The organism is Vibrio sp. YIC-376 (genome assembly GCF_052353105.1).
Taxonomy (GTDB): domain Bacteria; phylum Pseudomonadota; class Gammaproteobacteria; order Enterobacterales; family Vibrionaceae; genus Vibrio.
This window is the reverse complement of sequence record NZ_JBBWFK010000001.1, coordinates 288,358-749,730: the sequence shown is the minus strand read 5'-3', so window position 1 is coordinate 749,730 and position 461,373 is coordinate 288,358. Positions and strand designations below refer to the sequence as shown.

The 461,373-nt window shown below is 43.7% G+C and carries 410 protein-coding genes, 2 tRNA genes, 5 pseudogenes and 2 riboswitches (2 of these 419 cut by a window edge); of the genes and pseudogenes, 206 read left to right on the top strand and 211 right to left on the bottom strand.

Going from position 1 to position 461,373, the window contains the following annotated elements:
• A protein-coding gene (locus WJM94_RS03345) for a LysR substrate-binding domain-containing protein (protein ID WP_444492817.1) crosses the window boundary here: on the bottom strand, positions 1–497 show its 5' portion. Its footprint begins 409 nt before the window's first position; 497 of the gene's 906 nt are visible here — the first part of the coding sequence; the start codon lies at positions 495–497; its stop codon lies beyond the left edge, outside the window.
• A 110-nt stretch (positions 498–607) separates the two neighbouring features.
• Here WJM94_RS03345 and dkgB point away from each other — a divergent pair, with 110 nt between their 5' ends.
• From dkgB to WJM94_RS03330, 3 genes are all read left to right on the top strand, one after another.
• On the top strand, positions 608–1,408 hold the full coding sequence (dkgB, locus tag WJM94_RS03340; protein WP_444492816.1) for a 2,5-didehydrogluconate reductase DkgB: 801 nt from the start codon (positions 608–610) through the stop codon (positions 1,406–1,408).
• Between the two features lies 1 nt (position 1,409).
• Positions 1,410–1,994: an NAD(P)H-dependent oxidoreductase gene (locus tag WJM94_RS03335; protein ID WP_444492815.1), complete on the top strand. Its 585-nt coding sequence runs from the start codon at positions 1,410–1,412 to the stop codon at positions 1,992–1,994.
• 169 nt (positions 1,995–2,163) lie between these two features.
• Positions 2,164–2,475, top strand: a complete 312-nt coding sequence (locus tag WJM94_RS03330) for a MoaF-related domain-containing protein (protein WP_444492814.1) — start codon at positions 2,164–2,166, stop codon at positions 2,473–2,475.
• 1,060 nt (positions 2,476–3,535) lie between these two features.
• Here the strand turns inward: WJM94_RS03330 and WJM94_RS03325 are convergent.
• From WJM94_RS03325 to WJM94_RS03315, 3 genes are all read right to left on the bottom strand, one after another.
• A complete protein-coding gene (locus WJM94_RS03325; protein WP_444492813.1) occupies positions 3,536–4,477 on the bottom strand; it encodes a zinc-binding dehydrogenase in 942 nt (313 codons plus the stop codon).
• A gap of 67 nt (positions 4,478–4,544) precedes the next feature.
• A complete protein-coding gene (locus tag WJM94_RS03320) occupies positions 4,545–5,633 on the bottom strand; it encodes an alkene reductase (protein ID WP_444492812.1) in 1,089 nt (362 codons plus the stop codon).
• Between the two features lie 9 nt (positions 5,634–5,642).
• Entirely contained in the window at positions 5,643–6,740 is a 1,098-nt protein-coding gene (locus WJM94_RS03315; RefSeq protein WP_444492811.1) for an alkene reductase, read from the bottom strand.
• A 240-nt stretch (positions 6,741–6,980) separates the two neighbouring features.
• Between WJM94_RS03315 and WJM94_RS03310 the strand changes: the two genes are divergently transcribed.
• The 3 genes from WJM94_RS03310 (at position 6,981) to WJM94_RS03300 (ending at position 8,920) form a co-directional block, all read left to right on the top strand.
• Positions 6,981–7,658, top strand: coding sequence for an IclR family transcriptional regulator (locus tag WJM94_RS03310; RefSeq protein WP_444492810.1), 678 nt, complete (start codon positions 6,981–6,983; stop codon positions 7,656–7,658).
• A gap of 106 nt (positions 7,659–7,764) precedes the next feature.
• Complete coding sequence (locus tag WJM94_RS03305) at positions 7,765–8,157, top strand: GlcG/HbpS family heme-binding protein (protein WP_444492809.1); 393 nt, start codon at positions 7,765–7,767, stop codon at positions 8,155–8,157.
• 10 nt (positions 8,158–8,167) lie between these two features.
• On the top strand, positions 8,168–8,920 hold the full coding sequence (locus WJM94_RS03300; protein ID WP_148495935.1) for an SDR family NAD(P)-dependent oxidoreductase: 753 nt from the start codon (positions 8,168–8,170) through the stop codon (positions 8,918–8,920).
• Positions 8,921–8,965: 45 nt separating this feature from the next.
• Here the strand turns inward: WJM94_RS03300 and WJM94_RS03295 are convergent, their stop codons facing one another.
• Positions 8,966–9,847 carry a LysR substrate-binding domain-containing protein gene (locus WJM94_RS03295; protein ID WP_444492808.1) on the bottom strand — a complete coding sequence of 294 codons (882 nt, stop codon included), beginning with the start codon at positions 9,845–9,847 and terminating at the stop codon, positions 8,966–8,968.
• A gap of 189 nt (positions 9,848–10,036) precedes the next feature.
• Here WJM94_RS03295 and WJM94_RS03290 point away from each other — a divergent pair, with 189 nt between their 5' ends.
• The 4 genes from WJM94_RS03290 to WJM94_RS03275 all read left to right on the top strand — a co-directional run bounded on the left by WJM94_RS03290 (position 10,037) and on the right by WJM94_RS03275 (position 14,494).
• Positions 10,037–11,233, top strand: coding sequence for an MFS transporter (locus WJM94_RS03290; protein WP_444492807.1), 1,197 nt, complete (start codon positions 10,037–10,039; stop codon positions 11,231–11,233).
• Between the two features lie 83 nt (positions 11,234–11,316).
• Positions 11,317–12,009, top strand: coding sequence for an SDR family oxidoreductase (locus WJM94_RS03285; protein ID WP_444492806.1), 693 nt, complete (start codon positions 11,317–11,319; stop codon positions 12,007–12,009).
• Positions 12,010–13,326: 1,317 nt separating this feature from the next.
• Complete coding sequence (locus tag WJM94_RS03280) at positions 13,327–13,962, top strand: hypothetical protein (RefSeq protein ID WP_193278749.1); 636 nt, start codon at positions 13,327–13,329, stop codon at positions 13,960–13,962.
• Between the two features lie 25 nt (positions 13,963–13,987).
• The gene (locus tag WJM94_RS03275; RefSeq protein ID WP_444492805.1) at positions 13,988–14,494 is read left to right on the top strand and encodes a DUF1281 family ferredoxin-like fold protein; all 507 of its coding nucleotides are present in this window, start codon (positions 13,988–13,990) and stop codon (positions 14,492–14,494) included.
• Positions 14,495–14,565: 71 nt separating this feature from the next.
• Here WJM94_RS03275 and WJM94_RS03270 read toward each other — a convergent pair whose 3' ends face one another.
• On the bottom strand, positions 14,566–15,486 hold the full coding sequence (locus WJM94_RS03270) for a hypothetical protein (RefSeq protein WP_444492804.1): 921 nt from the start codon (positions 15,484–15,486) through the stop codon (positions 14,566–14,568).
• Positions 15,487–15,583: 97 nt separating this feature from the next.
• On the opposite strand from WJM94_RS03270, the gene WJM94_RS03265 reads away from it, so the two are divergent.
• Positions 15,584–16,501, top strand: a complete 918-nt coding sequence (locus WJM94_RS03265; protein WP_444492803.1) for a LysR family transcriptional regulator — start codon at positions 15,584–15,586, stop codon at positions 16,499–16,501.
• A 77-nt stretch (positions 16,502–16,578) separates the two neighbouring features.
• Here the strand turns inward: WJM94_RS03265 and WJM94_RS03260 are convergent, their stop codons facing one another.
• A complete protein-coding gene (locus tag WJM94_RS03260) occupies positions 16,579–17,484 on the bottom strand; it encodes a LysR family transcriptional regulator (protein WP_444492802.1) in 906 nt (301 codons plus the stop codon).
• A gap of 123 nt (positions 17,485–17,607) precedes the next feature.
• Here WJM94_RS03260 and WJM94_RS03255 point away from each other — a divergent pair, with 123 nt between their 5' ends.
• The 4 genes and pseudogenes from WJM94_RS03255 (at position 17,608) to WJM94_RS03240 (ending at position 20,416) form a co-directional block, all read left to right on the top strand.
• Positions 17,608–18,465, top strand: coding sequence for an NAD(P)H-binding protein (locus WJM94_RS03255; RefSeq protein WP_193278744.1), 858 nt, complete (start codon positions 17,608–17,610; stop codon positions 18,463–18,465).
• Between the two features lie 62 nt (positions 18,466–18,527).
• On the top strand, positions 18,528–19,277 hold the full coding sequence (locus tag WJM94_RS03250; protein ID WP_444492801.1) for a nitroreductase family protein: 750 nt from the start codon (positions 18,528–18,530) through the stop codon (positions 19,275–19,277).
• 38 nt (positions 19,278–19,315) lie between these two features.
• Positions 19,316–19,618, top strand: coding sequence for a DUF1330 domain-containing protein (locus WJM94_RS03245; protein WP_193278743.1), 303 nt, complete (start codon positions 19,316–19,318; stop codon positions 19,616–19,618).
• Positions 19,619–20,114: 496 nt separating this feature from the next.
• Positions 20,115–20,416, top strand: a pseudogene (locus WJM94_RS03240) (Dabb family protein).
• A 446-nt stretch (positions 20,417–20,862) separates the two neighbouring features.
• On the opposite strand, the gene WJM94_RS03235 reads toward WJM94_RS03240, so the two are convergent.
• Positions 20,863–21,786, bottom strand: coding sequence for a LysR family transcriptional regulator (locus WJM94_RS03235; protein WP_444492800.1), 924 nt, complete (start codon positions 21,784–21,786; stop codon positions 20,863–20,865).
• Positions 21,787–21,891: 105 nt separating this feature from the next.
• Between WJM94_RS03235 and WJM94_RS03230 the strand changes: the two genes are divergently transcribed.
• Positions 21,892–22,731: a type 1 glutamine amidotransferase domain-containing protein gene (locus WJM94_RS03230; RefSeq protein WP_444492799.1), complete on the top strand. Its 840-nt coding sequence runs from the start codon at positions 21,892–21,894 to the stop codon at positions 22,729–22,731.
• 99 nt (positions 22,732–22,830) lie between these two features.
• Complete coding sequence (locus WJM94_RS03225) at positions 22,831–23,502, top strand: type 1 glutamine amidotransferase domain-containing protein (RefSeq protein ID WP_444492798.1); 672 nt, start codon at positions 22,831–22,833, stop codon at positions 23,500–23,502.
• Between the two features lie 235 nt (positions 23,503–23,737).
• On the opposite strand, the gene WJM94_RS03220 is transcribed toward WJM94_RS03225, so the two are convergent.
• Positions 23,738–24,625 (bottom strand): LysR family transcriptional regulator, encoded by an 888-nt coding sequence (locus WJM94_RS03220; RefSeq protein WP_444492797.1) that lies wholly within the window; start codon positions 24,623–24,625, stop codon positions 23,738–23,740.
• 101 nt (positions 24,626–24,726) lie between these two features.
• Between WJM94_RS03220 and WJM94_RS03215 the strand changes: the two genes are divergently transcribed.
• The 4 genes from WJM94_RS03215 to WJM94_RS03200 all read left to right on the top strand — a co-directional run bounded on the left by WJM94_RS03215 (position 24,727) and on the right by WJM94_RS03200 (position 27,324).
• A complete protein-coding gene (locus tag WJM94_RS03215; protein WP_444492796.1) occupies positions 24,727–25,719 on the top strand; it encodes a zinc-binding dehydrogenase in 993 nt (330 codons plus the stop codon).
• A gap of 20 nt (positions 25,720–25,739) precedes the next feature.
• Complete coding sequence (locus WJM94_RS03210) at positions 25,740–26,039, top strand: putative quinol monooxygenase (RefSeq protein ID WP_444492795.1); 300 nt, start codon at positions 25,740–25,742, stop codon at positions 26,037–26,039.
• Positions 26,040–26,459: a VOC family protein gene (locus tag WJM94_RS03205; protein ID WP_230238780.1), complete on the top strand. Its 420-nt coding sequence runs from the start codon at positions 26,040–26,042 to the stop codon at positions 26,457–26,459. It abuts the gene before it with no gap.
• A 256-nt stretch (positions 26,460–26,715) separates the two neighbouring features.
• Positions 26,716–27,324 (top strand): NAD(P)H-dependent oxidoreductase, encoded by a 609-nt coding sequence (locus WJM94_RS03200; RefSeq protein WP_444492794.1) that lies wholly within the window; start codon positions 26,716–26,718, stop codon positions 27,322–27,324.
• A gap of 226 nt (positions 27,325–27,550) precedes the next feature.
• Here WJM94_RS03200 and WJM94_RS03195 read toward each other — a convergent pair whose 3' ends face one another.
• From WJM94_RS03195 to WJM94_RS03180, 4 genes are all read right to left on the bottom strand, one after another.
• Positions 27,551–27,982, bottom strand: a complete 432-nt coding sequence (locus WJM94_RS03195; RefSeq protein ID WP_419436280.1) for a hypothetical protein — start codon at positions 27,980–27,982, stop codon at positions 27,551–27,553.
• A 149-nt stretch (positions 27,983–28,131) separates the two neighbouring features.
• On the bottom strand, positions 28,132–28,635 hold the full coding sequence (locus WJM94_RS03190) for a hypothetical protein (RefSeq protein WP_444492793.1): 504 nt from the start codon (positions 28,633–28,635) through the stop codon (positions 28,132–28,134).
• A gap of 39 nt (positions 28,636–28,674) precedes the next feature.
• Positions 28,675–31,089, bottom strand: coding sequence for a DEAD/DEAH box helicase family protein (locus WJM94_RS03185; RefSeq protein ID WP_444492792.1), 2,415 nt, complete (start codon positions 31,087–31,089; stop codon positions 28,675–28,677).
• A 943-nt stretch (positions 31,090–32,032) separates the two neighbouring features.
• Complete coding sequence (locus WJM94_RS03180; protein ID WP_444492791.1) at positions 32,033–32,452, bottom strand: hypothetical protein; 420 nt, start codon at positions 32,450–32,452, stop codon at positions 32,033–32,035.
• A gap of 179 nt (positions 32,453–32,631) precedes the next feature.
• Here WJM94_RS03180 and WJM94_RS03175 point away from each other — a divergent pair, with 179 nt between their 5' ends.
• Together WJM94_RS03175 and WJM94_RS03170 are read left to right on the top strand one after the other, a co-directional pair.
• On the top strand, positions 32,632–33,030 hold the full coding sequence (locus tag WJM94_RS03175) for a hypothetical protein (protein ID WP_444492790.1): 399 nt from the start codon (positions 32,632–32,634) through the stop codon (positions 33,028–33,030).
• A gap of 20 nt (positions 33,031–33,050) precedes the next feature.
• The gene (locus WJM94_RS03170; protein ID WP_444492789.1) at positions 33,051–33,323 is read left to right on the top strand and encodes a hypothetical protein; all 273 of its coding nucleotides are present in this window, start codon (positions 33,051–33,053) and stop codon (positions 33,321–33,323) included.
• Between the two features lie 333 nt (positions 33,324–33,656).
• Here WJM94_RS03170 and WJM94_RS03165 read toward each other — a convergent pair whose 3' ends face one another.
• Positions 33,657–34,556, bottom strand: a complete 900-nt coding sequence (locus tag WJM94_RS03165) for a LysR substrate-binding domain-containing protein (RefSeq protein WP_444492788.1) — start codon at positions 34,554–34,556, stop codon at positions 33,657–33,659.
• Positions 34,557–34,854: 298 nt separating this feature from the next.
• On the bottom strand, positions 34,855–35,757 hold the full coding sequence (locus WJM94_RS03160; RefSeq protein ID WP_444492787.1) for a LysR family transcriptional regulator: 903 nt from the start codon (positions 35,755–35,757) through the stop codon (positions 34,855–34,857).
• Positions 35,758–35,856: 99 nt separating this feature from the next.
• On the opposite strand from WJM94_RS03160, the gene WJM94_RS03155 reads away from it, so the two are divergent.
• Together WJM94_RS03155 and WJM94_RS03150 are read left to right on the top strand one after the other, a co-directional pair.
• Positions 35,857–36,807, top strand: a complete 951-nt coding sequence (locus WJM94_RS03155; protein ID WP_444492786.1) for an ankyrin repeat domain-containing protein — start codon at positions 35,857–35,859, stop codon at positions 36,805–36,807.
• Positions 36,807–37,475, top strand: a complete 669-nt coding sequence (locus WJM94_RS03150) for an NAD(P)H-dependent oxidoreductase (RefSeq protein WP_444492785.1) — start codon at positions 36,807–36,809, stop codon at positions 37,473–37,475. Before WJM94_RS03155 ends, WJM94_RS03150 begins: the two co-directional genes overlap by 1 nt.
• Positions 37,476–38,252: 777 nt before the next feature.
• On the opposite strand, the gene WJM94_RS03145 is transcribed toward WJM94_RS03150, so the two are convergent.
• The 5 genes from WJM94_RS03145 to WJM94_RS03125 form a co-directional block, all read right to left on the bottom strand.
• Positions 38,253–39,458, bottom strand: a complete 1,206-nt coding sequence (locus WJM94_RS03145; protein WP_444492784.1) for an L-dopachrome tautomerase-related protein — start codon at positions 39,456–39,458, stop codon at positions 38,253–38,255.
• 182 nt (positions 39,459–39,640) lie between these two features.
• Positions 39,641–40,270 (bottom strand): bifunctional 4-hydroxy-2-oxoglutarate aldolase/2-dehydro-3-deoxy-phosphogluconate aldolase, encoded by a 630-nt coding sequence (locus tag WJM94_RS03140; protein ID WP_444492783.1) that lies wholly within the window; start codon positions 40,268–40,270, stop codon positions 39,641–39,643.
• A complete protein-coding gene (locus tag WJM94_RS03135) occupies positions 40,270–41,202 on the bottom strand; it encodes a sugar kinase (protein WP_444492782.1) in 933 nt (310 codons plus the stop codon). The genes WJM94_RS03140 and WJM94_RS03135 overlap by 1 nt, the downstream gene beginning before the upstream one ends.
• Positions 41,203–41,266: 64 nt before the next feature.
• Positions 41,267–41,923, bottom strand: a complete 657-nt coding sequence (locus WJM94_RS03130) for an RraA family protein (protein ID WP_444492781.1) — start codon at positions 41,921–41,923, stop codon at positions 41,267–41,269.
• Between the two features lie 39 nt (positions 41,924–41,962).
• Entirely contained in the window at positions 41,963–42,922 is a 960-nt protein-coding gene (locus WJM94_RS03125; RefSeq protein WP_444492780.1) for a C-terminal binding protein, read from the bottom strand.
• A gap of 214 nt (positions 42,923–43,136) precedes the next feature.
• Here WJM94_RS03125 and WJM94_RS03120 point away from each other — a divergent pair, with 214 nt between their 5' ends.
• The 4 genes from WJM94_RS03120 to WJM94_RS03105 all read left to right on the top strand — a co-directional run bounded on the left by WJM94_RS03120 (position 43,137) and on the right by WJM94_RS03105 (position 46,781).
• Positions 43,137–44,114, top strand: a complete 978-nt coding sequence (locus tag WJM94_RS03120) for a TRAP transporter substrate-binding protein (protein ID WP_444492779.1) — start codon at positions 43,137–43,139, stop codon at positions 44,112–44,114.
• A gap of 50 nt (positions 44,115–44,164) precedes the next feature.
• Positions 44,165–44,704: a TRAP transporter small permease gene (locus tag WJM94_RS03115; RefSeq protein WP_444492778.1), complete on the top strand. Its 540-nt coding sequence runs from the start codon at positions 44,165–44,167 to the stop codon at positions 44,702–44,704.
• Positions 44,704–46,014: a TRAP transporter large permease gene (locus WJM94_RS03110; RefSeq protein ID WP_444492777.1), complete on the top strand. Its 1,311-nt coding sequence runs from the start codon at positions 44,704–44,706 to the stop codon at positions 46,012–46,014. Before WJM94_RS03115 ends, WJM94_RS03110 begins: the two co-directional genes overlap by 1 nt.
• 122 nt (positions 46,015–46,136) lie before the next feature.
• Positions 46,137–46,781 carry a GntR family transcriptional regulator gene (locus tag WJM94_RS03105; protein WP_444492776.1) on the top strand — a complete coding sequence of 215 codons (645 nt, stop codon included), beginning with the start codon at positions 46,137–46,139 and terminating at the stop codon, positions 46,779–46,781.
• A gap of 88 nt (positions 46,782–46,869) precedes the next feature.
• Here WJM94_RS03105 and WJM94_RS03100 read toward each other — a convergent pair.
• Positions 46,870–47,469: pseudogene (locus tag WJM94_RS03100) on the bottom strand (IS5 family transposase); the annotation flags it as partial.
• A gap of 236 nt (positions 47,470–47,705) precedes the next feature.
• On the opposite strand from WJM94_RS03100, the gene WJM94_RS03095 reads away from it, so the two are divergent.
• On the top strand, positions 47,706–48,497 hold the full coding sequence (locus WJM94_RS03095) for an MBL fold metallo-hydrolase (RefSeq protein ID WP_444492775.1): 792 nt from the start codon (positions 47,706–47,708) through the stop codon (positions 48,495–48,497).
• Between the two features lie 265 nt (positions 48,498–48,762).
• Here the strand turns inward: WJM94_RS03095 and WJM94_RS03090 are convergent, their stop codons facing one another.
• The 3 genes from WJM94_RS03090 to WJM94_RS03080 all read right to left on the bottom strand — a co-directional run bounded on the left by WJM94_RS03090 (position 48,763) and on the right by WJM94_RS03080 (position 54,194).
• Positions 48,763–50,553: an ATP-binding protein gene (locus tag WJM94_RS03090; RefSeq protein WP_444492774.1), complete on the bottom strand. Its 1,791-nt coding sequence runs from the start codon at positions 50,551–50,553 to the stop codon at positions 48,763–48,765.
• Positions 50,550–51,689, bottom strand: coding sequence for a hypothetical protein (locus WJM94_RS03085; RefSeq protein ID WP_444492773.1), 1,140 nt, complete (start codon positions 51,687–51,689; stop codon positions 50,550–50,552). The genes WJM94_RS03090 and WJM94_RS03085 overlap by 4 nt, the downstream gene beginning before the upstream one ends.
• A gap of 912 nt (positions 51,690–52,601) precedes the next feature.
• The gene (locus WJM94_RS03080; RefSeq protein ID WP_444492772.1) at positions 52,602–54,194 is read right to left on the bottom strand and encodes a carboxypeptidase M32; all 1,593 of its coding nucleotides are present in this window, start codon (positions 54,192–54,194) and stop codon (positions 52,602–52,604) included.
• A gap of 232 nt (positions 54,195–54,426) precedes the next feature.
• On the opposite strand from WJM94_RS03080, the gene WJM94_RS03075 reads away from it, so the two are divergent.
• On the top strand, positions 54,427–55,062 hold the full coding sequence (locus WJM94_RS03075) for a LysE family translocator (RefSeq protein ID WP_444492771.1): 636 nt from the start codon (positions 54,427–54,429) through the stop codon (positions 55,060–55,062).
• Between the two features lie 64 nt (positions 55,063–55,126).
• Here the strand turns inward: WJM94_RS03075 and WJM94_RS03070 are convergent, their stop codons facing one another.
• From WJM94_RS03070 to WJM94_RS03055, 4 genes are all read right to left on the bottom strand, one after another.
• On the bottom strand, positions 55,127–56,122 hold the full coding sequence (locus WJM94_RS03070) for an LLM class flavin-dependent oxidoreductase (protein ID WP_444492770.1): 996 nt from the start codon (positions 56,120–56,122) through the stop codon (positions 55,127–55,129).
• A gap of 269 nt (positions 56,123–56,391) precedes the next feature.
• Positions 56,392–57,153 carry an alpha/beta fold hydrolase gene (locus WJM94_RS03065; RefSeq protein WP_444492769.1) on the bottom strand — a complete coding sequence of 254 codons (762 nt, stop codon included), beginning with the start codon at positions 57,151–57,153 and terminating at the stop codon, positions 56,392–56,394.
• The gene (locus WJM94_RS03060; protein WP_444492768.1) at positions 57,141–58,154 is read right to left on the bottom strand and encodes a DUF2817 domain-containing protein; all 1,014 of its coding nucleotides are present in this window, start codon (positions 58,152–58,154) and stop codon (positions 57,141–57,143) included. The genes WJM94_RS03065 and WJM94_RS03060 overlap by 13 nt, the downstream gene beginning before the upstream one ends.
• Before the next feature lie 178 nt (positions 58,155–58,332).
• Positions 58,333–59,706, bottom strand: coding sequence for an alanine/glycine:cation symporter family protein (locus WJM94_RS03055; protein ID WP_444492767.1), 1,374 nt, complete (start codon positions 59,704–59,706; stop codon positions 58,333–58,335).
• Positions 59,707–59,832: 126 nt separating this feature from the next.
• Positions 59,833–59,920, bottom strand: a riboswitch (glycine riboswitch).
• Positions 59,921–59,922: 2 nt separating this feature from the next.
• Positions 59,923–60,036, bottom strand: a riboswitch (glycine riboswitch).
• Positions 60,037–60,455: 419 nt separating this feature from the next.
• Between WJM94_RS03055 and WJM94_RS03050 the strand changes: the two genes are divergently transcribed.
• Both WJM94_RS03050 and WJM94_RS03045 read left to right on the top strand, forming a co-directional pair.
• Positions 60,456–60,614: a hypothetical protein gene (locus tag WJM94_RS03050; protein WP_444492766.1), complete on the top strand. Its 159-nt coding sequence runs from the start codon at positions 60,456–60,458 to the stop codon at positions 60,612–60,614.
• Between the two features lie 29 nt (positions 60,615–60,643).
• Positions 60,644–61,378 (top strand): chromosome partitioning protein ParA, encoded by a 735-nt coding sequence (locus WJM94_RS03045; protein WP_444492765.1) that lies wholly within the window; start codon positions 60,644–60,646, stop codon positions 61,376–61,378.
• A 77-nt stretch (positions 61,379–61,455) separates the two neighbouring features.
• Here WJM94_RS03045 and WJM94_RS03040 read toward each other — a convergent pair whose 3' ends face one another.
• The 9 genes from WJM94_RS03040 to WJM94_RS03000 all read right to left on the bottom strand — a co-directional run bounded on the left by WJM94_RS03040 (position 61,456) and on the right by WJM94_RS03000 (position 70,612).
• Entirely contained in the window at positions 61,456–61,839 is a 384-nt protein-coding gene (locus tag WJM94_RS03040) for a hypothetical protein (protein WP_444492764.1), read from the bottom strand.
• Between the two features lie 273 nt (positions 61,840–62,112).
• Entirely contained in the window at positions 62,113–64,062 is a 1,950-nt protein-coding gene (locus tag WJM94_RS03035; RefSeq protein ID WP_444492763.1) for an LTA synthase family protein, read from the bottom strand.
• A 187-nt stretch (positions 64,063–64,249) separates the two neighbouring features.
• Entirely contained in the window at positions 64,250–65,662 is a 1,413-nt protein-coding gene (locus WJM94_RS03030; protein ID WP_444492762.1) for an ATP-binding protein, read from the bottom strand.
• Entirely contained in the window at positions 65,652–66,308 is a 657-nt protein-coding gene (locus WJM94_RS03025; protein WP_444492761.1) for a response regulator, read from the bottom strand. The genes WJM94_RS03030 and WJM94_RS03025 overlap by 11 nt, the downstream gene beginning before the upstream one ends.
• 3 nt (positions 66,309–66,311) lie before the next feature.
• Positions 66,312–66,947: a tetratricopeptide repeat protein gene (locus WJM94_RS03020; protein ID WP_444492760.1), complete on the bottom strand. Its 636-nt coding sequence runs from the start codon at positions 66,945–66,947 to the stop codon at positions 66,312–66,314.
• 13 nt (positions 66,948–66,960) lie between these two features.
• Entirely contained in the window at positions 66,961–67,755 is a 795-nt protein-coding gene (locus WJM94_RS03015) for an SDR family oxidoreductase (RefSeq protein WP_444492759.1), read from the bottom strand.
• Positions 67,756–67,763: 8 nt separating this feature from the next.
• Positions 67,764–68,447 (bottom strand): TenA family transcriptional regulator, encoded by a 684-nt coding sequence (locus WJM94_RS03010; protein WP_444492758.1) that lies wholly within the window; start codon positions 68,445–68,447, stop codon positions 67,764–67,766.
• A gap of 10 nt (positions 68,448–68,457) precedes the next feature.
• A complete protein-coding gene (locus tag WJM94_RS03005; protein WP_444492757.1) occupies positions 68,458–69,993 on the bottom strand; it encodes an AMP-binding protein in 1,536 nt (511 codons plus the stop codon).
• A 7-nt stretch (positions 69,994–70,000) separates the two neighbouring features.
• Positions 70,001–70,612 carry a thermostable hemolysin gene (locus WJM94_RS03000; protein WP_444492756.1) on the bottom strand — a complete coding sequence of 204 codons (612 nt, stop codon included), beginning with the start codon at positions 70,610–70,612 and terminating at the stop codon, positions 70,001–70,003.
• A 743-nt stretch (positions 70,613–71,355) separates the two neighbouring features.
• Here WJM94_RS03000 and ectA point away from each other — a divergent pair.
• From ectA to WJM94_RS02970, 6 genes are all read left to right on the top strand, one after another.
• Positions 71,356–71,889, top strand: a complete 534-nt coding sequence (ectA, locus tag WJM94_RS02995; RefSeq protein ID WP_444492755.1) for a diaminobutyrate acetyltransferase — start codon at positions 71,356–71,358, stop codon at positions 71,887–71,889.
• A gap of 34 nt (positions 71,890–71,923) precedes the next feature.
• Positions 71,924–73,189, top strand: coding sequence for a diaminobutyrate--2-oxoglutarate transaminase (gene ectB, locus WJM94_RS02990; protein ID WP_444492754.1), 1,266 nt, complete (start codon positions 71,924–71,926; stop codon positions 73,187–73,189).
• A gap of 15 nt (positions 73,190–73,204) precedes the next feature.
• Positions 73,205–73,591, top strand: a complete 387-nt coding sequence (locus tag WJM94_RS02985; protein WP_444492753.1) for an ectoine synthase — start codon at positions 73,205–73,207, stop codon at positions 73,589–73,591.
• Between the two features lie 87 nt (positions 73,592–73,678).
• Complete coding sequence (locus WJM94_RS02980) at positions 73,679–75,103, top strand: aspartate kinase (RefSeq protein WP_444492752.1); 1,425 nt, start codon at positions 73,679–73,681, stop codon at positions 75,101–75,103.
• A gap of 165 nt (positions 75,104–75,268) precedes the next feature.
• Positions 75,269–75,982 carry a helix-turn-helix domain-containing protein gene (locus WJM94_RS02975; protein WP_444492751.1) on the top strand — a complete coding sequence of 238 codons (714 nt, stop codon included), beginning with the start codon at positions 75,269–75,271 and terminating at the stop codon, positions 75,980–75,982.
• A 102-nt stretch (positions 75,983–76,084) separates the two neighbouring features.
• A complete protein-coding gene (locus WJM94_RS02970) occupies positions 76,085–77,017 on the top strand; it encodes a DMT family transporter (protein WP_444492750.1) in 933 nt (310 codons plus the stop codon).
• 43 nt (positions 77,018–77,060) lie between these two features.
• Here the strand turns inward: WJM94_RS02970 and WJM94_RS02965 are convergent, their stop codons facing one another.
• The 5 genes from WJM94_RS02965 to WJM94_RS02945 form a co-directional block, all read right to left on the bottom strand.
• Entirely contained in the window at positions 77,061–78,212 is a 1,152-nt protein-coding gene (locus tag WJM94_RS02965) for an ABC transporter permease (protein ID WP_444492749.1), read from the bottom strand.
• On the bottom strand, positions 78,209–79,375 hold the full coding sequence (locus tag WJM94_RS02960; RefSeq protein WP_444492748.1) for an ABC transporter permease: 1,167 nt from the start codon (positions 79,373–79,375) through the stop codon (positions 78,209–78,211). Before WJM94_RS02960 ends, WJM94_RS02965 begins: the two co-directional genes overlap by 4 nt.
• Before the next feature lie 22 nt (positions 79,376–79,397).
• Positions 79,398–80,378: an HlyD family secretion protein gene (locus tag WJM94_RS02955; RefSeq protein ID WP_444492747.1), complete on the bottom strand. Its 981-nt coding sequence runs from the start codon at positions 80,376–80,378 to the stop codon at positions 79,398–79,400.
• 3 nt (positions 80,379–80,381) lie between these two features.
• On the bottom strand, positions 80,382–81,797 hold the full coding sequence (locus WJM94_RS02950; protein WP_444492746.1) for a TolC family protein: 1,416 nt from the start codon (positions 81,795–81,797) through the stop codon (positions 80,382–80,384).
• 134 nt (positions 81,798–81,931) lie between these two features.
• The gene (locus WJM94_RS02945) at positions 81,932–82,159 is read right to left on the bottom strand and encodes a hypothetical protein (RefSeq protein ID WP_444492745.1); all 228 of its coding nucleotides are present in this window, start codon (positions 82,157–82,159) and stop codon (positions 81,932–81,934) included.
• A gap of 479 nt (positions 82,160–82,638) precedes the next feature.
• Between WJM94_RS02945 and WJM94_RS02940 the strand changes: the two genes are divergently transcribed.
• The 5 genes from WJM94_RS02940 (at position 82,639) to gnd (ending at position 89,166) form a co-directional block, all read left to right on the top strand.
• A complete protein-coding gene (locus WJM94_RS02940; protein WP_444492744.1) occupies positions 82,639–84,258 on the top strand; it encodes an ATP-binding protein in 1,620 nt (539 codons plus the stop codon).
• Positions 84,255–84,941 (top strand): response regulator, encoded by a 687-nt coding sequence (locus WJM94_RS02935; protein ID WP_444492743.1) that lies wholly within the window; start codon positions 84,255–84,257, stop codon positions 84,939–84,941. The genes WJM94_RS02940 and WJM94_RS02935 overlap by 4 nt, the downstream gene beginning before the upstream one ends.
• A 521-nt stretch (positions 84,942–85,462) precedes the next feature.
• Positions 85,463–86,965 (top strand): glucose-6-phosphate dehydrogenase, encoded by a 1,503-nt coding sequence (zwf, locus tag WJM94_RS02930; RefSeq protein WP_444493000.1) that lies wholly within the window; start codon positions 85,463–85,465, stop codon positions 86,963–86,965.
• Positions 86,962–87,678, top strand: a complete 717-nt coding sequence (gene pgl, locus WJM94_RS02925) for a 6-phosphogluconolactonase (protein WP_444492742.1) — start codon at positions 86,962–86,964, stop codon at positions 87,676–87,678. The genes zwf and pgl overlap by 4 nt, the downstream gene beginning before the upstream one ends.
• A 39-nt stretch (positions 87,679–87,717) precedes the next feature.
• Positions 87,718–89,166 (top strand): decarboxylating NADP(+)-dependent phosphogluconate dehydrogenase, encoded by a 1,449-nt coding sequence (gnd, locus tag WJM94_RS02920; protein ID WP_444492741.1) that lies wholly within the window; start codon positions 87,718–87,720, stop codon positions 89,164–89,166.
• A gap of 83 nt (positions 89,167–89,249) precedes the next feature.
• On the opposite strand, the gene WJM94_RS02915 is transcribed toward gnd, so the two are convergent.
• Positions 89,250–89,453: a hypothetical protein gene (locus tag WJM94_RS02915; protein WP_444492999.1), complete on the bottom strand. Its 204-nt coding sequence runs from the start codon at positions 89,451–89,453 to the stop codon at positions 89,250–89,252.
• A 501-nt stretch (positions 89,454–89,954) separates the two neighbouring features.
• Here WJM94_RS02915 and WJM94_RS02910 point away from each other — a divergent pair.
• Positions 89,955–90,092: a hypothetical protein gene (locus WJM94_RS02910; RefSeq protein ID WP_444492740.1), complete on the top strand. Its 138-nt coding sequence runs from the start codon at positions 89,955–89,957 to the stop codon at positions 90,090–90,092.
• Between the two features lie 58 nt (positions 90,093–90,150).
• Here the strand turns inward: WJM94_RS02910 and WJM94_RS02905 are convergent, their stop codons facing one another.
• Positions 90,151–91,908, bottom strand: coding sequence for a sigma-54-dependent Fis family transcriptional regulator (locus WJM94_RS02905; protein ID WP_444492739.1), 1,758 nt, complete (start codon positions 91,906–91,908; stop codon positions 90,151–90,153).
• A gap of 245 nt (positions 91,909–92,153) precedes the next feature.
• Here WJM94_RS02905 and exaC point away from each other — a divergent pair, with 245 nt between their 5' ends.
• Positions 92,154–93,674 (top strand): acetaldehyde dehydrogenase ExaC, encoded by a 1,521-nt coding sequence (exaC, locus tag WJM94_RS02900; RefSeq protein WP_444492738.1) that lies wholly within the window; start codon positions 92,154–92,156, stop codon positions 93,672–93,674.
• A gap of 198 nt (positions 93,675–93,872) precedes the next feature.
• Positions 93,873–94,844 (top strand): TAXI family TRAP transporter solute-binding subunit, encoded by a 972-nt coding sequence (locus tag WJM94_RS02895; RefSeq protein ID WP_444492737.1) that lies wholly within the window; start codon positions 93,873–93,875, stop codon positions 94,842–94,844.
• Positions 94,845–94,975: 131 nt separating this feature from the next.
• Here WJM94_RS02895 and WJM94_RS02890 read toward each other — a convergent pair whose 3' ends face one another.
• Entirely contained in the window at positions 94,976–97,015 is a 2,040-nt protein-coding gene (locus WJM94_RS02890; protein WP_444492736.1) for a glycoside hydrolase family 3 N-terminal domain-containing protein, read from the bottom strand.
• A 261-nt stretch (positions 97,016–97,276) separates the two neighbouring features.
• Between WJM94_RS02890 and WJM94_RS02885 the strand changes: the two genes are divergently transcribed.
• Entirely contained in the window at positions 97,277–98,311 is a 1,035-nt protein-coding gene (locus tag WJM94_RS02885) for a helix-turn-helix transcriptional regulator (RefSeq protein WP_444492735.1), read from the top strand.
• Between the two features lie 504 nt (positions 98,312–98,815).
• Positions 98,816–100,039, top strand: coding sequence for an aldose 1-epimerase family protein (locus tag WJM94_RS02880; protein ID WP_444492734.1), 1,224 nt, complete (start codon positions 98,816–98,818; stop codon positions 100,037–100,039).
• 157 nt (positions 100,040–100,196) lie between these two features.
• Here WJM94_RS02880 and WJM94_RS02875 read toward each other — a convergent pair whose 3' ends face one another.
• Positions 100,197–101,108, bottom strand: a complete 912-nt coding sequence (locus tag WJM94_RS02875; protein WP_444492733.1) for a LysR substrate-binding domain-containing protein — start codon at positions 101,106–101,108, stop codon at positions 100,197–100,199.
• Positions 101,109–101,199: 91 nt separating this feature from the next.
• On the opposite strand from WJM94_RS02875, the gene WJM94_RS02870 reads away from it, so the two are divergent.
• Together WJM94_RS02870 and WJM94_RS02865 are read left to right on the top strand one after the other, a co-directional pair.
• Complete coding sequence (locus WJM94_RS02870; protein WP_444492732.1) at positions 101,200–102,123, top strand: DMT family transporter; 924 nt, start codon at positions 101,200–101,202, stop codon at positions 102,121–102,123.
• A 174-nt stretch (positions 102,124–102,297) separates the two neighbouring features.
• Positions 102,298–103,545, top strand: a complete 1,248-nt coding sequence (locus WJM94_RS02865) for a hypothetical protein (RefSeq protein ID WP_444492731.1) — start codon at positions 102,298–102,300, stop codon at positions 103,543–103,545.
• Between the two features lie 51 nt (positions 103,546–103,596).
• On the opposite strand, the gene WJM94_RS02860 is transcribed toward WJM94_RS02865, so the two are convergent.
• From WJM94_RS02860 to WJM94_RS02845, 4 genes are all read right to left on the bottom strand, one after another.
• Positions 103,597–104,367 (bottom strand): sulfite exporter TauE/SafE family protein, encoded by a 771-nt coding sequence (locus tag WJM94_RS02860; RefSeq protein WP_444492730.1) that lies wholly within the window; start codon positions 104,365–104,367, stop codon positions 103,597–103,599.
• Between the two features lie 146 nt (positions 104,368–104,513).
• Entirely contained in the window at positions 104,514–106,040 is a 1,527-nt protein-coding gene (locus WJM94_RS02855) for a tripartite tricarboxylate transporter permease (RefSeq protein ID WP_444492729.1), read from the bottom strand.
• Between the two features lie 19 nt (positions 106,041–106,059).
• Positions 106,060–106,554, bottom strand: a complete 495-nt coding sequence (locus tag WJM94_RS02850) for a tripartite tricarboxylate transporter TctB family protein (RefSeq protein ID WP_444492728.1) — start codon at positions 106,552–106,554, stop codon at positions 106,060–106,062.
• Positions 106,555–106,800: 246 nt separating this feature from the next.
• Positions 106,801–107,772: a tripartite tricarboxylate transporter substrate binding protein gene (locus WJM94_RS02845; protein ID WP_444492727.1), complete on the bottom strand. Its 972-nt coding sequence runs from the start codon at positions 107,770–107,772 to the stop codon at positions 106,801–106,803.
• A 484-nt stretch (positions 107,773–108,256) separates the two neighbouring features.
• Here WJM94_RS02845 and WJM94_RS02840 point away from each other — a divergent pair, with 484 nt between their 5' ends.
• The 8 genes from WJM94_RS02840 to WJM94_RS02805 all read left to right on the top strand — a co-directional run bounded on the left by WJM94_RS02840 (position 108,257) and on the right by WJM94_RS02805 (position 119,545).
• Positions 108,257–108,961, top strand: coding sequence for a GntR family transcriptional regulator (locus WJM94_RS02840; RefSeq protein ID WP_444492726.1), 705 nt, complete (start codon positions 108,257–108,259; stop codon positions 108,959–108,961).
• 12 nt (positions 108,962–108,973) lie between these two features.
• The gene (prpB, locus tag WJM94_RS02835; protein ID WP_444492725.1) at positions 108,974–109,870 is read left to right on the top strand and encodes a methylisocitrate lyase; all 897 of its coding nucleotides are present in this window, start codon (positions 108,974–108,976) and stop codon (positions 109,868–109,870) included.
• 144 nt (positions 109,871–110,014) lie between these two features.
• On the top strand, positions 110,015–111,157 hold the full coding sequence (prpC, locus tag WJM94_RS02830; RefSeq protein ID WP_444492724.1) for a bifunctional 2-methylcitrate synthase/citrate synthase: 1,143 nt from the start codon (positions 110,015–110,017) through the stop codon (positions 111,155–111,157).
• A 186-nt stretch (positions 111,158–111,343) separates the two neighbouring features.
• Complete coding sequence (gene acnD, locus WJM94_RS02825) at positions 111,344–113,935, top strand: Fe/S-dependent 2-methylisocitrate dehydratase AcnD (protein ID WP_444492723.1); 2,592 nt, start codon at positions 111,344–111,346, stop codon at positions 113,933–113,935.
• A gap of 9 nt (positions 113,936–113,944) precedes the next feature.
• Complete coding sequence (gene prpF, locus WJM94_RS02820) at positions 113,945–115,141, top strand: 2-methylaconitate cis-trans isomerase PrpF (RefSeq protein WP_444492722.1); 1,197 nt, start codon at positions 113,945–113,947, stop codon at positions 115,139–115,141.
• A 57-nt stretch (positions 115,142–115,198) separates the two neighbouring features.
• Positions 115,199–117,076 (top strand): propionyl-CoA synthetase, encoded by a 1,878-nt coding sequence (locus WJM94_RS02815; protein ID WP_444492721.1) that lies wholly within the window; start codon positions 115,199–115,201, stop codon positions 117,074–117,076.
• A gap of 182 nt (positions 117,077–117,258) precedes the next feature.
• A complete protein-coding gene (locus tag WJM94_RS02810) occupies positions 117,259–117,747 on the top strand; it encodes a GNAT family N-acetyltransferase (protein WP_444492720.1) in 489 nt (162 codons plus the stop codon).
• A gap of 346 nt (positions 117,748–118,093) precedes the next feature.
• The gene (locus tag WJM94_RS02805; protein WP_444492719.1) at positions 118,094–119,545 is read left to right on the top strand and encodes an NUDIX domain-containing protein; all 1,452 of its coding nucleotides are present in this window, start codon (positions 118,094–118,096) and stop codon (positions 119,543–119,545) included.
• A 91-nt stretch (positions 119,546–119,636) separates the two neighbouring features.
• On the opposite strand, the gene WJM94_RS02800 is transcribed toward WJM94_RS02805, so the two are convergent.
• Entirely contained in the window at positions 119,637–121,793 is a 2,157-nt protein-coding gene (locus WJM94_RS02800) for a TonB-dependent receptor (RefSeq protein WP_444492718.1), read from the bottom strand.
• A gap of 420 nt (positions 121,794–122,213) precedes the next feature.
• Positions 122,214–123,170, bottom strand: a complete 957-nt coding sequence (locus tag WJM94_RS02795; RefSeq protein ID WP_444492998.1) for a GntR family transcriptional regulator — start codon at positions 123,168–123,170, stop codon at positions 122,214–122,216.
• Between the two features lie 322 nt (positions 123,171–123,492).
• On the opposite strand from WJM94_RS02795, the gene WJM94_RS02790 reads away from it, so the two are divergent.
• Together WJM94_RS02790 and WJM94_RS02785 are read left to right on the top strand one after the other, a co-directional pair.
• Positions 123,493–124,656 (top strand): threonine/serine ThrE exporter family protein, encoded by a 1,164-nt coding sequence (locus WJM94_RS02790; RefSeq protein WP_444492717.1) that lies wholly within the window; start codon positions 123,493–123,495, stop codon positions 124,654–124,656.
• A gap of 641 nt (positions 124,657–125,297) precedes the next feature.
• On the top strand, positions 125,298–125,993 hold the full coding sequence (locus WJM94_RS02785) for a hypothetical protein (protein ID WP_444492716.1): 696 nt from the start codon (positions 125,298–125,300) through the stop codon (positions 125,991–125,993).
• Positions 125,994–126,122: 129 nt separating this feature from the next.
• Here the strand turns inward: WJM94_RS02785 and WJM94_RS02780 are convergent, their stop codons facing one another.
• On the bottom strand, positions 126,123–126,932 hold the full coding sequence (locus tag WJM94_RS02780; protein WP_444492715.1) for a Cof-type HAD-IIB family hydrolase: 810 nt from the start codon (positions 126,930–126,932) through the stop codon (positions 126,123–126,125).
• 164 nt (positions 126,933–127,096) lie between these two features.
• On the opposite strand from WJM94_RS02780, the gene queE reads away from it, so the two are divergent.
• The gene (gene queE, locus WJM94_RS02775; protein WP_444492997.1) at positions 127,097–127,747 is read left to right on the top strand and encodes a 7-carboxy-7-deazaguanine synthase QueE; all 651 of its coding nucleotides are present in this window, start codon (positions 127,097–127,099) and stop codon (positions 127,745–127,747) included.
• A 14-nt stretch (positions 127,748–127,761) separates the two neighbouring features.
• A complete protein-coding gene (gene queC, locus WJM94_RS02770; protein ID WP_444492714.1) occupies positions 127,762–128,457 on the top strand; it encodes a 7-cyano-7-deazaguanine synthase QueC in 696 nt (231 codons plus the stop codon).
• Positions 128,458–128,481: 24 nt separating this feature from the next.
• Here queC and WJM94_RS02765 read toward each other — a convergent pair whose 3' ends face one another.
• The 4 genes from WJM94_RS02765 to WJM94_RS02750 all read right to left on the bottom strand — a co-directional run bounded on the left by WJM94_RS02765 (position 128,482) and on the right by WJM94_RS02750 (position 133,069).
• Entirely contained in the window at positions 128,482–130,443 is a 1,962-nt protein-coding gene (locus tag WJM94_RS02765; protein ID WP_444492713.1) for a tetratricopeptide repeat-containing diguanylate cyclase, read from the bottom strand.
• A 186-nt stretch (positions 130,444–130,629) separates the two neighbouring features.
• A complete protein-coding gene (locus tag WJM94_RS02760) occupies positions 130,630–130,983 on the bottom strand; it encodes a DUF2750 domain-containing protein (RefSeq protein ID WP_444492712.1) in 354 nt (117 codons plus the stop codon).
• A gap of 149 nt (positions 130,984–131,132) precedes the next feature.
• The gene (locus WJM94_RS02755) at positions 131,133–131,750 is read right to left on the bottom strand and encodes an OmpA family protein (RefSeq protein ID WP_444492711.1); all 618 of its coding nucleotides are present in this window, start codon (positions 131,748–131,750) and stop codon (positions 131,133–131,135) included.
• A 2-nt stretch (positions 131,751–131,752) separates the two neighbouring features.
• Positions 131,753–133,069 carry a TolC family outer membrane protein gene (locus tag WJM94_RS02750; RefSeq protein WP_444492710.1) on the bottom strand — a complete coding sequence of 439 codons (1,317 nt, stop codon included), beginning with the start codon at positions 133,067–133,069 and terminating at the stop codon, positions 131,753–131,755.
• 399 nt (positions 133,070–133,468) lie between these two features.
• On the opposite strand from WJM94_RS02750, the gene WJM94_RS02745 reads away from it, so the two are divergent.
• Positions 133,469–140,467 (top strand): Calx-beta domain-containing protein, encoded by a 6,999-nt coding sequence (locus WJM94_RS02745; protein ID WP_444492709.1) that lies wholly within the window; start codon positions 133,469–133,471, stop codon positions 140,465–140,467.
• Positions 140,468–140,534: 67 nt separating this feature from the next.
• On the opposite strand, the gene WJM94_RS02740 is transcribed toward WJM94_RS02745, so the two are convergent.
• A complete protein-coding gene (locus tag WJM94_RS02740; RefSeq protein ID WP_444492708.1) occupies positions 140,535–141,728 on the bottom strand; it encodes a class I SAM-dependent methyltransferase in 1,194 nt (397 codons plus the stop codon).
• A gap of 459 nt (positions 141,729–142,187) precedes the next feature.
• Here WJM94_RS02740 and yccX point away from each other — a divergent pair, with 459 nt between their 5' ends.
• On the top strand, positions 142,188–142,460 hold the full coding sequence (yccX, locus tag WJM94_RS02735) for an acylphosphatase (protein WP_444492707.1): 273 nt from the start codon (positions 142,188–142,190) through the stop codon (positions 142,458–142,460).
• Between the two features lie 2 nt (positions 142,461–142,462).
• Here yccX and WJM94_RS02730 read toward each other — a convergent pair whose 3' ends face one another.
• The gene (locus WJM94_RS02730) at positions 142,463–142,792 is read right to left on the bottom strand and encodes a TusE/DsrC/DsvC family sulfur relay protein (protein ID WP_444492706.1); all 330 of its coding nucleotides are present in this window, start codon (positions 142,790–142,792) and stop codon (positions 142,463–142,465) included.
• A gap of 356 nt (positions 142,793–143,148) precedes the next feature.
• Here WJM94_RS02730 and WJM94_RS02725 point away from each other — a divergent pair, with 356 nt between their 5' ends.
• Positions 143,149–143,523: a chromosome partitioning protein ParB gene (locus WJM94_RS02725; protein ID WP_444492705.1), complete on the top strand. Its 375-nt coding sequence runs from the start codon at positions 143,149–143,151 to the stop codon at positions 143,521–143,523.
• A 73-nt stretch (positions 143,524–143,596) separates the two neighbouring features.
• On the opposite strand, the gene WJM94_RS02720 is transcribed toward WJM94_RS02725, so the two are convergent.
• From WJM94_RS02720 to WJM94_RS02700, 5 genes are all read right to left on the bottom strand, one after another.
• Positions 143,597–144,259 (bottom strand): Bax inhibitor-1/YccA family protein, encoded by a 663-nt coding sequence (locus WJM94_RS02720; RefSeq protein WP_444492704.1) that lies wholly within the window; start codon positions 144,257–144,259, stop codon positions 143,597–143,599.
• Between the two features lie 250 nt (positions 144,260–144,509).
• Positions 144,510–145,259: an amino acid ABC transporter ATP-binding protein gene (locus tag WJM94_RS02715; protein WP_444492703.1), complete on the bottom strand. Its 750-nt coding sequence runs from the start codon at positions 145,257–145,259 to the stop codon at positions 144,510–144,512.
• A 23-nt stretch (positions 145,260–145,282) separates the two neighbouring features.
• Positions 145,283–146,380 carry an amino acid ABC transporter permease gene (locus WJM94_RS02710; protein ID WP_444492702.1) on the bottom strand — a complete coding sequence of 366 codons (1,098 nt, stop codon included), beginning with the start codon at positions 146,378–146,380 and terminating at the stop codon, positions 145,283–145,285.
• A gap of 1 nt (position 146,381) precedes the next feature.
• A complete protein-coding gene (locus WJM94_RS02705) occupies positions 146,382–147,587 on the bottom strand; it encodes an amino acid ABC transporter permease (RefSeq protein ID WP_444492701.1) in 1,206 nt (401 codons plus the stop codon).
• A 228-nt stretch (positions 147,588–147,815) separates the two neighbouring features.
• On the bottom strand, positions 147,816–148,844 hold the full coding sequence (locus tag WJM94_RS02700; RefSeq protein ID WP_444492700.1) for an amino acid ABC transporter substrate-binding protein: 1,029 nt from the start codon (positions 148,842–148,844) through the stop codon (positions 147,816–147,818).
• A gap of 460 nt (positions 148,845–149,304) precedes the next feature.
• Here WJM94_RS02700 and WJM94_RS02695 point away from each other — a divergent pair, with 460 nt between their 5' ends.
• Complete coding sequence (locus WJM94_RS02695; RefSeq protein ID WP_444492699.1) at positions 149,305–150,225, top strand: NAD(P)-dependent oxidoreductase; 921 nt, start codon at positions 149,305–149,307, stop codon at positions 150,223–150,225.
• A 95-nt stretch (positions 150,226–150,320) separates the two neighbouring features.
• Here WJM94_RS02695 and WJM94_RS02690 read toward each other — a convergent pair whose 3' ends face one another.
• Both WJM94_RS02690 and WJM94_RS02685 read right to left on the bottom strand, forming a co-directional pair.
• A complete protein-coding gene (locus WJM94_RS02690) occupies positions 150,321–150,803 on the bottom strand; it encodes a YajQ family cyclic di-GMP-binding protein (RefSeq protein ID WP_444492698.1) in 483 nt (160 codons plus the stop codon).
• A 40-nt stretch (positions 150,804–150,843) separates the two neighbouring features.
• A complete protein-coding gene (locus WJM94_RS02685; protein ID WP_444492697.1) occupies positions 150,844–151,896 on the bottom strand; it encodes a 3-deoxy-7-phosphoheptulonate synthase in 1,053 nt (350 codons plus the stop codon).
• Positions 151,897–152,319: 423 nt separating this feature from the next.
• Between WJM94_RS02685 and WJM94_RS02680 the strand changes: the two genes are divergently transcribed.
• Positions 152,320–152,817 (top strand): PaaI family thioesterase, encoded by a 498-nt coding sequence (locus WJM94_RS02680; protein WP_444492696.1) that lies wholly within the window; start codon positions 152,320–152,322, stop codon positions 152,815–152,817.
• A gap of 16 nt (positions 152,818–152,833) precedes the next feature.
• Here the strand turns inward: WJM94_RS02680 and WJM94_RS02675 are convergent, their stop codons facing one another.
• Entirely contained in the window at positions 152,834–154,186 is a 1,353-nt protein-coding gene (locus WJM94_RS02675; protein ID WP_444492695.1) for a hypothetical protein, read from the bottom strand.
• Positions 154,187–154,379: 193 nt separating this feature from the next.
• Between WJM94_RS02675 and WJM94_RS02670 the strand changes: the two genes are divergently transcribed.
• On the top strand, positions 154,380–155,213 hold the full coding sequence (locus WJM94_RS02670) for a CvfB family protein (RefSeq protein ID WP_444492694.1): 834 nt from the start codon (positions 154,380–154,382) through the stop codon (positions 155,211–155,213).
• A 300-nt stretch (positions 155,214–155,513) separates the two neighbouring features.
• On the opposite strand, the gene rsmF is transcribed toward WJM94_RS02670, so the two are convergent.
• From rsmF to WJM94_RS02650, 4 genes are all read right to left on the bottom strand, one after another.
• Entirely contained in the window at positions 155,514–156,950 is a 1,437-nt protein-coding gene (rsmF, locus tag WJM94_RS02665) for a 16S rRNA (cytosine(1407)-C(5))-methyltransferase RsmF (protein WP_444492693.1), read from the bottom strand.
• Positions 156,951–157,072: 122 nt separating this feature from the next.
• Positions 157,073–159,721, bottom strand: a complete 2,649-nt coding sequence (locus WJM94_RS02660) for an MlaD family protein (protein ID WP_444492692.1) — start codon at positions 159,719–159,721, stop codon at positions 157,073–157,075.
• Complete coding sequence (locus WJM94_RS02655; protein ID WP_444492691.1) at positions 159,714–160,961, bottom strand: PqiA/YebS family transporter subunit; 1,248 nt, start codon at positions 160,959–160,961, stop codon at positions 159,714–159,716. The genes WJM94_RS02660 and WJM94_RS02655 overlap by 8 nt, the downstream gene beginning before the upstream one ends.
• Positions 160,962–160,985: 24 nt before the next feature.
• The gene (locus WJM94_RS02650) at positions 160,986–162,782 is read right to left on the bottom strand and encodes an ABC transporter ATP-binding protein (RefSeq protein WP_444492690.1); all 1,797 of its coding nucleotides are present in this window, start codon (positions 162,780–162,782) and stop codon (positions 160,986–160,988) included.
• A gap of 92 nt (positions 162,783–162,874) precedes the next feature.
• On the opposite strand from WJM94_RS02650, the gene WJM94_RS02645 reads away from it, so the two are divergent.
• The 14 genes from WJM94_RS02645 (at position 162,875) to rmf (ending at position 184,014) form a co-directional block, all read left to right on the top strand.
• On the top strand, positions 162,875–163,348 hold the full coding sequence (locus WJM94_RS02645) for a GAF domain-containing protein (RefSeq protein WP_444492689.1): 474 nt from the start codon (positions 162,875–162,877) through the stop codon (positions 163,346–163,348).
• Positions 163,349–163,446: 98 nt separating this feature from the next.
• Complete coding sequence (proQ, locus tag WJM94_RS02640) at positions 163,447–164,076, top strand: RNA chaperone ProQ (RefSeq protein WP_444492688.1); 630 nt, start codon at positions 163,447–163,449, stop codon at positions 164,074–164,076.
• 17 nt (positions 164,077–164,093) lie between these two features.
• A complete protein-coding gene (gene prc, locus WJM94_RS02635) occupies positions 164,094–166,100 on the top strand; it encodes a carboxy terminal-processing peptidase (RefSeq protein ID WP_444492687.1) in 2,007 nt (668 codons plus the stop codon).
• 196 nt (positions 166,101–166,296) lie between these two features.
• On the top strand, positions 166,297–166,974 hold the full coding sequence (locus WJM94_RS02630; protein ID WP_444492686.1) for a hypothetical protein: 678 nt from the start codon (positions 166,297–166,299) through the stop codon (positions 166,972–166,974).
• Between the two features lie 236 nt (positions 166,975–167,210).
• Complete coding sequence (pepN, locus tag WJM94_RS02625; RefSeq protein WP_444492685.1) at positions 167,211–169,817, top strand: aminopeptidase N; 2,607 nt, start codon at positions 167,211–167,213, stop codon at positions 169,815–169,817.
• 58 nt (positions 169,818–169,875) lie between these two features.
• Positions 169,876–170,094: a DUF2835 domain-containing protein gene (locus tag WJM94_RS02620; RefSeq protein ID WP_444492684.1), complete on the top strand. Its 219-nt coding sequence runs from the start codon at positions 169,876–169,878 to the stop codon at positions 170,092–170,094.
• A gap of 202 nt (positions 170,095–170,296) precedes the next feature.
• Positions 170,297–175,138: an NAD-glutamate dehydrogenase gene (locus tag WJM94_RS02615; protein WP_444492683.1), complete on the top strand. Its 4,842-nt coding sequence runs from the start codon at positions 170,297–170,299 to the stop codon at positions 175,136–175,138.
• A gap of 305 nt (positions 175,139–175,443) precedes the next feature.
• Positions 175,444–176,454, top strand: coding sequence for a quinone-dependent dihydroorotate dehydrogenase (pyrD, locus tag WJM94_RS02610; protein ID WP_444492682.1), 1,011 nt, complete (start codon positions 175,444–175,446; stop codon positions 176,452–176,454).
• Between the two features lie 167 nt (positions 176,455–176,621).
• Positions 176,622–177,164 carry a cell division protein ZapC gene (locus tag WJM94_RS02605; RefSeq protein ID WP_444492681.1) on the top strand — a complete coding sequence of 181 codons (543 nt, stop codon included), beginning with the start codon at positions 176,622–176,624 and terminating at the stop codon, positions 177,162–177,164.
• 496 nt (positions 177,165–177,660) lie between these two features.
• The gene (rlmKL, locus tag WJM94_RS02600) at positions 177,661–179,784 is read left to right on the top strand and encodes a bifunctional 23S rRNA (guanine(2069)-N(7))-methyltransferase RlmK/23S rRNA (guanine(2445)-N(2))-methyltransferase RlmL (protein WP_444492680.1); all 2,124 of its coding nucleotides are present in this window, start codon (positions 177,661–177,663) and stop codon (positions 179,782–179,784) included.
• 17 nt (positions 179,785–179,801) lie between these two features.
• Positions 179,802–180,044: a glutaredoxin family protein gene (locus WJM94_RS02595; protein WP_444492679.1), complete on the top strand. Its 243-nt coding sequence runs from the start codon at positions 179,802–179,804 to the stop codon at positions 180,042–180,044.
• Complete coding sequence (locus WJM94_RS02590; RefSeq protein WP_444492678.1) at positions 180,022–181,941, top strand: ABC transporter ATP-binding protein; 1,920 nt, start codon at positions 180,022–180,024, stop codon at positions 181,939–181,941. Before WJM94_RS02595 ends, WJM94_RS02590 begins: the two co-directional genes overlap by 23 nt.
• A 7-nt stretch (positions 181,942–181,948) precedes the next feature.
• Entirely contained in the window at positions 181,949–183,670 is a 1,722-nt protein-coding gene (locus WJM94_RS02585) for a DUF3466 family protein (RefSeq protein WP_444492677.1), read from the top strand.
• Between the two features lie 170 nt (positions 183,671–183,840).
• A complete protein-coding gene (gene rmf, locus WJM94_RS02580; RefSeq protein ID WP_005532367.1) occupies positions 183,841–184,014 on the top strand; it encodes a ribosome modulation factor in 174 nt (57 codons plus the stop codon).
• A gap of 119 nt (positions 184,015–184,133) precedes the next feature.
• Here the strand turns inward: rmf and fabA are convergent, their stop codons facing one another.
• Both fabA and WJM94_RS02570 read right to left on the bottom strand, forming a co-directional pair.
• On the bottom strand, positions 184,134–184,652 hold the full coding sequence (gene fabA / locus WJM94_RS02575; RefSeq protein ID WP_010448008.1) for a bifunctional 3-hydroxydecanoyl-ACP dehydratase/trans-2-decenoyl-ACP isomerase: 519 nt from the start codon (positions 184,650–184,652) through the stop codon (positions 184,134–184,136).
• 70 nt (positions 184,653–184,722) lie between these two features.
• Entirely contained in the window at positions 184,723–186,363 is a 1,641-nt protein-coding gene (locus tag WJM94_RS02570) for an AAA family ATPase (RefSeq protein WP_444492676.1), read from the bottom strand.
• Between the two features lie 211 nt (positions 186,364–186,574).
• Here WJM94_RS02570 and matP point away from each other — a divergent pair, with 211 nt between their 5' ends.
• The 7 genes from matP to WJM94_RS02535 all read left to right on the top strand — a co-directional run bounded on the left by matP (position 186,575) and on the right by WJM94_RS02535 (position 190,378).
• Positions 186,575–187,024 (top strand): macrodomain Ter protein MatP, encoded by a 450-nt coding sequence (matP, locus tag WJM94_RS02565; protein ID WP_444492675.1) that lies wholly within the window; start codon positions 186,575–186,577, stop codon positions 187,022–187,024.
• 11 nt (positions 187,025–187,035) lie between these two features.
• Positions 187,036–187,347, top strand: coding sequence for a DUF3634 family protein (locus WJM94_RS02560; RefSeq protein WP_444492674.1), 312 nt, complete (start codon positions 187,036–187,038; stop codon positions 187,345–187,347).
• Between the two features lie 110 nt (positions 187,348–187,457).
• A complete protein-coding gene (locus WJM94_RS02555) occupies positions 187,458–187,790 on the top strand; it encodes a hypothetical protein (RefSeq protein ID WP_444492673.1) in 333 nt (110 codons plus the stop codon).
• 142 nt (positions 187,791–187,932) lie between these two features.
• A complete protein-coding gene (locus WJM94_RS02550; protein ID WP_444492672.1) occupies positions 187,933–188,511 on the top strand; it encodes a DUF2726 domain-containing protein in 579 nt (192 codons plus the stop codon).
• Between the two features lie 229 nt (positions 188,512–188,740).
• Positions 188,741–189,184: a hypothetical protein gene (locus WJM94_RS02545; protein WP_444492671.1), complete on the top strand. Its 444-nt coding sequence runs from the start codon at positions 188,741–188,743 to the stop codon at positions 189,182–189,184.
• 363 nt (positions 189,185–189,547) lie between these two features.
• Positions 189,548–189,865 carry an antibiotic biosynthesis monooxygenase family protein gene (locus WJM94_RS02540; RefSeq protein WP_444492670.1) on the top strand — a complete coding sequence of 106 codons (318 nt, stop codon included), beginning with the start codon at positions 189,548–189,550 and terminating at the stop codon, positions 189,863–189,865.
• Between the two features lie 36 nt (positions 189,866–189,901).
• Positions 189,902–190,378: a GNAT family N-acetyltransferase gene (locus WJM94_RS02535; protein ID WP_444492669.1), complete on the top strand. Its 477-nt coding sequence runs from the start codon at positions 189,902–189,904 to the stop codon at positions 190,376–190,378.
• 38 nt (positions 190,379–190,416) lie between these two features.
• On the opposite strand, the gene WJM94_RS02530 is transcribed toward WJM94_RS02535, so the two are convergent.
• Positions 190,417–190,572 carry a hypothetical protein gene (locus WJM94_RS02530; protein WP_444492668.1) on the bottom strand — a complete coding sequence of 52 codons (156 nt, stop codon included), beginning with the start codon at positions 190,570–190,572 and terminating at the stop codon, positions 190,417–190,419.
• Here WJM94_RS02530 and WJM94_RS02525 point away from each other — a divergent pair.
• From WJM94_RS02525 to WJM94_RS02515, 3 genes are all read left to right on the top strand, one after another.
• A complete protein-coding gene (locus WJM94_RS02525) occupies positions 190,571–191,041 on the top strand; it encodes a GNAT family N-acetyltransferase (protein WP_444492667.1) in 471 nt (156 codons plus the stop codon). The two genes, WJM94_RS02530 and WJM94_RS02525, sit on opposite strands and share 2 nt — an antisense overlap.
• Positions 191,042–191,050: 9 nt before the next feature.
• The gene (locus WJM94_RS02520; RefSeq protein ID WP_444492666.1) at positions 191,051–191,428 is read left to right on the top strand and encodes a PH domain-containing protein; all 378 of its coding nucleotides are present in this window, start codon (positions 191,051–191,053) and stop codon (positions 191,426–191,428) included.
• Positions 191,429–192,865: 1,437 nt separating this feature from the next.
• Positions 192,866–194,407 (top strand): hypothetical protein, encoded by a 1,542-nt coding sequence (locus WJM94_RS02515; RefSeq protein WP_444492665.1) that lies wholly within the window; start codon positions 192,866–192,868, stop codon positions 194,405–194,407.
• Positions 194,408–194,411: 4 nt separating this feature from the next.
• On the opposite strand, the pseudogene WJM94_RS02510 reads toward WJM94_RS02515, so the two are convergent.
• Together WJM94_RS02510 and WJM94_RS02505 are read right to left on the bottom strand one after the other, a co-directional pair.
• Positions 194,412–194,693 (bottom strand): annotated as a pseudogene (locus tag WJM94_RS02510) (phage protein); the annotation flags it as partial.
• Positions 194,656–194,853 (bottom strand): hypothetical protein, encoded by a 198-nt coding sequence (locus tag WJM94_RS02505; RefSeq protein WP_444492664.1) that lies wholly within the window; start codon positions 194,851–194,853, stop codon positions 194,656–194,658. The gene WJM94_RS02505 and the pseudogene WJM94_RS02510, both read right to left, overlap by 38 nt.
• A gap of 209 nt (positions 194,854–195,062) precedes the next feature.
• On the opposite strand from WJM94_RS02505, the gene WJM94_RS02500 reads away from it, so the two are divergent.
• Positions 195,063–195,431 carry a regulator gene (locus tag WJM94_RS02500; protein ID WP_444492663.1) on the top strand — a complete coding sequence of 123 codons (369 nt, stop codon included), beginning with the start codon at positions 195,063–195,065 and terminating at the stop codon, positions 195,429–195,431.
• A gap of 567 nt (positions 195,432–195,998) precedes the next feature.
• Here WJM94_RS02500 and WJM94_RS02495 read toward each other — a convergent pair.
• Entirely contained in the window at positions 195,999–196,445 is a 447-nt protein-coding gene (locus WJM94_RS02495; protein WP_444492662.1) for a hypothetical protein, read from the bottom strand.
• A 304-nt stretch (positions 196,446–196,749) separates the two neighbouring features.
• Between WJM94_RS02495 and WJM94_RS02490 the strand changes: the two genes are divergently transcribed.
• Positions 196,750–197,121, top strand: coding sequence for a regulator (locus tag WJM94_RS02490; protein ID WP_444492661.1), 372 nt, complete (start codon positions 196,750–196,752; stop codon positions 197,119–197,121).
• Between the two features lie 55 nt (positions 197,122–197,176).
• Here the strand turns inward: WJM94_RS02490 and WJM94_RS02485 are convergent, their stop codons facing one another.
• The 10 genes from WJM94_RS02485 to WJM94_RS02440 form a co-directional block, all read right to left on the bottom strand.
• Positions 197,177–197,878, bottom strand: a complete 702-nt coding sequence (locus WJM94_RS02485) for a hypothetical protein (RefSeq protein ID WP_444492660.1) — start codon at positions 197,876–197,878, stop codon at positions 197,177–197,179.
• Between the two features lie 28 nt (positions 197,879–197,906).
• On the bottom strand, positions 197,907–198,746 hold the full coding sequence (locus WJM94_RS02480) for a hypothetical protein (RefSeq protein ID WP_444492659.1): 840 nt from the start codon (positions 198,744–198,746) through the stop codon (positions 197,907–197,909).
• Between the two features lie 630 nt (positions 198,747–199,376).
• A complete protein-coding gene (locus WJM94_RS02475; protein ID WP_444492658.1) occupies positions 199,377–200,561 on the bottom strand; it encodes a hypothetical protein in 1,185 nt (394 codons plus the stop codon).
• Positions 200,554–201,891 (bottom strand): zonular occludens toxin domain-containing protein, encoded by a 1,338-nt coding sequence (locus WJM94_RS02470; protein ID WP_444492657.1) that lies wholly within the window; start codon positions 201,889–201,891, stop codon positions 200,554–200,556. Before WJM94_RS02470 ends, WJM94_RS02475 begins: the two co-directional genes overlap by 8 nt.
• An 11-nt stretch (positions 201,892–201,902) precedes the next feature.
• Complete coding sequence (locus tag WJM94_RS02465; RefSeq protein ID WP_444492656.1) at positions 201,903–202,232, bottom strand: DUF2523 domain-containing protein; 330 nt, start codon at positions 202,230–202,232, stop codon at positions 201,903–201,905.
• Positions 202,232–203,662, bottom strand: coding sequence for a virulence factor TspB C-terminal domain-related protein (locus WJM94_RS02460; protein WP_444492655.1), 1,431 nt, complete (start codon positions 203,660–203,662; stop codon positions 202,232–202,234). Before WJM94_RS02460 ends, WJM94_RS02465 begins: the two co-directional genes overlap by 1 nt.
• A 137-nt stretch (positions 203,663–203,799) precedes the next feature.
• A complete protein-coding gene (locus WJM94_RS02455) occupies positions 203,800–204,000 on the bottom strand; it encodes a hypothetical protein (protein WP_444492654.1) in 201 nt (66 codons plus the stop codon).
• Between the two features lie 262 nt (positions 204,001–204,262).
• The gene (locus WJM94_RS02450; protein WP_444492653.1) at positions 204,263–204,568 is read right to left on the bottom strand and encodes a chemotaxis protein; all 306 of its coding nucleotides are present in this window, start codon (positions 204,566–204,568) and stop codon (positions 204,263–204,265) included.
• An 83-nt stretch (positions 204,569–204,651) separates the two neighbouring features.
• Positions 204,652–206,676, bottom strand: coding sequence for a replication endonuclease (locus WJM94_RS02445; RefSeq protein ID WP_444492652.1), 2,025 nt, complete (start codon positions 206,674–206,676; stop codon positions 204,652–204,654).
• The gene (locus tag WJM94_RS02440; RefSeq protein ID WP_444492651.1) at positions 206,669–206,971 is read right to left on the bottom strand and encodes a hypothetical protein; all 303 of its coding nucleotides are present in this window, start codon (positions 206,969–206,971) and stop codon (positions 206,669–206,671) included. Before WJM94_RS02440 ends, WJM94_RS02445 begins: the two co-directional genes overlap by 8 nt.
• A gap of 203 nt (positions 206,972–207,174) precedes the next feature.
• Between WJM94_RS02440 and WJM94_RS02435 the strand changes: the two genes are divergently transcribed.
• The 4 genes from WJM94_RS02435 (at position 207,175) to WJM94_RS02420 (ending at position 213,346) form a co-directional block, all read left to right on the top strand.
• Positions 207,175–207,543, top strand: a complete 369-nt coding sequence (locus tag WJM94_RS02435) for a DUF3693 domain-containing protein (RefSeq protein WP_444492650.1) — start codon at positions 207,175–207,177, stop codon at positions 207,541–207,543.
• A 522-nt stretch (positions 207,544–208,065) separates the two neighbouring features.
• A complete protein-coding gene (locus WJM94_RS02430; protein WP_444492649.1) occupies positions 208,066–208,860 on the top strand; it encodes a DUF5602 domain-containing protein in 795 nt (264 codons plus the stop codon).
• Positions 208,861–209,122: 262 nt separating this feature from the next.
• Positions 209,123–210,559, top strand: a complete 1,437-nt coding sequence (locus tag WJM94_RS02425) for a helix-turn-helix transcriptional regulator (RefSeq protein ID WP_444492648.1) — start codon at positions 209,123–209,125, stop codon at positions 210,557–210,559.
• Positions 210,560–210,688: 129 nt separating this feature from the next.
• Entirely contained in the window at positions 210,689–213,346 is a 2,658-nt protein-coding gene (locus WJM94_RS02420; RefSeq protein WP_444492647.1) for an alpha-amylase family glycosyl hydrolase, read from the top strand.
• 225 nt (positions 213,347–213,571) lie between these two features.
• Here the strand turns inward: WJM94_RS02420 and WJM94_RS02415 are convergent, their stop codons facing one another.
• The 3 genes from WJM94_RS02415 to WJM94_RS02405 form a co-directional block, all read right to left on the bottom strand.
• Positions 213,572–215,308 (bottom strand): response regulator, encoded by a 1,737-nt coding sequence (locus WJM94_RS02415; protein WP_444492646.1) that lies wholly within the window; start codon positions 215,306–215,308, stop codon positions 213,572–213,574.
• Positions 215,298–216,479 (bottom strand): FIST signal transduction protein, encoded by a 1,182-nt coding sequence (locus tag WJM94_RS02410; RefSeq protein ID WP_444492645.1) that lies wholly within the window; start codon positions 216,477–216,479, stop codon positions 215,298–215,300. Before WJM94_RS02410 ends, WJM94_RS02415 begins: the two co-directional genes overlap by 11 nt.
• Before the next feature lie 113 nt (positions 216,480–216,592).
• Positions 216,593–216,949, bottom strand: a complete 357-nt coding sequence (locus WJM94_RS02405; protein ID WP_444492644.1) for a hypothetical protein — start codon at positions 216,947–216,949, stop codon at positions 216,593–216,595.
• 257 nt (positions 216,950–217,206) lie between these two features.
• Between WJM94_RS02405 and ccoN the strand changes: the two genes are divergently transcribed.
• The 10 genes from ccoN (at position 217,207) to uspE (ending at position 226,207) form a co-directional block, all read left to right on the top strand.
• Positions 217,207–218,634: a cytochrome-c oxidase, cbb3-type subunit I gene (gene ccoN / locus WJM94_RS02400; protein WP_444492643.1), complete on the top strand. Its 1,428-nt coding sequence runs from the start codon at positions 217,207–217,209 to the stop codon at positions 218,632–218,634.
• A 13-nt stretch (positions 218,635–218,647) separates the two neighbouring features.
• On the top strand, positions 218,648–219,268 hold the full coding sequence (ccoO, locus tag WJM94_RS02395; protein WP_444492642.1) for a cytochrome-c oxidase, cbb3-type subunit II: 621 nt from the start codon (positions 218,648–218,650) through the stop codon (positions 219,266–219,268).
• 9 nt (positions 219,269–219,277) lie between these two features.
• A complete protein-coding gene (locus WJM94_RS02390; protein WP_444492641.1) occupies positions 219,278–219,451 on the top strand; it encodes a cbb3-type cytochrome oxidase subunit 3 in 174 nt (57 codons plus the stop codon).
• Positions 219,451–220,425, top strand: a complete 975-nt coding sequence (gene ccoP / locus WJM94_RS02385) for a cytochrome-c oxidase, cbb3-type subunit III (RefSeq protein WP_444492640.1) — start codon at positions 219,451–219,453, stop codon at positions 220,423–220,425. The genes WJM94_RS02390 and ccoP overlap by 1 nt, the downstream gene beginning before the upstream one ends.
• 105 nt (positions 220,426–220,530) lie before the next feature.
• Positions 220,531–221,007, top strand: coding sequence for a FixH family protein (locus WJM94_RS02380; protein ID WP_444492639.1), 477 nt, complete (start codon positions 220,531–220,533; stop codon positions 221,005–221,007).
• A 4-nt stretch (positions 221,008–221,011) separates the two neighbouring features.
• Positions 221,012–223,375, top strand: coding sequence for a heavy metal translocating P-type ATPase (locus WJM94_RS02375; protein WP_444492638.1), 2,364 nt, complete (start codon positions 221,012–221,014; stop codon positions 223,373–223,375).
• A 15-nt stretch (positions 223,376–223,390) separates the two neighbouring features.
• A complete protein-coding gene (ccoS, locus tag WJM94_RS02370; protein ID WP_264901534.1) occupies positions 223,391–223,555 on the top strand; it encodes a cbb3-type cytochrome oxidase assembly protein CcoS in 165 nt (54 codons plus the stop codon).
• 9 nt (positions 223,556–223,564) lie between these two features.
• The gene (locus WJM94_RS02365; RefSeq protein ID WP_444492637.1) at positions 223,565–224,242 is read left to right on the top strand and encodes a sulfite exporter TauE/SafE family protein; all 678 of its coding nucleotides are present in this window, start codon (positions 223,565–223,567) and stop codon (positions 224,240–224,242) included.
• Positions 224,243–224,332: 90 nt separating this feature from the next.
• On the top strand, positions 224,333–225,079 hold the full coding sequence (locus WJM94_RS02360) for an FNR family transcription factor (RefSeq protein ID WP_444492636.1): 747 nt from the start codon (positions 224,333–224,335) through the stop codon (positions 225,077–225,079).
• A gap of 180 nt (positions 225,080–225,259) precedes the next feature.
• Complete coding sequence (gene uspE / locus WJM94_RS02355; protein WP_444492635.1) at positions 225,260–226,207, top strand: universal stress protein UspE; 948 nt, start codon at positions 225,260–225,262, stop codon at positions 226,205–226,207.
• A 127-nt stretch (positions 226,208–226,334) separates the two neighbouring features.
• On the opposite strand, the gene ttcA is transcribed toward uspE, so the two are convergent.
• From ttcA to WJM94_RS02340, 3 genes are all read right to left on the bottom strand, one after another.
• Positions 226,335–227,228: a tRNA 2-thiocytidine(32) synthetase TtcA gene (gene ttcA, locus WJM94_RS02350; RefSeq protein WP_444492634.1), complete on the bottom strand. Its 894-nt coding sequence runs from the start codon at positions 227,226–227,228 to the stop codon at positions 226,335–226,337.
• Positions 227,229–227,419: 191 nt separating this feature from the next.
• Positions 227,420–228,079, bottom strand: a complete 660-nt coding sequence (locus WJM94_RS02345) for a DUF2987 domain-containing protein (RefSeq protein WP_444492633.1) — start codon at positions 228,077–228,079, stop codon at positions 227,420–227,422.
• A gap of 369 nt (positions 228,080–228,448) precedes the next feature.
• A complete protein-coding gene (locus tag WJM94_RS02340) occupies positions 228,449–229,249 on the bottom strand; it encodes a hypothetical protein (RefSeq protein WP_444492632.1) in 801 nt (266 codons plus the stop codon).
• Between the two features lie 385 nt (positions 229,250–229,634).
• Between WJM94_RS02340 and potA the strand changes: the two genes are divergently transcribed.
• The 5 genes from potA (at position 229,635) to WJM94_RS02315 (ending at position 234,807) form a co-directional block, all read left to right on the top strand.
• Positions 229,635–230,768, top strand: coding sequence for a spermidine/putrescine ABC transporter ATP-binding protein PotA (potA, locus tag WJM94_RS02335; RefSeq protein ID WP_444492996.1), 1,134 nt, complete (start codon positions 229,635–229,637; stop codon positions 230,766–230,768).
• On the top strand, positions 230,749–231,609 hold the full coding sequence (potB, locus tag WJM94_RS02330; RefSeq protein ID WP_444492631.1) for a spermidine/putrescine ABC transporter permease PotB: 861 nt from the start codon (positions 230,749–230,751) through the stop codon (positions 231,607–231,609). The genes potA and potB overlap by 20 nt, the downstream gene beginning before the upstream one ends.
• Positions 231,609–232,379 (top strand): spermidine/putrescine ABC transporter permease PotC, encoded by a 771-nt coding sequence (gene potC / locus WJM94_RS02325; protein WP_444492630.1) that lies wholly within the window; start codon positions 231,609–231,611, stop codon positions 232,377–232,379. The genes potB and potC overlap by 1 nt, the downstream gene beginning before the upstream one ends.
• Before the next feature lie 105 nt (positions 232,380–232,484).
• Positions 232,485–233,516: an extracellular solute-binding protein gene (locus WJM94_RS02320; RefSeq protein WP_444492629.1), complete on the top strand. Its 1,032-nt coding sequence runs from the start codon at positions 232,485–232,487 to the stop codon at positions 233,514–233,516.
• A 253-nt stretch (positions 233,517–233,769) separates the two neighbouring features.
• Entirely contained in the window at positions 233,770–234,807 is a 1,038-nt protein-coding gene (locus WJM94_RS02315) for an extracellular solute-binding protein (RefSeq protein WP_444492628.1), read from the top strand.
• 69 nt (positions 234,808–234,876) lie between these two features.
• On the opposite strand, the gene cobB is transcribed toward WJM94_RS02315, so the two are convergent.
• Complete coding sequence (cobB, locus tag WJM94_RS02310) at positions 234,877–235,608, bottom strand: Sir2 family NAD+-dependent deacetylase (protein WP_444492627.1); 732 nt, start codon at positions 235,606–235,608, stop codon at positions 234,877–234,879.
• A gap of 120 nt (positions 235,609–235,728) precedes the next feature.
• Here cobB and WJM94_RS02305 point away from each other — a divergent pair, with 120 nt between their 5' ends.
• Complete coding sequence (locus WJM94_RS02305) at positions 235,729–235,905, top strand: lipoprotein (RefSeq protein WP_444492626.1); 177 nt, start codon at positions 235,729–235,731, stop codon at positions 235,903–235,905.
• 35 nt (positions 235,906–235,940) lie between these two features.
• Here the strand turns inward: WJM94_RS02305 and WJM94_RS02300 are convergent, their stop codons facing one another.
• The 10 genes from WJM94_RS02300 to WJM94_RS02255 form a co-directional block, all read right to left on the bottom strand.
• Complete coding sequence (locus WJM94_RS02300; protein ID WP_444492625.1) at positions 235,941–237,161, bottom strand: ammonium transporter; 1,221 nt, start codon at positions 237,159–237,161, stop codon at positions 235,941–235,943.
• 449 nt (positions 237,162–237,610) lie between these two features.
• Positions 237,611–238,027 (bottom strand): hypothetical protein, encoded by a 417-nt coding sequence (locus WJM94_RS02295; RefSeq protein ID WP_444492624.1) that lies wholly within the window; start codon positions 238,025–238,027, stop codon positions 237,611–237,613.
• Positions 238,011–239,063: a formate dehydrogenase subunit gamma gene (locus WJM94_RS02290; RefSeq protein ID WP_444492623.1), complete on the bottom strand. Its 1,053-nt coding sequence runs from the start codon at positions 239,061–239,063 to the stop codon at positions 238,011–238,013. Before WJM94_RS02290 ends, WJM94_RS02295 begins: the two co-directional genes overlap by 17 nt.
• A 14-nt stretch (positions 239,064–239,077) precedes the next feature.
• Positions 239,078–239,686, bottom strand: coding sequence for a formate dehydrogenase FDH3 subunit beta (gene fdh3B, locus WJM94_RS02285; protein ID WP_444492622.1), 609 nt, complete (start codon positions 239,684–239,686; stop codon positions 239,078–239,080).
• Between the two features lie 11 nt (positions 239,687–239,697).
• Positions 239,698–242,553 (bottom strand): formate dehydrogenase subunit alpha, encoded by a 2,856-nt coding sequence (locus WJM94_RS02280; protein ID WP_444492621.1) that lies wholly within the window; start codon positions 242,551–242,553, stop codon positions 239,698–239,700.
• Positions 242,554–242,563: 10 nt separating this feature from the next.
• Positions 242,564–242,764: a twin-arginine translocation signal domain-containing protein gene (locus WJM94_RS02275; protein ID WP_444492620.1), complete on the bottom strand. Its 201-nt coding sequence runs from the start codon at positions 242,762–242,764 to the stop codon at positions 242,564–242,566.
• A 73-nt stretch (positions 242,765–242,837) separates the two neighbouring features.
• Complete coding sequence (locus WJM94_RS02270) at positions 242,838–243,464, bottom strand: TorD/DmsD family molecular chaperone (protein WP_444492619.1); 627 nt, start codon at positions 243,462–243,464, stop codon at positions 242,838–242,840.
• Positions 243,465–243,473: 9 nt separating this feature from the next.
• Entirely contained in the window at positions 243,474–245,135 is a 1,662-nt protein-coding gene (locus WJM94_RS02265) for a 4Fe-4S dicluster domain-containing protein (protein WP_444492618.1), read from the bottom strand.
• 305 nt (positions 245,136–245,440) lie between these two features.
• Positions 245,441–246,073, bottom strand: a complete 633-nt coding sequence (locus tag WJM94_RS02260) for a DUF3306 domain-containing protein (protein WP_444492617.1) — start codon at positions 246,071–246,073, stop codon at positions 245,441–245,443.
• On the bottom strand, positions 246,063–246,530 hold the full coding sequence (locus WJM94_RS02255; RefSeq protein ID WP_444492616.1) for a DUF3305 domain-containing protein: 468 nt from the start codon (positions 246,528–246,530) through the stop codon (positions 246,063–246,065). Before WJM94_RS02255 ends, WJM94_RS02260 begins: the two co-directional genes overlap by 11 nt.
• A 326-nt stretch (positions 246,531–246,856) precedes the next feature.
• Between WJM94_RS02255 and WJM94_RS02250 the strand changes: the two genes are divergently transcribed.
• Positions 246,857–247,687 carry a formate dehydrogenase accessory sulfurtransferase FdhD gene (locus WJM94_RS02250; RefSeq protein WP_444492615.1) on the top strand — a complete coding sequence of 277 codons (831 nt, stop codon included), beginning with the start codon at positions 246,857–246,859 and terminating at the stop codon, positions 247,685–247,687.
• A gap of 417 nt (positions 247,688–248,104) precedes the next feature.
• On the opposite strand, the gene WJM94_RS02245 is transcribed toward WJM94_RS02250, so the two are convergent.
• The 3 genes from WJM94_RS02245 to WJM94_RS02235 all read right to left on the bottom strand — a co-directional run bounded on the left by WJM94_RS02245 (position 248,105) and on the right by WJM94_RS02235 (position 253,429).
• Complete coding sequence (locus WJM94_RS02245) at positions 248,105–249,697, bottom strand: ABC-F family ATPase (RefSeq protein WP_444492614.1); 1,593 nt, start codon at positions 249,695–249,697, stop codon at positions 248,105–248,107.
• Positions 249,698–249,945: 248 nt separating this feature from the next.
• Positions 249,946–251,988, bottom strand: a complete 2,043-nt coding sequence (locus WJM94_RS02240) for a sensor histidine kinase (RefSeq protein ID WP_444492613.1) — start codon at positions 251,986–251,988, stop codon at positions 249,946–249,948.
• Complete coding sequence (locus tag WJM94_RS02235; RefSeq protein WP_444492612.1) at positions 251,978–253,429, bottom strand: sigma-54-dependent transcriptional regulator; 1,452 nt, start codon at positions 253,427–253,429, stop codon at positions 251,978–251,980. Before WJM94_RS02235 ends, WJM94_RS02240 begins: the two co-directional genes overlap by 11 nt.
• Before the next feature lie 338 nt (positions 253,430–253,767).
• On the opposite strand from WJM94_RS02235, the gene WJM94_RS02230 reads away from it, so the two are divergent.
• The 6 genes from WJM94_RS02230 (at position 253,768) to WJM94_RS02205 (ending at position 258,830) form a co-directional block, all read left to right on the top strand.
• Positions 253,768–254,586 carry a substrate-binding domain-containing protein gene (locus WJM94_RS02230; protein WP_444492611.1) on the top strand — a complete coding sequence of 273 codons (819 nt, stop codon included), beginning with the start codon at positions 253,768–253,770 and terminating at the stop codon, positions 254,584–254,586.
• A gap of 6 nt (positions 254,587–254,592) precedes the next feature.
• Positions 254,593–255,291, top strand: a complete 699-nt coding sequence (locus WJM94_RS02225) for an ABC transporter permease (RefSeq protein WP_444492610.1) — start codon at positions 254,593–254,595, stop codon at positions 255,289–255,291.
• Between the two features lie 43 nt (positions 255,292–255,334).
• The gene (locus WJM94_RS02220; protein WP_444492609.1) at positions 255,335–256,054 is read left to right on the top strand and encodes an energy-coupling factor ABC transporter ATP-binding protein; all 720 of its coding nucleotides are present in this window, start codon (positions 255,335–255,337) and stop codon (positions 256,052–256,054) included.
• A complete protein-coding gene (mobA, locus tag WJM94_RS02215; protein ID WP_444492608.1) occupies positions 256,032–256,619 on the top strand; it encodes a molybdenum cofactor guanylyltransferase MobA in 588 nt (195 codons plus the stop codon). The genes WJM94_RS02220 and mobA overlap by 23 nt, the downstream gene beginning before the upstream one ends.
• Entirely contained in the window at positions 256,616–258,394 is a 1,779-nt protein-coding gene (locus WJM94_RS02210; RefSeq protein WP_444492607.1) for a bifunctional molybdopterin-guanine dinucleotide biosynthesis adaptor protein MobB/molybdopterin molybdotransferase MoeA, read from the top strand. The genes mobA and WJM94_RS02210 overlap by 4 nt, the downstream gene beginning before the upstream one ends.
• Before the next feature lie 169 nt (positions 258,395–258,563).
• A complete protein-coding gene (locus WJM94_RS02205; RefSeq protein ID WP_444492606.1) occupies positions 258,564–258,830 on the top strand; it encodes a DUF2960 domain-containing protein in 267 nt (88 codons plus the stop codon).
• An 84-nt stretch (positions 258,831–258,914) separates the two neighbouring features.
• Here WJM94_RS02205 and WJM94_RS02200 read toward each other — a convergent pair whose 3' ends face one another.
• From WJM94_RS02200 to WJM94_RS02190, 3 genes are all read right to left on the bottom strand, one after another.
• Positions 258,915–259,403 carry a DUF6515 family protein gene (locus WJM94_RS02200; RefSeq protein WP_444492605.1) on the bottom strand — a complete coding sequence of 163 codons (489 nt, stop codon included), beginning with the start codon at positions 259,401–259,403 and terminating at the stop codon, positions 258,915–258,917.
• A 187-nt stretch (positions 259,404–259,590) separates the two neighbouring features.
• Positions 259,591–260,499, bottom strand: coding sequence for an N-acetylglucosamine kinase (nagK, locus tag WJM94_RS02195; protein WP_444492604.1), 909 nt, complete (start codon positions 260,497–260,499; stop codon positions 259,591–259,593).
• 175 nt (positions 260,500–260,674) lie between these two features.
• Positions 260,675–261,424 carry a tRNA-uridine aminocarboxypropyltransferase gene (locus tag WJM94_RS02190; RefSeq protein WP_444492995.1) on the bottom strand — a complete coding sequence of 250 codons (750 nt, stop codon included), beginning with the start codon at positions 261,422–261,424 and terminating at the stop codon, positions 260,675–260,677.
• A 146-nt stretch (positions 261,425–261,570) separates the two neighbouring features.
• On the opposite strand from WJM94_RS02190, the gene WJM94_RS02185 reads away from it, so the two are divergent.
• Positions 261,571–262,398: a sterol desaturase family protein gene (locus WJM94_RS02185; RefSeq protein WP_444492603.1), complete on the top strand. Its 828-nt coding sequence runs from the start codon at positions 261,571–261,573 to the stop codon at positions 262,396–262,398.
• 110 nt (positions 262,399–262,508) lie between these two features.
• Here the strand turns inward: WJM94_RS02185 and WJM94_RS02180 are convergent, their stop codons facing one another.
• Both WJM94_RS02180 and WJM94_RS02175 read right to left on the bottom strand, forming a co-directional pair.
• Entirely contained in the window at positions 262,509–262,889 is a 381-nt protein-coding gene (locus tag WJM94_RS02180) for a hypothetical protein (protein WP_444492602.1), read from the bottom strand.
• 259 nt (positions 262,890–263,148) lie between these two features.
• Positions 263,149–265,158: a methyl-accepting chemotaxis protein gene (locus tag WJM94_RS02175; protein WP_444492601.1), complete on the bottom strand. Its 2,010-nt coding sequence runs from the start codon at positions 265,156–265,158 to the stop codon at positions 263,149–263,151.
• 141 nt (positions 265,159–265,299) lie between these two features.
• Between WJM94_RS02175 and WJM94_RS02170 the strand changes: the two genes are divergently transcribed.
• Complete coding sequence (locus tag WJM94_RS02170; RefSeq protein WP_444492600.1) at positions 265,300–265,794, top strand: NlpC/P60 family protein; 495 nt, start codon at positions 265,300–265,302, stop codon at positions 265,792–265,794.
• A 93-nt stretch (positions 265,795–265,887) separates the two neighbouring features.
• On the opposite strand, the gene WJM94_RS02165 is transcribed toward WJM94_RS02170, so the two are convergent.
• The 3 genes from WJM94_RS02165 to WJM94_RS02155 all read right to left on the bottom strand — a co-directional run bounded on the left by WJM94_RS02165 (position 265,888) and on the right by WJM94_RS02155 (position 268,327).
• On the bottom strand, positions 265,888–266,232 hold the full coding sequence (locus WJM94_RS02165) for a DUF3802 family protein (RefSeq protein ID WP_444492599.1): 345 nt from the start codon (positions 266,230–266,232) through the stop codon (positions 265,888–265,890).
• A gap of 131 nt (positions 266,233–266,363) precedes the next feature.
• Positions 266,364–267,353 carry a diguanylate cyclase gene (locus tag WJM94_RS02160; protein ID WP_444492598.1) on the bottom strand — a complete coding sequence of 330 codons (990 nt, stop codon included), beginning with the start codon at positions 267,351–267,353 and terminating at the stop codon, positions 266,364–266,366.
• Positions 267,353–268,327, bottom strand: a complete 975-nt coding sequence (locus WJM94_RS02155) for a response regulator (RefSeq protein WP_444492597.1) — start codon at positions 268,325–268,327, stop codon at positions 267,353–267,355. Before WJM94_RS02155 ends, WJM94_RS02160 begins: the two co-directional genes overlap by 1 nt.
• 225 nt (positions 268,328–268,552) lie before the next feature.
• Between WJM94_RS02155 and WJM94_RS02150 the strand changes: the two genes are divergently transcribed.
• A complete protein-coding gene (locus tag WJM94_RS02150) occupies positions 268,553–269,419 on the top strand; it encodes a fructosamine kinase family protein (RefSeq protein WP_444492596.1) in 867 nt (288 codons plus the stop codon).
• A gap of 239 nt (positions 269,420–269,658) precedes the next feature.
• Positions 269,659–269,853 carry a CPXCG motif-containing cysteine-rich protein gene (locus WJM94_RS02145; RefSeq protein WP_444492595.1) on the top strand — a complete coding sequence of 65 codons (195 nt, stop codon included), beginning with the start codon at positions 269,659–269,661 and terminating at the stop codon, positions 269,851–269,853.
• 70 nt (positions 269,854–269,923) lie between these two features.
• On the opposite strand, the gene WJM94_RS02140 is transcribed toward WJM94_RS02145, so the two are convergent.
• Positions 269,924–270,535, bottom strand: coding sequence for a riboflavin synthase subunit alpha (locus WJM94_RS02140; RefSeq protein ID WP_444492594.1), 612 nt, complete (start codon positions 270,533–270,535; stop codon positions 269,924–269,926).
• Positions 270,536–270,783: 248 nt separating this feature from the next.
• On the opposite strand from WJM94_RS02140, the gene WJM94_RS02135 reads away from it, so the two are divergent.
• Both WJM94_RS02135 and WJM94_RS02130 read left to right on the top strand, forming a co-directional pair.
• Positions 270,784–272,154, top strand: a complete 1,371-nt coding sequence (locus tag WJM94_RS02135) for an MATE family efflux transporter (RefSeq protein ID WP_444492593.1) — start codon at positions 270,784–270,786, stop codon at positions 272,152–272,154.
• A 284-nt stretch (positions 272,155–272,438) separates the two neighbouring features.
• Positions 272,439–273,452, top strand: a complete 1,014-nt coding sequence (locus tag WJM94_RS02130) for a DUF3080 domain-containing protein (protein ID WP_444492592.1) — start codon at positions 272,439–272,441, stop codon at positions 273,450–273,452.
• 163 nt (positions 273,453–273,615) lie between these two features.
• Here the strand turns inward: WJM94_RS02130 and WJM94_RS02125 are convergent, their stop codons facing one another.
• From WJM94_RS02125 to istA, 3 genes are all read right to left on the bottom strand, one after another.
• Positions 273,616–274,458 carry a DNA ligase gene (locus WJM94_RS02125; protein ID WP_444492591.1) on the bottom strand — a complete coding sequence of 281 codons (843 nt, stop codon included), beginning with the start codon at positions 274,456–274,458 and terminating at the stop codon, positions 273,616–273,618.
• Positions 274,459–274,625: 167 nt separating this feature from the next.
• Positions 274,626–275,366, bottom strand: coding sequence for an IS21-like element ISVch3 family helper ATPase IstB (gene istB, locus WJM94_RS02120; RefSeq protein ID WP_444492590.1), 741 nt, complete (start codon positions 275,364–275,366; stop codon positions 274,626–274,628).
• Positions 275,367–275,376: 10 nt separating this feature from the next.
• Complete coding sequence (gene istA, locus WJM94_RS02115) at positions 275,377–276,909, bottom strand: IS21 family transposase (protein WP_444492589.1); 1,533 nt, start codon at positions 276,907–276,909, stop codon at positions 275,377–275,379.
• Positions 276,910–277,479: 570 nt separating this feature from the next.
• On the opposite strand from istA, the gene thpR reads away from it, so the two are divergent.
• On the top strand, positions 277,480–278,001 hold the full coding sequence (thpR, locus tag WJM94_RS02110; RefSeq protein WP_444492588.1) for an RNA 2',3'-cyclic phosphodiesterase: 522 nt from the start codon (positions 277,480–277,482) through the stop codon (positions 277,999–278,001).
• Positions 278,002–278,386: 385 nt separating this feature from the next.
• Positions 278,387–279,280, top strand: a complete 894-nt coding sequence (locus tag WJM94_RS02105) for a LysR substrate-binding domain-containing protein (RefSeq protein ID WP_444492587.1) — start codon at positions 278,387–278,389, stop codon at positions 279,278–279,280.
• Between the two features lie 25 nt (positions 279,281–279,305).
• Here the strand turns inward: WJM94_RS02105 and WJM94_RS02100 are convergent, their stop codons facing one another.
• From WJM94_RS02100 to hrpA, 5 genes are all read right to left on the bottom strand, one after another.
• Complete coding sequence (locus tag WJM94_RS02100; protein WP_444492586.1) at positions 279,306–279,695, bottom strand: ATP-binding protein; 390 nt, start codon at positions 279,693–279,695, stop codon at positions 279,306–279,308.
• A gap of 97 nt (positions 279,696–279,792) precedes the next feature.
• Positions 279,793–281,397 (bottom strand): BCCT family transporter, encoded by a 1,605-nt coding sequence (locus tag WJM94_RS02095; RefSeq protein WP_444492585.1) that lies wholly within the window; start codon positions 281,395–281,397, stop codon positions 279,793–279,795.
• 357 nt (positions 281,398–281,754) lie between these two features.
• Positions 281,755–282,270: an outer membrane beta-barrel protein gene (locus WJM94_RS02090; RefSeq protein ID WP_444492584.1), complete on the bottom strand. Its 516-nt coding sequence runs from the start codon at positions 282,268–282,270 to the stop codon at positions 281,755–281,757.
• Between the two features lie 224 nt (positions 282,271–282,494).
• Positions 282,495–282,974 carry a porin family protein gene (locus WJM94_RS02085; protein ID WP_444492994.1) on the bottom strand — a complete coding sequence of 160 codons (480 nt, stop codon included), beginning with the start codon at positions 282,972–282,974 and terminating at the stop codon, positions 282,495–282,497.
• A 185-nt stretch (positions 282,975–283,159) separates the two neighbouring features.
• Positions 283,160–287,146 carry an ATP-dependent RNA helicase HrpA gene (hrpA, locus tag WJM94_RS02080; protein ID WP_444492583.1) on the bottom strand — a complete coding sequence of 1,329 codons (3,987 nt, stop codon included), beginning with the start codon at positions 287,144–287,146 and terminating at the stop codon, positions 283,160–283,162.
• 186 nt (positions 287,147–287,332) lie between these two features.
• Here hrpA and WJM94_RS02075 point away from each other — a divergent pair, with 186 nt between their 5' ends.
• Positions 287,333–287,917, top strand: a complete 585-nt coding sequence (locus tag WJM94_RS02075; protein WP_444492582.1) for an FMN-dependent NADH-azoreductase — start codon at positions 287,333–287,335, stop codon at positions 287,915–287,917.
• Positions 287,918–288,019: 102 nt separating this feature from the next.
• Here the strand turns inward: WJM94_RS02075 and WJM94_RS02070 are convergent, their stop codons facing one another.
• Together WJM94_RS02070 and WJM94_RS02065 are read right to left on the bottom strand one after the other, a co-directional pair.
• Positions 288,020–288,421 (bottom strand): hypothetical protein, encoded by a 402-nt coding sequence (locus WJM94_RS02070; RefSeq protein ID WP_444492581.1) that lies wholly within the window; start codon positions 288,419–288,421, stop codon positions 288,020–288,022.
• Positions 288,422–288,567: 146 nt separating this feature from the next.
• Entirely contained in the window at positions 288,568–289,881 is a 1,314-nt protein-coding gene (locus tag WJM94_RS02065; protein ID WP_444492580.1) for a MipA/OmpV family protein, read from the bottom strand.
• 262 nt (positions 289,882–290,143) lie between these two features.
• On the opposite strand from WJM94_RS02065, the gene WJM94_RS02060 reads away from it, so the two are divergent.
• The 3 genes from WJM94_RS02060 (at position 290,144) to WJM94_RS02050 (ending at position 293,037) form a co-directional block, all read left to right on the top strand.
• Positions 290,144–290,491 carry a hypothetical protein gene (locus WJM94_RS02060; protein WP_444492579.1) on the top strand — a complete coding sequence of 116 codons (348 nt, stop codon included), beginning with the start codon at positions 290,144–290,146 and terminating at the stop codon, positions 290,489–290,491.
• 9 nt (positions 290,492–290,500) lie between these two features.
• A complete protein-coding gene (locus WJM94_RS02055; protein ID WP_444492578.1) occupies positions 290,501–292,441 on the top strand; it encodes an alkaline phosphatase D family protein in 1,941 nt (646 codons plus the stop codon).
• A gap of 155 nt (positions 292,442–292,596) precedes the next feature.
• Positions 292,597–293,037: a TerB family tellurite resistance protein gene (locus WJM94_RS02050; RefSeq protein ID WP_444492577.1), complete on the top strand. Its 441-nt coding sequence runs from the start codon at positions 292,597–292,599 to the stop codon at positions 293,035–293,037.
• 204 nt (positions 293,038–293,241) lie between these two features.
• Here WJM94_RS02050 and WJM94_RS02045 read toward each other — a convergent pair whose 3' ends face one another.
• Complete coding sequence (locus tag WJM94_RS02045; RefSeq protein WP_444492576.1) at positions 293,242–293,772, bottom strand: exonuclease domain-containing protein; 531 nt, start codon at positions 293,770–293,772, stop codon at positions 293,242–293,244.
• Positions 293,773–294,211: 439 nt separating this feature from the next.
• Here WJM94_RS02045 and WJM94_RS02040 point away from each other — a divergent pair, with 439 nt between their 5' ends.
• The 3 genes from WJM94_RS02040 (at position 294,212) to WJM94_RS02030 (ending at position 299,816) form a co-directional block, all read left to right on the top strand.
• On the top strand, positions 294,212–294,844 hold the full coding sequence (locus WJM94_RS02040) for a DUF2760 domain-containing protein (protein WP_444492575.1): 633 nt from the start codon (positions 294,212–294,214) through the stop codon (positions 294,842–294,844).
• Positions 294,844–296,808: an Hsp70 family protein gene (locus tag WJM94_RS02035; RefSeq protein ID WP_444492574.1), complete on the top strand. Its 1,965-nt coding sequence runs from the start codon at positions 294,844–294,846 to the stop codon at positions 296,806–296,808. Before WJM94_RS02040 ends, WJM94_RS02035 begins: the two co-directional genes overlap by 1 nt.
• Before the next feature lie 185 nt (positions 296,809–296,993).
• Complete coding sequence (locus WJM94_RS02030) at positions 296,994–299,816, top strand: Hsp70 family protein (RefSeq protein WP_444492573.1); 2,823 nt, start codon at positions 296,994–296,996, stop codon at positions 299,814–299,816.
• 76 nt (positions 299,817–299,892) lie between these two features.
• On the opposite strand, the gene WJM94_RS02025 is transcribed toward WJM94_RS02030, so the two are convergent.
• On the bottom strand, positions 299,893–300,087 hold the full coding sequence (locus WJM94_RS02025; RefSeq protein WP_444492572.1) for a hypothetical protein: 195 nt from the start codon (positions 300,085–300,087) through the stop codon (positions 299,893–299,895).
• 86 nt (positions 300,088–300,173) lie between these two features.
• On the opposite strand from WJM94_RS02025, the gene WJM94_RS02020 reads away from it, so the two are divergent.
• Complete coding sequence (locus WJM94_RS02020) at positions 300,174–300,860, top strand: DNA-3-methyladenine glycosylase I (protein ID WP_444492571.1); 687 nt, start codon at positions 300,174–300,176, stop codon at positions 300,858–300,860.
• 99 nt (positions 300,861–300,959) lie between these two features.
• On the opposite strand, the gene WJM94_RS02015 is transcribed toward WJM94_RS02020, so the two are convergent.
• Positions 300,960–302,534 (bottom strand): BCCT family transporter, encoded by a 1,575-nt coding sequence (locus WJM94_RS02015; RefSeq protein WP_444492570.1) that lies wholly within the window; start codon positions 302,532–302,534, stop codon positions 300,960–300,962.
• A gap of 324 nt (positions 302,535–302,858) precedes the next feature.
• On the opposite strand from WJM94_RS02015, the gene WJM94_RS02010 reads away from it, so the two are divergent.
• From WJM94_RS02010 to WJM94_RS01975, 8 genes are all read left to right on the top strand, one after another.
• Positions 302,859–303,986 (top strand): aromatic ring-hydroxylating oxygenase subunit alpha, encoded by a 1,128-nt coding sequence (locus WJM94_RS02010; protein WP_444492569.1) that lies wholly within the window; start codon positions 302,859–302,861, stop codon positions 303,984–303,986.
• The gene (locus tag WJM94_RS02005) at positions 303,986–305,443 is read left to right on the top strand and encodes an NAD-dependent succinate-semialdehyde dehydrogenase (RefSeq protein WP_444492568.1); all 1,458 of its coding nucleotides are present in this window, start codon (positions 303,986–303,988) and stop codon (positions 305,441–305,443) included. Before WJM94_RS02010 ends, WJM94_RS02005 begins: the two co-directional genes overlap by 1 nt.
• A gap of 8 nt (positions 305,444–305,451) precedes the next feature.
• A complete protein-coding gene (locus WJM94_RS02000) occupies positions 305,452–306,399 on the top strand; it encodes a PDR/VanB family oxidoreductase (protein ID WP_444492567.1) in 948 nt (315 codons plus the stop codon).
• Positions 306,400–306,461: 62 nt separating this feature from the next.
• Complete coding sequence (locus tag WJM94_RS01995) at positions 306,462–307,535, top strand: tartrate dehydrogenase (protein ID WP_444492566.1); 1,074 nt, start codon at positions 306,462–306,464, stop codon at positions 307,533–307,535.
• A 57-nt stretch (positions 307,536–307,592) separates the two neighbouring features.
• Positions 307,593–308,498, top strand: a complete 906-nt coding sequence (locus WJM94_RS01990) for a helix-turn-helix domain-containing protein (RefSeq protein ID WP_444492565.1) — start codon at positions 307,593–307,595, stop codon at positions 308,496–308,498.
• Between the two features lie 247 nt (positions 308,499–308,745).
• Positions 308,746–310,485, top strand: coding sequence for an ABC transporter transmembrane domain-containing protein (locus WJM94_RS01985; protein WP_444492564.1), 1,740 nt, complete (start codon positions 308,746–308,748; stop codon positions 310,483–310,485).
• A 3-nt stretch (positions 310,486–310,488) separates the two neighbouring features.
• Positions 310,489–312,267 carry an ABC transporter transmembrane domain-containing protein gene (locus WJM94_RS01980; RefSeq protein ID WP_444492563.1) on the top strand — a complete coding sequence of 593 codons (1,779 nt, stop codon included), beginning with the start codon at positions 310,489–310,491 and terminating at the stop codon, positions 312,265–312,267.
• Positions 312,268–312,490: 223 nt separating this feature from the next.
• Positions 312,491–313,039, top strand: a complete 549-nt coding sequence (locus WJM94_RS01975) for an MSHA operon transcriptional regulator (protein ID WP_444492562.1) — start codon at positions 312,491–312,493, stop codon at positions 313,037–313,039.
• A gap of 373 nt (positions 313,040–313,412) precedes the next feature.
• Here WJM94_RS01975 and WJM94_RS01970 read toward each other — a convergent pair whose 3' ends face one another.
• From WJM94_RS01970 to WJM94_RS01955, 4 genes are all read right to left on the bottom strand, one after another.
• The gene (locus WJM94_RS01970) at positions 313,413–313,631 is read right to left on the bottom strand and encodes a hypothetical protein (protein WP_444492561.1); all 219 of its coding nucleotides are present in this window, start codon (positions 313,629–313,631) and stop codon (positions 313,413–313,415) included.
• Positions 313,632–313,744: 113 nt separating this feature from the next.
• A complete protein-coding gene (locus WJM94_RS01965) occupies positions 313,745–314,857 on the bottom strand; it encodes an HD-GYP domain-containing protein (RefSeq protein ID WP_444492560.1) in 1,113 nt (370 codons plus the stop codon).
• Between the two features lie 243 nt (positions 314,858–315,100).
• The gene (locus WJM94_RS01960) at positions 315,101–316,306 is read right to left on the bottom strand and encodes an aromatic amino acid transport family protein (RefSeq protein ID WP_444492559.1); all 1,206 of its coding nucleotides are present in this window, start codon (positions 316,304–316,306) and stop codon (positions 315,101–315,103) included.
• A 421-nt stretch (positions 316,307–316,727) separates the two neighbouring features.
• Positions 316,728–317,330 carry a 2OG-Fe(II) oxygenase gene (locus WJM94_RS01955; protein WP_444492558.1) on the bottom strand — a complete coding sequence of 201 codons (603 nt, stop codon included), beginning with the start codon at positions 317,328–317,330 and terminating at the stop codon, positions 316,728–316,730.
• Positions 317,331–317,698: 368 nt separating this feature from the next.
• On the opposite strand from WJM94_RS01955, the gene WJM94_RS01950 reads away from it, so the two are divergent.
• The gene (locus WJM94_RS01950) at positions 317,699–318,649 is read left to right on the top strand and encodes a LysR family transcriptional regulator (protein WP_444492557.1); all 951 of its coding nucleotides are present in this window, start codon (positions 317,699–317,701) and stop codon (positions 318,647–318,649) included.
• A gap of 703 nt (positions 318,650–319,352) precedes the next feature.
• Here the strand turns inward: WJM94_RS01950 and WJM94_RS01945 are convergent.
• From WJM94_RS01945 to urtA, 16 genes are all read right to left on the bottom strand, one after another.
• Positions 319,353–319,826, bottom strand: coding sequence for a response regulator (locus WJM94_RS01945; RefSeq protein ID WP_444492556.1), 474 nt, complete (start codon positions 319,824–319,826; stop codon positions 319,353–319,355).
• The gene (locus WJM94_RS01940) at positions 319,813–321,150 is read right to left on the bottom strand and encodes an ATP-binding protein (RefSeq protein WP_444492555.1); all 1,338 of its coding nucleotides are present in this window, start codon (positions 321,148–321,150) and stop codon (positions 319,813–319,815) included. Before WJM94_RS01940 ends, WJM94_RS01945 begins: the two co-directional genes overlap by 14 nt.
• Before the next feature lie 3 nt (positions 321,151–321,153).
• Entirely contained in the window at positions 321,154–322,572 is a 1,419-nt protein-coding gene (locus tag WJM94_RS01935; RefSeq protein WP_444492554.1) for an SLC13 family permease, read from the bottom strand.
• Between the two features lie 337 nt (positions 322,573–322,909).
• A complete protein-coding gene (locus WJM94_RS01930; RefSeq protein WP_444492553.1) occupies positions 322,910–323,440 on the bottom strand; it encodes a HupE/UreJ family protein in 531 nt (176 codons plus the stop codon).
• 11 nt (positions 323,441–323,451) lie between these two features.
• Positions 323,452–324,093 (bottom strand): urease accessory protein UreG, encoded by a 642-nt coding sequence (ureG, locus tag WJM94_RS01925; protein ID WP_444492552.1) that lies wholly within the window; start codon positions 324,091–324,093, stop codon positions 323,452–323,454.
• Positions 324,094–324,095: 2 nt separating this feature from the next.
• Positions 324,096–324,758, bottom strand: coding sequence for an urease accessory protein UreF (locus WJM94_RS01920; protein WP_444492551.1), 663 nt, complete (start codon positions 324,756–324,758; stop codon positions 324,096–324,098).
• Positions 324,758–325,246, bottom strand: coding sequence for an urease accessory protein UreE (ureE, locus tag WJM94_RS01915; RefSeq protein ID WP_444492550.1), 489 nt, complete (start codon positions 325,244–325,246; stop codon positions 324,758–324,760). The genes WJM94_RS01920 and ureE overlap by 1 nt, the downstream gene beginning before the upstream one ends.
• A gap of 28 nt (positions 325,247–325,274) precedes the next feature.
• Complete coding sequence (gene ureC / locus WJM94_RS01910) at positions 325,275–326,981, bottom strand: urease subunit alpha (RefSeq protein ID WP_444492549.1); 1,707 nt, start codon at positions 326,979–326,981, stop codon at positions 325,275–325,277.
• Positions 326,982–327,021: 40 nt separating this feature from the next.
• Entirely contained in the window at positions 327,022–327,327 is a 306-nt protein-coding gene (locus WJM94_RS01905) for an urease subunit beta (protein WP_444492548.1), read from the bottom strand.
• Positions 327,328–327,337: 10 nt separating this feature from the next.
• Entirely contained in the window at positions 327,338–327,640 is a 303-nt protein-coding gene (ureA, locus tag WJM94_RS01900; protein ID WP_444492547.1) for an urease subunit gamma, read from the bottom strand.
• A gap of 84 nt (positions 327,641–327,724) precedes the next feature.
• On the bottom strand, positions 327,725–328,564 hold the full coding sequence (locus tag WJM94_RS01895; protein ID WP_444492546.1) for an urease accessory protein UreD: 840 nt from the start codon (positions 328,562–328,564) through the stop codon (positions 327,725–327,727).
• Positions 328,565–328,586: 22 nt separating this feature from the next.
• Complete coding sequence (gene urtE, locus WJM94_RS01890) at positions 328,587–329,282, bottom strand: urea ABC transporter ATP-binding subunit UrtE (protein ID WP_444492545.1); 696 nt, start codon at positions 329,280–329,282, stop codon at positions 328,587–328,589.
• The gene (gene urtD, locus WJM94_RS01885; RefSeq protein WP_444492993.1) at positions 329,279–330,058 is read right to left on the bottom strand and encodes an urea ABC transporter ATP-binding protein UrtD; all 780 of its coding nucleotides are present in this window, start codon (positions 330,056–330,058) and stop codon (positions 329,279–329,281) included. Before urtD ends, urtE begins: the two co-directional genes overlap by 4 nt.
• A 53-nt stretch (positions 330,059–330,111) precedes the next feature.
• On the bottom strand, positions 330,112–331,197 hold the full coding sequence (gene urtC, locus WJM94_RS01880) for an urea ABC transporter permease subunit UrtC (RefSeq protein WP_444492544.1): 1,086 nt from the start codon (positions 331,195–331,197) through the stop codon (positions 330,112–330,114).
• Positions 331,198–331,199: 2 nt separating this feature from the next.
• Positions 331,200–332,864: an urea ABC transporter permease subunit UrtB gene (urtB, locus tag WJM94_RS01875; RefSeq protein WP_444492543.1), complete on the bottom strand. Its 1,665-nt coding sequence runs from the start codon at positions 332,862–332,864 to the stop codon at positions 331,200–331,202.
• A 164-nt stretch (positions 332,865–333,028) separates the two neighbouring features.
• A complete protein-coding gene (gene urtA, locus WJM94_RS01870; RefSeq protein ID WP_444492542.1) occupies positions 333,029–334,303 on the bottom strand; it encodes an urea ABC transporter substrate-binding protein in 1,275 nt (424 codons plus the stop codon).
• A gap of 346 nt (positions 334,304–334,649) precedes the next feature.
• Between urtA and WJM94_RS01865 the strand changes: the two genes are divergently transcribed.
• The gene (locus WJM94_RS01865) at positions 334,650–337,994 is read left to right on the top strand and encodes a hybrid sensor histidine kinase/response regulator (RefSeq protein ID WP_444492541.1); all 3,345 of its coding nucleotides are present in this window, start codon (positions 334,650–334,652) and stop codon (positions 337,992–337,994) included.
• Entirely contained in the window at positions 337,972–338,874 is a 903-nt protein-coding gene (locus WJM94_RS01860) for a response regulator (protein WP_444492540.1), read from the top strand. Before WJM94_RS01865 ends, WJM94_RS01860 begins: the two co-directional genes overlap by 23 nt.
• A gap of 185 nt (positions 338,875–339,059) precedes the next feature.
• On the opposite strand, the gene WJM94_RS01855 is transcribed toward WJM94_RS01860, so the two are convergent.
• Positions 339,060–339,668, bottom strand: coding sequence for an alpha/beta hydrolase (locus WJM94_RS01855; protein ID WP_444492539.1), 609 nt, complete (start codon positions 339,666–339,668; stop codon positions 339,060–339,062).
• A 184-nt stretch (positions 339,669–339,852) separates the two neighbouring features.
• On the opposite strand from WJM94_RS01855, the gene WJM94_RS01850 reads away from it, so the two are divergent.
• Positions 339,853–341,112: a cyclin-dependent kinase inhibitor 3 family protein gene (locus tag WJM94_RS01850; protein WP_444492538.1), complete on the top strand. Its 1,260-nt coding sequence runs from the start codon at positions 339,853–339,855 to the stop codon at positions 341,110–341,112.
• On the opposite strand, the gene WJM94_RS01845 is transcribed toward WJM94_RS01850, so the two are convergent.
• Complete coding sequence (locus WJM94_RS01845) at positions 341,109–342,008, bottom strand: LysR family transcriptional regulator (RefSeq protein WP_444492537.1); 900 nt, start codon at positions 342,006–342,008, stop codon at positions 341,109–341,111. The two genes, WJM94_RS01850 and WJM94_RS01845, sit on opposite strands and share 4 nt — an antisense overlap.
• Before the next feature lie 135 nt (positions 342,009–342,143).
• Here WJM94_RS01845 and WJM94_RS01840 point away from each other — a divergent pair, with 135 nt between their 5' ends.
• Entirely contained in the window at positions 342,144–342,860 is a 717-nt protein-coding gene (locus WJM94_RS01840) for a DUF554 domain-containing protein (protein WP_444492536.1), read from the top strand.
• A 119-nt stretch (positions 342,861–342,979) separates the two neighbouring features.
• Entirely contained in the window at positions 342,980–343,801 is an 822-nt protein-coding gene (locus WJM94_RS01835; RefSeq protein WP_444492535.1) for a DNA-binding transcriptional regulator, read from the top strand.
• Positions 343,802–343,933: 132 nt separating this feature from the next.
• Here the strand turns inward: WJM94_RS01835 and WJM94_RS01830 are convergent, their stop codons facing one another.
• From WJM94_RS01830 to WJM94_RS01805, 6 genes are all read right to left on the bottom strand, one after another.
• Positions 343,934–344,383 (bottom strand): copper resistance protein NlpE N-terminal domain-containing protein, encoded by a 450-nt coding sequence (locus tag WJM94_RS01830; RefSeq protein WP_444492534.1) that lies wholly within the window; start codon positions 344,381–344,383, stop codon positions 343,934–343,936.
• Positions 344,384–344,549: 166 nt separating this feature from the next.
• Positions 344,550–344,822: a hypothetical protein gene (locus tag WJM94_RS01825; protein ID WP_444492533.1), complete on the bottom strand. Its 273-nt coding sequence runs from the start codon at positions 344,820–344,822 to the stop codon at positions 344,550–344,552.
• A gap of 352 nt (positions 344,823–345,174) precedes the next feature.
• Entirely contained in the window at positions 345,175–346,074 is a 900-nt protein-coding gene (locus WJM94_RS01820; protein WP_444492532.1) for a LysR family transcriptional regulator, read from the bottom strand.
• 133 nt (positions 346,075–346,207) lie between these two features.
• Positions 346,208–347,050, bottom strand: coding sequence for a pyridoxal kinase (gene pdxY, locus WJM94_RS01815; RefSeq protein WP_444492531.1), 843 nt, complete (start codon positions 347,048–347,050; stop codon positions 346,208–346,210).
• A gap of 77 nt (positions 347,051–347,127) precedes the next feature.
• Entirely contained in the window at positions 347,128–347,277 is a 150-nt protein-coding gene (locus WJM94_RS01810; RefSeq protein WP_444492530.1) for a hypothetical protein, read from the bottom strand.
• 323 nt (positions 347,278–347,600) lie between these two features.
• Complete coding sequence (locus tag WJM94_RS01805; protein WP_444492529.1) at positions 347,601–350,174, bottom strand: mechanosensitive ion channel domain-containing protein; 2,574 nt, start codon at positions 350,172–350,174, stop codon at positions 347,601–347,603.
• A gap of 435 nt (positions 350,175–350,609) precedes the next feature.
• Here WJM94_RS01805 and WJM94_RS01800 point away from each other — a divergent pair, with 435 nt between their 5' ends.
• The 7 genes from WJM94_RS01800 (at position 350,610) to WJM94_RS01770 (ending at position 357,447) form a co-directional block, all read left to right on the top strand.
• The gene (locus tag WJM94_RS01800) at positions 350,610–350,822 is read left to right on the top strand and encodes a DUF1656 domain-containing protein (protein WP_444492528.1); all 213 of its coding nucleotides are present in this window, start codon (positions 350,610–350,612) and stop codon (positions 350,820–350,822) included.
• 12 nt (positions 350,823–350,834) lie between these two features.
• A complete protein-coding gene (locus WJM94_RS01795) occupies positions 350,835–351,698 on the top strand; it encodes an HlyD family secretion protein (protein ID WP_444492527.1) in 864 nt (287 codons plus the stop codon).
• A gap of 12 nt (positions 351,699–351,710) precedes the next feature.
• Entirely contained in the window at positions 351,711–353,063 is a 1,353-nt protein-coding gene (locus tag WJM94_RS01790; RefSeq protein ID WP_444492526.1) for an FUSC family protein, read from the top strand.
• A gap of 94 nt (positions 353,064–353,157) precedes the next feature.
• Positions 353,158–354,060, top strand: a complete 903-nt coding sequence (locus WJM94_RS01785; RefSeq protein WP_444492525.1) for a hypothetical protein — start codon at positions 353,158–353,160, stop codon at positions 354,058–354,060.
• Positions 354,061–354,072: 12 nt separating this feature from the next.
• Positions 354,073–355,254, top strand: a complete 1,182-nt coding sequence (locus WJM94_RS01780) for a BamA/TamA family outer membrane protein (RefSeq protein WP_444492524.1) — start codon at positions 354,073–354,075, stop codon at positions 355,252–355,254.
• 95 nt (positions 355,255–355,349) lie between these two features.
• Positions 355,350–356,519, top strand: coding sequence for a DUF4056 domain-containing protein (locus WJM94_RS01775; RefSeq protein ID WP_444492523.1), 1,170 nt, complete (start codon positions 355,350–355,352; stop codon positions 356,517–356,519).
• Complete coding sequence (locus tag WJM94_RS01770; protein WP_444492522.1) at positions 356,512–357,447, top strand: patatin-like phospholipase family protein; 936 nt, start codon at positions 356,512–356,514, stop codon at positions 357,445–357,447. The genes WJM94_RS01775 and WJM94_RS01770 overlap by 8 nt, the downstream gene beginning before the upstream one ends.
• Positions 357,448–357,622: 175 nt before the next feature.
• On the opposite strand, the gene WJM94_RS01765 is transcribed toward WJM94_RS01770, so the two are convergent.
• The 15 genes from WJM94_RS01765 to WJM94_RS01695 form a co-directional block, all read right to left on the bottom strand.
• The gene (locus WJM94_RS01765; RefSeq protein ID WP_444492521.1) at positions 357,623–358,981 is read right to left on the bottom strand and encodes an MFS transporter; all 1,359 of its coding nucleotides are present in this window, start codon (positions 358,979–358,981) and stop codon (positions 357,623–357,625) included.
• 91 nt (positions 358,982–359,072) lie between these two features.
• Positions 359,073–360,086 (bottom strand): 4-hydroxy-2-oxovalerate aldolase, encoded by a 1,014-nt coding sequence (dmpG, locus tag WJM94_RS01760; protein WP_444492520.1) that lies wholly within the window; start codon positions 360,084–360,086, stop codon positions 359,073–359,075.
• An 11-nt stretch (positions 360,087–360,097) separates the two neighbouring features.
• The gene (locus WJM94_RS01755) at positions 360,098–361,033 is read right to left on the bottom strand and encodes an acetaldehyde dehydrogenase (acetylating) (RefSeq protein WP_444492519.1); all 936 of its coding nucleotides are present in this window, start codon (positions 361,031–361,033) and stop codon (positions 360,098–360,100) included.
• Positions 361,030–361,830, bottom strand: coding sequence for a 2-keto-4-pentenoate hydratase (gene mhpD / locus WJM94_RS01750; protein WP_444492518.1), 801 nt, complete (start codon positions 361,828–361,830; stop codon positions 361,030–361,032). Before mhpD ends, WJM94_RS01755 begins: the two co-directional genes overlap by 4 nt.
• A 10-nt stretch (positions 361,831–361,840) precedes the next feature.
• Complete coding sequence (locus WJM94_RS01745) at positions 361,841–362,704, bottom strand: alpha/beta fold hydrolase (RefSeq protein WP_444492517.1); 864 nt, start codon at positions 362,702–362,704, stop codon at positions 361,841–361,843.
• A gap of 23 nt (positions 362,705–362,727) precedes the next feature.
• Positions 362,728–363,687, bottom strand: coding sequence for a 3-carboxyethylcatechol 2,3-dioxygenase (locus WJM94_RS01740; protein WP_444492516.1), 960 nt, complete (start codon positions 363,685–363,687; stop codon positions 362,728–362,730).
• 1 nt (position 363,688) lies between these two features.
• The gene (locus tag WJM94_RS01735; RefSeq protein WP_444492515.1) at positions 363,689–365,374 is read right to left on the bottom strand and encodes a bifunctional 3-(3-hydroxy-phenyl)propionate/3-hydroxycinnamic acid hydroxylase; all 1,686 of its coding nucleotides are present in this window, start codon (positions 365,372–365,374) and stop codon (positions 363,689–363,691) included.
• Positions 365,375–366,162: 788 nt separating this feature from the next.
• The gene (locus WJM94_RS01730; protein WP_444492514.1) at positions 366,163–366,690 is read right to left on the bottom strand and encodes a chromate transporter; all 528 of its coding nucleotides are present in this window, start codon (positions 366,688–366,690) and stop codon (positions 366,163–366,165) included.
• A gap of 2 nt (positions 366,691–366,692) precedes the next feature.
• Positions 366,693–367,277, bottom strand: coding sequence for a chromate transporter (locus WJM94_RS01725; protein ID WP_444492513.1), 585 nt, complete (start codon positions 367,275–367,277; stop codon positions 366,693–366,695).
• A 51-nt stretch (positions 367,278–367,328) separates the two neighbouring features.
• Positions 367,329–368,198: a DUF5718 family protein gene (locus WJM94_RS01720; RefSeq protein ID WP_444492512.1), complete on the bottom strand. Its 870-nt coding sequence runs from the start codon at positions 368,196–368,198 to the stop codon at positions 367,329–367,331.
• The gene (locus WJM94_RS01715; protein WP_444492511.1) at positions 368,188–369,441 is read right to left on the bottom strand and encodes an allantoate amidohydrolase; all 1,254 of its coding nucleotides are present in this window, start codon (positions 369,439–369,441) and stop codon (positions 368,188–368,190) included. Before WJM94_RS01715 ends, WJM94_RS01720 begins: the two co-directional genes overlap by 11 nt.
• Before the next feature lie 29 nt (positions 369,442–369,470).
• A complete protein-coding gene (locus WJM94_RS01710; RefSeq protein WP_444492510.1) occupies positions 369,471–370,700 on the bottom strand; it encodes a pyridoxal-phosphate-dependent aminotransferase family protein in 1,230 nt (409 codons plus the stop codon).
• The gene (locus WJM94_RS01705) at positions 370,700–372,265 is read right to left on the bottom strand and encodes a gamma-glutamyltransferase family protein (RefSeq protein WP_444492992.1); all 1,566 of its coding nucleotides are present in this window, start codon (positions 372,263–372,265) and stop codon (positions 370,700–370,702) included. The genes WJM94_RS01710 and WJM94_RS01705 overlap by 1 nt, the downstream gene beginning before the upstream one ends.
• A gap of 2 nt (positions 372,266–372,267) precedes the next feature.
• A complete protein-coding gene (locus WJM94_RS01700) occupies positions 372,268–373,449 on the bottom strand; it encodes an amidase (RefSeq protein ID WP_444492509.1) in 1,182 nt (393 codons plus the stop codon).
• Positions 373,450–373,550: 101 nt separating this feature from the next.
• Positions 373,551–374,987 (bottom strand): NCS1 family nucleobase:cation symporter-1, encoded by a 1,437-nt coding sequence (locus tag WJM94_RS01695; protein ID WP_444492508.1) that lies wholly within the window; start codon positions 374,985–374,987, stop codon positions 373,551–373,553.
• A gap of 338 nt (positions 374,988–375,325) precedes the next feature.
• Here WJM94_RS01695 and WJM94_RS01690 point away from each other — a divergent pair, with 338 nt between their 5' ends.
• The 3 genes from WJM94_RS01690 (at position 375,326) to puuE (ending at position 377,969) form a co-directional block, all read left to right on the top strand.
• Positions 375,326–375,997 carry a GntR family transcriptional regulator gene (locus WJM94_RS01690; protein WP_444492507.1) on the top strand — a complete coding sequence of 224 codons (672 nt, stop codon included), beginning with the start codon at positions 375,326–375,328 and terminating at the stop codon, positions 375,995–375,997.
• A gap of 6 nt (positions 375,998–376,003) precedes the next feature.
• Positions 376,004–376,735, top strand: a complete 732-nt coding sequence (locus WJM94_RS01685; RefSeq protein ID WP_444492506.1) for an aspartate/glutamate racemase family protein — start codon at positions 376,004–376,006, stop codon at positions 376,733–376,735.
• A gap of 304 nt (positions 376,736–377,039) precedes the next feature.
• A complete protein-coding gene (puuE, locus tag WJM94_RS01680; RefSeq protein WP_444492505.1) occupies positions 377,040–377,969 on the top strand; it encodes an allantoinase PuuE in 930 nt (309 codons plus the stop codon).
• A gap of 151 nt (positions 377,970–378,120) precedes the next feature.
• Here puuE and WJM94_RS01675 read toward each other — a convergent pair whose 3' ends face one another.
• Positions 378,121–378,480 (bottom strand): hypothetical protein, encoded by a 360-nt coding sequence (locus tag WJM94_RS01675; RefSeq protein WP_444492504.1) that lies wholly within the window; start codon positions 378,478–378,480, stop codon positions 378,121–378,123.
• A 277-nt stretch (positions 378,481–378,757) separates the two neighbouring features.
• On the opposite strand from WJM94_RS01675, the gene WJM94_RS01670 reads away from it, so the two are divergent.
• From WJM94_RS01670 to WJM94_RS01595, 16 genes are all read left to right on the top strand, one after another.
• Entirely contained in the window at positions 378,758–378,988 is a 231-nt protein-coding gene (locus WJM94_RS01670; RefSeq protein ID WP_444492503.1) for a PAS factor family protein, read from the top strand.
• Positions 378,989–379,188: 200 nt separating this feature from the next.
• The gene (locus WJM94_RS01665) at positions 379,189–379,773 is read left to right on the top strand and encodes a DUF4255 domain-containing protein (RefSeq protein WP_444492502.1); all 585 of its coding nucleotides are present in this window, start codon (positions 379,189–379,191) and stop codon (positions 379,771–379,773) included.
• Positions 379,773–380,579, top strand: a complete 807-nt coding sequence (locus WJM94_RS01660; protein WP_444492501.1) for a hypothetical protein — start codon at positions 379,773–379,775, stop codon at positions 380,577–380,579. Before WJM94_RS01665 ends, WJM94_RS01660 begins: the two co-directional genes overlap by 1 nt.
• 231 nt (positions 380,580–380,810) lie before the next feature.
• A complete protein-coding gene (locus WJM94_RS01655; RefSeq protein ID WP_444492500.1) occupies positions 380,811–382,364 on the top strand; it encodes a phage tail sheath family protein in 1,554 nt (517 codons plus the stop codon).
• Positions 382,365–382,446: 82 nt separating this feature from the next.
• Positions 382,447–382,926, top strand: coding sequence for a phage tail protein (locus tag WJM94_RS01650; RefSeq protein WP_444492499.1), 480 nt, complete (start codon positions 382,447–382,449; stop codon positions 382,924–382,926).
• Between the two features lie 86 nt (positions 382,927–383,012).
• Positions 383,013–383,456, top strand: coding sequence for a phage tail protein (locus WJM94_RS01645; protein WP_444492498.1), 444 nt, complete (start codon positions 383,013–383,015; stop codon positions 383,454–383,456).
• A 21-nt stretch (positions 383,457–383,477) separates the two neighbouring features.
• On the top strand, positions 383,478–383,684 hold the full coding sequence (locus WJM94_RS01640) for a hypothetical protein (RefSeq protein WP_444492497.1): 207 nt from the start codon (positions 383,478–383,480) through the stop codon (positions 383,682–383,684).
• 2 nt (positions 383,685–383,686) lie between these two features.
• Positions 383,687–384,352, top strand: a complete 666-nt coding sequence (locus tag WJM94_RS01635; protein ID WP_444492496.1) for a CIS tube protein — start codon at positions 383,687–383,689, stop codon at positions 384,350–384,352.
• A gap of 12 nt (positions 384,353–384,364) precedes the next feature.
• Positions 384,365–386,158 carry a type VI secretion system tip protein VgrG gene (vgrG, locus tag WJM94_RS01630; RefSeq protein ID WP_444492495.1) on the top strand — a complete coding sequence of 598 codons (1,794 nt, stop codon included), beginning with the start codon at positions 384,365–384,367 and terminating at the stop codon, positions 386,156–386,158.
• A 25-nt stretch (positions 386,159–386,183) separates the two neighbouring features.
• Positions 386,184–386,483: a PAAR domain-containing protein gene (locus WJM94_RS01625; protein WP_444492494.1), complete on the top strand. Its 300-nt coding sequence runs from the start codon at positions 386,184–386,186 to the stop codon at positions 386,481–386,483.
• Positions 386,484–386,507: 24 nt separating this feature from the next.
• Positions 386,508–386,957, top strand: coding sequence for a GPW/gp25 family protein (locus WJM94_RS01620; protein WP_444492493.1), 450 nt, complete (start codon positions 386,508–386,510; stop codon positions 386,955–386,957).
• A complete protein-coding gene (locus tag WJM94_RS01615; RefSeq protein WP_444492492.1) occupies positions 386,954–391,006 on the top strand; it encodes a hypothetical protein in 4,053 nt (1,350 codons plus the stop codon). The genes WJM94_RS01620 and WJM94_RS01615 overlap by 4 nt, the downstream gene beginning before the upstream one ends.
• Before the next feature lie 2 nt (positions 391,007–391,008).
• The gene (locus tag WJM94_RS01610) at positions 391,009–391,836 is read left to right on the top strand and encodes a hypothetical protein (protein ID WP_444492491.1); all 828 of its coding nucleotides are present in this window, start codon (positions 391,009–391,011) and stop codon (positions 391,834–391,836) included.
• A 2-nt stretch (positions 391,837–391,838) separates the two neighbouring features.
• Positions 391,839–394,208 carry a hypothetical protein gene (locus WJM94_RS01605; protein WP_444492490.1) on the top strand — a complete coding sequence of 790 codons (2,370 nt, stop codon included), beginning with the start codon at positions 391,839–391,841 and terminating at the stop codon, positions 394,206–394,208.
• Positions 394,205–398,638: a contractile injection system tape measure protein gene (locus WJM94_RS01600; protein ID WP_444492489.1), complete on the top strand. Its 4,434-nt coding sequence runs from the start codon at positions 394,205–394,207 to the stop codon at positions 398,636–398,638. The genes WJM94_RS01605 and WJM94_RS01600 overlap by 4 nt, the downstream gene beginning before the upstream one ends.
• Positions 398,639–398,650: 12 nt before the next feature.
• Positions 398,651–401,416 (top strand): hypothetical protein, encoded by a 2,766-nt coding sequence (locus WJM94_RS01595; RefSeq protein ID WP_444492488.1) that lies wholly within the window; start codon positions 398,651–398,653, stop codon positions 401,414–401,416.
• Between the two features lie 297 nt (positions 401,417–401,713).
• Here the strand turns inward: WJM94_RS01595 and WJM94_RS01590 are convergent, their stop codons facing one another.
• The 4 genes from WJM94_RS01590 to WJM94_RS01575 form a co-directional block, all read right to left on the bottom strand.
• On the bottom strand, positions 401,714–402,211 hold the full coding sequence (locus tag WJM94_RS01590) for a hypothetical protein (RefSeq protein WP_444492487.1): 498 nt from the start codon (positions 402,209–402,211) through the stop codon (positions 401,714–401,716).
• Between the two features lie 17 nt (positions 402,212–402,228).
• Entirely contained in the window at positions 402,229–402,816 is a 588-nt protein-coding gene (locus tag WJM94_RS01585; protein WP_444492486.1) for a Tse2 family ADP-ribosyltransferase toxin, read from the bottom strand.
• A 245-nt stretch (positions 402,817–403,061) separates the two neighbouring features.
• On the bottom strand, positions 403,062–403,499 hold the full coding sequence (locus WJM94_RS01580) for an eCIS core domain-containing protein (protein WP_444492485.1): 438 nt from the start codon (positions 403,497–403,499) through the stop codon (positions 403,062–403,064).
• Between the two features lie 82 nt (positions 403,500–403,581).
• Entirely contained in the window at positions 403,582–404,964 is a 1,383-nt protein-coding gene (locus WJM94_RS01575; RefSeq protein WP_444492484.1) for an ATP-binding protein, read from the bottom strand.
• 202 nt (positions 404,965–405,166) lie between these two features.
• On the opposite strand from WJM94_RS01575, the gene WJM94_RS01570 reads away from it, so the two are divergent.
• From WJM94_RS01570 to panF, 3 genes are all read left to right on the top strand, one after another.
• The gene (locus WJM94_RS01570) at positions 405,167–406,123 is read left to right on the top strand and encodes a homocysteine S-methyltransferase family protein (protein WP_444492483.1); all 957 of its coding nucleotides are present in this window, start codon (positions 405,167–405,169) and stop codon (positions 406,121–406,123) included.
• 216 nt (positions 406,124–406,339) lie between these two features.
• Positions 406,340–406,621 carry a YhdT family protein gene (locus WJM94_RS01565; RefSeq protein ID WP_444492482.1) on the top strand — a complete coding sequence of 94 codons (282 nt, stop codon included), beginning with the start codon at positions 406,340–406,342 and terminating at the stop codon, positions 406,619–406,621.
• Positions 406,614–408,077 carry a sodium/pantothenate symporter gene (gene panF, locus WJM94_RS01560; RefSeq protein ID WP_444492481.1) on the top strand — a complete coding sequence of 488 codons (1,464 nt, stop codon included), beginning with the start codon at positions 406,614–406,616 and terminating at the stop codon, positions 408,075–408,077. Before WJM94_RS01565 ends, panF begins: the two co-directional genes overlap by 8 nt.
• A gap of 670 nt (positions 408,078–408,747) precedes the next feature.
• Here the strand turns inward: panF and WJM94_RS01555 are convergent.
• The 8 genes from WJM94_RS01555 to hppD form a co-directional block, all read right to left on the bottom strand.
• Positions 408,748–408,824: transfer RNA gene (locus WJM94_RS01555), tRNA-Val, on the bottom strand.
• A gap of 35 nt (positions 408,825–408,859) precedes the next feature.
• Positions 408,860–408,936: transfer RNA gene (locus WJM94_RS01550), tRNA-Val, on the bottom strand.
• Positions 408,937–409,115: 179 nt separating this feature from the next.
• The gene (locus WJM94_RS01545; RefSeq protein WP_444492480.1) at positions 409,116–409,454 is read right to left on the bottom strand and encodes a hypothetical protein; all 339 of its coding nucleotides are present in this window, start codon (positions 409,452–409,454) and stop codon (positions 409,116–409,118) included.
• 129 nt (positions 409,455–409,583) lie between these two features.
• Positions 409,584–410,234 (bottom strand): DUF2726 domain-containing protein, encoded by a 651-nt coding sequence (locus WJM94_RS01540; protein WP_444492479.1) that lies wholly within the window; start codon positions 410,232–410,234, stop codon positions 409,584–409,586.
• 148 nt (positions 410,235–410,382) lie between these two features.
• Positions 410,383–411,051: a maleylacetoacetate isomerase gene (gene maiA / locus WJM94_RS01535; protein ID WP_444492478.1), complete on the bottom strand. Its 669-nt coding sequence runs from the start codon at positions 411,049–411,051 to the stop codon at positions 410,383–410,385.
• Positions 411,052–411,077: 26 nt separating this feature from the next.
• On the bottom strand, positions 411,078–412,115 hold the full coding sequence (locus WJM94_RS01530) for a fumarylacetoacetate hydrolase family protein (protein WP_444492477.1): 1,038 nt from the start codon (positions 412,113–412,115) through the stop codon (positions 411,078–411,080).
• 9 nt (positions 412,116–412,124) lie between these two features.
• Complete coding sequence (locus tag WJM94_RS01525) at positions 412,125–413,255, bottom strand: homogentisate 1,2-dioxygenase (RefSeq protein ID WP_444492476.1); 1,131 nt, start codon at positions 413,253–413,255, stop codon at positions 412,125–412,127.
• Entirely contained in the window at positions 413,248–414,321 is a 1,074-nt protein-coding gene (hppD, locus tag WJM94_RS01520; protein WP_444492475.1) for a 4-hydroxyphenylpyruvate dioxygenase, read from the bottom strand. The genes WJM94_RS01525 and hppD overlap by 8 nt, the downstream gene beginning before the upstream one ends.
• A 546-nt stretch (positions 414,322–414,867) precedes the next feature.
• Here hppD and WJM94_RS01515 point away from each other — a divergent pair.
• Positions 414,868–415,974, top strand: a complete 1,107-nt coding sequence (locus WJM94_RS01515; protein WP_444492474.1) for a M20/M25/M40 family metallo-hydrolase — start codon at positions 414,868–414,870, stop codon at positions 415,972–415,974.
• A gap of 182 nt (positions 415,975–416,156) precedes the next feature.
• On the top strand, positions 416,157–416,591 hold the full coding sequence (locus tag WJM94_RS01510; protein WP_444492473.1) for a hypothetical protein: 435 nt from the start codon (positions 416,157–416,159) through the stop codon (positions 416,589–416,591).
• A gap of 134 nt (positions 416,592–416,725) precedes the next feature.
• Here WJM94_RS01510 and WJM94_RS01505 read toward each other — a convergent pair whose 3' ends face one another.
• The gene (locus WJM94_RS01505; RefSeq protein WP_444492472.1) at positions 416,726–417,808 is read right to left on the bottom strand and encodes an ABC transporter substrate-binding protein; all 1,083 of its coding nucleotides are present in this window, start codon (positions 417,806–417,808) and stop codon (positions 416,726–416,728) included.
• Between the two features lie 182 nt (positions 417,809–417,990).
• On the opposite strand from WJM94_RS01505, the gene WJM94_RS01500 reads away from it, so the two are divergent.
• Positions 417,991–419,043 carry a FecCD family ABC transporter permease gene (locus WJM94_RS01500; protein WP_444492471.1) on the top strand — a complete coding sequence of 351 codons (1,053 nt, stop codon included), beginning with the start codon at positions 417,991–417,993 and terminating at the stop codon, positions 419,041–419,043.
• A gap of 2 nt (positions 419,044–419,045) precedes the next feature.
• Positions 419,046–419,813 (top strand): ABC transporter ATP-binding protein, encoded by a 768-nt coding sequence (locus tag WJM94_RS01495; protein ID WP_444492470.1) that lies wholly within the window; start codon positions 419,046–419,048, stop codon positions 419,811–419,813.
• A gap of 89 nt (positions 419,814–419,902) precedes the next feature.
• Here the strand turns inward: WJM94_RS01495 and WJM94_RS01490 are convergent, their stop codons facing one another.
• The 3 genes from WJM94_RS01490 to WJM94_RS01480 form a co-directional block, all read right to left on the bottom strand.
• Positions 419,903–420,160: a hypothetical protein gene (locus WJM94_RS01490; protein ID WP_444492469.1), complete on the bottom strand. Its 258-nt coding sequence runs from the start codon at positions 420,158–420,160 to the stop codon at positions 419,903–419,905.
• Between the two features lie 232 nt (positions 420,161–420,392).
• A complete protein-coding gene (gene rlmF, locus WJM94_RS01485; RefSeq protein ID WP_444492468.1) occupies positions 420,393–421,544 on the bottom strand; it encodes a 23S rRNA (adenine(1618)-N(6))-methyltransferase RlmF in 1,152 nt (383 codons plus the stop codon).
• Positions 421,531–422,046 (bottom strand): YgjP-like metallopeptidase domain-containing protein, encoded by a 516-nt coding sequence (locus WJM94_RS01480; RefSeq protein ID WP_444492467.1) that lies wholly within the window; start codon positions 422,044–422,046, stop codon positions 421,531–421,533. The genes rlmF and WJM94_RS01480 overlap by 14 nt, the downstream gene beginning before the upstream one ends.
• 172 nt (positions 422,047–422,218) lie before the next feature.
• On the opposite strand from WJM94_RS01480, the gene WJM94_RS01475 reads away from it, so the two are divergent.
• Positions 422,219–422,449 carry a glutaredoxin family protein gene (locus WJM94_RS01475; protein WP_444492466.1) on the top strand — a complete coding sequence of 77 codons (231 nt, stop codon included), beginning with the start codon at positions 422,219–422,221 and terminating at the stop codon, positions 422,447–422,449.
• 32 nt (positions 422,450–422,481) lie between these two features.
• Here the strand turns inward: WJM94_RS01475 and WJM94_RS01470 are convergent, their stop codons facing one another.
• Entirely contained in the window at positions 422,482–423,351 is an 870-nt protein-coding gene (locus WJM94_RS01470) for a LysR family transcriptional regulator (RefSeq protein WP_444492991.1), read from the bottom strand.
• A gap of 111 nt (positions 423,352–423,462) precedes the next feature.
• Between WJM94_RS01470 and WJM94_RS01465 the strand changes: the two genes are divergently transcribed.
• From WJM94_RS01465 to WJM94_RS01455, 3 genes are all read left to right on the top strand, one after another.
• Entirely contained in the window at positions 423,463–424,686 is a 1,224-nt protein-coding gene (locus WJM94_RS01465) for an MFS transporter (protein ID WP_444492465.1), read from the top strand.
• Positions 424,687–424,733: 47 nt separating this feature from the next.
• Positions 424,734–425,315, top strand: coding sequence for a DUF1415 domain-containing protein (locus WJM94_RS01460; protein WP_444492464.1), 582 nt, complete (start codon positions 424,734–424,736; stop codon positions 425,313–425,315).
• Between the two features lie 301 nt (positions 425,316–425,616).
• Positions 425,617–426,192: a nucleoside triphosphate pyrophosphohydrolase family protein gene (locus WJM94_RS01455; RefSeq protein ID WP_444492463.1), complete on the top strand. Its 576-nt coding sequence runs from the start codon at positions 425,617–425,619 to the stop codon at positions 426,190–426,192.
• 310 nt (positions 426,193–426,502) lie between these two features.
• Here WJM94_RS01455 and btuD read toward each other — a convergent pair whose 3' ends face one another.
• The 9 genes from btuD to WJM94_RS01410 all read right to left on the bottom strand — a co-directional run bounded on the left by btuD (position 426,503) and on the right by WJM94_RS01410 (position 435,183).
• On the bottom strand, positions 426,503–427,270 hold the full coding sequence (gene btuD, locus WJM94_RS01450) for a vitamin B12 ABC transporter ATP-binding protein BtuD (RefSeq protein ID WP_444492462.1): 768 nt from the start codon (positions 427,268–427,270) through the stop codon (positions 426,503–426,505).
• The gene (gene btuC, locus WJM94_RS01445; protein ID WP_444492461.1) at positions 427,257–428,252 is read right to left on the bottom strand and encodes a vitamin B12 ABC transporter permease BtuC; all 996 of its coding nucleotides are present in this window, start codon (positions 428,250–428,252) and stop codon (positions 427,257–427,259) included. Before btuC ends, btuD begins: the two co-directional genes overlap by 14 nt.
• A 111-nt stretch (positions 428,253–428,363) precedes the next feature.
• Positions 428,364–429,392, bottom strand: a complete 1,029-nt coding sequence (locus WJM94_RS01440) for a succinylglutamate desuccinylase (protein WP_444492460.1) — start codon at positions 429,390–429,392, stop codon at positions 428,364–428,366.
• Positions 429,393–429,655: 263 nt separating this feature from the next.
• Positions 429,656–431,461 (bottom strand): M3 family oligoendopeptidase, encoded by a 1,806-nt coding sequence (locus WJM94_RS01435; RefSeq protein WP_444492459.1) that lies wholly within the window; start codon positions 431,459–431,461, stop codon positions 429,656–429,658.
• A gap of 89 nt (positions 431,462–431,550) precedes the next feature.
• Positions 431,551–432,168, bottom strand: coding sequence for an alpha-ribazole phosphatase (gene cobC / locus WJM94_RS01430; protein ID WP_444492458.1), 618 nt, complete (start codon positions 432,166–432,168; stop codon positions 431,551–431,553).
• A gap of 11 nt (positions 432,169–432,179) precedes the next feature.
• Entirely contained in the window at positions 432,180–432,713 is a 534-nt protein-coding gene (cobU, locus tag WJM94_RS01425; RefSeq protein ID WP_444492457.1) for a bifunctional adenosylcobinamide kinase/adenosylcobinamide-phosphate guanylyltransferase, read from the bottom strand.
• Positions 432,710–433,510 (bottom strand): adenosylcobinamide-GDP ribazoletransferase, encoded by an 801-nt coding sequence (locus WJM94_RS01420; RefSeq protein WP_444492456.1) that lies wholly within the window; start codon positions 433,508–433,510, stop codon positions 432,710–432,712. Before WJM94_RS01420 ends, cobU begins: the two co-directional genes overlap by 4 nt.
• Positions 433,510–434,553, bottom strand: a complete 1,044-nt coding sequence (cobT, locus tag WJM94_RS01415; protein WP_444492455.1) for a nicotinate-nucleotide--dimethylbenzimidazole phosphoribosyltransferase — start codon at positions 434,551–434,553, stop codon at positions 433,510–433,512. The genes WJM94_RS01420 and cobT overlap by 1 nt, the downstream gene beginning before the upstream one ends.
• A gap of 18 nt (positions 434,554–434,571) precedes the next feature.
• Positions 434,572–435,183, bottom strand: a complete 612-nt coding sequence (locus WJM94_RS01410) for a flavin reductase family protein (RefSeq protein ID WP_444492454.1) — start codon at positions 435,181–435,183, stop codon at positions 434,572–434,574.
• A 253-nt stretch (positions 435,184–435,436) separates the two neighbouring features.
• Here WJM94_RS01410 and WJM94_RS01405 point away from each other — a divergent pair, with 253 nt between their 5' ends.
• On the top strand, positions 435,437–436,129 hold the full coding sequence (locus WJM94_RS01405) for an NAD(P)H-binding protein (RefSeq protein ID WP_444492453.1): 693 nt from the start codon (positions 435,437–435,439) through the stop codon (positions 436,127–436,129).
• Between the two features lie 189 nt (positions 436,130–436,318).
• Positions 436,319–437,698, top strand: a complete 1,380-nt coding sequence (locus WJM94_RS01400) for an L-cystine transporter (protein WP_444492452.1) — start codon at positions 436,319–436,321, stop codon at positions 437,696–437,698.
• Positions 437,699–437,972: 274 nt separating this feature from the next.
• Here the strand turns inward: WJM94_RS01400 and WJM94_RS01395 are convergent, their stop codons facing one another.
• Complete coding sequence (locus tag WJM94_RS01395; protein ID WP_444492451.1) at positions 437,973–438,122, bottom strand: hypothetical protein; 150 nt, start codon at positions 438,120–438,122, stop codon at positions 437,973–437,975.
• A gap of 120 nt (positions 438,123–438,242) precedes the next feature.
• Between WJM94_RS01395 and WJM94_RS01390 the strand changes: the two are divergent.
• From WJM94_RS01390 to WJM94_RS01375, 4 genes and pseudogenes are all read left to right on the top strand, one after another.
• Positions 438,243–438,527: pseudogene (locus WJM94_RS01390) on the top strand (PAAR domain-containing protein); the annotation flags it as partial.
• An 875-nt stretch (positions 438,528–439,402) separates the two neighbouring features.
• Complete coding sequence (locus WJM94_RS01385; protein WP_444492450.1) at positions 439,403–439,912, top strand: hypothetical protein; 510 nt, start codon at positions 439,403–439,405, stop codon at positions 439,910–439,912.
• A 240-nt stretch (positions 439,913–440,152) separates the two neighbouring features.
• Entirely contained in the window at positions 440,153–440,392 is a 240-nt protein-coding gene (locus WJM94_RS01380; protein ID WP_444492449.1) for an RNA recognition motif domain-containing protein, read from the top strand.
• Between the two features lie 148 nt (positions 440,393–440,540).
• A complete protein-coding gene (locus WJM94_RS01375) occupies positions 440,541–440,873 on the top strand; it encodes a PBPRA1643 family SWIM/SEC-C metal-binding motif protein (RefSeq protein ID WP_444492448.1) in 333 nt (110 codons plus the stop codon).
• Positions 440,874–441,019: 146 nt separating this feature from the next.
• Here the strand turns inward: WJM94_RS01375 and WJM94_RS01370 are convergent, their stop codons facing one another.
• The gene (locus WJM94_RS01370; protein ID WP_444492447.1) at positions 441,020–441,493 is read right to left on the bottom strand and encodes a DUF1456 family protein; all 474 of its coding nucleotides are present in this window, start codon (positions 441,491–441,493) and stop codon (positions 441,020–441,022) included.
• 666 nt (positions 441,494–442,159) lie between these two features.
• Here WJM94_RS01370 and WJM94_RS01365 point away from each other — a divergent pair.
• The 3 genes and pseudogenes from WJM94_RS01365 to WJM94_RS01355 all read left to right on the top strand — a co-directional run bounded on the left by WJM94_RS01365 (position 442,160) and on the right by WJM94_RS01355 (position 444,132).
• Positions 442,160–443,350 carry a hypothetical protein gene (locus WJM94_RS01365; RefSeq protein ID WP_444492446.1) on the top strand — a complete coding sequence of 397 codons (1,191 nt, stop codon included), beginning with the start codon at positions 442,160–442,162 and terminating at the stop codon, positions 443,348–443,350.
• Positions 443,351–443,685: 335 nt separating this feature from the next.
• Positions 443,686–443,802 (top strand): annotated as a pseudogene (locus tag WJM94_RS01360) (nucleoid-associated protein); the annotation flags it as partial.
• Positions 443,803–443,826: 24 nt separating this feature from the next.
• Complete coding sequence (locus WJM94_RS01355; protein WP_444492445.1) at positions 443,827–444,132, top strand: helix-turn-helix transcriptional regulator; 306 nt, start codon at positions 443,827–443,829, stop codon at positions 444,130–444,132.
• 112 nt (positions 444,133–444,244) lie between these two features.
• Here WJM94_RS01355 and WJM94_RS01350 read toward each other — a convergent pair whose 3' ends face one another.
• From WJM94_RS01350 to WJM94_RS01325, 6 genes are all read right to left on the bottom strand, one after another.
• Positions 444,245–445,102, bottom strand: a complete 858-nt coding sequence (locus tag WJM94_RS01350; RefSeq protein WP_444492444.1) for a fructose 1,6-bisphosphatase — start codon at positions 445,100–445,102, stop codon at positions 444,245–444,247.
• Between the two features lie 247 nt (positions 445,103–445,349).
• A complete protein-coding gene (locus WJM94_RS01345) occupies positions 445,350–445,760 on the bottom strand; it encodes a hypothetical protein (RefSeq protein WP_444492443.1) in 411 nt (136 codons plus the stop codon).
• Positions 445,761–446,415: 655 nt separating this feature from the next.
• On the bottom strand, positions 446,416–447,306 hold the full coding sequence (locus WJM94_RS01340) for a hypothetical protein (RefSeq protein WP_444492442.1): 891 nt from the start codon (positions 447,304–447,306) through the stop codon (positions 446,416–446,418).
• 174 nt (positions 447,307–447,480) lie between these two features.
• Positions 447,481–447,771, bottom strand: coding sequence for a tyrosine-type recombinase/integrase (locus tag WJM94_RS01335; RefSeq protein WP_444492990.1), 291 nt, complete (start codon positions 447,769–447,771; stop codon positions 447,481–447,483).
• A 37-nt stretch (positions 447,772–447,808) separates the two neighbouring features.
• A complete protein-coding gene (locus WJM94_RS01330) occupies positions 447,809–448,069 on the bottom strand; it encodes a hypothetical protein (RefSeq protein ID WP_444492441.1) in 261 nt (86 codons plus the stop codon).
• A 181-nt stretch (positions 448,070–448,250) separates the two neighbouring features.
• Entirely contained in the window at positions 448,251–448,853 is a 603-nt protein-coding gene (locus WJM94_RS01325) for a dihydrofolate reductase family protein (protein WP_444492440.1), read from the bottom strand.
• A gap of 441 nt (positions 448,854–449,294) precedes the next feature.
• Here WJM94_RS01325 and sbcB point away from each other — a divergent pair, with 441 nt between their 5' ends.
• The 5 genes from sbcB (at position 449,295) to purT (ending at position 454,360) form a co-directional block, all read left to right on the top strand.
• Positions 449,295–450,716 carry an exodeoxyribonuclease I gene (sbcB, locus tag WJM94_RS01320; protein WP_444492439.1) on the top strand — a complete coding sequence of 474 codons (1,422 nt, stop codon included), beginning with the start codon at positions 449,295–449,297 and terminating at the stop codon, positions 450,714–450,716.
• A 59-nt stretch (positions 450,717–450,775) separates the two neighbouring features.
• Positions 450,776–451,150 (top strand): CidA/LrgA family protein, encoded by a 375-nt coding sequence (locus WJM94_RS01315; RefSeq protein ID WP_444492438.1) that lies wholly within the window; start codon positions 450,776–450,778, stop codon positions 451,148–451,150.
• Between the two features lies 1 nt (position 451,151).
• Positions 451,152–451,829, top strand: a complete 678-nt coding sequence (locus WJM94_RS01310) for a CidB/LrgB family autolysis modulator (RefSeq protein WP_444492437.1) — start codon at positions 451,152–451,154, stop codon at positions 451,827–451,829.
• Positions 451,830–452,149: 320 nt separating this feature from the next.
• Complete coding sequence (gene cdd, locus WJM94_RS01305; RefSeq protein ID WP_444492436.1) at positions 452,150–453,037, top strand: cytidine deaminase; 888 nt, start codon at positions 452,150–452,152, stop codon at positions 453,035–453,037.
• A 147-nt stretch (positions 453,038–453,184) separates the two neighbouring features.
• On the top strand, positions 453,185–454,360 hold the full coding sequence (gene purT / locus WJM94_RS01300) for a formate-dependent phosphoribosylglycinamide formyltransferase (protein WP_444492435.1): 1,176 nt from the start codon (positions 453,185–453,187) through the stop codon (positions 454,358–454,360).
• A gap of 116 nt (positions 454,361–454,476) precedes the next feature.
• On the opposite strand, the gene WJM94_RS01295 is transcribed toward purT, so the two are convergent.
• Positions 454,477–455,127, bottom strand: a complete 651-nt coding sequence (locus WJM94_RS01295; protein ID WP_444492434.1) for a thiopurine S-methyltransferase — start codon at positions 455,125–455,127, stop codon at positions 454,477–454,479.
• Positions 455,128–455,443: 316 nt separating this feature from the next.
• Here WJM94_RS01295 and WJM94_RS01290 point away from each other — a divergent pair, with 316 nt between their 5' ends.
• On the top strand, positions 455,444–456,217 hold the full coding sequence (locus WJM94_RS01290; protein WP_444492433.1) for a phosphoribosylglycinamide formyltransferase: 774 nt from the start codon (positions 455,444–455,446) through the stop codon (positions 456,215–456,217).
• A gap of 118 nt (positions 456,218–456,335) precedes the next feature.
• On the opposite strand, the gene ihfA is transcribed toward WJM94_RS01290, so the two are convergent.
• Positions 456,336–456,632: an integration host factor subunit alpha gene (gene ihfA / locus WJM94_RS01285; protein ID WP_182032156.1), complete on the bottom strand. Its 297-nt coding sequence runs from the start codon at positions 456,630–456,632 to the stop codon at positions 456,336–456,338.
• Positions 456,633–457,165: 533 nt separating this feature from the next.
• On the opposite strand from ihfA, the gene WJM94_RS01280 reads away from it, so the two are divergent.
• Positions 457,166–458,044, top strand: coding sequence for an AEC family transporter (locus WJM94_RS01280; protein ID WP_444492432.1), 879 nt, complete (start codon positions 457,166–457,168; stop codon positions 458,042–458,044).
• Positions 458,045–458,276: 232 nt separating this feature from the next.
• On the opposite strand, the gene WJM94_RS01275 is transcribed toward WJM94_RS01280, so the two are convergent.
• Entirely contained in the window at positions 458,277–459,272 is a 996-nt protein-coding gene (locus WJM94_RS01275; RefSeq protein WP_444492431.1) for a LacI family DNA-binding transcriptional regulator, read from the bottom strand.
• A gap of 322 nt (positions 459,273–459,594) precedes the next feature.
• Between WJM94_RS01275 and WJM94_RS01270 the strand changes: the two genes are divergently transcribed.
• Positions 459,595–460,512: an aminoimidazole riboside kinase gene (locus tag WJM94_RS01270; protein WP_444492430.1), complete on the top strand. Its 918-nt coding sequence runs from the start codon at positions 459,595–459,597 to the stop codon at positions 460,510–460,512.
• Between the two features lie 65 nt (positions 460,513–460,577).
• Here the strand turns inward: WJM94_RS01270 and WJM94_RS01265 are convergent, their stop codons facing one another.
• Positions 460,578–461,373, bottom strand: the 3' end of a protein-coding gene (locus tag WJM94_RS01265) for a glycoside hydrolase family 32 protein (protein WP_444492429.1). Its footprint extends 836 nt past the window's final position; the window shows 796 of its 1,632 coding nt (coding positions 837–1,632); its start codon lies off the right edge, out of view — the gene reads right to left on this strand; its stop codon occupies positions 460,578–460,580.

Genomic DNA, 461,373 nt, shown 5'->3' with positions numbered 1-461,373 from the left:
ATGCGTATTCTACTGTTGCCAATAAATACCGCTCTTAATGTCGAGTCTCTTAACTGACCAATGCGAATAGCGATATCGGTGTGTTTACCAACCAAATCAATGTTTTCTTCGTTTGTCGTAAGTTCGATCTCAACATCAGGATAGAGGGCTTGATAACGAGAAATGCAAGGAGCAAGTCCGTGAAGAATAAAAGGAGTTGCAGTATTGATACGTAAAAGCCCTGAAGGCGTAACTTTTTGGATTCTCAACTGTTCTTCAGCGATTTCCACTTCTTCGAGTATTTTTCTAACTTTTTTTAAATATACGCTTCCTTCCGATGTGACGCTCAGTTTACGGGTGGTGCGGCTCAACAGGGTGGTTTCGAGTTTGGCTTCTAACCTTGAAATAGTGCGACTCACCGCAGCGGGTGTGATGGAGAGTAGTTCTGACGCCCCTTTCACACTTCCTGTATCTACAACCGCAATTAGTGCTTTCATTTCATCTAAGGTCGATTTCATTCGTTACTCTATGTAAATATAATATTAACTAATATTAACTTTACGGAACTTTTACTGCCGCGTAAAGTTTGCATCAGTAATTAACGACAAATAGATAATTGGGAGACATTATGACAGTACCTTCATTTGGTGTTGGCACTTTTCGCTTAGAGGGCGAAGTGGTTAAAAGTTCAGTACTTAACGCGTTAGAAGTTGGATATCGCGTGATTGATACTGCTCAAATCTATGGTAACGAAGCTAGCATTGGAGAAGCATTAGCTGAGTCAAACTTACCTAGAGAAGAGTTGTTCATCACAACCAAAATCTGGGTAGACAATATGTCTAAGGATAAACTCATTCCAAGTCTCAAAGAGAGTCTAGTTAAATTAAAAACAGATTATGTAGATTTAACACTGATTCACTGGCCTGGTACCCACGAGAATGTTGAAGAGTACATGCACGCACTACTTGAGGCAAAGTCATTGGGATTAACTAAGCAAATTGGCGTATCAAACTTCAACATCGAGTTGTTAAACAAAGCGTTTGATGCGATAGGCAAAGGAAATATTGCCACCAACCAAATTGAACTAAGTCCATACTTGCAAAACCGAAAACTGGTGTCATTTATGCGGGAAAACGGTATTCAAGTAACCTCTTATATGACGTTAGCCTATGGGGATGTTCTAAAAGATCCTCTGATTATTGATATTGCAGATAAATACAAAGCTACACCAGCGCAAATCGTATTGGCGTGGGCATTAGCCAAGGAATATGCAGTGATTCCTTCGTCAACCAAACGCGAAAATCTAATGAGTAACCTTGAAGCACAGAAGATCCAATTATCTAGCGAGGATATTGATTTAATTGATGACCTCGAGCGTAACGGTCGTCAAGTGAGTCCCGATGGTCTTGCACCAAAGTGGGATGACTAAAATGAGCAATGTTTTAATCATTAACGGCGGCAAGCAGTTTGCTCACTCAGGAGGAGTTCTCAATGATAGCTTGGTTGCATTGGCTGAAAGTTATTTGACTGAGTTGAACCATAACGTCAAAGTTACTGAGATCGATAAAGGTTACGACACAGAGACTGAAATAGAAAAATGGTTATGGTCGGATGTTGTGATTCATCAAAATCCAGCTTGGTGGATGGGAACTCCATGGATTGTGAAAAAGTATATTGATGACGTGTTTACCCTCGGACATGGTCGTTTGTACCAAAGCGATGGGAGAACAAGGACCGATAGCGAAAAAAAATACGGTTCAGGTGGGTTGATTCAAGGAAAAAGCTACATGCTTTCGGTTACGTGGAATGCTCCGCATGACGCATTCACGGATCCTTCTCAGTTTTTTGAAGGAGTTGGTATTGACGGTGTTTACTTACCGTTTCATAAAGCCCATCAGTTCTTGGGGATGTCCCCTATGAAGACTTTCATGTGCAATGACGTAATAAAAAATCCTAATATAGAGAGCGATTTAGAAAGATATAAAGCTCATCTCAAAGAACTGTTCTCTGAATAAACTCGCGACTCATGCGCGAGAAACTCAGTTAAGAACATATTTCAGATTACATTGTGTATCAATTCACTTACGTTATGAATAGATTGATACTTTAGTTAAAGTAATATTGATCTAATGCTTATTAAAGTTATCAATTATTAATAAATACACAAGTTGACGGAGTAAATCAATGTCATACAAATTCCCTTACTCAGGCCAAACATTTATTATAAAAATGGATAACGGTCTGGAAGTAAAAAATACTTATCATGATAGTGAGGAAATTATAACCGTTGAGTTTTTAAACGGCGAAATGAAAGGTACTCTAATGAATGTGCCTTATAAATGGCGAGAACTCACAGACGGTAACTTTCTGATTTCTTGGCAGGAGTCTGATAACAATACCGTCGTCCATTGTGATAATTTTAGCAAAGGTATCTCCTATGCCTACTACACTACAATGGAAGGAGATTTTTACGTAATGGAAGGCACACTTAGTTGAATATTCTCTAGTCTTTTGATTTATCAAGTGTAGATTTTTCGACTATTTTAAGAGTTTAAATATATTAAGCAAAGATTTTAGTTAAAAACGAGGATGGCGAAAATGCAATCCTCGTTTTTTTAATCTTCTTGACTCGACTAAATCATCCAGACACGGTTCTTAATTAACTTGTTAATTCTCCACAGTCGATATGACACCATAAGCGGAATGAAAGACAACCGAGCCAGGTAACCGTGTTCTGCAAGAAAACAATTCAGTCTCGAGTAGGTGCTTTCGGATTCGATACTCAGCATTACTGAGCAGGCTAATTTGAGCTGAACTTACCATCACAACCGTTACAAGCAAACCTGATTCCTGAGCTTAAGGAATTATAACTACTTGATCTGTACTTGTCTGAGTTTGACCGCGAAAATAATTTACGGTCTGCTCTAACATATATGCAGCATCGTTGGGTTGTGGACATCCTGAACATCTGTGAGGTTGGTTTTGAAGATCAGAGATCGTGGTCATTTATTTTGAAGCATAGGCTCAACCGTATGTGATTCACCAGAACTGCCACTCGTGTATTTGTATGGCTTTCATGCAACAGAACGAGTTCATGACTGAATTTAATCGTTTGTTTCAGATTTCAGTTAAGAAGTCGCAGAGATGAAGTGGGAGTGCTTAGAGGTTAAATGGGGCAACATAACCGAGTACACTTCGTTCTGGAGCAGCTGATGGGCAAATTTGTCGGTTCACTTTAAGTAACTAGAGTAGGTTAGAAAGGTTATTTATACCTCGAATGTCATTTAGGAGGTACACCTTTGGTTTCGCACATTATCCAAAACTAAAGGTTGGTTGCGGCACGAAAATACTGCTGTAAGCTCGGGGGACTGAATGCTTCAATCAGATGGACAATGCCAATTTAGATCTGGAAAATGACATTGTATTAACTGATGATGTACTTCGATTGCCGCTTGGATGATTTTTTAGATATCTAAAAAATCAGCTGAAACAGATTGTTAAACGCCCTTGGGGATTTGAACTAGCATAAACTGGTTGGCTAAAAAATAATCACCATTTAGCTTAAAGCAATGACCGTTTTCTTTTTCGTGAGTTCGCTGTGTTCCAATGCATCAAGCATTTGCTCGAATTTAAAAGTGATTGGAATACTAATTTTGACGCTAGTATTCGCAATACGTTCAAGTAGCGCTTCACCGTTTTGCATCAATGCATACCAATCTTCTTTATCACCAAAATCATGTAACGCTCCAAGGGCTATTTCGTGGTAAGAAATAGTGCGAGTAAATGGAGGGTCAATGGGTTTAGGTATACGGTCTTGAATGCAGATAATGTGTCCATTCGCTCTTAAAAGAGGAACTAAATGAGCAGCATTTTCTCCACTCACCGCATCAAAAATGGCGAAGTATTTCATGTCAATTAGAGATTTTTCTCGATAAACTCGACGAATACCTAGTGATTTTGCACGTTCTTCGCTAAGACTAACTGAGACAACATCAACGGCATAACCAGCATTGACAAGGAACTGGGATAGTAGATTATTAACCGCTCCAAAACCAACGATAAGCACTTCTTTTTGCAGGGTTAAGGGGATTTTTTCAAATGCTTGCCATGCGGTAAGCATCGGGCAAGGTAGCGCTGCTGCAAGTACAAATGATAGGCTCTCAGGCAGCATCATCACTCGCTCTGCATTCAAAACTGTATACTCAGCAAAGCTACCACTGTGTTTTAATGAGCCATGGTACGCCACTCGGCGTCCAATTAGATCTGTATCAACTTTAGCTCCTACTCGTACTATAAGACCTGCACCATCAACACCTGGAACATGACCATTAGGCCAGTTCAAAGGGTTGGCTTTGATAAACTTCCAATCGACAGGATTAATACCAATGGCCTTGTTTTGAACTAGAATTTGATCGTCAGCTAATTGTGGCGGATTTGCCTTATCTAAAACAAGACTGTGTGTTTCTGGTTGATATTTCCAAATTTGATATTGTTCCATCTAATTCTCGTTCGCTTAATGAAAAGATAAGGCACCAAGGAGTGGTTAGCCCTTGATGCCTGGTTTACTATGCCTGATAAGTAGGATAATCGATGTAGCCTTCGGCTCCGCCACCATATAAGGTTAGCCTTGCGTCAGCATCAAAATCAGCTAGTGGAAGGTCATGATTAAATCGCTCAACTAAATCTGGGTTCGTCACGAAAGGAGTCCCAAATGCAACGAAATCAGCATACTGTTTATCTAGCAACTCTTGTGCCGATTGCTTGGTTAATTTTCCCGCAATCATGATAGGGTTTGGATACACTTTGCGAACTTGATGACGGAACGTTTCTGGTACATCAACATAACGAGAAATACGTTCGGAAAAATGAACATAAGCCAAGTTCATCGGTTTCATTCTTTCAAGTGCTTTTAGCACAACATCGATAATTTCAGGATCCTCGTCAGCGAAGCCTTCAATCACATGCGGAGAAACACGCACGGCTACTTTGTCTCCTCCGATTTCATTTACGACCGCTTGTAAGGTTTCTACCAAAAAACGCAGACGGTTTTCTTGACTGCCACCATACTGATCTTGACGCTGATTACTCTCTAAACGCATAAATGTATCGAACAGATAGCCGTGCGCAGCGTGGATTTCAACTCCGTCAAAGCCAGCTTCAATCGAATTTTTAGCGGCTTGAACAAAATCAGCAATCGTACTCTCGATGTCTTGAATCGTCATTTCGCGTGGCATTTCTGTTTCAATCATTCCGAACCCACCTTCTGGTAGCGGGCCAAAAACTTGATCGGGCACTTTTATGGCTGAGGGTGCTAAAGGCTGCTCACCAGAAATAGAAGAATGGTTACGGCGCCCAACATGCCAGAGTTGGATAAATATCTTACCCCCTTCCTCATGGACAGCTTGGGTCACTTTTCTCCAGCCTTCAATGTGTTCTTCAGTATAAATGCCTGGAGTCATAGAATACCCACGACCTACGGCTGATACAGGCGCACCTTCTGTCACAATTAGACCAGCACTGGCACGCTGACGGTAGTAGGTTGCCATCATCTCGTTTGGTACATCACCAGGTTGAGATGTGCGTGAACGAGTCATCGGTGCCATAGCGATACGGTTGTTAGTCTCGAGTGCGTGACCTTTAAATACATTAAACATACTTCCCCCTTAATCTTTATATGTTGGATAATCAATCAGCCCTTTTTCACCGCCCCCAAACAAGGTGTTTGGATCGTGCTCTGCGAACGGGTAGACGTGAAGTAGTCTTTCAGGAAGGTCAGGATTCGCTACAAAAGGCCGACCAAAGCCGATCATATCAGCCAGTCCGTCATCAATGGCTTGCTCCGCTTTTTCCGCATTATAACGACCTGCGTAAATCAAAATGCCTTGATAAGCCTCACGTAAGGCGCGTTTGAAAGAGACTGGCGTATCAGGGGCATCATCCCAATCAACTTCCGCGATATGCAGATAAACAATACCGTGCTTATTCAACAACGCAGCAGCAGCGGTATAGGTCTCGATAGGGTTCGCATCTACGGTGCCGTTTAAGGTAGTCAAAGGAGCAAGACGCACGCCTACACGGTTAGCGCCAATCGCTTCAACTAATGCTGCAACAACTTCATCAAGAAAACGAAGACGATTTTCCAGGCTACCACCGTATTCATCGGTACGGTTGTTAGCTTCGGAGTCTATGAATTGGTTGATCAAATAGCCATTCGCCGCATGCAGTTCAATACCATCAAAACCTGCCTCAACGGCATTCAATGCCGCTTGACGATAATCCACGATGACTTGTTGAATATCTGCTTTTGTCATTGCTCTAGGCTGGACGACATCAACAAAGCCAGGTTCATCACTGCCATTATCAACGAATACTTTTACGTTTTCCGCTTTTAACGCTGATGAAGAAATCGGTTGCTCACCACCAATGTTATCTGGGTGAGTGACTCTGCCCACATGCCAGAGCTGCGCGAAAATGGCGCCATTTTCTGCATGTACTGCTTGAGTTACTTTACGCCAGCCTTCAATCTGCTCTGGTGTGTATATACCTGGCGTCCACGCATAACCTTTTGCATTCGGTGAAATTTGTGTGCCTTCGGAGACAATTAAACCTGCACTGGCTCTCTGAGCGTAATACATCGCCATCATGTCATTAGCGACATCCCCAGGTTGAGTCGCTCTGGAGCGTGTCATCGGTGGCATGACGATGCGGTTTTTGAGTGTCAAGGACCCCAATTGAATAGGTTGAAAAAGTGATTTAGACATAATAAGCCCTCTTATTTCTTGAGAGGGATACTAACAAACTCAACGCATTACATTGATAGCAACAAAGACAAATGATATTTGTTAAAATTGCAATAATCTGGATCAATGAAAAAGAGATAACTGAATATAGCTTCACTATAAAGCATGCTTCCATTGCCTTGTGTTATGGGACATTGGCGAATATGTTTGTCTAAAACGAGTTATAGGCACCTTCACTTATCACTGTTGTTAAGGAGAAATATGGATACTAAGGGCAAAACCATTCAGTCGTTGGAGCGCGGTTTCATGATTTTAGAAACACTCTCTTTCGCAGAATCGCCACTGTCTCTGCAAGACATTACCCAATCAGTAAAATTAGCGAAAACAACCGTATATGGGCTGCTCGCAACGTTAGTCAAACTAGGGTATGTAGAACGTACCAAACAAACATACCAACTCGGTTTAAGACTGAGAGAGCTATCTAAGCCACTCGAACAACGGGACGAACTTGTTCGTCGCCATTTTTACCCACTTCTAAAGAAAATGGCACTTCTTTCCAATAACACAGCTTATCTCGCAATCCAAAGTGGGGCTGATGAGTACCTTTATATCGACGCAATAGAAAAAGATAATCCCTTGACGATACGCAGCCCAAGAGGACGCCGAGAAAGTTTAATTGACTCTGCCATTGGTAAAATATTTGTTTCTTTTAACCCTCAACTAAAAAGAATACTAAGAATGCAAGGTGCGTTAACACCATGGTTGGAGATGGAAATTGAGCAGATTTCCCAACAAGGATTTTCATTGGATCTAGAGCAAGCAGAGCCTGGGCTGCACTGTTTGGCTATTCCTCTTTATATGAATGGTGATCTTGTCGCTGCTGCTGATGAACTCACTGAGGCAAAATTGCGTCATTTTGCTCAAGTATTCCTGAGGTGATTCGACATTATCTAATCTTACTTACTTTTCACACGGTTCGAATGCCCACCAGGATTTATCTAATTAAACTGATCGCGTCATTCACGATCATAATTAGGAGACGCCTGTGATTTCTCTCAACTTAGCAAAACAGATCACTGCGATAGCTATACAACAAGCGAAACAACAAGAATTTAACATCTGTGTCAGTGTTGTTGAACAAGCTGGATTATTAGTCCATTTTGAACGCATGGATAATACATTGCTCGGCGCGATTGATGTGGCGATAAAAAAGGCCAGAACAGCAGCGCTTTTCCAAACCAATAGTGCTGAACTTGGTGCGATCGCACAACCTGGAGGTGCGATTTATACACTTGAAGCCACGAATGGAGGACTTATCTCCTTTGGTGGTGGTGTGATCCTCCGTAACGAACAAGGTAATGTTATTGGCGCTATAGGGGTTGCAGGAGCGACCGTTGAAGCCGATGAAGCCATTGCACAACTTGCAGCTCGTCAATAAGGAGATCCAGATGAAAACGGTAGTGATTACTGGCGCAGCTTCTGGCATGGGGTTAGCGGCTAGTAAGTTGTTTCTAGAAAAACATTGGCGCGTTCTGATGATAGATACCAACGAGGAGCACGGGCAACAGCAATGTTTGAAACTTCAAAGCCAAGGTTTTACTGAGGTTTATTTTCAACGTTGTGATATCACTCAAGCATCACAGGTCTCGCAGGTCGCCGAGTTTGCAATTGACAACTTTAGACGAGTTGACAGCGTGATCAACAATGCTGGAGTTTGGCGTGGTGGTGAACTACATCAAACAACAGAGACAGATTGGGACTTATTGTTTGATGTTGATGTGAAATCGATATTTTTGATGAGTAAGTACTTTGTGCCATACATGATTGCACAAGGTGGAGGGACTATTGTAAATACTGCTTCAGTATCAGGGCTGAATGGGGATCATCAGATGGCAGCCTACAATGCAGCAAAAGGAGCAGTTGTTAACTTAGTCCGAGCAATGGCACTCGATTATGGAAAATATAACATTAGAGTAAACAATGTATGTCCTGCCGCTTGCGCTACTCCAATGTTTCTTGCCAACGCCAAAGAAGTGATTGACACATTTAATCAGGCCAACCCTCTAGGCAGGATCTGCACGCCAGAGGAAGTCGCTGAAGCAATGTACTTCTTGGCCTCTGATGCATCAAGCTCATGCAATGGTATCAACCTACCTATTTCTGGTGGCTTAGAGCTGCATACTGGTCAACCGATACAATAAAATCGATATAAAAGCGAGGTCGGCAACGGCCTCGCTTGGAACGATTTACAGATCCAGTTTCGGCTGAATAAAATCGATAAAAGCAGAAATCCGCTTGGCAACAGAAGAAGACTTATAGTAGACAGCATTAATTTGCTCCCTACCTGAGTTACCAATTTTTTCACCTTCTAACAACGCAATTAATCTTCCTTCCGCAATATCTTTTTTCACCATAAACCCTGATAGGCAGGCGATTCCATTTCCCATCAATGCTAGCTGTCTCACCGTTTCACCGTTACTTGAGGTCAGCGTAGGTGTCAGCCCTGAAAATCCTTTCAGAGGCCATTCGTTGAGTGTTTTTGGTGTTGAAAATCCGATGGTATCGTGATGTTCCAAATCACTACTCTTGCTCGGAAAGCCGCGCTTTGATAAATAATCAGGTGAAGCAACAATGTAAAGTAAACTTCGGCCAAGAGGCCTTGCATGTAAAGTTGAATCATTTAATGCACCGATACGAATAGCGATATCGGTTTTCTTTTCTAGTAAATCAACAAAACCTTCATTAGAGGTCAACTCCAACTCAATATCAGGATAGGCTTGATTAAATGGCTGAACGAGTGGAACTAACTGGTGAAACACAAACGGACTGGCGGCATCAACACGCAGTCGTCCTTTGGGTAATTCCCCACGGGATATGATCTCGTCTTCCGCTTGCTGTAATTGCATTAGCCCTATTCGCACCGACTCAACAAATTGCCGCCCCTCATCCGTTAATTCAATCCGTCTTGTGGTTCGGTTTAATACCGTTACGCCAAGCTGGCTTTCCACCTTACTTACCGCGCGTGATACTCGTGCCACCTGTATATCTAGACTCTCAGCTGCCGCAGTAAATCCACCAGTATCAACGACAGTAAGTAGAATTTCTAAATCGTCCGATTTCGTACGCATGCTTGCCTACCATTTACTTAAGAGTTTCTTTTTAATTATTGCATTTATAACAAATATTATTTGTTAAATTGCCTATTTTTTGCAACTACATTTCCACGCAAAATCTCTCCATCAAATCACGGCAGTGCGACACGTTGATAAGCACATTCGCTGCTGTGTACTAGAACCTAACAAAAGAGAGTAAATGATATGCCATTAGCACTTCTCGCATTGACGCTCAGCGCCTTTGCTATTGGAACGACGGAGTTTGTGATCGTGGGATTGATCCCGACCATGGCTTCTGACCTAAACGTCTCACTACCATCCGCAGGACTACTGGTGAGCCTTTATGCACTCGGTGTTGCGATTGGCGCACCTGTTTTAACCGCGCTAACAGGAAAGTGGAACCGTAAACACGTACTCATTACTGTTATGTCACTGTTTGTGGTTGGCAACTTATTGGCATGGCAAGCTCCTGGTTACAACACCCTTATCGTTGCTCGCATTTTGACTGGTTTAGCCCATGGTGTGTTCTTCTCAATCGGCTCCACAATTGCGACTGGCCTAGTACCTAAAGAAAAAGCAGCCAGCGCGATTGCGATTATGTTCACGGGATTAACCGTGGCATTAGTAACGGGCGTGCCGCTTGGTACTTACATCGGCCAAACCTTTGGTTGGCAATCGACGTTTTTGATTGTAGCGCTATTAGGAATTATTGCCTTGATTGGTAGTGCTTTCTTGGTGCCAAGCAACCTAAAACAGCCTGCTGCCGCTAAACTGTCATCACAACTAAAAGTGTTAACGCAACCAAGACTACTACTGGTTTATGCCATCACAGCACTCGGTTACGGTGGTACCTTTACCGCTTTCACTTTCCTTGCGCCGATTTTGCAACAGGAAACAGGATTCAGCGCCAATGCAATCAGCCTAATTATGTTGGTATACGGCGTATCAGTAGCGATTGGTAATATTTGGGGCGGCAAAATGGCCGATAAGATGGGGCCAATAAAAGCACTGACGATTATTTTTGCGGGACTGGCCACCGTATTAGTTGTATTTAACTTTACTGCTGTAAACCCTATAGCAGCGGTAGCGACCATTTTAGTTTGGGGGGCCTTTGCATTCGGTAATGTTCCTGGTTTACAAGTCTATGTGGTTAAACTGGCTGAAAAATACACTCCTGATGCGGTAGACGTCGCTTCTGGTCTAAACATTGCGGCGTTTAACGTGGGTATTGCGCTTGGCTCTTGGGGAGGAGGTATGATTGTGTCAGAAATGGGCTTAATGCATACACCTTGGATTGGAGCCGTGATAGTGATCGTTGCGCTCGCTCTTACTCGAATGAGTGGACGTCTTGATAAACGTACAGAAGTTCATTTGTCGGAAGCAAACGTACTTGTGAAGTGAGTATCACGACAATGGTTACAAGCTGGTCAAGGCTCGGCATTGACCAACTAATTCTTACTTATAATCAACTTAGGTAGCTCACAATGAAAACGGTTTTTATCACTGGCGCCAATCGAGGCTTAGGCCTAGAGCTTGTTAAACAATACGCTCAGCGTGGATGGCGTGTGATTGCATGCTGCCGTGACATCAACACAGCTCAGGCTTTGTGTCTCTTGGTACAGACTTATCCAACGATTGATATTCATACGCTGGACGTAAGTAATGAATCCCATATTCTCACTTCGACAGAGAAATTTGCGGGCATCGCCATTGATGTACTCATTCATAACGCAGGAGTGAGCGGAGATGAATGTGAAAGCCTAGGCAACATGGGGCAAAAGGAGTGGATAAATGTATTAAACGTCAACACCATTGCGCCCATGTTAATCACGCAGGCTTTGCTTAATAACATTCTTGCTGGCGAAGATAAAACCATCATTGGGATGACTTCAATACTCGCTAGCATCGATGACAACCGCTCTGGTGGTCGATACAGCTATCGCGCATCAAAAGCCGCCCTCAACCAAATAATTAAATCTCTGGCTTGTGAACTATCCGAAGTGGGTGTGAAGACTATGGCAATTCATCCAGGTTGGGTACAAACCGATATGGGCGGAAAGGATGGTAAGGTAACAGTAGAAGAGAGTGTTAAAGGCATGCTTAATGTTATCAACAATTTAAAACTTAAGCATTCAGGTTCATTTTTTGTCTACGATGGAACTCAATTGCCGTGGTAAACGTAGTTTTTAAGTCATTTACAAGCTCTGAGGCTACAAAATGCTATTCACCTTTATGATTTTAAATCTTTTCGTTATTGCTTTGCTCGGATGGTATTTACAAAAAATCTCCAGTGATATTTCCCAAATTGACTGGGAGTGGGACGACGATGAATACTTGTGATTTTGTATCGTTTACATAAACGGTTCCGATACCAAGTTGTTCTTTTTTTGATCTTTCTGTATTACGCTTGACGGTGGACTCACCGCTTAAGGCTATTATTTCGTTATCAGTTATTATAAAGCTAAAATTGGGTAGTACATGCGAAAGTTGTTGGCTAGTTTACTTCTCAAGTGTCGGACATTCTCTTTCCTAAATACTCTGACGCAAAATCCAGACCGATGTCTAAGTTATACGTTGCTTAGATCTCGAGCTGAATTTAACCACAAAATCACTCGTTCGTTCAATGCGGCGGTAGCCGCTGGTATCAGCACTGCTCCAGCAGTGCATTCGTCAATAGGTACTGTTTAGTTCAAACACAATTGTTTTACCCCCAATCAGGGGTAAACGGCGATTTACCCCTGATTGGGGGTAATACCGTTTCTAGTACCGACTTTATGCTTTTTATTAGATATAAATAAGCTCAAAAGTAAATAACGTATTGATTTTATTTAAATATTTAGTTGACATTATGGATTATGTTCGTTTTAATAAGAATGAACACTCTCTATCTCAATTTACATAAAGATTGAGTTAAATAAATTAAACAATATCAAACAATTCATCACCTTAGCGGTGAGGGGAGGGCATTATTCGACAATAAATGGAAAAATTAACATGGTTAAACAAAAATTTACACGCCCACGCGTATCGCCTAGCTCAGGCAAATCTACATACGCGAAGACTATCAATGCTGTCTTGACTGACACATTCCTGACCGATAGAAACGATATCTATCAATACGATCCCAGATGTATAAAACATGCCCATTCTTGGTGTGAACTCGAAACTATGCAACTACTTCGAGCAGAATTTGACGTCGTGGTGTCAAACACGGTTTTAAAAAACAGGGAAACTTCATTCTATAAATCACTCTCGGATGAGATCGAGATCTTATTTGAATTGGTTGAAATGAAGGGCCAATACGTAAACACACATGGTGTATCTGACTCTGTGATTATTCGCATGAGCAAACAGTTTGAAAAGCTAAAGCATTCAATTTTTCCTTCAAGAAATACCAACTCGATTTTTCAATTATTTTAAAAATCTGCTAGTTAGTCATTACTTCAGAATAGAAAAATTAATCTATAAACAAGCTTTCAATTAAAGGTAACACTATGAATTTCAATGTAATTAAAAAGAACAGAAAGTACTTTGCTGCGACGACGGACAATAATAAATCTTGTAAGATTTTGATCGACGAGTGCTCAAAAGACTTAGAGTTAGGTGAGCATTTTCTTGCTGTTATAGATATCTCAGTTCGCTCAAAGTATGGGACTGATCTGATTTATAAGTTAGCAGCAAACGTAGAAGAACAAACTAAATTAGGCATTTGTTCTTTAAAATCAGCATATAACACACTGTTGATTGAAGAGTGCCGTAAACTCGGCGGTACTTGGAATAAATCTCAGGGCGCTTGGATATTTTCAAATATTGTAGAAAAAGAAGTTGAAGAACTCGATCAAACCTTCAATAGCGATTTCATTACGATTGAGATTGAGGCTATCGAGGAAATACAAGAGCATGGCAAGGCGATAGAGTTTCTTGGGTATCCTATTTGTAAAGCATTTAGTCGTGATTCAGGTGCTCGAATTGAAACTGGAATTGCATTGCTATCGGGCTATTGTACTTCGGGTGGCTCAAAAAACCGATGGACAACCGTCTTGAGTGAAGGCGCGACTTTAAGGCTAAAGATCCCAGTGGATTTACTCAATATTTATGAAGACAAAAGATTTCAAGTTAAAACCATATAAATGATTCATAATAAGAGTAAAAATAATGTCAAATCGCATAATAAATATTATCGAATTTAAAACTGAAGATCTTGTTCATGCAAGTTCCATTATTGAGTGCATTAGTAATGAAAATAATCAATTCGATTTTAATAGGTTAATTCCTAGCCCTGAGTATCTGAAGGTTTTGAAAGAAAAGAATAGTTCTTGTCATGTTGAGCAAGACAGTGATTGGAATTATAAACATTGGTACTCAAAATGGAACGCTTGGCACAGTGAGTTCAAGCTTGAGGAAAAATATGAATATGTTTACGGTAGAATTAGCTTTATTTCCTTTAATAATATTCCATACCCAATATTCATTGCATTATCAGAGAAGTTTCATCAGATCCGCTTTAAGGTAAGGTTTGCTGATCAATGTGATTTTGGTTGTGATTGTGGTTTCCTCGTCTTCCAGAATGGACAAGAAATTGACCGTCATACCTCCCCAAATGCATTTGAATCAGATGAGCACTACTACTACTGGTTAGATATCGCAATGAGTGTTTGTTAATTACTCAACTTAATAGTTAGAATGCAAGCAACCCCCTTAAAATCTAGACGTTGCTTGCATCTTTAGTTAGATCAAAGTTTTACCTTGTGCAATCCAGCCTTTCCTTGACCACCAAAAATTAACCCACCATCATTTGTGATATAAAATGTGCCTTTCTCCCTTTTGCTCATTTGTATGGCTGTGTTGCCTTCAACGCCATGATTCAACACGATGGATTTATCGTGAGCTGCTGTCAGTTTAATCACTTCGTGGTGATGGGTAGTAATGAACCAGGTTCCCTCTTCATCAATAACAAAGTCATCTGCTTGAATACCTGACTCTATTATTTCTAAAGACCCCGCGGTCTGACCCTTTAAATTGATACGGCCTAACAGTTGTTTGGCAGAGTTAGTAAAATAAATTGCGTTCTTGTATAGCTGAATACCATTTACTCCAGGGAGTCCAGGACGATCTTTTTCTGGTTGTAAGAGTGGATCACTCAACCAAGTGGATAGTTGTTTGGTGTTCATGTCGAACCGATAAATTGTTCCGTTAAACGCATCAGCGATTAGATAGACCTTATTGCCTAGATAAGTCATTCCATTCAGGAAGCTGGGTGAATCAAAACCTATTAGGCGATTTAGTTCACCGTCTTTAGTGACTTTGTACAAAGCCATACTTTCAAGAAATTCAGCGCCTTTCAAAATAGATGTTTCATGTACTGCCAGTAGACCTTCGCCTTGCTCATCAAATCGAATAGAGACTGGATGACCATCAACTTTGCTCCAGAGTTTTGCTTGACCATTTTCATGATACTTGTACAACGACATACCTGTGTAATCTGTAGCGACTAACTCATCATCATTTTGAAAAGTAACATTCTCGAAGAAGTGGCCAGACGGTAAGGAAATCACCGATTCGATGTTTCCGCCAACATGCTCAGCAGAGAATGCAGTAAAAGAAGAAGATATGGTAACGGAAAGTATTAACGCGGCTAACGTGTGTTTAATCATAACGATCTCTCAGTCTTGTTGTGTTGTTAGGAATACTAGACTATTCGTCATAAACCATCTATAAACTAAGAAGTACATTAACTTTAACCGTTAGTTTATGAAATCTATACCTAGTCAGTTACCTATTTTTATTGAAGTTGCCAAAGAGAAAAGTTTTTCAGCTGCTGCCAGAAACCTGGGAATATCAACTCCTGCGGTAAGTAAAGCAATCAACAAACTAGAGAGTCAGTGGAAGCTAAAGTTATTCCATCGTTCTTCACATTCATTGAGCCTTACTTCGGTAGGACATACCCTAGCAATGGAGCTTGAACCGGCAGTTGAGGGGATTTTCTGTGCTATTGCGACGAGTCAAGAGATAAACAGTCAGCTATCAGGTGTGATAAAAGTTAACTTGCCTGGAACATCTCTTGGTGTGGATGTTTTTTTGCCACGTATAATGGCTTTCTCTGAAATCAACCCCAGTGTTGAGTTTGATCTTCACTTTAACGATGCAAGCGTCGATCTAGTCGCAAACGGCTTTGATATCGGTATTGGCACATACATCAATCAGGATTCTCGGTTAATAGCGAAACGACTTTTTTCCAGCCAAATAGGCCTATACGCATCTAGAAAGTATGCAGAGAAACATGGATTGCCCCAGACATTTGCTGACCTGAAGCATCACCAATGTCTTCCTATTCGATCAATCGAAAGTGGTAAAATCCGAAGCGTTAAACTCTACGATGGTGATCAAGAATATTTATTCACCCCACAGGGTATTGTTACAGTGGACAGCTTTATAGCGGCTAAAAGTATGCTCTGTGCAGATTGGGGCATTGTTGGCGTAGGGGAATGGATGATTCAAACTGAACTGGAGAAAGAAGATGTGGTTCCAGTGCTTCAGGAGTACTGGGGGCCTTCTATACCCGTCTACTTATATTTCTCTTCACGCGAATATCTCCCGCAAAGTGTAAGAGCTTTCATTGACTTTTTGTCAGGCTCACTTTTTATTCATTGTAATACGGTAAACGGCTGAACATACCACAGTAGGTATCTATCCCCGAAAGTAAGGTAGTTTATTGATTTAGCCGTATCGGCATTTGCCGAACATAACTACCATTCCAAGTGTTGTTGAAAGTAGGGCTTATGTTCCTTAATGAACTCAATGAAGAGTTTGGATTTTTGAGGTAGGTGTATTCGGTTTGCATAAACAAGATAAGCTGTTGGCTTTTGCTTTTGCCAATCCTGCAATAATCGGACAAGTTCGTTAGTCTGTAAAAGGGCTTTAGTTAAGGAAACAGGCAGATAAGCAACCCCTGTTCCATATCTGGCATAAGCAAGGGAGACATATAGGTCATCAGATAATAGGTCGGGTTCCATTTGATGGAGGTAACTTTCACCACCTTTGTTAAAGTACCAAGGTAATATGTATCCATCGACATGATTCCTGATTGTCGCAACCGTATTCAACTCCTGTGGATGTTGTAATTCCCCATGTTGAGCGGTCCATTCACGGCTGGCTACAAGTTCGTAGCTTACTTTTGTTAATGGTATCGCTAAGAGGGACGAGTCCGCTAATTCTCCGATTCGAAAGGCAAAATCTGTACGACTTTTTGTTAAGTCTTGGATACGATTCGCCGCATCTAACTCAATTCTTATTCCTGGGTATTTTTGTCTGAACTTAGCGAGTAAAGGGGCCAAAATGTCTTGGCAAAATGCCCGAGGAGCTGAGAGGTGCAACTGACCAACCGGTTGAGTCGAAAAGGCTTCAGCTTCTGATTGTAGTTCATTCAATGTATCTTGTATAAGCAGGGCTTTGGGCAATACCCTCTCACCTAGCTCCGTCAAAGAAAGTGACCGTGTAGTTCGGTTTAATAATTTTCCTCCGAGTTCAGCCTCCAGCTGTTGTATTTTTCGGCTTACAGTCGTTGTCGGCAGGTTTAGTTGTCGGGCGGCCTCAGAAAAACTCCCTAACTCAATAACCTTGGCAAATAGTGGTAATCCATCGAAATCTTTCATATTCACACCATTATCCCATATAAGGGATAGTGAAATTCAAATTAACTAGCTAATCTTTAATTATGGGATGGATTATAGTTTTGGCAGACAAAAAAACAACCCAATCAATTCAAAGGTGAAAATATGACTATCCTGGTTCTTGGTGCAACAGGCAACACTGGTTCTGAAGTAGTACGCCAACTAAAGGGCAAAGGCGCTGAATTCAGCGTGCTGGTACGAAATGTCGAGAGTGCAGCGCCGCTGGCTTTAAATCGTGAACAGATTCGAGTTGGTGACTTTAGTGATGTGGAATCTATGAAAAAAGCCATGGAGGGGGTATCTAAAGTTTATCTAGCGATGGTTGCTCATCCAGATAATAAACAGTGGGTCGCCAATGTCATTGAAGCCATGCAGACAAGTGGTGCCAAGCATCTTGTTAAACTTTCAGGAATGGGAGCATCAAAAGAGGCTGGCTCAGAAATAATTCGGGTGCATGCAGAAACGGATGAGATGGTGAAAGCATCGGGATTGACTTATACCCTAGTGCAGCCAAATTCATTTTATCAAAACCTGTTTGGTAGCTTAGAAACTATTAAGAGTATGGGGCAATTCTTCCTTCCGCTTCGTGATGCAAAACAGAGTGTTGTGGATATTCGTGATGTTGCAGCGGTCGTCGTTGCGTCATTAACCGAAGCGGGACATGAAGGTAAAACTTATCTACTCTCTGGCCCTCAAGCGATTACTTTTGCTGAGCAAGCAGAGATTTTATCTAAAGTCACTAACAAAGACATTCAATATATTGCTGTTCCTAAAGAGGCGGCAGCAGAGGCAATGAAATCTGCTGGTATGAATGAGTGGCTTGCTGTGCATCTTGCTGAAATCCTAGATTGGTTTGCGCAAGGAAATTACGACTATGTCACTACAGATGTCGAGGAAGTTCTAGGCCGACCTGCAATCACATTCTCAGAGTTTGCTGAAGAGTTTGCATCGTTTATCAAGTAAGTAAAGTTAATTGCTATAACACGCGGTTAGTCTTTGTGTCGTTATAGTTGAAGAGGTTCAAAATGAATACTGTAATCCAGCAACTGCTGAATCGAACTTCGGTTCGTTCATTTTCGGGTGAAAAAGTAAACGATTCAGATTTAGAGCTTATTCTGAAAGCGGGCCAACAAGCACCGAGTTCAATTAATGCTCAACAAGTCAGTCTTATCGTGACACGTGATAAGGCGACAATTGAAGAAATCGCGAAAATTGCAGGGGGACAACCACAGGTCGCGACGGCAGATGTCTTCATTACTATTGTTATTGACTTTAATCGCACAGATATTGCGTCTCGCTTTGAGAGTCAAAAGCAGATTATCGAACAATCTGCCGAGGGTATTATTGTAGGGGCAGGGGATGCAGGAATAACACTAAATGCACTTCAGACAGCCGCAAATAGTCTAGGGTATGGTTCTACTGCGATCGGCGGGATTCGTAACAACCCTAAAGCGATGATCGAATTGCTTAAACTCCCCAAAAAAACTTTTCCAGTTTTTGGTATTACACTTGGTGTGGCGGATGAAACCCAGCTGCCCCAAGTCAAGCCGAGGGTACCTCTAGAAAGTTATGCAATGAATGAAACCTATTGCTCTGAAAAAGTAGAACAAGGTGTTCAACAATATAACGAAGCACTGCGTAATTGGTGGGATGCGCAAGGATTACGCTCGATGAAAACGTACAGTGAAGAAGTCGCAATGTTTTATAGCAACATCTATTTTCCTAGCGTTGCAAAGGGGTTTTATAACCAAGGTTTCAAGTTCACTGACGAATAGTCGAAATGAATGTTACTACTTAAACAAGGCGAGAAATCATGAGTCAAGCGATTTACGTATATATAGACTTCAAAATTAAAGATCTTGATTCTTTTGAAGAATACTCAAAGCAGGTTCCTAGCACTGTACTCAAATACGGCGGTGAAACATTGGCGGTGCAAACACACGCTGACTTTGTTATGGGTGAAAGAGATGTTGAGGTACAGTTAATTCAACGATGGCCAAATAGAGAATCGTTTAATGCCTGGCAAGCATCACCAGAATACGCTCCGCTAAAAGAAATTAGAGATAACAGAGCGATTTATAATCTTAGTATTTCACTGTTATCGAGTCTTAGTTAGATAATTTATGAGTTTTATTCATAGGCCTCCTTTCGAACGTACTGGTGGTCTATGGTATCAATGGATAAGGAAATTCATCGCATTGTTGAATAAGAATTGTAGAATTCTTGCCGAGGAAAAGCCAGCGTGAAACGCTGGCACTAGTCAATCTGGGGGAAAGATTAACGTTGAGAAAAATGAGATTTTATTGACTTCGATTTACCTTAAGGTGATGGGTAGTAATGAACTAGGTTCCCTCAATAATAATAAAGTGATCTGCTTGACTACCTGACTCTAGTATTTATAAATGACGAGGGATAATTGGTGTTAGTGCAACTAATAAGCAGTATAGCTATTTCAATAAAACTGCTATAAATTCATCCTGTGAATATTTTATCGCCACCTTTTACTTGACACTCTTAATGCTATCTATTTTGAGTTGAATTGCCATATAAATTTGTGTTTCACAATCAAATAAAGAGTAGCTGGTATTGAGGAAAATAATTGAGGTAAATATATGATTCGACACATTTTGCTTGTAAAGTTTAGAAAATCCGCAGAACTACGAGAAATAAATAGGTTAAAAGATGTTTTTGCGGCATTACCCAGCAAGATCGAGGGAGTTTTCTCTGTTGAGTGGGGGGTAAATGATAGTCCTGAGGGCAAGAATCAAGGTTACACACATTCTGTTTTGATGACGTTTGTTGATGAAAAAGGTCGTCAAAACTATCTATATCACCCAGAGCATGATGCTCTCAAAAAGTGTTTCGCCCATTATTTGAAGAAATAGTTGTCTTTGACTTTACAGTTAAGTGTTAGACAGAATCTCGACTAACATTTTCAAGAGAATTTAATTTATTAGAAGCATGCACCGATTTTCATTAGAAATGATAGGCTGTTAGCATAGTTATTGACGCTAATGGTAGTTGCACGTAAGAACTCAGTTCCCACTGTATTGATATGAGTATGAGTCACAGGTAACAACAAATTGATTTCCCTTTAGTGAGGGAACTTGCTCTTTTTTTGTTGCTATTTGCAGTCGTTTCAACTGACGATTTCAGCTCAGACATAGCATTGCTTTGTATCCTCCTGATAGTGTCAAGATTCGCGTGAATAATGTATTCAAACAGTCAAGCGTTGAGTCATGTATCTGCTGAAGTTAGAGCTTTTGTTGAAGATTATGTGTACTTTTCTTAACTCGCTGCATTATTGTGATTTCATCGTAAACCAAACACCTTCAATGAGAGTTGGTATAATATGTTTCATTAACGTTGTGACTCATTTAATTCTTGTTGAGTATATTTGTTCAAGTTTGAAAATGCCATTAAGACATCACGAGCGAATTCTATTCTTGGATGTGTTAATGCACCTTTTCTCCAAACAAGATAGAGATGGTTTTCTGGACCTTTTGGCCCAATCTTAATAAGGCGACCAGACTTTAGATCCTCAGAGCATAAATAGTCAGGCAATACTGAGTAACCGATGCCACTGCGTACAATCCCCGCGATAGCTCGGATGTCTGGACAACGTGCAATAACTCGAGAACTGCATTTTTGGCGGAAAACAGAATCAAAATATTCTCGAATTAACGGTAATTGACCATCATAGCTCACAACAGGTAGAGCGTTTAAATCCTCTACTGTTATAGTTTGGCCTGAGAAGCTTTGCGCGAGCAAGCGATGAGCAACTAAAACCAACTCTTCACTGTCCAGTAGATCATAATCAAATTGTTTATTATCTGGATACGATGCAGTGATAGCAATGTCTGCAATGCCATTTTCCAATGCCGCATAATTCTGTTCACGGTTACCAGGCAATATCACAACCTCGATGTTACCAGCTTGTAACAGATTCGCTAGCTGTGCTGAGGCAACATAACTGATGTACTCAGCTGGCCCTGCTAATGTTATTGTTCCATTTACTCCAATAGAGCGAGAGCGAACAGACGCAAGTTTTTGTTCGATAGCATCAAGGTGGATTGATACCTGTGCTGCAAGATCGTGCGCAGCACTGCTGGGGTCTACTCCTCTGTTCCTACGTTCGAACAGTTGTTTGCCTACAATACTTTCCATAACCTGAATATGAGCTGTTGCTGCGGGTTGAGACAAACCCAAATTTTTTGCTGCTCGTGAAATGTTACGGCAACGATAAACTTCAACAAATGTGCGTAGCTGGACGAAATAGGACATAGTGGTTCTTGCCATAATTTTTCTGATAGTAAGGTAAAGAATAACTGAATTCAGATGATTTTAAAATGGATATATAGTTGGTCCGAAATAACGAAGGAGATAAAAATGTCTAAACTGAAAATTAGCGCGGCACTCATATCTGTCGCACTTTCCAGCGTCCCAGCTCTTGCCGCGAGTAAAGGTGAAATTCTTGTGTTGCTTTCTAGTGAGACCCAAATGCAATTAGAGAGTGGGGAGCTTTACAATACGGGATATTACCTAAATGAGTTTGGTGTACCCGCAGACAAATTGCAGCAAGCTGGCTACACATTAGTGTTGGCGACTCCGAAAGGTAATGCTCCTGCTGTTGATGAAAGATCTGTGATACCAATGTATTTCGGTAACTCTGATGAAGAGATGAACCGTATTAAGGAAGTTGTAGCGAACATTGATGGAATTGAAGATACCTTTTCACTAAAAGAAGTGTTAGACCAGGGCTTAGATAAGTACGAAGCTGTGTTTATTCCTGGTGGACATGCACCATTAATTGACTTGGCAAACAATCCTCAGGTAGGAAAAATCCTTCGTCACTTTCATGAGACAGGCAAACCGACTGCTGCTATTTGTCACGGTCCTATCGCACTGTTAAGTGGACAGGTTAACCCTGTCGAATTTGAATCGGTGTTAGGTACCAACAAACAAGTAGACGCAAACGAGTGGATCTATCATGGGTATGACATGACAATATTCTCTACTCCAGAAGAACAAGTTTTTGAGAGCAGCTTAGGCGGTCAAAAATTGCGCTTTTATCCTGCTAATGCCATGTCAAGTGCAGGTGGAAAAATGAGCTTTGCGGAAAAATGGCAACCACATGTTGTTGTCGATCGTGAACTTATCACGGGACAGAATCCGTTTTCTGATAAAGAGTTAGCCAAGCAGCTTTTGTTGAAACTTGAGCAGCAATAAGATGTATAGATGACTAATGTGTGAGTGGGGTTTATATTTTATTTGCCTTGAGAGCATAAAACCCCAGCTCTAAGTAAACGAAAGAAAGAGGTATTAACAATGAAGAAGATTCTAATTGTTGTTACTAATCATGCTACATTGGGTGAAACAGATCAACCCAATGGAACTTACGCACCAGAACTCACTCATGCTCTTAGCGAAGTGATCTCAGCAGGTTTTGAGTATGAGATTGCGTCAATTCAAGGTGGTAAAGCCCCGCTTTATGGCACGGATATAGAAGGTGACTTGATAAACGAAAAATTACTAGCTGACCACGACTTTCAGAAGCATATCAATAGTACGATTCCGGTTACTAAAGTTGATGTTGAGGAATACGACGCAATATTCTATCCAGGTGGCTTTGGATTACTGTCAGATCTTTCAACTAATAAAGAATTTGCTAAGATTTCAGCTCAGCATTACGAAAACGGAGGAGTGATTGCTGCTGTGTGCCATGGCCCAGGTGCACTTTTACCTATTACTTTAAGCGATGGAACGAAATTACTTTCTACGAAATCGATAACCGGGTTTGCACGTGAAGAAGAAGTTGATTTTGGCACTATAAATGACATTCCATTCTTATTAGAGGAATATCTAACACGTGTTGCAGCTAGTTACACGAAAGTACAACCTTGGCAGGAACATGTGATTGTAGATGGACGTATCATTACAGGACAAAACCCTGCGAGTGCACATGGAGTAGGCAAAGCTCTCGTATCAGCGTTATCTTAGCTATAAAACAATCTTTTAAATTGAGTTACTGGTGAGTGGACTCACTGACTCATGTACGCACATATTGTTAGGCCTATACTGGTTAAAACAATATGTGCTGTGCTGTGATTGCTGGACTTTCTAAAAGCTTTGGTCTTTTTGCTACATCATTGACTGACTTTTTGAGAGGGGCAACTGTTCCTTTCGTTTTCAAAGTCTCCGTCATTTGAGGTACTCGCTAGCCGCCTATATAATCTCATATCGGGTTTTGTTTTACCCAATCTTTCAGAAAGGATATTAAGTTTTTAACAATGTGTGACTGATTTTTCCGTGAAGGATACAGTAGTTGAATAGTTATGGAAGGAATGAGTTCCCATTCATCTAATAATGACTTCAGTTCTCCGTTTGAAATACTTTCTCTAACGTGCCAATCTGATAATACGGCAATACCTTGCCCAAGTTTTGCCATTTGAAGCACAGATTCTCCAAGAGTTGACGAAAAATCAGGATTCAATTTTATTGTCTCTTTCACTCTATTTGATCTAAATGTCCATGTACTTTCACTACCTACAACGAGAAGTTTGTGCTCCTTCAAATCATTTGGGGAAGTAGGTTGACCGTATTTTTGTATATAGCTAGGAGATGCACATATGATGCGTCTCGACTCAGCTAATTTCTGGCCTATCAATGAAGAATCTTTAGATGGTCCATGTCTAATTGCCAAATCAATACCGTACGCTGTTAAATCAACTAACGCGTCAGTTGATACTACTTCTATTTTTACGTCAGGATGTAGTGTCATGTAATGACTGAGAGGGGGTATAAGGTAACTCTGGGTAAATGATGCTGAAGCAGTGATTCTTATCTTACCTTTTAGCTTATTGGTTGTATTTAAATCACGCTCTATTTCTTCAGTCATTCCAATGATTTTTTGTGCGTGATGATACAACATCTCTCCAGCCGTAGTTGCACTAAGCTTACGCGTGGTTCGATAAAATAATTTTACACCAAGTTGATTTTCCATCGCGAGTAGCTTTTTGCTTCCGGCAGCGGAGCTTATGTTGTGGTATTCAGAAGCCAATTTAATGGATTTTTGTTCGTAAATGGTGCAAAAGATTTTGAGATCTTCGATAGAGTCAAGCATTAATTATTAACCATTCGTGTTTAATCAATTAACTATTAGTGTGTTTTTCTGAGTTAATTCTCCTAGTAACATCGATTTTGTCAATAACAAGAGGACAAAAAATGAAAGCGATTGGTATTAAAGCACATGGCAGCGTAGATGTACTTCAAGAAATTGAAGTGGAGGCACCTACTGCAAAATTCGGTCATGTTGTAATCGATGTTAAAGCAACCAGTGTGAACCCTGTAGATACAAAAATTCGCCAGGGCAGCGAAGGTACTGCTGGTATGAGCTATCCAGCAATTTTGCACATGGACGTATCAGGTGTGATTAGCGAGGTCGGTGAAGGTGTCACTAACTTTAAAGTGGGTGATGAAGTCTATGGTTGCGTAGGTGGCATTGTTGGACTTCAAGGAACATTGGCAGAAAAAGTAGAAGCAGATGCTGTTCTACTAGCCCATAAGCCTAAGACATTAAGCTTTGGTGAAGCGGCGAGCTTACCACTTGTTGCTATAACAGCTTGGGAAGCGATTGTTGATCGCGCACAGATTACGCCTAATGATAAGGTGCTTGTTCATGGTGGTACTGGTGGCGTTGGTCACATCGGTGTGCAACTAGCAAAAGTCATGGGAGCGCATGTATCTACGACAGTCGCTGACGAGGAGCGAGCTGCAATTGCAAAAAGTCTAGGTGCTGATGAAACCATTCTGTTCACAGAAGAAGAGCCAAATGCATACGTTGAGAGACTAACGGATGGCAAAGGTTTTGATACTATTTTCGATACAGTTGGTGGTCCAGTACTACAGAACTCACTAATTGCTGCGAAGCTGAAAGGTCATGTTATCTCGACAATCGGCTATGCAGATTACAACTTAACGGAAATGCATTTTAAAGCCCTGCGACTAGACTTAGTGTTTATGGCGATTTCACTCATTCATGATATCGACCGAGAAACTCACGGTGAGATTTTACGCCGCTTAGCTAATCTAGTTGATAAGGGCGATGTTAAACCTCTCATTGACAGTACACATCCCTTTACGCTTGAAGGTGTAAAAGCGGCACATACCCGATTAGAGTCTGGAAAGGCGACGGGTAAAGTTGTCATCGAGCGATAACAACATTTAAAGGATCAGTAATGAGTGAAGAACTAACAGTATTAGTTGATATCCACTGCACGCCAAGCCAATTTGATTCAGCGTTGAAAGCAGTACAGAAATGTGCTGGCCTATCTCGCAAAGAACCTGGCTGTTTGAGATACGATGTGTTTACTAGTAGCGATTATCCGTCAACTATTACGCTTGTTGAAAAATGGATAAATGAAGTTGCTCTAAGTGCTCACAAAGAGCTTAAACATTACTTAGATCTTCAAACTACTTTAGAGCGAACGAATGAGTCTATAACCATCGAAGTCACGAGCAAAATTAAGGAAGAGTAAATGAAGTACTTACATACAATGTTTCGTATTCGCAACGTAGAAAAATCTTTAGATTTTTTCTGTGATGGGTTGGGACTTAAAGTTGTGAAAAGGAATGACTATCCTGATGCGAGATTTTCTTTGATCTTTTTGTCTGTTCCAGGAAATGAAGATGCGCAGTTGGAGTTAACTTATAATTGGGACCCTGAGAATTATACGGAGGGGAGAAACTTTGGTCATGTGGCGTATGAAGTTGATGATATTTATGCTACGTGTGAACACCTACAGAAATGTGGGATAACCATTAATCGTCCCCCTCGTGATGGTCAGATGGCGTTTGTTCGTTCCCCTGATAATATTTCGATAGAGCTATTGCAAAAAGGTAAACCTCTAGAAGTCAAAGAGCCTTGGGCATCAATGTCTAATGAAGGAGCCTGGTAGTTGGTTAAGTGTTCAATCTTGAATTGAACACTTTCTCTGATCAATCAGACAATACTTTAATGGAAATGGAGTTAATTCTCTTGGCACCTGCAATGAATACAATGAGTAGATATTTAACAAGATTTTTATTGTTCTGACTGGGCAAAGAAAAAGGGATAGCTGTGTTAGAAGTGCGGTTATTTATAACGGATAGTGGTGGGTTAGCCTTTTAAAACTTCAAAGAAGTAGGTTAAACCACTATCAGTGAGTTGCTTAAATGAAAAATATTTTAATACTTAATGGTGGAAAGTCTTTTGGACATTCCAATGGTCGTTTAAACAACACCTTGACATCATTTGCTGAAGATAAGCTAAAAGGTATGGGATTAAATGTCCAGACTACCGTCATAGATAGCGGTTATGATGTAGAATCTGAGATAAAGAAATGGATCTGGGCTGATGTGGTTGTACACCAAATGCCAGGTTGGTGGATGGGGCCACCCTGGATAGTAAAGAAATATATGGATGAAGTTTTTACTATGGGTCATGGCCATTTGTATAATAGTGATGGTCGAACGCGAAGCAACCCGCTAAAAACATATGGTTCAGGTGGGTTATTGGAAGGTAAATACTACATGCTCTTAGTTACTTGGAATGCACCTAAGGAAGCATTTGAGGATCCATCGCAGTTTTTTGAAGGTGTTGGAGTTGATGGCGTCTACTTGCCAATACATAAAGCCCATCAGTTTTTAGGTATGTCTCCATTAAACACGTTTATGTGTTGTGATGTTATTAAGAACCCTGAGGTCGATACAGACTTGCTGAGATACGAAAAACATCTAACAAGTATTTTTCCTATGTCTATTAGTTCAATGTTTCTTACATGAAAATATAATTAAAATGTCGAAGGCTGTACTATTTTTTATCGGGAATTAATAGAGCAGCTCTTCGACCTTTTATTTTCACTTGAAGGAGTGGAACAATATCTTGTTTTGATATCTTCTTTATATTGAATTCTTAACTATTTATATACTTTATCACAGAAATAAGCCAGCGTGAAACGCTGGCACTAGTCAATCCGGGGAAAGATTAACGTTGAGAAAAAACGAGATTTTATTGACTTCGATTTACCTTGAAGTAGTTGAACCAATCTTGTAGCGAAAAATAAGTGTGCTGTACATTTGTTTTACAGTCGTCATCATCAAGCAGATAAAGCCTTAAATCTACTGTCTGCTCTGTATTGACAAGGCTAGATTTACGAATAGCAAAAGCGACATAGAGAATATCATCTTCGCTTTCAATCTGATTCAAGACAACTTTTGAAAATGTGGCCAATATTGTCGAACTATCATTTAGTTCTTTATGTGATAGAAGGACTAGATCCATAAACTGGGTGAAGCAAAGACACAGTTCTAATGGGCCAGTGATATGTAAAAGTCGATCGTTTAAATGGAGTTTGTGAACGTTATGGATTTCGGACTCAGAATTATTAACTGAGAATAAATAATCTCTAACTTGTTCTTGATTGGTTTTGATGTATTCCATAATAAATCCTCAATAAACTAACCCCACAGACTTCGTTTATTGTAGATTTATTTAACAACACGCGGGAGGTTTTAACGTGTCTATGTTTAATCTATGATTAATGAATTAAAATGTCAATCGATTTTTATTTAAATGTACATTAAGTTTATCTAATCATCAGAGTTGAGTTCATCATAATCGACCAGGTGCAGGTTTCTATCAATGAGTTTTAAATCTTCAAAGGCAAAGAATTTGTTAGCCAATCTTAGTGTATAATAGGGTTCACTTGTATTGGCTAAAATGAGCGAATCATCATGTTCCACATGGATAAACTCAATGTTTCCAAATCTGGTCTTATAAAAACCCGACTCGCCAGTCGTAGCTAAAATCAATAGCATTGGGATCTGAGAGATCACACTCCAGCGAGATAGGGCATCTTCGAAAGAAACATAACACAAATCGTCTTCACGCAGAGATAGCGCCAACTTTTCAAAAAAATCACCAGGTAACGTAGAGCGTAAGTAAACAAAACGCTCAAAATTGATGCTGACGATATAGTCATGTTTTTCGACAATCTGATCAATATCATCACTTCTGAAGATTGAACAGATCTCATCACGCTTATAGATAAACTTTTGAGTTTGTCGGTACTGCATCTCAAAAATCATTTTCATTACATTAATCTTTTAACGGGTATCAATAGAACTAAATGTTTACACGTTAGTTTCATAAACATCAAGTGAAGTTATAGACTCGTGACAGAAATATCGTATTGAAGCTTGCGCATGGCGATTTAAAGAGATTATGTATCTTCTATATTTGCTATTTTTTGTTTGGTCCAATTTTGTTTCGAAACCGAGTTTAGTGAGGAAGTTATTAATTGCTTTTGTGCGATAACCGTCAGAATATGAACCTGAACTGATGGGTTTTAACATCGTTTTCATGGTGTTCAGTTCTTTACACAGCTTTGGGTTGTTGTGTAATAGTTGTTCAATGATGTCATAAGCCGCATAATAATCTGAAGGAGGGATAAAATGTTCTTGGTGACTATGTTCTATGGAAATGTTTAAGTTCTTAAACAAGACATCCATTAAGCTAAAAAGAGCATGTGTTGTCTTCGTTTTGCGCCAATCCACATACTCTTGTAAGTATTCCAATAACGGGGCTTTTTCTTTACTAAAATCGATGGCTTCTTTAGTTAATAAATCAATTGGGATACACAGTCTTTCTGCGACGATCCGTTTTTCCGCTGCACAAAGTTGTAAGTTGCTTGCCTTTCCAGACTGAATGACTTCATAAGCTTCATCGATAGCGCTTACAATGTTGGGGGCCTGATAGATTGCTTCATTGACAGACTTCACGTATCTCGCCTCTAGTTGCTCTTGTAGCATTGATTCGTAGTAACGTCGTTCTGGAGAATATTCTTTAATTTTAACGTTGAACCCCAACTCTTCAGCAGTAAGCTTTAAAGAGAGCGGCATGTTGTGGCGAGTGTGCGTCGATAGGTGATGTATTAGATGCTGCATGTGCTCAAATGTAAACGGCCCGTTGTTTGGCTCACCAGATCTGTTCATGTTTGTGTATTCGTAACACATTACGTTGTCTTTTTGAACAGCATAAATGATGTTCTTTGCTTGGCGAAACCTACGCCCCATCTGAATCAACTCTTTCGGCGTTAGGATGCTATGTGATATGACCAGCATTTCACGAGCATAATTTGTTTCAATGCTGACCGCAGAATCAATGTAAGGTGAGTACAAGATTTTTTCGTATAGGAAGCACGAAACGCTTGGGTTGGCCAGAAAATGCTTTACCGCATCGGTATCACATGTGTCACCAGTAATGACGAGATAGCCTGCATCTAATGCTTTTTTTGGACAGCCTTTGCCGGAAGATTCGTAACCAATCGAGAACAAATATTGGTATAACGCCTCTTTTTTATCGAACGCCATCACCTTATAACGGTTCTTCTTATTCGTGACTTCGCCTAAAACCACATCTCTATTTGCAATGGTTAACTGAAGGTCGGAGTAACGTTCACCTTTCACTTTGTAGAGTGCATAGTCTTTGATCCCCGTTGACTTGATCAACTGCTCTGTGATGCAATTAGTACTGTCAGCATCCATCATGATTAGACGCTTTGAATCAGTAATCACGGTCTTTAATGCATTGAATGATTCTTCTTTCAAAGTATCATCCTTATAATGACTGCCATCTAGGGAGAGGATACCTTTTTCACTCTCATCAAAGATAACGACATCGCAACTCAATACATACTGACGCATTTTAGGAAGTGAGTTAGTCGTAGAAATAATTAATTGTGCATTTTCAAGTTTGTTCAAGGATCTTGTTTTATGGCTTGCCTCTTTTGCATTGGGCATGAGTTTTGAAATTTTATAATACTTGTTATTATTGATTTCATTTTTATGAGAGATAATGCCAACTTTCAAGTTTGGGTTTTCTTTCAACTGATGACGAAGATAATTATTTATTACATAAGTGGTTTTTCCAGACCCAGTCTCAGCAGAGATAACGTTAACACGATTTAAAGATAAATCGATCTGGTTTAAATGGTGGATATTCATCGCATTTGAAAAGTTCAAGGATAGATTTAACGCATCTAACTCCATCTCTCTTATTGAAGTTAACTGTTGAGTGATTGTATCTTCATGGATTTTGAAGAGAGTGGAAGCAAAATATATTGCAAACTCAATAGATACATGTTGGCATTGCACTGCCTGCCTGAGTTTCTTAATTGCATAGTCTATTAATTCTTTATTATAGTGAGTTAATTCGCAAGCATGATAAATAAGATAGGCTTCTTGAAGTAAAGAGTGCATCTCAATCAAATCTATCGAACGACCTGCGATTAACAAGTCCTTTTTAAAACGAAAAGAAGCGGCTATTGCATCAATGATTTCTTTTGAATTAGCTGATGCGTGAATGCAAATTGAACTGACGGACTTTTTGTAAATGGGGTTACAGTCGAGCACTTGACTGGCGAGTTTTAATGCTAAATCATGACGAATTTCCTTGCTTATTATAACGTCATTCACATTGTTGGTAACGTGCAGTATGATGTTTTTGAACTCGGCTGTGTCGTTGATATTTTTATAAAAATAGTGCATAAAGTTATTCTCGATTAATTATTATATTATTATTCTAATTAAATTATAACGATAATATCAACCTTTTTATTGTGTTTTTAAATGCATGTAAATTGTCTTATATATATCAAGATTTTACAGATTTTGATTTTTATATTTATTTTTAAATATCTAAGACAACTTAATGGGCATCAATGAAAAACCCACTTTTATTAATATTAATTAAATAATATTAAAGATAAAAAGATCATGGAGCGATCAAGTTTGGTGCCTGAGAGTATGATAACGTTAAATTGATGAATGTTGGTGTTTGGATTCGTCTAAATGCGTAATATGAAGCGTGGTAAACCTAAGAACATTCATATCTCATCGGTATGAAATTTTTGAAAACGGAACATGCAAGTAAGAACACTGCCAACAAGTATACAGCAACGTTTTACAGTTCTTGCGGTATGCATATGGGCTAAGATGCCCATATGCATCATCTGTGCAATGTCGGTATACTGAAGTGTCCATTTCTCAAATGTATATATAAATAATAAATGGAGAAGTGGACACTTAGGTTAGGACTTGACGAGTCAGTAAACTAATCTCCACTTCGAATACTGCATGCGATAGCATGCTGTCGTCATTCTCAGTTGCCTCAATTCAATAGGATGAGCATCACCTACGAGAAATGAAATCATCTAATGTGTCCACTTCTCTGGGGTATATATAATATATAAATGGAGTAGTGGACACTCAGCAGCAAGCTTAACGTCGATTAAGTAAACCAAACACGACTTCGATTGGTGCATGCTTTAGCATGCTTGACTCGCTCTTCGAGCGAGAGATTCGATAATGGGGTAGTGCGTCATTAAATGTCTGTAAATTGATTAATTCTCATCTCACAGCTCACTACGCATGCTGAAGATAAGTTTCATTAATAGAAATTTCATTTACATTAAACGTTATGGCTCCCGATTTAATCTTGTTTAAAATCCTTCTTAGTGAGATGTGTACCATTTTCATCATTGTATCTTTCTATTGCTGCCGCCAACTCACGTGACGCTTTGCCCTGCGAGCGTTCTTCAAAAACCGCATCTCCGACGACAAACTTAACAAGAGGTGCTCGTTTACGCTGAATCGTGGTAGAAGATTTTGAGTCAGCTAAAGCCTTTCGTTTTTCAACAAGTTCGATAGGAATTTCAATACCAACGGATTGCAATGCTTCTATGGCTATTTCGACCTTTTTCATTTCTTCAGCCGCTTTGCGTTCTTCTATAATGTGTTTGATTCTATCACGTATCGCCTCCAACTCATCCAGGTGTAGCTCTAAGGCTCTGATAGTATTGCGACTATTAAAAATTTCTATTGCTGCTTCTTGCTTTTCAGTCAGCGTCATGAGAGGTAACTCCTTTGAATCGGTAATGAGTAGGATTTGATTTTAAACGAAACTTATAAACTGTGGAAGTTTTTAATAATTAAAAAGATTTGTATTGAAAGATATTATTTCTTTTATATTTACAATTGGTTTTAAATGTGATTTATTACACTCATCGTAAACATTATAAGGATAGCGATGTGTTTAAGCGAAGTGCTCGTAAGTATGTATATAAAAACCCAGAATTAGAAATTGATTTAAAACCTTTAAAAGATGAATTGAATGTGTTTAATGAATTCATCTCTGATGAAAATACGTTGTTTAATGAATTCATCTCTGATGAAAATACGTTGTTTAAAGCGAATTTATTAACCGTTGAGGAACAACGTGATGGTTTTAAATTTGATAATTTAAACTCTGCTCATGCTTCTAATTACGCTATTTTTGAAAAAAGCTGTACCAACAAGAAAACCACTCAGGAAACAATGAACATCCAGAATAGAAAAGAATCACGAGTCCCTGGTCTTTACGGTTGTAATCGATATAAATCTAGACGAAATGTTCAGGTAAAAGAAACGGAAAGTTTTTGCTTCTTTTAAAGTGAAGCAAGGGAATTACTATGATTAGCCAACATCTGTGCAAACAAATGCCTAATGATGTCCAAGTGCGTTGCACCGCTCATTACTCCAGCAATGAACAGTGGTTTCTTTTTATCTCTGAAACAGCAAAAGAGATGGATCTAGAACTAAGCCATGAACTCAATGGGGTGGGAGAATTACTTTGGCAAACTGTCTTCAACATCATTCATTGCCCATACTGTGGATTAAGGCTGGAACCCGATTTAAAAGCCAAACCTCATTTTCACAAAGCCGTTAACTATAAACGGACTTAGCAACGCTACCTTCGTGTTTGTCATGCTTATAAGCATGACTCGATGTTCCAGGATTGAGAATAGAGTATGAGAAAATGCAGTAAATGTTAAAAGTCTAAATTATTTAGTCTTTCTGTTCCCTTTGTGCTGGTATGGGGTAAAGTGCAATTGGCTGGGGACGTACTATTGGCACGCTGGTGGGGAGTTGTTTAGCTATGATTGTCCAATTTCTGCTTGCTCAGTACAGCGGCATACTATTTTTTACGAGTGGCGCGATAAAATGTGAGTCTTAGTAACTCACCGATAGAAATGAGTGTACCGCCACACTGGTTAAGCCTGTGTGGTTCCCCCTAGTTACTTAAACTTATCGACAATGAAATCGATAAATAAACGGGTACGTTTAGGTAGATTCTCTCTAGACGAATAGTAAATCCAAACAGGTTTTGCAATTGGCCATGATGACTTCAATATTGGAACGACATCACCGCTCTCTAGTTCCTCTTCGACATGCCATTTGCCCATATAAACAATACCTAAGTCTTGCATCATCAAAACTTTGACCGCGCTGATATTTGATAGAGATAGTTTCCCTTGGGGAGTAAATTGAATGTGTTCGTCGTTGTCTTCTGATACCGTTTCCTGCAGTGGCCATGTGAACATTCTGCCACTGGTGACTGGGCGGTAAATGATGGCGCTGTGTTGCTTCAAATCATCTATCGATTTTGGTTCTCCAACCTTCTCCACATAACCTCTACTAGCAAAAATACCACTTTGCATTTGGTAAATGGTTCTCGCTACAAGACGGCTATCTTCGTTGATACAATTTCCGACGCTTACGTCAAATCCTTGATCAACGACGTCGAGTACACCATCACTGAGAACAAAATCTAATTCGATATCTGGATACATAGCAATGAACTCGCCAACGTGAGGCAAGATAAACTTTCGACCAAAACTGTCAGGTAAGTTAATTCGCAATTTACCTGATGGATTTCGGTTCTGCTCCGTCAAACTATCTATACTCTCTTTAATTTCTGAAAGTAGTGGCTCAACTCGATGGTACAGATTCTCCCCATCTTCAGTGAGTGAAAATTGACGGGTGTTTCGATGAAAAAGGCGAACACCTGCCTGTTTTTCAAGTGCGGCTACGCCTTTACTTACCGCTGCAGCTGAGATGCCTAATTTGCGTCCGGCTGCAGAAAAACTCCCTTCTTGCGCTGAACATATAAATAATGGTAACTGAGTTGGCAACATAAATGAGTTCCTAAGTACACAGATATACGTATATTAAGGGTAATTGCAGATCTATAGTTTAAACTTATAGTTACATATGTTTCAATATAATGTTGTTTCTCGATTAAGGGGAGCAGGACAGTAGTTTTCGTTGTTCCCTTCTAATGTAGATCATCAGAATTTCTGCGTAATTTAAAAAAAGAAATTGAATGCTCTGTTGGTTGGGTAAATTGTTATATCGGTATCAATTTCCATTTTCTGAAATACTTCCGAAAACACATCAATAAATGCAGACCCATTCAAAGAATCAGGCTGAATTTCAAGCCATCCTTTCGATATTTTTAACCAAATAATCAATCAACAATCTCACGCGAATTGGCAAATACTCGCGTGATGAATAGTAGCACCATATGGTTGTTGGCTCGCCCCAATAGTGCTTTAAGATCGGTTTGACAAAACCTTGTGCTAGCTCTTCTCTAAATAGCCAACACCCCAACATACAAATACCCGCACCCGCTAATGTCGCCTGTTTGGCTGCTGCGAAATTGTTGACGATAAGCTGCCCACTTGGTTCATACAGCTTGGCTTGATTATCTTCTTTTACACGCCAGTAGTGAAAGCGTCCCGAAGTCAGAGAGCGTACAGGTATACAGTGATGATCGGCTAAGTCATCAAGTGTTTGTGGTTCCCCGTGATGCTCAAGATAGTCTGGTGAGGCGTAGATGCCGATATCTTGAACAAGAAGTGGACGTGCAATAAGGCGAGAATCTTGGTTGATTGCGACACCAATACCTAAATCAAACCCATGCTCGACCAGATCGACATTACGATCATCAAAATGCAAGTCGCAGGTGATGTGCGGATAGAGCGCCATAAACTCGATAACCAAAGGCAGAATATGCTCTTGTCCAATAGAGCTAGCTGGGAGGTTAACTTTAATCGTACCACTGGCCGCATTGGAGGTTTCTGAAATCTGCTCGATGGTATTTTGTATTGACTCAATTGACGGAGCCAAACTATCTACCAGTTGTTTACCCATCTGGGTAAGACTAAGCGAATGGGAGGATCGGAAAAACAGTTTTACTCTCCATTCCTCTTCGAGCTTGGTGATGGCTTTGCTGACAGCAGGTGCGGAAATACCCAATGCTCTTGCTGCCGCTGCGAAGCTGCCACTTTTAGCTACTTGAATGAAGATGGGTAACTGCGTGGGGAGTGATTTCATTAACTTTTATTTATCTTTAAGGTGAATGAATAAACACTACAAGTTAATAAGATTTTGGTCAACACTAGCGACATACAAGCAGGCAGAAAGAACGAGGTTATGATGAGCTTACCTAAACTTCACCAAACTATTATTGAAGGTGCCTTTGAGCTGTTTACAACATTGCTTGAGCAGGGCAGTGACGTCAACCAATTAGACCCTGTCATGGGAAATGCTCCATTACATATTGCGGCGCAGCAAACCTCTGACAAGTGGGTCAACGCATTGCTTGACGCCGGTGCTTTCATCAACATACAAACCCCTAAGCATGGTGTAACCCCGCTTATAATTGCAGTTTGGCATCGTAAACCTGGCATCGTAGATGCTTTGCTCGCAAGGCCTGATGTGAATGCAGAGATTGTTTCGACTTTTGGTGTAAAGGCTGAAGACTTATTAGATTTCGGTGGCAGTGATAGCGATATGTTTGGTTGTGAGCAGACTGACAAACTAAAAGCTTTATTTAGCCAATATAAACAACGCCGAGTTGAGCTTGAACAAGCGCTTAGTGCTTACCAAATTGTCACTCAAGTCGGCAAAACGGATAAAGAAAAGGTGGCTCAGCTTGAGGCATTGGAAGATTGGTCTTTACTCAATGCCACTTCTCCGATTACTTCTTCAGGGAACGACGAGCATACTGCGGTGATGGTCGCCGCTCGTGATGGTTTAGTTGAAAGCTTGAGACTTCTTATGGCTCGTGGTGGCGATCAAACAATTCCTGATCACTACATGAAAGCGATCCCACTTCATAAAGCAGCTTATAACGGTCAAGCGGACGTCATAAAAATTCTTGTAAACTATCCTGGGTTTGAAGAAACGTTGAATGCTCAGGGGCCAAACAATGGCTATACCCCTCTTCATGATGCGATTTGGCATGGGCATAAAGAGGCAGCAAAAGCCCTAATTGATGCTGGTGCCAGAACGGATGTAGTGAGCTTTGACGGTAAAACGCCACTTGAATTAGCCAAAGAGTACCACTACCAAGATATTATCGATTTATTGGAGAACAAATAATGAACGTACTTGTTGTTTACTGGCACCCAGAACCAAAAAGTTTTAATGGTGCAATGTTTCGTCGCTCTGTAGAAGTGTTAGAAGCAGCAGGTCATGATGTGAAAACCTCAGATTTGCATTCGATGAACTTTGACCCTGTGTCAGGCCGACACAACTTTAACACCACCAACGATGGTGAGTTTTTCAAACAACAACTCGAAGAAATGTACGCAAGTGAACATCACGGTTTTGTTCCTGAGATTGAAGCTGAAATACAGAAACTGGAGTGGTGTGATTTGGTTATTTTCCAATTTCCGCTCTGGTGGTTTGGTATGCCTGCGGCACTTAAAGGATGGGTTGAGCGTGTATTTGTGATGGGACGAGTCTATGGTGGCGGCCGCTTTTATGAACATGGCGTCTTTAAAGGTAAAAAGGCAATGCTGAGTATTACGACGGGCGGTCCAGAAGAACTGTATGTTAAGGGCGGATGGAATGGCGATTTGGATGCTATTTTGCGCCCAATTCACCGAGGTGTGTTCGAATTTACCGGCTTTTCCGTACTAGAACCGCATAAGGTGTTTGGACCTGCACGTAAGACTGAGCAGGAACGTATCTATGAGCTTGATAACTATGCTTTTCGACTACAAAAGATTTTTGAAGAATCTTCCATTGAAGTCGGGGAGTACTAGTGCGCGAACGTAGCAAGTAACGATAATAGTGTGGTGAAGTATAAAAACGCAGAATAGTGTGATCGATATTCTTCGTGCTTGGGGCATCAGTCACAGACACATTAACCAGCTTATAGATAGTGACGCTTCCGAAAAAGAAGAAACTCCTCTTGATACGAGAATTGGATTCAAAATCATGAGTGAGCTGGTGTCCACTAAGCATGGTTTAGGAAGAAGCGTATGTTGATGTTGATCATAATGCTCATATGCTTACGTGTAAATCAACTGGTGAACTTGTGTCAGTTGGTTGTTCTGGCTTCCTACTACAGTTTTTAGAATAAATGAGCAACTCATACATCACTGTTCATGTGTTTGATTATGATAGTGGTTAGTTAGTGAGATAGTACGATACTTGTACTTATTCATCGAAAGATGCTTGTAAAACAACCATCTTTCGTCAGATCTAGATTATTTCAAAAAGCTCTTTTTCCACACGACAGTCTGCATACGCCCAACTATTAGGTACTTCACTTCTAATACTGCCGGGTTGAATTCTTCTTTTGCTTACTCTGTTCCTCATGGTAAATATTCTCGCAACGTCCAGTATTGATGAAAACGAGCCGTTTCTATATCCCAAGATAGGAGACGAGTGATCCATTTATCTTCACTAAACTCAAAGGGCTAGCTGTATCGTATGTAAGAGTAGAAAGCCCGACAAGGAATCTTGTCGGGCAATAACATCATTGGTTGCTGAGTACCCGGATATCAATGTTCATGAGTGTATTTATAGTTATTTCTTTATTCATCTGAGTAGGGCTTTTTGTTTACTGAGAGTTTCCAGATCTTAAAGTTGGAATTTTTTGGCGAGTTGAAATTCATCTTACCATCAACCCAAACATGCAAGTTGTTAGAAGAGATATAGATGTTATTGTCAGCGCCCCAAGCGAGAGTATCTGGCCAGACCATTTCATGGTTGTAAGTCAGGCGACTTATGTCACCGGTTTGTGCATCGCGCTTCATGATTCCATTGATCGTCAGCCCTGTCATGTATAGGTTATTATCGCGGTCGGCAGTCATACCGTCGGTGTTAGACGGCAACGTAGTGACCTCTTTCACACTTGCTTGCAGTTCATCTTCTGAGCGGGAGAAGTCACGTAAGATTGCGGTTTCGATAGAGTATAGGGTGTTACCTGTTAGATTGGTCCAGTAAAGAGTTTTCTTATCTCCTGATAGAGCGATACCGTCCGCGCCGGTCAGCATAGGATTTTGTGAAAGTACTGGCTCGCCGTTGATGTTAAAAAAGAAATTCTTCTCATTATTAGTGAACTTGGTTCCGGATAACACACGACGTGCTTTGTTTGAGTTGCTGTCGTACACGATCAGGCCTCCATCTAGTGGCTGACAGAAGATGCCTGAATCAGTGATATAGGCAATGCCACTATCATTATCCACGACGATATCATTCAGGAATGAGCACTGACGGCTACTGTCCTTATCGCTAAACTCATATCGCTGGATCTCTTTGTTTTTATCAATATCCCACAACACCAGTTTCTCATCGCCTCGCTTGGTTGGAGCACCTGCGACATGGCCCTGATCCAATATCCACATGACGTTGTTACGGTCGACTTCAAAGCCCAGAACCGCCTTTAAGCCTTTCGGGTTGTTTACATCGTTTATTTTCTCAGAGGGGTAAGGTACCAGTTTGTACTCGCCGTCCTGCTTTTTCAGTTTAGATAAAGTAGCTGGGATATCGGCGCCACCCCAGCGAGCAGTAGAGACATACATCTCACTGTTTTTATCAACCTTGACACCCTGCATAAGAGCCTTGCCATACATGTCGCTTTTTTCCCAGCGCTGTTTTATCTGCTTATCTTTTATTATATATGTCAGAGCATCCCACTCTGCTACGATCTCAAGCTTTGGGATGTCTGTTGCCATGGTTGTGGTGGAGATTACGGACGCAGAAAGTAGGGTAAGAGTAAGTATAACGTTTCCTTTCATTGCAGTTTCCTTGCTATTAGTTGTATTGTCTAGCATTCTTGTGACTGTGAACTTTTAACCAGCTATGAAACCTTTTGGTCAAAATGTTCCCTCCCGCAGATGGCGGGAGGGGCAGTCTGAACGGTGCTATTCTCGTTTCAGATCTGTGGATATAAATACTCATAATGATGGTGGTGGTTTTATTAGTTCTGGATTTGGGAGAGTACATCGCGTACTAACTGACCCAGTTCATCCCATCTACCTCCGGTGATAAGTTGTTTGTCCACCATCCAAGAACCACCGCAGCAAACCACACTTGGCAGTGCTAGGTAGTCTTTGATGTTAGACGGTGTGATGCCTCCTGTTGGCATAAAACTCAGTTGGCGATATGGACCTGAAACGGCTTTGAGTGTTTCGACACCACCATTTGCTTCCGCAGGAAAGAACTTAAGCATGGTTAAACCAAAGTTCATTGCCTGTTCCATCTCTCCTGGTGTCGCAACGCCCGGAATAATGTCGATGCCACGAGTGACACAGTGACGAACGGTTTCTGGGTTAAAGCCCGGAGATACAACAATTTTTGCGCCTGCTTCGATTGCTTGATCTGCCTGTTTTGGGTTGGTTACTGTTCCAGCAATCAGTAGCATTTCAGGAAATCGTTGGCTAATAACTTGTATTGCTTCTAATGCAACTGGTGAGCGAAGGGTAACTTCTGCAATAGGCAAGCCGTTTTCAATCAGTGTTTCCGCGAGAGGTATTGCGTCTTCTAGATTGTCTATTTGAATAACAGGTACAACTCTGGCGCTCGCAAGTAGATCTATAGCTTGTTTCATTACGCTTTTACCTCTGCTTGAAATGCCAGTACTTGCTCTGCTGTTGGGATTGGAGCCACTGCTCCGTAACCAGTCGTTGTTAGTGCGGCTGCGCAGTTTGCATAAGCAAGAGCCTGTTCCAGAGACTTGCCTTTTACTACCTGACTCAGGAATGCACCAGAGAAGCAATCACCAGCGCCTGTTGCATCAACGGTATCGACTCTATGACCAGCAGCTCTAAAGCGTCTGTCAGTGGTTGCTACCATCGCACCATCTTTGCCCATTTTCAGAACAACCGTTTTTGCTCCAAGACCTAGGTAAAAGTCAGCCACTTCATTCGCATCTTCAAGGCCAGTAAGAAGCTGAGCTTCATCAAGGCTAGGCATGCAAAAGTCAACGTGACGGATTGTCTCATGAATCACTGCTCTTGCTCTTGAAAGAGGCCAAAGCTTAAGACGAAGGTTGGTGTCAAAAGAGATCATTGTGTTTTCTCTTTTCGCTATTTCAATGGCTTCAAATACAGCGTCGCTGGAAGAATCACTGATTGCATGAGTAATTGCAGAGGTGTGGAGTAACTTTGCTTCTGCAATTGCACCTTGTGGAATTTGCTGTGGAGTAACAAGAGATGCAGCTGAGCCTTTACGGTAAAACGTAAAGTGGTGTCCGCGCTCATCGTGGGAAATAAAGTAAACGCCAGTAGGGGCATCCGGGTTACGAACAACAAAGTCGGTTTTAACACCTTCTTTTTCCCATAGTTCTACAAACTGATCGCCAAATACGTCGCTTCCTAGATGGGCTAGGATTGCAACATTTGCACCCTGACGAGCTGCACTTACTGAGAAATTGGATGTATCACCACCAAAACCACTCAGGTAAGAGACCGCTTCTGTCTGCCCCGGAATTTGAGAGAATTCGAACAGTGGCTCGCCAAAGGAAAGAATATCAATAGTCATGCTTTTATCTCTTACAAAAAGCCAGTTGGAAATAGAAAATCCAACTGGCTGCTATTATGAATGATTAGATACGACCGTATTTAGCAAGGCCGTCACGTAGTGAACCACTTTGGATGATCAGTTTTGCCTGTTCTAGTTCACGTGAGTCGATAGACTGGGATTCGCGAAGAACGGCTTCTACATGCTCCTGAGGTACACAAACCACACCGTCTACATCACCAATGATGAGATCTCCTGGACGAATCAGGGCTTCACCAATTTTTACAGGTTTATTTGCCGCTACCGTCTTGAAGCGACCAAGAGTCGTGCCAGGCGAAATTGTTTTTGAGTAAACAGGGAAGTCGTAATCACGACGAATTTCAGCGATGTCTCGCATGCCACCATTAAGAACAGCGCCCTCGTGTTTATTCGCAACAGCACCTGCGGTCATCAAGCCGCCCCAAACCGCAACGGTTTCTAGCGCAGCATCACCAGAGATAACGATCACACTTCCTTCTTCTGACTCATCAATAGCATCGAGAGCATGTTGAGGAGGCAGTTTTTCAAGTGTCGATTCTTCGAGAATAGTGACTGCTGGCCCAACAATTTTCTTCTCGTTGATTCGATTTTTGATATCAAAAGGCAGATACATGGTTTTGCCCAGTAGCAGGTCACAAGCATCTGCAATAGAAGCGGTTGAGAAGATTGCACGGTATCCGTCGATGATTTCTTTGCTGTACATGGTTATTTCCTTCGCTTAATAAAGTTATAATTTGGTTTCTTACTGGTTAACCCAGCTGCTTGGTTTTTCGCCATCAAATACGCGTAGTACTTCCACAGCGCCTTTGTGCTGAAGCTCCACAACTGACTCTTCTGTGAACCAGGCGGTGTGATCAGTGCAAATCACGTTTGGTAGCGTTAACAAAGGGTTGTCTTGCGGTACTGGCTCTGTCTCAAATACGTCGATACCAGCGGCATGAATTTTGTTTTGTTTTAGTGCTTCATACAGAGCTTGCTCATCAACAAGGCCACCACGGCTGGTGTTTACCAGTACGGCCATAGGCTTCATCTTGCTAATGAGTTGACCATTTATCATGTGGCGAGTGTGCTCATTCAATGGTGCATGCAGAGAGATAAAGTCGGATTCGCAAACCAGAGTTTCCAAATCCACTTTTATTACACCGGCTTCCTTAGCCTGTTCTTCGGTCAATGCCGGGTCAAAAACCATCGTGGTTTTAAAGCCAAGACCAGACGCTTTTTCTGCAAAGCAGCGAGCGATGCGGCCAAAGCCAACTACGCCAAGAATTTTGCCTCCCATACGGGGGATAGGCTCTGCCTGTCCGATACCCCACTTACCATCTCGAACATCTTTGTCGCGAGTTACGACACGGCGAGTGGCTGCTACTAAAAGAGAAACGGCGTGTTCTGCTACATCTTCAGACCCGTAATCCGGTACATTTGCTACATAAATACCTTTTTCTTTTGCGTAGTTAAGGTCGATGTTGTCCACACCTACGCCGTACCGAACAACTATCTGGCATTTTTCAGCTGCATCCAGGATCTCAGCATCGACGATGGCTTCCCGAACCATAATTGCGTCTGCGTCGGCCACTTCTTTTAAGATTTCACTTTTCGCTGTACCAATAGGCAGAGAGGTAAAGTGAGCTTTATGGGAGCTAAGAACTTTTTCCTCTTCTTTGTAATCCAGATATCCAGGTTCAATTACAACTACTTTTGTCATGGTCTTTTCCTAAAACTGACATGTTAGATTTACATTAATTAGAGTTGTCAATTATCGATTTTGCAATCTGACATGTTAGATTGTGTGAGTTTTGTCACTATAATGAGTTAAATTTAGGGCGGTTTTTAGGAATTCTGGCCGAGATCACTTAAAAGTTAGAGAGTGTTAGTTCAGAATGTAATGGAAAACTGAAATGTCAAAAAGGAAAATAATGATGAAAAAAGGTACCCTATACCTCGCACTATCTATCGCAATTTCAGGCGTAACGAGTACTCAAGCCTTCGCTGAAACCACTATTCGTGTTGGCCACGGCGCGGCTGATACCTACCACATGCATAAAGCGTGGGTGAAATTTAAGGATCTTGTTGAGGAAGAATCAGAGAACGAGATTACAGTTGATATTTACCCGAATGGCCAGGTTGGTGGTGACCGAGAACTCACTGAAGCTGTACAGTCGGGTATTATTGATATGACAGCTCCGGTGGTTGAAGTAATGGCAGGTTGGGACCCCGCGTTTTCGGTACCTGGTCTTCCATATACATTTTCCAGCCGTACAGATGCTCTGGAAGCACTTAATGGTGAATTTGGTCAACAGTTACTGGCTAAAGTTGAAGACTTTGGTATTAAAGGATTAGGTTGGATGGAAAATGGCATTCGTCATATTACTAGCAACAAATGTCCTATCAATCAGCCGTCAGACTTGAGTGGTGTTAAAATTCGTACCATGCAGGTTGAAGCTCACATGGATGCCTTCAAAGCAATGGGGGCAAACCCAACCCCGATGTCCTTCAACGAAGTATACTCAGCACTCCAGCAAGGTGTTGTGGACGCTCAGGAAAACCCACTAGGTCACATCTATTCATCTCGTTTCTATGAAGTCCAAGATTGTTTGACGTTGTCCGGCCATGTCTACTCAACTCATATGGTTCTCGCAAATCCAGATTTTTACGCAGGGCTATCCGATAAAGATCGCGCTCTAATAAATTCTGCGTTATTACGTGCCATTGATTACCAGCAAGAAGTGATTGCGGGCGAAGAGCAAGAGCAGTTAGCAGCTATCAAAGCGGCAGGTGTGACGATAACTAGCCTAACACCTGAAGAGGTGGCTAAGTTCCGTGCTGTTACAGCCCCTATTCGTGAAAAATACACTAAGTTAGTTGACCCAAAACTTATTAAAGCACTGAGCCAATAAGAGCCATTACGGCCCAGCTATTCACCATGGCTGGGTCAGAGGATTAGAGAATGAAATGGTTGAAAATATTAGACGAGAATATTGAAGCTTGGATGATTAACTTTCTGCTGGCGAACATAGTTTTCTGGATTTTCTTACAAGTAGTGATGCGTTATGTGTTTAGTAATTCGCTGCCTTGGAGTGAAGAGTTTGTTCGTTGGTGTTTTATTTGGTTTATTTGGGTAGGGGTGAGTTATGGGTTTAAAACGCGAAAACACATTTCTGTAACCGCGCTGATTAACTTATGCCCTAAACGCGTATTTGACGTGATTAACATCCTCGTTAACTTTGTCGTCTTATGGTGCATGATAAAGCTGTTTATCTATGGTTGGGAGCAAATTAGTAGTCCAATTATTGCGAGGCAATCTTCGGTCGTCCTTTACTGGCCGATGTCAGAAACAAGGGTAAGTATGCAATGGCTATATGCCTCACTGCCTGTTGGGGCGTTGCTGAGCGCTTATAGGTTAGTGCAAAATCTTTATCAGGATATCTATTCAATCTTTTCGACAAAGACTTCTAATTCATCACTGTCGAGTGAGGGAGGTAAGTGATGGTTACGATTACATTATTCGGTGTATTTCTGCTGTTGGTTTTACTCGGAGCACCAGTTGCGATTTGTTTGGGTGTGTCATCGTTGGTGGTTTTAGAATATTTACCTCAAACGCCGAACATCACTCTACTTGCAAAAAGTGCGGTGATGGGAGGCAACTCGTTCCCACTGGTGGCAATTCCATTGTTCGTTCTTGCGGGTGAAATCATGCAACGTGGTGGATTATCATCCCGAATCGTAGGCGCGGCATATAATCTGGTGGGACACTTTAAAGCGGGCCTAGCATATGTAAACGTACTCGCCAGCATGTTTTTTGCTGCAATATCTGGCTCTTCTCCGGCCACAGTTGCAGCGATTGGATCGAACATGGTTCCAGAGATGGAGCGTGTCGGTTATAAACGTCCGTTTTCCGCTGCAATCACTGCGGCTGCGGGTATTACAGGGGTCATGATCCCACCTTCAATTCCACTTATTATTTACGGTGTGACGGCAAACCAGTCTATCGGAAAGCTATTTCTTGCAGGAGTATTACCTGGGTTACTTTTTGGTTTAGGTTTCATGTTAGTTGCAAAACTTAATGTAAACAAAAACTTGTTACCTGCGAGTAGAGCAACTAAGAGAATGGAAGATGCGATTTCATCCATTGAAACCAATAAACAGAAAGGTTGGCGTCAGCATTCAATCTGGGCCTTGATTGTGCCAGTTATCATCCTTGGTGGTATCTATGGAGGTATCTTTACACCAACGGAAGCGGCCGGGGTGGCTGTTGTTTATGCGCTAATTATTAGTTTGTACATCTATCGTGATTTGAAGCTAAGTGACTTAAGCGGTGTATTCTTAAAGTCAGGTTTAACTTCTGCAACAGTGCTTGTAATGGTGGTTATGGCGGCGTCTTTTGGTCGATTGTTGACTCTGGAACGTGTTCCAGTGGAAGTGGCGAATATGATCACTGCAGTGTCTGAAAACCCGCTTATTGTCCTGATGTTAATTAATATTATGCTACTGATTGTCGGTATGTTTATGGAGACCATTGCATCAATCATCATACTCACACCAATTTTGTTACCGATTGTTCAAACAATGGGAGTGGACCCAATACACTTTGGTATTATTATGACGGTTAACTTGGCTATCGGTTTTTGTACGCCACCGTTAGGTGCGAACTTGTTTGTTGCCACCGGGGTAGCGAATGTGTCATTGGAAGCACTTGTTAAGTCCATGACACCATTCTTAGTTGCAATGTTTGTCATGCTAATGATGGTTACTTTCATTCCGCAAATATCACTACTACTACCATCTATCTTAATGTAATGTTTGACAAATATGACGAAGGGAGCATTTCTATGTGCTCCTTCTATTTGTTTTCTGACATTTCAGGTTTAGACAATAAGCAGTATAATAAATCAAAGCCAATTTTTATGAGCGAAGACTAGATGAAGCAAGACTTACTTAAAGATGTCATTTACCGCCGTATTCGTGAAATGATTATTGTTGGCACTTTGCCTATGGGGATGAAACTTTCCGAAACCGTGCTAGCCAACAAGCTAAACGCGACCAAAGCCCCAATACGTGATGCGCTGAAGAGGCTACAAAGTGAAGGACTTGTGCAAATAAAACCCAAAAGCGGTACGTTTGTATTCCATGTCACAGCAGGAGAGTTTAACGAACTACTAGAGTTTCGTTATTTCATTGAATCTGAAGGATTGAAGCTTGCGTGGAAAAACAACCCTAAGCAGTTGATTCAGGAACTATGCTTTATCCTCGACAAGATGGAAGTCTGCCTAAGCAATGCTAGCACCCTAGAATACTTAACACTGGATAATCAGTTTCACCAAACCTTTATCTCTCTGTGCGATAACCGCTATTTTAAAGAATCTTACGAGCTTATCTCTGCACGTATGGCGACAGCGAGGAATCATTTAGGGGGTAATCAAGAGCATCTCCAGCGATCGTTTGAGCAACATAAAACGATAGTTAGGGAATTGCAGACGGAAAATATTAATGGTGCTATCTATCAGTTAATCTGCCATATACTACCTGAGCATGGCGCTTACTGGAGCACAGCAAATCTCTCGTGAGTCCTTTTATGTTAATTGTGTTTAATGTTAGGGCGAATTTGTTGCTGAATTCAGCTTACGAGCGGAGGTTAGCTAAATCGCTCGTCTTTTAAACGACATACTGAGTTTCAGGCATACCAAACCCTGTAAGCTCATTTGGTGTTTTTATAATAGCGTAAGTCTCACCAATCTGAGTATTTAATTTCTTAGGTTTAGTTTCCCATCTTTCAACTGTTTTACTCGGAACATTGCTGTCTCGATGGTGAATGCTTATGATAACCATACCGCTTTTTCGACTTATTGTTGGAACCGTATAGTTTCTGGCAACCTACCGCTTAACTACGAGGGTGCCCTTGTTCCTAGAAGGCTGTTCCTCTCTTGGTGGGATTATCGGAACAGCTCACTTGAACTGTATAGCATCATGTCAATTCCTTGTGTCATGAGAACCGTCGCCTGATATTTCAATGATTTTTCGACGTGTCTGCTTAAGTAAGTTGGGAAGCACTTCAGCATCGGTTACATTAGATAAGGTAAGCTCTGCTGCAACTGTTTCGTGGGCGCTGGTACCTACTGTGATATGCAACTTACGCCAAACTCTACGCTTCCCGTTATTGCCATGCTTCTTGACCTTTCATTCACCTTCACCAAAAATCTTGAGACCAGTAGCATCGATGACTAGATGTTTCATCGCACCTCTGGTTCTAAGTTTTAAATGAAAACTTAACTTCCTTGGCGGTTTATTTATCTTAATTGGTGATCGTATCAATTGAACAAGTTATCACTATCAAAGGCAATCAAAGTGATTTTAACTAACTCGGTTGATTTCTCCATATTTGTCTCGATTTGCGCGAATATTGACTTTCGAGACAGTATGGCAACATTATCGAAAATAGCATACTAAATCACATAGAGAATATGACTCATGAGTGAATTTAGAGAGGCATTATGAAGATCCATCACCTACGTAGCGCAACTTTTATCATTGAATCTGGCGAAAAATTTATCCTGATTGATCCTATGTTGGGAAAAAAAGGCTCTATGCCTCCATTTTCAGTCATTAAGGCCAAAGCAACGAAAAATCCAACAGTTGAGATGCCAAGCAATGCAGATGAGCTGCTAAATAAGGTTACTCATACACTAATTACCCATAGCCAAACATTTGGTATCAAGGCGTTGCAACACGGGGATCACCTAGATGCCGCTGGTGAGGCGTTTTTGACAGGTCGTAACATCCCAGTGGCGACACCAGTCAAAGATAAAGCCTACTTAGAAAAATACGGCTTAACGATAAAGTGGGGAATTGAAGACTGGCAAACTATCGACTTTTTAGGTGGAAAACTAACTGCAGTTCCTGCTTTACACGGTCATGGTTGGATTCATAAGGTAATGGCAAATGGCGTTGGATTTTTCTTAGAGCTTCCCAATGAACCCTCTATCTATATCAGCGGTGATACGGTTCTGACCGATGATGTAAGACGAGCGTTGAATGAGTTAAAACCCGACATCACAGTGGTGGCAGCAGGCCGTGCTCGTATGGATGTTGGTCAACCGTTGTTGATGTCTATTGATGAGGTCATGGAGTTTGTTCGCCTTTCCCCTAATAAGGTGATTGCGAACCATATGGAGGCACTAAACCACTGTGCAGTGACTCGCCCAATTCTGAAAGAAGCAATTAATAAAAACGGTTTGTCAGATAAAGTCCTTATTCCTGTTGATGGTGAGACGTTGGAGTTTTAGATACCTCAGCACTGTGATGAGATTTTTACGTCATGCATGGTTTTGACTTGCTTACCTTGAAGTTTGAGTTGGGTAAGATGTTGTTAATATAAGGCCTCAAAGCGCTCTTTTTCAGACGGGGTCATAGTGTTCTCTCAAGTAACACACTACCGACATGATTGTGTTACTAAAGAGTACGATTATTCGTTTCTGCTGCGGAGCGGCTACGTTCAACAACTTCCTACCCCAAAAACGTGTTGGTGACTAGGAAGAAATCCATGCTGGACTAATTCAGCCAAGTAGGCTCTTCTTCGGTCTTAACTGACCAGAGGTTATCTAAGAGAACGTCATTACTGTCGGGTTTACTGTTGTCGCTTAACTCATCTACTTGGATCAGCATAGGCAAATCAAACGAAGTACCAGTAATAATGCAAGAGCCTCTTGATAGGTTCGGAATCAATGAGCGAGAAACAGAGTCTAATGTACTGATAGTGTTATCTAACAAGAACAAATCACGGTCATTAACTAATCGATGGATAAAGAAATTGTGCAACTGAGACATAATTGTTGCTGAGATATCCGCTGGTCGTTGACTCGATAACGTAAGGAAAATACCGAACTTACGACCTTCCTTAATCAATTCTTCAAACAACTCTAGACGATAGTCTTTCCAGTTAGCCTGTTCACGCACTGATTGCTGAGAAAGAATGTTGTGTGCTTCATCGATGATTAGGTGCAGCGTTTTTTCTGGTGGGCTTTGTTTAACTTGTTTTTTGTGAGAATTGTAATAGTGCTTCGTGATAAGAAGGGGGATGATTTTCTTCACGTCTTGGTTGCAATTTCGCAGCGAAATGACGGTTAGCGCCTTACTGTCAGCAGCAACACTGTACTCTACTTTGATTACCTTGGATAATCCTCCTAGTGATGATTCCGCACGCTTTAGTAATGGTTGTATGTGATCGAACTGAACAAAGTTGTACATCAAATCATTAATCAATTTCAATTTGCACAGGATTTGAAATTCTTGAAATGCATCAAGTTCGTTTATATCAACATCATCAACAGTATTTTTTAGATAGAGATTATATTGGCTTTCGTTATTGAAGAATTCAAAACCAGACCCGACACGGATTTTGAAGTTGCTCCCATGCCAACTGACATCCTTGAGTATATCTACGCTATCAGTGCTCTTTAGAACGCTTTTGAGGAGATCAAGTACCTCAGGCTTTTGAGATGTTGAAGTAAAGCAGAACTTAATCGTGTACTTTAAGTAACTTAGAGCACTTTCTTGACCTGAACCGTACTTTGAACGCCCTTGCAGAACTCGATTAATAAACGGTTTTTGTGTATTGGTTGTGGCCTGGAAGAGAATTGAAAGCGTCTCTGCATTCCAGAATTCATCTTCGGCCAGCGGGAATTGATCGACTGCTGTATTCGTATTAAGATCTATAGCGTGCTTATGTTCCAGTGACACGATTTGATCTTTGATGTACTCACCATTGAAATCGAGCAGTACAAACTTACTGACAGGTTTGATTTGCTCATGCTTTTCATCGAACAAAGTAGTGAAGAGTTTCGTTAGAGTATTTGATTTACCGCTACCAGTATTTCCAAAAATACCAATGTGAGTATTAAACAACTTCTGCCAAGGTAGCGATATCGCAATCCCTTCTTTTAACAATGATCCTATGCAGAAATCTGATTCAGTACTAGATGAATATACTGTCTTTAAGGTTTGCTCAGGTAACAGGAAGGCAGGATCACGGATTAACGGTAAGAATTTGATGCCTTCAAAGAACTTTCCATTTTCAATGTAGCCAATAGGTCGAACATGTACTTTTCGGACGTACTCGATTTTATCCGTGCTCTCTTGGAAACGTCTTTCATCTAAGTACTCACCTTCAACGATGCATACAATGTCACGGAAGCCACGCTGAATTGAAACGTACTCTCTGATAGATATCCCCTTGTATCGCTGACCTTCATAGAAAATGGTGTCTTTGTTCGATGTCTCATCAACCGTCAAAGTTATTTGAATGCCATTTACCGCTGTGACCTCACCAATGAAGATGCTCATGCGTCATCCTCATCAAGTGTTAGGACGTGAGAATTGAAGTAAGAGAAATCTAATGCTTCACCTTCTTCATGGACAACGTACATGATGTTATTGAAGTCAGAGAAATGCTTCTCCAATTCAGGGATCATGGTTTCTCTGTAGCAACAGATGTATACCTGTAGAGTAGGGTTCGTCAGAGAGCGTTTAATCAAGTTCCTGATGTGTTCATCAGCAAATGAGAACCCGAAGGCAATTAATACACTATTTGGCTTTTCTAACTCGTAACTAAGGTGGCGCAGCATTTGGTAATAGTGTTCTTCAAATACTGTTTCATGGAACTTCCATTTTGTAGGGTTCACGATAGGTAACTTGTTATATTCCCTGTAGAAGTTATCTTGTCTGTGTTCAAACGCCGCTTTGTGATCTTCATCTATTGTCATTGAACACAATTGATCCACAGTGTGGGAGCCACTTTCTAACATCTCTTTAAAATCACCGTAGTACATACTGTCGATTGATGATTCAGAAACGATTTGATCCGCAGAGGAGTAATCAACGATGATAGAATTGTTGTGCTTACGCCAAAAAGCCGAACCATGAAGATGGATAAGATTGATCTGTCGTTGGACTTCTTTGCTTCTGTCGAAAATACCTGATTCAGTAGTCATACAATCGAAGTTACGAGCTTCGACGATTTTCTTATGGAAACCTCGAGAGCCGTCGTTGATGTTGAATCGAATGGATTTTTCTTCGTAGAGTTCATCTGCTGCATAGGCAAGGCAGGAATCGTAGTTCGTGGTGAAGAAGTTGATCTTTCTATCGTAACTTCGCTTTCGACGGAGTATCTCAAGGTTTAATTTCATGAACTTCTTATAATTATCGATGACTACTTGCTTGTCACCCTCTAAGTTGGCGAAGTCAACAGAACTAACGGGCTTGATGCATTCCTCATAATAATACATGAACAGCAAGGCTTTGAAGTGTTTAGCATCAATAGAATCGAACTCAGTAGCCAAAGTTTCAATCGTTTCCCATTTCCCCTCAGTTTGCATGTTCAACGTAAGAGTTGGGAATAGACCTGCTGATGCACCTGCTCCAATCAAGTAGTTTATGTTCTTGTCGTGTAGGTCGTTAAGATCGATTTTGAAAGTCGTCATAGGATCGAATGCTCAAATAATTATTAAATTTGTTGATAAGCAACTATTTTAAAATTGAGATTATCGAGAAATGAAATGATGGTCAATTCCCAATAATTAGTGCGGATTTAGTAGGGGAAGTGACTAATTATCTACCTCAGAAATACCCCGAAACGTTTTAGTCTTCAACTAGCATGCTCTCTTCAAACGCCTAAGTTTGATTAGATTCCCAAAAAATTGATTATCATCCGTCATTCTTCAAAATCAGTTTAAAACGGGATAGTCATAAGAGAGACTTAGCTAACATGCAAACGGGTATAGTTCACTTAATTTGGAAAGCATTAAGCCTCAATCAAAGGAAAATGGCGATTAAATTAGGGCATACCGAACCAAGCACATAACAAGGCGTTAGCAGCCACTTAGCTTGGCGTTAGCTTTTTTGGAGAAAAATGGAGTTTAAGTTTGTTGTTGATGTTCTTAGTTCCATAGCATCATTTATTGCAATTGGTACTGTCCTAATCGCTTGGTATGTAGGGCGAATCAACCCTCTACCAGGAAAAAAGTTATAATTCACGTTAAAGAAGATAAGAAAGTCTATAAGTTGTATATCAAGAACCGGAGAAGCTATCCGGTTACTATAGAAAGTGTAAGGTGTTTTACCAGAAAAAAGCATCGTATTGAAAAAACTAATAACGTTTCCGCAGAGCTTTTAACTTAATTTCCTCTGGATGTATCTTCGAGAACCTTAGTAAAGCGGTCATCGAACCAAATGGATATACAAAAGTTACCTACACATCGAGCAGTTATAATGTGTTATGCGACTAAGAGGCTCTATATCCTTCTTTGTTCCATGGTTATAATAAAACTGATAGCTGAAATCCAAGAAATGAGCCTAGGGAGTTCCTAGACCCTTCTACTACAGTGAAAGCTGACTTAACCCAAATAGCGAGATTTAAGATGGTTCTTAAAGTGCTCAGGATTTAATACTTCACCTGTAGCCGCTTTAACCAGTTCATCGGTCGTCAGCAAGCTTCCCTTACTCCAGATATTTTTACTTAACCAAGCGAAGATAGGACTTAAATTACCACTGCGGATTGCATCATCCACATCGATTGTTTTGCGCATCGCAGCCATAAATTGAGCTGCGTACATAGCTCCTAAAGTATAACTTGGGAAGTACCCAAAGCTCCCATCACACCAATGAATGTCTTGCATGCAACCATCTCTATAGTTGTAGGTGTTTGTTCTTTTCCCTTTTTTTTCAGCGGGTTGCCTTGTTGTGATGAGTGTTCGTCCACCGTCTGTCCAATGGATATCTTGCATGCAGCCGTTTTTGTAGTTGTCTTTAGTCGACAAACCTAAATAGTTCTGCATCTTCTGATCCCAGAGTTCTGGTACATCATTATGTTTAATCACACCATTCATCAAGTCACGCTCGATCTCGTAACGCAAGATAACGTGAGCAGGGTAGGTAAGCTCATCTGCATCAACGCGGATAAAGTCTTTCTTCACTCGGGTATAGAGCTTTTGGAAGTTTTCTTGCGAGAATAACTTAGGATCGTGACGCGTAAAGTGCGAGCCTGCAAGATGCGCTAAGTGTTCGATAAAGCGATTGCTGCGACCAATCTGCATCTCAAAGAACAGTGATTGAGATTCATGAATTCCCATTGAGCGTGCCTGACCAGAAGGCAAGCCAGATAGAGACTTCGGCAAGCCTTGCTCGTAACGCGCATGGCCTGTTTCGTGCACAATTCCCATCAATGACTGTACAAACTCGCTTTCATCGTAGCGTGTGGTGATGCGTACGTCAGTAGGCACGCCACCACAAAATGGATGCACACTTTCATCGAGTCGGCCGTGTTCGAAATCGAATTGAAGTAATTTCATGACATCCAAACCCAGAGCTTTTTGTGTCTCGCTTGGGAAGATGCCCTGTGGCTCAATGTATTTTTCGGTTGATTGCTTCTCGATAGCTTGGTCAATCATTTCTGGCAACCAAGATTTTACGTCGCTGAACAGTTGATCTAATGATTCTGTTGTTGTACCAGGCTCATAGATATCAAGCATCGCGTCATAGGCTGAAAGTCCCGTGACTTCAGCGCGGATTTGCGCTTCTTCCTGAGAAAGCTTTACGACTTCTGCCCAGTTCTTTTCAAATCCTTGCCAATCATTTTGACCGCGCTGAGTGCGCCAGGCGTGTTCACATTTCGAGCCAGCGAGGGATTTTGCCTGAACCAGATCTTCTGGCAGAACATTAGCTTGCTGCCAGTTGCGTTTTAGTTCACGCAGTGTTGCACGCTCTTCGACGCTAAGTGATTCTTGCTCGGCTTTGGCAAACCAGTCTGATAGTTGCGGCTGAGTTTGCAGGTTATGCATGTGAACATACAATTCTGCCATGGCTTCTGAGCGAGCCTTACTACCACCGTTAGGCATTACCGCAGCTTGATCCCAGCCACAAATCGCTGCGAGATGCTGAAAATTAGAGAGTTTTAGTGAATGTTTTTTGAGTTTTTCGAATGCGCTCATGTGTCGCCTTCCATGACTATAGAGAAAATAAAAGTTTATCAACCCTACACGGGCTTACCAAGTGATTCGCACAGAAAGTTAGACTCCTTACAACTAAAGAAACACATACTTTCGGCTGTTTGGCTCACTCAACAATAGGAATTTATCGTACGGTAAGTAAAATTAATTGAAATAAACGCATAAATATGACAATAAAGGATCAGTTTTCTCTTATTGCTTGGTGGATGTAAGCTTGATACACAATTTTGAAGCATTTTTAATTGCTATAACTATACTGACGCTAACTCCGGGATTGGATACCGCGTTGGTGATTCGTAATTCGTCGCGCGGTGGATTCACGGATGGCGCAGTCACGAGCCTTGGAATTTGTTTTGGTCTCTTTGTTCATGCGACTTTCTCTGCGATTGGTATTTCTGCGATCCTTGCTCAGTCTGCAGAACTATTCCATTTGGTTAAGATGGTTGGTGCGGCATACCTTATTTACTTAGGTTTTACGACGCTGAAAGGCTTATGGAGTAACTCTGCTGGCCCACAAGCGTCGACAGGGGCAATTAAACGCCATGAATTTAGTTTCCTTCGTTCATTGAGAGAAGGATTCTTATCTAATGTCTTAAACCCTAAAACGGCCGTTTTCTATCTCGCTTTCTTACCGCAGTTCATTAATCCGGAAGGTTCGGCGTTTTTACAGTCAACCTTTATGGCAGCAATTCATTTTGTTATAGCGATGGTATGGCAATGTGGCTTGGCAGTGGCATTAACGTCAGCGAAAAACTTGCTTAAGAGCGCGCGATTCATGAACTGGATGGAAGGTACAACCGGTGTCGTGCTGGTGAGTCTTGGCGTGAAGTTGATGTTAGAAGACAAATAGTCTTTAAATCACATTCATGGAAAAAGAGCGACTTGATGGTCGCTCTTTTTGATCATGTATATTGTTACTGTTCGTCTCTCAACTCTGCTAACAGTTCATAAGAGCGTAACTTCTTCTCGTGGTCAAAGATAACGGAGTGGGCGATGATTTCATCAGCTTGCGTGCGTTCTACCAGTGATTTTATCTTCTCATGTACTAGTGCTTTATCACCATGGATCGACTCTCTGAGCTGAAGAGTCACATGATGCTTTTCATGAGGTAGCCATAGCTGATCCATATCGGTCACTGGTGCTGGGATTTTTCCTTGTGCACCACGGATCAATTGCAGAAACTTTTGCTTTTCTGTTGTGGCTAAGTAATTCGCGTCCTCGGTAGTATCGGCGACAACTACGTTTACGCCTATCATCACGTAAGGTTTATCAAGTTGTTCAGACGGTTGGAAGTTAGCGCGGTAAATCTCAAGTGCACGTAACATCGCATCAGGTGCAAAATGTGCAGCAAAGGCAAAAGGTAATCCTTTAACGGCGGCCAGATGTGCGCTGTAGGTACTCGAACCCAGTAACCAAATTGGAACTTGGGAGTTTGCTCCAGGACAGGCTTGAACAGGTTGAGCTTTAGAGACTGGACCCATAAAGAACTCCAGCTCTTCGAGCAACTCATAAAAATCAGTATCGTATCTTTCTGGATCGCGTCGCAATGCGTGCATAGTTGGATAGTCTGTACCAGGAGCTCGTCCGAGACCAAGGTCGATACGTCCAGGGTAAAGGGCATCTAGGGTGCCGAACTGCTCCGCAATAACTAATGGGGCATGGTTCGGGAGCATGACGCCGCCTGACCCTAAACGGATAGATTGGGTGTGAGCACCAATATGGCTAAGCAGAACTGAAGTAGCGGCGCTGGCGATATCTGGCATGTTGTGGTGTTCCGCCAACCAAAAACGGTAGTAGCCCAATTTTTCTGCATGTTGGGCGAGGGAGACCGACTTTTGGTAGGTTTCAGTATAGTTGGAACCTTCTGTAACAGGCGCTAAATCTAAGACGGAAATTCGTGGAAATTGCATGTGACCTCAGAGTTTCATTTTTCCTATTAACTATGTGGAGTCGCTATGGCACGAAATAAACCCACAATTGGTCAATGAAATAGCCTACAACCATAATCATGGAAAATGTTAAAACCCAAAGGGATCATTATGCTCCATTTGGGTTGAATCTGGCTCCTAACGCCAGTTCTTAACTTGTGTTAGCGACTGGTTAATTACCAATAGTGCCAGCAAAGTCATGCTTGTTTTCTTTTATAACAACACGGCGTAGATCAATCAAATCAATCTGGTTAGGGATCATTTGTCAGGAGTTCGACCCGTGCTAGCCAATGAAGAAGATGATGTGAGAGTTCGTGTGGCTTTGCCAATGGTAAGTCGTGCGCATCACAATCAAAACGTGATATTTCGACTTGCCAAGCCTTAGCGATTGCTTCTCCACATCGGCTATCAACGAGTTTATCCGCTGTGCTGACGATAATTTGGCTCGGGCAAGCTGGTGGCGAACTTTGGCCTTTAAACTGCGCTGCCGCACAAAGCTGACGAATGGCATTACGGACACTGACCGGATGTTGTCGAGCGAGCTTAATATGATGCTCCAAGACTTCAGGTTGATTAACACAAATTGGACTTGTCCATTTAATAATCGATTTTTGAAAAGCATCGCTCCCTTTTAAGCGAGAAGCCCCGATGCTTAAAAGTGCGTTGATGTTGATTCTGTGCCAAAACGGGCTGTAACGAGAAAAACTCGGATTGATCAGTGTTAAGCTAGCAACTTGATTAGGCAGGGTGTGTGCCCAGTGACTTGCAAGCATTGATCCCATTGAAATGGCGACCAGATGATAACGGTGACAATGGTTAGGCAGTTGCTTGAGCATGGGGGAGAGCATCTGTTCAATATTCAGCGGACTCAATTCACGATATTTTTCTCCGTTGCCAAGTACGTTAGGGGTGATAATAACAAGCTCTGGCGATGCTTGTTTCAGTGCATAGAGCATACTTTGCCAATGGCCACTTTCTCGTACTAACCCTCTCACTAACACTATCGGTACCATAGCTTTTTTGCCTTCTCCAAATATTTCTCTTCTACACTAGAATCCATGTTTGCTATCAAGTCATTATTAAGTACTTGAATTAAATAGGTTAAAAAAGTGCTGTGGCGGCGTTGAACTCGTTTAATACGATGGGATTTCGTTGGATGGAATAGCTGGCTAAATCGCAGCATTTGAATCGGGTTTTTTTTCACCCAAAGCCATGATCCTAACTCTAAGGTTAGAGGCAAGAAATGATGCTCTGATTGCGCCTGATGTTGGATCAGCATCCAATCCCAGAAATCGCCGTGAGTAGTGTATTGATGCCACTGAGGCTCAAACTGATAGAGCTCATAATGCGGATAGCTTTTTCGAAACAACCTATACAGTAAATAATACTGAGCTAGATTGCTTGGAGGATTTATTTGGTGGGCATAAGGAAACCACAATCGGTCTCGAGTACCAAACCCACTGTGCAGATCTAAAAGAATGGTTGTGCGAGACCGCTTCGTGTAATTTAAAACGTAGCGCGACAACACGCGTAGCTCTTGCTCCATCCCGTTTGGGTTTCCTCGATACCAAGGTAAACATGGGCTAAAACTTTGTCCTGCGTAAAGGTGGTAGATAGGGTTATCACTATTGATCGGTGAATTGCGCATTAAATCCACACCATTGTGATTTGCGCGTTTTTTTAGTGCGACCCCCCAGGGATTGACAACGGGCACCGCGACGATTCGCAAGTTATTTAGAGACTCTTTAAGTTGTCGATCCCATTCCAACCTTGTTAGCAAACTCTTTATAAAGGCGAGAATTATCTGGCTACCAATGCGTTCAACACCGTGAATCGCGCCTGTAAAAAGCAGACAAGATGCATTGCTGTCAGTCGAGCCTAATTCAAGCGTATAAATAGGTAGTGATTTCCCTTTGTGATAAATGTCATCAAGAAGGTGCAGGCGTAGTTGTTGAGGGTATTGCTCCGCGAGTTGTTCTATGTGCTGTATTTCACGAGGAATGTGTCCAGTCATCTTGATGCTCAGATTGAGTTTGAGGTAATAGCAGTCAAATTCAGATTGGCATAAGTTTAGAACGGATTGAATGGAGGTGGGGTGAAGTATTTGTTTCAGTCAGAGTAATTTGGAGCAAAAAAATGCGAAGCTGATAGGCTTCGCATAGAGATGTTAATGTTTCTAGAATGGTAAAGAATTATGCAGTCACTTCATCGCCCTGAGTCGATGTAACTTGCGCAAAGTATCTTTTGGTTTCTTCTACAACAACGTGACGAAGAGCAATCAAACCAATCAGGTTCGGAATTGCCATCAGTCCATTTACAATGTCAGCAAGAATCCAAATCATATCCAGATGCAGGAATGCGCCTGAAGCCACTAAACAGACAAAAATCAGTTTGTATGGCAGTACTGCTTTGGTACCGAACAAGAATACCACGCAACGTTCGCCGTAGTAGTTCCAGCCAAGAATAGTGGTAAACGCGAAAAACATCAGACCGATAGATACTAATATTGGACCCAATGTGTCTGCATTCAGACCGACCGCAAACGCATGTGTAGTCATTGCTGCGCCAGAAAAGTCACTTTGCCAAGCGCCCGTCAGGATCAGAGCCAGACCTGTCATGGTACAAATGATGATGGTATCGAAAAAAGTACCCGTCATTGAAATCAAGCCTTGTTTTACACAAGAATCTGTTTTCGCTGCCGCCGCTGCCATTGGTGCACTGCCCAAACCAGATTCGTTTGAGAATACGCCCCGCGCGATACCAGACTGGATTGCCAACATAATGCTTGCGCCTAAGAAACCACCCGTTGCTGCAGTTGAAGTGAATGCTGATACCAGCACTAATTCAATCGCATTCATTAGTTGGTCTGCGTTCATGATAATGACGCTTAGACACGCGAGCACGTAGAAGACGGCCATTGCCGGCACGACTTTACCTGCAACTTTAGCGATAGATTTAATACCACCTAAAGTGACGAAAGCGACTAACAGAGTCAGGATGAATGCTGAAAGCTCGCGGTTTACACCTAGAGAAATTTCAGTAGCATCCAGAATCGCGTTCACTTGAGGGAAAGTACCGATACCAAAACAAGCAACACCTAATGCAAATACTGCAAACATGATCGCAAGCGCTTTAGAACCCACGCCATTTTGCAGGTAGTACATTGGGCCACCAATCATTTGGCCTTTATCGTCGACTTGGCGGTATTTGACTGCTAGTAGACATTCAGCGTATTTGGTCGCCATTCCGAATAGGGCTGCAAGCCACATCCAAAAAAGCGCTCCCGGACCACCAAGTTTGATGGCAGTAGCGACACCAACGATGTTGCCGGTACCAATTGTTGCTGAAAGAGCGGTGCACAATGCTGCAAAGCTAGAAACGTCACCCTGTTTATCAGATGACTTATCTTTACGGAATACCATGATTAACGCTGTCGGTAGATGTTTAAACTGGATTAAGCCTAGGCTAAAAGTAAAGTAAACACCGGTTCCCACGAGCAAAATCAGAAGTGGTGGGCCCCAGACAAAGTTATCGATGGTTTGCAGTAAAGATTGTAGGTCGTTCATGATTTCCCCTTAATAAAACAACTAATAAGGAGAAGAGGGAAAGGACGAGATATAAGATCTCTAATAGAGCCCAAGCTATTAAAAAGACGGGATCGCCAAATAAGTAGTCAGGTTTTACTTTCCACTCCTCTGTCCTTTTGCCTGAGAGTTTCACCCTGTGCAATGGCACAGGACTTGCTCCTTCGGCGACCGATTTAACGGTTCTCTCCAGAGGTTCCTCCAACTACAGTCCCCGCTACCTGAGTAGCACCTGAAATAGTTAATTCTTCGGCGAGTTATGCTAATCAAATGTTAAAATTTGATTAATAACCACTCTCCTGCAGTCTTCTTCGGAACAATTACTCAATTATGTGAGTAAAGGTTAGTTAATGATGCTGGTCATCATTAACGTGAGAACTCTATCATGTTTTTTGACCATTTCAACACCCAATGTGGATTTATTTTCAAGAGATTATTGGGGAAGAGCACTTATAATCGTGAACAGGCGAAAGTTTTGCTCTATTTGCCTTATTATCAGCACTATTATTTTGGGTAATGTTGGTGAGATACAACATAGCCTTAGGGAATGAGTGGCTCTATAAATCGAGGTAACTAATTCAATTGAGGCCACAAAATTGATCAAATTGAGCGAACTCATTTTAAAATCTACGTTATGTTGACGTTTAGAATTATAGAAATAGGTTACAATACAACTTTGTGAAACTGCCTATCGACGTAGGTATGAACTCACAATTGGACCAGGAGGCTGTATGATCAGATTGTTAGCCATTGCGGTTTTGATTGCGATAGCATTTGTGCTGTTTCGTTATCGAACCAATGAAAAAGTCCAAAAAGCGACCGTCATTATATTGATAGGTGCATTCCTGATTTACACCGCATCCATTATGATCGCGGAACTGATTCGCTAGCGTAAGAAGAGTCCTTGGAGTTATATACGGTGAGTTCTGAAAACAATATTGAAGAACAAGAAGACGTGGTTGTTATCGAACAGCGAGACAAGCGCACGCATATTTATATCGCTATTGCTGCGGTACTGGGATTAGCTTTTGGTGGCTTGGCCGGTTCTGTTTTAACTGCAAATAAATGGGAATCGACTTATCAGGTTTTGGAAGAGAAATATGAGGCTCTTGCTCAGGACAAGACGCAGCTTGCATCTCAGGTAAAATTGCGTGAAGAAGGCTTAGAAAAAGAGATGCAGGATAAAGTGGCAGCACTTCTTGCTGCACAAGAAGAAGAGCATCAGAAAGCGCTGAAGAAGTTGCAATCACAACTTACCGAAGCAGAGAGGGTGAACTCGTCGCTTCAGTCTCAGGTTAAGCAGCAAAACGATAAGATCAACACGGCAAAATCTGAAAATGAGAAGCTGAGCCGCCAGAGTGGTATTCAAGCGACGATGCTGGAGCGCTCTCGCGAAGTATTCCAAAAAGAACTTAAGGTCTCACAAGAGTTAGAGTCGCTAACGAAAGAGCGTGAAAAACTGATCCCCACAATTAAAAAGCTCAAGAAAGAGTGTGATGCATACTTAGAAGGCACGTCTTGGGATGTGAAATCTGACATGTGCAGTAAACATGATGAAGCCACATCACGATTAAGCCAAGTGGAACAGCTGATTGAAGTCTACACAATGGACTTAAAACAAATCAAAGAAATGGGTGAAGATATGGGGCTATAAGCCGCAATCGTCCAGTTTGGTATCAAAGAAAAAGGAGCACGAGTGCTCCTTTTTCTTATCTCTCGCTTTAATTTGGTTTAAATGCGAGACGCGTCATAACCAGAAGCCAGTAGTAGTTCTCTTTCTCGCTTAATCAGTTGCGCACGGTCTTCAATTAGCTCGTTCAGTGCTTGAGACGGTTTGCCCGCTAAAGTCTTAAACTCAGCGAACGATGTTGCTTTATCAATTTCATCAATCATACTGCTGATGGCATTACGAGCTTCACAAGGGTTATCGAAGGTTTTGAAGTATTCGACTTGTTGAGCTGCCGCTTTCATTTCTGTAAGTAGTTCTAGAGGACTACTGTCCTTCGCCACTGCCATGTAGTTATCAAGTACGCGTTTTGCGTACAAAAGTTCTGTAAGTGGGATATCACGTCCGCTTTCAATCAGGGACTCACTAAGGATCATACTAGAGCTCATTGCCATTCCTTTTTTTTGTCTTCTACACAGCTGTTGGTATTCACAAGAGTCTAATTTATTGGCGTCTCAATGGGAATGGTTTAGAGATAATTTGAGGGATATTTTTAATCTTTTTTAGTGAATAATCATGCATTGCGTAAGTTGTAACAAAAAGAGCTGTGATTTCAGCATTCAGTTCACACTCATCGCCCTACACAACGCATTTTTATTTCGTGGAAGAAACGATAGAAAAAGGAGCCCAAATGGCTCCTTGTAATCCTATCTCAGTAAGGGCTAGTCCGTGTGTTGGGAAGAGTACCAGGCGTGTGTATAAGCTTTGGATGCAAACAGAGCATTCGCTTTTGCTCGTTCAATAACCGAGTCTTCAACAGTCAAAGGCGTCATTGTTTGGTTGTCAAAATCGTACGCTAAGGTTGCCACTTTTTCTCCGGGAGAGAGTACGACCAGATTATCACGGGTCAGATAGCCGAAATTTTTATCGTATTGCATCATAGCTCGTTCGTCTTCTCTCGCTAACGGTTTGGTTAGGTCGCGTCCAATCATTGGGCTTTTGGCGTCAACGCCAATTAGGGACAACAGTGTTGGTGGCATGTCGATGTTGTTAGAGATCCGATCGTCCTTACGAGGCTCAATACCTTTACCTATGATCAATGCAGGGATATGGAAATGTTTTACTGGCACCAGGTTAGCACCAGAAACGCGTGCATCGTGATCCGCAATGATGATAAATACCGTGTCGTCCCAATATGAAGATTGTTTGGCTTTTTCAAAAAAGGTGCCCAGTGCGTAATCTGAATATTTCACCGCATTGTTGCGCGTCATCTCAGTTTCGTCATATTGCTCAATTTTGCCTTGAGGATATTCAAACGGGCTGTGATTACTTGATGTGAATACTAAGCTGAAAAACGGTCTGTCACTTTTCGATAAGCGCTCAAACTCGTCATCCGCTTTGTTGTAAAGATCTTCATCACTCACACCCCAAGAACCAACGAAGCCTGGATTCTTATAGTCTTTCTCCTCGACAATTTGCTCAAAACCGTTGCCGAAGAAGAAAGTCTTCATGTTGTCGAAGTTGGCTTCACCACCATATATGAACTGTGTGTGATAGCCTTGTTGTTTCAATAAATCTGCAATAGTAAAGAAGCCTGTCTGGCTTTTACTCAGTTTAACTACTGAACGAGAAGGTGACGGCGGAAAACCAGTGGTTACAGCTTCGATTCCACGAACAGAACGCGTACCTGTCGCGTACATTTGAGTAAACAGCCAGCCTTCTTCCGTCAATTTATCGAGGTTTGGTGTCAGAGGTAAACCACCCAAAGAACCCACGAATTGAGTTCCCAAGCTTTCCTGCAACAGGATAACCAAGTTCTTGGGCTTTCCTTTGTAGGTCGCTGTATTGTGGTTCATTGTTGGCAGTAGTTCGGGAGCAAAATTCGATTTTGCGGAAGATGCGCGAACGATATCCAGCATCTTTTTGTTATCCATTTTGCCGTAAAACTGCTCAGCACTTTTTTCTGACTTCATGTTACTCAGAGCAAACAGCAGGGAGTAAGATGAGTTCAGCGCTAAGTCATTCAGCAGCGGGTCGCTAGAGAATGCAACCATAGCCGGGTTAAGAGGTCGATGTCCAAAAGAGGAACGCGCTCCGGCAAAACATATCAGAACCGCAATAATGGCGAGCAGAGGACGCCATTTCCAGTTGATCTGTTGTGCGGAATTGGTTAGTTTTTTGCTCCACTTCCAGCTAAATATAAGAGCCAGAGTAGTGCCCACTACACCAACAAACAGTTCTAGCTTGTAACCTGCCCAAAGCATGCTCATGACTTCTTTAGGGTAAATCAGATATTCGACAAACAGGCGATTAGGGCGTAGGTCATATTCCTGAATAAACGGCGCAGTTGCCAGCTCCATGTAGACTAATATCCCAAGCCCAGCGACCATCCAAAGGCGCAGAATCCATTTCCAGCCACCACCTATTTTTCCGTTCAATGGTAGCAGAGAAGAGAGCAGAGCAGGGAGAATAAACAACCAGCACAGTGTTGCGACATCAACTCTTACACCCTGGCTGAGAATATAGAAGAAATCGCTGAACGTTTCGATTCGGTCGGATTGCCAAAGCAGCAATAACAGGCGAGATAGCGATAAAAAGGCGAGTGAAAACAACGAAAAAACAGCAAGAGGCTGCAATGGCCCAAAAAAGGGTCTATTAAAGGTACTTCTCATATTTACTTTTTGATAGATTTAATAGTTGTGCGATGCCGTTTCTATCACAGCGTGTGTGAAATAAACGTGAAACATAACCAGAATCTATAAAATAGAGAGCAAGTATTCTCTTTTTAGTCGTAGTGCGACGCAAATCATTAGTGCTTTGCTTGCAGACCGCGCAGTTTATGCGCGGTCTGCGGATGAATTACATAGCGGGGAATACTATTACAAAGGTATTCATCCCATTTTCCCGAGGCGCTAAGTCAATAGTGGCACGGTGCAGGGTGGCAATGTCTTTACAAATAGACATGCCGAGGCCAGCTCCATCTCCTGTTTCCGAGTGACCACGGTAAAACTGCTCGAAAATTCTCTCGCGAGTCTCTTGTGGAATCTCTTCACCCGTATCGGATATCGAAACACTGATGAAATTGGTATTCTGAGAGACCGTCACCTGAATTTCACTGTTCGCACCAGAATATCGAATAGCGTTGTCTATGAGATTACGGAACAGAACACCGAGCAACATCGGATCTCCGGATATTTGAACGGGAATAGATTCGAGGCTTATGTCTTGATCTTGTCTTAACGCCAAAGGAGCGAGATCGGCGACGACCGTTTGCAGTAGCGGTGTCAGTTCGACGGTTTTGAACACGCGCTCTGATAAGCTGTCTACTTTGGCTAAAGTCAGCAGTTGATGAATGAGTCTATCAGTCCGTTCTATGCCTTTGAGGATATTCTGTAAGTCGCTACGCAATTGGTCCGGTTCATTACTTTGCAGCGCGTTTTCTGCGTTAAGGCGCAGAATGGTTAGCGGTGTTTTCAATTCGTGAGCGGCAGCGCGCGTAAATCTCTTTTCACGTTCCCATGCCTGTTCTAATTCAGACAGTAAAGAGTTCAAGGCTTCCACTAAAGGATCCAGTTCAATAGTGTGGTCGGCAACATGAATTCGATCTAAACGATGTACATTCCTTTGTGTGATAGCACTTCGAAGTTCATTGATAGGACGGAAGTAGCGCTCAATCAAACAAAAAAGTAAAAGCAGCAGTGTTGGTAGCAGTAAGACTTGCTCTATCAAAGTCGACATTGCAATTTCACGGATGATCTCTTGCCTGATTTTCTGCTTCTCGGCGACCACGACGTATTCATTTTGATGAATGGTTTGAGGGAAAGAGAGTTGGAAAACTCGCCACTGAGTACCTTCCAGTTCAATGTCGGAATAGCCATTAGTTTTTGATGAAGACGAAAGGGACACTAAACCGGGAGAAGAGCTCCATAGCATTTTATCGTCTCGGAAAAACTGAAACACGAGGTTTTGCTCGTAGGGGTGCCCAAACTTTGTCGCTTCTTCTCCATCTTCTTTCGATAGTTGCTTAATGTTTTGCATCCATTGCTGGAATTGCTCGCTGTGGTTTGCGAGCGTGCTTTCTTCTTTGGAAACAGACAGAGCGAGAAACATCAGTTTTGCAGATTGACCAAGCCTCGCGTCGTAGACCTCTTCGACTTCATGTTTTGCGGATTGGTAACTGAATATCAAGGAGATCAGTAGTAATGTGGAGACCAGTAATCCAACCCAGAGAGTAAGCTTATGTTTTAAAGAGTACGGCTTATTATTTTTCAAGAATGTATCCCACACCGCGAATGTTTTTAATCGTAACGTTCGGCGCTTTTTTGCGTAAGTTATGAATGTGTACTTCTATTGCGTTGTCACTGGCTCCCTCATCCCAGCCGTGCAGGGATTGTTGCAATTGCTCTTTGCTTTGGACTCGGCCAGCATTCGTAATCAAACTTGTCAGGATCTTAAACTCATTACGCGTCAGTTTCAGCGGCACATCGTCATAGCGGATGCTCTGCTCTGACAAAGACAAGGACAACAAACCAACTTGAATAAGCTCATCCGCGCTTCCCGATTGGCGACGAATCAGAACCCGTAACCGGGCAAGGAGTTCTTCCAGTGCGAATGGTTTACCTAAATAATCATCGGCACCGCCATCCAGTCCCTGAACACGGTCACTGATGTCATCTCTTGCTGTGAGTATCATTACTGGTAGCTTAAACCCACTTTTGCGAATGTTACGCAGAACTTCTAATCCATCAATATCGGGTAGGGTGAGGTCTAAAATCACCGCTGTGAAATCTTCTGTTTTTAGTGCGCTCGTCACACCAGTTCCTTTTTCAACCCAGTCCACGGTGTATCCATGGCGACTAAGAGAAGTCACCATGGATTGACCGAGTAGTTTGTCATCTTCTACCAGTAATAAGCGCATAGATTATTTTAGTTTCCCTAATGTTGCTTCGATTTCAAGTTTTCTGCCTTTATCAGCTAAAGGACGATCGGGGCGAGGAGAGGCTTGCATAGCTCGAGTCAGATAGACTTTCGCTTCCTGCTCTCTTCCTTCTTCTGCAAGGAAGTCACCATAAAAATAGTTTGGATCGATACCATTTGGATTGATCTCTAAAGCTTTTTTCAACATTTGTTCTGCTTTATCGTCGTCGCCAAAACCAATTGGCCACCCCGGAACTTTATAATACAGTGAACCTAAGCTGGTGTAAGCCGATCCTTCAAGAGTTTGTGGTGAAGTTTCAATCACTTGTTCGAGCAGCGACTTTGCTTCTTTCGCTAAAGATAATGCACCTAAACCGCCTTTCGCGCCAGCCAGAGACGCTTTATTGATGGCCAACCAAACCGTGAGTTCCGGGTTTCCCGGCTCTCTGTCCAAGTAAATGCTTGTTCTTGCAATCGTGCGATTGAAACACTGTTCTTTCTCATCACCACTTGGGGTGCTGTACTGACATTCTGCCCATTTCTTTTGCACGTCTTGAAGTGGGGTATTTCCTGCCAACGCAGCGGTTGAAGCCAACGTTGAACATACAGTTAAAGTGCATAGTAATTGTTTAGTATTCATCGTTAGTGTCCTTTTAATGGCTTACGCGGTTTACATATTGATGGATGGTTTGTTGCTGCTTTTTAATTGCTGATGAAACAACGTTTGGCAGCAATTGATTGATGCGTGCAAACAGCTTTTCAGGCCAGCCGATCCATTTTGCTGAAATCTCTTTTTCCAGCATGGTGACAACATGTTCTGCGACAACGTTGGGTGAATCGGTTTTGTTGCCAAGTTTCTGATTCATCTCATTAACAATGTCGCTGTTTAATGAAGTTTCTGTGGCTCTAGGAGCAAGATATAAGGCTCGAATCCCTGTAGCAAACAGCTCACGATCCAGCGCTTCCGTAAAGCGGTGCAGTCCCGCCTTCGCCGCACAGTAAGAGGTATATCCGGGATAACCGATAGAGCCAAAAGTCGATCCAATGTTGAGGATGACGCCTGGTTGTTTTAGCCAAGAGAGCGCGGATTGGCACAGAAGCATAGGCGCAACCAGATTTAGTTGAATATCAGCTTCGACTTGTGTCGGGTGCTTTTGGTTTAATAGCGAGAAGTCATTACATCCAGCATTGTTAATCAAAGCGTCCACTTTGTGTTTTTGCCTCGCTCGTTCTTTTATCGCACTTAAACCTTCTGCTGTCATGATGTCTGCGACCACAACGTCGTGGGACTCAGGATTTACCAGAGAGGCTTTGAGCGCGACGAGCTTATCCTCGTTTCGTCCGACCAGGATTAATTGAGCACCGCGATTCGCCAATTCGGTCGCGATCGACTGACCAATACCGCCAGTCGCGCCAGTGAGTAAAATAGTACTGTCTTTGATGTACATGACTTACCTCACGCTGCTTGCTGATTCGAATAAGATGGCAAGGTGCGCAGCATCTCTCCATAAAGAGAAAACACCATTTTGGCGGAGTCGATGATGACTTGTTTATCTTCCTCTTTAGTGATTTTGTTCATCAATGACTCGAAAAACTGCAGGTGATCTTGATCCAACACGCTATGAGAGACGAGGTAGGTCATCGCTGAAGCTGGAAGATTTAACGTAGACTGAATTTTGTCAGCCATTTGTCCACCGATACCAACGCTGGTGCCTTCCAGTACCCATACCATGCCAAATAAAGCCAACGGATTATTTCGGTCTATGTTGTGGTACAGGTACGACACCATCAGCTCTATTGCTTGTCCAACTCGGCCTTCATCTTGGTTATTGCGAACGGCATCCGCGTTACCGCCACATGCTTTAATGTCATTGAGAATCCATTCCTGATGGCCTTTTTCTTCCTCAATGTATTCTGCAATGGCTTCGCGTACCCATTCATATTCAGCGGATAATCGGCCTCCGCAGGCCATCAATAGCGGTACCGTATGTTTTACGTGATGGTATGCCTGAGTAAGAAAAGCAATATACATCTGTTTTGAAATATGACCTTGTTGTACGTCAGCAAGAACCGGAGCGGTTAGCATAGCTTGTTGAGCAGCAGAAGTTTGCTGTTTTAGTTGTTCGAAAAAAAGGGTCATAACCTTCTCCTTAAGAAGCTTTTGATTGCTGGAAAGGCAGGTCAACTCTTGCTACCTTTTGGCCTTCCAGCATGAATTCGGAATTGGTGTTATTGATCAGTTGAGCAACACTGTGTTCTATTTCGTTGCGTTTCAGTTTGCCGTTTTCTGTGTACCAGCTAGCGATGGCTCTTGGGTTATCAATCACCAGTAAAGTTTGGATTCGAGCGTAATCAGGAAGCGTACTATTTAGCGCAGAAATCTTAGCCACTAAGTTGTCACTGGCTGCCACGACGGCACATAACGATTGTTGCCCGTCACCAGTCACAATAAGTGGTGAATTAGGTAGAAATGCCAAAGCTTCTGATTCAATCCATTCAGGTGAAATATTTCGCCCATATGAAGTGACGATAAGATTCTTTTTGCGACCTGATAAAGTCACAAAACCTTGTTCATCAAGGTGTGCCAAATCCCCGGTTGCTAGCCATTCTTGGCTAAAAGGATCGTTCAAATATCCCAGAGCGATGTTGCCTTTAACATATAGCTCCCCGTCTTCTGCGATACGAATTTGTGTATGAGGCAGTGGTTTTCCGCAAGTACCAGCTTTGAAGGCAGAAGGTGTATTTAAGCAAACCACCGAACCGCATTCAGATAAGCCATATCCTTCAAATGCTGGAATATCCAGTGCATGCGCAGCATTAATCAGTTGTGATGAAACCCTCGCTCCTCCAACGGCGACGAATTTCAACGAGTTCGCTAACGAAGGTTGCTGTTTGACGATATGGATAAGAGCGAGTAATAGAGCAGGGGTTAATACTAAGCTATCGGGTTTTGTCTCAGCCAACGCTTTGGCAAACAAATTCACATCAAACTGACTCGATCCAATCAGACCGGTTTGTTTACCGGGCAAGACATACGAGGTCACCCCCAATATTAATGGGACATAAATGCCGGTTATGTTTTCTAACAGGGTCGAAAGTGGAAGCAAAACCAAATGCGATTGCGCCAGACCATCGACACTTAGCGCGAGCGAATTGGCAACCTGACATAAGTGATCATTGCTTAAACAGACGCCTTTTGGCTGTCCTGTGGAACCCGAAGTAAAGGTTATTTTCCCCGTACCTTCGAGATAAGCAGCAGGACCTTGACTTGTTCTACGCAAGACAGTTAAGCCTGCGATTTTAGTGCTTGCAAGCTGATCCGATTTAGAATCATTTTGCGCAGAACAGTATTCGTTTCCCCAATCGCCAATCAATGCATCAACGCGAGACTGACTCAACGTGTGCACCACTTGTGTATATGAAAAGAACGTTGGAATAGGTACGACGACAATATTTGCAGCCATCGCAGCCAGATCGATGATCGCCCAGTTCACACTGTTTTCGGCACGCAATGCTAATGCGTTGATATTCTGCGCTTTCAACACTTCAGCGGTGTCTTGGATTTTAAGCAGCAGATCCGCATAAGTGATTTGAATGGTTCTTCCTTGTTCATCAACACCGACAAACGCCGTTTGTTCTGGCTTGGTTTTTGCCCATTTACGTATCTCGTTTAGGAGAATATTCATACTACACCTATGCTTGTTTTTGTTTTCTTTCTTGAACTAATCGGAGGCGTTCTAACCCTTTAACTAAATTTCCAGCCAGCACTCGTGGTTGGTGTTCGTAGTAGGATCCCCAAGTCGATTGCGCATCAGGGACTTTATTAGGATCCGCGTGAGTTAGGATGTGGGGTTCTAGACCAAGGCGAGTCATCATGGCGTGAAGGGGGTCAGTGGCAGTGAAAATGCACCACTCAAAACCGAGATCTACTAGCATTTTGGCAATAAGGTAAAAATGCAGGGCAGACATACCTCTTGCGAATGAAGCAAGGTGACCAAATTCGACCAGATTAGAACGTTTTACATCACACTGAAAAACGGTTGAGACAAGGTGCTGAGCCTCGTCTTCCAAGTATTGTTCAAGGAACAAAGGTTCTTGCTCGGCGATACGAAACCCGCACACAGAAATAATATTGTTGTTATCGATAAGCGTTAAATACGCAGGCATGAAAATTTTAAGTTCGGCAAAGAATGCTTCTTGATAACGCAGAGAAACATGCTCAATCACTTTATGCCAAAGTGGGTGAGTAGGATTCACGATGTCTAAAGTAAATCCTTGTATAGAAGTCTGTGCATGTTTTTTCATTGGCGCTTCCATTTATTGTTTAGTCATCAACAAAATAAAACGCGAAACTTAAGAAACTCTTAAGGAATTAAATTTAAATGAGTATTTAACACAGGAACTTTTCTCTCAGCGTATAGGCTGTTGGATCTTTGGTCTGGTTGAGGAAGGGGGAAGATAAAAAGTAAGAGCCAATTGTGATAGGTAATTTGCTCTTAACTATGTTTACTGCTTACGCCTGCAAGCTCTCAAGACCAAAAGCCGCATTTCAACGATTGTGATGCACTTAACATTCGTGATCTAATTAAACATGAAGGATCGCTCAACGAACGAGTGTATGACTGTGAGCTGTCATCACTAGTGTTGCACTCTGATATGGCAGACGGATTATTAAACATAAGTTAAATAAAAACAGTTGATTATAATGATTTAATGTGGAGCTAATTGGTTGAGAAGTACTGATAAGATAAATTTTTAATGTGATAGTGCGTGTGTATTTAATTAGTGTTGATAATGTTGTTGCCTGACAATGCTTGAAACTCATAACTAATGGTTAGACATCGAATAGTTTGTTTTTTGCTCAAAAGCTTTAAATTTCTTGTAATAATTTAGACATCTAATTATTTTTATTGTCTGTAAAATGGCTTTTAATGTGATTTTGATCGCATTTATTTAGATAATATTCCCGATTATTTGATTTTTGGTGGCGATGGATGCGCATAATAAAAAGGAAATTTAATTAGACATCAAAGGATATGTATTTTCACATGATCACGTCAGCACCTTGGGTCCTCTATCCAGAAATTGGAGAGGGAACAAGAAAAAAATGGATTTTTCGTAAACCTAAAATCTCTGATGGTGATGACATTTACAGCTTAATCGCAGACTGTCCTCCACTAGATATGAACTCTTCTTATTGCAACTTCTTACAATCAACACATTTCAGTAAGACCAGTATTTTGGTTGAGTACAACGGCGAAATTGCTGGTTTCATCTCGGGTTATCAGAAACCTGAAGAGCAGGACGTGTTATTTGTTTGGCAAGTTGCAGTCTCACCTCGTTTCAGAGGTAATGGTCTGGCGTTACGCATGCTGAAGGAACTTCTTTTAAGAGAGGATCTGAGTAACGTCAACTTGGTAGAAACTACCATCACAGAAGACAACAAAGCCTCATGGGCGCTGTTCAAAAAGTTAGATGCGATGAACGGCAATTCTGGCCAGGTAAGCACATTTTTGGACGAAAAAGCTCATTTTAAAGGCAAGCACGATACAGAGTATTTGTATCGTATCCCCCTAAAATAATCCCCTAACAACAGGAATTTAAAACGGTCTCATCATGGATATTTTCAAAAAGCAGGAATCCAATGTACGCTCATATTCAAACAATTTTCCAGTCGTATTTCGCAAAGCGAAAGGCTGCTGGCTGGAAACAGAACAAGGTGAACGTTACTTAGACTTTCTTGCTGGAGCGGGATCTCTAAATTACGGCCACAATAACCCAGTACTTAAGCAAGCGTTACTTGAATACATTAATATGGACGGCATTACTCATGGCCTGGATATGCATTCAGAAGCGAAAGCCGCATTTCTTCAAGCACTGGATCACTACATTCTTAAACCAAGAAAGCTGGACTACAAAGTTCAGTTCACCGGACCGACTGGTACCAATGCAGTAGAAGCCGCGTTGAAACTCGCTAAAAAAGTAACTGGACGTAGCAGCGTGGTCGCTTTCACCAATGGTTTCCACGGTTGTACAGCTGGTGCATTGGCTGCAACAGGTAATCAACATCACAGGCAGGGCAATGGCTCGAGCTTGCACAATGTCACGCGTCTTCCGTTTGAAGGTTACGCAGGCGTTGATGGCTTGGCTCTGTTTGAAACGATGCTCAACGATAATTCTGCTGGTATGGACAAGCCTGCCGCTGTACTACTTGAAACAGTACAGGGTGAAGGTGGCTTGAATGTCGCTTCAAACCAATGGTTACAGCGTTTGAGCAAAATTTGTAAAGCCAACGATATTCTTATGATTGTCGATGACATTCAGGCGGGTTGTGGACGTACGGGTACGTTCTTTAGCTTTGAGCCTGCAGGCATTCAGCCAGATATCGTCACTTTATCTAAATCTATTGGCGGCTACGGCTTGCCGATGGCGGTTGTACTACTTAAACCTGAGTTTGACCAATGGAAGCCGGGTGAACATAACGGTACGTTCCGTGGTAACAACCATGCCTTCATTACAGCCACTAAAGCGCTGGAAATCTATTGGGCTACTGATGATTTTCAAACGCACATTAAACAATGTTCAGAAAACGTCAGCGAAGTCATTGACCGCTGTGTACGCCGATTCCCGCAGATGTTCGTGCAGAAAAAAGGTCGCGGCATGATGATCGGAATCGAGTGTATTAACGGCGATCTCTCTTCTGAAATCACAAAAGCATGTTTCGATAACGGCATGATCATCGAGACTGCTGGCCCAGACGATGAAGTGGTTAAGTTTTTCTGTCCACTGACTATCAGTGAGTCAGAGTTAGAGCAGGGACTGAACATTTTTGAAAATGCAGTAGAAACCATCGCTGCAAAACACTTCAAACAAGCATCTTAATAAGGACAATTAATTATGATCGTTAGAACACTCGAAGAGTGTCGCAATAGTGAGCGACGTGTCGTAGCAGATACTTGGGAAAGTGTCCGTATGTTGTTGAAAGATGACAACATGGGCTTCTCTTTCCATATCACGACTATTTACGAAGGCACGGAAACGCACATCCACTACAAAAATCACTTGGAATCTGTTTTTTGTATGAGCGGAGAGGGGGAAATCGAAGTGGTTGGTGGAGAAATTTACCCAATTAAATCAGGTACACTGTACATTCTGGACAAAAACGACGAACACTACCTAAGAGCATATAAAAATAAAGAAATGGTAATGGCGTGCGTATTCAATCCACCTATCACAGGTGCTGAAGTACACGATGAAAACGGCGTGTACCCTCTTGTTGACTAATAAAAAGTCACTGTGAGGTGGTTTCCACCTCACATTTCAATTTTCTCTTCTTTTTTCTTTTAAAATTACCAATCAAAAAGGCTTATCATGACTTTTACCGTAGAAAAAATCGGCGGTACTTCAATGACAGCGTTTGATGCTGTTCTCGACAACATTATTCTTCGTCCCAAGACACCATACAACCGCATTTTCGTTGTGTCGGCTTACGGTGGTATGACCGATGCGCTATTAGAATGTAAAAAAACCAGTAAAGCGGGCGTATACCAATTGATCGCCAAACGCGATGATCAATGGGAAGAGGCACTGGCATACGTAGAAAACCGTATGCTACTGACCAATGAAAATATTTTCGCTGATCCGATGAATCGCATGCGAGCAGACAAGTTTATTCGATCTCGTATCTCAGAAGCGAAAAACTGTATCGCTAATATTCTCGAAACTTGCCAATACGGTCAGTTTTCACTGCGTCACTACTTACCTCAAATTCGCGAGTTTCTGTCTTCAATTGGTGAGGCACACAGTGCGTACAACACCGCATTGAAACTGAAAAACATGGGTATTAACGCTAAGTTTGTCGACTTGTCCGGTTGGGACACAAAAGAGCCGAAAAGCTTAGATGAATCCATTGGTGACGCTTTTGCTAATATCGACGTTTCTCAAGAGCTACCTATTGTTACTGGTTATGCGTATTGCAAAGAAGGGCTTATGCATACCTATGACCGTGGCTACAGTGAGATGACGTTCAGTAGAGTTGCATCGATCACAAAAGCCAGTCTTGCGATCATCCACAAAGAATACCACCTAAGCTCCGCAGACCCGCGTGTTGTAGGGCCGGAAAAAGTATTGCCAATTGGCAGCACCAACTACGATGTAGCTGATCAGCTGGCGAACTTAGGAATGGAAGCAATCCACCCTAATGCAGCGGCAGGACTACGTGAAAGTGGAATCGAACTGCAGATTAAGAACACGTTTGAACCGGAACATGAAGGTACTTCAATTTCGTCTGATTATCGTCCAGACGGAGACAAAGTAGAGATCATCGCAGGCAAGCAGAAAGTATTTGCGTTACACCTGTTTGATCAAGCCATGGTTGGCAAAGTAGACAACGTGAGTTACGAGTTGATGGAAATCATATCTGATGCCCACGTGACATTAGTTGGTAAAGAGATGAACGCCAACTCTATTACTTACTACCTAGGTGGTAATGCAGACAGCTTGAATCAAGTTCTGTATAAAGCAGAAAAGCGTTATCCGCATGCGTCGATTAAAGGTCGTATGGTAGCGTTGATTTCAGCAATTGGTTCTCAGATTGACACCAATAAAACCTTGGCGAAAGGCGTAGTGTCTTTAATGAACAGTGGGGTGACTCCGGTTGCTCTTCACTCATCATTGCGCAATGTTAATGTTCAATTTGTTGTAAGCGATACAGAGTATCAACGAGCAATTTGTGCTCTGCACGATGAATTTTTTGAGCCATTAGAAAACTCTGACGCAATAGTCGATGTTGCTTAGCATTTAATTTTCGCTATTCGCAATAGATAGGTTACAAGAGGAGCCTTCCTATTGGCTCCTTTGTTTTTATGTAAAGACTTCAAATTAAATCGATACCTAACTTTTCTCATAATAAAAAGAGTCGCTATACTAGCGCAATTACTTTGAATCTCGCGTTCGTGTGACATGAAAAATAGCCTTAGCATTCGTGCTTATACAAAAAGACTGCAGAGTCACATTCACGATGACTATCATCAACTGGTACTGCCAATTCAAGGCAATATCTCTATTGAAATGCCTCATTTTGTTGGTAAGGTCTCCGTTGGAGAATGTGTAGTCATTCCTGCTGGGACGGAACATAGATTCAACGCGGATGAAGTCGCGAGATTTATCGTCGCGGATTTGGACACTTTGCCTAGCCACTTTATTACTGTGGGTTTGAATGTTTTTAGCGTTACGCCACCTTTACTCAGCTATCTTTACTTCACAGAAAAGCAGTTAGAGTACCAAGTCGACAGTGGTCTTGAGAGTTCAATATTAAATGTTTTTATGATGCTGCTTGGACAGCAAACTCAGGTGGCACCAGTTGATCCGCGTATGCGCGCGGTACAGACCTTTATCTCTGAAAATTTAGAAACGCCGTTATCCATTGCTGAGCTTTCTAAGATTGCTTGTCTAAGCCCCACCCAGTTTAAAAAGCGATTTAAAGAAAGTGTTGGCATCAGTACTTTGCAGTACATCACGGAGTTAAGGATGGAAAAAGCCAAAGCGCTTTTAACTCATACTGATTTACCTGTTCAGTTGATCGCAGAACGGGTTGGTTATAGCGATCTTTCTGCATTCAGCCGCCGCTTCTCACTTCACTTTGGACTATCACCACGCGAGTTTGCTCGGCGATAAAGTCTAACTAAGCAATTATTGCGTCCTTTTAGCAAAGTAACTATTTTGAATTCCAATAAAATACTTCTTTATAAAGTCGTTATAAAGAGAAGTGCTTAAGTTATGTCTGTTTCAATCAAATCGGTCAGTCAGTATCAGAGTGGGGCATTTTCAATCTTATTTGCCTCTGTTCTATGGGGCACTACGGGAACTGCTGCGAGTTTTTCTGAGCAAGTAAGTCCACTTGCGATAGGTGCATTCGCAATGGGCGTTGGAGGCGTTATCCAGGCACTACTTTCTCTGAAGGCTATTACAAACAGTGCGTCTCAAATTAGGGTGTTTAAACTGCCGTTAATGGTAAGTAGTGTTGCTTTAGCTGCCTATCCACTTGCGTTTTACACCTCTATGAAGTTGTCAGGTGTGGCTATCGGTACGGTCATTTCTATCGCCAGTGCCCCATTTTTTACCGTTTTTATTGAGCGTCTTTTCGGCAAAGGTAAGAGAGTAAACACACAGTGGTGGATGAGTTTCGCTTTAGGAGTTGTTGGCATCGTACTTTTGGTCTTAGAGAGAGGAAGCAGCTCAACATCTGCCAGTGACTCCAGCTATCTACTTGGCATCATGCTGGGGTTGTTAGCGGGCTTATCTTATGCCGCTTATTCTTGGGTAGCGAAGTCTATGATTGATGCTGGTGTGAAATCTCAGGCAGCGTTAGGCACTATATTTGCTGGTGGCGCATTGTTATTGCTTCCGAGTTTATGGTTCACGGGTGACAACTTGTTTGCTGGTGCAACTAACTCGATGGTCGCGGTTTATATGGCCGTGGTACCAATGTGCATCGCTTATCTCGCCTTTGGCTACGGGTTACGGCATGTTGAGGTGAGTAGTGCTACATTACTTACTTTATTCGAGCCCGTAGTCGCAGCAGTGTTAGCGGTTTGGATAGTCGGAGAACGAATCCCGGTTTTAGGGTGGTTAGGTATTGGTTTGATCGGCGTGTGTTTGATTCTGCAAACGGTGGATACGAACGACGATAAAGTAAAAGGGGCAAATTAATACCCCTTGTTCTCGATGCTCTCGTTGAATCAGCGATCTAAAATCAGGCCAGGCGTTCCGTTGTGACAGGTTTTGCATGACGTTTTGCCATCCAATACGCAACAGCACTCCACAACGCAGTTAGCAACCAAAGTGCCGTCCAGTGTTTAGCAACTTGTTGCCACGTTGCCCCCATCTGATTTAAAGCTAGAAAGCCTTTGATTGCCCACGTACTCGGACTTAAATCAGCAATCCAAAGTAGTGGGGCCGGAATAGATTCTTCTGGCCAAATGAATCCGGCAAGAAAGATAAGTGGCATCGAACTTACCAGTACGACTAACGTGACCAGTTCTCTTCTCGGAAGAAGGTAGCCAAGCCAGAAACCTAAGCCACAACAGCTCAAGAGAAATGGCAAGAGTAATGTGAGAAGTTCAGCCGATTGAGCGATGTGATTGACACTCAAACGCTCTAAACTCGCCCCAAAATAATATCCGCTAAGCAGGTAATAAATTACAACGAAGACAAGCGTTCGGACGAGCAGTAATGACGACGTCGAAGCTTTTGACCAGTAACCCCGACCATGGCGTTGTGTCCCCGTTTGTAAGCCTACAGCCATGATCAATGTTTGCTGCAAAATGAGCACAAAGACGGCGGGTACCACGTATTCGATATAACCCATCGTTGGGTTAAAGGTCGGTTTCATGTTGAGCTTTAAGGCTGAGTAATTGTGACTCGCCATACTAAGAGGTACGCCTTCTATCAACAACTTACTGACTTTTACTTGTGCGCCTAACGTTCCACCCGCCTGCGCCAAACCTTCTACGACGGTGCCATAAACCAAAAAGTAAGACGCGTCGGCAGCATAGGCTAACGTAGGGCTTTTACCTAACATTAGATCTTTATAGAAGTGCTCAGGAATCACTAAAAAACCAGTGATATCGCGGTTCAAAAACGACTGTTTTGCCTCTTCAATGGTATGCAGTCTGGAAACAATTTTTACTTGCGGAGTGGCGTCGACCATACGTTCTAATGTCAGACTGGTTTGGCTGCCATCCAGATTGACGATTGCAATCGGCTGCTCTCTTGGCGTTTGCTGGGTATAGGGTAGTGGGTACAGGAATGAATAAAATACCACACCACCGAAGACGGTTAGCGTTACGACAGGGTTCGTAAAAACAGAGCGAATTTCCGCTTTAATCAGTTGCCAGAGTGTCATGCGGTCTCCCTGTTTTGATGATGGAACGCAGTGATACGGTGTTTGCGAATCAGCGCTGCAGTAAGGAGCAAAGGTAGGACGTAACCAATCATTGTCCATAACGAACTCATCGATTGAACGGCTGATGTGCCATAACTTGTTTGGGCAACTTGAACTTCAATGTAATGGCTGACGGGCAATAGTGAACGCCAGGTCGTAGCGAGTGTGCTCATGTCTGTTACAGGAAAAGTTATCCCCATAAAAGCAAAACTCGGCGCGGTAAACGCTCCGGCGAAACTCATCGCGCGAGCGGGATCCATAGACAAGAAGAAAAACAGTGCACCCATGATAATGCAAGCGATGATAGTGAGCCATTGAGCGATTAAGATGACAAGTACGCTGCCTTCCATTGGCCAATCTAACAGAACATAAAACCAGTAGAGAAACATTGCACCCTGCGTCATAAACACAGGTATATACTTGCATAAAATGGAGGCGACTCGTAAGTAAGGCTTTTCGCCTAAAAACTCAAATCCATTTTTGCAGCCATAAATACGAAAGTGCGCAGCGAGAATCAAAATGGTGCTCACCACGATACATATCTGCCAGATAGCAGGCACGATGGCAGTAACCAGAAACTGAGCGTAGTTAGTATTGCGGTTAAACAGTGCGGTTATCTGTGTAGAAACGGGTACCGCTTGACCGACAGCCGCTAGTGCAGTCGTATCGCCCTTGGCAAGATTACCCATGACTTGCAACTGCGCATCAAAATAGCCTTGAGCTTGTGCAACGGCAGAATTAATCAACTTAGCGACCAGAATATATTGGCTGTTGAAAAATACAGATAGCTGCGGTTGACGGTGCTGAAGGATATCCTGATCAAATTTTGCTGGAACCACCGCATACGCATAAATCTCACCTTCAATCATGGCGTTTTTGGCCTCGGTGACATTTGCGTAATAGTAATCCACTGACAAAGTCGAAGAGGCGTCCAGAGACTGAATCAACTTACGTGAAATATGAGAGTGCTGTAAGTCCACGACACCAATAGGCAGGTCGCGAGCAATGCCAGCAGAGAATACACCCCAAATAGTGACAGCAAGCAAAATGGGCACCCAAGTGAGGCAAGATAACAACCACTTATCTCGCCGTAATATATGCCGCTGTGAAATCTGAATCGTCATAACTTTAACCAATTAGGTGTACTCAGAGTTCAACCACAACACTCATGCCCATGCGAAGTTCCGGCTCCGGCAGTGTCGGCCGTGCTTCAACTTCAAAAGTTCGCAGATCAAACCCTTTCGCTGCGTCTGTCGAGCGCCATGTTGCGAAGTCACCCATTACAGCAACGTGCATAACTTTAAACTCAACCTTTTTATCCAAAGCAGGTAAGTAGGCATTGAATGTGGTGCCTTTAGTGAAGTGCTTAAGAAGATCTTCTCGGACATTAAGTGTTGCCCATGCATCTTGCGTATCAATGACAGTGACGACAGGAAAGCCTTGCGGTGCCAGTTCACCACTTTGCAGCAGAACCTGAGAAACTTCACCGTTAAACCAACTATGGATTTGCGTATCTTTTGCGTAGGCTTCTACCTCTGCTACAGCGCCAGAGGCCATGCGTGCTTTTTCAGCCGCAGCCACTTTGGTTTCGCTACGCGCGCCTTCCTTCGCCATTTCATACATTTGGTAAGCCGCACTTTCCGTGTATTTTGCAGCTTGCCATTGAGTTAATGCCTCATCTCTCTTTTGCTCTGCGACAACACCATCTTTGTACAGGTTGTTTACCCGGTTAAAGGTTTTTTGCATTAAATCTGCTGCAGCTTTGGCTTTTAACCACTGATCTTTTGCTGCTTGGATTTGTTGTTCACGCGCTCCTTTTTCCGCTTCTTGTGCGAGTGCATCTGCGGCTTTTTCACCTGCCTTGGCTTGCTCTAATTTGGCTTCTATCTCTGGACTGTGAAGCGTGAAAATGAGCTGGCCTTTTTCAATCTCATCACCTTTACGCACCATCACTTCATCAATGCGACCAGGTACTTTTGACGAAATGCTATACTGTTGTGCTTCGATCAAACCTTGAAGGCGGATAGGCTCTGGCTGATAGGCCTGATAAAACTGGTAACCAACCCAAGAAGCAACACCCAAAGCGCAAAGTGATAGTAAAACGGGTTTCAATGATTTTGCAGCCATGACTTAATTTACCTCTTTCGATGTTGAAGCTGGGGTGTATGCGGTGTTCTGGTATTGTTTGAAGCTGTCGATTTCACTGCTCAGTGCCAATAACTTGGTCAAAGAGATAAGATAGCGGAATCGTGCTACTGAACGTTGAGTCTCGATACTAGTGACATAAAGCTGAGCATCGACGACATCGAGAGAAGAAGAAAGCCCTTGAGTAAACGCTTTTTCACGTAGATGAAGGTTTTCGTTTGCAAGTGCAATACTTGACTCAAGTCCTTGGACTTCATCAATGGCCTGCTGTGCTTCGAGGTAGGTTTTCTGTACCAACAAAGACAAATCTTGTTTAGCCTGAGATTTCAGTGCGTCAACTTGAGATACCACACTTTGCGCCGCTTTCACTTTGTCACTACGACCTGACGACTCAATCAGAGGAACACTAACGCCAACTCCCACTAACCAGTCTGGCTTCATTTGGCTTGCTAATGAGTCGTCTTCGTAAAGGCTGTAATCACCGTATAGGTAAACTTCGGGGTAGTACTTACCTTTTTCTGCCTTAATTAAACTGGACGCTTGTTTATGCTTTGCATCAAGAAGGTCGAGCCCTGGGTAGGTGAGTATGGTTTGGTCGATAAACGCATTCAGAGGTGGAAGATTATCGTTGATAAACAGGGTTTCTGCGGGTTCGACAGGCTCGGCTTGTGCAAGCAGTTTCCCCAACGCTGCCTTGGCGATCGTTAAGTCGCTAATGGCTTTGCGGGTTTCAACCGAGGCTTTATCCAATGACGCTTCAGCCTGTAATCGTTCCACGCGAGCAATTTGTCCTTGCTCCTCCATTTTGAACGCAAAGTCCCGATGTTTCTTCAAACCTTGTTCGGCAGTCTGACGAGTTGCTAACACCTCTTTCGCAAGCACGACAGAAAAGTAGTACTTGGACAGATCTTCGAAGCGTGCTTGCTGTTCCATTGCGAACTGGCTTTTAGCTTCTTCTGTCTTTCCTTCTGCTGCGGACTGCGCGGCAGAAATTCGACCACCAGTAAAAATTGGCCAAATTGCACGAATCGAAGAAGAGAAAATATCTCGTTCGGTAATAGTGGAAGTGGTGTTGGCTAGGGTACTTAAAATACCTTGATAGGCGGGCGGAACAGCAATTTCTGCACCTGTACTATCAATGATTTGTTTGCCAGAGAGTGTGACGTCAGTGTCCAGTCGAGTATAACTTGCACCTAAAGTAATCTGAGGCAAGTTGAGGTTACTCGTTGCATTCTCTTGATATTGATAATTCTCGACGTTAGCGCGTTGAGCTTTTAGAGAGTAGTTATTTTCTAAGAGTAATTGCCATGCAGTATCCAGAGTAATCGGAGCAGAGTAACAGGCAAAGGAAATAGAGCTACTGATGAGGCCGAGTACCCAAAACTTTCCAGTTTGTTTCATAGTGGCTGCTTTATTGTAGAGTATTGGCTCTAATATAGAGGAATAATGTTACTGTGTTAAGTGGGTTTGATGAGAAAATCGTGTTACAACAGCGCCCGCCGATGAGAATTACCGGGCGCTAAGATGTCACTGATTTATTTTTGATAGGGGCAGTGAAACTCTGCTCGCCATTCAAGTTGACGAGAGCCGCGCATGGTATTGAGTAAGTCTTTACCGCTCATTTGAGGAAACGACAGCAACACTCTAAGATCCGAAGCACTACCATCGTTCTTCTCATAAGCTCTGACGTGGGTAAAAGTTGAATACATATACTCTGACAACATAGCCTTATCAAGGCAAATTCCGAAATGATCACGTTCCATTATTTGGTGTTCCTTCTAACTATAAAAACACCTCTGTCTATCGTTTTCCAGTATGCAGAGGGTGTCTAACTATTTGTCGTATCTTCAGTAATTTCATTTTTATGATTTTATATTCGAATGTACTGACAACTATGTTGAGCTTTTTATAGACTTCCGGCGTCACTGCGTTTTTATTGAGGTTCTTACAGACCTCTTTGATTGAAAATTATACGCCTGAAACTCTTCGTACGCTTTAAAATTCGAAAAAAATCGCTGTGATCAAATTCATCTTTTTAGGTAAATGTTATGTATCGTTTTGAATAGAAAGTAATAATACTTTCCTTGATGATTGATATCGTTCCAACTTTTTCTTTCGCCTATATTTTGACCGCTAATGTCGCGGTTTGTTTGCACTGTTCACAGATTTTTCATCTGGCGAAGGTCTAACTGTTAACTCAATGTTAACGTATGGGCTGGAAGCTTTTGATGAGGAATTGATTGTGAGTTGGAGCTCCATTAGCTTTCGAAAGCGCATGCTGATTATTATGACGCTTTCCGGTTTGATTGAGTTGTTACTGCTTGTCGCCGCAGGTTTTACTTATTTGAAAGTGAATCAAGAGCATGAAATGGGTGAGAAGGCGCTCGGTGTCGCGCAATTTTTAGCGAGTTCAGAGTTCGTCCGAGAAATGGTAGAGAGTAATGATTCTGCAGCGTATCAAACCCGTTTTCGCGAACTCACTCAAGCTATCGGAGCTGCATTTATTGTAATTGGTGATAGTAACGGCGTGCGCTTAATTCATCCTGTTGATGAACGAATTGGTAAACCGATGAGAGGTGGTGATAACAAACGAGCATTAGATGAGGGTGAGTCCTACATTTCCATAGCACGCGGATCTTTGGGGGATTCTGTACGAGGAAAAGCCGCGATATTTGACGCAGAAGGCAATGTAATAGGCGTTGTATCAGTGGGGTATCTACTAGACCGCCTTCAAGACCGCATCGAGCCATTCTTAGCCTTTTTGATTCTTATGGTTGTTGTTGTGGTGGTGGCGAACGCTATCGTTTCCAACTATGCGTCGAGGAAACTTCAACGAGCCATTTTGGGCTTTGAGCCAGAGGAAATCGGCCGCTTATATGGTGAACTTGAAGTGACGATGGGAACCATTAAAGAAGGGATACTAAGCATTGACTCTCAAGGTGTACTTCGTTCAATCAACCGTAGTGCCTGTCAAATTTTAGGTATCGATAGAGAGGCCGCGATTAACAAGCCACTTACGGATACCCTTCGCGATAGTGACCTTTATACGGTGCTGGAAACAGGTCAAGTCGATCACGATATTGAGATTTTCCTCAATCACAAACGTCTTATTGCTAACCGTTCACCTATTTACGCTGACGGTAAAATTGTCGGTGCTGTGTCCAGTTTTCGTCTGCGTGATGAAATTAGTGAATTGACAGAACAGCTCTCTCAAACCAAAGAGTACGCGGAGCTGTTGCGTTCGCAAACACATGAGCACAGAAACAAACTCAACACAATTAGCGGACTTGTGCAGATGGGCGAGCTCGACGCTGTCCAAAGGCTTATAGGTCAAGAAACGGCTCACTATCAGGCTGTGATCGAATTTTTGCGTGACACCATCAGAAATCCCCTTATTGCAGGTATGTTGTTGGGTAAAACAGAGCGTGCACGCGAGCTGGGTTTAAATCTCGTGGTGGAAGAGGGGAGTCGCTTAGAACCATTACCTGAGTGGCTGAATTCAGAAGATCTGGTCACTATTTTGGGTAATTTGATCGACAATGCTTTTGACGCGACTTTAACCGCTATACGTGACGAATCAACCGTTTCCGTCGAGAGACGAAACATTGAGGTTTCAGTGAGTGACTACGGTAACGAAGTGATCATGGAAGTGAGTGACTTAGGTTGTGGTTTACCAACTAACATTGAGCCAAAAACACTTTTTAAAAAAGGTATTTCAACCAAATCCCGGCACAATAGAGGCGTAGGGTTACATTTAGTAAATCAGCTAGCCACACGCTACCATGGGCACGTTGAGATGCTACCAAATACAGAATATGGAACGAGAATAACCGTGTATTTGCCTAAGGAAGAACAAGTATGAACATGGCAACGCGAGTAATGATCATTGAAGATGATTTTGCGATTGCAGAGTTGCACCACAAATACCTTAGCCAGCTCGCAGGTCTGGAAGTAGTAGGAATTGCAACAACACGAATGGAAGCCGAAATGCAGCTGGATATACTCAAACCAGATTTGCTGCTGATGGATGTCTATCTCCCTGATGGAACCGGCCTGGAAATCCTGAATACATTGCGTGCAAAAAATCAAACTTGCGATGTCATTTTGATTACCGCTGCGCGCGATGTGGATACGCTTCAACAAGCCATGCGTGGTGGTGTCGTTGATTACTTACTTAAACCAATTATGTTTCCGCGCTTAGAAGTGGCTTTGAAAAAGTACATTTCGCAACGCCAAAGGCTGAATGTTGCTGAGAGTCTTGATCAGCACTTGGTCGACAAAATGCTGCAGTCAAATGGGGTCACTGACACTACAGTCAAACGTCTTCCTAAAGGCATAGATAGCGTTACGTTAGACAAAATCCGCGCTTTATTCCCTGGTGGAGAAATGCTCACCGCGGATGAGGCGGGGGAAAAGATCGGTGCAAGTCGTACGACGGCTAGACGATACCTTGAATACTTAATTAGTTCTGGTGAGTTAGACGCGGACTTAAATTATGGAACGGTTGGACGTCCAGAACGTTGCTACAAAAAGGTGACAAGGTAACGTTAAATGAATGTATAAAACGAAAACGGTGGCTTTTAAGAGTCACCGTTTTTGTTTAGTGACCCAATTCTTTCAATAGACTAACGGAAGTGGAAATTAGAATTGAATGCGTTTTGCTCGATATAGAGTTTTAACTCAAATTGAAAGTGAGCTCATCTAGATATTTTTTATCATTTAAATACAATTAGTTACCCTGTTTTCTGCAACTTATTTAAACGTTTGCACTAGCAAGTGTTGATGTAAATCAAATTGTCGTAGACAATACGACCCCGTGTCGGACTCTCCTCCACTACGTGCAAGGGTGTGCTCTTGGCACGTGATTGACCTAAATGGCCTCAAAAAGTCGTGTTTTGATGTGAATTATGAGCGCAACCTCTTGAGGTTCTTTGGGCCTAGTTGCCTTACCTATCAACGCAATAGGTAAGAGCAATTTTCTATTTTGAAGTGCCATTGATAGGGTAGGCTCATCTTTAAGCCATATCCAGGCACACAATAAGTACCTCGTTTTTAAGGGAAAGATGATGGTAATACCAGAAAACAGCAGCATCGTTATTTTTGGTGCTTCAGGCGATCTTACATATCGTAAGTTAGTTCCTGCTTTATACCACCTTTATGCGAACCAGCAGCTTCCAGAGAATTTTGCAATTCTTGGCGTAAGTCGTACTGAATACAGTGATGAGACCTATCGTGAGAAGCTGAAGAAATCGCTTCAGGAGATGGAAAAAACAGAGCCAGAAACGCTTAATGCATTTATTAACCATCTGCACTACCAAGCTATCAATACCTCTGACACTCAAGATTACAGCAAGTTGGTGACTCGTTTAGATCATCTAGCAACCGAATACCAGCTAGAGCAGCGTAATACGCTTTTCTACCTAGCGACCCCTCCAAGCTTATACAGCGTGATCCCTGCAAGCCTTGCAGCCCATGGATTAAATAACGAAGAAGATGGTTGGAAACGTCTTATCATCGAGAAGCCATTCGGCTACGATCTTGAATCAGCCCGTACTCTGGATAAAGAAATCCACGAGCATTTCCAAGAGCATCAAATCTACCGAATCGACCACTACTTAGGTAAAGAAACGGTTCAAAACCTACTTGTTTTCCGTTTTTCAAACGCGATGTTTGAACCACTGTGGAACCGTAACTTCATTGATTACGTAGAGATCACAGGTGCGGAATTCCTGGGGGTTGAAGAGCGTGGTGGTTACTACGATAACTCTGGTGCCGTGCGCGATATGTTCCAAAACCATCTACTGCAAGTATTGGCGATGGTAGGCATGGAACCACCTGCACAAATCAATGCTGATTCTATGCGTGATGAAGTAGTGAAAGTTCTGCAGTGTTTAAAACCTCTGGATGAAGAAGCGCTTCGTAACGACCTTGTGCTTGGTCAATACACGGCATCTGACGTGCGTGGTCAGCACCTGCCTGGTTACCGTGAAGAAAACGGCGTAGCAGACGATTCTCGTACAGAAACTTACATCGGTCTGAAGGCATACATCAACAACTGGCGTTGGAATGGTGTACCTTTCTATGTTCGTACAGGTAAGCGTCTTCCGACTCGTGTAACTGAAGTGGTTATACACTTTAAACAGACACCGCATCCAGTGTTTGGTCAGAATGCTCCTGAGAACAAGCTGATTATTCGTATCCAGCCAGACGAAGGCATCCAGATGAGCTTCGGTTTAAAAGAGCCGGGCGCAGGATTTAAAGCGAAAGAAGTGAAGATGAACTTCTACTACGCAGACCTGCAAGAAGCTCAGATGCTAACGGCTTATGAGCGCCTGTTGCTTGACTCTTTGAACGGTGATGCAACACTATTTGCTCGCAGTGATGCAGTGGAAGCTTGCTGGGAATACGTACAGCCAATTCTTGACTTTAAACAAGATCCTCAATCACTCTTCGGATACGCATGTGGAACATGGGGGCCAAAAGAGTCAGATGACTTGCTACAGCGTGACAACCGTGCTTGGCGTTTCCCGTGTAAAAACCTAACAGATACGGACTACTGTGAACTATGATCAACAATAAAATCTACCAAACTGCAGAACAGGTTGTAGAAAGCCTGGCGAACGACATGAAGACGTTCAGTGAAATGAGCCGACCTGTTCATATTTCTCTTTCGGGTGGCAGCACGCCAAAAATGCTGTTTAAACTATTAGCATCGGATGCTTATGCGACATCAGTTCAATGGCAAAACCTACATTTCTGGTGGGGTGATGAGCGTTGCGTAGCACCTGATGATGCAGAAAGCAACTATGGTGAAGCGAACGAGCTTCTCTTTAGTAAAGTAAACCTGCCTGCAGAGAACATTCACCGTATTCGTGGTGAAGATGACCCTCAAGTTGAAGCAGAGCGTTTTGCGAAAGAGATGTTAGAAGAGATTCCTTCGCTAAACGGTACGCCAGTATTTGATTGGATCTTGCTTGGTGTAGGCGCAGATGGTCATACCGCATCGCTGTTCCCGGGACAAACGAACTATGATGATGCAAACCTATCTGTAGTCGCTTCACATCCGGAATCAGGCCAACTTCGAGTTTCAAAAACTGCTCGAGTTTTGGAAGCGGCAAAACGTATTAGTTACTTAGTGCTTGGCGCAGGTAAAGCGGACATCGTTGAAGAAATCAACGGTTCACCAGCGGATGCATTGCCATATCCGGCAGCAAAGGTTCAGTCAAAATCTGGTCTTACTGAGTGGTATTTAGATTTAGACGCGGCAGCAAAAATTGCTTAATAAGCCTGCTCGTCAATGGAACACAATTGGAGAGAAACAATGAAAGGTGATATCGGTGTAATTGGCCTTGCAGTAATGGGTCAAAACCTTATCCTAAACATGAACGACCATGGCTTTAAAGTTGTGGCTCACAACCGTACTGCTGCAAAAGTAGACGAGTTTCTGGAAGGGCCGGCGAAAGGCACAAACATCATCGGTGCATACTCTCTAGAAGAACTAGTAGAGAAGCTTGAAACACCACGTAAAGTAATGCTAATGGTTCGCGCTGGTGATGTTGTAGACACATTCATCGACGCTCTAGTACCTCTACTAGACAAAGGCGACATCATCATCGACGGTGGTAACACTAACTATCCAGATACTAACCGTCGCGTTGCAGCTCTACGTGAAAAAGGCATCCACTTCATCGGTACTGGTGTATCTGGTGGTGAAGAAGGTGCACGTTTTGGTCCATCTATCATGCCTGGTGGCGCACCAGAAGCTTGGGAAGCGGTTAAGCCTATCTTCCAAGGTATTTCTGCAAAAACTGACGCTGGCGAGCCTTGCTGTGACTGGGTTGGTAACGACGGTGCGGGTCACTTTGTTAAGATGGTTCACAACGGTATCGAATACGGCGACATGCAGTTGATTACTGAAGCTTACCAGTTCATGAAAGATGGTCTTGGACTGTCTGCAGACGAGATGCAAGCAGTATTCGCTGACTGGAACAAAACTGAGCTAGACAGCTACCTTGTTGAAATCACAGCTGACATCCTTGGCTACAAAGATGAAGATGGTGAAGCTCTGGTTGAGAAGATCCTGGATACGGCTGGCCAAAAAGGTACAGGTAAGTGGACTGGTATCAACGCGCTAGACCTAGGCATTCCTCTAACGCTAATCTCTGAGTCTGTATTCTCTCGTTGTCTGTCTGCACTGAAAGACCAACGTGTTGAAGCTGAAAAACTATTCGGCAAGACAATCACTCCAGTTGAAGGTGACAAGCAAGAGTGGGTTGATGCACTACGTCAGGCTCTTCTAGCGTCTAAGATCATCTCTTACGCTCAAGGCTTCATGCTAATGCGCGAAGCATCAAACGAGAATGGTTGGGATCTAAACTACGGTAACGTTGCACTAATGTGGCGTGGTGGTTGTATCATCCGTTCTGCGTTCCTAGGCAACATCCGTGATGCGTACGAAGCGAACCCAGATCTAGCATTCCTAGGTTCTGATGATTACTTCAAAGGCATCCTACAAAACAGCCTGGTAGCATGGCGTAAAGTTGCAGCTAAGTCTCTAGAAGCAGGCATCCCAATGCCATGTACGACTTCTGCGCTAACTTTCCTAGACGGTTACACAACTGCACGTCTACCTGCTAACCTGCTTCAAGCTCAACGTGACTACTTCGGTGCTCACACTTACGAGCGTATCGACCGTGAGCGTGGTGAATTCTTCCACACTAACTGGACTGGTACAGGCGGTAACACTGCGTCTACTACTTACGACGTTTAATACGTTTTAAGTAAACCAATACAAATTAAAAGGATGCCTAAGTGGCATCCTTTGTTGTTCTGGTGATCCAAAGGATAGGGTCTTCAGGCTCCTTTTTCAGTGGGGCTGTTTTTGTGTTGGGTAAACTTGTCTTTTAGGTAGAGGATTGCGCTGACAATAAGTGCCCCTAGGGAAACCGTAAAGAGGGCATACATACTTAATATCCATGCGCATGTGGCGGTAAGAAATGCGATAAAAGAAAACATCCGGCTAAATGACATTACATGGCCTAGTTTGTTACTTTTCATGACGCCTCCTAAAGCTGAATGAGTAGAGACAGGAGTGATTTGTGATTTATCAATGCACATTGATTGTCTCCTTTTACAAGTCTCAGCGCCTAAAAAATCAGCTAAATATTTATCAAAAAAGGTTAAAAATTGAACTGGTAGACAAATTTACAAATAGACCTAACGAGGTACTAAGGGTATCGATTCCCTAAGCTGCCTGATATTTCTCACCCTTTTCGTATTTGGGTGGATGAAGGGTTTTCCCCAGTTAATACAATAAGTTGTTTTAGGTTAAATAGTTCTTGAAGAGGTAACTGTAGACTACAGAGGATATTTATTCTGAAAAGAGACTCAAGTAAGCCCTCAAGCTACGCCTAATAATTTTCTATAAATGGAGGATGTTTGGGTTTCTCAAACTCTCTATCTTTGACACCAACAACAAATCGCCAGAAGAAGCCGTTTCCACTGGCGCTATTTTGTTGACATAGAAGGTGGCATACACAACCAATTGAGGTTCTAACGATGACTATTAATAAGTACTTCGCTTTTATTCCTGTAAAATTAGCCCAGGAAGCACCAAAGAACACTAATGTGATCTCTGACAAGGAAGCTCAGCGACAGGCATTAGTCAAACAGGCACAGCAAGCTGGCGGCCTGTAAAGACTTCAGAAGAGCACCCATAATCGGGTGCTCTTCTACTATTTAACCTGAGAGAAGGCTACTTAATCATTCCTATATTTTTTAGTTTTCGATAAATTGTATTGCGGCTAACACCCAACATACGAGATGTCTTACTAATGTTGCCTTGAGTAGCCTGATAGGTTTTCACTAGTTTGTCTTCCACGGTAGCACGCATATCAGCGGTGGGCTCTGCACCGACTTTTTCACGTATTTGACTGAGTTTCTTAGCCAGGTGATTTGGTACATGGGTAAGTTCTAGCATTGCTTCGCCTTGCGCCATTAATGCAGAGACTTTGATTAAACTATCGAGCTCGCGCAGATTTCCCGGCCATGAGTATGAGAGTAACAACGATAGCAGGTTAGGGCATAGCTGTTGATTAGGTTCAGCATGACGACGATGAAGGTGTTCAATCAGCATTTGCTTGTCGTCTCGTTCCTCTAATCGTGGTAACTCTATGATTAATCCGTTAAGGCGATAGTATAAGTCTTGTCGGAATTCACCCTGTTCAACTAACGCCTCCAGATCTTTGTGTGTCGCTGCGATGATTTGCGTATCGACTTGTACGCTTTGGTTAGAACCGACAGGAAGTACGTTTTTGTCCTGGAGTACGTGCAGCAGGCGGCTTTGTGCGGCTAAAGGCAAGTCGGCAATCTCGTCAAGAAAGAGCGTACCTTTATGCGCTTGGCGAATTTTGCCCTGATAGCCTTTGCTGTTTGCTCCGGTAAATGCGCCAGCTACATACCCAAACAGTTCCGATTCAATAAGGTCTTTTGGCAGAGCACCGCAGTTAACCGCTACAAGAGGCCCACTCTTTCTTTGACTATTCTTGTGCAGAGCTTTTACGAACTCATTTTTGCCTACACCCGTTTCACCCAGAATCAGTAAACTGATGTCTTTATCGATGACTCGGTTTGCTTGCTGCCAGCAGTGTTCAACTCTGGAATCACCGTAGTGGAGGTCACTGGAGACACTGATGGAGCGAGACTGAATTTTTCGTTTTGTTAACGCTTCTGTTTTAAATACGATCGACTGATTTGCATTTTGCTGAGAGAGTATCTCTTCCAATGAATGTCCAACTACGTTGCTACGATCAAGCAAGTGAGACGCCACTTGGTTGTGAGCAAGAATCTGACCATCTTCATTGGCGATGATTATCCCTTGCCAGCCACTATTGAGCAGAGTTTTATCACACGCTAAATCGACCCGAATATGACCACATGGAATCTGGTTTAACATCTGGTTTTCTACAAGTTGAACCATATTCTGTACCAGCACTTGTGTCGAAAGATCATGCTTTTCCTGCTCACTGGTGATGTCTAATACACCAAGCAGTCTCCCTAGATGGTCGAAAATAGGATTCGCAGAGCAACTGATAAAGCGGTGATGTTGAATGAAGTGTTGATCTCCAATGACGGAGACTGGCTTTGCTTCTACTAACGCGGTTCCAATGGCATTCGTTCCTTTCAGTTTTTCCTGCCAGCAAGCTCCGGAACTAAGAGCGATTTCGGTGAGTTTCTCTCTAAACTTCGGCTTCCCCCAACTACCGATGATCACGCCATCTGAATCGGTAAGAATTAAGCGACTATTACTGTGTGCGAAAAGTTGGTTAAACAGAGGAAGCGCAAATTGTTTGACTGCATCTAGCAGAAAGTTGAGTTGATGGCGTCTGTCTTTAAGCGTCGCTGATGTAACTCGAACATCTTCCGGACGTCGACGCTGTTTTAAACCCGCTTGTTCGCTTCTGAGCCACGAAGTTGAAAGCCAGTTGTTATCGGTAATATGTTGAAGTTCCATGACTGTACCATTTTGTCACAGTGAGCATGTGCCATTTTGGAACACTTGAACATTGGTGTTTACACCATACTTCTATTCAAACATTACTCACGTAAATTGTTATCGCTTGGTAATCATAGTGTTACATTTAGTTAACAACAAGTGTATCTTAATTGGCCTGTGACTTGCGTAATACTCTTCGTTAACACTGTAAGAAAAACAAAGTGTTTCAAACACTAACTGAACGAGAAACAAAAGGAAGAGTTATGATTTATGCACAGCCAGGTAGTGAAAATGCCATCGTGAGCTTCAAGTCACATTACGACAACTTCATCGGTGGGGAGTGGGTTAAACCTGTTGGAGGTGAGTATTTCGACAATATTTCACCTATCAATGGCAAGCCTTATTGTAAAGTTGCCCGCTCTGGTGAAGCAGATATCAATTTAGCATTGGATGCTGCACACAACATCAGAGCGAAGTGGGCGAAAACCAGCGTTACAGAACGCTCTAATCTTTTGTTGAAAATTGCTGACCGTATTGAACAGCACGTTGAAGAACTTGCTTTGGTAGAGACATGGGAAAATGGCAAGCCGATTCGAGAAACATTAGCTGCAGACATTCCTCTTGTCGTTGACCACTTCCGTTACTTTGCAGGCTGTATTCGAGCTCAGGAAGGTAGTGCTGCTGAGATCGATCAAAACACGGCGGCGTACCATTTTCCAGAGCCAATCGGTGTGGTAGGTCAGATTATTCCTTGGAACTTCCCAATTCTTATGGCGGCATGGAAACTCGCTCCAGCGTTAGCTGCGGGCTGCTGTGTGGTACTTAAACCTGCAGAACAAACGCCAACGTCGATTTTGGTTCTTATGGAAAAAATCGCTGATTTACTTCCACCAGGCGTAGTGAACGTGGTAAACGGTTATGGCTCTGAAGCAGGTCAGGCACTGGCAACCAGCAACCGTATCGCTAAACTTGCGTTTACGGGTTCAACGCAAGTGGGTAACCATATTCTGAAATGTGCAGCAGACAACCTCATTCCTTCAACGGTAGAGCTAGGTGGTAAATCGCCAAACATTTACTTCCCGGATGTGTTTGATCACGAAGATGAGTTCGTAGACAAGTGTATTGAAGGTACGCTTCTAGGTTTCTTCAACCAAGGTGAAGTATGTACTTGTCCTTCACGCGTGTTGGTTCATGAGTCTATCTACGACAATTTTGTTGCTAAAGTCGCGGAGAGAGCGAAGCTGATTAAGCAGGGCAACCCTCTGGATACAGAGACTCAAGTTGGTGCACAGGCTTCTCAGGAGCAGTTTGATAAGATTCTGAGCTACCTTGAAATTGGTCGTCAAGAGGGCGCGAAAGTAGTCTTCGGTGGTGATGTCGCGCAACAAGATGGTGAGCTTGAACAAGGCTACTACATTCAGCCGACGTTACTGGAAGGTCACAATAAGATGCGAGTATTCCAGGAAGAGATTTTTGGACCGGTCATTGCAATTACAACCTTCAAAGATGAAGCCGAAGCTCTAGAGATAGCAAACGATACTGAGTACGGTCTAGGTGCCGGTGTCTGGACACGAGATCAAAACCTGGCGTACCGAATGGGACGTAATATTGAAGCAGGCCGAGTTTGGATCAACTGTTACCACGCGTACCCGGCGCACGCTGCATTTGGCGGATACAAGAAGTCAGGTATTGGTCGTGAAACACACAAAATGATGTTAGGTCATTATCAAAATACTAAGAACTTACTGATTAGCTACAGCGTCGATCCACTAGGTTTCTTCTAATTCGATTCATCTAAATTTGTAAGAAAAAGCAGTGCTACTCAAGCCCCGTAACATACGGGGCTTTTTGACGTTTTCAGTTAAGAACTAAGGTGTATAAAATCGAATCAACCAAGTTTATATGCAATTAATTCATTTATAATCAATTAATTAACGCTTGCTATACTTTAACAGTAATGAACAAAGGAAATAGGATGTTCAATGTTAAAGTTTAAGCAAATTGCGATAACAGCATCTCTTGTTGCGCTGAGTAGTAGCTTCTCTGCAACTGCTGAAGAGACTTTCGTAACGATTGGTACGGGTGGGGTGACAGGGGTTTACTATCCAACGGGAGGGGCTATTTGTCGCCTCGTGAATAAGTCTACTGAAGAGCATGGCATTCGTTGCTCTGTAGAGAGTACTGGTGGTTCGATTTACAACATCAATACGATTCGTTCTGGAGAATTGGATCTGGGTATTGCTCAGTCAGACTGGCAATATCATGCTTACCACGGTACCAGCCAATTCGCAGAAGCCGGTCCATTTAAAGAACTTCGAGCGGTATTTTCTGTCCATCCAGAGCCGTTTACCGTTGTTGCACGTATAGATGCCAATATTAAATCGTTTGATGATTTGAAAGGCAAACGTGTGAATATTGGTAACCCTGGTTCCGGGCAGCACGGTACGATGGAAGTGCTGATGAAGGAGTATGGCTGGACAAATGATGACTTTAAACTGGCCTCTGAGCTAAAAGCTGCTGAGCAATCGAAAGCACTGTGTGATAACAAAATTGATGCCATGGTGTACACAGTGGGTCACCCAAGTGGTGCTATTCAAGAGGCAACCACATCATGTGACAGTAATATCGTCGCGGTTGTCGGCCCTCAGGTAGATAAACTGATTGCTGAAAATAGTTTCTATCGAGTAGCAACTGTGCCCGGCGGCATGTATCGCGGATCTGAAGAAAATGTGAAAACTTTTGGTGTAGGTGCAACTTTTATTTCTTCAACGGCGGTGCCAGAAGACGTGGTTTACAACGTGGTGAAAGCGGTATTTGAGAACTTTGATGATTTCCGACGCCTTCACCCAGCGTTCACCAATCTGAAAAGAGAGGAAATGGTGAAAGATGGTCTGTCTGCGCCGCTTCATCCTGGTGCGTTGAAGTACTATAAAGAAGTGGGTTTGATTGAATAATCAGAAATTAGATGCCATCACTTAAAAATTAAGTGCAATTGTTCTATGTTGTCGCCAGTTACAGCAAAATAAAAATCCGATGCCTATTTCAGGCATCGGATTTTTCTGGCTTTTGTGACTAATAGATATGATTAATAGTTAAGTCCAAAACCATATGCGAACAAAGGATCGGTGGAATCGTATGGTACATCCTCATCCTGCTCTAGTACGGCACTCCAGCTTGATGGCAATTCGAAAGGCAAATGTCCTTTCGGCTCCACCACTCCGGTCAGGACATCAAACATAGCAGTGTCCAGCGCACCAAAGTTTGCCACTATTGCATCGGCGGCGTAAGCAACGTCAGTCAATATTGCCGGACGGTCCAAATAAACAGACAACACCATAGGGATACCAGCGTCGGTCACAGTCTGAATTACAGCCAGATCTTCACTACCTGTGTAGTTACCACCCAGATGATCAGTGTCCTGAACCAGACTTGCTTCATTTGCAAAACCCAACTGACCGTAATGAACCGATCCAAACGGATAATGCGGGTCAGACTCATACGGTGTATTCACCCGTACAATCGCGATATCGGCTTCCGCTGGGGTATCAACAACCTCAAATCCATACTCTTGGGCAACTTCAGCATTACTCTGGTACAAGTACACTTTCGGGTAAGTCTCTGCACTTAATGGCAGTAGATCGGCTTCATTTTTCAGCAATACGTGTGAGCTGCTCTGTACTTGCTGCCCAGCTTTCTGAAACTCGTCGTTACCAACCAGTTCTACGGCTTTATCCACATCAACATAAGGATCTTCAAACAGCCCGAGGTCAAATTTCTGGATAAGGATACGCTTAACAGAAGCGTTGATTTGCTCCTCTGTTACCAGTCCGCTATTCACTGCCGTTAGCAGATAAGAAGGATCATCGACCCCGCCAAACTGGTCAACGCCAGCATCAATGGCTTTTGCGTAACGCTGAGGGATAGTTAAGTCTTCAACCCCCCATGACATACCGAAAGGCACAGTCCAGGCACTGACTCCATTGGCAACTTCTTCATCACTCAATCCATTGATACAACGATCCCCACAATCGTTGACAATTCCCCAGTCACTCAGCACCACACCTTTAAACGCATAAGTACCACGTAACAAATCTGTGATGATCTGTTTGTTAAAGCCGAAGCCGACTTCTTCGATAGACTCTCCCTGATGTGTCAGATCCATTGGCTGGCCATAGTATGGCATGACCGAGGCAACATTAGCATCGAAGGCGCCTTCAAACGGAACGAGATGGTAATCGAAGTTGTTGCCCGGATAGATCTGCTCTTTACCCCACTGGTTATGCGCATCCAGACCGTTTTGCTGAGGGCCGCCGCCGGCAAAGTGTTTCACTACCGTAATCACTGAGTCGCTATTCAGGCCATCACCGCCGTTCTGGAAGCCCTCGATATAAGCGCCCACCAGATTTTTGGCTACATTATTGTTTTCACCAAACGTTCCGGAAACCCGTCCCCAGCGAGGCTCTGTCGCCAGATCAGCTTGCGGCGACAGGGCCATCTGGATACCAACTGCACGATATTCCTGACGAGCAATGTCGGCAAACTCCTTCACCGTATCCGTATCATCGAGTGCGGCAAAGCCAAGTAACTCTGGCCATTGAGAGAACGCACCAGCGCTGACAGCCGTGGCTTCAGGATCATTCGTAAAGTGGTTGCGCGGGTCGGTACTGATAGTAACAGGGATTCCCAGGCCAGTAGATTCGGCTATCTGTTGCAGGGAGTTGTTATCCTCTGCTATCGCCTGTGGGTTGCCTGACATACGGGTGATAAAGGTATTGACGTAGCTTGCCAGAACGTCAGACATACTGTCGAAATCGACACGTCCCTCTGTGTTTAACGATAAGGTGCCGTGCATCATCAGGCCTACTTTTTGCTCAAGCGTCATGCGTGATAACAGATCTTCGGCTCGTGTCGCGCTATCCAGACGCCAGTCCTCGTAAGGTGTCAGCTCGCTATCCTTATTTAAGTCTTTGAACTGATATCCGTCCTCACTTACCAAAGCACTTGAGATATAACCCAGCTCGGCTTGTGTATAAACGGTTTCGGTAGAAGAATCAGACCAGCAACCGGTTAGTGTCAGAGCTACAGCGGATGCGATAGCGGATAAGGCATATATATTTTTTTTCATTAAACCTCCAGAGATAAGCAGAGCGAAATTCTTATGATCAGGATTTCCCTGTCGATAAAGACTATATAAAAAGCTTCCCTAACGGTTTTATCTCTAAAGAGCAATTTATTACCCTTGAGGTGCATGGATTAGACTTTGTGAGCGTTCTCTCACTGTTACTTAGTATTCATTTAAGTTACGAATTAATCTGTCTTAATCACAGAATAGAAAATAATATAATGAAATAATTTGAGCCTTAAATTTAATAAATTACTTAAATAGATGAAAAGTGTATCTACGCAGCTTGCAAATGAAATCTGGAGTAAAATTCGACATCAATTAGAAATGTCAGATAGTCATATAACAAAACAGACTGGAATATATCATGATGAGTTGTTAGTTGAAAAAGGACGAATAGATAAACAGCGTTATGGAAAATTACTCTCATTAACTGAATCTTGTGGATTCCAGTTAGGGAGTGAGGAAGAAAAACCATTAGCGACAATGTTTAAGAATTATCCTGATATGGTTAGCGCACTGCTGAATGCACCAACATTATATGATTCGCTCTGTTGTTTGAAACGTTACCGAGGCCTGATTGGCGAAACCGATACGATGGAGTTCAAGTTCGACAATGATTATCTATTAATCGAATATAAGTCAGATTTTAATGAACTTCTAGGTGCCAAAGCGGCAGCGTATAATTTTTGGTTTATCGATGAGTTAGTCTCACAATATGATAAGGGAAAACTGGCTCATAGAGAAGTCATGCTTAACGATAGGTTAACCATTAATGAAGTGGATGAAGTCAAAAACTTATATTCTGGTCGTTTTAATGTCGGTGAAAATAATATATTTAAAATCGATCTCGAGGCCTTGTATCGACCTAATATAGAACATAATTCAATATTGCAACCGCATGTAATAACAAGGTTAGAATCTTCGTTATGTGATCTTCAGTCTAGAAATAACTACACGAATGAAATAATTAAATTAATTCAGGAGTATCTGTTGATCAATTTTGAATCTCCACATGGTGCGGATAAACTGAGTCATTGGATATGTGAACGTTTATATATAACACGCTGGACGCTTAACAGACGTCTGCAGCAAGAGGGAAGTTGCCTGACCAGTCTCTATACTTTAGTTCGTTGTAATGAGGCGCGTCGACTGCTGCAGGATAATCATCATTCATTAATAGAAATCAGCCAACAGCTTGGTTTTGCGAACCAGAGTGGTTTCAATCGCTTCTTCCGGGAGCAGGTGCAATGCACACCAATGCAATATCGCAAGCGACTCACTGGCTACAACGGCTAACAACGTACCGATTTATCTTAAATTTTATTGTGGCTATGGCTGCAATCTGTCTTCGTTATTGGATCTCAAGCATTTGTATTGTTCGGGTAAGTAAAAGTACTTTATCACCAATCTGGACAATCGCACCTCAACTTGGTTATTGCTCGATAGAAAATGACCCAAGTTTTGTTCTTCAGAAAATCATGCAAGACTTCCGAGTGAAGTTCGTAGAGAACAGCACAGGTAGCAGAGAAGCATTGTGGGATAAGCATTTGTCTTTGAACGTTTCGCGCAGGGTTTCTGTTTACTGTTGAGAAAATAAAATTTACGCCTTTCAATTTAATTATGACAAATCAATCAGTTAATGCTGAACGTGATTCATCAACCATAAATGGCTAAAAAAGCAACTAAGCCAATGAACTGAATCACATCTATTTGTTCAGCACTTTGATCCTTCACTTATTGTCTATAAGTTTATTAGCTGAAACGATTCAGCTTATATGTAAAAAATTAAAGGATCATATTATGAAAATAAAACCTCTTATTGCTGCGCTTGCTCTTATCACACCGTTTTATGCTTCCGCTGTCGAATTTACACTAACAGACGCTGCCACAAATACTTTTGTTGAAAACTGGAATATCACGAATAAAAAACTTGGCTTTGAAAGCACTCCGTTCAGTGTAGAAAAAGTGCGCTTACATGGTGGTAAGCAAGAAGGTGTCGATATTATTGTTATAAACAATGGTGAACTGGAAGTGACCTTAGTACCAACTAGAGGGATGGGGATTTTTGACGTAAAGAAAGACGGTAAACGCGTATTAGGTTGGGATTCACCAGTAAAAGAAATTGTTAATCCTGCCTATATTGATTTGGAAAGTCGTAATGGACTTGGCTGGTTAGATGGTTTCAACGAAATGATGGTGCGTTGTGGTTATGAATGGACGGGGCATCCTGGGGTAGATGACAATGGTCAATTATTGAGCCTACATGGCCGGGCACAAAATACACCAAGTTCGACCATTAAAGTCATCATTGCGGATGAGGCTCCGCATACAATCACTGTTGAAGGCGAAGTTTCTGAAAGAACCTTCAAAAAGGCGGAGTTAGTGACTAAAACCTCAATTTCGATCACGCCTGGGCAAAACAGTTTTTCTGTCAATGACACTCTGACGAACAAAGCGGATTACGACGATGAGTACCAAATTATTTATCATTCAAACTTTGGACGTCCGATCTTAGAGAAGGGTGCAAAAGTATATGCCGCTGCCAGTGAAATTTCTCCTTTTAATAGCTATGCAGAAAAAGGGTTGAAGGATTGGCAGACCTACTTAGAGCCAACTAAAGGTTATGATGAAACGGTATACAACCTAAAACCATTAGCTGATCAAAACGGCAATACATTAGCAGTGCTACATAACAAAGCCGGCAATCTAGGTGTATCAATGCAATATAATACGAAGCAACTGCCAGTTTTGACGATTTGGAAAAACACCGATACTTTACAACAAGGTTATGTAACCGGCATTGAACCGGGTACCAGTTATGCGTACAACACTAAATACCAACGTCCTCTGGGGCTGGTTCCAACGATTCATGCCGGAGAAAGCAAGCAGTTTGATCTTACTTATACGGTATTATCTTCTTCAGAAGAGGTCGAGAATGCTGTTAACAGTGTGAACAAGCTTCTCAATGGTAAAAAGGTACAGCAAGTGACTGAGCCAATCGTAGATTTAAGCAAAGTTGAATAAACCATAGACTTTCTTTTATACCTGAGGAGAGATTTGCATCCCCTCTGAAATCTTAATAACTTCTAAACTTACATTCTTCAGTAAGTCTGCTCAGATTTGACTTGGTTTATCTGATGTTAAAGCCGCTAAAGAAACAGTAGCAGTTCAGCGCTTTTTGTTAGCACTCTTCGACTGCATCATTAAATTCTTTGCTTAACCACGATTTCAGAGTAAGAACATTTTCGTTGCGCAGCTTTTCTGGTTTGCAGACAAAGAAAAATTCCAGATAGGGGTTTTTAACGGGAGTACCTATTTCTACCAACAAACCGTGCTTAATTTCATCTCGGACGAATAACCGGTGAGTGACGAAAACGCCCAGCTTTCGAATCGCTGCCTGAACGGCATGAATTGACGCAATAAAACTCAAATTATTACGCTGTTTGGGAACGGGGAGTGAGTTACCCTGACACCAGACACTCCAGTCCTGTTTTCTACGAAGGTTTTCGGCATAAATCGCAGGGTAGCGTTGTAATAAGTCAGCAGCAGTAGGGATTCCTTGCGATGGGTCCAACAAGTCCGGGCTGCATACCAGCAAGAGTTCATCATCTCCGAGTTTTTCACAATAGTAATCTTCCCATTCGTCGGTTTTTCCGTGAATGATCGCGACGTCCACACCTTCTTGGTTTAAATCAAAAGGACCAATTAAGTTTGATAGGCGAATATCCACATTGGGCGCGTATTGTTGGAAGTTATCTACTCTTGGCACCCACCAGTGTATTGCCAGCGAGTTGATCATATTAAGTGTGATTCGATTTGATTGTGGCTGGTGAGTCACTGCTGCTGTTGCATCGACAATCGTTTTCAATGCAGGGGCTATATCATTGTAGTACTTCTGGCCTACGGAATTGAGCTGAACTTGTCTGCCAACTCGTTGAAACAATGGCTGTCCGATGAGTGACTCAAGGTTTTTTATCGCTTGGCTGATTGCAGAGTGGCTCACGCTAAGCAAACCAGCGGCTTCGGTCATACTGCCGGTTTCTGCGACAGCGACAAACGCGTAAAGAGATTTCAGAGGTGGTCGTCTATTCATTTGTAAGTTTAACTAACAGGTTTGTTTAAATATATTCGTTTTTTCTCTGTTGTCATTGCACTAGTATGAACGGGTCAATAGGGAGGATATCATGTTGTTTAAGAGCCGCGCTGTACCTTATATGCTAGTTTCAACGTTCAGTATGTCGTTAACTGGCCTTATATTAAAAAAACTTACCGAAATGATGGGTGTTGAGCTTCTAACATTTCTACGTTTTCTTGTGCCAACATTGTTACTTTTTGTAATGGTGTTCGCTTCAAAGTTGCCTCTGCCACCTCGTACAGTCTTGAAACCGATTATTATTCGAGGGCTGTGTATCGCTGCATGCCAACTCTGCTTTATTGCTTCATTGAACACACTATCGCTAGTCGAAAGCTCCGTACTTTTTGCGACAGGGCCGCTCTTTATTGCAGTGTTAGAAAAGTTGTTTTTTAAGGTACATATCAAAATCGAAACGAAATTTGGCTTAGCAGCTACTTTTGCTGGTGTTTTACTGCTGGCAGGGGATGTGTCGGGCATTCAGTTTAGACCAGAACTTTTGATTGGATTAGCTTCGGGGTTATTCAATGCAGGTTCACAGGTGAGTTTGTTTCGCGCCAGTAAGGGTGAGGTAAAGCCAGCTGTTCTTAATAGCTGGACATTTCTAATCGCTACACTGAGCGTATTGCCGTTGTCGTTCATATCAGGTCTGTCTGAATTGGATATGCAGATATTGCTTGAACCACAAGACAACACATTGGTTTGGATATGCCTTTTCGGGCTTTCAATATCCGTAGTAGCCAATCAAATTCTTCGCTCTAAAGCGTATAAACTGGCGGAAAGCAATTCCCAACTTGCTCCATTGATCTTCACCAATCTGCTGTTTACTGCGATTTGGCAGGTCCTGTTCTTTGATGAGAGTTTTTCTAACTATCAGATAGTTGGCATTGCGCTAATCATCATTGCAGCGCTGATGAACAGCTTTGCAGCAAAATTATTTAGGCACCTTTTTCATACCAAAGCTCACCAGGTTTGAATGGTTGTACAAAGCATTTTATGGCTTCAGAAGTCCACCAGTGACGTTCTCCCTTCTGTCTTTTCAGGCCGGTTTTTATGCAATTTAATAAATCATAAGGCCTAGCGGTGTTGGGCTTGTGACCTGGGAGTTTGTTAAGATGTCGATTAATAAAAACTAAGTAATGACAAATTTATGCGACAAGATGTGCTCGTTTTTGGTGGGTTAGGTGATCCAAAATCTTCAGTTGTTCGACTTTACGAAGGATTACTGAACCAGTTAAAACAACAATATTCCATTATTGCTATAGACCCACTAGTTACTAGTCGTTCCTTAATCGCTACAGCTAGTTGCTATCAATTCCCTTATTCAGAACAATATGAGAGCTTTGCCAGTTATTTACAGCAGACGAGTCCTCGTTCTATCGCATGTGTACTGATTCTAACTCCGGTGGGAACCCATCTTTCTATTCTGAGTCAGATCGATCATGCACTCCCGACATGTGATTTCTTACTTGTTGTTGAAAAGCCCTCATTTTCTCTTAGTGAAGTTCATTTGGGCTTCAATAGGGTCGTCCCGCAATTAAAGGAAAAAGGAGCGAGCTTCTATTTTATTGATACCGCATTAGTTTCGCCTGTATTTGACCACTGTTTCCTTACCAACCTTCATAGAACAATGGGCGTGCCGGAGAAAATTGTGGCGGTAGCAACTGACAATCCAGTCACGATTCAAGATGAATTGAGCGAGTATAGTTTTGAAAATCGGATTAAGTTTCTCAATAACAGATGCCTGCTGGACCTCGACAAGAATGGAGGCGGAGGGTTTGGGTTTGACATGGGGATTCATGCATTAGCAGGGTTGGTTCGATATTTACAATATATTGATCTACTTGACGCACAGATAGAGTTTACAAATGTGAAACTTGAATGCTTGGAGGATTCGCGTTTAAACCGATCGATAGGAGCGGAAACTCATTTGTATGCTAACGGAGTAATCAAATATCCGGGTGCAAGTTGTGACATATTTCTCGATGCTGGCAAAGCGAGTGATACGTGGGATAGAAGATTAGAACTGCATTATCCCGAGCGTGTTATTGTCTTGGGGTTTGGGACGTTAATCCATCCACCTTACATTTGGCAAAGTGACAAACCAGATTCAGAGGCTATTGTCTTTGATGTTAGTGAATCTGGTTACAGTATGCATTTCAACGATATTTTAAATGCTCTGGGTTATGAGGTTAATAACATTCTAACCAAAGAGGAAAGTCAAACACTCATGGCTAAATCCATGAATCTGCTTAATCAGGTCTTTAATATAACTGGCACATATACCATGCGAGAAAACCAAATGGAATGGGTCAGTATTCATACCGCTAAAGGTCTTTCGAAAAATGAAGAGGCTATACGAATAGAGTTAAATCAATTTTTGGCGAAGCTTGTTTGATGAACTTTTACAATGGCGCTTTTTCTATTCAAACCTCCGGTTTCGGTTTCATCAAGCATAGACATCAAAGAAAAAGTAGAGAGTGATTAGCGATGAAAATACCGCAACGAATCCTCTCACGTGCTTGGGATTCAATTGGCGTGACACGCGAGCGGCAAGATATCCACCAACCAGAGTGCCGATCATCACGGCGCTTCCTTTGCTCCAATCAATAGAGCCATTGGCGATGAAAATGACAATCGCAACCAGAGATACAGAGGTTGATACAAGTAACTTTAATCCGTTCATCAAATTGATGTCTTGATGCCCGGCGACCACCAAATAGCTCAGAACAATCACGCCTAATCCGGCGTTAAAGAATCCGCCATACGTCGAGACTCCAACTAAGAGCAGACTTAAAGCGATTGTGCCCAAAATGCCTGCGTGTTTGTGATCCTTGGTTAAGGTTTTAATCGCCATAGTTAAGCGCGAACCAGTTATAAAAAGTACGGTCGCAAATAAAAGTAGCCAGGGAACGGCTTCCAAAAATAATGAGTCAGGAATGTTTAATAGCAGGTATGCGCCGACTGCTCCTCCAATAAGGCTTAGAAGAATGGTAAACAGTAACTCGTGCTTATTCTTGAGGATCTCTTCTCTGAAACCGATAGCACCGCTGATATAGCCAGCACAAGACGCGTATGTGTTAGTTGCGTTAGCGATAACTGGAGGAACACCAACTGCCATCAGAGCGGGGAAAGTGACAAAACTGCCACCTCCGGCAATAGAATTCATGATTCCTCCGATTATTCCAGCGGCAAATAACAGGGCAAGTTCCAGCAGCATACAAAAATCCTTTTTAATTTTTATTTGTATTTTTAAGGCGTTAACCCTACTGAACTTGAAAGAAGAAAGATAGTAGCGAAAGGTCCAAAAAAAAAGCCACCGCGAGGGTGGCTTAGGACAGTCTACCATGGGGGATAGACAGACTTTTATTGTTCAACTTTTACTGGCTGAGCTCGTAGCTTTTGGAATAGTTTCACAAATATTGGGCTGCCTAATATCAGTACCGCTAATACGGTAAAGGATAGAGTAATAGGACGTTCCCATAAGAAGCTCAGTTCACCATCAGAAATCATCAACGCGCGGCGCAAGTTCTCTTCCATTAAGCCGCCAAGGATGAAGCCAAGCAGTAATGGTGCGAGAGGGAAGTTCGCCAATCGGAGAGCAATAGCGGCCATCGCAACAAGCAGCATTACAAAGACATCCATGGTGTTGAACGAGACTAAATACACTCCCGTGATTGAGAAGAACAAAATCATCGGAAGAAGTACGGTTCTCGGTACCGCAAGTAGTTTCGAGATATATGGAATAAGCGGTAAGTTCAGAATAATCAGTACGATGTTGCCAAAGTACATTGAGATGATCACTGACCAGAATACATCCGGATGCTCTACAAAAAGACGTGGACCTGGCTGAATACCATAGGCGATTAATGCACCCAGCATGATTGCGGTGGTCCCTGAACCTGGGATACCCAAAGTTAATAGTGGTACAAACGAACCGCTTGATGCCGCGTTGTTCGCTGATTCAGGAGCAACCAGGCCTCGGATGCTGCCTTTACCGAATTCTTCTTTTTTATCTTTTGGCGCCAGGTTACGTTCCAAACCGTAACTCAGGAATGCGGCGATCGTTGCACCTGCGCCCGGAAGTACACCAGTAAAGAAGCCAAGGATAGAAGAGCGAATCGCGACAGGTGCCACTTCTTTGACTTCTTCTTTTGTCACTTTCATTGAGCCGATGTTGCTGAGTTTTTGCTGCTCTTCATCGTGGGTATCGTTAGAAGGCTTGAGAATCCCCATTAAGGTTTCGCCTAATGCAAAGGTCGCCATAGCAAGTAGCAGGAAGCTAAAACCATCCATCAAATCGGTCAATCCAAAAGTAAAGCGCTCAACACCTACGCCTTTATCGATGCCTACTGTAGACAGCATCAAACCAAGAAGGGTCATCATCCACGCCTTAACCACCTGGCCTTTACCTGCAAACGCCGCTACTGCTGATAAGCCAAGTAGCATCAAGGCAAAGTAGTCAGAAGATTGAAAACTTAAAGAGACTTTCGCCAGTGCAGGTGCCGCGACCAACAACATGACCGCAGAAAGCGTACCGCCTGTGAAAGAAGAGTAGGCTGCAAGTGCTAATGCTTTACCGGCCTGACCTTTTTGTGCCATTGGGTAACCATCGAACGCTGTTACAACGGTTGAAGAACAACCCGGCGCGTTGATTAGAATTGAAGAGGTAGAGCCACCAAATATAGCGCCATAGTAAACACCGGCCATTAAAATCAGTCCAGAAGAAGGCTCCAGACCATAAGTGATTGGAATCATCAACGCGATAGCTGAAATAGGGCCCAAACCCGGCAGCATTCCGATAAATGTACCGACGAAACAGCCAACAATCACCATCATGATGTTCATTGGCATTACCGCAGTGGATAAACCTTGTAGAATTCCATCTAACATAATTCAGTCCTTTCTTTGACTACCAGATGGTGAAAATCAAACCCGGTTCGAGATAGATATCCAAACCTTGGGTAAGCAATAGGTAAAAGGCGATCACGAATGGGAACGATGCGCCAAATAGAACGGGTTTGCGTCGTTCTCCCAACAAGTAAAAGCCTGCTAACAGGAAGAAACCTGTCGCTATAACAAAGCCTAAGTACGTGAGGCCGACACCATAGAGAGCCATTAAAACTAGGAAAGAAATCAGCAGCTTCCAGTTAAACGCTAACACCGCGCCACTTTGTTTGTCAGGCTGACCTGTCACCAGGAGCAGAAGTGCTAAACCAATACCGATGTAAGTCAGAATTGTCGGCAATGTACGAGCGGTAAACGGTTCGTATTCATCACCTGGGAACAGTTGTATTTGAGACGTTTGATAACCGTAACAAAGACAGAAGAGCAGAAAAATCATTGCACCGACGCGATCGCGACAAAGCAAATATTCTTTGCTGAAAAAATTGGTTGAACGAGACATATTCAACTCCTAACGAAAGTAAAAAAAGACCGTATATGGGCGTTAATGTGCAAGGTAATCCATTAACAATTAAGCAATTCGCTGCTAGTCGAGATGCTTACCAATCAATAAACAAAGGAGTGTGTATGCCGAATGTCGACAATGCCCATATACGGTGAAACTCAGAGTGCAAATGCAGAATGGGGGCTAATACCAAATCGGATTTATTTTCCGGTTTGGTATTGGAGAAATAGCCCCGTTTTGCTGCTACTGGAGGAAACCTAATTCGCGCATTAGATCACCCATTTGCTTCTCTTGTTCTTCAAGGAACGCGAAGAATTCTTTATCTGCTTTGTAGTTGTCGATCCAACCGTTGCGGTCACGAACAACTTGCCATTCGTCCGTGTTATACATCTTGGTAAACGCCGCATTCCACTCATCGATTTTCTCTTGGCTTACACCGGGAGCGGCAAAGAAACCACGCCAGTTAGCAAACACAGTTTCATTACCGTATTCCGTTAAAGTTGGAATATTCGGAGCAGCTTCCAAGCGTTTTGGCGCAGTAATGGCCAGCACTTTCACTTGACCTGACTTTGACATTTCAAGTACTTCACCCAGACCAGTTGAGAGGAGTTGAGTCTCACCTGATAAAAGCGCTGCCATCGCTTTACCGCCCGCATCATATCCAATGTAACGAACTTGACGCGCATCGAAACCTTGGCCTTTAAACGCTGCTGCAATGACAAGGTGATCCATTGAACCACGAGCAGATCCTCCCGCAATCTTTACTTTGCGTGGGTTCGCTTCAAATGCTTTAACAACATCTTCCCAAGAGTTATATGGGGAATCAGCTGAAGCAACGATAGCACCATAGTCCGCAACAGTTGCAGCAACAGGGGTTAGGTCACGGAAGGATTGTGGAAAAATACCGCTAAGAGAGCGCACTACGATTGGAGTCGAGTTCACCATCAGGGTGTCTTCTTGTCGATCTGCCGTTTCAATTAAGTGAGCGATCGCTTTACCGCCGCCACCGCCAGACAGGTTTTGGAATGATACAGACTCAACGATATCTGATTTCACCAGAACATCTCCCGTACCGCGAGCGGTCATATCCCAGCCGCCACCAGCGCCGCCAGGAATGAGGAAATGCATTTTTTCTAGATCTGCAGCAAAAGTGTTAAATGAAAATGAAGCTGCGATGATAGATGCGGCGAGCGTTGGTTTTATTACCTTTAACATGTTCACGTTCCTTATGTGAGTGACTCTATTTTTTGATGAGTCTTATTGTTGTTTCAGTTTTAAAGCTGAACTTTGATGAAAGGTTAATTAAGTGTTAATTGAATGTCTGTAAAAGGTAGATAAAGGTAATATTGGGCATTGCGGGTATTTTGTTCATAAAGTTCACGGCAGGAATTGCTTGGCAACGAGCGTTTGAGCGATATGTACGCGCAGAGTCGATTTGAATGCTAAATACTGGCCGCTGACAATCGTCTTTGTATGATTGCTCTAATGACCATTTAGGTAATAGTTGTCGACAATTGATTTCTTTAATCGTCATTTTTGGCTTTACATCAGGTATTTCGTGATACCAATCACACTTAACCCTAAGACCTTAGTCTAAATTGTCGACAATTCACTTGATTGTCGACAATTTGTTAGTTTATTATGTCTGCAGGTTAAGAAATTGTAGACACCTAAGGTGTTGTAGAGCGAGTGCATTGAAATGAATGTTGAACTGAAGACTCGTCTTAAAGCAGTTGGCGCAGAAAAAGAAAATACGAAATCTGAAACGCTAACTGAATCTTTGGTTGAAGCGATTGTAAACGGTGAAATTGCACCAGGTAGTAAAATATCCGAGCCAGAACTGGCAAAGCGTTATCAGGTAAGTCGAGGCCCTTTACGTGAAGCGATCATGCGCTTAGAAGGACTTAGCTTAATTGAGCGTATCCCTCATGTTGGCGCTCGTGTCATTACTTTCTCACCAGAAAAACTGATTGAATTGTATGCGGTGCGTGAAGCGTTGGAAGGGATGGCTGCCAGATTAGCTGCCCGACATATTACGGAAGAAGAAGTTATCCAGTTAGAAATGCTATTGTCGACACATTCAAATCATATCGATGAAGTCGAAGGCTCTTCTTACTTCCACCAACACGGCGATTTTGACTTTCACTACCGCATTATTAAAGCGAGTCGCAATAGTAAGCTGATCTCGCTGCTGTGTAATGAACTGTACCACTTGCTACGTATGTATCGTTACCAGTCTCCACGTTCTCAGTCGCGCCCGAAAGAAGCGCTAAATGAGCACAAATTTATTTTGCAAGCGATCAAAAACCGAGATGGGGAATTGGCAGAGATGCTGATGAGACGCCATATTTCGGGCAGTCGCTTATTGATCGAACAACAAATCTTGTTTGCTGAAAATGACTAGAAGGAAAGTGTCATGAGTTTATCTCCAGGGGCGAAGTTCAGACTCGCCATTGAACAAAACAATCCGCTACAAATCGTCGGCACTATCAACCCATACTGCGCCATGATGGCGAAAAACCTGGGGCATCAAGCGATTTACTTATCTGGTGGCGGCATTGCGAACGCCTCTTACGGACTGCCAGATTTAGGTATTACTACTCTAAACGACGTGCTGGTTGATGTTGACCGCATTACAAACGCATGTGATTTGCCTCTATTGGTAGACATCGACACAGGTTTTGGTGGCGCATTTAACATCGCTCGTACTATCAAGCAAATGGAAAAAGCGGGGGCGGCAGCGGTACATATGGAAGACCAGGTTGCGCAAAAACGTTGTGGTCACCGTCCGAACAAAGCGATTGTTAGTCAGCAAGAGATGGTTGACCGTGTGAAAGCTGCGGTTGATGCACGTAATGATGAAAGCTTTGTCATTATGGCTCGTACTGATGCACTTGCGGTTGAAGGTATGGACAGCGCGATTGAACGTGCGATTGCTTGTGTAGAAGCGGGTGCGGACATGATCTTCCCGGAAGCAATGACCAAGCTGGATCAATACCTACAATTCTCTAACGCGCTTGAGCAAGCGACTGGCAAACATGTCCCTATTCTGGCGAACATTACTGAGTTCGGCGCAACGCCACTGTATGGCTGTGACGAACTGGCGAAAGCGAAAGTGGATATGGTGCTTTACCCGCTAAGTGCGTTCCGTGCCATGAACAAAGCCGCAGAGACGGTTTACAAACACCTTCTGGAAGTGGGTAATCAGGAAGCGCTGGTTGATTCAATGCAAACACGTAAAGAGTTGTACCAGCACCTGAATTACCACGATTACGAAGACAAACTTGACCAGCTATTCTCAGAAGGAAAATAGCGGGGAAGTAGAGAGTAAACGGAAGCCCAAGAAATTTATTTGATAGAGATAATCGGAATTTATCCAATCCAATAACGTGAAAATTGTCTGGTGAATAAAAACGCTCCAAAGAGAGTAAAGCCAGACAGAAAAGGAGTTCAAACAATGCCTCAAACTGAAGCAAAGAAAGCAGAGTTAGGTGGCGCAGGCCTACGTGGTCAAAGCGCTGGAAGCACAGCTTTATGTACTGTCGGTAAAACGGGAACAGGTCTTACTTATCGCGGCTACGATATCACTGACCTTGCCAATAATGCTCAATTTGAAGAAGTGGCGCACCTGCTGTTACGCGGTCACTTACCTAATCAACAAGAACTCGATGCGTACAAGACGCACCTGTTGAGCCTTCGCGGTTTACCAACCGAGCTTAAGAAAGCTTTGGAACTGATTCCTGCAAGTGCACACCCTATGGATGTGATGCGCACCGGCTGTTCTGTACTGGGTAACTTAGAGCAGGAAATGAGCTTTGATGAGCAACTGCAATCAACTGAGCGTATGCTAGCGCTGTTCCCGGCAATCATCTGTTACTGGTACCGTTATAGTCATGATGGTGTTCGCATTGACACTGAAGATCAGACGGAAGACAGCATCGGTGGCTACTTCTTAAAACTGCTCACTGATAAAGCGCCAACAGCTCTACACAAGCAAGTTATGCACTGTTCATTGATTCTTTACGCAGAGCATGAGTTTAACGCGTCAACATTCGCAGCACGTGTTTGTGCATCAACATTGTCTGACATCCACTCTTGTGTGACTGCCGCAATCGGTACGCTTCGTGGTCCTCTTCACGGTGGTGCAAACGAAGCTGCGATGGAAATGATCGAAGATTGGCAAACGCCAGATGAAGCAGAAGCGAACATCATGCGAATGCTGGCAAACAAAGACAAGATAATGGGCTTTGGCCATGCGATTTATCGCGAAAGCGACCCTCGTAACGCGTTGATCAAGCGCTGGTCAGAAGAGTTGTCTAAGCAAGTAGGTGACACTCACTTATACGCGGTGTCTGAGCGAGTAGAATTGGTTATGAAGCGTGAAAAAGGTCTGTTCTGTAATGCTGACTTTTTCCATGCATCGGCGTACCACTTTATGGACATTCCGACCAAACTGTTCACACCGATTTTCGTGATGAGCCGTTTAACTGGCTGGGCGGCACACGTGTATGAGCAACGTGCGAATAACCGAATTATTCGCCCAAGCGCGGATTACACAGGTCCAGACCATCAGGACTGGGTGCCTATCGAAAAACGCTAGCGCGTTACTCCTTCCTCTGTGCGATTCTCTCCACACAGGGGAAGGAGTATTTCTCATCACTAACGTTACTAGAATGACTACATCTCAAAAAGTTCTCCAATCAAGTCTCCAAACAACTTTTCTAGAGTAACGTTTCTAGAGTGATGGGGAGAAGGCCAAGATGTACAGATTGAATGGAAGCAAACCATGAGCACAAATATTAATACCCAATATCGTAAATCGCTTCCGGGGACTCAACTTGATTATTTTGATGCCCGCGAAGCCGTAAATACTATTTCTCCAGGAGCCTATGAAACGCTCCCTTACACCTCACGAGTTCTTGCCGAGCAGCTCGTACGCCGTTGCGACCCAAACGCATTGACAGCCAGCCTCAAACAGCTAATTGAGCGCAAGCGCGATCTAGATTTTCCTTGGTATCCTGCACGTGTCGTTTGTCATGACATTCTTGGCCAAACGGCACTGGTCGATTTAGCAGGCCTACGCGATGCGATTGCCGATCAGGGCGGAGACCCTTCAAAAGTCAATCCTGTGGTTGAAACTCAGCTTATCGTTGACCACTCACTTGCGGTAGAACACGCTGGTTTTGAACCTGATGCATTCGAGAAAAACCGTGCAATTGAAGATCGACGAAATGAAGACCGATTCCACTTTATTGAGTGGTGTAAAACAGCATTTGAGAACGTAAGCGTAATTCCCGCGGGTAACGGCATCATGCACCAAATCAACCTGGAAAAAATGTCTCCAGTGGTGCAGGCGAAGCAGGGCATTGCCTACCCAGATACTTGCGTTGGTACCGACAGTCACACACCTCACGTAGATTCACTGGGTGTTATCGCGATTGGTGTTGGTGGTCTGGAAGCAGAAACCGTTATGCTTGGCCGTCCATCGATGATGCGTCTGCCAGATATCATTGGTGTAAAACTAACTGGTAAACGTCAGCCGGGCATTACCGCAACGGATATCGTTCTGGCGATTACCGAGTTCCTACGTAACGAGCGCGTTGTCTCTTCTTACCTTGAATTTTTTGGTGAAGGTGCACGAGACCTGACAATCGGTGACCGCGCAACCATCTCAAATATGACTCCAGAATACGGTGCAACAGCGGGGATGTTCTACATTGATGAGCAGACCATCAACTATCTGAAACTGACTGGCCGAGATGATCAACAAGTCGATTTAGTAGAGAAATACGCGAAACAAACGGGCCTTTGGGCGGATGATCTGGATACCGCGGTTTACGAACGTGTACTTGAGTTCGATTTGTCATCAGTAAGCCGCAACATGGCTGGCCCTTCAAACCCTCATCGCCGTTTGCCAACTTCAGAGCTGGCGCAACGTGGTATTTCCGGTGCATGGGAAGAGAAAGAGGGCGAGTTGCCAGATGGAGCAGTTATTATCGCTGCCATCACATCATGTACGAACACCAGTAACCCAAGAAACGTCGTAGCTGCGGGTCTTGTCGCGAAGAAAGCCAACGAACTTGGCCTTGTACGTAAACCATGGGTGAAATCCTCTTTTGCTCCGGGCTCGAAGGTTGCACGTCTTTACTTAGAAGAAGCAGGCTTACTGCCAGAACTAGAGAAGCTTGGCTTTGGTATTGTCGGTTACGCATGCACAACGTGTAACGGCATGAGCGGCGCATTGGATCCAAAAATCCAACAAGAGATCATCGACCGCGATCTGTACGCGACAGCAGTACTGTCTGGCAACCGTAACTTCGATGGCCGAATCCATCCTTACGCGAAGCAAGCCTTCCTGGCATCACCTCCATTGGTTGTGGCTTATGCATTAGCTGGTACGATTCGTTTTGATATCGAGCGTGATTCACTTGGCACCGACCAAAATGGTAAACCAATTTACTTAAATGATTTGTGGCCTAGCGACGAAGAGATCGATGCCGTTGTCGGTAAACACGTTAGACCAGAGCAGTTTAATCAAGTTTACATCCAGATGTTCAAGTTAGATGACGCAGCGAAAAGCTCAAACCCGCTTTATGACTGGCGCCCAATGAGCACTTACATCCGCCGTCCTCCTTACTGGGAAGGTGCGTTAGCGGGTGAAAGAACACTGTCTGGCATGCGTCCTCTGGCGGTTCTGGGTGACAACATTACCACTGACCACTTGTCACCATCGAATGCGATAATGGCGAGCAGCGCAGCAGGTGAATATCTGGCGAAAATGGGTGTTCCGGAAGAGGACTTTAACTCTTACGCGACCCACCGTGGCGATCACTTAACTGCTCAACGTGCGACCTTTGCTAACCCGAAACTGTTCAACGAAATGGTGAAAGAGAATGGCGAAGTCGTACAAGGATCTTTGGCTCGAATTGAGCCAGAAGGTCAGGTTGTCCGCATGTGGGAAGCGATAGAAACCTACATGAATCGCAAACAACCACTGATCGTGGTGGCTGGCGCGGATTATGGTCAGGGTTCATCTCGTGACTGGGCAGCAAAAGGTGTTCGATTGGCAGGCGTAGAAGCAATTGTTGCTGAAGGCTTTGAGCGTATCCACCGTACCAACTTGGTTGGTATGGGTGTCTTACCACTGCAATTCAAGCCGGGTGTGAACCGTAATACGTTAGAACTCGACGGTACTGAACTTTACGACGTGGTTGGTGAAATTAAGCCGGGCGCTGATTTAGCCTTGGTCATCACACGCAGCAACGGTGAGAAAGTTGATGTGCCTGTTACCTGTCGCTTAGATACCGCTGACGAAGTTCATGTGTATAACGCGGGTGGTGTACTGCAGCGTTTCGCTCAAGATTTCTTGGCGCAATAAGGGGTTGCTATGGAAAACATTACTCCTAATCAAATGAGCCAAATCAAAGTGCCGGCGACGTATATGCGTGGCGGCACGAGTAAAGGGGTCTTTTTCAACCTCGAAGATTTGCCTCAAGTAGCGCAGGTAGCTGGAGCAGCACGTGACAAACTGCTGTTACGTGTTATCGGCAGCCCGGATCCTTACGCGAAGCAAATTGATGGCATGGGCGGCGCGACCTCAAGCACCAGTAAAACGGTGATTGTTTCGCGCAGCAACCAAGAAGATCATGACGTTGATTACTTGTTTGGCCAAGTGTCGATCGATAAACCATTTGTTGATTGGAGCGGTAACTGCGGCAACTTGTCTGCCGCAGTGGGTCCTTTCGCTATTCATGCTGGCCTGATTCCGCAAGATCGCATTCCTGAAAATGGGATCGTGACGGTACGCGTTTGGCAGGTGAACATCAGCAAAACGATTTTGATTCACGTACCTATCGTCAATGGATTCGTGCAAGAAACCGGAGATTTTGAACTGGATGGCGTGACGTTCCCAGCCGCCGAGATTCAAGTGGATTTTGTTGACCCTGCTGACGGGGAAGGCAGCATGTTCCCTACGGGAAACTTAGTCGATGATTTGGTAGTACCTGATGTGGGTACTTTCAACGCTACCTTCATTAATGCGGGTATACCGACCATATTCATTGATGCAGAGTCGATTGGTTATCAGGGCACTGAGCTACAGGACGACATCAACAACGATGACGCTGCGCTGGCGATGTTTGAATCTATCCGTGCACATGGTGCGTTAAAAATGGGCCTGATTTCTGAACTAGAAGAAGCTCAGACACGCCAACATACGCCAAAGATTGCTTTTGTATCCAAACCGAAAAGCTACCTGTCTTCAAGTGGCAAAGCAGTAAATGATACGGATATCGATGTGTTGGTTCGCGCGTTATCGATGGGCAAACTTCACCATGCGATGATGGGGACAGCAGCCGTTGCTATCGCGTCAGCCGCATGTGTACCGGGAACTCTGGTGAACATAGCCGCTGGTGGCGGAGAAAAAGAGTCAGTGACTTTTGGCCATCCGTCAGGAACATTAAAAGTTGGGGCGCAAGCGAAGCAAACTGAACAGGGCTGGGTGGTACAGAAAGCCATCATGAGCCGAAGTGCGAGAATACTGATGGAGGGATTTGTGCGTGTACCCTCCAATGTCTTTGAATGAAAAGAACGGTCTTTGAATAGAACGAGAGCAATGTCAGGACATACTGGAGGAAGCGATATGTCTTCATACGAAAAAGAATACTTATGGGCGAAAAACGAACCGGAGAGTTTTTGGCGCGCCCAAGCGGAGAACATTGATTGGTTTGAGTCTCCAAAAACCATCTTGAAATCTGATGAGAATGGTATTGAGCGCTGGTTCCCTGATGGGGTGATGAATACGGCTTGGTTAGCACTGGATTACCATTGCGAACAAGGCCGAGGTGATAACGCTGCCCTGATTTATGACTCGCCAGTAACAGGTAATAAAAAGACCTACACCTACAGTGAGCTGCGCGATCAAGTCGCGAAAATTGCAGGTATGCTGTCTAGTCAGGGTGTTGAAAAAGGCGACCGCGTCGTCATTTACATGCCGATGATCCCGGAAGCGGCAATGGCGATGCTTGCCTGTGCACGTTTGGGCGCTATTCACTCGGTAGTGTTTGGTGGTTTCGCACCAAATGAGCTGGCGGTACGTATTGAAGATGCCGAGCCAAAAGTGATCATGACTGCATCTTGTGGTATCGAAATCAGCAAAATTATTCCGTATAAACCTATGGTGGATAAAGCCATCATGGATAGCCGTTGGAAGCCTGAGAAAGTCTTTGTCTTACAGCGTCCAGAATGTGAAGCTGAGCTGAATCAAGAAAGAGATTTGGATTGGCAACAAGAATACAGCCAAGCGCTTCCACATGCTTGTGTTCCTGTTTTAGCCACGGATCCACTTTACATCCTTTACACCTCAGGTACGACCGGTAAACCAAAAGGGGTTGTACGTGATAACGGTGGTCATGCTGTCGCACTGAAGTACTCAATGAGTGCAATCTACAACATGCCACAGGATGGAGTATTCTGGGCTGCGTCAGATGTTGGTTGGGTAGTGGGTCACTCTTACATTGTTTACGCTCCGCTTATTCACGGATGTACAACGATACTGTTTGAGGGTAAGCCGGTCAGAACACCAAATCCTGGCGCATTCTGGCGAGTATGTGATGAGTACAAAGTGGATGCCTTGTTCTCAGCGCCGACAGCGTTCCGTGCGATTAAGAAAGAAGACCCTGAAGCTGAGTTCTTAAAGCAATATGATTTGTCGAACCTGAAAACCATCTTTATGGCTGGTGAACGATTAGATCCTCCTACGCTTGAGTGGGTGCAAAGCAAAGCAGACAAGCCAGTCATCGATCACTGGTGGCAAACTGAAACAGGTTGGGCAATTTCGGGTAACCCAACGGGCATTGAAATGATGCCTGTGAAAGCGGGATCGTCTACCAAGCCAATTCCGGGTTATCAGGTAGAAATACTCGACGAACTTGGTGAACCAGTCCAAGCCAATCAACAAGGTTTTGTCGCGCTGAAACGCCCGTTACCGCCGAGCTGTTTACCAACGGTATGGCGCAATCATGATCGCTTTGAATCGGGTTACCTAAGCCAATTCCCGGGCTACTATGTGTCGGGTGATGGCGGCTATCTGGATGAAGATGGTTATTTGTTCATCATGGGACGAATTGATGATGTGATCAACGTCGCTGGCCACCGTTTGTCTACAGGCGAGATGGAAGAAATCGTTGGCGGTCATCCAGCCATCGCCGAGTGTGCGGTTGTTGGTATTCACGATGAGCTGAAAGGGCAACTACCGCTTGGTTTTGTCGTGCTTAAAGATGGTGTGAAAGTTGATGAGTTAGCGCTAGAGGGCGAGCTGGTCGGTAAGGTGCGAAATGAGATTGGTGCTGTTGCTTGTTTTAAACATGCGCTAGTGGTCGATCGCTTACCGAAAACACGTTCGGGTAAAATTCTGCGTAGAACCATACGTCAAATTGCTGATGGTGAACAATACACAGTACCGTCAACCATTGATGACCCAACGAGCCTGAGCGAGATTGAGCGCGTGTTGCGTCGCTAAATAATCTGTATTAACTCTTGTGTTCCGCCCCTGTATACCGATTGGATACAGGGGTTTTTTTTATTTGAGCATATCCGGCAGTTGCAAGAATAAGCAATCAATAATCATATTGCTCTTGCAGACTTGCTATCCTCGCCCTTTACCCACAAACTACATGGGTTGAATTATTGGTAGCCCTTTGTATGTCCGCATTTTTAATCAAACCAGCGTGTATTGACGATCTTGAAAGTCTCAATGATCTTATGTTCAATTTGCACGATGAGCATCATGTCCAATCGCCAGATCTATTTAAAACGGCGGAAGAAATTGAGCAGGAAAAGAGCATTGCTCGCTATATCGATCATCCTGAGTGCCTGGTTTACGTTGCGAAAGATGAAGACGAAATCATTGGTTTCGTTTCGGGGCACTTTTGCGAACTCCTATCGGTGGTAAGTACTCCTGTTATGATGGGAAGTGTGGATGAGTTGTATGTGCTACCTGATTACAGAAAGCAAGGCGTAGCAAAAACCTTACTTGATAAAATTGAATCAACCTTCATCCAGTGCGGTGCAACACAGATGTTCGTAGAGGTATGGGATTTTAACCTACAAGCGTTGGCACTCTACCAAAGGCAGGGCTTTGGACCTCATATTCACTGTTTGAGAAAACCGTTAACTCGCAGTGAGAGTTAAGTCTATTTGAGTGTGAGTTTAGCTGAAGCTAAAACGGGTTCTGCGTTACTGATGTTTTTCCCTGCAGTGAGATCAACTCGGACAAAAGTGCTCAAATGGCGTTTCAAATGTGAGAATGTTTAAATTGCAGGTGAGTTTTTATGATTTTAGCTTCATATAAATGTCAAAATCTCGAGCATATTGAACACTATGACTGTCGATTGACAGCGTTACATTAATTTTTATCTCCAAGAATTTCGGTCTTATGTAACATATTCATGAGACCATGCTTAGTTATTATCAACGATTACCAGTTTTGCTGCCATCACATGTTGGTCGTTATCCGTATCATTAAAGGTTACTTTTTGTGTTGAGACAGTTGTTATTTCTAATATTCTGCTCAGTTATGTTCGCTATTTCTCCGGCTAGTATGGCAAAACCATTTTCTGAGGGAGTTACAGGCGCACTTTGTATCGTACGTGCAGACAATAAACTCGTTCTAGTCCACGAAATACTAACAAATAGAATTTCACTGCCTGGTGGAACCATAATTGAAGGTGAGTCACCTAAGGCTGCCGCTCAGCGGGAAACTTGGGAAGAGGCCGGTTTGGTTGTCACAGTCGGGCAAGAGTTAGGTCGAACTGAAACGGCTGTCATTTATGATTGTGTTTCAGATTCAGAGATCATTGCCTTTTCGATGAATAATTCGCTGGATGGAAACGAACTGCCAATTTGGTTCGCACCTCACTATGGTGTTGAAACGGCATCAGCGATGTTATTGCCTCCGGAACAATTACCTCGCTCCTTATATCGTTACCCTGCTCAGTGGCAAGAAATCGTTCGTTATTTCGATGATGCCACGTTACAACCTGTTAATTATGTCAATCATTTGATTGATTCGGCACCACCGTTTCGTCAATTTGAATTGGGTTGGTTGACGGAATTACAAAGCTGGGTGGGATCAATCTCAGAAAACAGTTTACTGGCGGTTTATCAGATTGCAGATTTGGTTATAGAGCTAACGACGCCAGTCATTTTACTGTTTTTATTCCCGTTCGTGATGATGCGATTTGGTAGCCGCTTCGTTTACCGACTGTTCTTTGCTATTGCTGCAACTTCGGTCATGGTTTTGGTGGCGCAACAGGGATTTTCACTGCCTCGGCCGCATGTGTATGTGCCAATCATGGAGCTTACGCACAGTAGTGGTTATAGCTTCCCGAGTTTACCAATTGCGGTTTGGAGCTGTGTGTTCACGTTTTTATTTCAGAGAACGGGTAACTTTGGCTTGAATACCACAACGGGGATTATCGCATGCTCATCAATTGTGATTATTCTCGCTAAGTTTTTTCTGGGTAGCGCGTTTATTTTGGATATGTTACTTGGTGCGATATTGGGTATTTTGGTCGCCTGGCATGTTTTACGTCTGGAAAGCAACCCCGAGATAAATGTCGACCAACTGCTTACGTCAAAAGGCGTTTGGTTTGCAATGACGGGGGTAACTGCAGTGATATCGGTGGTTTGGCCACTGCCGGTATTTGGTAGCTGGCTTGCTGTTTTGATTACTTCATCGGCCTTAGTGATGACATTTGATAAGGCACAGGTACAGATAGATGTTAGGCAGATGATTTTCGTTACTTTAGTATTGAATTTGGCTCATCAATTCTATTTGTATTTCGCAACTACTGTAGCGTATAGCGGTTATTGGTCTTTAGTCTTTACGACTTTCCATTACCCAGTACTTATGTTGCTGTTTGTGTTAATAGTGCGAAAGCTGACTCATGACAAGCGTCAGCCAATAACCGCAGAAGAAGCAAAATAGGGAGCCAGGGACACTGCTTCCAAACATACCAAAGCCTCGCGATATGCGAGGCTTTGGCTTTATTACGTTGCCATGGGCTCAATTGAGTGAATCAGAATTTCACCTGATAGTTCAAGGTATAAGTTCGTCCTCGACCTTTATAGTCATAGGCGGCAGCTTCGTAGTGAGATGAGTACACAATTTCTGCTCTCTGACCCCAAATCGTTGTGTAATCTTTGTCCAATAAGTTCTGAACACCAAAACCAAGACTCCCGACTGGAAGTTGATAGCTTCCCACTAAGTCTACTACCGTGTAGCCATTAAGCTTGTTGTCATCGTCATCTTCATAGTCAAACATTGTTTGGCTTTGTACTTTTACCGCAAGATTCGAATCGAACCAACCCGCCCAGGCGTTCGCTTTTGAAGTGCTTGCTTCACCGGCGGTAAAATCTTCCCAACGGTCATCGCCTTTCACTTCCGATACCACGTAATGGCCTGAAGCACCAATCTGAATATTGTCATTTATCCAGTATCTCGACATCGCTTCTAAACCATAAACACGCTTTTTATCGTCAATTTCGTCGATAAGCATCGTCGTCTTGTTGTATGTGACTGACTTGTCAGATTGCGAGTAATAAGCAGCGGTCTGAAAGTTAAGATCACCAGTATCTAGACGGTAACCAATTTCAAAGCTGTTAGTTTTTATCCCCGACATCTTAGATTGGTTGACGTTAATGCTATCGTTAAGCTGCCAATGGTCGCCGACAAGTGTGTAGTTACCTTGTCCGTAATATTTAGCGGGATCGGCAAGGTCAAATCCTTGATTGAAGTTTGCCCAAATTTGCGAGTTGCTATTTAAGTCATAAACCGTGCCTAAGTTAAATAGGCCGATACTATAGTCGGTTTCTCCGCCAGGAACGGCGTCTGCTGAAGTACCACTACCTGCCGCAATTTTCTTCTTTTGATTATAACCAACAAAATCGTCAATTTTGTTCAATATGTACTGATAACGAACGCCACCTTCAACAAGCCAGTCGTCTGTAATAGAGTAATCAGCTTGCACAAAACCAGCGATTGAGCTGACTTCAATGCCTGGATAACGGCCAACTTTCGCATAAGTTTTATTGATCAAATTACCCGAATCGTTGGCGATAGTCGGATCGTAAAGCGCCTGATTACTCTCGAGCTTGTCTTGATAGGCGTCGACTCCGTAGACGATATTGAATCGACCCAATCTTTTGGCCAGTGCTGCTTTTAATGAAATGACATCAGTAATCTGTTGACCGGAAGATTGATAATAAGGAGTGTAAGTCTGGTCTTCTTTTCGGTATGAAGCTTCAGCAATCAGCTGATGCCCAAGGAACTGCTCATCAACGTACGAGGCGCTTAGCATCATGCGCTCTGTTCCATGTTCTCGGTCTGAATCAAAACCTTCTCGAACATCGACAAAGTCGCCTCCAATAATATATAGGCCGTATGGTGAGTCTTGTTGGCTATCGTAATATTGCGCCAGAAGATTGAGCTGCTTCGTATCTGAGATATTCATTCCGACCGTCGTTAGAAAATCTACGGTTTTGTTATATTGCAATGAACCCTGAGATATGTCTGGAGTTACGATGTCGCCATTTGCATCAAAGTAGCCTTGGGTCTCGCTGTAGATAACGGAAGCGCGAGCTTGAACCTTCTCACTGCCACCAGAAATGGCTTGTCCTACCTTGTAATCAAAATCTTCACTTGAGTTAAAACCAGAAGTGCTACCAACAAATGATTCAAACTCTAGCTCTGGACTCTGAGCTTTTTTCGTTATGATGTTTATGACACCACCAGACGCGCCAGCACCATAAAGCGAAGTAGCCCCCGACAATACTTCAATACGATCAATATTAAATGGATCAATGGCATCTAAGTAGCGGCTGATTTGACGGGAAGATTGCAGCGACACCCCGTCAATCATGACGAGCATTTTACGTCCGCGAAGGTTCTGACCGTAGTTGGTTCTTGCGCCACTACTAACATCCAAAGAAGGAATGGCTGAGGCCAGGATTTCTCCGAGGGATTTACCGCCTCGGTAATCTTGTTCGATCTGTTCGGACTCGATATACCAAACGGTGCCTGGGATATCACTGATAGCTTTAGGAGTGCGGCTGGAGACGACAACCATTTTTTCTTCAGCCACGTGATCTTCTGCTTGAGCTGCAAACACTGTACATGCTGTGGCAACCGCCATAGCAACAGTGGAAATCTTTAAACTTCCTTTTTTAATGTTCATTTTCTTCTCTATTTTACCGAAAGAGGACTTTTCTATCCTCTGAGCAGTTTTCTGATTTTCGTTTTTGGTTTCTTTAAATAATTCTTCGTCTCTATCGAACTAAAAATGCAGAAACGTTGAATGTTGTAGTAGGTGGATGGTTCTCTACACAGTTGCGACCACGCTTCATGTCAATGACACGTTAAACGCATCATTTGCTATTTAATTACAAATGAGAATCATTATTATTGTATTTTTGTCGTGAAAACACAATATGAAAATACAACATTTGTTTTTGTCTTCTGAATTAGGGAATTGAAATTCGGTTGCTAAGATGGAAAATTAAACGGCTAGGGTGTAGGAGAGCCTAAACTAGATAGCTCAAGCTCATTGTATGGGTTTGTAAAGGGCAGTGTAGAAGATGGTTCGTGGTTGTTTTGATTAACTATTTTTACCAGCAATGCTGTTGATTAGTTTTTCTCTCTCTGATTGAGGTACATTCATCACTGCACTGTAGGTTCGTTTCATAACGCGAATGTCGTTTTCTAGCAGTTGCGCTAGCTTTGTCGCGGCCTCTTGGTTGTTTCCTGTTAGAAGCAATTCAATGATGTCTAGTCGTCGCTGGCAGGATGTGCTCACCGAGGATTGAAGATGCATTGAAACCAGATCGGTGGCTTTGCGAAGGCGATTGTGTTGCTGCATGATGCCAAGTAGAAAACGATTACCTGAGCACGCAGCAAGAAGTTCATGAAATTCTGCGCTGAGATTAAATAGTTGGCTGGCGGTTATTCCCTTTGGTTCGACAATGGCATGAATGTGGCGGTCGCGACAGCTTTCGAGCGCGACGCGATTCAATATCCAGCTAGGTTCGAGAAGACCAGCAGGCTCAAAAATTAAGCGACAACGATAGCTTTCTGTGTGTCTATCGAGCGTATTCAATACGCCATCAAGTTGCCATTTGTAGCCAGGACTGCGGCGAAAAATGGCATCGTTTTCCAGTAACCTAAGGACATTCTGCATCTCGCCTCGGTTGGCGCCATAACGTTGTTGCAGCTCTTTCTCAGAAAAAGGGGAATCCAGCTGTCCAAAAAACAGATCCATTAATACGCGCAGGTACAACTGATCCTCGCGGGACTGCTGGTTAGCGTTTTGACTGGAATCCTCAATGTTTGCTGCATCGACTTGTAAAACGAAGCCTTTGTTCGGAAAAGCTTTCGTGATGCCTTGAGAAGACAAGTGCTTTAGTACAGATCGAATCGGCGTTCTGGAAACATCAAACCGTTGCGCCAGGTAAGATTCATTGAGGCTGGTTCCGGCTTTTGCATTTTCTGTCTTAAGCGAGGCGATGACTTTAAATAACAAATCTTGTTGGAGTCTGGTGATTGTTGTCATGTCTATGAGATTCCAGAAGCGGTTTTTATAAAGGCTTCATGGTAAACACAAACCAACATTATTGCTATAAATTGTGTTTTCACGACATAAATACAATTTTTATAAGCGACATAATAATTAAGTTTTGTTCTAACAAAATTGGTAAGGGGCAAAAGAAGAAGTTCGGTGAACTGCAGTGTCTTATATGCAGTTCTAATGGGGGCGTTTGAAACAGGTAGCTCTATCACATTTTTTAATTGCGATCCGATTGAATAATGCGATGTTTCTCGTCTTAGTCAGTACTCTCTGATACCTTTGCGCCACTTTGATCTAACCACATTTTCACTCCATGCCATCACAATATCGAATCGACAAAATTGTTGAGATTGGCGACACTCTTCACCGTAGCGGATGCGCGCCTTATAAAGTTGAAAAATACACTCAATTTTACGCGAAAAAGCACGGTGTAGATGTCATGATTCAGGCTACACCCACCAGCATCAACTATCAGTTTCCTGATGACAACAATGCGGTGGTTATGAAACGCTTAAAGCCCGCATCAATAAACCTTAGTCTGTTGGCTAATACGATTATTCGCATAAACCAACCGAGTTCTGAGCCTGTACCAGAATCTAAAGGTTATCCAACTTGGGTTATTGCACTTGCCAATATGGGGATTCCACCTGCCTATTTGATGCTGGTCGGCAGTACACTCGAAGCGGTGTTCATTTCGGTCTTGCTAGGCTTTTTGATTTGGGTATGCCAGCGAGTGTGTCACTCCCGACGCTCTATTGCAGTTGAATTTATTTCCGCGCTAGTCACTGGTGTTATCGTCGCGTTCCTGGCAAGTACCGGATTACCTATCCCTGTTTGGGCGCTATGTATTGCCGCGATTGTTTTATTTGTTCCTGGCTTGTCGATTGCTAACTCGTTGGAGTGTCTGGCGTTTAACGATTTGGTTTCCGGCACCAGTTTATTAGGACAAAGTGCTTTGACTCTTATCAAGCTCTTTGTCGGAATCGTTATTGGTTTAAACATTGGTGAAGCCATTTGGGGGCAAGCGCCTGCGACAACTTACAAGAATGAAGTGCCATTTGTGATGCACATTTTTGGCCTGTTCTTGATCTCAATTTCGCTCAGTATCCTCTTTAATGCTCGACCAAAAGACATATTGCTTGGGCTACCTGTCGCTGCTTTAGGAATGTGGGGACCATTTTACATGGGCTTCGATGCTGGCTGGGTTGTGGGCACTTGGGTCACTACCGTGCTTATCACGCTATATGGTACCTGGGTGGCTAAAAAAATGGAGCTTACAGGCTCAATCTACATCGTCCAGGGAATTATTATTCTGGTTCCCGGCAGCCGCGTTCTTATCAGCGCAAGCCAGTCTGTGTTTGAGCAATCCATCTTGCCGATCCCGAGCATCGGTTTGTCCGCATTATTCATGTTTTCCGCAATTGTTGCGGGACAAATAACGGCATACTCGATTTACTCTCCGAAGATTGAACGCTAGCGCACCGAATCAAAGCCCTATTCTATAGACAGTATTTATCTGTCAGAGAGTAGGGCTCTTTCCAGTCTTTCCGAATTCCGACCTCCTAAATAAATTAACAGTCGTATGCCGTCGTTCTTATTACACCTGAATGGTACGTAATGGCGACGCGTGTGTGCAGATTTATCATCAAATTGTCATTTACAAAACGTATCGCTGGAACTGAGAGATGAAGTAGGATTACTGACGCTCAAACTTTGTATGGATAGCAATTATATTTGTAATTTTGATCAACCATCTGTAGGCTTTTATCCACCAAATGGAGGAGGGGATAGTAATACTATTGCAGTGACATATCCGCCTTAGGCATTACCTAGCATAGAGGCGAATGTGATAAGCTTTTTTTATCTCGCTACTCATGCGGAAAACTAAACCTGACTCCATTGCATTGTGAACGAATTTTATTTAACTAGTGAATGACTTAAGAAGATTTCACTAGTCGCTTTGGCAGCTCTTAGTGCAACGTTCATGGAAAAAAGTAAAATAATGTTGAGCGAAAATTGAGGATGGAGAAAGTAAAGCGTCCATCTTCAGTTAAGAATGATGTAGCAACTTCGGGTTCAAATTTCTGGGCGAGTAGCGCTAGGTAAATACTGTTATATATGAAAAAAATTATCTCCTTGATCGTGTTATTCAGCCTTGCTGGGTGTGTAACTACGTCTACCAGTAATCCCGCTTTATCGACTGCGTATATAGACAAATGTCAGGATCTCGGTAAGCGAGTGGTCGCTCAAGATACTGAGTTTAAGCCTGCACTTTCATTGTCATCACTAGTTTTGAATGAGTTACCAGTAGTCGCAGAAGATTTTCAGGATGGCATTCTTACATGTAGCCTCGCAGGCGCTTCAGATAATGGTTATGCCATTGCTTATGCCGAGGATTCCGATATCCTTTTACATCAAAAGTTTAGTGGTAGTAATAAGAATACGACTCTGAAAAAACTGACCAAGGAAGTGGCTGTCGTAGAGCAAAGGCTTCAAAGTCTTGAGCAAGCGGAAAGAGAGCGTGAAGAGAGCGCTAAAAGAGAACGTGAACAGAAAGCAAGACGCGAAGCGGCTAAAAGTGAGCAAATAAAGTTTTGTCTGAATTTTGCCGAAAAGTATGCAGATATCTTGAAGGTTCACGGTATGACGGTTGGTAAAGTATCAGTAGCCAATGCCTGGGATAATGGTGATTCAATGACTTGTGTGAACAATTATGATGGCTTCTGGGCTGATGATGAAAAGGAAAATGAGCAGTTGCAAGAGCAGCACGTCGTCAATAAAAAGACTGGAGAGTATCAAACCATCTTTCGTTGATAGAAGCTAAACACGATTCATCTAGCAACGCGTTATGCGCCTTGTCATAACGATAGCCAAGGTTGCGATTTTGGTGGTGCTAAAATATTACACCACCAAAGCGGTCAGGTTGTTGTTCAACCTGAGCAATTAAATGTTCAGGACAAACTTTTCAATGGCTCTGGCCACGCCATGGTTATCGTTACTCGCGGTAATGTAGTCGGCAATTTTTTTAGTTTCTTCCATTGCGTTTTCCATCGCGATACCCAAACCTGCAAATTCAAGCATATGATGGTCGTTCTCCGCATCTCCCATGCAAATCACCTCTTCTGGTTGAATACCTAAGTACTCAGCAATAGCAGCAACACCAATCCCTTTGTTGCTTGACGGATTCAGGAACTCCAGGAAATATGCGGCGCTCTGGACTACCGTGAAGGTTTCGCGTAATTCCGATGGTAATGCTGCGATCACTTCAGTGAGTTTGCTTGGCTCGGCTACCATCATGGCTTTGATAATAGGATGGTCATCTTCCAACGAATCAAAACACATCTCTGTTACTTCAAGGCCATTAATGTTTGCTTCTATATCCGTATACGGGTTGTGCTCGGTGGTGATCAAGCCGTGAACCTGGCTAAACGCGTGGACGTAGGCTCCTAGTTCTTTTGCTTTGCGAGCGACTAACTTTGCCGATTTGCCGTCAATGATTTGCTGGTGGATGATTTCATTCGTGCCAACGTTTTTGACCATTGAACCGTTGTAGTAAAGGATGAAGTCTCTGTCTGACTTTATGTTCAACTCATCTAATTTATCTTGCATGCCTTCTAGCGGGCGACCTGATGCCAAAACGACGGTGACGCCAGCTTCACGAGCTTTAGCGATTGCTTGTTTATTTTCTTCCGAAATTACTTTTTTGCTGTTTAGCAACGTGCCGTCCATATCCAGGGCGATCAATTTATACATCTTTACTTACCTTAAAAAGTGGAAACCTTAGTATGAAACTACAAAATGGACTATTTTAACAATTAATTTTTGGTTTGAATTGACCTAGGCACGGCTCTCCATTATGGTCTCCGCCTCGAAGTTTTATGAGTAAAGTGAGTTCTGCGTTGTATAAGCTAAATGAGATGTTTGAAACCATCCAAGGAGAAGGGGTCTTCACCGGTGCTCCTGCTGTTTTTGTTCGCCTTCAAGTCTGTCCGGTCGGATGTTCTTGGTGTGACACTAAGCAAACCTGGGATGCGGAAGAAGAAGACCAGCGTTCAATTGGCGATATTCTGGTTAAGACGGAAGATTCACCAACATGGTGTGTTGCATCGGCTGATGACATCGTAGAGCAATATAAAAAGCAAGGTTTCAATGCGAAGCATATCGTGATTACTGGTGGTGAACCGTGTATTTATGATTTACGCCCGTTAGCACAAGCTTTTGAAAATATGGGGTGCCAGTGTCAGATTGAGACCAGTGGTACGTCAGAAGTCGTAACTACAGAAAAAACATGGGTGACAGTGTCACCTAAAGTTGCGATGAAAGGCAAACTGCCTGTGCTGAAAAGTGCACTGGAGCGAGCCAATGAAATCAAGCACCCGGTTGGTACCCAGAAAGATATTGACCATCTTGATGAGCTATTAGCTTCTGCTGAAATTGCACCTGAGACGATCATCGCTTTGCAACCGATTAGCCAGAAACCGCGTGCGACTCAATTGTGTATTGAGACGTGTATTGCTCGTAATTGGCGATTGTCGATTCAAACTCATAAATACCTAAGTATTGCTTAAGCTCGGAGAGTAACATGAAAAAAGCCGTTGTTGTTTTTAGTGGTGGACAAGATTCAACTACCTGTCTTGTTCAGGCATTGAAAGAGTTTGATGAAGTACATGCAATTACTTTTGACTACGGTCAGCGTCACAAGCTAGAGATTGAGGTTGCTCAGAAGCTCGCTAAAGATCTTGGCGTTGCGGCACACAAAGTTATGGATGTAGGTTTATTGAACGAACTGGCTATCAGCTCTCTTACCCGTGATGACATTCCTGTCTCGCATGAATTACAAGACAACGGATTACCGAACTCTTTCGTTCCGGGTCGTAATATCCTGTTTTTGACGCTTTCGGGTATTTATGCGTACCAGATTGGCGCAGATACGGTTATCACTGGTGTGTGTGAAACGGACTTTAGCGGTTACCCTGATTGTCGTGACGACTTTGTGAAAGCAATGAATACCGCCTTGGTGAAAGGTATGGATCGTCAATTAACGATCAAAACGCCACTGATGTGGTTAAACAAAGCAGAAACTTGGGCGCTTGCAGACCAATACGATGCGTTGCAAATGGTTCGCGAAAATACGCTCACGTGCTACAACGGCATCATTGGCGACGGCTGTGGTGACTGCCCTTCGTGTGACCTGCGTAAAGCGGGTTTAGAGAACTACCTGAACAACAAAGAGGTTGTTATGCAGTCGTTGGTACAAAAGCAGAACGTTCAAGATTAACTTGCTTAGCTCTGTGTGAGTTCTTTACTCAGAGCTGGCGCGAAAAAGCTCATTATTGACATCAATAATGACATTCTGTCCGTTTCTTTTTGCCTGACTCAAAGCTTGGTCTAACATCGTGTACAACTCATCAAAGTTCGTTAATGGCTTTGAAGTGGATAGATAGGCCAAGCTTGCAGTAACCATCGCTTCTTCATTTTTGTCTGTTTTGAACCGCTTCTCTGAAATGGTTTTATGTAAACTTTGAATTCGGAATGGCACATCAATTTCGTCTACGTTTTTGAGAAGCAAGATAAACTCTTCACCACTTAAACGTCCAATAAACTCGCCCTTTTTCAGCTTGTCTTGTACCTTCTTACATACTTGCTGTAAAACCAGATCACCAGCCGGATGACCGTACGTATCGTTAACTGATTTAAAATCGTCTAAGTCAATTAACGCGAGGACATATCGCATATCTCCACCAGCATTAGTGGTTTGTTTGTTGATGGTTTCTATACTGGTTGAGCGATTCAGTGCACAGGTCAAACTGTCTAATCGTGCTTTTTTACGTGTTTTTCGCTGAAGTATGATTGCCAGTGCTAATAGGAACACCAAACAGAAAACAACAATATTATAGATGAGCTGTTGATCTGTGAGTTTCTCAAATTCACTCTGTCTGACTTTGTGCTCGTTGTTCAGACGAATGAGTTTAAGATCGTACTCATATTCATTTTTGGTCAAATCTAATGCTTCCATCGCTTTTATGTTGTTGGCGTCCCTATTTTCTAACTCCAGCGAGGAGTAGGCTTCGTAGTGTGACAACGCGGCCTGGTAGTTACCCATACTCTCATGAGCTTTAGAAAGCAATAATTGCGCTTTTGCTTGCAGCAATGGTCTCGCATTATCTGTGGCCATCTTCAGGGCAGAATTTCCATGCTCGATGGCGCTGTCTGTATCAGAGTTTTTTAGGTAAGCAAAGCCTGCGGCTAAGTGAGCCTCGACTTGAAGATGGTTATTCTCATACCGTTCTCCTAGACCTAACGCTTTATTAATGTAGATTATCGCGTGGTCCAATTTCCCTGTTTCAGCCATCGCTGATGAGAGGCCCAAATAGACTAAGCCTTGCCCGTATGGATACTCAAACTGGCCAAGTATCATTAATGAGTTTTGATAGTGGGTAATGGCTTTATCAAAATCTTTGGCTTTTTCGTACATTGCCGCAAGACTATGTTCCACTTGTGCTACTTGAACTGGCGTGTCTTCAATCTGACGAGCGAGTAGAGCTTGTATGAGGTATTTTTCCGACTGTGCAAATTGTCCTAGCTCTGCCAATAGATTTCCGACATCGTTATAGACGCCGGAAGGGTCGCTTTGATGGGGCATATTTGCAAGCAAACGTTGGTAAACACTCAGGGACTTTTCATAATCTCCACGAAAATTGTAGTTATTAGCAATGATGCGCAACGCAAGATCTTTCGGGAAGTTTTCCTGATGTTTGCTCTCCAGATGACTCTCTAATGAGGAGCAGAAAAAATGCGCTTTGTGGTAGCGGCCCTGTTGATTCAAGGTGTAACAAAGTTGGTAATTCATCAAGGCTTCACCCTCGACGTCTGAACTCAGTTTCATCTGATCTCTTAAAGAGATGAAGCTCTCTACTGCCGCATCATACCTTCCTTGCTTGCGCTCACTTAAAGCGAAGATGTACTCCGATTCGAGATTCGCGAAGTGATTGTTGAGGCCTTGGCTATTTCCGTAGTAAGGCTGCTTGATGCTGGACATGTACTCATAAATTAAACCACTCATATACAGCTTCTCATTGTCGTAAGTTGCGGTGTGATAGCGGTTTTGAAGTAGGTTTAGCGCGGAATTAGCGTTGGTTTTTAGTGTGGACTGATAGATGGCATGCCATTGCGTGACGTTCTGGCTTTTTTCAATATGAGAGTCACGCGCAAAGACTTGACTGCATAAAAGCAAAGAGGAAAGTAGGGGGTAGAGCGTGCGCATATTTTGGTTTTATCATTTTTCTTTATTATGAATAGATTACTCATTATCTAATGAGTACTGTGGATGAGTGAAGTAGGGTGACGGAAAAAGAAGGGTGAAAACTATGCTCTTCGTCGATATTCGAAGCGAAAAGTTCAAAAGTGGTAAAGTAAAAGACCCCAGCATTGTGGGCTGGAGTCTCATCTATTAGTCTACATAAAGTTTCGCTAGATCTTGTGGCTCCATTTCTTTGCCTTCTAGCTGATCGTTCCAGTTTGTACCAACAAGAACGCCGTCTTCTGCAAGAGTAAGAAGCCAATCTTCAACAAAAATATCCAGAGGAATTTCTAGGACATTGAAATCAGCCCACTCTTCAACGTTATGTGCTTCTGCATCTTCTTTGGAAGACCAGAAAGGCATAACTTCACTATTTTCGAATTCGGTCGAATCGCAAGATAGCCAACCTTCCTCGTTGCGCAGACCCCAAACCAACTGGTTTTCTTTGGTTTCTGCAACGAAAAGATCAAGGTTTGCTTGGATATCTGATGTAAGTTTGCTCATTTCAAAACTCTCATTGTTATGACGTGGCTAGATTAACACTAAAGCGCCGTTTCCTAAAGCATAATACGGTTTCGCTTTGCTGCTAAAAACAAAAGGAGCCGAAGCTCCTTTAAACAAATAATGGTCTCATTTTCACTGGGAAAGAGTGGTTAGTTTTTTGGCAGTGTTGTAAAGACTGTCCACTCTTTTTTAACCGCCCCTTTATAACCGATGACCGTTGCAGTGACACGCCTGTTTTGAGCATGACTCACTTCATCCGTTCCCTGTGTTGCTAAAACAGTGTCGCCATATCCTACGATGGTTACTCGAGATGGACTAACGCCATTTCGTAGTAACTCGTTTCTGACGTTCTCTGCTCGACGCTTTGAAAGATCCAGATTGTGCTCTGAAGTCCCGGTTCGGCTAGCATAACCCTGAATTTCAATTGAGGTTTCAGGATATTCTTTCAAGAATTTAGAAAGATCCAGAATCTGTTTTTGGAATACTGGGTTTATTACGTCTGAATCATTGGCAAATAAAACACGAAGTTGCATTTTCTCTGACGTGTTTTCATAAGATCCACAACCGTCGTTGTCAATTTCTGAACCTTCTGGTGTGCCTGGGCAGAGATCTCTTTCGTTGATGACACCATCGCTGTCATCGTCAAGGTGATCAGCGCTTTGCTCAGCAATCGGGGTGTCTAAGTATTCATATTCGTCCCCTCTATTGGATGAGGAGCTACAAGCAGCTACAACGAACGACAGTGCAATAATAGTTATGTATTTCATAATTAGTACTCCACTTTTTCAAGCCACTCTTGCGGCAATTCTACTCTTAGTGCACTCAAAAGTTGGCCAGTTGCGTTCATTACACGATACTTGGCGAATTGCTCTGCATATTTTGCATCAAGGTAATCTTTACGAGCTTCAAACAATTCATTTTGCGTATTCAGCAAATCAAGAAGTGTTCGTTGACCGATTTTGTATTGCTTTTCATAGGCAATCACGGTTTGAGAGGCTGAATCAACGTGATCCGACAAAAAGTCTTTTTGTTGAAGAGTTAAGTCAAGGGCTGTCCAAGAAAGCTTTAACCCTTCTTCAACGTTTCTGTATGCGCTTTCACGCAAGTCTTTTGCCTTGTTGAGTTGATAGGCAAAATTGTTCGCATTAGCTACATCACTGCCGCCATTGAACAAGTTATAACGTAGTCGAAGCATTGCTAATGTTTCCTCACTTCTCCCTTTTAGACCGTCAGCGTCATCTCGCCATGTTTGTGATGCTTCAATCGAAATCGTAGGGTAGTAGACGCCCTTTGATTGCTTGTATTGGAACTTAGCTGAGTCGACGTCGGCCAGAGCTATCTGAATCACAGGGTGGAGTGCGTAGGCTGTACTCAGCGCCTCATCAACTGTAAACGGAATAAAATTTTGGTCTGCTCTTGGAAAAATTAACCCTTGTGGCGTCTGGCCGACTATGCGGGTAAACGTGGTATGGGTGTCATATAAATTATTTTGCGCCGCAGCCAAGTTACCATGTGCTTTAGCAATACGGGCCTCAACCTGAGTTAAATCAGCGGTTGATCCGATACCTGATGTGACGCGTTTTTGAATGTCAGAGTAAATGTCTTTGTGAACGGCGAGATTGTCTTCAGATAGCTTTAAAACCTCGTAGGCTTGCACCGCTTCCAAATAGACTTTTGTGACCTCAAGTGCCTTGTCTGACGCATCAGCGAGAAGTTGAAATCTTACCGATTCTGCATCCGCAGCAGTTCGGTCAATATCATTGAGTGTCGCACTTCCATCCCAAATTAATTGGGTTAGCGTGACGGACGCTTCTTTTCTGGTGTAGTCCGTGTCGCCACGAATAACCTCATCTGACGGGTCCAGTCCTTCGTAACCTATACCAGCATCCAAATCAATTGATGGTAGGTAAGCCCCTGATGACGCTTCATTTAAGTAACGTTTACTCGTGAACTCATTGAAAGCGCTTTTAATATCCGGGTTGTTTTGTAACGTCAATGTCACCGCTTGCTCTAACGTTTGACCGAAAACAGGTATAGACACGATTAAGCTGCAGCAACAAGCGTATTTGAGTCGATTCCATTTCACGGTATTTCTCCTAAAAATCGTGTTTCTTTTTGTTGTTTTATCTCACTAGTGAGACAGAACGCTACAATTAACAGTGCTTGAGTACTGAATAGATCAACCTACTGTTAAACCTAGGCTTTTACTTAGAAAACTCATGAATCCCCTATATAAACCTTAGCACATAGGACAGTAGTTGCTTAGCTGTCTAGCATGCTAAAACAAGGAAAAAGCGTGAATTTTTAACATCATAGCGCTCCGAAGACCGTGCTTTAGCCAGCTTTTTCAAGACTCAGCCCCTTGAGCCCAAAAGTTCTGTAAGCACTAAACATACAACGAAAAATATGATGATTTTGACTAAACTATAGTCGTAAATTATGAGGTGACAAACTTTTGAATTAGTTTGAGTGGGGCGAGGTAGGTATGGATCGAGTAACTTTGAGCTCTTTAATGGGCAGCATAGTAGTTATTGGGCTGGATGGGAATATAAGAACCCTTGCAAAAGGAGAATCCCCAAAGCCTGGTGAGTTAATAATCGAAGAAGTTTCAGATACTTCGGAGTTGGTTGTCGAGCAGGTCACACCACAAGGTAGCTCGATAAATGTTACTGATGACATTACCGCTCTGATTGAAGCTATTGGACAAGGACAAGACCCGACTCAGCTTGGTCAAGATTTTGAGACAGCAGCCGGAGGGGTTAATGGTTCGAGTCCTCAAAACACAGGGGCGATTAGCCGAACTGGTGCAGAAGTACTAGCTAGTACAAATTTTGAGACAATTGGAATAAACGGAACAGGATTCTCTAGTACACAAGTTCAGACTCTGTTGGACATTTTCCAACCTCAAGCTCCTGCTCCTCAAGAAATACCACTTCCTGCAGAGGTGGTCATTCAAGAAATTTCAAGTCCAACCGTCAATGAAGGTGAACAAGTCTCTTTTGAGATCACTTTGGATCAAGCAACCGAAGTCATTACGGATATTGAATTTTCTTTGGGTGACGGTTCTGCAGTGGGCGGTGCGGCAGGAGAAGATGGCGTTGACTACGTAAATACCACGGTATTAGTAACGCTGTCAGATGGAACGACCCAACAAATTCAAGTCAACGAAGATGGGACGTTCACTGTTTCTCTCCCAATCGGTGAGCAGTCTTTCACGGTGAGTTTAGATACTGTTGATGACGCTATTTATGAAGGTCCAGAAACCTTTACATTGTCTGGAGCAACTCCAGATCAAACATCTCCAGTTACAGGTACTGCGACTGTTTTAGATGACGGTACTGGCCCCGGATCAGATCCGGATGATGACCGTCCGAGCGTCTCCATTACGGATGCGGGTATCGTCGATGAGGGTGACACCGCTACCTTTACCGTATCGTTAAGCAACGCCTCAGAAGCAGCGGTGCAGGTGCAGTTGACCCTGAACCCGGATGAAACCGAAGCGGGCGATTTAGGCACCCTGGAATACAACACCGGCTCCGGCTGGGTGAGTGTGCCGGTGGATGGCATGGTCACCGTGCCAGCCGGCATGACCGAGTTTGATGTGCGGATTGCTTCGATTGGCGATGAAGTTTACGAGGGACCGGAAGATTTCAGCGTCACCGTGACTGGCATTGGTGCCGTTCAGGGCAGCGATACGGGCCTTGCGACCATCGTGGATGATGGCAGTGGTCCTGAGCCAGATCCGGATGATGACCGTCCGAGCGTATCCATTACGGATGCGGGCATCGTCGATGAGGGTGACACCGCGACCTTTACGGTTTCGTTAAGCAACGCCTCAGAAGCAGCGGTGCAGGTGCAGTTGACCTTAAACCCGGACGAAATCGAAGCGGGCGATTTAGGCACCCTGGAGTACAACACCGGCTCCGGCTGGGTGAGTGTGCCAGTGGATGGCATGATCACTGTGCCAGCGGGCATGACCGAGTTTGATGTGCGTGTTGCTTCGATTGGCGATGAAGTTTACGAGGGACCGGAAGATTTCAGCGTCACCGTGACCGGCATTGGTGCCGTTCAGGGCAGCGATACGGGCCTTGCGACCATCGTGGATGACGGCAGTGGTCCTGAGCCGGATCCGGATGATGACCGTCCGAGCGTATCCATTACGGATGCGGGCATTATTAATGAAGGCGACACCGCGACCTTTACCGTATCGTTGAGCAACGCCTCAGAAGCAGCGGTGCAGGTGCAGTTGACCTTAAACCCGGATGAAACCGAAGCGGGCGACGTGGGTACATTGGAATACAACACTGGCTCCGGCTGGGTGAGTGTGCCGGTGGATGGCATGGTCACTGTGCCAGCGGGCATGACCGAGTTTGATGTGCGGATTGCTTCGATTGGCGATGAAGTTTACGAGGGACCGGAAGATTTCAGCGTCACTGTGACTGGCATTGGTGCCGTTCAGGGCAGCGATACGGGCCTTGCGACCATCGTGGATGACGGCAGTGGTCCTGAGCCGGATCCGGATGATGACCGTCCGAGCGTATCCATTACGGATGCGGGCATCATTGATGAAGGCGACACCGCGACCTTTACCGTGTCGTTGAGCAACGCCTCAGAAGCAGCGGTGCAGGTGCAGTTGACCTTAAACCCGGATGAAACCGAAGCGGGCGACGTGGGTACATTGGAATACAACACTGGCTCCGGCTGGGTGAGTGTGCCAGTGGATGGCATGGTCACTGTGCCAGCGGGCATGACCGAGTTTGATGTGCGGATTGCCTCCGTTCAGGATGAGGTTTACGAGGGCGCGGAAGATTTCAGCGTCACCGTGACCGGCATTGGTGCTGTTCAGGGCAGCGACACAGGACTTGCGACCATCGTGGATGATGGCAGTGGTCCTGGACCGGATCCGGATGATGACCGACCAAGCGTCTCTATCACGGATGCGGGCATTATTAATGAAGGCGACACCGCGACCTTTACCGTGTCGTTGAGCAACGCCTCAGAAGCAGCGGTACAGGTGCAGTTGACCTTAAACCCGGATGAAACCGAAGCGGGTGATTTAGGCACCCTGGAATACAACACCGGCTCCGGCTGGGTGAGTGTGCCGGTCGATGGCATGGTCACCGTGCCGGCGGGCATGACCGAGTTTGATGTGCGGATTGCCTCCGTTCAGGATGAGGTTTACGAGGGCGCGGAAGACTTTAGCGTCACTGTAACCGGTATTGGTGCTGTTCAGGGCAGCGATACCGGCCTTGCGACCATCGTGGATGACGGCAGTGGCCCTGGACCGGATCCGGATGATGACCGACCAAGCGTCTCTATCACGGATGCGGGCATTATTAATGAAGGCGACACCGCGACCTTTACGGTGTCGTTGAGCAACGCCTCAGAAGCGGCGGTGCAGGTGCAGTTGACCTTAAACCCGGATGAAACCGAAGCGGGCGATTTGGGCACCCTGGAATACAACACCGGCTCCGGCTGGGTGAGTGTGCCGGTCGATGGCATGGTCACCGTGCCAGCGGGCATGACCGAGTTTGATGTGCGGATTGCCTCCGTTCAGGATGAGGTTTACGAGGGCGCGGAAGATTTCAGTGTTACCGTGACCGGTATTGGTGCCGTTCAGGGCAGCGACACAGGCCTTGCGACCATCGTGGATGATGGCAGTGGTCCTGGACCGGATCCGGATGATGACCGTCCGAGCGTCTCCATTACGGATGCGGGCATTATTAATGAAGGCGACACCGCGACCTTTACGGTGTCGTTGAGCAACGCCTCAGAAGCGGCGGTGCAGGTGCAGTTGACCTTAAACCTGGATGAAACCGAAGCGGGCGATTTAGGCACCCTGGAATACAACACCGGCTCCGGCTGGGTGAGTGTGCCGGTGGATGGCATGGTCACTGTGCCAGCGGGCATGACCGAGTTTGATGTGCGGATTGCCTCCGTTCAGGATGAGGTTTACGAGGGCGCAGAAGATTTCAGCGTCACCGTGACCGGCATTGGTGCCGTTCAGGGCAGCGACACAGGCCTTGCGACCATCGTGGATGACGGCAGTGGCCCTGGACCGGATCCGGATGATGACCGACCAAGCGTATCCATTACGGATGCGGGCATCATTAATGAAGGCGACACCGCGACCTTTACCGTGTCGTTGAGCAACGCCTCAGAAGCAGCGGTGCAGGTGCAGTTGACCTTAAACCCGGATGAAACCGAAGCGGGCGATTTGGGCACGTTGGAATACAACACTGGCTCCGGCTGGGTGAGTGTGCCGGTCAATGGCATGGTCACCGTGCCGGCGGGCATGACCGAGTTTGATGTGCGGATTGCCTCCGTTCAGGATGAGGTTTACGAGGGCGCGGAAGATTTCAGCGTCACCGTGACCGGCATTGGTGCCGTTCAGGGCAGCGACACAGGCCTTGCGACCATCGTGGATGACGGCAGTGGTCCTGGGCCGGATCCGGATGATGACCGACCAAGCGTCTATATCGTTGAAGATAGCGTGGGCGTCAATGAAGGTAATGACGCGGTCTATACCGTTAAGTTGTCGGCTGCCGCAGATATCGATGTGACGGTAAGGCTCAATACCTCAACCGACGGCAGCAATACGGCGGAAGCGGATGATATCGGTAGCTTTGTGGTGACCCTGGCCGATGGCGTGACGGTAGTCACCGTGAATCCTGACGGCACATATACCATTCCTGCCGGTCTGACTGAGCTGAAAGTAACGGTGCCAACCACGGATGATGCCGTCTACGAAGGCGATGAAACCTTCACGGTGGCGGTGCAAGGCGATTCGGGCGTACTCGGCAGTGATAGTGCACTTGGCATTATTTACGATGGTGGCAACGGCCCTGGACCGGATCCGGATGATGACCGTCCAAACGTCTATATCGTTGAAAACAGTGTGGGCGTCAATGAAGGCAGTGACGCGGTGTATACCGTTAAGTTGACTGCAGCTGCAGATATCGATGTAACGGTAAGATTGAACACATCAACCGGTGGAGCTAATACTGCTGAGCCAGATGACATCGGTTCAATTAAGGTGACATTAGCTGATGGGGTAACCGTGGTGAATGCCAACGGTGACGGCACGTATACCATTCCTGCCGGTCAGACCGAGCTGAAATTAACGGTGCCAACCACGGATGATGACATCTACGAAGGTGATGAAACCTTCACGGTTGCGGTGCAAGGGGCTACGGGAGTGCTCGGTACTGACACCGCACTAGGTATTATTTATGACGGTGGTAACGGTCCTGGACCGGATCCAGACGATGATCGCCCGAGAGTATCCATTTCGGATGCAGGTACCATTAATGAAGGAGAAACCGCTACTTTTACCGTGTCGTTGAGCAACGCCTCAGAAGCGGCGGTACAGGTTAAGTTGACTCTGAACCCGGATGAAACCGAAGCGGGTGACCTTGGAACACTAGAATACAACACCGGCTCAGGCTGGGTAAGTGTTCCTGTGGATGGTATGGTCACCGTGCCAGCCGGCATGACCGAGTTTGATGTGCGTATAGCCTCCATTCAGGATGAGGTCTACGAGGGTGCGGAAGACTTTAGCGTCACCGTAACTGGTGTTGGTGTTGTTCAGGGCAGCGACACTGGCCTTGCGACCATCGTGGATGACGGCAGTGGCCCTGGGCCGAATCCGGATGATGACCGTCCGAGCGTATCCATTACGGATGCGGGCACCATTGATGAAGGTAATTTCGCTACATTTATCGTGTCATTGAGTAACGCCTCAGAAGCGGCGGTGCAGGTTCAGTTGACCCTGAATCTGGACGAAACCGAATTGGGTGACCTTGGAACACTAGAATACAACACCGGCTCAGGTTGGGTAAGTGTTCCTGGGGATGGCATGGTCACCGTGCCAGCCGGCATGACCGAGTTTGATCTGCGTATCGAAACGATTGATGACGGCGTGTACGAAGGACCGGAAGACTTTAGCGTCACAGTAACTGGCTTGGGGCCTGTGCAAGGCAGTGACACTGGTCTGGCGACCATCGTGGATAATTCACCTCCAATAGCTCGTGATTTCATCATATCTCTAAATGTCCAAGAAGGTATTTTCCCTGTTCAGGATGTTGAGTTTGATGGACTAACAAGCTCTGGTGAACAGCGTGTTGAAGACTTAGAAGATGATACCCATCAATACAATGGCACTGATGGGCCAGAAAATGATGCTGATATAGAAATTGTCATAACCTCATTACCTGAACATGGCGAGCTCTACTATGTGGATAGCAATGGTAATGAAGTCATCATCGATCAAGACTTTTTAAATGATCCGAATAACAAGTTGTATGAAGATACAGACATTAAGTACCGTCTGACTGAAGACTTCTTTGAAGAGCAGAGCTTTGATACTGCAGATCTTCTTGAAGACCAAGGGAAAGATATCTTGGTTGGATCCTATACTCCACCTAACTCGAACTTAACTTTCACTGGTGGTCAGATAATTACTATTGGTAATAGCATTATCTTTGATTCCGATGCTCAGATTTCAGTCGATTTTGCGAATCAACAGGTTGGGTTAGTTGTTATTTCTCCGAGTGAAACGGGTCAGGGTGATGAAATCAGTACAAGTGAATATATTACGCTAGAACTGGATGACGATTTATCAGCAAACGAAGCGAAACTGAGTTTAGCCAGTCTGAATGACCGCTTCAACAGTGGTGCTGCATGGTTAACGGCGTACATCTTCCTAAATGGTGCTCTTGTTGATGTTCAGCAGTTTTACTCAACTGATATTACTTATACAGGTAATCATGAAGGATTTATCACAGTTGCGATGGCGAATGGTAGCTTTGATGAAATTCGACTTACTCCAGACACCAGTAGTTCGAGTGACAAGGCGGGCTTCACTTTGGTTGGGACTGAAATTACCAGCTTTACAGACGTAAATGATGACTTCACTTATCAAGCAATAGACACAGACGGAGCGGTAAGTAACGAAGCGACGGTATCTGTTAACTTTGATAACGTCACTTCCGATTCTGTATCAACAGCTAACTATGATTCACAGTCACTCACATTGACAGCGGCAGCAGATGCCGAATCCAATATCATTCTAGGTGACGATGGAGATGATGACTTAGTTGGCACCAGTGGTGATGATATTTTAATCGGTGGTTTAGGTAATGATATCTTGACTGGTGGTGAGGGTGATGATGTCTTCAAATGGACAGAAATGAAGACAGCAACCGATACGGTTACCGATTTTGAAGCTGGTGACAAGCTTGACTTCACTGATTTGTTTGAGGACATGAGTCAGAGTGATATCACCGTATTGCTTGATGATTTAGGCTCAGGCGATTTCAGCGGACAAGTCGATGACATTAGTATCTCAGTGACAGAAAGAGGCCATAATTCAATCTTGATGATTCATAAAGGCGGTATGGATTTAGAGGTTAATTTTGACGGTGCTTCTGCGGCAGATATCGCAAATAGCTTGATTAGTAACTTGGAGCAGTTACGAGAATAGAAACAGTTAAGCACTAAAAAAACGGAGCGAAAGCTCCGTTTTTTGATCTGATGCTTGTAGTAAAGGTCTAAAGCACTTTACAAGCAAAGCCTTTCAGGTAGAAACCTTCAGGGTAGGCCGTGTCAGTTGGGTGATCTGCCGCTTGCTCAAAACGTTCAACAAACTTCACTTGACGATTCGCGTCTACAGCAGCATCTGCGATGATTTTCTGGAACAGGACTTGGTCCATCAAGCCTGAGCAAGAATACGTAAGTAAAGTGCCACCTGGGTTTAGAATTTGCATCGCTAGCATGTTGATGTCTTTATAGCCACGACACGCACCATTTAGCTGTGCTTTACTCTCAGCAAATTTAGGTGGATCCATGATGACTACGTCAAATTTAGTACCTTGGTCACGGTACTCACGAAGCAGTTTAAATACATCTGCATTCAGGAAAACCGCGCGCTTTTTCGATATATCAAACTCATTCAATTCTGCGTTGTATTTTGCTGTGTCCAGAGCTGGCTGAGAAACGTCGGCGTTAATAACACGCTTCGCTCCACCTTTAAGTGCGTAAAGACCAAAGCCACCTGTATAAGAGAAGCAGTTTAGTACTTCTTTATCTTTTACGTATTTCATGGCTTGTTGACGACTGTCGCGTTGGTCGAGGTAGAAACCAGTTTTGTGTCCACCAACGATATCTACGCTGATCTTCACACCGTTTTCTTCTATAACCACAGATTTTGGTGGTGTGTCACCATGCAGTACGCCAGTTGTCTCTTGCAAACCTTCTTTCTTACGCACGGCTACGTCAGAGCGCTCGTAAACATTACAATCTGGGAAACATTCAACAAGGGCATCAACAATCGCTTGTTTGTTGTATTCCGCACCAGCGCTCAGTAGCTGACAAACAAAGAAGTTTTGGTAGCGGTCGATAGTGACGCCTGGTAAGCCGTCAGACTCGGCTGCAATCAAGCGGTAGCCTGTTAATCCGTCTCGTTCAATCACATCCTCTCGCAGAAGCTGTGCGTTTTTAAAACGCTTAACGAAAAATGCTTTGTTGATGTCCTCTTTTTCAAAACTCCAAATACGAGCACGAATTTGCGAAGCTGGTGAATATGCTGCTTTTGCTAGCCATTTACCGTCGTGAGTGAATACATCAACAGTTTCACCAAGAGCTGGCTCGCCCTCAACTTTACTGATGCCTCGAGAGAAGATCCAAGGATGCTTACGCTTCACCGATTTCTCACGACCTTTAACCAAATAGATAGCAGCTGTCATTTCTTTAGCTCTTGTTGAATTTTGAAAGGGGCGTATTGTCCGGGATGTTGCTGGTAAAAGCAATATCCATTGAAAATACAGCCGGTTCTCTCCATCGCGGTCCAGCGGTTCGTAGATTTATGGCAAAGAAAGCAGGAGCGGCATTCTTTCTTTGATTTTTAACTTAATGAGATACTTATCAATCCTGAGGAACGGAATTTCTTCCATAATTATTATAACTATACTCAAACCCACTATCCTTATACCAATCACAGTAAGTAAGTGATAAGAAATAGCGTAGGAAAAATGCTTGAGAACAAGGCAGAGTTTTTCGATAAGTAGTTATTCTACAATCAAAAACTCTAACGCAGTTATCGAGTATTTTAACAAGCTAGAATGACCAGTTATTTACTACGATTGGTATTAGTAGGGTGAGAACGCCACGGCAACATATCATCCATTAGAAGAAGCGATATAACGATGAATCTAAAGTGTGAAAAATTTATAGTAAAAGGTCTTGTTCAAGGTGTGGGCTTTCGATACCAAACTTCACATCAGGGATTGAAGTTGGGTTTAACGGGGTACGCTAAGAATTTAAACAATGGTGATGTTGAAGTGATTGCCTGTGGAACTGACACACAAATCGATGAATTTTCTGAGTGGTTGAAACAAGGGCCACGGACGGCAACTGTGGATAGCGTCTCGCATGAAAACGCTTCATATAAACCATACCGTGGCTTTAAGATTTTATAGTTTCACAAACACTTAGCTGGTTTTGGTAGCCCTGCCAGTTTAGTTGCCTGTTTGGCTGGGCCTTTTTTGAACAGCGTGAACAGGTATTTGCTGTTACCTTTTTCTGGGCCGTGCGCTTTTTCCATTGCTTTGACGAGCATTCTCACAGCGGGAGATGTGTTGAACTCTTCATAAAAGTCTCGAACAAAGTGGACAACTTCTAAATGTGCGTCTGTTAGCTCAATACCTTCTTCTTCTGCCAATAACTCAATCATGCCTTCTTCCCATTGAGTATGGTCTAACAAGTAACCTTGAGCATCGGTTTCAATTTCTTTGCCGTTGTAAACGAACATGACGTCGTATCCGTTAAGTAATCATTGATGTTTATAGATTAGCGTACAGGTGTGGATGTTCTCAACAAAAGAATTTCCAAGCGGTTCTAAGCGAAGCAAAAGCGAACAAAATATGCGAAAAATCGCATTGGGTTTATATATGGAATTTTATTCAATTTGTTAGGAATATTTCCGAGTGTATACAAACAAAATTGAATAGCTATGTAGTTATATTCACTTCTATCCGTGTTTTATCAAATGTGGCGAGCAAAGATTGAGCATTTTTATTGGAATAGAGTCACTTACAACGTTGTGTTTCGCTTTATTGGCCGTTACCCTCTTGAATTCAAAATAATAATAATGACAAGGAGTCAGTCATGTCTAAACAGCGATACGTTGAAATAAATGACAACGTAAAATCAACGTGGTTTATAGAGAGAATTTGGCAGTTAGCAGAATCGTTACCTGTTGAAGAGCTCCGGGTCGACCAAATTAAAGGCCCTGACGAAGTCACTTGGTTTAACTTAGATGGGCCGCTGCCAACGTGTCGTGAAATTGCTATGCATTGTAAGCGAATTAATGATGCTGACTTAGCTTATCCAGTGATTTTGACCAGTGATTACAGAGTCTTTGATGGTATGCATCGAATCGCCAAGAGAATCATGATGGGAGAGGAAACCATCCAAGTAAGACGCTTTAGGCAAACCCCCCAAGCGGACGAAGTTATCGTACTAGAAGCAGATCAGGCGTAACGGCAGACTACTAGCAAACAAAAAGCCCGAAGGTTTACCTTCGGGCTTTTTAAGTTCCATTCAATCTGACAGATTAGTCGTCGTTCATGATGCCTAGAATGCTTAGTAGGCTGATGAAGATGTTGTAGATTGATACGTATAGCGTAATCGTTGCAGAGATGTAGTTTGTTTCACCGCCACGGATGATGCCTTGAGTCGTCATCAGAATCGCCATCGTTGAGAAAACGATGAACAAGCTGCTCATCGCTAAATGTAGGATCGTTGACTGAATGAAGATGCTCGCAATCATACCAACGATAAGTACAACAAATAGTGACAGCATTAAGCCGCCCATCAATGACAGGTCACGCTTAGTGGTTAGTGCGTATGCTGAAGCTGCCATAAACGACAGAGCTGTACCACCCAGAGCGGTTAGTACTACATCACCCATACCTGCACCGATGTACATGTTCAGGATTGGACCAATTGTGTAACCCAGGAAACCTGTGAACAGGAACGTGAAGACTAACCCAAGGCTATTGTTACGATTCTTTTCAGTTAAGAAAAGCAGGCCGTAAAAACCAACCAACATTAGGATGATACCTGGACGTGGTAAGTTAAACGCCATCGATACGCCAGCAACAACGGCTGACCATAGAAGCGTCATAGAAAGTAGCGCATAAGTATTACGCAGTACTTTGTTGGTTTGCAGAGCACTTTCTTGTGTTGAAGTGCGGGTAAACATTGGACTGTTCATATTCTTCCTCGATAAGAGACTTTCTTATAAGTACATTTATGGGGTTGAAAGTTCAAAAAATCAAGCCCTAACCATGTATTGCTTTGACAAAATAATAATAGAAATAAGGCGTTATGTACGCGGGAACTTGTAACACAATATTACTGCTAGTAAAAGGTTACTATAGCTTTCGTTGTTGCTGGTTCGATATAACAAAAAGCACTGATTGTGTTGAAATCAGTGCTTTTTCGCGTCTCAGTAATAGTGACAATTAATGGTGTAGAATCTGTGACAGGAAGTTCTGGGTACGATCAGATTGTGGGTTCTCAAAGAAGTCTTTCGGATTATTTTCTTCGATGATCTCACCGGCATCCATGAATATCACACGGTCAGCGACTTCTTTCGCAAAACCCATTTCGTGTGTTACACACAGCATCGTCATGCCTTCTTCCGCGAGTTCAACCATAACGTCCAATACCTCGCGCACCATTTCCGGATCGAGCGCAGACGTAGGCTCATCAAAGAGCATTACCTTCGGATTCATACACAGAGAACGGGCGATTGCTACACGTTGTTGCTGACCGCCTGATAGCTGACCAGGGTATTTATCCGCTTGATCAGGGATCTTAACGCGCTGTAAGTATTTCATCGCTATCGCTTCTGCCTCTTCTTTTGGCATTTTTTTTACCCAAATAGGAGCAAGGGTGCAGTTCTCTAATACCGTAAGGTGAGGGAATAGGTTGAAGTGCTGGAAACACATGCCCACTTCGCGGCGAACTGCCTCAATATTTTTCAAGTCTTCAGTAAGCTCAGTGCCTGAAACAAATATGTTGCCGGCTTGGTGTTCTTCTAAACGGTTGATACAGCGAATCATGGTAGATTTACCTGAACCTGATGGGCCACAGATAACAATCTTTTCGCCCTTTTTAACGTTTAAGTTGATGTTTTTTAGTACGTGAAACTCACCATACCATTTGTTCATGTCCTTCAACTGGATCATGTAGTTTTGTTGTTGCGTCATAATACGTCCTTGATCTTGATGAGTTATCGTTTGTGACCGGTATGCAATTTGTGTTCGAGCCATATCGAGTAACGTGACATGCCGAAACAAAATACCCAAAACACTAACGCAACAAATACATAACTTTCTGTAGCAAAGCCAAGCCATTCAGGGTCTGTGTTTGCTGCTTGCCCAATACCTAGTACGTCAAACATACCGATAATCAGTACCAGACTAGTATCTTTAAACAGGCCGATAAATGTGTTCACGATAGAAGGAATCGTGATCTTCAAAGCTTGAGGGAGAATAACCAAACCAGTCTTTTTCCAGTAGCTCAAACCGAGTGCATCAGCAGCTTCGTATTGACCTTTTGGAATCGCTTGTAAACCACCACGAACCACCTCAGCCATATATGCCGCACTGAACATAACCACGCCAATTAGAGCACGGACTAGTTTGTCTGTTTCCGATCCTTCTGACATAAACAGCGGCAACATGACCGACGCCATGAATAACACTGTTATCAGAGGCACACCACGCCATACTTCTATGTAGACAGTACACATGCTGCGGATAATTGGCATATCAGAGCGTCGGCCTAGTGCTAAGAAAACACCAATCGGCAATGATACAACGATACCTACAAGCGCAATGATTAAGGTAACAAGTAAGCCACCCCATTTGTGCGTGTCAACGACTTCCAGACCAAACACGCCGCCGTACAAAAGTGCAGCAATGATGAATGGATAAACATTGACAAAAAACAGCCAAATCCACATGCGCTTTGGTGTTTTTTCATAAGCGACCAGAGCAGTAAGAATAGCCAGTGAGATATAAAACAGGCGAGGGCGCCATAGTTCTGCCTCTGGATAGAAGCCATACATGAACTGTTCCCAACGTACGCTGATGAATACCCAGCATGCACCTTCTCGGCTACAAGCATCTCGCGTTGTTCCAACCCAATCAGCGTTGATAAACGCCCAGTCGACAATGTTCCAAAGCGCAGTAAATGCTAAATAGGCGAGAATAATCGTAACAAGTGAGTTAACTGGCCCATTAAAAAGGTTTTTACGCATCCAACCTACCGCACCGACCGTATTAGCCGGTGGTGGGAGATCAGGCTGAAATTGATGTGTACTCATATTATCTCTCCACCAGTGCTACTTTACGGTTGTATAGATTCATTAACGCGGAAGTAATCAAACTTAGCGCTAAGTAAACGCCCATAGTCATCGCAATAATTTCGATAGCTTGTCCGGTTTGGTTAAGCGTTGTACCTGCAAATACAGATACAAGATCCGGATAACCGATTGCCATTGCTAATGAAGAGTTTTTGGTTAAGTTCAAATATTGACTGGTTAATGGAGGGATAATGATTCGTAAAGCCTGAGGAATAACGACGAGTTTTAACGTTTTTGAACGTGGCAGACCTAGCGACATCGCGGCTTCAGATTGACCATGGCTTACGGCATTAATACCAGAGCGCACGATTTCAGCGATAAATGCTGCGGTATAAACGCTTAAAGCAACCAGCAGAGCTGCGAGCTCAGGAATAATGCTGATACCACCTTGGAAGTTAAATCCTTTTAACGCAGGGTATTCCAAAGAGATAGGCATACCGACAAGCAAATAAACAACCAAAGGCAAGCCAACAACTAAGCCCAGAGCAATCCTGGCCATAGGTGATTGCTGACCAGTCAGGCGTTGTTTGTTTTTGGCCCATATTGAGATCGATAGAGTGGCAACAAGGCCGATAAGAAACGCTGCAATTACGACACCACTGCCGTTTTTCAATATAGGCGCAGGGAGATAAAGGCCACGCACATTTAAGAAGATGGCTTCACCAAGGCTTATACTTTGTCGTGCAGAAGGTAACGCTTGTAGAACAGCGAAATACCAAAAGAAGATTTGTAGAAGGAGGGGAATATTTCGAAATGTCTCTATGTAAACAGCGGCGAGGCGACTTACCAGCCAGTTTGTAGAGAGACGAGCAACACCCATTGTAAAACCAATCGCAGTTGCCAGGATTATCCCTAACACTGAGACTAGTGCGGTGTTGAGCAAACCTACAATAAAGGTTCTGCCATAGGTATAAGTTTCATCATAATCAATCAGGGTAAGCCCTATGCCAAAACCCGCTTCCTTATCAAGAAAATCAAAACCAGTTGCAATGCCACGAGCATCTAAGTTGTTCAGGGCGTTGTTGACAATGGTATAAAAGAAAAATATCAGTGCGCCTACGGCAATGATCTGAAAAATTGCAGAACGAAAAGCGGGATTATAAATCAAGCTCTTGCTTCCGCTTGGTTTGGACATCGTACTTAGCGATGCATTTTGTGTCGGTTCCATACAGCGATAACCTCAAACCTTAGTTATAGATATCAGTCTGTATGAGTAAGTACAGTTTATTGCTCACTAAATATTATGCTCCGGCAATCATAGATCGTCAGCGTGAGTAACTTGCCAAAATCCATCTTTTACTGGGCATGGTATTCACCAGCAAATGAGTGTTCCTTACTCATTCAGATTAATATAGTAACGAAAAAGGGCGGCTGGACCGCCCTAATTTACTTGTTACTATCGGATTGGTGACGCGTACATGAAGCCGCCTTCATTCCATAGTGCGTTCACACCACGGGAAATGTCTAGAGGTGAGCCTTTACCAACAGTGCGCTCGAAGCTCTCGCCATAGTTACCCACTTGTTTCACGATTTGGTAACCCCAATCGTCGCGGATACCCAGACCTTTACCTTGAGGGCCATCAACACCAAGGATACGTTTGACGTTTGGATCTTCCGATTTCAACATATCATCAGCATTTTTGGAGGTAATACCGTATTCTTCCGCGTTAATCATCGCTGAAAGCGTCCATTTCGCAATGTTAAACCACTGGTCGTCACCTTGACGCACAACAGGGCCTAAAGGCTCTTTTGAAATGATTTCCGGAAGTACCGTCGCCGATGCCGGGTCTTGAAGGTTCAAGCGTAGGGCATAAAGACCAGATTGGTCAGTCGTTAGTACGTCACAGCGACCAGAGTCGAAACCTTTAGAAGTCTGAGCTGCTGTGTCAAATACCACTGGCTTGTAGGTCATGCCGCTGTTACGGAAGTAGTCAGCTAAGTTAAGCTCAGTTGTAGTGCCTGACTGAACACATACCGATGCGCCATCAAGCTCTTTAGCACTTGAAATACCTAGATCCTTTTTCACCATAAAGCCTTGACCATCGTAGTAGTTAACGCCTACAAAGTTCAGACCAAGTGCAGTATCGCGGTGTAATGTCCAGGTAGTGTTACGTGATAGCACATCAATTTCACCAGATTGGAGAGCAGTGAAACGTTCTTTCGCTGTTAGGGGTACATACTTAACTTTCGTTTTATCCCCAAGGACGGCAGCAGCCATTGCTTGGCAATATTCTACGTCGATGCCTTCCCATTCACCTTTTGAGTTGGGGTTTGAGAAGCCAGGTAGACCAGTACTTACACCACAAGTAAGAAAACCTTGTTTTGTTACTTTGTCCAAAGTAGAGTCTGCAGCTTGTGCTGATGTTGCCATCATTGCAGTAGAAGCCGCTACGACGGAAGCAAGAATTGTTAGTTTATTTGCCATTTGTGTCCTTCCTGTGTGATCCGTGTTAATGCAATGTAAATTTAAATTAACGTGTCCAATTTGATTTTTGTTGTGTCCTACATGATTGATTTTCTAAGAAACGGCAATCGAATAATCAAACACTTCTAAGCGTAGGAAAGGATATGTGAATTCTCAAATATATAATTTAAATGGAATTTTAAGAGAGCTTACGAATATCCCTAGGTTTTAGAATGACGAAATGTTAATTGTTTGTAAATAGTGCAACCGATAGTCAAGTTGGTGCATCAGAACATTTAATAAAAATATGAGTAAATTTAGAGCATAAAACGTCGTTATTAGAACTGTCATTAGCTGACCTCGGCTACGTACAGTCAAAATTCGAACAAAAATTATTTGTGGAACCGAAATTGGGTTATTACCTTGCCCCATTTTTGGTAGCATGGTTTTCAACAGTTATTTAGAGTGATCACGAGTTAAAATGCGATATTTTCCTCTGTTCTTAGATTTAATAAATAAGCCCGTTCTTGTAGTCGGTGGCGGTGAAGTCGCGAGCCGTAAGGTAGAAGCTCTGCTGAAGGCCGGAGCGGATGTCACTATCGTGTCTCCGACTTTAGTTGATTACCTGGCTAAACTTGCGCAAGATCATCAACTGAGATGGATTCAACGATTCTATTCTAGTGACATTGTCACAAAACGGTTTGTTCAAGTATGGGCAACCACTGATAATCCGGATTTGAATCACCAAGTTTATAAAAATGCCAAAGAGTTAGGTATTTTAGTCAACGTGGTGGACGACAAGCCTTATTGTGATTTCATCACGCCTTCTATGATTAATCGCGGCCGTATTCAGATAGCTATTTCCAGTGGTGGCGCGTCGCCCGTTCTCATTCGTAATATTCGCGAGAAGTTAGAAACGATTCTTCCTCAGAACATGGGCTTGATGGCCGAGTTTGCTAATTCCAAACGCAACTCTATTAAAGAAGCTCTGCCAAGTGTCGATCTACGTCGTAAATTTTGGGAGCAATTCTTTGCTAACCCAGAAGTAGAAAATGCACGCGACAATCGAGAGCTAGAAACCATTTATAAAGCAACGATGGCTAACCCATTGGATGAAAAGGGCAGTTGCACTTGGATCCATGTCGGCAAAGATGTTGAGATGTTACCAATCAAAGCGGTTCGTTACATGCAGCAGGCTGAACTGGCTCTTTATTCAACACGTTGTCAGTCAGACGTAATGGACTTGGTGAGAAGAGACGCGGAAAGAGAGTCTTTTTCAAACTCAGCAGAGTTATCAGACATGCTTTCAAAGGCGAGAAAGGAAAAGACACGTGTTTGTGTGTTTATCCCTCAAGGCACCAGTGAGTTCATATTGCTACAAGGGCAAGACCTTGTTATCTGATAAATACAAAAACGCCGACGGTTCACTCGTCGGCGTTTTTATTTTCTAGCTTTACGGATCAATACGTAAAGTAATAGATCAGACCTACGCGTATATTAATCGCGGAAGTTATTGAACTGGAATGGTTGACCTAATTCTGCTTCACGGATTGCTGCAATTGTCGCTTGCAGATCATCACGCTTTTTACCCGTTACACGTACTTTATCGCCTTGAATAGACGCTTGTACTTTGAGTTTTGCATCTTTGATTAACTTAACCAGTTTTTTCGCTGTCGGCGTATCAATACCCTGGTGGAACGCGATATTCTGATGCCAGTTTCTGCCCGTTGCTTCAGGGTTTTTAGAGTCCATAGCATTCGCATCGATATTACGTTTCGCTAAGTGACCTCGTAAAATGTCACGCATTTGTTTAAGCTGAAACTCACCTTCAGCGGACATTTTCACATTTTCTTCTACTAGCTCAAAGCTCGCATTTACATTGCGGAAATCGAAACGAGTAGACAGTTCACGGTTCGCGTTATCAACGGCGTTACGCAGTTCAACGGCATCGATTTCTGAAACAATATCAAACGATGGCATGAAGATTCCTTGATTATCTTGTGTTATGGATATTACTTATTTACTTACTGGATTTTACAGCGTCTGCCAGCATATCTAGCATCGTTACCGTATCGTCCCAACCTAGACAAGGGTCTGTGATTGATTGACCGTATGTTAGGTTGTTGATGTCAGTCATTGGCTGATTACCTTCGACGATGAAGCTTTCTGCCATAATACCTGCAATTCGGGTACTGCCTGACTTAATTTGGTTACAGATATCGCGAGCAACATCAATTTGTTTTCTGTGTTGCTTTTGACAGTTTGCGTGGCTGAAATCAACAATCAGACGTTGTGGTAGATCAAACTCAGCTAATGCATCACACGCTTGTTTAATTGATGCTTCATCATAGTTTGGACCTTTTTCGCCGCCGCGTAAAATAATATGACCATAAGGGTTACCACTTGTACGGTAGACCGTCATGCGACCATTTTTATCCGGAGAGTAGAAGTAATGTGATGCTTTAGATGCACGAATCGCATCAATCGCAATTTTCACATTACCGTTCGTGCCGTTTTTAAAGCCAACTGGACATGATAGAGCCGAAGCCATTTCTCGGTGAATTTGAGATTCAGTTGTACGAGCACCGATGGCACCCCAGGTGATCAAATCCGCAATATATTGACCCGTGATCATATCAAGAAACTCAGTAGCCGTTGCAAGACCAAGCTTGTTGATATCCAGTAGCAGTTTACGCGCTTTGTGAAGTCCTGCTTCTAATGCGTAGGAGCCATCTAGGTTAGGGTCAGTGATTAAGCCTTTCCAACCTACTACTGTACGAGGTTTTTCAAAGTAAGTACGCATTACGATAAACAGCTCATCTTTGTACTTATCCTGGATTGCGCTCAGGCGCGTAGCGTAGTCGATAGCTGCTTCCGTATCGTGCACAGAGCATGGGCCAACAATAGCTAGAAGACGGTCGTCTTCACCCGTTAAAATCTTTTCAATCTGACGACGAGAGTTAGCGATACGGTCTGCAACGTCATCCGTAATAGGGTATATACTACCTAGCTCCGCTGGGGTAGGCATTGGACCCAAAGGCTGGGTTCTCAATTCATCTGTTTTTATAGGCATCTTATAGCTTTATTCTCTATTGCGAAGGGTTAAAGATAACGGAATTACAAGCAGGAATAAACCGTTTGCCGGGATTCTTCTCCTTAAAATCCCAAATTATCAGCTATTACCTTGGTATTGTTACTTTTTGATAACAAACTTTCGCCTGTTTATTACACTAAAGTTACGTTGCCAATTTCCCTTCACTACGAAGAAAAGCATCAAACCATAATGGTCTCATTACATTTTAACTATCTGATATTTTGACGAAATGAAACCTTATTCTCATATGGAAATTAATTGGCCTTCATGGTGACAATGTCACTTATTGTAAAGCGCATTATCGACAAAATTAACACTCAGATCTTGGTTTTATTAACATCTCTTTGACATCCGAGTGTATAGTTGATTAACTGGTCAGATTAGATTGGTAAGGAGACCAAAATGTTATCTGCCGTACGTCGTGCAAACCTTTACTTGAAAGTATTCGGTTTCACAAAAGTTCCGTTAATTTGGCTATGTCGTCCAAAGATCATCGCTATCGACGAACAGCATGTTGAAGTGCGTATTCCACTACGTAAAAGAACCAAGAACCACCTCAATAGTATGTACTTTGGTGCGTTGGCAGTCGGTGCTGATGTCGCTGGCGCTTTTTTGGCAATGAGTAAAGCTCAGGAGAAAGGCGAGCCTATATCACTTGCTTTTAAAGGGGTAAAAGCAGAGTTTCTTAAACGACCAGAGGCTGACGTTCATTTCGTTTGTCATGATGGACCGTTGATCGACGAGATGCTTGAGTACACCCTAGAGACAGGCGAGCGTGTAAACCGCGATGTAAAAATTACCGCACTTTGTCCAACGCTACATGGTGATGAGCCAATGGCGGAGTTTTATTTGACGCTTTCCCTTAAAAAAGCAGCACAACATAAAAAGAAGGCTGCTTAATCATTAATTGGTTTGTTTAGCTCAACTCTATTTTTTCAATGGAGACTATCTTCGAGCGGTTTAGTACCACTTTCCAACGATAGTAAATGGGTTCATCGGTGTGGTTGTCTTCTTTGACAATCACATTGATCAGGTGACGTTTCTCTACGGATTCTTTCGTGACCTGTCCATCATTCAGCCGATAGACCCGGTTTGAACTCTTATCCATCAGGCGAATGATAGGCCTTAAACTGACGTACAAGCTTTCGCGAGTTTGCTCATAACCGCTTAAAAACAAGGACGTCGCCATCTCGGTTTTCTCGTGATAGTGAAGTATTTGTTCTTCTCGTTGAACGATTCTCTTTTTGCGGATCTGCTGAATTTTATCCGGTAAGCTGGATAGTGTTCTGTAGTCGAGCCACTCTAGTTTTCTACCGACCACTTTCTTGGTTGTCGGGTCGATGTACTTTTTACGCCATTTCGGTTTTCCTTTGCGTATCCAGCGCCACATCGCATCGCGGAGATCATCTTTAAAAATTTCACGTAGTGCATAAATGAAAGACATGGCGATAATGAAAGATGCTGAAATCTCGCCGAGGTAGTCACGTGCAAGGATAACGGTAGATGTCACGACGACCATTACCAAGCCTGTCGCAACCCCTTTTATCGCACGTTTTACGTTTTTACCCATAGAGATAGTTTGCTCACGCAATACGACAGGGTGTTCGATAAGGCGTCTCAATAGTCGCATTTTGTTAGACAGGCGGGTTACTTCTTCGAGAACTCTCTGAGAGTTGTACTTATTAAGTTGACGGTGTGCTTGTTCTTTCTCGCAAAGCGTAATTAAACGTTGCTTTATCGTACTATAATCGCCTTCTCGTGGGAGGTGAGCGACAAGAGATAAGAACTTCTGCTCTGTGTACCACGATAAATAGTTATCGATGTTCACATAGTATCGTTTTAAGTTCTCTTCATAAGGAATGGAACGTCGAAGGCGTTTTAAAATATCGAGCGCCAGCTCAATGACTTCATCAACTTCATCTTCGGTGACTGAGTCTTTCTCTAATTTGTTCAGACTAGCAACCGCTTTGTCCAGCGCGATGACGTATTGATAAGCAAATAAACTCAAACTCACGCGGTATTGTTGGTTTGAAAGACCGCCCCTTTTGGCTAGTCGACTGTGAACCAAGGGGAGTAGAATCTCGGTACTGTAATAGGACCGTTGTTGAGTCATGGATGTGTAATAAAATTCGGATTCACTAATGATGTCGGGGTTGAGACCAAGCTCACCAGGCACAAAGAAGTAAATATCAAGATCGACATTTTTACTTTTCGCGAGTGCATGGCTAATTTTTAAGGTGGTTGAGTCTTGTTTATCGACGGTGACCAAAAAAAACTCCTGACTTTGCTAACGTATCCTTGCTTCTGAAAATCGTACTGTTCATGTAAGTGCAAGATTGCTAAAAGAATGACTGGGGCAACTAATTGAACGATAACAGCATAACAGAGCAGTATGCTTTTCTCTCTGATTTTCTTGTTAGTTTAGGTATAATTCCTCGTAAATTTAAAAAGAGACAATATCAATGATTAAAATTGGTCAAATTAACAGCTTAGAAGTCATTAAAAAGGCTGATTTTGGCGTATTTCTGGATGGTGATGATTACGGTTCTGTTTTGCTGCCGAACAAACACGTGCCTGAGGGGACGGAGATTGGCGACAAGATCGACGTATTTTTGTACTTTGATTCAGAAAGTCAGCTAGCTGCGACCATTGAAAAACCAATCGCTCAGGTAGGTGAATGGGGTCTGATGAAAATCGAAGGCGTCAATAAGACCGGAGCTTTTGTTAACTGGGGCATTAAAGATAAAGATTTGCTCATTCCATTTAGTGAACAGCGCGCACGTTTTTCTGCTGGCCAGACTATTTTGGTTTACGTATACACAGATAAAGCATCAGGTCGTATTGTTGGTACAACTAAGTTCAACAAATTGCTCGACAAGACACCTGCCAACTACGAAGTGAACCAACAAGTTGATTTGATCATCGCTGAACGCAGTCAACTGGGTTACAAAGCTATTATTAACGGAAAGCACTGGGGCATGATTTTTCCTTCAGATGTTTTTGGTAAATTGTTTGTTGGCAAAAAGCTGAAAGGTTTCATTAAGCAAATTCGTGAAGATGGCAAGATTGATCTGGCATTACAAAAAGTCGGTGTCGCGAAGATGGATGACCTTTCAAACAAGATCATAGAGCAACTGGAGAAGAAGGGCGGTTTTCTTCCTCTTAATGACAAATCTTCCCCAGAAGCGATTTTCGAAGCATTTCGTACCAGCAAGGGCACGTACAAAAAAACCATTGGTGGATTATACAAGCTGGGTAAGATCGTTATCGAGAAAGATGGTATCCGTTTGGCATAAGCTGCCAGTCCTGTAATCCAGTGAAATTACAGACAAAAAAAACGGCCCAAACTCTTCCTTACTTTGGGCCTAGGGGAAATGGCTCCGAGGAGCCTACGCTAAAACTTTTTTAGTCGCCTATTCTTGGGATTACTTATAAATAAAAGCAGTATAAATTTACTGCGTTAATACATTTAGTTTAGTACAGGCCACTCGGATCGCTAGAGCCCTAGGTCGCTTTCATGCTTTCAATAAAAAAGCCATCGTTATTACGATGGCTTTTTCTTTTATTTATCGATTAGTTATCGTTTATCAATAAAATTAAAATAAGTTTTTATCTCGTACTAATTCTCTCGGCAGACCATTTTTAATACGATTACTGACCCATTTCCCCAGGCCGATGATGGTTCCTTGATACTTCACTAAAACTTCGCCTTTACCAGATTTTATGTTCTCAGAAAGGTTCTGAGGACGGACATCACGTCCCATGTACCATTCGCGGGCCTCTTCAATTGACAACTCGATAGCATTGCTTTCTTCTCCAGTTGCCAGAGCAGTGGCAACCTGATGTTGCCAACGATAACCATTTTTGTGTGCTTCAGCGATTTTAATCCCCATTCGAGAAAAACGTAGTTCGCCAATCATCGGCTCTAACGCATCAGGGAACAGCCACACATCTTTATCACGCAGCCAAACTGTACTGTCTTCTGGAAGCTCAATGTCTAGTGCACTATTAAGCTGTTTCGCAATCTCTGCGGATTCCTTGTTGGTAGCTTTAGCAAACGGGAACTTGCCCATACGTTTTTTGACTTGCGGAGCATCAACAGAAGACGTCTTACGGATACGCGCAACGAAGAATCCTTCACAGTCATAAACCTGAGGGAAGATATGCAAAAAGCCTTCTTCGGTGAGCGCGGCTTTGGCATCTTCAAACAAGTTTTCCAGACTTTCAAACTCGACAGCATCACCAAATGTGTCTTTCAAGTGCTGGCAAACTTGTTGGTTTTCTTCCGTACTCAGAGTACAGGTTGAATACACCAGTACTCCGCCGGGCTTCAATGCATGAAATGCGCTTTCTATCAGATCCTTTTGAGTGTCAGCAATTTCTAACACAGACGCTTGTGTCCAGTTTTTCATCGCGTCTTCGTCTTTACGAACGGTTCCTTCACCGGAACATGGAGCGTCCAGCAGTACTGCGTCAAATTGTTCAGGTAACCAACCGCCAAATACTCGGCCATCAAAGTTACTGAGTGCCGCATTGCGAACACCACAACGTTCAATATTTGCATGAAGAACTTTAACGCGGCTTGCAGCATATTCGTTTGCAACTAGCACACCTTGATTATTCATCAGAGCGGCTATTTGTGTCGTCTTCGAACCAGGAGCTGCTGCAGTATCAAGAACAGCATGGTAAGACTCATCATTCATAAACAGGGCAGACACAGGCATCATCGAGCTTGCTTCCTGAATGTAGAATAATCCAGACATATGCTCTGCTGTGTTTCCTAGCGGTACAACCGATTCGTCTGCATCAATCCAAAAACCCGTTGTACACCAAGGCACTGGTGAGAGATTCCATCCTTTCTCTTGTGAGCGTTGGATAAAGTCTTCGACGCTTGTCTTTAGTGTGTTTACACGAATACTTTTGCGTAGAGGCCTTTGACACGCAGACACAAAGTCTTCCATGTTGAGATCAGCAGGTAAGATGGTTTGGATTTTTTCCAGAAACGCGTCTGGGATGTAAACGTTAGGATGCAATGTGGAGTCTCGTTTGCAGAATTTGCCGCAAATAATATACGAAAGCGATGCAGAAACGAATAGCCCCGGAGGTGGGAAATAAAAAAGAGCAGCGATTGCTGCTCTTTGCGATGGGGTTGTTCCTATGGCTTAGGAATCGGCGTGCGCCACTGTACCCACTTTTCTTCTGCCTGAGGATAGAGGAAGAAAGTCTGGCCACTTTTCGCTGCTGGCGGAATTTGCAATTGTTCAGGCGTGGAGAATGCGATGCCACCTCGGACGATGCTATCAATCGTTCCCGCTTTAATGTTTGCGCCTGTCAGACCAAAGGAAACATCGACACCAGATACGTTCCAGAACACACTGTTCTGGCGTACAAGATAGGCATATTCTGGTTTAAGCTTAATGGTCGTAACAATGCGATCTGCAAACTCTCCTAAGCGAACATCTGTCACTTGACCCACTTCCATTTGTCGGTAAAGAACCGGAGTACCAACCTCTACCGAGCCTCGTTGCTCACTTTGGAGGGTAAACATAACGCCATGGACTTGATCAAACTGTTTCTCTAATTGGAAACTAAATGCGGCATTACCTTTTCCAGGGTCTACGCTGATGGACTTAGCAACCAGAGCAGCGAGGTTTTTCACGCCGCCGAGACCGATTTCTGGTTCCGTTAACCAAAAACGTGATCTTTCAACCGCAATATTTGCTACATATTCAGGCAGGATACGCGCGGTTACTTCAACTAAATTTCGTTGAAAGTTTGGCACGACGAGAGTTACTTCACCTACGTTTACACCTTGATAAGTGATAGGCATGCCTTTCACGATTTCTTGGGTTCCGTCTGTTGTTAGCGAAATAACGCGCCCAAACTTGCGAGCTGTCTTTTGATCGGCATATAGCTTCCAATGTTGGCCGGTTTTGTTTTCAACCCCAGGAACAGAGTCGAACGCTATACCACCTTGAATAACGGATTTCAGAGGATGAGCTTTCACACTTACACCGGCAAGAGATGCATCGATCTCAATACCTGAGCGGTTCCAGAAAACCGTCTGCGAGGTTAAAAGGTGGGCAAATCTATTTTCAATACTTACCTGAATAACCACACCGCCATCGACCAAATGGAAGTCCGCCACGCTACCAACCGGAAGGTTGCGATAGAGCAGTGGACTGCCTTTTGACACAGAGGGTAATTCAGGTGCAAACAGAGTGAGCGTTTTAGAACCGCTGCGGTTTAACTGTGCCAGCTCCGCCAATGATTCACTTTGAAACAGTTGATACTGTTTCTGGATGCTCGAAGCGCCTTCACTCACGAAGCTGATCGACCCCGTAAGCAGTTGTTTGGCCGGCGGCACGGTAACGCTGAGTCCAGATTCTGTTAGCTCAGCAGAAGCACTACCAGTTACGTAAAATCGGTTGTTCGATTTGATTAAACGCTTGTATTCATGATCAATCAAAACATCCATATATACTTCATGCTGTGCACTTTGCCCCTCGTCAACTAAGCCGACATTAATAATGGAACCGACAATGATGCCTTTATATAGCACATTCGCACCGTTATCTAACCCAAATGAATTGTCAGCGATGAGACGAATTGCGATAGATTTTTGTTGTTGTTGATTAAACTCGTTTTTACGGATCGCGGTGAACTGGCGAGATCGTTCACCTTCTCCCGGGAAAATGGTCAGGTAATTGCCGCGAACCAGATTTGCGATGTTTTCCACGCCTGAAAGTGAAACCTTCGCTTCTTCGAGAATAAAACGAGTCCCCGTAGTCAGCATATCGCTGAATGCGGGTTGGATAGCGGCAGAGGCGATGATCACTTCTCGACCTTCAGAAAGGCTTAGGTCGGTAACCTGGCCGATTTCAATGCCGCGATACATAATAGGCGCGCCTTCACCACTGATGTTGTTGCCATCGGGTAAAATGATTTTGATAGCGATACCACGGCCAGCTGTTTTCAAGTCTTTGTATAAACGGAACTCAGTGTTTTCTTCAACTGGTTCTCCATCGTCCGGAGAGTCAACCGCGATAGCGCCGCCAAGTAGCGCACTCATGCTTTCTAAACGGACATCGACACCACCAAAACCTATATTTGCTCCAATACCGCTGACGTTCCAGAAACGGCTGCGATCGTTGATGATGTGTCGATACTGTTCTTGAATGTTTGCCTGAATGGTAAGCGATTTTGCATCGTCATCTAATTGATAGCTGTACACCGCTCCGATAGGAATCTTTTTATAGACGATCTGAGAACCGATAGAAATTCCACCTAAGTCTCGGCTCTTGAGTTTGATATTCAAACCTTGTGTCACTCTTAAGTCGGTGGGTGCGGTATCGAGTGCATGAAAGACCGTTTTGAACTCATCGCTATCGCCTGGTTGAATCGAAATGTAATTACCAGAAACAAGCGCATCCAATCCAGAGATACCGCTAAGGCTAGCCGTTGGTTTCACCAACCAAAAGCGGGTGTTCTCATTAAGCAATTTTGTCGCTTCCGGGTAGATATCTGCATCAACGTAAATGCTGCCGAGATCTTCCGTCAGGTTAATATCGCGAACCATACCCACTTCCATACCTTGATAGCGAATAGTGGTCCTCCCCGCGACTAAACCCGCAGCATCGGAAAAGTATATCTGTACACGCTGGCCAGCATCGTGGATCGATTTTACAACCAACCAACCGGCTAGTACCATCGTCAAAATCGGAAGCAGCCAAAGAGGAGAGATACCTTTACTCCTCTTAACTTCTGGCACGTATGACGTTTGAGAACTGTTCTGATCACTCATTAATTGACTCTTTTTGTGATTGTTTCGGGGCTTGGTCCCAGATAAGTCTTGGGTCGATACTGTCTGCCGCTAGCATGGTAAATACCACAACCAAACCAAAGGCGACGGCGCCAAGTCCTGGCGTGAAGTCGAGTATCTGACCACGGTCGATCAAGGTCATCATGATGGAAATAACAAACAAGTCCATCACAGACCATTTACCAATCCATTTAACAGCAAAGTAAACCATCATTCGTTGTCGCCTGAACACCGAACGTTTGAACTTTATACACAGCATGATGTACACAAGACCGAGGATTTTGACCACGGGCACGACAATACTGGCAACAAATATGATAGCGGCGATACCGTACATACCGCTGTTAACCAAAGAGGCAACACCAGAGAAAATGGTGTCTTCAAGGCGCTGTCCGTTAGTAATTAAAATCGAAATAGGGATAAGGTTCGCTGGGAAAATTGCGATCGTCGCAGCGATCAGATAGGCCCAAGTTTTCTGGATAGAGTGAGGCTTTCGGTGATACAACTCATGACCGCAACGCTGGCAGTTTTCATATTCTGGCTGAGATAAGTGACACTCATGACAATGCACATCTTTATGCTCAAACTCATAGTCTGTCTCCGGCTGCCAACTTTCCCAGTAACGGCGCACACTGATTCGGGAGATAAGTAGAACCGTGAATATTTGCAACAAACCCAGACCGATTAAACCGGGACCAACAAAGATATCGGAGTAGTCCTGAAGTTTGAAGCAGGAGACGGCAATACTTACCAGGAATACATCGAGCATTACCCAATGCTTGAGATGCTGAATCAGCCAGAGAGAAATACGTAACCCATTAAACCAGCGTTTATGGAGTGAAAGATGTGCGGTCACGACAGAGGCACAAACGGTAAAAGGGGCTAAAGAACTACAAAACAGTATCAGCAAGGAAAGCAGAATGAAGCCTTCTTCCATCAGTGCGATCATTCCTGATGGCAAGGTTGCCGGAATCATGACACCAAAGAGCCTGATGCTGATGAAGTTAAAAAAGTGAGAAGGGATAAATAAAAGAAGGCAAGTGACGGCGACGGCCAAATTGCCAGACAGGCTATGCTGACCACCACGATATAATTGTGTGCCGCATCGAGGACAGTAGGCGTGTTTACCTTTAGGTAGCTCGACGATGTCGACGGGAAGCTCACACCCTTGGCACAAACGTATCCGGCTAGGTTTCATGGCGTGCTTAAACAGAGAGGTCATAACGACCTCTCTAAGTGAAATGATTTAAGCGTGGGACTGAATGCCCCCATATAAAGTTTGATATAAGCCTTCTTGCTCAACTAACTCACCATGGGTCCCGGTTTGCGTCACTTTTCCATCTTCAAGTACATAAATCAAATCGGCTTGTTTAACCGCAGACAGACGATGCGCGACAATTAGAGTCGTTCTGCCGCGTAGGAATTCCGTTAGCGCCTTGTGTAGGGCTGCTTCTGTGGCTGTATCCAACGCAGACGTTGCTTCATCCAAAATAACAAATTGAGGATTACTTAACACCATTCTCGCTATCGCAAGACGTTGACGTTGACCGCCCGACAAACGGATACCGTTACGTCCAATTTGTGTATCTAAGCCGTGGTTAAGTTGAGAGATTACATCTTGTAGTTGCGCCACATCGAGTGCTCGCCACAATGACATCTCATCAAAGTCCCCACCAAGAGTCAGATTATGCCTTAAGGTATCGTTAAATAATATAGGTTGCTGTAATACCACGGCAATTTTGTTGCGGATCACTTCAAAACCGATATCGTCTGTTAGTTCATCATTGTAACGAATGTTTCCTGAGTTTTGACGGTAGACGCCTATCAGCAATTGAATCAACGTAGATTTACCACCGCCACTTGCTCCAACCAATGCAACCTTTTTACCTGCTGGAATATGCAAAGAGAGGTTGTCCAGAACCAGATGTTCATTGTTGTATGAGAAATTAACGTTTTCTACTTTCACATCGACTTCGCGGTCCTCGGTGAAAGGATTCACTTTCGATGGTGGTCTGTTTTCTTCTTCTAGCTGCAATAGGTCATTAATGCGTTTTAACGCCGCTTTGGCACTGTACCAGGAGAACTGGATGCCAAGTAATTCCTGAACAGGAGATAGCATAAACCAAAGGTAACCAAATACGGCAAAGATCTGCCCAATGGTTAAGTCGCTAAATAGAACCATGAGCATGGCGACTGCGCGGAATAATTCGAAACCAATCAGAAAGAGTAGGAAGGAAAGGCGTCCGGCCGCTTCAGATTGCCAGGCATATTTGTCGGCATCTAATCTGACTTGATCAGCACTGGTTTTAAGTTGTTGGAGGAACTCGCGCTCTTTGTTGGCAGCACGTAGTTGATAGATACCATCCAACGTTTCCACTAAACGATTTTGAAAAACCTCAAAAGAGTGATTTTCTTTGCGTTTTAAGTGCTTGACCATACTGCCAAGTTTACTCGAAAAGTAGATGACAATTGGGTTCACCAACAAGATGAACAGACCCAAACGCCAGTCAAGCCAAAGCAGAACGATTGCAGTTCCGATTACAGTCAGTAAACTAATGACAAATTTTGCGAGCGTTGAACCGATAAATTGGTCAATAGTTTCGATGTCAGTAATCAGGTGAGCGTTGATCCCACCGCTGCCTTTGGTTTCGTATTGGCGAATACTGATTCGACCCAGTTTGTCGATCATCTTACTGCGTATTTCAAAGGTGATGGTCTTGGAAACCAACGTGAACTGACGACTTTGAACAATGTTAAGTGCCTGGCTGGCGGCTCGCATCAGAACAACCAACAGAAGCGTAAAGAAAATATAGCCAGTAGGGGTGTGCCACGCTTCTGGAAGCATGGAATTCATTGCGGCTATGCCAGTGGCCGGTTGATCCAATAAGACTTCATCCACCATTAATGGCATAAGAAGAGGGATTGGAACACTAATCAAGGTCGCCAAAACAGCAATCAAGTTCGCTAGAATAAGCTTGGACTTGTGCTTTTTTACTTGTGTTATCAACCAAGAACGGCTAATAGTGTCATCTTTCTGAATCATCGTAATTGAGAATAAGTCCTATTTTAAAGTAGGTCAGCATTTTAACGCTATCCCTTCATAATGGAAGCGTTATTAATAAGTAGGAAGTTAATATGAACATAGAACAGTATCAAAGACTAACCAAGCAAGCAGCTGCACTTATTGAATCAGAGCCAGACCTGATTGCTAACTTGGCAAACCTGAGCTCACTTCTGTTTATGGAGCTAGAAGACCTAAACTGGGCAGGTTTCTACCTGACAAAAGGTGATGAGCTGGTTCTTGGTCCGTTCCAGGGTAAGCCGGCTTGTGTCCGCATCCCAATGGGACGTGGAGTCTGTGGTACCGCAGCAAAAACTAACACTACACAAAGAGTATATGACGTTCACGAGTTTGAAGGACATATTGCTTGTGATGCAGCAAGTAATTCGGAAATTGTGATTCCGTTTACAATTAATGGGAAAGTTGCGGGTGTACTTGATATTGATAGCCCAAATATCGGTAGATTCAGTGAAACTGACGAAGAAGGTCTCACTCATTTTATGTCAGAAGTAGAAAAGCTGCTTAATTCACACGCGAACAACGCATAAATTAGTCCACGAGTGTGGTTTTTCCTTGGCATGTCACTATAATACGAGAATATTTTTTCTTAATGCTCTGCGGAAATCCGCTCAAACCAGGAACCCTCATGACTGAAAAGTTAAAAAACAGCAAAGAAGTTATTGCATATATTGCTGAATGTTTCCCTAAGTGCTTTACTTTAGAAGGTGAAGCAAAGCCCCTGAAAATTGGTATTTTTCAAGATCTTGCGGAACGTCTAAATGAAGACGAAAAAGTAAGCAAAACTCAGCTTCGTGCAGCGTTAAGACAGTACACTTCATCATGGCGTTACCTACACGGTGTAAAACCAGGTGCGGTACGTGTTGATCTAGATGGCAATCCATGTGGTGAGCTAGAAGAAGAACACGTAGAACACGCAAAAGCGACACTAACTGAAAGCAAAGCGAAAGTTCAAGCTCGTCGTAAAGAACAAGCACAGAAAGCTCGTGAAGAGGGTAAGGCGAAAGCGAAACCAGCGGCTAATAAAAAGCCTCAACAGCCTCGTCGCGCTAACAAACCAAAAGTACAAAAAGAAACTCAGCCTGTAGAAACACGCGCGCTAAATGCTGACGAAATCACAGTAGGTAATGCAGTTAACGTGAACATGGGCAAAGGAAACATGGCAGCGACCATTGTTGAAGTCAATAAGGATGATGTACGTGTTCAACTAGCTAACGGCCTACAAATGGTTGTAAAAGCGGAGCACTTGCGCGCATAAGGGAGATACTCCTACGCATGAATTGCCGTTCAAAAGTGACCCTGATCGCTGCTAGCTTATTGCTAGCAGCATCAGCTCAGGCTCTCGAAGCCAAACTACATAAAGATGACTTGCCGGTGCTTACTCCTGAAGTTCAGCACGAAACGGCTAGCAAACGAGTCACCTCTCGATTTACCCGCTCTCATTATAAGCACTTCAGTCTGGATGATGATTTCTCCAAAGCGATTTTTGAACGCTATGTAGAAATGCTTGATTATAATAGAAATATTTTTACTCAAGCAGACATTGATTCGTTCAATCAATGGTCAGTTCAACTGGATGATCAGCTCAAATCAGGTAACAACCAGATTGCTTTCGACGTTTACAATCTTTCGATGCAAAAACGTTTTGAGCGTTTTGCCTATGCATTGACGTTACTCGACAATGAAATCAAGTTTGATATTGATGATGAAATTGAACTTGATCGTTCAGAAGCTGCATGGCCGAAAGATGAGCAAGAGATCAATGAGTTGTGGCGCAAACGTGTTAAATACGATGCATTAAATCTAAAACTGACTGGCAAAGAATGGCCAGAAATAAAAGAAGTTTTAGAGAAGCGTTACAACAACGCAATGAAGCGAATCACTCAGACCAACAATGAAGATGCATTCCAACTTTACATGAATGCCTTCGCACGACAGGTCGATCCTCACACTAGTTACCTTTCTCCGCGTAACGCAGAACAGTTCCAGTCAGAGATGAACCTTTCATTGGAAGGGATTGGTGCTGTTTTACAATTAACGGATGATTACACGGTTATTCGTTCGTTAGTTGCTGGTGGACCAGCGTCAAAGAGCAAGCAACTTGGTGAAGGTGACCGAATCATTGGTGTTGGCCAAGATGGTGAAGAGATTGTCGATATCATTGGATGGCGCTTAGATGATGTTGTAGAGTTAATCAAAGGTCCGAAAGGGACAAAGGTTAACCTACAAATATTGCCGGAAGCCTCTGGAGCCAAGAGTTACATTGTCACTATTGTGCGAGACAAAGTACGTTTGGAAGACCGTGCTGTTAAATCGGAAATTATTGAAAAAGATGGAAAGAAAATCGGAGTACTTGAAGTCCCGAGTTTCTATGTCGGTCTTTCTCAAGACACAGATAAACTGCTTTCAGAGTTAAAGACTAAGAAAGTTGATGGTGTCATTGTTGATTTACGTAATAACGGCGGCGGCGCATTAACTGAAGCAACAGCACTAACGGGCCTGTTCATTAAGGATGGTCCGGTCGTACAAGTTCGCGACAGTTACGGTCGTATTAAGGTCAATGCCGACACTGATGGGCAAATCAGCTACGACGGTCCATTAACGGTTTTGATTAACCGCTATAGTGCATCTGCTTCGGAAATCTTTGCAGCAGCAATGCAAGATTACGGTCGAGCTATCATTCTCGGTGAGAATTCTTTTGGTAAAGGAACTGTACAGCAGCACCGTTCGTTGAACCATATTTATGATCTTTTTGATAAAGAGCTAGGTTATGTTCAATACACGATTCAGAAGTTCTACCGTATCGATGGTGGTAGTACTCAAAACCGTGGGGTAGCGCCGGATATTGCTTATCCAACGCCTATTGAAGCTTCTGAAACCGGTGAAAGTGTTGAGGAAAATGCGTTGCCTTGGGATAGTATCGACAAAGCAATTTACGAAACTTACCCAAGTAATAAAGCATTAGTCGAAACTCTGACGACTTTACATAACAAGCGTATCGCGGATGAAATGGAATTTCGTTTCATCAACGAGGATATTCAGAAATATCGTAAAGAGAAAGATAATAACTTCTTGTCTCTTAACGAAAAAGTGCGTAAAGGTGAACAAGATTCTGAAGATGTACTTCGTCTAGAACGCATTAATGAGCGTCAAAAAGCTTCAGGCAAAAAGCCATATAAGTCATTAGAAGATGTGCCTAAAGACTATGAAGCCCCAGATGTATATCTTGATGAATCTGTCTCAATTATGATTGATATGCTAAAAGCGTCGAATCAGTCATAAAGACTAGTAATTCAGTACCACAAGAGCGAGTCCTGACGACTCGCTCTTTTTTTTATCTCTTTTAGTCTGTTTTTCACCGGAATATCGAGATAAATATGCGCTTTTTTTGTACTAATAATTTACGTGATGTAGCTCCAATATTTCGCCAAAACGGAGGCTAAAGCCTAAGCTAAAAGAAAATGATAAGGATGCCGGTATGAAATGGTTCTTTATTTTACTTAGTCTTTTTTGCTTTAGTGTGTTGAGCGCAGACGCAGATAACGCCAGAGAAAGAGAAGAAGAATTAAGTCATTTTGACACCCCGTTTCTAATCGGGGATTGGTACTTGCTGAATCCTAACCCAGGAGAGTCGGCGGAAAATTTTCGCGCCATCAAATTATCTTTGGGATCAGACTATATGTTTTCCATAGATATTCAAAAAAAAGACTACTCAGTTGACCACTGGGAAGGGCTTTATAATGTCAGTGAAGATACCATTGTTCTTGGTCTAAATACCGATGAGCCTCAAATATACGCATATCAGAATAATCACAATACACTCGATCTAAACGGTGTAACTTTCACAAAAGGTCTTTCAAATGCGCTTGCTGGTATCTGGTCAAGTTCCTATGTTTCTGGATCGGGATTGGCGGCGAGTAAAATCAATCACATGGATTTAATTCTTCAGCCGGATTTTGTGTTTTTGTTCCGAGTGTCAAATGAGGCCGGGAAAGAATCCATCAAACAAGGTGTGTTTTATACAGAGGATGAGTATTTGGTTCTTCTGTACGAAAATGGAGAACATGGTACTACGTATAAACTCAATAAAAACGAGTTGACGATAGAAGACTCAAATGGTGATATGTACGCGGTTTTAAATCGAGTAACGCAATAGCTCAATAACGTACTTTATAATTAATTTACCGTGACTTATGACCGGTGAAAACTAAAATGTTGTGTAATTGTTAATCATAAAGTAGAGCTAGAACACTATTAGCTCTATTTTTTTGTAGAAAGACTTGTATTTTGATACCACAGCCCCTACAAATAGCTTATATATTGATACCACTTCAGCTTTTATTCATCTAAAGAAGTGGTTGTTTGTTCTTCGACATACAAGGATTTATGGACATGTCCCAAGCTCCCCAAGCCAAATATCGTAAAGATTATAAAGCGCCATCTCATACTATTACCGACATTGATCTTACTTTTGATCTTTATGATAACGACACAATTGTCACTGCTGTTTCAAAGGTAGTTCAAAAGGGTGAACTGACCTCACTGGAGTTGGATGGTGAAGGGTTAGAGCTTCGTTCTGTCAAAGTGAACGGAGAAGACTGGGCACACCATGAAGTTAAAGAATCCTCTCTGGTACTGTCCAATCTTCCAACTGAGTTTTTACTTGAGATCATCACCAAGATTGATCCTGAAGCAAACACGGCACTTGAAGGTTTATACAAATCTGGAGGTGCTTTCTGTACTCAATGTGAAGCAGAAGGCTTCCGCCGCATTACGTACTATCTGGATCGCCCGGATGTGTTAGCAAAGTACACTACAACAGTGATAGCAGATAAAGGGGCTTACCCTTACTTGTTGAGCAATGGTAACCGCATAGCAGAAGGCGAAGTAGAAAATGGTCGTCACTGGGTTAAATGGCAAGACCCGCATCCAAAACCAGCCTATCTATTTGCATTGGTTGCGGGTGATTTTGATGTACTGCGTGATAAGTACACCACAATGTCAGGTCGTGATGTAGATCTGGAGATTTTCGTTGATAAAGGAAACCTTGATCGTGCGCCTCATGCTATGACTTCGCTGATCAACTCCATGAAGTGGGATGAAGAGCGCTTCGGCCTTGAGTACGATCTCGACATCTACATGATCGTAGCTGTCGATTTCTTTAATATGGGTGCGATGGAAAATAAAGGCTTGAATATCTTTAACTCGAAGTTTGTTCTAGCGAATGACCAAACGGCTACAGACCGCGATTATCTTGGTATTGAAGCAGTAATTGGCCACGAGTACTTCCATAACTGGACAGGTAACCGTGTGACTTGTCGCGACTGGTTCCAATTAAGCTTAAAAGAAGGGCTAACGGTATTCCGTGATCAAGAATTCTCTTCTGATCTTGGTTCCCGCGCTGTTAACCGCATTGATAATGTTCGAATTATCCGTGGTCCTCAGTTCGCTGAAGACTCAAGCCCAATGTCGCATCCAATTCGCCCTGATAAAGTGATCGAGATGAATAACTTCTACACCTTAACTGTTTATGAAAAAGGTAGTGAAGTGATTCGTATGTACCATACCTTATTGGGTGAAGAAGGGTTCCAAAAAGGCATGAAGCTGTACTTCGAACGCCACGATGGTACAGCTGCGACTTGTGAAGACTTTGTCTCTGCAATGGAAGATGCAACGGGTGTCGATCTAAAACAATTCCGCCTATGGTATAGCCAGTCTGGTACGCCAACATTACGCGTAAACAGCGAGTACAATGCACAAGCGAATACATATTCTCTGACAGTGGAGCAGTTTACTGAAGCGACGCATGATCAATCAGAGAAACAAGCACTGCACATTCCATTTGATATCGAATTGTATGATGAAAATGGTCAGGTTATTCCGTTGATTATAGATGGCAAATCTGTTCATAACGTGTTGGATATTAAGCAAGACAAGCAGACGTTTGTGTTTGAAAATGTGGAAGTGAAGCCAGTACCATCCTTACTTCGAGAGTTCTCGGCTCCGGTTAAACTAGAATACGATTACAGCGATGACGAGCTTACTTTCCTGATGAAGCATGCCACTAACGACTTTGCTCGTTGGGATGCTAGCCAAATGCTATTGGCAAAATACATCCGTCAAAATGTGATTAATGTCCAAGCTGGCCAGGAAGTTAAACTGTCTGAAGAAGTGATTGATGCGTTCCGTGGCGTATTGCTTGACGCAAACCTTGAGCCAGCGTTTATCGCGCACGTCCTCTCACTACCTTCGATCAATGAAATCACCGGTTGGTATCAACAGATTGATATTGATGCTGTGGATGCTGTACTGAATGGAATTACACTGTCACTTTCTAAAGAGTTAGAAGAGGAACTGGGTGCGACATACCACGTTTTAAAACAAGCAGTGTACTCAATAGATCACGATTCTATTGGTAAGCGAGCACTGCGTAATCAGTGTCTGCAATTTCTGGCTCATACAGATAAAGGTAACGAACTGGTTAGCGCGCAATACGAATCTGCGAACAATATGACAGATACGATTGCGGCAATGACAGCGGCGAATAGTGCACAACTTGAATGTCGTGAATTACTAATGTCGGATTATAGCGATAAGTGGAAACATGACGGTCTGGTTATGGACAAGTGGTTTACACTACAAGGTAGTAACCCTGCAAAAGATGCGCTAGAAAAAGTCAAAGCTACCATGTCTCATGAAGCTTTCAGTTTGAAAAATCCAAACCGTACTCGTAGCTTAATTGGCTCATTCTTAGGCGCAAACCCTGTTCGTTTCCACGATAAGTCTGGTTCAGGTTACCAGTTTGCTGGCGAGATTCTCCGTCAGTTAAATGACACGAACCCTCAAGTGGCTTCGCGTCTGATCGATCCACTACTTAAATTCCGTAAGTACGATGAAAGTCGTCAAGATCTGATCCGTGCGGAACTTGAGAAACTAAAAGCGATGGATAATCTGGCAAACGATTTGTTTGAAAAAGTCAGTAAAGCTCTGGACGAATAATCCATAAAAGAATAGGGTGGCGACAAAGGCCGCCCTTTTTTATGACGTTTTTTCTTTCATGAAGCACTATTATTTTACTCTTAACATTCCGTATCAAACATTTCTGTCACATTACTCTGGTGTTTCAAACGCTATCCAAGTAGTGACCCATAACGGATTAAGGTTGCAGTTGCCTGCGAACAAATTCAGACCATTTCTTAGCCAATTAGGCATTAGAGGCCAATTTAGACTAACAACTGACCAAAATAACAAGTTTATTAAGTTGGAAACTCTGTGATGTGAGGCATTTTCAGGTGTTTAAATAGGAATCTTAGTCACAGAATCAGACATTTCACCTCATACCACCACTAATAGTTGTTAAACATTTGTAATTATCCTTTTACAATAGGCCGTATGCATTACCAATGCTTAGTTTTCAGGAAATCCCCCCTGTTGCTGAGTCCCCCTACAAAACAACAATTATTCTGTGGAGTGTGAATATGACCGCGCGTGAAAATGTAGTGCCGGTTCTTCTTGAAAAAGTTTACCAACTGATTCAAGACAAACTCGAGCTTTCTCACCAGACGCTTGTAACAAAACTTGCTAAGCACTTATTTAGTAACATTTCTAATGATGACCTGATTCAGAGAAACGAATCTGATCTCTATGGTGCTGTTATCAGCCTCTGGCATCATATTAATGAAAAGAATCCAGAAGAGATTTCGGTACAAGTCTTCAACCCGACTGTTAGCCGTCACGGCTGGCAATCAACTCACACAATCGTAGAAGTTGTTGTTCCAGATAGTCCATTTTTAGTGGATTCAATCAAGATGGCGTTAGCACGCTTAGACTTGGTTTCTCATCTAATGTTAAATAATCCCACTCAACTGCAACGAGATGAAAGCGGTCACGTGATCGACGTGAATGGTGAGGGGGGTGTTCTTCAGTCTCTATTCCATATTGAAGTCGATCGTCTAACCAGCAAAGATGAGATGCATGCGCTAAAAGCGGAACTTATCGACATCCTTTCCGATACTCGTCTAGTCGTTAGCGATTGGAAACCGATGGTTGACAAGTTGATAGTGGTTACCGATCAACTTGAGAAGGATAAAGATCGAGTTTCAATCCAAAAAGATCGTATGGATGAAACCATTGCGTTTCTTCGTTGGTTAGGGGAACACAACTTTACCTTTATGGGCTACAAAGAGTACGACCTATTTGAAGACAATGGTGATACAGAACTAAGACCAGTAAAAGAGAAGGGACTTGGCCTGTTTGCTGATGACAAACGTATTCGTAGCGTTAAGTTAGCAGAGTTGTCAGATTCGGCACGACTAGAAGCGAAAAAACCATACGCTCTAATCATGACAAAAGGTAATCGACCATGTCGTATTCACCGTCCGGCTTATACCGACTATATCGGCATTAAGAAATTTGATGAAAATGGCAAAGTGATTGGTGAACACCGTTTCACAGGCCTATACACATCGGCAGTATACAACCAGGCAGTACAAAGTATTCCTCTTATTCGTGAAAAAGTGGATCGTATCCTTGCGGCAAGTGGTTACCGTCATGGCTCGTACTCTTACAAAGCACTGCACAATATTTTAGAAAACTATCCGCGTGATGAACTGCTACAAGCGAACGAAGAAGAGTTGCTCGAAGTCGGCATGGGCGTGGTACAAATGCAAGATCGTGACTTAATACGAGTATTTGTTCGCAAAGACCCGTTCGGTCGCTTCTTCAGTTGCATGGTTTATGTCACAAAAGAACGCTACAACACAGAGCTTCGTCGCCAGACTCAACGTATTTTTAAGCAGTACTTCGGCTCTGAACAAGAAGTTGAGTTTACGACTTACTTCTCAGAAAGTCCTTTGGCAAGAACACATTACATTGTTCGTGTAGACAATAATAACATTGACGTAGACGTGAAAAAGATCGAGCAGAATCTAATGGAAGTTTCCACCTCTTGGGACGACAGACTGAAAGAGTCTATCATTGCTAATTTCGGTGAAAGTAAAGGTCTTCCACTTTCAAAAGAATACATGAGTGCGTTCCCGCGTTCGTATAAAGAAGACATGATGCCGGGCTCTGCTGTGGCGGACATTGAACGTCTAGAAGCATTGAGCGATGACAATAAGTTGGGCATGTTGTTCTACCGTGCTCAAGAAGTAGCAACTGACTCAAAAGCAGTTCGTTTGAAACTTTACCATCGCGACGAACCGATCCATCTTTCTGACGTGATGCCAATGTTGGAAAACTTAGGTCTACGCGTGATCGGTGAATCACCATATGAAATTGAGAAGACTAATGGTCAGACATTCTGGATCCTAGATTTCTCAATGCTGCATAAGAGTGAAAAGACTGTTGATCTTCGCGAAGCACGAGATCGATTCCAGCAAGCGTTTGCAGCAATTTGGTCTGGCAACCTAGAAAGTGATGGCTTTAACCGACTTGTTCTGGGTGCATCACTAACTGGACGTGAAATTTCAATTCTTCGTGCTTACGCACGTTACATGCGTCAAGTTGGCTTCCCGTTTAGTCAACAGTATATTGAAGATACGCTAAGCCACTACCCAGATCTAGCAACGGGTCTAGTGACACTGTTTGCGAAGCGATTCGATCCTAAGTTCAAAGGCAGTGAAAAAGGTCAGAACGATCTTATCAAGAAGCTAACTGAGCAATTGGATCGTGTAGAAAGCTTGGATGATGATCGTATCATTCGTCGTTACATGGAAATGATCCTGGCGACGCTACGTACCAATTACTACCAAACAGACGAAAACAAACAGCCTAAGCCTTGGTTGTCGTTGAAAATGAAGCCAAGTGAAATTCCAGAGATTCCGCAACCTGTACCGGCATTCGAAATTTTCGTTTACGCACCGGACATCGAAGGTGTTCATTTACGTGGTGGTAAAGTTGCTCGTGGTGGCCTACGTTGGTCTGATCGCCAGGAAGATTTCCGTACTGAGATTCTTGGCTTGGTTAAAGCACAGCAAGTTAAGAACACCGTTATTGTTCCTGTAGGTGCTAAAGGTGGTTTCGTATGTAAACGTCAACCATCATTAACAAACCGTGACGAAATTTTTGCTGAAGGTCAACGCTGTTACAAGCGTTTCATCCGTGCGTTGCTTGATGTATCAGACAACATCATCGAAGGCGAAGTAGTTCCTCCGCAAAGTGTTGTCCGTCATGATGAAGATGACCCATATTTGGTTGTTGCAGCAGATAAAGGTACGGCGACGTTCTCTGATCTAGCTAACTCAGTATCTGATGAATACAACTTCTGGTTGGGTGACGCATTTGCTTCTGGTGGCTCTAACGGTTACGACCACAAAGCAATGGGTATCACAGCTAAAGGTGGCTGGGAGTCAGTGAAGCGTCATTTCCGTGAAATGGGAATCGACTGCCAAACAACAGACTTTACTGCGATTGGTGTGGGTGACATGGCAGGGGATGTATTTGGTAACGGTATGCTGCTTTCGAAGCATATTCGTCTACAAGCCGCATTCAACCACATGAACATCTTTATTGATCCAAACCCAGATTCAGCTTCTAGCTGGGAAGAGCGTAACCGATTGTTTAATCTACCAAGATCAAGCTGGGAAGATTACAACAAAGATTTGATCTCTCAAGGTGGTGGTATTTTCTCTCGTCGTGCGAAATCGATCCAACTGACACCTGAAATTCAGAAAATGTTGGGTACGAAGAAAGCATCTCTGGCGCCAAACGATCTGATTAAGATGATCCTGAAAATGAAAGTGGATCTTCTTTGGAATGGTGGTATTGGTACTTACGTTAAAGCTTCTCATGAGACGCACACCGATGTAGGTGACCGTGCAAACGACATGCTACGAATCGATGGCCGTGATTTAAGAGCTAAAGTAGTAGGTGAAGGCGGTAACTTAGGTATGACTCAGCAAGGTCGTATCGAATACGCACTCAACGGTGGCCGTGTGAACACCGACTTCGTTGATAACGTAGGTGGTGTTGACTGTTCGGATAACGAAGTAAACATCAAGATCTTCCTGAATGGTCTGGTCTCTAATGGTGATCTCACTATTAAGCAACGTAACCAGATCTTAGAGTCTATGGAAGATGAAGTTGGCGAAATCGTTCTGGATGACGCGTACTGCCAATCAGAGTCTATCTCTGTTACCGAGCAGCAAGGTGTCAGCGTCGTTAAAGAGCAGATTCGATTCATTCATACCATGGAAAAAGCAGGGTACTTGGATCGTGCTCTGGAATACATTCCAGATGATGAGACGCTGCTTGAGCGTGAGAAGCAAGGCCTTGGTCTAACTCGCCCAGAGCTATCTGTATTGGTTGCTTACGGCAAAATGGTTCTGAAACAGCTGCTTGCAACAGACGAAATTGCGAATGATGAGTTCCACGCTAAACAGTTAGTTGCGTACTTCCCAAGTGAGTTACGCCGTAACTATAAAGATCAAATGGTTAATCATCCGCTGCGTGTTGAAATTATCGCAACTGCGTTAGCAAACCAAATGGTCAACGAGATGGGCTGTAACTTTGTCACTCGTCTACAAGAAGAAACAGGTGCAAGCGTTGTTGATATCGCGAATGCTTACAGTGCAGCACGTGAAATTTTCGAACTAGAATCGATTCTTAACCAGACTCGTGAACTGGACAACGTAGCGGCAGCACAAGCTCAATACGAAATCATGTTCTACGTTCGTCGTGCACTACGCCGTATCGCACGTTGGCTACTACGTAATCGCAGCGGTAAGTACACGGTAGGTGAGTTGATCAACCTTTACAAACAAGATGTGAATGTTATCAGTGAAACACTGGATACTATGCTTGTTGAGTCAGAAGTTGAAGAACACAACGAAGTCGCATTGGCGTGGATTGGAAAAGGTGTCGAAGAGTCACTTGCTCATAAAGTTGCGCGTCTATCTAGCCTTCAGTCTGCATTGGATATCTCTGCAGTCGCGAGTGAAACGGGTAAAACAGTTGAGCAAGCGTCTAAGTTGTACTTCAACTTAGGTGATCGTCTATCTCTGCATTGGTTCTTGAAGCAAATCAACAACCAAGCGGTCGACAACAACTGGCAAGCTCTAGCGAGAGCGGCATTCCGTGAAGACTTAGATTGGCAGCAACGTCAGTTAACCGCTCAGGTACTAAGTTGTGCATGTGCGACAGAAGAGTTCGATGTAATGGAAGCGCTCGATCATTGGATCGATACTAACGAGCCTTCGCTGCAACGTTGGGAGAGTATCCTCAACGAGTTTAAAGTAGGCTCTGTACATGAGTTTGCGAAATTCTCAGTTGCACTTCGCGAACTGGTACTTCTTAACTTGAACTGTTCATCTATCGAGTAGAAGAGAAAGGTCAAACAAAGCCCCGTAGAAATACGGGGCTTTTTTTATACTCGGTCAGGATTTTATTAAAATTAACGTTACAATGTAACATTGATTTGAACTTTAAATGTACTGAAATCGATTGCTTTCCTGTAATTAATTATGAATTTTGAGAACAAAAAATTCCAATAAGCTACTGTTTTAACTAAATATTTTATTTTGAAAAATATGTTTTTACTTAATCCGTTCATTTTCATTGAATTACGATTAAAAACAGTAAATAATATTGTCCCGTTTACACGGGGCTTTTTTCTTTCGGAGGCACAATGCTTTACCGTCTAGCCAGAACTGGCTTTTTCCAACTTGATGCCGAAAAGGCACATGATCTAGCAATTAAGAACTTCCAACGCTTTAACGGCACACCTCTTGATCTTTTCTATCGTCAACAATTACCAAATCGTCCAGTAGATTGCATGGGGTTAACATTCCGTAACCCTGTAGGTCTAGCTGCTGGTTTAGATAAAAACGGCGAATGTATCGAAGCGTTTGACGCGATGGGCTTTGGTTTCGTTGAAGTCGGTACTGTAACTCCACGTCCTCAACCTGGCAATGATAAGCCACGCTTATTCCGTTTGGTGGAAGCCGAGGGCATCATTAACCGCATGGGTTTTAACAATTTGGGCGTTGATAACCTGGTTGAAAATGTTAAGAAAGCGAAGTTCAACTGCGTTCTAGGCATCAATATCGGTAAGAATAAAGACACTCCGATAGAGAAAGGGGCAGAAGACTACCTGATTTGTATGGAAAAAGTATACGAATACGCTGGTTATATCGCAGTGAATATTTCTTCTCCAAACACTCCAGGATTACGTTCTCTTCAGTACGGTGAGGCACTTGATGAGCTGCTTTCTGAACTAAAAGTGAAACAGGCTGAGCTGGAAAAGAAACATGGTAAATATGTACCGTTAGCTCTTAAGATAGCACCAGACTTAAGTGACGACGAGATCGTTCAGATTTGTGAGTCTCTGATTAAGAACAATATTGATGGTGTGATCGCAACCAACACCACGCTTGATCGCACTGTTGTTGAAGGAATGAAACACGCAAACGAAGCGGGTGGGTTAAGTGGCCGTCCGGTACAGTCTCGTTCTACAGAAGTAGTTCGTAAACTTCACGAAACGCTTGGAGACAAACTTCCGATTATTGGTGTTGGTGGTATTGACTCTTATGTTGCGGCAAAAGAAAAGATGATGGCAGGTGCTAAACTGGTTCAAGTTTACACTGGCTTCATTTACCACGGACCTGGTTTAGTACGAGATATTGTTAAAAATCTGTAAATAAATTTAACAAATAGCTGAGTTTTCAGTGCTTATTACATAAAAAGAGGATCTTGTTTCCTCTTTTTTTTTGTCCGTTCATTTGTAGAATTTAGAAAATCATGAGTAGGTAATTAAGCGTCTTACCTCTTTACCACTGATTTAACTAGTCAAGAGAGAACGGAATAATGCTTAAACCCAGCGACAAATGGAATTGGTATTTTGACGAGCATAAAGCTTGCTTAATGCTGGATTTAGGGGAGGAAATGATTTTCCAAACCAATCTATCCCGAAAGCTGTTAGTCAACTGCGCCTTCTCAAACAACGAATTTACGGTGGATGATGCCAGCGCGTTCCAGACTTTCAATGAACGCATACGGTGTCTAGACATCGGTGAATACCGCCAAGCAGAGCTAACACTGTACTGCGTAGCTGCAAAACGCTTTCATAAGCCAGTACAACCTAAAAGTTGGTTTTTCGATGCTCAGTCTTCTGGATATGAGCCTGAAGAAGGGGACATGGTCTTCTTAACCAATCAATATTCTGAAGGCGTATTCATTGTCTTAGAGCCAGGTGAAACATCGAGCCTGTGCGCTTATGTCGGGCAGGAAGAGTTCATTCTTGATGGTTCTAAATCCCTTCCGTTCGGCCAGCCAATTAAAGTAATGCACGACCGTATGGCTTGTGCGAGCCACCTTTTTGTGATGGCTCCTATGGCTATGGTGGGATAAACCGATTTATTTTCTTTATTTCGTTCCTTTGTTTGCCTTAATCGACCGCTGCAGGTCGATTTTTTTTATCCATTTTCTTCGTCACTCTGCATAACTGACTACTGTAATTGTACGTTTTTCATACACGTAACCATGAAGTAGCTCACTTTTATTCCACTTTTTTTACCTTAGTTTTCTCTAATATTAGGCAACTTGGCGCTTAACATTTGCCTTTTTATTCCCCTATACACATCAAATGTAATTAAATAACAACGTAATTTTTGGTTTGGTATATACCAAATATTATGTGAATGAGTATTCACTATCGCTATATTAGCCATTAAGTTGTCGTGAAAAAGAATGGACAATTAATAAAGGAAAATTGAAATGTAGGAACTTTCAGATCACTTGAATGGCGAGTGTTTGTTCTAACGAAAGGGAAAATACCTTTAAAAACGAAGCATTGATCGTAAAGTCAGGTATAATTGAAGCCATTTTTTATCAGCGAAAGAACACTATGAATCAATATCTCGCGGTAACTTCAAATGGCATGGAAAATTTGCTTGTTGAAGAACTGACTAAACTAGGCATCGAAGATGCGAAACCAGTACAGGCAGGCGTAAAATTTAAAGCCTCAAAGGAACAAATTTATCGCTGTTGTTTGTGGAGCCGCCTAGCGTCTCGATTTGTACGTGTTTTATCTGAATTTACCTGTAACGACGATATGGACCTATACCTTTCTACGTCGTCGATTAACTGGGTAAACCATTTCCACAGTTCAAAGCGTTTTGTCGTCGACTTTAACGGTACAAACCGAGAAATCCGCAATAGCCAATACGGTGCTATGAAAGTAAAAGACGGCATCGTAGATTGCTTTGAAAAGAAAGGGTTGCCACGTCCAAACATCAGCAAAGAACGTCCAGATATTCGCGTTCATGTTCGTTTGCACAAAGATAAAGCGTTGCTTGGTGTTGATATGGTGGGTAGTGGTCTTCATCAACGTGGTTACCGTCCAGAATCTGGTCGTGCACCTCTTCGTGAAACATTAGCGGCCGCCATTATCATGCGTTGTGGGTGGGATGGTCACCAGCCACTTCTGGATCCTATGTGTGGTTCAGGTACGCTACTTATCGAGGCTGCGATGATGGCCGCTAACATGGCTCCTGGCGTTAAGCGCAAGCAGTGGGGGTTTGAGTCTCTGGAAGACTTCGATCCTGAGCTGTGGTCAGAGATTAAATCTGAAGCGAATGTACAGGCTCGTCGTGGCGTCAAAAAAGTTGACGCTAAGTTTTTCGGCTTCGATAACGATCCTAAGGTTTTGAAAGTAGCACAAGATAACGCACGCAGAGCGGGTGTAGAAGAACTCATCGAATTCGCGCAAGGCGATGCTGCAAGGCTTACTCGTCCTGCTGGATTCGAAAATGGCGTTATCGTTTCAAACCCACCTTATGGTGAGCGTTTGGGTACTGAGCCTGGTTTGATTGCGCTATACACAGCGTTTGGTGGTCAACTTAAGTCTGAGTTTGGTGGTTGCAAAGCTTCTATTTTCTCTAGTTCTGATGAACTACTTAGTTGCTTGCGCATGCGTGCAGATAAACAATTCAAATTGAACAATGGTGCGTTACAGTGTCACCAAAAGAACTACTCGATAGCTGAGCGTAGCGCTGATGAAGTAAAAGGTGCGGACTCAAACGTTCAAATCGCACCAGACTTCTCTAACCGCCTTAAAAAGAATATCGGTAAAATCGGTAAATGGGCTCGTAAAGAAGAGCTAGATTGCTACCGTATCTACGACGCAGATCTTCCTGAATACAACGTGGCAATTGATGTATACGGTGACCAAATCGTTATTCAAGAATACGCGGCGCCAAAGAATATTCCTGAAGAAAAAGCAAAACGTCGTCTGACGGATATCATTCGCGCGACAATTCAGGTTGCTGGTGTTGAAGCCAACAAAGTTGTACTTAAAGTCCGTGAGAAACAGAAAGGGCGCAATCAATACCAAAAACTCGGTCAGGTTTCAGAAACACTAGAAGTTCATGAATACGGTGTGAAGCTGATCGTAAACCTGCATGACTACCTTGATACTGGTCTTTTCCTGGATCATAAAATCACGCGACGCCGTCTCGGTGAAATGGCGAAAGGGAAAGATTTCCTCAACCTGTTTGCATACACCGGTAGTGCAACCGTTCACGCTGCCGTTGGTGGTGCTCGCTCAACAACAACAGTTGATATGTCCAATACCTATTTGAACTGGGCGAAAGACAACATGCAGCTTAACGGTTGTGTAGGGCGTCAACATCGCTATGAGCAAGCAGACTGTCTGCAGTGGTTAGAAAACGCAAAAGGTGAATATGATCTTATCTTTATTGATCCACCGACGTTTTCAAACTCAAAGCGTATGGACACCTCATTTGACGTTCAGCGTGATCACATTAAATTGATGAAGAATCTTAAGCGTCTGCTAAGAAGTGAAGGCACTATCGTATTCTCGAACAACAAACGTCATTTTAAGATGGATGAAGAGGCATTGGCGGAGCTAGGTCTGAAAGCGCAAAACATTTCTTCTCAGACTCTTCCATTGGACTTTGAGCGTAATAAACAGATTCACAACTGTTGGTTAGTAACTCACGCAGACTAAACAGAAGGATTTAGGACGTGCTGACATTGTATAGCACAGAGGGGTGCCATCTTTGCGAGATGGCATTTTCTCTCGTAGGTCAGGTTGGCTTGGCCGAACAGACAGATATCGTCGACATTGCATTCGACGATGAACTATTTTCTCGTTACGGCGTCACAATACCCGTATTAAGATATCAAGATTCTGAGTTGAACTGGCCGTTTGACTTAGAGCAACTTACAAATTGGTTGGAATATAATGGCATTACTTACCATTCATAATGCACAGCTAGCATTCGGAGATCATCCGTTACTCGACCACGCAGAATTTGCCTTGCAAGAAAACGAACGGGTTTGTTTAGTAGGGCGCAATGGTGCCGGTAAGTCCACGTTAATGAAAGTGCTTGCTGGAGACATCCTGCTGGATGACGGAAAAATCCAGATTACGCAAGATGTAGTGGTTTCTCGTTTAGAACAGGACCCACCGCGCAATCAGGAAGGTACCGTATACGATTACGTTTCCGGTGGTTTAGCGGAAGTCGGTGAACAACTAAAGATCTATCATGATCTTCTCGATCTTGTAGCGCATGACCCAAGTGAAAAGAACATTAATCGCTTGTCGAAGATTCAGGAGCAACTTGATCACTCCAATGCATGGCGTTTTGATGATCGCGTTAACAACGTCCTTAGTGCTTTGAAACTTAGCCCTGAAACCAAACTGAGTGATCTGTCTGGTGGTTGGCAGCGTAAAGCAGCGTTGGCTCGTGCGCTTGTTTGTGATCCTGATGTGTTACTTCTTGACGAACCTACCAACCACCTGGATGTTACGACAATCGAGTGGCTGGAGAACTTCCTGAAAGATTTTAAAGGTTCGATCATCTTTATTTCACACGACCGTGCGTTCATTAAGTCAATGGCAACTCGCATTGTGGATCTGGATCGCGGCCAGCTTGCTTCTTTCCCGGGCGATTACGACAACTATTTAACGGAAAAAGAAGAGATGCTGCGCGTCGAAGAGATGCAAAATGCAGAATTCGATAAGAAACTCGCTCAAGAAGAAGTTTGGATTCGTCAGGGCATTAAAGCGCGTCGTACTCGTAATGAAGGACGTGTTCGTGCGTTGAAGAAACTTCGCGAAGAGCGTAGTAATCGTCGAGATGTACAAGGTAAAGTAAATTTGAACATCGACGATGCATCTCGCTCTGGCAAAATTGTATTTGAAGCAGAAAATGTTTCCTTTGCTTATGAAGGCAAGAAGATCGTTGATAACTTCAGCTTCAATATTATGCGTGGTGACAGAATCGCTTTAATTGGACCGAACGGCTGTGGTAAGAGTACCGTACTGAAGTTACTTCTCGGTCAATTAGAAGCGCAATCGGGCCGTTTACATTGCGGTACTAAGCTAGAAGTGGCGTACTTCGACCAATATCGTGAGCTATTAGACCCTGAAAAAACGGTGATTGATAACTTAGCGGATGGTAAGCAGGAAGTGATGGTTGGTGGTCGTCCACGCCATGCTCTGAGTTACTTGCAAGATTTCTTGTTCGCGCCAAAACGTGCAAGAACACCAGTAAAAGCGTTATCTGGCGGTGAAAAAAACCGACTATTGTTAGCTCGTATCTTGCTGAAACCAAACAACTTACTTATTCTTGATGAACCAACTAACGATTTGGATATCGAAACGTTGGAACTTTTAGAAGAAATGCTTGCCAACTATCAGGGTACGCTACTATTAGTAAGCCATGATCGTGAGTTCGTTGATAATACAGTAACAACAAGTTGGATCTTCGAAGGTAATGGAATCATTGAAGAGTTTGTTGGTGGTTATCACGATGCAAGACAGCAACGTGAGCAGGTGCTTGTAGCTCGTCAGTCGGTCGAAAAAGCAGCGAGTAAAGAAAAAGTGGTTGAGGAAACTCCCAAAACCCCTCAGCCTAAGAACAACTCAAAGAAATTATCATATAAGCTGCAAAGAGAACTAGAAGCTCTTCCAGCTAAACTAGAACAATTAGAGTCGGATATTGAGACATTGCAAGAACAAGTGAATGATCCAGAGTTCTTCACTAAATCTGTAGAGCAAACTCAGCCGATATTGGAACAGCTTGCTGCGCTTGAGCAGGAGTTGGAAATCGCGTTCGAGAGATGGGAAGAACTCGAAGCAATGCAACAGGATAGTTAAGAATTCAATGAATTGTAGTAACAAATTCAAACTGACCGCCATCGCTATGATGGTAGGTTCATCGATGAGTGCAAATGCTGCATTGTATCAAGTTATCGAAGTTTCACCTGAAGTGAACGGTGACGTCGTTAATTATGAAACGGCTTACGGCGTTGCGATTCAGCAAGGTGATGTGGAAGACGCCTCTACGGGCTCTGCATTCGCTCTTGGTTGTTTTGATGCATCTGCAGGCTGCACAGAAGACACATTTAAGTTAGCGATAGAGACGCGTACCACGCCTTTATCTGCAGGTCAGGCCGTAGACGGTATCAGCTATCGTGAAGAAGTGCCATTTGCAATGGATTCTCGCTTCTATTATGTAGACGATCGCGATGACTTCGAAAGTTACTGTTATTACAACCTAGGTTACAATACTTGTGAAACATGGGCTGCTGTAAACATCGTTCCTTGGGATAGTGAACTATATAAAGACTTCACATCCAATGCGTTGGCATTTGTCGAAGGTGATAGCGCAGCTTATGAGAATGAGTACAACAACGTTATTAATAGCTTAACGCCAGACGGTGAAGTGGTTGGTAACCAAAGCGTAATTAGTGCAGATGACTCTTCTACGCTAGAAACCCGTAATACCGTTGTTGCACCTGTCACTCCAAATATTACTACGGAAGATGGCGAAGCAACGGTAGTGCAAAGCCACGCATGGAAAACAGATGGCGTCTTCACTGTGGGTAGTGTATCGCGTACAGCAAGCAATAATAATGGAACGCACCATACGTCTAAAGCAGCCATTTGGGATCAGGCAGGTAAAGTCTCAGAGCTAGCTTGGCCAAGTAATACTGCAAGTGATAGCAATAGACTGGCTCAAGGTAGCATGCGTGATTTCATTGTTGACGGTTCGACCGTATATGGTGTTGGTTACAACACGTATTCCGATAACAACTACATGAATGCGACAGTATTTGTTGGCACATTACAATCAGAATCATCGATTGATAACGTAACGTGGGCTAATAAAGTGGTGACGGGTGCACGTCAGCGAGAAGACGGTGATACGATTCACTCGAATTCACGTTTGACGGGTGTTAACTCAAACTTTGTAGGTATTGGTGAAGCCAAACGCAGCATCCCGACATCAGGTGCGTATCCTAATCGTTTGTTTATCGTAAAAGACGTCCGTGCTGACTCCCTGAGCGCTGTTTATCCAAACTCTGGCATCTTCTTCACTGGTGCTGGCGGTAAGATGGGCGGCATCAACGCTTACAACGAGATTGTAGGTCAGTTAGATGCAGATTCAACGCGTGAAGATGATGGTAAGCCACGTCGCAAACGCGGATTTATTTACCCCTACAGTGTAGATGGTTCTACAAGCGATCGTGCTGAGTCATTATTTGGTGGCCAGGCGTGGCTCTTGGACTCTTTGACGAACGGTGGTGATTACTCTGACGCGAACAACGAGTTCCGTATCATTGATGCAACTGATATCAACGATGCCGGAGTCATTTCTGGTACTGCACTGAAGTGTGCTGGTGGATACAACTCAACAGCCCACAACGCATCTTGTGATGTTACAGAAGAAGTTGTTGCCGTTAAGCTATTGCCGATTGCTGATCAAACGCAAGACGATATCGTGACTCGAAGTGTGGATGAAGAGAATTCTACGCGCTCAGGTGCTGGTCTTGGTTGGTTAGCTTTGACCATGCTTGGTTTGTTTGGGTTCCGTAGAAAATAGTTAAAAAGTTTAATACAAGCACAGATTCACAGAAATGAGTCTGTGCTTTTTTTATGTCTTGAGAAAATCTCAAAGTTGATCGATTCTTGTAGTTGGAGTCATAAAAACTCCATCAAAGTTTCACAAAAACAGAAGCAAATTAATAAATGGATCTGTATGAGGAATTAACTATGAAGAGACAAAAGCGTGATCGCCTAGAACGAGCTCAATCTCAAGGCTATAAAGCTGGGTTGAATGGAAGGTCCCAAGAGGCTTGCCCATATCAACAAATTGATGCTCGGTCGTATTGGTTAGGTGGTTGGCGTGATGCCAGAGATGAAAAACAATCTGGTCTCTATAAATAACTCCCACATACAACTAGAAGGATTTGAAAGGGCTCTTATGGAGCCTTTTCTGCACTTGTGAAATAGGAAAAGAAAAAGGCTCCCACAGGAGCCTTTAAGAAACTTTAAAGCATTGATGCTTAGAAGCTTGAGGTATCTTGGAACAAACCAACTTTAAGATCTTTAGCTACGTAGATCTCTTTACCATCAACACATACACGGCCATCTGCCAGACCCATAACAAGCTTGCGGTTTACTACGCGCTTCATGTGAATTTCGTAAGTCACTTTCTTCGCTGTTGGAAGGATCTGACCTGTAAATTTCACTTCACCTACACCCAGAGCACGGCCTTTACCTTTACCGCCAACCCAGCCCAGGAAGAAGCCAACAAGTTGCCACATTGCGTCTAAGCCAAGACAGCCAGGCATTACAGGGTCACCAGGGAAGTGACAATCGAAGAACCAAAGATCTGGAGTAATATCCAATTCCGCTAGAATTAAGCCTTTACCAAAGTCACCTTCCGTTTCTGACATTTTGGTAATACGATCCATCATAAGCATGTTTGGCGCAGGTAGCTGTGGGTAACCTGGGCCGAAAAGCTCACCTTGGCTCGAAGCTAGAAGATCATCACGATTATAAGAATCACGTTTGTTTTGCATTATCAATCACTCCAATTTTTGACAGGTGCATCTTAGTGAACACGTGTACGCTAAACAACTCCGATCAGTACTAAACAAACCAGTTTTTGATACGCTGCACAATTCCTTCTGTGTGTTCATGTCTTTCAAAGTTTTCAATACGTTCAGCAATTTTTCCAATAATGCTGTCGTCTTCACCACGGAATGGTTTACCCATCAGGATAGGAATGGCTTCATCTACAGTAGATACTGACCAAATGTTGAACTCTCCACTTTGAATGCTTTTTATGACGCTTTTATGTAAGGCTAAGTGCTTGAGATTCGTCTCAGGTAGAATCACACCCTGATGCCCGGTAAAGCCTTGGTGTTTACATACCTGATAGAAGCCTTCGATTTTCTCATTCAAACCACCTACGGCCTGAACGCGACCAAATTGGTCTACAGCGCCTGTCACGGCTATCTGCTGATTAACAGCGCATTCAGACAGCGCACTCACTAAACAACACAATTCAGCGAGAGAGGCACTGTCACCATCGACTTCACTATAGGACTGTTCAAACACAATAGAAGCAGCATAAGGTAACGGTTCATCAAGATTTAGTGCCGAGCTCAAGAACGCTTGCATGATCATCATACCTTTGGCGTGCAAGTTGCCGCCAAGTTCTGCTTTGCGCTCAACATCAGATACATCGCCGTCACCAAAGTGAATCACACATGAAATACGTGCTGGCTCACCGTAAGAAACAGGGTGGCCAGCCATATCAATGACCGTTAAGCCATTAATTTGCCCAACTTGTTCACCTGTCGTTTCAATGATTACCTGACCATCGAGAATGTCGTACACAGCGCGTTGCGGCAAGTAAGACTCACGATAGTATTTGTCGTCAATGGCGTTATCTATCGCATTAAAGTCAATTACATTACTTTCGCAGTACTGGCTTGCGAGCGCTAAGAGCTGGTAGTGCCATAATACGCCAAGAGGAAGGTAATGTTGGTCTTCCATTAAACGCATGCCAGCCAACATGAGCCTTCTAAATGCATGTTCGTCTAAGCTTGGTAACTTGTATTCGCTGCACACCCAATTTACAAAACCCAGATATGAAGCCAAATTATCTGGTGACAGGTGGATATCTTCCTCAACCTCGGTATACATGGTTAAACCTGAAGAAAAGTCCTCATCGACGTACTCAAGTTCTGCGAGTTGGCTTCTGTCACCAGTGACAATCAGTTTAACGTCATAGGTGTTTGCGGTAACGGTAGAAGCCGTAATACGAGTAGGACTCATGTTCATTGGAATAAATGGCTGCTTTTGAATAGCTGATTTAATGCTTGGCCAATAGCCAGGATTCGCCAAGATTAAATTCGCGGGAACCATCAGGTAACCACCATTAGCTTGAGAAATGAGTCCAGCTTCAAACGTAATTTCACCATTCTCCGCGACGCTATAGCGATCGAAGAGAAGTTTTGCGTCAAGAGATTCGGTTGTGATCACTGGTGACGAAGCGCTCTGTTTGACCGCTGCGCTTATTAAGCCACGGTATATCGAATTGTCTACGCAATTAATCAGCAGGATACGGGTAAGGCCATTGATTTTTGTAAATCGAGAAATCGTCGCTGACATTCGTGGTTGTAGATCAACAAATGTTTGCTTTGGTAGTGTCGTAGCGGTCTTTAATAATGCATCGTATTGGTCGAACGAAGGCGTAACGTCTTGCCAGTTAAGTTGGTTCATTAAAATTCATCATAATTCAATCTTGGCGCCATTATAGCGAAACGGTTAATAACTCCCTAGTCCCAATTTGAACAATCACAAATTAGTGAGGATTCAATGTGTAATAGATAGACAAATGAGTGATCCGCTTCGATACTTCTAAGAGATTTGTTTGCTGAATTTAAGTATCTGGGTTACGCTGTCACTAGGTGAGATTTATAGGTCGGAAAGGATGAAATATCAGCAACTTGAAAATTTGGAATGTGGGTGGAAGTGGAATTATCTGATCAAGAAATGGAAGGATGGAGTGGCTATTACTCGCCATATCGATTCCAGTGAAGCAGATGCCGCAGTAGCTGAGCTACGACGCCTTGAGCACGAACCTACACAGGTACTGACTTGGATTGAAAACCATATGTCAGAAGAGCTTGATAATAAGCTTAAGCAAGCGATACGTGCAAAACGAAAACGTCATTTCAATGCTGAACAAGTTCATACTAAGAAGAAATCTATTGATCTGGATTACCGAGTTTGGGAAAAGCTTTCAAACCGAGCAAACGAGCTGGGTTGTACGCTCTCAGATGCGATTGAATATTTAGTTTCCGAGGCATCGAGAAGCGAAAAAGCAAGTCAGAAGGTATCTTCAATTAAAGAAGACTTGAGTAAGCTGCTATCCAGTTAAGGAGTATTTAAATGTTATACGTAATATTGATTGCTGCTGTGGTTATCTTTTGGCTGATTGCTGTCGACCGACCGGTACTCAAAGTTTCGTTTGACGAGGGGCATATCAGTAAAGTGAAAGGCCATATTCCTCCTACTTTCAAACACAACTTAGAAGATATCAGTGAACACAACCCGTTCACTGGTGAGATGAAAGTTTACAACCAGCGCACAGGGATGCGTTTAGTTTTCTCTAAAGACGTGCCAAAGAAAACCCAGCAAAGAATCAGAAATGTCTTTCCTCACCAAGGCTTTAAAACAGCTAAAGGTAAGAAGCGCGCTTAGCTTACATATCAATTACTTATTCATGTTAAATGGGACGCAAATCAGCGTCCCATTTTTTATATTAGGGCGATGAAAAACTAATATAGCTTCATGATTTAACGACTAAATAAATGGGTATGAATTTTCGATACGTTGTCACGTTTTTGGCTTTGGTTTTATTCAGTGGATCTGTCTTTTCGGATGATTCTGAAACAAACCCAGTTGCCAGAAAGATCAAAAACCAGCTGCAAAGTAAAGTAAGTCGTAAATTCGATGATTATCAGGGTTACTGTGATGTCATGATCGAAATGGAGCATAAGGGAAGTAAGGCATCGATCAAACGTGTTACAGGTACGGGCGATCAACCAGTGTGTCGTTATGTGAAATCGAACTTAAAAGTAGGTAAGACGTTTCGCTACAAGTTTCCGGAAAAGTATATACGACTCCATATCTCTACTAATTAGCCTTAAACGCTCTCGGGCTGGAAGTTATAAACTCGTTATATGACGTTGTAATCGTATCGAACTCACCGGATTCTAACGCGTCAGAGAATGGTATAAGGCATTAATTTTGTTGTTATCGTTTCTTAGAAAAAGGATTTATAAAGTGTTTGAAATAGTTATAGTTTTATTCCTAGTGTTGATTGCCTACACATCAATGAAATCAAAAAAGAGTCGACATCGCGGTCAGCTTAAGCCTTTCGTTGGTTCTGGAAGTAAGAGAGTCACTACGTTCCCCACAGTAACAAAAAAGCCGGCTAAGCCATCTTTTGTGCCTCATAAAAAGCACATATATCTGAACTCCAAGACAGAGCGTAATTTCTATCAGGTTCTACAAGAGATATTACCTTCTGATTATGTCGTGCATTGTCAGGTGTCACTGATGGCTTTGGTTCAGCCTTTGCACTTCAAAGACAACTCCCGGACTTGGGCTAAACGTATGGATTACGTGATCACAGATCGAAATACTAAGATACTCGCGGTAATAGAGTTGGATGATTCATCTCATAGGCAGAAAAAGCGTCAAGAACGTGATTTTTACGTCAACTCTGCATTAGAGGGGCATCACAAGCTACTGAGGTTTGAAGCTACAGGGAAGTATGACCCGATATATGTCGCTAACGTGATCGAAAGAGATACTGAGATAACGTGTAATCCGTTAGTGACCGTCGCTCAGCTTAATTAGACTGCCGTTAGGTTGGCCAAAGTCATTGAAAATTTATAGTTAACAAGTACAAATTATCATGCTTTTGTCTTGATATGTTCTGGTACCACTATACGTGAGTATGACTGGAAGATGTTTGCTAGAGCAATGAACTCTTCAACAAAAATAGTAAGAGCGCAAATATTTAAAATTGCTTACCAAAAAGAAATATTTACTTATGGTAAAGAGCAAGAATTTTGGAGGTGTGTAAGTGAAGCATCAAAATAAAGTACTCCTTATCTCCATACTAGTCGTTGGTTGTTCAAGCTCTTCTGATAGTGTTACAGCTTTAAAAAACTGGGATAACAAGTATGAAATGTGCTTTATGTCTCAAAGTGATAATCCCAAGTTCCCAGATAATGTTTGGTTTAAATCCTTAAGTATCGAAGACCAAAAAGCTGTAATAGGATACCTCTATAACTATAACTCCAGAAACTGTATAAAAGATGAAGCAGAAGCTCTTAAACTAGCGCTAATACGTGACGGAAATGAGGCTTTACTACATCTATTTCAAGAAGATCTCTCCCCACTTGAGGAGGCAGTTTTGGAAGCTGTGAACCATCTCGACCAAGCAGAGTTAATGAAATTGCAAAAGGATTTCTCACGTCCGTTTAATCTTTCTAAGCTCGTCGATGATTTAAATTTATATAATTAGCTCAGAACCCCAGTAAAGTTAAATTCTAACGATGTCTCGGTGCTTACTACATTCAGCGACCATAAAGGGTTGTATCGTTTTATAAAGCGTTCCGTCTCTAAAGCTCAACAGCAACAATGAAAGCGCATTCGAAACCTTGCGACAAACTTCGTAACCTTACTAATAATGATTTACACAATGGTTCGATACTCATACTTTAGTTAGGTCGATTGGCCTCGACGGGCTTCAATATTTGAATCGTATTCGTTTTTCAAATCTGAAGCTAACTTAAAAGCCGAACCTTAGCGATGGGGTTCGGCTTTTATTTGTGAGGTGACTAGGCAGTATTGCGCCATAATTCAAAAGCGCTCAAGGGGGGGACAAATGTTTATAGCAGTTTATGAATTTGAAATTAAGGCAGGCACAGAGGCTGCATTTCGCGATGCATGGCTGGAAGTGACCAAAGCTATCTATCAGCATTGCGGTAGTTTCGGCTCCAGGCTTCATATATCAGACAAACCGAATATCTTAGTGGGTTATGCCCAGTGGCCAAGCCGAGAGCAATGGGAACAAGACAACGAACTCACCGACGCTCTTTATCAACGTGCACGAAATGAAATGCGCGCCTGTCTTGTAAAGTCTAAAACGGTCTATAAACTAGAAGTTTGCGACGATTACCTGCAGAACGTATTAGCTTCCTAGTTGAATAATGTTAACGCTTTGGACCTGAGGCAAAGTATGAAGTTAGTCGAGTTTAAACAAACTCATTTTAAACAGCTGGTGGAATGGATTAAGACCGATGAGTTGAATTACTTATGGGGCGGCCCGGCATATACTTTTCCGTTAACTGCAGTTCAAATCAAAACCCACTGTGCTCAAGCAGAAGTCCATCCTTATCTTTTCACTGTTGATCATGCAAATGCAGGGTTTATAGAACTGTACAAGGTTGCAGACGATCATTATCGGATCTGTCGAGTTTTCATCAGTGAGGAGTTTCGCGGTCAGGGATTATCAAAAGCCATGATGACTCTGGCAATTGAAAAAGCTCGAAATGACTTGTCTGCAGAAACGCTGAGTTTGGCGGTATTTGAACATAATACGGCAGCGAGAAAATGCTACGAGTCCTTGGGCTTTGAAACGTTAATGGTTGAATCAGGTACAAGATATTTTAACGGTCAGTCTTGGAAGCTATTACGTATGGAAAAGCAGTTTTAGCCCCTAATTCAAATAAGTTCTATCTCATTGTCTCCACCTTAACGACGCTTAACAGGCATGGTGCTATAAAGTGATTCAAACGGAACGTTTAGTGTTGAGATAGTTTGCTCAGTAACATCGAGGTTCGACATTCCCGCTTCTACAAAAATCTTGTTTGGCGCTGAATTCTTTTTCCAATAGACGGAGTACAACATGGAGTTTGTTCCGGTAAATATCGAAGAACAATTAGATTTGTGTGTCGCGTTTCGTAAAGATGCTTACGCCGTCAGTTACGGCAATGTAGACGGTTTTTGTAGCGAGGACGCGACATCATGGTTCTATCGATTGGCGTCATTCTCAGATGCTGGCTTCTACCATGTTGTAATGAACGGCGAAACCATTGGCCAAATCGAGTTTAGAAAAGGCTTTATAGACGATGATGGCGTGAAATATGGTTACATAAACCTCTTGTATTTAAAGCCAGAATTTCGTGACAACGGTTTAGGTAGCAAGTTGCAAGACTTCATATTTTCACAATTAAAGGCTGCCAAATGTGAGTATGTCCAGTTAAGGTATTTACCAGCCAATAGTCAGGGCATCGCGTTCTACCGTAAACATGGTTGGTTAGACGTTGGTGAGGTCGATACGCGAGGCCAGCTGGCTCAAAAACAATTAGTTGTATAGGAGAGAGTCATGATCGATTTTAAAAATTCGTCGGTGTTTAAACTAAAGCCGATTGAAGAATCGAAGGTTAGAGAAGATTTCTACAAATTTTTCATTGATGGTGAGGAAATCATTGCCGGATTCAAAAGTGTCCGTGATCAGGTGATTTTCACCAACAAACGAGTTATCGCAGCCAACGTACAGGGCATTACCGGCTCAAAGGTGGACTATACGTCGTTGCCGTACAGCAAAGTGAATGCATTCTCTGTAGAAACATCTGGCACATTCGACCTGGACTGCGAGATAGAGCTGTATTTAAGTGAAGTAGGCAAAGTACGCTTTGAGATAAAAGGATCATTCGATCTTGTCTCATTCAACAAACACATCAGCGAGTGTGTGATGGGCTAACAAGCTCACTAGAGAGATTCAACACGCACGGCATTTTGAATGCTTTACACTCAGTTTCTGTTGTCGCTGGTGGCGCTTAAGATGCCTTGCGATTTAGCCTAATAAAGATACCAGAAAGTAGGGGGCTTGGATGGAAAGCCCCATGAAATCGGACGGCAAAGTTTGCGAACAGCGTCGAAACGGTACTAATGACGCTTTACACAGCGAGTAGAGAGCCGATACTTTGGGCGCGTCGATTGACCTCGACTGGCTTCGGAATCATATGGTGTTGCTCTCCAAATCCGAAGCCAAAAAGAAGCCGAACCTTAGCGATGGGGTTCGGCTTTTTTGTGCAGTCATTGGGCTTCACCAAAGTGACTTGGATAAACTTGTCTACTGGTTGAGCCAACTAATAAGAGCCTGTCGCCAAAATCAGAGATAAAGTAAGAAAGTCAGATAGTTAACTCCACGACTATCAATCAAAACCAATAGGAATTAGAAGAATTAGTGACCGCGTAACTTAATATTGATGAGTTTGCCTCTGTTTAAGAAGGCCTGAGAGCTGTAAGTTCCGATATTCAAAAGTGCCATTACCAAATCCAGCTTACTGTAATGGCTAAGAGAGAATCGCTTTGAAGTGATAGCCCGATTGTTTTTCAGCTATATTTATCTTGAATATCACATTTAACAAGATGGGGTAGACAATGAAACTAGCATATTACGTAAACGATATAGCTCAGGAAAATAGCGACCACGAGGTCCATCATAATGGCGACCACGAGGTCCATAATTCGGGGTGTCCTCATTTTGATAAAATTCAATCTAAGACTTACTTAGGCTTATTTGATAATTGTGCTGAAGCAGTAATTGAAGCAAAGAAAAAATATTACCAGTCAAATGGTTGTTATTGGTGCTGCAACGACTGTCACATGACACACTAGTTAAGAACGGGGAACTTTCTACGAACAAATCGTGTACGCACATCTTGGTGGTGAGTTCCCAGTTGAAATGAAGCGACTCCATGAAACCTTACTAGTGACGATTTACACAGCGGGTAGGGAACCGATACCTTTGTCGTGTCGATTGACCTCGACGGGCTTCACCATCCAATTAGTGTTTTTCTCCACATGACATGAAGCCAAAACTTAGCCGAACCTTATTAGCGATGGGGTTCGGCTTTTTTGATTGAGGTCGGCTTTTGTTCCTGCATGAATAGTCAACAGCTTGATTGTCTTTTTATAAAAGGGCAATATCAGATGATGGTTAAAGTTGCATATCGCTTGGGCGAAAATAAATATTCGGCAACTTAATTTTAAGTTTTTTACAAAGTGAAGCTGAATCATTATTCAACATGATTCGGCTTCTTGGGTTAATTGGACAGCAATATTTTGTGCAAAGGTAGCACTGGCTGTCAAACAACACCCCTACATTTGGAATCAGCCGCGCAAAGGAACACATATGGTGTTATTCGATTCAGAAAAGAAAATCTATAAAAAAATAGATGAAGAAAAAGAGCATTTGTGGAACGCAGTCAACGAGATCAAGAAGCAAATCAAGCAGCAATCTGAAAACTTAGGCGAACTGGAAAAAAATGCGCCTGATCACTACAAGCAGATAGTAAATGACAGCAGGAACATAAGTACATATAGAAACCGAGCACAGGAACGCTCAAAGGAAATCGAACAAATATTGTCTTCTATAACAGAAGCCAAAACGGTCATCGAAAGAACACAAGTCGAAGCTAGCGAAGCCAAGGAAACTATTGATACTCAAAAAGATGCTTCTGAAGATGCATTTATAGAACAAAAGAGAAAACTGCAAGAGCTCAAAGAACAACAAACTGAAATAGAAGAGATGCACAACGAGCTCGTAGAATTTACCAATCAAAAAGAAGGCTTACAAGAGAGCGTAAATATAATTCGAGAGCTGTTAACAGAATCTGAATCCTCAGGTAAGCGAATGAATAACTTACTGAATGGAGCTGTATCACAACGAAAAAGCATAAATGAAATATATGAAGAAATATTTGGTTATGTACATATAAACGAAGGACAAGAGGTCGTTGTTGTTGGTTTAAAAGAGGAGCTGGAAGCTAGTTTTACGAAGTTAAAAGAAGATTTAAGCAATTTTTCCAAAGAATTAGCAAAAGTGAATCAAACTCAAGAGAACACATTAAATGGAATAGAAATTAACTACGAAGAAAGTCTCGAAAATTTCAAAAAAAATTCCGAAGCTAAATACGATGCAATAGTCGAAAAAATCAACTCTTTATTGCCATCAGCTTTAACAGCTGGTCTTTCTGGTGCTTACATTGACAAAATAAAGATTGAAAAGGAAGAACTGAAAAAACATGAAAAATCTTTTAACAATTCGATAAAGGCTCTTGTAGCTTGCTCGCTGATGCCGTTTGCATTTATTGTGGCTCGAATTTTCTTCCTAAGGGAAGGGTTTGATATAGTAATCAAAGATGCTCCAATGTTGTTTTCTATTATGTTACCAGTGTATGCACCAATACTTTGGGTGGCTTATTCTTCAAATAAAAGTTACAAGCTAAGTAAGCGTTTAATTGAAGAGTACACTCATAAAGAAGTATCGAGCCGCACTTTTGAAGGTTTATCAACGCAAATTTCCAATATTGGCACAGATACAGCTAGTGAAGAATTAAGAACTAAACTGTTGTTCAACCTATTAAACGTGAACAGTGAGAACCCCGGTAAACTTATATCGGACTACAACAATTCGGATCATCCTATCTTAGATGCGATCGATAAAAGCTCTAAACTAACAGATGCTCTTGGAAAGCTTGGCAATATTCCCTTGTTAAATCAACTGCTTGCTCATCTAAGTGCTAGAGAAAAGGATAGGTTAGCAGCTCAAGCGCAGGCTTCGGAAAGGACTTTGGAGAACCACTTAATGGCGTCTTCAGAGAATAGTGAAAATCAGCAACCAGAGAAAACACCGGAAACGACTACTACAGGGTCATCGAAGGTTTTGGGTTAAACTGCTACTTATTTTTACTTGGTATCCATTCGGCGGCTTTCATTCGACGGCCGCCACGAAACGGTAAGACGTTTTCTTTTGCGGGATAGACCTTGGGCTGGTCTATGTGCCCAAATTGCTCGACAAGCTGGCGATGCTCGTCACGCCAGAACACAAAGCTTTCTAATTCTTTCGGGTTAAACTCACGACCGGACGGCGTGATAAACACCGCGCGTTTCTCACAGATTCGAAATCCAGACCAACGAATATCATTCGGCAAGTAGCCAAGGGATTTGATGAGCAGAAGCTATTCTGCCATTGTCTCGCAGACGATTCATAAGTCGCTGCACTTGGCGAACACTCAAATCAAGAATGTCTGCCGCATCGACTCGGCGGATTCGACGATCACAAACATCCTGGATTACTTTAAAACGATTGATATCAGAGTCATTCATAGTCACTAGCATCTTCATCATGTCCTTAGCACAAATCCAAAGTAAATAAGGACTAGTGATTGTATGCTAAAGAGACATTTTAACTTTGTTAAATAGTGACATTACAACTTTTCTCCTACACCCTTACTACGTATTATGTCTCCTTATGTTTAATAGGGTTATACGTTCATTTCAAGCACTAACTTACTGTTTTGATGAACAATTCATTAAGGTGGCGCGAAATGAATAAAAACTATATTTTTCGCGAAATTGAGTGTGGTTTGTCCGTTGAACAAACTGCTGAGCTTTGTTTGAAAACTGCGAGGACTGTCAAAGAATGGGATAGGGGAAAAACCATACCACCAGAATGTAAAAGGCTGATGAGGATGGTAAAGGGTAGAGAGCTCAGTTCGTCAGAACAATGGAATAATTTCCGCATGCACCATGACCGCTTAGAGCTACCAACGGGGAAATTGGTTACAGCTCAAGAAGTATTAACAGCGATAGCTTTGTTGGAAATAGACGCATTTTCAGACGTAAAAACCAAAACTAGATTATTAAAATATGTTCGTTGCTTAGAATTGATTAAAAGAAAAACATCTATTGGTTAGCTTTACAAAAACTACGAACCAACAATATTTTACCACTTGAAGTATTGATATGAAGTCTATCTATTATGAACATGGTAACAGTGATCATCAAATTCATACATTATGAATGTAAATGTTTACCGAGAGAAGATAGTAGGCAGATGCTAGGAGCACTTACTAGTTACTTGGAAGCAGTAAGAGAAGCTAATAAATCTATAATCACCGAGGGATCCAGTATGTCACACTGGCTAGCAGAGTCTAATTAGAGGTAAGGCTATAGATAAACAAAAAGGCCTACTTCATAGTAGGCCTTAACTTTATAAGTGTGTAACGTGTTTTATATCATTTGAGCATAAGGAGATACTGTTATCACAACGTCCTGCTAACACAGACATAATCTCACAAACTACATCATAGTAATAATCAGAACCTTTGACGTTGGATTCGTTACTCAATGTGTAAATAGAATCTAAAAGTTCTGTAGATTCTACGTGTGAAACTTTAACGTACTTCTCGCATAAGCTATACCATGATGAGTAAGGAGATTGTGCTTGTAACAAGCTATATAACTCTTTATTTACTTGGGTATTATTCATCATAATCTTCACCCTTTTCACCAATAAGCCATAAATGTTGGGTTGCTACCACTTCATCGTAGTATTCGCTTGCATGCATTGAATAAGCAGGAGCGATAACCAACTTGTCGTCTTTAGAAGGATCATCAGGATATTTATTAACTACTTTTAGTTTACCACTTTCTTCAATTAATTCAATTTGACAGGAAAAACGTGGCAGATCTTGTAAAAAAGGCGGCATGTCTTTAGCAGGTGGTCGTTCCACTGACATCCCTTTATTTTCGGCATGGACCATACCTTTGTTATCACAACTAATATCAGATGCCCCTTTGGGTTCGACATTAAACCCTTGGATTCTAACACCAAGAGTCGTCGCACTTACGCCAATTTTGGGTTTTTGGCTTGACTCATCTATACGAAAATGAGTAAGGACTACTTTGTCAGTTGGTGATTCTTGCACGTTTTTGCCTTTGTTCTAATTTATGCGCGTGTAATTTAATATTATTCTAAGCTAAGAATCAATAAAATTTGAACTGTTTTCGTAATACATTTGAGCTGAACAGTCCTAAATTTTGAATCTGTATCCTTGACTAACTTATACGTCTGCGCTTCGATAAGCACTAACTATTCATAGAGAATTAAGCGTTACTACAAGTTTTGTTAAGTCGATTAAGAATTCGAACCTAGCCGCATAACATTTCACAAAATGTTGCGTGAGTAGTCATTAAGCCGACATATGCACCCTTTTAAAATTAAGGGCTTATATGACTAACTTTCGAAAAATGAGTAAGAATTACGTTTTTCGTGAATTTGTGTGTGGTTTGAGTGTGGAAGAAACAGCTGTTCTGTGTTTTAGGAGCCCCAGGGTGGTCAAATCATGGGATCAAGGAAATCCCATACCTCCTGAATGTATGCGTCTTATGAGAATGACCAGAGGTAGGGAGTTAGCGGCTTCCGAAGAATGGGTAAACTTCAAAATGCATAAAGACAAGCTCGAACTACCGACAGGCCAATTAGTTACCCCTCAAGAAATACTTACCGGAATCGCTCTATTAGAAATAGGAGCTGAACCAGACTTTATCGTCACATCAAAGATAATGAAATACGTTAGAACTATAGGAATGATAAAGAAATGATTCGCATACCCCACAACAGTGGGGTATCTGGATAAATCTAAATGCTAACTAATGATTAGTACAAATCTGCTCCACCGCCTAAATCTATAAGTACATCCATAAATTCTTGACTAGCCTTAAGGTAGTACGCTGACGGACAGTCAATAAACTGCATACTAATCATAACAAGTCGTAGCTGTGAAAACTCAGTAAAGCTAATTAACGTTTGAAATTGATTTTTACGTGTTTTCTCATCGAACCCATTTTCATCAGAGAGTCTCTCACTGGTCATCTTAACTATGTTGTAGAAAATGCGAATTGTGTTGTAGATTCGTTCATCTTTATCAATGAGCTCTATAGCTTGTGAAACAACAGTGTCTGTTGCCCCGTTGTTACGTAATATTTCAATTTGGTCTTCAAGTTCTTGAACTGCGCATACACCATCCAAAGACCTACCCCCGAACTGTGTAGGAAAGTCAAGTTTAAAATTGGCAAATGAGGATTTCTGAGCTTCTATTAAGCCGAAGAAGTAAGTCTCAAATGACCGGAGTTTTTCATTTTTCTGATTTAGCTTAACTTCTGCTCGAAGCTCCTTGTTTGCTTGATTCTGCAAGTTCAAAGACTGAATAAGTAGCACTAATGATATAAAGCTAAGAAGAGGGCTAATCAATCCTCCGACATAGTCACTAAAGTTGACCCAATCAGAAGCATCTTTAGAAATTCCATAACCCAAATTGAAATAGAACTGAAAAACATAAGAAGCAATCACTATTGCCATGATTAACATTGCAAAGACTGAATACCGATTAAGCATCTAAGATACCTTCAATGATATATTTGATTACACGACCACTGTTTGTAGTTTGTGTGTGTGCACGCAACTTTAATGTTTTCCAATTATCTCTATCCGCCCCCAATCCGTTGTTAACATGTAAGTTGTCAGAAAGCTTTTGTTTTAATGCTTTATTCTGAGCAATAAATTTAATTTGTTGAGGGAATCCAAATGCTATCGTCTCGTGAGCTCCTTTTAGCTGTAGTCGACCATTACCAGTATTTATATTCAGGCGAGTAATGCTGGCCTCTAGATCAATTACTTTTCTGTTTGTTTTTGGTTTTAAAGTTGCTGAGGTACCACGATCCAACTGAGCTAGAACCGTTTGTTCTGTTTTGTTCTTACGATATCTGAGTTTAACGTCTTTACCGAAATGAGTCGAAACTGAATGTAGGTGTGTTAAAGATGAAACTCTGAGCTGACTTATTAACTCGTCTGCAAGCTTATCACCTAATTTCTCAAGTATATTCTTTGCTTTCTGGGACAGTTCTGCGCCTTCTTGGTAAAGTGCTTCATGTACAAAATAAGAAACTAGCTCTGTGAATGTTGCTTTACCGATTTTATTGAAACGTTTTTGTAGCTCTGGGTCTTCCAGTTCTAAAGTGAAGGTTTGTATAAATGAGCCTTTGAAGTTTTTCCTTAGCTTAGTTCTGACTTTGTTTTCACTCATCAATTGCTTCGGTACTTTTTCATTTAGGAGTGTGCCTGCTACTTGTCGTGTGACTTCAGACGCACCTTTGAGGGTTTCCAAACCAGCATTCATGTCAACCGAAAAATCTTCACTATCTATCCAAACATCAAAATTGACGCTCATACATGTTCCTAGAAAAGTAACTTAAAGTTATTTCATTATATTTAACATTGTTTTAAATACTATGACCAACAATAAGTTAAGTCGCTTTCTTTGACTTTGAGCGTCTTTCTGCACTTGATAAATCATCACGTTATGATTGACGACCTGCCCCGAGAACTAACCCAAAACTTCATAAATGAAAGCGCACGGTAAAGATTGCGAACTGCGTCGAAACGTTACTAGTGATGATTTACACAGCGGGTAGGGAGACGATACCTTTGGCGCGTCGGTTGACCTCGACGGGCTTCAACATCCAACTAGTGTTTTTCTCCACATGACATGAAGCCAAACAAAGCCGAACCTTATTAGCGATGGGGTTCGGCTTTTTTGTGTGGCTCAAACTTCAAACACCTTACTTCCTAAAAGCTTAAAAATGGATTCGCTTTCTATTTAATATGGGTTCCAGTAGGTTAACGCGCCTTTGTTGTTGATAGGCTCTGCGAGGCGGGCTTAGCAGGGCGAGGGGTGGTTGCTCAACAATTTGATTGAGAAAGCTAACCGCGCCGTTCGATTGCATAGGACAATTGAGTCTAGTGGGCGGCTTGGTGCCTCGCTTGCACTTCGTGCATTGCTTATCCCTGCGGGGCTTTTCTATGCCTCCTCAACGTATAGGACTACGCTAAGTGTTCGGTTTGCTACCTTTTCAGATTCAGAACGGAATAAGAGACCGATGAAAGGGATATCGCCAAGAACCGGAACTTTGATTTCTACGTTCTGTGTCTCTTTAGATGTCATACCGCCAAGCGCAACAGTATCACCTGATTTAACCGTCAGAACCGTATCGATTTGGCGCTTACTCGTTACAATGTCACTCGCTTCAATAGACTTATCGACTCGGCTAAGCTCCTGACGTATCCGGAGTTTTATATTCCCGTTCGCGCCAATATGCGGCTGAACGTAAAGAGACAAACCAACGTCTTTGCGCTCGATGGTTTGAAATGGCTTATCACTTGAATCTGATTCGGTTGTGTAGCTACCAGTCACAAAAGGTAGCTCTTGGCCAACGCTAATCAATCCGTCTTGGCCGTGTAAGATGGTTAGCTCTGGACGGCTCAGAATTTCGGCGTTGTCATTGGATTCGATGTAACGGATAAAGGCCGTGAAGTCGTCGCTATTGGATGACAGGAGAGGAACGCCATTCATGAATCCGGCAGCAGCACCGGAAAAGGCCGCACTGACCGCACCAGCTCCCGCTTTCCAATCGACGGTTAAATCGGACAGGTTGCCGCGAGACGTTTCAACGATAACGGCTCTTACTTTGATTTGTCTCATTGGCCTGTCAACGTAGCGAATAAATTCTTCAACAGATGGGTGCATGTTCTGAGGTGCCGTAACCATTAAAGCCGTTCCCGCAATGATGCTCGAAACATGAGTAACGTCAGGAACGTCCAGAACGGAAGCTTGCACTCGAAGTGATTGCGCTAATGAGTCTTTGAGATCATCGGCGGCCATGAATTCGAGTTTGTATGTCCGAGTGGTGATGAGGTTCCCCGCGTCGAGCTGGTTACGCGGCTGTACTCGAATCACGCTATTGGATTCGATGTAAGTGAGGTTGTGTGCCCGCATCACGCTAAACCAAACATCCCGAAAGTTAGCCGCACCGGATGCCTGATAGATTTTCAATTCACCATCAATCGACGGGTCAGCAACGATCGTCTTTTGGAAGGTTTGACTCGCAATAATGAAAAACTCGTTCAGTGTCTTACCGGATAGGTTCGACTCGAATGCATTCGCCAGTGGTGAAATCAGCATGAGTACCAGTAAGAATCTAGCCATTGTGAATACCTCCTTTGTTTAGTCCGTTAGTCGTGTGAGTTTTTCTATCTCGTTTCTTTCTTCTTTCTCCGTTTTCCTGAAGATCAGCAAAAGGATCAAAGTATCCAAATCGCGCGATGTTCTCGCAGTGGTTATCGCTGATTGCATAACGGGTCATTTGCTGAGTGAAGCAAGCGCAATTTGAATAGTTAATGACGCAAGTTAATTGCGGATACTGAATCGCCTCGGCTGTTAACTGAGCATAAGCAGGGGCAGAGAACGGAAGCGATTCTTCGGCAGGGAATAAGCGAGTAATGTAGTTATCACTCGTTTGACCAGGATAAAAATTATCGGAAGTGAAATCCCCACTTACTGAGGAATGCGCTGACTGAAAATCATCAACGGCCGTTATCTCAGTCGCTTGCACAATCGAGTTTTGATAGAAGTAGTGAAAGCCATAAGCACAAACGGATAAACCAGCAACAACAAAGCCGAGCATGGTTAGCCCTTTTTTGATTTGAGGGTCGAGCTTAGGCTTTTGCGTGTGTTTAATCGCACTGAGGTAAACGCCATAGAAATTGGAATCACGGCGGATCTTTTTCTTTTCGGCCTTGGCTAAATCTGCAGGGGTCTCGATACCTTCGATGTGCTCATATCGATGTAGGGCATCACCGCCGATAAACTCTAAATGAACATGCGCTTGAATACGGCGTCTTATTATTTGGTCAACGTCTCGGAAATCCTGAGAAACAAAGACCAAATCCGAACCACCGTGACGGCTCTTTGTCATCCATTTAAGCGCTTCGGTTGGTTTGGAGCTTCCACCGCGAGGAGGCCAAATATTCTGAACCTCATCAACGAAGATAACCGAACCCGCCGGAAGGTTGTGGATCTCCAGAGGGTTATCAAAGCTTTTCCAAGAAAGTCCAAGCTCGATAATGTGCGAGGCTTCAAGCTCGGATTCTTCGATTTCAAGGACGTCCAACGCCTCTTGGAGTTGTACCAATCGTTTCTTGGAGGCCGTCTTTTTGTACCAGAATAACCACTGTTCGACAGGGTTGTGTTTTGAATATTGGTAGGCCAGATAAGGGAAGTCTTCAAGCTCGGCTAGTCGTCCCTCATCCTCAATTTTTAGTACCTTCTTCTCTAGTGCTTTGTTGTGATTGTTTGCAGGCCAATGAATCCCATAGAACCAACCTTGGAAACTGTCACAAACGGAGTAATCCAGAAGGAGAACGCGCACGCCATGATAATAAATAGGGCGACCGATGAAGGATTCCGTCTCGATGAGTGTCTTAACGGCGTGGAGAGTTTTACCCGTACCAACGCCACCACTAAAAGCAAAAAACATAAGTCAGACTCCTATACTGGGCTGGTTGGTTTTCGCCATGACGGACGATAACCTGTAGCACCCATCAAGCCGTTAAGCGTGAATGAGAAAACGAGGCAGGAGAGGATCACGTTAATGCACGTATCAATGGCCGCGAGTGCCATAAGTTGCGCCAGTGTTGAAGGTACTCCCGCAATATTCGCTTGGATGTAATCGGCCAACATATCGAGAAAGGAATTCACACCCGTATAAGCCACCAAACCGAAACCAACAGAAATAGCAACATACGTCACCAGTGTTCGAATAATCGAAGGAAGAAACGGGATCAAAAACGTAGAAAAAAAACCAATAAGCAAAGGCATTAGAATGCTCCTTGTGTTCTACCAATTAAAAACAGTCCAGCTATCCAAGCCAATACAACATGGATTGGTGCTGCCGTTCGTGCGTAGTAGCAAGCGGGTTCGTACGAGATTTCAACCGTTGTACTTCCGGCAAAGTGATTGAAAGTAAAACTTTGTGCAGCAGGACAACTGGCATTACCAAACGAAACGCCATTAGTGAGAAACTTTGAATCGATTTTGGAAAAGTCGACGCTCTCTGAATCAACTAACTCATCCGTTCTGTCGGTACCAAAAGTTTTTTCAACCGATTTCTTTAGGTCGGTCAGTTGGTTAGTTGGGCAAGAATTTTCGTACTGAATTTTCAATTGCGCGCATTGAATGACATCGCCTTTACACTCAAAAATGCTTTGAGCGCAATCGACTTTTACGGTCGGTTTTTCTTTTCCTTCTGATTCACAACCTTCATCAAGTTCACATTTGATATCTTTCAAGGTATCGCCAATGGCTGCAAGTTTAAGGTTTCCCTCAGCAACAGCACTTTGAAGGCCAACACCGCCGCCACCGCCACCACCTTTATTTTTTAAGTTCTCATTTACCAGCTTCATTTGGCCGAGCATATGTTGCTGCCACTCTTTATAAACTTTGTTATCCAGCAGCTGCTTACTGCGAAAATCATCGAGAGTTGTATGTATATTCTCTAAATGGTTGTTCGCTTCTTTCTCTGGATTTTCTGGGTCTTTCGGGTCTGGATTCGGCAAGTCTGGATCTTTTGGGTCTTCAGGTTCGATACACATATCAGGGAATAACTCACAGTAATTTTCTGGCGGCTCCTCTGGCTTTTCGATTTCAATATCTGGGATTGGTGTATCTGGTGTTCCCGGTGTGTCCGGGTCAGGTTTTGGAAGTGCGCACTCTTGCTTTGTTGGGTCACAAACGGGAATGTCATCATCAGGGGTCGTGCAAGTTAAACCTTGGATGCATTTTTTTGGTTCATGGCCGCAATAGGTGTAAACGTCACCGTCCTTACACCACCACTGGAACACGTTACTGAAAAACTCAGTCTCAGGCATTGAAAGCTGACAAGCATGTTGAGCGTGTTGCACTTCTTTTTGTAGCGCTGGGTCATCACAAGATCGTTTTTTGGGCTCATCAGCTGGACACGTGACAGAAGGATAAGTGGGTGCACCTTCAGGGCAATGCTCTTCACGCAAAATGTAAATCGTTAAAATCCCATTGCAAAATTCATTCTGCGATTTTGATTTAAACTCATAAGAGAATGTTACTTTAGGATAGGACTTACTATAACCGCCCACCGTGTCTGCAATGCTCTTAGGACACATTGGGTCAGGCTCAAGTGTGGAATAGGAAGGATAGTAATAAAATTCCTCCCAATGTGCTGCGTAAGTTAAAGAAGGAAATAAGAACAAACATAAGAAAAGTATTCTAGTCATCATCATCACCCAAACAAAACAAACATGCCAATAAGGAAAAGGACGACGAGGAAAGTGTCATAAGTCATAACTTGCCCTTGGATCAAAAAAGGGGCGAAGAACGCCCCCTTGAGTCAGAAGAAAGAAAAAGAGGGTGGTTAACCGCCGATTTTGCTCCAAGCTTTCTTAGCAACGGTGATGAGAACCATCGCGCCACCAACAGCAGCAACGAAAGCACCAAAGCCAGTAATCAAACCAGTTACCGAGCCAGCATCAGGGCCAGTACCAGTTGCAAAAGCAGAAGCCGATGCAGTAAGAACGCCAGCCGCAACTAGCACGCGAGTTTTGATATTTTTCATAGGTCTATTCCTTATTTACTTAGACATTTTTTTCCAACACCAACAGGTCGCCAGAAACAGAGTTGCCGCTGGCATTACCTCGATGAGTTGGGCGGTGGTCATATAGTTCGGCACGATTTCAGTGAGTAGCACCGAACTAAATCCAGATGGACAATTGTTATTTACTATTGGCTGTTCGCAGATAAGAACGTACATACAAAACCCTTCATAAACTCCAATTGCACACTACGAGTCCCGAACCATTGCCGAGACTCAGTATTCATTACTTATCGCCAAGCACAGGCAGGGCGTACAGATGGAAACCTTCGATTGAAACGTGCTTACCATCGTCATTAGCGAAGCTGAACTTCTTGTGTTCAACGTCAAACATGATGCGTTTGCCAATCGTGCGCTTAAGCAGTTCGCCCGCTTTGCCGTTGTCCCACAGTTCAGGCGACACACGCACTTCAATGGTGTCTGTTGGATTGGTGGTAATTAGGCGCAACTTACCATTCGCTTTTTGTTCGCCGTTGCGGTCTACCTTGGTCTCTTGAGTGATATCGGATTCATCAAGAATCAAACCTTCCATTCTCATAATCGTTTGCCCTTATTTTTACGTTTGGTTGTTAGTTGAAATAGAAAAGACAGTTATTGACACAAGTCCAAGGGAAATCAGTGCCACCAATCTGGAGGGGCTTCGCCCTCCTTATTGGTTGGCATGATTTCCTCTGGTGCTGTGAGCAACAACGCTTCCATTTCTTCATACATCGCTAGGTGCTTTTCATACTGGCTGTATAAGTCTTCACACATGCGCTGGTACTCTTGTTCGCGCTCTAGTGCATCAAAGTAATCGACCACGTTGGACATGATCCCTTGTTGAGCACGTAAGAATTTCTCTTTGTTCTCGGTCTTCCAGTTACGAAAACGAGTGGCGATAAACACCTTCTGAAACATCAGGCCGTTTAAGCGCGCCTGAGCCATATCGCCGTAGCGGGTAGGAGAGTATTCACCACCGGAGGCAATCAGCTTTTCAATTGCATTGGAAACGGTGTATTCCGCTTTAACAGTTTGGTCTTTGCGTTTGACGAACACGCCGCCCATGGCATAACAAAAGGCTTTCCAGTCACCCTCATCGGCAGCGCGGCGAACGCTCTCTAACAGAAAGTGTTCGTCTTGGTTTAGGTCGGTGAACAAGGCGTCATCCTCTTTGAATTCCTCACGTAGACGACGCATTTCGCGCCATACCGTGACAGATGGACCACCAATAAATTGAAATTGGCGTATCTGGTTAACGCGAGCCCACGTGACAACGCGCTCAGCCGCATCAGAGCCAGAAAGAGACGAGCCCTTATCCGATTCGATATGCTGACCATCAATGTTTTTGCTTAGGTATTTCGCGACGTAGCCAACCGCCGAACCCTGTGACCAGTCGATCACCTCGGCCTTAAAGCGGAACTTCTTCGCGCCTTTTTCCTCTGGTGAATCGACCATGGCCAAACGGCGAAACTCGTTAGTGATCAGTTTTCGGCTCGACTTTTCCATAAACAGCAGCAAGTGGTGATGCGGTGTGCCGTCCTGATGAGGCTCAACGATGCGCATCCCGTACACTTTGACTTTGTTCTTATCAAGGAACTTACGCAGCTTTGCCCAGACCGACATGAGATAACCGTGAGCCTGTTTGGCGTCGGGTTTATCAGCGTTAATCCAGTTGGAATTAACCGTTCCGTTTGATACGCAGTGGAAGCGAGACGGAGCCGTCACCGTGAAGAACACCGCATCATGATTCGATTCTTGTGCGATTTCCTCAAAGCCGCGCAGACGCACGAACATTTCAGAGCGGCGAACTTCGGGATTAGAAACCGACTTGGCTGAGAGCTCACTCAGCGTGAAGAAGTTAGAGAGATCGTTTTCGTCGTATGCGACCGTATTGTCTAACGCGATACGGTTAGAGCTATTGCGGTCGCGTTGACGATGCAGCGAGAAATCAGAGCAGTAAACCTGCTTACGGCGTTGAACGAGAGCCAAATCACGGGCAACACATTCCACCTCGTAAGCACACTTACGACGAAGCTGGCGAACTAACCAGTGTTCATCAAGCGCACGGTTAACCAGAGCAAAGAGTTCACAGTTGTTTTCTGCATGACCGATTGCCTCGTCAGAAAACGCCAGACCGAGTGAGTCGAGAAGCTGAACAGCTTTATCAAAACGAGCTTGTGAGAATTCCTCGGGTATCGCGTTGATCACACGAGCAAAATCTCGAGACTTGCGCTTAGCTAACGCGCTGATTTCATCGTCTGACATCGCATAACTGTAACCGTGCGTCGTTAAACGCTCGTGAGCGTCATTCACAGCGCGAGCCGCTTCGACTGCATCACGAGCCTTCAAGATATCCGTGTAAGCACGGGTCATATGTGGGGCAAATGCGCCGTTACGATGTAACGATTTAGGCAGGTCAAAACAAGGGTTTGAAGTAGGGCGCGTAATAAAATCTGACTTATCGTGTGAGTAGATTTGCGCGTCTAACGCAGACATCACACGCGCCGCCATTGGGTAAGCTGGGCGCGTGTGATCTGTATAAGCAAAGCGATGATTGAACAGGTTGTCAGCAATATGCGCGGTCGAGTTCCACGAATGAACAGGAACAAACTCGATGTATTCTTGTTTACCTGATGCTAAATCGACAACCAGTTCACGCATGATGACGAATACCTCTTTCTAAGTAAGCATCCGTCAAGCGGTCAGAGTGTTCTTCATACGCTTGCAAAGCATCGTCATTATCTGGTTCAGATAAGTCAGAAAGAGCAAAATCAGACAGGCCATGAAGCACATGTTCTTTGTCTTCATCTACGATTTGTTGCGCTTGGGCATCACACGATGAACATCCACAGAACTGACCGCCACAAGAGCACAGCTCATCTTCGTTATGACGAGCATCAGAATAGATTGAGACTTTGAGACAATCCTGACAAAGCACAAACTTAGAACGAGACATAACAACCACCTTGACGAGCTGAATTGATAGAATGACCGCCAAAGCCAAGACGAACGCGTCAAGGGCAAACGCCCCAAGCCGAGGCGGTCTAATTCTGATTTAGTAACCAGATTTGGTTATTAGCGTAATCACCAAATTTGGTTAGCGCAAGACACCAAAAATGGTTACTGATAGGCTAAACTGAGGAAAACGGAGGAAACTGTATGTATCAAAATCAACTATTAGATGCCTATAAAAAGGCTCAAAGTTACGTACAAGACAAACAAATAGCAGCGGATATGGATATTCCGCCGCAACGAATCAGTGATTTCCGCAAAGGAAAGCGCTATATGACTGATACACAAGCAATTTTCCTTGCTGAACATTCAGGTTTAGACCCTGAGATTGCTTTATTGGGTTGTCACGCTGATCGCAACGATAATCCACACATAAAAGCGGTGTGGGAAGGTATTGCAAAAAAGTTTAACGGGCTTGGATTGTCAGGGATATCAATGGCCTTTGGGGGTTTGATGGTCAGCCAATACACCACATTAGAGCAAAAGCTCTACTGCGCATTATGTATATTATGTTAAATTAAGTATGACGCTACGTAAGATCTTATCCAGTTAAGCCTCCTATCCCTCTCAGATTTGAATGTGTTCTACCATTGTGAGGCTTTGATTAAACATAATGGCTATTTACCATAAAATACTTAATATAGATCTTAATAATCTATCGATTGTTAAGATCTATATTAAGGCTAACTATTTCCTAAAAACACCTGTATGGCTTTGTAGATAAATTGTCTGAGAACTGGCTTGGATTCGTCTCGGTTACTTTCTGAAGAATGTGCTGTTCAGCTAAAATCATTGTAACCAAACGCATCGACTTTCTCACAAGTAAGTGTTTATTGAATGCAGGCCTAATCTTGTTTCACTAAAGCGTCCGGTCTTTGTACATCTACTGGCAGTGTATAAATGGTTTTCAGCAGAAAAAGGCCTACACTTGTTCAGAGGAAAATTAGTTATAACTTTTCCACGAAATAATGCCGAATCCTGTTTTGTTTATGGGCCTGATTCCAAAAGCTAGATGCCCTAGCGTTGAGGAGAGTTGTTATGTCGGATGACAAAAGATCTAAGTCAAAATCGTTAATTAGTTTATCCACCATAGTGGCTTCCATGCTTCTCGCTGGATGCGCGTCGGATATGGAAAAGGTAAAGCCTGGTACGTATGAAGGGTCAAAAACTCCCATTGGTCAGGGAGAAGCACACTCGTTTGTAACGATAGGAGAAAATGGCACGCCGACAAAGATCGGTGTCAAACTGTCTGAATCAGCTTTGTCTGGACTACCGATGCCTGCAACAGAACATGAATACGAATACAATCTACCGTTACCTCCTGAACTTTTCTCCACTGGGTACCGTCAGATAGTAATTGGATGGAACCCGCATGGGCATATTCCGGTTGGTGTCTATGACACACCGCACTTTGATTTCCATTTCTATTTGATAGATTCGAGTGATCGGAAAAAGATAACAGCTGTCGGCGACGACCTTGCCCGCGCTCATAAAGCACCACCTGAACAGTACATGCCAACCGGTTACATTCTCCCGCCCGGAACCGAGGTGCCTAACATGGGGGCTCATGCCGTTAACCCCCAAGGAGACGAATTCACTAAACATTCCTTCACCAAAACTTTCATTTATGGGTTTTATGACGGTCAAATGATTTTCGTTGAGCCGATGATCACCAAAGCTTATCTCGAAACAAAGCCGGACGTACACTCAACAATTGCCGTTCCTCACAAATATTCTTCGCCAGCCCATTACCCTACAAGTTATGTAGTCGTGTATAACCAGGCCAATCGAGAATATGAAATCAGTCTGGAAAATTTGGTGTTGTCTGAGTGACCAAAACACCTGAATTAACTGATTGAAACTCTTAATTGAAGTGCCTAGCCAACCCCAAAACCAGTCGCTTGAACACAAGACTCGTTCAAGCGACCGGCAATTTCGCAATTTGTAAAAACGCGCAGCCCATATAGGTTTGGGCAACAACGAATTCGAGTCTCGCAAAATAACTCAGAGCCCATGCCCTTTTCTTTGAGTGCGATAGCGAAACTCGCTTAGTTTTTCAGTAATAATAAGACCTTTGTTAAATCGACAATGAGTCATGCATATAAAACAGAATCCGATATCGACTTTTTTATGTAAAAAGCTTGGTCATAATCACTTGCGTATTGCAGGCGAGTATTGGCATATAGAGAAGTTGGTTACTCTGCAATGTATGATGCTGAAAGAGGCATCGAGCCTACAAGAAGGCCTATTATGGTGGAGCAAAAGCGTCTCTTTGTTTGATCGCCATTTGTACGTTACGGTCAAGAAAAATGATGATCAAATTCACATGAAACTCGACTGTAGAACAACTGAAATGCCAAGTTGGGCGGATTCCGTTTTTGATTTATTAATCATGCAATTGGATCTGCTTGATTTACGTGATTCCGTACAATTACACATTAATCCTAATAAACCATCTTCTGCTGACGTTGTAATATTGAACGAAGCAGAATCAGCTCATAGTGCTAGCGTGTTTGAATTGGTTAAGCACTTATACTTACTGCTTTCTCACCAACCAATTGAGCAACCAGAATTGATCAGTGTATTGAATGCCCTGTTCGTCAAAAATCACAACTATGCTCTCACACTAGAACAAGCAGCTCATCAGTTGGGTGTATCAAAACGCACCTTGCAACGTCGATTAAACGAGAAACATATGAGCTATTCCCAATGCATCGATTTTGCTAAACAAAAGCACGCGTTGGCGTTACTCGCAGATACCCAATTGACCACAAAGGAAATCGCCTATCAGCTCGGCTACGAAGAGCCTTCTAACTTTCATCGAACGTTTCGTCGTTGGTACGAATTCTCACCTATGCAGTACCGCCAACAATGTTTGGATAATCGTACTCAACTCAACCAACAGCCAATCCGTTTGTACTATGTCAAAGCTAATACCCTAGCGGAAAAGGACATCAACCTGCCAGTTGGCAAAATCTGGTTGGAAGTGGACAACATCGCATTTGAAAAAGTGGTCTCGGTAGAGTGCCGCGATCGTGATGGGGTGTGGCGTCACTATCCGGCGTTCTTTGAACGTTTCTTGACTAATGGTACCGAGCTATGGGCGACGACAGAGCTTCCTGTCGCGTATCCCCTAACCTTCAGGCTTTGCTATGAAGTAGATGGCGAGCGATACATTGATAACAACCATCAGCGTGATTATGTCATCTCCAAGGGGCTATTAATCGGCAGCACCGAATACATAGTGCCGACTCGGCAGCTTATTCAAATGAGCACTCAGTACATGCTGTTTGTTGAATTAGCATGCCGCCTTGAGGACGTAGCGAAGGTTGATTGCTTCGTCGATGATGAACCGATACCGCATACGATGAGCTTTACCCAACATTCACCAGACTACTCTTGCTGGTCACTACAACTATCGTTAATTCAAAGCGCTATGCAATGTCGATTCCGACTTTATGATGAATTGGGTCATGAGCTAGCCAAAGAGCATTACCCGATTCAATATCCGATTGTGCAACCACTCAGTTAAATTTGTTGCATAGATCAAATTCATCCCTTCATGACATCATTTCACGTCTTTTTTGGCGTGAAATGACACTCTAAATTTCAAGCCTTTGCTTTATCGTTTCCACATTGCTACTTAACGGAGACGAAAACCGTGTTTGAAACCCTACCTAACCATATGAATAAAATAAAAATACTTCCTTTAGCGATCGCCCTGGTGCTTTCTGGTTGTGGCAACGACGAAACCGCGCCAACAGATACAGGCAGTCACGTGGCATCTCCTGATTGGCAAGACCAAATCATTTACTTCTTGATGATTGACCGTTTTAACGACGACAACACCTCTCTTAACGATCAAGGTCAAAACGAATTCGATCCTACTTCTGATAAAAAATTCAGCGGCGGTGACCTTGTTGGTGTGAGCGACAAACTGAGCTATATCGAAGATCTGGGTGCTACATCTATCTGGATTACCCCACCTGTCGCAAACCAATGGTGGGATGCGGAACAAAACTACGGTGGCTACCACGGTTACTGGGCTCGCGATTTCCAAAAAGTGGATGAGCACTTCGGTGATATGGAAAGTTACCAAGCGTTAGCGCGTGAAGTCCATGCACGTAACATGTTTTTGATCCAGGATATCGTCACAAACCACGTGGGCAACTTCTTCACTTACGATAACCCATACAATTATGATCCAAGTTTACCTTGCCAAGGCTTCCGTTTGATTGAAAACGCCTTGCCAGAAGGTCAGAAACTGCCTTACCCACTCAACATGAACGAGTGTAAAGAAGACGGCACGGGCAGTTATCACTGGACACCAAGTATTACCAACCACAACGATTCGGTACAAGAGAAAACCTGGCAACTGTCCGATCTGGATGATCTCAACACCTCCGTTCCTGAAGTACGCGCCTACCTAAAAGAGAGCTACCGCAAATGGATTCGTGAGGTGGGTGTCGACGGCTTCAGAATCGACACGGTTAAGTTTGTTGAGCACGATTTCTGGAATGATTTTCTGCATTCCGACGATGGCGTGATGACACAAGCAGTTGACACTGGTCGCAATAACTTCCTCACATTTGGCGAAGTATTCGAAACTTCAACGCCTTACAACACAGAAGGCGAAGAGAAGATGCTGACTTACATTGGTGCAAGCGGCTCACCTAAGCAACTAACGTCTGTGCTTAACTTCCCACTGCAAACGACCATGACTCGCGTGTTTGCGGCTGGTCAGCCTACGGATTACTTACGTTTTCGTCTTGAGAAAATGATGGAGATGTTCCCTAACCCATACATCATGCCGAACTTCATCGATAACCACGACATGCCACGTTTCCTATCGCAAGGCAGCGTCAACGACATGAAGCAAGCTTTGATCACCATGATGGCAGTGCCGGGCATTCCTGTGATTTACCAAGGAACAGAACAAACAATGTCGGCAGCACGTGATGCGATGTTTGCTGGCGGTTATCGTGAAGATAGTGACAACATAGATTCATTCAATCAAAACAGTGAGATGTACCTGTTCATCCAAGAGCTTGCCAAGCTGCGTTCTGAAAACAAAGTCATGACACGTGGTGAAATAAAAGTTATTGGCAGTGACAAAGCGGGTGCTGGTGTATTTGCCTTCACTCGTACGTTGGATAACGATGAAGTCTTAGTTGTTATGAACACGTCGAACTCGCCTATGTTAATGAACCAATTGGATGTAGAACAAGCAAGTGGCACCGTATTCAAAAAGCAAATTATGTCGAACTGGGCAGATGCACCAGAGCAGTTAGTGGCGGATGAAAATGGTCATGTAACCCTAGAACTGCCAGCCAAATCTGCCGTGATCTACTCGAAAATGGGCGACTATCAATCTGTAGATACGCCAGACCTCAATATCCAACTGGATCAGGGTTGGGAAGGTCAAACCATCACCAGAGACATTGTTCTAACAGGTAGTGCTAACGCTAACGAAAAGTTGAACCTTGTTGTCGACGGCAACTTGGAAACAGCACAAGCGATAACAGTTGGTGCCGATGGTCAGTTCAGCGTCACGTTGTCTACTCGCCACTTCGCAATTGGAGAACAGCAGCACCGCTTCGCAATTTACTCAACCGAAAAGAAATCAGGCATTGAGGATGTCAACTTTGTGTCGAACCTCAGTTGGGCCAACATACCGGATGAGATCATCGATGATGCAGGCGATGCACAAGATGGCATGGGCGGTCCAAACGGCAACTACTCACTACCAACGGATCCAACGTTCGACAAAGACAATAGCCAACTTGCTATCGATAAAGCAGAAGTGTTCACGGTTGGCAGTAACGTGCGTTTGACCTTCACCATGGACAAAGTTACGGATACTTGGTTACCGCCAAATAACTTCGACCACGTTGGTTTCACCATCTTCATTGATTTACCAGAAGAAGCCTCAACCAACTTGTCTGAACTGCCGAAGATCAACGCGATCATGCCAAGCGGAACTTGGAGCCGCAATGCGGTGGTATTTGGCTGGCAAAGCTCGATCTACAACACTAAGGGCGCAAACGCGACGACATGGGGAGAGGCAGTCACACCAGCTCCTACAGTGACAGTAAATAAAGCGAATCACACCATTTCTCTGGACTTCTTGAGCGATGCACTTGGTCGCCCAGAATCACTGGATGGAATTCGTTTCTACGTCACCACTTGGGATTTAGATGGACTATCAGCAACTTACCGCCCACTTAGCCCCGAAAAAGGGCCATGGAATTTCTCTGGTGGTGCATCTGATGAAAGTAAGATTTGGGACGATTTACCGATTATAAAATTGTCTGAGTGAGCACATTAAAATATAAACAGCTTCATCATTCCAATTCAATGAAGCTGTTTTTGTAATAAGTGCAATTCAACATTTGTACAACTGCTGTAGGGTTGAAGTTCTTCGGGATAGGCATCACCTACTGCTTTGACCCAGAGGGAATTAAAAAATTGTTTTTGAGTATTTCTTCATAGCTATCCATGCTTTCACCGAGCTGTAAAATGTGGCGTACAAGGCTCGACTATATTAAGACTGATCATTTCCTTGATAGGCTTGAATTGCTTCGTAGATATCTTGTCTACGAACTGGTTTGGAAATGAAACTGTCCATGCCTGCTTCTAAACACTTGTCTCTGTCGCTCTCTAACGCATGCGCTGTCAATGCGATGATAGGTATTGTTATTCCTTTACCTCGAATCAGACGTGTGGCAGTAATTCCATCCATCACTGGCATAGAGACGTCCATCAGAATCATATCGATTGACTGATTGTGTTCTTCCAAAAATTCGAGCGCTTCTGCGCCATGGTTTGCGATGTGAACGTTGTGACCCAATTTATTAAGGATTAATTTGATAACGAGCTGATTCGACTGAGTATCTTCTACGATTAGTAGATTCAGTGTCTTAGTTGGTCTGTTCGCTTCGATTTTCACTGGTCGATTTTGACTAAACCTGGTTAGGACGGGAATCTTTACGACGAACAGCGAACCAACATGTTCTTCACTTTCTACTGTAATTCTACCGCGCATCATCTCCACTAAGTGTTTTGTGATCGCGAGCCCCAATCCTGTGCCGCCAAACCGTCTGGTTATCGATCTATCACCCTGGTGAAATGCAGTAAAAAGTCGTGATTGTTTGGCTTTTGATATTCCAATGCCCGTGTCAGAGATGGAAATAATCAGTTCGTCTTTTTGTTCTTGCATAGAAACGTTCACGATTCCACTATCAGTAAACTTAATCGCATTACCAATCAGGTTAAATAAGATTTGAGATAATCGGGTTGAATCAATCCAGTATTGTTTGTCTGAAGACAGTGCACAGTTAAGGTGAAAGTCTAGGCCTTTGTTTGTAGCTATTTGCTTTTGCTGGGAAATGACAAACATGACAGTGTCACTTAAATTGGTCCACTGCTCATGTAGTTGAAAGCTTCCCGACTCTATTTTGGATAGATCGAGTATATCGCTGATTATCGCGAGTAGCAGATCGGCTGAACATTCCATTTGGCTGAGTGCTTCGAACTGCTCGTTAGACAAAGTTGATTGACGAAGAACATCGAGCATACCCAAAACGGAGTTTAATGGCGTTCGAATTTCATGACTCATCATCGCTAGAAATTCGGATTTAGATTGGTTAGCAAGTTCTGCCTCTTCACGGGCTTTGGCAAGCTGTGTCGTTCGAACATCGACGATACGTTGTAACTTCTCTTTCGTTTCAATATCCATGACCGCACGCTCAATCAGGGGACGAAAACGTCGAAGTGTCTCTTTGTTTTCAATACTAAAATGCCCTTTTTGTGCACCAATCAATAAAATAATGCTCTGTGTTACTTCAGAGCGAATCCCTGTCAAGATGACTGAGTTAACGTGACTTTTAACGAAGACATTTAAATTAGAGAACTCACCTAAACTTAACGGTTCGAATAACAGTATACATTCGCCATTAAGAGCTCGCTCTAGTGTGTTACCGTGTAACCAATCTACCTTATTAAATACTTGGTTTGTTGATATTAAGGTCTTGAATGTTTGGCTGCTTTCGTCGCGGGTTATAACGATAAAATCGTCAAAATTAATGTACTTTTTTAAGACCGTATTCAGCCCAGTGAAGATTTCATTGCGGTGTCTGGCTTCACTCATTGCAGATATTGCTGAGAGAATGGCTTTGTTTTCATCAGCCAACAATTTTTCTCTCTGCTTTGCCTGTTGCAGTTCAACCAGCGCTTCTTGCAGCGCTTCCTGTTGATAGGTATCTAAGTATTTATCTTTCATAAGGTTTATGGAATATCGCCGAAGAGATCATTAGGTTTCCGTGTCCATTTTCACCGCCAATAAATCTTCCTTGCTCCCCAAACGTGAACGGGCAAATAAATGGTAGGTGTTCCAGTTCCTGGTTGATTTGGTCACAAACGCTATTCATGTCTTGCTTTAAGTGCAACATGGGACCTGCGCAAAATATGTTGATTACGCCAATTTTTCGAGACTCTTCTAACTTTTGATTGAATGCGATATTCACTACTTTTGCAGCCCGCGCCAACAGATGTTCACGACTTCCTTTCATTAAAGTGAGCTCATCTCCCTCAGCAATGTTCGTAAAGAGCTCTATACCACCTTCTTTTGTCTCGCGAATAGGATGAGATAATTTGTAGTAAGGCCTGTTATATAAGTGGCCTGCCACCCTGCCAAGTGGATAAGCACTAGAGTTAGTAAATAAAAGACTGTCTTTACCGGTTTGATTATGCTGGTGATTTGTCCACTTTCGATAACGTTCGAGTGCGGGTTCGCCATCAATTTCTAACAGACATCGGCCTTCAGTTTTGGTGGCAATACCTTTTATGTTTGTTGGTGTGTGCCCCGCACTGAATGCGATATCAACATGTTGAGAGGAATAAAATAACGTGAGGCTTACTCCTACTTTTGTATGTCCTTGTGAGGTAAAGACGGACCATTTGCCGACAACGTTATTATCGGCAGCAGACCCTCCAATAATTGGTACAAGCGTGCTAAATCTTTCATCGATAGATTCAATGATAGATTCTTCCTGGCCTGGGGTTGCATGGAGTAGGATTAAGTCGGGTACTTCCCCTATTCTATTAGCGTCTTCTAGAGCCATATCTAACGCGCGCATCACGCCCTTTTTATGTGTGCATTGAGATATGCCCGTCCCATAAGCATGTGGCTCTGGGTCATAGATGGCTAACGCCGCAATAACTGGTCCTGCATGAAATCCTTTATCAGTCATTACTGCTTGGCAGGAGCTTGCTCCGTGGAAAGGAATATCAGGAAAATGCTCTAGCATAGCGGCGCAAATGCGCTCGAAATCGTACTCTTCGGTGTAATAACAAATAACGTACGCCAGGCTTTGCTGGGTCAGTTCTGAACGAAGCTGTTTGATAGCTAAGTGTTCATCGGATATATGTGTAAAAACTGATTGGCACTGCATACGCTTTTAGTATTGTCTTTGACTCTTTAGTTATACCATTCTAACGTGCTATCGGAACGAAAGAAGATTCTCTTTTCTTCAAGATGTTTTGATTATCGCGCGTCATTTCTTATTTATAAATGCACTACGACAATATTTCGCTTTATTTTGAGCGTAATAATCTTGGTTTGTGAAATAGCTTCCCACTCGATGTTTTGATTTATTTCGCTGACATCTTTAAATTCACCTGATTGATCTAGATCAATTTTTAGACTGCTACTTTTCGGGCTTTCGAACGAAATTCCTGTCGAATCACGATTAATTGAAATTTTTTCCCCTGATATTGTTAAATCGCATCGCTCTTTTTGTGAGCAGTCAACCGTATTGGGCGTCTCGTGTGTAAAGGTGCGCCAGAAAAATGCAACAACTAAAATACTGAGCATGATTAAGATTTGTGCGAGTCGTGCCTTTGTTAACTTTTGTGCCGGCATAATTACCAATATCCTTGTTACAAACTTCAAACTTTTTAAATAAAAAATGTTTTCCCGAGCTTCAATAAGGTTACTACCCTGTCATTGAATTGTTAATTCGAGTATAGTGTCGAGCTGAAAATGCCACTTTTTATTAAAGTCAGCAATAGAAATAAAGTGATGATAACACTTGAATTCTAGAGTTTACTTGGGTGGTGTTACGACGCAAGTCGTGTTGGAAGTAAAGTGTAGTTAATTAGAAATTGGAAGCATGCATAATGAGCCAAGTAAAGCAGCTTGAACAAAACTACAACTATACAGTCGTTCGCCAATTTACCCTTGTGACCATTTTATGGGGCATAGTTGGTATGACTGTTGGTGTTTTGATTGCCGCTCAATTAGTTTGGCCACAGCTAAACTTTGATACGCCGTGGTTGACGTACAGTCGTTTACGTCCGCTGCATACTAATGCGGTAATTTTTGCGTTTGGTACAAGTGCCCTGTTCGCAACATCTTATTATGTTGTTCAGCGTACTTGTCAAACACGTCTTTTTGGTGGCCCACTCGTTGCCTTCACCTTTTGGGGATGGCAAGCAATTATCCTAGCCGCAGCAATTACTCTACCACAGGGGATGACTACCTCTAAAGAGTACGCTGAGCTGGAATGGCCTATTGATATCGCTATTGCGATTGTATGGGTTTCGTACGCAGTGGTGTTCTTCGGCACATTGGTAAAACGTAAAACCTCCCACATTTATGTGGCGAACTGGTTCTTCGGCGCGTTTATCATCACCGTAGCAGTACTTCACATCGTGAACAGCATGGCAGTCCCTGTTTCCTTGACTAAATCGTACTCGATTTATTCTGGGGCTGTGGATGCGATGGTTCAATGGTGGTATGGACACAACGCGGTAGGTTTCCTACTGACGGCTGGTTTCCTGGGTATGATGTACTACTTTGTCCCTAAACAAGCTGAACGTCCTGTTTACTCTTACCGTCTATCTATCGTTCACTTCTGGGCTTTGATCTCCCTATATATCTGGGCAGGTCCTCACCACCTTCACTATACTGCTTTACCAGACTGGACTCAGTCACTGGGTATGGTGATGTCATTGGTTCTATTTGCTCCATCTTGGGGTGGTATGATCAACGGTATTATGACGTTGTCTGGTGCTTGGCATAAGCTTCGTTATGACCCTATCCTACGTTTCCTAATTGTGTCGTTGTCTTTCTACGGTATGTCTACCTTCGAAGGCCCAATGATGGCAATTAAGACAGTAAACGCGCTTTCTCACTACACCGACTGGACCATTGGTCACGTTCACTCTGGTGCTCTGGGTTGGGTTGCTATGGTTTCTATCGGTTCGGTTTACCATTTAGTACCTCGCCTGTTCGGCCAAGAGCGTATGTACTCTGTCGGTTTGGTTAACGTGCATTTCTGGTTAGCAACAATCGGTACGGTTCTATACATCGTAGCGATGTGGATTTCTGGTGTTATGCAAGGCCTTATGTGGCGTGCAGTTAACTCTGACGGCACACTGACTTACAGCTTTGTTGAGTCTGTACAAGCGTCATACCCATTCTATTTTGTACGTTTCCTAGGTGGTTTAATCTTCCTGTCAGGTATGCTTCTCATGGCATACAACACGTACAAAACAGTTACTGCACCAAAAGAGAGCCTTAAGGCTATCCCACATCCGGCATAAGGAGATTTAAAGAATGAGTAATAATTCTAATAATCGCCATGAATTCCTAGAACGTAATGTCGGTTTGTTGGCTATTTTTATCGTTTTTGCTATCAGTTGGGGCGCTCTTGTTGAGATCACTCCTCTGCTTTTCCAAAAACAAACGACTGAGCCTGTAGAAAACCTACGTGCTTATTCCGCTTTGGAAATGGAAGGTCGCGATCTATTTATCCGCGAAGGCTGTAGCGTTTGTCACAGTCAGATGGTTCGCCCTTTCCGCTCTGAAACTGAACGATACGGCCACTACTCTGTTGCTGGTGAGAGCGTTTGGGAACATCCGTTCCTTTGGGGTTCTAAGCGTACCGGTCCAGATTTGGCTCGTGTAGGTGGTCGTTACTCAGACGAGTGGCACCGTGTTCACCTAATGGATCCACGTGAACTTGTTCCGGAATCAAACATGCCTGGTTTCCCATGGCTAGCCGAAAACGTCCTAGACGGTAAGCTAACCCCTAAGAAACTGGAGCTGTTCCGTGACCACTTCGGCGTTCCATATACAGATGAACAAATCGCGAATGCGACTAAAGAAGTAGAAGGTAAAACAGAGATGGATGCAATCATCGCTTACCTTCAGTCTCTTGGTCATGCAATGAAGTAAGGGGGACGTATGGATTTCGGTACAATTCATAGTGTTTATACCGTTGTGCTCTTCGTGAGTTTCATCGGCATTGTATGGTGGGCATTTAGCAAGAAGCGTAAATCTCGCTTTGAAGAAGATGCTTACTTGGTCTTTGCTGACGAAGAACAAACGCCCCAACATAACCAAGGAGTGAAGAAGTAATGACTACATTCTGGAGTCTCTGGATTATCGTGATTACTATCGGTACGCTTGTAGGCTGTGCAATCCTCCTGACTTGGTGCGCTAAAGATAAAATGGGCGTCGAGGAAGGGGCTGACATGGGCCACGAGTACGATGGTATTCGCGAGCTAAATAACCCGCTACCTAAGTGGTGGACTTATCTTTTTGTGAGTACATTTGTGTTTTCTGCGGTGTATCTTGCTATGTTCCCGGGTTTAGGCAGCTTTAAAGGCTTCTTGAACTGGGAGAGCTCGGCTCAAACCGTGCGCTCACTTGAAGAGTCAAAAGAAGCTATTGCTGCGGCACAAGAGAATAAACAACTTAACCAATACGCGAAAGAACTGGACGATGCGGATGCTTACTTTGGTGAAGCTTTCCGTAAACTAGCACATAACGATAACGGCTTACGCCCTGTTCCTGAAATTGCTAACGATCCTGAAGCGCTTAAAGTTGGTCAACGTTTGTTCTTGCAAAACTGTTCACAATGTCACGGCTCAGATGCTCGTGGTCAGAAAGGGTTCCCTAACCTTACTGATAATGCATGGCTGTATGGTGGTGAACCGCAAGCAATCGTAACTACCATCACGCATGGTCGTGTTGGTCAAATGCCAGCATGGAAAGATGCGCTTGGTGAAGAAGGCGTTCAAGAAGTGGTTAGCTACGCGCTTAGCCTATCTGGACGTAAAGTTAATGCTCGTGAAGCAGCAGCAGGTAAAGCACGCTTTGTTGTATGTGCAGCGTGTCACGGTACAGATGGTAAAGGTAACCCAGCAGTTGGTGCTCCTGACCTGACTGACCAAGACTGGCTGTTTGGTGATTCACGCGCAGCTGTTACTGAAACTGTAATGAATGGCCGTTCTGGTGTCATGCCTGCCTGGAAAGAAATTCTGGGTGAAGACAAGATCCAGCTTGTTGCATCATATGTCTGGAGTTTGAGCAACTCTGAGAATAAGTAACCGAGATATTCAGTAACATTGCAATAACAGCCCCTTTCATAGGGGCTGTCTTTCCTTTAAATTTAAAGCCTCCTATTTTTTCATTTAGCTGTTGAGAACGTTTTTATGGTAAAGCCTTGGTATAAACAATTTTGGCCGTGGTTCCTGATCATCCTGCCGCTGACTGTTATTTCCTGGACGATAGTTACAGTGGTCATCTTCTCGAACAACTCCGTTTCTTTAGTTGCTGAGGATTACTATAAAAAAGGTAAAGGTATTAACATCGACATCAGTAAAATGAACGTCGCTCGTGACCTGAATCTTAACGCTAATATTTCTTCTGACAGTAATACGGTTGTGATTCATTTCAACAAGGGTGAATTAACTCACTACCCGGCTTTAACTGCCACTTTCACTCACCGTACGCTTCCTGATCGCGACTTTTCAAAACTAGTGACCGCAGATGCTTCTGGGAACTACCGATTAACGCTGGACCATGAAATTATGGGCCCTTGGTTTGTTGAGCTTCAGCCACACGACAAGCAGTGGATGATTCAAGGGAAAGTAGAATTTCCTGCCGCCGACACTGTTTTGATGAAGTAATCTTATGAATAAATCCTGTTACCACTGCGGTGAAGATGTACCAGCCAACACGGATTTTAAGGTAGAAATACTCGGTGAAATCCGCGACATGTGTTGTCCGGGCTGTCAAACGGTTGCACAAACTATTGTAGATAGTGGCCTTGTTTCTTATTACCAGTACCGCACCGCCCCTGCTGAAAAAGCTGAACTTGTTCCAGAGCAACTTCAAGCGCTTGTTCATTACGATAACGAAGATGTTCAATCTGAGTTTGTACGTAATCGCGAGAATATTTCGGAAGTGACGCTTTCTTTGGAAGGCGTCTCCTGTGCTGCATGTGCTTGGCTGATTGAAAAGCAAGTCTCTGGGACAAAAGGCATGGTTTCAATTCGAGTTAACACGACAACCAACCGTGCTTTATTAGCTTGGGATAAAACCCAAGTGCGTTTGAGCGAACTGCTCTCAGTTATTCATAAGCTCGGTTACAAAGCAGCGCCATTTGAGGCAGATACACAAGAAGCTTCCTACCATCGAATGATGAAGCAATACCTATACCGATTAGGGATTGCTGGTTTGGCTACAATGCAGGTAATGATGCTTGCTGTGGCCTTGTATCTTGAAGTTTTTGGTGATTTAGAGCCGGAGTTTAAGAACTACTTCCGTTGGGTCAGCTTGATATTCGCTACGCCTGTTTTGCTCTATTCCGCGCTTCCTTTCTATTTAAATGCCTTGAGAAGCATCAAAGGTCGTACATTAGGGATGGATGTCCCTGTCTCTATCGCTCTTATCTTTGCGTACGTCGCTAGCCTAATCGCAACCGTTACAGAACAAGGTGAGGTGTTCTTCGAGTCTATTTCGATGTTTACCTTCTTCTTGTTAGTTGGACGTTTCTTGGAGATGAGAGCACGACGTAAAGCTGCAGCTGCGAGTGGTAACCTGCTTAAGTTGATTCCAGCGATTGCGACTACCCTAGACGGAGAACAAATCCCGGTTAAGACGCTAAAAATTGGCGATTGTATTCGTGTGCTTCCAGGTGAGCATATTCCAGCAGACGGTAAAGTAATTTCTGGTCGCATTCATATCGATGAATCAATGCTAACGGGTGAGTCCGTCCATGTGGTTAAGAAAGAAGGCGATGCCGTTTATGCTGGTACGCTAAACGGAGATGAGTCGTTTGAACTTGAAGTGACCAGCTCTAAGGCTGATTCAATGATTTCAAACATTATCCGTTTGCAAGACGAAGCTCAGTATTCGAAGCCGAAAATCGCAGAAATTGCAGATGTTGTTGCGCGTTATTTTGTGGGTGCGATTCTTATTATCTCAGCGGGAACCTGGTTCTACTGGCATCAGACCAAACCGGATGATGCATTTTGGATAATGTTGTCAGTATTAGTCGCGACGTGTCCTTGTGCCCTATCTTTAGCAACGCCAACTGCTTTGACTTGTGCTACATCTCGCATGGGTAACTTTGGTATTTTGCTACGTAAAGGCCATGTTTTCGAAACTCTGTGCAAAGTGAATCATCTAGTTGTAGATAAAACCGGTACGTTGACGAAAGGCGACATCGAAATCTGTCGTACGAGTGTGTTCAGCACGCTTTCTGAAGCAGACAGCCTTGCACTTGCCGCAGCACTTGAATCTTATGCTAACCACCCAATAGCACGCTCGTTTTTGGGTTACGTAAAGGATGATGTCATCATTTCTGATGTGAAAAACGTCATTGGTTCCGGTATCGAAGCTGTTTGGAACGATAAAGTTGTTAAGATCGGCAGCGCATCGTTTGTGGTTGGGGAAAATCGTGATGAAAGTAACGCGGTGTATCTTTCTTTAAACGGTGAACACGTCGCGACGTTCTATTATCGTGACCCGATTCGTAAAGAAAGTCAGGCATTCATTCAGCGTTTTGCAGAAGCTGGTATCAAAACAACGTTGCTTACTGGTGATTCGATACAAAACGCTCAACCTGTTGCGGATGAAATCGGTATTGACCATGTGATCGCTTCTGCAAAACCAGAAGACAAACTCGCGTATCTTAAGAGCTTGGACAGCGATGACATTACCATGATGGTTGGTGATGGTATTAATGACGCTCCTACTCTTGCTGGTGCCCATCTTTCGGTTGCGATGGGCGGCGGTACAGATGTGGCAAAAGCATCAGCTGATATGACTTTACTTGGTGACAATCTGGAAAAATTGCTTGAAGCTCGCCAACTTGCACTTCGCACGAGAAAGATCATCCGAGAAAACTTGGCTTGGTCTTTGGGCTACAACCTGTTAATTTTGCCTCTGGCTGTTGCTGGTCTGGTTGCACCATACATTGCAGTTGTTGGCATGTCAGCAAGCTCGATTATTGTTGTATCCAATTCATTAAGATTGCTGAAAGAGAAATAAATAGAGAAAGCTAACATGGAAAGTATTTACATATTGATTCCCATCGCCATTGTTCTGGTCTGTGTTGCGGTCGCTATTTTTCTTTGGGCAGTGAGAAGTGACCAGTTTGAAGATCTTGAGCGACAGGGACATAACATCCTTTTGGACGAAGAAGATCAGTCTGAGAATAAAAAATCGTAGTTTTATTTTATGAATCCTGATTTTATCGGAGCATTGATGATCGGGCTCGTTGGGTCCGGTCATTGTATGGGGATGTGCGGCGGTATTGCTTCTTTGCTTTCTATCGGCGCACCCCAAACCAACCCCTCTTCTCTTATACCCCTGTATTACAATTTTGGCCGATTGGTCAGTTATATGCTGATTGGTGCTCTTGTCGGTGGCGCCATTTCAGGCCTGACGGAATTGAGCGGGTTAAATTACTCACTCGCGTGGTTACGCCTTGTAGCGGCAATATTTATGATTTTAGTCGCTCTTTATATTGCTAAATGGTGGCAAGGACTGCTCGCGGTCGAGAAACTTGGTCAATATCTTTGGAAGTTCATCTCTCCTGCCGGAAAGCGACTGTTACCTCTAAAAAGTCCAGTGCATGCCTTACCATTTGGTTTTATCTGGGGATGGCTTCCATGCGGCTTGGTGTATTCTGCGTTAACTTGGTCCGCGGTCTCTGGTAGCGCCGTGAATGGTGGATTGATCATGCTCGCGTTTGGAGTTGGAACTCTCCCCTCTATGCTTGCTATTGGTTTCGGCGCAAGTTATTTTCAGAAACTGCAAAAATCATTAATATTTAGAAATATCTCTGCGTTAATCCTGATTTGCTACGGTGGATATACTGCTGTGGGAGCACTGCAATTACTTGGTTTCATATAACGCAAAAGTCTATACCCACAATATTTTTGCTATCCTTTAGGATTAAGCGGTGCTAAAATATTGATGTATATCAAATAGTGAAAGGTTGTTATGATTTCTGAAAAACCAGCAACAAAGCGTATTCAATCAGGTGGTTGTGCGATTCACTGCCAAGATTGTAGCATTAGTCAGTTGTGTATCCCATTCACTCTGAATGAATCTGAACTTGACCAGCTAGATCAAATCATTGAGCGTAAAAAGCCGATTCAAAAAGGCCAAGAGCTTTTTAAGGCTGGTGACGATCTTAAGTCTCTGTATGCAATTCGTTCTGGCACAATTAAGAGCTATACAATCACTGAGCAAGGTGACGAGCAAATCACTGCATTTCACTTAGCTGGCGACCTTGTTGGCTTTGATGCGATTACAGGTGACTGCCACCCTAGTTTTGCGCAAGCACTAGAGACCTCGATGGTGTGTGAAATTCCATACGAAATTCTAGACGACTTATCTGGTAAAATGCCTAAACTGCGTCAGCAAATCATGCGTTTGATGAGCAACGAAATCAAAGGCGACCAGGAGATGATCCTACTTCTTTCTAAGAAGAACGCTGAAGAACGTCTGGCTGCATTCCTTTATAATCTGTCTACACGTTTCTCTCAACGTGGCTTTAGTCCTAGAGAATTCCGTCTAACCATGACTCGTGGTGATATCGGTAACTACCTAGGTCTGACAGTAGAAACAATCAGTCGTCTTCTGGGTCGTTTCCAGAAATCTGAGATTTTGAGTGTGAAAGGTAAATATATCACTATCTTAGATCACGATTCTTTGATGGAACTTGCTGGCGTAACCAAAGAATAAGTTTCCTTGTTAATTGATGTGGCTTTAAGCTGAGCCACATCATGTTTCTCACAAAATCCCTTCGAAAGTCCTCAAAAACTTCTTCAAACTAAGCTACATTAAAAATGTACGGTGAGTACTCCAATATACTGATTTACTTTATGTTCAGTAGTTGGTCTTGCAATATAAGTGGGCTTAGTTATGAGTATATACAGTAAGATTCTAGTTGTTGCCAACATCAATAGTGATGATCAACCGGCACTCGCAAGAGCGGTTCAATTAGCTCAAAAAAGTGTATCCAGAAGCCGTATTACTTTCTTTTTATCCATCTATGATTTCTCGTATGACATGACTTCAATGCTATCGGTGGATGAGAGAGATGCTATGCGACGCGGCGTTATCCATCAACGTGAGCAGTGGATGCGTAAAATCGCTCAGCCATACTTAGACGAAAGCTTTGACTTTGATGTATGTGTGGTTTGGCATAACCGCCCTTACGAAGCAATTATTGCTGAAGTGTTTGCGGGTAATCACGATCTCCTTATCAAAGGCACTCGTAAGCACGACATTTTAGAGTCTGTGATTTTCACGCCTACAGATTGGCATCTGTTACGTAAGTGCCCTATTCCGGTACTTCTTATCAAAAACGCGGATTGGCCAGAGCACGCTAATATTCTGGCTTCTGTACACATTGGTTCTGAAAACCCAACACACATCGATCTTAACGACGCTATGGTTGAGCGCTTACAAGAGATGTCTAATCGCTTGGATGCTGACGCATATCTTGTTAACGCATACCCGGTCACTCCCGCGAATATCACAATTGAGTTACCTGAGTTTGACCCAACGACTTATACAGATGCAGTGCGTGGTCACCATTTAACAGCCATGAAAGCACTACGACAAAAACATGGTATGAATGAAGACCAAACCATCGTTGAGCAAGGTTTACCTGAAGATGTAATCCCAGCAGCGGCAGAACGTTTAAATGCAGCAATGGTTATTTTGGGGACCACTGGGCGTACAGGTCTTTCTGCGGTCTTTATCGGCAATACAGCCGAGCATGTGATTGATAAGATTAATTGTGATGTTTTAGCATTGAAACCAAAAGGTTACATTAGCCCGCTAGACCCGAATACCGCAACATAAGCAATTTAAAATTTAATACATATATGAAAATCCCCGGTCTCGGGGATTTTTTTTGAACGTGAGAAAGCAAAAAGGAAGGCATTGGAGCCTTCCTATTTCTTCATGTTCTTTACTTAGTTGTGTTTACTTAAATGTTGGTAACATCAATAAACAGTGACTCATCAATGTTTGTGGAAGATACGACAGCTTCACTGAATTCGTACTCTTCACGGTTACCTTCGCGATCAAGTGGAAGGTTAACGAAGTCGAACAACTCTTTATCCGCTAATTGGCTTGGGCTTACGTTTTGGATCGACTTAAAGATAGCTTCAACTCGTCCAGGCGTCTTTTTATCCCACTCGATCAACATCGCTTTAATAGCCTGACGTTGCAGGTTCTCTTGAGAGCCACACAAGTTACAAGGAATGATTGGGAAATCCTTGTGCTCGGCGTATTTGATCAAGTCTTTTTCACGACAATAAGTCAGTGGACGGATAACAACATTTCGACCATCATCCGAGCGTAGCTTTGGTGGCATAGCTTTAAGGCGAGAACCGTGGAACATGTTTAGGAACATGGTCTCAACGATGTCATCCATATGGTGACCCAGAGCCAGCTTTGTAGCACCAATCTTTTCAGCGAATGAATAAAGCGTACCGCGGCGAAGACGAGAACACAGACCACATGTTGTCTTACCTTCTGGCACCTTTTCTTTCACAACAGAGTAAGTGTCCTTATCTACGATGTAGTAAGGAATGTTCAGTGTTTCAAAATACTCTGGAAGAATATGTTCAGGAAAGCCTGGTTGCTTCTGGTCCAGGTTTACTGCCACAACTTCGAATTTAATTGGTGCTGCCTTTTGAAGATTCAGCAGGATATCGAGCATCGCAAATGAATCTTTACCACCACTAATGCATGCCATGACAACATCACCTTCTTCGATCATGTTGTATTCAGTAATGGCATTTCCAACATTTCTTCTTAAACGTTTTTGAAGTTTGTTGAATTCAAGGGTTTCTTTTCTTGTATCTGTCTGGTTCATTGCGGGCTCTCACATTGCCGATAACATCGACAGTCGGACTTCCTAACGTGGTTTTCTATGGGGCGTGGATTATACGGTCTTTTTACGCAGGATTAAATGTTTGTCTTAATTGAGAATGGATAAATCCAACGAATTATTCTCTTAGAACGAAAAAAGCCGCAGTAGCGGCTCTTTGATTAGAAGGATGTGGCTTATTTTGCGCTCGGAAGATACGGCAAAACTCGCATAGTTGGTTCTGGTAGGCTCATCGTTCCACCCTCACCGATTTCGCTCAACGCGACTTGTACTTTGCCATTTAAAATGGCTTTTTCCGTTCCGTTAGAGAACACAATCTTGCTATTCAGCCCGTTTGCAAACTCCATCGTGATACCCTGAACTTCAGGGGTAAACCAGTTGGCAAACATGCCGCCTAAATCTTCTAACATACTTTGCATTTGAGGCATTAGAGGCACAAGCTGTTCGTAAGATACGTTACCCTGTAATGGTTCTTTGGTCATAACAACCAGGGAGTAATCACAACGTGTGTCTTTAGGTGTCTGTACGAACACTAAAGGATTTGCCGACTTAAGGTTATTGTCGATTGGTAGCGGTAATTCTTTAGATGATGAGATAACGAACTCTTCGTAGTGTTCCTCTTTCTCCATCCATGCTTTTTCAATGTTGCACAACTGTTTTGTGTCTGCATTAACGAAAAAAATGCCGACTTTTACATCGTCGTGACCTTCTTTATTATTATTTTTCAGCTGGGTATAAAGTTTGGAATACGTAAACATGTATTCTTGAGCGTGCGTCACAGGTGCAGCTAACATTAGCGCTGCACTACCCAGTATGCTTAGGCTTAACTTCTTCATTCGAACCGTAGATTTATTTTAGTTTGCGTTGTTGTGGTAAATCAGTTGCCTTATGTCTTAAATAAAGATGCTGCTTCTCTCTTAAGAAAGAGGCAACCTATTCTCTGATTTCGACCTCGTAGCCACAGATAGTCCATCATTGTGCTGTTCATGCCCTATCCATGGCCGAGAAATTCTGCCTTCCTTATAGCACCTTTCAGCCAGTAAGTTACTTAATTATGAGGTAAAACGAGAGGTTCCCCACGCAGATCATCTTTCGATTTGAATTTGAGCCAATGCTTCTGATAGGGCCAATGGCTTACATTTGGAATAGATATAAAAATGGCGACTATATAGGAGCCGCCATTCTGAGATCATTCAAGTGAGGATTTAAGCATCAAATACCTGTGATTTACCATCATGATCGTCATCATTATTCTTCTGTCTCGCTACGATCTTTAGTTTGATGCCAAACATTTCGCGGTAAAGTATGCCTTTCACGTGGAAGAAGAATGGCAGAACAAAAATCAGACCAATGCCATAGAACATTGCCGCAACGATGAACATTAACATCACACCCAGATAAAGTGTTGCAACAACAAAGATTTTCTTGTTCACCGCGCGTAATGATAGCAACAGTGATTGCATCGGCGGCACACGTTTCTCACAGATCAACAAGATAGAGTGGCTGAAGGCCAGAGATAGGTATAGGGATAACGGAGCTAAAATCATCCCGACCAATCCTTGAAGTACCAGGCTCATCAATGTGGCCAAGATAACAGGTACAGTGAACTGTAGTCCTTTTCCAACGTGGCGGAGTTTAGTTTTTAGACCCGCTACGTGGCTCATAGCCATTAAGCTGATGCCCGCATAAATAGGAGCGCTGATGACCTCATAACTGAAGTTTGCTACGTAAATAGCGGATACGATGTCGTTGGAAAAAGAATCTGGGTTTTGTATGGCATCAAAAATTACGCCTGGGTCGCCTAACTGCAGTTGCAATGCGATGTAGAAAATTCCCGCCTGAACCAAAAGCAAAACGATAATTGCAGGAGAAAATGACAGAAAGTGTTGAATGGTAGCTCGCCATGCTTCGCTAAAAACGGCACCAGCTTTCAGTTCGTAGGCGCCAGATAAAGCTCGCTCTACACTTCCTCCAAGGTTGAAATCGTTTTCAAAGTCGTTGTTCATATATTGTCCAAGATTAACTTGTGAAATTTTTACTGGGATTCCAGTCAATTAATGTGTCCGTCATTATAAAGAAATCTTTCCGCGTCTAAAATCATAACTGACTCTCGAATCTTGCAATATCCGCTATTTGGATGATAATTAACCACTCACAAGACTATGAAATTGAAAACAATTGTTACAGAGATGAAAGCCTCACAAAACGCTGTTTAAATTATATTTAATCTTATAAAAACAGTATGGTAAGGAATGATTACTTTTGCCTGCGAAATTTTTTCAATTTCAGGGTAAGAAAATGCTTTGATTTCACAATATTGGTGATTATGATGCGCCCCTCTAAGACTAATTGACTAAAGTCAAATCAATAGGCGTAAACCCAAATTCGAACGTGGGAGAAATACAGACGTTGAACGCTAAACAGCAAGCAGGAAAACCAGTCATTCGTTTATCTGGTATTAGCAAAAGTTTTGATGGTAAGGAAATCATCAGCAATTTAAATCTGGATGTAAATCATGGTGAATTTCTAACAATTCTTGGTCCTTCTGGGTGTGGTAAAACAACCGTTTTACGCATGATTGCAGGTTTCGAATCGGTAGATAATGGCCAAATCATATTGGATAACCAAGAAGTTACACAGATTCCTGCTGAGCAAAGACACGTTAACACGGTATTTCAAAGCTACGCGTTATTTCCTCATATGACAGTGTTCGATAATGTTGCTTTTGGTCTGCGTATGCAGAAAACCCCAGCAGCAGATATTGAGCCTCGTGTAATGGAAGCGCTACGCATGGTTCGCCTTGATTCAATGGCGCAACGTAAGCCACATCAGCTTTCTGGTGGTCAACAGCAACGTATTGCTATCGCTCGTGCGGTTGTGAATAAACCAAAAGTATTGCTGTTGGATGAGTCGCTTTCTGCACTCGATTACAAATTACGTAAGCAAATGCAGAGCGAGTTGAAGCAGTTACAGCGTCAACTTGGAATTACCTTTATCTTTGTAACACACGATCAGGAAGAAGCTCTATCAATGTCAGATCGCATTATCGTTATGCGTGATGGTGTTATTGAGCAAGATGGCTCTCCTCGAGAAATTTACGAAGAACCTAAAAACCTATTTGTTGCTCGCTTTATTGGTGAGATCAACGTCTTCAATGCCAATATGCTTGAGCGTATTGATGAAAAGCGTATCCGCGCAGAAATTGAAGGTGTTGAGTCTGTTGTGTACTTCGAAAATGAAGCGCAAGCAGGAGACAAGCTACAAGTACTACTCCGTCCTGAAGATTTACGTATCGAAGAGATCAAAGAGTCTGAAGAAAAAGGCATTGTTGGTCATGTTACCGAACGTACCTATAAAGGTATGACGCTAGATTCTGTAATCGAACTTGATTCAGGCATGCGCGTGATGGTAAGCGAATTCTTTAACGAAGATGATCCAGATGTGGACCACTCACTCGGCCAGAAAGTCGCTATTACTTGGGTTGAGAGCTGGGAGGTAGTACTCAATGATAACCAAGAAGGTTAATCTTCAGAACGCCATCATTACTCTGATTGTCGGTTGGCTAACACTGTTTGTGTTGATACCAAACCTGATGATTATTGGTACGAGTTTTTTAACGCGTGATGAAGCCAACTTAATTGAACTGACTTTTACATTTGAAAACTACTTTCGCCTGTTAGATCCATTGTATGCGAAAGTACTTATTCATTCGTTCTACATGGCGATCGTTGCGACGTTGCTGTGTCTGGTGATTGGTTACCCATTTGCGTACATCGTAGCGAAGATGCCTGCAAATTGGCGTCCGTTCATGCTGTTCTTGGTGATTGTACCCTTCTGGACAAACTCGTTGATCCGTACATACGGTCTGAAAATTGTTCTCGGTACCCAAGGCATTTTGAACCAAGCGCTCATGGCGATGGATATCATCGATAAGCCGTTACGACTCATGTATACCGAAACGGCGGTCATGATTGGTCTCGTGTACATTTTGCTTCCATTCATGATTCTGCCGCTTTACTCGGCGATCGAAAAGTTAGACAACACATACATCGAAGCAGCGAAAGACCTGGGTGCGAACAAGTTTCAAACGATCACTAAAGTGATATTGCCTTTAACAATGCCCGGCATTATCGGCGGCTGTTTGTTGGTTCTGCTACCTGCTCTGGGTATGTTCTACATCTCTGACCTTCTGGGTGGTGCGAAGAACCTACTTATCGGTAACGTTATTAAGAGTCAGGTGTTAAATGCGCGTGACTGGCCGTTTGGTGCGGCAACCAGTATCGCACTTACCATCGCGATGGCGATCATGCTATACGCCTACTACAGAGCGGGCAAGTTATTGAATAAGAAAGTGGAGCTAGACTAATGGGACGCACAGTTAGATTTAGCTTTATGGCACTGGTATATGCATTTTTGTATCTACCAATTATCGTGCTGATTGTGAACTCATTTAATGCCAATAAATTTGGTATGAAATGGGGTGGCTTTACCACCAAGTGGTACGAAACACTCGTTAACAACGACAGCCTAATACAGGCCGCATGGCACTCGCTAAACGTTGCAGTATTTTCTGCAACTGCTGCTACTATTATTGGTAGTCTGACGGCCGTTGCCCTATTCCGTTACTCCTTTAAAGGTAAAGGTGTGGTAAATGGCATGCTATTTGTCGTGATGATGTCACCAGACATCGTGATGGCGATTTCGTTGTTGGCACTATTCTTAGTGTTGGGTGCTCAGCTTGGCTTTTTCACATTGCTGATTGCGCATATCACATTCTGTTTACCCTTCGTTGTGGTTACCGTTTACAGCCGACTAAACGGCTTTGATGTGAAAATGCTGGAAGCTGCAAAAGATTTGGGTGCAAGTGAGTGGGTGATATTGAAGAAGATCATCCTTCCCCTTGCTAAACCAGCGGTTGCTGCAGGTTGGCTGCTAAGCTTTACACTGTCTTTGGACGACGTGATTATCAGCTCGTTCGTGACGGGACCGACATATGAAATCTTACCATTGAAGATTTATTCAATGGTTAAGGTGGGCATTTCACCGGAAGTGAACGCCCTGGCAACGGTTATGTTGATTGTTTCTTTGGTTCTTGTGGTTATTTCTCAGTTGCTTGCAAGAGAAAAAGTGAAGTAGAATCAGTACCGTTAACATCGCGAAACAGAATGGTAACATGCCATTCTGTTTTTCTATTTACCGTCCAAAATGATTTGGGCAACGTTTGGTTTGGAGCTAACGTCAATGAAAAAATGGGCTAGTTTATTAGCTGGTAGTGCATGTGCGCTTTCTCTGTTCTCTGGTTCAGCGGCAGCGGACGATAATGAATTGGTATTTATGAACTGGGGGCCTTACATCAACAGTAATCTCCTGGAACAATTTACTAAAGAAACTGGTATCAAAGTCATCTACTCGACTTACGAGTCGAACGAAACTTTGTACGCGAAGCTAAAAACTCATAACCAAGGTTATGACCTAGTAGTACCTTCAACTTACTTCGTGGCGAAAATGCGCGATGAAGGTATGCTACAAAAGATCGATAAGTCTAAGTTGAAGAACTTCGGTAACCTTGATCAGAACTACCTGGACAAGCCTTTCGATCCAAAGAATGACTACTCTATTCCTCACGTTGTTGCGATTACGGGTCTTGCAGTAAACACTGATATGTACGATCCAAACGACTTCCAAAGCTGGGCTGACCTATGGAAACCTGAGCTTAAAGGTCAAATTATGCTAATGGATGATACTCGTGAAGTATTCCATATCGCATTGCGTAAACTGGGTTACTCAGGTAACTCAACCGATCCTAAACAAATTGACGAAGCCTATGCAGAGCTACAAAAGCTAATGCCTAACGTATTGGTATTTAACTCTGACAACCCAGCTGCACCATACCTGTCTGGTGAAGTTGGTGTTGGCATGCTTTGGAACGGTAGTGCTGCTGCAGCACAAAATGAAGGCCTGAACCTGAAACTGGTATTCCCTAAAGAAGGTGGTATCGGTTGGGTAGACAACTTTGCAATTTCTTCTGGCGCGAAAAACGTAGAAGCAGCACATAAGATGATTGACTTCTTACTACGTCCAGAAATCGCAGAGCAAATCTCTCGTGACACTGGTTACCTTACTGCAGTTAAAGCTTCTAACGAGAAGTTTAAAGATGTTGCACCACTGTTCCCTTCACAAGAAGATCTTGACCGTGTTGAATGGCAAGATGCCGTTGGTGACCTGACAGTTAAATACGAAGATTACTTCCTTAAGCTAAAAGCTGGTCAGTAATCGCATTTGTCATAGACAAATAAACCAAAATGAAATTAGGCAGCATTCGCTGCCTATTTTTGTATTTGGCTGATATACTTATGCCTTGCTACGTTTATTTTTCTCGGCTGGATTCATCTCTATGGAATGAGAGACGCCGGATTCATTAGACAGACCGAATTTAATAAACAGAATTGTACTTCATGCAGTTTGGCTCAACTGAATGCTACCTCTGGTGTTTAATTGTCCAATTGCTAAACAAAACGGAAAACAAATGAAAAGTAAATTCTACGCAAGCGCTCTATGTGCAGCGACGTTGATCGCTACCCCTGCAATAGCGGCGGACCAAGAACTGTACTTCTACAACTGGTCGGAATACATTCCAAACGAAGTTCTTGAAGATTTTACAAAAGAAACCGGAATCAAGGTAATTTACTCAACGTACGAGTCTAACGAAAGCATGTACGCTAAGTTAAAAACACAAGGCTCTGGTTACGATTTGGTAGTACCGTCTACCTATTTCGTATCTAAAATGCGTAAAGAAGGCATGCTTCAGCAAATCGATAAATCGAAGTTAACCCACTTCGCAGATGTTGATCCTAACTTCTTAAACAAGCCATTTGACCCAAATAACAACTTCTCTATTCCTTATATCTGGGGTGCGACGGGCATCGGTATTAATGCTGATATGCTGGATAAATCATCGGTAACAAAGTGGGATGATTTCTGGGATAGCAAATGGGAAGGTCAGTTAATGTTGATGGACGACTCTCGCGAGGTGTTCCATATTGCACTCACCAAACTTGGTTACTCTCCGAATACAACGAATCCTGACGAAATCAAAGAGGCTTACGAAGAGTTGCAAAAGCTGATGCCAAATGTGTTGGTATTTAACTCGGATTTCCCAGCAAACCCATACTTGGCCGGAGAAGTTTCTCTTGGCATGCTCTGGAATGGTTCTGCTTACATGGCTCGTCAGGAAGGTGCCAATATCGATATTATCTGGCCAGAAAAAGGCACTATCTTTTGGATGGACAGCTTAGCTATTCCTGCAGAGGCGAAGAACGTAGAAGCAGCACATAAGATGATTGACTTCCTACTTCGTCCTGAGAATGCCGCTAAGATTGCAATGGAGATTGGTTACCCTACTCCAGTTAAGACAGCATACAACCTGCTACCGAAAGAGTTTGTTAATGATCAAAGTATCTTCCCTCCGCAGGCAGTAATGGACAGTGGTACCTGGCAAGATGAAGTGGGTGAAGCTAGCGTGATTTACGATGAGTACTTCCAAAAGCTAAAAGTTAACAACTAATCATGTTCCATTAATATGACACAATCTAAAAAGCGGCCAATAGGCCGCTTTTTAACTTTCGAGCTATTTCTAGGCGCTGGCTTTTCCTTGTAGCTCTAATATCTCATTAACCAACTTAGGCACTTCTGCGCTCGCTTTACCATAGCGCTTTTCTTCAAACTCACTTTCAATCGCGCTTGGTTCCAAGTTTATTTCGATTGTGTGCGCGCCATGCATTTTTGCATCGTGAACAAACCCGGCAGCTGGGTAAACCACGCCAGAAGTACCAATTGAAATAAACAAATCAGCCTCTTCAAGCGCAGCATAAATGTCACCCATGCGAAGTGGCATTTCACCGAACCAAACAATATGAGGACGCATCTGAGAAGGAATCTGGCAGCAGTGACAAAGTTCTCCGGTTTTAATGTCATCGATATGATCGATCACTTGGTTAGACTCACTGCAACGTGCCTTTAGTAGTTCTCCGTGCATATGAATAACATTATGACTGCCACCTCTTTCGTGCAGGTTATCAATATTCTGCGTAATAACGGTCACTTTCCCGTCCAGCTCAGCCTCGAGACGGCCTAGAGCCAAATGTGCTGCGTTCGGTTGAATGGACTGCTTTTGCAGCTTTTTACGGCGTTGATTATAAAATTCCTGAACAAGGTCTGGATCTCGCGCAAACCCTTCTGGAGTCGCCACATCTTCAATGCGGTGGTTCTCCCAAAGACCGTCTTGAGCACGAAATGTCTGAATACCGGACTCCGCTGATATACCTGCCCCAGTAAGTACTACAATATTTCTATAAGGGAAATTCATAACTGATCCTTGTCGTTCTTTTTCATTAGCTTAACACTGAAACACGAGCAGCTGTAGTATTATGGATTAGACCATGGTAGTAATGGGCATTATTAAAACTATATTTTGAGAGGAAAAGCAATGAGGCACGTAACTCTGGCTCTTGTCTTACTTACGACTTTAGCAGGCTGTCAACTGACTAATGTAGAAGGCGAAATTGATGACGTGAGAGTGAGCGTCGGTACCAATGATCATGACAGACATCGAGACAATGGCGGTTTCTGCCCACCAGGTCAAGCTAAGAAAGGTAATTGTTAAAAGAGCGGCTTAATGCCGCTCTTTTACATTTTGTATTAGTCTTCGTTAGTTGAAGAGATTTTATGGATAGCCAAGTCAGCACCATTAAATTCATCTTCTTCTGATAGTCTTATGCCAGTCAATCCGTTAATAGCACCATAAACAGCTAATGCACCTAAAACAGCAATTGAGATCCCCAGTATTGTTCCCATAAGCTGTACAGGAAAGCTAACGCCACCCAAACCGCCTAAAGAGGTTTGACCGAATATACCGGCTGCAATGCCACCCCATGCGCCACAAATGCCATGGAGAGGCCAAACACCGAGTACATCGTCAATCTTGGTCTTGTTTTGTAGATGGGTAAACAAGTAGACAAACAACGCGCCTGCAATTGCACCAGTGACAAGAGCGCCAATAGGATGCATCAGGTCAGAACCCGCACATACGGCAACCAGACCTGCTAACGGCCCATTGTGAATAAAGCCCGGGTCATTTTTACCTGCGAGAAGAGACGCAAGAATGCCGCCTACCATCGCCATTAAAGAGTTCATTGCTACTAGGCCACTGATACCACTAATAGCTTGAGCTGACATCACGTTAAAGCCAAACCAGCCAACACATAGAATCCATGCGCCCAATGCTAAGAACGGGATATTTGAAGGGGCGAAGTTGGTATGTTTACCTGCACGGATTCGACCTTTTCGCATCCCTAAGTAAATAACTGCAATGAGTGCAATCCAACCGCCGACAGCGTGTACAACCACTGAGCCTGCAAAATCATGGAAGCCAAAACCAAAGCTTGCTTCAAACCAGTCTTGAACACCAAAATTGCCATTCCAGATGATGCCTTCAAATAGCGGATAAACGACCCCTACCGTAAAGAATGTAGCGATTAAGATCGGATAAAAACGCGCACGCTCGGCGATACCGCCTGAGACAATCGCAGGTATGGCGGCAGCAAATGTCAGTAAGAAAAAGAACTTAACGAGCTCGTAGCCGTTACCTTGAGATAGCGTTTGGGCGTCTGCAAAGAAGGTTCCACCGTAAGCAATCCAGTAACCTATAAAAAAATAGGCAATGGCAGATACACCAAAATCTGCCAAGATTTTTACCAGCGCGTTAACTTGGTTCTTTTGTCGCACGGTTCCTACTTCAAGAAAAGCGAAGCCAGAGTGCATCAAAAATACCATGATGGCACCAAGCAGTAAGAATAGAGTATCGGAACTTTGTGTCAGAGTTTGTACAGCGCCATGTACCTGTTCGGCAGTTACACTCATTATGATTGTCTCCGTTGATGTTTTTCGCACCTGTCCTGTGCAAGATAAAATAAACCATCACCAAAATGGTGAATCAAATTTGTAAAAAGCGTAGATAAGCAATTAGTGTTCCAAATTTTCTCCTTCTGATTTATATGGTTTATCATACTGTTTTTTAAAGGATATATATTAGGTATGTCGCCAGTATCATTGTTTTAAGTTGCAATTTCATGCACCAAGTTAGTCTTTTTGCACTAAGTTGATGCGCACCAAATTGTTAATTAATTGTAGTGGTAAGATGCAAACTTGACCTTAATGGCACCAACAAGGTGCATATTAAGATGCTTATCTATAAGGAATCTGTTTTGGTGTTTATAGCAATAGTAGTTTTCAGACGGGACTGAGTTTTAGACGTTTTCGCACAATAAAAAAACCGCCAGTAAAGGCGGTTATAGTTTGATTACATTTTCCTACAGGTTTGGCCCTGTTGATGGTCGATGCGGTTTGTTGTTGCGTAACTGGTGCATACCCTGGAGCATCCTCCAAATCCACACGCCTATCGCTACTGCAGCGAACACACCGCCTATATAAGGGATGAGGTAAGCGATATTGTCTAACATTGAACTACGAACCCAATAGTTACTTACTCCTTTTAACACCCCATTGGTTGTTGCAACGGTAACGATCAAGACAACAAAGAACGTCAGATACAGAAAGAAGGTGCGGATTAAGCCATAGTAGTGCGAAATAACCACATCACTGTCTTCACCTTTATCCAAACGATAGCCAGCATAAATAATTGCGATAACGCCTGAGATCAAAAACGTAAACGGGGTAAAACAACTCAGGATATACGCAACCCAAATCCCGTTATGATGTTTGTTCATTCGCTTTCGCTCCTTTATCTGTCGCTTTAACCTCGTCTGGTTCTCCCATCGCCTCTTTAGATTTCACTTCTTCGTACCAAAGATCGTGGTGTTCCTTCGCCCATGTCTCGTCAACTTCACCCGTCACCATGCCTTCTAGTGCCCCTTCCATACCGAACAAACCGATATAGATGTGGAAAACAAAACCACAGATAAGAATAAGTGCCGAAACGGCGTGAATAAGATTAGATAACTCCATATCACGACGGGTTTGATCAAAGATTGGGAAATCCAAAACCAGTCCACTTGCTGCAGCGATAGCACCGACAAAGATTAGCAACCAGTAAACGGCTTTCTCACCACCGTTAGAAAAACCTGCCGATGGATGAGTGCCTTTGTGTTTACCAACCATCCCACCCAGTTTCATGAACCAACGTACGTCAGTCATGTTAGGGATAGATTTACGCCACCATTTGAGCAGAATTAACATTAACAAGATGAAAAACAGCGGTCCCATGTAGTTATGATATTGCTTCGCCAACATAACGATGAAACCCCAGAACTCACTAGGTACGTATGGTTTCAGGAAGTGTTTACCATAAACCAACATCAATCCACTGAATGCGAGCGTTAAAAAGGTAAATGCCATGCTCCAGTGAAGTGCACGATCCAAACGAGACCAGCGTTTAATCTTTTTGCCTGTTCGAGGCTTGCTTAGCATCAGAGGCCCAACAAAAACATAAGCCAAGACAACCATCGCTATACTACCGAAAATAGCGATGGCACCGGCAGGTGACATCCATTTCTCTTTAAGGATGTACCAGGTCTCACCAGGCTTACTGATTAGAACGCCATGCTCTGGGGACTGGGAAGTGGTGTAACCCGACTCACCCTGCCTCACCTGGCGCCAATAATCGGCACCCGCTAGTTGTGTCATCTCTTGCTGAACGACTTTAGAAGATTGCTCTTCTGCGGACGTTGGCATTGAGAAAGTCAGCAGTAATGCTGTCAGTACTGACAGCATTACCAGAGACGCACGTTTTAGAGTGTTTAACATGTGTCCCTCCTTACTTAGCTTTTGGTTGCGTCGTAAGAAAGATCATTTCCGTCTGTCCAACCTGCATTCTTAGCCCCGCGCTCTACAACACGCTGACGGAAAATATCAGATACTTTATCTGCATCGCCTGCCAGCAGTGCTTTTGTTGAACAGAGTGATGCACACATAGGCAGCTTGCCTTCTGCAATACGGTTTGCACCATATTTTTCGCGCTCTTCAACCGAACCCGGTTCAGTCTCTGGGCCACCGGCGCAGAAGGTACACTTATCCATTTTGCCACGTTCACCAAACACTTCTTGCTTCGGAAACTGAGGCGCTCCAAACGGACACGCAAACAGACAGTAGCCACAACCGATACAAAGGTCTTTGTTGTGAAGTACGATGCCGTCTTCTGTGTGCGAGAAACAATCTGCCGGACAAACCGCCATACAAGGTGCGTCAGTACAATGCATACACGCCACAGAGATTGAGTTTTCACCCGCTTCACCATCGTTGAGTGTTACGACGCGGCGACGCTGGATTCCCCACTCTAGGGCATCATCATTTTCGTTCTTACATGCAGTAACACAGCCGTTACACTCGATACAGCGTTTGGTGTCACATAGGAATTTCATTCGTGCCATCTTCAGACTCCTTACGCTTTACGAATGTTACATAGGGTTACTTTGGTTTCCTGCATCAAGGTAACAGGGTCGTAACCGTAAGTGGTTGCCGTGTTAGCAGACTCACCGCTCACGTAAGGCTGTGTGCCTTCAGGGTATTTAGGACGTAGATCCACACCCTCGAATTCACCGCCAAAGTGGAATGGAATGAATGCCAATCCTGGTTTAACACGGCGAGTTACCATCGCTTTCACCTTAATTCGGCCTTTCTCTGCCCCTTCAACCCAAACATCGTCACCGTCTTTGAAGCCAAGATCGTTTGCGTCTTTCGGGTTTACTTCCACGAACATTTCTTGTTGCAGCTCTGCAAGCCAAGGGTTTGAACGGGTTTCGTCACCACCACCTTCGTATTCAACCAAGCGTCCTGACGTCAGAACTATTGGGTACTCGCCAGACTTATCCTGATCCTGGATAGATTTGTACAATGTAGGAAGACGGAAAATAGCTTCTTTGTCATCCCATGTTGGATAATCTGTTACAAGGTCACGTCTCGGTGTGTATAACGGTTCGCGGTGTAGCGGCACTCGATCTGGGAATGTCCATACAATTGCGCGAGCTTTTGCGTTGCCAAATGGAATACAACCATGCGCAATAGCGACACGCTGAATACCACCAGACAAGTCAGTTTTCCAGTTTTTGCCTTCTGCAGCGACTTTCTCTTCCGCTGTTAGGTCATCCCACCATCCAAGCTGTTTTAGCAGTTTGTCGGTGAACTCCGGGTAACCGTCTTTGATTTCACTACCTTTCGAGTAGCTATCTTCGGCTAGAAGGCTCTTACCTTCAAATTCCACCCCAAAGCGCGTACGGAAGGTACCACCACCTTCAGCAACGGTTTTCGAGGTATCGTAAAGAATGTGAGTGCCAGGGTGTTTCATCTCTGGCGTGCCCCAACATGGCCAAGGTAGACCATAGGTCTCACCATTAATTGGACCACCCTCTGCTTCAAGTGTGGTTTTGTGAAAGGTATGCCAGTTTTGTTGATGCGCTTTGAGGCGTTCAGGGCTTTGACCTGTATAACCAATTGTCCACATGCCTTTATTGAATTCACGGGTGAGATCTTCAATGAGAGGCTGGTTGTTTTCTACACGGATGTTTTTGCACAGCAGATCAGCAAACCCAAGTTTTTGTGACAACAGGTACATGATTTCATGGTCAGGTTTTGACTCAAACAAAGGTTCGATAACCTGATCACGCCATTGAAGAGAACGGTTTGATGCCGTTACACTGCCGTAAGTTTCAAACTGAGTCGTTGCAGGAAGCAGGTAAACACCATCGGTACGATCGTTCATTACCGCTGCTACCGTTGGGTATGGGTCGACGATGACCATCATATCCAGTTTCTGCATCGCCTTTTTCATCTCAACACCACGAGTTTGAGAGTTTACTGCGTGTCCCCAATAGAACATTGCACGGATATTTTCACGCTGTTGGATGTTGTCTTTATTTTCTAAAACACCATCAATCCAACGAGAGACCGGAATACCAGCGCTATGCATTGGTTTTTGGCCGCCATATTCGTTGTCATCGAAACGTTCTTTGACCCACTCGTAATCAATATCCCAAACTTTTGCCCAGTGACGCCATGAGCCTTCAGAAAGCCCATAGTATCCTGGTAAGGTATCAGCAAGTACGCCTAGGTCTGTTGCACCCTGTACGTTATCGTGGCCACGGAAAATGTTTGCACCACCACCAGATTTACCGATATTGCCCAGAGCAAGTTCCAGAACACAGTAAGCACGTGTGTTGTTGTTGCCTGTGGTGTGCTGCGTACCACCCATACACCAAATGATACAGCCAGGGCGGTTATCTGATAGCAGTTTCGCGGTATGGTAAACATCTTCTTCAGTCACGCCCGTTACACGTTCAACTTCCGATGGAGTCCATTTAGCCACTTCAGCACGGATTTCATCCATACCAAATACACGCTGACGGATGAATTCTTTGTCTTCCCAATCGTTTTCAAAGATGTGCCATAACAGACCCCAAATGAACGCAACGTCAGAGCCAGGACGAAGAGAAACGTAGTGATCGGATTTTGCTGCGGTACGAGTGCGACGAGGGTCAGCAACGATGATCTTACAGTTGTTTTTCTCTTTCGCGATAAGAATGTGTTGCATCGCTACAGGGTGCGCTTCAGCAGGGTTTGAACCAATGAACAGCATCGACTTCGAGTTGTGCATGTCATTGAAAGAGTTGGTCATCGCACCGTAGCCCCAAGTGTTTGCTACACCAGCCACCGTGGTTGAGTGACAGATACGCGCTTGGTGGTCAACGTTATTAGTGCCCCAAAGAGATGCCATTTTACGGAACAGGTACGCCTGCTCATTACTGTGTTTTGCACTACCCAGGAAATAAACGGAATCAGGGCCGGACTCTTTGCGGATATCCAATACCTTGTTTCCAATCTCTTCGATGGCTTCATCCCAAGAGAGCTTTTTCCACTTTCCGTTTTCTAGTTTCATTGGGTATTTGAGGCGACGTTCACCATGTCCGTGCTCACGTAGAGCTGCACCTTTTGCACAGTGTCCACCAGCGTTAAATGGGTGGTCAAAGGCCGGTTCCTGACCTGTCCAAACACCATTTTGAACTTCCGCGTAAATCCCACAGCCCACGGAACAGTGAGAACAGATCGTGCGCTTAATTTCTGTTTCCGCTTCTGGATCGACGGATTTCGCTTGTGCTTTTTTCATCATGCCCGGTGCAAACAGACTTGCACCAACCACTGCACCACCAGCAGCAAGCGATGTATTTCTCATGAATGCACGGCGAGAAATGCCAAGCTGGTTAGTTTCTTTGCTCACACTGTCGGAGCGTTTGATAAGTTTCATCCGTTATCTCCTAAAGTGTGTCGTAGTAATCACGAATGTGTTGAGTTTCACGATAGCCTTTCTTCTTCACGTCATTTTCTGAAGACTCAACCGTCTCCGAAGCATTAGCCACTTTTGTGGTTCCTGTGACGACAGCACCTGCAACGGCAGCGGTTGTGAAGCCTTTTAGTAGCTCCCTGCGGCTTGAGTTTATTGTTTTATTATCTTTCATCTTTGCTTCCTTACCTTCCGGTAGATCTTTGGAGGATCATGCCTCTCTATCGATATGACCAAGTACTGCTCGATTACTCGTAATCAGTGACGTTTTTCACATCAATTTTAAATTTGGCTTTACTGCTTTTAGTGTTCTCACTAAAACGCACCTGCTCCAGCGTTAAAAATGCGTCGCAAAGTTGCGCTGCTGGTTTGTAAAAATCGACGCTATCAGCGTTTTCTATCTGGCGAGTGAATGCGCTAAACCAAGGAGCAATGTGTTTATTAAACACGGCTTGTTGCAGCCCCTCTTCTTCTTCAGTAAGCATTGCCATAACTTCACAAAGGGCTGAAATGTGATCTTCCGGTTCTTTTACGTTGTCAGCACGTTGAATACCTAATAATTCAAGATCGTGTCGAATTTCAGCTAAAGGTTTTTCCATCATTGACCCGGTACGGTGCCATGATCCAAATGGCACGACTTCACCACGACCGATACCGATAAACAGATTTTGATATTCGTCTTCAAGGTCTTCGCGATCGGCTTGATTGGCGGCATGTTGAAGTGCAATCCAAGCTTGTTGCATCGCACTAGCCGAAGGTTCAACTTCCAATGACTTCAAAAAGTCCAGCATCTCTTTACTTGGTGCACTTCGGAAAAGCGCTGATAAAACCAGGTAGATTTCCGTTCTCAGTGTTTGGTCTTGTTGTTTTTCCACTGTGAGCTCCTAATATTTCAGTTGTTTCAACGGATCAGAGGCCATCGATTCAAACATGTCGACGACACGGCAGTCTTCACACATCGCAATACGGTTAATTGCTGCTTCATCTGTAAAGTGGGAGTGACCACGAAGCTTGTTTTGCAACATATCGATCATTGATTGAGGAGCGAAAGGCTTGTGGCAACGAAGACATTCCGCCGCCTTCTCCTGATGAATAACCATTGATTTCTGGCGTTCTTCTTTCACCCAGTTCATACGCGGCGACAGAGTTAAAACATTTTCCGGACAGGCTTTCGCACATAAACCGCATTGAACGCAATCTTGTTCAACAAACTTAAGTGATGGAGATTTACCATCGGTATGCAGAGCACGAGTCGGACAAACCGCCACACAACTCATACACAACGTACAGTCTTTGCTTTCACAAGAAACCGAGCCATATGGAGCATTGACTGGGAGTTCAACCACATTTTCCACAGGAATACGTGATGCTGACAGTGCATCCAAAGCGGTAAACAGGCGCTGACGTTTATTGCCTTGTAACTCACCCAACGCTAAGTCGAATGAATCCGTACAAAGCGTAGGCGCTCCCTCATGCAGAGACTCTAAATAAAGGATATCGATGGTTTCTTTTGCAATACCAAGTTGATCAAGCAGTTCTTGAGCAATACCAACTTCATTATTCAGTACTCTCAGAATGGTTGGAGGCATAAAACGAGATGCAGCAAAAAGAACTTGAGTTGCACCGTTAACCAGTGCCGCAAACCAGGTATCGATACCAACTGAAGGAAGCTCTTCCACCACAATTGGAATAACATTATCTGGTAGAGCTTTAAGAGCCATCACGTTATACGTTTCATGGCGTGAACTACAAATAAGCACGATAGGATCAACGCCGCCCGCTTTCTCGTAATTTGCCAGCGTACGTTCAATGAATTTTTGTGTATCTTCAGGATCTGGAAGTGCGTAGTGAATGGCTTCAGTAGGACACGCCGTCGCACAAGTTCCCACTCCCTGACATAGGTATGGGTTAATCTCAATACGATGACCTGTTTTGTCACTGCCTTCGCTGGATAATGCACCTGCCGGACAAGCGTCAACACAACGCTCACAACCTTTAACGCCTCGTGAGCTGTGTGCACAGAGGTCTGTGTCTAAACGGAAAAATTTCGGTTTATCGAACGTCCCCATCAAAGTTGGGATTTCTTCCAGCGCTTCAGCCAGTTTTGGATAACCACGCCCTACTGGATAATAACCCGGAACCGGAACTTCTTCTGACATGCAGCTGTTTAGGCAGAGATCGAGCACGACATCGAAACAATCACTATTAATAGCAATTTTCGCTAAATTGTTCGTAGCGCCATTATTTTCGATTAGTACTTCAAATGTACCAAGGAAACCTGAAACCTGAACAGAGTTTGTGTAGTAAACCTCAGGGTTGTTGCCCTTTTCCCCATCAGTTGAAAGCAGTGTCAGGCTGTTCATTTGTGGCAACTGTGCAGCAGCGCTTTCAATGATCGCTGTAGGACCAACAATCAGTGTATTTCCACCACTTTCGTAGCTCACCGTAGGTGGGATGAGATTCGTCAACTCTACGGTATTTTCAAAAGCGTATAGTCTTGCTTCACCATTACTGGAAGTTGTTTGTTCTAATAGTTCTTTCAACATTGATCGTTTCCATTGATTAACATGGATAATTTTCTATCTTCATTGTAGTTAGCGACGCAGATTCTGCTGATGAATATATAATTAATCTCTTATATAACGGGGTATCAGAGTACAAACCCAAGCAAAGCTCATACGTTCTAAAGTACAACAGAGTAGCTATAGTCATTATTAGCAAGGGATGTGCCAAACTAAATAAGTAAATAAATACAGTTAGTTACAGTAATAATTGGCAAATGTTTTCGATAAAAAAACCGAGTGAGACAATTTGTCCCACTCGGTTCGTTGAGTATTTAGTCAAAATGTACCTATTTTTGTTGTGGTATATTTTGTCCTAATTGTTCTGATGCAGATAGTTGTTCTGATGTAGACTTTTTCTCTAAAGTGCCATTTTTATCAGATACTGTTTTTATATACAGCTCTTCGTTGTTTTGCGTATTTTCGGCATGTTCTTGTTCGGATTCATCAATGTCGACAATCGCAGGTTCCGTTTCCGCCACTGTTGAATGAATTTCATCAATCGAAGGTGCTTCGTCTGCTTTTTCTTTAACCCAATCACGCAGAGTTTCTGCGATACCTTCAGACATTGACTTCAGATTACTATAATTGTCGTCGTAATCGTCTAAGCCATCCCGAACATTAAACTCTTCTGATAAGAAGAGCTTACGTAATGCGGCTTTCTTCACACTCTCTGAAGCTTCAGAAACCAGTAAGTTCGCAATAGACATCTCTTCTGGTTTTGATTCTTCAGGCGCTGGGTCTGTTGCGTTGGCTTCTTCAACAGACCCAGCGTCAGGGTTTAAGCATGTTGCCTCGGGTTGAGTTACCGCTAAATCACTGTGTGTATTTGTGTTTAGGTCGTCATTTAGATCATGGTCTTCACTTGAGGCTTCTTCTAACTTGCGTTTTGACCAACGGCTTATAAAACTACTAGTTGCCATTTGCTCTACCCGCTCCTTTTCGTTTCTTACGTTTGACCTCTAACATTTCACCGTTGCGACCGATGAACGCCTCCATCCATGCCTGTACAGGTAATGGCATGTCATTAGACAAGACCAGATTATCTCCGTCCATATATCTCGCTGCAACGGCTTGAGAGGCAGTAAGAAGCTGTATCGTAGGTTTCTCTCCGGAATCGAGGTTATCCATTACCAGAAAGAGTTTTGGCTTTTGAGAGCTTAAGTTAAATCGGTAATCAGTACGTTCGTCTCTGTGCAGTTGGAGCAGACAAACATCCGATGTTTCGTCATTCGGAGTCAACTGAAACCCAGTTAACTGCCATTGGGTTGTTACCCACGCACCTGTGATAATTTCATGTGCAACCAGATCTATGCCCATAGGCCATGAATCTTCGGTCTTCTCGTATTTGTTTTCTAAATCTTTATTATTGTCTGACATAACTTACCCAACTTACTTACAAGGTCTGTTGGCGGAAAGGACATTCTGTCCTTTGCTTTCAAACCAATTAGGGTTACAAAGCAATAAATGCGCCAAATCAATCACATTTAAAACACTAAGCTAAGAGAATTAATACTAACTTAGTCTAAATACAAACAAGAATATGTGTCATTCCTGCGAACTCTCAGTTTTTGTGTTAACCAGACTTAAAGACTCGCATTTTTTGTTGTAAGCGCTATGTTGGAATGAGATTTGCTGAACAAACTGCACAATAAATAGAATATCCCAGCGGAGTAGATCACTCCCTCACCGATTAGGACAAGAACGTGGTAAAACCAAATATTATTAGAACCAGTGAAAATCCCCTGCAAACCATCGAAGTCGATGTGTACGATGAATATGGTGAAAAACTGACTAAACAAATCGCCTGTGAGCGTCCTTTGACGGTAATGCTGAACTGGAAAGAGATAGTTACGCTGATGACTATTGGCTCTCGCCCTGATGCCCTAGTTTTAGGTTATTTGAAGAACCAAAGCTTTTTGTCTGATCCTGATGCCATTGAGTCGGTCATTATCGATTGGGAAACCCATTCAGCGGCCGTTATCACTAAAGAAAATACTGAGTATTTAGAAGGTGCATTGAAAAAGAAAACGGTCACTTCGGGTTGCGGGCAAGGCACCATGTACGGCAACGTGATGAAGCAACTAGAAAATTATCAGGTGCCGCAAGTGTCGCTCAAGCAGTCAGATATATATGCCACACTTGAAGCCCTGACACATTACAACGATACCTATAGGAAAGCTGGCGCAGTGCATGGCTGCGCGGTTTGTAAAAATAATCAGGTAATATCCTTTGTGGAAGATGTAGGTCGTCACAATGCAGTGGATACGTTAGCTGGTGAGATGTGGCTCAATCAGGAGACAGGTGAAGATAAAATATTTTATACCACCGGTCGTCTAACATCGGAGATGGTCATCAAAGTCGCTCAAATGGGAATTCCGGTGCTCCTCTCCCGCTCTGGCGTGACCCAGATGGGTTTGGATCTCGCTCGACAGTACGGAATTACCACCATTGCGAGAGCAAAAGGTCTGCGCTTCCAGGTATTTACCGGTGCAGAAAAAATTGTGTTTGATGTCAAAGGTGTAAGCGAGGAATAATTCGCAAAATTGAAGATTGGTGTAGACTCAATACTAATCACAATAAGTGATTAGAAATGGCGTAGGAAAAATGGTTGAGAACACGGTAAAGTTTTCGATAACTAGTTATCCTGCAGGCAACTTCTTCTACAACAAAAAGTAACACAATTCTCGAGTGCTGTAACAAACTAGAAATACCCATCGTTTATTACTATTGGTGTTTTTATACCGATTATTCACAAAGGATGTGAACTATGGACAATGATCAGCTTTGGAACTTTTTGCTCACGCCGAGTGGCATCATGGTTTCGATGATAATTACATTCGGTGTTGTTGGGATTTATGCTTACCTAACCGGTCAATTCAAAGAATAAACGCACAAAAAAGACCTCGCAGTGAGGTCTTTTTAATTGCATAACGTCGGTTTACATCGTTGTGTTACTGATCAACACCACGAGATTTAAGGAACTCAGAGTAAGTACCTTTAAAGTCTGTGATCTTACCATCACGAATTTCGACGATGCGCGTCGCCAGAGAGTCTACGAATACTCGGTCGTGCGATACGAAGAATAGCGTACCTTTGTACTGCTCTAGTGCCGTGTTTAGAGATTCGATCGATTCCATGTCCATGTGGTTAGTTGGTTCGTCCATCAGCAGCATGTTTGGTTTGTGCATCATTAGCTTACCAAGCAACATACGACCTTGTTCACCACCCGAAAGGACTTTAACTGATTTCTTGATGTCGTCCTGGCTAAACAACATACGGCCCAGGAAGCTGCGCACTACCTGCTCGTCATCGCCTTCCTGACGCCATTGACCCATCCAATCTGTCAAGTTTAAGTCTTCTGCAAAATCATGTGCATGGTCTTGTGCGTAGTAACCGATGTTTGAGTTCTCAGACCATTTGTACGTACCGGTACGAGGTTCCAGAACGCCAGCCAAAGTATTCAATAGCGTAGTTTTACCCACACCGTTCTCACCAATAATGGCTACGCGCTCACCGACCTCAAAGATTGCATTGAAGTTCGCGAACAGGTCATCTTCAAAACCTTGGCTTAGGTTTTCAACAATCAGAGCGTTACGGAATAGCTCTTTAGACTGCTCAAAACGAATGAATGGGTTTTGACGGCTAGACGCTTTAACTTCGTCCAGTTTGATCTTGTCAATTTGCTTAGCACGAGATGTTGCTTGCTTTGCTTTCGATGCGTTTGCAGAGAAACGTGCAACGAAGGTTTGTAGTTCAGCGATTTGTGCTTTTTTCTTTGCGTTGTCATTTAGTAGACGTTCACGAGCTTGCGAAGCTGCTGTCATGTACTCATCGTAGTTACCTGGGTAAACACGCAGCTCACCGTAATCCAAGTCAGCCATGTGCGTGCAAACTGAGTTCAGGAAATGGCGGTCGTGCGAGATAATAATCATCGTGCAGTTACGCGCGTTTAGCGTGTCTTCCAACCAGCGGATAGTATCCATATCCAGGTTGTTGGTAGGTTCGTCAAGCAGCATGATATCTGGGTCAGCAAACAGAACCTGAGCAAGTAGGACACGAAGTTTCCAACCTGGCGCGACTTCGCTCATAAGACCAAAGTGCTGTTCCATTGGAATACCTACAGCAAGAAGAAGCTCGCCTGCTTTTGCTTCTGCCATGTAGCCGTCCATTTCCGCGAATTCAACTTCAAGATCAGCCACTTTCATGCCGTCTTCTTCGCTCATCTCAGCCAGAGAGTAAATGCGGTCACGCTCTTTCTTTACTTCCCATAGCTCTTTGTGGCCCATGATTACCGTATCGATAACTGTGAACTCTTCGTATGCGAACTGATCCTGATTTAGCTTTGCAACGCGCTCGTTTGGATCGTAGCTCACGTTGCCACTTGTCTGTTCAAGTTCACCGCTCAGGATTTTCATAAAGGTTGATTTACCACAACCATTAGCTCCAATTAAGCCGTAACGGTTACCTTCACCGAACTTAACTGAAATGTTTTCGAATAGCGGCTTCGCGCCGAATTGTTGAGTAATATTCGCTGTGGAGATCAAAACCTTTACCTTAGCAATTTGAGTGAGTTTAGGGAAAACCGGGCAACGGTACTTGTTAAGGCTACATACTGCAAGTGTTGTTTTTATTAATTGGTCAGAAAAAGATCGTTTTTAGATGAAAATGAGCGAGATAGGCGGATGTTTCGCTATTGCCTTAAATATTTGGATCTTCAGGTAAGTAAAAGGGTCAGTAATGAGCTGACCCTTTTGCATACTGTGTTGTTAAAGAAAGTGCTCTCCTGAATAGATCAAGCAATGTTGGTCACTTCAAGCATTAACTCTGCTTTATTCGGCAGGTAGATACTGAACACACTGCCCTTACCCCACTCGGATTCCACTTTCAGCTCACCACCCGTTTGGCTCAGAATACTTTGTGAAACAGACAACCCTAAGCCCGTTCCTTCACGTTTGGTTGTATAAAATGGAGAAAAGATGCGACTGATATTTTCAGGTTTTATACCACATCCTTCATCCGCAACGTGAATCACCGCGCCTCTGACGTCTCCATTTTCCACCCAGTCTTCACTAGTGACGATCAGTTTGCCTTGCCCGTTCATTGCGTGAATCGCATTCATCTGTAAATTCACCAGAATCTGCAGCAGTTGATGACGGTTAATTTCCACCGAGGTATGAGCTTGCAGATCGGTCACAAACTGAATGTCTCGCTTTTTGGAGCCTGTTTTTACCAGCGTTATGCTTTCATCAATGATTGGATTGACACGTTGCCACGTAATTTCATCTTGGACACCACCTTGTCGACTGTATTGCAATAAGCTTCGTGTGATGTTTCTGATGCGATCGATTTGAGCATGAATGGCATCGATTTCTTCTTGAACGCGATTCGCATCCTCGCCAAGTTCAAATTGAATCAATTCTATGTTGCCGAGAATGACGGCGGTCGGATTATTTATTTCGTGTGCGATACCCGCTGTGAGTTCCCCGAGCGCAGATAGCTTTTCATGCACGATCAGTTTATCCCGCGTTTGATTGAGTAGCTGTATGTGAAGTTCTAACTCTTCTGTTTTGTCGCGCAAACTCGCAGTTCGCTCTTGTACTTTGCATTCGAGCTGTGCTGCCGCGTTCTTGAGCTCAACCTTACGCTCCTGAAGTGCATCGAGCATATTATCGAACTGCTTGGCCAGTTGCGCCAATTCATGATCGTCGTCGAGTCCCAAAGGTCCGATACGCTTTTCTTTTCCTAACTGAACCAGTTTTACGACCCTGTGAATGCGCTCGATGGGTCTGAACAAATCTCGTGAACCTCTATATACCATCACGCCAGATACCATTAATAGTATCAATGTCATTAAGCTGACTTCCGCGATATTGGTGATATAGGCTTTAACAAATGGCCACATCAGGTAGCCTGTGTATATCATGCCTATCACATTATCGTATTGGTCTTTAATGGGTTGATAAGCCGTGATATACCAAGCGTCGTATACAAATGCCCGGCCTACCCACTGCTCTCCACGGGAAAGCACTTGCTCAGAGACTTCGGTACTTACTTTGGTGCCGATAGCCCGACCGAGACGGTGATCACTATCTAGTGGAACGTTTGTGCTAACGCGAAGATCGGAAAGAAACAAAGTTAATGTGCCCACCGGTCGCAAACGGTCATTGCTGGTTGGATAAATGAGGTCACGGATTTGATCCACTAGCACGGTACTGTTGTTGAGTAGCAATCCACCGTCTAGGAATCCAATCAAATCATTGAATCGGTTGTAAACGGGAATCACGGTACGACTCACTAATCCACGGGTTTCCTTACCACTTTCTTGGCTCAGAATCGACACTTCGGCTCGTTTCGCTAACTCCGGGTCAAGTTGTTCCAATTCATCTTTATTTAAGACATCAAAGAAGGATTCACGCTTAGTCAGATCCATAAAGCGGAACTTGTTTTCCACTGAATTGACGAGCTTGAAAGAGAGGAAATCTAAACCGTAACGACCTTGTTGTTCTTTCACCCATGCTTGTAGTTCATCTTTCGGCGTATGTTGATTAATGCGGGTACGAAAATCAAAAGAATCGGCGAACGCTCTAACGTAGTTCGCTTGCTTCTGCTGCAGTAATTCAACACTGTTTTCGGCTACCCCGAGGCGTTCTGATACATCTTGGAGGGTACTCTGCCACGTGTATTGAATAGACCAATAAATCGTGATGCCAATCAATGCAAGCAGGGTCACAAAGATCGGTGCGGAAGTCAGAATGAGCAAGCGATAACGCACCATGGTTTTAAACCGGTGCGTCCATTTAGACAGTCCTTTGTGTCGTTGCCATTTAGTTGGCATATTCCTCTTCCTCTGCATCCCACTCTTTGTATTTTCGCTCTAACGTTTTGCGTGCGACACCTAGATCACGAGCTGCTGCCGATTTATTACCGTCATGCAGACTTACAACTTGTTGAATGTGCGCCTTTTCCACATCTTTCAAAGTCCAGTCATTTGGATAACCCTCTCCAGTGGACGAATTACTTTCCTTTAACTCCGTAAGATCATCTGCATCTGAAACTGTGGCAGAAGTGTTTGGTAAAGCGTGCTCACCGTTTATTTCGCGCCAGTAATGAGCGGGAGGTTTGCCAAGCAGGATACAACGTTCAATCAGATTTTTTAGTTCACGAATGTTACCTGGCCAATTGTATGCGCTCATCGCTTCCATATCTTCATGAGCCCATTTAGGCGCTGGCATACCTAATTCTCTGGTTAACATGTTGCTAAAAAATGGTACTAATTCGAATAGATCTTGTTTGCGATCTCGAAGTGGACAAACTTCGATTTTCAGAACATTCAGACGATAATAGAGATCACTGCGGAAATTCCCCAGGTTCACTTCTTCTTGTAGATTTCGGTTTGTCGCTGCTACAACACGTACATCAATACTGATCTCTTTTTCAGAACCAACCGGCCTAATTGTTCGTTGTTCTAACACACGCAAAAGTGATGCTTGCATGGCCAAAGGCATTTCTCCGATCTCATCCAAGAATAGCGTCCCACCATTTGCAACACGAAACAGCCCTTCACGTGATTTCTTAGCGCCAGTAAACGCGCCGGAAGTATGACCAAAAAGTTCGCTCTCCAACAACTCTGGAGCAATCGCCCCGCAGTTGATAGGAACAAATGGCCCAGTTCTCCCACTCGCCTGATGAATACCACGGGCAACCAGCTCTTTACCTGTACCCGATTCACCCTCAATCAATACAGACGCACGAGAAGGTGCGAACTGATTAATAAGTAATTTGAGTTGACTTGTTTTTTTAGAGCTACCAATGATTTCTGAGCTGTTATTACGCTGATAATCGCGCTTCATCGCATAGTGCATACGATCGTTAAGCCGACGATCCATGCAGCGAATAACTGACTTCAGCATTTGTTCCAGATTGAAAGGCTTGAGAATAAAGTCTGAAGCGCCTAATTGAAGTGCACGAATTGCGGTTTCAAGATCGGCATAACCGGTCATGAAAATCACATCTGCTCGCCTGTCATCGTCCTCAAAGGCTTCCTCCCACTCAATACCTGAACGGCCGGGTAAGTTAATATCGAGCAATATCAGATCATAATGGCGTGAGTTGCGCAACTGCTCGGCTTCTTCAATACTGCCTGCTGTATCAACTTGAGAGAAAAGTTTTCCAAGCGCTTTTTTTAATATCGCTTGCATGCCCATTTCGTCATCAACGACCAGCACCGAAAAGGCATTATATTGTTGGTTTGTACTAGTATGAGAGTGACTAGACATATTTACCCCAGATGGATTGAGATGGGACAGAGTGTACCAACTTTAGGGTGATACATTCCGAGATGGTTGAGACATTTTGTACCACTGTTTGATTTTATGCAAACAAGTCTATGAAATAGCGCATAAATAAGACAATTTTAACTTGTAAATTATTGGCATCTTGTTTGCTATAAAGGGTGTCCGGATTGCCTGATGCGTTGGACTGGTCGTTGGACTGGTCATTGACCTTCTACGTTGGGTAATTTGCGAATTTGAGCAATCAAGATCGTTCAGGAAACTTCTGATGCCTTTAAACCGCAAAAGAAGCCGAATCATCATTGGAAAGGAAACAAATAAAAATGAAGAAAATTGCGCTAACTTTGGCAGCGACGTCAATCACGCTAGTAAGCTACTCCGCTTTTTCCGCTCAAGAGGGTGAACACATTCGCTTAGCTACCACTACCAGTACTTACCACTCTGGTCTGCTGGATTACCTACTTCCACAGTTTGAAAAAGACACTGGTTACAAAGTCGATATTCTTGCAGCAGGAACAGGTAAAGCGCTGAAGATGGGTGAAAACGGTGATGTTGATTTGGTTATGACGCACGCACCAAAAGCGGAAAGCGATTTTGTTGAGAAAGGTTACGGTGTTATGCCGCGTAAACTGATGTACAACGATTTTGTGATTGTCGGCCCTAAGTCCGATCCTGCAGAAATCAAAGACGATAAAAACGTACTTGATGTGTTTAAAGAAATCGCAAGCAAAGACGCGACCTTCATTTCTCGTGGTGATGATTCAGGCACGCACAAAAAAGAGATGGGTTTTTGGGCGCAAACTAAAATTGAACCGAACTTCGGTGGTTACCGCAGCATAGGCCAAGGCATGGGCCCTACTCTGAATATGGCCTCTGAGATGCAAGGTTACACTATGACCGATCGCGGTACTTGGCTGGCATATCAAAACAAACTGGAACTGGAAATCCTGTTCCAAGGTGACGAAATGCTGTTTAACCCATATCAGGTTATCTTAGTGAACCCAGAGCGTTACCCGACTATTAATCACAAAGGTGCGAAAGCATTTAGTGATTGGCTAGTAAACTCACACGGTCAGGAACTGATAAACAGTTTCCGTCTAAACGGTGAACAGTTGTTTGTTGGTAATGCAGAAACTAAATAGCGCAATATGAATCTTGCTGAAACAACACTGGAAGCGCTTAAGCTACTGGTGAATTTTGATGCAGAGCTATGGGAGATCGTCGCGGTCTCCTTTAGCGTTTCTATCACGGCAATATCTTTAGTGGTATTGCCGGCGATTTTGATGTCCTTTGTTCTGGCTTACACCAATTTTCGTGGCAAGTGGTTTCTGCTGTCGATCGTGAATACACTTCAGGCCATACCCACCGTTGTCATTGGCCTTTTGCTGTACATGCTTCTCTCGAGAGCTGGACCTTGGGGCGGCTGGCAAATGCTGTTTACTCAGAAAGCGATGATATTTGGCCAGATGCTTATCTGCTTCCCTGTTTTAGTATCAATGATGCACGGCGCCCTCCAGTCGAGCGATCGTCGTATGATTGAAACGTCGATTACGTTGGGCGTGTCACTCCCTCGGGTTGCAGCTACGATGATCTGGGAAACGCGCTTCCCATTGCTTGCAGCGATCATCGCTGGATTCTCGCGGATCGTCACCGAAGTTGGCTGTTCGATGATGGTGGGCGGCAACATTATGGGCGTTACTCGCAATATTCCTACTGCTATCGCGATGGAAAGCAGTAAAGGAGCTTTTGCTCAAGGTGTTGCATTAGGAATTGTATTACTATCCTTAGCGTTAGCACTAAACTTCTTCTTATCGAGTATGAGAGGCAAAGGCTACCTCAGAACATGACGCAAACCATCGAATTGTCATCAACTCAATATAAAGGCGTATTATGACTATAAAAATTACCGCCGAACAATTGTCCATGCGTTTTAAAGAACGCGTGCTTTTTCATATTCCTGAGCTGGCAATTGGCCCAAACGATGCGATTTATCTTAAAGGTGATAATGGCGTCGGCAAAACGACCTTACTTAAAATTCTCGCGGGTTTGTTAAAGCCGTCTACTGGTGAGGTTATTGCACCTAAAGATTCCTGGCTAAAGAAGTGGACACGACGCAATGGCCGCGTCGATGTTATATATCTTCACCAGTCCCCTTACCTATTTGATGGCTCCGTGTATGAAAACATCGTATATGGTGTGAAATACCAGAACGACACAGCAAAAGATAAGCGAGCTCAAGTTATTAACGCTTTGCGCATGGTAGGTTTAGAAACATTGGCTGACGAGCATATCTCTGTTCTGTCAGGTGGAGAAAAACAGCGCGTAGCGATGGCGCGAGCCTGGATATTAAAACCGTCCATTTTATTGATGGATGAGCCAAGCGCATCATTAGACGTAGAGTCAATCGAGCGTTTAGTGGTAATGGCAAAAGATCTGTTGGATCGTGGCTCTAGCATCGTAGTCACAAGTCATCAAACTAACGCGTTGACCGATTTATGTAAAAAACAGTGGTGGATTAAAGACAAGACTTTGATAGAGTCACCGCTGTTGTATGTCATACCAAGAAAAACATCCCAAGAGAACGCATATGCTTCAACCAACACAAACTAGTTGGGTCATTTTAGCTGGTGGTCAAGCTAGCCGCATGGGTGGAAAAGACAAAGGACTGATAGAGCTAAATCAGAAACCACTCATTGCACACGTTATCGAACGTTTATCACCGCAAACACCAAGCATTTCAATTAATGCTAACCGAAACCAAGACGCGTACCGTCAGTTTGGTTTCGTCTTCAGTGATCAGTTTAAAGATTACCCAGGACCGATGGGTGGAATTCATGCCGGTTTGGTTCACGCGCAAACCGACTGGGTCGGATTTGTGCCTTGTGACAGTCCGCAAATTAACACCGATTTAGTTGACCGTTTTTGCAGTGCAGTTCAAGAAGATACGGACATTTTGGTCGCTCATGACGGTGATCACCAACAACCTGTCTTTACTATGTACCATAAACGTGTTTTACCAAAGTTGACTGCGTTTTTAGAGCGTGGGGATCGTAAGATCATTCTGCTCTATAGAGAATGCAACACCCGCTACGTTGACTTTAGTGACTCACCAAACTGTTTCGTCAACTTAAACACTCCGGAAGAACTGGCGCAATTTGGACAATTGGAATCATGAAACACACGCTAAATATCCCTATTCTTGGTTTTGCAGCCTATTCTGGTACCGGTAAAACCACGCTTCTTGAAGCCTTATTGCCGAAACTGACCGAAGCGGGTTTGCGTATCGGTATGTTAAAGCACGCACACCACAACTTTGACGTCGATAAACCGGGTAAAGACAGTTACCGATTACGTAAAGCAGGTGCCTCTCAGATGTTGATTGCGTCTCGAAATCGCTTTGCGTTGATGACTGAGACTCCCGAAGCAGAAGCAGAGTTTGAATACCTGTTAACTCGTTTTGATGAAAATATGTTAGATGTTGTTCTGGTTGAGGGTTGTAAAAACATCGCTTTCCCTAAAATCGAGCTTCACCGAGAAGAAGTCGGTAAACCGTGGCTTTACCCTCATGATGAAAACATCATTGCGATTGCTTCTGACAGTGGTGAGCTGGACTCCGATTTACCACAAATGAACATTAATGATCTGGATGCCATCGCGGAATTCGTTCTTCAATATGTTAGCGCAGAAAAAGAACCTAAAGCGAAAGAGAAAGAAGCCGCGTGTTGCGACACTCTATCTCCAGCATTCCTTTCCGTAACTCAAGGGCAGGAAAAGATTCTATCTTTAGTTCATACCGTGGCTGATATTGAAACATGCCAAATTGAAGATAGTTACGGCCGAGTATTGGCTGACAACATCGTTTCTCCGGTTAACGTGCCTCAATACACAAACTCAGCAATGGATGGTTACGCGGTTCGTAGTGACGATCTTGAACGTGAAAGTTACCAAGTGGTGGCGGAAGTGCTCGCAGGCTATGCCTATGATAAACCGTTAGAACTTGGCCAAGCTGTTAAAATCATGACAGGTGCACCAACACCTATCAATGGCGATACAGTGGTAATGCGCGAACAGACCAAACATAATAGTGACATGGTAACGTTTAATGCATCAAGCATCAAAGCGGGTCAGAACGTCCGTCAGGCTGGTGAGGATCTTGAAATTGGCAGCGACGTGTTCACCGTTGGCACTCGCCTCGCCTCTCCAGAAATGGGGATGATCGCGTCTCTTGGTTTTGGGCAGGCGAATGTCTTTCGAAAATTGAAAGTAGCAATATTCTCTACTGGTGATGAAGTACAGGCACCAGGTACCGAGCAGAAAGCAAATTCTATTTACGACTCAAACCGCTTCACCATTATGGGTATGCTCGAACAACTAGATTGTGAAATTCTGGACTTTGGTATTCTGGAAGATAATGAACAGCTGATGATCGAAGCACTAGAAAAGGCGGCTCAGCAAGCGGATATGGTGATGACGTCTGGCGGCGTGTCGGTTGGTGATGCGGACTACATTAAGTTAGCGTTGGATAAGCTTGGGCAAATCGATTTTTGGCGTATCAATATGCGCCCTGGCCGTCCTCTCGCCTTTGGCCAGATCAACAACAAACCGTTTTTTGGTTTGCCGGGTAACCCAGTTGCTGTCATGGTCTCTTTCATCAATTTTGTCGAGCCTGCCATACGGAAGATGCAAGGTGAAATGGGCTGGAAACCATTAAAAGTCAATGCGATAGCATCAGAAAGTCTTCGTTCTCGTCAAGGCCGAACTGAATTCAGTCGCGGGATATATGAATTGGACGAAACTGGCCGTCTGACCGTTCGTACCACGGGTAAACAAGGCTCGGGAATATTACGTTCGATGAGTGAAGCCAATTGTCTTATCGAGATATCCCCTGCTATCGATACGGTTAAAGTGGGAGAAAACGTGACAATTATCCCGCTTCAAGGCAGAATCTAACTCTAGCGCTACATAGCAACGATTCCATAAAGGTCAGCTCTGCTGACCTTTCGTTTTTAGCAATACATTGCAGCAGAGCTTTGAGAGTAGATCTTAATCGTGCTCATCCCGCCGTGAGGAATTCACGCGGTTTAGCTAAAAACACTAACAAAACATTCGAGAGATAATTATGGCTCGCACCATCTTGTACACTTACAAAGACGAAGACAAAGAACTGACGTTCTCTTACCAGCAACACCACAACATTCATGAAGCGGTTGCTGAAGCCGAAGGTATCGATATTTCTGAATACCTGAAAATGGAACAGCAGATCGAAGCGATTTCTGATACTAAAGCAGTTCGAAACTACCGTGATAACCACTTTAGAAAACTCGGTTTCACAAAAATCACTCTGGCACAGAAAGAAAATTTGGGCGTCGGGAAAAAGAATAAATAGATTTTACAATCAGCAGAAAGCTCGCGTTACTTACTACGATTAGTATTAAATAACGCGAGCTTTTTTATAGGATTCAAATTACGTTTATAACTGAGGAGCAACGACGACAAACTTACGGGTGCCTGCAATCGGCGCATACCAGTCATTACCTCGCACATAATACGTTGCGCCATCTACCGTTACGTTAACAACATCACTTGGCAGAACGTCCACTACTTGTCCTGATAAACTGCTACTTGCCTGCTGTGATGCAGATACTGGTGGTTGTTCGACATAAATATATTGATCCCCACTTTGCTTGTAATAAGCGTTATCAATAATCGCATACGTAATTCCTGCAATTGCCAAAAATGCCGCTGTAGCAGGTAAGCCACTATGGTGGTAAGACCTATGTGACGGCGCGTTATGACTTGGTCGGTAATTGGGTTGCACCACAACCACATTTTTTGGTTTTTGTGGCTTATGTTCTTGGTCGTGCCACTGTCCCGGAGCCTGCTTAGCCATGGATGGAGCAACCATGCTTACCATTACAATCGCTAGTGCACCGTTACGAAAAGTTGAAAGTTTAAACATAGCCATTCCCGTTTATTTAACCTCTTAGACTTGAGTTAAAGTTTATCAGAGGCTTATTCAAGGGACGTAAACGAAGTGTAAAGCTAGGTAAAGATGACTTCTTAAAGATGACCACAAACGAAAAGCCCTGTTACTCAATGAACAACAGGGCTTCGTTATGTTAGTTAGCTTAGTGAAGCGAACTATTTTATTTGATGTTTAGGAAAGCCGCTCCACGAACGCCGCCTGAATCACCGTGTTTCGCTTTGATGATCTTTGGACATTTCGCTACAGACAGCAGGTATTTCGGAATGCGCTTTGGCATTTCTTCGTAAATAACGTCGAAGTTAGATAAACCACCACCGAGTACGACAACATGTGGATCGGTTGCAGTAAAGATGTTCGCAAAACAGATTGCCAAAAGCTCCATAAAGCGTTCAACATGCTCAACTGCCGTTGCTTCGCCCTCTCGATAGGCTTCGATGATGTCTATCGCTTTTTTCTTCTCACCGTAGTAATGCGCGTAAATTAACTCGAAACCACGGCCAGATAGGTAACTGTCTAAACAACCTTTTTTGTCACAACCACAACCCAGTAGAGGCGCATTGTCACCAAGGTGGAACCATGCATCAATCGGAAGGCGCATATGACCAACCTCTCCCGCGACGTGGTTACGACCTGAGAAAACTTTACCATCGAAAATGAAGCCGCCACCAAAGCCTGTGCCCAGAATCAAACCTAGTACAGATGGTTCACCTTGTAGCTCTTCGTCCCACGCTTCTGAAAGTGCAAAACAGTTTGCGTCGTTTTCGATCTTCACTGAGCGGCCGATTTTCGCCTCTAGATCTGCACGTAGTGGTTTGCCTTTTGCTGCTGGAACGTTCACAGTAAGAACTGTCGCATCGTCCGCATCTTCCATACCTGGAAGACCGAGACCAATCGTACCTTCACAGCCAAATTCATTGTCGTACTTACTGATAAGGTCAGCAATAGTGTCAACCAACAATTCATAGTTATCGGTTGGTGTTGATACACGCTCTGTCGCTACACGCTCAAGCTTTTCGTTAAATGCACCAAATTCAATTTTAGTACCACCGACATCAAAGCCATAATACATGCAATTCTCTCCTAAAAAGTGTAAAACGACTCCAAAAAAGTTTACTGGAGTCAAAAAGATAAACTTTTGGCATTATCCATATCTGTACGCCTACAAACCGTGACCAAATCCAGATTTATCCCCTCGTCCAAGTCAGTTGAACAACAAGCGATCAACAAAAACTTATTCTTTGGAGTCAGCTCTCGGTTTTTGACCACTCGATATAACGTTTTAGGTGTGGTCGGTTTGGATCCGTTTTTATACGAGTTTTCGTTAACATATACGTTTCTCTAAAAGCTTCGAACCACAGTTGAAGACACTCGGAAGCATGGTGCTCACCAGTTTGCTTAAACACCAGAGTGGCGACTTCTGCTGTAGAGAGATGTTGCTCATTATCAGAACGTCGCATTATATATTCTGACAGCGACTCTGGTTTTATCGACAACACTGGCAATGATTGTAAATAGTCTGAACGTCGGAAAATCTTTCTCGCCTCACGCCAGCTACCATCAATGAAGATCAGTAACCATTTCTTGTTGCTGCCCTCAGATTTTACTAATCGTTCTGGGTTGAGGCTTTCCAGTAATCGTTGAGGATCATCCACATAATCTGCCGGGAATACGATGACAGGTTGATAGTCTTCACTTTTCAATAGCGCCAGCATCTCGTCCGAAGGTTCGGTTCGGTTCCATTGGTAAACGTAGGTTTCCTGAATCGTGTCAGCGATCAATCGGCCAGTGTTGCTTGGCTTAAACACTTCGTTCTCTGACACAATGAGCATACAGGCGAGGTTCGACTTAATGTTTGGCTGCATCTCGCACAGACAGTACTGCTGTGAAACCTGACAATACGGGCAACGGATGACTTTGCAACCGCGCGCATTAAAAGGTTTTGTCGATAGCGATTGACGGTGCAGGTATAGACGATGGAAAGCGTGAATTCTCATGTGTGAAAATGCCAAATAAAAACGAGAGCGCGATTCTACTGGCATAAGCGCCACGCCTCAAGGTAAGGTATGGAAAAGGTACACCGAAATTATTTTCCGCTGAAATAGGTCTACACAGGTAGAGTCGAGACAGAGAGGTAACATCTGTGACAGAAACAGCATTTAACGATCCATCCTGGCTAAGGCTCAGTTGCTTTATCGGTGTGCTCTTAATCTGTACGTTATGGGAAATTAAGTTACCAAGAAAAACACTGACGGTTTCGCGAACTTTTCGCTGGGTAAACAATCTCTCACTTGTCGCTTTAAATAGCGTTATTGTCGCCTTAATCATGCCTATCGCGGCATTTCAGGCTGCCGTTATTGTAAGTGATAACCAATGGGGCGTGTTTCACCTGATGTCGGTTCCTATCTGGTTGAACATTCCGCTGTCCGTTGTGTTACTCGACTTCGTTATTTATATGCAGCACATTGTGTTTCACCGCATCCCTTTCCTTTGGCAGATCCATCGAATGCATCATGCCGATCTGGATATCGATGTGACGACTGGCGCTCGCTTTCATCCCATTGAAATTGTGATTTCAATGGTGGTAAAAATCGGTGCAGTGTGCGTGCTCGGTGTTTCCCCTATTGCGATTGTCATTTTTGAAATTGTCCTTAACGCCAGCGCTATGTTTAACCACAGTAACGCAAGGCTCGCACTGCCAGTCGATGCTTGGTTAAGGAAAGTGATCGTTACACCAGACATGCATCGAGTTCATCATTCTGTCATTCCGAGAGAAACGCATTCTAATTTTGGTTTCTTCTTATCTGTTTGGGATCGACTATTTGGCACCTACCGTGCTCAGCCAGAACTTGGGCATGACCATGTAGTGATTGGTTTGCCCGATATTAGAGATGAACAGGAGCAAAGGCTTGATAAGTTGATTACGCAACCATTTCGTTATCGTGCTAAAGACAATAAATCGAGTGATTAGCCAGCTAGGTCTGCTAGTGGTTAAAGTGAATTATGCTCAAGGTATACTTTTCACCACTAGCCCATTTTTACTTTCAATGACTTATTCGTTATATCCGCGCAAATACGGTACTAACGAAATATCTGGCGTGACTGTCTATTTTGTCGTGCGTTCCACAGCCAGATTGATACACCAATAGAAAATCCCAAAAACAAGGTTTTCATCTGTAATGCAGTCCGATTATCTAAGATTTCTAATGTATAGATAGCATGAGTATTAAAGACCACATTGGTTACCAAGATAACCAGCATCAATACAATGCCAACTCGACGGTACCGAATCAACAGATAGACGGCTAACAAATCTAAAATGCTCAGTAAACTCCAATAGATATTCAACCAACGCGGGGCAAAATCATAAGGCAGCAGACCATCCACGACATTGTCATAGATATGGACAGCACCGCCTATGGTTAAAAAAAGGCATAAGAGAAACACTACGAATTTATCCATCATCGTTTCCTTATTTTTAGTTAATGGCGAAAAGCATATAGAACTAATCGAACAATTTATAATTTTGTGGCGATTTTTGAGACCGATCATGCCTTTAGACACGATCAGATACGCGGAAAAGTATTCGGTTACGAACTTGCTGCTACTGCAAGGATAGCTACTGGTTTGAAAGTTCGCACTGTTGCAAGCGTTTGAATAAGTAAAAAAGCCAAGGCTGAGTGAAAGTTCTGCCTTGGCCTTGTGCTGATATGTTTAAAACTTACAGCTCATACTTGTGTAGCATATCTTGTTGTTGTCCAGCGATATCAGCAACTTGCTCTGAGCTTTCTACCATAGATTCAAGTTGCTGCTTCGTTTGCTCACCCTGTTCAGAAATCTGCGTAATAGAACGTGAAACGTCTGCGGTTGCCCGTTCTTGCTCTTCTGTGGCGACAGAAATCTGCTCAACACGTTCTTGAATATGTTTCACCGCGTCATTTATCTCTAAAAACGTCGATTTTACATAATGACTCGACTGCAATGCGTGAGCCATTTCTTCCCTTGAACTGTTTACGGCCTGACGAGAATGTTCTGAAGCAGTAATGAGTTCGTTCATCATCTCACTAATGTTCGTCGTTTGTTGTGAAGTATCGCTCGCCAATTTACGCACTTCATCAGCAACCACAGCAAATCCACGTCCTTGCTCACCCGCTCGCGCAGCTTCGATCGCAGCGTTCAACGCTAATAGATTGGTATTTTCAGCGATACCCTTGATCATGTCTACCATTTCACGGATTTGTTTGACTCGTTGATCCAGCTGTAACATGGATTCTTCGCTCAAGTTTAGAGATTTATCTAATGACTCGAGACGTAATCGATTTTGTTCAACGACCTGAACGCCTTTCTCGGTTTGCTGGGTAGCAAGAAGAGAATCTACAGAGGATGCATTAGTTACCATCGCAATTTCTCGGATGGAAGCTTCTAGCTGACTTATTGTCGTGACTATATTTGCCAAGGCTTCGTTCTGCATGCTCAGACCTTCGTTCGTCCGTTCTGCAACTGTGTGGCTAATTTCGGCAGTTTGGTAAAGCGTTTCACAGTTACGAGTAACTGTCGCAATTGACTCATGTGTTGAATCAATCACCAGATTTAATTTCCTTACGACTTCTTTCAATTCATTTGGGCCAATCTCTTCAGCCTTACCACGAAAATCATGTTCAGTGAGTGCAGACAAGCGCTCTAGTACGCTGTTTAAACCGCGGCTAGTCCATGCTTTTAAACCGAACCACGTCAATAAAATAGTCACAGAGATAACACCTGCAGCGATGAGAACCATCATACTGACTGTCTCTATGGTGTGGTTTACCACAGCCTTTCGTTCGTCAAGTAAATCGGATGATGAAAGCGAAATCTTATCGAGTAACAACATCGTCTCATCAGCAACCTTAGATGCACTTAGAAATTCACTGCGTTGTTGTTCACTTTGCTCAAGCCTAGAGAGAATTAAGTGCAGAATTCCCTTTTCTCCAAACCCAGATTTAACCATTTCATACGATGCTGTCAGGCTTGAAAACTCGGTCACCTCGGGCTGTAGCGCTTTAAAATCTGAGTACGCGAGGTTAATGCCTGCAATTCGATTACGCATCTCACGATATTCTTTTTCCGCTTTAGCCAAATCAGTATGCGTCAGCATCGCCAAAAAGGTACTTTCCATTGAACTAGCAGAAGCGATAAATCGGTTCGCGGCATCACTTGATTCCGGACTGTCGGCACTTAGGAAAGAACTGATTCTATTCATTTCTGGACCAACCGAACTCAGTCCATAACGAAACCCACCAGAGGCGGAATCAATATCGGCTTGCATTTGAATAACAACAGATTGTTTTAAAAGAACAGAACGGGTGATTTGATGCAAATTCTTCACTTTGCGTTTCATTTCGTCAGAAAGAGGCTCGGTTGTTACACTAGATGTTTGCATTACTAGTCCTTCTGTCTGTTTAGCTAACTGCTCTATTTGTTCTTCAACAAGCGGAAGTTCTTTAGCCTCAGTCACCTGCATTCCATAATTTAGTAATTTGACAATCTCAAGAACATTTCTTGTTAACCTAGCGTTGGCCATTGCTACTGGTAACTCTTTTTGAGACAGTTCATCAAATTGCTCTTTAATCTGCCCCATTCCTTTGAAACTTGAGACAGAAAGGGCTATAACAAGGGCTATGATAGTTAAAAATGTTGCACTGATGGTCTGAATCAGTGAGAGAGAAAAGCGTAAACGATTGCGCGCTGTCATAATCAATTTTTATTCTTTATTGGGTTTAAGACGGTTTAATTGTGCATCTGTCACACAATCTAAATAAAACCGTGATTTTGGTCCCATACTATGGATTGGTTATGACATTAATATTTCAGTTGTAAGTCGCGGAGATGACAGGTGGATGATTTGCGTCGAATTTATATTCCTTTAATAATCAGTGGACTAGTTACCGCTTGCTCTTCAATACCAGAGCCAGAAGAGATTGAACAAGATGAAGTGGTAACATTTCAAGTCGAGACCTTCGCCAACAAACCTGACTTGTTGGAATTTTACAATGAGTGGCATGGCACGCCATACCGACTTGGTGGTACGAAAAAGTCTGGGATTGATTGCTCCGCATTTGTTCAAAAGGCCTTTGTAGAGGCTTATCAACTTGCGTTGCCACGGACGACACAACAACAATCACAACAAGGCGTTAAATTGAGCTGGACAGAAGCTCAACAAGGGGATTTAGTCTTTTTTAAGACCAGACGAACGACATACCATGTAGGAATCTATTTAGGCGATAAACAATTTATGCACGCCTCAACGTCAAAAGGTGTAATTATTTCGAGAATTGATAACCCCTACTGGGCATCAAAGTTTTGGCAAATTAGAAGGGTTACATTGTAACGCAATCTCAAAACTGGTCGATACGAGCTTAAGAAGCCTTGAGACATTGTTCAGCCAGCCAAGGCTCGTGCTCATACATTGGTGCAAAGAATTCTAGTCGTAAGTAGCGACAGCGGTATCAAACAAGTTTTTCACTAAGGCAACATATTCATCAAGAAAAGTAATTTGCTCATTTGTTGCTTTTTTATTCCAGACTCCAGCAAGAACTTCACCAAGATCTTCTACTACGGCATCAGCCTCTTTTAGCAATTTAAAGCGAACGCTTGAGTGAAGTTCTGGGTTTTGCTCGAATATTGCCATGATGTTTGATGCCACCATATCGGTTACTACATCCTCGATGCTTTCAGAACCCGTGTCGCCATTTTCAGTTGTAAAAATATCCAAGTTAAACGACAAGTGTTCGATAAGAGCGAGATATCCATCGGTTTCTACAACCACTGCTTTTCTCCATTTAATACAAGGCTTCTAAGCTGAAAGTAAAACTGTTTCAATAGTAAGACATGGCGAGAAAAATTCACTAACTTAATTCATATTAATGAGAGTTTATTAATTAGCTGGATGGTTTTTAATCAACTAGATGATTCTCGTACGCAATCTAATAGGTTTTCGTAAACACAGGTTTTATTTCTGCCTTTTTCTTTGGCGCAATATAACGCAGCATCAGCGCTTTTTAACCATTGTGTATGGCTGTTAAAAGTAGGTTTATATTCGCAGACACCAATACTGATGGTGTAGTTAATTAAAAAATCTTCGACTTTAACAATTTCTTGCTCTATCCGTTTGCGTAAACGCTCCGCAAAATAACTCGCTTGCTCCTGATTCGTATTCGGTAGCAATACGGTAAACTCTTCACCTCCAAAACGACCACAAATATCGCTGCTTCGGGCTGTTTTTCGAAGCAAACTCGATGTACGACGAATCACTTCATCCCCCACAGGATGGCCATAGGTGTCATTGACTTGTTTGAAGTGGTCGATATCGAAAATAACCAGTGAACTTGGCCCGTCGAATAATTTTAAATGGGCAAACTCGTCTTTAAGTGATTGTTCCCAATAGGCACGATTAAACAAGCCTGTTAGCCCATCTTTACGACTGATTTCCGAAAGATGTTGATTAGTCTCTTTTAGATGAATCCGATTTCGTGCCGTTTCAGATACATCATTTATTTGGATCGCGATATGACCGACTTCTCCGGATAAAGAACGTAGTGGCGTGATAACAATATCCTGATACATGAAATCGCTGCTGTTTGATACAGGGGAAAAATTATTAAATTTGAAAAGAAATGGGCGGTTTTCCCAGCTAGAAAAAGAACGCGTTTCCAAATCGGCTGATGTTTTTAATTTCGTCTCAAGCCAGGCTCGAGGCAGGTCTTCGAAGTGGTCGAATAAGTACTCACCTAGAATATCTTGGGACAGTATGCCGCTGTATGACTGCATAAAGCTGTTCCATACACAGACTTTATACTGATCGTCGAGCACAATGAGGCCAGAATCCATTGTATCTAGTATCTGAGTGACCCAATGAAAGTCAGCTATATCCAGCGTAATTTCGGGCATCAGATTAACTCCATGATTTCATATATGATTTCTACTGATGGCTTGTCCACCAAAAATAACACTTCGCATTCGAAGTCGAGTTCTTCCGCCATGTAGGTATATTCAATGGTAAAGAGCTCCCCTCTTTTCCCTTGGTCGTCATTATAAACTGGCAGAGTATCTATGATACCTGGTTGGCGAAGAGAGAACTGCTTATCAAGTTGACTACCAAGAGATGTTAAGAAAGAAGAAACCAATAAGTTGGAGACGTTTAGAATCACTTCGTTATGTGCCGTGAACTCTAAATGGTAGCCTAACCTTTCCCCAATCTGATTGATGTCTTTTCCTCTCAGACAAACTAACGCTTCTCCGTGAATACCTCCCCCAACAAATCGTTGTGCAACTGCGACTGAACCGTCTCGTCCAATCACATCAACTAGCGTCATATGAAGCTCTCCATATGACAAGGGGCCAACGTGAGGAACTGGCAACTGTATGAACTCGCGCAAATGGTCTGCCATAATTGCCGCCCCTTTCCCCAACGCAACATTCGCCACTTCGCGAAATTTTGCTAGTGAAGATAGCTCATCGATAACTTGTTGTTCTGGGCTTAAGTCTACGACTGGTTTAAAGGCATATTGAAGCCCTAACTGTTTATACAGTGGTACAACTTGATCTTCAGATAATGGTTTCGCAATAAATGCCAGGGCACCCAGTTCAATGCAACGCTGTTTAGCCTCTTGCTGAACGTCACCAGAAATAATGACAATTTGAGTTTGATAGCTGCTAACGGGTAAAGACTTTAGCACCTCAAAACCATCCATAATTGGCATCGTCAAATCGAGAAACAAAATGTCAATATTCTGCTCCTCAAGAATTCTTAGCGCTTCATACCCATCTTGGGCTTCAATAAGCTGCAATGATGTACTCTGTACGATGGTTCGTATTATCAGTTTTCTCGCAATTGCCGAGTCATCACAAATCAGTATTTTCATGCCGTCAATGGAACTAAAGTCTAAAAAAATAATAATACATGTTGTGTGGACATATCTCCATATGCTAGGCATAAAAATCATAGACTTATAAGCGATTTGATTCACAGTTATGCAAATTTACTCTTACTTATAGTCAGTTTATTTACGAAGTATGCACTGCTCCGCGCCAATTTTTCGTCAGTTATCCTAAACTATTGGTGGGAAAACAGTTTAGCGAGGTTTTGTATGTGGCAAGCGATATCGCAACAGCTTTCTGATACGTTGTTATTCGAATATCAAATCATCGAAAAAGTTAGACTTTCCGGTGGAGATATCAGTGAAAGCTATATGATCAACGACGGCGAACAACGTTATTTCGTAAAGATTAACGACCGTGAATTTTTGTCTAAGTTTGAAGTTGAAGCAGAAAGTTTGCATTTGTTACGCGAAACTTCCACTATTTTTGTTCCTGAAGTAGTTTTGGTTGGCACAACCAAAAATACCTCTTTTCTTATTCTGAATTACCTACCGACAAAACAATTAGAAGACGCCCAAAATAGCTTTTTGTTCGGTCAACAACTGGCTCAATTACACCAGTGGGGTGAGCAGAAAGAGTTTGGGTTTGATACCGATAATTACTTAGGTTCGACGCTACAACCCAATCAATGGCATAAAAAGTGGTGCATGTTCTTTGCAGAACAGCGAATCGGATGGCAATTACAACTACTGAAAGAAAAAGGCGTTACTTTGGTCGATATCGAGGACTTTGTTAACGTCGTGAAACAGCTTTTGTCTAATCACACACCGAAACCCTCGTTATTACACGGTGACTTATGGAACGGGAATGTTGCATTAACCCCCGTAGGGCCAATTTGCTTTGACCCAGCTTGCTACTGGGGAGACAGAGAATGCGACATTGCAATGACGGAGCTTTTCGGTGGGTTCAGACCAGAGTTTTACCAAGGATATGAGTCAGTTATGCCACTTTCACCTGGCTATCACGAGCGTAAGGAGATTTATAATCTTTATCACATCCTTAACCACTGCAATCTGTTTGGTGGCCATTATTTGGAGCAAGCTCAACTAACTATAAACCAGATCATTTCGGTCTGATTTAGAACTGTTAAATCATTACATTATGTAAATGTTCGAGTCATATCACTCTCATTGTTGACCCCAGATTCAAGGTTGAGTTTGGGGTCAAGTTTTGTACTTATTTCGACTCAATTAGCAACAAATCTACCTAATATCTACTTAGATTATGTCTCTCCTCCCTTGAGACAAATAAGTGATGGGGCTGTGCTTCTTCAATTATAATATTTTAAAAGCCCTGCAATACTAGGAGTTGTTGTATGAAAAACTATACTGAAAGGCATGTTAAGTGTCCGCATTGTGGGCACTCCATTGGAATCACCTTAGATGCAAGTAATGGCGATCAAGAGTTTTATGATGATTGCCCTGCATGTTGTCACGCTATTCATCTAAACATGCATGTCGATGAACTTAATGACAAGGTAGAGCTTTACATAGACGACAATTACGAATAATGAGTTAAGAATAAAAAAGGAGCAATCACGCTCCTTTTTTATTATCGATGGCTGTACCTTGACACTTCTATTAGATTTGTTTCGCCGCCAATACACGTTCTACTGTATCGACTATTGCTTGTGTCTGTGGATCGAATTCAATATTTACTCGATCTCCCTTAGTTCTTTCACCAAACAGCGTTCTTTGTAGCGTTTCAGGAATGAGATGCACTGAAAAGCGGTTATCTTCTACTTCACCAATGGTAAGTGAGCACCCATCGATGCCTACGTACCCTTTAGCCAGTACATATTTCATCGGCTCTTTCGGTAACTCAAACCAAATTGTACGGTTGTTTGGTGTATCTATGACATCCGTGATTGTCGCCATTAAACTAATATGGCCAGACATACTGTGACCACCGATTTCATCACCAAATTTAGCGGCACGTTCAATGTTTACTCTATCCCCTTCTTTCAACGCGCCCAAATTGGTTAGAGCTAATGTTGCCTGCATTAAATCGAAGCTAATTTGATTCCCTTCGATTTTCGTCACAGTCAAACAACAACCATTATGTGCAACCGAAGCTCCGATCTCTAATCTGCTAAGAAGCTCCCCTGGTAACTCGATTACATGGGTCTGAAAACGTTCTTTCTTCTCAATCTTCACGACCTTTGCCGTGCCCTGTACTATTCCAGTAAACATTTTTCTTACCTACTCGTTTGAACTCTACTAAACACCATTAGAGAGAGGTTGGGTTATGCCGCTTGCGAGATATTAGCTAGTTATAGGTATGGCATATGACCATACAATTGTTTATCATTTGCGCGGAGATTCTCTGAGACATTTTTTCACCTTATCGTGGGTAAAATCAACCACTAGGTCACCCCGTCACATCTTTTGTTCTCGAGCGCTCCAAATCTTTCAATTTCCTTTCCGTCGTGGAGTTTTTCGTGCAGCACTATAAAGAAGAAGCATCGAGTCTTATAAAATTGGCAACCCCTGTATTAATCGCTTCTGTTGCTCAAACAGGAATGGGGTTTGTTGATACTGTTATGGCAGGTGGTGTAAGTGCTACCGACATGGCAGCGGTCTCTGTCGCTTCAAGTATCTGGCTTCCATCAATCCTGTTTGGTATTGGGTTGTTAATGGCATTAGTTCCAGTGGTAGCACAGCTTAATGGTTCTGGACGACGCGTAAAAATACCATTTGAAATCCAGCAAGGTGTCGTCTTGGCTTTGCTGATCAGTATTCCTATAATTGCAGTACTGTTGCAAACCCAGTTTATTCTTGGGCTAATGAATGTAGAAGCTCTGATGGCAGAAAAAACCATTGGCTATATTCATGCGGTGATCTTAGCAGTACCTGCTTTTCTTTTATTTCAGACGTTAAGAAGCTTTACTGATGGCATGTCTCTGACTAAGCCAGCTATGGTGATAGGTTTTATCGGTTTGGTACTGAATATTCCACTTAACTGGATTTTCGTTTACGGAAAATTTGGTGCACCAGCATTAGGTGGCGTTGGTTGTGGAGTTGCGACGACCATTGTTTATTGGATCATGTTTGCACTGCTTCTGTTTTATGTCGTAACCTCTCCTCGTTTAAAAAACATAAATATTTTCGGTGAGTTTCATCGTCCACAGTTGAAAGCGCAAATTCGTTTATTTAAGCTTGGTTTTCCTGTCGCTGCGGCACTATTTTTCGAAGTCACGTTATTCGCTGTCGTTGCATTAATGGTGTCTCCATTAGGCCCATTAATCGTTGCTGCACACCAAGTTGCGATCAACTTCTCAAGTATGGTGTTTATGCTACCAATGAGTATTGGCGCTGCAGTAAGTATTCGAGTGGGTCATAAGCTTGGTGAACAAAGTGTTGAAGGCGCCCGTATCGCATCGCGTGTAGGCATTATGGTAGGAACAGCCTTAACTGTTGTAACCGCCCTTTTTACTGTTGTGTTTCGTGAGTCAATTGCAGAGCTGTATACCAGCAACGCAGAAGTTATCACTCTAGCAATGCAACTACTTGTGCTGGCTGCCATTTATCAGTTTACTGATGCCATTCAGGTTATCGCCGCTGGTGCTTTGCGTGGTTATAAAGATATGCGTGCTATCTTTAACAGGACCTTCATCGCTTATTGGATTTTCGGTTTACCAATGGGTTATGTGCTTGGGCGTACAGACTGGATCGTAGAACCAATGGGAGCTCAAGGATTCTGGATCGGATTTATTATCGGGTTATCCTCTGCGGCCCTTCTATTGGGGGTCAGACTTCGCTGGATGCACCACCAGAAACCCGAAGTTCAATTAAACTTTTCCGTCCATTAATCAATCATACTCAGAGCCAGCAAATCGCTGGCTTTTTTGATCGAACCAATCCGAGGTCAGGTATACTTTTATACCAATCACAGTAAGTAAGTGATCAGAAATAGCGTAGGAAAAATGCTTGAGAACAAGGCAAAATTTTTCGATAAGTAGTTATTCTACAATCAAAAATTTTAACGCCGTTATCGAGTATTTTAACAAGCTAGAATGACCAGTTATTTACTACGATTGGTATTATACACTACCACATACAGTCTTTGGATTCGGATTACACATAAAGGTACGCTGTGCGACTCATATCTTTGTTCTCAATATTCTTGCTCTCAGGTTGTAGTGAGTACTTCAATCCTGAGCAAGCCCTGTTGGATAAATATCATCAACGTTTAGCAAATGTACTGGATGTTTCGACCTTAGAAATAGCCCCTAAGTCTGCTATCTCAATACCTTCCCGAAGAGATTTATTTCAGTCACTGCCAAGACTTTCGCTAGGGCTTCTTGAAAGCTATCGACTTCGTCAATGTGGTTTATTTAACCTATTGGCAGATAAAAACTCGCAACTTGGGAAAGTTCAGGATGCCTTCCATGATCTTGATTATCAAACATCGTTACTCAGGACATTAAACGCCTGCCTGACCGAATATCCGCTTAGCGGCGAAGAGCGAGCAAAGTTAGAATCGTTATACTTACAAAAATGGAATCACCTTCATACTCATCTTGATAACTTGCTACTGACAAGTGATGCGATGCAAAAGCAGCTAACCGCTTCTGACTGGTTATCCGTCGATAACAAAAACCAAATTGCACGGGTTAGTGACGCTTTCAATATTCTGAGTGAAATTTATGACACGCCTTACAAAGCAATCTCTCGCCTACCCGCAGCTAGTTTAGTGTCGTACCAGGAGGACATCGAGAAATCTCGTTTAATAGGGCGACTTTACTATTCCCTCACCAATACAACGCAATGGCTAAATGAAACAACTCGATTGCTTGAATCAAATCAAAGAAAAATACTTTGTGGCAAAAACCGAGATACCACGCAGTTTCGTTATTTGAACAATGTGTTTCAATCAATCTATGTAGCCGAAGTACAGCCATATTTGACGTATTTAGACAGCACCTATCAACGCCTAAATAGTGGCATTGAACTTGTTGAAAAAAGAATGGCTCTTCATGGCGAGATCTACGGACTATCTAAAGCACACGCAACGTTCAGAAAAGAGACCCTTGAACACGTGAAGTTCTGGCAGGGTCTTTTTAAACGTTGCGGCGTAACAGTAGGTAATACCAATCACATTAAATAATGTGAACAGAAAAAACGCAGGAATAATGTTTGAGAGCAAGAGTTAAATTTTCGATAAGTAGTTATTCTACAATCAACTTTCTTTATAAACGAAAAATCCAACGCAGTTATCGAGTTTTTTAGCATGCGAGAATGACCAGTTATTTACTACGATTGGTATAAAACTACTCCTTGATACGCTCGCGTAAGAATCGGGCGAATTTAGGTATCCCGGTGTTGGTGTATCCGTTATATCTAAACGTGATCGTCGTGCCGAGTTTTGGTGGAGTACGGCGTACCTCGTCCGTGAATCCGCTGCCGATGTAAAACTCTGTACCATCAGGCATACGCACTAATAATGCGCCCATCATACCTAGCAACCGTCCAGTACCAGGTTTATGACCAATCACTTGCGCTTCAGTATCTTCATAACGCTTCAGTTTGAGTAAATCACTACCACGACCCGCCTGATAACGACTTGATACTTTTCTGAGCATCACACCTTCTCCATCAGAAAGTGAAATCTTGTCTAATTGGCTAAATAAGTGTGCCTCGTTCTGAATTGTCTTGTGCTCGACATATTTGATGTGTTGCTTATCTATTTCGAACACCAAATTCTGGATATTGTAATATCGCTTGCGATAGTCGCCCGCAGAATAAGGCATGTCGAACAACATAAAGTCTATTTTTTTCCACGCGTTGTCTACTGGCGTTTTATCCAAAACCGTTTGTTGTACCAGATGAAAATTACCGCGCCCGGCCCATAGTTCTCCATCTAAAGGGTAATCAGGAAGTGGATCAGTAAACCAGTCTGGTGCGTAAATTCGGTTTCCGTTGCGAGTTACGAGGTGTTCCCCTGTCCAATATGCACGAATACCATCCAGTTTTTCACTGTACCAGTACTCGGACACATCAATCCCGTCTTGATAAGTTTCTGCCAGAGAGACAAATGGTGTTAAAGACGATTCCGCATAAGGTTGCGTGGATGTCATAACGACGAGAGCGATCAATGTCATTTTTACGGGCATGGAAGTAAACCTTGTACAAAAAACCGTCTACATTGAAGCGTAACTTTCCTCGATAACCTATTTATCAGTAGTTATTCTTCGACCCACCTGCGTATTTCGGTGATTGCGATCGCTCGTTTCGGTTTATTCCGATCACCTGAGCCTGCCGTTTTTCTCTCTTCCTATTTTTACTCTAAGTGATCGGATTGCGCCAGTTTTCTCATCGACTCACCTCCCAGTTCTATTCGATGACTATTGTGTACCAGCCGATCCATTAGAGCGTCAGCGACGGTGGCGTTACCGATCATGTTGTACCACTCCTTTACGGGTAGTTGACTGATGACGATTGTGCTGCTGTTTTGGTAGCGGTCTTCAAGCACTTCTAACAAGTGACCTGCATGCTCTTGAGTCAGTTTTTCCATCCCCCAGTCGTCGAAGATCAGTAGAGCTTTCTTAGCCAACGATTGAAGTTGCTTTTGATAGCTACCATCCAGACGCCCTGCGGTCAGATCATCAAGTAAGCGAGTTAATCGGTAGTATCTGACCGTTTGTTGTTGGTCGCAGGCGCTGGTTGCCAGTGCGCAGCCAAGATACGTTTTACCTGCTCCTGTTGGGCCTGTGATCAAGATGTTCTGGTGCTTGTGCAGATAGCCACCCGTTAGAAGTTCGCTCATCTGCTTGCGGTTGAGGTTTCGTCCCTCCTTGTAGATGAGTTGGCTCGGCTGAGCATCTACTCTCATCTTGGCTTGTCGTTTTAAGCGTTGGATTTTGGTCTGATTGCGATTCAATATTTCACTTTCCAGAAGCAGGCTTAACCTTTCCTCGAAGTCCAGCTCTGCGTAGGTCGTCAGTTGCTCTTGTTGCTGCTCTAACGCTTTCGCCGCATGGCTCAAGCGGAGGGTTTTGAGTTGGTCGTTCAGTGCGTTCATATCCTTTCTCCTAGTGATAACAGTTCGGGCCACGAACATTGCTGTGAACAAGGTTCGGCGTGCTCGTGTTGTCTTTGCTCAGTTGTCCTTCACGATTGTTCTTCAGCAGATTGTTGATGAAGGTGTAGTTCGGTTTTGTCAGCATCAGCGCATCTTTACAGGCTTGCTCTAAGCGCGATTCGCCATGCGCTTTACTCAGATTGAGCAGCCCAAGGCAGGAGCGATAAGACTGCTCTGGATGAGGCTTGGAGTTGAGCATCTTATTGACGACTTCTCGTGTGGCTGGGCCGATATTGGCTCCCCAGTTGAGCAGGCGTCCAGGCGACCACTTCTGATGTTGATGATTACTCGGCATGTGCTCTGGTTGGGTGCTGTTTCCGCGCTCTCTTTGACTGCGTGGATGCTGGGCTACCAAGTTACCTTGATGGTAGATCTGCACCAGACGGTTGGAGGCTTCCAGCTCGACATGGTGACCAACAAGTTGATGTGGCACCGAGTAGTAGTGGCGGCGATATTCGATGTGATAGTCAGGCCCAACCTTAGCTCGTTTGGTTTCGGTATACAGGTAACGCTGTTTGGGGAGGGGCTTTAACGCAGGCTTATCGAGTTTGTCGAACAGTGATTGACGACTCGCGCCATACTGCTTCATCTCACGTTGGTTTAACTCATTCATGAGTTCTCGGATAGCGAGATTCAGCGCCTTGAAGGTATGGAAGGTTTGGTGTCGCAGCCGCATCATGATCCAGCGTTCCACTAGGAGCACGGCATTCTCTGCCTTGGCTTTGTCTTTCGGTTTGTAAGGGCGAGCAGGCATCACTGCGGTTTGATAGTGATTAGCTAGTTTTTGATAGCTGTCGTTAAGTCTCGGCTCATAACGATTGGCTTTGGTGACCGCGCTACGTAGATTATCGGGAACCAAGAGCTGTGGTACACCACCGAAGTGTTCGAACGCATTAGCATGCGCCTCTAACCAGTAGGACTTACCTTGGCTCGGGAAGGCTTCAACATAGGTGTAATTGGACGCGCCTAAGGTCGCGACGAACACTTCCACTTCACGCACTTCTCCTGTGTCAGGGTTGACCACCTGAAGCCTCGGCCCACAGTAGTCGATAAACAGCTTATCACCCGCAACATGAAGCTGGCGCATGCTGCGCTTTTGGGTTTTGAACCAGCGAGTGAAGTGCTCGCAGAACTGAGTGTAAGCGTAAGCTTGCTCTTGATATTGCTCATGATATTCCTGCCAGAGCAGCATCTTCGTCATGCCTTTACGTCTAAGTTCAACAGCGTATTGAGTGAAGTCTGGCATGACTTTATCGCGACTGGCTTTCTTGCCGTGATACAGCGCTTGCGTGAGATCAGCATCGCTGCAACTTTCGGGTAGAGGCCAGCCAAGTTGGCTTTGTTTAAAGCGAGTAAGGAGTTCCGATATGGTGGACGGGCCGAGTTTCAGACAAGAAGCGATACCACGATTGGAGAGACCGCAGTCGTACTTAAGGCGTAATACCTCTTTAATTTTGTTCATTGGAGTTCTCTTTTTGGCCATTGTCGCTTCCTTACGTTCTTGTTTAAGAAGTAAAGAATAGCGAGTTATTGATTTAAAAGAGAAAAAGGAAGGATTTCGGGTATTCCGATCGCGGTTTTCGCTATTCCGATCACCGATTTCGGAGTTAGGCTAAAAGTGATCGGATAATCGCGGAATCAGTGATCGGTTTAAACCGAAATGGGTGATCGGATAATCCCGAAATGCCTGATCGGAATGCTCCGAAATATGCACCCACCACAATTATTGCAAGTAATGGATTGCAACTTTAATCCAACGCTTGAACTGAGTTATTTTTTCCTAACCATAGGCCCATAAAAAGTGAGCTAGGCACTTGAGAATGGCTTTTAGATTCAGGAGATATGTATGAGCGAGAGCTTTGTAAAAAACAACAATCAAAGCTAACGGCTGAATAAAGTGGGCTTTTTACTCAACTGTCGGGATGGGTTAATACTAAAATGTTGATAAGAGTGGTTAGCCTCTGTTGACTAGCAGTCACTCCCACTAAAGATAAATTATTTCTCTCGCTCAGAGACATATATTGTATGAACCTATTTGTGACGAGGAGTTGTGATGAGGTTGTTTTTTGCACTGACATTTGATGATTCGACCAAAAACGATTTGGCGGCTTATCAGGATCTCGTTCGTAAAAATGGTATGGAAGGCCATAATACTCGCAAAGAAAACTTTCATCTCACGTTAACCTTTATTGGTGAATGCACAGAACAAGAAAAGCAAACATTAATTGATATCCTACACCAGCTGAAATCAGGCTGTGACACCTTACGTATTGATCGTTTAGGTTCATTTCATCAAAAACGAAGCCATTTGCTCTGGATGGGGTTAGCAAATAATCGTGCACTAATGAGATTACAAAGTGAGCTCAAAACCGCGTTGTTAATGCAAAATTTCGTTACCGAATCGAGAAGTTTCATTCCACACATTACACTTTTCCGTCACGTGTCTGATGGTACTCAATTAAAAAGCATCCATATTACACCTCGAAACATTCATGTTTACTCAATAGCTTTGATGGAAAGTATGTACCGAGAGAATAAGTTGGTTTATCAGGTTTTAGATGAAGTAATTCAATAAACAAGATAGATACCAAGCAAGTACCGTAATGATTGTTTAGGCATGAATCTCAGTCTGTAACCTTCTAATGCAAATTGTTTTGCAAGCCAAGATCTCCATTAGTACTACTTATAAAAATTTTTGGAAATGATTGCGTTCTCCCCCTTCCGGATGAAGCCCAATATCTTTTTTGAGATGAGTATTCATAGTACTGACATCGTTTCGACTTCTATAAAGTCTCATCTTAAAAATAAGAACTTTCATAAAGTTAAAAGATAATAACTTCTTAGCTTGTTTAAATATCAACATTGCTCATGCCTTGATTTCATATTAGATACAGTTATTATCAAGACAGTAATGAGACAATACGAACAACCATTTATAACAGGTACTATAATCTCAGCTTATGGACAATCGACTTCGCTATCTTTCCGCACTCCGCTACTTCGAATCTGCTTCTCGACTAAAAAGTTACAGTAAAGCAGCGGAAGAGCTACATGTGACTCAAGCTGCAATCAGCCAAAAGTTACGACAGCTTGAAGAACGCTTAGGATGCAAATTGTTTATTCGCCGCGGACGTGAAATGCACCTGACCGACAAAGGACAAATACTCCAAAGCCACGTTAATGATGGTTTTAAAAACATCATAACCGGGCTAAATCGCATCCAAAATGAACCACTGGAAGGCGTGCTAAATGTGAGTGCCCCTCGCTCATTTTCGACGCGCTGGTTGATGCCAAGATTGTGGAAATTTACGATGGAATACCCGCATGTTCCAATTCGAGTACAAACTGTTAAAGAGATTGATATCCGTCATACCGAAACTGATGTACTCATTTGGCAAGGGTCTGAAAGCGTTGAACATCTTGATTTGGAGCAAGAGACATTATTTGAAGAAGCGATTTTTCCTTATTGTTCTCCACAATTAGCCGAATCAATACAGTTTGTTCGTCCAGAACAACTGCTACGTTGTTGGCTAATTGATTTCCACTCAGCCTCTTTTAGTTGGGAGCAATGGTTTCGAACTGCCAAGGTTAGCGCAAAAAGAGAAAGTCTTCAGTGGATGGAAGTAAGCACTTTTGATATGGCAATCAACGCTGTTGTCGCCGGACACGGAGCATGTTTGGCCACGGAGAGCATTTGCGCAGATTTTGTTGAACGGGGCTTATTAGTAAAGCCCTTTGATATCGGGCTGAATCCAGGTATCCGATATTCTGTGATTAGCGACCCTTCGTCATCACGAGTTCTGCGTATCAACGCATTTAAATCGTGGTTACAGAAAGAATTGAGTTTCAACTAGTTTAATTTACTCGTAAGTAGATGTATTACGCCTGCCACTGGTGACGCATCTTCTCGATCGTCTCTGGTGGCACACCGTGAATGCTCTGATATTCACCGTCACACACTTTAATCTCAACGTCTATTCCCTTCTTTTTACAGAAATCCAGGTAACGTTTCATTTCCCAATGCCGGACAAAAGTATTACTGACAATAACGGTTTTGCCTTTGTTTAACCATTTACGAGCTTGATGGAAACACCATTCATGCGCTTGAGGCAGTTGCTGTGGATTGAAATGGTATTCTCCACTCTCTGTTTCAAAGTACATGTCTGCTTCAAAATGTTTTGCATCGAGTTCTTTTACCAACTGCTTAGCAAGAGTCGTTTTACCAGAACCGGGAAGACCACGAATAAGAATAAGTTTGGAGATAGACATGCTTTAAAGGTATGAAGTTGAGAACGTTCAAACTCTAAACGAATTCTCTAAAAAGAAAAGAAGAAAAAATGCCGAGCGGTATGCTCGGCATTCAACATTAATGGCTCGCGGCCAATTGTTGCCTATACGCAGGTAACTCTGTTCTTAAACCTTTAACCAGACTTACACACATCACGAGAAGTACTAGCGTAAATGGCAGGCCTGTTGCCACTACACCCGACTGCAATGCTTGCAAGGCTTCTTTACCACCTACCCATAGCATTACTGCAGCAATAGCACCCTCGATACAAGCCCAAAAAATTCTCTGTGGGACAGGCGCGTCGATCTTACCGCCAGCTGTAATACTGTCGATAACCAGAGAACCTGAATCCGATGACGTAACAAAGAAAACAAGGATCAACCCGATAGATAAAATCGAGATTGCCGAGCTGTATGGCAGTTGGTCATATACATGGAATAGTGTGAGTGAAATATCCGTAAGACCATTTGTACCCAGTTCACCTACTTTGTTTACCACCTGATCAAGTGCGATACCACCAAAAATTGCCATCCAGATTAATGTCACAACGGTTGGAATGATAATAACTGCAAAGATGAATTCTCTTACTGTTCGCCCCTTAGATACACGGGCGATAAACATGCCAACAAATGGTGACCAAGATACCCACCAGGCCCAGTAGAATACCGTCCAGCCTTGCATCCAAGCTTCATCCTCACGACCGTGAGGGTTACTCAAAGGAATGAGGTACTCAATATACGATTTGGTCGTATCAACAATAGAGCTGAATGCGGTATCAAAACTGATGAATGTAATGAAGATCAGCAGCGAAAATGCCACCAACATGTTTACATTGCTCAGCACCTTAACACCTCCATCAATACCACGAACTACCGAAAGTACTGCAATAAAGGTAACAAAGGCGATAACAATCATTTGAGTGCCGATACCCCCATCGAAGCCAAACACATGGTTAATACCACTTGTTGCTTGCTGAGCCCCTAAGCCCAAAGAAGTAGCCAGACCAAAAAGCGTCGATAACACCGCTAGTATGTCGATGACATGACCCAACCAACCCCATGCGCGATCACCAAAAATAGGATAAAAAGCCGATCGTAGAGAAAGTGGGAGCCCTTTATTGAAGGCAAAGAACGCAAGAGCAAGAGCTACTAGTGCATAGATAGCCCAGCCATGGATACCCCAGTGGTACATAGTTGCAGCCATAGCCAACGACTTCGCTTCTTCAGAGTAAGGTTCAGCGTTCAGAGGCGTTCCCCACCAATCTGTGAAGTATGCGGTTGGCTCTGCAACACTCCAGAAGAGAAGGCCAATACCCATACCTGCGGCAAACAGCATGGATAGCCAAGAAACTTTTGAGTGATCGGGTGTTGCGTCTTTACCGCCTAGACGTATTTTACCAAGAGGTGATAACAGTAAAGCCACAGCAAATAATACGAAGAAGTTAGCGGACCACATAAAAAACGCATCAAACTGTTCGATAATTCCGTTTTTAACACCGTTTAATACGTCACGAGCTGTATCTGGCTCGACTAAAAGAAGTAACACTAGACATAAAACAATAAGACCCGCACTGATGCCGAACACGGGATTATGTATATCAAATCCCCACTTTTGTACGTTGTCCTGCCCTACCTGATAATCAGTAGTCTCGATACTATATTTTTTAAATGAATTGTTATCCATAAATACAAATTTAACGTAATTTGAAACGCTTCTCAGCTGAGAAGAACTCCAATCCCGCCCTCCATTAATTTGAACTCTAATCAATAAAATCGAAATGAATTCTATCATCAATCACAATTACATGCAAAATTACCACTTTTATTACATTTTTTAAGAGATTTGATGGGAGTTATCATCCTAGGCATCGAGGGGTAAAGTACGAACTCTAAATATTATTTTAATGACAGTTGTTTTAAGTAGGAACTCAGTGAGTCAACGTTAAATTAACCACTATATAAAAGTGGCCGTATCCAAAAGCACGGCCATTTGCATCATTCAAGAATGAACTCTTGAAACAAGGAGATTTGGGGCAATTTTTTATAAGAAATGGAACGTAACGTTACCAGTGAAGCTATCTAAAGAGTCGCTGTCGCCATCAATATCGACGCCAAAGGCCTGGTAACTTGCACCAACAGAGAGGTTATCAAACAAAAAGTACTCAGCTCCAACACCATACATGTACGATACACCGTCATCTTTGTCGATTGAGCTCAGAGCGCCTTCGTAATCGACATTGAATGCGTTAATGCCACCTTTAGCATAGATGTGGAATGGACCAAAATCGATGCTTGGTTTCACCGCCAGGTAGAATGATTCAAAATCGCCGTCACCTTTATTTCCGTCCACAGATAACCCCACTTTACCGTGGTTAAAGTAGCCTGCTTCAATGCCAATAATCGGCAGAATACCAGTACCAACGTGCACACCATAGGTTGTGTCACTTTCGCCATCGATGTCCGACTGACCGATTTGTCCACCTGCGTATAGCCATGAGTCAGCAAAAGCAGACGTTGAACACAACGCCAAAGCTAATAACGAGAGTTTTGTTTTCATAGTTAAACCATCCTGTTCGATTGTTGCGCGACATCGCGCTTCCTAGCTCGTAACTGAACAGCCACTATATATTGGAAAGTATGGAGATTTTAAGATCAAAAAATGAATAAGTTATATTCAATTTGTTGTAGTGTGACATCACTTCAGAATGAAGAGCATACTGATGCAATATAAAAAAACACCGGCAGTTGCCGGTGTTCGCTCTTCATTGAAAAAATAGACAATTATAGAAAGTGCAGTGATGCATTCACAGAGAATGTATCGACGTCATCTTTACCCACTGTGTAGTTCATGTAGCTTGCGCCCACAGACAGTGGACCAAAAATGAAGTATTCAGCGCCCACGCCGTACATTAGATCGATATCGTCATCATCGCTGCCGCCTTTCACTTCCTTATCCCACTGGTGGATACCACCTTTAGCATAAATGTGCAGTGGACCAAAATCGATACTTGGCTTAAGTGCTGCGTAGTAAGAAGTCAGCTTGGTATCGTAACCGTTGATGTCAAATTCGCCGTGTTGAGTCACACCAGCTTCGATACCAATGATCGGTAGGATACCTGTACCTACGTGCACTGAGTATGCTGTATCAGTCTCACCTTTGTAGTCAGATTGACCAACAGTTGCGCCACCATAAATCCAAGAATCAGCCATTGCCGCTGAAGATGCGCCAAGTAGAGCCACTGCTAATAGAGTTTTTTTCATCATTTACCTTTTACTCTTTATTATTCCCCACGTCCTGTGAAATCAGACGTTGGTACTGCAAATATAAGGGAGGCAAAAAATTGCCTCCCAATAACTAACAAAACGATACTAATAAAATAGTTAGCAAGGACTGTACCAATAACGCACTAACCATAAAAAACGAGTTAAGTGATTGTACTTATTGACTAACATGCATCAATCGCATTTTTGACTCGTTTATCAGAAACCGGATACGGAGTGCCTAATTGTTGAGCAAAATAGCTAACGCGCAGCTCTTCAATCATCCAACGCACTTCTTTCACGCTTTCGGGAATGACCATTCCCTTCGGAATCTTATTCAGTAACTCTTTGTAGTCGTTGGCCACAGATTCGATTTTAAGCATGTGCAGACGGTCTTTATTTGGATCGATCGGCAGTTTCTCCATACGACGCTCAATCGCGCGCATGTAGCGAAGAATATCTGGAAGACGTTTCCAACCACACTCAGTTGCGAAACCTTTGAAGATCAACCCTTCAATTTGCGCTTTGATGTCTGACAGTGCAAACGCCATGGTAAAGTCGATCTTACCTTTCAGCTTTTTATTGATATTGAAAGCCGTCGTCAAAATGGTTTCAACCTGTTTGGCGATCTCGACTACGGTGTCACCCAGTTCAGCGCGAACGTGTTCTTTCAACGATTCAAACTTTTCTGGTTCCCAAACCAAGCCGCCCTGCTCTTCGATAAGCTTATCTACGCCACAAGCAATACAGTCATCGATCAGATCCAGCACTTTACCGTAAGGGTTGAAGTACAAACCTAGCTTGGATTTGTTCGGTAAGTTGGCATGCAGATATTTAATCGGCGACGGTACATTCAACAAAATTAATCGGCGCTGACCAGCACGCATTGCAGTAATCTGTTCGAACTCTGTTTCGTAGAGTTTGATTTCAACGCTGTCTTTTGTATCGACAAGTGCCGGATACGCTTTAACATCGTAACCACCGCGCTTCTGTTGGTACACTTTCGGTAGCTCACCAAAACTCCACGTGTGCAGACCTTGCTGTTCAATATCATCGTCAGCCACTTTAGAAAGTGTTTCCTGAACTTTATCCTTCAAGCTTTCTTTCAGTTCATGAAGGTCTTTGTTTTCCTTCAGCTTGCGATTTCGATGATCAACCGCGCGGAATGTGACCTTCAAATGCTCAGGTACCTGTTCCAACTTCCAGTCTTCACGCAGCACTTCCACACCCGTCATACGGCGTAATTCTTTCTCAAGAGAATCAAGCAGCGGCGCTTCCATCGGCGTAACTCGCGCTAAGAAAGCGTCAGCATAGTTTGGAGCAGGGACAAAGTTCTTACGAATCGTCTTAGGCAGCGATTTAATCAAGCTCACGACCAGTTCATGGCGCAGACCCGGGATCTGCCAGTCAAAGCCCGCTTGTTCCACTTGGTTTAGGATTGGCAACGGCAAATGTACTGTTACACCGTCACTATCTTCACCTGGTTCAAACTGGTAACTAAGCTTGAGCTTAAGACCGTTTTGGTGCCAGAAGTTCGGGTAATCCAAATCCGTAACGTGGCTGGCATCGCCCTTAAACAGCATTTCTTTTTCAAAGTTGAGCAGCTCAGGGTTATCTTTCGATGCTTTCTTCCACCACGTGTCAAAATGTTTACCAGACACCACTTCTGTACCGACACGCTGGTCATAGAAATCAAACAACTCATCGTCGTCCACCAAGATGTCACGGCGGCGAGATTTGTGTTCAAGCTCTTCGACTTCCTCGAGCAGCTTACGGTTTTGTTTAAAGAACGCGTGCTTAGTTTCCCACTCACCTTCTACCAGCGCACTACGGATGAAGATCTCACGGCTGATTGGAGCGTCAATGTTACCGTAGTTCACCAGACGTTTAGGAACGATTGGCACTCCGTACAGCATCACTTTTTCGTACGCCAACACAGCCGCACGTTTCTTCGACCAGTGCGGCTCGCTGTAGCTGCGTTTGATGAGATGTTTAGCCAGCGGTTCAATCCACTCTGGCTGAATCTTCGCAATGATGCGGCCCCAAAGTTTTGAGGTTTCCACCAGTTCAGCAGACATGATCCACTTAGGCTGTTTCTTAAATAAGCCGGATGCCGGGAAGATATGGAAACGGGCATTGCGTGCGCCCTGATATTCATTCTTCTCCTGATCTTTCATACCGATGTGAGACAACAGGCCAACCAAAATCGCACTGTGCACGCCGTGGTAAGAAGCTGGCTCATCATTAAGCTTGAATTCCATTTCACGCATGGATTGGTGAATCTGGAAGTAGACGTCTTGCCACTCACGCACGCGCAAGTAGTTCAGGTAATCTTGCTTACACTGTTTACGGAACTGGTTACCCGTTAGCGCTTTTTGTTCCTTCTGGATGTAATCCCATACGTTTACAAACGTCAGGAAGTCAGACTCTTCATGGAAGAAACGACGATGTTTATCATCCGACGATTGCTGTTTGTCTGACGGACGCTCACGCGGGTCTTGAATCGACAATGCCGCTGCGATGATCATCACTTCTTTCAACGCGCCATATTTCGGTGCTTCGAGTACCATACGGGCAAGTCGTGGGTCGATCGGCAAACGGGCAAGTTGACGACCAACGTTTGTAAGACGCTTTTTCGGGTCGTTCTCTTCAGCGTTAATCGCCCCCAATTCTTCCAAGAGGCGCACACCATCTTGGACATTGCGTTTATCTGGTGCTTCAACAAATGGGAACGCTTGAATATCACCCAAGCCCAACGCTGTCATCTGCAAGATAACTGAAGCAAGGTTGGTACGCAGAATCTCCGGATCAGTAAACTCTGGACGTGATTCAAAATCTTCCTCAGAGTACAAACGAATACAGATACCCTCTTCCACACGACCACATCGACCTTTGCGCTGGTTCGCACTGGCCTGAGAAATTGGCTCAATTGGAAGACGCTGCACTTTAGTCCGGTAACTGTATCGGCTGATACGTGCCGTACCCGGATCGATAACGTACTTGATGCCCGGAACGGTTAGCGAGGTTTCCGCAACGTTGGTTGCCAGGACTATACGGCGGCCTGTGTGTGGTTGGAAAATTTTGTTCTGCTCGCCCGCCGAAAGACGTGCATACAACGGCACGATTTCGGTACTTTTCAGGTTTCGTTTTGAAAGCGCATCTGCAGTGTCACGGATTTCACGTTCACCGTTCATAAAGATCAGGATATCGCCCAAACCTTCATCGCACAGTTCATCAACCGCTTCGAAGATACCTTCTAGCTGGTCGCGATCGCTGTCTTCATCACCGCTTAGTGGGCGGTAACGAGTTTCTACTGGGTACGTACGGCCAGACACTTCAATAATTGGTGCATTATTGAAGTGGTTAGAGAAACGTTCTGGGTCGATGGTCGCCGACGTGATGATGACTTTTAAATCAGGACGACGTGGCAGAAGTTCTTTCAGATAGCCCAAAATGAAATCGATGTTCAGACTACGCTCGTGCGCTTCATCGATAATGATGGTGTCGTATTGATTCAAGAAACGGTCATGCTGAATCTCGGCCAGCAAAATACCGTCTGTCATCAGTTTGATTTGCGTGTTTTCAGAGATTTGATCGTTAAATCGAACCTTGTAACCAACAAAATCACCGAGTTTGGTTTCCATCTCTTCCGCGATGCGGTTTGCGACCGAACGAGCTGCAAGACGACGAGGCTGTGTATGACCAATCAGACCAAATTTGCCGCGGCCAAGTTCCGCACATATTTTCGGCAACTGAGTGGTTTTACCGGAACCCGTTTCACCTGCGACAATAACCACTTGATTTTCTTCAATCGCCTTAGCGATGTCGTCTTTCTTCTGGCTAACCGGCAGGATTTCTGGGTATTCGATTTTTGGTTGGAAGTTAACGCGTTGCTCGGCTTCCATCATCGATTTGGCAATGTCTAAAGCGATTTCATCAAACACGACATTACGAGACGCGTCCTTCTTGATCTTACTCGCTCCAGAAATACGTTTACTTAAACGAAAGCGGTCCCGCATCATACACTGGTGAAGTGCCTTGCGTAGTGATGCCGCACTGTTCATTTGAGCATGAGGCGCTTTAGCATGGTTCGCTTGAGCCTTTTTCTCACCGTTTACTGGTGCAGGTTGCTCTTCAGCGGATGTTTTCTTTGTGGGCTGTGACGAAGTCAAAGCGTTTCCTATTCTTTTCATTACATAAAACTGCGCGGATTGTACCACACTAGAACCAAAACAAGACAACCGAAAGGTCATTCGATTTTTTCGAACATCTTAAGCAAACGAGTCGGCTTCAGAACCTAAGGTCATCCCTTATAATGCGTCACATAGTCTGAAGCACTTATTTAAGGAATAACCATTATGTCTCGTGTACTAGCTCTAAAATCAAGCATCCTTGGCGATTACTCTCAATCAAACAAATTGGTTGAAGAATTCACAAAAAATATAGACCAGGACAAACTGACAGTCCGCGATCTAGCTGCTAACCCACTTCCTGTTTTGGACTTCACTGTTGCTACCGCACTACGCGCAACGGAAGATCTTTCTCAAGAGCAACAAGAAGTCGTTAACCTGTCAGATACACTTATCGAAGAAGTGAAAGCAGCAGACACTTTGGTTATTGCTGCGCCGATGTACAACTTCACTATCCCGACTCAGCTTAAAAACTGGATTGATCTAATTGCTCGTGCAGGTGTTACTTTCAAATACACAGAAACTGGCGTGCAAGGATTGATTGAAGGTAAGAAAGCAATCGTAGTGACGACTCGTGGCGGCATCCACAAAGACGCGCCAACAGACATCATCACTCCATACCTACGCACTGTACTTGGTTTTGTTGGTATCACAGAAGTTGAATTTGTATACGCAGAAGCATTGAACATGGGTGAAGATGCTGCGACTAAAGGCATCACTGAAGCTCAAAGCCAGTTAGCAACTCTAGCTTAATCAGCAGACCACAACTTACAAATTCAAAAGGGATGGCTAACTGCCATCCCTTTTTTATTCCATGCCATTCGCATTCTTATATTTTAGAATACGCCTATTTGATTACGTGCCTTCTGTATCATCACCAAACTCTTTCTCTATGTTTTCGATTGCATCGGCGTAGAGTTGCTCTAAAACTTCTTCGGCTTCTTTTACCATATTGTCTATTAAAGCATTGAAAGCAACGTCACTTGGGATCTCAAGCTTGTCTCCTACACTGACTTCTAAAGACTTAGAATAAAGCACCAGCCAACCATCACTATCTAAATAGCCTTCTCCGTGGACAGCAAAAAAGCGCTTAGCAAACTCAGCATTTGTGCAGTTATCACCTTCGATTTGAATATCGAATGAGGAATCAATGTGCATGCTTCTCTGACCGCCGCATTCATCAAACGGCTCACATACCGATTTGACTTTGGCACGGTAAACAAAGTTTAACTGAGATAATTGTATTGTCTTTTTCATTCCAAATAGCATGAGTTAAAAGTGGCTTAGCAACAAATCCGACCTTTTACTTTTAAGTAATACAAACAGTAAGGTGTTTACTCTCTGCCAAGAGAAATCCAAGTAATCTGCCGGACAAACCAACTGAATTTAACGAACAAATGCGGCTAAAAATCGTATTGGAAGTAAATGGTATTGTAGTTACTTCCACCCTTGATTCGGCCAAACTGAGATGCCTTTTCGAAGATCGCGGAACGATGATGGAGCGAGTAACCGACCCACATATTATCCCAGACTTTTTGGTTGAACAGTTCACCTACATTGACATCAAATGAGACGTCGAGATAGTTAAGCAGCTGACTCGGCGTGTAGCCCTTATCTTCCATCTCGGTTCTTTCTATGTAGGTAACATTATCAATATATGACATGCCCTCTGCGAAACCAAAGCGCCACGTTATCGGCCAATCAAAAGTATAGTAAGCCTTGATTGCCATGACATATTCGGTGCTGGAAGACTGTACTTCTGATGACCAGTGATGAACCAGACCAGGTGTCAGATAAATATCCAGAGGCAAGTCGAACAAGTCATCAGTCAAAGGATACCCATAAAATAGTGACGTTAGTTGATTGTTGTATTCATCCTTTACTCGGTCTAAACGGAAAATCTCCCCCATATTGGAAGGTGTTGCCCAGCCATGAGCGATGCGCAGATAGGAACGATTACTCAGGCCAGTCTTGCGCTCTGTTCCTTTATCGTTAAAGAACCCAAATCCTAAGAACACTTCCCCTTGATATCGATCTTCAACGAGTTGACTGTTGTAAGCCTCACTATCCAAGCGAGTTATACTGGTTTCGCCTAATAAATACAGGTTAGATGTGACGTGGTAACGGGCTTTTAGTCTCAAGTTGGCATCAACCCCAGCACCGATACTTTCGTTAGTTAACACCTTAAATGCGTAATACTCACTATTAAAATCAGCATCTTTATAACGAAGCGTAAAGGATGGGGCTAGTTCCCAATTGCCCAGTTCGTAGTTCGCTGCGATGCGGTAGTTAGAATGAAATTGAAAGTCCTCATCCGTCATCACTTCCAATTCTGCTCGCCAGTTTTCGTCGAAATTATATCGAAGCTGGCCACCCACATCGACACGGTCACCTTCAAAGGCATTCTGTACAGACTTTGGAATATCGACAAAACGCATCCGCGCAATAACACTAGCTTGCCAGTCAGATTCATCTTTATTGAATAAAAACACCCCTCCTTCCATGCCATTAAGATAAAAATGTTCATTTTCAAAAAACATCATCGGTATCAGAGTGCTAACGGTCGAATCGTCATTTGGGGTGTAGAATGGAATCGATGCAGTCCGGTACATGACTGCTATCCCCCATGTTTGTTCTTCGTTGGATTGGGCAGTATGAGCAGTAAATGCTGTGACGACTAAGGGCAGAGTCAGTAAGACTCGTTTCAATCTCTTCATGAGTTATCAATCAAGTTGGTTGAGAAAGAGGCAATCGTTGGTCAATTGCGATTTTAAGCTTATGTTCTTTCGATTTTAGTCGATACAATATGAAATGTTGTCTTGTACGTGACAGTATGAGTCAGGCACCTTGATAAAGTGGCATCATATTTCTTTGTAATAGAATGAGTTACTAAACCGTAATATGCCAATTAAGTAAACATATCGTCACTAAGAAATAGACTTTTTAGCCTAGGTTAAAGTTAACTATAACGAAGTAAAAGTGAAAGCATCAGAACTCATTTCCATCCTCAATAATTTGCCGACCAACACAGACCCAGATATTGTTATGGGAGAAGCGTGGCTACCAGAAAGATTGGTGGAAACGCACCTTGACGGCAATTTGCTATTTTTGAACTTCGATAATGCGCCAGAAGAGTGTCAGGGAGAGGATGAAGGGCGTGGTTTTGTTGACCATGAAATTGACCTAATCCGCACCCGACTACAACAAATTCTGGATGAAGACTGCGATAACGTTTCGAAGGCAGACGCCATGTTAGGTTTATTTCTCGTAGGTCACGAACTGAGTAGCTCACAAGTAATAGAAGTATTAGAAATATCAGATAAATAAGGAACCAATTTGGCTGCATCGTTAGACAGTACCCAACGCCCTAACCTTCCTCTTGTCATAGCGGGACCGATACTCCGAAAAGTGACTACCGCAGAAGTCAATCTGTGGCTGGTCACAACAAAGCCTTTACAAGGTTTGATAGAGGTAATCGATGCAACTTCTGATGTTTCTTATTATTCAGAGGATCTTGCGCAACTCACCCAACTTCAGGTTGGCCAACAAGCGTGGGTTTGTTTACTGTCTTTAAAAGCAGATTTCCCGGCACATCGAGCTCTTCGATACCAGCTCCACACGCAAGATGGATTGCTGACCGATCTTTTACCTCATTTAAACTACGAGCAAGATGATCAAGCCCATAAAGGAATCGAATTTTTAATCAGTAAGAAGGCAGATTACGTCCTTCACGGCTCTTGTCGTAACCCACATCACTTCAGTGAAGACGCATTAGTTGCGGCGGATGCGAAATTAGCATGTCAAAATCTAGACTCACGTCCGGATATGCTGATTATGAGCGGCGACCAGATTTACGTAGACCACGTTGCCGGGCCTACTTTGGATGCAATTGAGCAAATAATCAAATTACTTGGTTTACCGGACGAACAGTTCGAAGACGCGCCAATTTCAGACACCATATCGCTTTATCAACATCCAGCCTGTTATTATGGCCGCGATAAATTGCTGCCACATTACGTTGATGACGGAAGTCTGCTAAGTAAATTCTTCCCTCACCGTGGAGCACCTATTTTTAGCTCTAAAGAGTGTGAGAATCACCTGATCAGTTTCGCAGAATGCTTTGCCATGTACTTACTGGTTTGGTCACCGACGTTATGGACGCTGATAAAACGAGACCGTTTGCTGGACCAAAAGTTTGACGTCGGTGGCAACACATTAGATCCTAACTGGCAACAGCAATGGCGGGATGAAAAGGTTCAAATAGATAAATTCGTCGAAGGGCTAGACCGCGTTCAGCGCCTTCTTGCTCACATCCCCACTTATATGATTTTCGATGATCACGATGTCACTGATGACTGGAACCTGACTATAGGTTGGGAACACGCAGCGTACAGCAACCGTTTTGCCAAGCGCATAATCGGCAACAGTCTTATCGCGTATTGGTTCTGTCAGGGTTGGGGTAACTCGCCGGAGAAATTCGACGACCAATTTATGAGCCTTATAAATGAGTTTGTTGAACAAGGCTCAACTGAATCCCAAGATACTCTGATTCAATATCTGTATCGCTTCGAAAACTGGCATTACACCATCCCGACCTCACCTAAAGTTGTCGTATTAGATACCCGAACTCGTCGTTGGCGATCTGAGTCGAAGATGAACAAACCATCCGGATTAATGGACTGGGAAGCATTGATTGAGTTTCACCAAGAGCTCGTCCATGAAAACAAAGTCATTATCGTTTCTGCTGCGCCTATGTTTGGTGTGAAATTTATCGAATCTCTGCAACGTGTGTTTACCATGTTCGGCAAACCATTATTGGTCGATGCAGAAAACTGGATGGCTCATCCGGGTAGTGCTAATACACTCGTTAGTATCTTTACACACACTAAAACGCCAACGAACTTTGTTATTTTGTCCGGTGATGTCCACTACTCCTTTGCCTACGACATCAAATTACGCTACCGAAAAAACAGTCCGAATATCTATCAAATCACGTGCAGCGGTATTAAAAATCAATTTCCAACAAGGCTACTGACCGTCTGTGACGCACTCGATAGAATGCTGTACAGCCCTCGTTCGCCTTTGAACTGGTTTACTAAACGTAAACGTCTCAAGATATATAAGCGAGCACCGAGTACACACAATTTCTACCGTTTAGTTAACCACAGTGCGATCGGTGAGTTACATCTCGATGAGGACGGTAAGCCGCTTCAAATCAGTATATTAACCGGAAACAACCAAGAAATTCATTTCCCGCCAACTAAGATACAGGCATAGCCAGCAGGCGATTTAAATCTGGACGAAAATTGAACTCAGATAAGCCTAATTACGTAAATATATTGTCAAAGGATGTTTCATTTCGGCCACAAGACCTTGAGATTTCCAACATCAGTGACCATCTTAACTACATAGTAAACAGCGTGGTGTTCAATATGTTCAATTCTCTTACCTCTCTATTTAAGCAGCTTCTGGATGGTTCCGATTTAACGCAGACCAATACTTTATCTCCAAACATGGCAATTGCCTGCCTGCTCTGCGAAGTTTCTGGTGCCGACCATAAAGTTGATGAAAAAGAGCAAGAAACGAAACATTCATTGCTGATGAAATTGCTGTCATTGAGCGCTGAAGAGGCAACGCTTTTACTTGAACAAGCCACACGAAAAACAAAAGATGCGACGTCTTTGTACGACTTTACCTCTCAACTCAGAGAGCTGACTCAAGAAACCCGTTACAGCTTGATAAAGAGTATGTGGGAAGTGGCGTATGCCGATGGGGAAATTGATCCACTCGAAGATGCAGTGATCCGCAAAACCGCTGAGTTGTTGTATGTCGACCACCGTGACTTCATCCGCGCGAAGCTCCAATCACAGTAATTACATTCAAGTAAAACAAATAAAAAAACGCGCATCAGAGCGCGTTTTTACATAAAAGCCAACTTGTTGTTATTAATACTGGTCAAGGTGTGTATTTGTTTGACAGGATCCAAGTTAACGACCTTACATGACAGAACAACAACTTTTGGATTAAATAATCGTTACAAACCTAATTCTTACTGACAAATATTTCTGCGTTAGTGCTCAAAGCATTTTCAGTGCGAGCTTCGCTAAGTTATAAGCGTCAACGTAACCAGAGTGCTGGCGGCCTTCCCAGTCAATACCTTTTGCTTCTTGAGCTGCCCGATGGCCGATACGTTTCTCTTTTAGACGATTTTGTATCCGATAAAGTGTCGAGAGATTTAAAAACTCGGTGAACGGAGCTTCGATCCCTTTTTGCTTGCACTCTTCGAGTAGAATCTTGTCATCACGCCCCCACGAAGCGTAGATCTTGTTCCGACCACCGAAGTTCTTAACCATGGATTTCAACACTTCTTCCAGTGGACGCCCCTGTTTCTCTATTTTACGCGGCGTAATTCCCGTTAACTCTGCACAAAACAGGGAGACTTCGTCATGTTCCGGTTTCACATAGTATTGAGCGCGCTTAACGATCTCACCTTTGGACAAATCTATTTCAGCCAACCCAACTTCGATGATCTCTCCTGTGCGGCCGACGCCATTCTCGTTCCAGCAACACATTTCTAAGTCGAAGCATACGATACGGTTATGATTCATAGTTTGTCTTGATTCCTAAACTTAGATTTGAAAGCGTGAGATTCTACCTTAATGCCAAGTAAAACTCGAATTTGCTCGCTGAATTAATCACCGCTTGAACTGTGTTAACGCTATTTTATGACGTGATGACTCAGATAGATGCATATAATGATGTAAAGAGACGCTATATATAACGCCAATGAAAACCGAGTGAAAGTGTCATTAATTGAGGAAATATCATGTATCCAACAAGCGATGACCTTTAAAGAGAGTTCCAATCGTTGTTTTTTCGCGCTGATCGTGCGGTAAATTTACGAATTATTACAGCGTTAAGCCTTGAATATGCTAACATCCGTCATCATTTTAGTGTCTAAACTTGGTGCTGGATAGCAAAGACGATCATTTTAATAAACACATTGAGCCTATGCACCAATGAATCAATAGAAAGAGAAAAAACGTCATGAACATTGATTTGAACCTAATTCCTCAAACGTTCGATATGCTTCACGCTGGTCTGGCTGCTTCGAGCGTGTTACTTCTTTTGGTTGCTGTATCACGTAAATCCAAAGTGATTGAAAAAGTGGTAGAAAAACCAGTTGAGAAAATCGTCGAGGTTGAAAAACCTGTCGAGAAGATCGTTGAAGTTGAAAAAGTAGTGGAAGTAGAAAAAGTAGTAGAAAAAGTGGTTGAGGTTGAATCTAAATTAGCAACAGCTTCTACCGACTCTGCGATGCAACTGCTTTCTCTCATGCAGCAAGAAGCTCGCCTGATTGACTTCCTTAAAGAAGACTTAACTTCATTCTCTGATGAAGAAGTTGGTGCTGCAGCTCGCGTAATCCACACTGGTGGTCAAAAAGTATTGAACGATTACGTAACACTTGCAAACGTACGTAATGAAGAAGAAGAAACTCGCATCACTGTTGAAGAAGGCTTCAACCCGCAAGAAATCCGCTTAACTGGCAACGTAACAGGTAGCGCGCCTTTCCACGGAACACTCGTTCACAAAGGTTGGAAAGCAACGTCTATGAACTTGCCTAAACTGGCGGAGAACTATGACGCATCAGTGATCGCTCCAGCTGAGGTTGAGCTGTAATGGAACACATGAACCAAGAAACCATTTCTCAAGAAGAAAACATTCAAGAGACTGTAGAGCAGCAGTCTCCTCAATTCAGCGTTGGTATCGACTTAGGTACAACACACTGTGTGATGTCTTTCGTTGATGCTCACGATGAAGGCGCTCGTGTAGAAGTGATGCCTATTCCGCAATTGACAGCGCCTGGCACGGTAGAAACTCGCAGCCAACTAGGCTCGTTTCTATATCAACCACACGAACATGAAATGAACCCGCAGTCTCGCGTACTGCCATGGTCTAGCGAGCCTAGAGCACTGGTTGGTGCGATTGCTCGTAACCTGGGTTCAAAAACACCAATCCGCTTGGTTGCCAGTGCAAAATCCTGGCTTTGCCACGGTGGCGTAAACCGTCGTGATGCATTCCTTCCTGCCGGTAGCCCAGAAGAAGTAGAAAAAGTATCACCGCTTCGCGCAACTGAGCTTTATCTTGAACATCTAAAAGACGCTTGGAACCACACTCATCCAAATCACAAGCTTGCTGATCAAGATGTGACGATTACCGTTCCTGCATCTTTCGATCCAGCAGCACGCGATTTGACGGCAGAAGCAGCACGCAATGTTGGTTTTGTGCATCTGACGCTTTTAGAAGAGCCTCAGGCTGCGCTATACAACTGGATCGATAACAGCAACGACAAATGGCGTGATGAAGTTGAAGTTGGTGACATCGTCCTAGTGGTTGATATCGGTGGTGGTACAACCGACCTTTCATTGGTCGAAGTAACCGAAGATGACGGCAACCTGACTCTGAAACGCATCGCGGTAGGTGAACACATCCTACTTGGCGGTGACAACATGGATCTTGCTCTTGCGTACCGTCTGAAAATGAAGTTAGCGCAAGAAGGCAAAGAGCTGCAGCCGTGGCAAGTTCAGGCAATGACGCACGCATGTCGTGATGCAAAAGAAGCGCTACTGAACGACAGCGAGATGCAATCTGTGCCAATCGTTGTTCCTAGCCGCGGTTCTAAACTGCTTGGCGCGACGCTGAAAACAGAATTAACTCAAGAAGAAGTGCAACAAACCTTGGTTGACGGCTTCTTCCCTCAAGTTGCAATTACTGACCACCCTGTTCAACGTAACCGTGGTGCACTAACGCAAATGGGTCTGCCTTACGCACAAGATGCAGGTATCACTCGTCACATTGCCGCGTTTTTGTCTAAACAAGCAAATGCGCAAGGTGGTGCTGAATCTGCACCAGCGCAAGACTACAATCCGTTTGCAAATATGCCAGGTATGCCGGGCGCTGACACTGCTCAATCGGCAGATTTCATCAAACCAACCGCTATTCTATTTAACGGTGGTGTGCTGAAGTCAACGCTATTGGCTTCTCGCTTAGAAGACACCATTAACGAATGGTTGCTTGAAGCAGATGCTGAAATGGCTAAACGCCTGACTGGCGTTGATCTTGATCTTGCAGTCGCAAGCGGCGCGGCTTACTACGGCTCAGTTCGTCGTGGTCAAGGTGTTCGCATCCGCGGTGGTATTGCTTCGGCATACTATGTGGGTATCGAAAGCGCGATGCCAGCGATTCCGGGCATGGCACCTCCAATGGAAGCACTGTGTGTGGCACCATTCGGTATGGAAGAAGGTTCAAGTGTTGACGTACCAAGCCAAGAGTTTGGCTTGATCATCGGCCAACCAGTGAACTTCCAGTTCTTCGGTTCGACAGTACGTCGTGATGACCTCGCAGGTACTCATCTTGACCACTGGGCTCCGGAAGAGCTGGAAGAGCTACCAGAAATTCAAGTAACGCTGCCGGTATCTGAAGGCCGTCGTGAAGGTGAAGTGGTTCCTGTCACTCTTGCTTCTCGCGTCACCGAACTTGGTACGCTTTATCTAGAAGCCATTGCCACTGATAACGGTCAAAAATGGCATGTTGAGTTTGATGTCCGCGAAGACGCGAAAAGCGACTCAAACGAAGAAGCATAATTAAACAACGGCACCTTAGCGGGTGCCGTTATTTTATCATTTTGTTATTCCCTGCCTTGAGGTACGAACAATATAGGGAATCTCATTTTAAACTGCTGTGATTAGATTCCCGACTCAGTCGTACCTCCTTCTTGGGAATGACAACAATTAGAATCCGTCATCACTTTGGCAGAAAAAGGTTTTGTATGGCATCTCCTCGTTTTCTTGTTGGTATTGACCTCGGCACCACAAACACTGTGGTAGCCTACTGTGAAATTACCGACAACCTTGAACAATCCGAAGTATCCCTATTTAACATCGACCAACTGATTGGTCCTGGTGAAGTGGTTCGTAAACCGCTATTACCTTCTTTTCGCTACCATCCTGCTAGCGGGCAAATCTCTTCTTCTGATTTAACCCTGCCGTGGGAAAACGAGCCTGTTTCTGGCGACATCAAAAATGCCATTATTGGTGAATGGGCACGTGAGTTAGGTGCAAAAGTCGAAGGCCGTCAGGTATCTAGTGCGAAAAGTTGGCTCTCCCACCAAGCCGTGGATCGTAGCTCCGACATTCTTCCCTGGGCTGGTGCGCAAGACGTAGATAAAGTCTCGCCTGTCATCGCCAGCGCAAGTTATCTAAACCACATTCGACAAGCCTGGAACTACCGTCATCCAAGTAACAAGTTAGAAGATCAGGACGTCGTGGTTACCGTACCAGCTTCATTTGATGAGACCGCACGAAAGCTCACGCTTGAAGCCGCAGAGCTTGCCGGTTTAAATAAAATAGTCCTGCTCGAAGAGCCACAAGCAGTATGTTACGACTGGTATGCGCGCCACCAACAAACAGCGGCAGACGAGCTTAAAGAGTTACCTCTGATCCTTGTCTGTGACGTGGGTGGCGGTACGACAGACTTAAGTTTAATTGAAGCTAAGTTCAATGAAGAAGAACTGACCCTAGACCGTATTGGCGTCGGCGACCACCTTATGCTGGGTGGTGATAACCTCGACTTAGCATTAGCGCACCTAGCGGAAAGTCGCTTTACTCTAAATAAAGGGGAACAGAACAAAAAGCTGACTGCAGCAAGCCTCACTAAGCTGATTCAGCAGACCCGAAAAGCGAAAGAAAACCTGCTTTCAGCAAGTGCACCAGAAGACGTAAAAATCACCATGCTTGGTAGCGGCTCAAAACTACTTGGTGGCACCAAGAGTATTGCGCTAAGTAAGCAAGAAGTTCACCAAATTGCGCTTGATGGTTTCTTCCCGCTTTCAGATTTTAATGAAATACCAGACAAACGCCGTAGTGCGGTAGTAGAGTTCGGACTTCCTTACGTTGTAGACCCAGCGGTGAGTAAACACGTTGCTGAGTTCTTATCTCAACATCAGCAAGTATCTCGTGCAGCGCTTGGCATTGAAGATGAAGCACAGAACGCGATTCCGGTTGGCTTATTACTTAACGGCGGCGTATTTAATAGTGACCTTGTCACACAACGTGTCACTACCCTACTTTCTAACTGGCGTGGCGAACCAGTGACCGTGTTGGATAACCCTCATCCTGACTGGTCAGTCGCACTTGGTGCTGTTGCTTTTGGTAAAGCGCGCCGGGGAGCACAACTAAAAATCGGTGGTGGTGCCGCTCGTTCTTACTTCCTGCACTTGCAAGAGAAAAATAAAATGGGTAAAGCCCTATGTCTGCTTGCTAAGGGAACAGAAGAAGGTCATGAAATTCGTCTCAGCGGGCGTCGATTCTCACTGACATTAGGTGAACCTGTTCGCTTCAATCTGCTGACTTCGACCCATGACACACTGACAAACAACATGGCTATTCAAAACGGTGTGATGGTTGATGTCGATCCTGACTTATTTGCACCACTTCCGCCTTACATCACCACATTAGAAGGTGAAGGTGCTGAGCTGCATGCAAACCAGAAAGAGCGTGTTGAGGTACTACTTGCTTGTCAATTGACAGAAGTAGGCACATTGAAAATGGAATGTGTCAGTGCAGAAGACGACAGTAAACGCTGGAAATTAGAGTTTGAAGTTCGTAATAAGCGAGCAGACGACAGCGAAGAAATACAGCTTCATCCGCGATTGAACGAATGTAAAGAGCTGATTGCCCGTCTTTACAGTGGTAACAAGAAAAGTGCAGACAGTGCAGAGATCAAAACGTTAGCTAAAGATCTCGAGAAAAAGCTTGGCAAGCGTGACGACTGGGACTTCACTACTCTGCGTCAGCTGTTTGATGCATTTGCTCAGGGTAGAAAACGTCGCCGCCGCTCAGAGCAACATGAGAAAAACTGGCTTCGTCTTGCAGGCTTTGCCCTGCGCCCTGGTTTTGGAGATGCGACTGATTCCTGGCGTATCGAGCAAGTATGGGGCCTTTACCAACAAGACATTCAGTTTAAGAACCATCAAGGTTGGACAGACTGGTGGGTTTTCTGGCGCCGTATTGCCGGAGGACTTAGCCAAGAGCAGCAAGAGACGATTCTGGCAGACATCGCCAAGTACTTGCACCCTGGTGCGATGAAGAATCCGCAATCAGCCAAAGTAGCACAAGAAATGGGTTATGAATCCATGGTGCGTTTGTCTGCTTCTCTTGAACATCTGGAAGTGGAAGATAAAGTATTGCTGGCAACGTGGTTCCTGAGTAAAGCCATCAACCTCAATCAATTCCAGCAAGCTCACTGGTGGGCAATGGGTCGGCTTGCGTCACGAACACCGCTTTACGGCAGCCAACACAATGTTATTCCACGTGAACAGGCGGAACAGTGGCTTCCAAAACTGCTGGCTCAAAACTGGCAAAAAGAACCGATGATCGCGTTTGCTGCAGTCATGATTTGTCGCAAAACGGGAGACCGATTGTTCGATATTTCAGATGACTACCGCGAGCAGATTCTGACGAAGCTGAAACAGAGTAAAGTACCTGACTCTTGGGTTTCGTTGGTTGAAGAAGTAAAAGAACTCTCAGAAAGCGAATCGAAACGAGTCTTTGGTGACGCTCTTCCAAGTGGTTTAACACTGGTTCATCACTAGACTTTATCTCTCAAACGAATGCTCTTCCAAACGCACAAAGCCCTTTATTAAGGGCTTTGTTTTATCTCATTAGGCATTAATTCAACTCAGTCGTGATGACGACGTCTCTTGTTTCATTATCCATATCGCTAATGCCAACCACTGAGACTTCTCTATCCGACAGCGTCTCAATTATGCTGTCTTCTAATCCGCCATCAGCTAACCAAGAGTAAAATTTATCTGCGATACGCTCCGAACCTTCTCCAACAAACGTTATTGTGACCTTCTTCATTTGTGACACTCCATGAATTTACGATTCAGCCACTTAAGCGTAGTATGTTTGCCAAACATCGACATCAACTAAGGCTAACTTCTTTTATGAGTATCGAAAAATTTGACGCTATTTATCAACGCGCAGCGGAACGTAAAGGCGGTGCAAACCAACTTGAATCGCTACTTACTCCCCCTTTAAGTAAAGAAGAAATAGCAGCGATTCCAGACGACCGTTGGTTAGCAGCATTTTCAATGAAAGTATTTCAGAGCGGAATATCCTGGAGTGTTGTACGTAAAAAATGGCCTAGCTTTGAAGAAGTCTTTTTTGGCTTCAAGATAGAACCTTTACTTATGCTGTCAGACGAGCAATGGGAAGCCAAGTCGACTGACGAACGCATTATTCGTCATCATGCTAAAGTGATGTCGATTCCGGCTAACGCTCGCATGATCCATGAAGCCGCAATCGAATACGGATCATTCGGTAAAATGGTGGCTGACTGGCCTCAGGAAAAAATCACTGAGCTTTGGGCTTACCTGAAAAAACATGGCAATCGCTTAGGTGGTAACACCGGTCCATACACTTTACGCCAAATGGGCGCAGATACGTTCATTCTGTCTAACGACGTAGAGGCTTACCTTAGAAACTGCAAGATCATAGAAGGCGGTAAAGACACCAAGAAATCACTGGATGCCACCACAAAAGCGTTTATGCAGTGGCATCAAGAAAGCGGTCGAAGCTTAACAGAAATCAGTCAAATCATCGCATTTAGCACCGGTGATAACCGAGTGTAACTTTCATAACGTAAAAAGCCCCAAAACAATTTTTGGGGCTTTGTGGCTAGTTGAAATAGGCGGTTTTTTTAGTTACGATTTCAAAGATTAGTTTTATTATTATACTTCTTTTGAAACCATTGCAGTTGGCGGCTTAAAGGTGATTGCATTGACCCCTAACTCTTCAGGGAAGTCTTCCTTCACCATCTTGAATAGTGACGCAACCATAATCACCATCACTGGTAACATTGGCAGTGCAACCACCAAGGTCGACGTTTGCGCCGCTTTCAAGCCTCCCACAGATAGCAGGCCAACACCTACTACCGCTAAACTCAATGTCCAAAACATTCGATTCAATCGAGTCGGTTCTTCTTCCATACCAAGCTTTCTCGACGTCACCATTGCCAATGTATATGCCGATGAGTCTACCGTTGTGGCTAAAAAAACAAAACACAACGCGACAAACACAGGTAATACAACAGTGCTGTATGGCAACGCTTTTACTATCGCCGTTACCGCCGCTGGGATGCCACCTTCCGTTAAAATTTGCGATATTTGCATCGTTGCAGTGTGTTCTAAATTGAGCGCATAGCCACCCCATACTGCAAAGAAAACACATGTACCTGCAGAGCCCCAAAGTACACCATTGAGAATGAACTCTCTGATGGTTCGCCCTTTGGAGATCTTAGCGACGAAGATACCCATCATCGGAGCGTAAGCCACCCACCAAGCCCAGTAGAAAATCGTCCAGCTTCCTGGGAAACTGCTGTGTTTAATTGGCGATGTCCAAGTGTTTATGCGGAAGAAATTATCCAAGAACAAGCCTAAACTATTTGAACCTAACTGTAAGATGAATAAGGTTGGTCCTACTAAAAATACAAATACAAGCAATACCATCGCGAGACCCATATTAATGTTAGAAAGGATCTGGATACCCTTGCCTAAACCATTATATACAGACCAGCCTATCATCAATATCCAAACGGCAAGTACCCCTAACTGAAGCCCAAATGAGTCACCCCACCCAAACGATTCACCTAGTAGTTCTGTAACTAAAGGAACGGATAGTCCTAGTGAAGTCCCTACAGCACCGACAATCGAAAGAATAACAATGATATCAACTAAGCGACCTATCGGACCGTCAACTCTTTTACCTAGCAATGGGCGACATGCTTCGCTGAAACGCATGACTGGGATTCGGCGAACATAGAAGATATATGCCATCGGTACTGCAGGCAGGAGGTAGATTGACCAAGGCACAATGCCCCAGTGCAAAAATGGATACATTGCCCCCCATTCTATTGCTTCTGCAGTACCCTTACTTATGTTCAAAGGCGGTGAATCCATTATGTATATAGGCTCGATAAAAGCCCAGTTACATAATGAAATGCCTATTCCGGCACAAAACAACATCGCAATCCACGATGTTTTACTAAAGTCAGGCTCATCTTCTGCTCTTCCTAACTTAATGTTGCCAATTTTAGTCAAGGCCATAATCAGCATAGCGAAGAAACAGAGCAGACCGATCATCAGATAGAGCCAGCCAAAGTTAGACGTCGTCCAATTGAATAGTGTGGAAATAATAGCTTCCCCTTTCTCTGGCGCTATCGCCAAAAAAAAGCAGCTACTTAAAACAATAATTACAGCGGGAATAAACAAGCTGTAATCAATATTAGCTCGCGATGTAGTACTCACATTTACTCTCCTTAGCATTGCCTATACATGTCAACTAACAGGTAACACTATTTACGTATTACCCACTAATGTCAACCCGGAATGAATACATAGTTAACACAAAAAAAACACATGTTTAACATTAACGATTATATTTAAATATAAGTAAAATCAACAATATGAACAACTCTCTGTCCGTAAAACACAGAGTAAATCAAAATTATCACTAGAAAAATATTTATCATTGTTAACACAATGTGATCTAAATCATGATTTAAAGTTTGTGAAAAATCAGAACTTACTATACATTTCTGTCAACCAATAGTTAACAAAAGGAAGTGAGCGATGAAATTTACAAAAACGATAAAAAAAGAACACCACGAAGACATTGATAACGCATGGACCATTCCAGCTCGTTACTACACAAGTGAAGAAGTATTTGAGACAGAGAAAGAAGTCATTTTTGCCAATTCATGGATATGCGTCGCCCATTCCAGTGAAGTTCGAGAAAAAAATGCATTTATCAAACGCGAAATAATTGGAGAGAGCTTAGTTATTGTTCGCGGGAGAGATGATATTCTGCGCGGGTTCTACAACGTCTGCCCTCACCGCGGTCATCAGTTGATCTCTGAGGAATCAGGAAAAGCGAAAAATGTTATCACCTGCCCTTACCACGCATGGGCGTTTAAATTGGATGGCGAGTTGGTACACGCAACTAACTGCGAGAACGTAAACAATTTCGATAAAGACTTGGCAAGTCTAGTACCATTTCATGTAACGGAATACGCGGGCTTCATTTTTGTCAATCTAAGTCATGACCCAAAGCCAATCAGCGAACAATTGCCCGGTTTAGAAGAAGAAGTGTTCAAAGCTTGTCCGTCAGTCAAGGAGCTGAAACGTGCTGCCCGCTTTGTCAGCCAAACGCCTGCGAACTGGAAATCTATCGTAGACAACTACATTGAATGCTACCACTGCCCTACCAACCACGTCAGTTTCGCAGACTCGGTGGATGTGGGTCAATACGAACATGAGTTTAAGAAGAACTGGTCAGTACAGATCGGTAAAGCTAAACCATCGGATTCATCATACCAATTCGATGAATCGTTGACGGACCCTAAATTCTTCGGTTTCTGGTTATGGCCTTGCACGATGTTCAACATGCCTCCAGGCGGAGACTTTATGACTGTCATTTACGAATTCCCTGTCAGTGCTGGTGAAACCCTACAGTTCTACGATATCTACTTCTTGAATGATGTACTTACCGATGATCAAAAACGTTTGGTCGACTGGTATGAGAACGTATTCCGACCTGAAGATTTGCGTTTGGTTGAAAGCGTTCAAAAAGGCCTAACATCTCGTGGCTACCGAGGTCAAGGTCGAGTCATGGCTGATAAAACTCGCTCAGGTTTAAGCGAGCACGGTATTGCCTTCTTCCACAAATTAGTCGCAGACGCACATCTTGGAGAAAAATAATGAGTTTTAACCAACACTTGCAAGACACTGAACTATTCAAACAAGCCGCTTTTATTAATGGCTCATGGATTAACTCAGATGAAGACATTGTGGTGACGAATCCAGCCACAGGAGAAAAAATAGGTACTGTTCCGAAGCTATCAGAAGCGGCGGTGATCGGTAGTATCGAAATGGCCGAACAAGCCATGGGAAAGTGGAAGTCACTAACGGCAAAACAAAGAAGTAAAACCTTAATGAAATGGTTTTACCTTATCGAGCAGCACTGTGATGACCTTGCATACATCATGACATGTGAGCAAGGAAAACCATTGGCGGAAGCTGTGGGAGAAATTCATTACGCCGCCTCTTTTATTGAGTGGTTCGCCGAAGAAGGCAAACGTATTTATGGTGATGTGATTCCGCAAACGATCGCGTCAAACCGTTTAATGACCATAAAACAGCCTATCGGAGTGTGTGGTGCTATCACGCCCTGGAATTTTCCAGCGGCAATGATCACTCGTAAAGCCGCACCAGCTCTGGCAGCAGGATGCAGCATTGTTGTTAAGCCAGCAACCGAGACACCTTTCACCGCATTGGCGTTGGCAGAGCTTTCACTACGCGCTGGTATTCCAGCAGGTGTATTCAACGTTGTCACTGGTAATTCACGAGCTATTGGGAAACAGTTAACCACTCACCCAAGTATTGCTAAGTTCTCGTTTACTGGTTCGACCCCCGTTGGTCGAACTTTACTGGAACAATGTGCCAGCACTGTTAAAAAGACCTCTATGGAACTTGGCGGCAATGCTCCGTTTATTGTCTTCGAGGATGCTGATCTTGATGACGCAGCCGACGGTGCAATGGTGGCGAAGTTTCGTAACGGCGGTCAAACCTGTGTATGTGTGAATCGTATTTATGTACACGAATCCGTACATGACAAATTTGCAGATAAACTGTTAGACCGAGTCAATGCGCTGCGTGTCGGTAATGGTTTAGAGAGTGATACCAATATCGGCCCAATGATCACAACGAAAGCAGTTGATGACATCAACTCACTGGTTAAGGACGCGCTAGAGAAAGGCGCATCCCTTGCCAACAGTCATCATTCACTTCCAGAAGGTGAAAGGTACATCGCTCCTTTAGTACTGACCAACGTCACCGATGAGATGAACATCGTCCATGAGGAGATCTTTGGTCCCGTTGCAACGCTTATTAAGTTTAGTGATGAAGACGAAGTTCTCGTCAAAGCGAACGATACCATTTTTGGTCTTGCTTCTTACGTTTACACCAACAATATCAACCGCATCTATCGTGTATGTGAGAAGTTGGAATACGGAATGGTCGGGGTAAATACCGGATTAATCTCGAACGAAGTCGCGCCGTTTGGTGGTGTAAAGCAATCAGGCTTAGGTAAAGAAGGATCTAAGTACGGCATCGAAGATTACCTAGAAACCAAATATATCTGTATTAACACGAAGTGAGGTTAGCCATGTCGCATCAGATTGAAGTGAAAGTGACAGGTGTAGAACAGTTGACTGAGCAGGTGAAGTCCTTCACTTTTACAGCACTAAAAGAAAACCAACTCCCGCCTTTCAGTGCGGGAGCCCATATTGGCGTGCAGATCGACCCAGATACAAAGCGCGCGTATTCGTTAACCAGCTCTCCTGCTAACACGGAAGAATATTCGATCGCAGTCCAGCTTGAGCAAAACTCCAAAGGCGGTTCTAAGCTGATGCATGAATCGGTCAAAATTGGCGATATTTTACAAATTGAGCCGCCAAATAATTTTTTTGAGTTAAGTGAAGATAGCGATGCAAAACATATCTTTATCGCTGGCGGTATAGGGATAACTCCATTTATTTCTTACATTCACCAGCTAGAAAATAGTGGATTGAAATACGAACTCCATTACTGTTTCCGTCATCACACATCGGCCGCATTTCTGGATTTCTTAGAGCAGAAACTGGGAGATCGACTGGTTACTCATGAAAGTGATAGCGGCGAACGTCTGGATATTAAAAAGCTGGCGGAACAAAACGACATAAATACCCATTTCTACGTTTGTGGTCCCAACTCACTTATTGACGATACGATCAACTTTACGTCTGCATATGTTGGCGACAGCAACGTACATTATGAAAAATTCACGGTTCAGGTAGAAGAAGGAGAATCCTTCGAAGTTTACTGCGAAAAGTCTGACATCACGTTACAGGTCGCCGAAGACCAGTCGATCATTCAGGTATTAGAAGCGGATAAACGGATTAAAGTCGATTGTTTGTGTCGCAATGGTGTCTGTGGAACCTGTGAAACCGCCATTTTACAGGGTGAAGCGGACCATCGTGACTCCTATCTGACAGACGAAGAACGTGAAGAACAGAAGACCATGTTGATCTGCGTTTCTCGTGCTAAGTCGAAAAGAATTGTGCTGGATTTGTAAGACACAAGCCAAATCTAAAACACTTGCTCAAACCAAAATAGAAAATGAAAACGGAGCTTTCAATGAAAGAGTTTAACATTGCGACGATTCCTGGCGATGGCATCGGGCAAGAAGTCATCCCTGTTGGCGTTGAAGCGCTGCAAGTCGCATGCGCTAAATATGGTATTAAGCTGAACTTCACTGAGTTCGACTGGTCTTGCGAAACCTACCACAAGACCGGAAAGATGATGCCTGACGATGGTATCGAGCAACTTAAAGCATTTGATGCCATTTACCTAGGCGCAGTCGGCTATCCTGGCGTACCCGATCACATCTCACTTTGGGGATTGCTGTTGCCTATCCGCCGAGAGTTCGAACAATACGTAAACCTTCGCCCTGTTCGCCTGTTTGAAGGGGTGACTTGCCCTCTTGCAGGTAAGCAACCTGGGGATATTGACTTCTATGTTGTGCGTGAAAACGTGGAAGGTGAATATTCGAATATCGGTGGCATTCAATTTGAAGGCACGGATGACGAAATTGTCGTTCAGCAAAGCATTTTTACTCGCAAAGGAACAGACCGAATCCTGCGCTATGCTTTCGAACTGGCTAACAGTCGCCCGAGAAAGCAACTCGCGTCCGCAACCAAGTCCAATGGCCTGTTCCATTCTATGCCATACTGGGATGCTCGTGTAGAAGCCATGTCGGAAATCTACCCTCAAGTAGGCGTTGAGAAGTACCACATTGATATCTTTACGGCGAATCTGGTTAAGAAGCCTGAGCATTACGATGTCATCGTCGGCTCAAATTTATTTGGGGATATCTTGTCGGATCTCGGCCCTGCTTGTACAGGTACGATTGCGATCGCGCCTTCTGCGAACATTAATCCAGAAAAAAACTTCCCTTCTATGTTCGAGCCAGTACACGGTTCAGCTCCAGATATCGCAGGGAAAGGGATTGCAAACCCAATTGGGACAGTCTGGGCAGGAGCGATGATGATGCAACATCTGGGTTGCAATGAAGTTCATGATGTTTTGCTAAAAGCGATTGAAGAGTTGCTGCGGCAAGGTGAATGTTTGACACCGGATATGGGCGGAAATGCGACGACGATCTCAATGGGACAAACGCTTGTAGACATACTTCATCATATAAATGAGTAACTAAGGTGTTAGAGCAGTGTTATAATCACTGCTCTTTTTCACTACAGGGTTAATCAAATGACGACTGGGTTCGCAACCAGATTGAATCACCTACTGGAATCAACCACCGTTACACAAAGCGCAATCGCCAGACAAAGTGGCGTCTCGCGTGCCGCGGTTCATAAGTGGACCAAAGGTGGCCAGATAGACGACAACAATCTCGAAAAACTCAGTGAGATCTTTAACGTCGACCCAGTTTGGCTGAAGTATGGTGTACATACTGGCGATGTCTCTAATCAGTCCGATCATGACAGCAGCATTGATATGGTACACCTGAATCATAATGATGCTGAAGTTGTCTCTTGGGAGTGGGACATTAAAACCAATCGCGTAACCTATTCAGAAAACGTAAAAAGTATCTATGGCGTTTCCATTAATACAAACGAAGACTTTTTTGGTCTGCTCGACCCCGCATCACGAGAAGAAATGAATAAGGCTTATGAGCGATTAATTCAACATGGTGGTGCTCACGAAATCGATTTTCGTATTTCAACTGATGAAGGGCCAAGATGGATAACATCGCGTGCCACGAGTATTCGCGAAAATAATACCACAACGAAAATTGTTGGTATTAGTTTGGACAACACCGTCAGAAAACGTAACGAGATCAACGCAGCTCAGTTTGAAACCTTGTTCAAGTTTCTGCTTAATCGTTGCAGTAATATCACCCTATTTACAGACCAGCATGGCACTATCGTGCATTCAAATATCCCGTCAACCAACGCGAACTATTTACCCATCAAAGTGGAATTAGAGCGATTAATTTACCGCAATATCGATTTAATCAATCAAAGCATACAAAACAATCATGACGGAAAAGAGGGAAGCATCGTTTCGATAGACGGAGCCGACTACAACGTAAGTCGTGCTGGACACTTTCTAGTGATTGTTTGTCCACAAGACCTATTCAATATTCAAGAATAATGTAAATGCAAGGCTTTCATGCTCTTACCTTAGCCAAAGCGCCAAAAAGACCGAATTAACATGAATTTCACATAATCTTGTTACACTGGCAGGTTGCAGTAAGAATGCGAGTAATTCGGTAGAGCATATATTCAAAATCAATACAATCTATCGTTTTTGTCTGTGCTCAATATTTGTGCTTGTAAACTTTCCATTTCGCTCAATAATGGTTCCATAAGAATTTCAATAATTTAAGTTGGGAGGCGTAATGAGAATTTTCTGGCAGCTGCGTTGGTATTTCAAACAAAAATGGAAACACTACGTAGGCTCAATTTTACTGTTGGCAATGATCTCAGTCCTCCAACTGATACCGCCAAAAGCGGTGGGCGTTATCGTTGATGGTGTTGTTGATAACACTTTAGATACAAACACGTTAATTATGTGGTTGTTAGGTCTTACCGCCATATTCATCACAATATATGTCTGTAGAATTCTGTGGCGCATTTGGCTGTTTGGAGCAAGTTGGGAACTAGGCACTATCCTGCGTAATAAGCTTTACCGTCACCTTTCAACACAACCTCCGCGCTTTTTTGAACGCTACAAAACTGGCGACTTAATGGCACGTGGTACCAATGATGTAAGAAACATTGTAATGACCGCAGGCGAAGGTGTTCTCACTGCTGCGGACTCATTAATTACAGGTATTGCTGTTCTTATCGTCATGGTGACCCAAGTTAGCTGGAAGCTAACCGTTATGGCATTACTGCCGATGCCGTTTCTTGCCATCATCATTTTCTATATTGTACGAATTCTCCATCAGCGCTTTCGTATAGCTCAGGAAGCATTCTCTACGATGTCGGACATGACTCAAGAGTCGTTAAACGGCGTCCGCATGCTGCGTGCTTTTGGGTTAGAGAAACAAGAACAACAACGTTTTGAGGATGTTGTTGACGATACTGGTGCAAAGAACATCGCCGTAGCCCGTGTGGATGCGCGCTTCGACCCTGTCATTCAACTTACTATCGGCGTGTCGTTTTTGCTGAGTGTTTCTGCGGGTGCATATCTTGTCGACAAGGGAGAAATCTCTCTTGGTGACTTAACCGCTTTCACTATGTATCTCGGCTTAATGATTTGGCCAATGCTGGCGTTTGCTTTCCTGTTCAACATATTAGAACGTGGATCGGCGGCTTGGAATCGCCTGCAAGAAATCTTTGATGAGCAACCTGAAATTGTTAGTGGGAACACTCCATTACAAGATAAGCCTTTACCACTTCAAATTAATATTGATGCGTTTTATTGGTCGACTGATCTACCTCCAGCCCTTGCAGACATTAATGTAACACTGGAACCAGGAAAGATGCTTGGCATTGCAGGCCCCGTTGGCAGTGGTAAGTCAACGTTACTGACACTTCTTCTTCGTCAGCACAACTTGGAGAATGGCTCGATTAAATTTGGTGATGTGTCGATCAAAAACGCACTATTACCACAATGGCGAAATCGCTTCGCCGTGGTGAACCAGAGCCCGTTCCTTTTCTCGAAATCGATCTTTGACAACATCGCATTAGGAAATCCAAAAGCGTCCAAAGAAGAAGTGTATCGAGCGGCAAAACTGGCATGTATTCACGACGACATTGAAAAGTTTCCGGACGGATACAATACCGAAGTTGGTGAGAAAGGCATTACTCTTTCAGGCGGTCAAAAACAACGTATTGCGATTGCACGAGCAATGCTTCTCAATGCTCAAGTACTTGTGCTGGACGATGCTTTGTCTGCCGTCGATGGGCGTACAGAGCATCAAATTCTGAAGAACCTTGAAACACATTATCGTGATCAAGCCTTAATCGTGATTGCGCATCGTTTAACAGCATTGCAAGCCGCAGATGAGATTGTTGTACTCAACCACGGCCACATTACTGAACGAGGTCGTCATAAGCTATTGGACCAGAATCAAGGCTGGTACGCAGAGATGTTACAGTACCAGAAACTAGAACAGGCAATGGAGGATTAACAGATGAAACAGACAAGCACATTTAATCGGTTGTTGTCTTATCCGTTGTCTCAGCCGAAACCTATGCTCAAGGGATTAGGGCTACTGTTTATCGCTGCGTTAGCTAGCGCTGGCGGTCCTTGGCTGATTCAGTATTTTATCGATGAACACATCGCCAAAGGTGATTACTCGCAAAGCGTGTTGATCACTTTGGCCGTTGGTTACATTTCGCTTCAGGTGGTTTCCGCGACTTTCCAGTACCTTCAGTCATTACAATTTAGTATTGTCGCAACGAACACCATTAAAACGATTCGTAAACAAGTATTTTCCGGCGTAATCAAGCAGCCCCTCTCTGCCTTCGATTACACTCCGGCAGGCAAACTGGTTTCTCGAATCACCAACGATACTGAATCACTCCAGCAGTTCTATGAGCTTTTGATTGCGACGGTGGTAAAAAATGCAGTGATGATCATCGTGATGTTGGGAGTTATGTTCTTCATGAGCTGGCAACTTACTCTCGTCGTTATCGTACTGCTGCCGATTGTGATTGGTTTTATGTATCTGTTTAAACAGCTCAGCACAGAAAGTTACCGTAAAATGCGGGACTTACTCACTGACATCAACGCTAACTTAAGTGAATCGATACAAGGGATGAGTGTTGTACAGTTGATGCAACAGGAAAAACGTTTTAACGAGCAGTTTAACGAACTCACTGCCGAGCACTTGGTTGCGTCTAAAAAAGTTATCCGACTAAACGGATATTTATTACGCCCTCTTATGGATCTGTTAGCGGGTCTGGCGTTATTGAGTTTAGTCGCTATTTTTGGTCTCAATGGCGTTGATATGATTGGTGTCGGTGTACTTTATGCGTTCATCAGCTATCTGGGACGTGTTACTGAGCCTTTGATTGAAATGACTCAACAACTCGCTCTTTTGCAACAAGCACTAGTATCGAGTGAGCGAGTGTTCGAACTTATCGACGCAAAAGAACAGACATACGGCGATGATAATCAAGAACTCAAAACTGGTGCTATCGAGATAAAAAATCTGACATTTAGCTACGATGGCAAACAGGATGTATTAAAAGATATCTCGATAAAAGCAGACCACCAAGACTTCATCGCACTCGTTGGCCATACAGGCAGTGGTAAAAGTACCCTAGCCTCGCTGCTAATGGGTTTCTATCCGACTGAAATTGGCAACTTGCTTATTGATGACCGCCCACTAAATACGCTCGCGAAACATGTACTTCGTAAAGACGTGGCAATGGTTCAACAAGATCCTCATATTCTTCCGGAATCAGTTCGAGAGAACATTTCTCTGGGGCGTATGGTGAAGGATACAGAGATATGGGATGCCTTAGAGAAGGTCGGTTTATCGGAACAAATCCGTCGCTACCCTAACGGATTGGATACTCAGTTAGGTCAAGGGGAAACCAACCTGTCGGCAGGCCAGAAACAACTGCTTGCTTTGGCTCGCGTATTGGTAGCAAAACCTAAGATTCTCATACTGGATGAAGCCACGGCAAACATTGACTCAGGCACAGAGGCATTGATTCAAAAGAGCCTATCGGTATTACGTCAAAATATGACATTAGTCGTGATCGCTCATCGACTCTCTACGATTTTAGATGCCGACCAAATTGTCGTTCTGCATCATGGTGATTTAGTTGAAAAAGGGACGCACAAATCGCTTCTTACTCAAAATGGACGCTACGCGCAGATGTACCAGTTACAGCAAGCTAGCAGACACCTGCAAGAAATCGAGGAAGAAGAAGCTAATCAATTGGAAGAAGCCGTCTGAGAAATTCGCCCGTAAATGATTTGCGGGCGAGCTATTTAGCAATACATACCTTCACAATCTGCATTTATTTTCTATTTCCTTACCGATTATTGACATAACCACTCGCTAAGTAACGCGATGTCGTTGTAAAATCGTCAATAAATTCAGCCAGTCTAATTATCTAGTGCTCGATGGACTGGTTATCTCTTTCTAATTTTGCATATTAATCTCATGACCAAAGTCCATGGATAAAGATAAGTTTACTAACATTTATCGTTTGCCGGGTTCGATTCAAATTCGTATTGGTAAATGGCAAAAAACGTTCCGCGGAATTTCTGATCTAGTTTTACATCAGGCTCTAATGGAACGTAACAAGCAATTTAAAAAGCCAGACTTTCTTCCGAAGGGCTGGTGCATTACTCCTGTTGATGAAAAAGACATCACCATTACGCATCACGGCAAATACATTCAGACCGTCATGAGAACCATGCTGGACAGAAAAGTGTCTTATAAAAGACTGTTTCTTTCACGCATGAGCGAAGACAAAGCTGAACAAGTGCTTCGTGAGTACAAACTGGAGTGGGTTACAAAGCACAATCAAATTGCGAAAAAGTACAACCAAATAAAGAAAAAGCAGTACATGAACTTCGCGAGAGAAGAAGAAGAAACACTCTACCCTTCTATTCCTAAAGGCGAGTTTGATAAGTCACTGTGGAATAAATTGGTTGTTTCTTCATTTGGCCCAGAGAAGAAATATAAAAATCCGCACTACGTGCGCAAAGCGGACTTTTAAATCATTCGATGAATAACAGTGGCAATTCTTTGTCACTGTTATTAACTGATCAAAGTGCCACAATATGTTGCGCCTTCTATTTTTCTGTATTGTTCCCGGACAATGAGCAAACGCCCGGTGAGTTCTCGTTTCTAATTAGAACTTAATATCACCATATTTAAAGCTTATCAATACAAACTAAATCAGTCTCTTACCCGTTCCCTACCATTACAGTTACCTATTCTTTCTCGCTAGCAATGTTCTAAAATCGGGTTAATAAAATCTGGCAATACCTTCTCTTAGTTATGCATTAACGGTCAATCTGCTGCCCTTGAGGATGAGTTACGCTGCGGCGGTAAAAAGTAGGTGAAAGCCGCAGCTTTGATAGATAGGATTAATGACGAGAATCCGCGCCAAACTCTACTTCTTTGTAAATATCAGCTAATGATTTTTTACCTTGTTTGTCTTTAGCTGAACGCGATCTCTTTGGTTGATAATGATACTCTTGCTCCTGTAATGCGTGTTCATGCTCTTTGGCTGACTCCACAAACTCAGGATTCGCGAGTGCTTGTTGGCGTAAGCGGTTTACTCTTTCTAGGGTTTCCCACAACATACTTCACCTCCAAACGTAATCCAAACCACAACACTGTATGTACGTACAGTATTGTTTATAAAATCCTACTCGTCAATATTTCCACTCCTTAAAAGCGATAACAGAACCCGTTCTTAGTTAGCACAATGCTCAGGAAACTTCTGTATGATTTGTTTTAGATAAACTTGATGCTCACGTAAGACATTGACACACTCACCTGACAATAAGCCGTCATGTACCCATTTCTCTATTTCAATTAGCGCATATGGAATTGACCATGCCTGCCGATTTGGATGATGCGTTGTTAATACGTCGAACGCATTCGCAACAGCAACAATCTGAGCGGCTATCGGAATATCTTTCTCTTGCAACCCATGTGGATAACCAGAACCATTTAAGTTTTCATACTGGTAAGTCACTATCTGCATGAATAGAACTACGCTCGGGTGTACAGGGTTACCAATGCGAGCCACGATGTCGTCTGCAGACTCAATACACTGCTCAATATGCCGGAGAAGTATCGCTTCTTGCGCTGCAGAATAATGGTCTCGGCGACAAGCAATATCTGTTGGAAGCCGAGCATCACTCACAGCATGGAATTGCGCAAAAATACTTATTTGCTCCACTATTTCATCTGTCAAATGATGATGTTCAGCAACTTTAGAACCAATCAAATAAGCGTAAAGTCGCATTCGTTTGGAGTGCGCGTAACATTCTGGACAGTAGCCAGGCATCAGACATTGTTTCCTATCTGCAAGCCTTTCGATCTCTTGCACGACATGATCTTCTGACTCAACAGCAAACTCCACCATATCGAAGTAAGGTTTTAGGCTTTCTAGGGCTTCTAATGTAAACGCGCGGGGTTGAGTTGAATTTAAAAAGACAAAGCCAGAAAACGCGTCATTTTCATAACAAGGAATTGCGGCAGATGAGCGATACCCATGTTCCAGTAAAATTTTAACACGATCACTTTGGCCAATTTCGTAGAGATCATCCACGATACGAGGTAGCCCATTTTGGGCTGCGAAATAGAGATTAGGAAGTTTACGCAAATGAGTTTCGTAGTGAGCCAAGTCCCAGTTATCAAACTCAGTATCTGCGAAAGATTTAAGCAAATCTTGTTCGGGGTGATATTTTGCGAAGGACACCCTATCGATACATGGCAAGTGTGCCTGCATCCTATTTTTCAGCGCTTGCAGTTGCTCATTCAGCGGCTTTGCAAACGGGTAAAAACTACGGTGCGCCATACTTCAACTCCCCAGTTAAGCAAGATACCAGGTGAAAAAGCTCCTTATTATCAGCGATATTTTCTGTTATTAGAGCAAGTTTTCTCCACTCAAATTTTTGATACACCACAACATAAGTGTACGAAACAAAGTTAGATTATCGCCAATTTTTTCAGTGACTATATTTAACTAACTTGATCCACATTAAAAAAGCCAACGAGTATGACTCATTGGCTTTAGGAAGTACCTGAGAAATGGGAGGAATTAACCTAGAGCAGGCAGAACTCCAAGTGTGATTAAAACTTGTGCTACAACTATTCCAGTACCCGCTATTCCTGTAAGAACTAACGCGCCCTGTCCACCAGCCACACGATAATCGCCCTCGAAGTTCTCAGAGCGACGAACTTTGATAACCATCACCAGCGGTAGAAATATTGCGAGTATGGCAAGCGCGATCGCGGCGTACCCTAGCGCCATAATAAATCCTTGTGGGTAAAACAGAGCAAAGCCTAATGGAGGAGTAAACGTAATCAACGCAGCTAACACGCGATTTGGTTTATCACTGCTGCCTTTAATCGTGTCACCCAGGAACTCAAACAAACCCAGGCTTACCCCAAGGAATGAAGTCAGTAGAGCCAAATCTGCAAACACACCTACAATGTTACCCAGATTAGATTGATGAACCGTCTGTGACAATTGGCCGATAAGAGCGCTCAAACCGCCATTTTCGATCAAGGTATCTTGGCTTACTACACCTAAAGTAACTATCTGCCAGAAGATGTAAATAACCAGTGGAATGGTAGATCCAACAAGCACTGCTTTACGCAGCGACGAAGTATCACCATCCAGGTAGTTTACAATTGCCGGGATACTGCCGTGAAAACCAAAAGAGGTAAAAATCACAGGAATCGCAGCAACAATAAGACCTTGTTCAATTGGCATGCTTAACAAGTAAGATTGTGTCACGTTTGGCGCTAAGAAAAACAATACCGCGACCATCGCAAGAAGCTTCATCGAAAACAATACGCGGTTAACTTTATCTACCGTACCAGTTCCAATAGTGACCACCAAAGTAACGATAAGTGTGAAGATGATAGTTGATGTCGATCCTGAAATGTCTAAACCAAACCACTCAGTTAAACGGTCACCAAATTGAGCACCGCCACCAGCGATATAAGCTGCGCACAAAGAGTAGAACAAAAATAGCATCGCGAAACTGGCAACCCACTTCCCCTTCTGACCGAGAATTTGTTTAGCCAGAGTGTGAAGCGTTGCGCTGCTTTCAGCATATTGATGTAGCTCCAGCATGAGTAGCGCTGTAAATGCCATTAAAGCCCAAAGACCCAGCATAATAGCGAGAGAGGTAGAAAAACCGATACCAGCAGAAGCAAGAGGAAGCGCCAGCATTCCGGCACCAATTGTAGTCCCTGCAATAATTAGGGTACTACCAAATACTTTAGAACGACTCATTGTATATATATCTTTACATCTTATTGAATATTATTAGCATCAGATCGTTCGACTACAGAGCAAAACCGACACCATATTTTGTAATGAGCACGATATTGTAGGATCTTCACTATAAGATCAAGTAAAGTGTAAGAATAAAAATCCATAGATGTAATATATTATTTACACCTAGTTGTTTGAACGTAAAATTGCTCCTCCCTCGAATAACCAGATCAAGCTCAATGATATTACTGGTGGAAAATTTCGTGCTGTTTTTTTAACAAGCGTGGCAACGCCCAAGCACCATGGCACTAAATTAATTCAGTATGGAGAAAAAGAAGGAAACAGGACTTTGTTATGAAACGTTCTGTTGTAAATCGGTAGCGAGGCGTCGAAGAAAACGCCTCACCTGGATTTCTGTAAGGGAATAGAACAGCGTCAGTTAGCTTGCAATATCGAGCAGATTGTCTCGAACACCATTGATTCGGAACCAACCTGCTATGGAGAATCGCTCTGCATTGGTTGGCAGGACTTCATGGGGAAATTGTTCCGATAAGAACACAAGTAAACGCCCCCCACGTGGCGGGATGGTTGCAATAACGTTGTCGTTTAAATCATAAACCACTAACTCACCTGCGTCTTCTTCACTCCAGGATTCATTCAAGTAAAACACTGTGGTTAAACGGCGATTTTCGTTTCCTTTGAAACTATCGAGATGCTTCTTGTAAAAGTCACCTTTCTCATATTTGGCAAAGTGTGATTCATACTCAAATAAGCCAAGGTATAAATGGCGATTTGCCTCCTGGCGAATTTCTTCCATCTTACTGAGGTAAGCTTTTATCGGCATTCCCATTTCTGGTTTTAACCACTGAATCTTATCACTGCGAATTGAATCTTCGCGAGTAACCTCTTCATTACGACCAATGCGGGCTTTTTTCCAATTCTCAGGTATGCAAGCTCTCAGTTGCGTTACCTCTTCCTCTGATAAAAAGTCATCCCAAATGTAGTATCCATGAGTGGCTATTGCATCGATCAGTTCATTCATTTTAATTGTTCAATCGTGTAGGTTTGATCGTCTATATAAGTAATTCAACCAACAACGACAAACGAGAATTTTTGTCGATACGATAACTTTTCGATTTGGTAATTTATCCTGTTATATCAATAGGTAGTAACGCCAGTATGATCGACAAACAATACAGTAAAAAGCCTATCTACGATGCCTGAGTGACATGCTTATCTTTTAAAAGACAACTCTAAGACCGTCAGTAAACTGGTATGTAACGTTGAGCCTCAAAACACAACATTAGCCATAAAGCATCAGTCATATACGCTATCTTTTATGAAAATAAAAATGGTATCGATTACACAATTACTGTTAACCTAGGTAAAAATAAAACAAATAATAAATCCATGGACTACATTACTCTATCCAGAATCAGCTTGAAGCACCTTACTGTTTTGCACATGTTGCTGACCACTCATAGCGTTACTCAAGCAGCAGAGAAACTTTGTGTTACTCCTTCAAGCGTGAGTAAAACACTCAGCCAGCTCCGTGAAACGCTTAAAGACGAGCTGTTCTACCGAGATGGCACACGTCTTGTCCCAACACCATTTGCGACAAATATTGGCCCGTCGGTTCATGGTATTTTGGCCAGCATGAACGGTTTGCTGCATCAGGGATCATTTAATCCTGCCTATTTTCAGGGAAGCTTTTCAATCTCAATGCGTGAGAGTTCGTTTGAGTTATTTGCTCCCGTCTTACAACACTTGTCAAAACAACTAGGAAACCACGCCGAACTTAACGTTTACTCGAAAGATGAAATGAGCTTCGACGCGTTAATCAGAGGTCAAATCGATTTCTTGTTATTACCACATGATCTAAGTCAGCCCCCGACTCACAACAAAGATCTAGTTTGGCAAACAATATTAAAAGATGAACTGATATGCTTGATGGGTACATCAAATCCTCTTGCACAAAACCCACTTAGTATCGAAGGGTATCTCTGTGCAAGGCACATAGGTATTCACGATAAAGACCTTGCCCGACCATACTTCGAGCAAAATCTGCAACAGAGACACCACAAACGCAATCTCGCTATGCGCGTGGCAGACTTTGGTTCGGCAGCGGTAATGTGTCATCACTCGAACTACTTGTTCACCTGCTCCAAGCGCTGGGCGAGAGCCTCACTGCAAACGAAAGGATTAGTTGAACATCCGCTTCCATTTGATTTTGGACAAGTGTCTTATAGTTTGGTCTGGAATAAAGCGAGCTTGAATGACCCTGCTTTACGTTGGCTTAAACAGCAGCTGCTTGATGCCTGCCAATTACTGGACGCAAGTGAAGTCTTAAAAATAAGCTGAAGTGGCAGTTGAAGAGCTGGACAGGTTCCGCACTCGACATGCTGTAAATAGATATGCGAGGTAGATTACCCACCGGAGACCATCATTACGCAGAAAAATACGTTGTGACGTCATCAAATCGAACACTGCAATTACTGAGTAGTCAGTCATTTTTAAATTAGATTTGTGCTGAGCTATCTCAATACAATGAACGCAGTGGGTGCACTCCTTTAAGCCAAACAACGTTGTTGCTTTTATTTCGTGAAACTACCGGCAGAGTTTACCCCCTTTGATGTATTGCCACTAATGAAAAAAAACAAACACATCCTTTCCAATTTAGAAATAAGTAAAGACTAATTTAGCTATACCTCACTCATCCTATTCTACGATATTGATTAGTCTCTTCTAGACAGAAGCCTGCTAATTTTTACTTATTATTTCACATGGTTAATTTAGTTCGTTCGAGAAAGCCGCTAGTAGAAACACTGGACTCTCAAAACCGTTCATGTGAGTGACCTTCGGCCACATCAAACAATTAACGCTATTCAGGAGCTCCGTAAAACGCGTCTGAAGCGTAGGAATAGTACGACATATTTCCAAATCAGAAATAAGTAACGGAGAGATAGTGCAGCGGCTCTATTTCTATACGAAGTGGTATTTACACAGCTACGATCTTGATGTCGTAGCCGTGAAAGAAGTTCATTTTAAATGACTGTAGAGTGCGTTACCTAAGGCGTTCGAAAACCACACTTTGATCAAGATGTTCATGATATTGAGTGTAATCAAGACCCATATCGAAGATGTATTTCGTCACTAGGTTTCTGACGCATTCAACCAACTGATTTGCCTGCCACGGCTTCTCAAAATAGCGATCAATACCCGCCGTGTTTATCGCATTGATGGTATCGGTGTGTGTTGCTTGCCCCGTAAGCAATACTTTTCGGGTATGCGTGAAGCGACTGTCTTTCGAAATCTCTGCGAGGAATTCAACGCCCGTTTTTCCTGGCATAACGTGATCAGAGATGACCAATGCAATCATCTCTCCTTCTGCATCAAGTTCATCCATTAATTCCAGCGCTTCATCGGCCGACTCACAATCCTCAATGTTCAACCACTGAGTCAATGACTCTAGATCAAGCAAAACCGCGCTTAACACCTCTCGTTGGTCATCAACGCAAATTAAATTAAGCTTCTCCATGTTCACCCTCTACTGGTAATTTGATTCTAAAAATAGTTTTGTCACTGTCACTCTTCACGACAACTGAGCCACCACACCCTGTTACGATGCGTTTTACAATCGACAGCCCCAACCCAAGCCCAAAGGACAACCCGCCTTTCTTGGTCGTAAAGTTTGGCTGGAAAATCTTTCTGCGAGTCGCTTCATCTATCTCAGGGCCATTATTGGCAATAGTGACCAAAATTTTGCCTTTACTGGCGCGTGTTTGTATCTCTATCGTTGGTGACTCAACGTTGATTAATGCATCACACGCATTTTTTATGATGTTTACCCAAATCTGCACAAGCTCTGTTTGTGAGCCAACAAAACGAGGTAGTTCCGCAGGACTGAAGCGAACTTTTACACGTCTCAAATCACTTTGTAGCAAAGCAAGCGCTCGGTTGATTGAGTCATTAATATTCAAAGCTTCGTCAATATCGATATCAGTTCTGCCTAGTTGCTTAACGGAGCGAACAATGCCAACGGTATGTTTAGTCGCAAGGCGCAGATCATGAAGATCTCTTCCTATTTGCCAGTACCGAATAGCTTCTTGCGGATTCTTCAACCAATGTTCGGAGAGATAATCGGCAGGCACCGCCCGAGCTAAATCCCTAGCAGCCTCTCTGGATAAACCGTAATATTTTTCGAAATGTTTGCCTCGCTTACGTGCCTCACTAGACGATACTTTCTGCCCTTGTAGCAGACCAAAATCAAAAAACTGACTCGCCTCCGGATGCACTTCCTCCAACAGCGCCATAATCACCGTCTCTAAACGTTCAGATTTGCTGCTCACGACACCAATGGCGTTGTTGAGTTCATGAGCAAGACCTGCGGCAAGTTGACCCAGCGTAGTCATCTGTTCTGCGGTGTGGAGCTTTTGCAATGCTTTTTCTTTCGCGAGCGCTTCTTCCATAGCTCGATGCTGGCGACGAGATAACTCATTCACTATGACCGGCATAAACTGCGTTGTCAGAGGCCCGTACAGTGACTCTTCTATCGCAGGGGTATTACGTTCTATCCATGCAAGTTCTGCATTCGTTTGAGCAACCACCGTTGAAGACGCAGTCCATGTACCAGAGAAGAAGCTATGAACTCCAAGAAATGCCCCCTCAGAAGCAGAGAAAACCTGGATTGGCTTTTTATCCTCTTCGGCGAAGTAGCCAGTTAACTCCCCCGAAAGCACAAAATACAGACGATCGTTATAGCCATCTTGTTCAATCAACACTGAACCTGCCACCACACTAATGCGGCGTTCGTTTTGATTAAAATAGCGCTCTACTAACGCATCTAATTTCGTTTCGTACATGGGTTACCCAATGTGTCCTACCGAATGCAGAATCCAAACCATAACAAAGCTGAGCAGCACCCCGACGATACCCAGTACCACTCCGACGCGTGCCATTTGATTACTTTGTACATGGCCAGTTGCGTGCGCCAAGGCATTAGGTGGCGTACTTATAGGCAGAGACATACCAAGTGATGCGGCAAAAGTAACAACCAAAATCAAGGTAACTTCACCACCAAGTGATGTAAGCGATGCCATAGACGTTCCCAGTGCAGCCATTATTGGCATCAACAAGTTAGCTGTTGCAGTATGAGACATAAAGTTAGCCATGGCCAAGCAGAGGAACGCTGCACCAAATAACACTACATACGGAGAGAATTCATCAAACGGAATACTGTTGACAACTAACCTTGCCAGGCCTGTCTTGTCGAGTGCCAAACCGAGGGCAATACCACCAGACACCAACCAAAGCACATCCCAGGAAATTTTCTTTAAATCTTCTTTATTAATGATGCCGGTTAACGAGAACACTGCGACAGGGATTAATGCGACCGTGTACGAGTTCATGCCATGAGCGGAGCCCATAAGCCATAGAATGATCGTGCCTGCAAATGTGAAGTACACAATCATTGCCTTTGGCGTTTTTAAAAACTTACTCTTAATATTCAGGTTGATAGTGGTTTGATCCGCTTTGTACAAAGCACCAATGAGAACCCAAGCGAGTGCCATCATCACAACGACAAAAGGCACACCAAACATCATCCATTCTCCAAAAGTAATCAGGTTATCACCGACCAAATACTTGAGTGCAATGGCATTGGGCGGCGTCCCAATCGGCGTACCAATACCACCAATATTGGCCGCAACCGGAATACACAAAGCAAAGGCTATTCTACCTGGATCTTTCGGCCCAAAAACTGCGATAACCGGAGTGAGAATAGACAACATCATCGCTGTGGTTGCCGTGTTAGACATAAACATCGAAAAAATGGCTGTGATCAGCATTAATCCCAGCATGACAAACTTAGGGTTTTGTCCAAACGGTTTTAGCAGCACACGTGCTAAGTTGACATCCAAACGATATTTGGTCGCCGCCATGGCTAAGAAGAAGCCACCCAAAAACAGCATAATAATCGGGCTGGCAAACGTCGCCATTATCTCATTGTATTGCAGCAACTCACCAAAATGTGGCTGCCCTTCTTGTGTACGAAACAAAACAATACCTTTGTTTGACACCAGCAATAATTCGAGAACGATGATCACCACCGACGTGGCATATATAGGGATAGGCTCAAACACCCAACAAAGTGCGGCGAGCAAAAAAATCGCAATAACGCGCTGTTGGATAATGGTGATGCCATCAAATGGAAAAGCGGACAGAGGCATCAGCCAAATGAGTAGCGGGATGACCGTCGGGATGATGTATTTGAGATAAGGACGCATAGTACAACTTCTCTTCCTGAGGTGGTGTAAAGATGTTTGGAGTTTCACCAACAAACTGACGAATTGATCTTTCGAACAGAAAATTACTTAGGACCATTCATCCGAAACAGTCAAAACGCGGTCGTTCATGACTCCGACTCAGAATTATGTACACCGTTTAGAAACAAACATTTGGTGTTAGATCAATGAACTTGTATTCACATCGGAAAACATCTTTCAGATGTGTTCAAGCTCACTAAATGCGTGTCATAGTTGTCGTCTCAGCTATAAATCTGCTTCGAACTCAAACAACAATGCCGACTTTCGCCGGCATGTTTATAGCGTAAGCAAAATTGTCTTATTGACGTGCAAATCGCGCTTTCAGAACGGCAACTTGCCTTGCGATAGAATACGTAGCACCAATCACCAATACGCTCGCCATCATTACACCTGTACCAAATTCTGCGAACGAACCTTGTGCTTCTGCTCCCTGAACTAAACCGTGCGACAAGCTAAACAGTAATATCGCGCCAAGGGCGACAACACTTTTTGCTCCACCTTGCTTTAAAACGATAAGAGCGAGTGGTAAGCCAATTAGTGAGCTAGCCACTAACGCTTCTACTGAGCTTGCAGCCGCCCACTCCAAACCAATGGCATACCCGCCGATGATCGCAGCCATAATCAGGGCTGAAATTTGACTCGCGCGGCGCAAAGCAAACGTTGACAGGAATAACCCAATGAGCGCTAACGCAGACAGGTGATCCCAGCCTGTCAACGGGTGTAAAAAGCCTTGAGAAAAACTGGCCTGCATAGCGTGGCCTGTATGAGCAAAACTGCTTGCACTTACTAACACCAAACTCGCAGCAAATCCTTTTATTAATCCTTTCATGTCACTATTCCTTATGCTTCCGTTACTTCAACTTTTACGTCACGCTTTTCCAACATGCCGCGTTCAACAATAAAATCGATCACTTCCTGTAAGCCATCACCGCGAATCAGGTTGGTGAATACGAATGGCTTTTCTCCACGCATCTTTTTCGCATCACGATCCATCACTTCCAGAGAGGCATTCACCATCGGTGCCAGGTCGGTTTTATTAATGATTAACAGATCGGATTTAGTAATGCCGGGACCACCTTTGCGTGGAATTTTGTCCCCAGCACAGACATCAATCACATACAGCGTGAGATCTGATAATTCCGGACTAAACGTCGCACTTAAGTTATCTCCTCCACTTTCAACCAGTACAAACTCCAGACCTGGATGACGATCTTGCAGTTCATCAATCGCTGCCAAGTTCATTGAAGCATCTTCTCGAATTGCGGTATGCGGACAGCCGCCCGTCTCCACGCCCAAAATACGGTCGGATTCCAGTGCTTCATTACGCAGCAGAAATTCCGCATCTTCTTTGGTGTAAATGTCGTTAGTTACCACCGCTAAATCGTAGTGCTGGCGCATTGCTAAACATAACTGACGCAATAGCGCTGTTTTTCCTGAGCCAACCGGGCCGCCCACGCCCACTCGTAAACATTGTGTACTCATCGTTAACTCCTAAATAATCTTGAATATTGGGTTTCATGCCATGCACAGGCCATAGCAAAGTTAGGTAGAGTCAGCCCGATAGCTTCATCTTCCACCGTAAACCCGGTAGTAATTGCTTGTTCAATTTGTGGCATCAAAGCGATAAGAATGCGTTGCGCAGAGGTCTGCCCCAACGGTACAGTTTTACATGCCACCGTGATTTGATTCTCCAGCCACGACCAAAGCCACCCCGTCGCTGCTTGCTCTATTGAGACACCAAAGTGCTGGCATGCTTTGGCAAACAACGGCAGATAAGTCATCCTTTTTGCCTGAGGCGGTAATTCCACTTCTAAGCTCACTAATAAGCGATAAAAGGTTTGCCCGAGCTTTTGCTCTTCCATTACCAGTTCAGCGGTTTCTCTATTGGCCAACAACACCGCTTGCCAATGCTCCAGAGCAACCATGTCGTTTTTTTGCCACGCTTGATAACAACGCACCAACAGGGGCACTTCCAAATTGGCTTGAGCATGATTGAGTATTGGCTCAAGCCAGGTTTGTAATGTTGCTTCGTCGCTTACCCATTCCAGGTCCACTGCGGTTTCCAACCCTTGGCTATAAGCGAACGCGCCAATAGGCAGGCTTGGGCTGCTAAGGTGCAATAGAGAGAGTAATGACTGTACGTGCATTAGTGACTGTGCTCCCCGTGACCATGATGATGTTCGCTATCTGAGTGGCCGTGATTGTGACCACTTCCGTGATACGCTCCGGATTCTGGATTAAACATCGCTTTATGATGTCGACATTCCAGTCCAAATAACTCAACCATCTCTTCCAGAACATGATCAGGTTGAAAACGCAACCAAAGCTCGCCAATTGCCATTGGTACATGACGGTTTCCCATGTGGTAACACGCTTTGGAAAACGTTAACCAATCTTTTGCGGTAGCCGTAACAATATCTTCCTCTTGTGCTTCGACCAGAAACACTTTTCCACATTCGGTAAATAGGCAGTCGCCATCTTGCAAAACATCACCGCGCGGCAGAAAAACGCCAACATCCATGCCAGTCTTGCTTGTTGCTCTAAAACGCCCACGTTGGCGAACTTCATACGCCAGCACAATTGAGTCATCAATTTCACCATGGTGATGATCTGAGCGACTAATTACTCGGTACATAACAAAATTCCTTCTTAAAACTGAGCGCTTAGAACAACGTGTAACGTTGCGCCAACGGTAACTCGGTGGCTGGATCACACGTTAACAGTTCGCCATCAGCGCGAACTTCGTAAGTTTGTGGGTCTACTGTCACTGTCGGCATGTAGTCATTAAGAATCATGTCATTCTTGGTCACACTCCGGCAGTTTTTGCACGCCACCAGTTGGCGCTGCAATCCTAACTTCTCTTTGAGGCCATTTTCACTCGCGACTTTACTGGTAAAGGTGACAGACGTTGCAGAAGCAGCACTGCCAAAGCCACCAAACATGCGTCGGTAATGAACAGGCTGAGGCGTCGGAATTGACGCATTCGCATCTCCCATTGGTGCTGCAGCGATAAAGCCGCCTTTAATAATTAACGCGGGCTTAATGCCAAAGAACGCCGGTTTCCAAAGAACAATATCCGCGAGTTTGCCGACTTCAAGTGAACCCACTGTGTGGTCAACGCCATGTGCTATCGCTGGATTAATGGTGTATTTCGCGATGTAGCGTTTAGCACGGAAGTTATCGGCCTGGATCTCTTTGTCTTGATCCAGGTAACCACGTTGAATTTTCATCTTGTGCGCAGTTTGCCAGGTACGGGTAATAACTTCGCCCACTCTCCCCATCGCTTGAGAATCCGACGCAATCATAGAGAATGCACCCAAGTCGTGAAGAATGTCTTCGGCTGCAATGGTTTCTTTACGGATACGTGAATCAGCAAAAGCAACATCTTCTGGGATATTCGGGTCAAGGTGGTGACACACCATCAACATATCCAGATGTTCATCAACAGTATTTACTGTGTAAGGACGAGTTGGGTTAGTTGATGATGGAAGTACGTTTGGCTGACCACATGCAACAATAATGTCCGGAGCATGGCCACCACCTGCGCCTTCTGTATGGTAGGTGTGTATCGTACGACCTTTGAATGCAGCCAGCGTATCTTCGACAAAGCCAGATTCGTTGAGAGTATCGGTATGAATTGCAACCTGCACGTCGTACTTTTCTGCTACAGATAAACAGTTGTCGATCGATGCTGGTGTTGTTCCCCAGTCTTCGTGGAGTTTTAACCCACAAGCGCCAGCTTCAATTTGTTCAGCTAACGGCTCAGGTAAACTCGCGTTACCTTTGCCTAAAAAGCCAAAGTTCATCGGCATTTGATCAGTACTTCGCAGCATTTGTGCCATGTTCCATGCACCGGGTGTACACGTGGTCGCGTTCGTGCCGGTCGCAGGGCCAGTTCCGCCACCAATCATGGTCGTGGTTCCTGCCATTAACGCTTCTTCGATTTGTTGCGGGCAGATAAAGTGAATGTGTGCGTCGATGGCGCCCGCCGTTACGATGTGACCTTCACCAGCAATCACTTCAGTGCTCGCGCCAATGTTAATCGTGACATCAGGTTGAATGTCTTTGTTACCAGCCTTACCGATGGCCGCAATGTTGCCATCTTTAATACCGATATCCGCTTTTACGATGCCCCAATGGTCAAGAATTAGCGCATTGGTGATGACACAATCCATCACTTCATCTCGGCATAACTGGCCTTGCCCCATGCCATCACGAATCACTTTACCACCACCAAATTTCACTTCATCACCGTACACGGTGAAATCCTGCTCAACTTGAATAAATAGCTCAGTGTCGGCGAGGCGAACTTTGTCGCCTACAGTCGGGCCGTACATATCCGCGTAGGCACGACGAGAAATTTCTGCCATTTTTTGTTCTCCCTAACCATGTCTTCTGGCTGAATCTGTATTAAATCTTGCCCATCACTTCGCCGCGGAAGCCAAATATAGTTTTCGAACCATCAATCTCAACCAATTCAATGTTGCGAGTCTGACCTGGTTCGAAGCGCACAGCCGTACCAGCGGCGATGTTTAATCGCATACCTCTGGCTTTTTCTCGATCAAAATCCAGTGCCGGATTGGTTTCAAAAAAGTGGTAATGACTGCCAACTTGGATAGGACGATCACCATGATTAATCACAGCCAGTTGCTCGGTACGACGCCCTTTATTCAGTTCAATTGGAGCGTCACTTAAGATGTATTCACCAGGCTTCATGTTTACGCTCCTATTGAATCGGGTTATGAACAGTGACGAGCTTTGTGCCATCAGGGAATGTCGCTTCCACCTGTACTTCCTCTAACAGTTCCGGAATGCCATCCATCACATCGTCTTTGGTCAACAAAGTACGACCATCGCTCATAAGCTGAGCAACCGTTTTACCATCGCGCGCACCCTCCATAATCGCCGCTGAAATATAGGCGGACGCTTCTGGGTAGTTCAGCTTTACGCCGCGTGCGAGTCTGCGCTCTGCCACTAATGCAGCGGTAAATAGCAATAACTTGTCCTTGTCTCTTGGAGATAATTCCATCTGTAAACCCTCTAACCCTTACGTTACGTTTCTTTACGTTACACTGTTACTTTTTCTGCTTCACACAGCAGACTATGGCTTTATTTAGGTGTTCCAAATTCTTGGTGCGCATGCAGGTCGCTGCAGCAGTTCAGGGCGAATCATTTGCCAGCATGCACGTAATTGCTTTTGAGCTTGTTCACTGCATTCACCCAGATAACGAATAAGTAAAACATTGAGTCGGTACGTAATGCTCAGCGTACCTTGTGTACCTGCGGAAAAATGTTCACGCAGCTTATCAACCATGGTTTGACCATCACTCAAGCCTACGACCGTTAGGGTTCCAGAGACTAAGTTACTGTTGAAACCACTGATCGCCGTCAGCAGCGGGTCATCTGCGGCCAGATATTGGCGCTCTAGCAATAATGGCTTGCCGTCTTGATAGATGGATAATCGCTGCTCAACACTTCCTTGCATAAACGGAAAGTGACTTTTAGGGCGACCTAAACAGAACACATCCATACCGATAAACTTTGCGTCACCGTAAAGATTAACGTTGGTGGTCAACTTACCGTGTGCACCATTGAATACGATGGTTTCCATCGGTAACCACTCGCACGCTCCGTTATCGACTTCAATATCAACATGCTGCTTTTGCTCTATGTTTTTGCTGTCAGCCTTATAAATTTTGCCTGCAGACGGTGTCGTGATTAGCGCATGACTATCGCTCTGACAATGAATCTGAATACTTAAATCGTCACCCGATACCAATCCACCCGGAGGGTGCAGCAGATAAACGTGGCAAACATCCAATTCGGGGTAAAATGGTCGCTGTACGCGCAGCGGGCCTTGAAATTCCATGCGCTTCATCTGCGTTTTTTCACCGGACTTGCTAAAGCCAAGCGACAAATAAGCTGGCCAGTGGCGCTGCGTTTGGGTTGACATGTTAAATACACTATTCATCTGCTTACACCGTCAGATATTTCTTAACTAACGCATCATTAAGCTCTTCCATCTCTCCCATCGCCACCTGGCGGCCACGGTCAATAATGCAAAAGTTATCAGCGACTTTACGTGCAAAAGGCAGTTTCTGTTCGACGAGTAACACAGTCAGACCAATCTCTTTATTCAGTCGACGGATAATGTCGCCAATTTCAGCTACGACATTCGGCTGAATGCCTTCGGTGGGTTCATCCAGAATAAGAAGCTTAGGATCAATAACCAATGCACGACCGATGGCAAGTTGCTGCTGTTGACCCCCGGATAGGTCACCACCTCGACGATGAAGCATCTCTTTCAGTACCGGAAATAGCTCATAGATGAACTCAGGAATTTGCCTTGCGCCATCTTTGCGCATCGGTAGACCAATACGTAGATTCTCTTCTACGGTCATCAACGGGAAAATCTGACGACCTTGAGGGACATAACCTATTCCGATTGGCGCACGTTTCTCGGCCGCCAATTTGGTAATGTTTTGTCCCAAGAAGTTGATCTCTCCGCTCTTGGTTGGAAGCAGCCCCATAATGCATTGCAACAGAGTCGTTTTTCCTACCCCATTACGTCCCATCAGAACGGTACATTTGCCTTCAGGTATTTGCATATCGAGATCCCACAGCGTGTGGCTCTGTCCATAGAATTGATTTAATCCTTTAATCTCAATCATGCTTCTTCTCCAAGATAGACTTCCACCACCTTGCGGTTGCTCTGTACTTGATCCATCGTTCCCTCAGCCAAAACGCTGCCTTGGTGCAACACTGTTACGTCACGCGCTATCGAGCGAACAAAGTCCATATCGTGTTCGACTAACACAATCGTGCGCTCGCCCGCCAGTGACGTCAGCAATTCGCCGGTTCTGTCCATCTCTTGGTGTGTCATACCCGCGACAGGCTCATCAACCAGCAACAGTTTCGGGTTTTGCATCAGTAACATGCCGATTTCCAACCACTGTTTTTGGCCATGTGATAATGCACCAGCCAATAGAGCGCGCTGTTCATAAAGACCAATTTGTTTGAGTACGTGATCAATATGGTCGACCTGACTTGGTGTCAGCGAAGCAAACAGAGTGGAAAAAACCGTTTTTTCCCCTGCCATCGCAAGCTCTAAGTTGTGAAAGACTGACTGAGATTCAAAAACCGTGGGCTTTTGAAACTTACGTCCTATCCCAGCCTGAGCGATCTCTGGCTCACTCATTTGCAGCAGGTTAATGTTTTGACCAAACCACGCAGTACCAGTATCAGGTCGGGTTTTGCCTGTGATTATGTCCATCATGGTGGTTTTACCTGCGCCATTCGGACCAATGATGCAACGCAGCTCACCCTCTTTGATGTAGAGGTTTAGGTCGTTGATCGCTTTAAAGCCGTCAAACGACACGCTGATACCTTCTAAATACAACAAGCAACCGTGGCCGACTTTAAGCATCGGATTGACTTGAGGCATCATAAACTCATAAACGTGTTCACGGTCAGTCAGTTCTTTGGCAAGGCTTAAAATACTCATGAATGCACCTCTTTACGTTTTATTAAGCCTGTTACACCCTGAGGCAGGAATAGCGTCACCAATACAAACATGGCACCCAAGCTAAACAGCCAAACTTCAGGAAGCGCCGCGGTTAAATAGGTTTTTGCGTAATTGACCGCCAGTGCACCAACCACTGCACCGTACAATGTTGCACGCCCGCCAAGTGCCACCCATACCACTAATTCAATTGAGTTAAGCGGTGAAAATTCTGATGGGTTGATGATCCCCACTTGCGGAACATACAACGCACCTGCAATGCCAGCGAGTACCGCAGAAAAAGTGAAAATTGCTAATTTTACGTATTCCACTTTGTAGCCGGTGAAGCGTGTCCGTGCTTCGGCATCACGCACAGCCATCGCGACGCGGCCTAAACGACTCACGACAATGAATCGACACGCCAGATACCCGAGCCCCAGAGCGATGCCTGATAATGCGAACAACGTTAAGCGTGTGGAGTCCGCTTGCAGGTCAAAACCTAAAATATCTTTAAAGTCGGTTAAGCCATTGTTGCCACCAAATCCCATCTCGTTACGGAAAAAAGCCAACAGTAAGGCAAACGTCAGTGCCTGAGTGATAATGGAAAGATAAACACCCGTAACGCGAGAACGAAACGCAAACCAACCAAACACAAAGGCGAGTAACCCTGGTGCTAATACCACCATCAACATTGCAAACCAGAACTGATCAAAACCATGCCAGAACCAAGGAAGTTCCTGCCAGTTGAGAAACACCATAAAATCTGGTAGCTCCGGGTTACCATACACACCACGGTCACCAATCTGACGCATCAAATACATACCCATCGCGTAGCCACCCAGTGCGAAAAACGCCGCGTGGCCTAAGCTCAGAATACCTAAGTAACCCCAAACCAAATCCACCGCAACTGCGAGCAGCGCATAGGTCAGATACTTACCCATTAACGTCACAGTGTAAGTAGAAATGTGTAGCGCAGATCCTTCTGCAAAGAACAGGTTTAGCGCTGGAATCAAGCAAATCGCTGCACCTAAGACAATCAAAAACAGCAGTGTAGAACGATCGAACAATTTTGATTGAACATCCATGATTAACCCTCCGCCGAGCGACCCTTCTGAGGGAACAAGCCTCGGGGTTTCTTCTGAATAAAGAGAATGATAAATACCAGTACCAGGATTTTCGCCAGAACGGCTCCGGCCCATGGCTCCATGACTTTGTTAGCAATGCCAAGCGACATACCAGCCACCAGTGTTCCCCACAAGTTGCCGACACCACCAAACACCACCACCATAAATGAGTCGATGATGTACGCCTGACCTAAGTTTGGTCCCACGTTTGTAAGCTGGCTAAGCGCAACACCAGCAATGCCTGCAATGCCAGATCCCAATCCAAAAGTCATCGCGTCTACCCACTCCGATTTAACGCCCATTGCTCGAGCCATGCTGCGGTTTTGCGAAACAGCACGTACCTCAATCCCCAAACGGGTATAACGTAGTACCGCGAACAACAGTGCAAACACGATCAGACAGAATATGATGATGTAGAGACGGTTCAGTGTCAGACTTAATAGCGGGTTAATTTCAATCACGCCTTGCATCCAGTCCGGTGTCGATACCGAGCGGTTAAGCGGAGAGAAAATCGTGCGTACGGTTTGTTGCAAAATTAGACTGATACCAAACGTTGCCAGTAAGGTTTCTAACGGACGTCCGTACAAGAAGCGAATTACGCCTCTTTCGATCAAAATACCCACCGCAGCGGAAACCAAAAATGCCACAGGTATTGAAACCACTATCGACCAGCCGATATGGTTTGGCATTAGCGTTTGGATAACGTACGTGGTGTAAGCGCCAAGCATAATCAGTTCGCCATGAGCCATGTTAATGACGCCCATTACACCAAACGTAATTGCAAGGCCGATCGCAGCTAATACCAGTACAGAACCAAGACTCAAACCGAAAAATAAGGTTTCACCAAAATGCGCCAGACTCACTCGCTGTTCAATCAAACCGAGCGCTTTGTTCGTCGCACTGGCCAGTAACTTATTTGGTTCTGTCGCTAAAAATTGAGTAAGCGCGTTGCGTGCGGTTGGCTGATAGCTATCACCTAATGTCGCTATCGCTTGCTCTTGCACCGTTTCGTCGTTTGAGTACTCTAATTGATAGATAGCTAATGCCGTATCTAAGACTTGCTGTACATCAGAATCCTGTTCACTGGCGCGGGCTTTTTCTAATAAAGAATAACTTTGCTCGTTCAGGTCACCCATCAGTTGTGTTACCGCATTGATACGGGTGCTAGGGTCCGGATGGCGAATATTGAGTGATGCCAGCTGAGCTTTGATTTCACCACGGATCTGGTTATTGATACCGATTTTTTTAACGGCACGACGTTTGACAAGCTCTGGCTCTGTCGACTCTTCGGCAAAAAGTGGTTTGACTAAATAGTTACTGCCTTTTTTCTCGACAATCTTTACCAGTTGCTTGGTCTCACTCTCCAGGTAGATCTCGCCACCTAGCAAAAGTTCTAAAACTTGAATGGAGCGGTCATCACCACTCTCACCAATATTCGTCACTGCAATACGAATTTGGTCGTAATCTCTCGTCGTAAGACGTTGCAACTCACTCTCGAAGTTAGTCGTTGTAGCTAGCGTATGAGTTGATACAAGTAAGCTAAAAAGAACAACGATACCACTCGATACTGTGGAGAATATTCCACGGAACATTCGGGTTAGTTGCAGATATATGGATGTTTGAAACATCGTAGGCAAACCTCTGGTTAAACGAATATTCTTCTCGAGATAACGGAAAAATAAACAAAAACACTCAGATGAGTGACAGTGTCACCAATATATCAAGACACTGCCACTAACGTTGAAAAACGTTTAACGATTGAACTCTCTTCTATGAGAGTTGAATGGCCAGATTAGAAGTTTTGACCAGAACATTTGCCCGTTTTGGTGTTGTAGTTACCGCAAGATAACGGTGCACGCCAATCAGAGATAAGGTCTTTAGAACCTGGTAAGAAATCAGACCATGCATCACCCGCCACTAAGCCGGATGTTTTCCATACTGTTTCAAACTGGCCATCGTCCTGAATCTCACCAATTAGAACTGGCTTAGTGATGTGGTGGTTAGGCATCATTGCTGAGTAACCGCCTGTCAGGTTAGGAACTGTTACCCCAATCAGTGCATCACCTACGACAGCAGGATCGGTCGTGCCTGCTTTCTTCACTGCTTCAACCCACATGTTGAAACCAATGTAGTGCGCTTCCATAGGGTCATTAGTTACGCGCTCATCGCTCTTGATGAACTTGTGCCATTTCTCGATGAACTCATCATTGACGTCGGATTCAACGCTCATGAAGTAGTTCCACGCAGCCAGATGACCAACCAGTGCGGACGTATCCATACCAGACAGTTCTTCTTCACCCACAGAGAATGCCACGACTGGAATGTCATCTGCAGAGATGCCTTGGTTACCAAGCTCTTTATAGAACGGAACGTTTGCGTCACCGTTAATGGTAGATACCACTGCTGTTTTCTTACCGGTAGAACCGAATTTCTTAATATCTGAAACGATGGACTGCCAATCAGAATGACCAAATGGTGTGTAATTGATCATAATGTCAGCTTCCGCAACGCCTTTTTCTTTTAGATAAGCTTCCAGAATTTTGTTGGTAGTACGCGGGTAAACGTAGTCCGTTCCGGCCAATACCCAACGCTTCACACCTTGATCAAGAAGATAATCGACCGCTGGAATTGCTTGCTGGTTTGGCGCAGCGCCTGTGTAGAAGACGTTTTTCGAAGATTCTTCACCTTCATACTGAACTGGGTAGAACAACAAGCTGTTTAGCTCTTCAAAGACAGGAAGTACAGACTTACGAGATACTGATGTCCAGCAACCAAATACCGCATCGACTTTATCTTTAGAGATCAATTCACGCGCTTTTTCAGCAAACATAGGCCAGTCAGAGGCAGGGTCAACGACGACTGCTTCCAGCTTTTTACCTAATAAGCCGCCTTTTTTATTCTGTTCATCAATCAGCATCAACATTGTATCTTTCAGTGTCGTTTCACTGATTGCCATGGTGCCTGATAGAGAGTGAAGTACACCAACTTTAATGGTGTCTTCTGCCATTGCGTATCCACTCAGTAATGTTGCAGCTAGTACCGAAGCCGCCAAGAAATTCCGTTTCATTCGTCTTGTTCCTTTAATTAATTTTGTTAATAACAAACACTAATTCACGTCGCGATAGCACTTATCCCTCGGATAAATCCTACTGACTAAATGAACGAAATTGAGTATCGACCAGAATATGAATTTTGAATATGCGCGGTTAGTGCACTAAAACTACGTATAATTACGCATAGGTGAAAAAATGAAAGCAAGCTATAATTGCGCGCACAGGAAGTGCATTTGATAGTTTAAGACACAACAGCGATACGGTTATAAACGCTTATACTTAAACGACATTTTTAATTCTCAAGGATGAAGAGTTATTTCTATACGTAAAGTTCCCGTTACCCGACGCCGATACAACAAATTGGTTGGGAATGAACTACTTGAAGACTTTGCATTACGCTTCACGGCAAAGCGAGCCCGAAAATGGTCAGCTGGTTGGATTGCTAACACTGCTCTGGGTATCGTTTCATTTCTGGTGCTTGAGGCTCTTGGTGGAACCATTACGCTTAATTACGGCGTAACAAATTCTTTATGGGCAATTCTGGCCGTTGCGCTGGTCGTCATATTTTCCGGTATTCCAATCTGTTATTACGCAGCAAAACATGGTGTAGATATTGATCTATTGAGCCGCGGCGCAGGTTTTGGCTATATCGGTTCGACAATCGCCTCGCTGATTTATGCTTCATTTACTTTTATCTTTTTTGCACTGGAAGCGGCCATCATGTCGATGGCTATCGAGCTCCTGTTTGATATTCCACTTGCCATCGCTTACGTCATCAGTTCTGTCATCGTTATCCCTCTCGTCGTGCTGGGTATTACTAACATCGGGCGCTTCCAGATGTGGTCGCAACCCATTTGGCTAATGCTGCAGATCATACCCTTAATTTTTGTTTTTACTCATGAAGACGCCAATATAAATGAATGGCTAAATTACACTGGTGTAAACGACGTTGGCAGCGACTTTAACTGGTTACTGTTTGGCTCTGCCTCAGCGGTCCTGCTTGCTGTTGTCGCTCAAATCGGGGAGCAAGTTGACTTCTTACGTTTCCTGCCTGCTAAAGAACGTTGCGGTAAATTTAAATGGTGGAGCGCCATGCTGTTAGGCGGACCAGGTTGGATGATCTTCGGTTCGATGAAACTTGTCTTAGGCAGTTTTTTAGCCTGGTTAGCCATAAGCCAGGGAGTATTACCTAATTTGGCTGGCGACCCAGCGCACATGTACTTTACCGTGTTTAGTTATACGTCAGACAATACTCAACTGGCCTTACTGGCAGCCGGATTGTTCGTCATCATATCTCAGCTAAAAATCAATGTGGCTAACGCCTATGCAGGTTCACTTGCTTGGTCAAATTTCTTTTCACGCCTAACACATCATCACCCAGGCCGGGTGGTATGGATGGTATTTAATGTCTTGATCGCCTTGCTTCTGATGGAACTTGGTGTGTATCAGCTTATTGAGCAAACCTTGCAGGTCTATTCTGTTCTGGTGCTGTCATGGATAGGCTCAATTGTGGCGGACTTAGTGATAAATAAGCCTCTAGGTCTAAGCCCTAAAACCATCGAGTTCAAACGCTCTAAGTTATACGACATTAACCCGGTCGGTGTAGGGTCAATGTTGATAGCATCCATCGTCGGCATTACCGCGCATCTGGATTTCTACGGTGAACTAACCAAAGCTTTCGCCTCATATATCGCCTTTGCATTACCGTTTCTGACTGTACCACTTATCGCATGGCTTACTAAAAGCCGTTATTACCTTGTTCGCAACGATATCATCGTATCCAGTGATGAAGAAGAACATCAGTGCTCGGTATGTGAACACACATTTGAACATGAAGATATGGCGATATGCCCTGCTTACGGCGGTCATATCTGTTCACTATGCTGCTCGTTAGACGTTCGCTGCCATGACAACTGCCGCCCTGAAGCGACAATTAATGCTCAAATTAAACAGGTGCTTTCACCCTACTTTTCCTCCATTTGGGTTAATAGATTGTCATCCACCGTTGCTCATTTTGTGGTTGTGATGCTGACCGTAAGCTTAGCGATGGGGATTATTCTCGCTCTTGCGTATTCTCAAATCCCTCAGCTCGAACAAATCCACATGAACGCCATATCGAATGGTTTAATTAATGCGTTTGCCCTACTGTTAATTCCGATTGGCATTGTTAGTTGGTTATTTGTGCTAGCGCGTACGAGTAATAGAACCGCAGTAAAAGAGTTAAAATCACATACTGCGCTACTTACGCAAGAAGTGGATGCGCACCACAAAACATCTCAGGCGCTTCAACAGGCCAAACGTTCAGCCGAGACTGCGAATAACGCCAAAAGCCGCTATTTAGCGAGTTTGAGCCATGAGCTGCGTACTCCTTTGAATATCTTGCTTGGCTATGCACAACTACTGAGTTCAGACAATAAACTGGACAAACAAACAAGGCAGTATGCAGAGGTACTAAAGCGTAATGGCAAACATCTTTCCGATATGATTGAGGGCTTGTTAGAAATTTCGAAAATCGAGGCAGGACGTTTGGAGCTGCATCGCGACGAATTTAGTCTGACTGCCTTACTCGAACAACTGGTCGACATGTTTTCTATGCAGGCGAAACGTAAAGGCTTAAATTTCGAATTTGAAGCCGCAAGTTATTTACCAAAATTTGTCGCCACCGATAAGCAACGCCTGCGCCAGATATTAATTAACCTGCTCGGCAACGCGGTTAAATACACAGAGAAAGGCACCATCACCCTTAAAGTCAGTTACCGTAATCAGGTCGTGCATTTTACTGTTCAGGACACCGGAATAGGTTTATCTGAACATGATTTAGGCCTGATATTTAAACCATTTGAACGCATTAAGAACCAGAAAACCGAAGCAATTCATGGCTCAGGCCTCGGCTTAACCATCTCAAACGCTTTAGCTGAGATCATGGGTGGTGAAATCTCCTGCACCAGTAAAGTCGATTACGGTAGCGCATTTGTATTAAAGCTGATGCTTCCGGAAGTGAAAGATGGTCGCTCAGAGCCCGAGTTATTAAGTGACGCGGTCACTGGTTACTCGGGTGGACGTAAAACAATTATGGTCGTCGATGATATCGAAGATCAAAGGCAGTTGATGTCTCGCATCCTTGTCCCACTCGGGTTTAATGTTCTTATGGCCGAGAATGCCCCACAAGCCCTAAAACTGGTGAAACAGCATCATGTTGATCTCTTTATGCTGGATATCTTCATGCCACAGGTGAATGGTTGGCAACTGGCAATACAATTACGTAAGGAACAGTTTCGCCAGCCGATTTTAATGCTATCGGCTAATATTCAAGAGCTGGAAACGAATAACCAACTACAACGTTACCATAATGATTACTTAACTAAGCCGGTTTCTGTACCCATGTTGCTTGCTAAGCTCAGTCGTTTGCTCGACATTCATTGGCTGTATGATGCAGCCGATAACCAAAAAGCAGACATTATCGTCGAGAGTGTTCAGGAACAACACCACACTCTCCCGAGTTACGAGCAACTGGTTAAACTACGTGAATACGCAGAGATTGGCTTTATGTCCGGAGTCAGTAGTGAGCTAGAAAAAATCGAGCAGGCTCTGGATGGAAGTCCCGATTGGATTGAAAAGTTTAAGCAAAACCTGCAGGAATGTAATTTCAACCATATTATTTTGCTAATAGACGGAATTATTAATGAGCATTATAACAAGCAATAACATCACGGTATTGGTCGTGGATGACTCACCTGAGTCTCTTAGCATGTTAAACGCCACGTTAAATCAAGCTGGGCTTACGGTGCTCGTTGCCCTTAGCGGGATACAGGCACTCTCTATTATCGAAAAAGTGCAGCCCGATGTGATATTGCTTGATGCCATCATGCCGGAAATGGATGGATTTGATACCTGTGTCAGACTGAAAGAACTTTTACCATCAACTCCTATCATTTTCATGACTGGGTTAAATGATTCGAAACACGTAATACGAGGCTTTGAGTCCGGCGGTACAGATTACATCACCAAGCCCGTGGTTCCAGATGAGGTCTTAGCACGCATCAAAGTCCATAGTCAGTCAGCGCGTCTGGCAAAATCCGCGCAAGCAGCGCTGGATTACGCTGGCCAGTATATTTTTTGTGTCTCCAGTAACGGAAACCTAGAATGGGCAACACCCCATGCCCAAGAACTGCTATCTACACTAGGTGACGATTTTTCTGAAACATGGCTGAAGATCCAACAGGACATTGCGATTTGGTTGATGCAAACCCCCGCAGATGCCCCACTCATGTTGAAACAATTTACGCCTCCTTTAGAAGCCAGTTATGCCGGAGATTACAACCGTATTCATTCACTTGTTCGTATTTCAACGCCCAAACAAAACGGTTCAGAAGAAGATCTCCAAATACATTTAGGCTTAACAAAGCGTGAGTCCCAAGTACTTTACTGGCTATCATTCGGCAAAACCAACTGGGAAATTGCACAGATCTTAGAGATGAGCCCCCGAACAGTGAACAAGCACCTTGAGCAGGTATACAAGAAGCTCGACGTTGATAACCGTACCTCGGCGGCAAGTGTATCAATCAGAATCTTAGAACGAGCTTAAAACGCCATCAACATAACGTCATGTAAGTCACTTTTGGACATTTATAAATGTGCGGTTTTGCTAATTTATCCCATCACGGATAACTTAAGGTATTGTAAAGCTGTACTAAGTAAGTCTGACTGTCCTACCCTTGAGAACTTTTGGTAAGACAGTAAAAGTGACGACGTTATTTGGGTATTGACTGATTATTCGCTAAAACACTTCTGAATAAATTCCAATGCAGCCATCGCCCCCTCAGGGGAAATAGTATGTTGTGTGTGGTCTTCATAACGAGCTTCCACTGTAAAACCTAAGTCAGTCAATTGCTTTTTCGCTTTTTCACTTTCTGACCATGGAATAACAGGATCACTTTTTCCGTGGACGAGAAGCACTGGTGTGTCGTACCTATTTTCATAAGGTAGAGGAGAAGAGAGACGCCCTGAAAACGCTACAATCCCTGCCAACGGATAGCGACTCGTCACTAGCGCATCTAAAGACATAATCGATCCCTGAGAAAAGCCAACAAACACGACCTTATCGCTGTTCGGGTTAATATCTTGCTCCGCGCAAACCCGGCTAATCGTCTCATCAAAACGCTTTCTGGCTTCATAAATTCGTTGAGGGCGATTTGCAGACGTCACTCCAATCAGACTAAACCATTGAAATCCTTCACCACCCTGATCAAAATGAAACGGCGCGTTAGGAGACAAAAATACGGTATCCGGCAGTGCAGGCTTCCAGAAATCACCAAGCGCACTTAAATCTTTACCATTGCTTCCGACACCGTGAAGCAAAATCACAACTTGTTTCGACATAACTTTTAATCCTTTATACCGTTTTATATCCATACTAACCCAAGCCATTGAAATATTCGCTATCCCCTCTCTTCATCGACCGAATTACCTGATTTCTTAAATTTGATATCCGTCAATGACATCTTGATTGATTACTTTACGCTGTTATCAGGTGCCGTTAAGTAACTCTTTCAGGGAAGCCAGCATGACAATAGTACGGACAAGTCACACCCATCCTTTGCAGATAGCTGAAGTCAAAGCCCATTCTAAATATGGTCGCATCGGTATTACATTCTGCCCAGGTAAACATGATCGGTTGGCCATCACTGGCATATGGGAAAGAAACCTCGATGTTGATTTAGATACCATTAAAGCCTGGGGAGCCCATACCGTTGTCACCTTGCTGGAGTCTTCCGAAATGTTTGAGCTCAAAGTGCTCAAGTTGGGAGAAGAAGTGACGCGCAGAGGAATGAGCTGGTGCCATCTGCCGATTGCTGACTATTCCATTCCCAATGCAGAATTCGAGAAAAACTGGCTAACTGAAGGCAAACAAATTAGGCAGTTGCTGCGCCAGGGTGAAAGTGTCTTAATCCATTGCAAAGGTGGATTAGGACGAGCAGGAATGATAGCTGCACGTTTATTAGTGGAATTGGGAGTAGATGGTAAGCAGGCTATTCGCACCGTAAGAAAAGAACGCAGAGGCGCTATTGAAACTCAGGCTCAAATTTCCCTAATACATCGTACTCAACCTATTCTAAATGACGATTCTGACATTCAACTCCCACCTCCTATGGACATAAACACCCTGGAACGTGTCGGAGGTCAGATGGGAACGAACCCCGCCGGAATTTTCCAAAGCAGTCAGGGACAGCGTTACTATGTCAAAGTTTTGGAATCTCCGATGCAAGCCCGCAACGAATGGCTCGCGGCTAAACTCTATGAATTAGCCAGAGCCCCTACTCTCACATACGTTGCAAGTAAAGACCCCTGTCAGGTGATCACTGAATGGGTCGATCTTGATAAAAAGTGCATCGCGCATTTTAACCTCAGTGAATTTAAACAAGCTCAGCAGTGGCTTGCCGTCCATGCCTGGACTGCCAACTGGGATGCCGTAGGATACAGTGGAGACAATCAAGGCTCTGTGAACGGTTCAGTACTGACCCTTGACGTAGGAGGTGCACTCGCCTTTAGAGCTCACGGAGATCCTAAGGGAAAAGCATTTGGCTTCTATGTAGAAGAACTCAACACGTTACGGGAAGATAGAAATAATCCTCATGCCCTTAAGCTCTTTGCTGGTATGAGTAAAAGAGAGATAACACAATCGATAGAAAAAGTTACCTCGATTCCCGATCATCGTATTAGAGAAGTAATAATACAAAATGGAGGCAGTGAGCAACTGTCTACAAAAATGATTGCGCGTAAAGCGGATATGCTTAAACGATTGGTATTGCTGTTGAGCCGTTAATACTGAGTGGCGAGTTTTAAATCGTCCACTAAAAAGTCTAAAAATAAGCGATGCAATTTAGGCTGAAATTGCCGTGAAGCGTACAATGCCCAGATACCCAGTTGGTTTACGTGGTAATCATCCAGAACCACTTGCAGCGAACCTTCCTGTAAATAGTCACGCACATCTGGTAACGGCAGACAGCATAACCCACGTCCGGCCAGCGTTGCTTTCAGCAAAATAGTAGTATCGTTGACTGAATAGTTACTTTTCACCTTCACTTTACATTGATTCTCTGGATTGGTCTTATCAACAAAATTCCATTCCACCCCCAATCGCTTATGCACTAAACAATTGTGATGTAGCAAGTCTTCAGGATTGGTTAACACACCATGTGACTTCAAGTATTCCGGCGTCGCACAAACGACAGATGGGAAATTGGCCAGACGACGCCCAATCAATTGTTCAGGCAACTTATTACCTGTTTCTATCGCAATATCGACCCCTTCTTTTATGGCATCAACGGGCCTATCAAATATATGCAGGTCAACAGAAACATTCGGGTAGAGCTCTAAAAACCGCTCAACACTTTGTGCCAGATATAACTGACCAAATGAGATACTGCAGGCAATCGTAATTTTGCCGTCCAATGCGCTGTGCTGATGCTGAGCCAAATGATACAACTGCTCAGTCTGCTGAAGGATACTCCGGCAAAAAGGCAGTAATTCTTCCCCATTAGAAGTGATACCTAAACTGCGAGTAGATCGATGAAGAAGCCGGACTCCGAGAGACTTTTCTAGCGCAGCAATATGTCTGGTCGCCATGGAACGGGATATATCCAATTTACGCGCAGCCGCAGTAAGACTCTTCTCATCCACAACTGTGACAAAAACTTCCATTGCTATCAGCCTATCCACGTTCTCTCCTTATGTTCGATTTATGCAACAATCTATTGACTGATACCATGTTTATTCAAATTCATCAATCATTCATACTCTCAGCCTGAAACAATATAAAGACAATAAATATCAACATGTACCGAAGGAGTATGAATGATGATAGTCGGTCCTGTGTTGAACAGCTGTGCGATTATATTTGGTGGGATTATTGGCGCTTCAATGAGCCGGTTTATTCCCAAAAGGCTTGAAAGGGGTTTACCAGCAACCTTTGCGTTATCTTCCGTTGCCATCGGTATTACCATGGTTATGAAGGTGCAAGATATCACGGTCGTTGTTATGGCATTTATTCTCGGCACTGCTGTCGGTGAATTAATTTATCTTGAAACAGGAATTGGCAAAGCAGCCACTTATATCCAGAGTAAATTTCAACGATTTCTGCCCTTACCCAGAGGGCTGAGTAAACAAGATTTTTCACTTCAGTTTACCGCTTTGATCGTACTGTTTGGTGCGAGTGGACTAGGTGTCATTGGTGCACTGACTGAAGGGCTAAACGGTGACTATCAGCTACTCGTCGTTAAATCGTTAATGGATTTTGTTACCGCCATCATTTTTGCAATCACGCTTGGACCTAGCGTCGTCTTAATCGCTATTGTCCAATTTACAGTGCAACTCGCTCTGTTTATGGTTGCGAAATCCATCATGCCATATATGGATGCGGAGGTTTACGCTAACTTCTCAGCAATTGGCGGCATCATCATGCTGGCTGTCGGTCTGCGTATTGCAAAAATCATGCACTTCGCAGTAGTAAATTTCTTACCAGCACTGTTCCTTGTCGTTCCGTTCACTTTTTTGTGGCGACACTTTATGTAGATGGAATAGCTTAAGTCAAAGACCCTTGGCTTAAGGTGAATTAACGCCACGTAGCGCAACGTCCTATCAAGTAAAATCATTTATTCTAGAACGCAACGTCAAACAAGCTGCAAACTTTCATGAGCCAAGACCAATCATCTAACTACAAAACCGTCCAGGGGTTAACCCGAGGGTTGTATTTACTCAATATACTCAACCGCCTCGATGGTGGTGCGAGCGTACGTCAGCTATCTGAGTTGAGTGGTATTCACCGAACAACCGTCAAACGTATACTCGAAACCCTCAAAAGTGAGGGTTATGTGCGTTACAGTGATTCTGACAATAGCTTTCGCTTAACCATGAAGGTGCGAGAACTGAGTGAAGGATTTAGAGATGAACAGTGGATCTCTGCAGTAGCGGCACCGTTACTTGGAGGTTTACTAGAAAAAGTTGTCTGGCCTACTGACATTACGACGTTGGATGTCGATGCGATGGTAATCCGCGAAACGACACACCGTTACAGCCGTTTATCATTTCACCGTGCGATGGTAGGACGCCGCTTACCTATCTTACAAACTGCATGTGGACTCACCTATCTCGCCTTTTGCCCGGAAAACGAACGGAGCAACATCCTTACCATTCTCGCGGAACGGGATGAACCCGAGTATCAATTAGCCAGAGAACCACAAGAGCTAGACAAGATACTGCAACATATCCGAGAAAAAGGTTATGGCGAAAATAACCAGAGTTGGCAGCAGGAAAATAAAATCGCTGCCATTGCGGTTCCTATCCATGACGAGGATCGAATACTTGGTTGTCTGAACTTAGTCTACATTGCTAAAGCGATGTCGTTAGACAAAGCAGCAGAAAACTATTTGGCAGACTTACAAGACGTCTCCAGACAAATTGAATCCGGCGTTTCGGAAAATACCATCCGCTTCGGTTATCCTGTACACCAATAGAAAGCAAACTGCATTTAGCATGTAGCGTTTTACCAGTAATACTGCTCGGAAACGACCATTAACGTACACACTGTGTATCATCGTGTGTACGTTTGTTGATATATGAAAACTTGGTAACGCGTTACTCTGCTATCACCAAATTTCTTTATTTAGCACATATGGCTTCCCTTTCCCGTCCATTTTGCTCTTTTCATCTTGATCAACCAAAAACAGTTTATTCTCTTCGACCAGGAATCGATACTCACCGATTTGAAGAATACTACCCGCTTCATTCCAGTTTATGCCTCCCTCTTCCATAACCGTCGCACTCATTTTGTCGAAATAACTACGGCCAAGAGAATAGTGGCCATCATTTTTTAATTCGACCAATAAGTGAGTAGCAGAGCAATCTTCACATGGAACGATTCCCTTATATATTCCATTCCAATCAATTGAGTCACGAGCATTATAATTTGTATTGGTAACAATTGTTTTTTGACTAACTTCTAGAGTTTGTTCCGGTTCTGAATTTGGTAAATTTTTGTCCACACAACCAGTCCCGAAAGCCAAAGCAAGAACAATGATTGAACTATATTTAATCATCAACATTTCCTAAAGTTTTTAAATAATAATTATATAAGAAGGGTAAATCGTTCTATTACACCTTAAGCTAATAGCAATAAATAACACTATCGTTTGATTTTCACCAACATTAACCATTGAAAACAATCAATTATAACGAACTCTGAGTTTAGATAAATACTACTGTTTAACGGTGATTACTCTTGACCTTAAACGTTTTTATTTCATCCTTGAGTTCTTGTACCTGCTTCGTCAAACTGTCATTCTTTGAGGAGTAGATAGCAATCTTATCGAACAACTCTCTGGTTATTTCATCCTTTTCAACAATCATAGTTGTAAGTTGAGCATTCTTCTTTTGCAAATTACTCATCCGCTTAGGAAGTAACCTCAAAACACTCAACACAACTAACACTGAAGATATTAATTGCAAAAATAAGACTATAAAAAATTCTAATGTCATAATTATAATTCTTTTTATAAGGAACTGGATTGTAGCAACTTACAATAACACAGAGAAACAAAATTTAATTTTAAAATGTAACTTCAATAATTTATAAAACTGATAGGATACATAAACAAGACTTATAATATGTATTTAATTTAAAAATCGACAATAAAGCATATATCAACCAATATAATTACTTATATATATTAACAAGTTTAATATGAAACAATAAATACCTCGTGTTATTTATTTGTCCATATAAACAACGTCAAAGGATACATTTAGCACCTTTTAATTCCCATCATTTAGAGAAAAACGATTATCTTCTTTGCGCCACCGAGAAACATCTACCTATCTCGTTAACTCTCTAAGGATTGTATGACTCAACGTGTTCATGTACCGCGTTCATTATCGACGTTTTAATATCCTTTAGGTATTTGGCGTGTGGGCACCACATTGAAAGTGGCAGCTTCATCCCCTCAAGCATTAAGTCGAGTTTCACGGGTTCAATACCTTCAACTTTAAACTGCGGCTTCGTTAGAGCTTTTGGTAACCATGACCATCCTAACCCCTCACGAACCAAGTTAATCACTACCGAGAGTTGGTCTACTTGCTCATTATTGGCTGAAAATATGAATTTCTCTTTCAATCCCTCATCCACAAGCGACTTTAATATAAATTGCCGCTCCGTCACCAATGCATCCACGGCAGAGCGCTCATCCATCTTCGCTAATCTTCCCCCAGCCTGAACATAAGGCACAAATTCAACATGGCCTAAGAAAACTGCGTCCATACTGTGCATCGCACTGCTTTCGTGTACGTTGACCAGTCCAAAATGAATAGAACCATCAACTATGCCTTGCTTGATTTCCGAGCGATCACGCACCAGTAGTTCTACTCGCATTGTCGGAAAATCTTGAGCTAATTGCCTACGGATCAAGTACAAGGCTGCTGGAGGCATAAAACTAGAATATGCGATAACAACACGCTCCAAATCACCATATGAAAGGCTCAACGCAATATTTTCAAATATCCGTGCCTGCTCAACGGTTTTCTTGGCGTAGTGATAAAGCAAATGACCATCTTCGGTTGGCTCAACCGAACGACCTAGTCGGTCAAACAAGGTGATGGCCAACTGATCCTCAAGATTACTGATGACTTGCCCCATTGTTGTTCGGTGCTTATTCAGCTTCACTGCAGCTTTACTAAACGACAATTCTTCATACACAGTGACAAAAGCCAAAAGTTGCTCAAAGTTAAACGTCATATGATTCCCTCACGCTCAGTGACTTATCCAAAAGATACCACTACCACTAATAGTCGTGTCATTGGTAATGGTGAGATGTGACAATCAACCAGTTTCTTGACTCACCCTCTGCCAATCCTCATTTCTAATCTGTTTATAACGCCATAAGCTTTTTCACAGGAAAATCAAACGTAGGCTCTACAAATTCATATTGGCCAGCGATCGTTTCAATCTCTGAACTCCCACTGTCACAAGTTAACTCAAGTACGCCATAAACAGCGTTGGCTGTATGACGAAACGCAGTTACCGGGGACATCCGCTTAACCAAACACGCGGTAAAGACTGCAGTTATTAAATCACCCACGCCAATAAGTTGGGTCTCGAAGTCCAGCATTGGTCTCTGACCCAAATAGATAGCTTTAGGTGTAGCTAGCATCATTGTGAATACTTCATCACACTCGACCTGTAGGTTTTTCACAAGGATGATCTTCGGCCCCAAATCCAAGGCCTTTTTACATGCTTCAACGGCTGATTCAATACTGCTAATCGGAATTCCGGTAAATTGCTCTAATACATATTGAGTCGGTACAATAACGTCCGCCATCAGCATTAAATGTTCAAGCAACGAATCCTTATCTGCTATAGGATCGTTTAACTCCGGGTCGCAGACATAAAGTGATTGACGACTTTTCGCCTTCACTCGGGAAACCACCTCACAAATCGCATCGCAATGCCTGGTTCCAGTCTGATACCCGGCTATCACCGCGCTACAATTTGATAGCTGACCGCTACTGTCCAAACCATCAATCAACATTTGAATATCGTCAGTAGGAATGATGCTCCCGATACATACTTCATCATTGTGAGCACGGTTAGGATCCTGAACGGTGTGAATTTGCCACATGTCCACCCCCATTCGTTGAACCGGAAATACTGTAGAACTGTTCACTAAATACCCAGACACACCTTGTGTTTTAATTGAAATTATACCTTTCATAAATAAACCTGATTTACTTATAGCTGTATGTCTCGTCGTTGAATACTTCGGTCAACAACAACGTAATATCACTCTGATCAGTCCGCTACGTATACTTCGACACTTGAAGCGTTAATAACGTATCCAGCCTTTACGACTTGATTACCATCAACCAACTCAACCGAGGCGTTAACGGAGTCAGTTCTAAGCTCACCACTCACCCAAACTGGCGTATACAAACTTTGCATTTCATGACATCACTACAATGTTGCTCGTTTGGGTGGCTAGTATTGTCGAAAAGCGCTCTCTCAACCAATCGCTTATGTAGGATCGAATCCTACATAAGCGGATGAGCACTATCGTGCAAATCGGAAGAAAGCGATCAACTTGCAGAAAAGAACATGCTAGGGATGAGTGAGCTTTGAAAATACATACGACGATATGGATTGGGACAAATTGAGAACAGAGATAGACCAAACACGAGTTTAGTCTAACGGCAAAGTTTACCTAAAAGGTCAATCCTTCATTTAGATTTAAGTATCCAATTCGACGAAAACGCGGGAATTTTCTTTTACTGATCCTTCATATGTACGTCCAGTTGAGGATAAGAGATTTCAACATTATTCTCTTTGAATAACTGATTAATTTTTTTGTTTACTAAATGGAGTGTTGGTAAGCGATCATCGATTGAGTTGATATGGAGTCGAAGCTCAAACTCCAAACTACTATCGCCAAAAGTCAAAAAGTACACACGCGGCGCTGGAACGCTTAATACAAGCGGGGTGTCTTCCACCGCACGATACAATAAATCTTCCACTAAGTTTACATCCGAGTCATAAGCTACCCCAATAGGAATCACAACCCTGGTAACCGAATCGGTTAGTGACCAGTTGATAAGCTTATCTGTAATGAACACTTTGTTAGGGACGACAATCTCTTTATTGTCCCAGTCGATAATGGTTGTTGAACGAGTTTGAATTTTGCTAACCGTTCCTGAAAGCTCATTAATAGTGACTGTGTCACCTATCCTTATTGGTCTCTCAAAGAGCAGTATCAGGCCAGAAATAAAATTGGCAAAAATTTCCTGTAAGCCAAACCCCAAGCCAACGCCTATTGCAGCAACTAACCATTGCAAGCGCTCCCATTCAACCCCGATAGTAGTGAAGGCGATGGCAATACCAAGCATCAGTATTAAGTATCGAAGTAAAGTGGTAATTGTGTAGCCCGTTCCGGGTGCCAGGCTCATCCTGCGTAAAACTAGCAACTCTAATAGGCCAGGAATATTGCGGATACTCACGAAGGAAACAACCAAGGTAAGCAGCGCATACATTACTGATTTCAAGGTGATATCGACCAGTTCAGTGCCGCTACCCGTAGATGGAGTTGCCTGCCATAAGACAACGTTATCCATCCAGTTGGTTAACTCGAGCTGATTTGACCAAATAGTGGAGATCACGGTCACTAACAAGACTAAACATAGTCCTTTCAACAGCGTCATGGACTGCTCGCTGATGGCCTCCTTATCTAGCCCCTTCTCTTCAGCATCAAATGTTGAAGCTTCTTCAGGCAGCCCTTCATTTTCTCGCGCGATCTTTTCTTCTCGTTTTGCTAGAAAGCGCTGATAACTTAACTGCCTTTGCTCAAGTATCAACCAACGTTCGCCAAGCTGATAAACCAAGAATACGCCGATTAACGCGAATATATTCAATTGTTGAAGTACGAGTATCTTCCACGAAGCGACATATAAACCCAATATAGCGGTCATCATTACAACAAAATACGAACCCAACACTGAGTAATAAATGAAAAAGAATCCTATACCCGATTGAAAAAAGGCAGGCAGATGAGTATTAATATCATTTAAATTGAATGCACTACGGTATAGGACAAAAAGGAAAACGACGATCAATAAAAAGAGGATACGAAGAATTTCGGCATCATTTTCTTGAGCGAGCAAACGGAAGAAGTGGAAGAAAACCAGAATCACAAGTAAAGGAAACATTATGACTCTTACTCGATGATGAATCGTATTACACACCTCCTTAGACCAGCGAAAATGCAGTTCAAGCATCCCTTTCTTTCTACTCAAATGATAAAGAAAGGCCACACTCCACAACAGGGTGAAACTCGCTATCATGGCTTCGTCAAACAAAATTGATGACTGACGAACCCAAATGAACTCGATAAACCAAACGCAAGTGAAGAAAAATGCAGGAAGAATTGATGACGCCACGAATGTAATCGTTAAGACTATGATGCTGTTTGAAAAACTGTCTTTTAACGGGTTACCAAACACCTTTTCTTGTCGCAGTGAGACTAGATCAAGTTTTAATCTCGACCACCAATTTAAAAAAAGCAATATCAGTGAGAGTGCGACGAAATAAACTAATGAAATTTGAATCTGCGGTAAATACACATTTCGAGAGATCGAACTGATTGGAGATGTCACACCAAATAACTTTTTGGTGTCAAGGTTAAAAAGGTTTTCCCAAATCGGCGAGTTACTGTAGGTCCAGACTTGACGCTCTTTAAGAAAGGCTCTGGCTGCTTCCAGAGCAACAGAGTAATCTCCAGACACAGCAATCAAAGTGTCTACCTGATTTGAGAGAGCCTTGTATAAAGAAATCAATTCCTTAAGTTTGTCTAAATCAACATATTGCGCTGAGCTAGAAGTGACTCCACTTGGCAAACTCGCGGCTCTTTCGGCCTTGGTAATTTCGTATATTCTGATGTTTACCTGAGAACGATAGTCTTGAAGACGTTCAATATTTATTCTTTGAGGCAACTCTTGCAGCATTTTCCTCGTGTAAGATCCGAAAGCTGTCGTCTTACTCAGCCAATCCAGATTGCTTTTTATCACCTCAATTTCTTCGGCAAGCGTTGCGTACTCTAAACTTACCCTCTCTAAATCAGAGGACATTTTTTTGATCTCTGATGTAACCTTCTCAATCTCTAATCCAATGTCATGAGAATTTACAACGTAATTTTGGTCAAACTGTATTTCCGTCTCTATGAAACTGTCGCTATTGAAAACTCTAGAGTAGGCAGTGTCATCTTCACTGGTGAGAAGATAGATGGTAATCGACATGACGATCATTGCCATGAATGCAATGATGTATGAATAGATTTCCTTTTTCCTAATCACAAACACCTCTAACAAATACGGAGACTAAGCGGGCTCCATTCATTACAAACGGTTTTACATTCATGAGTGTATTCTCGGTCTGTTCTCCTCAGCCAACACTACAAATATTTCGGTCAGCGCAACGCCCAATTAAGAATGCTTACCTCGTTTAATCTTAGTCAAAGAATCAACTCGTCATTGCCTGATAGGAGCCTAATTGGTTAATTGATGGGAATATTTCATGAGATTTCGATCTGTGTCATTGGCCGACCTAATACGCTAATACTTTCACCAGTGAAAGACCCATACCAAAAGTTCTGAATCAGAGTCATAGCACTGAACTTGCTCTATGTTTCGCCAACCCTGACTTGTAGGATGACATCCTACAAAAGCGATTATCTGCCTTTCATCACTTCCTTTATCTTAGCTTCATCAAACACAACAGAGACAAGAATCATGAACACAATGCCGCATGAGCTGGTATGGGGTGAGATTTATTTCCCACCGTTGTTGTTGGTTATTGGGCTAGCTTACGTTCTGACTACATTGGTTGCCTCATGCGCTACCCGATTAGGGCTGTATAAATACGTTGCATTCCCAGCTCTAGCAGAGCTGAGCCTAATCGTTATTTTTACCGGCATTATTGGTCATTACATCACCATTTTCTGAGGGCAACTTTCCGTGATTAAACGTTATCTCATCACTCTTATTTTGCTGTGTACTGCTGGTACTGTGGCCTATTCCTACTACGAAACCTACGCGAATAATCCGTGGACGCGAGATGGTCAAGTCAGTGCTTATGTCATCTCAGTAACACCACGCGTCACCGGACAGGTAACTAACGTATACGTAGCTGATAACTCAAAAGTTAAAAAAGGTGATTTGCTGTTTGAGATTGACCCAAGCATCTACCAAGCGACATACAACAAAGCATTGGCCAGTGAGAAACAAGCCTCTGCACTGCTGGCTAAAGCGAAAAATGAAGAGCTGCGCGCCATTAATCTCGCAAAGCGTAGCCCGGGTGCCGTACCGACCTTAACTCTCAGCAACTTAGCGAACGCCGTCGAAACTGCAGCAGCAAATGTAGAACTGGCGAAAGCGACGATCGACGAGGCACAACTTAACCTCGACTACACCAAAGTTTACGCGCCAACTGATGGCTTCATTACCAACTTAAATGTTCAGGCAGGTTCGCAAGTGGTTGCCAACTCTCCCGTCGTAGCTCTTATTGATGAGAACAGCTTTTGGATCGAAGGCTATTTTAAAGAAACTGACCTAGCGGGTATTAACCCAGACGACCGAGCCTACGTGACTTTATTAATGCGCGATGATGTGCCTTTAGAAGGCAAGATTAAGAGCATTGGCTTCGGTATCGCTAAAAAAGATGGCATTACGGGCAATGATCTCCTACCTAATGTAAACCCTAACTTTCAGTGGATACGCCTGGCTCAACGAATTCCGGTAAAGGTCACACTTGACGAGATCCCTGACGGTCTACAGCTACGTGTCGGCATGACAGCATCCATCAAAATCATGAAACACTAATAGGTAAATACCATGCTCAATGCCTCTACCAAAGAAGCCATTAAAGTCGCGCTATCTATCGTGATAGCGCTCAGCCTCGCGCTATGGTTCCAGTGGGAAAAACCGTACTGGGCTGCAATTGCAGTAGTGGTTATGGCATTGAACGAGAGCTATGCCCACTCCATTCATAAAGGACACAACCGTGTGTGGGGAACGCTAGTCGGTATCGCTTATTCGCTTTTCTTAATTGGTACGTTTCCCCAGGATCCCTTCTTGTTCCTGAGTTTTCTAACCATGTTTCTTGGATTATGTATTTTTATGTCAAGCGACGAGAAATATGGATACATATTTTCGATGGCTTTTACAGTATGCTCCATCGTCGCTTGCATGGGTCAATTTGATGATCAAACTATATTTCACTTCGCAATATTACGACTTCAAGAAACGGTACTAGGTGTAATAACGTTTTCTGTTGTTTATAGAATTATTTGGCCTATTAATACCGAACAAAATTTTATCCAGAAGTTTGAAAATAGTCGAAATATGTTACTTGAAGCATTAAAAAATAGGCACGACTTTAACATTGAAGCGCTTGAAGCTAATGCGGGAAATATTAATAAGCTATATCAGCTACTAAACTTGCCGTTAAAGGACAGCTATCAACTAAGGCAGCACCGACGAGTCTGGCTTGATCGAGTCAATGAAATGACTCTAATCCAAGAAAGACTGCTGAGTCGAGTGAATAACTCTAATGAAAACAGCGCTGAGTGGAAAGTGTTGGCTGAACAATTAGAAAACTTTTATGTAGATAAGCCTCAAACGTCTCTCATCGGCTTTAAAAACAGCAATAATACTGAAAGTGTAAAAGTATCAATTCATCTGAAAAAACGGACACTTACCCAACATATCAAAGACGATGGACGTAAAGTTTTTCACGGTGTGTCGATGTTCGTAACATCATTACTCGTTTGGATTTATCTCCCGGTACCTGGTGGTTCAATTTTCCCAATGATTGCAGCTGCTTTTTCTTGCATCTTGCCGACGATGCCGCCGAGTATACTCAAAGATGCCTTCTTCGGCGTAATAGGTACTGGAACGGTAATTTTACTGGAGTATGTGTTTTTGATGCCACTAATGACCGAGCTATGGCAATTGGCACTATTCTACTTCATTAACACAATAGTGATTTGGGAGATTTTTTCAGCACCAAAAATGATGATTCATCGAATTCTAGGAATCAATCTATTGGTCGTACTTACCTCTGGTGCTTTAAACCTGACCCCAACATATAAAATTGAAACTCCAATTCTTATGCTGACGAATATTTTAATTGTCCTTCTGATTGGGAAGATATTTTCAGTTCTATTTTGCAAACCTCAGAATTAATAATATTTATATTTAATTCTAATCAAAACCTTTAGAGATAACACATACACATTTTTAATAGATGGGTATTTGACTAACTTGAAGAGATACTATTGTGAAAATAAAAATCGCACTGTCTTTTTTGGCCGTTTTATTTACCCAATTGAGTTTTGCTCAAGATTCATTTTTCCCTATTTGGGGTGATGAAGCTGAGAAGCGAGGCTATTCACTACCCAAGCCTTATGGTCTCTCACTTTCATACATGGATATGAGCAACCCTGTCACGGTTAACAGCATCGATTTGACAGGGCACCCAGTACTTGAGGCCCTTAATATTGACGCCAACCACGCTGATTTTAAAGGCTCAAATATTACTCTTAGGGGAGATGTCTGGATTTTCCCGTTTATGAATATCTACGGCATTATTGGTTATACCCAAGGTACCAGTACGGCAAAAATTAACTCATTAAGCTGTGATACTTCCTCTGTGATTGGTCTCGGAAACAAAACTCTGTGCTCAGTGCTGGATGCGTTAGGAGATGACCTACCGGACAATGCCGTATTTGAACTGGATATGGACGGCGGAACCTATGGCGCTGGTACCACGTTAGCGGGCGGCATAGGAAATTGGTTTGCATTACTCGATATGAACTACACCTACACCAGCATTGCAGCTATTGATGGCAATATTAAAACCTTCGTTGCCGCACCTCGTGTCGGGTATCGCTGGCAATATGATGGTGGACGCGAACTGCGCGTATTTGCTGGTGCCATGTATCAAAATGTTCAACAAGAACTGTCTGGTGATCTAAAGAGCTTAAATCTACCAAAAGAAATCCATGAACTTGTCGATCACCTAAGTCCAGATGCCGGTTTCAATGTCAGTCAAACAGCTGATGAGAACTGGAACGGTGTAGTTGGATTCCAATATGCCTTTAACAAAGACTGGGAAATCTTGATGGAGGCAGGATTTGGGGAACGTGAGACCCTGTTCTTTTCACTAGGACGTCGATTCTAGGAATTGAAAATCATGAAAAAAATACTCCCTCTTGTTTGCCTGTTTATATCTGGGGTAGCCCTCGCCGAGCAGACAGAACCGAAACCAGAACAGCATGAACTGACCATGTATCAGCAGTATCAGGTGTGGCTTGAGAATTTATTGTTGGAGCTGGGCGCAGATGGTCAGTTCGATCCTGAAAAAGGCGTCGACTGGAGTGTCATGCCCGGGCCCTTTTATACTCCGGAGAAAAAATTTGGTATTGGCGTGTCGGCGGTTGGTCTCTATAAACCAGATATCAACGATATGGACTTACAGCCAAGCTCGATTACCATTAACGGTTTTGGGTCGATAAACGGCGCCTATGGGGTATCGATCAATAATGCCAACTACCTAAAAAACGACCAATACCGTTTATTTGTTGACGCTGAATTAACGGATTCTCCCGATGTATTTCATGGCTTTGGGGTTGACGCAGGAATGCACAATGAGCGGGTCGATTATAACCGACGCAGTTATTCCGCCTCCATCACTGGTATGACGCGTATATTACCTAACACCTACTTAGGCCTGGGACTCTCATTTTCCCATAATGAAGCGTCCAACGCCAAACAAGAAAACACAAACACACCTTGGATTGGAGATGATTTTGCGGAATTTCCTGAAACGCAGCGTAACATTGGCGGCTTGCTCAGTGTGACTTATGACTCGCGGGATTTTGCCCTTAATGCATCAAAAGGAAGGCTGATTGAGCTTGAATATCAGAACTTCAGTACTGAATTAGGCTCAGACAATGATTTTGAACGTGTAAGGTTCAATTACAGTGACTACCACGCTCTATCGTTAATTCCTGGGGTTCTGGCCTGGCAGATGCGTGCCGAATCTAATTTCGGTGACGTGAGCTGGGATCAAATGGCGATGCTTGGGGGCGCTGAAGCGCTACGTGGCTATGAACAAGGTCAATATCGCGACAAAAATATGCTTATTTCCCAAGTGGAGTACCGGCAGCCGCTACCCGGTCGCCATGGCATGGTGTACTGGTTAGGAGCCGGCACATTGGCTGAGGAATTTGATCAACTGGGTCAAGACAAGTGGCTTTACTCTGTCGGCGTTGGCTACCGATTTGAAATCAAGCAGCGAGTTAACCTGCGTTTAGATATGGGCTTTGGTAACGATCAAAGCGGTTTTTACTTTGCAATTAATGAAGCGTTTTAACTGAAATGAACCGTTTACTATTTAAACCCTTTTATACTATCGCCTTGTGCACCTTTCTGGCTGGATGCTCATCGACTGATTGGGAAACCCATGCTGTGCCAAGTTCGAATCAGGCCGCAGATATTCTAGCAGGCAATGTGACGACCAGTCAGAATTGGTATTTGGATGAGTCTCGCTTCCCTCAATTGACGGTACCGCAGAACGTTCGCCCGTGCTGTGCATTTGGGGATATGCAGAAAGTTAAATTCGGGCCAGTCCCAGTCCCTTTTTTCCGACTGAACAACATTGTCGAACTTGAGGAGATAGGTCCGCACAAGTTTGCCAGCGGGATATATCACTACACACCGTCATCCTCTTCGGCATTAGGTCATGGCGGCAGCGAAAATAACGGTATCTTATACACGCAGAAAGGCGGCTTTATCGACCTCGCCCATGTGCGCGATACCGCCGATGACACCATGGGATTATTTTTTGAGATACTCGCCAACCTAGGCCAAGCCCATCGTATTGATTTACCTGCCGAATTAGGGCCAAGATATATCGAGATGACCCCGTTCGACGCGTCTTTGCTAACTGATGAGCAAAAGTGGTCTGTTGCAGCTCACCTTGCTGCGCGCTTAGCCTACTTCAAGGCTGAATCCCACGAGATTGCCCAGTGGCACGGCTACGCGAGCTTTTCCGGATGGCCAGAAACGATTTCAGCCTACTCGCTTGAAGATCTCTACTCCAATATGCTGGGAGCGAAAATCGTGCTTAACCTCATTCAACAGCATAAGGTATTGAGCGAAAGAGAATATAACCAAAACGTAAGCTTGCTTCTCAATGCAAGCCTGCAAGAACTTGGTATCGTCGATAAGTCTCAAGCAAAAATGGTATTAGCCGCCGTCGACGGCAAATGGTGGAACTCACAAGAATCGATCCCAAACAAGTACATGGTTCTGCAACGTCACTACGACCTTGGCGACCAACAAACGCCTCATCTGCTGACACCGGAGTTATTAGGTAAACAGAATCTGGGATTGCAGTATCTTGCGCAATCTTCCGCAACAGTCCTGACCTTACCAGTATCCGCTGAGTCACTAGAGCTGGATAACATTGCCAGGTTAGTGCTTGAAATAACACCAAGTTACGCAGATACCTACAACCATATTCCGAAACGTATTTGGTCTGAGCGTATTGATCATACTCAGTTTCCCGTTATTGCGCAGTACGCAGAACGACAGGATAGCCAGGATTTAAAACAATTAGGTATTGCTGATGAGTAGCTTCCATTCTTTCAAAAAAGTGATTCGACTATTGATTGTCCCTCTTCTGTTTACTGGGTTATACGGCTGCGCTAGCGGAAATCAATATAATGAACTGACGTTTGAAGAAGTAGAGGTTTTGTCCTCACATACAGAAACAAAAGCCGAACAAGGCAGCAAACCTAAACTGGCCATCGCCTTTGGTGGTGGTGCGGCACGTGGCATGATGCACCTCGGAGTAATAAAGGCACTGAACGAAGCTGGTATCAAAGCCGATATCGTAACTGGTACGTCAGTAGGGTCGATAGCAGCAGCACTATACAGCAGTCACGCATACCCAGAAATAGAGCGTAAGATGTTCGAATTTACCGAACACGAAATCGTCGATATTAGCCTATCTCGCGAAGGACTAATCAAAGGCAAGGCGCTAGCAAAATGGGTAAACGAGCAAACCGGATACGACGATCTCCGGGATCTCCCCATAACCACAGGCATTGTGGCCACAAATTTAACCCAGAAGAAAGCCGTCATGTTCACTGAGGGTGACATTGGTGAGGTGGTACAAACCTCATCCAGTGTCCCTGGAGTATTTGTACCTGTGCATCACAATAATGATATTTTGGTTGATGGCGGCATTCTGTCACTGGTTCCGGTGTACGCCGCTCGTCAGTTAGGCGCTGATATCGTTATCGCCGTGGATGTATTCTGTAGTTTGCCACCACCGCTGAAATACACTGCTATTGATACCATGGCCAACACCTTCTGGTTACAGAGCTGCATTACAACTAAAGATGAAATTGATAGCGCGGATATTGTCATCGTACCAGAGGCTCCCGATCCGAGTTTAGCGAACTTCGGTGGAGAGACAGAGCGAACGGCAGCCATGATGGCCGGATACGAAGCGATGAAAAAGGCATTACCTTCGCTCAAGCAACGTTTATCAATTTGAAAGAAAATCCGACTTCAATAAAACTAGTTTCGTCGTCTCGTTGACTATTTTCCTGCCTAAGCAATCAAAATCATTTTTGGTATTACGAACTAAGGCAAATTTCTCTGCCTTAGTTCGTAGCTGACACCTATTTAGTGCGTAACTAAACAAAAGCGCTCTATATTCCTCAAACGATTTATATCGCTTCTTTCGCCTTTGCGTGTAGCGATACCGTCTCTTGTTTAACTGCAGCCGTTTCTTTGGACAAGTACACACCAATACCCGTTACAGCACATAACGCACAGAACAGCATCGCAATGTAGTGAGTGTTCGTCCCGCCGCCAGCTTGCTCAAGTAACGCCTGAGCGATAATTGGCGTAAAGCCGGCACCGATCAAGGACGTCAATTGATAAGTTAACGACAACCCGGTGTAACGAGTGCGAGTCGTAAACTTCTCACTGATAAAGGCACCCATTGGCCCATACATGACCGCCTGGATGATAGGATTTCCGATAATAAAGCCCAGCAACATCATCCACGGGTTTTCATGACTGATTAATTCGAACATAGGCCAAATCAAAATCATACCCAGTACAACACCGGTCAGCATAACTGGACGACGACCATATCGGTCGGAAATAGCGGCCATAAGAGGAATGGTGAATATATGCAGCGTATTCGCAATCGTCAGCATTAATAAGGCATCACTGCGGGTGTGACCAATTGACACTGCGTAAGTGAGCGCAAAAGTCGCTAACAGAGATTGAATAAAAAGTGGAGCAATACCTGATAAGGTGCCTAAGCCAATCTCTCTTGATGAACTACGAAATAGCTCAACAATTGGCACGCTGGTAGATTCAGATTGTTGTGCTTCTTTAGCCTTCGCCTGTTCGAAGTCCGGTGACTCAGTGACCCTGTGACGTAAATACAAGCCGATCACGACCAGTAATGCCGACAACAGAAAAGGTATACGCCAGCCCCAACTCATAAACTGCTCTTCTGGCATTAACGAAAAACCGCCCAAAACCAGAGTCGCGAGTACTGCGCCAGAAGGCCCGCCTGATACAGCAATACTTGCGCCCAAACCTTTAGACTTTTTACCCGAGTGCTCCATCACCATCAGGGTTGCGCCAGCCCATTCCCCACCGACTGCCAAACCTTGCAAAATTCTCAATGCAAGAAGCGCGATGGGCGCTGCGATACCAATGGTTTGGTAAGTCGGCAGCAAGCCAATCAATATAGACACGATCCCCATCACCATGAGAGTGATAAATAAGATCTGTTTACGGCCATATTTGTCGCCGAAGTGACCAAAAAGAAGACCACCTATTGGCCTTGCGATATAACCTGTCGCTAAGATAAGAAACGACAGAATGGTACCCAGACCTGGGTCTAAGTCGCTAAAGAATAATGCTGGAAACACCAGACTTGCTGCGCTTCCGTATAACAGAAAGTCATAGTACTCGACCGTTGAACCAAGATAACTTGAAATCACCGCACGGCGGCTTTCACGTTTTTTCTGTTTCAACTCTGCTTCACGTATTGGATTAGACATATTCCTCACTCCATGTAGGGATGGCCGGTATCAGTATGGAGTACCGGCTCTTAATATTTATTATTTAATGAGTGTTTTACAGAGAGATCGACTATCGGTTTTTCAGCAAATCAAGCGCAACGTCGACGATCATATCCTCTTGTCCACCGACCATGCGTCGCTTACCAAGCTCAACCAGAATATCTACTGTATTTAAACCGTAACGTTCCGCCGCACGCTCAGCGTGACGCAAGAAGCTCGAATAAACACCGGCATAACCAAGTGCAAGCGTCTCACGGTCAACACGAACCGGGCGCTCTTGCAGTGGTCGAACGATGTCATCCGCAGCGTCCATCAATGCATATAAATCGGTGCCATGGTTCCAGCCAAGTTTGTCTGCTGCTGCGATAAAGGCTTCCAAAGGTGCGTTACCTGCCCCCGCGCCCATGCCTGATAAACTCGCATCGATACGATTACAGCCTTCTTCAACTGCCACCAAACTGTTGGCAACGCCCAAGCTCAAATTGTGATGAGCATGAATACCGGTTTCTGTTTGCGGGTCCAGCACCTCTTTCAGGGCGCGGAAGCGATCACGAATGTCCTGCATGGTCATCGCACCGCCCGAGTCCACCACGTAAATACAGGTAGCGCCGTAGCTTTCCATCTTTTTCGCTTCCAGAGCTAAGTTCTGTGGCGAGGTCATATGGCTCATCATTAAAAAGCCAACCGTATCCATACCTAGCTTGCGAGCATGCTCAATATGCTGACGCGATACATCCGCTTCGGTGCAGTGAGTCGCAACACGTACGATTCGCGCGCCTGCGCTATAAGCATTATCAAGATCGTGAACACTACCAATTCCCGGTAGTAATAATGTCGCGACTTTTGAGTAACTAAGCTCTTCTGCAACCGCTTCAATCCACTCGAGATCGGTGTGAGCACCAAAGCCATAGTTGAAACTAGAACCTTGTAAACCGTCACCGTGAGCAACTTCGATTGAGTCGACTTTGGCGCGCTCAAGAGCACGTGCTATCGACTTCACTTGATCAATGGAGTACTGGTGACGAACCGCATGGCAACCATCACGCAATGTCACATCTGAGATATACAGTTTTTGTTCATTCATGAGGTTATTCCTTATTGGTTCAGACACGATTGGGCGATACGTTCTGCAGTCGCCATTGCAGCACAAGTCATAATGTCGAGGTTGCCAGCATAAGCAGGGAGATAATGAGCTGCCCCTTCAACCTCAATAAAGACCGATACCTTAAGTCCACTGAACTTACCGTAACCCGGAAGCGTAACGGGCTGATCTTCCGGAATCGCTTCAAACTGAACCGCTTGTTTTAGACGATAACCCGGCACGTAACTCTGCACCGCGCTGACCATTTCTTCGATTGAAGCGCGGACTTTGTTTTCATCTTTGCTGTCGCATAGTACGTGGACAGTGTCACGCATCATCAGAGGTGGCTCTGCTGGATTCAGAATGATGATCGCCTTACCTTTCTTCGCACCGCCTACCGTTTCAATCGCTTTAGAAGTGGTTTCGGTAAACTCGTCGATATTAGCGCGAGTACCTGGTCCTGCCGATTTACTGCTGATCGACGCAATAATCTCTGCGTAGTGCACGGTGGCGACTTGCGCTACAGCCGCGACAACAGGAATCGTTGCCTGACCGCCACAAGTGACCATATTGACGTTATTCTTCGACAGGTTTTGCTCCAGATTCACGACTGGAACGCAATAAGGACCAATTGCTGCCGGGGTCAAATCAATGAGTCTGATGCCAGGTTTTACCTTGCGCAGAATGGCATCGTTACTGATGTGCGCGTTGGCCGACGTCGCATCAAAAACGATATCGATATCATTAAACTCCGGTAAATTAATCAGTCCTTCCACACCCTCATGCGTGGTTGTCACCCCCATTCGACGTGCTCTGGCCAGGCCATCCGATTCCGGATCAATCCCAACCATCACACTCATGGTCAAATGTTGGCTATTGCGAAGCACTTTTATCATTAAGTCAGTGCCGATATTGCCTGAGCCAATAATCGCTACCTTCATGGTTTTCATTTTTCACTCTCCTTTTGTTCTGTAAAGGAGACTGACACGCGACCAACTCCTGTTATTTCGGCATCAAATTTGTCACCCGGCTGCACCGCTGCCATTGGGCCCAATGCACCCGTCAACACAACATCACCGGCACGCAATGGGTCGCCAAAAGCACTCATGGTACGAGCCAGCCAAACCGCCGCATTTAGTGGGTTACCAAGACACTCGGAGCCATCACCTTGAGAGACGACCTCGTTGTTGCGTGACATCGTCATCGTTGCCCCGCGGAAATCTAGGCCGTCGACTGTTCGAGCTGGCCCGCCAAGTACATACAAACCACTCGAAGCGTTGTCCGCTACGGTATCAACAAACTTAATATCCCAGTCACGAATGCGGCTACCAACGATTTCTAAAGCAGGTACAACCCAACCAATCGCATCCATTACTTCGCCAATAGTTGGGTCACTTTGCGGTAAGTCTTTCGCCAAAATCAGTGCGATTTCCGCTTCAATTTTTGGTTGCATTACCGCTTCATATGGCACTACTTCATTGTCGCCGACACACATATCGGCGAAGAGAGTGCCGAAGTCAGGTTGATCAACGCCTAACTGCACCTGAACTTTAGGGTTAGTCAGACCGATTTTACGCCCTACGATGCGACGACCTTGCTCGACCGCCACAGATACATTCAAACGTTGGATAGCGTAAGCTTGCTCTACACCAGCGCCTTCGATCTCGTCACGCAGTGGTGAGATTGGCAGGTTTTGCTGCTCGGCTTCACGCAGTCTTTGCGCCAGTTGTTCTATCTTGTCAGACATGACTCTCTCCTTAATGCTGAATGAAGTCGACAACCAAACGGTTGAATGTGTCAGCATGTTCCCACTGAACCCAGTGACCACACTGGTTGAAAACATGCAGTTGCGCCTGTGGTATACCCGCCATCAGGCGTAAGCTGGTATCGAAAGGTACAAAACGGTCTTGGCGACCCCAAACTACCAAGGTATCGGCTTTGATCTCGCCTAAGCGCGCAGAGAAATCCGGGAATTGTTTTGGATTGGCTTCAAGACTTTTAACAAAGTTGTCGAGGTGATCCTGACGAGCAAGAATGTTATTCAAACGTGTTTGGAACAACTCTTCGGTGAGATCGCTGGTATCGAAGACGAAGATATCCATCATCGCTTTCAGGTTTTCGATAGTTGGATCGCGGTAAAGTTGATTTAGGCGCTTAATACCTTCTGCTGGCATTGGTGTGAACAAGCTTGCACCGCCAGTTCCGCCGCCCATCAAAATCAATTTACCTACACGTTCTGGGTATGAGAGAGTAAAAGCGACAGCTGAGTGTCCGCCCATGGAGTTACCGATTAAATGCGCACGCTCAATATCCAAAGCGTCCATCATGCCTTTTAATGCCGTTGCGTTTAGGTCGGAACGAGATTGAGTAGAGACTATTGAGTCACTCTTTCCCCAGCCCGGGCAGTCAAGAAGGATGACACGATAACCAGCATTGACCAGAGTCTCAATATTACGGTTAAAGTTAGCCCAGCCCGTAGCGCCTGGCCCTGAACCGTGTAGCATCACGACTACTTCACTTCCGACCCCACAATCGTTGTAATGCAGTTTGAGGTTGAGGTCTCCTTCCTCAATATGAACAAATTTGCTTGTCTCTTGCTCAGTAAAAACTAGATTAGACATTCCTATACTCCTCGTTTACAGCTTTAGCTTTTTAAGTTTTTTGAAGTGGTTGCACTCATAGAGCCAAATCCGGCGATCCACTCAGGTATCTCGCGGTAATAGCAACCTTCGGTTTTGTAAGGTCCATAAGCAGATAGTGCTGCGAATGCCGCCACCCAGGTCTTCACTTCATGAGTAGACTTACCGGCAATATCTGACAGATCTTGATTGTTCATCGCATCCAGTTTGCTGATTTGCCCGCTGGCTAAATCTTGCATAAAGGCGCAGTCCCATTCGGGGTTTAGTGGGTGTAGCGTGTCTTGGTCTTGAGCAAATTCAACGGCGGCATTAATGACTCGTTGGGTACGGGCAATACGCTCATCCTCAGGAAGATAGCGACCGCTGCCTTTAAGCCGGTCTGCGATATGCTCGTCGGCAGTGGCTAGCTCAGGTACTGGCGGCTGGTGTGATAAACCGCCGGAAGCCAGAAATAACACGCGCTTGTTTAAGCTCTTGGCGTATTCACCGATGGCTTCGCCCAGTAAGCGGGCTCGCTGGAAACCTGGCATTGGTGGTGCAACACCATTGATAAACACCGGGATAACCGGAACTCGATCCAGACTGCCTAATAAAAACTCAAGAGGTTGAGCGAAACCGTGGTCTACTTGCATGTTGTAAGAAACCGCCGCATCCACCCCTTTAGCCAGCACGTATTGTGCACACCCTTCAGCGAGTGATTGAGGTACGTTTAACGGTCCCGCTAAAGTCCCAAAATCACCAATCGCATGAGCGGCCATTCCGATACAAAACGACGGCATAACATCATAAAAAAAGCCGTTGTAATGATCAGGCGAGAACAGGATGACTAACTCCGGGTCAAATTCATCGATGCGTTGTTTGGCGTCAGCGATAACGCTATTAACTTCATTGATAACCTCCTGAGCGGGGTCAAAATGACCGACTAGCGGTGTGTGCGACAAACAGTGCAAATAGACTTCACTCATATCACGCTACCTTCTTGTCGTGTGCACCTACTTTCGATGCAGTTTCACGCTGGACAGTTGTGGTGCTTAGCGCTTTACGTACTTGTTGGCACACTGAGTTGATCGACTGCGGAATTGCAATACTCGCAACGAATCGGTCAGGTCGGATAATGGCGACAGAAGCTGGATAGCGACCAAACCAGTCTTTAAGCGCATTGGTTTCATCTCCGATGCATACCACGTCAGGGTGTGTCTCTAACTGTGACTTGAGTTGAACGGAAGGAACCACTTGAATGAACTTAGTTCCCAACTGTTGCCAATGTTGGATCTCTTGTTCGCTCAGCCCCTGCATTGGATCGGTGCCCCATGCGATGATTGCGAAGTTTTGACCAATGACATCATCAAGCTTGGTGATCTCATTTCCTACACGAACCACTGGCTGGATAAAGAGCTTGCCCACCGGTGAGTCTTTAAGTGCCGGCTTTGGTTCAACAACCACACCCTGATGATATCTAGGCATTGGTTTAAAACGCATTTCGACAAAGTAGCGCTTAACCGGTGGCACATAGTTCAGCAGCCAAGATACGCCATCACGTAACGTTGCCTGCCATTTTTTAGGTGGAGCCAGCACCTTACCAGCCAGAACAGACAGGTCGATCATCGCTTTTGCGTGGTCACGACGTTCTTGCTGATAGGTGTCTAATAAGCTTGGATCTGCCAATCCTTTAACCACTAAAGAGAGTTTCCACGCCAGGTTATTCGCATCACGCATACCTGAGTTGTAACCCTGTCCCTGCCAAACTGGCATAATGTGTGCCGCATCGCCTGCAAGCAGGACTCGACCTTCACGGAATTTGCCAGCAAGACGTGCATTGTGTGTATAAACACGCTGGCGGATGAATTTGATATTTTCCGTTGATGGGAGAACTTTGCTTAACAAGCGGTTCATGTTTTCTGGTTTGCTGAGCTCCTCTTCGGTTTCACCCGGCATCACCATAAACTCAAAGCGACGAATACCTTGTGGTAGAGCAGCTGACACATATGGACGTTCAGCGTCGCAACATAGATAGATGTTAGGCGTTCCAATTGGATCGTTTTCCAGATCCATTACGATCCATTGGTTTGGTGCGGTTTCACCATCAAACGAAATGTTTAAATTACGACGGACAAAGCTGTTGCCTCCATCACACGCAATCATGTATTTCGCTGAGACTTGTTCTTCTTCACCTTTGTTATTGGTGAGGTTTGCCCATGTACGTTCATCGTCCTGGCCGAAATTTACCAGCTCTCGAGAGAACAACACGTTGACATTCGAAAATCGTGCTAAGCCATCATAAAGTGCACGATCGGCTTTTGGCTGTATAAAGGCATTTCTTCTCGACCAACCAAACTCGTTAGTATTTGGTTGAATGTCTGCGAAACAACGGCCTTTAGGGGTCAGGAAGCGCATGGCATGATATGGGGTTGTGTAAGGTACAACTTCTGAAGCTAACCCTACGGCCTGAAACGTTCTTAAACTTTCATCATCAATACCAATCGCGCGAGGGTAATCGATCAGCGTAGGCAGTTGTTCAATCACAGTTACGTTAATGCCTTGGCCGCCAAGATAGTTTGCAATCATTAAACCGACTGGACCAGCCCCAATAATCATGACTTCTGAATCATAATAGGCAGTCGAGACCGTTTTTTGGGAAGTGGATACTGTCACTTTGAATTCTCCAGGTACGTTCAAGTTATGGGAACCCTATTTGACCAAGTAGATCGCTAGGGAAAGGCCTACTCATTCGCGTTCTGAAGGAGTTAGGCAGTGCAAATGTTTTTATTTTGTTACTGAAACGTACATCCAGAGCCACTATATCCACAACAGCAACTCAACTTTACGTGCACAAAGTGCACATCATTGTTTTATATTTACTTTTCATATTTACACCACGGAGAAACGGGCTTTTAGCTCACCAGAACAGGCAAAATCTCACTAATATTTAGTGATGGAAATCTCGAATTTTTAGCGACAAAGTTACATCTATGTAACAGCTAGGAGACAAATAATGATGAGTAGTTGTAACGCGAAACGAGGGGTAATCCCGTTCACTGAACAGTAAGCAGAATATTCCAGTCTACCGTCATCCTGAACAGCAACGAAGGAGCGTGATTCAGGATCTTCTATCAGAGCACTTGGTGATCAAAGGCATTTCTCTATATTCTCAGTGCGCGGATACTAGATTCCTAGTCTCGCTAAGGCTCGCTGGAATGACTCTATAAGAGTCGTTAATTGACTGGTATTAAAGCAGAAGTGTCAATTTTGTTAGAAAGACTAAGAAGTGGTGGAAAAGCTTGTCGGATTGCTGATGAAGTGAGTTTTGAAGATAAGAATTAAGGATGCGTTAAAAATAATAACAACGCGAAAAGCTCCAGGGCTGAAGCTAAAAAAATGGGCCGACACGTGTTTGTATCGGCCCAGTTAAAGATTTGCATAGTCTGTATAACGAAGTGAAACTACAGCAAGAATGCGCCGTATGCGAGGCTTGCACAAATGACATAGGTTGGATGAACTTTGAGTTTTTCCAGACACAGACCCGCCACAGCAAACAAGAACACAAAATGCCCCCAGCCCGCCTCACTGCCAGAAACAACCAACTTGTAACTCAGTAGAAGCATCAACGTGAAAATGATTGGCAGTACCCATGCTCCCAATGCTTTCACTTTTGGCGAATTACGGTATTTGTACAGCACACTCATTGCTGCAATCATAATAATGATTGTCGGGGCAACCGTAGCAAAGATAGCGATAAATGCCCCTAACGTTCCGCCTACTTCGTATCCTATGTAACCGGCCATTTTTGTCGCGATAGGACTTGGTAAAGCGTTACCTAATGCCAGAACTTCGGCAAACTGACTGGCATTCATCCATCCATATTGACCAACAACTTGTGCTTCGACCAATGGAATGATCGCAGGTCCACCACCGTAACCAACGATGTTCGGAATAAAAAATGCTAAGAAGATATCGATATAAAGTTGCATGTTTATCCCTTTTTACTTTCTGCTTTTAGACTTTGTTCGGCCACGCTTGGCTTCGGGTCAGGCTTTACCAATACAGCCAGTAGTACCGCTCCGACCACCAATCCTGGATGAATACCCAGGACCACAATAAACAAAATAGACAGAGCAATACCAATGCCCGTAGCGAGCGCGCCAAGTGCTTTGTAACCTTTAATTAAAAAGTCATAAGTGAGCTTGGCCATCATCCAGGAAACCACAGGTAATACACCCTGTGCCATGCCCGCCACCCAAGGCTTATCACGATATTCGTTTAACAGACCCAATCCGGCGATCATTACGATGATGAGCGGGATAATCGTCATGATAACCGCATTAAGGCATCCAATCTTGCCTCCAACTTTATAGCCAATGTATCCCGCCATTTTGGTCGCGATAGGACCAGGTAACGTGTTACCGATGGCAAGTACGTTGGCAAATTCGTCGTCGGTCATCCACTTATAATTGTCGACTACTTCTTTGTGAACCAAAGGGATCATCGTGGGGCCGCCGCCGAACCCAAACAAGCCAATGCGAAAAAAAGCACTGGCTAGATCTCGTTGTGTCTTCATCGTTCTTTTCACCTTTTAATGTACAGACTGACTATGTATCAGTCGGTCAATTTATTGTTTTTTATAAACCGTTTGCTCTAGCCAAATCATACCCGGGTCTTTTAACCACTGGTTTCTTGGCTGAGTTAACATGGCTTCAATGTCATTTAATTTGAAATGTCTATCATCATAAACACAAACGAACACTTGGTCGCCATCCAGCAACTGATGGTCTTCTCCATATGATGTATAACACGGTGCACCAATTGCAACGGTGATTTCACTCGGGTGATTAGCCTGAGTGAACAAAGTTTGAGTATTATGCAACGCGCCATCATCAGTTTGATTGTTAATCGTCTCAACCAGCCATTCGGTCAACGATTGGTAGAAAACGTTATACTCTGTCACAGAGACATCCTGACTGCACAAGTTCCATTGCCCATTTCGACCATGAAAACCGCACAATCTCAGATGATCAAGTGCTGTCTGCGCTGAAAATGAATCAATAGTCAGATCCTGTTCAGCGATTCCTTTACTAAAGGCACCCCAATTTTTCTTCTCTGCTAGCTTGGATACCGCTTTGTTTCGGTAGGTTGCATCGTTGATCAACGTCAGCGCAAAAGGGGTAAGCTCGGCAACCTGACCTTGCTCTGTATAGATCACGTCGCACTTAATCGCGATTTCGGGCTCCATCTGAACCTTGGCATCCGGCTCTTCGGGTAATACCAATTTCGATGAACTGAATGGCATCTGACCAAGATGAGATTCACCTAGTTGGCGAACAAACATAGGAAACAGCGCTCTTGGGCGCTGTGCTTCGTGCTGCTGTGCTTTTTGTTGTTCGCTGAACGCGGATATCTCACCCGTTTGTGCCAGATAACCCGGAGAGTTTCCTGCAATACCAAGCACAACAGAGTGAGTCAGTTGTTGTTTAGTTTCCATCTGTTTTGCGCTCCTGCTGGGCAAGAATCATTTGCGTTAAACACTCTAAAGCAACCGCAACGTCATCCTTTTGAACACTTTCCAGTGGATTGTGACTAATGCCTTTATCGCAACGGACAAACAGCATTGCAACTACTGTTAGGTGCACCATCGCAAGTGCATCATGTCCCGCGCCACTTGGCAGGAATACCGGTTCAGATTCAGTTACTCGATATACGATGTCACCCCACTGACTTTGCAGCGAATCATTACACGGCACCGCACTGGCTTGGTACAGTAGTCGATTGGTAAAGCTTACCTCTCGACGCTCCGCAATCGCGTTAAGTGCAGTAAGCAGATCGTCACACGAACGTTCTAGTTGCTCCTGTTCCAAGCTGCGGATATCCAGAGTAAAGTTCACTTCACCAGGAATAACATTCACCGACCCCGGCGCGACTTCACACTTACCGACTGTTGCAACGACTTTGTTTGCAGTGGCACTCTGTTCAGTTGCATAGTTTTCAATCGTTGAGATCATTTCAGCCACGGCGCACAACGCATCCAAACGCATGCCCATAGGTACTGTGCCTGCGTGTCCAGCCAAACCTTTCACCTGAAATTGAAAACGTTTTGCGCCAGCGATACCAGTGACGACACCAACAGGCTGGTTTTGTGCTTCAAGTACCGGGCCTTGCTCAATATGTACTTCCAGATAAGCCAACACGTCTTCTGGCGATCGGCTATCTTTCCCTACATCTTCCGGAGATAAACCAAACTCAACCATTGCCTGTGACATTGTCACGCCATCTTTATCTCTAAGAGACAGCCAATTTGAGTCAAATACTCCGGCCACAGCACTTGAGCCTATCAATGTGCTGTTAAAGCGAGTGCCTTCTTCATCGGCAAAAGCGACCACATCGACATGGAATGGAAGCTCAATATTCTTAATCTGCTCTAGAGCGGAAATACCGACCAAAATACCTAAATTTCCATCGTACTTCCCAGCATCCGCAACGGTGTCACTGTGAGAGCCAATAATAAGCGTTGGCATGGTAGGGGTGGAAGAGACCTTCCTTCCCCACTGGTTCCCAACACTGTCCTGCCATGTTTCAAGCCCGGCTTGCTCCATCCAAACGCTAAGTTGATGGTGCGCCTGCTTATGCTCCGGCGATAAGTAGGTGCGTTTCAATCCACCTTGCATTGAAGTAAACGTAGCCAGTTGGTCAGCACGTTGCATAATGTGTTGGGCATCCAATTTACTCATCCTTGATTCACCTTCTTATCTCAACGGTGTTACACATAATGTTCCATGGCTGCAATCACTGCTTGTCCCGGAATAACTTTCGCTTTGTTACGAATAAGGATCGCTTCCAGCGCTGCAAGCGTCGTTAACACCGCTTCTTGGCGCGCGTTGTAACCCATCGTGCCGATGCGCCAGATTTTGCCGTCCAGCGGACCGAATGACGTACCAATCTCAATACCAAAGCTGTTAAGCAGCTCCTGACGTACTTTGTTGCCGTCCACTTCTTTAGGAATGTAGACGCCCACAACGTTGTTCATTTTGTACTTTTGGTTGCCAAACAACTCTAAGCCCATCGCTCGCAGACCACATGCCAATGCATCACCCGCAGTTTTGTGGCGAGCAATCACGTTGTCTGCACCTTCTTCAAGGTAGATGCGTGCACATTCACGTGCTGCGTAAAGCATGCTTGTTGCTTCAGTGTGATGGTTAAGACGCTCAGGGCCCCAATAATCCATAATCATCGACAAATCGAAGTAGTTAGAACGAATGATTTCTTCTTCACCCGCTTTGTGATGGTCAGCTCGGATGCCTGCTTCTACGTGCTTACGGCGATTGATGAGATCAGCGCATTGGTCACTCAACGTGATCGGAGAGCTACCGGAAGGACCGCCCAGACACTTTTGCAAACCAGCTGATACCGCATCAAGATGCCATTCATCAACTTTTAGTTCATTACCAGCAATAGACGCTGTAGCATCACAGTAGAACAACACTCCATGACGTTTACAGATTTCACCAAACTCTGCCAATGGCTGGTTCATGGTTGTAGAGGTATCACCTTGTACCGTTGCCAGTAACTTTGGCTGAAATTCTTTGATCGCTTTTTCGACCAACTCTGGTGGACACACTTCGCCCCACTCGATGTCAATCGTCTGTACCTTTGCTCCAACGCGGTTGGCGATTTCACAAAGAAGGTGACCAAAGCGACCAATAATTGGGATTAGTACTTTGTCTCCCGGTTTAAGCACTGACACCAAGACTGCCTCAATGCCAGAACGAGCCGTACCATCGACTAACATAGTTTGTTGGTTTTGCGTTTCGAATACACCGCGATACAGCGACTGAACTTGCGTCATGTAACCCGTCATCACTGGATCGTACTGACCAATTAAAGCCTGTGAAATAGCTTGGTGCACACGTGGATAGGCATTAATTGGGCCAGGACCCATCAACAAACGTTGTGGTGGGTTCAAAGTTTCAAATAGCGTTTGAGTTGTCATTATCTCTCTCCTAAAAATATATCGCCATCGCTGCGAGGATCACTCGTTGCGTCTGCCTGTCCTTGCTGATCTAGGGTTATTGCTCCCGCGTGTCCCATCAGCTCACTCAAGTTTTCAACCTGAGTTACTTGGTGGCCCATCTGCGTTAATGTATGCCCGTATTCGCTGTACAAGTCTTCTTCAAGTCTTAAATTGTTCGTTGCATCACCCCATGTTCTGCCCAACAGCCATCGAGGCATAGACACGGCTTGTTGCAGCGACATGTTTTGATAAATGTGTCGGCTGAATAAACACGCCTGAGTTTGTGGTTGTCCTTCTCCACCCATGGTTCCGTATACGATGCGTCGACCATCTTTAAGCTCCGCATACGCTGGATTTAGCGTATGAAACGGCTTTTTACCCGGTACTAAAGTATTGTGGTGTTCGGTATCCAGTGAGAAGCTTTTGCCTCTGACATTCCACATAATCCCGGTCGAAGGAAGTACAACACCCGAGCCAAACTCCCAGTAAACACTCTGGATAAAACTCACCATAGTGCCGTATTGATCCGTTGCGCCCATCCAGATGGTATCACCCGGTTTTGCCAGATGAGGCCATGGCTCAGCTTGTGTTAATGAGATACGTTCTGCGCATTCAGTGACTACGGTGTCATCTAAGTAGTCCTGCAGTGGCTTGTTTAAATAGCGCTCATCAGTGACCACTTTGTCACGGATTAGAAATGCTTGCTTAGTGGCTTCGACCAACAAATGAATATGGTCAAGTTCAGAATTTGCTTGTGATGCTAAGCGATCGTATATCGCTAAAATTAATAACGATGCTAATCCCTGAGTCGGAGCACCCAGATTATAAAGCTGACCTTTTGATGTATCGACAGTCAGAGGGGTGGTAACCAGCGCATCATGTTGGTGAAAGTCTTCGATAGTTAACGGGCTACCTGCCTCTTGCAACTCTTTGGCTGCCTGCGCTGCAATCTCACCTCGGTAGAAGTCATCCAACCCTGCCTCTGCCAATCTTTCCAGCGTCTTCGCCAAAGCAGGGTTTATGACCGTAGCACCAAGTTTTAGCGGTTCTCCGTTATCGAGAAACAAACGGGAGAATTCGGCTTGGTCTTTTAAGCGCTCAAAAGTTTTTACGCTCGCATCTACAAGACTTTGTGTCACCTCAATGCCGTTTCGTGCTGCGTCAATAGAAGGTTGTAAAAGAGTACTTAAAGGTAGTGTTCCGCCATCGAATTCCAATGCTTTTTGCCAACCTGCTACCGTACCGGCCATCGTGATAGAAGCTTCACCACCTTTTTCAGGCAGTTCAGTTCCTAATGAACGGTAGTAATCAGGGTCGATTGATAATGCTGCGGCGCCACACGCGTCGATCGCGACTGGCGCTTCACCTGGCTTACTGATTAACCAAAAACCATCACCGCCAATACTGTTCATATGAGGGTACTGCACCGCAATCATGGATGCAGCTGCGACCATGGCTTCGGACGCCGTCCCGCCTTTTTCCAGGATTTTTTTTCCCACTTCGGTTGCTTTGTGATGTGAGGCAGTAAATGCGGTTTGAAACACCATTAAAACTCTCCTGTGATTAAGGCCGACGCTGTTGCTATTAGATCGTATTCGCTATTAGCAGAACCAAGTAAAGACACACCACTAGGTCCATTTGCAATGTTTTTCATCGGGATATGAAGTTGAGGGAATCCACTTAAACCCGCGAGACTGGTTAGCCCCATAAGATCAGAGCGATATTGCGCTAAATCTGCGTCTGGAGTCGTGAGCTTAGGTGATTTTCCTGGAGTGGTAGGCAATACCCATAAGGTTTCCTTACCCGCCAGTTGCTCTGCCAACCAAGAGGTAAACTTCGCTTGTTGTTCTTTACCTTCACGATAAGCCTCTGCCGAAATCGTGCGTGCCCAATCCACTCGCTCCTGGATTGCCGGTGCCAACGTATCTTGCCACTTATCCAGCCAAGAGGCATGACGAGCAATAATTTCATAGCCTTGTATGGTTCTGAACAGTGCGCTCAATTCACTGAGATCGTAGCCTGCTTCTTGTAATGCATTGCTGTATTCAAGCTGAATATTTGCACTAGCAGCCCACTGCTTCAATTCACCTAGACGCTCGCTTCCCAATGTCTTCGCCAAGCTCTCATCCAACACAAGAGTTTGCGCGACAGTTTGAGACTGACTTTTCAGATCAAGGCAAGAGTAAACCTTTTCTAACGTCGCTAGATCTCGGCTAAATACTCCTGCAGTATCGAAGCTTTCAGCCAGAGTGAAACTACTTTCTAATGACAATTGCCCCAATGTCGGGCGTATGCCGAAAAGACCACAGTAACTCGCTGGCACACGAACGGAACCGCCAGTGTCTGTTCCAATAGAGAAATCTACATCGCCTTTTGCAACCGCAACAGCACTGCCACTTGAAGATCCACCCGGTAAACAGTCAGGTGCTAATGGATTAACCGGTGTGCCATAATGAACATTGATACCGTTTAAGCTGTACGCCAGTTCATCCGTTTGGACTCGGCCAAGGCACTCAGCCCCTGCGTTTAGAAGAGCGATAATTAGCGGAGAAGTGCTTTCTGCTTTGCTGTGTGTTTCTAACCACTTAGGGTTTCCTGCTCCAGTGACGAATCCCTCGACGTCAAAGAGATCTTTGAATACAAAGCTTAACCCGTTCAGTGAGCCTTGCTGTAAAGCCGGTAGGTGGTCGGGACCTTGGGTACAATAAATACGTTGATCGATTTCCATTCTTCTCATTCCTTTGAAGTAAACAAGCAACCTTAGTTACTTGTTTACTTTATCTTTAAGTTGGCGATCTATTCCATCTAGAGCCATACATAAAGTTGTTTTTATTGTTTCGCTAAAGCCGTTTTAGATACCCAAAACAATCTATTTTGCATCAACTGTTTATACACTACTGCTGAAACCACACCACCGATAAACAACGCATAGTTCGCTAATTCAGTAACAAAGAATGTCGCAATAATTGCCGCTAGACTCGCTATCACTAGCGCGTACACACTGTTCATGTTGATGCCGTTTTTGTACCAATACTGACCTTGTGGTGACTCAGTGTATAGCGATGGGATGTCGATTTCGCCTTTCTTAATAATGAAGTAGTCAACAATGATGATGCCGTAAAGAGGGCCAATCATCGCAGCAAGTACGTCCACTGTGTAATGAATCACTTCTGGGTTATTAAATAGGTTCCAAGGTGTCAGCAGGATTGAACCAAAGGCCGCTACAAAACCACCCATTTTGAAACTGATTTTTTGTGGTGACACATTCGAAAAGTCAAACGCTGGTGCAACAAAGTTAGCAACGATATTGATACCTACGGTAGCGAAAATAAATGTTAGTGCACCAAGTACTGTAATCATACCCGAATCCAGACGTTTCACCGTTTCAACTGGGTCAACAATCATCTCACCAAAGACCGGAATCGATGCTGATACGATAACCACACTGAAAAGAGAGAACACAATAAAGTTCAGTGGTAGACCCAGCAGGTTGCCAAATTTCAGATCTTTGTAGCTCGTACAGTAACGAGAAAAGTCGCTGAAGTTGAGTGTCGGACCTGCAAAGTAACCTGCTACCAATGCTGTTGCGATAAGCATTTGAATGATTGCGTCTGTACCAACAAGTGATTCTTTACCTAGGTTAAAACTAATGTTTTCCCAGCCAGCGAGGTTGATCATGTATGCACACAGAGCAAACATCGCGATATAAATCGCCGGGCCAGACCAATCAATTACTTTACGAATCATGTCCATACCGAACATAAATACGATAGCTTGCAATACCCACATAGAGCTAAAGCCAACCCAACCTAAGTAAGATAAACCTAGGAACGAATCATTCGCTAAACTCTCCATTGATGGGAAAAAGTACAGCAGCAAGATAATAAACGAACTTGATGCTAAGTAAGTTTGAATACCGTACCACACGACAGCAATAATGCCTCGAATCACAGCCGGAATATTCGCACCAAAAACACCAAACGACATACGAGCAACAACCGGGAACGGAACACCCGCTTTTTGTCCTGGTTTACCCATTAAGTTGGCAAATACTAATACAATCGAGATACCCGCCAACAAGCTAATGAACACCTGGATACCATTTAATCCAAGCGCAAATAAACTCGCTGCAAATACATATCCCCCAACACTGTGCACGTCTGACATCCAGAAAGCAAAGATGCTGTACCAGCCCCACTTCTGCTCTTTCTCTGGCGCTAGGTCTGCGTTGCTTAGCCTTGGGCTAACAGGTAATTCCTTTTTCATGTGCTTATCTCCATTTCCAATTGTATACAATCACAAATACAATTAGCGTGCCAATTATGAAAACCCCTGTCATACAAAGCATTAATGAGATTTGCCCTATAAAATAGCCCTGATATCGCACCAAACTTGAACATCCCGCCTCTTTTTGGTGCTTACTATCGAGCATATATAGTCACAACGCCTGTCCTTTTGGTCAAATAATTTGAAGACATAAACAATAAAGACACTATAATTGGCAAATATTTAGGTAAACATTGTATACAATAATGCATGCAAGTTCGTTTAGTGGTATACATATTGCTTTATTAGGTTGGATGAAAAATACGGATCAATTAGCTATGTCAAACGATGAAAAGATCTATCAACAAATATTGAAAGCTATTGTTGAACATAAACTTGAACCTGGAGAGCGTCTTCCAGAAGACAAGCTATCGGAAGCTTTTGGCGTAAGCCGAACAGGGATTAGAAAAGTGTTGCAACGATTAGCACTCGAGCGATTTGTGGTGATTCAACCTAATAAAGGCGCACACGTGAACAACCCTAGTAAGCAGGAAGCTGAAGAGGTGCTGAACAGCCGTATTTTACTAGAACCGCTACTGATCACCGACATTCTGCGTAACTGGGATGAAAAGCAATCTACTTACCTTCGTTCCATAGTAAGTCAGGAAGAAAAAGCGACCCAACATGGTGATCTGGCCGAATCCATTCAGCTCACCGCAAGATTTCATTACGAGCTTGCCAGGAAATCAGGAAATTCTGTCTTGGCGGAGTTCGTAGAGCAACTCTGTTATCGCTCTTCTCTGGTTATCGCGGCGTATGGTTCAAAACATAGCGTGAGCTGTGATTGCGGCTCTCACTCAGAACTTATAGAACTGCTCGACAATTTTCAGGATGAAAAGGCTCAGCAATGGATGAGACATCACTTAGTGGTGATCAAGTCGTCATTGGAGTTGGAATCGAAATCTAAAGAGCCTGTTAATTTTCATCAACTTTTTTGCGAAATGGACTAACACACAATGAAAATCAATTTGATCAACCCAAACACTTGTCAGGGAATGACCGATAAAATTGCGATTAGCGCACAAACCGTTGCCCTGCCTGGCACTGAAATCATTGCTTCTTCACCAGCCAACGGCCCGGAAAGTATTGAGAGTGCATTCGACGAAACACTCGCTGCTGCGGCACTTCTTGATGTGATTCGCTCCGGTGAAGAACAAGGTGTTGATGCGCACATCATTGCCTGTTTTGGTGATCCAGCACTTGACGCTGCACGCGAAATTGCGACTAAACCAGTTATTGGTATCGCTGGTGCAGCTTTCCAGCTCGCTAGCCTAGTTTCTTACCGCTTTGGCGTGGTCACTACCATGACCAGAACGTTGCCAGCCAGTGAACACCTTCTTCAAAGATACGGTTACCATCATTTATGCAGCGGTGTACGCGCGACAGATATTCCGGTATTAGAGCTTGAATCTCTAAGCATGGAAACTTATCAGCTACTTGCTGACGAATGCCGTAAAGCGATCAAAGAAGATGGTGCAGAGGCAATCGTGCTAGGTTGTGCAGGCATGTCTGATTTAGCCAATGAGCTTGCAGAAGAGCTGAATGTACCCGTGGTCGATGGCGTTGCTGCAGCCGTGAAGCTTGCTGAGTCACTACACCAACTCAAACTGACGACATCGAAAAGTGGTCAATACGCCGCACCTTTGGTGAAACCAATCCACGGCATATTCAAACACTGGTCTCAATAATAAAGACAGCCCAACAGCTATCGGATGCTCACCACTAAACGAGCCTATGAGTTGTAAGTCCTGCTTTCGCTCATCTCGTCATTCCAGCGAGCCATAGCGAGACTAGGAATCTAATATCAGCGCGCTGAGAAGTTATACGACTACCCTAGCGTTAACGTGCTCGTAGACTAGATTCTGAATCACGCTCCTTCGTCGCTGTTCAGAATGACGGGATGTTTTGAACATGTTGCTCTGTATTAAGCGAACGGCATTAAGCAACTATCCCGCACTTAACTAAAAAATTATTACTATCAAGGTTTACTTTATGGAAGAAAATAACCCTCGCGACTATATCGGTTATGGAAGAGATAACGTTCCCCACGCTAATTGGCCGAATAACGCTAAGATCGCAGTCCAATTTGTCCTCAATTATGAAGAAGGCGGGGAAAACTGTGTGCTCCACGGTGATGAGCATTCAGAAACATTCCTATCTGAAATCGCGGGTGCTGAAGCGTATAAAGACCGCCACATGAGCATGGAGTCACTTTACGAATACGGCTCTCGTGTCGGTGTATGGCGCATCTTAAACGAGTTTAAACGTCGCGAGCTTCCACTGACCGTGTTTGGTGTTGCCACTGCGCTGCAGCGTAACCCAGAAGTCACCAAAGCAATCGTAGAAGAAGGCCATGAAATTGCCTGTCACGGTCTGAAATGGCTTCACTATCAGAACACCCCAATTGACGTTGAACGCGAGCATATGATCCAAGCACTGGATATCATCGAAGAGCTTACAGGTACTCGTCCAATTGGCTGGTATACCGGTCGTGACTCGCCGAATACACGTGAACTTGTCGCGGAACAAGATGGCATGCTATACGATTCTGATTACTACGGTGATGACCTGCCTTTCTGGACACAAGTTCCAGACAAAAATAAAGCAGGTAGTACACGACCACACCTTGTGGTTCCGTATACACTCGACACCAACGATATGCGTTTCTCATCTCCTTACGGGTTCAGCCACGGCGACGAGTTTTTCGAATACCTGAAAGACCACTTTGACTGTCTGTACGAAGAAGGTGCAGAAACGCCTAAAATGATGTCGGTCGGTTTGCACTGTCGCGTGATTGGTAAGCCGGGTCGTTTCAAAGCGTTAACACGCTTCCTAGACTACATTCAGTCTCATGACGCGGTTTGGGTAGCGACCCGAGAAAACATTGCAAGACACTGGATTGAGAATCATCCGGCTGAATAATTTGCGATAACTCACGTGACGAGCTAATCGCTGCGGAACGAATGTACTGACTATGAATCCACATCGAGAGTTATTTTAAACTCTCGATGTCACCAACTCCTCGATAACCTTAATCCTACCTTTAAGAAGGGGTTGTTAAACTTAGACTGGATTACCCCTCTAACGCCTTAAACGCGGACAAAAGCTCCGCACAAATATACTTGAGCAAGAGATCATTTTCGTCATCACAAGATAAATCTAAGTGAAGTTTGGTCGTATTACCTTTTCCGGTCACTTCAACCAGTAGTTTTCTTTCGTCACCGTTTACTGGGATGTTGAACAACGTCAACAGCGCTTCCGCCTGGTCAGCTGCGTTCTCAAACTCTAAATCATGCTGATATTCGAGGAACACTTCCTGGCCTTTCACTGAACAAGTATAACGGTCGGGTTGGAGATATGTGCCAAGCTGATACTCTAGGTCAGCCATGTGTGCTGCCACAGTAGAAAGACGATTGTTTAATTTACTTAACATGTTGCCACCTATCCTTTCGCTCACTTGTGTAAATTAAAGCGCATAATCGAGTGGTTGAGTTGGACTTTGCTCTAATCTTTAATGATTTATTAGAACCTGATATAAAACTTTCATTTTTATAGTCAAAACTGCTAATAATAAGATCCTCATCAAAGCATTCGTCCGCATTATGCGATAAAGACTTCTAAAACACCTTGATATGTGACCAAAGCGTCGGATTTTCAGCTTGTAAAGCATTACACTTTATGCACCCCCAACAATAAAAAATGTGATTACGATGAAAAACCTTATTTATGACACGCTAGTTAGCCTTGCAAGCCAAGAACCAGAACTACATGCACAAATCCGTCAAAACTTATATGAGCAGCTAGATCTACCTTTCGACAAGCAGCTCGTTTTGTACAACTGTGCACTTGGTCCTGCAAGTTCAGGAAAACTAGACAATAACGAAGCCCTTAACAATACCGTTGAGACCGTTGTTAAGTTGTTAGAAACTCCTGAGCGTTAATCACACGCCACCATAGGCCCTAACTCCCAAAGGGCCTTTTTTGAATCCTTCCCTTATACGGTAAAACAAATTCCGCAGTGCCATCCACGGCCACTCGTCTATAAAGACCAATAATCATAAATCCCACAAAGAATTTTTTAACTGGTACAGCATTCCAATTAAACGTAGCTAAACTGAATTTAATTGAGAGAGAGAAAACTATGCTAGATAGCTGTCTTGAATACCTTTGTGAACGGATGAATCAGTCGATAAACTCGGCTTTTGATTTGTCAGACAACTTAGTCGTCGTGGCGTCCCCTACTGATAGTAATAAGCAAGGAAACGGCGCTAATGAAAATAAAGTCCTTATTTTTATTAGTGGGCTGGAAAAAGATCCATTTTCTAAGGGGGGCAATATTGCTGCATTCCAACCACACTCAAGAACAGCGATATCGAACAAACCGCTCTATTTAGCTGTTTCCGTGGTCGTCGCAGCTAACTTCTCTGCATCTAATTACACGGATGGTCTAAAAATATTGTCCCATCTGTTGGCATTTTTTAATCGAAATCCGTTATTTAATCACCAGAACTCGCCTGACATGCCAGAATATGTTGAGCAAATTGCTATGGAGATGGTCAGCCTTTCAGAAGCACATTTGAGTCACATGTGGAGTATGCTTGGCTCACATTACCTCCCATCTTGCGTTTATCAGGTTCGTGTTGCTATCCCGAACAGTGAAGCACTACTGCTACAGTCAGGGCCACTTAACTTCGTAAAATCTAACCTGCAAAAAAGGGAGCAATAATGTCGAATTATGCGCCCTATGTTTCCTTATCTGTAGACCATGAGTACTTCTCAAACAGCCGTGCAAAAGTACCGATCGATGTGGTTCCAACAAGCAGCACAGTAGAATGGCTTAAACACCACCATATGTTTTTAAAGCCTACACTGAGTGGAGTTTGCATTGTCGCCGACACAGACATGCTAAAAGAGCTTCCAGATCCCAGTTCAGATAGCTTACTGCAATTTAAACTGTTCAGTAATGACCCATTGTTTCGTAACTATACCGATTTACCGCTCTCCACCCCAATGTCTACTGCCCTATTCGAAGTTGAAGCTGACAGTAAAACTTCTCTTTCGGTTTTTCCTAAACAGTGGCTCACGCCAGAAGTGATTCTCAACAACGCACAATATAAATCTATTTCTGAGTTTGAGTTGAGCCAGAACCTAGTGGGAATAATAAATTTAACGGTATCTAAAGCAGACTTCTATAATCAAAACAAAACCATACAATTAACCTATAGCCATACCTATTCTTATTGGCAGTATTATTTTTTGACATCAGATAATACAAAGGAATATCAGATTATAGATTCCAATGGAGAGCATCAATTCGACAATAAAGGGACTGTGATACTTGGTGAGCGGCCTTACCTCGTCTTCCGTTCAAGTGAACCCTTACCTGTATTACATCGATCTGATCTGTCACTTCAACTAAAAGCGAATCACAAGGTTATCTATCGTCGGCTCGCCACCGCCCAGCCTGCACATATAGAGTTTGAGACCGTTAATAACCACGTTCAACGACTCTGTCATATTTATTTAGCATAACTATAAAAACCAATCCCACACTGAAAACAGTGACTTACATTCCAAATTTATCTTAATGACACAAAAATCAATTTGCACATCTAATATTAAATTAAATGCAGTGAAATTTGTTTACTACATTATATATTAGTAACTGACTCGCTATGACAGCAGTACTGAGTGAAGTCTTTCTTTTCTCAGTTTATTGCGAGCATTTGGTAACCATTCAATTCTCACGTTAAGGATTTAACTATGGTTGTAATGAAAACACCGGGCGTTTACATAGTTGAGAAAAATGCCTTCCCCAATTCTGTTGTCGAGGTCGCGACTGCTGTGCCAGCGTTTATTGGCTATACAGAGAAAGCCGAAAATGGCGGAAAATCACTAAGTAAAGTGCCTTGGCGAATCACGTCGATGTCAGAGTTTCGCCAGTACTTCGGCGGAGCCCCGCTACCTACCTTCGAAATCAGCGAAGCCGGTGACGATCCAGTCGTTCAAGTTGCTTTCCGTCAGCAAGACACTGCGTATCAGATAAAGCAGTCGAATACGCGCTATACGCTCTATCACAACATGCTGTTTTTCTTCCAAAACGGTGGCGGTCCTTGTTACATCGTCTCAGTCGGCGGCTATAGTGATGACCTTGATCCTGGTGTTCTCAAAGCGGGTATTGTTCCACTGATTAAAGAGCCGGAAGCAACCATGTTAGTCATTCCTGAAAGCGTTCAACTGGCTGAGGATGATTGCATTAATGTTCAGCAAGCCATGCTTGGACATTGTGGCGGGAAAATGAAAAATCGAGTCGCCATTCTTGATCTCTGGGAAGGATTTAAAGACCGCCAGGATCCAAGTGGTGACTGTGTTGAGAATTTCCGTTCTAAACTTGGTATAAATTATCTGGATTACTCCTCTGCATACTATCCATGGCTCAATACCTCTATTGTTCAAGATAGCGATATAAACTTCCACAATATCAGTAATTTGGATAAATTAGCCGAACTACTAACCAATGAAGTCAATGAAGCATTTAAAGATTTGGATGGTCTCACCGATGACGAACTAAACAGCGGTGGTAATAAACTTCGAGTAACGCGTAAACAACAGATGCTTGATGAAATTGCCAAGTTGAGTACCGATCTATCCGATCAAGAGCAAGTGCTGCTTAACAAAGTGCTTATGACGATCAGTCCGCTGTACCAAACCATAATGAAAGAAGTGAAACACCAACAAAATATCCTTCCTCCCGCGGCGGCAATGGCAGGTATCTATACCATGGTAGATAACTCCAGAGGCGTTTGGAAAGCACCAGCTAACGTCAGCTTAAACGCTGTTATCTCACCAACGGTTAATATCAGTGATGATGAGCAAGAAGACCTGAACGTCACGACTCAAGGTAAATCGATCAACGCGATTCGACCATTTGTAGGAGAAGGCACACTGGTTTGGGGTGGGCGTACACTCGATGGTAACAGTCTGGACTGGCGCTACATTAACGTTCGCCGCACCATGATTATGCTTGAAGAGTCAATCAAACTCGCATCAAAAGCTTATGTTTTCGAGCCTAATGTATCCAGTACATGGGTTTCAATGGAAAGCATGATTGGTAATTTCTTATACGGTATATGGAAACGCGGTGGCTTGGCTGGCGCTTCACCTGCAGAGGCTTATAGCGTGAGCGTCGGGCTTGGTAAAACTATGACTGGCGACGATATTCTAGAAGGTATTTTAAGAATTACGGTACTGGTGGCGATCAGCCGTCCTGCTGAGTTTATTGAAATCACCTTCCAGCAAAAAATGCAAGAATCATAATCACTTAGTACTTAAAAGCGCAGAGGGCTTTTAGTTGTAGTCCTTCGTAACTTTACGAACGAATTGTAGAAAGGAGACTACCATGGCAGATGATGGTTCAGCTCAATCAGAAACCGTATGGCCGATGCCCAAGTTCCATTTTGAAGTTAAATGGGACGGCGGTGCGGGAGCCGACGCAAGTATGGTCGCCGCATTTCAAGAGGTATCCGGTCTGGATACCGAATCTCAGCCAATTGAATATCGTGCCGGAAACAGCAAAGTATTCTCGACGATAAAGATGCCGGGACTTGTGAAAACCAGCAACGTCACGCTTAAAAAAGGCATCTTTAAAAGTGATAACAAGTTCTACGACTGGTTTAGCAAGATTCAGATGAACACCATCGCAAGAACCGCAGTCACCATCAACTTACTGGATGAAAGTGACGGTGTTGTGATGAGTTGGAAACTGAAAAATGCATGGCCGACTAAAGTCACTGGCACAGACCTGAAATCCGATGGTAATGAAGTTGCCGTAGAAACCATAGAATTGGCACATGAAGGTTTAGAAATCACAGCCTCATAGGGCGTATTTGATGGTCTGGTCACTGTGAACGGTGCAGTGGCCAGACTTATTGAATCGATACCGATTATTAAAGGAGAACGACGTTCATGGCAGATGAATGGCCCCTACCCGCGTTTTACTTCAGTGTTGTAATTGGCAACAACCAAGATGATTCGGCTTTTCAGGAAATCTCTGGTTTGGAAGCACAAATTGATACCGAAGACTATCAGGAAGGTGGCAATAATCTGATCTACCATCTCCCTAAAGTGATTAAGCACTCTAACTTATTGTTAAAGAGAGGAATTGCAGACTCAAGCTCAGCATTGGTGAAATGGTGTCAGGATATTTTGGAAGCGCAACTCTCTAAAGCGATCGAACCCAAAACGGTTTCGGTGCGATTACTTGACGAAAAAGGTTCCCCATGTCGGGTTTGGGTGCTTTATAACGCCTACCCCGTGAAATGGCGGGTAGAAGGGTTCAGTTCTACAAAAAACGAAGTAGCGATAGAAGAAATCGAACTGTGCTACAGCAATGCAAGCCGAACAAAATAATCGTCACGAGGAAAATAACGTATGCCTATAGAAATTAAGCAAATGTCGATTCGTTCGAATGTCACGACAGAAGAAAAGCGCGCTTCGAAGAAACAGAAGGAAAATCACTGTGCCGGTGACGATAAAGGCTCTGGTGCGCTCTCTGAAGTTTCATCGCAACACACTGCACAGTTCCAAACCATGAAGTGGATGCACCGCAAACTAAAACAAGAAACCAGAGAACGTTAAACATGGTCGACAAACTAAAAATTGAGTCCATTGCTGCATCCGGAAATACCGCAACCACATTTAATGCCATGCTTAATCCCAATTCAATTAAGCAGGACTATGGGATTGGTTATACCGACGATCCGTGTAAACACAGACAATCCCAGGGGGATATTGCACCGACGGTACAGTTTCAAGGCTACCAGAGTCAGACACTCAGTTTTGAAATTATGATCGATGCAACTGGTGTTGTTGAATATAAAAAAGGCAAATCCGTTCAGGACCAACTGACGTTACTCAGGAAAGTGATCTATGACTACAACGGAAAACAGCACGAACCGAACCCAGTCAAAATCAGTTGGGGAACAGCCGTCAGCTTTCGTGGTCGCCTCACTTCCATGTCCGTGTCCTATGTGCTTTTTGACTCGAGTGGCGTACCTCTAAGGGCAACAGTAAATCTTGATTTTACTCAGTTTCTTACCGAGCAAGAAAAAGAAGCAATCGCCAAAAAATCATCTCCAGATTTGACGCATCATGTAATCTTTAAAGCGGGAGATACGTTGCCGGGTCTCTGTTATCAGATTTATAAAGACAGTTCGTATTATCCCGAAGTGGCTGCGTTCAATCAGTTATCAAGTGTGCGCAACATTACTCCTGGAACCAAGCTCTACTTTCCACCATTAAGCTAGTAGTGAGGCAACATGGCTGAATCTCCAACTGAAACAAACAGTGATATTGTGACACTAACCATCAAAGCAGATGGAAGTACGATTGATAGCTCGATCGGCATTATCTCTGTCAATATTTTTTATCAGATTAACCATATTGCTTACGCAGAACTTGAAATCAGTGACGGAGACATCGCAACCCAAGCTTTCGATGTCAGTTCAGGCAATACGTTCAAACCTGGCTCAACAATCACTATCAATGCGGGTTACGGGAATGACGATGAGACCATCTTTGAGGGTGTTGTTACCAATCACGCAATTCGAATTAGTGGAAATAACCAAACCACGCTCAACGTTACATGCAAAGATCAGGCAGTGGCGATGACCATTGCCAGAAAAAGCCAATGCTATTTGGAACAAAAAGACAGCGACATTATTAATTCCATTATTAATAACTATTCGAATATAACAGCGTCAAGCGTAGACAGTACCTCAGTCCAATACGATGAGTTAGTTCAATTTAACTGCAGTGACTGGGATTTTATGCTGACACGCGCAGAGGCAAACGGCATGGTGGTCGTGAACCAGCAAAATGAAATCTCAGTTAAAGCGCCTTCTGTCACTGATTCTGCCGCACTTATCGTTACCTACGGAACAGATCTGATAAACCTGTGTGCGGAAGTAGACGCTCGTTATCAATTTGACAAAGTGACCAGTACTGCGTGGGACCCGAGCACACAGCAAATGTTATCACAGCAATCCCCTGCCACCTCCATTAGTGACCAGGGTAATTTAACCGCCAGTGAACTGGCTGGCGTGCTAAGTATTGACGAATATCGAATGCAAACTTCGGCCAGTTACACGCAAGAGAGTCTTACTAACTGGGCAAAGGGACAACGTACAAAATCGATGCTTTCTAAAGTACGTGGCAGTGTCACGTTTCAGGGTAATGCAAAAGCGCAAATTAATAGCCTCATTACGTTAGCTGGGGTTGGTGGTCGATTTAATGGTTCTCACTACATCGGAGCCGTACATCACAGTGTCGAACAAGGTCAGTGGCTAACCACTGTTGACTTAGGACTTACTCCAGCATGGTCTGCTGAACATCGTGATATCGGCGCACCACCCGCGGCTGGATGGCTTCCTCCCGTCGACGGTCTACAGATAGGTGTTGTCAGCCAACTCAATGAAGACCCACAAAGTCAGTATCGAATCAAAGTTAAAGTGCCTGCCTTAGGTGATAACAATAACGAGTTATGGGCAAGACTTTCCAGTTACTACGCGACCAGCGAAAGTGGCAACTTTTTTATTCCTGAAGTCGGCGACGAAGTTGTACTCGGCTACATCAATCAAGATCCTGGCCAGCCTATCATTCTGGGCAGTTTGTACAGCAGCCAAAAGACCATGCCTTATGAACTGACCTCAGAAAACGACACCAAAGCGATTGTCACCAAAAACAAGTTAAAAATAGAGTTCAACGACGAGACAAAAGTCATCACGATCACTACGCCCGGAACAAATACCATCACCATTAGTGATGATGAAAAGTTGATTAAACTTGCCGATCAAAACAGCAATACCATCACAATGGATGAAAGCGGGATCACGTTAGATTCACCCAAAGATATTACGATCTCAGCAACGGGAAACATTTCGTTGAAATCTACTGGCGATACCAGTATCGATGCAACCGGCGACGCCAATATAAAAGGAATGAACGTCTCAGCAGAGGCCAATGTTGCATTAACCGCCAAAGGATCTGCAACTGCGGAGCTTTCCGCTTCAGGGAATACAACCATTAAAGGCGCCATCGTCATGATCAACTAACGACCAATATAGAGAGGACGAAAATATGCCACCAGCAGCAAGGATCACAGATATGCACGTTTGCCCAATGGCAACACCCGGTTTGCCACCTGTACCCCATGTCGGTGGTCCCGTGATTGGGCCAGGAGTACCCACGGTGTTGATTGGCAAAATGCCAGCAGCGGTCGTCGGTGACACATGCACATGTGTTGGTCCTCCTTCGACCATAGTGAAGGGTTCTGCAACCGTAATGATCGGAGGCAAACCTGCTGCACGAATTGGTGATACCACTAACCATGGTGGCAACGTTGTGATGGGCTGCTTCACGGTAATCATTGGTGGCTAGTTGTAAATTAGAAAGGACTGGATTATGGATAGAGACAGTGGATTCTTAGGGACTGGTTGGGCATTTCCCCCTACCTTTGCGTCGGACAACCGCAAGGTTGAACTATGCAGTAATGAAAAAGACATCAAACAAAGTCTCGCAATCCTTCTATCCACTGCACCCGGTGAGCGCATGATGCATCCCGACTTCGGTTGCCGAATTAACCGCTATGTCTTCGCTGAACTGACTAAAACAACATTAACCGAAATCGAGTATGAAATCCGTCAGGCGATATTACTGTTTGAATCACGTGTTGATCTCGACTCGATAACACTCACGCCAGCCCCCTTAGACGGAAAAATAGTCATTGAACTGCATTATCAGATTGTCGCAACTAACACTCGTGACAACATGGTTTACCCGTTTTACCTGCAAGAAGGCACGCTCATTAGCCCTGATTTGCTGCCAAATTTTGAGTCAGGTGAATCGTTATGACTCAGCAAAAAGAGAGGGAAAATCCCGCACTCCGGTCTGATTTTTTTCAACCTTATGAGCAGAGCTTCGAACAACTCATTCTATGGGCGAAGAAATTTGCTGAGCTTGTTCCTTACATGGACGAGAACAAGCAACTTAAAGGCAATTGGAGTGCGATGTTCGAACAAAATGAACTGGTGGTTTGCGCTGGAATACTCAGCATGGATGAAGCCGCTTTAAAGCGTCAATTCAAACAAGCTCAATATCTCGATGAAGAACAGACGTTAGACTTTATACTTAACCTGTTTACGGTCTTAAACAGTTGGTACCAACATTTACCAAGTACTCCGGAATTAAGCTACGAGTTAAAACTGCGCTTACTCAATAGCTACCAAACTCATCTCAATATACCTTTACAACAACTACTTAGGTGCACTCCTGAAAATCTAAGTAATAAGTACGATCACTTTGATCCTCTGTGGATGCTTTCTGCTAAATCAAAAGATGAAAACCATCCTGACCAAGTATCGAATATTAAAGATGAAGCTCAGCATTGCTTATCGAAGATTCTGGTCGTTGTTGCTTCCCTGAAACTCGATTGCCGTGAGGCGTTTAATAAATCTCTTCATCATGGGGAACATCCTCCGCAACTGGCACTTTACATCAGTTTTTTAAAGCTGTTTGAACGTGCTCAACGAAAAATCAATCAGTTTACCCACAAGCACCTTTTGTTTTACTACCAAGACGTGCTTAATCAGTACCCTCATCGTGCACAAGAAGCACCTGTTTTTCTGAAGTTATCGCAAAATAAAGCGAGTAACACACCAGTCGTTATTGATAAAGGACATACCTTTACTCCCGGAAATACCGCGACTTTCGAGCCAATCGAATTTCGTACCACCTACGCCCTGGAGGTCACTGACGCGGAGGTTAAGAAAGCCTTTGGTTTTACGCTAAGGCGTGACCCACTGATTTCTCCTGAACGAGAACTTGGCTTTACCTCGGGTGTAAGTCGCCAACACATCGAACTCAATCCATTGCAATCAGGATCGCAAACTGACACGACTCAGGCATTTAAGATGTTTGATACCAGCCAGTTAGATGGCAGTGGTCTGGAACAGCATCTGGGACTCGTTATTTCGGATCCGATACTCTCTTTAGCGGAAGGTCACAGAGAACTCACTTTACAGTTCCAACTGCAAGAAGTTGGCAATGGTCTTGTTTATCAAAGATTATCTCAGTTTTATATCGAGCATGATCAGGAAACTATCCAATCCTCAGCGCACGATACCGACAAGCTCAGAGATGCTCTGGAAGCGGTGGTGAAAGAAGTTGTTTCATTGCAAATTCCCGTTATAGGCACCTGGCTCTATGAAATACACAGCAAAGATCTTGTCGACAAAGTCAATGACGACCGGATTTTGCAGTTAGCCGACAGAGAACCCACAGAACAACTTAGAGCCGTCTATCGCGGAGTATTACTTGCGTTGCTCGAAGAAGTCGCGACCCAGTCATCCACAAGCATTAATGCCGCAGACCAAAAAGAACGATTTTTCCGGGTACTTGGACAGTTAGTGTCACGCTACGCGTTAAACCACATAGAATGGCTATCCGCTGACGACATTAACAAGATCATGTCGCTCACTGACCACCTGAAAAAAGAAAAGGTACTGGACGATGCGGTGAAAGACACTGTCAATCTTTTGCTTAGCTATTCCCGTATTCAAACCTTTTACCAGTTATTTGAAGATATATTTGATGTGAAAATTTCCACGGTTCAAGGATGGGAAAATGTCGATTTCGCTCAAGTCATTCCTGTCGAAAACGGCAGTAAATTTACGATGGGACTTGGGCTTCACATCCGGCTAGAACCGGGGTTTCCAGCAACAACCATTCCTTCTCTGGAAATTCACAATTCGCAATGGAACTTTGCCGCGCCGGCGTTAAAGCTTTGCTTAAAAGCTCAGAGTAATTGCTTCCCCTACACCGTATTCCGGGACTTTGAATTCGCTCAGCTTTTAATGGAATGCCAAGTAAAAGGAGTGACACAGATTCAATTGTTTAATCAGGACGGTCAGGCAGATCCAAGCCGCCCCTTCCTTCCGTTAGGCGCGCAACCTAAAGAAGGCTCGTATTTGGTTGTAGCGAGTAAAGAATTAGCGACTAAGCCGCTTAAGAGTCTCACTTATCACCTTGATTGGTCTGGTTTACCGCAGGGAAGTGATGGCTTTCGCGATCACTATAGCGAATATCCTTTTCCGTACCGCAACCACAGTTTCAGAGTAGTTACAGAAGTACTGAACAATGGCCGATGGGAAACCATGGATGAGGGCACACAAAATCTGTTCACCCCCAAAGACGGGGCCCTTGAGCGCTCGAATATTTTGACGTTTGGTAAAATTAGTAACAGCTACACCCCCACGACCCAAAATTGGCCACAGACACCATACAGCCCTCAATCAAACATTCGTAATGGCCTGTTTAAGATCACTCTGGTCACACCGCCGGATGCCTTTGGACACGATGCGTACGGCTTACTTTTAAGTAAGACTTTGACTGAGAATGCAAAGTCCAAGAAACAGAAGCCACTACCGAAAGCTCCATATACGCCCATGTTAAACAGCCTTTCGATTAACTACGAGGCGAGGCGTAAAGTAGAGCTCGGCGATATGACCACTAAAACACAGTGTCGGATGATTCACCTCCACCCATTCGGCGAAGTCGAGATCTATCCGCGCAGTGACAAACACAAATTCGCTTATCCTCGTATTCTTGCTCACTACATGGAAGACAGTCACCTGTTTATAGGTTTAACTGCCTCAGAGCTCTCAGGTTACCTCAATCTCTATTTTCTCTTGGGTGATAAAGCGAAGATGTTGACCCCTTATCCGTCGACCGAGTATCAATGGTATTACCTTGTTGGCGATCAATGGGTCGAGCTTCCGGCTAAACAGATCATTCATGATACTACCCACCGTTTTTTAACGTCGGGCATCATCACTTTGGATATCCCCGAGTCTATCAATACCCAGCACACTATTATGCCGTCGGACTTTTATTGGCTGAGAGTAAGTACGAACAAAGGTATTGATCAATATCCAAAATGTCATCAGATAGCAACACACGTCATACAAGTTGAAGGTGGTCAAAATGCTGAAGATAAGACACCACCTTTCGCATCCTGGCAAAGCCGGACCAAATCCGCCAACCTCGGCTCCATTACGCAGCTAACTCCGATACAACAATTGAGACCAGATGAAAGCGTCGGCCACTGGATTACGAGAACCAGCGAGCTTCTGCGTCACAAAGGGAGAGCAATTACACCATGGGATTACGAACGTCTGGTGTTAGAACAGTTTCCTGATATAAGCGCTGCAAACTGTTTTCCTGCCAAGCAGTTTAACTCGAACAACAACAAAGCTGGGCAGCTGTTACTTACGGTTATGCCAATACATAGCGACTGTAATCACAGCCCTTGTCAGCAGCGATATATAGACTCAACCACACTCATTGCGATTCGGGATTACCTGATGTCTGTGTCTCGCTCGCACACAAAAATTGAGGTTCGGAACCCGGGTTATGAAACCATCCAGGTACGCTGCGCTGTCACGTTCACGGAAGGTATCCATCATGGATTAGCATTACGCCAATTAGAGTACGCGATCATGCAGACGCTCTGCCCGTGGAACCACGAAGGGATGAACATGGGATTGGGATGGCAACTGTCACTCTCAAAATTAGCGGCATTTATCGGCCAACAAAAACACGTTACCAGTATAAGCGGCCTTTCTGTGCTTAAGATAAGCCACCAATCAGCAAGCCACTATCACTTGCAAGACAGCGCTCGAAATGAAGCGCCAATTGGGGCGGAATTACCTTGGTATTTATTGGTTCCCTCTCGACACCATTTCATCACCATAGCGCCAACGCATCAGCAATTAGAGCCAAAGCCTGCTGGCGTTGGCGATCTTGTTATCGGAGAAGAGTTCATTATTAACAGCAGCACTCAGCCCCACTCACCAATGAGCGAAGGAGAATCTCCTTCGCATAATCATAAGGGGACGGAATAACTATGCCAAAACGCAATAGAAGCACACTCAAGAACTTTTTCCAGCCTGGCAATATGCCGTCTGCGGAACACTTCGCGGATCTGATCGACTCCTGCGTCAATCAGGTTGAGGATGGATTTGAGAAGCCACCTGCGACAGGCTTGCAATTAACCGCCTTAGATCAGGAACATTTACTGAGCTTTTATCAGCAAAGTGATCGCAATACCGCTCTATGGCATCTGGGATTAGATGCCAAAAGCACCAATTTACACTTTAAGGCTAACCCACTAGCTAACGTCACCGATTCAGAAAACGAAAAGGTCCCTGATACCAACTTAACGTTAGCGCCGAATGGAAATGTCGGTATCAAGACAGATACACCCGAGCACGCGCTCGATGTTAAAGGGACAGTCTCTTCACAAGGCCGGAGGGGAATTGAAACGGTCGAGGCTCTTATCCCTGCTGACGGAAAATGGTACGACATCACAGAAACATTAGAAGGATGTCATATGCTCGAAGTCGTTGCAGGTATCGGCATCCGACATACAGGTCGATATGCCATGCTCCACGCCATCGCAATCAACACTTGTGCGCCAAATCACTGGTGGTGGCAATGGCGCAGAAAAAACCCGATTAAGGCACAACACGCTTTCTTTCGCTCCCCCGCGGATAAGTTAAAGCTAAGGTGGCAACACGATACAGAAAAAGGTACTAAGCGACCTTACCGGTTACAGATTCGGACCAACACCAGTTACGGAGACAACCGATATATCCGTTACCACATTACTAAATTATGGGACGACGACTACATGAGCAATTGCGAGATAATCCAAGAGGATAAACAGGCCTAACTATGTCTGCGACCATATCTAAGCAAGAACATCAGAATGACCCGGATAAGTTTGAACGCTTGTTCCAGCTTGGTATTACCTACGCCCAGCAATTAACTGGCAAAGTCTGGACTGACTACAATACCCACGACCCTGGTGTCACTATCCTCGAACAGGTATGTTTTGCACTTACCGATATTATCTATCGCAGTGATTTTGCGGTGTGTGACCTCTTGGCTGATAATTATGGAAGAATCGACTACACGCACTATGGTTTAGCTCGCCCCGATGACATTTTTTCTCCACCACCTCAGGTAGCTTATGAGTACGAAAACTTTATTGTTAAAACGGTTCCGCAGTTGGAACAAGTTTGGTTTCAAACCTCTGAACAGTACCCTGACTCTGGTCTCTATCAAATCTCGGGGTTGCTGCAACGTTTCTATCGCCGCCAACAGCAGAGTAGTCAAAGCACTGGCGCGGAGTCACCTTCCGAAAAAAGCGACCATACCTTACAAAAGATTGTTCAAGCCTATCATCAGGTAAGAGGATTAGGCGAAGACATTGAAAACATCAGCGTTATAGGTGAAACATCTATTCATCTCGCCGCAACCATTGAAATCAACAATGACGGTGTTGACGCGAACCAGATCGCAGCTCGTGTTTATTACCACTGTGCGCAATGGTTAAGACAAAGAACCAACGGCGATTTAAATGAGCTTGAAGAACTGATTTTGAGCGCTGTCAGTATCCAAAAAGTAAGCGATATAAGATTTGAAGCGGAAACGCTACCCAATGAGCCATGCGTTGCGATAACCGACATTCCTGAACACGCCAGTTTGATCATGCCTGAAACCGAGCATGACATCCGCCTTAAAATCATCCAAAACCAGCATAGCGTAGATCTGGAGGTTGCGGATGTGGTGATTCAAATAGAGCAACTGCTGCAACAGCAAGCGATTGAACGCCATCAGGTTACGACAACAAAGCCACTACCGTCTGGTAAACATCGTGACCTCAGCCATTACGATTCAATACAAAACTTGTTCCCTCGGAACTATCAGTTAGCAACAAAAATCAATATTGGTAACGACCCAAAATCTCAGGCACAGCGTCATCAGTTGCGCAGTTACCTGCTGCTGTTTGATCAATTGATGGCTAATTTCTGTGAGGACCTCACCCAACTGCCAGACCTGTTCTCTACATCATACAAGCAGCAATCCAGTTATCACGTACACTCGCTAACACCGCAGGAATTCAACGGTATCGAAAAGCATTACCCTGCTGACGCCATATCGCGGCTACGCTCGTTGCAATCTGAATTCGATAACTTCCCTGAACGGAAAGGCCGCATCTATGACTACTTAATTGCACTGTATGGCGAACAGTACCCCGATAAACTTCATCGGATGTTCACCCCTTACTGCAATGAACGTGAGATGGACTGGCTGCTGCTTGAGTACAAACAACGCTTTATTCGTAATATCGTGACGATCAGTAACCAGAGAGGCTTGGGAGATAACCTGCTTGCCCCTCAACACAGAGGTGGATATCAGCAACGATTAGCGCTACTACTTGGCATGTCCCCTTCCACTGACGAGCAAGAGAGTGTTGGGATCAATATCAGTCGCTATCTGATGAAGATTGTTCCCGATGAAGAGTACCTGCAAAGTGATATCGGTAAAAACGCCGTTTTCGAGCTTAAACCCAGCGTATTGCCTCATCTTGAGGCTCTGCCGGAAAGCCAGGAAAAAATATCGCTTTCCGTAGAGCAAAAGCGAAAAATTCGATCTTCTGTGTATGCTCTGAACGGCCAGACATTGCCAAATTCATTCTTACAGTCTGGTATAGACGATCAGCGTTATCGGGTGCTCAAACGCGCAAAAACGGGGGATTACAGACTGTTCTTTGATATGGGGTCAAGCCATGACAGGCGTTGGTTATACATAGGACGTTATAACCACAAACAAAAGCTGATTCGTTTTTGTCACTGGTTACAAGCTTGGCTGGTTGAAATCAATCAACAGTCAGAAACGCTGTATGTCGTAGAGCCAATAACCCTGCGTCAAAAAGAGAACGATATTGCCTCTCTGGCCAATACTGTATGTGTGGTGATGCCATCTTTCACTTCTCGTCACTGCAGCCCATTATTCAGGCAACAAGCTGAACAACTTATCAGAATCAACAGTCCGGCACATCTGGATGTTCAACTGATGTGGTTAGATTTTGCTGCGTTTTATGAATTTGAAAACCACTATCTCGCATGGCGTAAACAGAAAGCTTTGGCACTCAAACAGCCCGACAGCGAGCCGATCCAGAACTGTGACGATCTGGCGACCAAATTATTGGAATTCCTGCAAAATCCAAATCTTACGCAGGAGGCGTCAAACGCATGATCAAAGCTGGCAAAATAACGCTTAACGCACAGCCTCAAACTCATTTAATAATGAAAGCAGACTTCGATATAAACTTCGACTCTGCTCGCGTTGCTGAACAGTTCGAAGCCGAGGTTTACCAGTGGCTCATGCACGAACTTCTGCCTTCCATTGACGAACTACTCAGCCAATTTTGCTCAGCAGATACCATCATCTGTATTGATAAATTAGAAATCGATACTGGAGATATTACCAGCGAGAACCTGCGCCGCTCTCTACACAAACAGGTATTGCAGCAGTTGTACCAAGAGATCTACCAAAAGACTCATTCCGACATTCCAACAAAAGAGCGAACCTCAGTCACAAATAACGCTAAAAATCAGCGTGGTGGAAGTGCTGATAATAGTATCACTCAACATGAGCTCATAGATTATCGCTGGCAACAGGCTTGGTTTTTTATCGAGTCCGGGCAATTACGTTGGCCGTTTAAACACAACCAGCATTTGTCCGAAACAGGTTTAGTAGAAGTGCTGCTCAATTATCCAGCACGAATAGATAACTCGCTGAGTGCCGCTCAAAACCCGGCCACACTCTGTTTAAGATTAGCAATGCAACTTCCTGATGAGTCGCTAGCGCAACTATTACCGCTGTTGAACCATCAAAACCGTTTCCTTCTGATGATTGCGTTACTGGAAACAGGTGTTCGCCACAAATCACGGCTGACAAGAGAATTAATACGTTATTGGAATAGCCTGATAGATTCAGCCATTTCAAACAGAAACCTGGCTTCACTACTCCCATATTGGGATCGGCTCATGACGAGCGATTCGTCGGGACTGCTTTTTGCGCTCGGTAAACACAGCAGAGATGCTCACTTGCCCTTGTTACTGATCCAGTCACTTAACGAAGCCCAACGTTTCGCCTTATTAGAACGGTTGGAGCCGTTAAATTATCCATTTCTGGTACAGCTTTTAACCAGTCCGGCATTGTGGTTACGCCCTTTCGATACGCAGTCTATGACAACTTTAGGCACAGACAACACCGTCGCATCAAGTCAAAACATTACACACCATTTATGGCACTTCACTTTTCATTATGTGTTGGTCGAGCGTGGCAGTCGCTTCAACAAACAGCAGTATATGAAAAGCATGATCATTAAAATGGCGGCGATGCAAAACCTCAAAACATCCGAATTATTCTCTGATCTTCGCAACACGCTTCTGCATATCGGTGTCGATAGTTCGCTTAGACAACAAATGATGATTCTCTTGGATGACATAGAACCGGCAATATTTCCAAATAAGCCAAACAGCACAGCACTGAGTGGTACAAGCAAAGAAGCAAGCGACCTCTCCTGGCTCGTACAACAAGTTATCGACGTGAAAGTCAGCCATACGTTAATTGCCCATTTAGAACAGATGCTGACTCATTCAGCGTCTTTGTCCCAATTTGAATGGGCTTTCAAAACACTGCCTAAATTTCGCCAAAACTTATGGGAACAACTACCAACAACCACACTGAAAAATGTTATCAGAGCACTGACGTCACGCTCATCGCCTACCCTTACTTTTAAGAGCAAGCTTGATCTAAAAACCACGTGGGACGAGCTTTCTAATCAGAGCGATATCGTCATTCCCAAAACAAATAAATCAGACTCTCTCAGCGCTTTGCTGCTCATACTTCAACAAGGAAACGAACAAAGCCTGCTGCATGCTTTGCCTGAAGATAAACAAGTACTCAAACGCTTATTAGTTTGGATTGGACAATTAGCAGCCGTTCGCGAGCATTGGAGTGAACACTTTTCAGACCAAACTCTATTTCGCTTTGTAGACATCATTGAGCCTAAAGCGAACGAAGTGGTTCACGACATTTTTTCCAGTCGCCTGCTCATTGAGAAGACAACTGCGGCTGAGGCTAAGTCAGGGGTAATTGAAGACCATGCTCTGCGCAGCAGCTTGTGGCAATTTACCCTCAGTTATTTGTTAGTTCAGCGAGGCAGTGAATTTAATAAACGAAGTTACTTACTTTCGCTCACTCATCAAATCGCTGCGCACCGAAATGTGCATCATCGCGATCTGGTTCGCTCGCTTCTTTCTTCGTTAAATGGTCAAGCCAACCATCACCTCGTCGAAGCATTACGCTCTCTTTTACCAGAGCTGACAAATTCCGCTCGTAAAACCTCTTCGGTAGATTCCAGCGAAATACACGTCTTTAATAAGGCAGATCAAAGCCGGTTAAATAACATGGCTGCGATTCACACCGAAGTACCTTTTGAGGTGATTCAGGCACTGATGGATGCAAATAACGATCAATGGCAGCACGTGCTCAAGGGAAGCCTTGCTCGCCTCGATCCCAAAGCCCTTGCTTGCGTAATTGTGAGGTTAAGTGAGTCCAACACGATACGGAGTCGTTGGATTAAAAACTTTGACGAGCACACACTTACAAAGCTAATTGCTTTAACAAATCAACAGTATGAGGCTTTCACGTTTGATGTGCTTTCTGTCCGCTCATGGATAGTTGAGGCAGTTCATTATTTAACTAACAATTCAAAAACCAGTGTCAGATCGTCCGTTGATCGCTTAGTTTGGCAATGGCTCTTTAATGCGGTGTTGTCTCGTATAGCACAACCGTTCAGTGCGGAAGCAGCGCTAAATTCACTGCTTAGAATATTGGCCAAACATTACGAAATAGAAGTCGCTGAGTTTGCTAAGGCTATGCTCAGAACAGATAAGTCCAATACTTCGCAGTTAAATGGCTCTCAAATATTGGTCGTAAACCTTCACAGTGTGCTTGAGCATTCCGCGCTACAACAAAGCCATTCTAGCCCAACAAATTTAGCATCGTTGCTACAAAAAGTGCAGACAGCTAATTCCACACTCAAACTTAACGACAAACGCTGTTTGCAATTACGTGAGTGGATCCTCGAAAAAGCATCAGCGGAAACGGCATCGATACTCCGAAACGATTTACAATCAATTCAAAATATTACTGCGCATATCGCCCCAACACCGCAATCTGTCGAATCATTTTTACCCGCGCTTTGCTACCTAATTGATCATCTCGATATACCCGTTCAATGGCTGTACCAACATTTATTGTCTCCACACAGACCAACAACGGTACACTCTTGGTTAGACGCACTAGTACGTCAACTCAAAAGACGTAGATCAGGTTTTTCTGAGCAGCAATGTTTAGAGACAGTACATTCACTGATTGAGCGAGCTTCAGCCAAAGATATTCCATTAGCTCAGCGCCAGCGTTGGCTCTCAGCCTCGACGACACAAGATGAGACAATCAAACACATTACAAACTGGGATGTTCTGCAATCGAACCAATTGGATGATGACCGATTAGAACTCGCACTGAGTCGCTATCATCACAAGTTATGGAAGCATCTAACTACCGAGTTACAAAATAAAGACAAGCTAGTCAGCTGGATTGACAGACTGGCCGTTCATCAACACTTTGAAATGTTCGCGCAAGAACGTAGCGAATTTATGCCCGTAGTGATTAGCCTTTACCAGGCACTGGTTTTTTCTCTCGGGAATACACCAGAATGGAAGCAAGCATTTTGGTGTGTAATTTATCGCCGCTTGTTGCTTCAGGGTTTCACTGGAGCAGCCTCTAAACTTCTTCAGTTGATTCTTAACGATCTCACTCACTACCCTGCGATTGTTAGAGAGCTTGGTACCGATAATACAAACGACAAGACAAAGCAGTTAGCGTCTAAAATTAACCTTTCTCGCCAGTCGATACTTTTCCCGATGCTTGAAGCTTTGAGTCGAGCGACTTCAAAGGCCAAGTTGAATACACCTGCAGCTCCTGTAGAGCTTGACCGTTCACAACCGCAAGTTCAGCGCCTTTATGATTCGATTGAACCAAGACGTTCAGAGAATGTGAACAAGCCTCTGTTGTGGAAAGATCCAAATGAAAAAGAGAGAAATACGTCAGAACCGATAACCATCAATAATGCCGGCTTAGTCCTCTCTTCTACCTATATTCCGACTCTCTTTCAACGGCTCAATCTCACGGATGGAAAAGCGTTCATCAGTGAGAAGACAAAGTTTCAAGCCCTATTCTGCCTCCAATATATGGTTGATGGTCGTAGTGAAGCGCCAGAGTACTTACTAACACTGAATAAGTTACTGTGTGGCGTCCCACTAAGTACACCTATCCCGAACCAAATCGATTTACCGGATGGTGCGATGTCGATGATTGATGGCCTGTTAGCGGCGATGATCAGCCACTGGAGTGCACTTGGTTCAACCTCTATTGAAGGCTTGAGGACAACATTTCTCCTGCGTGAAGGCCAACTCTTGGAAGAAGAAAAGCAATGGCAGCTTAATGTGATACCTGGTGCGTTTGACATGCTGTTAGACCAGATTCCCTGGAGCTTCCAAACCATTAAATACCCATGGATGGACAAACCCCTGTTTGTCACGTGGCGGTAAGGATAACTTATCATGAATGATTTTTTCCTGAACCTGATTAATAACCATCATCCAAAAATCCACGCTCGCGCTGTGCTGCGATGGTTAATGCTCATCACGATTATTTGGGTATCCTTTTTATCGGTGTCGGCTCAGGCCCCCTCGGTTTCTACCGCCTATAGTTGTAGCGGTCAATTGCCAACAAAAGACAATCGTTATAACGGGCGTGTGATTCAGAAACAATTGAAGGTGATTTACCAATCTGATTCTGCTTATCAAGCAGCACTAAAATCCAATGGCAGAATGCTTACCGATGGTATCTTCGGGCCAGTGACTCGTCAGTGGCTGATTAATTTTTGCAATGACTTTAACGTATCGGATACCGTAGTTGAAACGTCCGGCAGTAGTTCAGATTTCGTTGACACGACACTGAAAGACCTTTCTCGTGCTGCAAAGATCAGCGCCGTATTTCCGGACTGGAGGGACAGTGTCAATACTGGGGAACTACTGAGTTTAAGTTCGGCACAACTTGCTGAGCTTTTGGCTCCCGATCTGCTTTCAGGTTCCACAATATCTTCATCTACAGGCACGCAAGCCAATATCCCAAGCTACTACTATCAACTGACCGACAATGATCTAAACCGACAAGCCACCCTCACTGCACTGACCGCATTAGGAAAACAGCAGTTCTCACAGCGTAGCGAACTATATAACCAGCTAGTCACCCTTATAGATCAGCTCGATGTGACTTTTAATCCAGCATTGGATTTAAACCGCTTTATTCAATCCCAAAGTATTGACCAAGCAACACAAAGCAATAGCGAAACGGAAAGCACCACGACATCTCAAACCAGTAAGAGCAGTGATGGCTCAGATTCTGGTTCAAGCACCGCTACGACTGCAGACTCTAGTTCTAGTTCTAGTTCTAGTTCTAGTTCTAGTACAAACTCAACACCAAGTTCTACATCTGCTGCAAACACGAGTTCTGATCCAAGCTCTGGTTCTAATTCAAGTGCTACTTCTGATTCAAACTCAAGCTCCACACCTACTTCAGGGACAAGCACAAGCACCTCTAGTGACTCTGGCAGTGATAGCAACAGCGATACAAGCCAACAAGCGACTGATGATGGAAAGAGTGTGACCGAAAGCAGCACCAGTGCTACTACGAAAACAACAGCACCTTTGATTAGCTGGCAATTAGACAGCAATTCACTTGCGACTACACTTCAAAATCAGGACATTTATGTCATACCCGCAAACCTTCAAAAACAGCTTGAGCCTATCGTTAATCAGGTATTTGCCAGCCAATATTTAATGCAAGCAGCAATGACCCTTGAAGGCATGGATACTTCGTCCAGTGACGCTGAAAATGTACTTAAAGTAGCCTATAAATCAGGACTTGCTCCTGATACGAGCAAGCCTGTCGTGTGGACAGCACCTCCTGGTTGTGGCTGTCAAGACGGTCGCGACTCCATTTTTAGTAACGCAACTTTTTATGGTTTTTCCCCATACTGGTATCTGGCCGAAGAACAGCAAATCATTAATTTCAGCCAACTGGATCGTATCGGATTTTTTGCCGCTGTCGCGAAACCAAGCAGCAGTGGCAGCTTGCTCGTTTTACCACCTAATTGGAAGACAGAGCCTGAAAATACCCAATTTATCCGCTTGGCTCATCGTTACCGCAGCGAAGTTGACCTTGTAGTGACAACACCAAGAGACATGACCTCGCCCTCACTTATAGCGCTTCTGGACAAGTCGCTAATCGATCAACTGGTCGAAGCGATTGCTCAACCACTCGACAGCTCCATCATTAACCGCATGAAACCAATAATGACACTGGGTATGGAGCCAATCCCAAGCATCGGGGATGGTATTACTCTTGATGTCGATTTATCAGTGCTTAAAAGCAACTCAAGCCAACTAGAATTTATTACCTTTGTTCGCACACTCAAGCTTGCCCTACTTAAACAAGAAGGTTCCAGCATCACTAATATTGATGACGTGACAGCATCACCAAATGATCGTTACTTTCTCAACATCATCATATCTGCTAACAAAGTTCTCAATGCTGATGCCGATACAGACACTGATACAGGCAGTTTCTATACATTTGAGAACCTTAACGCACTCGGTGAAGTGACAAACCTACTGATCATACGACCTGAGGTCGAAAGTAAAAGCAACGCAACCCCAGCTGCAATTGCGAAGCAAGAATTGACTCAAATACAAGATATCCATCGCTGGTTAAGTAATCAAAGCGATCAACTCGCAGTTGAAAAACTGTTTAAACAGATTGTTCCCATGCTGATCACTGAATTTAATCGTGACTCAGAAACTGAGCTGACACAGCTGCTTCGCCTTTCAAGTTGGAGCTTTATCGGTGCGGCTTACCAACCAATCCCACTAAATGAACTGAGCCAACAATTGGTCGATGACACCTTCTATCCAAAAGCCACTTCATTGCCGTCAGTGTTTGCAGCAATACAGGAACAGATCATGGTCGTCATGGACTGGATCTGTCCTAACCGATGGCTATTACGCACCATATTGTTTGTCATCTTTATTGGTATTGCCTCGGTACTCATTGTCAGCAACTGGTATTACGAACTGAGACAATACCTCGTTCAGTTACCTTTTGTGCTGCTTTGTATAGGCTCTCTGGCTGCATTGATGTTGGTGTTTATCTCAGACCCATACTTCCATACGTATCAGGTTCCGATATTGCTTGGCTTTATGGCGTTAATTATATGGATATTGTTAGTGGTGAGATGGCTAACAATGGAGGGGGATAAGCCTTAGGGGTATTTTTCTTGCTCCAGAGAGAAAGATATATCATTTATTTTACCTGTAGGAAGGTAAAATAGATGATATTCGCTTAACGGGACATTAGATGGCGATCTTTTCTAACGCGTAATTTTTAAATAATTTCAATGATAATTAGTGATTTTGTGTAATACAGGTTAAACAAACCTACCTTAATAATTTACGGACTCATAGTTAATGACTACAAGTTAATATTTCTACGTAAATTTTTTATTTAAATATTTTACAATATATTTCAAGTAAAGAAATGGGTAGACTTTATAAAGTCTAATTTTACATCTTTCTTAATTCAACCTTATAGGGGATAATTGCTAAATAATTATTCCCGAAATCAAAAAACACATCCGACCTTGATAATTTAGACGAAATCTCCTTCGATATGACCAATCCATTAAAAATATTAACAAAACTATCATCGATAACCAAGTCATGATCAAATTCACTAAATTGTATAGCTCCTAGTGATTCCACGCCTAGAATCGAGAACCTAAAATTTTTAAAGCTCGATAGGTGGCTTAATAATTCATTTCCAATACTTGTAAATAATTCTGCAGTTTTACCATCAGAAATTCCATATGCTGGTAGTTGCGGCGAAAAAATCACAATCCAGAATGTAGGTCTTCCTTCATCATCTAATATATGTTGCTCAGTTATGAAATCATATACCTCACCATCATGGAAAATCTTGAAATCTTTAAAATGCTGTTCACATAAACCTGCATCTTCTTTTTCATGCCCACATTCGATAGCCAAACTATAATAATAAGCCACTATTACATTCCCTCACATTAGTTATCGATCCGATTCCAGTTAGCTTGTGTCCCTTGGACTGCATTTTGAAATTGAACTCTTGTTAGCTGTTGCCCTACAGCAGGTTCTATACTGTAATGACTGCCATGATCATTCCTCGCTACAAGAATTCCTGGTAAAGTGTTATCATCCAAACTCCAAATCCAACGAAATGTCTGCAAATTATTATCGTCTGTATTGTGTGTACCTTCTGGATAATGTTTACTTGCCGTAAAGCTCGGAATATCAGCCCTTGGATTGGACGTCGAAGTCCCTCCGGACTGTGGATTAACCCACCCTCCAGGATTGTCAGTACCTTCAGTATTCCTCACTCCTAATTCAAATCCACTATTATTTCCTAAGAGTGGCATATTTCCTCCTGGCGCATTTGCTTGCATCCCACGATATAGAGTGACAAATTGCACAGTACTACAGCTACTAATTGCCTGCTGCCGCTTTCTTTGTGTAATAACTAAAGGTCTATTATCCACAAAACTAACACCTTGCCTTATCTTATTTTTCTTTTGAACAACAGAAATAGCATCCGCTTTACTGCTATATTTGGATTTATTTACTCGTTCGTACATATCTCAAACCTTTTTAAATGTTCATGGTGATTACTTTAGTCTGTATTGACTTACCTATAACATTCCATCACCTAAATGTGACTTTTTAACCACCTATCCTTATCAAGTAGTAGCTAAATAACTCCTAACATTGATGCTATAAAACCACTCTCTTAGTAACTCTTATGAAACAGCTATAACCATCATTTTCTTAATCAACAACCTTATAAATAACCAGTTATTATTTACCACCGAAAATTCTGCAGTTACATTTTCAAAGCCCTATTCCCCATCTCAGTCGCTTCATTTTCCAGCGATGGGTTATCGTTTACCGCCATTCCTCCGACAGAGGTCGTTGGCTTGACGCGCCCTTCCATTTGCTGAACGACGTGCCCCAATTCGTGGGGTAAGTGTTTTTCCTGTCCGGATGCTAGATGAATATCGCTACCTTGCGCGTACGCGTGAGCCTGAACGGCAGCGGGTTTGCTGGAGTTGTAGTGCACTTTTACGTGATCAAGACTCTTTCCGCTCAAGCTTTCCATACCAGACTTTAAATTGTCCGGTAGACCTGTGCGATTGGGTTGACGTTGGATAGCGCTAGAGTCACGGTTATCTTCCAGTACTTGCGCGTTGGATTGACCAGACTTACGTTGGACAGAATCTGTGGACTGGGAAATGGATTGTTTATTAAGCTCAGAAAACACTTTGGTTATCCTCAAACGTTGCTCTAGCTTACATTGAGTCTAGGATCGAACGCATATTATGCAATAAAGCGCAAACGCCAATTTAGACCAGTTTATTGTCTTTTCTGAACTCATGACGGATGCCGGAGATGATATCTTGTTGATATACAATTCGTTCGTTTCGACGTATTGCCGTAAGTGCGCATTGACGAAGTACATTAATTATTTGACCACCCGCCATCTGATATTCATAGGCGATATCATTTAAGTCGACATCTTCTGCGAGTTCGCAAACATTGCGGAACGCATTTTTCCATAGCTGTAGGCGTTCTTCCGGACCGGGAATGGTGAAATGCACCATGTTCTGGAATCGACGGGTGAACGCTTCATCCATATTTCTTTTCAGGTTGGTAGCAACAATTACGGTGCCGGGAAAGTCCTCAATCTTTTGCAATAGATAACCCGTAAGCTGGTTAGCATGGCGATCATTTGAAGAGCTAGCTTCAGTTCGTTTACCAAACAGAGCGTCACCTTCGTCAAAAAAGAGTATCCACTCTTTATAGCTGGCAGCATCAAAAACGCGCGATAAGTTCTTCTCTGTTTCTCCAATGTATTTTGAAACCACCATGGACAAATCAACGCGATACACTTCTCTATTGGTAGATTTACCGAGTAACGCAGCCGTTAAGGTTTTGCCTGTACCGGGTGGCCCAGAAAATACCGCCCTATAGCCGGGCTTCACCTTTTTAGCCAACTGCCACTCTTGCATTAGAGTGCTGCCGTACGCCAGCCAGGCTCGAATCTCCTCAATCTGGCTCATCACACTATGCTCCAGCACCAATTCCGACCACTCGAGTGGTGTCTCTAGAGGATGAGCAGGGAAACTCGCACTAAGCTCAGGCTTATGCTGCTCTCCCGTGATGAAATAATTAAGCCAATGATCATTGAGGCGATAAACACCAGCTAAACCCGGAATCCCTGACTCCACAGAAAGTAATTCTGTCACTTGCTCTGCCATTAATTTATGGCGAGGAGAGAGAATCGACATGGTATGGATACGCCACTCAGGATTGTTGGCACAAATCAAGAAGTTAAGAGTCTGACCGGTAGGTACGAAGCCACTAAATGTTCGGTCAGCGACGCCGCCGAATTCAGTAAACGGACGATCAATCATACCGTTTAGGCCGAAAAAGAAATCGAGCGCATCGGGGCGGACAGACGGTGCCATTGCCAGCGCTAATGCAAGACGCTCAAACACATTCAATTCCCAATTAATAACCGTATCTGCATATAAACTGCTACCTGGCGCTGTGGCTGGAGGAGGAATGTCAAACCAATGCTGCTCATGCCCGTCTTGTTTGAGATAGCTACAAATAACCTGACTGATCACATTCGTTAGCCAGTCAACTTCCCGATAAAGCGCTAACATATTTGCAGTTTTATTGTCTGGTTGATAACCGTAGTCGTCGCTATCGAGTAATTCCATTACACCGCCTCCACTATACACAACTAATTGCTCATTCTATTAGTCTGTAAAAGTATAGGCGAAGCTGGGTTGTGCGAAGCCAATAATCTCCCCTCTTTCCGACGCATCTATTAATATATCTATCATTCTAAGTGTCACTAATGGCGGTTTGTTTCTAAACTACAAAGAGCGATTCTCATCTCACTTAGATGGAGGTTTCAGAATGGTCGCACAAAGATCTTTTCCAACTCAACAAGATGGACGACTCTATCTCACTGAAGGTGGGACAGAAACGGAACTCATGTATAAGTACGGCTTTGAATTACCTCAGTTTGCTATGTACCCCTTACTCGATAACCCCGCTGCGGTTGAAAAGATGAGAGAAATGTTCCGTAGCTACCTGAACGTCGCGGCAAAATATAAACTTTGTGCACTTATGGGCGGCCTCGACTATCGAGCAAGTCCTGACTGGGGTGCGCTGTTGGGCTATTCTCCGCAAAGTCTGGCTGACGCAAATATACGATGCATAGAGTTTCTTAGAGAGGTAGCGAAAGAGTACGCTGCTGATATTCCGGAAGTTCTGTTTCAAGGGCTTATAGGACCGCGTGGCGATGCATATTCGACCAATCACAAGATCACAGCGAATGAAGCAGAGGACTACCACTCTGTTCAACTAGAAACCTTAAAAAAAGCACAGGTGGATTTAGCGTTAGCGATCACCTTTAATAACATTCCAGAATCGATTGGTGTTGTTAGAGCTGCCCAGAAAATAGGTGTACCTCTGGCTATTTCACTCACACTAGATAGCAATTCAAAACTAAATTCTGGCCCAAGTTTAGCCGAGGCAATCACGACCATTGATAGAGAGACGGATAATGCAGTCGAGTTTTATTTGATCAACTGCTCTCACCCAGTGGAGTATGAACCTGCCATTGAACAGAGTGACTGGATTAATCGAGTTCGCGGAGTCAGACCAAATGCATCAAAAATGGAAAAAATTGCGCTATGTAAACTTGGACATCTGGAGGATGGTGATCCGGTAGAATTGGGAGAGCAATGTGGAGACCTAGCTAAGCGCTATCCTCATATGGATATTTGGGGTGGCTGCTGCGGAACTTGGGACAACCATCTGGAACAGATAGCAAAACAGGTAATCGCGGCCAAAAAGGCCGCTGAGTAGCGCTATATTCACAATCTTCAGATACGAGATAGCCCGCAGAAATGCGGGCTTTGTGTTTGTTCACTGATACAGCTCCTGATTATTATAAACAACACAGTAAAGCAGTATCCGCTAGTAGCTGAAATAAGGGAAATTAGACCTCACTTATTAATGTTCTAGTCCAATTGTTTTATCCTATGCCTCCTAAGGTAGTCGATTTAACGAAACAGTGAATTTATGCAAAAAAACTCTGACCTAAGCCGTCAGGCCAATCGCGAAGCACTTTGGGCGATACTTCTTGCTCTGGGCTACTTTGCCTGGTGGTATTGTGGCGCCTATGTTTTCTCAGCTCCAAAAGACGAACTGCAACTCCCTCAGTTGTACTGGGGCATGCCACTGTGGTTTGTATTGTCATGTGTGCTTGGTCCAATCCTTTTTACCGTACTATGCGCGCTAATGGTTAAATACCTTTATAAGGATCTCCCTCTCGATAATTACGACGATGAACATTATGAATAGCCAGCTTATTATTCCTTTATGTATTTACCTTTTAGCGGTTTTCGCTCTGGCATTCCTGACTCGCCGTTATCACAAACCGGGGAACTTTCTCACCGAATACTTCGTGGGAAGCCGCAGTATGGGAGGATTTGTCCTCGCAATGACACTTGCAGCAACCTATGCGAGCGCCAGTAGCTTTATCGGTGGACCGGGAGCGGCGTATAAAATGGGACTGGGTTGGGTGTTACTGGCAATGATCCAGCTACCTGCTACCTGGCTAACTCTGGGCGTTCTGGGGAAAAAATTTGCGATAGAAGCAAGACGTCATAACGCTCTGACGATCAACGATATGTTATATGCTCGTTTTAAGAGCCGAAAAGTCGTGATCTTCTCTTCACTTGCGTTGCTTCTGGCCTTCTTCGGAACGATGGTAGTGCAATTTGTTGGGGGAGCCCGACTGTTGCAGACCGTGCTTGGAATCAGCTACCAGCATGGGCTACTGCTATTCGCCTGTACGGTCGGTATATACACGACTATTGGTGGTTTCCGGGCCGTCGTCCTGACCGACACCGTTCAGGGGGTGATGATGGTCATCGGCACCATCGTTCTGCTGGCTGGTGTTATTCACGCTGGCGGGAGCCTGGAAAACCTGGTCACCAAACTTCACTCCATAGACCCTGCTTTGGTAACACCATATGGTCCGGACCATTTCCTCAGTCAGCCGTTTATCCTGAGCTTTTGGGTTCTGGTCTGTTTTGGCGTGATCGGGTTACCACAGGCTGCCGTCCGCTGCATGTCATACAAAGACAGCCCTTCTCTCCATAAAGGTATGGTGATCAGCACAATTATGATTGCATTACTGATGTTCGGGACTCACCTGACCGGAGCCTTAGGCAGAGCGATCGTGCCAGAGGTTGCCAGCCCGGATCAAATTATGCCAACACTGATGATGACGGTTCTGCCCCCAATGTTTGCCGGAATCTTTCTGGCCGGGCCAATGGCGGCCATTATGTCGACTATCGATTCACAGCTGATTCAAGCATCATCGACGCTGTTGAAAGACCTTTATATTAACTATATCAATCCTCAAATCATTGAAGACCAAAGTGCTGACGGTAAACTGAACCGCATCTCACTATGGACAACGGCTATTTTCGCCAGCCTGGTCTTTGTTGCGGCGACGAATCCCCCAGATATGATCATCTGGCTGAACCTTGTAGCACTGGGAGGTTTGCAGGCCGTATTTTTATGGCCTCTGGTATTTGGTTTGTACTGGTCAAAAGCCTCTGCTACTGGCGCGTTTAGCTCGATGGTCATTGGGCTTGGTGTATACATCAGCTTAGTTTGGTTCAAACCCGATATGGCTGGTGTTCACCCCATCGTTCCGACGATGATTACGGGCATGCTTGCTTTCGTTATCGGCAGCTTATTGAAGCCCAATACAAATGAAAACAAAGAGTTAGTTTCAGTCAATTAAAAGAGCTAAACATATTTCACACAGAAAGAGCGATAGTTGATATAAGCTACATTTATCGCTCTCTCTTTTTTACACTCAAGACCAAAACTGAACTACGTAAAGGTCGATTATGATTTAATTGTTACACTCTTTTTTTCACTTACATCCACTTGTAAAGAGAACACATCAGGTGGCGCATAATGCCCTACCACATCAAAATCATAGCGAGATTTGGTTATTTGGGACATATCGATCTCTGTTGTCAATAATCCTTCTTGTCCATACATTGGTCCTGTCAAAATGTTACCCAGCGGATCAACAATAATACTGCCACCTTTAATAAAGGGGCGATTTGAATCCCATCCTTACGCAGTTCTACCTGTTTGCTCTGGCGAACCTTGCACCTAAACAGCACTAACAACAAAACAACGCCCTTCGTTAATGAGTTGCCCTGATTACGCGCTTAAATTGAACCAGATAGCAATGCATTCGTCCTAAAACTGCATAGATCGTGGTCACCAGATGGTCACAATGGTGACCATCTGTGCCCAATAAGGTATGACTCAGTGAATATTATGCACATAAATATGCGATGTTCAGATGGGGAAATTTGGGTTGGATTAGATAAACCCTAGATACGACAAAGCCCACACGAATGCGGGCTTTGTGTTTGTTCACGAAGAACTAAATTTGGTGGGTCCGGGCGAACTCGAATCGCCGACCCCTACCATGTCAAGGTAGTACTCTAACCAACTGAGCTACGGACCCAAATTTTTTGTTCCTGTTTACCATTCTATTCAGAATGGTGCGTCCGAGTGGACTCGAACCACCGACCCCCGCCATGTCAAGGCGATACTCTAACCAGCTGAGCTACGGACGCATTTCTCTGGAACGAGAAGGATATTAGCCATAAGCTATCTGGGGTGCAAGCATAAATTCGCTAACTTTGAATCGTTTGGCGAAAATGTAAACTCAACACCCGTTTTCAGGTGATTTTATCGGCTAAAAGCGCCTAACGCAGGTATAAGAATGTGATCTAAGTAACTTTTTAGTTTTCGTTTAATTATCGTAAGGCACTTCATTTAACATCCAGAGCTGCAAGGTGTAGGAAACATCGGGGCAAGATCCAAAAAGAATTTGGTATTGAGGATCAAAAGATTCACCGATATAAGTGGTACGAATCAACTCCCCCGTTTTTAAATCCACTTGAGTACTTACTCGGCCTTTGAAGTTTTGAAAGATAACAAACTGTTCACTGTGATAAATCATTTGGTCACGATAAAACAAAAAGTAATCTTGTGGTGTATCGGTGAGGTGGCATTCTAATGGCTCCACGTTCGGTAAAGCATTAGCATTTGAAGCGAGCAGTATCAGAGAACAAATCAATCCATATCGCATAGCACTAACCTACTTTAATTCCTTTATCTAAGTATAGGACTTATATGCCAATAACCTCACCACTCTCGGTTCAGTGATATAAAAAAGGCTTTAACTTAAAGAAGTCAAAGCCCGCTATACCTCATTGCTCTATTCGAACACCACATTGTAGTTCTCGGTGTAAGTGCAGTTTGGCTGACGGCTACAGGTAAAAAAGCGTCGCCCTTTAAACTCACCTTGACTTGCTGTCCTGATTATCATCGGACTGCTGCACTTTTTACAAAAGCGCACCTCTTTTTCCGGCTCTATCAAATCAATGTGTGCTGCAAGCAATCGACGCAAACGCCCAACTTGGTAGCTGTGCTTTATTGATGTTCCGATCAATGGCAAGTTGGCCGTTTTACACACATGGATCAGTAGTTTTTGCCTTTCAATCTTGCCTTTATTAAGTGGTTGCCCGTCGTCCAGTTCAAGGATCACTCGCGGTTCCAGCGTACGCGGGTCACAAATGACATAGTCAAAGTAGCTTCTGGAAATGCGGTTAGTCGCAACAAAAAGCTGCTTCTTGTTTTTTATTTCTTTCGGAGCCACCAAACTGGACATATTTACTTTGGCAAATACGACTGCGTGCTCTCCAACCGCTGTACTTAACGCATTGAAAAAGGCACCTTCCGGGCCTCGCAGCAAAGCCCCCTTGGAGCGATAGGGGTAATCACGAGTATCATCATGTTTGATTACATACTTTTGAATAATGAAGATAAAAACAACCAGAAGAACAACGATGATAAAGATGTTGGTCATAGATAAAGTGGTCCAAAAACAACAAGTTGCTCAAAGCGTAAATGGAAACGTCAGTCAGAGCAACAAAAGGGTTCAGTTTTGCAGTACTTGCAAGATTCAGGAGAGGAAAGAAGAGCTTAATAAAGGTTTCTCTATTAAGCTCTGAGGTCTAGCTATTTGCATCGGGTTGATGCTCAGGCATAGCATCAATAAAAGCAGGAAGTTGGTAACACGCTTCAACAATCGAATTGATGACTGGATACGGTGCTAAATCGACGCCAAAACGCAAGGCGTTATAGACTTGCGGCACCAGACAAATATCGACGATTGAAGGCGAATCAGTCAGGCTGAATAGGCAATCCCCCTGCTCTTTTCGATGGTTCGCGAGTTTCTCTTCTAGTGAAGCGAAGCCCTTATTAATCCAGTGATGAATCCAGGCAACTTTACACTCCTGATTGCACGCTAACTCCCCTTCCAAATACTGCAAAACTCGCAAGTTATTCAGTGGGTGAATCTCCATCGCAATATCCTGCGCCATTGCTAACGCTTGATAACGAAGCGGCGCTAGCTCTGGAATAACAGAAACATCCGGATAGTTTTCATCAAGATACTGAATGATCGCCAGCGACTGGTTTAATCGAAGCTTCCCATCCACCAGCACTGGTACCAGTTCAGTGGCATTTAGCTCATGATACTCGTCACTATGCTGCTCGCCCCCATTGCGTACTAAATGCACCGACTTTGAATCATATTCAAGTCCTTTAAGATTCAAGCAAATACGTACGCGATAAGCCGCTGAAGATCGCCAATATCCATATAGAGTGATCGGTTCGCTCATTTATCCTTCCTATATGAGACTGTGCATTAATGTTTCAGGTACTGACTAACTTGCTGGTTAATGGCCCCAAAGATACTGCTGCCATCTTTATCGAACATCTCAAGCTTGATTGAGTCTCCAAACGACATAAAGTTTGTTGACGGTTTACCATCACGAATCGTTTCAATCATACGAACTTCAGCAATGCATGAGTAACCTACGCCACCTTCCTCAATCGAACTGCCATATTCTGTATCCTGCTTGTTCGAAACCGTCCCAGAGCCGATGATTGCACCTGCTGACAACGGACGCGTTTTGGTGGCATGAACAATTAAATCTGCAAAATCAAAAGTCATGTCCACACCCGCATTAGGGCAACCAAATGGCTTATGGTTATAGGTAGAAACCAGTGGCAAATGGACTTTATTTTCGTACCACGCATCGCCTAATTCATCCGGAGTTACAGCGACAGGAGAAAACGCCGATGAAGGCTTAGATTGGAAGAAGCCAAATCCTTTCGCTAACTCCGCTGGAATCAATCCGCGCAGCGAGACATCGTTCACCAACATGATAAGTCGAATGGACTCCTGCGCTTCGGCAACGCTTGCCCCCATTGGTACATCACCCGTCACCACCGCAACTTCGCCTTCAAAATCAATGCCCCATTGGTCGCTGGCAAACTCAATGTTATCGCAAGGACCAATAAACGCATCCGAACCACCCTGATACATCAATGGATCCGTCCAAAAGCTTTCTGGCATTTCTGCGCCACGCGCTTTGCGAACCAACTCAACGTGATTAACGTACGCACTGCCATCCGCCCACTGATAAGCGCGAGGCAATGGGGACTCACAATAGTGCGCTTCGAACTCTTCAAACCCAGCGACCGTACCGTTATTCAGGGCGGTATAAAGTTCTTCCAGTTGTGGCGCTAAGGTTTTCCAATTATCCAGAGCGACTTGCATTGTTGGCGCTAAATTCATCGGGTGGAAAATTTCCGACACTGGTACACAGCGTGTTAAGTCTTTGCTCACGACCATCAACAGACCGTCACGAGTACCATTTTTTTTGGTTGCTAATTTCATCCTTGCCTCTTACTTCTCTTGCCAGCTGTAGACGTACTCTTTGTTCTCAACGGTTTCCAGTTCATCCGAGAACTGAAGTGCGTGGCGCGTATCGATCATCACCGCCACCTCGTCAGTAAACTTCTTCTTATGTTCCCGACCCGCTTTAAATGCTTTTGGATGAGGGCCATGAGTAAAGCCTGCCGGGTGGAACGTCACCATGCCGGCTTCAATATTGTCACGGCTAAAGAAGTCGCCTGCGTGGTAGAACAAGACTTCGTCATAATCATCATTGTTGTGGTAGAACGGTACTTTAAGCGCCCCAGGATCACTCTCAATCGGACGAGGAACAAACGTACACACCACAAATCCCGCTCCTACAAATGTAGTATGTGCAGACGGTGGTAAGTGGTAGCGATGTGACATAAGTGGACGAATATCACGCCAGTTCACTTTCACCACGGCTAAGTCACCATGCCAACCAATTGCATCTAAAGGATTAAACGGGTAGGTGATAACACTGACTTTATCGTGACGCTTCACCTGTACCTGAGTACGATTCTCAGAGTACTGGGCACGGAATTGATCGTTGATTGACGGGGTTTCCAGTACCGCCGGATCAAATACCGCGTGGTTACCCACCATGCCTTTTTCTGGCAATGAGTAGGCTGCATCGGTGTTTTCAATCATCAGGATGAACATCGGCTCACTTGGTTCCAAGCGCCAACTCGTCGAACGCGGGATCATGACATAATCCCCTTCACTTACCTTCAAGTGTCCGTAGTCACAATAAAGGTCCGCTGTACCTTGGTGGATAAACAACAGCTCATCGCCGTCTGCATTTCGCACCAAGAAATCCATCTTTTCATCCATACGCCAAACACGGATCTTACAATTCGCGTTGTGCAGTAAATGTGGCACAGCCCAAGGGGTAATTTGGCTAGCCTTCTCCACTAAAGTGAAATCGAAAGCTCGCGGGCGTAACTCGCCTTCCCACTCAGACCAGCCTGTAGGCGCGTGTTGGTGATGAAAATGTGCCGCAGGGCCAAAGAAACCACTTCGACCTGCTTCACGTTCATATATTGCCTCTTCCGGGAAATCAGCATGTGCTTGTTTAGAGCACACTCCCTCCCGATGAGGGAATGTGATCCATTTATGCATCGCTCAGTACTCCACGGCGAATTTGGTCTTCTTCAATCGATTCAAACAGCGCTTTGAAGTTACCTTCACCAAAGCCTTCATTGCCTTTACGCTGAATGATTTCGAAGAACACAGGGCCAATTACGGTTTGCGTAAAGATTTGCAGCAAAATGCCGTCTTTCATCGGCGCTCCATCAATAAGGATTTGCAAGTCACGAAGTTTACTTACGTCCTCGTTATGGCCTTCAACACGCTGGTCTACTTTCTCGTAGTACGTATCAGGTGTTGGCATAAAGTTCATGCCACGGTCACGCAAGGTTTGAACCGTTTGATAGATATCATCCGTTGTCAGCGCAATATGCTGAATGCCTTCGCCGTTGTATTCGCGGATAAACTCTTCGATTTGCGATTTATCGTCAGACGACTCATTGATAGGAATACGGATCTTACCGCAAGGTGCCGTCATTGCTCGGCTGACAAGACCCGTAAGTTTACCTTCAATATCGAAGTAACGAATTTCACGGAAGTTACCAATACGCTCATAAAAACCAGACCAGACGTCCATGTTGCCTTGCTTCACGTTGTGCGTCAGATGGTCGATTTCGTAGAGGCCAACATCAGATTTCGCTAAGCGTTCTTCCGCATCATCATAAAAGCGGAAATCGACATCATAAATGCTCTGCTTACCGTAACGGTCAACAAAATAGAGTAAACTTTCACCAATTCCGTAAATAGCAGGAATGCTCAGCTCCATCGGACCAATTTCGGTTTTGTATTGTGTACCGCCGTTCTGTATTGCGTGCTCAAGTGCCGCTGTTGCGTCTTTTACTCGAAATGCCATACCACATACTGACGGGCCGTGTACTTTTGCAAACTCTTCAGCTTGACTATGAGGCTGCGCATTGACGATGAAACTGATGTCACCTTGTCGATACAACCATGCTTCTTTTGAGCGGTGCTTGGCGATTTCAGCAAAGCCTAACGATACAAACAGTTCTTTCAGTTGTTCAATGCCTTTGCTGTCTGCAGCTGTGTATTCAACAAACTCAAATCCATCTGTACCTAATGGGTTGTAAGTATCCACCATGACTTTCTCCTTGCGTCATTAATTTGTTTGACAGCGTTCTTTCGCTGTTTGAACTTATTTTCTTAACTTGGCGCAGGTGGGGAAAAATTGGAATACATCAACAAAAATCTCTATTTACGGGTTCTGAGGGCACAAATGTAAAGATAATGTTACATAGAATAACCAGTAGTCGTTCATGCCTTTTCTAACAAGCTAATTACTTTAATTTCATACAATTAAACTATCAGTTTGATATTTACATAGCGCCATCAATTGTAAACAGTTTGTTACCATGGTGATATTTCTTGGCACTGTGGTGATGATGTAAACAATCTTTCACTAACATAGAGTCATCGCTTATCGGCTATTACCATTTCGCTGGATAACGTGATTACACAACCAGTTTCTTAACGTATTTGGGCATAATTGTGTCAAGCCGGTGACTTTATTGATTCATCTCAGTATCCCTTACTCTCTCATGTGTAATAACACCCGCTCTGTTCCTTTCCGAGGACGTTCTCTGACTCCATCGTTAGCGCCCTCGCCCCTGCAAGATGAGACATCCAAATGACACAAATTAACCAAGAACGTCTAGTTGAACACTTCTGCCAACTGGTTCGCATTGACAGCGAATCGATGAATGAAAAACAAATCGCAGAGACTCTGGCTGAGCAACTGGGCGTGTTAGGCTTTGCGGTTCGCAAACTCCCTGTACCAGAGCATATTTCAAATGGCTTCAACGTCTATGCCCGTCTGGAAGGTAAAAAAGAAGGCTCGATTCTCATGAGCTGCCACATGGATACCGTAACGCCGGGTATCGGTATTGAGCCGATCATCGAAGACGGCATTATTCGCTCAAAAGGCAACACGATTCTTGGCGGTGACGACAAATCTGGTATCGCTGCAATCATGGAAGCCGTACGCTGCATTCAAGCGGAAAATCTAGAGCACAAAACGTTAGAGCTTGCGTTCACCGTGCATGAAGAAGGCGGTCTGTTCGGTTCTGAGTATTTCGATATGACTCATGTAACGTCAAAAGAAGCGATCGTACTTGATACCGGCGGTCCAATCGGTACCATCGTGACTGCTGCTCCAGGCCAGCAAAAGATCGTTGCAACGATCAAAGGTCGTCCTGCGCACGCGGGTCTTGCGCCAGAAGAAGGCATCAGCGCAATCATGGTTGCAGCAGATGCCATCAACCAAATGAAGTTACTTCGCATCGACGAAGAAACCACTGCGAACATTGGTATGGTAAACGGCGGTCAGGCAACAAACATCGTTATGCCAGAGCTTAAAATTGTGGCTGAAGCGCGCTCTCTCAACGGAGGTAAACTGGAAGCACAAGTTAACCACATGATCTCGACATTCAAATCGGTTGGTGAAAAACACGGAGCGGTAGTCGACATCGAATCTAAGCGAGCATACGATGCGTTTGTTATTAAAGAAGACAACGCACACGTAGCAGATATCAAAGCAGCATTTGCGGATATGGGTATTGAAGCGTTCACCAAAGGCACGGGCGGTGGTAGCGACGCAAATAACTTCAATAAGAAAGGTCTGACAACGGTTAACCTCTCAACTGGTATGGCAAAGGTGCACACCACTGAAGAGTTCATCGCGGTTGATGATATGGTGAAAATCACTCAGTTCATCAAACACTACCTGGTGAAATAATCACACGTAGACATCTCGATGGCTGTTTTCGACAATGATTACATGTAAAGGCTCTCGCTCTAGTCGAGAGCCTTTCGTTTATTAAACGTAAGTCACGCGCGACAATCGGCAACAGCGTGTTATGGACTAGCGCCTTAGCATCACGTTAAAATGCGATATCTTTGATAACTTCGTATGACTTTATGACCGATGCTGACATCGAACTTCAACATATTTGGTTGGAAGTTCAGACACAACGCTGGCACAACATTTCCCGCTTCCTGTTTAGCTATTACTGCTTCAAACACAATCTCGTAAGCAAAACGAATAAGCCATGCTGGGAGACAGCCAGAAAAGAATTACCTGCGTCAACCACAATTCAAACTCGCAAGGACAGTGTCGTTGAACCTTTAGTCCCTGAGGAAGCGATTATTGGCTTACTCAAAACCCTGAGCAAAGATGAAGAGATATCATTCGACGCTATGGTGCAAACACTAGAAGCGTTTTTGCACTATGTAGTGATAAGTAAACAAGAGAAAGAGAAGCTCAAGCCGAACATGCCAGCTATCTGGTATCAGGAAATTGAAAAGCCGTTAAAGGCTCGTTTTGAACTTGCTGGTATTTCAATTTCAGATTGATAAGTTCGCCATCAGTGAATCTGAATTTGCAGGGGTTACTCTGGTTTAGAAAGTGAGTTGAGAAACGTAAACAGAAAAAGCCGAAACTAATCGAGAAAGACTAACTTCGGCTCAGCAGACATTACGACTTGAGATTAAAGCTCAGTCATAAACGTACCAGCAGGTTTAATCGGCAGGTACTTTTCATAAAAACCTTCGTACGCCGCTTCTGGATCTAAATCACTGAACACTTCTGGGTACATGATTTTGGCATAAAACTGAATCAGCGCGCCATCAATGATGGTACGGCAAGCACCGTGGTAAGCCGCATACATACGATTATTTTTTACCGCAGAAATCGAAGACCAACCGATACGCTTTTTAAAGCCCGCTAATCTTTCTTTGGCTAATGCTTGGTCAACACCTTCACCCATGAGCATTGAATCATCTGCACTGCCTGACTCGTAGCCGGTCATAACAATAACGTCTGGGTTTGCAGCAATGATCTGTTCTGGGTTCAGTTTGCCCCACCACTCAACGAATGGCGCAGAAATGTTGTCACCGCCTGCCATTGTAGCTATCGCTCCCCACATGTTCTTGCCAAATGTGTAGCCAACTTCACCCACACCAGAAGCGCCATATTCAGTGTAAACTTTTGGTTTAGCAAGGTTTGCTTTCTCCAATCGCTCGCTGATCATCTCAACATTTTGCTTGTATTCATTCGCGATGGTTTCTGCTCGCTCTTGCTGACCGGTGATTTCACCAATGAGTTTAGTCGTCTGAACATGTCGCTCAACCGTTTGTGCGTTGTAGTCCACCACGACAACTGCGATACCGGCACTCTTCATGCGCTCAACATCCGCTTCCAGCGCTTTGAACTGCCAATCCGCTAGCATCACCACATCTGGGCTTAGACTGATTACCTTCTCAACAGAAAACGCATTGGTATCAACGCGCCCAATTTCTGGGATCGCATCCAGTGATGGTCGATGTGTCACATACGCCTGCCAGCTTGCAGAACGAGCCTGCCAAATGTACTTAGACATGCCTACAACGTTGTCATACGCCGCTTCGGTACCGATCGCCATGTAATCTTCTGGATAGAAGCCGACTACCACTCTTTTTGCTGGCGAATCGAACGTAACCTCACGTCCTAGCACATCTGTAACGGTAGTTTGTTCGGCAAAAGACAGCGTGCTAACGCATACAGCAGCAAGCGCTAATAAGTGTTTCAACATCAAGACGGTTCCTTTTTATTCTATGAGTAAGACGGCTCCAATTCCCGCCTCGCTGGCGTATATTAATTCTTTTATTAATGATAATGCAACTAACTATCATTAATGCTAGTATCGCTACCTTCCTAGCGCGCCGAGTAAGTCTATCTACTGGCCGTAAATAAATAATAATTAGGTAGTAAGTCGTGCAATCTGCAGTTTTAGAACAGCTTATCCAGCAGCAACGTAAGAGTGAAAAGCGTCGAATTTTGGTGATTGGCGCATTCAGCGCACTCATTCTGATGACTTTCGTTCTCGACATCATGACAGGCCCTTCCCTGCTTGATGCGACCAAAGTCCTTTACTCTCTGTTTGAATTTATTGGCCTGCCATATCAGGTTGAACCTTCCACTCAAATCATTGTGACAGAGCTACGACTGCCAATTGCGATAATGGCGATTGTCGTTGGAGGCGCGCTCGGAATGGGCGGAGCCGAGATGCAGACTTTGCTCAATAATACAATGGCAAGCCCGTACACCTTGGGAATGGCTGCGGCCGCTGGCTTTGGTGCTGCTATCACCCTGTATATGGGATCGTTTGGCTTAAGCAGTTATTACGCGGTTCCGATGGGTGCATTCTTATGCTGCATGTTGTCTGCTTGTTTCCTGTTTTCTTTAGCATCGGCTCGTCATATCAGTTCAGGACAACTCATTCTTGCTGGTATTGCCCTGCTGTTTTTGTTCCAGTCGCTATTGTCTCTGGTTCAGTTCGTATCCTCTCCAGAACTTAGCCAGCAGATTCTCTTTTGGTTATTCGGTAGTTTAACCAAAGCGACCTGGAATACCGTTGCGATTACTTCTGCTGTCGTGCTTATCGGTGGAATACTTTTACTGAAAGATGCATGGAAGCTGACCGCGCTTCGACTGGGAGAAGAGCGTGCGAAAAGTGTTGGCGTTAACATCACTCGCTTACGTCTGAAAACGCTGTTTATCGTTGCGGTCATCACCGCTACCGTAACCAGCTTCGTCGGGATCATCGGCTTTGTGGGTATCGTTGCTCCTAACATGGCGAAATCCATGGTGGGTGAAGATCAGCGATTCTTCTTGCCACTCTCTTTCCTGATTGGTGCTTTCCTGCTTTCTGGCGCGTCGGTTCTGTCAAAAATCATCGTTCCAGGTGCACTGTTCCCGATCGGTATCGTTACTGCGATCATCGGCGTACCTTTCTTCTTCTGGTTGATTTTGGCGAAGCGAGGTTAAGGATGCTGGTAGCAAACAACGTAAACATTCAGATTGATACATTAACCCTTGCCAATGACTTCAACTTCAAACTGGAACCGGGTCAGGTAACAGCGGTACTCGGGCCAAATGGTGCGGGTAAAAGTACCCTACTTAAAGCCATTTTCGGTGATGTAAATCTGGCCAGCGGCTCAATTTCTCACTACGGTGATGAGCTCAATCACAAGTCTCTCTCTTCATGGCGAGCTAAGTTTGGCTACATGCCACAAGATATCGGCTTAGAGGTTAGTTTGACTGTTATTGAAGTGGTACTGATGGGACGTTTAGACAGCCTCAGCCTGCGTATCGATGACAAACTTCTTGGCGAAGGCTTACAGATACTCAATAGCATCGGCATGGCGCATTTAGCTAACCGCAACGTGAGTTCTTTAAGTGGTGGTCAGCGTCAAATGATCCTGTTCGCTCAAGCTATCATGCGCAACCCACAAATCATGCTGCTTGATGAACCCGTCAGCGCACTCGACCTTCATCACCAACACGTGTTGCTCGACCATCTTGTTACTCAAACTCGCGCACAGAACTACGTGAGCATCATGGTTTTACACGATCTCAATCTTGCCGCACAGTACGCCGATAATCTCTTGGTGATAAAACAGGGTGAATTAGTCAGCGTAGGAGCGCCAAAAGACGTCCTAACCACAGAGTTAGTGAAAGATATCTATCAAGTGGAAGCGAATGTTCATCATGATGAAGACGGCGTGCCATTTATCAGAACGATGAAAGCCAGTTAGGAAAGAAAAAAGCACTGGCTGGAGTTGAATTTGCATTGCTAGATTACGTTTTATCAAGCGTTCTCTAGCAGTGACTAATCCTTAATTTTCTACTTACCATCCGATACTTTAATAGTGATCAATCCAGCTTCGAGCGCCATATCAACCACCTTTTGAAACTCTGCAGGATGAAGCAGCACGTACCCAGTCAAAGCGAACCCATCGTGTTTCGACGTAGGGTCTCTTTCACCACTACCACTTATGCGGATCTCTCCGGACACTAACTCCGCTTTGTCCAACATAACAATACATTCGTCTTCTTCAATTTGACCCGATGAAGAATATTCTCTAGAAATTCCTACCTTCATATTTGTTCACTCATACAATGGATCTCATTGAATATTAGTAACACCCTAAAAGTACGTCAAAATAGAAAATCACAATCGATAATTTATGGGTTCAAGAGATACTCGTCGTGAGAGGTGCTCAGAGCTAACAGCAGATTTGATGCAGAAATGAAGTGGCACAATCTATCAGCTCTAACTACAGACTGATTTTAGAGCTGACAAATTGAAAAACAGAAACTGGGAAGATGGTACGTTAACTAATCGACTTTACTAGTCTATTTAAGTTAAGCGCTCGCCACGCCTTACGCTCTTCTTTATCCATATATGACCAAGCGATAAAGCGACTCACCTTCTGGCCTTGACTCATTTCCACTATGCGAATGGCTTTCGCGCCGAGTTTTTCAAGCTGCTTACGCATTGGACGTACATTCTCTTTCTTGGAAATTAGCGTTGTAAACCAAAGCACTTGCGCGCTGAAACCCTGGCTTTCGTTAGCCATCTTGCGAATAAATGCTGCTTCTCCACCATCACACCAAAGTTCTGCATTTTGGCCGCCAAAGTTAAGTGTTGGCTTAGCTGAACTTATGCGCGCAGGTTTCATGCCTTTTTTTTGTTGGTTGGCTCGTAAGTTATCCACTTTACGTTGGCTACCCATCGCCGCTTCTTCTGCTGAGCGATGGAAAGGAGGATTACAAGTTGTGACATCGTAACGTTCATCTGGCTGAATCACCCCACGATAGATGTTGGCCTGGCTAGGCTGTCTTACCAGTTCGATTCTGCCATTGAGAGAAACATTGCCATCGACAATCGCCTGAGCCGACTCAATTGACGTTGGATCGACATCGCTGCCAGTATAGTGCCATCCGTATTCTGTTACCCCGACAATTGGGTAGATGCAGTTTGCACCAACACCAATATCTAGCGCACGAACGTCATGATGTGGGTATTTGCCTTTGACTTCCCCGTCGAGCAATTCGGCGACACGGTGAATATAATCGGCACGTCCCGGAATTGGCGGACACAAATAGTGTTCAGGAATATCCCAGAAATCGATATCGTAATACGCAGCAAGCAGGGCTTTATTGAGCATTTTGACCGCTTTTGGATCAGAGAAATTGATCGAGTCTTCCCCATTCGGGTTCTTAATCACAAAGGCTTCTAATCGTGGCTCACTCGCAATCAACTTTTTAAAGTCATAACGGCCACGATGCGGGTTGCGTTCGTGCAATCCACTTTTGGCAATTTTAATGAAGTCAACATCGCTTGTCGCAGCTGTTGGTGACTTTACTTTGGCTGAGTGCTTATGCTTCACACGTTTCTCAGCTTTCGCGCCATCTTTACCCTGCTTTGGCTTTGCTACTTTTTTGGATTTTTCTGGCTTAGCGGGTTGGTTATTGTTCTTCATTCGAGTTCGCTTTTAAATCGAGGTAAATCATAAACAGACGCGCATCAAATTCTAACTGGTGATACTCGGGTTCCATATAACAACACAATTGGTAAAACGCTTTATCGTGCTCTTTCTCACGCGTATGAGCCAATTCATGCACCACCAGCATTCTTAGCAGTGGTTCGGGTGCTTCTTTAAAGACATTCGCAATACGAATTTCGTTCTTCGATTTGAGCTTGCCGCCATGGTTACGACTTATCACGCTGTGCAGCCCTAGCGCGTTATTAATTAAGTGAATTTTTTTATCGTAGACTACTTTGCTAATCGGTGCCGCTTTCTTCATATAACGATTTTTGATCGCTATTGCGTACTCATACAACGCCTTTTCACTTTTGATTTGATGGCGTTCTGGATAGCGTTTTTCGAACCAGGAAATCAGCCTACCGCTGTCTACCAAAGAGCTAACTTGCTCAACAATGTGTGGAGGATAACCCTGAATGTATCGAAGTGACGGATGCATGGTGTAAAGTCTGCTATGACAAAGGAAAGTCGCTAAATATACCTGAGATATAAGATACTTTCACCCTAGCTTTACCCCTTACCTTAACCATCCCTTACTCATAGCTTTCACCTTTCATTTCTCGCCAAAGGTCGTTAAACTTCGCATCCCAAAGATAATCGAGAGAAATTCAATGAAACGTGTCGTTCTTTACATCAAAGACAAATGCCCCCACTGCAAAGATGCTCAACGTTATCTGGATTCGAAAAACATCACTTACCGCCTGTGCAACGCGAAAATGCAGCGAGGCCGTAAAGAGCTGGATGCACTAGGTGCGCGCTCAATCCCGGTACTTAAGATTGGTGACCGAGTCATGATTGGCTGGAACCCAAAGAACTTTGAAAAAATGTACAAAGACGGCTAACTTCGTCCTCTATTATTTCCGCGCTCGGTTATTTATAAGTAACGCTTAACGAAATCGATAAACGTTCTGTCGGCAATCGATAAATAGCCTTCTTTCCGCCAAGCTAACGCGAGATCGAGCGTTACCGGCGGGTTAAACGGAATGCCTACCACTTCTTTTTCATTCTGAGTGACCAGTTCTAGTAACGCCGTAATCGCAAACTCGTGCTTTACGATACTAAGGATTAACGGTAATAAGTTGGTTTCAAACGAAGACTTCATGGTAAAACCGTGCTCTGCACTGACATGATCTAAAAACTCTCGATGGAAGTAGCCACGTTGAAACATCACCAATTCATGCTCAAAAAACTCATCGAACGTGAGTGATTCGCGCTGAGCCAACTCATGCTCTGGCGCAACAACAGCTACCATCTGGTTCGTAAACAGGTGATCGGTTTCAAGATCGTCGGGCACATTGTCGCAACTGATCACACCAATATCTAACTGCCCGTTAAGCAGCATATTTCTCACTGATTGTGTACCTGCTTCCACCAACGTGAGTTTCAAATCCGGAAACTGACTTTTAAAAGCCATGACGATACGTGGGAAAAAATAACTCCCCATCATCGAAGGCGTGCCTAAACGCACCTCACCTTTCGCCAAACCTTTCAGTTCGTTAATCGCAAGCTGTGCATCGTGTAATTGCTGAATCACACGTTTTGCGTGCACCAGCAAGGTTTCGCCCTCTTGTGTCAGACTGATTTTCTTATCTTCACGACGAAAAAGCGTTACACCCAACGATTGCTCGAATTTTTTAATAGAGATGCTTAAGGCAGGCTGAGCTATGTTCAGCACCTTAGCTGCATGGGTGATATTGCCTTGCTCTGCAACCGCAAGGAAATGTTTAAGTTGCTTCGATTCCACTAGATCAAAAATATATGACATCCATATTTTTAATATATTTTTTTAATTCAAAATTAGCTGATAAATTGATCACAGTTTCTTTTATTTGCGCTCGCGCATCAGGCAGGACACATGGTCATCTTCGGCACGCCAGAATACAAACGAATTACGCTCTCTCTAGCGTTGGGTTCATTTTTGGTATTCTCAAATTTATATCTTTTACAGCCAATGTTGCCGACCTTTGCTCAGCTGTTTGCCATTTCTGAAACACAAGTTAACTGGTTATTTGCAGCATCCACGCTGGCACTCTCTTTCAGCCTTGTGCCGATGGCAGTACTGTCTGAATCTATCGGACGAAAACCGGTTATGATGGCTGGCTTATTCGCCATTCCTGCGCTTTCTGCACTGATGCTGCTTGGTGATTCATTCCTGTTTTTAGTGGTCTGTCGCGCCCTTATTGGTGTTGCCTTGGCGGCTTTTGCTGCCGTTGCCGTCGCCTATATGGCAGAAGAACTCGACAAACATGCGTTCTCTATGGCGATAGGCACCTACATCGCGGCTAATTCTTTAGGTGGTATTGCAGGCCGTATTAGTGGCGGACTGCTGGCTGACAACTTCAGTGTTGATGTCGCCATTGAAGCCATTATGGTAGTGACACTAGTGGGTGTTATCTCTGTTTACTATTTACTGCCAAAACAGCGTAACTTCACCCCGTCTTCAAATGGGTTAAGACAACAAAACCGCGCTATCATTGGCCACTTCAGAAACCAACGAGTATGGTTCGCGATGTTGATTGGTGGTCTAAATTTCGCGTTATTCGTCAATCTGTATTCAGTAATGGGCTTCAGACTGGTTAGTGAACCACACAACATTCCTGTCGGCTTGGCGTCGCTTATCTTTATCTGCTATTTGGGCGGTACTTTCTCATCCCGTTGTGCAGGTCACTGGAGTAAACGTTACTCATCGATTCTTGGGATGTTCTTAGGCGCAATTATTAGTCTGAGCGGTATGTGGATTGCGGCAATTGAGAGTGTTGGTGCGATGCTCTTTGGTTTATTACTGATCAGCTTTGGAGCCTTTTTCACCCATACCTTGGCGTACGGCTGGGTGGGTCAAAAAGCGACAAATGCGAAAGCGACTGCAACAGCTCTTTACCTTGTGCATTACTATGTGGGCGGAAGTCTTGGTGGGTTCTTGCTTCTTTACTGCTGGCAGCATGGCGGATGGTCAACAGTACTTGTTGGCGGCAGTGCATTATACCTAGCCATGTTTAGTGCGATTGCTTATCTAAAACGCATTACGCAGACAAACGATGCAAAGGAAAGTGAAAAGATAACGGGATTGAGAAGAAGTTAATATCTCTGCTATGCTTGCGCCACTTTCAAAAAGATTTAAAAAATCGTATGTCAACGCGCTCAACACCAGAAACTCAAAACACAGATATAAACGCAATCAGCCAACAAGTTGATCAGTGGCTGAATGACGTCGTTATCGGACTGAATTTATGCCCGTTTGCGGCTAAACCACAACGTAACAAACAGATTAAAATCTTCGTTAGTGAAGCATCGCAAGAAGAGGCCTTACTGGAAGACATTTTGTTGCAGCTGATCGAGTTAAGCCAATCAGAGCCAGAAAAACTGGAAACAACGTTAGTAGTTGTACCAAATATGCTCGACGATTTCTGGGACTACAACCTGTTCATTGATTGGGTGGAAGGCTTAATCAAGCAGCAAGATTGGGAAGGCATTTTCCAGGTGGCGACGTTCCATCCGGATTACTGTTTTGGTGGTGCAGAACCAGAAGACGACGAGAATCTGACTAACCGTTCTCCTTATCCTATCTTCCACCTTATTCGTGAAGAGAGCATGGAAAAGGTGTTGAAACACTACCCTGCTCCTGAGTCAATCCCAGATACCAACATCGCTCGTGTTTCTGCCCTTTCAGAGGAAGAACGCAAAAAGCTGTTCCCGTATCTGTTCAGATAAAAACGAACTTATTTAGATAGAACCAAACGACTCCCCAATCCCGAGAGGCAGATTTGTAAGCAGTTAGAATCTGATCGCTTGGGGATTAAAGTGCGGTTTGTTATTATACCAATGCCAGTGATTTAATTATCAGAGAATTTCGCAGGAAAAATCGCTCAGAGCAAGGAAGAATTTGCAGTAACTAGTGGTGCTAATTATAAAAATTCTAACGCAGCTATCAGCGATTTTAACCAGCAAGAATGATGAGATAATCGCTGGAATTGGTATTACTACTGCTTCAATCGATTCAATGGAAAACAGAATGCAACTGTCAAAGCTAACCCAAGAGATTTTTGATCACCTATACCGTGACATCACCGAATTCCGTAGCACGTTCGACCTTCCAGTCGCAGACCAAGCTAGCCTGGATGCACAAGCGGATACGCTACACACTTCTTTGGCGATCGAAGAGCTTACAGAGCTAGCAGAAGCAGATTGTAAAACAGAACAAGCAGACGCAATCGTAGACAGCGTTTACGTTCTGATGGGGCGTCTTGTTCACCTTGGTAACAGCAAAGTGGAAGACAATTTGGCGATCAGCTACCTGATTGACCTGCTACTAAACGTTGCGAAAAACCGTGGTATCGACTTTATCCCTTGCTGGGACGAAGTGCATTCAAGCAACATGAGCAAAGTGTGCCGCAACGAAAAAGAGTACACAGAAACAGAAGCGTTTTATGCGGAGCAAGGCATTAAACTGATGGCGGTACATCAGGGTGAGTACATCATCGCTAAATGTGCTGAAGACTTTGTAGCCGAAGGCAAAACCGTTCGTAAGGGCAAAGTGCTAAAATCGGTTTACTACCGTCCGGCTGACCTTAAGCCTCTGACGCAATAAACCGTTACGGTTAGATAGAATCAAAAACGGGATGGGTTATTTGATCACTTTTCAATGTATAGATTGATAAGCGTTCTATTTTCACCCATCACCGTCATTCCGAGGAGCTTAAGCGACATCAGGAATCTCCTAACGGCAAGCTCGTAGTAGATTCTGAATCACGCGCCTTCATCGTAAATCAACATCTACTTTCCAAGCGCTTTGTTGCTAGAACCACGCTTAAAACTCCTTTGCACGCTTATATTAGATTCCTAGTCTCGCTATGGCTCGCTGGAATGACAGTAATAGTTTTAGGTTAAAAATCAATAGACTATTCGAAAAGTAAATAAGGTTTTTCCTCAACCATTATCCTTCTCACCTGAGTATTAAACACCTCTCCTAATCCCTCTTCCGTTAACACATCTTCAGCTTTGCCTGATGAGTGAAGCACGCCATTACTAAGCAACAGCACCTTATCTGCATGTCTTAGAGTTCGGTTTAGATCATGGTTAGCCACCAAAACACCAATACCTTGACCAGCGACTTCTGCGATAAGTTGATATAGCAAGCCCTCTTGTGCAATATCTAACGGTGCAGCAGGCTCATCCAAAATCATTAACTGTGAGTATGGATTAATAGTTCGCCAGACTTGTAAACACACACCGGCGAGTCGGACACGTTGCCACTCACCGCCAGAAAGTGTCTGGATACTACGATGCAACTTATCCTCCAACTGAACCAGTTTAATGACCTCATTGACCGCATCTCGCACTTTGCTGTCTGTAATCTTCACCCCGATTGGTAAAGATAACGCCAGATACTGGAATACGTCGACGTTAAATACCGGTCTGGATTGCTGACATAAATAGCCTCTTATGTAAGCTTGCTCAGATAATGGCATATCGAGTAAATCGCCATTATTGACGCTGACCTCACCGCTCACGGAATCTTGACTGGAAAGTGTGCCGGAAATCGCTGCGAGTAACGTACTTTTACCAGAGCCGTTCGGACCAACCACATGCACTATTTCGCCGGCATTACATTCAAACGAAAGTGGCAATAATCGATTACCGACCGCGATGTGCTTAACGTGCATCATGACTCTTTACCAACATCCAAATGAAAATAGGAGCGCCAATCGACGTGGTCATGACGCCTAATGGCAGTTCAGCCGAATCGAGTAACAATCTTGCACCAATATCCGCAAAGACCAATAACGCTGCGCCTGTTATCGCAGACAAAGGCAACAAGTAACGGTTCTCGGTACCAAACGCTAAACGCAGTAGATGAGGGACAACCAAGCCAACAAAGCTGATAATGCCTCCGAGAGCGACGGAACCGCCAACAAGAATGGAAATCGCCAGTATCAACTTCCAGCGCATCTGATGGACATCAATACCAAGCTGAGTGGCATGGATTTCCCCAAGCATAAGCTTATCGAGAGGCTTGCCCTTACAGCATAACCAAATCAATACAGGCAGCATCACCAAAGTCACTGAATGCTGGTACCAACTCGCCCCTCCAATGCTTCCCATCAGCCAATACATTAACTGGCGAAGGCTTAGATCATCACTGAAGTAAAATGCCCAGGTAACGATCGCACTGGAGAAAATACCCAACGCGACACCGACAAGAAGTAAGCGCGCCGTTGTCAGGTGCATCACTCTCGCGATAGAGACCAAAATTAAGGTGAATAACATGGAACCTGCAATGGCTGCCAGCATAAAGATCATCGGCGTTGGCATCGCGGGAATAGCAAACATCGCCAATACCATCGCAAGGCTGGCACCACCGGAAATACCAAGCACGCCAGGCTCTGCGAGTACGTTTCCTAACAGTACTTGCAGCGTAGCACCAGAGACGGCAAGTGCGGCACCAATGATAGCTGCGGATAGCAATCTTGGTAGACGCAGATCCAATAGCAATTTTTGCTCAAATGCAGAAAGCGATTGAAAAGGAGAAAGGAAAACCTCTCCGACCATCAGGTGTATGGCAGAGAGTAATATGAGCACGGCGGACATAATCAAGAGATTACGCTGCCAGCGTCGCTCCTTGTTCAGGATAAGTTGTTGAAAATCCATAATAGCCGATAAAAACAAACGAGGCCTAACCTTACAGTTAAGCCTCGGTAAATTGCAACGAATTCGAATCGTTATACGTAAATAACCCTACTATCGTATGAAAGCTCCGCTTTAATCGTAGACTAATTCGCCGTCTTCAAAGCGGGTTTTGACTTCGCACACCATTAAAGCCGCGCGCTGACCGACAGCAACGTTGCGGTTGGGAAATACAATCGCTTCGTTATCGTTCTTAGCCATCAGTGGCTTGTCACCATCGTGGCCGAAAACTTCACCGTGGACAAAGGATGTAAAGTTTTCAACGTTGTCATCAAACATAAAGTCGAAGTCATCGTGTAAACGTACAATTGTACGGCTGACGCGATATTTAATACACGGCTTCGGCAGGTGCTCTGCTGTCGTACCTGAGACTAAATTGCGCAGTGCCAAATCAAAAGCTGTTAGCTTATCAAGATCGTTTTCACCGATTCGGGCAACACGTCCAAGTTCCATTGTCAGTGCTTGAGCGCTAAAGTTTTCTGCACTGTACCAACTAAATGTACTTGCCGGAGAGTTTGAAAGCAGAACCGCTTCAATGTGACCACTATCCAAAAAGTCCATTAATGCTTGGCTACGAACCGGATGTCGGGTCTTTGGACTTACTGCAAATGTGTAGTGTTTGGAACCACGAATTGCACAGTGTAAGTCAAGATGCCAGCGCGTCTCCGGGTCTGTACCCTTAAAGAAGTCAAGAACGTGCAACTTCAATAAATCTGCAATAACCAGTTCTTTGGTTTGCGCGTGTTCCTTTTCATCGAACAATCGATTGAGGTTTTCCTCAAGAAAACGCGTGTGCGCCAACGTTGACTCTGGATGAGCAATGATGAATAGACAACGTGCATCGACCTTCATGAAACCGGACTCAATGTCTTTTATCATTGAGTCTACCAGTTCCATCGGTGCAGTTTCGTCGCCGTGAATACCAGTTGAGATGATGATGTTTTTCGTCTCCTGAGTATAATTCTCAGGAACCACTTCTAGCACACCACGCTGATAGAGTTTTAGTATCACTCCATTAGATAAAGCCAGCTCTGCTGGTTGAACATCAATATGCATATCTAACGTATCAGCTAAAAACGATTGGCGAAAAAAAGACTTCGTCATGCGTTACTCCTTAATTGCACGGCGGACATGTTAATAAATTGTACAAAGGATTTTTGTTGCTGCGATCCCACTTATGAGTAGAAATCGACGTTTTAATTGAAAATCCTATACCGTTTCGCGCCATACACTCAAACCAAGCAATAAACCGGTTATATATTAATCAATTACAAACTGTTAAGGCTGTGAACTTTAACACAGCCGTAATTAAGTTCATTATGATTTCACGAAATTTTTGCTTGTGAAACGTATAATGCTTGAAAACGTTACGCGTCCTGACTTCGCTGGGTTAATAAACGTTCAAACTCCTCAACTTTGTCCCGAACCAAAGCAACACTCTGCTGCCAAAAATCAGGTTTTGTCAGATCCATTGATAAGTGCTTTTCAACGACCTCTTCTGCGGTCATGTTACCCGTATCGCGAAGCAAGTTAATGTAATCGGTGTAAAAATCTTCACCCTTTGATTCACGCTGAGCGTAAATGCCCTTACTAAATAGAAATCCGAACAGATATGGGTAGTTGTAAAAGCTCACACCAGAGATTGCGAAGTGTAATTTGCTCGCCCAAAAATAAGGGTCAGCTTCACTCATCACATTGCCGTACCAATCTTTCCAGGTTTCGGACATCAAATCACAGAAATCTTGGGCAGTGAGTTCACCACTCTGACGACGCTCATAAAATGCTTTTTCAAATTCGTAACGAACCGGAATATTAATCATCAGGGCAAGCGCAGAAGACAACTCCTCCCATAACATTTCCAACTTGTCATCGACACTTTCAGCTTTTGAAATCAAATGATCTCGAACGATATTTTCTGCAAAGATCGAAGCGGTTTCCGCCAGAGTCATTGGGTAATACGTCTGACAAAGCGGCAAATCACGGATAACCCAGTTATGGAAAGCATGACCTAATTCATGTGCCAGTGTCATCAAATCAGACCGACTGCCGCTCCAGGTCATAAATACCAATGGAGTACGTGTTGCCGGTAACTTAGTACAGTACGCGCCTAAGCGTTTATTGGCATTTGGTTTCGCGTCAATCCAGCCGTTTTTGACCATCATTCGAACGAACTCTGACATGTCTGGGTTAACCGTTTCAAACGCTTCACAAATCACATCAATGGCTTCGTCAAAATCATAAACCTTGGCTTCTCCACTTAATGCTGGCATTGCAGCAAGGTGGTTCCACGGTTTCATTTCATCCAAACCGTGCACTTGTGCCATCAGTAAACCCGATTGCTGACCAATATCGCGACTCTCTTTTGCCACTTTCATCATCGCATCTAAGGTTTCAGCTTGAATACGACTACCGTGTAAACTCGGGTCTAAGAAGTGGACATCACGCTTAGTCGAGCGTTTTTTGTTTTCTGTAAGACGCCAACCAGCGAGCGCATTGAGGATTGCAGCAAATGACTCTTGATGAACTGCCATCGCTTTCTGAACTCCGCGCCACGCCGCTTCTTGTCGGTTAAATTCAGAACCATAAAGAATACTGGCGGCTTGGGAAAAACCGAGTTCTTCACTGCTGCCATCCGGGTAATCCAGTGTCACTTTTAGCGAACCAGTCAGGTTGTCGTACAATTTCCCCCATGCCGACTTACCATCAACGCTCATCGCCGCTAACAGTTTTTCTTCTGCGGTGCTCAGGCGAGTGTCAGCCAGCTTTCTCAAGTTCAAAATAGAGAATGCTTGCCCGCTGATATCTGGATTTCCATGGTCTAACACACGCGCGATAAATTCATCATCCGCATGCGTCAACGTAAGTTCAAACGCACTGAATGCCTGAGATAATTCCGAGAAAACACGTGTCATGCGACCTAACAACGCTTTCGCTTCTGCGTTTGTCGCATCGACTGATGAATAACAATTCGCAAAGTTTGAAATAGTGCCAGCCAATCGACTTGCCGCTTCCTTGGTCAAAATTGCGTTTTGCATCACTTCGACATTTTGGCAATCCAGAGACTGCTTATTGAGAAGATCAATACATTGCTCAACCAAAGCAATGTCATCTTGAATTCGCTGATCAGCGAGATCCTGATATGCGATGGATAAGTCCCAACTTGGAGTGGTCATTTATCTTTCCTTTCTTTTGTAATTTGGCCAATTCTTCCCCCTGCTAAAATCGCTTGGGATAATGAAATTGGCCTCTTCCGTGACTTGTACTATCTCGGCTCAATCAATGGCACACCTATCGAACGAACGGAGGCATAGATTTGATCATCAATAGTTATTGTTATATGTGTGACCGACGTATTCCCAATGGCTAATGTTGAGTACCAACGCGGGTTTCGCCAATCTACGCCCAATACCTGAGCGAGAATCATTCTAATGACGCCACCATGCGTGACAATTAACAAGTTGTCATTGATATCATTAATGATTTGAGACCAAGCACTACTTACGCGCTGCGAAAATGCGTTAAGGCTCTCAGCATTTGGTAGCGTATGTTGTGCGGGCGATTGCCAGAAAGACTCAAGCTTTTTCCACTTGTCACCCAGCATATCGAACGGCACACCATCGAAGTCGCCAAAAGCCATTTCTTTCAGCTCAGTATTCTCTATCACAGGTAACATTTGCTGTTCGGCAATGATTTGCGCTACATCACTGCATCGTGAAAGTGGCGAAGTAATAATACCGCCGACCTCTCGCCCCTGCTCTTTCCATGCTTGTGCGATATGTTGTTGCTCTGACTCTTTTACTTTTAAATCAGACTGGCCATGCAGCCCGGGAGCGGCATCAACTTTGCCGTGACGCATGAGATAGATATTGAGCGTTTTCATGATGTTATGCCCTATTCTTTAAGTACAAGTGGTAAGCCTGCCGCGACAAATGTGACTTGCTGACAAACTTGCGCAAGTTGTTGATTCATACGTCCGGCGTTGTCGACGAAATAGCGGCTTATTGCACCGAGTGGCACAATGCCCATTCCGACCTCATTCGAAACAAAAATCAACGTTGCTTGTGAGTCGGACACCACTTCTACCAGTTTATGAATTTGTGCTTCTAACTTTTCATTTGAGCATTCATCACCCAACTCGAAAATCCAGTTGTTCAGCCACAGTGTCAGGCAATCAATCAGAACAACATCATCGTGATTAAAGCTTAATAACAAATCAGGAAGATGCAGCGGACATTCGTGCTCATGCCAACCTTCCCCACGCTGCTTTTGGTGATGATAAATGCGTTCTCGCATCTCATCATCGAACGGCAAGGCTGTCGCGACGTAGTGCAAAGAAGCGCGAGGAACGGCAGCGAACTGCTTCGCTGTTTGTTCTGCTAACTTCGATTTTCCGGAGCGTGCTCCACCTAATATTAGTTGCTTCATGATGTGTGATAAAAGGCGATGAGAGTAAGATAAACCAGCAATTCTGATAACTGCTGAGCGGCCCCTAAACAATCGCCGGTAAAACCGCCAATCCTCTTGGTGAGCCAACGTTTAAAGCCAAAGCGAAATATCGCCAAGACCAGTGCAATAACCGCAGCCTGCGCAATGCCGAGAAACAACGTAACAACGCCACCGGTAAACAGCAGGATCGCCACTTCTAAAGACGACTGCTTATTGGCAAGTGGTTTACTTTTTGAGGTATCACGGTCGCTCACGTACGGCATGTCATAGATAAGCGTAGCGGCTAAAGCACGGCTGACTGTGTATGCGACCACAATCATCAGCAAAAATTGTGGCTCATGTGCCAACTCGCCCCAAAAGACGAACTTTGCCAACAGCGCCATAACCAAAGTCGCAGCGCCATAAGTACCGATACGACTGTCTTTCATGATAGACAACCGCCTCTCGACTGTCATTCCACCGCCGATGCCATCCGCCATATCAGTCAGACCGTCTTCATGAAAAGCACCAGTCAGCAGCAGACTAAATGCCATAGTCAATACGATCGCAACAGAAGCAGGAAATACCAAGCTCAAAAGCCAAAAAAGACCACCACACAGCAGCCCTAAAACGACACCAACCAGAGCGAAGTAGCGCCCGGCCTGATTCATGCGAGTTTCACTATAAGGCAAGCTTGCAGGAACAGGTAAACGGCTAAAGAAGCTCACCGCTAACAGGAAAAGCTCCCATTGATAACGCCACTTACCTGTGTTTGCATCGTATGGTCTCTCTGACACTAAACGGTTACTCCCGCACTCTCAAAACTCGCCATTTTGTTGTAGAACTGTGCTGCCGCTTTCACTAATGGCAGAGCCAGTGCCGCACCTGTTCCCTCACCCAAGCGAAGGCCAAGATCGAGCAAAGGCTCGGCTTTTAAATATTCCAGTACGAACTTATGCCCGGATTCTTCAGAACGATGTGCAAATAACATGAAATCACGAGCCTCTTCATCAAGCAGTGTTGCAACATAGGCAGCCACAGAGACAATAAAGCCATCGACTAATACTGGCGTCTTTAGACGTTTTGCCTCGAGAAATGCACCAACCATCTGTACGATTTCAAACCCGCCTACTTGAGCCAGCACTTCTTTAGTATTCAGTTTATTGCAACGAGCCGCACCTTGAGCAACGGCTTTAATCTTACGGTTCAACTGTTCTTGATTGATGCCAGTGCCCAGTCCGACACAGTGGTCAACCTCAAGTGGGCTGAGTGCGGTTAACAAAGCTGATGCCGAGCTGGTATTACCAATCCCCATCTCACCAAACATGATTAGATTGGAGCCAGACAAAATGGCTTGTTCTGCCACTTTCGCACCATATTCCAGACCAAGCGCCACTTGCTCTAAAGACATCGCAGTTTGCTTGGCAAAATTCGCGGTGCCATTGCCCAAACGTTTTTCTATCAAGTTAGGATGCGCTTTAAACTCAGGCACGAGAGTCTCTATCGGAGACAACATGCCGCAGTCAATGACTTTGAATTGGATTTGGTTGAGATCGCAAAAACAGTTGATCGCAGCCCCACCAGCTAAAAAGTTGGCGACCATTTGCTGTGTCACTGAGCTAGGCGCAATGCTAACACCCTCTTCCGCGACACCATGATCACCAGCAAATACCAGCATCGTTGGCTGGCGAATTGTGATTTGTTCGACTGCAGAATCTTGGTCTTGGCTTTGTATCAGTGCCAATTCCAGAGCGACTTTTTCTAAAAGCCCTAACGAGCCAACGGGTTTCGTTTTATTGTCTATGCGCGCTTGGATATCAGCAGCGAAGGTGCGGTCCATGTATTTAGTTCCTTTTATTTATTGGGGACGGGCAATAGAGAAAGTCTTATCGAGTGTAGCGAACTCGCTTCCACCTAAACGAGAAAGAGGATCAACGGCCAACGCATCTACTTTCAGCCTGTCGCCTTGCATTGAAATGACTTTCTCATCGACATAAATGTGTTCAATTTCAGCAAAAATTAAGCTCTGAGGCGTTTCACCCATCTCGATGACCTCATGCAATTTACAGCCAAATGCGATCGGCGCGTCTTTTAACCTTGGTAGCTCAAAGCCACTGAAATCAACAGTTTCTAAATTTGTCAGAGTTAATTCTGATTGGCCATGCTTTAAAGTCGCAGAGGAATCCGAGACCTTTTGCGCCAGTTCACTGGAAGCAATATGAATGACCAGCTTTCCTGTCTCTAATACGTTACGAGCCGTGTCCTTTACATCGCCATTAGGCTTTTTGCCGATGGACAACATCAGCAACGGAGGACGACTGGAAACAGCAGTGAAATATGAAAAAGGCGCCAGGTTGTAATTTTCTTCGCCAGAGTCCGTCAGCACCCAGGCAATTGGGCGAGGAATAACGGTTTGGGTCATTAGATGATACACCTGCGTCGGAGCGAGTGTGCTTAGGTCTACATTCATTTTTCTTCCTTGATTTGCACTATCGCAAATTCAAACGACAAAGAGTAATAGTGTACCTTTCTCCCGAGCTAAATCACCCATTTTCTCTTTATGGTTAAAAACTTAGCGCTTGATAACCAAACTTAAGACACGTATGTTGCTTTTCTGCATATTGATAGACGTTTCACTTCCAAGTCCTTGACGAAAAGCAAGATTAAGCAATTTTGATCATCTACAATTAGTTGGGCGCTTGTTGTCAGATAGGAGAAGGAAAATGAGTAACAATACCTGTGTAATCATTGCCGGAGCAACGGGGTTGGTTGGCAGCAAAGTGATTACACTCCTTGTTTCCCAAACGGGTATCCATACCTTATATTCACTTTCCAGACGCCCGCTTAGCAACATCTCCGATCCAGAAAACAAAATAGTTCCGATGATAGATGCGGATCTATCTATATTGAATTGGGATGAACAGCAATCGACACCTGAAATCGGCTTTATCTGTTTGGGAACCACACTTAAACAAGCTGGCAGCAAAGAAAATTTGCGAAAGGTTGATGTCGAACTCGTAACGAATGTCGCGCGACAAATGAAAATGGTTGGCGTGAAGCGATTAGCTGTCGTCTCCAGCCTAGGTGCAAATAGTAAATCTTCCTCTCATTACCTTGCGTGCAAAGGTCAGATGGAAGAGAACATCGAACAAATGGGATTTGAAGAAGTGGTCTTTGTTCGTCCTGGTCCACTTGTCGGTCAGCGCGTCCAGCCAAGAACCGACGAAAAAATCGTTCAGAGTGTATTCAAGGTTATTCGCCCTTTCATGCTGGGAAAATTGGCGAACTTTGTACCCATTGATGCTGAAGACGTCGCTAAGGCCATGATTTATCAAGTGTTCAGTTATCAAGAAGATCCGGTGGTTTATTTGCAACGAAGAGAAATCCTCGATCTACTGCAACATTACGACCATTAGAAGTGTGCAATATTTACACGAAAGTAATATTTATTGAGATTTTTATCACATTCTAATATTCGTTTTAGTTCTATCTAATATCTGTTTTTCATTTTAAAAGTTATATATTGAAAGATATCTTACCGCTCCTCAATATAACCTCATATAAAAATACTCAGCATTTTAGCCCTGAGTAATAAAGGTAAGATTATGAATTTTGCAGTAATTGCCTCTCTAGCAGTATTTGTAGGCATATTGTTCTTTCTTTTTAGCCAGCAACAGAAACAAAACACCCTTTCTCGTCTCGTTTTAATTGGTCTTGTCACTGGTTCACTTTTTGGTCTTGCGCTTCAACTGATCCACGGCGAAGGTAGCAGTGTAATATCTGAAACCCTTTCATGGGTTGCCATTGTTGGAAGCGGCTATGTCGGCCTTCTGAAAATGGTGATCATGCCACTTGTTTTAGTATCGATGATTTCTGCGGTAGTGAAACTGGAAAAAGGCGGCTCGCTGGGCAAGATTTCTGGTCTGACTATTTCAGTCCTGCTTATCACAACAGCGATTTCTGCTTTGATCGGTATTCTGGTAACGACTGCATTTGGTTTGTCGGCAGAAGGCCTGACTGAAGGCGCTCGCGAAACCGCTCGTATCGCGGTATTGGAAAGCCGTGCTGGATCGGTAAGCGATCTCACTATTCCACAGATGTTGGTTAGCTTTATTCCAACTAACCCATTTGCAGACCTAACCGGTGCACGCTCAACCTCTATTATTGCGGTTGTCATCTTCGGTGTTCTGACTGGTATTGCAGCACGTAAAGTAATGGCAGAAAAAGCAGAATTGGAATCACCAATTCGCACTTTCGTTGAAGCGGCACAATCTATCGTAATGCGCTTAGTTAAGATGATCATGGCGCTAACACCTTACGGCATCGCAGCGCTGATGACCAAAGTAGTAGCGACATCAAGCGCAGCAGATATTCTAAATCTATTAGGCTTTATTGTGGCGTCATACATCGCGATTGCATTGATGTTTGTTGTACACGGTATTCTTGTTTCTTTTGTTGGCGTTAGCCCGGCAGAATACTTTAAGAAAATTTGGCCTGTACTGACGTTTGCGTTCACATCACGTAGCTCAGCAGCAACGATTCCTCTGAACGTAGAAGCGCAAATCACTAAGCTAAACGTACCACCAGCAATCGCTAACCTTTCTGCATCATTTGGTGCGACGATTGGTCAAAATGGCTGTGCGGGTATTTACCCAGCCATGCTTGCCGTGATGGTTGCGCCAACAATGGGCATTAACCCACTAGAGTTCAATTTCATCCTGTCACTGATTGCGATTATTACCATCAGCTCATTCGGTATCGCGGGTGTAGGTGGCGGTGCAACGTTTGCTGCTCTGATTGTACTTCCGGCAATGGGCTTACCAGTAACAATCGCAGCACTGCTTATCTCTATCGAACCATTAATCGATATGGCGCGTACTGCACTAAACGTTTCAGGCTCTATGACGGCAGGTACCATCACTAGCCGCCTGTTGAAATCGACGACTACTGAAGGTGAAGTAACGCTAGAAGAGAAAAAAGCGTAACCAGCAAATTGCTCTCTAAGCCGTTCAGCAAAATCAATCAAGCCGATGGGTAACCATCGGCTTTTTTAGTTTCTCAATCTCTTACCTTTCATCACCTTAGAGCGTCTTATACTCCGACCCAGAATTTATTTGGAGCCAAGGATCAAACAGGTCACGGGAAAGATTTCACGCTAGCACAGCTAAATGCAGGGTAAAAACAACACCCCACTGAAACAACCGAACAAACCACATCCACAAAGACGATAAAATGAATGAACATCAACGCCAAGCATGATTACACCGCTATTTCGATCAGCTTCGCCCTTTTCGATTTTGGATAATAAAGAGGTGTGCCCGGGAACTGAAACGACTTTGCTAACCAAGCCACTGCGCCGTAAACATAAAACTCAACTTTAAATTGAGAATGCCAAGCATTGCGACTCATTCTTATTACTTATAAATGCTCATATTAGGTGAAGTGACTCCAAATCTTACTCCCATAACAGAATATCGTTGCCTTATCAGGATTAACATATGCAACTTAAATTATATAACGGGAGTCACTATGGGAAAGCCGGCAGCCACTCTGAGATCTATGCACATATGCCCCAAAGTCACCGCTAAAGTTCCGCATATAGGCGGGCCTGTGGTCGTAGGATCACCCACAGTAAAAGTTGGTGGCTTGCCAGCCGCTCGTAAGGGCGACCGCCTTATATGTGTCGGTCCACCTGATTCCATAAACCAAGGTTCTGGCTCTGTATTTATTAACGGTAAGCCTGCTGCCCGTATGGGGGATTCAACCAGTCACGGGGGTAAAATCGTGATTGGTAATCCAACGGTATTGATTGGTGAGAAGTATCGTGCCGATAAGCAACCACCACCGAAAACCTATACAGAAGCAAGAAAACGATTATCAGAAGCCAAACCCTACGTTGACGCGGCCCGAGAAGGTGGCGCTGCTTTGCCTGGCTCTCCTTACACCACATCAGACAAGAGAGAAATTGTTAAAAAAGGGCTAGATGAACCGCTACTGTTTCGCATCATCGAGTCCGAACACAGCAAAGATACTGGCTACATTGGTTACAAACCCGCGGGTGTTACCAAACTAAAATACTGGACAACAACATTTACTCAGGCGGAGCACGGAGATACTGACCCAGAAGCCATCTGCAATGCCGTGGGGATTGAATATAAGCCCGACTGCGAATACACCATACTGTTAATTGATCACAAAAAAGCCGATGACATAGGCGACATGCACAGTTTTATCCCGACATACGAGAGAATAACCAAATTTACTGAGTCTGAATTAGCCAGCGAATTTGAAGACAACCCTGAGTTAATCACACCCTGCCTAACACCGGAGTACAGTCGTTACTATGAACAGGTAGCAGTTTCGTCGAAAAAAGATGGGATTGAAGTGAGCGACAAAGATCAATTTAGAGAATACTGCCAGGAACTTGGCTTTACGCCTAGCCAAGCAAAAACGTTGGCGGTAAGAAATCAGATAAAACAAGGTTTAGGAGCAAACGAACATTTTCTTGGTAACGGTTTGACAAAAGATTTAGATGTCACCTATGAGGTAACGCCTTTTGGCGATATAGATGATGAGCTGGAATATGGCCCTCCTGAGACCTTTACATGGGATAAAAACCCTCAAACTCTTGGAAAGCTAGAAAAAGAGGGAGCCATTATGAGAATAGATATCGGAAAAGGAGCCGAAAGATGAAACAGTTCAAAGACATTGACCCACTATCTGTTGCACGACACCCTAACCTGATTGCAACGCTACCTGACAATAAACAACCAACGAAGACCTTTTACTTTTTGTTGGTTGACGATCATATCATTATTTGTAATGCGACGTACTTTACTAATAAAAGAACAGGTAAAAGTAAGTGGCTCCATTATCAATTAGAGTTTCCTAAACATGGCTTACGGTGGTTTTTAGACACCTTAGAAGACAAGTTTTTCAAAACTGCGGCCGAAGGCGGTTTGGCTAAAGGTACGTTTAACTGCGAAGGTCTTGTGGATGGAGAGCGATTAAAACTAAGACGTGCCTTTGATGCTGATGGTAATGGTAACGGTGGCTACGCATTTATTAATTTAGATCGTATTGATGACTATATTGGATTAGCCAAATCTTACACATTTACCGATACTCTCCTGTTTCAACACGGCATGATCGACGTGATGAAAGATATCGCTAACAAAATAGATTTGGGGCAACTTTAGTTCACACGCGCTTTCGAGTACTCACCTCTTGCTCTAAGTGATTTGCCCCCGAGAACTAATCCAAAACTTCATTAGTAATGTTTGTCAAACTACCGCTGTTTCGTGCCGTTCTTGTTGTTGCTGCAAACTCAGAAGGAGTCGGGTGAACCAGAGCTGAGTTGGTGATTATCATTGTAATTTGCTTGGCTTGTTACCAATTAACTGACACACTTAGCAGGCATTTTATATTAGGCAATCATTATGAAACTTCTAGTTCGCAATTTAGAGCGAAAAATTACTGAGCATGAAATCCGTGTTCTATTCTCAACGTACGGTACAGTAACAGAGTGCAACTTAGTGTTAGACCAAGAAACTGGCCTATCAAAAGGCTTCGCTTTTGTTGAAATGCCTGATGAGACAGAAGCAAAAGCAGCTGTTGAAAACCTAAACCTTTCAACTGTAGCTAAGAGCAAAATCAGAGTTAAATACGCTCAAAACTAAACTCTCTGAGAGCCAGTAAACCATTTAGATTACTGGCTCTATGTCAAACCTGCCAAATTGCACATAATACTGCTAATTTAGCTTTATCATTTAAACGCTACACGTATAATCCACGCTCATTTTTACTCAATTAGAAAAGAGTACCAGCATGTCCAAACTGTTTTTCAAAGGTCGAATCGACGCTCGACAAAACCATGTAATTTCCGGCTATAACGTCAATCGAAATGTTAAGGTTGGCAGTGAAGAGGCTCCAATTTTTATTACAGTGCCGACTGAACAACGCAAAACAGAGATCGAAGAGATTGTTAAGCAGCATTCAATTTTCGCGAACATCACTGTAGATGAAAGCCAAGCAGAAAATACCGTTGAACTTGACACTTTACTAAGTAAACCAAAGACAACTGTATTTGAGAAAACGCCGAACAGAAACGATCCATGTAGCTGTGGAAGCGGTAAAAAATACAAGAAGTGCTGCGCTTAAATCGAAAACCCCGACCACAAACGGCGGTATAAGCCACATTAGGGTGTGAGTAACGCTACCATCCAATCTAAACCACTGCCGATAGACACAAAACCCAACCTTGACCTGAAAATGCCAAGCGTTGGGCGTCACTCAAAAAAGCTTTGTTATGATTCGTTACTACTTGGACGCAACTGATGCTGGAGACCTAGTAAAAAGTTTCTAAGAACTTGATCTTTGCATTCTCTGTAATGCTTATTCTCAGGCTTGCGGAAAAATGCACTGAGTTCATGTTTACTTAAACGAAAATCTACAAGTTGCAGAATCTCTAAAATGTCTTCAGCTTTTAAGTTCAAAGCAATACGTAGCTTTTGGAACACAATATTATTACTTAATTTCTCTTCTGGCTTAGGTTGCTCACCTTCGCGTTTACCACGCTTAAAATTGATAAAACCGTTTAGAAATATAGCTAACTCTTTGTCGCTAAGTTCAGCAAAAGATTCATCGTCTTCTTTTTTCAGCCAGCTAGTAACTTGTTCATCTGTCACTTTAAAGTCTACTAAAGAGAAGATTTCAGTCATTACATTGTCTTTTAAATCAAATGTATAACGTACACGGCGTAAAATATCATTATTCGTCAAAATAGTTCCTAGTCCTAGGTAAATCCAGTGCTATCAACGTGATTACTGGAAGACTTGGATTTTATCAGATTTGGGGGCGACGCCCTACCAAATGAGTCAATTTGAAAAAGAATAATAACGCCGCACTAGGGGGTAGCGACACTGCCCCTGAACCTAAGCAATTACACCGTAAACACAAGACCCAACGCTCAACTGAAAATGCTACTCTCCTTCTCAATCCTCTTCCATCAGTACCAGAATTGTGGCCAGTCAATTTACCAAGCCATCAAGAACAAAATTTTTATCTGATCAGACCACTTAATATGAATCAATAGCCATATTAATTTATGCATCAATATGAACAATGACTTAGGGAGTCTGAGCACTACTTTTTGCTTAATGAACTATTCATTTTTTCTGAAATAATTGATTTTCATTCTTATTTATAATGATCACCAATTTTCTAACTGTCATATACTCAGTACGGCGTTGGTAGGTTAGTCAAGATTAGTTGCCGTAGTCATAAATATAAAATAGAGAAAATATGACAATCTCGGTAAACACTCACGATGACGAATATCCTCTTAAGCCGAGAACACTCTAAGTATAAAAATCAACAAATATATTGTTGATTTGAAGTACATATTTGGTTGTGGACATAATCAACACGTTATGTAAGGAAGAGATATGAAAACTCCCAGATTAACACTGATGTTAGCGGTATTGGCAATTATTAGCAGCTCTCCTTTAGTTGCAGAAGAAAAAGCCACTTCAGTTAATGCAGATGATGTTTTACAAAGTCGAAACTTACTTTTGCAAGAAGTTAATGTAAATAATGGTTTGATTTGTAGTAAAAATGTTGGGTTATTGGGTTCCTATTATTCAACAGACCTTACTACATTTTTAGAGAATCACGGACATACTGTAACTATGGAGACCGCACAAACAATTTCAAATGGTTCGTTAAGTAACTTAGACGTACTTTATATTAATAGAAATGGTGTCCTAGATGCTACCAATCACAGCTCTGAAATTGAAGCATGGGTAAGGAGTGGTGGTAAACTAATTACTGAGTTTGACGCAACAGAGTTACTATTTGATGGTACCTTTGGCTTGTTTAATAACGCAACTAAAGATCTTGATTGGAGTGTTCCTTCAGGTGACGTTCTAGGAGGAAATACGATTAATATCGTAAACTCCTCTCACCCAATAGCCACAGGTTTACCCGCTAGTTTTGTTTCAGGGGATCCAATTGGTGTTTTCAAAGTATATTACGAAGCAGAATTAGATCCAGAACTTGATAGGATAGCTAGATTAGATGGTGATACGAATGAAGATGGCGCTGATGATCTTGTAGTAGCAAGCGCATGTATCGATTCAGGGCAAGTAATACCATTCTTTACTGATTTTGGTGATTGGTCTGAATCGTTCGGTTTGGTAACACCACAAGAGGAAATGCTACTTCTTAATGCAATCTGCGATAAATGTATAACAGAGGTTGCAATAGATATTAAGCCGGGAGGGTATCCTAACAGCATAAACCTCAGCTCTGGCGGAGCTACGCCTGTTGCAATTCTTGGGTCAGAAAGTTTAGATGTTAGTCTTATCGACACAAGCACTCTGGCCTTAGGCACAGCAAGTGTCAAAACAGTGGGTAAATCTGACAAGTTACTTTGTAGTATCGAGGACATTACTGGTAACTATGAATCTGGTCCAGAAGGTATACCAGACGGATTTGATGATCTAGTTTGCCACTTTGTGACGATGGAAATTGCTCCAGATGAGGGAGGAACATCTGCAACCCTTACAGGTAACTTCCTACCAGAAGCTGGCGGCGGTGCATTGATGGGCGTAGACACAGTAAATATCGTCCCATAACAGCAAGTAACGCTGAGCTGGCTGAAACGAAAATGGACAAAGTCTTGTTTGAGTTGGCGGATACGCGCAGGCAGAGCAATTGGCTCTGCCTCTTTGACTTGCCTTTCCAACTAAGCCACCCACTCCTTCTCAATTCTTCCATTAGTGTCAGCATTGCGGCATTGCGTTTGTAGCTAGCCAATCTGCTAAGCCGTCGAGAACGGGATGGTACTGGCGCTTGAAACCCGAGAAGGTACAAACGAAACGACCGAAATTGTGCGTTATCCAGTAACTCCACAAAACCAAAAAACCAACTGGAGACGCCTTCCAGGTAATCCCCACCATGCCGAGTTGTAATTCAGTTCGACCGCCAGCCGCTAAGCGAACGTGTGTTCTACTACCCAGAAACTGACAGGCTAACGATCAAGGGTACACCACCCAATTTACGTGACCAGTTGACCAACGGCCAACATCAACCAATCAAGGAACTCTGTGAAATGAACTATTCTGACTTTAATCAATCACCGATGAACTTCACCTACGCTGCTCCTGCTTTCGTAGCTGAGTCAGCGAAACAAACAGAAAAACCTACCTATGACGCAGAGCGTTACCCAGAATCTTCCAACAAGATCATGTGCCATCAAGAGGTATTGGATTTCTTCAACAAGAAGCGAACCACCATCATCGCCTGGCGCAAGAACCGCAACTTCCCAGAGCCAATTAGCAAATCACCGCTGCGTTGGATACGCGCAGCGGTGATGGAATGGGTAGAGCATGAAGGCGGGTTTAAGGCTGGGGTTTAGGGGGGGTTATTACATACAGTTACTTCACTGGCGCAGAAACCCATACTAAATCCAATGTGCCTTAAAACTAATGTTGACTCGAATTGAAAATGCCAGGTGTTACTAATCGCTCTTAAACGTTTTTAGCCTTTATCCCAGTAATATGGAGTTTGTGGATTTCTTCACCACCAAACGGACTAATTGCTAACTCTATTAAACAATTAAGCTCGACTTCAGGTTGAAGCATAGAATAAATGTACTCAACGTTATCTTGGTTGCCAAAAATTGAAAAGTTGTACTCTCCTTTTGGAACGTATTGCCCTAGGATGGATACCGACAATTTGCCTGCATTTTTGTATTTATTGAAGTCAAATACTTCACACTTTACCGCGCGAACCTCTTGCTCAAGCTTTGTTGGAACATCAAACATTTTCGAGTCTTCAGAACCAATGAAAATATCTTTGTGCTCAGAATTCAATTTACCTGCTGATATTTCTGTAAGCTTGTTTGCACCAGCAAGATGAGCTAGATCTTGGAAATTTGGTAAAGATGCTTGCGCTATTTGAATTACAGTTCCGTGGTAGTGATGAACCTCATCGCCAATTCGAACGGATGCATCACCGTCATTATTGAATTCATACTGAGGAGATTCACCTTTTTGAACAGCACCACACACTGTCTTCAGTAAGCTGAAAGTATCTTTCGTGGCATCCCAGATATTTTGAGGACCATAAGCACTAAATAGAGGTAAGCCTAGCTGAACCCCCTGCAAAACTATATCGAAGTTAGTAAGTAATGAACCATGTTTAATCTCGGTGGTATTCAGAAAGTACTTTTCTCGTTCTTTGGCGGTAATACGTTTTAGGCCTGTAATCCCCATATAAGATTTATCGACAATTTTCTGAAAGCTATCTAAAGCCGCGATCGCAGTATGTAATGGCACACCATCTTTAAGCTTCTTTCCATCGATTTTGAATTGCATTTCACTCATAAAACAACAACCTAACTCATTCTTTGTTGCTAATAATCACATGCAGTAGGTAATTTATGTAGTGAAACATATGAATTATGTGTTCTATAGCTCATGAAATTAGGACCATAACACCCTAAACGCAATACCAAAGTCGCTGCATACCGCATTAAACACCAAACGCAAAGGGTTGTGAAAATGCCACGATGCTAAAAACTTTAGAAACAGCTTGTATGTGCTCAGCCATTGGTGCTATCTCCATCAAAGTTTAATCTTCAATATCAGTGGAGGAGTATATTCCAGCAGATAATAAACGAGCTGATTCTTTTTTACCTAAATACTCAACAACTAGTTCAGCATTATTTTCTTCGATCACTTCAAGCGAAATCATATCAACTAGATCACGAGCAATTTGATTGCGAGTACTATTTTTTACTAGAGGTTGAATCTCATTAAATACTTTAACTGAGATAATTTCACACAACTCTTGAACAAATTTACGCCTACTATCAATATCCTTGAGTTCATATGCCCATTGAATACCCGAGTTATCTGCTACTTCTTCAATGCATTGTTCAAGATGACTATCAATTGATTCAAGAGTCGTATCAAGCCAATCCTCTATGAACTTTTCAATTTCATATTGATATTTAGATAGTAATTTTTTAGCAGCATCCATATCCTGACTCTCATAATTAAAGCTAGCAATTTAGCACATGACGCACTGTTAATGTGTGAGCAACGAAATACCAAAGCTTCTTCAAACCACCTTAAACACAATGCTAGTAAAAATGCCGCGCGTTACGAATCACTCTTATACAGTTAGTTAAACTTTTTCTAACACCTATCGATAAAATCTTCACCAAACCCCCATTTTACATAGAAAACAAAAAAATATTTTTTTTGCCCAGTAAATGCCAACAAAATCCCAACCTGATCCAGCCAAATGCCAACTGCGCCCAGATCATTTTTATAATTCATTGTTTTTATTGATTTTAAACATGTTTAACAGATGCCTGAGCTACTTATAGTATCAATTTAAAGGTAACCAAGGAGAAACGAAATGCGTGAATACACCGAATTTTTTGTGCTCATTTTAGTGGCTATTGAAAGGCTAATTCGCATAGTAAAGCTATTAAAAACTGGTGGGAAATAACCTATCAACACAAAACACCCAAAAACTACAATACCGCCAACTTCTGTGTTGTGCGGTATTGCTATTTCCTCTGATAAACCTTGCTGCATTCAGGTCTGAGCAACGCTACCACCTAGTCTTAACCGTTGTACCGTAAACACACAACGATGGAATGAAAAATGCCAAGCGAAATGTTATGTTATGCTTTGTTCCCAGCGTTTTGCATACACCTGCGACAAGGCTTAAAGCCAAGGCTATCAAGCACTGATTTTTCGACAGACAAATCAGGGTTAAATTTTATCCAATAATAACTTTGGATAAGGTTTGATAGCGGCTCTTTATAACTCCCCACCCATATTTTTTCCTTTTCTCCTTGCTTTCCCTTCAGTGTATGTATATCTGCATACGTAATGTCATTAATCTTCTTTTGGGTGAACTCATCAGCATTTCTAAACCTTTCACTACACTCCAATAGTTCGTTGATTGCTGATTCGACGTTATCTAATGAAAGATTTTGATAGGAGAACATCCCACTGTTGGGGATTATATCAAAAAGGTGGCCTAGGATATTTCCGTGCTGGTTGTTAATCCGGGTTACTTCATTGTACAAATCCGTTGGGATAGAGTGTTGACTCTGTACAACACCATTTTCGTTAAATTGAATAACTCTCTGCTCTATAAAGTCAAATCGCAAATGAGTTGAACTATTACTACCATAAGTGTAATTATGAAACGCGTACCTTATTTTAGAGCTTACTGATTCTCTCACGTTTCGGTCATTATGGTTAATCGTGTAATCAAGGTAACTCTTTCTAAGCTCGATACAATTTCTATCGGTATGATAGCTGTTGTAGACTTCAGGGCGATCCTTATCTACTGAATTGACATAATGTTGTACAAGAAACTCAGGATTCTCGAGTATTGACCACAGCCTTACAAATTGATGTAGTTCATGTTCATTAAATATCTTTTTAATCTTTGTATACTGGATCAAGTCCGAGATATTCTTATACATACCATCAGGAAATTGTTTTGGTATGATTTTTTTAAAATTATATTGCGTGATAAATACGCTTTCACTAAAAACCATGACACCACCATTCAAACCTAGCCTTTGTGAACTCTACAACCATGCAGAGAATTGTACAAAAAACAGGTACAACGCTTATAAAGCGACTTAGAGCCGTCTTTTCTTCCATTATCAAGCCGCTTATCATTCACAAGTTCTAAGTATAGTCAGTAGCTTAATGATCTCTAGGAGCAATCAAATAACAAAAGCTTTTTCGTGATCTAATTCCTTTTGCACTTGCGCAAACAACGCTTCTCCGAACTTCTCGTACGCTTCTTTTTGGTCTGATAGCCAGTCATGTTTGTTGTAAATTGCCATTACGCCGACCAACTCATGCCCGAGCATTTTTTCGGTAACGTGCGGCATCGTGCCTAGTTCTGAACAGGTGGTAGAAATGCTGCGGCGGAAATCGTGAGTTTGCCAGTGAGGTAGGTTCAGGTTATCGCGTAACCTTCTTATGTAGCGGCGTGATGTGTTTGGGGGAATGGGTCTGCGAAAGGTGTTACCCGCTTTGCTGCGCTCATTAAGGGCGGTCTTGTGGGTGTGCCTTATACCAAGCTTCTAACAACTCTCTACCGTAAATGATTTCAGTCTGCATATGCATGTAAAACAGGAAGACGGCCAAAATTAAACTTACCCCGCTTAGCCAGCGCTGTGCTTTCTTTCTCTGTATATCGTAGAAATACATGCTCACACCCACAAGCAGGAACGGATATACGACTATTAATAGTAAAAGCCAACCCAAATAGCTTGATATTGCCATCTCTGTAAGTTCGCCAGTCATGCAGTTCACCAAAGCATATATAAAAACGATGATGCATATTAAACCAGCTGTGCTGAACACTGACGTTGCAGCCAAATAAAATCGACGCACTTCATATAGTTGTGCCAATATCGACACAAGTCGCCGCCTTAAACGCTTATAGGGGAAATCTACAATCTGGCACGAACGCAAAGCGCTAATTTCAAAACGAGCCTGTTTGCACTTCACCGGCGCGTTCATATTTGGCTACTATCACCCCTAGTGGAGAAATTTTCGTATCTATCAGATTGAATGCTAATGGCATCGTTCCGTTACCAAATAGACGCTTACCAAAACCAAGAGTAACTGGAAAAATCTTTAACCATAATTCATCTACTAGATCATTCTTAAGAAGTGTTTGAACTAGATTACTACTACCCCAAACATGCAGATCTGGGCCGTCATCATTTTTAAGTTCATGAAGCTTTCGGGCGATATCACCTGAAAGAATCTCTGAATTCTCCCAACTCAAATCTAATTCTGCGTTGTGGGACACAACATATTTTTTGACTTCATTTATTCCAGGCCATCCTTCAGCGTGGTGTGGCCAATAGCTTGCGAATATTTCGTAGGTTTTCCGGCCAAGGAGCAGTTCTACTCTGTCCAATGACATTTGCTCGCTCATTACTTTCCCAGTGAACTCATCAAAGTATGGGACTGTCCAACCACCGTAAGCGAAATTACCAGAACTATCCTCATCTCGGCCACCTGGAGCTTGTACAACTCCGTCGAGACTAACAAATTCGATGACTCTAATTTTACGCATGAACAGATCCCTCCAAACCTTGGCACAATACCGAACTAAAAATAGCGCCTAACGCTTATCAGACGGCTTATAGGCGTCTTTTGTTACGCTATCATGCGGTCTTTCAATAGTAGCTTGAGCGCATAATCGGTGAGTTGGTGATTCCTAATAATAGTTAATTATTGAAAAGCTGCTTAGTTCAAAGAATGTAATGAGAAATACGACCTATCCAGAATGCATCGTAGTTTGGAAACTTTGAGACGGTAGATATAAAACCTATAACTCACCATTTAAAAGGTTAACTCTTAACCCGTAAATTGCTCTTAAAGCCGTTCAACAAAAATCAAGCCGATGGTCACCTATCTGCTTTTTCATATTCACAATTTTACCTTGCATCTTTCGTTGCGAGTTAAGGCTTTGAATGGTCTAATACTCTCTTCGGTTCCGCAAACGGTAAGCAGAATGCGCCAAGACAATCAGCCCACTTTTTTCTTCTTTGACTACGAGACTTGGGGTACAAACCCCGCTAAAGATCGTCCGAGTCAGTTCGCTGGTGTTCGCACAGATGAAAACTTCAATATCATCGGCGAACCTTTAGTTATGTATTGCCAGCCACCTGCTGATTATCTCCCTTCTCCTGAAGCTGCTTTGATTACAGGCATTACCCCTCAAAAGGCCGTTCAGGAAGGTCTTTCTGAGCCGGAGTTTATCGCTAAAATTCATGCTGAGTTGTCCAAACCGAACACCACGAGTTTGGGTTACAACAGTATTCGTTTTGATGATGAAGTGACGCGTTATACGTGTTACCGAAATTTCATTGATCCTTATGCATGGAGCTGGCAGAACGGTAACTCGCGTTGGGACTTACTTGATGTCATGCGTGCTTGCCATGCTCTCCGTCCAGAGGGTATTGAGTGGCCAGAAAACGAAGACGGATTCACGAGCTTTAAGTTAGAGCACTTGTCTGTTGCCAATGGTATCGAACACAGCAACGCGCATGATGCAATGGCTGACGTTATCGCGACGATCGAGATGGCGAAAAAAGTCAAAGCCGCGCAGCCTAAGCTGTTTGAGTACTTCTTCTCGATGCGTCAAAAACGTAAGCTGAATGAGTTGGTTGATATCGTCAATATGACGCCTCTGATGCATGTATCAGGCATGTTAGGACGTGAGTGCCAATACACAAGCTGGATTGTACCGGTTGCCTGGCACCCAACGAATAACAACGCGGTAATCACGATTGATTTAGCGAAAGATCCGCAGCCAATTCTTGAGTTATCAGCCGAAGAGCTTCATGAAAGGTTGTACACCAAACGTGAAGATCTCGGAGATTTATTGCCAGTACCCGTCAAACTCGTGCACCTGAACAAGTGCCCTATTCTCGCTCCGGCTAAAACACTGACGGCTGAAAACGCGGAGTCGATTGGTATTGACCGTCAGCAGTGCTTGAACAATCTTGCACTGCTTCGCCAGCATCCAGAGATTCGTGAAAAGCTGATCAGCCTGTTTTCCGTCGAGCGCACGTTTGAAAAGAGTGATGATGTGGATACCCAGCTTTATGATGGGTTCTTCTCGCCTGCGGATCGCGCAGCGATGGATATCATTCGTGAAACCGATCCGAATAATCTGGCGGCTCTGGATATTGAGTTCGATGATAAACGCATTAAACCATTGTTGTTCCGTTACCGTGCGCGGAATTTCCCAGGCACTCTCGATGAGCAAGAACAAAGACGTTGGGCACTACACTGCCGTGAAATCTTTGAAAGCCAAATCGAAGAGTACATGATGAATTTAGAAAACTTAGTTCACGAACATGAAAGTGACGAAAAGAAAATCGCACTATTAAAATCCGTTTATCGTTACGTCGAGAGCCTAGCCTCTTAGTTTTATTACTTATCCAAGGGCACCGTCAGGTGCACTTGTCGTTTCTATATGCTATCAAAATGATAAAAGATCGATTCTTACAACTGGTTCAATTGCTTATTTCCCTCTTTCTCATCATGGGATCGCTTGGTATCGGGGTTACTATCCAAAAGTTCACTGACGCTTCCGTTCCGGGTAGTGTCATCGGCATGATCATCTTGTTTTTGAGTATGGTGCTTGGCATCGTCAAAGTGGAATGGGTCAAACCCGGCGCGACTCTGTTTATTCGCTACATGATTTTGTTATTTGTCCCAATCAGTGTCGGCCTCATGCAGCATTTCGACCTCTTATTCGCTAACGCCTTGTCAATTCTAGCTAGCGCGATAGGTGGTACCCTGATCGTTATGGTCAGCCTTGCGTGGCTGTTGGATTACTTGCTTAAGGAGAATCACTGATATGTGGATTTTACTCACTATTGTCGTTTTCTTTATCGCCCGGAAAATTGCGGTCAAGGCAAATCATCCGCTTGTAAACCCGCTACTTATCAGTATTGCGGTCATTATCCCGTTGTTAACCTATTTGGACGTGCCGTTTGACACTTACTACGCCGACAACCAGATATTTAGTTTCTTACTACAGCCTGCGGTCGTTGCACTTGCTTATCCACTTTACGAACAGCTTCCGCAAATCAAAGCAAACTGGCGTATCATTACCCTCGCTTGTGTTCTGGGTAGCGTGATGTCAATGCTGACGACAACCTTAATCGCCGTTGCATTCCATACTGAGATTAGTTTGATCGCCAGCTTGGTTGGTAAATCCGTAACAACCCCTATTGCAATGGAAATCTCCAGTCACCTCGGTGGTGAAGCCGCTGTTGCTGCGATCTTAGTTCTACTCGTGGGTTTGCTGGGTGCCATCGTCGCCTACCCAATCTATAACCTAATTGGCATTAAGCATCCTATCGCCCGAGGTCTTACAATGGGCACCGTGTCACACGCACTTGGTACTGCAGCCTGTGTAGAGAAACAACCGGCTGACGCAGCATTTTCATCTCTGGCATTAGTCTTGTGCGGTATTATCACTTCTATTCTGGCTCCAAGCTTTTTCGCTCTGGCGGTCTGGCTATATCAATAATAAGTATCAGCGGCCTGTCTATTCTTCTGGTAGGCCGCTAGACTCATTCTCCCTTCCCCTTCGTCTAATGTTCAAACCGTAAAAGCCGAAGCGACTCATTAGCAAGCGCTCTCACTACCCCATTTCTTGGGTATATGTGCATGAGTTGATATATTTATGAGACGGAAATAACACTCAGCAGCTGTGCAATCGAATACATGTGTGACATCACTCTAATTATGTAACGTGATTTATTATTGCATTGACAAACGTGATCAAAAGCACGGAACATTTCTCTCCTTTGCATAGAATAACTGTCCATGCAATAACAAGGATTCAACATGAAAAGTCGCATTGAACAAGCGCTATCAAACGCTCCTGAAGCACTTTCAAACCTACTTGCTCCTATCGTCCTAGCCGACGATTTTGATGCCACTCTTTCAGTTCAGCAGTTCGAGCAGTTACTTTCCGCTACTGGTCTATCAGATAAAGAGCTACGTGTTGCTCTACTTCCTTTTGCTGCAGCCTATTCTTACGCTCCTATTTCTGAATTCTACGTTGGCGCAATTGTTCGTGGTCTCTCAGGTCGCCTTTACTTCGGTGCAAACATGGAATTCCTTGGTGTTCAGTTAGGTCAAACCGTTCACGCAGAGCAATCTGCAATCAGCCATGCCTGGATGAAAGGCGAACGTGGTCTAAAAGACATTACAATTAACTTCAGCCCTTGCGGCCACTGCCGTCAGTTCATGAATGAGCTGTCTACTGCGAAAGAATTAAAGGTACAACTGCCAGAGCGTGAAGAAAAATCGCTGCACGAATATCTTCCTGAAGCGTTTGGCCCTGCTGATCTGGGGATCACATCTGGTTTAATGGCAGACGTGAAACATCAGTTCGGATGCGATGATGACGATGTATTGATTCAAAAAGCCGTTGATGCAATGAACATGAGTCATGCCCCATACACGAACAACCTAAGCGGCTTAGCATTAGTGCTTGCTGATGGGCGTATTATTCAGGGTGCCTACGCAGAAAATGCCGCATTCAACCCAAGTCTTCCTCCTCTGCAAGTTGCGCTGATTCAGGTGCTTCTGGCTGGCGAAACGTTCGATAAAATTACGGCAGCGGCTTTGGTAGAAAATTCTGAAGGCAAGATTAGCCACTTAGCCGATACACAATCGACGTTAGAAGCTTTGAATCCGGATATTCCGCTCAGTTTCGTTAACGTATAACACTGACAATAATGTTGATAGAAGCTCTACAATATGTAGAGCTTTTTTATTGTGAAAAACCCGGGAGCAAACGTTTGCTTTGCGAGAAAAATTCAGTATGATCCCCTGAAAATTCTGTCTCATCACTTTATTTTGTAAGGGAACAATATGTTCGGTACCGCAACTAGCGCGAATGCTACCCGTGTATTACTTTTAGGCTCAGGCGAACTTGGTAAAGAAGTAGCAATTGAATGCCAACGACTTGGTTTAGAAGTCATCGCTTGTGACCGTTACGCGAATGCACCGGCGATGCAAGTCGCTCACCGCAGCTACGTGCTTGATATGCTAGATGGCCAAGCTTTAGAAGAGATCATCAACAAAGAACAACCAGCTTACGTGGTACCGGAAATTGAAGCTATCGCGACCGACAAACTGGTTGAGCTTGAAGAGAAAGGCCTGAATGTAGTTCCAACTGCAAAGGCGACTAAACTCACAATGAACCGCGAAGGCATTCGCCGTTTAGCAGCAGAAGAGCTTGATCTTGCCACTTCTCCTTACAAATTTGCAGATAGCTACGACGATTTCAAAGCAGCAGTAGAATTCGTGGGTATCCCATGTGTCGTTAAACCAGTGATGAGTTCATCTGGTAAAGGCCAGAGCGTTATCAAAACAGAAGACGACATCGAAAAAGCGTGGAATTATGCACAGGAAGGCGGTCGTACTGGCGCAGGCCGAGTGATCGTGGAAGGCTTTATCGATTTCGATTACGAAATCACGCTACTAACAGTACGTGCAGTTGATGGCGTACATTTCTGTGCTCCAATCGGTCACCGCCAAGAAGATGGTGACTACCGTGAATCTTGGCAACCACAAGAGATGTCTGAGAACGCGATAAAAGCGGCTGAGTTCACTGCTGAGAAAGTGGTTAATGCTCTGGGTGGTTACGGCATTTTCGGTGTGGAGCTATTTGTGAAAGGTGACAAAGTTATCTTTAACGAAGTTTCTCCTCGCCCACACGATACTGGCATGGTAACCATGATTTCACAGGAAATGTCTGAGTTCGCGCTTCATGTTCGTGCGTTTACAGGTATGCCAATTAACAAAATCGTCCAATACGGCCCTTCTGCATCAGCAGTTATCCTGGGACAAGGCACTTCAACGAATATTCGTTTCGATAACCTGTCTGAAGTATTGGCACAGCCACAAACTCAAGTTCGCCTCTTTGGCAAACCTGAAATCGATGGACGTCGTCGTTTAGGTGTCGTACTTACTCGTCGCAAGACTACAGAAAAGTCTGTGCAGGATGCTGTAGAAAACGCATCTAAAGTAAATATCATTTACTAAGCGCCCTGTTTAGGCTTCTAACATAACAAAAAGCGCAGCAACTACTAGTACGTTACTAAATAGTTAGCTGCGCTTTTTCGTATCTCTGGGCAAGTAACGAACTACTGCATTAAAAGTTACAGCGCTTCGATTAAGTACACTTCTTCAGAAAAACGACTCAGCCCCTGCTTAGCAATTTTCGGGTGCTCTTCATTCGCTTCATCAACATTCAGGCAAGTGACTTTGTAACCTGAGAACAACTGTTCTATCTCGTTTACCGGCACACTAAATGGAGGACCCGCCATCTCTTCCTGAGCGTAGTTTAGTGTCACAAGCAGAATACGACCTCCCGGCTTAAGAAGCTGTTTTAAACGGGTAGCGTACTCTTCTCGCATCTCTTGCGGCAGTGCTACCAGTGCGGCGCGATCATAAACGATATCGGCTTGAGCAACAGGAGCACTAAAAAAGTCACCAGTATAAATTGAGAGTTCATCAAACTGATACAACTCATGCATGCCACTTATTTGCGTTACCGTCGGTGTATAAAAGTGCTCAGCGAAGAAAGCACGTACCGCAATTTGGCTTAACTCGACGCCAGTAACCTCGTCATGTTTGGTTGCCAACCAGACAAGGTCTTCGGACTTCCCACAGAGCGGAACCAACACCGTGTCTTCGCGTTTTGGGTTCGTATGGTGCCAGTGCTGAGGCAATAATGGATTTACATCTTCCAGGTGAAATCCGATTTTGTTGCTGGCCCATTTGTTGTGCCAAAATTCTGGGTCTCTCATTTTACTTTCTACTTGTCAGCTGATTTTCATTTTGTGGGATAAGACTAATGATTTTTCCGAATTTGTCTATGCTGTTCATCTTTAGTTAATACGCAAATGCTAGGATGATTTCATGCTTTAGAAAACGATTCTGACGCTTAATTAACAGAATAATGAAAAGTAAAATGGTGATCTAGTGCATAATTTCACTATAAACATACGCATTAACCTTGGGATCTTCCAATTAACTCCCATTAATGAATAGCAACCTAATTTGCCAAACTTAGCGACCTTTTTGTTCCCCATTATCTAAGTGCAAGTAAGTTAAGGAGAGTGAATGAGCTTATTTTTCCGTACAACAGCATTGATGCTTTTGGTACTAAGCCGTGCACCCGCATTCGCCGCAATTCCTAGTACTCCAAGTAACGAGCAAAATCGTTCCACCAGTCAAAACGAAGTTTGTTCAAAACTATTCAAACATAGCCTTAGTGGTTTGTATGGTATTCAGACTCTAGATACAAACCCAACTCAACCCTATTCGGATTTCGATATTCTTTATAGCAAAGCACATCAAGCGCAATTTGAGCTTGAAACCATCTGTAAAAGCACTGCCCTTCTCAACGACGCCCAACCCTACTTTGCCGGCGTAAAATCCAAACAACGAGCAGAAGAAAAAATTTCCCACGAACTGGACGGTCAGGTTGAGCGCATTACCGATCTGGCGCGAGCGACAATTGTGGCGGAAGATGTGGCAAGTTTAGTTTCGATATACGAAACACTGGAACGTGAAACGACGATTGTTAACGTCAAAAATCGATTTAAAAAGCCTGGCCCATCAGGTTACCGAGATTTAAACCTACTGGTTCGTCTACCTAAAACCAATCTTGTCGCAGAAGTTCAAATACATTTGAAAGCTATTGCGGATGTGAAAAACGGCCCGGAACACGACCTATATGAGAAAATTCAGAAACTTGAACGACAAGCGATAATGGAAAAACGTAGCCTGACTGAGTTTGAAATGGCATCAGTAAGAACCATGCGCAGTCAAGCGAAGAACTTGTACCAACAGGCATGGCAGCCTTACTTAACCACGCATTTAGAAGCTGCTTAGCAAAACATCTTCTCTGAAAATAATAAACCACCGCATTGCGGTGGTTTTCTTTTGTATGCCGACACTATATGCACACATAACAAATGACCACGATCAGGCCGTGATCGATTTGATTGTTTTACTGTTCTTTCTTAAGACTTTCTACGCGAGCTTTCAACTTCTGGCCCGGGCGGAAGGTAACGACACGTCGAGCAGTAATTGGAATATCTTCACCGGTTTTCGGGTTACGACCAGGTCGTTCGTTCTTGTCACGAAGATCAAAATTTCCAAAACCTGACAGTTTTACCTGTTCGCCACTTTCCAGTGCCTTACGAATTTCTTCAAAGAACACTTCCACCGTTTCCTTGGCGTCCCGTTTACTAAATCCCAATTTATCAAACAGGTTTTCTGCCAATTCGGCTTTTGTGAGCGCCATAAAACTTTCCTCAAAGCTATGTTTAACAATGCTACCTAGTGTAGCGCCAGAGCAGTTTTACCCTACCAATTCAACAACATATCGGGGTTACATCAGGAAGTGTATGACAAGCTTATGATTTTCGCCAACTTTTTTCTTTATGAATAAATGGATTACAGATGGATAAATTATTGTTAAATGCCGACATTTTAACGCTTTTTATTTAGAGAATCCTTAAATACAAATTACAAGCAGTCATATTAACCAATAAATCTTATTAATTTGGTATATAAAACTATTCAATAAATATGTCAGCTATAGACTAAATTACAAACCTCTGACATAAAACTTATCGGTATTTCAGTGATTTATATGTAACTGGATACCTAATCAAATAGTTCTGCCATATAGCTAGCAAGCGCCAGTTCTCCGTTTTAAAGCTTGATTCACCCCAAGGTTCTCGCTGTTTTACGATGACTCACCATACAAAGGTTGATAATGTGAATCTAAGTTCATTTAGTAACTAATTTTTTACCATCTATTTAAGAGCGGTCATGATAAATCAAGTCATTAATATTCTTTTTCCTGTATTTGCTCTTGTTGGCGTAGGTTATCTTGTGGGGCGTCATATCAAACCCGACTTCCGCCCAATCAATCGAATCAACATTGATGTATTTACCCCTGCTTTGGTATTTTCTTCGCTTGTCAGCATGCCGCTTGATGCTGATCAGGGGCCTCTTCTTTTCGCCGCCGTTATCGCTGTTTTAGCCCCGGGTTTACTTATGATACCTATCTGTAAAGCGACTGGGTTAACCTTTAAAGCCTGGGCGCCCCCACACATGTTTCGTAACAGTGGCAACTTAGCTATCCCTCTATTTACTTACACATTCGGAGATGTTGCGCTTTCTTCAGCGGTTTTGCTGTTTGTTGTTTCAGCTTGTTTGCATGTTAGTTTAGGGGTAATACTACTGAGTAACGGGAATCCGCTGAAGCAGATCATCAAAATGCCAATATTTTTTTCGGCTTCTCTCGCATTAGGTTTGAACTTATCGGGAATCGGGGCGTGGACTCCCTTATATGAAGCAACCGCCTTGTTAGGCCAAGCGGCTGTACCTGTCATGTTACTGTCTCTTGGTGCACAGATGTGTAACTTACGCTTGGATGGCCTAAAAATTGGTGTGACCTGTACAGTACAATCACTGGCAACGGGAGCAGTCGCGTTTGCGTTAATCTACTGGTTCATTCCACTGCCGACCATGCAGTTACAGATGATGGTACTTTTCACCATGTTACCGCCTGCCGTTATGAATTATTTATTCGCAGAGCGGCTGAATATAGAACCAATGAAAGTTGCTTCGATGGTGTTATTTGGCAATTTTTTCAGTGTCCTGACCCTGCCCTTGCTGCTCAGTTACACTTTATCGCTCTCTTAATACAAAGAGAGCCACCCTAACAGTTAGTGCCATTTACTTAACAGCAAACAGTTTATTTCAATCAACCGTCATCCTGGATAGCGACGAAGGAGCGTGATTCAGGATCTTCTATTCGAGCACTTTGTTGTCAAAGGTATTTCACTATATTCTCAGCGTGATGATACTAGATTCCTAGTCTCGCTAAGGCTCGCTGGAATGACCCTATAAGAGTCGTTAAGTTACTAGCATGACCCTAACGATAGTGTAATTTTGCAGGAAGAGTCAGATGTTCCGCTTGACGGTCTGGCGAATCAACTAGCGCAGTGACTTGCTCAAATAAGGTTTGGGCGATAAGTTCGCAATCTTGTTCAATTGAATCAATTTTTATCGGCAAACAGTCCAACATTGCTGAATTATCGAATGTGGCTATTTTTATATTTTCATTTAGCAACCGATGTTCCGTCAGATAGCGCAGAGCGCCTTCCAGAATGGAATAAGAAGCAACAAATATTCTTGTCGGTAGACGCCCAATATCTTGTTGAATCTCCTGCAACATTGCATAACCAGATTCAGGTTGATAGTCCTTATGCCTGACCATAGCCAAATCCAGCTCAATGCCAGTTGCTTGCAACGCTGCCTGATAGCCCGAGAATCTGTCTTTACTTGGTGAAAGATTTAATTGCCCGCCTAAATACGCACATTCTTCTGCTTGCTGACAAAGTTTTTCTACCACTTGTCGCGTGGCGCTGTATGCATCAGTTTTGATCGTGGTTAACGAGGTAGACTCAAAAATACGGTCAAAAAGTATTACCGGGGTCTCTTGAGTGATTTCAAGATAAAACGTATCTTCAGTCATCGCTGTCGCGACCATCAACAGATCAACTTGCCTCTCTAGTAGACTCTGAACTGCGGCTTTCTCGAGCTCAGGATTATCTTCCGAAGAAGCGATTAAAAGCTGGTAGCCATGGCTACGGGCCCGCTGCTCTAATAATTTAGCTGTCGTAGCAAATCCCATATTGGCTAGATCAGGTATCACGAGACCTAAGGTATAAGTACGATTTGCCTTAAGCGCTCGGGCGTAGAGGCTTGGTGCGTAATTGTATTCATCGACCACTGCTTGAACTCGTTTCACCGTTTCTTCATTAATACGATGCTTCTTCGCATGGCCATTAAGGACGAAGCTGACCGTGGATTTAGATACTCCAGCGAGTTCTGCAATATCCGCCAACTTCAGTTTTTTCTTTTTCAAATTAACCTGCCGTGGTGACTGACGCCTAAATCTATCGGATCAACATAACGTCAAAAGGTGTTCATAACACTCTAAATTTTAAGTGGTTCTCTTAGATTAACGTGTTCCGATAATAACTTAACTACGTTGCGGGCCATGATACCTGTGTAAATAGTGAAAACCATCCCTTTTGCTACCATGATTGCTACTTAGCTTCCCCATTGCATGGTTTAGATCACAATCATTGCCTATTTTCACTCTCCTAAATGAATTTTAATTGATTAGCTAAATCGTTTTAGCTAAAAATACTCTCAGTGATTCTATGTAGTTTAAAGGATAAGTTATGAGCACAATTTGGGTGACTGGAGATGCGGTCGTTGATTTGATTCCGGATACCGAAAGCACGTATCTAAAATGCCCAGGCGGCGCACCCGCTAATGTTGCGGTAGCTATAGCGCGTTTAGGTGGTAACACTGCGTTTTTTGGTCGCGTTGGACTCGATCCGTTAGGTCGATTTATGAAAGAAACGCTCAGAAACGAGTCTGTAAACACCGACTTTATGTTGCTTGATGAAGATCATCGGACATCAACCGTTATCGTGGATTTGGATGACTCAGGCGAACGCAGCTTTACGTTTATGGTAAAGCCAAGTGCAGATCAGTTCCTGCTGCCTGCAGATATTCCCGACTTTTCACAAGGGGACTGGTTACATGTCTGCTCTATTGCTCTGGCAAACGAACCAAGCCGTAGTAGTACGCTAAAAGCAATGCAAGACATTAAAGCAGCCGGCGGTTTTGTCAGCTTTGATCCTAACCTTCGTGCAGAAGTGTGGGCAGACCCAAGTCAACTTAAACCAGTGGTACGCCAGGCCATCGAACTCGCTGACGTGGTGAAGTTCTCTGACGATGAACTGCTTTTCTTAACCGATACGGATTCATTAGAGTCTGGTCTGGAAGCGATCAAACCTTTCGGTAATACACTTGTATTAATCACACAAGGTGCCAAAGGTGCGTTGGTCGTATTTGCCGAAGAGCAAGAGCTGATCTCTGGTCAAGCTGTTAAACCTGTCGATACGACGGGGGCTGGTGATGCCTTTGTTGGTGGCCTGCTCGCTAAGTTAGCTCAGCAAGCAGAATGGGCGAATAAAGACACTATTCGTGCTGCAGTAAATTGGGCGAATGGCTGCGGTGCGTTAGCCACGACTCAAAAAGGGGCGATGACAGCATTACCGACTCAAGAAGCCTTGCTCGCTTACATTTAAGGTCTAAAACAAATGACCATTAGCAAAATCCCCGCACTAGCGGGGATTTTTGTAGACGTCATGGCTTATGCCTGGCTAAATGGCGCTTTCGCCGCTTTATATCGGTGTAAAGTTGCTTTTTTCTCATCACCTTGTATTGAGATTCGCATTGCATCTTTGTCGGTAAACACACGTGACGTCATGACCGCAGCACCACCATTTACAAACACTTCAACCGAAGAGTTATCGGCGAGAATACGCAGCTCAATACGTTCGCTGTCTAATGGCAGCTCACGAATCGTATCTTGCGCGCGGTTCAACGTTTGAGAGCGATCCATAACCAAACAGCGCTTTTCAGCGTCGGCTTGTAAAACGAACTTCTGCTCAGCGCTTTCAAACAGGTTCAGTGCATCACCCCACTCTAGCGTAATCGTCAGGTCAAAACACTTCGTTCCGATGCTCATCCCATCTGAGTTAAGTGTGAGCTCAGAAGAAGACTCAATCAGGGATTCCATCTCCGCAATTGGCCACTGATATAGAGTACCATCTCGATAAGTTATTTCTCTCATCGCTGTAAGCTGATGCACCCAGCCGTTATCACGACTTGGCTGATCAACCTCATCAGGCAACCCCATCCAACCACACATCACTCGTCTTCCATCCGGCGTTAGCATGGTTTGTGGCGCGTAAAAATCAAAGCCAAAGTCTAAATGCTGAAAATCACCCATTTTCAGGCCGTTGCCCTCAAGCCAATCGGCTTTCACAATACCGTTGTGATGAGGAATGGTGTTGTATTCAGAAAAAGATGGGATACCTTGTGGACCAATCACCACAAACATCTGTTCATCCAAATTAAACAGATCCGGGCATTCCCACATATAC

Excerpts from the sequence above, each read along its gene's own strand:
- dkgB (WP_444492816.1), top strand. The coding sequence starts at position 608 with ATGACAGTACCTTCATTTGGTGTTGGCACTTTTCGCTTAGAGGGCGAA.
- WJM94_RS03335 (WP_444492815.1), top strand. The coding sequence starts at position 1,410 with ATGAGCAATGTTTTAATCATTAACGGCGGCAAGCAGTTTGCTCACTCA.
- WJM94_RS03330 (WP_444492814.1), top strand. The coding sequence starts at position 2,164 with ATGTCATACAAATTCCCTTACTCAGGCCAAACATTTATTATAAAAATG.
- WJM94_RS03325 (WP_444492813.1), bottom strand. The coding sequence starts at position 4,477 with ATGGAACAATATCAAATTTGGAAATATCAACCAGAAACACACAGTCTT.
- WJM94_RS03320 (WP_444492812.1), bottom strand. The coding sequence starts at position 5,633 with ATGTTTAATGTATTTAAAGGTCACGCACTCGAGACTAACAACCGTATC.
- WJM94_RS03315 (WP_444492811.1), bottom strand. The coding sequence starts at position 6,740 with ATGTCTAAATCACTTTTTCAACCTATTCAATTGGGGTCCTTGACACTC.
- WJM94_RS03310 (WP_444492810.1), top strand. The coding sequence starts at position 6,981 with ATGGATACTAAGGGCAAAACCATTCAGTCGTTGGAGCGCGGTTTCATG.
- WJM94_RS03300 (WP_148495935.1), top strand. The coding sequence starts at position 8,168 with ATGAAAACGGTAGTGATTACTGGCGCAGCTTCTGGCATGGGGTTAGCG.
- WJM94_RS03295 (WP_444492808.1), bottom strand. The coding sequence starts at position 9,847 with ATGCGTACGAAATCGGACGATTTAGAAATTCTACTTACTGTCGTTGAT.
- WJM94_RS03290 (WP_444492807.1), top strand. The coding sequence starts at position 10,037 with ATGCCATTAGCACTTCTCGCATTGACGCTCAGCGCCTTTGCTATTGGA.
- WJM94_RS03285 (WP_444492806.1), top strand. The coding sequence starts at position 11,317 with ATGAAAACGGTTTTTATCACTGGCGCCAATCGAGGCTTAGGCCTAGAG.
- WJM94_RS03280 (WP_193278749.1), top strand. The coding sequence starts at position 13,327 with ATGAATTTCAATGTAATTAAAAAGAACAGAAAGTACTTTGCTGCGACG.
- WJM94_RS03275 (WP_444492805.1), top strand. The coding sequence starts at position 13,988 with ATGTCAAATCGCATAATAAATATTATCGAATTTAAAACTGAAGATCTT.
- WJM94_RS03270 (WP_444492804.1), bottom strand. The coding sequence starts at position 15,486 with ATGATTAAACACACGTTAGCCGCGTTAATACTTTCCGTTACCATATCT.
- WJM94_RS03265 (WP_444492803.1), top strand. The coding sequence starts at position 15,584 with ATGAAATCTATACCTAGTCAGTTACCTATTTTTATTGAAGTTGCCAAA.
- WJM94_RS03260 (WP_444492802.1), bottom strand. The coding sequence starts at position 17,484 with ATGAAAGATTTCGATGGATTACCACTATTTGCCAAGGTTATTGAGTTA.
- WJM94_RS03255 (WP_193278744.1), top strand. The coding sequence starts at position 17,608 with ATGACTATCCTGGTTCTTGGTGCAACAGGCAACACTGGTTCTGAAGTA.
- WJM94_RS03250 (WP_444492801.1), top strand. The coding sequence starts at position 18,528 with ATGAATACTGTAATCCAGCAACTGCTGAATCGAACTTCGGTTCGTTCA.
- WJM94_RS03245 (WP_193278743.1), top strand. The coding sequence starts at position 19,316 with ATGAGTCAAGCGATTTACGTATATATAGACTTCAAAATTAAAGATCTT.
- WJM94_RS03235 (WP_444492800.1), bottom strand. The coding sequence starts at position 21,786 with ATGTCCTATTTCGTCCAGCTACGCACATTTGTTGAAGTTTATCGTTGC.
- WJM94_RS03230 (WP_444492799.1), top strand. The coding sequence starts at position 21,892 with ATGTCTAAACTGAAAATTAGCGCGGCACTCATATCTGTCGCACTTTCC.
- WJM94_RS03225 (WP_444492798.1), top strand. The coding sequence starts at position 22,831 with ATGAAGAAGATTCTAATTGTTGTTACTAATCATGCTACATTGGGTGAA.
- WJM94_RS03220 (WP_444492797.1), bottom strand. The coding sequence starts at position 24,625 with ATGCTTGACTCTATCGAAGATCTCAAAATCTTTTGCACCATTTACGAA.
- WJM94_RS03215 (WP_444492796.1), top strand. The coding sequence starts at position 24,727 with ATGAAAGCGATTGGTATTAAAGCACATGGCAGCGTAGATGTACTTCAA.
- WJM94_RS03210 (WP_444492795.1), top strand. The coding sequence starts at position 25,740 with ATGAGTGAAGAACTAACAGTATTAGTTGATATCCACTGCACGCCAAGC.
- WJM94_RS03205 (WP_230238780.1), top strand. The coding sequence starts at position 26,040 with ATGAAGTACTTACATACAATGTTTCGTATTCGCAACGTAGAAAAATCT.
- WJM94_RS03200 (WP_444492794.1), top strand. The coding sequence starts at position 26,716 with ATGAAAAATATTTTAATACTTAATGGTGGAAAGTCTTTTGGACATTCC.
- WJM94_RS03195 (WP_419436280.1), bottom strand. The coding sequence starts at position 27,982 with ATGGAATACATCAAAACCAATCAAGAACAAGTTAGAGATTATTTATTC.
- WJM94_RS03190 (WP_444492793.1), bottom strand. The coding sequence starts at position 28,635 with ATGAAAATGATTTTTGAGATGCAGTACCGACAAACTCAAAAGTTTATC.
- WJM94_RS03185 (WP_444492792.1), bottom strand. The coding sequence starts at position 31,089 with ATGCACTATTTTTATAAAAATATCAACGACACAGCCGAGTTCAAAAAC.
- WJM94_RS03180 (WP_444492791.1), bottom strand. The coding sequence starts at position 32,452 with ATGACGCTGACTGAAAAGCAAGAAGCAGCAATAGAAATTTTTAATAGT.
- WJM94_RS03170 (WP_444492789.1), top strand. The coding sequence starts at position 33,051 with ATGATTAGCCAACATCTGTGCAAACAAATGCCTAATGATGTCCAAGTG.
- WJM94_RS03165 (WP_444492788.1), bottom strand. The coding sequence starts at position 34,556 with ATGTTGCCAACTCAGTTACCATTATTTATATGTTCAGCGCAAGAAGGG.
- WJM94_RS03160 (WP_444492787.1), bottom strand. The coding sequence starts at position 35,757 with ATGAAATCACTCCCCACGCAGTTACCCATCTTCATTCAAGTAGCTAAA.
- WJM94_RS03155 (WP_444492786.1), top strand. The coding sequence starts at position 35,857 with ATGATGAGCTTACCTAAACTTCACCAAACTATTATTGAAGGTGCCTTT.
- WJM94_RS03150 (WP_444492785.1), top strand. The coding sequence starts at position 36,807 with ATGAACGTACTTGTTGTTTACTGGCACCCAGAACCAAAAAGTTTTAAT.
- WJM94_RS03145 (WP_444492784.1), bottom strand. The coding sequence starts at position 39,458 with ATGAAAGGAAACGTTATACTTACTCTTACCCTACTTTCTGCGTCCGTA.
- WJM94_RS03140 (WP_444492783.1), bottom strand. The coding sequence starts at position 40,270 with ATGAAACAAGCTATAGATCTACTTGCGAGCGCCAGAGTTGTACCTGTT.
- WJM94_RS03135 (WP_444492782.1), bottom strand. The coding sequence starts at position 41,202 with ATGACTATTGATATTCTTTCCTTTGGCGAGCCACTGTTCGAATTCTCT.
- WJM94_RS03130 (WP_444492781.1), bottom strand. The coding sequence starts at position 41,923 with ATGTACAGCAAAGAAATCATCGACGGATACCGTGCAATCTTCTCAACC.
- WJM94_RS03125 (WP_444492780.1), bottom strand. The coding sequence starts at position 42,922 with ATGACAAAAGTAGTTGTAATTGAACCTGGATATCTGGATTACAAAGAA.
- WJM94_RS03120 (WP_444492779.1), top strand. The coding sequence starts at position 43,137 with ATGAAAAAAGGTACCCTATACCTCGCACTATCTATCGCAATTTCAGGC.
- WJM94_RS03115 (WP_444492778.1), top strand. The coding sequence starts at position 44,165 with ATGAAATGGTTGAAAATATTAGACGAGAATATTGAAGCTTGGATGATT.
- WJM94_RS03110 (WP_444492777.1), top strand. The coding sequence starts at position 44,704 with ATGGTTACGATTACATTATTCGGTGTATTTCTGCTGTTGGTTTTACTC.
- WJM94_RS03105 (WP_444492776.1), top strand. The coding sequence starts at position 46,137 with ATGAAGCAAGACTTACTTAAAGATGTCATTTACCGCCGTATTCGTGAA.
- WJM94_RS03095 (WP_444492775.1), top strand. The coding sequence starts at position 47,706 with ATGAAGATCCATCACCTACGTAGCGCAACTTTTATCATTGAATCTGGC.
- WJM94_RS03090 (WP_444492774.1), bottom strand. The coding sequence starts at position 50,553 with ATGAGCATCTTCATTGGTGAGGTCACAGCGGTAAATGGCATTCAAATA.
- WJM94_RS03085 (WP_444492773.1), bottom strand. The coding sequence starts at position 51,689 with ATGACGACTTTCAAAATCGATCTTAACGACCTACACGACAAGAACATA.
- WJM94_RS03080 (WP_444492772.1), bottom strand. The coding sequence starts at position 54,194 with ATGAGCGCATTCGAAAAACTCAAAAAACATTCACTAAAACTCTCTAAT.
- WJM94_RS03070 (WP_444492770.1), bottom strand. The coding sequence starts at position 56,122 with ATGCAATTTCCACGAATTTCCGTCTTAGATTTAGCGCCTGTTACAGAA.
- WJM94_RS03065 (WP_444492769.1), bottom strand. The coding sequence starts at position 57,153 with ATGGTACCGATAGTGTTAGTGAGAGGGTTAGTACGAGAAAGTGGCCAT.
- WJM94_RS03060 (WP_444492768.1), bottom strand. The coding sequence starts at position 58,154 with ATGACTGGACACATTCCTCGTGAAATACAGCACATAGAACAACTCGCG.
- WJM94_RS03055 (WP_444492767.1), bottom strand. The coding sequence starts at position 59,706 with ATGAACGACCTACAATCTTTACTGCAAACCATCGATAACTTTGTCTGG.
- WJM94_RS03050 (WP_444492766.1), top strand. The coding sequence starts at position 60,456 with ATGATCAGATTGTTAGCCATTGCGGTTTTGATTGCGATAGCATTTGTG.
- WJM94_RS03040 (WP_444492764.1), bottom strand. The coding sequence starts at position 61,839 with ATGAGCTCTAGTATGATCCTTAGTGAGTCCCTGATTGAAAGCGGACGT.
- WJM94_RS03035 (WP_444492763.1), bottom strand. The coding sequence starts at position 64,062 with ATGAGAAGTACCTTTAATAGACCCTTTTTTGGGCCATTGCAGCCTCTT.
- WJM94_RS03025 (WP_444492761.1), bottom strand. The coding sequence starts at position 66,308 with ATGCGCTTATTACTGGTAGAAGATGACAAACTACTCGGTCAATCCATG.
- WJM94_RS03020 (WP_444492760.1), bottom strand. The coding sequence starts at position 66,947 with ATGAATACTAAACAATTACTATGCACTTTAACTGTATGTTCAACGTTG.
- WJM94_RS03015 (WP_444492759.1), bottom strand. The coding sequence starts at position 67,755 with ATGTACATCAAAGACAGTACTATTTTACTCACTGGCGCGACTGGCGGT.
- WJM94_RS03010 (WP_444492758.1), bottom strand. The coding sequence starts at position 68,447 with ATGACCCTTTTTTTCGAACAACTAAAACAGCAAACTTCTGCTGCTCAA.
- WJM94_RS03005 (WP_444492757.1), bottom strand. The coding sequence starts at position 69,993 with ATGAATATTCTCCTAAACGAGATACGTAAATGGGCAAAAACCAAGCCA.
- WJM94_RS03000 (WP_444492756.1), bottom strand. The coding sequence starts at position 70,612 with ATGAAAAAACATGCACAGACTTCTATACAAGGATTTACTTTAGACATC.
- ectA (WP_444492755.1), top strand. The coding sequence starts at position 71,356 with ATGATCACGTCAGCACCTTGGGTCCTCTATCCAGAAATTGGAGAGGGA.
- ectB (WP_444492754.1), top strand. The coding sequence starts at position 71,924 with ATGGATATTTTCAAAAAGCAGGAATCCAATGTACGCTCATATTCAAAC.
- WJM94_RS02985 (WP_444492753.1), top strand. The coding sequence starts at position 73,205 with ATGATCGTTAGAACACTCGAAGAGTGTCGCAATAGTGAGCGACGTGTC.
- WJM94_RS02980 (WP_444492752.1), top strand. The coding sequence starts at position 73,679 with ATGACTTTTACCGTAGAAAAAATCGGCGGTACTTCAATGACAGCGTTT.
- WJM94_RS02975 (WP_444492751.1), top strand. The coding sequence starts at position 75,269 with ATGAAAAATAGCCTTAGCATTCGTGCTTATACAAAAAGACTGCAGAGT.
- WJM94_RS02970 (WP_444492750.1), top strand. The coding sequence starts at position 76,085 with ATGTCTGTTTCAATCAAATCGGTCAGTCAGTATCAGAGTGGGGCATTT.
- WJM94_RS02965 (WP_444492749.1), bottom strand. The coding sequence starts at position 78,212 with ATGACACTCTGGCAACTGATTAAAGCGGAAATTCGCTCTGTTTTTACG.
- WJM94_RS02960 (WP_444492748.1), bottom strand. The coding sequence starts at position 79,375 with ATGACGATTCAGATTTCACAGCGGCATATATTACGGCGAGATAAGTGG.
- WJM94_RS02955 (WP_444492747.1), bottom strand. The coding sequence starts at position 80,378 with ATGGCTGCAAAATCATTGAAACCCGTTTTACTATCACTTTGCGCTTTG.
- WJM94_RS02950 (WP_444492746.1), bottom strand. The coding sequence starts at position 81,797 with ATGAAACAAACTGGAAAGTTTTGGGTACTCGGCCTCATCAGTAGCTCT.
- WJM94_RS02945 (WP_444492745.1), bottom strand. The coding sequence starts at position 82,159 with ATGGAACGTGATCATTTCGGAATTTGCCTTGATAAGGCTATGTTGTCA.
- WJM94_RS02935 (WP_444492743.1), top strand. The coding sequence starts at position 84,255 with ATGAACATGGCAACGCGAGTAATGATCATTGAAGATGATTTTGCGATT.
- zwf (WP_444493000.1), top strand. The coding sequence starts at position 85,463 with ATGGTAATACCAGAAAACAGCAGCATCGTTATTTTTGGTGCTTCAGGC.
- pgl (WP_444492742.1), top strand. The coding sequence starts at position 86,962 with ATGATCAACAATAAAATCTACCAAACTGCAGAACAGGTTGTAGAAAGC.
- gnd (WP_444492741.1), top strand. The coding sequence starts at position 87,718 with ATGAAAGGTGATATCGGTGTAATTGGCCTTGCAGTAATGGGTCAAAAC.
- WJM94_RS02915 (WP_444492999.1), bottom strand. The coding sequence starts at position 89,453 with ATGAAAAGTAACAAACTAGGCCATGTAATGTCATTTAGCCGGATGTTT.
- WJM94_RS02910 (WP_444492740.1), top strand. The coding sequence starts at position 89,955 with ATGACTATTAATAAGTACTTCGCTTTTATTCCTGTAAAATTAGCCCAG.
- WJM94_RS02905 (WP_444492739.1), bottom strand. The coding sequence starts at position 91,908 with ATGGAACTTCAACATATTACCGATAACAACTGGCTTTCAACTTCGTGG.
- exaC (WP_444492738.1), top strand. The coding sequence starts at position 92,154 with ATGATTTATGCACAGCCAGGTAGTGAAAATGCCATCGTGAGCTTCAAG.
- WJM94_RS02895 (WP_444492737.1), top strand. The coding sequence starts at position 93,873 with ATGTTAAAGTTTAAGCAAATTGCGATAACAGCATCTCTTGTTGCGCTG.
- WJM94_RS02890 (WP_444492736.1), bottom strand. The coding sequence starts at position 97,015 with ATGAAAAAAAATATATATGCCTTATCCGCTATCGCATCCGCTGTAGCT.
- WJM94_RS02885 (WP_444492735.1), top strand. The coding sequence starts at position 97,277 with ATGAAAAGTGTATCTACGCAGCTTGCAAATGAAATCTGGAGTAAAATT.
- WJM94_RS02880 (WP_444492734.1), top strand. The coding sequence starts at position 98,816 with ATGAAAATAAAACCTCTTATTGCTGCGCTTGCTCTTATCACACCGTTT.
- WJM94_RS02875 (WP_444492733.1), bottom strand. The coding sequence starts at position 101,108 with ATGAATAGACGACCACCTCTGAAATCTCTTTACGCGTTTGTCGCTGTC.
- WJM94_RS02870 (WP_444492732.1), top strand. The coding sequence starts at position 101,200 with ATGTTGTTTAAGAGCCGCGCTGTACCTTATATGCTAGTTTCAACGTTC.
- WJM94_RS02865 (WP_444492731.1), top strand. The coding sequence starts at position 102,298 with ATGCGACAAGATGTGCTCGTTTTTGGTGGGTTAGGTGATCCAAAATCT.
- WJM94_RS02860 (WP_444492730.1), bottom strand. The coding sequence starts at position 104,367 with ATGCTGCTGGAACTTGCCCTGTTATTTGCCGCTGGAATAATCGGAGGA.
- WJM94_RS02855 (WP_444492729.1), bottom strand. The coding sequence starts at position 106,040 with ATGTTAGATGGAATTCTACAAGGTTTATCCACTGCGGTAATGCCAATG.
- WJM94_RS02850 (WP_444492728.1), bottom strand. The coding sequence starts at position 106,554 with ATGTCTCGTTCAACCAATTTTTTCAGCAAAGAATATTTGCTTTGTCGC.
- WJM94_RS02845 (WP_444492727.1), bottom strand. The coding sequence starts at position 107,772 with ATGTTAAAGGTAATAAAACCAACGCTCGCCGCATCTATCATCGCAGCT.
- WJM94_RS02840 (WP_444492726.1), top strand. The coding sequence starts at position 108,257 with ATGAATGTTGAACTGAAGACTCGTCTTAAAGCAGTTGGCGCAGAAAAA.
- prpB (WP_444492725.1), top strand. The coding sequence starts at position 108,974 with ATGAGTTTATCTCCAGGGGCGAAGTTCAGACTCGCCATTGAACAAAAC.
- prpC (WP_444492724.1), top strand. The coding sequence starts at position 110,015 with ATGCCTCAAACTGAAGCAAAGAAAGCAGAGTTAGGTGGCGCAGGCCTA.
- acnD (WP_444492723.1), top strand. The coding sequence starts at position 111,344 with ATGAGCACAAATATTAATACCCAATATCGTAAATCGCTTCCGGGGACT.
- prpF (WP_444492722.1), top strand. The coding sequence starts at position 113,945 with ATGGAAAACATTACTCCTAATCAAATGAGCCAAATCAAAGTGCCGGCG.
- WJM94_RS02815 (WP_444492721.1), top strand. The coding sequence starts at position 115,199 with ATGTCTTCATACGAAAAAGAATACTTATGGGCGAAAAACGAACCGGAG.
- WJM94_RS02810 (WP_444492720.1), top strand. The coding sequence starts at position 117,259 with ATGTCCGCATTTTTAATCAAACCAGCGTGTATTGACGATCTTGAAAGT.
- WJM94_RS02800 (WP_444492718.1), bottom strand. The coding sequence starts at position 121,793 with ATGAACATTAAAAAAGGAAGTTTAAAGATTTCCACTGTTGCTATGGCG.
- WJM94_RS02790 (WP_444492717.1), top strand. The coding sequence starts at position 123,493 with ATGCCATCACAATATCGAATCGACAAAATTGTTGAGATTGGCGACACT.
- WJM94_RS02785 (WP_444492716.1), top strand. The coding sequence starts at position 125,298 with ATGAAAAAAATTATCTCCTTGATCGTGTTATTCAGCCTTGCTGGGTGT.
- WJM94_RS02780 (WP_444492715.1), bottom strand. The coding sequence starts at position 126,932 with ATGTATAAATTGATCGCCCTGGATATGGACGGCACGTTGCTAAACAGC.
- queE (WP_444492997.1), top strand. The coding sequence starts at position 127,097 with ATGTTTGAAACCATCCAAGGAGAAGGGGTCTTCACCGGTGCTCCTGCT.
- queC (WP_444492714.1), top strand. The coding sequence starts at position 127,762 with ATGAAAAAAGCCGTTGTTGTTTTTAGTGGTGGACAAGATTCAACTACC.
- WJM94_RS02765 (WP_444492713.1), bottom strand. The coding sequence starts at position 130,443 with ATGCGCACGCTCTACCCCCTACTTTCCTCTTTGCTTTTATGCAGTCAA.
- WJM94_RS02760 (WP_444492712.1), bottom strand. The coding sequence starts at position 130,983 with ATGAGCAAACTTACATCAGATATCCAAGCAAACCTTGATCTTTTCGTT.
- WJM94_RS02755 (WP_444492711.1), bottom strand. The coding sequence starts at position 131,750 with ATGAAATACATAACTATTATTGCACTGTCGTTCGTTGTAGCTGCTTGT.
- WJM94_RS02745 (WP_444492709.1), top strand. The coding sequence starts at position 133,469 with ATGGATCGAGTAACTTTGAGCTCTTTAATGGGCAGCATAGTAGTTATT.
- WJM94_RS02740 (WP_444492708.1), bottom strand. The coding sequence starts at position 141,728 with ATGACAGCTGCTATCTATTTGGTTAAAGGTCGTGAGAAATCGGTGAAG.
- yccX (WP_444492707.1), top strand. The coding sequence starts at position 142,188 with ATGAATCTAAAGTGTGAAAAATTTATAGTAAAAGGTCTTGTTCAAGGT.
- WJM94_RS02730 (WP_444492706.1), bottom strand. The coding sequence starts at position 142,792 with ATGTTCGTTTACAACGGCAAAGAAATTGAAACCGATGCTCAAGGTTAC.
- WJM94_RS02725 (WP_444492705.1), top strand. The coding sequence starts at position 143,149 with ATGTCTAAACAGCGATACGTTGAAATAAATGACAACGTAAAATCAACG.
- WJM94_RS02720 (WP_444492704.1), bottom strand. The coding sequence starts at position 144,259 with ATGAACAGTCCAATGTTTACCCGCACTTCAACACAAGAAAGTGCTCTG.
- WJM94_RS02715 (WP_444492703.1), bottom strand. The coding sequence starts at position 145,259 with ATGACGCAACAACAAAACTACATGATCCAGTTGAAGGACATGAACAAA.
- WJM94_RS02710 (WP_444492702.1), bottom strand. The coding sequence starts at position 146,380 with ATGAGTACACATCAATTTCAGCCTGATCTCCCACCACCGGCTAATACG.
- WJM94_RS02705 (WP_444492701.1), bottom strand. The coding sequence starts at position 147,587 with ATGGAACCGACACAAAATGCATCGCTAAGTACGATGTCCAAACCAAGC.
- WJM94_RS02700 (WP_444492700.1), bottom strand. The coding sequence starts at position 148,844 with ATGGCAAATAAACTAACAATTCTTGCTTCCGTCGTAGCGGCTTCTACT.
- WJM94_RS02695 (WP_444492699.1), top strand. The coding sequence starts at position 149,305 with ATGCGATATTTTCCTCTGTTCTTAGATTTAATAAATAAGCCCGTTCTT.
- WJM94_RS02690 (WP_444492698.1), bottom strand. The coding sequence starts at position 150,803 with ATGCCATCGTTTGATATTGTTTCAGAAATCGATGCCGTTGAACTGCGT.
- WJM94_RS02685 (WP_444492697.1), bottom strand. The coding sequence starts at position 151,896 with ATGCCTATAAAAACAGATGAATTGAGAACCCAGCCTTTGGGTCCAATG.
- WJM94_RS02680 (WP_444492696.1), top strand. The coding sequence starts at position 152,320 with ATGTTATCTGCCGTACGTCGTGCAAACCTTTACTTGAAAGTATTCGGT.
- WJM94_RS02670 (WP_444492694.1), top strand. The coding sequence starts at position 154,380 with ATGATTAAAATTGGTCAAATTAACAGCTTAGAAGTCATTAAAAAGGCT.
- WJM94_RS02660 (WP_444492692.1), bottom strand. The coding sequence starts at position 159,721 with ATGAGTGATCAGAACAGTTCTCAAACGTCATACGTGCCAGAAGTTAAG.
- WJM94_RS02655 (WP_444492691.1), bottom strand. The coding sequence starts at position 160,961 with ATGACCTCTCTGTTTAAGCACGCCATGAAACCTAGCCGGATACGTTTG.
- WJM94_RS02650 (WP_444492690.1), bottom strand. The coding sequence starts at position 162,782 with ATGATTCAGAAAGATGACACTATTAGCCGTTCTTGGTTGATAACACAA.
- WJM94_RS02645 (WP_444492689.1), top strand. The coding sequence starts at position 162,875 with ATGAACATAGAACAGTATCAAAGACTAACCAAGCAAGCAGCTGCACTT.
- proQ (WP_444492688.1), top strand. The coding sequence starts at position 163,447 with ATGACTGAAAAGTTAAAAAACAGCAAAGAAGTTATTGCATATATTGCT.
- prc (WP_444492687.1), top strand. The coding sequence starts at position 164,094 with ATGAATTGCCGTTCAAAAGTGACCCTGATCGCTGCTAGCTTATTGCTA.
- WJM94_RS02630 (WP_444492686.1), top strand. The coding sequence starts at position 166,297 with ATGAAATGGTTCTTTATTTTACTTAGTCTTTTTTGCTTTAGTGTGTTG.
- pepN (WP_444492685.1), top strand. The coding sequence starts at position 167,211 with ATGTCCCAAGCTCCCCAAGCCAAATATCGTAAAGATTATAAAGCGCCA.
- WJM94_RS02620 (WP_444492684.1), top strand. The coding sequence starts at position 169,876 with ATGAAGCACTATTATTTTACTCTTAACATTCCGTATCAAACATTTCTG.
- WJM94_RS02615 (WP_444492683.1), top strand. The coding sequence starts at position 170,297 with ATGACCGCGCGTGAAAATGTAGTGCCGGTTCTTCTTGAAAAAGTTTAC.
- pyrD (WP_444492682.1), top strand. The coding sequence starts at position 175,444 with ATGCTTTACCGTCTAGCCAGAACTGGCTTTTTCCAACTTGATGCCGAA.
- WJM94_RS02605 (WP_444492681.1), top strand. The coding sequence starts at position 176,622 with ATGCTTAAACCCAGCGACAAATGGAATTGGTATTTTGACGAGCATAAA.
- rlmKL (WP_444492680.1), top strand. The coding sequence starts at position 177,661 with ATGAATCAATATCTCGCGGTAACTTCAAATGGCATGGAAAATTTGCTT.
- WJM94_RS02590 (WP_444492678.1), top strand. The coding sequence starts at position 180,022 with ATGGCATTACTTACCATTCATAATGCACAGCTAGCATTCGGAGATCAT.
- WJM94_RS02585 (WP_444492677.1), top strand. The coding sequence starts at position 181,949 with ATGAATTGTAGTAACAAATTCAAACTGACCGCCATCGCTATGATGGTA.
- rmf (WP_005532367.1), top strand. The coding sequence starts at position 183,841 with ATGAAGAGACAAAAGCGTGATCGCCTAGAACGAGCTCAATCTCAAGGC.
- fabA (WP_010448008.1), bottom strand. The coding sequence starts at position 184,652 with ATGCAAAACAAACGTGATTCTTATAATCGTGATGATCTTCTAGCTTCG.
- WJM94_RS02570 (WP_444492676.1), bottom strand. The coding sequence starts at position 186,363 with ATGAACCAACTTAACTGGCAAGACGTTACGCCTTCGTTCGACCAATAC.
- matP (WP_444492675.1), top strand. The coding sequence starts at position 186,575 with ATGAAATATCAGCAACTTGAAAATTTGGAATGTGGGTGGAAGTGGAAT.
- WJM94_RS02560 (WP_444492674.1), top strand. The coding sequence starts at position 187,036 with ATGTTATACGTAATATTGATTGCTGCTGTGGTTATCTTTTGGCTGATT.
- WJM94_RS02555 (WP_444492673.1), top strand. The coding sequence starts at position 187,458 with ATGGGTATGAATTTTCGATACGTTGTCACGTTTTTGGCTTTGGTTTTA.
- WJM94_RS02540 (WP_444492670.1), top strand. The coding sequence starts at position 189,548 with ATGTTTATAGCAGTTTATGAATTTGAAATTAAGGCAGGCACAGAGGCT.
- WJM94_RS02535 (WP_444492669.1), top strand. The coding sequence starts at position 189,902 with ATGAAGTTAGTCGAGTTTAAACAAACTCATTTTAAACAGCTGGTGGAA.
- WJM94_RS02525 (WP_444492667.1), top strand. The coding sequence starts at position 190,571 with ATGGAGTTTGTTCCGGTAAATATCGAAGAACAATTAGATTTGTGTGTC.
- WJM94_RS02530 (WP_444492668.1), bottom strand. The coding sequence starts at position 190,572 with ATGTTGTACTCCGTCTATTGGAAAAAGAATTCAGCGCCAAACAAGATT.
- WJM94_RS02520 (WP_444492666.1), top strand. The coding sequence starts at position 191,051 with ATGATCGATTTTAAAAATTCGTCGGTGTTTAAACTAAAGCCGATTGAA.
- WJM94_RS02515 (WP_444492665.1), top strand. The coding sequence starts at position 192,866 with ATGGTGTTATTCGATTCAGAAAAGAAAATCTATAAAAAAATAGATGAA.
- WJM94_RS02505 (WP_444492664.1), bottom strand. The coding sequence starts at position 194,853 with ATGCTAGTGACTATGAATGACTCTGATATCAATCGTTTTAAAGTAATC.
- WJM94_RS02500 (WP_444492663.1), top strand. The coding sequence starts at position 195,063 with ATGAATAAAAACTATATTTTTCGCGAAATTGAGTGTGGTTTGTCCGTT.
- WJM94_RS02490 (WP_444492661.1), top strand. The coding sequence starts at position 196,750 with ATGACTAACTTTCGAAAAATGAGTAAGAATTACGTTTTTCGTGAATTT.
- WJM94_RS02485 (WP_444492660.1), bottom strand. The coding sequence starts at position 197,878 with ATGGCAATAGTGATTGCTTCTTATGTTTTTCAGTTCTATTTCAATTTG.
- WJM94_RS02480 (WP_444492659.1), bottom strand. The coding sequence starts at position 198,746 with ATGAGCGTCAATTTTGATGTTTGGATAGATAGTGAAGATTTTTCGGTT.
- WJM94_RS02475 (WP_444492658.1), bottom strand. The coding sequence starts at position 200,561 with ATGGCTAGATTCTTACTGGTACTCATGCTGATTTCACCACTGGCGAAT.
- WJM94_RS02470 (WP_444492657.1), bottom strand. The coding sequence starts at position 201,891 with ATGTTTTTTGCTTTTAGTGGTGGCGTTGGTACGGGTAAAACTCTCCAC.
- WJM94_RS02465 (WP_444492656.1), bottom strand. The coding sequence starts at position 202,232 with ATGCCTTTGCTTATTGGTTTTTTTTCTACGTTTTTGATCCCGTTTCTT.
- WJM94_RS02460 (WP_444492655.1), bottom strand. The coding sequence starts at position 203,662 with ATGACTAGAATACTTTTCTTATGTTTGTTCTTATTTCCTTCTTTAACT.
- WJM94_RS02455 (WP_444492654.1), bottom strand. The coding sequence starts at position 204,000 with ATGAAAAATATCAAAACTCGCGTGCTAGTTGCGGCTGGCGTTCTTACT.
- WJM94_RS02450 (WP_444492653.1), bottom strand. The coding sequence starts at position 204,568 with ATGGAAGGTTTGATTCTTGATGAATCCGATATCACTCAAGAGACCAAG.
- WJM94_RS02445 (WP_444492652.1), bottom strand. The coding sequence starts at position 206,676 with ATGCGTGAACTGGTTGTCGATTTAGCATCAGGTAAACAAGAATACATC.
- WJM94_RS02440 (WP_444492651.1), bottom strand. The coding sequence starts at position 206,971 with ATGTCTCGTTCTAAGTTTGTGCTTTGTCAGGATTGTCTCAAAGTCTCA.
- WJM94_RS02435 (WP_444492650.1), top strand. The coding sequence starts at position 207,175 with ATGTATCAAAATCAACTATTAGATGCCTATAAAAAGGCTCAAAGTTAC.
- WJM94_RS02430 (WP_444492649.1), top strand. The coding sequence starts at position 208,066 with ATGTCGGATGACAAAAGATCTAAGTCAAAATCGTTAATTAGTTTATCC.
- WJM94_RS02425 (WP_444492648.1), top strand. The coding sequence starts at position 209,123 with ATGCATATAAAACAGAATCCGATATCGACTTTTTTATGTAAAAAGCTT.
- WJM94_RS02415 (WP_444492646.1), bottom strand. The coding sequence starts at position 215,308 with ATGAAAGATAAATACTTAGATACCTATCAACAGGAAGCGCTGCAAGAA.
- WJM94_RS02410 (WP_444492645.1), bottom strand. The coding sequence starts at position 216,479 with ATGCAGTGCCAATCAGTTTTTACACATATATCCGATGAACACTTAGCT.
- WJM94_RS02405 (WP_444492644.1), bottom strand. The coding sequence starts at position 216,949 with ATGCCGGCACAAAAGTTAACAAAGGCACGACTCGCACAAATCTTAATC.
- ccoN (WP_444492643.1), top strand. The coding sequence starts at position 217,207 with ATGAGCCAAGTAAAGCAGCTTGAACAAAACTACAACTATACAGTCGTT.
- ccoO (WP_444492642.1), top strand. The coding sequence starts at position 218,648 with ATGAGTAATAATTCTAATAATCGCCATGAATTCCTAGAACGTAATGTC.
- WJM94_RS02390 (WP_444492641.1), top strand. The coding sequence starts at position 219,278 with ATGGATTTCGGTACAATTCATAGTGTTTATACCGTTGTGCTCTTCGTG.
- ccoP (WP_444492640.1), top strand. The coding sequence starts at position 219,451 with ATGACTACATTCTGGAGTCTCTGGATTATCGTGATTACTATCGGTACG.
- WJM94_RS02380 (WP_444492639.1), top strand. The coding sequence starts at position 220,531 with ATGGTAAAGCCTTGGTATAAACAATTTTGGCCGTGGTTCCTGATCATC.
- WJM94_RS02375 (WP_444492638.1), top strand. The coding sequence starts at position 221,012 with ATGAATAAATCCTGTTACCACTGCGGTGAAGATGTACCAGCCAACACG.
- ccoS (WP_264901534.1), top strand. The coding sequence starts at position 223,391 with ATGGAAAGTATTTACATATTGATTCCCATCGCCATTGTTCTGGTCTGT.
- WJM94_RS02365 (WP_444492637.1), top strand. The coding sequence starts at position 223,565 with ATGAATCCTGATTTTATCGGAGCATTGATGATCGGGCTCGTTGGGTCC.
- WJM94_RS02360 (WP_444492636.1), top strand. The coding sequence starts at position 224,333 with ATGATTTCTGAAAAACCAGCAACAAAGCGTATTCAATCAGGTGGTTGT.
- uspE (WP_444492635.1), top strand. The coding sequence starts at position 225,260 with ATGAGTATATACAGTAAGATTCTAGTTGTTGCCAACATCAATAGTGAT.
- ttcA (WP_444492634.1), bottom strand. The coding sequence starts at position 227,228 with ATGAACCAGACAGATACAAGAAAAGAAACCCTTGAATTCAACAAACTT.
- WJM94_RS02345 (WP_444492633.1), bottom strand. The coding sequence starts at position 228,079 with ATGAAGAAGTTAAGCCTAAGCATACTGGGTAGTGCAGCGCTAATGTTA.
- WJM94_RS02340 (WP_444492632.1), bottom strand. The coding sequence starts at position 229,249 with ATGAACAACGACTTTGAAAACGATTTCAACCTTGGAGGAAGTGTAGAG.
- potB (WP_444492631.1), top strand. The coding sequence starts at position 230,749 with ATGATAACCAAGAAGGTTAATCTTCAGAACGCCATCATTACTCTGATT.
- potC (WP_444492630.1), top strand. The coding sequence starts at position 231,609 with ATGGGACGCACAGTTAGATTTAGCTTTATGGCACTGGTATATGCATTT.
- WJM94_RS02320 (WP_444492629.1), top strand. The coding sequence starts at position 232,485 with ATGAAAAAATGGGCTAGTTTATTAGCTGGTAGTGCATGTGCGCTTTCT.
- WJM94_RS02315 (WP_444492628.1), top strand. The coding sequence starts at position 233,770 with ATGAAAAGTAAATTCTACGCAAGCGCTCTATGTGCAGCGACGTTGATC.
- cobB (WP_444492627.1), bottom strand. The coding sequence starts at position 235,608 with ATGAATTTCCCTTATAGAAATATTGTAGTACTTACTGGGGCAGGTATA.
- WJM94_RS02305 (WP_444492626.1), top strand. The coding sequence starts at position 235,729 with ATGAGGCACGTAACTCTGGCTCTTGTCTTACTTACGACTTTAGCAGGC.
- WJM94_RS02300 (WP_444492625.1), bottom strand. The coding sequence starts at position 237,161 with ATGAGTGTAACTGCCGAACAGGTACATGGCGCTGTACAAACTCTGACA.
- WJM94_RS02295 (WP_444492624.1), bottom strand. The coding sequence starts at position 238,027 with ATGAACAAACATCATAACGGGATTTGGGTTGCGTATATCCTGAGTTGT.
- WJM94_RS02290 (WP_444492623.1), bottom strand. The coding sequence starts at position 239,063 with ATGTTAAACACTCTAAAACGTGCGTCTCTGGTAATGCTGTCAGTACTG.
- fdh3B (WP_444492622.1), bottom strand. The coding sequence starts at position 239,686 with ATGGCACGAATGAAATTCCTATGTGACACCAAACGCTGTATCGAGTGT.
- WJM94_RS02280 (WP_444492621.1), bottom strand. The coding sequence starts at position 242,553 with ATGAAACTTATCAAACGCTCCGACAGTGTGAGCAAAGAAACTAACCAG.
- WJM94_RS02275 (WP_444492620.1), bottom strand. The coding sequence starts at position 242,764 with ATGAAAGATAATAAAACAATAAACTCAAGCCGCAGGGAGCTACTAAAA.
- WJM94_RS02265 (WP_444492618.1), bottom strand. The coding sequence starts at position 245,135 with ATGTTGAAAGAACTATTAGAACAAACAACTTCCAGTAATGGTGAAGCA.
- WJM94_RS02260 (WP_444492617.1), bottom strand. The coding sequence starts at position 246,073 with ATGGCAACTAGTAGTTTTATAAGCCGTTGGTCAAAACGCAAGTTAGAA.
- WJM94_RS02255 (WP_444492616.1), bottom strand. The coding sequence starts at position 246,530 with ATGTCAGACAATAATAAAGATTTAGAAAACAAATACGAGAAGACCGAA.
- WJM94_RS02240 (WP_444492613.1), bottom strand. The coding sequence starts at position 251,988 with ATGCCAACTAAATGGCAACGACACAAAGGACTGTCTAAATGGACGCAC.
- WJM94_RS02235 (WP_444492612.1), bottom strand. The coding sequence starts at position 253,429 with ATGTCTAGTCACTCTCATACTAGTACAAACCAACAATATAATGCCTTT.
- WJM94_RS02230 (WP_444492611.1), top strand. The coding sequence starts at position 253,768 with ATGAAGAAAATTGCGCTAACTTTGGCAGCGACGTCAATCACGCTAGTA.
- WJM94_RS02225 (WP_444492610.1), top strand. The coding sequence starts at position 254,593 with ATGAATCTTGCTGAAACAACACTGGAAGCGCTTAAGCTACTGGTGAAT.
- WJM94_RS02220 (WP_444492609.1), top strand. The coding sequence starts at position 255,335 with ATGACTATAAAAATTACCGCCGAACAATTGTCCATGCGTTTTAAAGAA.
- mobA (WP_444492608.1), top strand. The coding sequence starts at position 256,032 with ATGCTTCAACCAACACAAACTAGTTGGGTCATTTTAGCTGGTGGTCAA.
- WJM94_RS02210 (WP_444492607.1), top strand. The coding sequence starts at position 256,616 with ATGAAACACACGCTAAATATCCCTATTCTTGGTTTTGCAGCCTATTCT.
- WJM94_RS02205 (WP_444492606.1), top strand. The coding sequence starts at position 258,564 with ATGGCTCGCACCATCTTGTACACTTACAAAGACGAAGACAAAGAACTG.
- WJM94_RS02200 (WP_444492605.1), bottom strand. The coding sequence starts at position 259,403 with ATGTTTAAACTTTCAACTTTTCGTAACGGTGCACTAGCGATTGTAATG.
- nagK (WP_444492604.1), bottom strand. The coding sequence starts at position 260,499 with ATGTATTATGGCTTTGATGTCGGTGGTACTAAAATTGAATTTGGTGCA.
- WJM94_RS02190 (WP_444492995.1), bottom strand. The coding sequence starts at position 261,424 with ATGAGAATTCACGCTTTCCATCGTCTATACCTGCACCGTCAATCGCTA.
- WJM94_RS02180 (WP_444492602.1), bottom strand. The coding sequence starts at position 262,889 with ATGGATAAATTCGTAGTGTTTCTCTTATGCCTTTTTTTAACCATAGGC.
- WJM94_RS02175 (WP_444492601.1), bottom strand. The coding sequence starts at position 265,158 with ATGACAGCGCGCAATCGTTTACGCTTTTCTCTCTCACTGATTCAGACC.
- WJM94_RS02160 (WP_444492598.1), bottom strand. The coding sequence starts at position 267,353 with ATGCCCGAAATTACGCTGGATATAGCTGACTTTCATTGGGTCACTCAG.
- WJM94_RS02155 (WP_444492597.1), bottom strand. The coding sequence starts at position 268,327 with ATGAAAATACTGATTTGTGATGACTCGGCAATTGCGAGAAAACTGATA.
- WJM94_RS02150 (WP_444492596.1), top strand. The coding sequence starts at position 268,553 with ATGTGGCAAGCGATATCGCAACAGCTTTCTGATACGTTGTTATTCGAA.
- WJM94_RS02145 (WP_444492595.1), top strand. The coding sequence starts at position 269,659 with ATGAAAAACTATACTGAAAGGCATGTTAAGTGTCCGCATTGTGGGCAC.
- WJM94_RS02140 (WP_444492594.1), bottom strand. The coding sequence starts at position 270,535 with ATGTTTACTGGAATAGTACAGGGCACGGCAAAGGTCGTGAAGATTGAG.
- WJM94_RS02125 (WP_444492591.1), bottom strand. The coding sequence starts at position 274,458 with ATGCCCGTAAAAATGACATTGATCGCTCTCGTCGTTATGACATCCACG.
- istB (WP_444492590.1), bottom strand. The coding sequence starts at position 275,366 with ATGAACGCACTGAACGACCAACTCAAAACCCTCCGCTTGAGCCATGCG.
- istA (WP_444492589.1), bottom strand. The coding sequence starts at position 276,909 with ATGGCCAAAAAGAGAACTCCAATGAACAAAATTAAAGAGGTATTACGC.
- thpR (WP_444492588.1), top strand. The coding sequence starts at position 277,480 with ATGAGGTTGTTTTTTGCACTGACATTTGATGATTCGACCAAAAACGAT.
- WJM94_RS02105 (WP_444492587.1), top strand. The coding sequence starts at position 278,387 with ATGGACAATCGACTTCGCTATCTTTCCGCACTCCGCTACTTCGAATCT.
- WJM94_RS02100 (WP_444492586.1), bottom strand. The coding sequence starts at position 279,695 with ATGTCTATCTCCAAACTTATTCTTATTCGTGGTCTTCCCGGTTCTGGT.
- WJM94_RS02095 (WP_444492585.1), bottom strand. The coding sequence starts at position 281,397 with ATGGATAACAATTCATTTAAAAAATATAGTATCGAGACTACTGATTAT.
- WJM94_RS02090 (WP_444492584.1), bottom strand. The coding sequence starts at position 282,270 with ATGAAAACAAAACTCTCGTTATTAGCTTTGGCGTTGTGTTCAACGTCT.
- WJM94_RS02085 (WP_444492994.1), bottom strand. The coding sequence starts at position 282,974 with ATGAAAAAAACTCTATTAGCAGTGGCTCTACTTGGCGCATCTTCAGCG.
- WJM94_RS02075 (WP_444492582.1), top strand. The coding sequence starts at position 287,333 with ATGTCTCGTGTACTAGCTCTAAAATCAAGCATCCTTGGCGATTACTCT.
- WJM94_RS02070 (WP_444492581.1), bottom strand. The coding sequence starts at position 288,421 with ATGAAAAAGACAATACAATTATCTCAGTTAAACTTTGTTTACCGTGCC.
- WJM94_RS02065 (WP_444492580.1), bottom strand. The coding sequence starts at position 289,881 with ATGAAGAGATTGAAACGAGTCTTACTGACTCTGCCCTTAGTCGTCACA.
- WJM94_RS02050 (WP_444492577.1), top strand. The coding sequence starts at position 292,597 with ATGTTCAATTCTCTTACCTCTCTATTTAAGCAGCTTCTGGATGGTTCC.
- WJM94_RS02045 (WP_444492576.1), bottom strand. The coding sequence starts at position 293,772 with ATGAATCATAACCGTATCGTATGCTTCGACTTAGAAATGTGTTGCTGG.
- WJM94_RS02040 (WP_444492575.1), top strand. The coding sequence starts at position 294,212 with ATGAACATTGATTTGAACCTAATTCCTCAAACGTTCGATATGCTTCAC.
- WJM94_RS02035 (WP_444492574.1), top strand. The coding sequence starts at position 294,844 with ATGGAACACATGAACCAAGAAACCATTTCTCAAGAAGAAAACATTCAA.
- WJM94_RS02030 (WP_444492573.1), top strand. The coding sequence starts at position 296,994 with ATGGCATCTCCTCGTTTTCTTGTTGGTATTGACCTCGGCACCACAAAC.
- WJM94_RS02025 (WP_444492572.1), bottom strand. The coding sequence starts at position 300,087 with ATGAAGAAGGTCACAATAACGTTTGTTGGAGAAGGTTCGGAGCGTATC.
- WJM94_RS02020 (WP_444492571.1), top strand. The coding sequence starts at position 300,174 with ATGAGTATCGAAAAATTTGACGCTATTTATCAACGCGCAGCGGAACGT.
- WJM94_RS02010 (WP_444492569.1), top strand. The coding sequence starts at position 302,859 with ATGAAATTTACAAAAACGATAAAAAAAGAACACCACGAAGACATTGAT.
- WJM94_RS02005 (WP_444492568.1), top strand. The coding sequence starts at position 303,986 with ATGAGTTTTAACCAACACTTGCAAGACACTGAACTATTCAAACAAGCC.
- WJM94_RS02000 (WP_444492567.1), top strand. The coding sequence starts at position 305,452 with ATGTCGCATCAGATTGAAGTGAAAGTGACAGGTGTAGAACAGTTGACT.
- WJM94_RS01995 (WP_444492566.1), top strand. The coding sequence starts at position 306,462 with ATGAAAGAGTTTAACATTGCGACGATTCCTGGCGATGGCATCGGGCAA.
- WJM94_RS01990 (WP_444492565.1), top strand. The coding sequence starts at position 307,593 with ATGACGACTGGGTTCGCAACCAGATTGAATCACCTACTGGAATCAACC.
- WJM94_RS01985 (WP_444492564.1), top strand. The coding sequence starts at position 308,746 with ATGAGAATTTTCTGGCAGCTGCGTTGGTATTTCAAACAAAAATGGAAA.
- WJM94_RS01980 (WP_444492563.1), top strand. The coding sequence starts at position 310,489 with ATGAAACAGACAAGCACATTTAATCGGTTGTTGTCTTATCCGTTGTCT.
- WJM94_RS01975 (WP_444492562.1), top strand. The coding sequence starts at position 312,491 with ATGGATAAAGATAAGTTTACTAACATTTATCGTTTGCCGGGTTCGATT.
- WJM94_RS01970 (WP_444492561.1), bottom strand. The coding sequence starts at position 313,631 with ATGTTGTGGGAAACCCTAGAAAGAGTAAACCGCTTACGCCAACAAGCA.
- WJM94_RS01965 (WP_444492560.1), bottom strand. The coding sequence starts at position 314,857 with ATGGCGCACCGTAGTTTTTACCCGTTTGCAAAGCCGCTGAATGAGCAA.
- WJM94_RS01960 (WP_444492559.1), bottom strand. The coding sequence starts at position 316,306 with ATGAGTCGTTCTAAAGTATTTGGTAGTACCCTAATTATTGCAGGGACT.
- WJM94_RS01955 (WP_444492558.1), bottom strand. The coding sequence starts at position 317,330 with ATGAATGAACTGATCGATGCAATAGCCACTCATGGATACTACATTTGG.
- WJM94_RS01950 (WP_444492557.1), top strand. The coding sequence starts at position 317,699 with ATGGACTACATTACTCTATCCAGAATCAGCTTGAAGCACCTTACTGTT.
- WJM94_RS01945 (WP_444492556.1), bottom strand. The coding sequence starts at position 319,826 with ATGGAGAAGCTTAATTTAATTTGCGTTGATGACCAACGAGAGGTGTTA.
- WJM94_RS01940 (WP_444492555.1), bottom strand. The coding sequence starts at position 321,150 with ATGTACGAAACGAAATTAGATGCGTTAGTAGAGCGCTATTTTAATCAA.
- WJM94_RS01935 (WP_444492554.1), bottom strand. The coding sequence starts at position 322,572 with ATGCGTCCTTATCTCAAATACATCATCCCGACGGTCATCCCGCTACTC.
- WJM94_RS01930 (WP_444492553.1), bottom strand. The coding sequence starts at position 323,440 with ATGAAAGGATTAATAAAAGGATTTGCTGCGAGTTTGGTGTTAGTAAGT.
- ureG (WP_444492552.1), bottom strand. The coding sequence starts at position 324,093 with ATGAGTACACAATGTTTACGAGTGGGCGTGGGCGGCCCGGTTGGCTCA.
- WJM94_RS01920 (WP_444492551.1), bottom strand. The coding sequence starts at position 324,758 with ATGCACGTACAGTCATTACTCTCTCTATTGCACCTTAGCAGCCCAAGC.
- ureE (WP_444492550.1), bottom strand. The coding sequence starts at position 325,246 with ATGTACCGAGTAATTAGTCGCTCAGATCATCACCATGGTGAAATTGAT.
- ureC (WP_444492549.1), bottom strand. The coding sequence starts at position 326,981 with ATGGCAGAAATTTCTCGTCGTGCCTACGCGGATATGTACGGCCCGACT.
- WJM94_RS01905 (WP_444492548.1), bottom strand. The coding sequence starts at position 327,327 with ATGAAGCCTGGTGAATACATCTTAAGTGACGCTCCAATTGAACTGAAT.
- ureA (WP_444492547.1), bottom strand. The coding sequence starts at position 327,640 with ATGGAATTATCTCCAAGAGACAAGGACAAGTTATTGCTATTTACCGCT.
- WJM94_RS01895 (WP_444492546.1), bottom strand. The coding sequence starts at position 328,564 with ATGTCAACCCAAACGCAGCGCCACTGGCCAGCTTATTTGTCGCTTGGC.
- urtE (WP_444492545.1), bottom strand. The coding sequence starts at position 329,282 with ATGATTGAGATTAAAGGATTAAATCAATTCTATGGACAGAGCCACACG.
- urtD (WP_444492993.1), bottom strand. The coding sequence starts at position 330,058 with ATGATGCCTCAAGTCAATCCGATGCTTAAAGTCGGCCACGGTTGCTTG.
- urtC (WP_444492544.1), bottom strand. The coding sequence starts at position 331,197 with ATGGATGTTCAATCAAAATTGTTCGATCGTTCTACACTGCTGTTTTTG.
- urtB (WP_444492543.1), bottom strand. The coding sequence starts at position 332,864 with ATGTTTCAAACATCCATATATCTGCAACTAACCCGAATGTTCCGTGGA.
- urtA (WP_444492542.1), bottom strand. The coding sequence starts at position 334,303 with ATGAAACGGAATTTCTTGGCGGCTTCGGTACTAGCTGCAACATTACTG.
- WJM94_RS01860 (WP_444492540.1), top strand. The coding sequence starts at position 337,972 with ATGAGCATTATAACAAGCAATAACATCACGGTATTGGTCGTGGATGAC.
- WJM94_RS01855 (WP_444492539.1), bottom strand. The coding sequence starts at position 339,668 with ATGTCGAAACAAGTTGTGATTTTGCTTCACGGTGTCGGAAGCAATGGT.
- WJM94_RS01850 (WP_444492538.1), top strand. The coding sequence starts at position 339,853 with ATGACAATAGTACGGACAAGTCACACCCATCCTTTGCAGATAGCTGAA.
- WJM94_RS01840 (WP_444492536.1), top strand. The coding sequence starts at position 342,144 with ATGATGATAGTCGGTCCTGTGTTGAACAGCTGTGCGATTATATTTGGT.
- WJM94_RS01835 (WP_444492535.1), top strand. The coding sequence starts at position 342,980 with ATGAGCCAAGACCAATCATCTAACTACAAAACCGTCCAGGGGTTAACC.
- WJM94_RS01830 (WP_444492534.1), bottom strand. The coding sequence starts at position 344,383 with ATGATTAAATATAGTTCAATCATTGTTCTTGCTTTGGCTTTCGGGACT.
- WJM94_RS01825 (WP_444492533.1), bottom strand. The coding sequence starts at position 344,822 with ATGACATTAGAATTTTTTATAGTCTTATTTTTGCAATTAATATCTTCA.
- WJM94_RS01820 (WP_444492532.1), bottom strand. The coding sequence starts at position 346,074 with ATGACGTTTAACTTTGAGCAACTTTTGGCTTTTGTCACTGTGTATGAA.
- pdxY (WP_444492531.1), bottom strand. The coding sequence starts at position 347,050 with ATGAAAGGTATAATTTCAATTAAAACACAAGGTGTGTCTGGGTATTTA.
- WJM94_RS01810 (WP_444492530.1), bottom strand. The coding sequence starts at position 347,277 with ATGCAAAGTTTGTATACGCCAGTTTGGGTGAGTGGTGAGCTTAGAACT.
- WJM94_RS01800 (WP_444492528.1), top strand. The coding sequence starts at position 350,610 with ATGAACACAATGCCGCATGAGCTGGTATGGGGTGAGATTTATTTCCCA.
- WJM94_RS01790 (WP_444492526.1), top strand. The coding sequence starts at position 351,711 with ATGCTCAATGCCTCTACCAAAGAAGCCATTAAAGTCGCGCTATCTATC.
- WJM94_RS01780 (WP_444492524.1), top strand. The coding sequence starts at position 354,073 with ATGAAAAAAATACTCCCTCTTGTTTGCCTGTTTATATCTGGGGTAGCC.
- WJM94_RS01770 (WP_444492522.1), top strand. The coding sequence starts at position 356,512 with ATGAGTAGCTTCCATTCTTTCAAAAAAGTGATTCGACTATTGATTGTC.
- WJM94_RS01765 (WP_444492521.1), bottom strand. The coding sequence starts at position 358,981 with ATGTCTAATCCAATACGTGAAGCAGAGTTGAAACAGAAAAAACGTGAA.
- dmpG (WP_444492520.1), bottom strand. The coding sequence starts at position 360,086 with ATGAATGAACAAAAACTGTATATCTCAGATGTGACATTGCGTGATGGT.
- WJM94_RS01755 (WP_444492519.1), bottom strand. The coding sequence starts at position 361,033 with ATGAAAACCATGAAGGTAGCGATTATTGGCTCAGGCAATATCGGCACT.
- mhpD (WP_444492518.1), bottom strand. The coding sequence starts at position 361,830 with ATGTCTGACAAGATAGAACAACTGGCGCAAAGACTGCGTGAAGCCGAG.
- WJM94_RS01745 (WP_444492517.1), bottom strand. The coding sequence starts at position 362,704 with ATGTCTAATCTAGTTTTTACTGAGCAAGAGACAAGCAAATTTGTTCAT.
- WJM94_RS01740 (WP_444492516.1), bottom strand. The coding sequence starts at position 363,687 with ATGAGTGAAGTCTATTTGCACTGTTTGTCGCACACACCGCTAGTCGGT.
- WJM94_RS01730 (WP_444492514.1), bottom strand. The coding sequence starts at position 366,690 with ATGCAACTTTATATCGATATCTTCTTAGCATTTTTTATTCCGAACATC.
- WJM94_RS01725 (WP_444492513.1), bottom strand. The coding sequence starts at position 367,277 with ATGAAGACACAACGAGATCTAGCCAGTGCTTTTTTTCGCATTGGCTTG.
- WJM94_RS01720 (WP_444492512.1), bottom strand. The coding sequence starts at position 368,198 with ATGGAAACTAAACAACAACTGACTCACTCTGTTGTGCTTGGTATTGCA.
- WJM94_RS01715 (WP_444492511.1), bottom strand. The coding sequence starts at position 369,441 with ATGAGTAAATTGGATGCCCAACACATTATGCAACGTGCTGACCAACTG.
- WJM94_RS01710 (WP_444492510.1), bottom strand. The coding sequence starts at position 370,700 with ATGACAACTCAAACGCTATTTGAAACTTTGAACCCACCACAACGTTTG.
- WJM94_RS01700 (WP_444492509.1), bottom strand. The coding sequence starts at position 373,449 with ATGGAAATCGATCAACGTATTTATTGTACCCAAGGTCCCGACCACCTA.
- WJM94_RS01695 (WP_444492508.1), bottom strand. The coding sequence starts at position 374,987 with ATGAAAAAGGAATTACCTGTTAGCCCAAGGCTAAGCAACGCAGACCTA.
- WJM94_RS01690 (WP_444492507.1), top strand. The coding sequence starts at position 375,326 with ATGTCAAACGATGAAAAGATCTATCAACAAATATTGAAAGCTATTGTT.
- WJM94_RS01685 (WP_444492506.1), top strand. The coding sequence starts at position 376,004 with ATGAAAATCAATTTGATCAACCCAAACACTTGTCAGGGAATGACCGAT.
- puuE (WP_444492505.1), top strand. The coding sequence starts at position 377,040 with ATGGAAGAAAATAACCCTCGCGACTATATCGGTTATGGAAGAGATAAC.
- WJM94_RS01675 (WP_444492504.1), bottom strand. The coding sequence starts at position 378,480 with ATGTTAAGTAAATTAAACAATCGTCTTTCTACTGTGGCAGCACACATG.
- WJM94_RS01670 (WP_444492503.1), top strand. The coding sequence starts at position 378,758 with ATGAAAAACCTTATTTATGACACGCTAGTTAGCCTTGCAAGCCAAGAA.
- WJM94_RS01665 (WP_444492502.1), top strand. The coding sequence starts at position 379,189 with ATGCTAGATAGCTGTCTTGAATACCTTTGTGAACGGATGAATCAGTCG.
- WJM94_RS01660 (WP_444492501.1), top strand. The coding sequence starts at position 379,773 with ATGTCGAATTATGCGCCCTATGTTTCCTTATCTGTAGACCATGAGTAC.
- WJM94_RS01655 (WP_444492500.1), top strand. The coding sequence starts at position 380,811 with ATGGTTGTAATGAAAACACCGGGCGTTTACATAGTTGAGAAAAATGCC.
- WJM94_RS01650 (WP_444492499.1), top strand. The coding sequence starts at position 382,447 with ATGGCAGATGATGGTTCAGCTCAATCAGAAACCGTATGGCCGATGCCC.
- WJM94_RS01645 (WP_444492498.1), top strand. The coding sequence starts at position 383,013 with ATGGCAGATGAATGGCCCCTACCCGCGTTTTACTTCAGTGTTGTAATT.
- WJM94_RS01640 (WP_444492497.1), top strand. The coding sequence starts at position 383,478 with ATGCCTATAGAAATTAAGCAAATGTCGATTCGTTCGAATGTCACGACA.
- WJM94_RS01635 (WP_444492496.1), top strand. The coding sequence starts at position 383,687 with ATGGTCGACAAACTAAAAATTGAGTCCATTGCTGCATCCGGAAATACC.
- vgrG (WP_444492495.1), top strand. The coding sequence starts at position 384,365 with ATGGCTGAATCTCCAACTGAAACAAACAGTGATATTGTGACACTAACC.
- WJM94_RS01625 (WP_444492494.1), top strand. The coding sequence starts at position 386,184 with ATGCCACCAGCAGCAAGGATCACAGATATGCACGTTTGCCCAATGGCA.
- WJM94_RS01620 (WP_444492493.1), top strand. The coding sequence starts at position 386,508 with ATGGATAGAGACAGTGGATTCTTAGGGACTGGTTGGGCATTTCCCCCT.
- WJM94_RS01615 (WP_444492492.1), top strand. The coding sequence starts at position 386,954 with ATGACTCAGCAAAAAGAGAGGGAAAATCCCGCACTCCGGTCTGATTTT.
- WJM94_RS01610 (WP_444492491.1), top strand. The coding sequence starts at position 391,009 with ATGCCAAAACGCAATAGAAGCACACTCAAGAACTTTTTCCAGCCTGGC.
- WJM94_RS01605 (WP_444492490.1), top strand. The coding sequence starts at position 391,839 with ATGTCTGCGACCATATCTAAGCAAGAACATCAGAATGACCCGGATAAG.
- WJM94_RS01600 (WP_444492489.1), top strand. The coding sequence starts at position 394,205 with ATGATCAAAGCTGGCAAAATAACGCTTAACGCACAGCCTCAAACTCAT.
- WJM94_RS01595 (WP_444492488.1), top strand. The coding sequence starts at position 398,651 with ATGAATGATTTTTTCCTGAACCTGATTAATAACCATCATCCAAAAATC.
- WJM94_RS01585 (WP_444492486.1), bottom strand. The coding sequence starts at position 402,816 with ATGTACGAACGAGTAAATAAATCCAAATATAGCAGTAAAGCGGATGCT.
- WJM94_RS01575 (WP_444492484.1), bottom strand. The coding sequence starts at position 404,964 with ATGGAATTACTCGATAGCGACGACTACGGTTATCAACCAGACAATAAA.
- WJM94_RS01570 (WP_444492483.1), top strand. The coding sequence starts at position 405,167 with ATGGTCGCACAAAGATCTTTTCCAACTCAACAAGATGGACGACTCTAT.
- WJM94_RS01565 (WP_444492482.1), top strand. The coding sequence starts at position 406,340 with ATGCAAAAAAACTCTGACCTAAGCCGTCAGGCCAATCGCGAAGCACTT.
- panF (WP_444492481.1), top strand. The coding sequence starts at position 406,614 with ATGAATAGCCAGCTTATTATTCCTTTATGTATTTACCTTTTAGCGGTT.
- WJM94_RS01545 (WP_444492480.1), bottom strand. The coding sequence starts at position 409,454 with ATGCGATATGGATTGATTTGTTCTCTGATACTGCTCGCTTCAAATGCT.
- WJM94_RS01540 (WP_444492479.1), bottom strand. The coding sequence starts at position 410,234 with ATGACCAACATCTTTATCATCGTTGTTCTTCTGGTTGTTTTTATCTTC.
- maiA (WP_444492478.1), bottom strand. The coding sequence starts at position 411,051 with ATGAGCGAACCGATCACTCTATATGGATATTGGCGATCTTCAGCGGCT.
- WJM94_RS01530 (WP_444492477.1), bottom strand. The coding sequence starts at position 412,115 with ATGAAATTAGCAACCAAAAAAAATGGTACTCGTGACGGTCTGTTGATG.
- WJM94_RS01525 (WP_444492476.1), bottom strand. The coding sequence starts at position 413,255 with ATGCATAAATGGATCACATTCCCTCATCGGGAGGGAGTGTGCTCTAAA.
- hppD (WP_444492475.1), bottom strand. The coding sequence starts at position 414,321 with ATGGTGGATACTTACAACCCATTAGGTACAGATGGATTTGAGTTTGTT.
- WJM94_RS01515 (WP_444492474.1), top strand. The coding sequence starts at position 414,868 with ATGACACAAATTAACCAAGAACGTCTAGTTGAACACTTCTGCCAACTG.
- WJM94_RS01510 (WP_444492473.1), top strand. The coding sequence starts at position 416,157 with ATGACCGATGCTGACATCGAACTTCAACATATTTGGTTGGAAGTTCAG.
- WJM94_RS01505 (WP_444492472.1), bottom strand. The coding sequence starts at position 417,808 with ATGTTGAAACACTTATTAGCGCTTGCTGCTGTATGCGTTAGCACGCTG.
- WJM94_RS01495 (WP_444492470.1), top strand. The coding sequence starts at position 419,046 with ATGCTGGTAGCAAACAACGTAAACATTCAGATTGATACATTAACCCTT.
- WJM94_RS01490 (WP_444492469.1), bottom strand. The coding sequence starts at position 420,160 with ATGAAGGTAGGAATTTCTAGAGAATATTCTTCATCGGGTCAAATTGAA.
- rlmF (WP_444492468.1), bottom strand. The coding sequence starts at position 421,544 with ATGAAGAACAATAACCAACCCGCTAAGCCAGAAAAATCCAAAAAAGTA.
- WJM94_RS01480 (WP_444492467.1), bottom strand. The coding sequence starts at position 422,046 with ATGCATCCGTCACTTCGATACATTCAGGGTTATCCTCCACACATTGTT.
- WJM94_RS01475 (WP_444492466.1), top strand. The coding sequence starts at position 422,219 with ATGAAACGTGTCGTTCTTTACATCAAAGACAAATGCCCCCACTGCAAA.
- WJM94_RS01465 (WP_444492465.1), top strand. The coding sequence starts at position 423,463 with ATGGTCATCTTCGGCACGCCAGAATACAAACGAATTACGCTCTCTCTA.
- WJM94_RS01460 (WP_444492464.1), top strand. The coding sequence starts at position 424,734 with ATGTCAACGCGCTCAACACCAGAAACTCAAAACACAGATATAAACGCA.
- WJM94_RS01455 (WP_444492463.1), top strand. The coding sequence starts at position 425,617 with ATGCAACTGTCAAAGCTAACCCAAGAGATTTTTGATCACCTATACCGT.
- btuD (WP_444492462.1), bottom strand. The coding sequence starts at position 427,270 with ATGATGCACGTTAAGCACATCGCGGTCGGTAATCGATTATTGCCACTT.
- btuC (WP_444492461.1), bottom strand. The coding sequence starts at position 428,252 with ATGGATTTTCAACAACTTATCCTGAACAAGGAGCGACGCTGGCAGCGT.
- WJM94_RS01440 (WP_444492460.1), bottom strand. The coding sequence starts at position 429,392 with ATGACGAAGTCTTTTTTTCGCCAATCGTTTTTAGCTGATACGTTAGAT.
- WJM94_RS01435 (WP_444492459.1), bottom strand. The coding sequence starts at position 431,461 with ATGACCACTCCAAGTTGGGACTTATCCATCGCATATCAGGATCTCGCT.
- cobC (WP_444492458.1), bottom strand. The coding sequence starts at position 432,168 with ATGAAAACGCTCAATATCTATCTCATGCGTCACGGCAAAGTTGATGCC.
- cobU (WP_444492457.1), bottom strand. The coding sequence starts at position 432,713 with ATGAAGCAACTAATATTAGGTGGAGCACGCTCCGGAAAATCGAAGTTA.
- cobT (WP_444492455.1), bottom strand. The coding sequence starts at position 434,553 with ATGGACCGCACCTTCGCTGCTGATATCCAAGCGCGCATAGACAATAAA.
- WJM94_RS01410 (WP_444492454.1), bottom strand. The coding sequence starts at position 435,183 with ATGAATGTAGACCTAAGCACACTCGCTCCGACGCAGGTGTATCATCTA.
- WJM94_RS01405 (WP_444492453.1), top strand. The coding sequence starts at position 435,437 with ATGAGTAACAATACCTGTGTAATCATTGCCGGAGCAACGGGGTTGGTT.
- WJM94_RS01400 (WP_444492452.1), top strand. The coding sequence starts at position 436,319 with ATGAATTTTGCAGTAATTGCCTCTCTAGCAGTATTTGTAGGCATATTG.
- WJM94_RS01395 (WP_444492451.1), bottom strand. The coding sequence starts at position 438,122 with ATGAGTCGCAATGCTTGGCATTCTCAATTTAAAGTTGAGTTTTATGTT.
- WJM94_RS01385 (WP_444492450.1), top strand. The coding sequence starts at position 439,403 with ATGAAACAGTTCAAAGACATTGACCCACTATCTGTTGCACGACACCCT.
- WJM94_RS01380 (WP_444492449.1), top strand. The coding sequence starts at position 440,153 with ATGAAACTTCTAGTTCGCAATTTAGAGCGAAAAATTACTGAGCATGAA.
- WJM94_RS01375 (WP_444492448.1), top strand. The coding sequence starts at position 440,541 with ATGTCCAAACTGTTTTTCAAAGGTCGAATCGACGCTCGACAAAACCAT.
- WJM94_RS01365 (WP_444492446.1), top strand. The coding sequence starts at position 442,160 with ATGAAAACTCCCAGATTAACACTGATGTTAGCGGTATTGGCAATTATT.
- WJM94_RS01355 (WP_444492445.1), top strand. The coding sequence starts at position 443,827 with ATGAACTATTCTGACTTTAATCAATCACCGATGAACTTCACCTACGCT.
- WJM94_RS01350 (WP_444492444.1), bottom strand. The coding sequence starts at position 445,102 with ATGAGTGAAATGCAATTCAAAATCGATGGAAAGAAGCTTAAAGATGGT.
- WJM94_RS01345 (WP_444492443.1), bottom strand. The coding sequence starts at position 445,760 with ATGGATGCTGCTAAAAAATTACTATCTAAATATCAATATGAAATTGAA.
- WJM94_RS01340 (WP_444492442.1), bottom strand. The coding sequence starts at position 447,306 with ATGGTTTTTAGTGAAAGCGTATTTATCACGCAATATAATTTTAAAAAA.
- WJM94_RS01330 (WP_444492441.1), bottom strand. The coding sequence starts at position 448,069 with ATGACTGGCGAACTTACAGAGATGGCAATATCAAGCTATTTGGGTTGG.
- WJM94_RS01325 (WP_444492440.1), bottom strand. The coding sequence starts at position 448,853 with ATGCGTAAAATTAGAGTCATCGAATTTGTTAGTCTCGACGGAGTTGTA.
- sbcB (WP_444492439.1), top strand. The coding sequence starts at position 449,295 with ATGCGCCAAGACAATCAGCCCACTTTTTTCTTCTTTGACTACGAGACT.
- WJM94_RS01315 (WP_444492438.1), top strand. The coding sequence starts at position 450,776 with ATGATAAAAGATCGATTCTTACAACTGGTTCAATTGCTTATTTCCCTC.
- WJM94_RS01310 (WP_444492437.1), top strand. The coding sequence starts at position 451,152 with ATGTGGATTTTACTCACTATTGTCGTTTTCTTTATCGCCCGGAAAATT.
- cdd (WP_444492436.1), top strand. The coding sequence starts at position 452,150 with ATGAAAAGTCGCATTGAACAAGCGCTATCAAACGCTCCTGAAGCACTT.
- purT (WP_444492435.1), top strand. The coding sequence starts at position 453,185 with ATGTTCGGTACCGCAACTAGCGCGAATGCTACCCGTGTATTACTTTTA.
- WJM94_RS01295 (WP_444492434.1), bottom strand. The coding sequence starts at position 455,127 with ATGAGAGACCCAGAATTTTGGCACAACAAATGGGCCAGCAACAAAATC.
- WJM94_RS01290 (WP_444492433.1), top strand. The coding sequence starts at position 455,444 with ATGAGCTTATTTTTCCGTACAACAGCATTGATGCTTTTGGTACTAAGC.
- ihfA (WP_182032156.1), bottom strand. The coding sequence starts at position 456,632 with ATGGCGCTCACAAAAGCCGAATTGGCAGAAAACCTGTTTGATAAATTG.
- WJM94_RS01280 (WP_444492432.1), top strand. The coding sequence starts at position 457,166 with ATGATAAATCAAGTCATTAATATTCTTTTTCCTGTATTTGCTCTTGTT.
- WJM94_RS01270 (WP_444492430.1), top strand. The coding sequence starts at position 459,595 with ATGAGCACAATTTGGGTGACTGGAGATGCGGTCGTTGATTTGATTCCG.